At 67.3% G+C, this 450,342-nt stretch carries 409 protein-coding genes, 11 tRNA genes, 3 rRNA genes and 2 pseudogenes (2 of these 425 cut by a window edge); 281 read left to right on the top strand and 144 right to left on the bottom strand.

Features of this window, described 5'->3' with window-relative positions; translation table 11 throughout:
* Positions 1-313: the 3' end of an electron transfer flavoprotein subunit beta/FixA family protein gene (locus AC1M14_RS19245; protein WP_479730273.1), read on the top strand. Its footprint begins 437 nt before the window's first position; only the last 313 of its 750 coding nucleotides appear in the window; its start codon lies off the left edge, out of view; its stop codon occupies positions 311-313.
* A gap of 2 nt (positions 314-315) precedes the next feature.
* Positions 316-1,251, top strand: coding sequence for an electron transfer flavoprotein subunit alpha/FixB family protein (locus AC1M14_RS19240; protein ID WP_479730272.1), 936 nt, complete (start codon positions 316-318; stop codon positions 1,249-1,251).
* 82 nt (positions 1,252-1,333) lie between these two features.
* Here AC1M14_RS19240 and AC1M14_RS19235 read toward each other — a convergent pair.
* Positions 1,334-1,409 (bottom strand) — tRNA-Thr (locus AC1M14_RS19235).
* A gap of 162 nt (positions 1,410-1,571) precedes the next feature.
* Here AC1M14_RS19235 and AC1M14_RS19230 point away from each other — a divergent pair.
* The 3 genes from AC1M14_RS19230 (at position 1,572) to AC1M14_RS19220 (ending at position 3,704) form a co-directional block, all read left to right on the top strand.
* Positions 1,572-1,647: transfer RNA gene (locus tag AC1M14_RS19230), tRNA-Asn, on the top strand.
* A 70-nt stretch (positions 1,648-1,717) separates the two neighbouring features.
* Positions 1,718-2,722: a CobW family GTP-binding protein gene (locus AC1M14_RS19225; RefSeq protein ID WP_479730271.1), complete on the top strand. Its 1,005-nt coding sequence runs from the start codon at positions 1,718-1,720 to the stop codon at positions 2,720-2,722.
* Positions 2,723-2,798: 76 nt separating this feature from the next.
* Positions 2,799-3,704: a LysR family transcriptional regulator gene (locus AC1M14_RS19220; RefSeq protein WP_102774823.1), complete on the top strand. Its 906-nt coding sequence runs from the start codon at positions 2,799-2,801 to the stop codon at positions 3,702-3,704.
* Positions 3,705-4,258: 554 nt separating this feature from the next.
* Here the strand turns inward: AC1M14_RS19220 and AC1M14_RS19215 are convergent.
* A tRNA-Met gene (locus AC1M14_RS19215) sits at positions 4,259-4,335 on the bottom strand.
* 64 nt (positions 4,336-4,399) lie between these two features.
* Here AC1M14_RS19215 and scpB point away from each other — a divergent pair.
* The 10 genes from scpB to AC1M14_RS19165 all read left to right on the top strand — a co-directional run bounded on the left by scpB (position 4,400) and on the right by AC1M14_RS19165 (position 16,574).
* Positions 4,400-5,530 (top strand): SMC-Scp complex subunit ScpB, encoded by a 1,131-nt coding sequence (gene scpB / locus AC1M14_RS19210; RefSeq protein WP_479730270.1) that lies wholly within the window; start codon positions 4,400-4,402, stop codon positions 5,528-5,530.
* A 35-nt stretch (positions 5,531-5,565) separates the two neighbouring features.
* Complete coding sequence (gene rluB / locus AC1M14_RS19205; protein WP_479730269.1) at positions 5,566-7,338, top strand: 23S rRNA pseudouridine(2605) synthase RluB; 1,773 nt, start codon at positions 5,566-5,568, stop codon at positions 7,336-7,338.
* Positions 7,339-7,745: 407 nt separating this feature from the next.
* Positions 7,746-8,249: a ribosome maturation factor RimP gene (gene rimP, locus AC1M14_RS19200; RefSeq protein WP_102774820.1), complete on the top strand. Its 504-nt coding sequence runs from the start codon at positions 7,746-7,748 to the stop codon at positions 8,247-8,249.
* Positions 8,246-9,724, top strand: coding sequence for a transcription termination factor NusA (gene nusA / locus AC1M14_RS19195; RefSeq protein WP_111826991.1), 1,479 nt, complete (start codon positions 8,246-8,248; stop codon positions 9,722-9,724). Before rimP ends, nusA begins: the two co-directional genes overlap by 4 nt.
* Before the next feature lie 96 nt (positions 9,725-9,820).
* The gene (infB, locus tag AC1M14_RS19190) at positions 9,821-12,859 is read left to right on the top strand and encodes a translation initiation factor IF-2 (protein WP_111826992.1); all 3,039 of its coding nucleotides are present in this window, start codon (positions 9,821-9,823) and stop codon (positions 12,857-12,859) included.
* 24 nt (positions 12,860-12,883) lie between these two features.
* Positions 12,884-13,285 carry a 30S ribosome-binding factor RbfA gene (gene rbfA, locus AC1M14_RS19185; protein ID WP_102774817.1) on the top strand — a complete coding sequence of 134 codons (402 nt, stop codon included), beginning with the start codon at positions 12,884-12,886 and terminating at the stop codon, positions 13,283-13,285.
* A gap of 37 nt (positions 13,286-13,322) precedes the next feature.
* Entirely contained in the window at positions 13,323-14,072 is a 750-nt protein-coding gene (truB, locus tag AC1M14_RS19180; protein ID WP_102774816.1) for a tRNA pseudouridine(55) synthase TruB, read from the top strand.
* Positions 14,069-15,892, top strand: coding sequence for a translational GTPase TypA (gene typA / locus AC1M14_RS19175; RefSeq protein ID WP_102774815.1), 1,824 nt, complete (start codon positions 14,069-14,071; stop codon positions 15,890-15,892). The genes truB and typA overlap by 4 nt, the downstream gene beginning before the upstream one ends.
* Before the next feature lie 171 nt (positions 15,893-16,063).
* The gene (locus tag AC1M14_RS19170; RefSeq protein ID WP_479730268.1) at positions 16,064-16,354 is read left to right on the top strand and encodes a hypothetical protein; all 291 of its coding nucleotides are present in this window, start codon (positions 16,064-16,066) and stop codon (positions 16,352-16,354) included.
* Between the two features lie 4 nt (positions 16,355-16,358).
* The gene (locus AC1M14_RS19165; RefSeq protein WP_479730267.1) at positions 16,359-16,574 is read left to right on the top strand and encodes a hypothetical protein; all 216 of its coding nucleotides are present in this window, start codon (positions 16,359-16,361) and stop codon (positions 16,572-16,574) included.
* A gap of 7 nt (positions 16,575-16,581) precedes the next feature.
* Here the strand turns inward: AC1M14_RS19165 and cynR are convergent, their stop codons facing one another.
* Positions 16,582-17,490: a transcriptional regulator CynR gene (gene cynR / locus AC1M14_RS19160; protein WP_479730266.1), complete on the bottom strand. Its 909-nt coding sequence runs from the start codon at positions 17,488-17,490 to the stop codon at positions 16,582-16,584.
* 153 nt (positions 17,491-17,643) lie between these two features.
* Positions 17,644-18,585 carry a LysR family transcriptional regulator gene (locus AC1M14_RS19155; RefSeq protein WP_102774811.1) on the bottom strand — a complete coding sequence of 314 codons (942 nt, stop codon included), beginning with the start codon at positions 18,583-18,585 and terminating at the stop codon, positions 17,644-17,646.
* A 119-nt stretch (positions 18,586-18,704) separates the two neighbouring features.
* On the opposite strand from AC1M14_RS19155, the gene AC1M14_RS19150 reads away from it, so the two are divergent.
* The gene (locus tag AC1M14_RS19150; protein ID WP_479730265.1) at positions 18,705-19,688 is read left to right on the top strand and encodes a Bug family tripartite tricarboxylate transporter substrate binding protein; all 984 of its coding nucleotides are present in this window, start codon (positions 18,705-18,707) and stop codon (positions 19,686-19,688) included.
* A gap of 40 nt (positions 19,689-19,728) precedes the next feature.
* Positions 19,729-21,153: a M20 family metallopeptidase gene (locus AC1M14_RS19145; RefSeq protein ID WP_102774809.1), complete on the top strand. Its 1,425-nt coding sequence runs from the start codon at positions 19,729-19,731 to the stop codon at positions 21,151-21,153.
* A 33-nt stretch (positions 21,154-21,186) separates the two neighbouring features.
* On the opposite strand, the gene AC1M14_RS19140 is transcribed toward AC1M14_RS19145, so the two are convergent.
* A complete protein-coding gene (locus tag AC1M14_RS19140) occupies positions 21,187-21,879 on the bottom strand; it encodes an LOG family protein (RefSeq protein WP_479730264.1) in 693 nt (230 codons plus the stop codon).
* Between AC1M14_RS19140 and polA the strand changes: the two genes are divergently transcribed.
* The 3 genes from polA to AC1M14_RS19125 all read left to right on the top strand — a co-directional run bounded on the left by polA (position 21,878) and on the right by AC1M14_RS19125 (position 26,387).
* Positions 21,878-24,595, top strand: a complete 2,718-nt coding sequence (polA, locus tag AC1M14_RS19135) for a DNA polymerase I (protein WP_102774807.1) — start codon at positions 21,878-21,880, stop codon at positions 24,593-24,595. The two genes, AC1M14_RS19140 and polA, sit on opposite strands and share 2 nt — an antisense overlap.
* Before the next feature lie 111 nt (positions 24,596-24,706).
* The gene (locus AC1M14_RS19130; RefSeq protein ID WP_102774806.1) at positions 24,707-25,546 is read left to right on the top strand and encodes a ZIP family metal transporter; all 840 of its coding nucleotides are present in this window, start codon (positions 24,707-24,709) and stop codon (positions 25,544-25,546) included.
* A gap of 49 nt (positions 25,547-25,595) precedes the next feature.
* Entirely contained in the window at positions 25,596-26,387 is a 792-nt protein-coding gene (locus tag AC1M14_RS19125) for a dienelactone hydrolase family protein (protein WP_102774805.1), read from the top strand.
* A gap of 48 nt (positions 26,388-26,435) precedes the next feature.
* On the opposite strand, the gene AC1M14_RS19120 is transcribed toward AC1M14_RS19125, so the two are convergent.
* Complete coding sequence (locus AC1M14_RS19120; RefSeq protein ID WP_102774804.1) at positions 26,436-28,097, bottom strand: Na/Pi cotransporter family protein; 1,662 nt, start codon at positions 28,095-28,097, stop codon at positions 26,436-26,438.
* A gap of 178 nt (positions 28,098-28,275) precedes the next feature.
* On the opposite strand from AC1M14_RS19120, the gene AC1M14_RS19115 reads away from it, so the two are divergent.
* Positions 28,276-29,667 carry an L-serine ammonia-lyase gene (locus tag AC1M14_RS19115; RefSeq protein ID WP_111826999.1) on the top strand — a complete coding sequence of 464 codons (1,392 nt, stop codon included), beginning with the start codon at positions 28,276-28,278 and terminating at the stop codon, positions 29,665-29,667.
* A 65-nt stretch (positions 29,668-29,732) separates the two neighbouring features.
* Here AC1M14_RS19115 and htpX read toward each other — a convergent pair whose 3' ends face one another.
* The gene (gene htpX, locus AC1M14_RS19110) at positions 29,733-30,614 is read right to left on the bottom strand and encodes a protease HtpX (RefSeq protein ID WP_111827000.1); all 882 of its coding nucleotides are present in this window, start codon (positions 30,612-30,614) and stop codon (positions 29,733-29,735) included.
* Between the two features lie 151 nt (positions 30,615-30,765).
* Between htpX and AC1M14_RS19105 the strand changes: the two genes are divergently transcribed.
* Both AC1M14_RS19105 and AC1M14_RS19100 read left to right on the top strand, forming a co-directional pair.
* Complete coding sequence (locus AC1M14_RS19105) at positions 30,766-31,620, top strand: DMT family transporter (RefSeq protein ID WP_102774801.1); 855 nt, start codon at positions 30,766-30,768, stop codon at positions 31,618-31,620.
* Between the two features lie 40 nt (positions 31,621-31,660).
* Complete coding sequence (locus AC1M14_RS19100) at positions 31,661-32,512, top strand: sulfurtransferase (protein WP_102774800.1); 852 nt, start codon at positions 31,661-31,663, stop codon at positions 32,510-32,512.
* 37 nt (positions 32,513-32,549) lie between these two features.
* Here the strand turns inward: AC1M14_RS19100 and AC1M14_RS19095 are convergent, their stop codons facing one another.
* Both AC1M14_RS19095 and AC1M14_RS19090 read right to left on the bottom strand, forming a co-directional pair.
* The gene (locus AC1M14_RS19095) at positions 32,550-33,119 is read right to left on the bottom strand and encodes a phosphonate degradation HD-domain oxygenase (protein ID WP_102774799.1); all 570 of its coding nucleotides are present in this window, start codon (positions 33,117-33,119) and stop codon (positions 32,550-32,552) included.
* A 54-nt stretch (positions 33,120-33,173) separates the two neighbouring features.
* Complete coding sequence (locus tag AC1M14_RS19090; protein WP_479730263.1) at positions 33,174-34,037, bottom strand: LysR family transcriptional regulator; 864 nt, start codon at positions 34,035-34,037, stop codon at positions 33,174-33,176.
* Between the two features lie 172 nt (positions 34,038-34,209).
* Between AC1M14_RS19090 and AC1M14_RS19085 the strand changes: the two genes are divergently transcribed.
* The 5 genes from AC1M14_RS19085 (at position 34,210) to AC1M14_RS19065 (ending at position 40,194) form a co-directional block, all read left to right on the top strand.
* Positions 34,210-35,283: a putative 2-aminoethylphosphonate ABC transporter ATP-binding protein gene (locus AC1M14_RS19085; protein WP_102774797.1), complete on the top strand. Its 1,074-nt coding sequence runs from the start codon at positions 34,210-34,212 to the stop codon at positions 35,281-35,283.
* 7 nt (positions 35,284-35,290) lie between these two features.
* Positions 35,291-37,042 (top strand): putative 2-aminoethylphosphonate ABC transporter permease subunit, encoded by a 1,752-nt coding sequence (locus AC1M14_RS19080; protein WP_479730262.1) that lies wholly within the window; start codon positions 35,291-35,293, stop codon positions 37,040-37,042.
* A gap of 25 nt (positions 37,043-37,067) precedes the next feature.
* Positions 37,068-37,889 (top strand): phosphonoacetaldehyde hydrolase, encoded by an 822-nt coding sequence (gene phnX, locus AC1M14_RS19075; protein WP_479730261.1) that lies wholly within the window; start codon positions 37,068-37,070, stop codon positions 37,887-37,889.
* Positions 37,890-37,983: 94 nt separating this feature from the next.
* Positions 37,984-39,006, top strand: coding sequence for a putative 2-aminoethylphosphonate ABC transporter substrate-binding protein (locus AC1M14_RS19070; RefSeq protein ID WP_479730260.1), 1,023 nt, complete (start codon positions 37,984-37,986; stop codon positions 39,004-39,006).
* A gap of 57 nt (positions 39,007-39,063) precedes the next feature.
* Positions 39,064-40,194, top strand: coding sequence for a TIGR03364 family FAD-dependent oxidoreductase (locus tag AC1M14_RS19065; RefSeq protein ID WP_111827007.1), 1,131 nt, complete (start codon positions 39,064-39,066; stop codon positions 40,192-40,194).
* A gap of 77 nt (positions 40,195-40,271) precedes the next feature.
* Here AC1M14_RS19065 and AC1M14_RS19060 read toward each other — a convergent pair whose 3' ends face one another.
* From AC1M14_RS19060 to AC1M14_RS19050, 3 genes are all read right to left on the bottom strand, one after another.
* Positions 40,272-41,420 carry an aromatic ring-hydroxylating oxygenase subunit alpha gene (locus AC1M14_RS19060; protein ID WP_102774792.1) on the bottom strand — a complete coding sequence of 383 codons (1,149 nt, stop codon included), beginning with the start codon at positions 41,418-41,420 and terminating at the stop codon, positions 40,272-40,274.
* Between the two features lie 299 nt (positions 41,421-41,719).
* Positions 41,720-42,730: an acyltransferase gene (locus AC1M14_RS19055; RefSeq protein WP_102774791.1), complete on the bottom strand. Its 1,011-nt coding sequence runs from the start codon at positions 42,728-42,730 to the stop codon at positions 41,720-41,722.
* A gap of 113 nt (positions 42,731-42,843) precedes the next feature.
* Positions 42,844-43,812: a tripartite tricarboxylate transporter substrate binding protein gene (locus tag AC1M14_RS19050; protein ID WP_209166803.1), complete on the bottom strand. Its 969-nt coding sequence runs from the start codon at positions 43,810-43,812 to the stop codon at positions 42,844-42,846.
* A gap of 140 nt (positions 43,813-43,952) precedes the next feature.
* Between AC1M14_RS19050 and AC1M14_RS19045 the strand changes: the two genes are divergently transcribed.
* The 12 genes from AC1M14_RS19045 to AC1M14_RS18990 all read left to right on the top strand — a co-directional run bounded on the left by AC1M14_RS19045 (position 43,953) and on the right by AC1M14_RS18990 (position 54,010).
* Entirely contained in the window at positions 43,953-44,807 is an 855-nt protein-coding gene (locus tag AC1M14_RS19045) for an IclR family transcriptional regulator (protein WP_209166802.1), read from the top strand.
* 77 nt (positions 44,808-44,884) lie between these two features.
* Positions 44,885-45,151, top strand: coding sequence for an exodeoxyribonuclease VII small subunit (locus AC1M14_RS19040; protein WP_102774788.1), 267 nt, complete (start codon positions 44,885-44,887; stop codon positions 45,149-45,151).
* Positions 45,152-45,157: 6 nt separating this feature from the next.
* Entirely contained in the window at positions 45,158-46,069 is a 912-nt protein-coding gene (locus AC1M14_RS19035) for a polyprenyl synthetase family protein (RefSeq protein WP_111827008.1), read from the top strand.
* 53 nt (positions 46,070-46,122) lie between these two features.
* Complete coding sequence (gene dxs / locus AC1M14_RS19030) at positions 46,123-47,985, top strand: 1-deoxy-D-xylulose-5-phosphate synthase (RefSeq protein WP_111827009.1); 1,863 nt, start codon at positions 46,123-46,125, stop codon at positions 47,983-47,985.
* A 192-nt stretch (positions 47,986-48,177) separates the two neighbouring features.
* On the top strand, positions 48,178-48,975 hold the full coding sequence (gene folE2 / locus AC1M14_RS19025; RefSeq protein ID WP_479730259.1) for a GTP cyclohydrolase FolE2: 798 nt from the start codon (positions 48,178-48,180) through the stop codon (positions 48,973-48,975).
* A 7-nt stretch (positions 48,976-48,982) separates the two neighbouring features.
* The gene (locus AC1M14_RS19020) at positions 48,983-49,897 is read left to right on the top strand and encodes a DUF817 domain-containing protein (RefSeq protein WP_479730258.1); all 915 of its coding nucleotides are present in this window, start codon (positions 48,983-48,985) and stop codon (positions 49,895-49,897) included.
* A 225-nt stretch (positions 49,898-50,122) separates the two neighbouring features.
* Complete coding sequence (gene rpsF / locus AC1M14_RS19015; protein WP_102774784.1) at positions 50,123-50,497, top strand: 30S ribosomal protein S6; 375 nt, start codon at positions 50,123-50,125, stop codon at positions 50,495-50,497.
* A gap of 50 nt (positions 50,498-50,547) precedes the next feature.
* On the top strand, positions 50,548-50,871 hold the full coding sequence (gene priB / locus AC1M14_RS19010) for a primosomal replication protein N (protein WP_102774783.1): 324 nt from the start codon (positions 50,548-50,550) through the stop codon (positions 50,869-50,871).
* 97 nt (positions 50,872-50,968) lie between these two features.
* Positions 50,969-51,241, top strand: coding sequence for a 30S ribosomal protein S18 (gene rpsR, locus AC1M14_RS19005; RefSeq protein ID WP_006218308.1), 273 nt, complete (start codon positions 50,969-50,971; stop codon positions 51,239-51,241).
* A 14-nt stretch (positions 51,242-51,255) separates the two neighbouring features.
* On the top strand, positions 51,256-51,711 hold the full coding sequence (rplI, locus tag AC1M14_RS19000) for a 50S ribosomal protein L9 (protein ID WP_479730257.1): 456 nt from the start codon (positions 51,256-51,258) through the stop codon (positions 51,709-51,711).
* Positions 51,712-51,791: 80 nt separating this feature from the next.
* Complete coding sequence (locus tag AC1M14_RS18995; RefSeq protein ID WP_479730256.1) at positions 51,792-52,631, top strand: hypothetical protein; 840 nt, start codon at positions 51,792-51,794, stop codon at positions 52,629-52,631.
* Positions 52,628-54,010, top strand: a complete 1,383-nt coding sequence (locus AC1M14_RS18990; RefSeq protein ID WP_006388372.1) for a replicative DNA helicase — start codon at positions 52,628-52,630, stop codon at positions 54,008-54,010. The genes AC1M14_RS18995 and AC1M14_RS18990 overlap by 4 nt, the downstream gene beginning before the upstream one ends.
* A gap of 58 nt (positions 54,011-54,068) precedes the next feature.
* Here AC1M14_RS18990 and AC1M14_RS18985 read toward each other — a convergent pair whose 3' ends face one another.
* The 5 genes from AC1M14_RS18985 to AC1M14_RS18965 form a co-directional block, all read right to left on the bottom strand.
* On the bottom strand, positions 54,069-55,046 hold the full coding sequence (locus tag AC1M14_RS18985) for a bile acid:sodium symporter family protein (protein WP_479730255.1): 978 nt from the start codon (positions 55,044-55,046) through the stop codon (positions 54,069-54,071).
* 111 nt (positions 55,047-55,157) lie between these two features.
* Positions 55,158-56,138 (bottom strand): 4-hydroxythreonine-4-phosphate dehydrogenase PdxA, encoded by a 981-nt coding sequence (gene pdxA / locus AC1M14_RS18980; protein ID WP_102774779.1) that lies wholly within the window; start codon positions 56,136-56,138, stop codon positions 55,158-55,160.
* 61 nt (positions 56,139-56,199) lie between these two features.
* Positions 56,200-56,508 carry a hypothetical protein gene (locus AC1M14_RS18975; protein ID WP_102774778.1) on the bottom strand — a complete coding sequence of 103 codons (309 nt, stop codon included), beginning with the start codon at positions 56,506-56,508 and terminating at the stop codon, positions 56,200-56,202.
* Positions 56,509-56,562: 54 nt separating this feature from the next.
* Entirely contained in the window at positions 56,563-57,021 is a 459-nt protein-coding gene (locus AC1M14_RS18970; RefSeq protein WP_102774777.1) for an Lrp/AsnC family transcriptional regulator, read from the bottom strand.
* A 3-nt stretch (positions 57,022-57,024) separates the two neighbouring features.
* Positions 57,025-57,627 (bottom strand): hypothetical protein, encoded by a 603-nt coding sequence (locus tag AC1M14_RS18965; protein ID WP_102774776.1) that lies wholly within the window; start codon positions 57,625-57,627, stop codon positions 57,025-57,027.
* A 157-nt stretch (positions 57,628-57,784) separates the two neighbouring features.
* On the opposite strand from AC1M14_RS18965, the gene AC1M14_RS18960 reads away from it, so the two are divergent.
* The gene (locus AC1M14_RS18960) at positions 57,785-58,030 is read left to right on the top strand and encodes a hypothetical protein (protein ID WP_102774775.1); all 246 of its coding nucleotides are present in this window, start codon (positions 57,785-57,787) and stop codon (positions 58,028-58,030) included.
* A gap of 177 nt (positions 58,031-58,207) precedes the next feature.
* Positions 58,208-58,480, top strand: a complete 273-nt coding sequence (locus AC1M14_RS18955) for a hypothetical protein (RefSeq protein WP_246842550.1) — start codon at positions 58,208-58,210, stop codon at positions 58,478-58,480.
* A 13-nt stretch (positions 58,481-58,493) separates the two neighbouring features.
* Here the strand turns inward: AC1M14_RS18955 and AC1M14_RS18950 are convergent, their stop codons facing one another.
* The gene (locus AC1M14_RS18950; protein WP_479730254.1) at positions 58,494-59,060 is read right to left on the bottom strand and encodes a DedA family protein; all 567 of its coding nucleotides are present in this window, start codon (positions 59,058-59,060) and stop codon (positions 58,494-58,496) included.
* A complete protein-coding gene (locus AC1M14_RS18945; RefSeq protein ID WP_102774773.1) occupies positions 59,057-60,499 on the bottom strand; it encodes an aminotransferase-like domain-containing protein in 1,443 nt (480 codons plus the stop codon). The genes AC1M14_RS18950 and AC1M14_RS18945 overlap by 4 nt, the downstream gene beginning before the upstream one ends.
* Positions 60,500-60,668: 169 nt before the next feature.
* Here AC1M14_RS18945 and AC1M14_RS18940 point away from each other — a divergent pair, with 169 nt between their 5' ends.
* Positions 60,669-61,049 carry a hypothetical protein gene (locus AC1M14_RS18940; protein ID WP_102774772.1) on the top strand — a complete coding sequence of 127 codons (381 nt, stop codon included), beginning with the start codon at positions 60,669-60,671 and terminating at the stop codon, positions 61,047-61,049.
* 20 nt (positions 61,050-61,069) lie between these two features.
* Positions 61,070-61,146, top strand: a tRNA-Met gene (locus AC1M14_RS18935).
* Positions 61,147-61,204: 58 nt separating this feature from the next.
* On the opposite strand, the gene araH is transcribed toward AC1M14_RS18935, so the two are convergent.
* Genes araH through AC1M14_RS18920 form a run of 3 tightly spaced genes read right to left on the bottom strand, consistent with a single transcriptional unit; the run spans position 61,205 to position 64,709 of the window.
* Positions 61,205-62,143: an L-arabinose ABC transporter permease AraH gene (gene araH / locus AC1M14_RS18930; protein WP_479730253.1), complete on the bottom strand. Its 939-nt coding sequence runs from the start codon at positions 62,141-62,143 to the stop codon at positions 61,205-61,207.
* Positions 62,140-63,666: an L-arabinose ABC transporter ATP-binding protein AraG gene (gene araG, locus AC1M14_RS18925; RefSeq protein ID WP_479730252.1), complete on the bottom strand. Its 1,527-nt coding sequence runs from the start codon at positions 63,664-63,666 to the stop codon at positions 62,140-62,142. The genes araH and araG overlap by 4 nt, the downstream gene beginning before the upstream one ends.
* 50 nt (positions 63,667-63,716) lie before the next feature.
* Complete coding sequence (locus tag AC1M14_RS18920; RefSeq protein WP_479730251.1) at positions 63,717-64,709, bottom strand: arabinose ABC transporter substrate-binding protein; 993 nt, start codon at positions 64,707-64,709, stop codon at positions 63,717-63,719.
* A gap of 173 nt (positions 64,710-64,882) precedes the next feature.
* Here AC1M14_RS18920 and AC1M14_RS18915 point away from each other — a divergent pair, with 173 nt between their 5' ends.
* The 3 genes from AC1M14_RS18915 (at position 64,883) to AC1M14_RS18905 (ending at position 67,789) form a co-directional block, all read left to right on the top strand.
* Complete coding sequence (locus AC1M14_RS18915) at positions 64,883-65,755, top strand: SMP-30/gluconolactonase/LRE family protein (RefSeq protein WP_479730250.1); 873 nt, start codon at positions 64,883-64,885, stop codon at positions 65,753-65,755.
* Between the two features lie 136 nt (positions 65,756-65,891).
* Positions 65,892-66,236 (top strand): hypothetical protein, encoded by a 345-nt coding sequence (locus tag AC1M14_RS18910; RefSeq protein ID WP_102774767.1) that lies wholly within the window; start codon positions 65,892-65,894, stop codon positions 66,234-66,236.
* 260 nt (positions 66,237-66,496) lie between these two features.
* Entirely contained in the window at positions 66,497-67,789 is a 1,293-nt protein-coding gene (locus tag AC1M14_RS18905; protein ID WP_479730249.1) for a TIGR03862 family flavoprotein, read from the top strand.
* A 3-nt stretch (positions 67,790-67,792) separates the two neighbouring features.
* Here the strand turns inward: AC1M14_RS18905 and AC1M14_RS18900 are convergent, their stop codons facing one another.
* Together AC1M14_RS18900 and AC1M14_RS18895 are read right to left on the bottom strand one after the other, a co-directional pair.
* Positions 67,793-68,197: a hypothetical protein gene (locus AC1M14_RS18900; protein ID WP_102774765.1), complete on the bottom strand. Its 405-nt coding sequence runs from the start codon at positions 68,195-68,197 to the stop codon at positions 67,793-67,795.
* Between the two features lie 64 nt (positions 68,198-68,261).
* A complete protein-coding gene (locus AC1M14_RS18895) occupies positions 68,262-68,618 on the bottom strand; it encodes a hypothetical protein (RefSeq protein WP_102774764.1) in 357 nt (118 codons plus the stop codon).
* A 143-nt stretch (positions 68,619-68,761) separates the two neighbouring features.
* On the opposite strand from AC1M14_RS18895, the gene AC1M14_RS18890 reads away from it, so the two are divergent.
* From AC1M14_RS18890 to AC1M14_RS18870, 5 genes are all read left to right on the top strand, one after another.
* Entirely contained in the window at positions 68,762-68,893 is a 132-nt protein-coding gene (locus tag AC1M14_RS18890) for an entericidin A/B family lipoprotein (RefSeq protein WP_042792633.1), read from the top strand.
* Between the two features lie 155 nt (positions 68,894-69,048).
* Positions 69,049-69,471 carry a BPTD_2524 family lipoprotein gene (locus tag AC1M14_RS18885; RefSeq protein WP_209166794.1) on the top strand — a complete coding sequence of 141 codons (423 nt, stop codon included), beginning with the start codon at positions 69,049-69,051 and terminating at the stop codon, positions 69,469-69,471.
* 6 nt (positions 69,472-69,477) lie between these two features.
* A complete protein-coding gene (locus tag AC1M14_RS18880) occupies positions 69,478-69,891 on the top strand; it encodes a hypothetical protein (protein ID WP_102774762.1) in 414 nt (137 codons plus the stop codon).
* A gap of 107 nt (positions 69,892-69,998) precedes the next feature.
* The gene (locus AC1M14_RS18875) at positions 69,999-71,291 is read left to right on the top strand and encodes an aspartate carbamoyltransferase (RefSeq protein WP_479730248.1); all 1,293 of its coding nucleotides are present in this window, start codon (positions 69,999-70,001) and stop codon (positions 71,289-71,291) included.
* A 144-nt stretch (positions 71,292-71,435) separates the two neighbouring features.
* Positions 71,436-72,860 (top strand): diguanylate cyclase, encoded by a 1,425-nt coding sequence (locus tag AC1M14_RS18870; RefSeq protein ID WP_479730247.1) that lies wholly within the window; start codon positions 71,436-71,438, stop codon positions 72,858-72,860.
* Between the two features lie 30 nt (positions 72,861-72,890).
* Here the strand turns inward: AC1M14_RS18870 and AC1M14_RS18865 are convergent, their stop codons facing one another.
* Complete coding sequence (locus tag AC1M14_RS18865; RefSeq protein ID WP_102774759.1) at positions 72,891-73,790, bottom strand: recombination-associated protein RdgC; 900 nt, start codon at positions 73,788-73,790, stop codon at positions 72,891-72,893.
* Between the two features lie 150 nt (positions 73,791-73,940).
* Here AC1M14_RS18865 and AC1M14_RS18860 point away from each other — a divergent pair, with 150 nt between their 5' ends.
* Entirely contained in the window at positions 73,941-74,150 is a 210-nt protein-coding gene (locus tag AC1M14_RS18860) for a hypothetical protein (protein ID WP_102774758.1), read from the top strand.
* Between the two features lie 381 nt (positions 74,151-74,531).
* On the opposite strand, the gene AC1M14_RS18855 is transcribed toward AC1M14_RS18860, so the two are convergent.
* From AC1M14_RS18855 to AC1M14_RS18845, 3 genes are all read right to left on the bottom strand, one after another.
* The gene (locus AC1M14_RS18855) at positions 74,532-76,193 is read right to left on the bottom strand and encodes an MFS transporter (RefSeq protein ID WP_479731820.1); all 1,662 of its coding nucleotides are present in this window, start codon (positions 76,191-76,193) and stop codon (positions 74,532-74,534) included.
* Between the two features lie 197 nt (positions 76,194-76,390).
* Positions 76,391-77,767: a sensor histidine kinase gene (locus AC1M14_RS18850; RefSeq protein WP_102774949.1), complete on the bottom strand. Its 1,377-nt coding sequence runs from the start codon at positions 77,765-77,767 to the stop codon at positions 76,391-76,393.
* A gap of 115 nt (positions 77,768-77,882) precedes the next feature.
* Positions 77,883-78,572 (bottom strand): response regulator transcription factor, encoded by a 690-nt coding sequence (locus AC1M14_RS18845; protein ID WP_062684519.1) that lies wholly within the window; start codon positions 78,570-78,572, stop codon positions 77,883-77,885.
* Between the two features lie 256 nt (positions 78,573-78,828).
* On the opposite strand from AC1M14_RS18845, the gene recA reads away from it, so the two are divergent.
* Together recA and recX are read left to right on the top strand one after the other, a co-directional pair.
* Positions 78,829-79,890 carry a recombinase RecA gene (recA, locus tag AC1M14_RS18840; protein WP_102774756.1) on the top strand — a complete coding sequence of 354 codons (1,062 nt, stop codon included), beginning with the start codon at positions 78,829-78,831 and terminating at the stop codon, positions 79,888-79,890.
* 99 nt (positions 79,891-79,989) lie between these two features.
* The gene (recX, locus tag AC1M14_RS18835) at positions 79,990-80,589 is read left to right on the top strand and encodes a recombination regulator RecX (RefSeq protein WP_479730246.1); all 600 of its coding nucleotides are present in this window, start codon (positions 79,990-79,992) and stop codon (positions 80,587-80,589) included.
* Between the two features lie 9 nt (positions 80,590-80,598).
* Here recX and AC1M14_RS18830 read toward each other — a convergent pair whose 3' ends face one another.
* On the bottom strand, positions 80,599-81,516 hold the full coding sequence (locus tag AC1M14_RS18830; RefSeq protein ID WP_111827021.1) for a LysR family transcriptional regulator: 918 nt from the start codon (positions 81,514-81,516) through the stop codon (positions 80,599-80,601).
* A gap of 140 nt (positions 81,517-81,656) precedes the next feature.
* On the opposite strand from AC1M14_RS18830, the gene metE reads away from it, so the two are divergent.
* The 14 genes from metE (at position 81,657) to AC1M14_RS18760 (ending at position 94,891) form a co-directional block, all read left to right on the top strand.
* Complete coding sequence (metE, locus tag AC1M14_RS18825) at positions 81,657-83,954, top strand: 5-methyltetrahydropteroyltriglutamate--homocysteine S-methyltransferase (protein WP_479730245.1); 2,298 nt, start codon at positions 81,657-81,659, stop codon at positions 83,952-83,954.
* 161 nt (positions 83,955-84,115) lie between these two features.
* The gene (locus AC1M14_RS18820; RefSeq protein ID WP_102774752.1) at positions 84,116-84,718 is read left to right on the top strand and encodes a DUF2889 domain-containing protein; all 603 of its coding nucleotides are present in this window, start codon (positions 84,116-84,118) and stop codon (positions 84,716-84,718) included.
* A gap of 10 nt (positions 84,719-84,728) precedes the next feature.
* Entirely contained in the window at positions 84,729-85,889 is a 1,161-nt protein-coding gene (gene sucC / locus AC1M14_RS18815; protein ID WP_102774751.1) for an ADP-forming succinate--CoA ligase subunit beta, read from the top strand.
* 100 nt (positions 85,890-85,989) lie between these two features.
* A complete protein-coding gene (sucD, locus tag AC1M14_RS18810; protein ID WP_111827023.1) occupies positions 85,990-86,871 on the top strand; it encodes a succinate--CoA ligase subunit alpha in 882 nt (293 codons plus the stop codon).
* A gap of 249 nt (positions 86,872-87,120) precedes the next feature.
* Entirely contained in the window at positions 87,121-87,819 is a 699-nt protein-coding gene (locus tag AC1M14_RS18805; RefSeq protein WP_102774749.1) for a TerC family protein, read from the top strand.
* 111 nt (positions 87,820-87,930) lie between these two features.
* Positions 87,931-88,650 (top strand): TerC family protein, encoded by a 720-nt coding sequence (locus AC1M14_RS18800; protein WP_102774748.1) that lies wholly within the window; start codon positions 87,931-87,933, stop codon positions 88,648-88,650.
* Positions 88,637-88,759 (top strand): hypothetical protein, encoded by a 123-nt coding sequence (locus AC1M14_RS18795; RefSeq protein WP_258231509.1) that lies wholly within the window; start codon positions 88,637-88,639, stop codon positions 88,757-88,759. The genes AC1M14_RS18800 and AC1M14_RS18795 overlap by 14 nt, the downstream gene beginning before the upstream one ends.
* A 9-nt stretch (positions 88,760-88,768) precedes the next feature.
* On the top strand, positions 88,769-89,716 hold the full coding sequence (gene hemC / locus AC1M14_RS18790) for a hydroxymethylbilane synthase (protein WP_479730244.1): 948 nt from the start codon (positions 88,769-88,771) through the stop codon (positions 89,714-89,716).
* 5 nt (positions 89,717-89,721) lie between these two features.
* On the top strand, positions 89,722-90,522 hold the full coding sequence (locus AC1M14_RS18785; RefSeq protein WP_479730243.1) for a uroporphyrinogen-III synthase: 801 nt from the start codon (positions 89,722-89,724) through the stop codon (positions 90,520-90,522).
* Between the two features lie 37 nt (positions 90,523-90,559).
* Positions 90,560-91,750 (top strand): uroporphyrinogen-III C-methyltransferase, encoded by a 1,191-nt coding sequence (locus tag AC1M14_RS18780; RefSeq protein ID WP_102774947.1) that lies wholly within the window; start codon positions 90,560-90,562, stop codon positions 91,748-91,750.
* Between the two features lie 8 nt (positions 91,751-91,758).
* Entirely contained in the window at positions 91,759-93,381 is a 1,623-nt protein-coding gene (locus AC1M14_RS18775) for a heme biosynthesis HemY N-terminal domain-containing protein (protein WP_479730242.1), read from the top strand.
* A 32-nt stretch (positions 93,382-93,413) separates the two neighbouring features.
* Positions 93,414-93,944 carry an inorganic diphosphatase gene (ppa, locus tag AC1M14_RS18770; protein ID WP_102774745.1) on the top strand — a complete coding sequence of 177 codons (531 nt, stop codon included), beginning with the start codon at positions 93,414-93,416 and terminating at the stop codon, positions 93,942-93,944.
* A gap of 78 nt (positions 93,945-94,022) precedes the next feature.
* Entirely contained in the window at positions 94,023-94,718 is a 696-nt protein-coding gene (locus AC1M14_RS18765; protein ID WP_102774744.1) for a fumarylacetoacetate hydrolase family protein, read from the top strand.
* Between the two features lie 41 nt (positions 94,719-94,759).
* The gene (locus AC1M14_RS18760) at positions 94,760-94,891 is read left to right on the top strand and encodes an entericidin A/B family lipoprotein (RefSeq protein WP_006388428.1); all 132 of its coding nucleotides are present in this window, start codon (positions 94,760-94,762) and stop codon (positions 94,889-94,891) included.
* Between the two features lie 80 nt (positions 94,892-94,971).
* Here the strand turns inward: AC1M14_RS18760 and AC1M14_RS18755 are convergent, their stop codons facing one another.
* From AC1M14_RS18755 to AC1M14_RS18745, 3 genes are read right to left on the bottom strand one after another with little or no spacing between them, the layout of a single operon-like run.
* Positions 94,972-96,669 (bottom strand): PhoH family protein, encoded by a 1,698-nt coding sequence (locus AC1M14_RS18755; protein ID WP_209166784.1) that lies wholly within the window; start codon positions 96,667-96,669, stop codon positions 94,972-94,974.
* Between the two features lie 60 nt (positions 96,670-96,729).
* Positions 96,730-97,194, bottom strand: a complete 465-nt coding sequence (locus AC1M14_RS18750; RefSeq protein ID WP_102774742.1) for a peroxiredoxin — start codon at positions 97,192-97,194, stop codon at positions 96,730-96,732.
* Positions 97,194-97,658, bottom strand: coding sequence for an Mth938-like domain-containing protein (locus AC1M14_RS18745; RefSeq protein WP_102774741.1), 465 nt, complete (start codon positions 97,656-97,658; stop codon positions 97,194-97,196). Before AC1M14_RS18745 ends, AC1M14_RS18750 begins: the two co-directional genes overlap by 1 nt.
* Before the next feature lie 283 nt (positions 97,659-97,941).
* On the opposite strand from AC1M14_RS18745, the gene alaC reads away from it, so the two are divergent.
* The 4 genes from alaC to AC1M14_RS18725 all read left to right on the top strand — a co-directional run bounded on the left by alaC (position 97,942) and on the right by AC1M14_RS18725 (position 102,435).
* Positions 97,942-99,126 (top strand): alanine transaminase, encoded by a 1,185-nt coding sequence (gene alaC, locus AC1M14_RS18740; protein WP_102774946.1) that lies wholly within the window; start codon positions 97,942-97,944, stop codon positions 99,124-99,126.
* A gap of 162 nt (positions 99,127-99,288) precedes the next feature.
* Positions 99,289-100,593 (top strand): homoserine dehydrogenase, encoded by a 1,305-nt coding sequence (locus AC1M14_RS18735; protein WP_479730241.1) that lies wholly within the window; start codon positions 99,289-99,291, stop codon positions 100,591-100,593.
* Entirely contained in the window at positions 100,590-101,999 is a 1,410-nt protein-coding gene (gene thrC / locus AC1M14_RS18730) for a threonine synthase (protein WP_102774739.1), read from the top strand. Before AC1M14_RS18735 ends, thrC begins: the two co-directional genes overlap by 4 nt.
* A gap of 214 nt (positions 102,000-102,213) precedes the next feature.
* Positions 102,214-102,435 carry a YgdI/YgdR family lipoprotein gene (locus AC1M14_RS18725; protein WP_102774738.1) on the top strand — a complete coding sequence of 74 codons (222 nt, stop codon included), beginning with the start codon at positions 102,214-102,216 and terminating at the stop codon, positions 102,433-102,435.
* Positions 102,436-102,509: 74 nt separating this feature from the next.
* On the opposite strand, the gene AC1M14_RS18720 is transcribed toward AC1M14_RS18725, so the two are convergent.
* Both AC1M14_RS18720 and pepN read right to left on the bottom strand, forming a co-directional pair.
* A complete protein-coding gene (locus AC1M14_RS18720) occupies positions 102,510-103,529 on the bottom strand; it encodes a class 1 fructose-bisphosphatase (protein ID WP_102774737.1) in 1,020 nt (339 codons plus the stop codon).
* 10 nt (positions 103,530-103,539) lie between these two features.
* Positions 103,540-106,245 carry an aminopeptidase N gene (pepN, locus tag AC1M14_RS18715; protein WP_479730240.1) on the bottom strand — a complete coding sequence of 902 codons (2,706 nt, stop codon included), beginning with the start codon at positions 106,243-106,245 and terminating at the stop codon, positions 103,540-103,542.
* A 147-nt stretch (positions 106,246-106,392) separates the two neighbouring features.
* Here pepN and AC1M14_RS18710 point away from each other — a divergent pair, with 147 nt between their 5' ends.
* Positions 106,393-107,034 carry a DUF4136 domain-containing protein gene (locus AC1M14_RS18710; protein WP_111827027.1) on the top strand — a complete coding sequence of 214 codons (642 nt, stop codon included), beginning with the start codon at positions 106,393-106,395 and terminating at the stop codon, positions 107,032-107,034.
* 75 nt (positions 107,035-107,109) lie between these two features.
* Here the strand turns inward: AC1M14_RS18710 and AC1M14_RS18705 are convergent, their stop codons facing one another.
* A complete protein-coding gene (locus AC1M14_RS18705) occupies positions 107,110-107,490 on the bottom strand; it encodes an H-NS histone family protein (RefSeq protein ID WP_102774734.1) in 381 nt (126 codons plus the stop codon).
* 572 nt (positions 107,491-108,062) lie between these two features.
* On the opposite strand from AC1M14_RS18705, the gene tldD reads away from it, so the two are divergent.
* The 6 genes from tldD (at position 108,063) to glcF (ending at position 116,397) form a co-directional block, all read left to right on the top strand.
* A complete protein-coding gene (gene tldD, locus AC1M14_RS18700; protein ID WP_102774733.1) occupies positions 108,063-109,523 on the top strand; it encodes a metalloprotease TldD in 1,461 nt (486 codons plus the stop codon).
* Between the two features lie 294 nt (positions 109,524-109,817).
* Positions 109,818-110,891, top strand: coding sequence for a 3-deoxy-7-phosphoheptulonate synthase AroG (aroG, locus tag AC1M14_RS18695; protein WP_102774732.1), 1,074 nt, complete (start codon positions 109,818-109,820; stop codon positions 110,889-110,891).
* A gap of 103 nt (positions 110,892-110,994) precedes the next feature.
* Positions 110,995-112,410, top strand: a complete 1,416-nt coding sequence (locus tag AC1M14_RS18690; protein ID WP_479730239.1) for an FAD-binding oxidoreductase — start codon at positions 110,995-110,997, stop codon at positions 112,408-112,410.
* Positions 112,411-112,530: 120 nt separating this feature from the next.
* On the top strand, positions 112,531-114,030 hold the full coding sequence (locus AC1M14_RS18685) for an FAD-linked oxidase C-terminal domain-containing protein (RefSeq protein ID WP_102774730.1): 1,500 nt from the start codon (positions 112,531-112,533) through the stop codon (positions 114,028-114,030).
* Positions 114,031-114,042: 12 nt separating this feature from the next.
* Positions 114,043-115,149, top strand: coding sequence for a glycolate oxidase subunit GlcE (gene glcE / locus AC1M14_RS18680; RefSeq protein WP_111827028.1), 1,107 nt, complete (start codon positions 114,043-114,045; stop codon positions 115,147-115,149).
* Positions 115,150-115,155: 6 nt separating this feature from the next.
* A complete protein-coding gene (gene glcF, locus AC1M14_RS18675; protein ID WP_479730238.1) occupies positions 115,156-116,397 on the top strand; it encodes a glycolate oxidase subunit GlcF in 1,242 nt (413 codons plus the stop codon).
* Positions 116,398-116,422: 25 nt separating this feature from the next.
* On the opposite strand, the gene AC1M14_RS18670 is transcribed toward glcF, so the two are convergent.
* The 5 genes from AC1M14_RS18670 to AC1M14_RS18650 all read right to left on the bottom strand — a co-directional run bounded on the left by AC1M14_RS18670 (position 116,423) and on the right by AC1M14_RS18650 (position 121,426).
* Entirely contained in the window at positions 116,423-117,862 is a 1,440-nt protein-coding gene (locus AC1M14_RS18670) for an NAD(P)(+) transhydrogenase (Re/Si-specific) subunit beta (protein WP_102774727.1), read from the bottom strand.
* Positions 117,859-118,176 carry an NAD(P) transhydrogenase subunit alpha part 2 gene (locus AC1M14_RS18665; protein WP_062684020.1) on the bottom strand — a complete coding sequence of 106 codons (318 nt, stop codon included), beginning with the start codon at positions 118,174-118,176 and terminating at the stop codon, positions 117,859-117,861. Before AC1M14_RS18665 ends, AC1M14_RS18670 begins: the two co-directional genes overlap by 4 nt.
* Positions 118,177-118,178: 2 nt before the next feature.
* Positions 118,179-119,297 (bottom strand): Re/Si-specific NAD(P)(+) transhydrogenase subunit alpha, encoded by a 1,119-nt coding sequence (locus AC1M14_RS18660; protein WP_209166441.1) that lies wholly within the window; start codon positions 119,295-119,297, stop codon positions 118,179-118,181.
* Positions 119,298-119,491: 194 nt separating this feature from the next.
* Positions 119,492-120,367 (bottom strand): N-formylglutamate amidohydrolase, encoded by an 876-nt coding sequence (locus tag AC1M14_RS18655; RefSeq protein WP_102774724.1) that lies wholly within the window; start codon positions 120,365-120,367, stop codon positions 119,492-119,494.
* 69 nt (positions 120,368-120,436) lie between these two features.
* A complete protein-coding gene (locus tag AC1M14_RS18650) occupies positions 120,437-121,426 on the bottom strand; it encodes a Bug family tripartite tricarboxylate transporter substrate binding protein (protein ID WP_102774723.1) in 990 nt (329 codons plus the stop codon).
* A 154-nt stretch (positions 121,427-121,580) separates the two neighbouring features.
* Between AC1M14_RS18650 and gcvA the strand changes: the two genes are divergently transcribed.
* The 3 genes from gcvA to AC1M14_RS18635 all read left to right on the top strand — a co-directional run bounded on the left by gcvA (position 121,581) and on the right by AC1M14_RS18635 (position 124,539).
* Positions 121,581-122,507: a transcriptional regulator GcvA gene (gene gcvA, locus AC1M14_RS18645; protein ID WP_102774722.1), complete on the top strand. Its 927-nt coding sequence runs from the start codon at positions 121,581-121,583 to the stop codon at positions 122,505-122,507.
* 7 nt (positions 122,508-122,514) lie between these two features.
* On the top strand, positions 122,515-123,633 hold the full coding sequence (gene mnmA, locus AC1M14_RS18640; protein WP_102774721.1) for a tRNA 2-thiouridine(34) synthase MnmA: 1,119 nt from the start codon (positions 122,515-122,517) through the stop codon (positions 123,631-123,633).
* Positions 123,634-123,720: 87 nt separating this feature from the next.
* On the top strand, positions 123,721-124,539 hold the full coding sequence (locus AC1M14_RS18635) for a sulfite exporter TauE/SafE family protein (protein ID WP_102774720.1): 819 nt from the start codon (positions 123,721-123,723) through the stop codon (positions 124,537-124,539).
* 145 nt (positions 124,540-124,684) lie between these two features.
* Here the strand turns inward: AC1M14_RS18635 and AC1M14_RS18630 are convergent, their stop codons facing one another.
* Positions 124,685-125,293, bottom strand: coding sequence for a glutathione S-transferase (locus AC1M14_RS18630; protein ID WP_102774719.1), 609 nt, complete (start codon positions 125,291-125,293; stop codon positions 124,685-124,687).
* Between the two features lie 162 nt (positions 125,294-125,455).
* On the opposite strand from AC1M14_RS18630, the gene purB reads away from it, so the two are divergent.
* Both purB and AC1M14_RS18620 read left to right on the top strand, forming a co-directional pair.
* Entirely contained in the window at positions 125,456-126,832 is a 1,377-nt protein-coding gene (gene purB, locus AC1M14_RS18625; RefSeq protein WP_102774718.1) for an adenylosuccinate lyase, read from the top strand.
* 57 nt (positions 126,833-126,889) lie between these two features.
* The gene (locus AC1M14_RS18620; RefSeq protein ID WP_111827031.1) at positions 126,890-127,348 is read left to right on the top strand and encodes a c-type cytochrome; all 459 of its coding nucleotides are present in this window, start codon (positions 126,890-126,892) and stop codon (positions 127,346-127,348) included.
* A gap of 79 nt (positions 127,349-127,427) precedes the next feature.
* Here the strand turns inward: AC1M14_RS18620 and AC1M14_RS18615 are convergent, their stop codons facing one another.
* The 3 genes from AC1M14_RS18615 to AC1M14_RS18605 all read right to left on the bottom strand — a co-directional run bounded on the left by AC1M14_RS18615 (position 127,428) and on the right by AC1M14_RS18605 (position 129,344).
* The gene (locus tag AC1M14_RS18615) at positions 127,428-128,120 is read right to left on the bottom strand and encodes a cytochrome b/b6 domain-containing protein (RefSeq protein ID WP_102774716.1); all 693 of its coding nucleotides are present in this window, start codon (positions 128,118-128,120) and stop codon (positions 127,428-127,430) included.
* Between the two features lie 83 nt (positions 128,121-128,203).
* Positions 128,204-128,485: a hypothetical protein gene (locus AC1M14_RS18610; protein WP_102774715.1), complete on the bottom strand. Its 282-nt coding sequence runs from the start codon at positions 128,483-128,485 to the stop codon at positions 128,204-128,206.
* A gap of 511 nt (positions 128,486-128,996) precedes the next feature.
* Positions 128,997-129,344: a hypothetical protein gene (locus tag AC1M14_RS18605; RefSeq protein WP_111827032.1), complete on the bottom strand. Its 348-nt coding sequence runs from the start codon at positions 129,342-129,344 to the stop codon at positions 128,997-128,999.
* 84 nt (positions 129,345-129,428) lie between these two features.
* Here AC1M14_RS18605 and AC1M14_RS18600 point away from each other — a divergent pair, with 84 nt between their 5' ends.
* The 6 genes from AC1M14_RS18600 (at position 129,429) to yddG (ending at position 134,962) form a co-directional block, all read left to right on the top strand.
* On the top strand, positions 129,429-129,938 hold the full coding sequence (locus AC1M14_RS18600) for a GNAT family N-acetyltransferase (protein WP_102774713.1): 510 nt from the start codon (positions 129,429-129,431) through the stop codon (positions 129,936-129,938).
* A gap of 155 nt (positions 129,939-130,093) precedes the next feature.
* On the top strand, positions 130,094-130,807 hold the full coding sequence (locus AC1M14_RS18595; protein WP_102774945.1) for a DUF3053 family protein: 714 nt from the start codon (positions 130,094-130,096) through the stop codon (positions 130,805-130,807).
* Positions 130,808-130,863: 56 nt separating this feature from the next.
* Complete coding sequence (locus AC1M14_RS18590) at positions 130,864-131,955, top strand: AI-2E family transporter (RefSeq protein WP_479730237.1); 1,092 nt, start codon at positions 130,864-130,866, stop codon at positions 131,953-131,955.
* An 85-nt stretch (positions 131,956-132,040) separates the two neighbouring features.
* Entirely contained in the window at positions 132,041-132,262 is a 222-nt protein-coding gene (locus tag AC1M14_RS18585; protein WP_102774711.1) for a hypothetical protein, read from the top strand.
* A gap of 141 nt (positions 132,263-132,403) precedes the next feature.
* Positions 132,404-133,966: a GGDEF domain-containing protein gene (locus tag AC1M14_RS18580; protein ID WP_258231517.1), complete on the top strand. Its 1,563-nt coding sequence runs from the start codon at positions 132,404-132,406 to the stop codon at positions 133,964-133,966.
* A gap of 87 nt (positions 133,967-134,053) precedes the next feature.
* Positions 134,054-134,962 carry an aromatic amino acid DMT transporter YddG gene (gene yddG / locus AC1M14_RS18575; protein ID WP_102774710.1) on the top strand — a complete coding sequence of 303 codons (909 nt, stop codon included), beginning with the start codon at positions 134,054-134,056 and terminating at the stop codon, positions 134,960-134,962.
* A 39-nt stretch (positions 134,963-135,001) separates the two neighbouring features.
* Here yddG and AC1M14_RS18570 read toward each other — a convergent pair whose 3' ends face one another.
* Complete coding sequence (locus AC1M14_RS18570) at positions 135,002-135,187, bottom strand: hypothetical protein (RefSeq protein ID WP_102774709.1); 186 nt, start codon at positions 135,185-135,187, stop codon at positions 135,002-135,004.
* Positions 135,188-135,446: 259 nt separating this feature from the next.
* Between AC1M14_RS18570 and AC1M14_RS18565 the strand changes: the two genes are divergently transcribed.
* The 6 genes from AC1M14_RS18565 to AC1M14_RS18540 all read left to right on the top strand — a co-directional run bounded on the left by AC1M14_RS18565 (position 135,447) and on the right by AC1M14_RS18540 (position 139,811).
* Complete coding sequence (locus AC1M14_RS18565) at positions 135,447-135,695, top strand: hypothetical protein (protein WP_479730236.1); 249 nt, start codon at positions 135,447-135,449, stop codon at positions 135,693-135,695.
* A 134-nt stretch (positions 135,696-135,829) separates the two neighbouring features.
* The gene (locus AC1M14_RS18560; protein ID WP_479730235.1) at positions 135,830-136,000 is read left to right on the top strand and encodes a hypothetical protein; all 171 of its coding nucleotides are present in this window, start codon (positions 135,830-135,832) and stop codon (positions 135,998-136,000) included.
* A 161-nt stretch (positions 136,001-136,161) separates the two neighbouring features.
* Complete coding sequence (locus AC1M14_RS18555) at positions 136,162-137,076, top strand: hypothetical protein (RefSeq protein WP_479730234.1); 915 nt, start codon at positions 136,162-136,164, stop codon at positions 137,074-137,076.
* A gap of 141 nt (positions 137,077-137,217) precedes the next feature.
* Positions 137,218-138,780 carry a diguanylate cyclase domain-containing protein gene (locus tag AC1M14_RS18550; RefSeq protein ID WP_479730233.1) on the top strand — a complete coding sequence of 521 codons (1,563 nt, stop codon included), beginning with the start codon at positions 137,218-137,220 and terminating at the stop codon, positions 138,778-138,780.
* A 351-nt stretch (positions 138,781-139,131) separates the two neighbouring features.
* Positions 139,132-139,386: a type II toxin-antitoxin system Phd/YefM family antitoxin gene (locus tag AC1M14_RS18545; RefSeq protein WP_479730232.1), complete on the top strand. Its 255-nt coding sequence runs from the start codon at positions 139,132-139,134 to the stop codon at positions 139,384-139,386.
* Positions 139,383-139,811 (top strand): PIN domain-containing protein, encoded by a 429-nt coding sequence (locus AC1M14_RS18540; RefSeq protein ID WP_479730231.1) that lies wholly within the window; start codon positions 139,383-139,385, stop codon positions 139,809-139,811. The genes AC1M14_RS18545 and AC1M14_RS18540 overlap by 4 nt, the downstream gene beginning before the upstream one ends.
* A 102-nt stretch (positions 139,812-139,913) precedes the next feature.
* On the opposite strand, the gene AC1M14_RS18535 is transcribed toward AC1M14_RS18540, so the two are convergent.
* From AC1M14_RS18535 to egtD, 4 genes are all read right to left on the bottom strand, one after another.
* Positions 139,914-141,155, bottom strand: a complete 1,242-nt coding sequence (locus tag AC1M14_RS18535) for a DnaJ domain-containing protein (protein ID WP_479730230.1) — start codon at positions 141,153-141,155, stop codon at positions 139,914-139,916.
* A gap of 254 nt (positions 141,156-141,409) precedes the next feature.
* A tRNA-Met gene (locus tag AC1M14_RS18530) sits at positions 141,410-141,486 on the bottom strand.
* A gap of 90 nt (positions 141,487-141,576) precedes the next feature.
* Entirely contained in the window at positions 141,577-142,893 is a 1,317-nt protein-coding gene (gene egtB, locus AC1M14_RS18525; protein ID WP_111827040.1) for an ergothioneine biosynthesis protein EgtB, read from the bottom strand.
* A 37-nt stretch (positions 142,894-142,930) separates the two neighbouring features.
* Positions 142,931-143,908, bottom strand: a complete 978-nt coding sequence (egtD, locus tag AC1M14_RS18520; protein ID WP_102774702.1) for an L-histidine N(alpha)-methyltransferase — start codon at positions 143,906-143,908, stop codon at positions 142,931-142,933.
* Positions 143,909-144,195: 287 nt separating this feature from the next.
* Here egtD and AC1M14_RS18515 point away from each other — a divergent pair, with 287 nt between their 5' ends.
* Both AC1M14_RS18515 and cls read left to right on the top strand, forming a co-directional pair.
* Positions 144,196-144,528 carry an ElaB/YgaM/YqjD family protein gene (locus AC1M14_RS18515; protein WP_102774701.1) on the top strand — a complete coding sequence of 111 codons (333 nt, stop codon included), beginning with the start codon at positions 144,196-144,198 and terminating at the stop codon, positions 144,526-144,528.
* Positions 144,529-144,543: 15 nt separating this feature from the next.
* The gene (cls, locus tag AC1M14_RS18510) at positions 144,544-145,953 is read left to right on the top strand and encodes a cardiolipin synthase (protein ID WP_479730229.1); all 1,410 of its coding nucleotides are present in this window, start codon (positions 144,544-144,546) and stop codon (positions 145,951-145,953) included.
* A gap of 4 nt (positions 145,954-145,957) precedes the next feature.
* Here the strand turns inward: cls and AC1M14_RS18505 are convergent, their stop codons facing one another.
* The 5 genes from AC1M14_RS18505 to AC1M14_RS18485 all read right to left on the bottom strand — a co-directional run bounded on the left by AC1M14_RS18505 (position 145,958) and on the right by AC1M14_RS18485 (position 152,241).
* The gene (locus AC1M14_RS18505; RefSeq protein WP_479730228.1) at positions 145,958-147,628 is read right to left on the bottom strand and encodes an FMN-binding glutamate synthase family protein; all 1,671 of its coding nucleotides are present in this window, start codon (positions 147,626-147,628) and stop codon (positions 145,958-145,960) included.
* Between the two features lie 80 nt (positions 147,629-147,708).
* Positions 147,709-148,935 carry a YeeE/YedE family protein gene (locus AC1M14_RS18500; protein WP_479730227.1) on the bottom strand — a complete coding sequence of 409 codons (1,227 nt, stop codon included), beginning with the start codon at positions 148,933-148,935 and terminating at the stop codon, positions 147,709-147,711.
* A gap of 145 nt (positions 148,936-149,080) precedes the next feature.
* Positions 149,081-150,361, bottom strand: coding sequence for an arsenic transporter (locus AC1M14_RS18495; protein ID WP_102774697.1), 1,281 nt, complete (start codon positions 150,359-150,361; stop codon positions 149,081-149,083).
* A gap of 14 nt (positions 150,362-150,375) precedes the next feature.
* Positions 150,376-151,320, bottom strand: a complete 945-nt coding sequence (locus AC1M14_RS18490; protein WP_479730226.1) for an AEC family transporter — start codon at positions 151,318-151,320, stop codon at positions 150,376-150,378.
* A gap of 27 nt (positions 151,321-151,347) precedes the next feature.
* Positions 151,348-152,241 carry a DMT family transporter gene (locus tag AC1M14_RS18485; protein WP_102774942.1) on the bottom strand — a complete coding sequence of 298 codons (894 nt, stop codon included), beginning with the start codon at positions 152,239-152,241 and terminating at the stop codon, positions 151,348-151,350.
* Positions 152,242-152,349: 108 nt separating this feature from the next.
* Between AC1M14_RS18485 and AC1M14_RS18480 the strand changes: the two genes are divergently transcribed.
* Positions 152,350-152,799, top strand: coding sequence for a GNAT family N-acetyltransferase (locus AC1M14_RS18480; protein WP_440130658.1), 450 nt, complete (start codon positions 152,350-152,352; stop codon positions 152,797-152,799).
* A 133-nt stretch (positions 152,800-152,932) separates the two neighbouring features.
* Here AC1M14_RS18480 and AC1M14_RS18475 read toward each other — a convergent pair.
* Positions 152,933-153,017: transfer RNA gene (locus AC1M14_RS18475), tRNA-Leu, on the bottom strand.
* Between the two features lie 171 nt (positions 153,018-153,188).
* Between AC1M14_RS18475 and AC1M14_RS18470 the strand changes: the two genes are divergently transcribed.
* Positions 153,189-153,800 (top strand): tRNA-uridine aminocarboxypropyltransferase, encoded by a 612-nt coding sequence (locus AC1M14_RS18470; protein WP_479730225.1) that lies wholly within the window; start codon positions 153,189-153,191, stop codon positions 153,798-153,800.
* A 116-nt stretch (positions 153,801-153,916) separates the two neighbouring features.
* Here AC1M14_RS18470 and AC1M14_RS18465 read toward each other — a convergent pair.
* A tRNA-Leu gene (locus AC1M14_RS18465) sits at positions 153,917-154,001 on the bottom strand.
* A 227-nt stretch (positions 154,002-154,228) separates the two neighbouring features.
* On the opposite strand from AC1M14_RS18465, the gene rnr reads away from it, so the two are divergent.
* The 12 genes from rnr (at position 154,229) to AC1M14_RS18405 (ending at position 166,844) form a co-directional block, all read left to right on the top strand.
* On the top strand, positions 154,229-156,694 hold the full coding sequence (rnr, locus tag AC1M14_RS18460) for a ribonuclease R (RefSeq protein WP_102774694.1): 2,466 nt from the start codon (positions 154,229-154,231) through the stop codon (positions 156,692-156,694).
* A 132-nt stretch (positions 156,695-156,826) separates the two neighbouring features.
* On the top strand, positions 156,827-157,564 hold the full coding sequence (rlmB, locus tag AC1M14_RS18455) for a 23S rRNA (guanosine(2251)-2'-O)-methyltransferase RlmB (RefSeq protein WP_102774693.1): 738 nt from the start codon (positions 156,827-156,829) through the stop codon (positions 157,562-157,564).
* Between the two features lie 50 nt (positions 157,565-157,614).
* A complete protein-coding gene (locus AC1M14_RS18450; RefSeq protein ID WP_111827044.1) occupies positions 157,615-158,859 on the top strand; it encodes a cystathionine gamma-synthase family protein in 1,245 nt (414 codons plus the stop codon).
* 58 nt (positions 158,860-158,917) lie between these two features.
* A complete protein-coding gene (locus tag AC1M14_RS18445; protein WP_102774691.1) occupies positions 158,918-159,598 on the top strand; it encodes a Fe2+-dependent dioxygenase in 681 nt (226 codons plus the stop codon).
* Positions 159,599-159,950: 352 nt separating this feature from the next.
* Complete coding sequence (locus AC1M14_RS18440; RefSeq protein ID WP_003812968.1) at positions 159,951-160,223, top strand: HU family DNA-binding protein; 273 nt, start codon at positions 159,951-159,953, stop codon at positions 160,221-160,223.
* A 155-nt stretch (positions 160,224-160,378) separates the two neighbouring features.
* Positions 160,379-160,454, top strand: a tRNA-Val gene (locus AC1M14_RS18435).
* Between the two features lie 310 nt (positions 160,455-160,764).
* Positions 160,765-161,574, top strand: coding sequence for an energy transducer TonB (locus tag AC1M14_RS18430; protein WP_479730224.1), 810 nt, complete (start codon positions 160,765-160,767; stop codon positions 161,572-161,574).
* Between the two features lies 1 nt (position 161,575).
* Positions 161,576-162,535, top strand: coding sequence for a MotA/TolQ/ExbB proton channel family protein (locus AC1M14_RS18425; protein WP_102774626.1), 960 nt, complete (start codon positions 161,576-161,578; stop codon positions 162,533-162,535).
* Positions 162,535-163,005, top strand: a complete 471-nt coding sequence (locus tag AC1M14_RS18420; RefSeq protein ID WP_102774625.1) for an ExbD/TolR family protein — start codon at positions 162,535-162,537, stop codon at positions 163,003-163,005. Before AC1M14_RS18425 ends, AC1M14_RS18420 begins: the two co-directional genes overlap by 1 nt.
* A 65-nt stretch (positions 163,006-163,070) precedes the next feature.
* On the top strand, positions 163,071-163,742 hold the full coding sequence (locus tag AC1M14_RS18415) for a response regulator transcription factor (protein WP_102774624.1): 672 nt from the start codon (positions 163,071-163,073) through the stop codon (positions 163,740-163,742).
* A gap of 61 nt (positions 163,743-163,803) precedes the next feature.
* Positions 163,804-164,919, top strand: a complete 1,116-nt coding sequence (locus AC1M14_RS18410; protein WP_111827046.1) for a sensor histidine kinase — start codon at positions 163,804-163,806, stop codon at positions 164,917-164,919.
* Positions 164,916-166,844, top strand: a complete 1,929-nt coding sequence (locus tag AC1M14_RS18405) for a potassium transporter Kup (protein WP_479730223.1) — start codon at positions 164,916-164,918, stop codon at positions 166,842-166,844. The genes AC1M14_RS18410 and AC1M14_RS18405 overlap by 4 nt, the downstream gene beginning before the upstream one ends.
* 94 nt (positions 166,845-166,938) lie before the next feature.
* On the opposite strand, the gene argG is transcribed toward AC1M14_RS18405, so the two are convergent.
* Positions 166,939-168,276, bottom strand: a complete 1,338-nt coding sequence (gene argG, locus AC1M14_RS18400) for an argininosuccinate synthase (RefSeq protein WP_102774621.1) — start codon at positions 168,274-168,276, stop codon at positions 166,939-166,941.
* Positions 168,277-168,365: 89 nt separating this feature from the next.
* A complete protein-coding gene (locus AC1M14_RS18395) occupies positions 168,366-169,289 on the bottom strand; it encodes a LysR family transcriptional regulator (protein WP_479730222.1) in 924 nt (307 codons plus the stop codon).
* Positions 169,290-169,385: 96 nt separating this feature from the next.
* Here AC1M14_RS18395 and AC1M14_RS18390 point away from each other — a divergent pair, with 96 nt between their 5' ends.
* Genes AC1M14_RS18390 through AC1M14_RS18375 form a run of 4 tightly spaced genes read left to right on the top strand, consistent with a single transcriptional unit; the run spans position 169,386 to position 172,357 of the window.
* Positions 169,386-170,267, top strand: a complete 882-nt coding sequence (locus AC1M14_RS18390; RefSeq protein WP_102774619.1) for an amidohydrolase family protein — start codon at positions 169,386-169,388, stop codon at positions 170,265-170,267.
* 24 nt (positions 170,268-170,291) lie between these two features.
* Positions 170,292-171,245 carry a Bug family tripartite tricarboxylate transporter substrate binding protein gene (locus AC1M14_RS18385; protein ID WP_479730221.1) on the top strand — a complete coding sequence of 318 codons (954 nt, stop codon included), beginning with the start codon at positions 170,292-170,294 and terminating at the stop codon, positions 171,243-171,245.
* A gap of 4 nt (positions 171,246-171,249) precedes the next feature.
* Positions 171,250-171,780 carry a carboxymuconolactone decarboxylase family protein gene (locus tag AC1M14_RS18380; protein WP_479730220.1) on the top strand — a complete coding sequence of 177 codons (531 nt, stop codon included), beginning with the start codon at positions 171,250-171,252 and terminating at the stop codon, positions 171,778-171,780.
* 13 nt (positions 171,781-171,793) lie between these two features.
* The gene (locus AC1M14_RS18375) at positions 171,794-172,357 is read left to right on the top strand and encodes a hypothetical protein (protein WP_479730219.1); all 564 of its coding nucleotides are present in this window, start codon (positions 171,794-171,796) and stop codon (positions 172,355-172,357) included.
* 84 nt (positions 172,358-172,441) lie between these two features.
* Here AC1M14_RS18375 and argF read toward each other — a convergent pair whose 3' ends face one another.
* Together argF and AC1M14_RS18365 are read right to left on the bottom strand one after the other, a co-directional pair.
* Positions 172,442-173,383, bottom strand: a complete 942-nt coding sequence (gene argF, locus AC1M14_RS18370; protein ID WP_479730218.1) for an ornithine carbamoyltransferase — start codon at positions 173,381-173,383, stop codon at positions 172,442-172,444.
* Between the two features lie 54 nt (positions 173,384-173,437).
* On the bottom strand, positions 173,438-174,619 hold the full coding sequence (locus AC1M14_RS18365) for an acetylornithine transaminase (RefSeq protein WP_479730217.1): 1,182 nt from the start codon (positions 174,617-174,619) through the stop codon (positions 173,438-173,440).
* 229 nt (positions 174,620-174,848) lie between these two features.
* Here AC1M14_RS18365 and AC1M14_RS18360 point away from each other — a divergent pair, with 229 nt between their 5' ends.
* Complete coding sequence (locus AC1M14_RS18360) at positions 174,849-175,139, top strand: DUF3579 domain-containing protein (protein WP_102774614.1); 291 nt, start codon at positions 174,849-174,851, stop codon at positions 175,137-175,139.
* A gap of 57 nt (positions 175,140-175,196) precedes the next feature.
* Here the strand turns inward: AC1M14_RS18360 and AC1M14_RS18355 are convergent, their stop codons facing one another.
* Entirely contained in the window at positions 175,197-175,835 is a 639-nt protein-coding gene (locus AC1M14_RS18355) for a GntR family transcriptional regulator (RefSeq protein WP_479730216.1), read from the bottom strand.
* 216 nt (positions 175,836-176,051) lie between these two features.
* On the opposite strand from AC1M14_RS18355, the gene AC1M14_RS18350 reads away from it, so the two are divergent.
* Both AC1M14_RS18350 and AC1M14_RS18345 read left to right on the top strand, forming a co-directional pair.
* A complete protein-coding gene (locus tag AC1M14_RS18350; RefSeq protein WP_479730215.1) occupies positions 176,052-176,762 on the top strand; it encodes an aspartate/glutamate racemase family protein in 711 nt (236 codons plus the stop codon).
* A 4-nt stretch (positions 176,763-176,766) separates the two neighbouring features.
* Entirely contained in the window at positions 176,767-177,960 is a 1,194-nt protein-coding gene (locus AC1M14_RS18345) for an amidohydrolase family protein (protein ID WP_479730214.1), read from the top strand.
* Positions 177,961-178,042: 82 nt separating this feature from the next.
* On the opposite strand, the gene AC1M14_RS18340 is transcribed toward AC1M14_RS18345, so the two are convergent.
* The 3 genes from AC1M14_RS18340 to AC1M14_RS18330 form a co-directional block, all read right to left on the bottom strand.
* Positions 178,043-179,320 (bottom strand): TRAP transporter large permease, encoded by a 1,278-nt coding sequence (locus tag AC1M14_RS18340; protein WP_102774610.1) that lies wholly within the window; start codon positions 179,318-179,320, stop codon positions 178,043-178,045.
* A 32-nt stretch (positions 179,321-179,352) separates the two neighbouring features.
* Positions 179,353-179,853: a TRAP transporter small permease gene (locus AC1M14_RS18335; RefSeq protein ID WP_102774609.1), complete on the bottom strand. Its 501-nt coding sequence runs from the start codon at positions 179,851-179,853 to the stop codon at positions 179,353-179,355.
* 116 nt (positions 179,854-179,969) lie between these two features.
* Positions 179,970-180,944, bottom strand: coding sequence for a TRAP transporter substrate-binding protein (locus AC1M14_RS18330; RefSeq protein ID WP_111827054.1), 975 nt, complete (start codon positions 180,942-180,944; stop codon positions 179,970-179,972).
* Between the two features lie 114 nt (positions 180,945-181,058).
* On the opposite strand from AC1M14_RS18330, the gene AC1M14_RS18325 reads away from it, so the two are divergent.
* From AC1M14_RS18325 to AC1M14_RS18285, 9 genes are all read left to right on the top strand, one after another.
* Entirely contained in the window at positions 181,059-183,590 is a 2,532-nt protein-coding gene (locus AC1M14_RS18325; RefSeq protein ID WP_479730213.1) for an ABC transporter permease, read from the top strand.
* Positions 183,590-184,015, top strand: a complete 426-nt coding sequence (locus AC1M14_RS18320; RefSeq protein ID WP_168202307.1) for a group II truncated hemoglobin — start codon at positions 183,590-183,592, stop codon at positions 184,013-184,015. Before AC1M14_RS18325 ends, AC1M14_RS18320 begins: the two co-directional genes overlap by 1 nt.
* Complete coding sequence (locus tag AC1M14_RS18315; protein WP_479730212.1) at positions 184,005-184,730, top strand: 3-deoxy-D-manno-octulosonic acid kinase; 726 nt, start codon at positions 184,005-184,007, stop codon at positions 184,728-184,730. The genes AC1M14_RS18320 and AC1M14_RS18315 overlap by 11 nt, the downstream gene beginning before the upstream one ends.
* Before the next feature lie 111 nt (positions 184,731-184,841).
* Positions 184,842-185,945: a polyamine ABC transporter substrate-binding protein gene (locus AC1M14_RS18310; protein WP_102774605.1), complete on the top strand. Its 1,104-nt coding sequence runs from the start codon at positions 184,842-184,844 to the stop codon at positions 185,943-185,945.
* A gap of 6 nt (positions 185,946-185,951) precedes the next feature.
* Entirely contained in the window at positions 185,952-187,079 is a 1,128-nt protein-coding gene (locus AC1M14_RS18305) for an ABC transporter ATP-binding protein (protein ID WP_102774604.1), read from the top strand.
* On the top strand, positions 187,076-187,996 hold the full coding sequence (locus AC1M14_RS18300; RefSeq protein ID WP_102774603.1) for an ABC transporter permease subunit: 921 nt from the start codon (positions 187,076-187,078) through the stop codon (positions 187,994-187,996). The genes AC1M14_RS18305 and AC1M14_RS18300 overlap by 4 nt, the downstream gene beginning before the upstream one ends.
* A complete protein-coding gene (locus AC1M14_RS18295) occupies positions 187,993-188,802 on the top strand; it encodes an ABC transporter permease subunit (protein ID WP_102774602.1) in 810 nt (269 codons plus the stop codon). The genes AC1M14_RS18300 and AC1M14_RS18295 overlap by 4 nt, the downstream gene beginning before the upstream one ends.
* Positions 188,799-189,155: an arsenate reductase gene (locus tag AC1M14_RS18290; RefSeq protein ID WP_102774601.1), complete on the top strand. Its 357-nt coding sequence runs from the start codon at positions 188,799-188,801 to the stop codon at positions 189,153-189,155. Before AC1M14_RS18295 ends, AC1M14_RS18290 begins: the two co-directional genes overlap by 4 nt.
* A 31-nt stretch (positions 189,156-189,186) precedes the next feature.
* Positions 189,187-189,876 carry a DNA-3-methyladenine glycosylase gene (locus AC1M14_RS18285; protein ID WP_181391039.1) on the top strand — a complete coding sequence of 230 codons (690 nt, stop codon included), beginning with the start codon at positions 189,187-189,189 and terminating at the stop codon, positions 189,874-189,876.
* A 192-nt stretch (positions 189,877-190,068) separates the two neighbouring features.
* Here the strand turns inward: AC1M14_RS18285 and AC1M14_RS18280 are convergent, their stop codons facing one another.
* A complete protein-coding gene (locus AC1M14_RS18280) occupies positions 190,069-190,728 on the bottom strand; it encodes a PhoP regulatory network YrbL family protein (protein ID WP_102774599.1) in 660 nt (219 codons plus the stop codon).
* A gap of 142 nt (positions 190,729-190,870) precedes the next feature.
* Between AC1M14_RS18280 and AC1M14_RS18275 the strand changes: the two genes are divergently transcribed.
* The 5 genes from AC1M14_RS18275 (at position 190,871) to phoU (ending at position 197,191) form a co-directional block, all read left to right on the top strand.
* A complete protein-coding gene (locus AC1M14_RS18275) occupies positions 190,871-192,223 on the top strand; it encodes a DNA recombination protein RmuC (protein ID WP_479730211.1) in 1,353 nt (450 codons plus the stop codon).
* A gap of 102 nt (positions 192,224-192,325) precedes the next feature.
* Complete coding sequence (locus AC1M14_RS18270) at positions 192,326-193,855, top strand: amidase (protein ID WP_102774597.1); 1,530 nt, start codon at positions 192,326-192,328, stop codon at positions 193,853-193,855.
* A gap of 48 nt (positions 193,856-193,903) precedes the next feature.
* On the top strand, positions 193,904-195,565 hold the full coding sequence (locus tag AC1M14_RS18265; RefSeq protein WP_102774596.1) for an isovaleryl-CoA dehydrogenase: 1,662 nt from the start codon (positions 193,904-193,906) through the stop codon (positions 195,563-195,565).
* A gap of 38 nt (positions 195,566-195,603) precedes the next feature.
* The gene (rpiA, locus tag AC1M14_RS18260; protein WP_102774595.1) at positions 195,604-196,284 is read left to right on the top strand and encodes a ribose-5-phosphate isomerase RpiA; all 681 of its coding nucleotides are present in this window, start codon (positions 195,604-195,606) and stop codon (positions 196,282-196,284) included.
* 175 nt (positions 196,285-196,459) lie between these two features.
* Complete coding sequence (gene phoU / locus AC1M14_RS18255) at positions 196,460-197,191, top strand: phosphate signaling complex protein PhoU (RefSeq protein ID WP_111827063.1); 732 nt, start codon at positions 196,460-196,462, stop codon at positions 197,189-197,191.
* Positions 197,192-197,197: 6 nt separating this feature from the next.
* Here phoU and AC1M14_RS18250 read toward each other — a convergent pair whose 3' ends face one another.
* The 3 genes from AC1M14_RS18250 to argA form a co-directional block, all read right to left on the bottom strand.
* Positions 197,198-199,141: a phosphocholine-specific phospholipase C gene (locus AC1M14_RS18250; RefSeq protein WP_479730210.1), complete on the bottom strand. Its 1,944-nt coding sequence runs from the start codon at positions 199,139-199,141 to the stop codon at positions 197,198-197,200.
* A 130-nt stretch (positions 199,142-199,271) separates the two neighbouring features.
* On the bottom strand, positions 199,272-199,544 hold the full coding sequence (locus AC1M14_RS18245; RefSeq protein WP_102774592.1) for an oxidative damage protection protein: 273 nt from the start codon (positions 199,542-199,544) through the stop codon (positions 199,272-199,274).
* Positions 199,545-199,644: 100 nt separating this feature from the next.
* Complete coding sequence (gene argA / locus AC1M14_RS18240; RefSeq protein ID WP_102774591.1) at positions 199,645-201,003, bottom strand: amino-acid N-acetyltransferase; 1,359 nt, start codon at positions 201,001-201,003, stop codon at positions 199,645-199,647.
* A 197-nt stretch (positions 201,004-201,200) separates the two neighbouring features.
* Between argA and hrpA the strand changes: the two genes are divergently transcribed.
* Positions 201,201-205,097 carry an ATP-dependent RNA helicase HrpA gene (hrpA, locus tag AC1M14_RS18235; RefSeq protein WP_479730209.1) on the top strand — a complete coding sequence of 1,299 codons (3,897 nt, stop codon included), beginning with the start codon at positions 201,201-201,203 and terminating at the stop codon, positions 205,095-205,097.
* Positions 205,098-205,142: 45 nt separating this feature from the next.
* Here the strand turns inward: hrpA and lpxO are convergent, their stop codons facing one another.
* On the bottom strand, positions 205,143-206,042 hold the full coding sequence (gene lpxO / locus AC1M14_RS18230) for a lipid A hydroxylase LpxO (RefSeq protein WP_111827066.1): 900 nt from the start codon (positions 206,040-206,042) through the stop codon (positions 205,143-205,145).
* Positions 206,043-206,161: 119 nt separating this feature from the next.
* Between lpxO and dnaE the strand changes: the two genes are divergently transcribed.
* The 7 genes from dnaE (at position 206,162) to AC1M14_RS18195 (ending at position 215,368) form a co-directional block, all read left to right on the top strand.
* On the top strand, positions 206,162-209,653 hold the full coding sequence (dnaE, locus tag AC1M14_RS18225) for a DNA polymerase III subunit alpha (RefSeq protein ID WP_102774588.1): 3,492 nt from the start codon (positions 206,162-206,164) through the stop codon (positions 209,651-209,653).
* Positions 209,650-210,750, top strand: a complete 1,101-nt coding sequence (locus AC1M14_RS18220; protein WP_102774934.1) for a glycosyltransferase family 4 protein — start codon at positions 209,650-209,652, stop codon at positions 210,748-210,750. The genes dnaE and AC1M14_RS18220 overlap by 4 nt, the downstream gene beginning before the upstream one ends.
* Positions 210,747-211,595 (top strand): polysaccharide deacetylase family protein, encoded by an 849-nt coding sequence (locus AC1M14_RS18215; RefSeq protein ID WP_209166497.1) that lies wholly within the window; start codon positions 210,747-210,749, stop codon positions 211,593-211,595. Before AC1M14_RS18220 ends, AC1M14_RS18215 begins: the two co-directional genes overlap by 4 nt.
* Complete coding sequence (locus AC1M14_RS18210) at positions 211,592-212,344, top strand: glycosyltransferase family 2 protein (RefSeq protein ID WP_102774586.1); 753 nt, start codon at positions 211,592-211,594, stop codon at positions 212,342-212,344. Before AC1M14_RS18215 ends, AC1M14_RS18210 begins: the two co-directional genes overlap by 4 nt.
* Positions 212,341-213,450, top strand: coding sequence for a glycosyltransferase (locus tag AC1M14_RS18205; protein WP_479730208.1), 1,110 nt, complete (start codon positions 212,341-212,343; stop codon positions 213,448-213,450). Before AC1M14_RS18210 ends, AC1M14_RS18205 begins: the two co-directional genes overlap by 4 nt.
* A gap of 66 nt (positions 213,451-213,516) precedes the next feature.
* Positions 213,517-214,242, top strand: coding sequence for a polysaccharide deacetylase family protein (locus AC1M14_RS18200; RefSeq protein ID WP_102774584.1), 726 nt, complete (start codon positions 213,517-213,519; stop codon positions 214,240-214,242).
* Positions 214,217-215,368: a glycosyltransferase family 4 protein gene (locus AC1M14_RS18195; RefSeq protein WP_479730207.1), complete on the top strand. Its 1,152-nt coding sequence runs from the start codon at positions 214,217-214,219 to the stop codon at positions 215,366-215,368. The genes AC1M14_RS18200 and AC1M14_RS18195 overlap by 26 nt, the downstream gene beginning before the upstream one ends.
* 18 nt (positions 215,369-215,386) lie before the next feature.
* On the opposite strand, the gene AC1M14_RS18190 is transcribed toward AC1M14_RS18195, so the two are convergent.
* Positions 215,387-216,301 carry a helix-turn-helix domain-containing protein gene (locus AC1M14_RS18190; protein WP_111827071.1) on the bottom strand — a complete coding sequence of 305 codons (915 nt, stop codon included), beginning with the start codon at positions 216,299-216,301 and terminating at the stop codon, positions 215,387-215,389.
* Positions 216,302-216,452: 151 nt separating this feature from the next.
* Here AC1M14_RS18190 and AC1M14_RS18185 point away from each other — a divergent pair, with 151 nt between their 5' ends.
* Positions 216,453-217,919: a DUF1254 domain-containing protein gene (locus AC1M14_RS18185; protein WP_479730206.1), complete on the top strand. Its 1,467-nt coding sequence runs from the start codon at positions 216,453-216,455 to the stop codon at positions 217,917-217,919.
* A 53-nt stretch (positions 217,920-217,972) separates the two neighbouring features.
* The gene (locus AC1M14_RS18180; RefSeq protein ID WP_111827073.1) at positions 217,973-219,448 is read left to right on the top strand and encodes a DUF1254 domain-containing protein; all 1,476 of its coding nucleotides are present in this window, start codon (positions 217,973-217,975) and stop codon (positions 219,446-219,448) included.
* Positions 219,449-219,472: 24 nt separating this feature from the next.
* Here AC1M14_RS18180 and AC1M14_RS18175 read toward each other — a convergent pair whose 3' ends face one another.
* The 3 genes from AC1M14_RS18175 to AC1M14_RS18165 form a co-directional block, all read right to left on the bottom strand.
* Positions 219,473-219,895, bottom strand: a complete 423-nt coding sequence (locus AC1M14_RS18175) for a hypothetical protein (protein ID WP_111827085.1) — start codon at positions 219,893-219,895, stop codon at positions 219,473-219,475.
* Positions 219,896-220,001: 106 nt separating this feature from the next.
* On the bottom strand, positions 220,002-221,519 hold the full coding sequence (locus tag AC1M14_RS18170) for a tripartite tricarboxylate transporter permease (RefSeq protein ID WP_209166512.1): 1,518 nt from the start codon (positions 221,517-221,519) through the stop codon (positions 220,002-220,004).
* Positions 221,520-221,522: 3 nt separating this feature from the next.
* The gene (locus AC1M14_RS18165; protein ID WP_246842553.1) at positions 221,523-222,008 is read right to left on the bottom strand and encodes a tripartite tricarboxylate transporter TctB family protein; all 486 of its coding nucleotides are present in this window, start codon (positions 222,006-222,008) and stop codon (positions 221,523-221,525) included.
* Positions 222,009-222,352: 344 nt separating this feature from the next.
* Here AC1M14_RS18165 and AC1M14_RS18160 point away from each other — a divergent pair, with 344 nt between their 5' ends.
* Positions 222,353-223,744 carry a sensor histidine kinase gene (locus AC1M14_RS18160; RefSeq protein ID WP_102774580.1) on the top strand — a complete coding sequence of 464 codons (1,392 nt, stop codon included), beginning with the start codon at positions 222,353-222,355 and terminating at the stop codon, positions 223,742-223,744.
* Positions 223,737-225,059 (top strand): sigma-54-dependent transcriptional regulator, encoded by a 1,323-nt coding sequence (locus AC1M14_RS18155; protein WP_479730205.1) that lies wholly within the window; start codon positions 223,737-223,739, stop codon positions 225,057-225,059. Before AC1M14_RS18160 ends, AC1M14_RS18155 begins: the two co-directional genes overlap by 8 nt.
* Before the next feature lie 58 nt (positions 225,060-225,117).
* Here the strand turns inward: AC1M14_RS18155 and AC1M14_RS18150 are convergent, their stop codons facing one another.
* Genes AC1M14_RS18150 through AC1M14_RS18140 form a run of 3 tightly spaced genes read right to left on the bottom strand, consistent with a single transcriptional unit; the run spans position 225,118 to position 227,138 of the window.
* A complete protein-coding gene (locus AC1M14_RS18150; protein ID WP_102774578.1) occupies positions 225,118-225,399 on the bottom strand; it encodes a YkgJ family cysteine cluster protein in 282 nt (93 codons plus the stop codon).
* Positions 225,390-226,154 carry a YdcF family protein gene (locus AC1M14_RS18145; protein ID WP_102774577.1) on the bottom strand — a complete coding sequence of 255 codons (765 nt, stop codon included), beginning with the start codon at positions 226,152-226,154 and terminating at the stop codon, positions 225,390-225,392. The genes AC1M14_RS18150 and AC1M14_RS18145 overlap by 10 nt, the downstream gene beginning before the upstream one ends.
* Before the next feature lie 15 nt (positions 226,155-226,169).
* Positions 226,170-227,138 carry a glycosyltransferase family 9 protein gene (locus AC1M14_RS18140; protein WP_479730204.1) on the bottom strand — a complete coding sequence of 323 codons (969 nt, stop codon included), beginning with the start codon at positions 227,136-227,138 and terminating at the stop codon, positions 226,170-226,172.
* Positions 227,139-227,243: 105 nt separating this feature from the next.
* Here AC1M14_RS18140 and msbA point away from each other — a divergent pair, with 105 nt between their 5' ends.
* The 4 genes from msbA to AC1M14_RS18120 all read left to right on the top strand — a co-directional run bounded on the left by msbA (position 227,244) and on the right by AC1M14_RS18120 (position 232,886).
* A complete protein-coding gene (gene msbA / locus AC1M14_RS18135; protein ID WP_102774575.1) occupies positions 227,244-229,019 on the top strand; it encodes a lipid A export permease/ATP-binding protein MsbA in 1,776 nt (591 codons plus the stop codon).
* Positions 229,020-229,113: 94 nt separating this feature from the next.
* The gene (locus AC1M14_RS18130; RefSeq protein WP_102774574.1) at positions 229,114-230,919 is read left to right on the top strand and encodes a monovalent cation:proton antiporter-2 (CPA2) family protein; all 1,806 of its coding nucleotides are present in this window, start codon (positions 229,114-229,116) and stop codon (positions 230,917-230,919) included.
* Between the two features lie 121 nt (positions 230,920-231,040).
* Entirely contained in the window at positions 231,041-231,271 is a 231-nt protein-coding gene (locus AC1M14_RS18125) for a hypothetical protein (protein ID WP_102774573.1), read from the top strand.
* A 136-nt stretch (positions 231,272-231,407) separates the two neighbouring features.
* Entirely contained in the window at positions 231,408-232,886 is a 1,479-nt protein-coding gene (locus tag AC1M14_RS18120; protein WP_102774572.1) for a GGDEF domain-containing protein, read from the top strand.
* Here the strand turns inward: AC1M14_RS18120 and AC1M14_RS18115 are convergent.
* Entirely contained in the window at positions 232,883-233,584 is a 702-nt protein-coding gene (locus tag AC1M14_RS18115; RefSeq protein ID WP_102774571.1) for a DUF3053 domain-containing protein, read from the bottom strand. The genes AC1M14_RS18120 and AC1M14_RS18115 overlap by 4 nt on opposite strands.
* Positions 233,585-233,764: 180 nt before the next feature.
* Complete coding sequence (rng, locus tag AC1M14_RS18110; protein WP_102774932.1) at positions 233,765-235,228, bottom strand: ribonuclease G; 1,464 nt, start codon at positions 235,226-235,228, stop codon at positions 233,765-233,767.
* Between the two features lie 747 nt (positions 235,229-235,975).
* Between rng and AC1M14_RS18105 the strand changes: the two genes are divergently transcribed.
* From AC1M14_RS18105 to rrf, 5 genes are all read left to right on the top strand, one after another.
* Positions 235,976-237,506 (top strand): 16S ribosomal RNA (locus AC1M14_RS18105).
* A gap of 133 nt (positions 237,507-237,639) precedes the next feature.
* A tRNA-Ile gene (locus AC1M14_RS18100) sits at positions 237,640-237,716 on the top strand.
* Between the two features lie 22 nt (positions 237,717-237,738).
* Positions 237,739-237,814, top strand: a tRNA-Ala gene (locus AC1M14_RS18095).
* 294 nt (positions 237,815-238,108) lie between these two features.
* Positions 238,109-240,991: ribosomal RNA gene (locus tag AC1M14_RS18090) — 23S ribosomal RNA — on the top strand.
* Between the two features lie 194 nt (positions 240,992-241,185).
* A 5S ribosomal RNA gene (gene rrf, locus AC1M14_RS18085) occupies positions 241,186-241,298 on the top strand.
* Together the 16S, 23S and 5S rRNA genes with 2 tRNA genes alongside form the textbook arrangement of a ribosomal RNA operon.
* Before the next feature lie 120 nt (positions 241,299-241,418).
* Here the strand turns inward: rrf and AC1M14_RS18080 are convergent.
* Entirely contained in the window at positions 241,419-242,783 is a 1,365-nt protein-coding gene (locus AC1M14_RS18080; protein ID WP_479730203.1) for a sigma-54-dependent transcriptional regulator, read from the bottom strand.
* On the bottom strand, positions 242,767-244,701 hold the full coding sequence (locus AC1M14_RS18075; RefSeq protein ID WP_479730202.1) for a sensor histidine kinase: 1,935 nt from the start codon (positions 244,699-244,701) through the stop codon (positions 242,767-242,769). The genes AC1M14_RS18080 and AC1M14_RS18075 overlap by 17 nt, the downstream gene beginning before the upstream one ends.
* Before the next feature lie 292 nt (positions 244,702-244,993).
* Here AC1M14_RS18075 and AC1M14_RS18070 point away from each other — a divergent pair, with 292 nt between their 5' ends.
* Positions 244,994-246,352 carry a dicarboxylate/amino acid:cation symporter gene (locus AC1M14_RS18070; protein WP_479730201.1) on the top strand — a complete coding sequence of 453 codons (1,359 nt, stop codon included), beginning with the start codon at positions 244,994-244,996 and terminating at the stop codon, positions 246,350-246,352.
* 66 nt (positions 246,353-246,418) lie between these two features.
* Here AC1M14_RS18070 and AC1M14_RS18065 read toward each other — a convergent pair whose 3' ends face one another.
* From AC1M14_RS18065 to AC1M14_RS18035, 7 genes are all read right to left on the bottom strand, one after another.
* A complete protein-coding gene (locus AC1M14_RS18065) occupies positions 246,419-247,036 on the bottom strand; it encodes a Maf family protein (RefSeq protein WP_479730200.1) in 618 nt (205 codons plus the stop codon).
* A gap of 22 nt (positions 247,037-247,058) precedes the next feature.
* A complete protein-coding gene (gene rlmH, locus AC1M14_RS18060) occupies positions 247,059-247,529 on the bottom strand; it encodes a 23S rRNA (pseudouridine(1915)-N(3))-methyltransferase RlmH (RefSeq protein ID WP_102771789.1) in 471 nt (156 codons plus the stop codon).
* Positions 247,530-247,536: 7 nt separating this feature from the next.
* On the bottom strand, positions 247,537-247,941 hold the full coding sequence (gene rsfS, locus AC1M14_RS18055; RefSeq protein ID WP_479730199.1) for a ribosome silencing factor: 405 nt from the start codon (positions 247,939-247,941) through the stop codon (positions 247,537-247,539).
* A 74-nt stretch (positions 247,942-248,015) separates the two neighbouring features.
* Entirely contained in the window at positions 248,016-248,603 is a 588-nt protein-coding gene (nadD, locus tag AC1M14_RS18050; RefSeq protein WP_209164756.1) for a nicotinate (nicotinamide) nucleotide adenylyltransferase, read from the bottom strand.
* Complete coding sequence (gene hemF, locus AC1M14_RS18045) at positions 248,600-249,511, bottom strand: oxygen-dependent coproporphyrinogen oxidase (RefSeq protein WP_102771786.1); 912 nt, start codon at positions 249,509-249,511, stop codon at positions 248,600-248,602. Before hemF ends, nadD begins: the two co-directional genes overlap by 4 nt.
* A gap of 13 nt (positions 249,512-249,524) precedes the next feature.
* Positions 249,525-250,832, bottom strand: a complete 1,308-nt coding sequence (purD, locus tag AC1M14_RS18040) for a phosphoribosylamine--glycine ligase (protein WP_168202329.1) — start codon at positions 250,830-250,832, stop codon at positions 249,525-249,527.
* Between the two features lie 89 nt (positions 250,833-250,921).
* Positions 250,922-251,653, bottom strand: a complete 732-nt coding sequence (locus tag AC1M14_RS18035) for a YebC/PmpR family DNA-binding transcriptional regulator (RefSeq protein ID WP_102771784.1) — start codon at positions 251,651-251,653, stop codon at positions 250,922-250,924.
* Between the two features lie 172 nt (positions 251,654-251,825).
* Between AC1M14_RS18035 and AC1M14_RS18030 the strand changes: the two genes are divergently transcribed.
* From AC1M14_RS18030 to AC1M14_RS18020, 3 genes are all read left to right on the top strand, one after another.
* A complete protein-coding gene (locus AC1M14_RS18030) occupies positions 251,826-253,349 on the top strand; it encodes a helicase HerA-like C-terminal domain-containing protein (protein ID WP_111827216.1) in 1,524 nt (507 codons plus the stop codon).
* A gap of 192 nt (positions 253,350-253,541) precedes the next feature.
* Positions 253,542-254,609, top strand: coding sequence for a tartrate dehydrogenase (locus tag AC1M14_RS18025; RefSeq protein WP_479730198.1), 1,068 nt, complete (start codon positions 253,542-253,544; stop codon positions 254,607-254,609).
* Between the two features lie 33 nt (positions 254,610-254,642).
* Entirely contained in the window at positions 254,643-255,602 is a 960-nt protein-coding gene (locus AC1M14_RS18020) for a hypothetical protein (protein WP_111827217.1), read from the top strand.
* A gap of 111 nt (positions 255,603-255,713) precedes the next feature.
* Here the strand turns inward: AC1M14_RS18020 and AC1M14_RS18015 are convergent, their stop codons facing one another.
* The 5 genes from AC1M14_RS18015 to AC1M14_RS17995 all read right to left on the bottom strand — a co-directional run bounded on the left by AC1M14_RS18015 (position 255,714) and on the right by AC1M14_RS17995 (position 261,487).
* Positions 255,714-257,327 (bottom strand): DHA2 family efflux MFS transporter permease subunit, encoded by a 1,614-nt coding sequence (locus AC1M14_RS18015; protein WP_111827218.1) that lies wholly within the window; start codon positions 257,325-257,327, stop codon positions 255,714-255,716.
* A complete protein-coding gene (locus AC1M14_RS18010; protein WP_111827219.1) occupies positions 257,324-258,517 on the bottom strand; it encodes an HlyD/EmrA/EmrK family protein in 1,194 nt (397 codons plus the stop codon). The genes AC1M14_RS18015 and AC1M14_RS18010 overlap by 4 nt, the downstream gene beginning before the upstream one ends.
* A 22-nt stretch (positions 258,518-258,539) precedes the next feature.
* Positions 258,540-259,964 (bottom strand): efflux transporter outer membrane subunit, encoded by a 1,425-nt coding sequence (locus tag AC1M14_RS18005; RefSeq protein WP_209164758.1) that lies wholly within the window; start codon positions 259,962-259,964, stop codon positions 258,540-258,542.
* 106 nt (positions 259,965-260,070) lie between these two features.
* Positions 260,071-260,559, bottom strand: a complete 489-nt coding sequence (locus tag AC1M14_RS18000; protein WP_479730197.1) for a MarR family winged helix-turn-helix transcriptional regulator — start codon at positions 260,557-260,559, stop codon at positions 260,071-260,073.
* 31 nt (positions 260,560-260,590) lie between these two features.
* Positions 260,591-261,487, bottom strand: coding sequence for a DMT family transporter (locus tag AC1M14_RS17995; protein ID WP_111827280.1), 897 nt, complete (start codon positions 261,485-261,487; stop codon positions 260,591-260,593).
* Positions 261,488-261,584: 97 nt separating this feature from the next.
* Between AC1M14_RS17995 and AC1M14_RS17990 the strand changes: the two genes are divergently transcribed.
* The 10 genes from AC1M14_RS17990 (at position 261,585) to AC1M14_RS17945 (ending at position 270,763) form a co-directional block, all read left to right on the top strand.
* On the top strand, positions 261,585-262,550 hold the full coding sequence (locus AC1M14_RS17990) for a DMT family transporter (RefSeq protein ID WP_479730196.1): 966 nt from the start codon (positions 261,585-261,587) through the stop codon (positions 262,548-262,550).
* Positions 262,551-262,601: 51 nt separating this feature from the next.
* Positions 262,602-263,591: a quinone oxidoreductase family protein gene (locus tag AC1M14_RS17985; RefSeq protein WP_102771773.1), complete on the top strand. Its 990-nt coding sequence runs from the start codon at positions 262,602-262,604 to the stop codon at positions 263,589-263,591.
* A 187-nt stretch (positions 263,592-263,778) separates the two neighbouring features.
* A complete protein-coding gene (styD, locus tag AC1M14_RS17980) occupies positions 263,779-265,284 on the top strand; it encodes a phenylacetaldehyde dehydrogenase StyD (RefSeq protein ID WP_102771772.1) in 1,506 nt (501 codons plus the stop codon).
* Positions 265,285-265,351: 67 nt separating this feature from the next.
* Positions 265,352-266,233 carry a transporter gene (locus AC1M14_RS17975; RefSeq protein WP_102771771.1) on the top strand — a complete coding sequence of 294 codons (882 nt, stop codon included), beginning with the start codon at positions 265,352-265,354 and terminating at the stop codon, positions 266,231-266,233.
* Between the two features lie 70 nt (positions 266,234-266,303).
* Positions 266,304-267,494: an amine dehydrogenase large subunit gene (locus tag AC1M14_RS17970; protein ID WP_111827221.1), complete on the top strand. Its 1,191-nt coding sequence runs from the start codon at positions 266,304-266,306 to the stop codon at positions 267,492-267,494.
* Positions 267,491-268,048 (top strand): MauE/DoxX family redox-associated membrane protein, encoded by a 558-nt coding sequence (locus AC1M14_RS17965; protein WP_102771769.1) that lies wholly within the window; start codon positions 267,491-267,493, stop codon positions 268,046-268,048. Before AC1M14_RS17970 ends, AC1M14_RS17965 begins: the two co-directional genes overlap by 4 nt.
* 11 nt (positions 268,049-268,059) lie before the next feature.
* Positions 268,060-268,698 (top strand): methylamine dehydrogenase accessory protein MauD, encoded by a 639-nt coding sequence (gene mauD, locus AC1M14_RS17960; RefSeq protein ID WP_102771768.1) that lies wholly within the window; start codon positions 268,060-268,062, stop codon positions 268,696-268,698.
* Positions 268,682-269,203: a methylamine dehydrogenase light chain gene (locus AC1M14_RS17955; RefSeq protein WP_479730195.1), complete on the top strand. Its 522-nt coding sequence runs from the start codon at positions 268,682-268,684 to the stop codon at positions 269,201-269,203. The genes mauD and AC1M14_RS17955 overlap by 17 nt, the downstream gene beginning before the upstream one ends.
* A 77-nt stretch (positions 269,204-269,280) precedes the next feature.
* Complete coding sequence (locus AC1M14_RS17950; RefSeq protein WP_479730194.1) at positions 269,281-269,727, top strand: c-type cytochrome; 447 nt, start codon at positions 269,281-269,283, stop codon at positions 269,725-269,727.
* Between the two features lie 82 nt (positions 269,728-269,809).
* On the top strand, positions 269,810-270,763 hold the full coding sequence (locus AC1M14_RS17945; RefSeq protein WP_102771765.1) for an AraC-like ligand-binding domain-containing protein: 954 nt from the start codon (positions 269,810-269,812) through the stop codon (positions 270,761-270,763).
* Positions 270,764-270,775: 12 nt separating this feature from the next.
* On the opposite strand, the gene AC1M14_RS17940 is transcribed toward AC1M14_RS17945, so the two are convergent.
* The gene (locus tag AC1M14_RS17940; RefSeq protein ID WP_102771764.1) at positions 270,776-271,450 is read right to left on the bottom strand and encodes an epoxyqueuosine reductase QueH; all 675 of its coding nucleotides are present in this window, start codon (positions 271,448-271,450) and stop codon (positions 270,776-270,778) included.
* Between the two features lie 72 nt (positions 271,451-271,522).
* The gene (gene glnE / locus AC1M14_RS17935) at positions 271,523-274,303 is read right to left on the bottom strand and encodes a bifunctional [glutamate--ammonia ligase]-adenylyl-L-tyrosine phosphorylase/[glutamate--ammonia-ligase] adenylyltransferase (protein WP_479730193.1); all 2,781 of its coding nucleotides are present in this window, start codon (positions 274,301-274,303) and stop codon (positions 271,523-271,525) included.
* A 174-nt stretch (positions 274,304-274,477) separates the two neighbouring features.
* On the opposite strand from glnE, the gene AC1M14_RS17930 reads away from it, so the two are divergent.
* Entirely contained in the window at positions 274,478-278,134 is a 3,657-nt protein-coding gene (locus AC1M14_RS17930) for a YhdP family protein (protein WP_479731819.1), read from the top strand.
* A gap of 123 nt (positions 278,135-278,257) precedes the next feature.
* Here the strand turns inward: AC1M14_RS17930 and rho are convergent, their stop codons facing one another.
* Together rho and trxA are read right to left on the bottom strand one after the other, a co-directional pair.
* Positions 278,258-279,517: a transcription termination factor Rho gene (gene rho / locus AC1M14_RS17925; protein WP_043541410.1), complete on the bottom strand. Its 1,260-nt coding sequence runs from the start codon at positions 279,515-279,517 to the stop codon at positions 278,258-278,260.
* A gap of 117 nt (positions 279,518-279,634) precedes the next feature.
* Complete coding sequence (trxA, locus tag AC1M14_RS17920; RefSeq protein ID WP_102771763.1) at positions 279,635-279,961, bottom strand: thioredoxin TrxA; 327 nt, start codon at positions 279,959-279,961, stop codon at positions 279,635-279,637.
* Between the two features lie 355 nt (positions 279,962-280,316).
* On the opposite strand from trxA, the gene parE reads away from it, so the two are divergent.
* The 3 genes from parE to parC are packed head-to-tail and all read left to right on the top strand — an operon-like array spanning position 280,317 to position 285,237.
* Positions 280,317-282,278, top strand: a complete 1,962-nt coding sequence (gene parE / locus AC1M14_RS17915; RefSeq protein ID WP_168202330.1) for a DNA topoisomerase IV subunit B — start codon at positions 280,317-280,319, stop codon at positions 282,276-282,278.
* Between the two features lie 23 nt (positions 282,279-282,301).
* Positions 282,302-282,877, top strand: coding sequence for a YcxB family protein (locus AC1M14_RS17910; protein ID WP_440130616.1), 576 nt, complete (start codon positions 282,302-282,304; stop codon positions 282,875-282,877).
* A gap of 35 nt (positions 282,878-282,912) precedes the next feature.
* Positions 282,913-285,237, top strand: coding sequence for a DNA topoisomerase IV subunit A (gene parC, locus AC1M14_RS17905; protein ID WP_479730192.1), 2,325 nt, complete (start codon positions 282,913-282,915; stop codon positions 285,235-285,237).
* Between the two features lie 191 nt (positions 285,238-285,428).
* On the opposite strand, the gene AC1M14_RS17900 is transcribed toward parC, so the two are convergent.
* The 4 genes from AC1M14_RS17900 to AC1M14_RS17885 all read right to left on the bottom strand — a co-directional run bounded on the left by AC1M14_RS17900 (position 285,429) and on the right by AC1M14_RS17885 (position 291,625).
* Positions 285,429-288,044 carry a TRAP transporter fused permease subunit gene (locus tag AC1M14_RS17900; RefSeq protein WP_209164765.1) on the bottom strand — a complete coding sequence of 872 codons (2,616 nt, stop codon included), beginning with the start codon at positions 288,042-288,044 and terminating at the stop codon, positions 285,429-285,431.
* Positions 288,045-288,175: 131 nt separating this feature from the next.
* Complete coding sequence (locus AC1M14_RS17895) at positions 288,176-289,180, bottom strand: TAXI family TRAP transporter solute-binding subunit (RefSeq protein ID WP_111827226.1); 1,005 nt, start codon at positions 289,178-289,180, stop codon at positions 288,176-288,178.
* A gap of 128 nt (positions 289,181-289,308) precedes the next feature.
* Complete coding sequence (locus AC1M14_RS17890; protein ID WP_479730191.1) at positions 289,309-290,646, bottom strand: aspartate aminotransferase family protein; 1,338 nt, start codon at positions 290,644-290,646, stop codon at positions 289,309-289,311.
* A gap of 46 nt (positions 290,647-290,692) precedes the next feature.
* Entirely contained in the window at positions 290,693-291,625 is a 933-nt protein-coding gene (locus AC1M14_RS17885; RefSeq protein WP_479730190.1) for a MurR/RpiR family transcriptional regulator, read from the bottom strand.
* 260 nt (positions 291,626-291,885) lie between these two features.
* On the opposite strand from AC1M14_RS17885, the gene AC1M14_RS17880 reads away from it, so the two are divergent.
* From AC1M14_RS17880 to AC1M14_RS17855, 6 genes are all read left to right on the top strand, one after another.
* A complete protein-coding gene (locus AC1M14_RS17880; protein WP_102771757.1) occupies positions 291,886-292,434 on the top strand; it encodes a MarR family winged helix-turn-helix transcriptional regulator in 549 nt (182 codons plus the stop codon).
* Complete coding sequence (ectA, locus tag AC1M14_RS17875; RefSeq protein ID WP_102771756.1) at positions 292,431-292,991, top strand: diaminobutyrate acetyltransferase; 561 nt, start codon at positions 292,431-292,433, stop codon at positions 292,989-292,991. Before AC1M14_RS17880 ends, ectA begins: the two co-directional genes overlap by 4 nt.
* A gap of 122 nt (positions 292,992-293,113) precedes the next feature.
* On the top strand, positions 293,114-294,421 hold the full coding sequence (gene ectB / locus AC1M14_RS17870; RefSeq protein WP_102771755.1) for a diaminobutyrate--2-oxoglutarate transaminase: 1,308 nt from the start codon (positions 293,114-293,116) through the stop codon (positions 294,419-294,421).
* Positions 294,418-294,825 (top strand): ectoine synthase, encoded by a 408-nt coding sequence (locus AC1M14_RS17865; protein ID WP_102771754.1) that lies wholly within the window; start codon positions 294,418-294,420, stop codon positions 294,823-294,825. Before ectB ends, AC1M14_RS17865 begins: the two co-directional genes overlap by 4 nt.
* A 15-nt stretch (positions 294,826-294,840) precedes the next feature.
* The gene (thpD, locus tag AC1M14_RS17860; RefSeq protein ID WP_102771753.1) at positions 294,841-295,767 is read left to right on the top strand and encodes an ectoine hydroxylase; all 927 of its coding nucleotides are present in this window, start codon (positions 294,841-294,843) and stop codon (positions 295,765-295,767) included.
* Positions 295,768-295,869: 102 nt separating this feature from the next.
* The gene (locus AC1M14_RS17855) at positions 295,870-296,739 is read left to right on the top strand and encodes an MOSC N-terminal beta barrel domain-containing protein (RefSeq protein ID WP_209164766.1); all 870 of its coding nucleotides are present in this window, start codon (positions 295,870-295,872) and stop codon (positions 296,737-296,739) included.
* A gap of 16 nt (positions 296,740-296,755) precedes the next feature.
* Here the strand turns inward: AC1M14_RS17855 and sugE are convergent, their stop codons facing one another.
* On the bottom strand, positions 296,756-297,073 hold the full coding sequence (gene sugE, locus AC1M14_RS17850; RefSeq protein WP_102771751.1) for a quaternary ammonium compound efflux SMR transporter SugE: 318 nt from the start codon (positions 297,071-297,073) through the stop codon (positions 296,756-296,758).
* Between the two features lie 188 nt (positions 297,074-297,261).
* On the opposite strand from sugE, the gene panD reads away from it, so the two are divergent.
* The 14 genes from panD to AC1M14_RS17780 all read left to right on the top strand — a co-directional run bounded on the left by panD (position 297,262) and on the right by AC1M14_RS17780 (position 313,312).
* Positions 297,262-297,630, top strand: coding sequence for an aspartate 1-decarboxylase (gene panD, locus AC1M14_RS17845; RefSeq protein WP_043541431.1), 369 nt, complete (start codon positions 297,262-297,264; stop codon positions 297,628-297,630).
* Between the two features lie 64 nt (positions 297,631-297,694).
* Positions 297,695-298,741, top strand: coding sequence for a CDP-6-deoxy-delta-3,4-glucoseen reductase (locus tag AC1M14_RS17840; protein WP_102771750.1), 1,047 nt, complete (start codon positions 297,695-297,697; stop codon positions 298,739-298,741).
* Between the two features lie 181 nt (positions 298,742-298,922).
* A complete protein-coding gene (locus tag AC1M14_RS17835; RefSeq protein WP_479730189.1) occupies positions 298,923-300,179 on the top strand; it encodes a D-amino acid dehydrogenase in 1,257 nt (418 codons plus the stop codon).
* 4 nt (positions 300,180-300,183) lie between these two features.
* Positions 300,184-301,524 carry an extracellular solute-binding protein gene (locus AC1M14_RS17830; RefSeq protein WP_111827230.1) on the top strand — a complete coding sequence of 447 codons (1,341 nt, stop codon included), beginning with the start codon at positions 300,184-300,186 and terminating at the stop codon, positions 301,522-301,524.
* 196 nt (positions 301,525-301,720) lie between these two features.
* Positions 301,721-302,521, top strand: a complete 801-nt coding sequence (locus AC1M14_RS17825) for a TrbG/VirB9 family P-type conjugative transfer protein (protein WP_479730188.1) — start codon at positions 301,721-301,723, stop codon at positions 302,519-302,521.
* Entirely contained in the window at positions 302,518-304,095 is a 1,578-nt protein-coding gene (locus tag AC1M14_RS17820; RefSeq protein WP_479730187.1) for a hypothetical protein, read from the top strand. The genes AC1M14_RS17825 and AC1M14_RS17820 overlap by 4 nt, the downstream gene beginning before the upstream one ends.
* A 2-nt stretch (positions 304,096-304,097) precedes the next feature.
* Positions 304,098-305,387 (top strand): hypothetical protein, encoded by a 1,290-nt coding sequence (locus tag AC1M14_RS17815; protein ID WP_479730186.1) that lies wholly within the window; start codon positions 304,098-304,100, stop codon positions 305,385-305,387.
* A complete protein-coding gene (locus tag AC1M14_RS17810) occupies positions 305,374-305,877 on the top strand; it encodes a hypothetical protein (protein ID WP_479730185.1) in 504 nt (167 codons plus the stop codon). Before AC1M14_RS17815 ends, AC1M14_RS17810 begins: the two co-directional genes overlap by 14 nt.
* Positions 305,874-307,535, top strand: coding sequence for an ATPase, T2SS/T4P/T4SS family (locus AC1M14_RS17805; protein WP_479730184.1), 1,662 nt, complete (start codon positions 305,874-305,876; stop codon positions 307,533-307,535). Before AC1M14_RS17810 ends, AC1M14_RS17805 begins: the two co-directional genes overlap by 4 nt.
* Complete coding sequence (locus tag AC1M14_RS17800; RefSeq protein WP_102771743.1) at positions 307,532-308,653, top strand: type II secretion system F family protein; 1,122 nt, start codon at positions 307,532-307,534, stop codon at positions 308,651-308,653. Before AC1M14_RS17805 ends, AC1M14_RS17800 begins: the two co-directional genes overlap by 4 nt.
* 35 nt (positions 308,654-308,688) lie before the next feature.
* Entirely contained in the window at positions 308,689-309,306 is a 618-nt protein-coding gene (locus AC1M14_RS17795; protein WP_102771742.1) for a type 4 pilus major pilin, read from the top strand.
* The gene (locus AC1M14_RS17790; protein WP_209164773.1) at positions 309,303-310,349 is read left to right on the top strand and encodes a prepilin; all 1,047 of its coding nucleotides are present in this window, start codon (positions 309,303-309,305) and stop codon (positions 310,347-310,349) included. Before AC1M14_RS17795 ends, AC1M14_RS17790 begins: the two co-directional genes overlap by 4 nt.
* A gap of 81 nt (positions 310,350-310,430) precedes the next feature.
* Entirely contained in the window at positions 310,431-313,055 is a 2,625-nt protein-coding gene (gene alaS, locus AC1M14_RS17785; protein ID WP_111827237.1) for an alanine--tRNA ligase, read from the top strand.
* Positions 313,055-313,312 carry a sulfurtransferase TusA family protein gene (locus tag AC1M14_RS17780; protein WP_479730183.1) on the top strand — a complete coding sequence of 86 codons (258 nt, stop codon included), beginning with the start codon at positions 313,055-313,057 and terminating at the stop codon, positions 313,310-313,312. Before alaS ends, AC1M14_RS17780 begins: the two co-directional genes overlap by 1 nt.
* A 66-nt stretch (positions 313,313-313,378) precedes the next feature.
* Here AC1M14_RS17780 and AC1M14_RS17775 read toward each other — a convergent pair whose 3' ends face one another.
* On the bottom strand, positions 313,379-313,960 hold the full coding sequence (locus tag AC1M14_RS17775; protein WP_102771738.1) for a hypothetical protein: 582 nt from the start codon (positions 313,958-313,960) through the stop codon (positions 313,379-313,381).
* 426 nt (positions 313,961-314,386) lie between these two features.
* Here AC1M14_RS17775 and rpsP point away from each other — a divergent pair, with 426 nt between their 5' ends.
* The 3 genes from rpsP to trmD all read left to right on the top strand — a co-directional run bounded on the left by rpsP (position 314,387) and on the right by trmD (position 316,145).
* Positions 314,387-314,647: a 30S ribosomal protein S16 gene (gene rpsP, locus AC1M14_RS17770; RefSeq protein ID WP_043541446.1), complete on the top strand. Its 261-nt coding sequence runs from the start codon at positions 314,387-314,389 to the stop codon at positions 314,645-314,647.
* Positions 314,648-314,724: 77 nt separating this feature from the next.
* Complete coding sequence (gene rimM / locus AC1M14_RS17765) at positions 314,725-315,342, top strand: ribosome maturation factor RimM (protein ID WP_479730182.1); 618 nt, start codon at positions 314,725-314,727, stop codon at positions 315,340-315,342.
* Positions 315,342-316,145 (top strand): tRNA (guanosine(37)-N1)-methyltransferase TrmD, encoded by an 804-nt coding sequence (gene trmD / locus AC1M14_RS17760; protein WP_479730181.1) that lies wholly within the window; start codon positions 315,342-315,344, stop codon positions 316,143-316,145. Before rimM ends, trmD begins: the two co-directional genes overlap by 1 nt.
* A gap of 66 nt (positions 316,146-316,211) precedes the next feature.
* Here trmD and AC1M14_RS17755 read toward each other — a convergent pair whose 3' ends face one another.
* Positions 316,212-319,118, bottom strand: a complete 2,907-nt coding sequence (locus AC1M14_RS17755; RefSeq protein ID WP_111827240.1) for a valine--tRNA ligase — start codon at positions 319,116-319,118, stop codon at positions 316,212-316,214.
* 321 nt (positions 319,119-319,439) lie between these two features.
* Between AC1M14_RS17755 and ndk the strand changes: the two genes are divergently transcribed.
* The 20 genes from ndk (at position 319,440) to AC1M14_RS17655 (ending at position 341,158) form a co-directional block, all read left to right on the top strand.
* The gene (gene ndk, locus AC1M14_RS17750; protein ID WP_102771734.1) at positions 319,440-319,865 is read left to right on the top strand and encodes a nucleoside-diphosphate kinase; all 426 of its coding nucleotides are present in this window, start codon (positions 319,440-319,442) and stop codon (positions 319,863-319,865) included.
* Between the two features lie 41 nt (positions 319,866-319,906).
* Positions 319,907-321,061, top strand: a complete 1,155-nt coding sequence (rlmN, locus tag AC1M14_RS17745) for a dual-specificity RNA methyltransferase RlmN (RefSeq protein WP_102771733.1) — start codon at positions 319,907-319,909, stop codon at positions 321,059-321,061.
* Positions 321,058-321,552, top strand: a complete 495-nt coding sequence (locus AC1M14_RS17740; RefSeq protein WP_102771732.1) for a helix-turn-helix domain-containing protein — start codon at positions 321,058-321,060, stop codon at positions 321,550-321,552. The genes rlmN and AC1M14_RS17740 overlap by 4 nt, the downstream gene beginning before the upstream one ends.
* Positions 321,553-321,565: 13 nt before the next feature.
* A complete protein-coding gene (ispG, locus tag AC1M14_RS17735; RefSeq protein WP_102771731.1) occupies positions 321,566-322,852 on the top strand; it encodes a flavodoxin-dependent (E)-4-hydroxy-3-methylbut-2-enyl-diphosphate synthase in 1,287 nt (428 codons plus the stop codon).
* 54 nt (positions 322,853-322,906) lie between these two features.
* Positions 322,907-324,193 carry a histidine--tRNA ligase gene (gene hisS / locus AC1M14_RS17730; protein ID WP_102771882.1) on the top strand — a complete coding sequence of 429 codons (1,287 nt, stop codon included), beginning with the start codon at positions 322,907-322,909 and terminating at the stop codon, positions 324,191-324,193.
* A 3-nt stretch (positions 324,194-324,196) separates the two neighbouring features.
* The gene (locus AC1M14_RS17725) at positions 324,197-324,835 is read left to right on the top strand and encodes a YfgM family protein (protein ID WP_102771730.1); all 639 of its coding nucleotides are present in this window, start codon (positions 324,197-324,199) and stop codon (positions 324,833-324,835) included.
* 5 nt (positions 324,836-324,840) lie between these two features.
* Positions 324,841-325,998, top strand: coding sequence for an outer membrane protein assembly factor BamB (gene bamB, locus AC1M14_RS17720; protein WP_111827242.1), 1,158 nt, complete (start codon positions 324,841-324,843; stop codon positions 325,996-325,998).
* 22 nt (positions 325,999-326,020) lie between these two features.
* Entirely contained in the window at positions 326,021-327,373 is a 1,353-nt protein-coding gene (gene der / locus AC1M14_RS17715) for a ribosome biogenesis GTPase Der (protein WP_102771728.1), read from the top strand.
* A gap of 3 nt (positions 327,374-327,376) precedes the next feature.
* Positions 327,377-328,450: a histidinol-phosphate transaminase gene (gene hisC / locus AC1M14_RS17710; protein ID WP_102771727.1), complete on the top strand. Its 1,074-nt coding sequence runs from the start codon at positions 327,377-327,379 to the stop codon at positions 328,448-328,450.
* Positions 328,451-328,614: 164 nt separating this feature from the next.
* Positions 328,615-328,851 carry an RNA chaperone Hfq gene (gene hfq, locus AC1M14_RS17705; RefSeq protein WP_006218585.1) on the top strand — a complete coding sequence of 79 codons (237 nt, stop codon included), beginning with the start codon at positions 328,615-328,617 and terminating at the stop codon, positions 328,849-328,851.
* Positions 328,852-328,935: 84 nt separating this feature from the next.
* The gene (hflX, locus tag AC1M14_RS17700; RefSeq protein WP_102771726.1) at positions 328,936-330,042 is read left to right on the top strand and encodes a GTPase HflX; all 1,107 of its coding nucleotides are present in this window, start codon (positions 328,936-328,938) and stop codon (positions 330,040-330,042) included.
* Complete coding sequence (gene hflK / locus AC1M14_RS17695; protein WP_111827244.1) at positions 330,008-331,309, top strand: FtsH protease activity modulator HflK; 1,302 nt, start codon at positions 330,008-330,010, stop codon at positions 331,307-331,309. Before hflX ends, hflK begins: the two co-directional genes overlap by 35 nt.
* Positions 331,310-331,327: 18 nt before the next feature.
* On the top strand, positions 331,328-332,230 hold the full coding sequence (gene hflC, locus AC1M14_RS17690) for a protease modulator HflC (RefSeq protein WP_102771724.1): 903 nt from the start codon (positions 331,328-331,330) through the stop codon (positions 332,228-332,230).
* A gap of 260 nt (positions 332,231-332,490) precedes the next feature.
* Positions 332,491-333,648 carry an ATP phosphoribosyltransferase regulatory subunit gene (locus tag AC1M14_RS17685; RefSeq protein WP_102771721.1) on the top strand — a complete coding sequence of 386 codons (1,158 nt, stop codon included), beginning with the start codon at positions 332,491-332,493 and terminating at the stop codon, positions 333,646-333,648.
* Positions 333,649-333,724: 76 nt separating this feature from the next.
* Positions 333,725-335,020 carry an adenylosuccinate synthase gene (locus AC1M14_RS17680; protein ID WP_168202332.1) on the top strand — a complete coding sequence of 432 codons (1,296 nt, stop codon included), beginning with the start codon at positions 333,725-333,727 and terminating at the stop codon, positions 335,018-335,020.
* A 93-nt stretch (positions 335,021-335,113) separates the two neighbouring features.
* Positions 335,114-335,656 carry a phosphoribosyltransferase gene (locus AC1M14_RS17675; RefSeq protein ID WP_102771719.1) on the top strand — a complete coding sequence of 181 codons (543 nt, stop codon included), beginning with the start codon at positions 335,114-335,116 and terminating at the stop codon, positions 335,654-335,656.
* 284 nt (positions 335,657-335,940) lie between these two features.
* Complete coding sequence (gene rpsU, locus AC1M14_RS17670) at positions 335,941-336,153, top strand: 30S ribosomal protein S21 (RefSeq protein ID WP_006218592.1); 213 nt, start codon at positions 335,941-335,943, stop codon at positions 336,151-336,153.
* 19 nt (positions 336,154-336,172) lie between these two features.
* Positions 336,173-338,230 carry a DNA primase gene (dnaG, locus tag AC1M14_RS17665; RefSeq protein ID WP_479730180.1) on the top strand — a complete coding sequence of 686 codons (2,058 nt, stop codon included), beginning with the start codon at positions 336,173-336,175 and terminating at the stop codon, positions 338,228-338,230.
* A gap of 571 nt (positions 338,231-338,801) precedes the next feature.
* Positions 338,802-341,069: an RNA polymerase sigma factor RpoD gene (rpoD, locus tag AC1M14_RS17660; protein ID WP_102771717.1), complete on the top strand. Its 2,268-nt coding sequence runs from the start codon at positions 338,802-338,804 to the stop codon at positions 341,067-341,069.
* A gap of 10 nt (positions 341,070-341,079) precedes the next feature.
* Positions 341,080-341,158, top strand: a tRNA-Ile gene (locus AC1M14_RS17655).
* Positions 341,159-341,221: 63 nt separating this feature from the next.
* On the opposite strand, the gene AC1M14_RS17650 is transcribed toward AC1M14_RS17655, so the two are convergent.
* Both AC1M14_RS17650 and AC1M14_RS17645 read right to left on the bottom strand, forming a co-directional pair.
* The gene (locus AC1M14_RS17650) at positions 341,222-341,548 is read right to left on the bottom strand and encodes a helix-turn-helix domain-containing protein (protein WP_111827248.1); all 327 of its coding nucleotides are present in this window, start codon (positions 341,546-341,548) and stop codon (positions 341,222-341,224) included.
* Positions 341,532-341,786: a type II toxin-antitoxin system RelE family toxin gene (locus AC1M14_RS17645; protein WP_102771715.1), complete on the bottom strand. Its 255-nt coding sequence runs from the start codon at positions 341,784-341,786 to the stop codon at positions 341,532-341,534. Before AC1M14_RS17645 ends, AC1M14_RS17650 begins: the two co-directional genes overlap by 17 nt.
* A gap of 448 nt (positions 341,787-342,234) precedes the next feature.
* Between AC1M14_RS17645 and AC1M14_RS17640 the strand changes: the two genes are divergently transcribed.
* Positions 342,235-344,556 (top strand): molybdopterin-dependent oxidoreductase, encoded by a 2,322-nt coding sequence (locus tag AC1M14_RS17640; protein WP_479730179.1) that lies wholly within the window; start codon positions 342,235-342,237, stop codon positions 344,554-344,556.
* A gap of 59 nt (positions 344,557-344,615) precedes the next feature.
* Here AC1M14_RS17640 and AC1M14_RS17635 read toward each other — a convergent pair whose 3' ends face one another.
* From AC1M14_RS17635 to AC1M14_RS17620, 4 genes are all read right to left on the bottom strand, one after another.
* Positions 344,616-345,599, bottom strand: coding sequence for a tripartite tricarboxylate transporter substrate binding protein (locus AC1M14_RS17635; RefSeq protein WP_209164780.1), 984 nt, complete (start codon positions 345,597-345,599; stop codon positions 344,616-344,618).
* An 89-nt stretch (positions 345,600-345,688) separates the two neighbouring features.
* On the bottom strand, positions 345,689-346,468 hold the full coding sequence (locus AC1M14_RS17630) for an SDR family oxidoreductase (RefSeq protein WP_479730178.1): 780 nt from the start codon (positions 346,466-346,468) through the stop codon (positions 345,689-345,691).
* A 25-nt stretch (positions 346,469-346,493) separates the two neighbouring features.
* Positions 346,494-347,429 (bottom strand): 4-hydroxy-tetrahydrodipicolinate synthase family protein, encoded by a 936-nt coding sequence (locus tag AC1M14_RS17625; RefSeq protein ID WP_479730177.1) that lies wholly within the window; start codon positions 347,427-347,429, stop codon positions 346,494-346,496.
* Between the two features lie 210 nt (positions 347,430-347,639).
* Positions 347,640-348,599, bottom strand: coding sequence for a LysR family transcriptional regulator (locus tag AC1M14_RS17620; RefSeq protein ID WP_102771710.1), 960 nt, complete (start codon positions 348,597-348,599; stop codon positions 347,640-347,642).
* A 132-nt stretch (positions 348,600-348,731) separates the two neighbouring features.
* Between AC1M14_RS17620 and AC1M14_RS17615 the strand changes: the two genes are divergently transcribed.
* The gene (locus AC1M14_RS17615) at positions 348,732-349,190 is read left to right on the top strand and encodes an Lrp/AsnC family transcriptional regulator (RefSeq protein WP_102771709.1); all 459 of its coding nucleotides are present in this window, start codon (positions 348,732-348,734) and stop codon (positions 349,188-349,190) included.
* Between the two features lie 12 nt (positions 349,191-349,202).
* Here the strand turns inward: AC1M14_RS17615 and AC1M14_RS17610 are convergent, their stop codons facing one another.
* Positions 349,203-351,890, bottom strand: coding sequence for a winged helix-turn-helix domain-containing protein (locus AC1M14_RS17610; protein WP_479730176.1), 2,688 nt, complete (start codon positions 351,888-351,890; stop codon positions 349,203-349,205).
* A 285-nt stretch (positions 351,891-352,175) separates the two neighbouring features.
* Here AC1M14_RS17610 and AC1M14_RS17605 point away from each other — a divergent pair, with 285 nt between their 5' ends.
* Entirely contained in the window at positions 352,176-353,285 is a 1,110-nt protein-coding gene (locus AC1M14_RS17605) for a 2,5-dihydroxypyridine 5,6-dioxygenase NicX family protein (RefSeq protein WP_102771707.1), read from the top strand.
* 62 nt (positions 353,286-353,347) lie between these two features.
* Here the strand turns inward: AC1M14_RS17605 and AC1M14_RS17600 are convergent, their stop codons facing one another.
* A complete protein-coding gene (locus AC1M14_RS17600; protein WP_479730175.1) occupies positions 353,348-354,814 on the bottom strand; it encodes an aldehyde dehydrogenase family protein in 1,467 nt (488 codons plus the stop codon).
* A gap of 219 nt (positions 354,815-355,033) precedes the next feature.
* On the opposite strand from AC1M14_RS17600, the gene AC1M14_RS17595 reads away from it, so the two are divergent.
* Positions 355,034-356,656: a carboxylesterase/lipase family protein gene (locus AC1M14_RS17595; protein ID WP_479730174.1), complete on the top strand. Its 1,623-nt coding sequence runs from the start codon at positions 355,034-355,036 to the stop codon at positions 356,654-356,656.
* An 11-nt stretch (positions 356,657-356,667) separates the two neighbouring features.
* Positions 356,668-357,402 (top strand): alpha/beta fold hydrolase, encoded by a 735-nt coding sequence (locus tag AC1M14_RS17590; RefSeq protein ID WP_479730173.1) that lies wholly within the window; start codon positions 356,668-356,670, stop codon positions 357,400-357,402.
* 9 nt (positions 357,403-357,411) lie between these two features.
* Here the strand turns inward: AC1M14_RS17590 and AC1M14_RS17585 are convergent, their stop codons facing one another.
* Both AC1M14_RS17585 and AC1M14_RS17580 read right to left on the bottom strand, forming a co-directional pair.
* Positions 357,412-358,098, bottom strand: coding sequence for an alpha/beta hydrolase (locus AC1M14_RS17585; protein ID WP_102771704.1), 687 nt, complete (start codon positions 358,096-358,098; stop codon positions 357,412-357,414).
* Positions 358,099-358,208: 110 nt separating this feature from the next.
* A complete protein-coding gene (locus AC1M14_RS17580; RefSeq protein WP_479730172.1) occupies positions 358,209-359,075 on the bottom strand; it encodes a helix-turn-helix domain-containing protein in 867 nt (288 codons plus the stop codon).
* A 225-nt stretch (positions 359,076-359,300) separates the two neighbouring features.
* Between AC1M14_RS17580 and AC1M14_RS17575 the strand changes: the two genes are divergently transcribed.
* From AC1M14_RS17575 to AC1M14_RS17560, 4 genes are all read left to right on the top strand, one after another.
* Entirely contained in the window at positions 359,301-359,576 is a 276-nt protein-coding gene (locus AC1M14_RS17575) for a hypothetical protein (protein ID WP_146748022.1), read from the top strand.
* Between the two features lie 326 nt (positions 359,577-359,902).
* Positions 359,903-360,205 carry a hypothetical protein gene (locus tag AC1M14_RS17570; RefSeq protein WP_479730171.1) on the top strand — a complete coding sequence of 101 codons (303 nt, stop codon included), beginning with the start codon at positions 359,903-359,905 and terminating at the stop codon, positions 360,203-360,205.
* 348 nt (positions 360,206-360,553) lie between these two features.
* Positions 360,554-360,820, top strand: a complete 267-nt coding sequence (locus AC1M14_RS17565; protein ID WP_111827260.1) for a hypothetical protein — start codon at positions 360,554-360,556, stop codon at positions 360,818-360,820.
* Entirely contained in the window at positions 360,817-361,773 is a 957-nt protein-coding gene (locus AC1M14_RS17560; RefSeq protein ID WP_479730170.1) for a hypothetical protein, read from the top strand. The genes AC1M14_RS17565 and AC1M14_RS17560 overlap by 4 nt, the downstream gene beginning before the upstream one ends.
* On the opposite strand, the gene AC1M14_RS17555 is transcribed toward AC1M14_RS17560, so the two are convergent.
* The 18 genes and pseudogenes from AC1M14_RS17555 to AC1M14_RS17470 all read right to left on the bottom strand — a co-directional run bounded on the left by AC1M14_RS17555 (position 361,747) and on the right by AC1M14_RS17470 (position 372,546).
* Positions 361,747-361,986 (bottom strand): helix-turn-helix transcriptional regulator, encoded by a 240-nt coding sequence (locus tag AC1M14_RS17555; RefSeq protein WP_479730169.1) that lies wholly within the window; start codon positions 361,984-361,986, stop codon positions 361,747-361,749. The two genes, AC1M14_RS17560 and AC1M14_RS17555, sit on opposite strands and share 27 nt — an antisense overlap.
* Entirely contained in the window at positions 361,986-362,789 is an 804-nt protein-coding gene (locus AC1M14_RS17550) for a hypothetical protein (protein WP_479730168.1), read from the bottom strand. The genes AC1M14_RS17555 and AC1M14_RS17550 overlap by 1 nt, the downstream gene beginning before the upstream one ends.
* Positions 362,782-363,585: a hypothetical protein gene (locus AC1M14_RS17545; RefSeq protein ID WP_479730167.1), complete on the bottom strand. Its 804-nt coding sequence runs from the start codon at positions 363,583-363,585 to the stop codon at positions 362,782-362,784. The genes AC1M14_RS17550 and AC1M14_RS17545 overlap by 8 nt, the downstream gene beginning before the upstream one ends.
* Positions 363,582-363,947 (bottom strand): hypothetical protein, encoded by a 366-nt coding sequence (locus AC1M14_RS17540; protein ID WP_479730166.1) that lies wholly within the window; start codon positions 363,945-363,947, stop codon positions 363,582-363,584. The genes AC1M14_RS17545 and AC1M14_RS17540 overlap by 4 nt, the downstream gene beginning before the upstream one ends.
* Complete coding sequence (locus tag AC1M14_RS17535) at positions 363,944-365,725, bottom strand: AAA family ATPase (protein ID WP_479730165.1); 1,782 nt, start codon at positions 365,723-365,725, stop codon at positions 363,944-363,946. Before AC1M14_RS17535 ends, AC1M14_RS17540 begins: the two co-directional genes overlap by 4 nt.
* Before the next feature lie 9 nt (positions 365,726-365,734).
* On the bottom strand, positions 365,735-365,890 hold the full coding sequence (locus AC1M14_RS17530; RefSeq protein WP_479731818.1) for a DNA translocase FtsK: 156 nt from the start codon (positions 365,888-365,890) through the stop codon (positions 365,735-365,737).
* A gap of 84 nt (positions 365,891-365,974) precedes the next feature.
* Positions 365,975-366,871 (bottom strand): annotated as a pseudogene (locus AC1M14_RS17525) (recombination-associated protein RdgC); the annotation flags it as partial.
* A gap of 9 nt (positions 366,872-366,880) precedes the next feature.
* Entirely contained in the window at positions 366,881-368,050 is a 1,170-nt protein-coding gene (locus AC1M14_RS17520; RefSeq protein WP_479730164.1) for a hypothetical protein, read from the bottom strand.
* A 54-nt stretch (positions 368,051-368,104) separates the two neighbouring features.
* Entirely contained in the window at positions 368,105-368,905 is an 801-nt protein-coding gene (locus AC1M14_RS17515; RefSeq protein ID WP_479731817.1) for a RecB family exonuclease, read from the bottom strand.
* A 16-nt stretch (positions 368,906-368,921) separates the two neighbouring features.
* Positions 368,922-369,077, bottom strand: a complete 156-nt coding sequence (locus tag AC1M14_RS17510; RefSeq protein ID WP_479730163.1) for a hypothetical protein — start codon at positions 369,075-369,077, stop codon at positions 368,922-368,924.
* Positions 369,074-369,388: a hypothetical protein gene (locus AC1M14_RS17505; RefSeq protein ID WP_479730162.1), complete on the bottom strand. Its 315-nt coding sequence runs from the start codon at positions 369,386-369,388 to the stop codon at positions 369,074-369,076. The genes AC1M14_RS17510 and AC1M14_RS17505 overlap by 4 nt, the downstream gene beginning before the upstream one ends.
* A complete protein-coding gene (locus tag AC1M14_RS17500; protein WP_479730161.1) occupies positions 369,385-369,669 on the bottom strand; it encodes a DUF3846 domain-containing protein in 285 nt (94 codons plus the stop codon). Before AC1M14_RS17500 ends, AC1M14_RS17505 begins: the two co-directional genes overlap by 4 nt.
* The gene (locus AC1M14_RS17495; RefSeq protein WP_479730160.1) at positions 369,666-370,043 is read right to left on the bottom strand and encodes a hypothetical protein; all 378 of its coding nucleotides are present in this window, start codon (positions 370,041-370,043) and stop codon (positions 369,666-369,668) included. The genes AC1M14_RS17500 and AC1M14_RS17495 overlap by 4 nt, the downstream gene beginning before the upstream one ends.
* Positions 370,040-370,252, bottom strand: a complete 213-nt coding sequence (locus AC1M14_RS17490; protein WP_479730159.1) for a hypothetical protein — start codon at positions 370,250-370,252, stop codon at positions 370,040-370,042. Before AC1M14_RS17490 ends, AC1M14_RS17495 begins: the two co-directional genes overlap by 4 nt.
* Positions 370,249-370,635 carry a hypothetical protein gene (locus AC1M14_RS17485; protein WP_479730158.1) on the bottom strand — a complete coding sequence of 129 codons (387 nt, stop codon included), beginning with the start codon at positions 370,633-370,635 and terminating at the stop codon, positions 370,249-370,251. The genes AC1M14_RS17490 and AC1M14_RS17485 overlap by 4 nt, the downstream gene beginning before the upstream one ends.
* A 186-nt stretch (positions 370,636-370,821) precedes the next feature.
* Positions 370,822-371,184: a hypothetical protein gene (locus AC1M14_RS17480; protein ID WP_479730157.1), complete on the bottom strand. Its 363-nt coding sequence runs from the start codon at positions 371,182-371,184 to the stop codon at positions 370,822-370,824.
* A gap of 440 nt (positions 371,185-371,624) precedes the next feature.
* Entirely contained in the window at positions 371,625-372,044 is a 420-nt protein-coding gene (locus AC1M14_RS17475; RefSeq protein WP_479730156.1) for a hypothetical protein, read from the bottom strand.
* Positions 372,045-372,108: 64 nt separating this feature from the next.
* Positions 372,109-372,546, bottom strand: a complete 438-nt coding sequence (locus AC1M14_RS17470) for a helix-turn-helix domain-containing protein (RefSeq protein WP_479730155.1) — start codon at positions 372,544-372,546, stop codon at positions 372,109-372,111.
* Between the two features lie 74 nt (positions 372,547-372,620).
* Between AC1M14_RS17470 and AC1M14_RS17465 the strand changes: the two genes are divergently transcribed.
* From AC1M14_RS17465 to AC1M14_RS17450, 4 genes are all read left to right on the top strand, one after another.
* The gene (locus tag AC1M14_RS17465) at positions 372,621-372,890 is read left to right on the top strand and encodes a hypothetical protein (RefSeq protein WP_479730154.1); all 270 of its coding nucleotides are present in this window, start codon (positions 372,621-372,623) and stop codon (positions 372,888-372,890) included.
* Positions 372,883-373,110, top strand: a complete 228-nt coding sequence (locus AC1M14_RS17460; protein ID WP_479730153.1) for a hypothetical protein — start codon at positions 372,883-372,885, stop codon at positions 373,108-373,110. Before AC1M14_RS17465 ends, AC1M14_RS17460 begins: the two co-directional genes overlap by 8 nt.
* A 72-nt stretch (positions 373,111-373,182) precedes the next feature.
* The gene (locus AC1M14_RS17455) at positions 373,183-373,413 is read left to right on the top strand and encodes a hypothetical protein (protein WP_427996792.1); all 231 of its coding nucleotides are present in this window, start codon (positions 373,183-373,185) and stop codon (positions 373,411-373,413) included.
* Between the two features lie 4 nt (positions 373,414-373,417).
* Entirely contained in the window at positions 373,418-375,358 is a 1,941-nt protein-coding gene (locus AC1M14_RS17450; RefSeq protein ID WP_479730152.1) for a DNA cytosine methyltransferase, read from the top strand.
* Positions 375,359-375,423: 65 nt separating this feature from the next.
* Here the strand turns inward: AC1M14_RS17450 and AC1M14_RS17445 are convergent, their stop codons facing one another.
* Entirely contained in the window at positions 375,424-376,062 is a 639-nt protein-coding gene (locus AC1M14_RS17445; RefSeq protein ID WP_479730151.1) for a hypothetical protein, read from the bottom strand.
* Between the two features lie 50 nt (positions 376,063-376,112).
* Here AC1M14_RS17445 and AC1M14_RS17440 point away from each other — a divergent pair, with 50 nt between their 5' ends.
* The 35 genes from AC1M14_RS17440 (at position 376,113) to AC1M14_RS17270 (ending at position 412,265) form a co-directional block, all read left to right on the top strand.
* Positions 376,113-376,721, top strand: coding sequence for a hypothetical protein (locus AC1M14_RS17440; protein ID WP_479730150.1), 609 nt, complete (start codon positions 376,113-376,115; stop codon positions 376,719-376,721).
* The gene (locus AC1M14_RS17435) at positions 376,718-377,680 is read left to right on the top strand and encodes a phosphoadenosine phosphosulfate reductase domain-containing protein (protein WP_479730149.1); all 963 of its coding nucleotides are present in this window, start codon (positions 376,718-376,720) and stop codon (positions 377,678-377,680) included. Before AC1M14_RS17440 ends, AC1M14_RS17435 begins: the two co-directional genes overlap by 4 nt.
* 3 nt (positions 377,681-377,683) lie before the next feature.
* Positions 377,684-378,853, top strand: coding sequence for a DUF1376 domain-containing protein (locus AC1M14_RS17430; protein WP_479730148.1), 1,170 nt, complete (start codon positions 377,684-377,686; stop codon positions 378,851-378,853).
* Positions 378,850-379,080, top strand: a complete 231-nt coding sequence (locus AC1M14_RS17425; RefSeq protein ID WP_479730147.1) for a hypothetical protein — start codon at positions 378,850-378,852, stop codon at positions 379,078-379,080. The genes AC1M14_RS17430 and AC1M14_RS17425 overlap by 4 nt, the downstream gene beginning before the upstream one ends.
* Positions 379,074-379,532 (top strand): RusA family crossover junction endodeoxyribonuclease, encoded by a 459-nt coding sequence (locus AC1M14_RS17420; RefSeq protein ID WP_479730146.1) that lies wholly within the window; start codon positions 379,074-379,076, stop codon positions 379,530-379,532. Before AC1M14_RS17425 ends, AC1M14_RS17420 begins: the two co-directional genes overlap by 7 nt.
* Complete coding sequence (locus AC1M14_RS17415; protein WP_479730145.1) at positions 379,529-380,155, top strand: hypothetical protein; 627 nt, start codon at positions 379,529-379,531, stop codon at positions 380,153-380,155. The genes AC1M14_RS17420 and AC1M14_RS17415 overlap by 4 nt, the downstream gene beginning before the upstream one ends.
* Positions 380,156-380,210: 55 nt before the next feature.
* Positions 380,211-380,834, top strand: a complete 624-nt coding sequence (locus tag AC1M14_RS17410; protein WP_479730144.1) for a hypothetical protein — start codon at positions 380,211-380,213, stop codon at positions 380,832-380,834.
* Positions 380,835-380,956: 122 nt separating this feature from the next.
* Positions 380,957-381,673 (top strand): terminase small subunit, encoded by a 717-nt coding sequence (locus tag AC1M14_RS17405; protein WP_479730143.1) that lies wholly within the window; start codon positions 380,957-380,959, stop codon positions 381,671-381,673.
* On the top strand, positions 381,673-383,079 hold the full coding sequence (locus tag AC1M14_RS17400) for a terminase large subunit domain-containing protein (RefSeq protein WP_479730142.1): 1,407 nt from the start codon (positions 381,673-381,675) through the stop codon (positions 383,077-383,079). Before AC1M14_RS17405 ends, AC1M14_RS17400 begins: the two co-directional genes overlap by 1 nt.
* Positions 383,076-385,352 carry a portal protein gene (locus AC1M14_RS17395; RefSeq protein ID WP_479730141.1) on the top strand — a complete coding sequence of 759 codons (2,277 nt, stop codon included), beginning with the start codon at positions 383,076-383,078 and terminating at the stop codon, positions 385,350-385,352. The genes AC1M14_RS17400 and AC1M14_RS17395 overlap by 4 nt, the downstream gene beginning before the upstream one ends.
* Positions 385,353-385,471: 119 nt before the next feature.
* Positions 385,472-386,530, top strand: a complete 1,059-nt coding sequence (locus tag AC1M14_RS17390) for a hypothetical protein (protein WP_479730140.1) — start codon at positions 385,472-385,474, stop codon at positions 386,528-386,530.
* A 20-nt stretch (positions 386,531-386,550) separates the two neighbouring features.
* A complete protein-coding gene (locus tag AC1M14_RS17385; RefSeq protein WP_479730139.1) occupies positions 386,551-387,849 on the top strand; it encodes a phage capsid family protein in 1,299 nt (432 codons plus the stop codon).
* A gap of 52 nt (positions 387,850-387,901) precedes the next feature.
* Positions 387,902-388,321 (top strand): hypothetical protein, encoded by a 420-nt coding sequence (locus AC1M14_RS17380; protein ID WP_479730138.1) that lies wholly within the window; start codon positions 387,902-387,904, stop codon positions 388,319-388,321.
* 85 nt (positions 388,322-388,406) lie between these two features.
* Positions 388,407-388,838 (top strand): hypothetical protein, encoded by a 432-nt coding sequence (locus AC1M14_RS17375; RefSeq protein WP_479730137.1) that lies wholly within the window; start codon positions 388,407-388,409, stop codon positions 388,836-388,838.
* The gene (locus AC1M14_RS17370; protein ID WP_479730136.1) at positions 388,838-389,488 is read left to right on the top strand and encodes a phage adaptor protein; all 651 of its coding nucleotides are present in this window, start codon (positions 388,838-388,840) and stop codon (positions 389,486-389,488) included. Before AC1M14_RS17375 ends, AC1M14_RS17370 begins: the two co-directional genes overlap by 1 nt.
* Positions 389,485-390,126: a phage adaptor protein gene (locus AC1M14_RS17365; RefSeq protein WP_479730135.1), complete on the top strand. Its 642-nt coding sequence runs from the start codon at positions 389,485-389,487 to the stop codon at positions 390,124-390,126. Before AC1M14_RS17370 ends, AC1M14_RS17365 begins: the two co-directional genes overlap by 4 nt.
* 3 nt (positions 390,127-390,129) lie before the next feature.
* On the top strand, positions 390,130-390,519 hold the full coding sequence (locus AC1M14_RS17360; protein ID WP_479730134.1) for a hypothetical protein: 390 nt from the start codon (positions 390,130-390,132) through the stop codon (positions 390,517-390,519).
* Positions 390,506-390,934, top strand: a complete 429-nt coding sequence (locus tag AC1M14_RS17355) for a hypothetical protein (RefSeq protein WP_479730133.1) — start codon at positions 390,506-390,508, stop codon at positions 390,932-390,934. Before AC1M14_RS17360 ends, AC1M14_RS17355 begins: the two co-directional genes overlap by 14 nt.
* Before the next feature lie 12 nt (positions 390,935-390,946).
* Complete coding sequence (locus AC1M14_RS17350; protein WP_479730132.1) at positions 390,947-391,411, top strand: hypothetical protein; 465 nt, start codon at positions 390,947-390,949, stop codon at positions 391,409-391,411.
* A 1-nt stretch (position 391,412) separates the two neighbouring features.
* Positions 391,413-394,283 carry a pyocin knob domain-containing protein gene (locus AC1M14_RS17345; protein ID WP_479730131.1) on the top strand — a complete coding sequence of 957 codons (2,871 nt, stop codon included), beginning with the start codon at positions 391,413-391,415 and terminating at the stop codon, positions 394,281-394,283.
* 1 nt (position 394,284) lies between these two features.
* Complete coding sequence (locus AC1M14_RS17340) at positions 394,285-394,710, top strand: hypothetical protein (protein WP_479730130.1); 426 nt, start codon at positions 394,285-394,287, stop codon at positions 394,708-394,710.
* Between the two features lie 33 nt (positions 394,711-394,743).
* The gene (locus AC1M14_RS17335) at positions 394,744-395,091 is read left to right on the top strand and encodes a putative holin (protein ID WP_479730129.1); all 348 of its coding nucleotides are present in this window, start codon (positions 394,744-394,746) and stop codon (positions 395,089-395,091) included.
* Position 395,092: 1 nt separating this feature from the next.
* Complete coding sequence (locus AC1M14_RS17330; RefSeq protein WP_479730128.1) at positions 395,093-395,404, top strand: phage holin family protein; 312 nt, start codon at positions 395,093-395,095, stop codon at positions 395,402-395,404.
* 2 nt (positions 395,405-395,406) lie between these two features.
* On the top strand, positions 395,407-397,062 hold the full coding sequence (locus AC1M14_RS17325) for a hypothetical protein (protein WP_479730127.1): 1,656 nt from the start codon (positions 395,407-395,409) through the stop codon (positions 397,060-397,062).
* A 2-nt stretch (positions 397,063-397,064) separates the two neighbouring features.
* Positions 397,065-398,234 carry a hypothetical protein gene (locus tag AC1M14_RS17320; RefSeq protein ID WP_479730126.1) on the top strand — a complete coding sequence of 390 codons (1,170 nt, stop codon included), beginning with the start codon at positions 397,065-397,067 and terminating at the stop codon, positions 398,232-398,234.
* Entirely contained in the window at positions 398,234-398,530 is a 297-nt protein-coding gene (locus AC1M14_RS17315) for a hypothetical protein (protein ID WP_479730125.1), read from the top strand. The genes AC1M14_RS17320 and AC1M14_RS17315 overlap by 1 nt, the downstream gene beginning before the upstream one ends.
* 8 nt (positions 398,531-398,538) lie before the next feature.
* The gene (locus AC1M14_RS17310) at positions 398,539-399,180 is read left to right on the top strand and encodes a hypothetical protein (RefSeq protein ID WP_479730124.1); all 642 of its coding nucleotides are present in this window, start codon (positions 398,539-398,541) and stop codon (positions 399,178-399,180) included.
* Between the two features lie 22 nt (positions 399,181-399,202).
* Positions 399,203-399,538 (top strand): hypothetical protein, encoded by a 336-nt coding sequence (locus tag AC1M14_RS17305; protein ID WP_479730123.1) that lies wholly within the window; start codon positions 399,203-399,205, stop codon positions 399,536-399,538.
* Complete coding sequence (locus AC1M14_RS17300; RefSeq protein ID WP_479730122.1) at positions 399,535-400,008, top strand: hypothetical protein; 474 nt, start codon at positions 399,535-399,537, stop codon at positions 400,006-400,008. The genes AC1M14_RS17305 and AC1M14_RS17300 overlap by 4 nt, the downstream gene beginning before the upstream one ends.
* A gap of 10 nt (positions 400,009-400,018) precedes the next feature.
* Positions 400,019-401,209 (top strand): tail fiber domain-containing protein, encoded by a 1,191-nt coding sequence (locus AC1M14_RS17295; protein ID WP_479730121.1) that lies wholly within the window; start codon positions 400,019-400,021, stop codon positions 401,207-401,209.
* The gene (locus tag AC1M14_RS17290) at positions 401,209-402,996 is read left to right on the top strand and encodes a hypothetical protein (RefSeq protein ID WP_479730120.1); all 1,788 of its coding nucleotides are present in this window, start codon (positions 401,209-401,211) and stop codon (positions 402,994-402,996) included. The genes AC1M14_RS17295 and AC1M14_RS17290 overlap by 1 nt, the downstream gene beginning before the upstream one ends.
* Positions 402,983-410,941, top strand: coding sequence for an LPD38 domain-containing protein (locus AC1M14_RS17285; protein ID WP_479730119.1), 7,959 nt, complete (start codon positions 402,983-402,985; stop codon positions 410,939-410,941). Before AC1M14_RS17290 ends, AC1M14_RS17285 begins: the two co-directional genes overlap by 14 nt.
* 63 nt (positions 410,942-411,004) lie before the next feature.
* Positions 411,005-411,415: a M15 family metallopeptidase gene (locus AC1M14_RS17280; RefSeq protein WP_479730118.1), complete on the top strand. Its 411-nt coding sequence runs from the start codon at positions 411,005-411,007 to the stop codon at positions 411,413-411,415.
* Positions 411,412-411,933, top strand: coding sequence for a lysis protein (locus tag AC1M14_RS17275; RefSeq protein ID WP_258231337.1), 522 nt, complete (start codon positions 411,412-411,414; stop codon positions 411,931-411,933). Before AC1M14_RS17280 ends, AC1M14_RS17275 begins: the two co-directional genes overlap by 4 nt.
* A gap of 89 nt (positions 411,934-412,022) precedes the next feature.
* Complete coding sequence (locus AC1M14_RS17270) at positions 412,023-412,265, top strand: DNA-3-methyladenine glycosylase (RefSeq protein ID WP_102771702.1); 243 nt, start codon at positions 412,023-412,025, stop codon at positions 412,263-412,265.
* A gap of 476 nt (positions 412,266-412,741) precedes the next feature.
* Here AC1M14_RS17270 and AC1M14_RS17265 read toward each other — a convergent pair whose 3' ends face one another.
* Both AC1M14_RS17265 and AC1M14_RS17260 read right to left on the bottom strand, forming a co-directional pair.
* Positions 412,742-413,179 (bottom strand): hypothetical protein, encoded by a 438-nt coding sequence (locus tag AC1M14_RS17265; protein ID WP_102771878.1) that lies wholly within the window; start codon positions 413,177-413,179, stop codon positions 412,742-412,744.
* A 270-nt stretch (positions 413,180-413,449) separates the two neighbouring features.
* Entirely contained in the window at positions 413,450-413,614 is a 165-nt protein-coding gene (locus AC1M14_RS17260) for a hypothetical protein (RefSeq protein WP_181390888.1), read from the bottom strand.
* Positions 413,615-413,837: 223 nt separating this feature from the next.
* Between AC1M14_RS17260 and AC1M14_RS17255 the strand changes: the two genes are divergently transcribed.
* Complete coding sequence (locus tag AC1M14_RS17255) at positions 413,838-414,122, top strand: hypothetical protein (RefSeq protein WP_102771701.1); 285 nt, start codon at positions 413,838-413,840, stop codon at positions 414,120-414,122.
* An 82-nt stretch (positions 414,123-414,204) separates the two neighbouring features.
* Here AC1M14_RS17255 and AC1M14_RS17250 read toward each other — a convergent pair whose 3' ends face one another.
* Entirely contained in the window at positions 414,205-415,497 is a 1,293-nt protein-coding gene (locus AC1M14_RS17250; RefSeq protein ID WP_102771700.1) for a tyrosine-type recombinase/integrase, read from the bottom strand.
* Between the two features lie 167 nt (positions 415,498-415,664).
* Here AC1M14_RS17250 and AC1M14_RS17245 point away from each other — a divergent pair, with 167 nt between their 5' ends.
* The 9 genes and pseudogenes from AC1M14_RS17245 to AC1M14_RS17205 form a co-directional block, all read left to right on the top strand.
* Positions 415,665-416,189: a hypothetical protein gene (locus AC1M14_RS17245; RefSeq protein ID WP_479730117.1), complete on the top strand. Its 525-nt coding sequence runs from the start codon at positions 415,665-415,667 to the stop codon at positions 416,187-416,189.
* A complete protein-coding gene (locus tag AC1M14_RS17240; RefSeq protein ID WP_479730116.1) occupies positions 416,186-416,788 on the top strand; it encodes a pilus assembly protein in 603 nt (200 codons plus the stop codon). The genes AC1M14_RS17245 and AC1M14_RS17240 overlap by 4 nt, the downstream gene beginning before the upstream one ends.
* On the top strand, positions 416,785-417,462 hold the full coding sequence (locus AC1M14_RS17235; RefSeq protein WP_479730115.1) for a hypothetical protein: 678 nt from the start codon (positions 416,785-416,787) through the stop codon (positions 417,460-417,462). Before AC1M14_RS17240 ends, AC1M14_RS17235 begins: the two co-directional genes overlap by 4 nt.
* Positions 417,459-418,322, top strand: a complete 864-nt coding sequence (gene cpaB, locus AC1M14_RS17230; RefSeq protein ID WP_102771877.1) for a Flp pilus assembly protein CpaB — start codon at positions 417,459-417,461, stop codon at positions 418,320-418,322. Before AC1M14_RS17235 ends, cpaB begins: the two co-directional genes overlap by 4 nt.
* Positions 418,319-419,662, top strand: a complete 1,344-nt coding sequence (locus tag AC1M14_RS17225; protein ID WP_111827264.1) for a type II and III secretion system protein family protein — start codon at positions 418,319-418,321, stop codon at positions 419,660-419,662. Before cpaB ends, AC1M14_RS17225 begins: the two co-directional genes overlap by 4 nt.
* Positions 419,663-419,666: 4 nt before the next feature.
* The gene (locus AC1M14_RS17220; RefSeq protein WP_479730114.1) at positions 419,667-421,316 is read left to right on the top strand and encodes a TadA family conjugal transfer-associated ATPase; all 1,650 of its coding nucleotides are present in this window, start codon (positions 419,667-419,669) and stop codon (positions 421,314-421,316) included.
* Positions 421,313-422,158 carry a type II secretion system F family protein gene (locus AC1M14_RS17215; RefSeq protein ID WP_479730113.1) on the top strand — a complete coding sequence of 282 codons (846 nt, stop codon included), beginning with the start codon at positions 421,313-421,315 and terminating at the stop codon, positions 422,156-422,158. The genes AC1M14_RS17220 and AC1M14_RS17215 overlap by 4 nt, the downstream gene beginning before the upstream one ends.
* A 12-nt stretch (positions 422,159-422,170) precedes the next feature.
* Positions 422,171-423,043 (top strand): type II secretion system F family protein, encoded by an 873-nt coding sequence (locus tag AC1M14_RS17210; RefSeq protein ID WP_479730112.1) that lies wholly within the window; start codon positions 422,171-422,173, stop codon positions 423,041-423,043.
* Positions 423,040-423,270: pseudogene (locus AC1M14_RS17205) on the top strand (DUF192 domain-containing protein); the annotation flags it as partial. The gene AC1M14_RS17210 and the pseudogene AC1M14_RS17205, both read left to right, overlap by 4 nt.
* 9 nt (positions 423,271-423,279) lie before the next feature.
* Here the strand turns inward: AC1M14_RS17205 and AC1M14_RS17200 are convergent.
* Entirely contained in the window at positions 423,280-424,083 is an 804-nt protein-coding gene (locus AC1M14_RS17200; protein ID WP_246842574.1) for a BPSS1780 family membrane protein, read from the bottom strand.
* A 63-nt stretch (positions 424,084-424,146) separates the two neighbouring features.
* Positions 424,147-425,115, bottom strand: a complete 969-nt coding sequence (locus AC1M14_RS17195; protein ID WP_479730111.1) for a homoserine kinase — start codon at positions 425,113-425,115, stop codon at positions 424,147-424,149.
* Positions 425,116-425,329: 214 nt separating this feature from the next.
* Here AC1M14_RS17195 and dusA point away from each other — a divergent pair, with 214 nt between their 5' ends.
* The gene (gene dusA / locus AC1M14_RS17190) at positions 425,330-426,310 is read left to right on the top strand and encodes a tRNA dihydrouridine(20/20a) synthase DusA (RefSeq protein WP_479731816.1); all 981 of its coding nucleotides are present in this window, start codon (positions 425,330-425,332) and stop codon (positions 426,308-426,310) included.
* Positions 426,311-426,335: 25 nt separating this feature from the next.
* Here dusA and AC1M14_RS17185 read toward each other — a convergent pair whose 3' ends face one another.
* The gene (locus AC1M14_RS17185) at positions 426,336-426,797 is read right to left on the bottom strand and encodes a CBS domain-containing protein (RefSeq protein ID WP_102771690.1); all 462 of its coding nucleotides are present in this window, start codon (positions 426,795-426,797) and stop codon (positions 426,336-426,338) included.
* Between the two features lie 38 nt (positions 426,798-426,835).
* The gene (locus tag AC1M14_RS17180) at positions 426,836-428,149 is read right to left on the bottom strand and encodes a YihY family inner membrane protein (RefSeq protein ID WP_102771689.1); all 1,314 of its coding nucleotides are present in this window, start codon (positions 428,147-428,149) and stop codon (positions 426,836-426,838) included.
* A gap of 17 nt (positions 428,150-428,166) precedes the next feature.
* On the opposite strand from AC1M14_RS17180, the gene AC1M14_RS17175 reads away from it, so the two are divergent.
* From AC1M14_RS17175 to AC1M14_RS17165, 3 genes are all read left to right on the top strand, one after another.
* Positions 428,167-428,538, top strand: a complete 372-nt coding sequence (locus tag AC1M14_RS17175; protein ID WP_479730110.1) for a DUF2069 domain-containing protein — start codon at positions 428,167-428,169, stop codon at positions 428,536-428,538.
* Positions 428,535-430,022, top strand: a complete 1,488-nt coding sequence (locus tag AC1M14_RS17170; RefSeq protein WP_479730109.1) for a protein adenylyltransferase SelO — start codon at positions 428,535-428,537, stop codon at positions 430,020-430,022. Before AC1M14_RS17175 ends, AC1M14_RS17170 begins: the two co-directional genes overlap by 4 nt.
* A gap of 197 nt (positions 430,023-430,219) precedes the next feature.
* Complete coding sequence (locus AC1M14_RS17165) at positions 430,220-430,939, top strand: response regulator transcription factor (RefSeq protein WP_479730108.1); 720 nt, start codon at positions 430,220-430,222, stop codon at positions 430,937-430,939.
* On the opposite strand, the gene AC1M14_RS17160 is transcribed toward AC1M14_RS17165, so the two are convergent.
* Both AC1M14_RS17160 and AC1M14_RS17155 read right to left on the bottom strand, forming a co-directional pair.
* Entirely contained in the window at positions 430,921-432,438 is a 1,518-nt protein-coding gene (locus tag AC1M14_RS17160) for a sensor histidine kinase (RefSeq protein WP_479730107.1), read from the bottom strand. The genes AC1M14_RS17165 and AC1M14_RS17160 overlap by 19 nt on opposite strands.
* Positions 432,435-434,363, bottom strand: coding sequence for an EAL domain-containing protein (locus tag AC1M14_RS17155; protein ID WP_479730106.1), 1,929 nt, complete (start codon positions 434,361-434,363; stop codon positions 432,435-432,437). Before AC1M14_RS17155 ends, AC1M14_RS17160 begins: the two co-directional genes overlap by 4 nt.
* A 459-nt stretch (positions 434,364-434,822) precedes the next feature.
* Here AC1M14_RS17155 and AC1M14_RS17150 point away from each other — a divergent pair, with 459 nt between their 5' ends.
* From AC1M14_RS17150 to AC1M14_RS17140, 3 genes are read left to right on the top strand one after another with little or no spacing between them, the layout of a single operon-like run.
* Entirely contained in the window at positions 434,823-436,199 is a 1,377-nt protein-coding gene (locus AC1M14_RS17150; RefSeq protein ID WP_479730105.1) for a putative bifunctional diguanylate cyclase/phosphodiesterase, read from the top strand.
* Between the two features lie 36 nt (positions 436,200-436,235).
* Positions 436,236-437,303: a chorismate synthase gene (aroC, locus tag AC1M14_RS17145; RefSeq protein WP_102771683.1), complete on the top strand. Its 1,068-nt coding sequence runs from the start codon at positions 436,236-436,238 to the stop codon at positions 437,301-437,303.
* A gap of 48 nt (positions 437,304-437,351) precedes the next feature.
* Positions 437,352-438,194 carry a M48 family metallopeptidase gene (locus AC1M14_RS17140; protein ID WP_479730104.1) on the top strand — a complete coding sequence of 281 codons (843 nt, stop codon included), beginning with the start codon at positions 437,352-437,354 and terminating at the stop codon, positions 438,192-438,194.
* A gap of 24 nt (positions 438,195-438,218) precedes the next feature.
* Here the strand turns inward: AC1M14_RS17140 and AC1M14_RS17135 are convergent, their stop codons facing one another.
* The 3 genes from AC1M14_RS17135 to AC1M14_RS17125 all read right to left on the bottom strand — a co-directional run.
* Positions 438,219-440,183, bottom strand: coding sequence for a bifunctional diguanylate cyclase/phosphodiesterase (locus AC1M14_RS17135; protein ID WP_479730103.1), 1,965 nt, complete (start codon positions 440,181-440,183; stop codon positions 438,219-438,221).
* Positions 440,184-440,201: 18 nt separating this feature from the next.
* Positions 440,202-440,885: a transglutaminase-like cysteine peptidase gene (locus AC1M14_RS17130; RefSeq protein ID WP_181390886.1), complete on the bottom strand. Its 684-nt coding sequence runs from the start codon at positions 440,883-440,885 to the stop codon at positions 440,202-440,204.
* A gap of 99 nt (positions 440,886-440,984) precedes the next feature.
* Positions 440,985-450,342, bottom strand: the 3' portion of a protein-coding gene (locus AC1M14_RS17125; RefSeq protein ID WP_479730102.1) for a retention module-containing protein. 2,849 nt of this gene lie beyond the right edge of the window; only the last 9,358 of its 12,207 coding nucleotides appear in the window; the start codon falls outside the window, past its right edge; it ends in the stop codon at positions 440,985-440,987.

Here is a 450,342-nt window from a genome sequence, read left to right as displayed (position 1 = left end):
GGAGCTGGCCGACGGCAAGGCGACGGTGACGCGCGAAGTCGACGGCGGGCTGGAGACGGTGACGCTGAAGCTGCCGGCCATCATCACGACGGACCTGCGCCTGAACGAGCCGCGCTACGTGACGCTGCCCAACATCATGAAGGCCAAGAAGAAGCAGCTGGACACGGTCACGCCTGAAGAGCTGGGCGTGGACCCGGCGCCGCGGTTGAAGACGCTGAAGGTCAGCGAGCCGCCCGCGCGCAAGGCCGGCATCAAGGTGGCCGACGTTGCGGCCCTGGTGGACAAACTCAAGAACGAAGCGAAGGTGGTTTGAACATGACGACGCTGGTTATTGCAGAACACGATAACGCCCAGCTGAAGGGCGCAACCCTGAACACCATCGCCGCGGCCGCCAAGATCGGCGGCGACGTGCATGTGCTGGTGGCCGGCGCCAACGCGCGCGCCGTGGCCGAGCAGGCCGCCGCCGCCGCCGGCGTGTCCAAGGTGCTGCTGGCCGACGCCGCGCAGCTGGCCGACGGGCTGGCCGAGAACCTGGGCGCGCAGGTGCTGGCGGTGGCCTCGGGCTACAGCCACATCCTGTTCCCGGCGACGGCCTCGGGCAAGAACGTGGCTCCGCGCGTGGCGGCCAAGCTGGACGTGGCGCAGATCTCCGACATCATCGGCGTGGAATCGGCCGATACGTTCCAGCGCCCGATCTACGCGGGCAACGCGATCGCCACGGTGCAGTCGGGCGACGCGGTCAAGGTGATCACGGTGCGCACGACCGGCTTTGACGCCGTCGCCGCGCAAGGCGGTTCGGCCGCGATCGAAGAGGTGGCGGCGGTGGACGATTCGGGTCTGTCGAGCTTCGTGGGCCGCGAAGTGGCCAAGAGCGACCGTCCGGAACTGGCCGGCGCGCGCGTGGTGGTGTCGGGCGGCCGCGGCCTGGGGAGCGCCGAGAACTTCAAGATCCTGGACCCGCTGGCCGACAAGCTGGGCGCGGCGCTGGGCGCGTCGCGCGCGGCGGTCGACGCCGGCTATGCGCCCAACGACTGGCAGGTCGGCCAGACCGGCAAGATCGTGGCCCCGCAGCTGTACGTGGCGGTGGGCATCTCGGGCGCCATCCAGCACCTGGCCGGCATGAAGGATTCCAAGGTCATCGTGGCCATCAACAAGGACCCGGAAGCGCCGATTTTCGGCGTGGCCGATTACGGCCTGGTCGGCGACCTGTTCCAGGTCGTGCCCGAGCTGGCCGGCGCGATCGCCGCATGACCGCCGAAGTCATATGCTGGCGCCGTATTGCGCCAAAATGAAAACGCCCGCCGGGTCGAGGACCTGGCGGGCGTTTGAATTCTGGTGCCGGCAATAGGAGTCGAACCTACGACCTTCGCATTACGAATGCGCTGCTCTACCAACTGAGCTATGCCGGCTAAACCACTTCCAGCGCCTGCCCCTTGAAAGGGCCGGATCTGGAAAGACCGAGATAATATCAGAGATTCTGGCCGGTGGGAAACCGGGCGGGCGAAAAAGGCAAAAAAAGCGCCGACTTGCACACGCCGGAATTTTCGGTCATAATCTCTCTTCTTAGCAGTTCCCCGATAGCTCAGTCGGTAGAGCGACGGACTGTTAATCCGCAGGTCGCTGGTTCGAGCCCAGCTCGGGGAGCCAAGGAATTCAGGGTCATTCACGCAAGTGAATGGCCCTTTTGGCTTTTGGTCCCCAGCCTGGTGGAGGCGGTGTGGAAAACAGCAACAGCCGCATCGGCGTTACGGTGATTTCGGGCTTTCTCGGCAGCGGCAAGACCACGCTGCTCAATCGCCTGCTGCGCGACCCGGCCTTTGCGGACGCGGTCGTCATCGTCAATGAATACGGTGAAGTGGGCGTGGACCATCATCTGGTGCGCCAGGCTCGCGACAATGTGGTCCTGGTCGAGGGCGGGTGCCTGTGCTGCGCGGTCAGCGGCGCGGTGGTCGACGCCTTGCGCGATCTGTTCATGATGGCGCTGGGCCGGCGCATCAAGCCGTTTCGCCGCGTGCTGATCGAAACCAGCGGTCTGGCCGATCCGGCGCCCATACTCTTCACGCTCAAACACGACAGGTTTCTCGCGGAACGCTATGCCTATCAGGGCGCCATCGTGCTGGTGGACGCGCTGCACGGCGCGCAACAGCTGGCCGGGCAGCCGGAGGCCGCGCGCCAGCTCGCGCTGGCCGACGCCGTGGTGCTGAGCAAGGCGGATCTGGCCGACGCGGCGCAGCTGCGCCGCACCGAGCAGGCGGTGGCGGCGGTCAATCCGGGCGCGCAGCGCTGCGTGCAGCGGCCCGACGCGCCGCTGGCCGAGGTGCTGCAAACCGGGCCGCTGGCGCATGCCGGGCGCGACGGCGTCGCGCTGGCGAACTGGTTGAGGCCCTTCTCCGGGGCGGTCGCGGGCGGGCATGGCCAGATCGCCAGTGTCGCGCTGATCCTGTCGGTGCCGGTGACCCGCGCGGCTTTTCTTGCCGGGATCTCGCGGGTCCAGGAGCGCTATGGCGAGGGCATCCTGCGCCTGAAGGGGTTGGTCTGTTTCGACGGGGAGCCTGCGCCCAGCGAGGTGCACGGGGTGCATGGCGAGCTGTATCCGCTGCGCCGGCTGGATGGGTGGCCGGACGACGACCGCCGTTCGCGGCTGGTCTGTATCGCGCGCGGCCTGGACGGCGGCGAGTTGCGCGACGCCGTGGCGCAGGCCCTGGGCCAGCCGTCGGCCTGAACCTGGCCGGCGCGGGTTTTTGTGTCGGACGGAGTACGGTATAACCGTCAAGTCTGATGCAGAAACCGAGACAATCATGGATCGTCTGAAGGCCATGCAGGTGTTCGTGGAAGTCGCCGACCGGGGCAGCCTGTCGGCGGCGGCCGTGCATCTGGACATGTCGCGCGCGATGGTGTCGCGCTATCTGGCGGAAATGGAGCAATGGGTGGGCGTGCGCCTGCTGCATCGCACGACGCGCCGCCTCAGCCTCACGCCCGCGGGCGCCGAGACCTTGCCGCGCTGCCGGCAGATGCTGGATATGGTGGGCGACCTGCATCATGCGGTCGCGACTCCGGACGATACGCCGCGCGGCCTGTTGCGCGTGACCACCAGCATGTCTTTCGGCTCGCGCCACCTGGCCAGCGCGGTGACCGAATACGTCAAGCGGCATCCGGGCGCCTCGGTCGACCTGATGCTGGTCGATCGCGCCGTCAATCTGGTGGAGGAGCGCGTCGATCTGGCCGTGCGGATCACCAATGACCTGGACCCCAACCTGATTGCCCGCAAGCTCGCGGTGTGCCGTTCGGTGGTCTGCGCCTCGCCGCAATACCTGCAGCAGGAGGGCGTGCCGGCGCGCATCGAGGACCTGTCCCTGCGCAATTGCCTGACCCATTCGTATTTCGGCAAGAGCCTGTGGCGTTTCGAGCGCGACGGCGAACCGGTGGACGTTCCGGTCAGCGGCAATATCAGCGCCAACGAGGTGTCGGTGCTGGCCCAGGCGGCGCTGGAAGGCGCGGGCATCGCCATGCTGCCGACCTACTATGCGTCCGAATATCTGGCCGATGGCCGCCTGCGCGCCATTCTGACCCATTGCAAACCGCAGGAGCTGGGCATTTACGGCATTTACGCGTCACGCCGCCAGATGCCCTTGATTCTGCGCTCGATGCTGGATTTTCTGGTCGAGCGGCTGGAATCCACGCCTTGGGACAAGCCGGCTGCTTGAGGGCAGGGGAGTTGACGGTATAATTTGGCGACGGCTTGAACGCCCTGGCGCCTGGTGCGGCGGGCAGTGCAAGCCGCCATATATGTGGTCTTGGAAAAATATCTAAGAATCGTAGTTCGGCTCGGGGAAGTGCCGCAGCGCCACGGAATGGATTTCCGGGCGCATAAAAAGGGGGCATATCGGCCTTGCGGAAGCTGGCGGTCCAGCCGTCGCGCCGCGAAGTTCGATGCCTGGCGATTCAGGTCTTGATATCGATTGCCGCGGAAAATGGCGGCGCCGGGTGGCCGGCGTGCTTTGTGGTCGTGTTTCCGCAGCCCAGCCGGCGATTTATGCCGGCTTATCCAGAAATTGCTTAGTGTTTGCCGCGCAGAGCCGCGGCGGGCGTTCTGCCAGGCCCGACAGGCGCGATCGTTTGGTCTGCCCATGCGGTCAGTGGCGGACGCGGCGTAAATACAGGAATCCAGTGAAAACTACGCAAACCCATGCTGTCTGCAGCCGGCCATACCGAAAAACCAAAGAAAAAGGCCCGGCAAATGCGCCAGGCCTTGATCAATTGGTTGCGGGGGCAGGATTTGAACCTACGACCTTCGGGTTATGAGCCCGACGAGCTGCCAGACTGCTCCACCCCGCGTCTGAGAAATGAATCATAGCCTTATTTTTAACCTGGCGCAAGTTTCGAGCCTTTTTGAATTTGAATGTCGATGAACGATAGCGAGGCAATAGTCGTGCTGGAAACCGCGCTCTTGTGCGCGGCGCAGCCCATGCAACTGTCCGAAATGCGCAAGCTGTTCGGGGACGATGAGCAATTCGACAACAGCGCGTTGCGCGGGCTGCTGGAGACACTGCAGAACAACTGGGCCGACGGCGGCCTGGAGCTGGTGCAGCTGGCGAGCGGGTGGCGCTTCCAGAGCCGTCCCAGCATGCAGCGCTACCTGGAAAGGCTCAATCCCGAGAAGCCACCCAAGTACTCCCGCGCCGTGATGGAAACGCTGGCCATCGTGGCCTGGCGCCAGCCGGTGACCCGGGGCGACATCGAGGACATACGCGGCGTGACCGTGTCTTCCCAGATCGTGAAGGCCCTGGAGGACCGCGGATGGATCGAGGTCATCGGCCATCGCGACGCGCCCGGACGCCCGGCGCTGTTCGGCACCACGCGGCAGTTTCTCGACGACCTCGGCCTGCGCGCGCTGGACGAACTGCCGGCGCTGGAATCGGCCCAGGCCGCAGCCGCGCTGGCCGGCCTGGACCTGGGCGAAGTGCAGCAGGTGATGGGCGAGGGCGGCCCGGAAGACGGCGCCCAGGAAGAAAAACAAGAAGATTCCGAAGCCGCCGCCGACGCCGCCGCGGTTATCCCGGTTGCGGAATTGTCTGTTTCGGAACAGGATGTACCCATAGGGCCGGTCGATAGCGTAGAATTCCCGCTTTCGCGCACAGAAGAAAGCGCGGAACCCGCCGACGAATCCACCGTCCGGGAGCAAGCCGAAGGCTTGTCCGATACGCCAGCCATGCCCGGTTTTCCCGGGAGCGAGGCTGGCAGCGACATTTCCGATATGGCCGCCGACGCCCCTGAGGCCGGTGCTGCAAAGGAAAGCGTCGAGAACGCAAAACACGCGGAACCGACCGACCCGATTGACGAGACCGATCACGCGGCGCCAGCCGCTGCCGGGCATGAGCCCGCTTCCGGTCTTGCCGATCCTGTTCGGCCTGGCCCGGACGCCGCCTCGCCGGAATCGGACGAGGCAGATCTCCGGCGGCCCGAGGCCGACCAAGAGCCGGTGTCCCCAGATGATGACGAGCCTGCCCCCGGCAGGCCTACCCAAGTTTGAAATTCGGAGCTGTCCCAGTGACAACGAATACAACAATGCAGGATGACAATCCCCGTTCAGATGACGCCGTTACCGGCGGCCAGCCGGAAGCCGCCACGGCGCGCGAGCCGGCGGCCGAGGGTGAAGCCGGCGCGCGCGGCCGCGGCCGCAAGCTGAGGACGCCGTTCCGCCGCCGCCGCGGCGACGCGTCGGCCGAGCCGGCCGCCGCCGGCGAAGCCCAGCCCGCAGCGGCCGAGGCCGCCGCCCCGGTCGAGTCCGCGGACTCCCGCGGCGCCGAGCAGGAAGCCGAGCAGGCGCTGGCCTACCTGGAGACGGCCGACCGCATGGAGCAGCGTCTCGGCAAGTACCTCAACAGCGAAGCGGTCATGCCCAAGCTGCACAAGGTGCTGGCGGACGCGGGCATCGGCTCGCGCCGCGAAATGGAAGAACTCATCGTGGCCGGCCGCGTGTCGGTCAACGGCGAGCCGGCGCACATCGGCCAGCGCGTGGCCCCCAACGACCAGGTGCGCGTCAACGGCAAGCCCATCGTGCGCGCCAACACCAAGAAGCCGCCGCGCGTCATTCTCTACCACAAGCCCGCCGGCGAGATCGTCAGCCATGACGACCCGGGCGGCCGCGCCAGCGTTTTCGCGCGCCTGCCCAAGCTGCGCACCGGCAAGTGGCTGTCGGTCGGCCGCCTGGACCTGAACACCGAAGGCCTGCTGATCTTCACGACCTCCGGCGACATGGCCAACCGCATCATGCATCCGCGCTACGGCACGGAGCGCGAGTACGCGGTGCGCGTGCTGGGCGAGATGGACGAGGCGCAGCGCCAGTCCCTGGTCGACGGCATCGAACTCGACGACGGCCTGGCCGCGTTCGGTTCGCTGGACTACCTGGGCGGCGACGGCAGCAACCGCTGGTATCGCGTCACGCTGCAGGAAGGCCGCAACCGTGAAGTGCGCCGCATGTTCGAGGCGGTGGGCGTCACCGTCAGCCGCCTGATCCGGACGCGCTTCGGCGACATCGTGCTGCCGCGCACGCTGCGCCGCGGCCGCTGGGACGAGCTGGATTCCTCGCTGGTCACCGCGCTGATGGTCCAGCTGGGCCTGTTGCGCGAGGACGACGACGCGGGCGGCAACCGCCGCCGCTCCAAGCAGCCGCAATCGCACGACAGCGCCTTGCCGCCGGGATTCGGCACCATGGATCGCAACGGCATGAACGGCGCGCGCATCGGCCGCCGCGGCAAGCTGCAGGGCGGCGGCAAGGGCAGCGCCGGCCAGACGCTGGCTTGTCCGTCCGATCCGTTCGGCACCGGTCTGATGTTCGCCGGCGGCTACGCCAACGGCCATCCGCTGGGCGGCGACACGGGCAACCGCAAGGGCGGCAAGTCCGGCGGCGGGCGCGGCGCGGCTGCGGGCGGCAAGGGCGGCGGCAAGCCGGGTTCCAAGTCCGGCAAGCCGGGCGGCAACAAGGGCCGTGGCGTGCGCGCCGCGGCGGCCGGCGGCCAGCCGGGCAACGTCGCAGCCGGCAATGTGGCCGAGGCGCCGGCCGGCGCCGGCCGCAAGTCCGGCAAACCGGGCGGCGGCAAGCCGGCAGGCGCGCGCGGCGGCAATGCTGCGCGCGGCGGCAAGCCGGCGGCCGGCGGCCGGGGCGGCAACAAGACCGAGGGCGCGCGTTCCGGCGGCAACAAGGGCCCGGGCGCTGGCGGCAAGCCGCGCGCGGCGCGCAACGCCGCGCCGCGCGGCGACGACTGGCAACCCCGTGGCGCTTCGGCGCACGAATCCCGCCTGGGCATGATGGGCGGGCGCAGCCACCGGGGCCGTTGATGGCCGCGACCCGGCGCGCTGGCTACGCCGCCGGGTGAGATATGTCCCAGATAAACGTGGGTCTGGACGTAAGCCCGTGACGAATCAGGCGTTTTTTCAGTTTATCTGGTAAAATCAATGGTTTTCATGGCTTCGCGTCTTTGCTTTTGCCTGGATGTTTTGCCGGGACGCGTTCGGTGCTGTGTTGCAAACCCGGTGTTGTAAACACGATTGCAACCACGCTTGAACGGCGCCGGCAATAACGGCAGCATAGAAAGCGATTACGGGTCCGGGGCGCCCGGCGCCAAGCCAAATATTAGGTCGCAATATAGGGCACCGCCCGGCATTGCTCCTTACGTGCAGTAGGGTAGCGGCTGGGCGCTGTGCAATACGGTGGGCTGGGCGTGCAGCCCATTTTTTTTGAGTATATGGCTGATTTATTCGCATTGACCAAAGAGGCTCTGGCCGGCATGGACGTCGAACTCGTGGACGTCGAGCGTGCCGCCCTGGGCCTTTTGCGCGTCACGATCGACCGGGTCGGCGGTGTGCGCATCGAAGACTGCGAGCAGGTATCCCGCCAGCTGTCGCGGGTGTTTGAAGTCGAGAACATCGACTACAAGCGGCTGGAAGTCGGTTCGCCGGGCGTGGACCGCCCGCTGCGCAACGAGGCCGATTTCCGCCGGTTCGCAGGCGAGCGCATCGAAATCAAGCTGCGCGAGGCATTGGACGGACGCAAGGTCTTTTCCGGCACGTTGACCGTGCCCGAAGAAGACGCCGCGGCCTCGGATGCGGCTGCTGGAGTGCAAAAGACCGTGTTCGGTCTCGAATTTGAGGCAAAAAAGAACGAAGTCCAGGTGTTGAATTTCACGGTCGAAGATATCGAACGTGCAAAACTGGATCCCGTTCTGGATTTCAAGGGCAAAAAGCGATGAGTCGCGAAATTCTTCTGTTGGTCGATGCCTTGGCGCGTGAAAAGAACGTCACGCGCGACGTCGTGTTCGGCGCGCTCGAAAGCGCGCTGGCCTCGGCAATGAAAAAGCGCTTCAAAGATGATGCGGACATCCGTGTCGCCATCGATCGGGAAACCGGCGATCACGAAGGCTTCCGCCGCTGGCTGGTCGTGCCCGACGAGGCGGGCCTGCAGGAACCCGACAAGCAGGAAATGCTGTCGGACGCGCAGGAAATCGTCCCCGGCATCAAGGAAGGCGAATACATCGAAGAGCCGCTCGAACCCATCGAGTTCGGCCGCATCGGTGCGCAGGCCGCCAAGCAGGCCATCCTGCAGAAGATCCGCGACGCCGAGCGCGAACAGGTGCTGAACGACTTCCTGGAGCGCGGCGAGACCATCGTGTCCGGCACGATCAAGCGCATGGACAAGGGCGACGCCATCATCGAGACCGGCAAGATCGAGGCGCGCCTGCCGCGCTCCGAGATGATCCCGAAGGAAAACCTGCGCGTGGCCGACCGCGTCCGCGCCTTTGTGTTGCGCGTCGACCACGCCGCGCGCGGCCAGCAGGTGATCCTGTCGCGCACCTCGCCGGAGTTCATCCGCCAGCTGTTCGAGAATGAAGTGCCCGAGATCGAGCAGGGCCTGCTCGAGATCAAGGCCGCGGCCCGCGACGCCGGCGTGCGTGCGAAGATCGCCGTGGTGGCATACGATAAGCGTATCGATCCGATCGGTACGTGCGTGGGCATGCGCGGTTCGCGCGTGACCGCGGTGCGCAACGAGCTGGGCGGCGAGCAGGTCGACATCGTGCTGTGGTCGGAAGATCCGGCGCAGTTCGTCATCGGCGCGCTGGCGCCGGCCAACGTCGAATCCATCGTCGTGGACGAAGACAAGCACGCCATGGACGTCGTGGTGGACGAGGAAAACCTGCCCAAGGCCATCGGTGCCAAGGGCCAGAACGTCCGCCTGGCTTCCGAGCTGACCGGCTGGCAGATCAACATCATGACGCCGGAAGAAAGCCTGAACCGCCAGGAAGTCGAACGTTCGGGCCTGCGCAGCACGTTCATGAGCAAGCTGGACGTCGACGAAGAGGTGGCCGACATCCTGATCGACGAAGGTTTCACCGGTATCGAGGAAATCGCCTACGTTCCGCTGCAGGAGCTGCTGGAGATCGAGGCGTTTGACGAAGACACCATCAATGAATTGCGTGCCCGCGCCCGCAATGCGCTGCTGACCGAGGCGATCGCCCAGGAAGAGCGCCTTGAGACCGCGCAGGATTTGCTTGAACTCGAAGGCATGACGCCCGAACTGGCCGCCAAGCTGGCCGAGCGTCAAGTGCATACGCGTGACGATCTGGCTGAACTGGCCACGGACGAACTGGCGGAGATTTCCGGCCTGTCCGAACAGGAATCCAGCGACCTCATCATGCGTGCCCGCGCCCATTGGTTCGACGAAGAATAACCAAAAGGACACGGGTCTGCGGCGGATGGACGCCATCCGTCCCCGCCGCAAGTTCACGTTGTTTGTAATAGCTGCATATAGGGAAGAGAGAGCCTAATGTCGAGTAACACCGTCGCCCAGTTCGCTACCGAGCTGAAAATGCCTGCCAATGTGCTGCTGGAACAGCTGCGCTCGGCCGGCGTTGACCTCAAATCGGTGGACGATGCCGTCACCGACAGCGACAAGGCGAAATTGCTCGAATCGCTGCGCCGCGCCCACGGCGCGACCGAAGGCAAGAAGATCACCCTGACGCGACGCCAGACGTCCGAGATCCGCCAGGCAGACGCCACCGGCCGGTCGCGCACGATCCAGGTCGAAGTGCGCAAGAAGCGCGTGTTCGTCAAGCGTGATCCCTCCGAAATCGCCCTGGAGCAGGCGGCTGCCGCACGCGCCGAAGAGGAAACCGCCGCCGAAGAGGCGCAGCAGGTGTCCGCGCCGGCGGCTCCCGAGGCGCCGGCCGTGGCCGCGCCCCGCGAGGCGGCTCCCGTGCAGGCCGAGGCCGAGGCCCCGGCCAAGAAGGCGGAAGAGCCCGCCGCCGTAGAAGCGCCCGCGCCGGAACAAGCGCCCGCGCCCGTTGAACCCGTCGCGGCCGAAGCGCCCGCCCCCGTCGAGGCGAAGCCCGCCGAAGTCCCGGCCCAGCCTGAGCCCGAACCGACGCCGGCGCCTGCTCCTGCCGAGCCCGTGGCCCAAGAGGCCAAGCCCGAAGTCAAGACTGAATCCACCGAGCCCAAGGCTGAAGAAGCCAAGCCGGAACCCGTTGTGCTAGCTAATAAGTCCGAACCATCTTCCTCCCAGGCCTCGATGCCTGCCGCCCAGGCCCAGCCTGCCGCGAAGTCCGAACCCGCCAAGGCCGCCGCGCCGCAGCCGGCCGCTTCCCAGCCCGCCGCCAAGGCCGGCAACCGCCGCGCCGCGCCGCCGCTGGCCGCTTCCGCTTCCTCGACGGCCCGCGACGAAGCCCGCCGCGCCGCCGAGGCCGAAGCCGCCGCCCTGCGCGAAATGCTGAACCGTCCGCGCAAGGTGCTGCGCGCCCCCGAGCCGGAGGCGCCCGCCGCCGCGCCGATTTCGGGCACGCTGCACAAGCCGGCCGGCAAGCCCGGCGCCGCGCCCGGCGCCAAGAAGGACGCCAAGCCCGCCGCGCCCGGCAACAAGAAGACCATCAAGACGGCCGAAGTCGCTTCGACCTGGTCCGAGGACGCCTCGCGCAAGAAGCCTGCCGACAAGGCGGCCGCGCCGGCCAGCCGCGACGGCTGGCGCGCCGGCGGCAAGGGCGGCAAGGGCGGCGGCCGTGGCGGCCGCAACCAGCAGAACGATCGCCGCAACGAGCCGGCGCCGCAGGAATTCATCGCGCGTGAAGTCCACGTGCCGGAAACCATCAGCGTGGCCGACCTGGCCCACAAGATGTCCGTCAAGGCCGCCGAGGTCATCAAGCAATTGATGAAGCTGGGCCAGATGGTCACCATCAACCAGGTGCTGGATCAGGAAACCGCCATGATCGTGGTCGAGGAACTGGGCCACGTCGCCATCGCCGCCAAGCTGGACGATCCGGAAGCGTTCCTGGACGAATCGGCCGCCGGCACCGAAGCGGAAATGCTGCCGCGCGCCCCGGTCGTGACCGTCATGGGCCACGTCGACCACGGCAAGACCTCGCTGCTGGACTACATCCGCCGCGCCAAGGTCGCCGCGGGCGAAGCCGGCGGCATTACGCAGCACATCGGCGCCTACCACGTCCAGACCGAGCGCGGCATGGTCACGTTCCTGGACACCCCGGGTCACGAGGCGTTCACCGCCATGCGTGCGCGCGGCGCCAAGGCCACCGACATCGTCATCCTGGTCTGCGCGGCCGACGACGGCGTGATGCCGCAGACCCGCGAAGCCATCCACCACGCGAAGGCCGCCGGCGTTCCGATGGTCGTGGCCATGACCAAGATCGACAAGCCCACCGCCAACCCCGACCGCGTCAAGCAGGAGCTGGTCGCCGAGGAAGTGGTGCCGGAAGAATACGGCGGCGACGTGCCGTTCGTGTCCGTGTCGGCCAAGACCGGCGAGGGCATCGACGACCTGCTCGAAAACGTGCTGCTGCAGGCCGAAGTGCTGGAGCTGAAGGCCCCGGTCGACGCGCCCGCCAAGGGCATCGTGATCGAAGCCCGCCTGGACAAGGGCCGCGGCCCGGTCGCCACCATCCTGGTGCAAAGCGGCACCCTGCATCGCGGCGACGTGGTGCTGGCCGGTGCGAGCTTCGGCCGCGTGCGCGCCATGCTGGACGAGAACGGCAAGCCCATCCAGGAAGCCGGCCCGTCCATCCCCGTCGAGATCCAGGGCCTGACCGAAGTGCCGGCCGCCGGCGACGAGCTGATGGTGCTGGCCGACGAGCGCAAGGCGCGCGAAATCGCGCTGTTCCGCCAGGGCAAGTTCCGCGACGTCAAGCTGGCCCGCCAGCAGGCCGCCAAGCTGGAGTCCATGTTCGACAACCTGGGCGAAGGCACCCAGACCCTGGCGCTCATCGTCAAGACCGACGTGCAGGGTTCGCAGGAAGCGCTGGTGCAGTCGCTGGTCAAGTTGTCGACCGACGAAGTGCGCGTGCAGGTCGTGCACGCGGCCGTGGGCGGCATCTCGGAAAGCGACATCAACCTGGCGATCGCCTCCAACGCCGTGGTCATCGGCTTCAACGTCCGCGCCGAAGCCAGCGCCAAGAAGCTGGCCGAGACCAACGGCATCGACGTGCGCTACTACAACATCATCTACGACGCCGTGGACGAGGTGAAGGCGGCCATGTCGGGCATGCTGGCGCCCGAGAAGAAAGAAGAGGTCATCGGCCTGGTCGAGATCCGCGAGGTCTACAGCATCTCGCGCATCGGCAACATCGCCGGCTGCATGGTGCTCGACGGCATCGTGCGTCGCGATTCGCAGGTCCGCCTGCTGCGCAACAACGTGGTCCACTGGACCGGCCAGCTCGATTCGCTGCGCCGCTTCAAGGACGACGTCAAGGAAGTCAAGTCGGGCTTCGACTGCGGCCTTACGCTGCGCGGCAACAACGACATCCAGGTGGGCGACCAGCTGGAAGTCTTTGAAATCAAGGAAATCGCGCGTACGCTGTAAAGCGCACGCCAGGCATTGCTTCCAATGAGCCGTCACAAGTCCAAAGCCATCCCCGGCCGCAATCTGCGGCTGGCCGACCAGATCCAGAAGGATCTGGCCGGGATCATCCAGCGCGAGATCGATACGACCCGCGCTGGCTTGATCACGCTGTCCGGCGTGGAGCTGTCGACCGACTACGCGCATGCCAAGGTGTATTTCACGGTCCTGGGCGCCGAGCCCGAGGCCGCGACCGCCTTGCTGAACGAGAAGGCCGGCTGGCTGCACTCCCAGCTTTACAAGCTGCTGCACATTCATACTGTCCCCACTTTGCGTTTCATCCACGACGAGCAGATTGCCCGTGGCATCGAAATGTCGATCCTGATCGACCGCGCAAACCGGCCCGGCCCGCACTCGGGCGTGCCCGACGAACCTGAAGACCAGTCCTGATCGGGCTGTCGTCACTGCTTTAAACCGGATTCCGACGATGGCTAAACGACGCGGGCTTGCGCTCGACGGTGTGCTGTTGCTCGACAAACCCGTGGGTTTGTCCAGCAACCACGCCCTGCAGCGGGCCAAACGTGCCATGGACGCGGCGAAAGCCGGCCATACCGGCACCCTCGACCCCTTCGCCACCGGCCTGCTGGTGTGCTGCATGGGGCGGGCAACAAAAATTTCCGGCGCCATGCTCGACGCCGACAAGGCATATCGCGCTACGCTGCAATTTGGGTCGGAAACCGACTCGGGCGACCTGACCGGCAACGTGGTGGCCACGGCCGAACCGGGCTACGCGGTGGACGAGGCGGCGCTGCGCGCAGCGCTGTCACGTTTCTCGGGCACGATCGAGCAGATTCCGCCCATGTATTCGGCGCTCAAGCGCGACGGCAAGCCGCTGTACGAGTACGCGCGCGCCGGCATCGAACTGGAGCGCCCGCCGCGCCAGGTCACGATTTACCGCATCGAGCTGCTGTCCCTGAACGGGACGCAGGCAGAAATCGATGTGGCTTGCAGTAAAGGCACATACATCCGGACGCTGGCCCAGGACATCGGGCGCGTGCTGGGCTGTTATGCCCACCTGACGGCGTTGCGGCGCACGCACGTCGGGCCGTTTTCGCTGGAACGCGCCGTCGCGCTGGAAGCCTTGCAGGCCATGCCAGATCCCAAGCAGGCATTGCTTGCACTGAACGAATTGCCGGCGGGCTTGCTGCCCGCCACCACCATAAAGGACTCGCTATGACTCGCGCCTTGCGCAACGTCGCCATCATCGCCCACGTCGACCACGGTAAAACCACGCTGGTCGACCAGCTGCTGCGCCAATCCGGCACCTTCCGCGAAAACCAGGCGCTGACCGAACGGGTCATGGACTCGAACGACCTGGAAAAGGAACGCGGCATCACCATTCTGGCCAAGAACTGTGCCGTCGAATACCAGGGCACGCACATCAACATCATCGACACCCCGGGACACGCGGACTTCGGCGGCGAAGTCGAGCGCGTGCTGTCCATGGTCGACGGCGTGCTGCTGCTGGTCGACGCGGTCGAAGGCCCGATGCCCCAGACCATCTTCGTGACCCGCAAGGCGCTGGCCCTGGGCCTGAAGCCCATCGTCGTGGTCAACAAGGTGGACCGCCCGGGCGCGCGCACCGACTACGTCATCAACGCCACTTTCGACCTGTTCGACAAGCTGGGCGCCACCGACGAGCAGCTCGACTTCCCGGTGGTGTACGCCTCCGGCCTGTCGGGCTACGCCGGCCTGGAGCCCGACGTGCGCGAAGGCGACATGCGCCCGCTGTTCGAAGCCATTCTCGAACACGTGCCGCAGCGCGACGACGACCCCAACGGCCCGCTGCAGATGCAGATCATCTCGCTGGACTACAACAGCTACGTCGGCAAGATCGGCGTGGGCCGCATCAACCGCGGCCGCATGCGTCCCGGCATGGAAGTGGCCTACAAGTTCGGCCCCGACGGCCAGGGCGGCCGCGGCCGCATCAACCAGGTGCTGAAGTTCCACGGCCTGGAGCGCATCGTGGTCGATGAAGCCGAAGCCGGCGACATCGTGCTGATCAACGGCATCGAAGACCTGGGCATCGGCTGCACCGTGACCGACCCGGTCACGCAGGAAGCGCTGCCCATGCTGCGCATCGACGAGCCCACGCTGACCATGAACTTCATGGTCAACACCTCGCCGCTGGCCGGCCGCGAAGGCAAGTTCGTCACCAGCCGCCAGCTGCGCGACCGCCTGGACCGCGAACTGAAGTCCAACGTGGCGCTGCGCGTGCGCGACACGGGCGACGACACCGTGTTCGAAGTGTCGGGCCGCGGCGAACTGCACCTGACCATCCTGCTGGAAACGATGCGCCGCGAAGGCTACGAGCTGGCCGTGTCGCGTCCGCGCGTGGTGTTCAAGGAAATCGACGGCGTGAAGTGCGAGCCGTTCGAATCGCTGACCATCGACGTCGAAGACGCCCACCAGGGCGGCGTGATGGAAGAGCTGGGCCGCCGCAAGGGCGACCTGCAGGACATGCAGCCGGACGGCCGCGGCCGCACCCGCCTGGAATACCTGATCCCGGCCCGCGGCCTGATCGGCTTCCAGAACGAGTTCTTGACGCTGACGCGCGGCACCGGCCTGATGAGCCACATCTTCCATGAATACGCGCCCGTCAAGGAAGGCTCCATCGGCGAGCGCCGCAACGGCGTGCTGATCAGCCAGGACAACGGCGACGCCGTGGCCTACGCCCTGTGGAAGCTGCAGGACCGCGGCCGCATGTTCGTCAGCCCCGGCGAAGCGCTGTACGAAGGCATGATCATCGGCATCCACAGCCGCGACAACGACCTGGTCGTGAACCCGATCAAGGGCAAGCAGCTGACCAACGTGCGCGCCTCGGGCACCGACGAAGCCGTGCGCCTGGTTCCGCCGATCCAGATGTCGCTGGAATACGCCGTGGAATTCATCGACGACGACGAGCTGGTGGAAATCACCCCCAAGTCGATCCGCCTGCGCAAGCGCCACCTGCTGGAAAACGAGCGCAAGCGCGCTGCCCGCGAAGCCGCGATGTAAAGCGCGGCGGGGGCTCGAAGCCCTTGCATGCAGGACCAAGCCGCGCGCCTTCGGGCGCGCGGTTTTGTTTTTGATGCGTGGAAGCACAGCCCGCGTTGTCGCGATCATCGATAGGATGTAGAGTTATTGCATCGAAACCGGCAATTCCCTGTCGTGACGGAGTTTGGTTCCATGACTGCCAGAGATGCTGAATCAGCGCTGCTTGCCAGATGCTCCGTCGTCGCCCGGGAGGCCGCGCAATCGGCCCAGGACCAGCGCGAAGCCAATGTGTTCCGCCTGGCCGCGATGGTCGTCCGCTCCCGATTCCCCCGCGAGTCGATATGTTTGATGCAGGCAAGCGATCAATACTTCGCCTCGCATCCGGACGAAAAACTGGCGCCGGCTGAGGTGGTCAGGAAAGGCTGGGTATCGAGTCTGCCTCGCCTGCGCGACATGCTGAGCCACCGGCTCTGCGGTACCTGAATCAATGGCGGCGAACCAGGCGTTCCATACCCGCACCGCACTGGCCGAAGGCTTGCGGGAACTGTTCAAGCAGCTCGAGAAACGGCTTTCGCTGCGCAGCCCGTTGAACGTCTACCTGGCAGGGGGAATGGCCGTTCATCTCTACACGGCCAGCCGTGTCACGACGGACGTGGACGCGGAGTTCGGGGCACGTGTCTACCTGTTGAAGGCAAAGGAATGAGCGCGCCTTAACAGCCTGCGGCGCGGCGCCTGACCGCGTCCAGCAGCCTGGCGGCGAATTCCTGGGCTGCGCGGCTGCGCGAGGCGTCCTTGCGCCACAGGATGGCGGCGCGCCGGACGGTGGCGGGGTCGGTCAGCGCGATGCTCGCCAGGCCGGACCCCGGCGTGCCGGCGGCCTGCCGGGCCGCGTGCTCGGCGGCGATGGTGGCCAGTTCGCCGGGCCGGCACAGGTGGATCAGCGCGTCCACCGATTCCATTTCGACCCGCACGGCCGGCCTCAGCCTGGCCGCGGCGCAGGCCGCGTCTATCATCCGGCGGGTGGCGAAGCTGCGCGGCAAGAGCGCCAGCGGCACACCGGCCAGATCGCGCACGCGCAGGCTGCGCCGCGCGGCCAGCGGGTGCTGCTCGCCCACCACCACGTGCAGGCGTTCCTCGAACAGGGGCTGGGCCTCGATTTCCCCGCGCGCCGGCGGATGGAAGGAAATGCCGAAATCCAGCCTTCCGGCGATCAGCAGGTCTTCGATGGGGCCGGCGCGCAGGTCGCGCACGTGCACCTGGACCCGGGGAAAGGCCAGGCTGAATTCGGCCACCGCGTCGGGCACGAAATGGGTCAGGAAGGTAGGGATGACGCCCAGGGTCAGCGAGCCCGATTGCAGGCCGGCCAGGTCCGCCAGCGCCATTTTCCCGGCCTCGACTTCCTGCAGCGCCCGGCTGGCGTGGCCGCGCAGCACGCGGCCGGCCTGCGACAGCCGCAGTCCGCGGCCGATGCGGTCGAACAGCGGCATGCCCAGCTCGTCCTCCAGCTGGCGCAGCCCGTGCGACAGCGTGGATTGCGTGACGTGCAGCGCATCCGCCGAACGGGTCAGATGTTCTGTCTCGGCCACGCTGAGAAAGTACCGGAGCTGGCGCATTTCCATGGGAACTCCTTTGCCGGCCGGGCGAAAGCCGAAATGGCCGTCGATGGCAGTGTCGCCATTGTTCGATCCTGTCGAAGGCAAGGTACTAAACAAAGCATCGCGCGCGCATTGGAGCGCGTCCTAATCTTGCCCGGCGTCGCCCACGGCAGGACGTTATGACCGCGCCGGTCCGGCCGCCAGCAGCCAGTCCAGGAACTCCCGGCCCGGGCCATCGCCGCGGACGATGGCGCCGATGGGCTGGAACGAGCCCGCCGCCTCGATCCGCACCCGTTCGAAATGCCCGTGCTGCAGGTACCAGCTGGCCAGTGTCTGCGGCACCATCGCCAGGGCCTGCTGGGCCTGCATGATGGCGATCAGCAGCGGCATGGGCGGCGCGGCGCTGGCCAGCCGGCAGACCCGGGGCACCACGCCGGCGCGCTCGAAGAACGCGCGGAACACGGCGTGGATGGCCAGCTCGGGGCGCGGCTCGATCCAGCGCTGGGCGGCCACCTGGGCCAGCGTGGGCGCGGCGCCGGCGGCGAGCAGGGGATGGCCGGCCGCGGCCACGATCAGGGCCGCGTCCTGCTGCAGCGGCACGAATTCCAGGCCGGCCGGCACCGCTTCCGGGCGCCGGCACAGCAGCATGTCCAGGCTGCCGCCGGCCGCCTGCGGCAGCAGCTGCTCGCGGCTGCCTTCCAGCACCTCCACCTGCAGGCCGGGATGCGCCTGCATGTAGGCGGGCAGGCGCTCGGCCAGCAGGCCGCCGCTGGCCGCCGGGATGGCGCCCAGGCGCAGGCTGCCGGTGGCGCCCTGGCGCAGCGCGGCGACCGAGTCGGTGGTGGCGCGCAGCGTGGTCAGCATGGCGCGGGCGCATTCGGCCATGAGCTGGCCGCTGCGGGTGGTGCGCATGCCGCGCGCATGGCGCTCGAACAGCCGCACTCCCAGCAGCGTTTCGATGTCGGCCAGCGCGTGGGTGGCGGCGGGCTGGCTCAGGCCGATCTGGCTGGCCGCCTGCTGGATGCTGCCGAGGTCGGCGATGTTGGCCAGCAGCTGCAGGTGGCGCAGCCGGCCCTTGGCCAGCAGGCGCGACAGCAGGGTGGCGGGCGCGACGTCCATGGGCGTTCCAGGTATTCAAAATTCGAATATATCCAGGCATTAATGTATTTGAAATAAGGATATGCCCTGGCCACAATGCAGCGATTCCATTCATCGCTTCCGTCAGGAGTGGCTGGTCCATGAAGTTCCGCTTGCTGCATGCCCTCGTCTGCGCCGCCGCCGTCGGCGCTTCCGCCTGCGCGGCCGCGCAAGGCGCATATCCGTCCCAGCCCGTGCGCCTGATCGTGCCGTTCGCGCCCGGCGGCTCCACCGACGTGCTGGCGCGCGCGGTGGCCGAGGGCATGCGCAAGGAGCTGGGGCAGAGCGTGGTGGTGGAGAACCGCGCGGGCGCCGGCGGGCTGCTCGGCACCGAGGCGGTGGCGCGGGCCGAGCCCGACGGCTATACGCTGGGCATGGCCACGGTCAGCACCATGGCCGTCAATCCCTTGCTGTACGGCACCAGGCGCGTGGACCCGGCGACCCAGTTGAAGCCGGTGGCGCAGGTGGCGACGGTGCCGGTCGTGTGGATGGTGAACCCGTCCTTCCCGGCCCAGGACTTCGCGCAGTTCCTGGCCGAGCTGCGCGCCAACCCGGGCAAGTATTCCTACGGTTCGCCGGGCGTGGGCTCGCTGGGGCACCTGAACCTGGCGGCCATGAACGCCAGCCTGAAAGTGGAGGTGCTGCACGTGCCGTACCGCGGCATGGGGCCGGCGCTGACCGCCGCGGTGGGCGGCGAGGTGCAGGTGCAGCAGGACCAGTACGCCTCGGCGCAATCGCTCATCAAGGCCGGCAAGCTGCGCGCCATCGCCGTGTCGGCGCCGGCGCGGCTGGTCGGCATGCCGGAGCTGCCGACCATGCAGGAGCTGGGCTATCCGCAGCTCAATGCGCTGGGCCAGACCTGGTTCGGACTGGTTGCGCCGGCCGGGACGCCGGACGCCGTGGTGCAGCAATTGAACCAGGCGGTGGCGCGGGCGCTGGCCGACCCGGGGCTGGTGCAGCGCCTGGCCACGCTGGGCGCGCAGCCCGACACCGGCAGCCCGCAGGCGTTCGCCGAGCGCATCGCGGGCACGCTGGCCGCCAACCGGAAAATCATCGAAACTGCCGGGATCAAGCTCGACGAGTGACGTGACCGGTTCACAGGCCATTCCCGCCACTGGAGACACTATGGGTGCCATCGACAAACTCGTGCCGTTCATCGACGCGCGCAGCGAGCGCTACGCGGAGCTGAGCGACCGCATCTGGAGCCTGGCCGAACTGCGCTACGACGAGCACAAGTCGGCCGAACTGCATATCGCCATGCTGGAGCAGGCGGGGTTTCGCGTCACGCGCGACGCCGCTGGCATTCCGACCGCGTTCGTGGCCGAGGCCGGCAACGGCGGCCCGGTGATCGGCATCCTGGGCGAGTACGACGCGCTGTCCGGCCTGAGCCAGGAAAGCGGCGCCTACGCCTGCCAGCCCTCGCCGGAAACGCCCAACGGCAACGGTCACGGCTGCGGCCACCATCTGCTGGGCACGGCCGCGCACTTCGCGGCGGTGGCGGTCAAAGAGTTCCTGGAAGCCAACGGGCTGCCCGGCACCATCCGCTTCTACGGCTGTCCCGCGGAAGAGGGCGGCTCGGGCAAGACCTTCATGGCGCGCGCCGGCCTGTTCGACGACCTGGACGCGGCGCTGACCTGGCATCCGGCCTCGCATACCGGCATCTTCCACCAGTCGTCGCTGGCCAACATCCAGGCCTATTTCCGCTTCCGCGGCATCGCGGCGCATGCGGCGAACTCGCCGCACCTGGGCCGCAGCGCGCTGGACGCGGTGGAACTGATGAACGTGGGCGTGAACTATCTGCGCGAGCACATGGTGCCGGACGCGCGCGTGCATTACGCCGTGACCAACAGCGGCGGCATTTCGCCCAACGTGGTGCAGGCCCGCGCCGAAGTGCTTTACCTGGTGCGCGCGCCCATCAACTCGCAGGCGGCGGAACTGTACGAGCGCGTGCAGAACGTGGCGCGCGGCGCCGCGCTGATGACGGGCTGCGAGCTGGAAATCGTATTCGACAAGGCCTGCTCGAACTACATCCCCAACAGCGTGCTCAACCGCATCATGTACGCCAATATGCAGGCCTTGCAGGGGCCGGCCTATACCGAGGGCGAACAGCAGGCCGCGCGCCGCATGTGGGACGCGATCTCCGAAGACGATATCGACAACGCCGGCAAGAACCTGGGCGCGGTGCTGCGCAATCCCACGCCGCTCTTTGCCGGCGTGGCGCCGTACGATCCGGACAAGACCGAGCTCACCTACGGCTCGACCGACGTGGGCGACGTGAGCTGGGTCGCCCCGACCGCGCAATGCTGGGGCGCCTGCTATGCCTACGGCACGCCGTTCCATTCGTGGCAGATGGTGGCCCAGGGCAAGATGTCCATGGCGCACAAGGGCATGGTGCACGCCGCCAAGATCATTGCGGCGACCGCCGCCGATCTGTATGTCCAGCCCGAGGCGCTGGCGCGCGCCAGGGAGGAACTGCTGCAGGCGCGGCGCGGGCAGCCTTATGTCTGCCCGATCCCGGCCGACGTGCTGCCCTCGTTCATGCGAGGATAAGAGCTCCCCACGCCGCGCCTGCCCGGTGCGGGATCAGGCGGGCAGGGACGGCGCGTATTGCGCGTCGGAATTGACCTTGGCGTGGAATTCCACCACCTTGCGCACGACCTTGACGGGATCGTCTTCGATGATGAAGAGATCCAGGTCGTGTGCGCCTATCATGCCATTGCCCAGCACCTGGTCGCCCAGCCATTCCACCAGGCCGGACCAGTATTCGCTGCCCACCAGGACGATAGGAGCGGGCGGCACTTTGCCCGTCTGGATGAGCGTCAGCGCTTCGAAGAGCTCGTCCAGCGTGCCGAAACCGCCGGGCATCGCCACGTAGGCGAAGCTGTGCATGAAAAACGTGGCCTTGCGCGAGAAAAAATACTCGAACGACAGGCTGATGGTCTGGTATTCGTTGTTGTGCGCTTCGTGCGGCAGGCTGATGTTCAGCCCGATGCTGGTGCCGCCGGCTTCGAATGCGCCCTTGTTGGCCGCCTCCATGATGCCGGGACCGCCGCCGGCGATGACTGCGAAACCTGCGTCGGCCAGAGCGGCCGCGATCGCGACGGTGGTCTCATAGTGAGGGGAATTGCGGCTGACCCGAGCACTGCCGAAGACGCTGACGGCGGGCCCGATGTGCGCGAGCTTGTCTGCCGCCGTCCGTATCTCTGACATAATCAGCGGAATTTGTTTGTTGGCGGGTGTTTCCGCAGCGATTGCCATATCTGCCTTTGTAACCATGAAAAAAACCTTATTACTGGTCGACGGTTCAAGTTACTTGTACCGCGCTTTCCACGCTATGCCTGATTTGCGCAATGCGCAAGGCGAACCTACGGGTGCGCTCTACGGCGTGGTGAATATGCTGCGCAAACTGGTATCTGATCATAAGGCAGAGTATGCCGCATGTATTTTCGACGCCCGGGGTAAGACGTTCCGGGATGACATCTACCCGGAATACAAGTCGCACCGCCCGCCCATGCCCGAAGACCTGGCCGCGCAGATCGAGCCCATCCACCGCGCCGTGCGCGCGCTGGGCTGGCCGGTGCTGGCCATCGAAGGGGTGGAAGCCGACGACGTGATCGGCACCCTGGCCAGGCGCGCCGCCGAACTCGACGTGCACACCATCGTGTCCACCGGCGACAAGGACCTGGCGCAACTGGTCAACAGCCATGTCACGCTGGTCAACACCATGAGCGGCGAAACCCTGGACGAGACCGGCGTGCTGAACAAGTTCGGCGTGCCGCCGGACCGTATCGTCGATTACCTGATGTTGGTGGGCGATACCGTCGACAACGTCCCGGGCGTGACCAAGGTCGGCCCGAAGACGGCAGCCAAATGGATTACGGAATTCGGCTCCATCGAAAAGCTGATAGCAGGCGCCGAAGGCATCAAGGGCGTGGCGGGCAACAACCTGCGCGACGCGATTCCGCGCTTCCCGCTCACGCGCCAGCTGCTGACCGTGAAGTACGACTGCGACCTGGCCGGCCACGTCGACCACATCGACGACCTGACGCCGCGCCCGCGCGATATCGAGGCCCTGACCGAACTCTACGAACGCTACGGTTTCCGCACCTGGCTGCGCGAGCTGACCGGCGACGCCGAGCGCGTGCCCACGGGCGATGCGCGCATCGCCCACGACGCACCGGCCGCGCCCACCGAGCTGGATTACCGCATCATTTCCGATTGGGCCGCCTTCGACGACTGGATGACGCTGATGGACGGCGCGCAGCTGGTCGCGCTGGACACCGAGACCACCTCGCTGGACGAAATGCAGGCCCGCCTGGTGGGCCTGTCGCTGTCGGTGGCGCCCGGCGTGGCCTGCTACATCCCGGTGGCGCACCGCGGCCCGGACGGCGCGGCCCAGCTGCCCAAGGACGAGGTGCTGGCGCGCCTGAAGCCGTGGCTGGAGGACGCATCGCGCGCCAAGCTGCTGCATCACGCCAAGTACGACACGCACGTGTTCGCCAACGAAGGCATCCGCCTGGGCGGCGTGGCCGAAGACACCATGCTGCAGGCCTATGTGCTGGAGTCGCACCGCGGCGTGGGCCTGAACGATCTGGCCCAGCGCTACCTGGGCCGCAGCGGCGTGTCCTACGAAGACCTGTGCGGCAAGGGCGCCAAGCAGATCGGCTTTGACGAAGTGGCGGTCGACAAGGCCGGCCACTATGCCGCCGAGGACGCCGACTTCACCTTGCAGCTGCACCGGGTGCTGCGTCCGATGGTGGCCGCCGATGCCGGCCTGGAGCGCATCTACCGGCTGGAGATGCAGGTGTCGGCGGTGCTGACCACGATCGAGCGCAACGGCGTCAAGGTCGACGCCGCCGAGCTCGGCCGGCAAAGCCACAAGCTGGGCCAGGAAATGCTGCAGCTGGAGCAGAAGGCCTATGAGCTGGCGGGCCAGCCGTTCAACCTGAATTCCCCCAAGCAGCTGGGCGAGATCCTGTTCGGCCGCATGGAGCTGCCGGTGGTGCGCAAGACCGCCAGCGGCGCGCCTTCGACCGACGAGGAAGTGCTGAGCAAGCTGGCGCAGGACTATCCGCTGCCGCAGGTGCTGCTGGAATACCGCGGCCTGTCCAAGCTGAAGTCCACCTACACCGACAAGCTGCCGCGCATGATCAATCCGGACACCGGACGGGTGCATACGCACTACTCGCAGGCCGCGGTGATCACCGGCCGGCTGGCCTCGTCCGATCCCAACCTGCAGAACATCCCGGTGCGCACCGAGGCGGGCCGCCGTGTGCGCGAAGCCTTCGTGGCCGAGCAGGGCATGCTGCTGTCGGCCGACTATTCGCAGATCGAGCTGCGCATCATGGCCCACGTCTCGGACGACGCCAACCTGCAGCGCGCCTTCGCCGCGGGCGAGGACATCCACCGCGCCACGGCCTCGGAGGTGTTCGGCGTGCCGCTGGCCGAGGTGTCCTCGGAGCAGCGCCGCGCCGCCAAGGCCATCAACTTCGGCCTGATCTACGGCATGGGGGTGTTCGGCCTGGCGTCCAACCTGGGCATCACGCGCGACGCCGCGCAGGCCTACATCGACCGCTACTTCGCCCGCTATCCCGGCGTGGCCATGTACATGGACGACACCCGCCGCCGCGCGCGCGAGCAGGGCTATGTGGAAACCGTCTTCGGCCGCCGCCTGCAGCTGCCGGAGATCCGCGGCGGCTCCGGTCCGCGCCGCCAGGCCGCCGAACGCGCGGCCATCAACGCGCCCATGCAGGGCACGGCGGCCGACCTGATCAAGATGGCCATGGTGGCGGTGCAGGACTGGCTGGACGCCGAAAAGCTGCAGACGCGCATGATCATGCAGGTGCACGACGAACTCGTGCTGGAAGCGCCCGACGCCGAGCTGGAGCTGGTGCGCAGCACGCTGCCCGGCCTGATGTGCGACGTGGCCAGCCTGCGGGTGCCGCTGGTGGCCGAGGTCGGCGTCGGCAGGAACTGGGAACAGGCGCACTAGGACGGGGCTGGCCCTAACGGGCCAGCCCAAACGGGCCGGCCCATTTCCCGTTTTGGGCTTGCAACGATATAATGTTGCGCCTCCCCGCCCACCTACTACACACTCCCCAACATGCTACTGCTCTGGGTTCTGCTCGCCACCATCACCGGCGGGCTCATCGCGGTACTCATCGCGAGCTGGCTGGCCTACAAGGTCTTCGCCAAATACCTGCACCACATGGTGAGCCTGTCGGTGGGGGTGCTGCTGTCGGTGGCGCTGCTGCACCTGCTGCCCGAAGCCTTCGAGGCCGGCGTGGCCGACGCCCATGTGCTGTTCGCGCTGATGCTGGCCTCGCTGATCGGATTTTTCGTGCTGGAGAAGATCGCGCTCCTGCGCCACAGCCATCATCACGAGGGCGACGGCCATCACCACCACAAGGGCCACGACCGCCACGAGGCCGGCCGCGGCGGCGTGCTGATCCTGATCGGCAGCTCGCTGCACAACCTGGCCGACGGCGTGCTGGTGGCGGCGGCCTTCCTGACCGATCCGCTGCTGGGCGTGCTGACCGCCGCGTCCATCATCATCCACGAAGTGCCGCACAAGCTCGGCGATTTCGTGGTGCTGCTCAACGCCGGGCTGGCGCGCCGGCGCGCGTTCGCGCTGATCCTGTTCACCAGCTTGTGTTCAGCCGTGGGCGGCATAATAGGGTTCTTCGTGCTGCAGCAGGCGCAGGGCTGGGTGCCGTATATTCTGGTGGTGGCGGCCAGCAGCTTCCTCTACATCTCGGTGGCCGATCTGATGCCGCAAATGCACGAAAGGGTATCCCTGGCCGACGCCGTCCCGCAGTTGCTGCTGGTCGGGGTGGGCGTGGCGCTGATCTACAGCGTGACCTCGCTGATGCACCACGGGCACGACCATGGCGCCGAAGCCGGCCATGGCGCGCCGCAGGTCGAACACGTCCACCGCCACTAGGCGGGCCGCCGGGAACCCAGGCTTCGTCGACCCTACACAGGAGGTTCCCATGAGTTTTTCCGCAGCAGCCGGCAACGTCGCTCCCACGGTGATCCATACCGACGCGCAGGGGCTGGCCCACGGCGATTTCAAGCTGCCGGTGGCCGACGGCTCGATCGACGCCTACTACGCCGCGCCCGAGGGCGCGCGCGACCTGCCCATTGTGCTGGTGGTGCAGGAAATCTTCGGCGTGCACGAACACATCAAGGACCTGTGCCGCCGCGTCGCCAAGGCCGGCTACCTGGCCGTGGCCGCCAACCTGTACGAACGCCAGGGCGACGCCTCCGCCTATACCGACATTCCCAAGCTCATTTCGGAACTGGTCAGCAAGGTGCCGGACGAACAGGTCTACGCCGACCTGGACGCCAGCGTGGCCTGGGCCGCGGCGCACGGCGGCGACGCCAGGCGGGTCGCGGTCACCGGATTCTGCTGGGGCGGCCGTCTGACCTGGATGTACGCGGCGCACAACCCGGACGTCAAGGCCGCGGTGGCCTGGTACGGCAAGCTCAGCGTGGGCCACGGCCCGCTGATCAAGCGCGTGGCCTTCGACGTGGTGGACGAGCTGCACGCGCCGGTGCTGGGCCTGTACGGCGGCAAGGACGCCAGCATCCCCCTGGCCGACGTCGAAACCATGAAGGGAAAGCTGGCCGCCTCCGGCAATGAAAACGCCCGGCGTTCCGAGTTCGTGGTGTACCCGCAGGCCGACCACGCTTTCATGGCGGACTACCGCGCCAGCTACCAGGCCGAGGCGGCCAAGGACGGCTGGGGGCGGATGCTGGATTGGTTCAAGCGGTATTTGTAAGAGGGCGGGCGGCGCTGGCCGCCAGCTTGCGCCGCAAGCAACCCCCCTTCAATTCCCCGCTTCCCGCAGCCGGCTCGGCAGCAACTCCCCGTGCCGCGCCAGCAGCGGGTAGGCGGCGGCGCCCACCAGGTGCGAATTGATGCCCTTCATGTCGCGCAGGATATCCAGGTAGAGCGCGCCGACTTCGGCCGCGTCGACCTGGCCGGCCTTGATCTTCTGCAGGTGCGTGTCCGCGGCGGCGGTCTCTATGGTGCGAAAGCGCGCCTTTTCCTCCGCCAGCGAACGCGCCTGGCGCAGGTCGTCGTTGACGAACAGGGCGGCGGCGGTGCGCTGGTTGGCGATCAGCTGGCCCAGCGTCTCGTCCAGGCTGGCGCGCTGTTCCGGCGAGAAGGTCCAGCCCTGCTTGCGCAGCTTGGCGATGTGGCCGAGCAGGCCGTGGTGGGCGATGTCGCCGGCATGGCCGACATTGCTGATGAAGGCCAGGATGTCGTCCAGGCGCTGCAGGTCTTCGCGCGTCATGTTCTCCTGGTCCAGCGTGGCCAGGTAGGTGGTGATGGCGTTCTCCAGCTTGTCCAGCGCGCTGTCGAGCTGGCGCGCCTGCACCATGCGGTGGCGGTTGTCGCGCTTGAAGCCGGCGCGCGCATACAGCAGCAGCGTCTGCAGCATGTCGGCCATGCGCAGGCCTTCGCGCGCGGCGTTGCCCAGCGCCACGGCCGGCACGTCGTGGGCCCATTCGTCCAGGTACTGGGGACGCGACGGGTCGTTCGGGTCGGCGCGCTTGGGCAGCCAGCGGGTGAGCAGGGCGGCGTAGGGCGTCAGCAGCGGCAGGAACACCACGGCGATGACGGCGTTGAACAGCGTGTGGAAGTTGGCCACGGCGCGGGCCGGGTCGTCGGCCAGCTCGCTCATCATCGGCTGCAGGTAAGGCAGCAGCATCAACCCGGCCAGCACGCCGATCACGCGGGTCAGCAGATTGCCCAGCGGCAGGCGGCGCGCGGCGGGGTCGTCGCCGGTCACGCCCTCGATCATGGGATTGATGGCGGTGCCCAGGTTGGCGCCCAGCACCAGCGCGAACGCCACGTGCGGCGCCACCATGTGGTGGGTGGCCAGCGACATCACCAGCACCACCACGGCCACGCTGGAATGCGCCGCCCAGGTGAAGGCGGCCGACAGCAGCACGGCGGCCACCGGCTGGGTCGCCAGCGCGTCCAGGATCAGGCCCAGCATGGGCGCGGTCTGGAACGGCTGGAACAGCTGCACCAGCTGGTGCAGCGACAGCAGCAGCAGTCCCAGGCCGATGAAGACGCGGCCCAGGTCGCGGGTGCGGCCCGGCGGATAGCGGCGGAACATCCAGACCCCGGCCAGGATCAGGATGGGGGCGAGCGAGGTCAGGTCGAACGACAGCAGCTGGACGATGAGGGTGGTGCCGACGTTGGCGCCCAGCATGGCGGCCAGGGCCGGCGCCAGGCTCACGACCCCGCCGGCGGCGAAGCCGGTGATCATCAGGCCGGTGGCGGTGCTGCTCTGCAGCGCGGCGGTGATGCCCAGGCCGGCGGCGAAGGCCCGCAGCCGGGTTCCGAGAGCGCGACCCAGCGCCGCGCCCAGGGCCGCGCCGAAGGCGCGTTGCACGCCGGTCTGGACCATGTGCACGCCCCACAGGAGGAGGGCGACGTAGCCCGCAAAATCAAGCAGCGTGATGAGTCCGGACATCCTGGGGTGTTTCCATTCTTTTTATGACAAGAAATAATTCTGTAATGATCGCATGCGCGGGCCAGGCTGGGGAGCCTGTCCCCACAATACAGCATACGCCTGTCGGGGCCTTTGCTGCGCGCCGCGGGGGCAGCGCGTATCATTGCCTCACCATTCGTCAGATGCACTGGAGTTTTGCGTGGCGGTTTCCGTTTTCGATCTGTTCAAGATAGGCATAGGCCCGTCCAGTTCCCACACCGTGGGACCCATGCGGGCGGCCCTGCTGTTTGCCCAGGGGCTGGAGCGCGACGGCCTGATGCCGCGCGTGGCCTCCGTGCGCGCCGAACTGTACGGATCGCTGGGCGCCACCGGCAAGGGCCACGGCACCGACAAGGGCGTGCTGCTGGGCCTGATGGGCGAGGCCCCCGACACCGTGGACCCCGCGGCCATCGCCGGCATGATCGCCTCGGTGCGGGCCAGCCGCCAGCTACCCCTGCTGGGGCGCTACCCGGTGCCTTTCGTGGAAAAGGAACACATGCTGTTCTACCGCCGCGAAGCCATGGCCGAACATCCCAACGGCATGAAATTCCACGCCTTCGACGCCGAGGGCGAGCGGCTGCGCGAAGCGCGCTATCTGTCGGTCGGCGGCGGTTTCGTCGTGACCGCCGGGGCCTCCAACAGCCAGGTCATCGCCGCGCATGACCAGCTGCCGTATCCTTTCCGCATGGGCCGCGAGCTGCTGTCCATGTGCCGCGACAGCGGCCTGTCGGTGGCCCAGCTCATGATGAAGAACGAGCTGACCTGGCGCGACGAGGCCGAGGTGCACGCCGGGCTGGACCGCATCTGGCAGGTCATGCAGGACTGCGTTTCGCGCGGCTGCGGCATCAACTACCCCGAGGCCGACGGCGAGCTGCCCGGCCCCTTGCGCGTGCGCCGCCGCGCGCCCGAGATGTACCGCAACCTGACGCAGCGCGCCGAGCGCACGCTATCCGACCCGCTGTCCGTGATGGACTGGGTCAACCTGTACGCCATGGCGGTCAACGAGGAAAACGCCGCCGGCGGCCGGGTGGTCACGGCGCCGACCAACGGCGCGGCAGGCATCATCCCGGCCGTGCTGCACTATTACGACCGCTTCGTGCCCGGCTCCAACCGCGACGGCGTGCGCGATTTCCTGCTGACGGCGGCGGCCGTGGGCCTGCTCTACAAGTACAACGCCTCGCTCTCGGGCGCCGAGGTCGGCTGCCAGGGCGAAGTCGGCGTGGCCTGCTCGATGGCCGCCGGCGGCCTGGCCGCGGCGCTGGGCGGCACGGTGGAGCAGGTCGAGAACGCCGCCGAGATCGGCATGGAGCACAACCTGGGCCTGACCTGCGACCCGGTCGGCGGCCTGGTGCAGATCCCCTGTATCGAGCGCAACGCGATGGCCTCGATCAAGGCCGTGAACGCGGCGCGCATGGCGCTGCGCGGCGACGGCCAGCACTACGTGTCGCTGGATTCGGTCATCAAGACCATGCGCGAGACCGGCGCCGACATGAAGACCAAGTACAAGGAAACGGCGCGCGGCGGCCTGGCGGTCAACATCGTCGAATGCTGAGCGCGCAATGAAAAAAGCCGCCAGGCCCCCGCGGGCCTGGCGGCTTTTTGCTGCCTTCGGCGGTGTCAGATCACGCGGGCGTTCTGCAGCGCGGCGATGCGGGCCGGAATCGGCGGGTGCGAGGCGAACATGGCCGCGATGCCGCCGCGGCCGGTGATGCCCGAGGCCTCGAAGGACTTGGGCAGGTCGCCGGGCTCCAGCCCGCCCAGGCGGGCCAGGGCGCGGATCATCGGCTCGCGCGCGCCCATCAGGTGGGCGGAACCGGCGTCGGCGCGGTACTCGCGCTGGCGCGAGAACCAGGCCACGATGATCGAGGCCAGCACGCCGAAGATGATTTCACAGACCAGCACCGTGATGTAGTAGCCGGGCCCCACGCCGCGTTCGTTCTTGAACACCGCGCGGTCGATGAAGTAGCCGACGACCCGGGCCAGGAACACCACGAAGGTGTTGACCACGCCCTGGATCAGGGTCAGCGTGACCATGTCGCCGTTGGCGATGTGGGCCACTTCGTGGGCCAGCACGGCGGCGACTTCCTCTTCGCTCATGCTTTCCAGCAGGCCGGTCGAGACGGCCACCAGCGAATCGTTCTTGAACGCGCCGGTGGCGAAGGCGTTGGGCGCGCCTTCGTAGATGGCGACCTCGGGGCGGCCGATGCCGGCGCGGTCGGCCAGCTGGTGCACGGTGTCGACCAGCCAGGCCTCGCGCTGGTTGCGCGGCGAATTCGGGTCCAGCACCTGGGCGCCGGTGCTCCACTTGGCCATGGGCTTGCTGATCAGCAGCGAAATGATGGCGCCGGTGAAGCCGACCACCAGCGAGAAGATCAGCAGGGCGTTCAGGTTCAGGCCATTGGCGGTGATGTAGCGGTCTACGCCCAGGATGCGCAGCGTGGCCGACAGCACCAGCATGACGGCCAGGTTGGTGACGACGAATAGGATGATGCGTTTCATGTTTTTTTGTTTCCTCTGCGAGCGGGAATTGCCCGAATTCGACCCGGCGGCGGCCCGCCAGTTCCCCGAGCCGGCGGCGCCTCCGCGGTGACGAAGAGTATAGTATCGCTTTCCCTTAGTCCTACTCACCTTTCCCTTAGCGCAGATCCCCATGCAGGCTCTCTGGATGTTAGTGGCGTCCGCCATGTTCGCCGCCATGGGATCGTTCGTGAAGCTGGCCACCGAGCATGGCGCATCGCTGCCGCAGGTCGTGCTGTTTCGCGGGCTGCCCTCCGTAATCCTGCTGCTGATCTGGGCGCGCGCCGGACGCCAGTCCATCGTCCCGAGTAGCTGGAAGCTGCACCTGTGGCGCAACCTGTCGGGCGTCACCTCGATGTGGCTGGGTTTTTTCGCCATTTCCCACCTGCCGCTGGCCACCGCCACCAGCCTGAACTACACGGCCCCGCTGTTCATCGCCTGTTGGATGCTGGGCTGGGGCGGCGCGCAGCGCGACGCCGTGCGCATTATCGCGGTCGCGCTGGGCTTTCTGGGGGTGATCGCCGTGCTGCGCCCCAGCATCAACGAGGACCAGTGGCTGGCCGCCCTGCTGGGCATGGGGGCGGGCGCCATGTCGGCCATCGCCATGCTGCAGATCCGCCAGCTGGGCCGCATCGGCGAACCGGAATGGCGCACCGTGCTGTTCTTCTCGGTGGGGGTGTGCCTGTCGAGTATCGGCGGAATTGCGTATGAAGGCTGGGGCCAGGCCGACTGGAGCGGTTATCTTTCACTGGTCGGCGTGGGCGTGGCGGGCCTGTTCGGCCAATTGGCCATGACGCGCGCGTTCGGCGTGGGTTCGGCGCTGCTGACGGCGGCGCTGCAGTACAGCACCATTATTTTCGCGGCGCTCCTGGGCATGGGCCTGTGGGGCGACCGGCTCGACGCCCTGGCCTGGGCCGGCATGGGCCTGATCATATTCGCCGGCCTGCTGTCGGTGTGGCGCACCATGCGCGACCCCAAGGCGGCATGAGCCCGGCGGGCCGTCTCTATCTCTTACAGGAGCACAGCGCATGACGATGACACTGATTTCCGCCGCCGACCTGGCCAAGCGCCTCGATTCGCCCGACGTCCGCGTATTCGACGTGCGCCACGACCTGACCAACCATGCGGCCGGCCGCCAGGCCTACGAGGCCGGCCACATCCCCGGCGCCCGCTACCTGGACCACGAAACCGAACTGGCGGCGCCGCGCACCGGCGCCAACGGGCGCCATCCGCTGCCTTCGCGCGCGGACTTCGGCGCGCTGATGGCGGCCCACGGCGTCACGCCGCAGACCCTGGTGGTGGCCTACGACGCCAGCGGCGGCATGTATGCCGCCCACCTGTGGTGGATGCTGCGCTGGCTGGGCCACGACCAGGTGGCGGTATTGGACGGCGGCTGGCAGGCCTGGACCGCGGCCGGGCTGCCGACCACGACCGAGGCGGCCCCCGCCGTGCAGGCCGGCCAGCCGGTGGAACCGGGGCCGTCGCTGGCCGCCACGGTGGACGCCCGGACGGTGCTGGACAATATCTCCCGCCCCGCATTCACTGTGATCGACGCGCGCGCGGCCAACCGCTACCGCGGCGAGGTCGAGCCCATGGACCCGGTGGCCGGCCACATTCCGGGCGCCCTGAACCGCCCCAACGGCGAGAACCTGCAGGCCGACGGCCGCTTCAAGCCGGCCGCGCAGCTGCGCGAGGAATTCGCCGGCCTGCTGGCCGGCCGCGATCCCGCCGCCATCGTGCACCAGTGCGGCTCGGGCATCACCGCCTGCCACAACCTCCTGGCCATGGAGATCGCCGGCCTGTCGGGCTCGCGCCTGTATCCGGGGTCCTGGAGCGAGTGGTGCAGCGACCCGTCGCGTCCGGTGGCCAAGGGCGCCTAGGCGTCCCCGCCAGTCGGGCATGGCTTGCCAGCCAGCCCTACCACGCGGCCGTCAGCTTGACCCGTTCCGAGGCGGCCTCGGCGATTTCCAGGAAGTGATCCAGGGGCGGCGTCGCCAGCCCCGGCACCTTGGCCTGGTCGTCCCAGCGCCTCAGGCGGATCGCGTCCGGCGCGCCCCGCAGGCTGGCGAAATCCACCGCCTGGCCCGCATCGAAGCTACCGCCCTGTAGCGCCAGGCTGCGTCTGGAATCCTCCGACAGCGACGCTTCATAGTGCGGTTCCACATAGCAGAGGTAGCGCTTGGCCTCGACGTGCAGCCGGATCGGCTCCAGCACGGGCGGGCCGAACAGGCCGCGCAGAAAGGGCAGCACGAAGTACTGGTGCTTGTCGTCGATGCCGCGCAGGGTCGGCGTGCCGGGCCGGTCGGCGATGAGGTGGCCCAGGTCGTGCAGCAGGCAGGCCGTGATCAGGTGCGGGCCGGCGCCGTTGCGCTCGGCCAGCGCCGCGGTCTGCAGCGCGTGCCGCAGGTGGCTGACGGACTCGCCGTCATAGGAGCGGTGTCCGCGCTCCAGGAAGATCTGTTCGATGTCTTGCAGGGTCAAGGCCATGGTTGTCTCCGGATTGGCCGCAAGGGGGAGGGGGCGCAGCGGGGCTGCGGGCGGTCAGCCGGCGGCCGGCGCCATCTCCAGGAAGCGCGCGATGAGCTGCACCGGTTGGCGCTCGCGCAGGCAGTACAGGTATTCGTGCATCAGGATGTCGGCGCCCTGGATATTCAGCGCCGCCAGGTCCGGGTGCGACGGGATCTCGCGCGAGGGAATCAGGCTGACCCCCAGCCCGCACAGAATGGCCTGGCGGATCGATTCGCGGCTGCCGATCTCCAGCGTGCGCCGCACGGTCACGCCGGCCTGCTCCAGCGCGTCTTCGGTCAGCTGGCGCGTCATGGAGCCGGGCTCGCGCACCAGCAGCGCGTGGTCGGCCAGCTCGGCCAGGCGCACCTCGCTGCGGCGGGCCAGCGGGTGGTCGCGATGCGTGACCACCCGGATGGGGTCGGCGGCGATCATGCGCCGGTACAGGTGCTTGTCATCCATCAGCAAGGACGACGTGGCAATCTCGATGCGGTAATCGTGCAGCGCCTGCAGCATGCTTTGCGAATTGCCGATAGTGAGGGTCAGGTCGATGCCGGGATAGCGCTGGTTGTAGGTGCGCACCGTGTCCATGATGTAGTAGGGGCCGGTGGCGCCGATGCGCAGATTGCCCTCGCGCAGGTCGCTGGCGTCGCGCAGGCGGAAGTCGATCTCGGTTTCCTGCTGGACCAGTTTCTCGACCATGGGCATCAGGCTGTGGCCTGCGTCCGACAGCCGCATGCCGCGGCCCTGGCGATGGAACAGTTCGACGCCGTAACGCGATTCCAGCTGGCGCAGTTGCCCCGTGACCGTGGGCTGGCTGACGCCCAGTTGGGCGGCGGCCTTGGTGACGGTGCCGCAGCGGGCGACGGCATAGAAGGATTTGAGTTCGGCGACGAGCACGGGGCAGGGGGGGCGGTAAATGGGGGCGGCACTGGGCGCGGCAGGGGCCCAATGCACGAGACCGCCAGTACACCAAAATAATTTGATGTTTTTATTACTGCATTTGCGCGAAGTGTCATAAACACTCAATACGCGCCTTCCATACTGCGAGCGTTCCCATACCGGAGGCCCCATGGCCGAACGCGACAACGCATTTCTCTCTGTCAGGCATCTCGTGAAGCGCTTCGGCAGCCACACCGCGCTGTCGGACGTCTCGCTGGACATCCGCGCCGGAGAGCTGGTGTGCCTGCTGGGCCCCTCGGGCTGCGGCAAGACCACCCTGCTGCGCGCCATCGCGGGCCTGGAGCGCCAGGACAGCGGCGCCATCGTGCTGTCCGGCCGCGACATCTCCCACGCCGAGCCGCAGGCGCGCGACTACGGCATCCTGTTTCAGTCCTACGCCCTGTTTCCCAACCTGACCGTGGCCCAGAACGTGGCCTACGGGCTGAGCGGCAAGCGCGCCCATCGCAACCACGTCGCCAACCGCGTCGAGGAAATGCTCACGCTGGTGGGCCTGGCGGGCGCGGCCGACAAATACCCCGGGCAGATCTCCGGCGGCCAGCAGCAGCGCGTGGCCCTGGCGCGCGCGCTGGCGCCTTCGCCGTCGCTGCTGCTGCTGGACGAACCCATGTCCGCGCTGGACGCCCGCGTGCGCGAACACCTGCGCATCGAACTGCGCGCGCTGCAAAAGCGCCTGTCCATCACCACGCTGATGGTGACGCACGACCAGGAAGAGGCCATGGTGATGGCCGACCGCATCGCCGTCATGAACGGCGGCGTCATCGAACAGTACGGCACCCCCACCGAGCTCTACCGCCAGCCCCGCTCGGCCTTCATCGCCGACTTCGTGGGCGAGGCGAACTGGCTGCCGTTCGAGCGCCTGGACGCCCACCGCGCCCGCGTCGGCCGCCAGGAACTGGCCGTGGACGAGGCGCTGGACGCCGCCAGCGGCCGGCTCTTCGTGCGTCCGGAGGCGGTGCGCGTGAGCACCGCCCGCCCGGAGCAGCCCAACGCCATGCTGGCCGACGTGCTCGACGGCGTGTTCCTGGGCCGCGGCTACCGCCTGGCCCTGCGCCTCGAAGGCGTGCCCGGCGCCACCGTGCATTCCGTCGTATCCCCCGAAATCGGAGACGCCCTGCTGGGCCCTCACGCCGCCAGCCGCTGCTGGGTGGAGCTGCCGCGCCATGCGATACGCGCCTACGCTTGATCCGGCGATGACCCGTTCCGCTTCCCCCGCGCCGGCGGTCTGCGCCGCGCCCGCGCCGTCCCTGGGCCGGCGTCCCTTGCCCGCCTGGGTCGGCGCCGCCGGCCTGGCCGGCGGGCAGGGCGCGCTGGCGCTGTGCCTGCTCTTGTTCCTCGCGCTGCCGCTGGCGGCGATCCTGGTCAAGTCCGTGACCGACGGCGACGGCGCCTGGGCCGGGCTGTCGGTGGTCGCCGGCATCATCGGCGGCGAAGGCTTCCTGGGCATGGTCGGGCGCAGCCTGGCGGTCGGCGCGGTGACCATGCTGCTGGTCGTGCCCTGCGCCTACGGGTTCGCCTACGGCCTGACGCGCACGCGCCTGCCGGGCAAGGGGCTGCTGCGCACCGTCGCGCTGCTGCCGCTGCTGGCGCCGTCGCTGCTGCCCGGCATCGCGCTGGTGTACCTGCTGGGCAACCAGGGCCTGCTCAAGGACCTGTTCGGCGGGGCCACCATCTACGGCTTCTGGGGCATCGTGGCGGGCGAGGCGTTCTATACCTTCCCGCACGCCCTGATGATCCTGCTGACCGGCCTGACGCTGGCCGACGGCCGTCTCTACGACGCCGCCCGCGCCATGGGCGCCGGCCCCTGGCGCACCTTCCTCACCGTCACCCTGCCGGGCACCCGCTACGCCGTGTTCTCGGCGTGTTGCGTGGTGTTCACCCTGACCGTCACCGATTTCGGCGTGCCCAAGGTCGTGGGCGGCGACTACAACGTGCTGGCGATGGAGGCCTACAAGGCCGTGGTGGGGCAGCAGAACTTCCCCAAGGGGGCGGCCATCGGCATCCTGCTGCTCCTGCCCGCGGTCCTGACCTTCGCGCTGGACCGGCGGCTGCGCGCCCGCCAGGGCGCCCAGATGAGCGGCCGGGCCCAGCCCTACGCCGCCGGCCCCGACCCTCGCCGCGACGCCGCGTTCCTGGCGCTGGCCGGCGTGGTGGCCGCGTTCCTGCTGCTCATCATCGGCGTGGCGGTATGGGCCTCGTTCGTCAAGATGTGGCCGTACAACCTGTCGCTGTCGCTGCGTTCCTACGACTTCGACAACATGGACGGCGGCGGCTGGCTGGCCTGGCGCAACAGCCTGCAGCTGGCGTTCTGCACCGCCGTGGCCGGCACCGCCGTGGTCTTCACCGGCGCCTGGATGGTCGAAAAAGTGCCGGCCCGCGGCGCGCTGGCCCGCGGCCTGCGCGGCATGGTGGGCATGCTGGCGCTGGTGCCGATGGCGGTGCCGGGCCTGGTGCTGGGCCTGGGCTACATCTTCTTCTTCAACAGCCCGTTCAATCCGCTGAACGTGCTGTACGGCACCATGCCGCTGCTGGTGCTGTGCACGGTGGTGCACTTCTACACCAGCGCGCACCTGACGGCGGCCACGGCGCTCAATGCGCTGGACCCGGAGTTCGAAGCCGCTTCCGCGTCGCTGAAGGTGCCGCGCCTGACCACCTTCCTGCGCGTGACGCTGCCGATGTGCCTGCCGGCCGCCCTGGACGTGGCCCGCTACCTGTTCGTTTCCGCCATGACGACGGTGTCCGCCGTGGTGTTCCTGTACAGCCCCTCCACGGTGCTGGCCGCGGTGGCCGTGCTGAACATGGACGACGCCGGCTTTATCGGCCCGGCCGCCGCCATGTGCACCGTGATCATGGCCAGCTCGGCCGTGGCGGCCCTGGCCCTGCATCTGGCGAGCCGCGCGCTGGTGGCGCGCAGCCAGGCCTGGCGCCGCCCGGCGGCCCATTGACCGATTGTTCTCAAGGATGACCCCCATGACAGTTTCCCCTTTGCCCGTCCGCCTGGAAGCGGTGATCTTCGACTGGGCCGGAACGCTGGTCGATTTCGGTTCCTTCGCGCCCACCAAGGTTTTCGTCGATGCGTTCTCCCAGTTCGGCATGGACGTGTCGCTGGAGCAGGCCCGCGGCCCCATGGGCATGGGCAAGTGGGACCACATCCGCACGCTGTGCAATGAGCCCGCCATCGCCAGCCAGTACCAGGAACGCTTCGGCCGCCTGCCCACCGACGATGACGTGACCGCCATCTACGAGCGCTTCCTGCCCATGCAGCTGGAGAAGGTCGCCCAGTATTCCGCGGCCATACCCGGCGCGGCCGAACTGCTGCGCGCGCTGCGCCAGCGCGGCCTGAAGATCGGTTCGTGCTCGGGCTACCCCGACAGCGTCATGCGCCGCGTGGTCGAGCGCGCCGCCGCCGAGGGCCTGGAGCCCGATTGCATCGTGGCCAGCGACGACGTGCCGCGCGCCCGTCCGGCGCCCGCCATGGCGCTGAAGAACGTGGTCGAGCTGGGCCTGTCGGACGTGGCCGCCTGCATCAAGGTCGACGACACCGCGCCCGGCATCGAAGAGGGCCGCCGCGCCGGCATGTGGACCGTGGGCCTGCTGCTTTCCGGCAATGCCGCCGGCCTGACCCTGGAGCAGTACCTGAGCCTGGACGAGGCCGGGCGCCAGCAGGTGCGGGCCAGGGCCAGCGCCGAGCTTTCCCCGGCCGCGCCGCACTACCTGATCGACACCGTCGCCGACCTGCCCGGCGTGATCGCCGATATCGAATCCCGCTTGTCGGCAGGCAAGCGTCCCTGACCCTTCACCGCCCCGCGTTCGCTGCACACGGGACCGGCTTGCGCCGGCCCCGCGGGGTTTTGCAGCCTTTTTCCGCCTACCAACGGAGTACTCCATGAATCGCTACAAGCTGCTTGCACTGGCCGCCGCCCTGACGGGCGTGATGGGCGCCGCTTCCGCCGAGACCACCCTGACCGTCTACACGGCGCTGGAAGCCGACCAGATCAAGGCCTACCAGGCCGCCTTCGAAAAGGCCCATCCCGACATCAAGATCCAGTGGGTGCGCGATTCCACCGGCATCATCGCCGCCAAGCTGCTGGCCGAGAAAAGCAATCCCAAGGCCGACGTGATCTGGGGCCTGGCCGGTACGGCCCTGGGCCTGATGGACAAGGAAGGCATGCTGCTGCCGTACGCGCCCAAGGGCCTGGACCAGATCGCGCTCAACATGCGCGACGCCAAGGCCGAGCCCTCGTGGGTCGGCATGGACGGCTACGCCGCCGCCATCTGCTTCAACACCATCGAAGCCGAAAAGCAAAAGCTGCCCAAGCCCACCTCGTGGCAGGACCTGACCAAGCCGGTCTACGCCGGCAAGATCGTGATGCCGAACCCGGCCTCCTCGGGCACGGGCTTCCTGGACGTGAGCGCCTGGCTGCAGATCTTCGGTGAAGAAAAGGGCTGGGCCTATATGGACGCGCTGCACAAGAACATCGGTTCGTACACGCATTCCGGCTCCAAGCCTTGCAATCTGGCCGCCGCCGGCGAATTCCCGATCGGCGTGTCGTTCGACTACCGCGCCGCCAAGCTGAAGGCCGACGGCGCGCCGGTCGAGGCCGTGTTCCCGTCGGAAGGCCTGGGCTGGGAAGTCGAGGCCACCGCCATCGTCAAGGGCACCAAGCACCTCGAGGCCGCCCGCAAGCTGGCCGACTTCTCGGCCAGCCGCGAAGCCAACGAGCTGTACAAGGCCAACTTCGCGGTGCTGGCGATTCCCTCGGTGGCGACCGTCAACCCCAACCTGCCGTCGGACCTGACCAAGCGCATGATCAAGAACGACTTCGTGTGGGCCGCCACGAACCGCGAACGCATCATCGCGGAATGGACCAAGCGCTACGACGGCAAGTCCGAGCCGAAGAAGAAGTAAGCAGCGTTATCGGGGCCCCCGCAAGGGTGGCCCCCAATTCTTTCCAGTGGTCCAGAAATGAAGAACTTTGACGTAATCGTGGTGGGCGCGGGCATGCTGGGCATCGCCCACGCCTGGGCGGCCGCCAAGCGCGGCCTGTCGGTGGCCGTGATCGAGCGCAGCCGCCAGGCGCATGGCGCCACGGTCCGCAATTTCGGCCAGGTGATCGTGACCGGCCAGGCGCCGGGCACGATGCTGTCGCACGCCCAGCAGGCGCGCGAGCTGTGGCTGGACCTGGCGGGCAAGGCGGGTTTCCACGTGCGGGCCAACGGCGCGCTGGTGCTGGCGCGCAACGCCGACGAGGCGGACGTGCTGCAGGAATTCGCCGAAACCCGCATGCGGCAGGAAGGCTATCGCGCCGAACTGCTGTCGGGCCGCGAGGTCGCGCGCCTGTACGGCGGGCGGCTGGCGCATCACTGCGCCGCGCTGCAAGGCCATGACGACCTGCAGATCTATTCGCGCGAGGCGCTGCCGGCGATCACGCGCTACCTGGCCGAGTCGCTGGGCGTCACCTTCATCACCGGCACGCTGGCGCGCGCCGTCGAAGGCGGCCGGGTCTGCACGTCGGCCGGCGAATTCCAGGGCGGGCACGTGTTCGTCTGCCCCGGCCACGATTACCTGACCCTGCTGCCGGAACTGTTCGCGCCGCTGAACCTGGAGGTCACGCGCCTGCAGATGCTGCGCGCCGCGTTCGAGGCCGACCCCATCGCGCTCGACCGGCCGCTGCTCACCGGCCTGTCCTGCGTGCATTACGGCGCGTTCTCCGACCTGCCGTCGGCGCTGGCGCTGCGCGAAGTGATCCAGGCGCGCACGCCCATGCTGCTGGAAAACGGCATCCACCTGCTGATCAGCCCCACGCCCTACGGCGAACTGATCATCGGCGATTCGCACCGCTACGGCCAGGATGCTCCGCCGTTCAACGACGAGGCCGTGGACGACGCGATGCTGGACCTGGCGTCGCAGGCCCTGGGCGCGCGGCTGCGGGTGCTGGAGCGCTGGCAGGGCGTGTACGGCGCGCACGGCCCGGCGCCGTTCTCGGTGATGGCCGTGGATGCGGCCACGACCGTGGCGGTGATGCACTCGGGCGTGGGCATGACGGTGGGGCTGGCCATCGGCGAGCGCGCCGTGGCCGGGACGCTCGGCCGCTGATCCGCGCAGCCCGGCTCACCGGCGAAAAAAAAAAGCCTTGCGGGCAAGCAAGGCTTTTTTGTTTGCACGGCAGGGCCTCAGACCCGGTCCTGCATGATGCGGCGATACCATTCGTGGAAGTGCTGCATGCCGTCTTCCATGGGCGACTGGTAGGGGCCGGTTTCGTTGACGCCGCGCTGCATCAGGGCCTTGCGGCCGGCGTCCATGCGTTCGGCGATCTCGTCGTCCTCGATGGCGGTCTCCATGTAGGCGGCGCGCTGCGCCTCGACGAATTCGCGCTCAAAGGCGGCGATTTCCTCGGGGTAGTAGAACTCGACCACGTTCACGGTTTCCTGCGGGCTCTTGGGATACAGCGTGGAGAGCACCAGCACGTGCGGATACAGCTCGATCATGTGGGTCGGGAAATACGTGACCCAGACCGCGCCGAAATCGGGCGCGTCGCCTTCGCGGAACGCCAGCAGGCGGTCATGCCACTGCTTGTAGACCTCCGAGCCCGGCTGTGCCAGCGCGTTGTGCACGCCGACGCGCTGCAGGCTGTACCAGTCGTTGAACTCCCAGCTCAGGTCGTCGCAGGTGACGAAGCGGCCCAGGCCGGGGTGGAACGGACCGACGTGGTAGTCCTCGAGGTAGACCTCGATGAAGGTCTTCCAGTTGTAGTTGCACTGGTGCACCTCGACGTGGTCCAGCACGTAGTCGCCGAAGTCGAACTCGGGCCGCGCGAACAGCGGCGCCATGTCGGCGGCCGGGTCGCGCGGGCCTTCGAACAGCAGGCCGTGGCAGTCGCGCAGGCGGAACTTCTGCAGGTTCATGCAGGGCGTGGTGTCGAACTGGGGCGCGCCCAACAACTCGCCTTTGTTGTTGTACGTCCAACGGTGCAGCGGGCACACGATGTTGCCGCCGGTCGCCTTCAGGTTGCCCTTGGTATTGCAGTTGCCGGCCACGTTGCCGGCTTCGCCGCCAAGCATCAATGCCTGCCGGTGGCGGCAGACATTTGAGATGAGTTCGACGCCTTGCTGGTTGCGGACCAGCAGGCGACCTCCGTTTTCCTGGACCAGCGTGCGCCAGTCCCCGACCTCGGGCACCAATTTCTGGTGGCCGACGTATTGCGAGGATTGCTTGAAAATGAGTTCTTGCTCGCGGGCAAAGAGGGCTTCGTCAAAATATGCGCTGACGGGTAGCTGGGTGCGAGCTGGCACTACATGTGCCATCCGACCGATGTCGGTCATGATTCCCTCCGCTCGGATAAAAAAGCCAGGACGGTTGAGCTGTCGCCGAGCAGCTTTGCCTGGTGGCTCGCCCGGCGTGCGCGGCAATCTCGTCCGGCCGGGCCTGATGGCCTGGCCAAATCCGCCGCCTGAATTCCGCTGGGCAAGTCCGCCAAGTGAAATCCGCAGGGTGAATTCCGTTCTGGCGCGAAGAAAAATCGGTGTCTGGCCGATCAAATAAGCCGTGAATTGTACCCCAAGGGCCAGACCCGCGCCCGCGATGATACGCAAGCACGGACGAAGTCCTGGCGCCGCAGAATTCAGACCAGTCTGCGGGTGGCTGGATGCCTCCTCAGCAGCCAGCTGCTGGCCGCCGACAATGCGAATACGGCGGCCGCCAGCAGCGGCACCGCCCACGCGTCGCTGCGCGCGCCCGTGATCGCGCCGGCCCGGCGCGCCACGTCCAGGAACAGCGGATGGATCAGGTAGACCCCGAAGGTCAGCGGGGCCAGCGAGGCCAGCCGCGGCAGGCGCGGCGACGACACGATGCACTGGAAGGCCGCCAGCGACATGAACGGGACGGTCAGACTGAAATAGTCATAGAAATACGTGTCCAGCGTGCGGCTGTTGGACATGGCATACACGCCCAGCGCGGTCGCGGCCACGCTGGCCGCCAGCATCAGGCGCGGACGCGGCACCCGCATCTGGCCGTCGAAGATCAGGCGGCCGGCCACGAAATAGCCCAGATACGGCAGGAACCAGGTCAGGAAGAAGCCGGCGGGCGCGCCCAGCGCGCGGCGGTACAGGGAGTCCAGGATCGCCACGCCCAGGATGCCGACCACCCACAGCGCGCGCGCCCGCGGCGTGCTGCGCGCATACAGCAGGCGGATCAGGGGCGCGAACAGGTACAGCCCCACGATCATGTACAGGTACCACAGGTGGTAATAGGGCTCGCCTTGGGCGACCTTGCGCGGCCAGAACGAAAAATCGATGCGGCCGTCGTCCCACCAGTCCAGCCCGGTGCGCCAGGCCAGGTAGAACAGCGTCCAGAACAGCAGCGGCGCGCAGATCCGCGCCATGCGCCGGCTGTAGAACTGGCGCGCGTCCTGGGGCTTGTCGGGGTCCAGCAGCAGGGCGCCGCTGACCATGACGAAGACGGGCACGCACCAGCGCGCCGCCGAATCGTACAGGTTGGCGGCCAGCCACGCGCCGCCGCCATAGGCGGCGGGATTGCTGACGATCATGGCCGCGCTGTGCAGCAGGACGACGGCCAGGGCCGCCAGCCAGCGCGCAGCGTCCAGCCGTGCATATCTTTCTTCGAGGTACGGCATCGGGCATTCGCTATGGGGTTTGTTTCACCATAGCAGCCGGGCCGGCGGGGCCGGTGTATCCAGGCGTTAGGGCCTGGTAACAGGGGCTGACAACAAGGGTCCGCCTCGTGTATTCACTGCGGCGCCATGTTGGCCTGCTTGACCAGCTGCGCGACGATGGGCTGTTCGCTCGCGATCTGGCGGTCCAGTTCGGCCGGCGTGCCCGAGCGCGGGTCTATGCCCATTTCAAGCATGCGCTTTTTGATCGCCTCGTCCTGCAGCGTCTCGGCCAGGGCCTGGCGCAGCTTGTCCATGGCGGGGGCGGGCGTGCCCTTGGGCGCCACGAAGCTGAACCAGGCGGTCAGGTCGAAATCCGGATAGCCCTGTTCGGCCATGGTGGCCAGTTTGGGCTGGGTGGGCAGGCGCGTGGGGCTGGTGATGGCGAAGACCTTGACCTTGCCCGCGTCGGCCTGCGGCATGCCGGTGGCCACCATGTCGAAGAACAGGTCCACTTCGCCGCTGATGAGCGCCGGCAGGGCCTGGGTGGCGCCCTTGAAAGGCACGTGCAGGATGTCGATGCCGGCGCGCTTCTTGAACAGCTCGCCGGCCAGGTGCGACGAGGTGCCGGGCCCGAACGTGGCGAAGGTCAGTTTGCCCGGGTGCTGCTTGGCGTAGGCCACCACGTCCTGCGTGCTGGCGAAGGGCCGCTTGGGGCTGGACAGTAGCACCAGCGGCCCCACGCCCACCATGCCGATGCGGGCGAAGCTGTCGGGATCGTAGGGCAGGTCCTTGTACAGGTAGCGGTTGGTCACCAGCGTGGAGTTGGTGGCCATCAGGATGGTGTAGCCGTCGGGCGCCTCGCGCGCCACGAACGCCGCGCCGATGGAGGTGCCGGCGCCGGCCTTGTTCTCGACGATCATGGGCTGGCCCAGCGTCTTGGCCATGCGCTCGGCCAGCACCCGGGTCAGCACGTCGGTGGCGCCGCCGGCCGGGAAGGGCGAGATGACCTTGATGGGGCGGGACGGATAGGTGTCGGCCTGGGCGCTCAGTGCGGCGGCGCCGAGGACCAGGGTAGCCAGCAATTTGAAGCTCGTGCGCATCATGTGTTTCCCCTTGGTTCGCGTACGGGTGTGGATGGCCGGCCGCGGGCCCGCTTGTCATCCGGGCCGGCATGCTTTAAATTCCGAACTATGGAATTTTATTTTGTTATTCGAAATAAACTATAAAAACGAAGCGAATAGAAATGCAATCTTTTTCTGACGCCAGGCGTATCGCGCATCCCGCCGCCAAACCCGACGGCAAGGTCGAGCTCAGCCTGCCCGCGCGCCGCAAGCGCGCCGCCGGCGCAGGAGAGGGCACCAATTCGCCGGACTTCATCACCGCCCTGGCGCGCGGCCTGGAGGTGCTGCGCTGCTTCCGCCACGGCGTGACCGCGCTGGGCAACCTGGACCTGGCGCGGCTGACCGGCCTGCCCAAGCCCACCATCAGCCGCATCACCTACACGCTGACCGAGCTGGGCTATCTGCGCTATCACCCCGACACGGGCAAGTACTCGCCCGGCTACGGCGTGCTGGCGCTGGGCTTCGGCCTGCTGGCCGGCCTGGAGGTGCGCGAACTGGCCAAGGCCTCCATGACGGAGCTGGCCCGCGCCACGGGCGCGGCCGTCGCCCTGGGCGCCTTCGACGGCGACGCCATGACCTACGTCGAGGCCATCCACGGCTCGTCCGCGCTCTATCTGCGCCTGCCGGTCGGCTACCGGGCCAGCCTGGACAGCGCCATGGGGCGGGCCTACCTGGCCAGCCTGCCGGCGCCGGCCTGCGACGAAGCGCTGGCGCGGCTGGGCGAGGCCGCGCCGCCGGCCGCCGCCATCGAGCGCGCCCGCGCGGAACTGCGCGAGTCGGGCTGCTGCTACGCCATCGGCGAGTGGCAGTCGGGCATCCACGCCGCCGCGGTGCCGTTCGCCTCGGTCACGGGCGAGGGCGTGTTCGTCATGAGCTGCGGCGGCCCGGCCGGCCTGCTGCCCGAGGCGCAGCTGCGCACGCAGGTGGCGCCCCTGCTGCGCGCCGCCGTCGCGGGGCTGGCCGGAACCCCCGCCTGAAATGCGTGCCGCGACAGGGTTTGGGTATCTCGTACAATTCACGGATTGATCCACCCCTAGCGTCCTCGGAGACCCGTTTGGCCCACTCCCCACAAGCCGACCCGCAGGTCGATGACTCCTCCTTGCCCCAGGATTTCGAAACGGCGCTGGCCGAACTCGAAGCGCTGGTCGCGGCCATGGAAGACGGGTCGTTGCCGCTCGAGCAATCGCTGGCCGCCTACAAGCGCGGCGTGGCGCTCACGCGGGTCTGCCAGGAGCGTCTGGCGCAGGCCGAGCAGCAGGTGAAGGTCCTGGAGGGCGACCTGCTGCGCCCGCTGGATCCGGCGGCGCTGGATGACGAATAAGAACCGATGAAGCAAATACAACTCCCCTTCCCGGAGTGGCTGCAGGGGCGCGTGCGGCACGTCGAAGACGTGCTGGACGATCTGCTGCCGCCCGCGGACGCGCTGCCGGCGCGCCTGCACGAAGCCATGCGCTACGCCGTCCTCGGCGGCGGCAAGCGGGTGCGGGCCGCGCTGGTCTATGCGGCGGGGCAGGCCTGCCCGGTCAGCGGCAGCGTCCTCGCCATCGAGGCTTCGCTGGACCGCGCCGCCGCGGCGGTCGAACTGATCCACGCCTATTCGCTGGTGCACGACGACCTGCCCTGCATGGACGACGACACGCTGCGCCGCGGCCGGCCGACCACCCACGTGCAGTTCGACGAGGCCACCGCCATGCTGGCCGGCGACGCGCTGCAGCCGCTGGCGTTCGACCTGCTGGCTTCCATGCCGATCGCGCCGGCGCTCATCGTGCAGGCGACCCAGTCGCTGGCGCGCGCCGCCGGCAGCCAGGGCATGGCGGGCGGCCAGGCCATCGACCTGTTCAGTGTCGGGCGCGCGCTGTCGCGCGACGAGCTCCAGACCATGCACAGCATGAAAACGGGCGCCATGCTCGCGTGCAGCGTGGCGCTGGGCGGCATCGTGGCGGGCGCCAGTTCGGCCACGCGCCAGGCGCTGGACGCCTATGCGCAGGCCGTGGGCCTGGCGTTCCAGGTGGTCGACGACATCCTCGACGTCACCGCCGACAGCGCCAGCCTGGGCAAGACGCCGGGCAAGGACGCGGCCGAGAACAAGCCCACCTACGTATCGCTGCTCGGGCTTGACGAGGCGCGGGCATTTGCTGAAGCATTGCGCGAGGACGCGCTGGCCGCGCTGGCGCCGCTGGGCGAGGGAGGCAAGCGCCTGGCCGAGCTGGCCGACTTCATCGTCCTTCGGGACCGCTGAGCCGAGACTAGCCCGGACGGCAGGCAGTCCGGGCCAACGAACCGAATAAAAGCATGACGACAGATTTACTGGACCGCATTCAATCCCCGGCAGACCTCAAGCGCCTGGATCGCCGCGAGCTGAAAAAGCTTGCCGACGAGCTGCGGGGCTTCGTGCTGGAATCGGTATCCAAAACGGGCGGACACCTGTCGTCCAACCTGGGCACCGTCGAGCTCACGCTGGCGCTGCATCAGGTGTTCGACACGCCCCATGACCGCATCGTCTGGGACGTGGGCCACCAGTCCTATCCCCACAAGATCCTGACCGGCCGCCGCGCCGGCATGGCCCGCCTGCGCCAGCAGGGCGGCATCTCGGGCTTCCCCAAGCGCAGCGAGTCCGAGTACGACGCCTTCGGCACCGCGCACTCGTCGACGTCCATCTCGGCTGCGCTGGGCATGGCGGTGGCCTCGCGCAACGCCGGCGTGCAGCGCCAGCACATCGCCGTCATCGGCGACGGCGCGATGTCGGCCGGCATGGCCTTCGAAGCCATGAACAACGCCGGCGTCACGCCCAACATCAACCTGCTGGTGATCCTGAACGACAACGACATGTCGATCTCGCCGCCGGTCGGGGCGCTGAACCGCTACCTGGCCCGCCTGATGTCGGGCCGCTTCTACGCGGCGGCCAAGAACGTCGGCCGCGCGGTGCTGCAGCACGTGCCGCCGGTTCTTGAACTGGCGCGCCGCTTCGAGGAACACGCCAAGGGCATGGTCACGCCGGCCACGCTGTTCGAGGAATTCGGCTTCAACTACGTCGGCCCCATCGACGGCCACGACCTGGACGCGCTGGTGCCGACCCTGCAGAACCTCAAGGCCCTGCAAGGCCTGCAGTTCCTGCACGTGGTGACGCGCAAGGGGCAAGGCTACAAGCTGGCCGAGGCCGACCCGGTGCTGTATCACGGCCCGGGCAAGTTCGACCCGGCCGTCGGCATCCAGCAGTCCAAGGCGCCCGGCAAGCGCACCTTCACTCAGGTGTTCGGCCAGTGGCTGTGCGACATGGCCGAGCAGGACACCCGCCTGGTCGCCATCACGCCGGCCATGCGCGAAGGCAGCGGGCTGGTGGAATTCGAAAAGCGCTTCCCGCAGCGCTATTTCGACGTCGGCATCGCCGAGCAGCACGCCGTGACCTTCGCCGCCGGCATCGCCTGTGAAGGCCAGAAGCCGGTGGTCGCGATCTACTCCACCTTCCTGCAGCGCGGCTACGACCAGTTCATCCACGACGTCGCCCTGCAGAACCTGGACGTCACCTTCGCGCTGGACCGCGCCGGCATCGTCGGCGCCGACGGCGCCACCCATGCCGGCAACTACGACATCGCGTTCCTGCGCTGCGTGCCGAACATGGTGGTGGCCACGCCTTCGGACGAAAACGAAACGCGCCTGCTGCTGTCGACCTGTTACCAGTATCCCGGCCCCGCATCGGTGCGCTATCCGCGCGGCGCGGGCTGCGGCGCCGAGCCCGCGCCCGGCCTGGACACCGTCGAGCTGGGCCGCGGCGTGGTGCGCCGCGAGGGCGCCCGCATCGCCATCCTGGGTTTCGGCACGCTGGTGCAGGCCGCGCTGGGCGCGGCCGAGAAACTGGACGCGACCGTCGCCGACATGCGTTTCGTCAAGCCCATCGACCGCGACCTGGTGCTGGACCTGGCGGCTCGCCACGATGCATTGGTCACGATCGAGGACGCCTCCGTCATGGGCGGGGCCGGCAGCGCGGTGCTGGAAACGCTGAGCGCCGCCGGGGTGCAGATTCCGGTGCTGCAGCTGGGCCTGCCCGACGAATTCATCGACCACGGCGAGCAGTCGGCGCTGCTGGCCGGCATCGGCCTGGACGCGGCCGGCATCGAACGCTCGATCCGCGCGCGCTACGCCGACCTGCTGGGCTGATGAGGCCCGGCCCGCGGACCGGGGCGGCATGCCCGGGTCCGCGGATGAAACACTCTGTTCCGGCCCCGTCAACCTACCCGGCAAAGGGTTTTCACTGGCGAATGCGGCCTTATGGGCGATAATGGCCCCCTTCATCTAGATTCCCAGGCTCCCAGCATATTGACGGCTGTACGCCTGGACAGGTAAGCCGAAATGAATTCTCCGATCGACCCCGCCATCGTGATGCCCGACGTCCAGAGCTCGGCGGACACCCGGCACATCCCGATCCAGCGCGTGGGTATCCGTGGCGTGCGCCACCCCATGCTGATCCAGGGCGGCGATGGCGCGCCCCAGGGCACCGTGGCCAACTGGACCCTGACCGTGGCGCTGCCCTCCGAAGAAAAGGGGACGCACATGTCCCGCTTCGTGGCGCTGCTGGAAAAATACCGCAGCACCCCCATGACGCCGGCCCTGTTCCGCGCCATGGCGGCCGACATGCTGCCGCTGCTGCACGCCGAGCGCGGCGACATCACGGCGGCCTTCCCGTACTTCATCAACAAGTCCGCCCCGATCTCCGGCGTGCAGAGCCTGCTGGACTACGAAGTCCAGTGGGTCGCCCGCGCCCAGGGCGCGGAGGTCGAGTTCGAACTGATCGTGCAGGTGCCCGTCACCAGCCTCTGTCCGTGCTCCAAGGCCATTTCCGAATACGGCGCGCACAACCAGCGCTCGCACGTCACCGTCTCGGCCATCCTGGACGGCGACCTGAGCATGGACAGCGTTATCCGCCTGATCGAAGAAGAGGGCTCGTGCGAACTGTGGGGCCTGCTCAAGCGGCCCGACGAGAAGTTCGTCACCGAACGCGCCTACGACAATCCCAAGTTCGTCGAGGACCTGGTGCGCGACGTGGCGGCCCGCCTGAACGCCCATCCCGGCATCGCGCGCTACCGCGTCGAGGCCGAGAACTTCGAATCGATCCACAACCACTCGGCCTACGCCGTCGTCGAAGGCTGAGCCTGCCGTGCGCCATCCGGCGGCCCACGACTGGCCGCTCATTGCGCGGCTGCAGGGCTGGGAATCGCGGCTGGCCGGCAACCTGGCCGGCCGCGGCCGTTTCGGCGTCGCGCTCTACGAGTTCTTCCGCTTCGGCGTGAAACAGGCCTGGGCCTGCCTGTTCGGCGGCCTGATGTGCGCGCTGCTCCTGGCGACCTACTGGTGGTACCCCAAGGACGTCTGGCTGGCCCGCTACGACTTCCTGACCCTGGCCGCGCTGGGCATCCAGGCGGCGCTGCTCGCGCTGCGCCTGGAAACCTGGAGCGAGGCCCGCGTGATCCTGATGTTCCATGTGGTGGGCACGGCGATGGAACTGTTCAAGACCGCGGCCGGCTCCTGGATCTATCCCGAGGCCAGCGTGCTGCGCATCGGCGGCGTGCCGCTGTTCACGGGCTTCATGTACGCGGCCGTCGGCAGCTATCTGGCGCGGGTCTGGCGCCTGTTCGACTTCCGCTTCCGGGCGCATCCGCCGCTGCCGGCCACGCTGGCGCTGTCGACGCTGATCTACGTGAACTTCTTCGCCCACCATTTCATCGCCGACTTCAGGCTGCTGTTGTTCGCGCTGACGGCGGTGCTGTTCGCCCGCTGCTGGGTGTACTTCCGGATCTGGCGCGACTACCGCCGCATGCCGCTGCTGCTGGGATTCACGCTGGTGGCGCTGTTCATCTGGCTCGCCGAGAACATCGGCACCTTCGCCCATGCCTGGCGCTACCCGAACCAGGCGGCCGGCTGGGAGTGGGTGTCCATCGCCAAGCTGGGCTCGTGGTTTCTGCTCATGATCATCAGCTACGTGATGGTCAGCGTGGTCAACCGGCCTCGGGAAGTCGAGGCGGCCGACGCCGGTCCGGCCGCCGCCGCTGTCGGTGAAATGGCCCGTCCCTGATTGTTCAGGGCAGGGCGGCTTGATTCCAGCCGCCCAATCGGCGATAATCGAGAGCTTTCTTGCTCGACCGCTGGGTTGGTTTTAAAAAACCCCCTGGCAGCGGGCTGCCCCTTGCGGGCCGGCATATCCCTTTTTTTGAAAGAAAAAAAGCCTTCGTGGTGGAAAGCGCGGAGGTGCGGAAGTGGGGGTTACCGGCCAGCGAGACATCCTCAAGGAGTTTTACTCATGCGTCACTACGAAGTAGTGTTTATCGTTCACCCCGACCAGAGCGAGCAAGTGCCCGCCATGGTCGAGCGTTACCAAACGCTGGTCACGGGTCAAGGCGGCACCGTCCACCGCCTGGAAGACTGGGGTCGCCGTCAACTGGCCTACCCGATCCAGAAGCTCGTCAAGGCTCACTACGTCTGCCTGAACATCGAGTGCGGCCAAGCCACGCTGGATGAGCTGGAACACTCGTTCCGCTACAACGACGCCGTGCTGCGCCACCTGGTCATCAAGACCAAGAAGGCCCAGACCGCTCCCTCGATCATGATGAAGTCGGTCGAGCGCGAAGAAGCCCGCAAGGCTTCGGCGGAAGCGGCCGCGGCTCAGGCCGAGTAAGCAGGGCTCACGCAGAGCTCGTTCCATCTGGTCCCCCGGTGCCTGGCAGGATGAACAAACTGGAACTCAGCGCCCGCGTTCTCGAATGCGAGCCTTTGCGCCACACTCCCGCCGGATTGCCAGCGCTGGAAATGCTGCTGGCGCACGAGTCCGAAGTCATCGAAGCCGGCCTTGCGCGCCGTGTGGAACTGACGATCGCGGCCGTGGCGTTGGGCGATCTGGCGCTGCTGTTGAAGGACACCGCCTTAGGGTCCGAATTGCTGGTGCAGGGGTTTCTGGCCCCCGTGCGCAAGGACTCGGTGAAACTCAAGCTGCATCTGCAGCAGGCGCGCAGGATAGCCGGCAGCGCAGGGCGCGACCCGCTGGTGGCCTGAAGGGAATGAGCAAGGGGCGCGATGAGCGCCTTCTGAAAACGGATAGGTTATGGGGATGCGGGCAAGGCCCGGCCCCTCAAACAAAGAGGCACATATCATGGCTTTCTTCGGAAAACGCAAGGAAAAACGCAAATTCACGCAGCAGAACCCGCTCTTCAAGCGCCGCAAGTTCTGCCGCTTCACCGCCGCCGGTGTGGAAGAGATCGACTACAAGGATCTGGACACCCTGCGCGACTTCGTGCAAGAAAACGGCAAGATCATCCCGGCTCGCCTGACCGGCACCAAGGCAATCTACCAGCGCCAGCTGGACACCGCCATCAAGCGCGCGCGCTTCCTGGCCCTGTTGCCTTACACCGATAACCACAACTAATCCGGGGCACTGAAATGCAAGTTATTCTGCTCGAAAAAGTCGTCAACCTGGGTAACCTCGGCGAAGTCGTGCGCGTGCGCGATGGCTACGCTCGCAACTTCCTGATCCCCCAGAAGAAGGCCCGTCGCGCAACCGACGCCGCCATGAAGGAATTCGAAGCCCGCCGCGCCGAGCTGGAAAAGGCCCAGGCTGAAAAGCTGGCCGCCGCTCAAGCCCTGGGCGAGCGCCTGTCCGGCTTCCAGCTGAAGGTCGTCCAGAAGGCCGGCGTCGACGGCCGCCTGTTCGGCTCGGTCACCAACGCCGACGTCGCCGACGGCCTGCGCAAGGCTGGCTTCGACGCCGTCGAAAAGGCCCAGGTCCGCATGCCCAACGGCCAGCTGAAGTCGGTCGGCGAGTTCCCGGCCCAGGTCGCCCTGCACGCCGACGTGCTGGTCGACGTGACGGTTCTGGTCGAAGGCGAACTGTCCTAAGCCGGTACCGCAGTGACAAAAAGCCGGCCCGCGCGCCGGCTTTTTTTTTCCCGGCGCGAACCTTTCCTCAGAGGCCTTTTTTGACCCAGCCACCCGTTCACCAGAACGCCCCTGCCGGCCTGCGAGCCTGGCTCGACAGCGTGGATGCATCGCGTGAACCGTCGGTGCGGGACGTGACCATAGACGGCGTGCGCTGCATCATCAAGCGCCGCCGTCCCAGCCTGGGCCGGGGCCTGGGCTACGTGGCGCGCTATGTCCGCGCCCTGTTCCTGGGTGTGGGCTGCAAGCTGTTCCTGGGGGAGTTCCCGCGCCCCGGCGTGCTGCTGCGCAATGGCCTGGCGCACGAGTCGCAGCGCCTTGCGCAGCTGCTGCAGGCCGGCTGCCGGGTGCCCGAAGTGTGGTGGCAGGAGCAGGATCTGCTCGTGCTGGAATACGTGGGCGAGGACCTGGCCGACCTGATCCGCAACGAGGATTCGACCGCGCGGCTGTGGCTGGCGCGCGCGGCGGCGGCCGACCTGGCCGCGTTCCATGTGCGCGGCATGTGGCACGGCGGCGCGCAGATCCGCAACGTGACGTTGCGCGACGGCGAGCTGTGGCGCATCGATTTCGAAGAAAACATAGGCTCGACCCTGTCGCGCCCGCTGGCCCAGGCCTATGATCTGTTCCAGATGCTGGCCTCGCTGGCGTCGCTGCGCAAGCTGCCGGACGACGACGCCCGCACGCTGGGTAAACTGGCGCTCCAGGTCTACTTCGAACACAATCCGGACTCCGAAGTCAGGGCCCGCCTGACGCGGCTGGCGCGGCTTCTGTGCAGCATCGCCGCGCCCCTGCGCGCCGTGCTGGCGCGCCTGCCCTCGCGCGATGTACAAGGGTTCTTCCGCGTCGCGGAAATCCTGCAGCCGTTACTATTGAAGCCATGAACACACCCGCCGATTCCCAGCTCGAATACCTGCGCGTTCCTCCCCATTCCATCGAGGCGGAACAATCGGTCCTGGGCGGCCTGCTGCTGGACAACGCGGCCTGGGACCGCATCGCCGACGTGCTGGTCGAAGAAGACTTCTACCGCCACGACCACCGGCTGATCTGGCACCACATCGCCCGCCTGATCGGGCTGGCGCGCCCGGCCGACGTCATCACCGTGCACGAGTCGCTGGTCAGCGCCGGCAAGGCCGAGGACGCCGGCGGCCTGGCCTACCTGAACGCGCTGGCGCACAACACGCCGTCGGCCGCCAACATCCGCCGCTACGGCGAAATCGTGCGCGAGCGCGCCATGCTGCGCAAGCTGGTGTCGATCGCCGACGAAATCTCCTCGGCCGCCATGAACCCGCAGGGCAAGGAAGCGCGCCAGCTGCTGGACGAGGCCGAGTCCAAGGTATTCCAGATCGCCCAGGAAGGCGCGCGCGGCGCCGCCGGCTTCCAGGAGATCCAGCCGCTGCTGACCCAGGTGGTCGAGCGCATCGACGAGCTCTACCACCGCGAAAGCACGTCCGACGTGACCGGCGTGCCCACCGGCTTCACCGACCTGGACAAGATGACCTCGGGCATGCAGGGCGGCGACCTCATCATCGTGGCCGGCCGCCCGTCCATGGGCAAGACCTCGTTCTCCATGAACATCGGCGAGCACGTGGCCATCGAGGAAGGGCTGCCGGTGGCGGTGTTCTCCATGGAAATGGGCGCGGTGCAGCTGGCGATGCGTATGCTGGGTTCGGTCGGCCTGCTCGACCAGCACCGCATGCGTACCGGCAAGCTCATCGCCGAGGACTGGCCGCGCGTGACCCACGCGGTCCAGCTCATGCAGGACGCCCAGGTCTACATCGACGAGTCCCCCGCGCTCAGCCCCATGGAAGTGCGGGCGCGTGCGCGCCGTCTGGCGCGCCAGTGCGGCCAGCTCGGCCTCATCATTATCGACTACCTGCAGCTCATGTCGGGCAACGGCTCGGGCGAGAACCGGGCCACCGAAGTGTCGGAAATCAGCCGTTCGCTCAAGGGCCTGGCCAAGGAGCTCAACTGTCCGCTGATCGCGCTGTCGCAGTTGAACCGCAGCCTGGAACAGCGTCCCAACAAGCGTCCCGTGATGAGCGACCTGCGCGAATCCGGCGCCATCGAACAGGACGCGGACGTGATCCTGTTCATCTACCGCGACGAGGTCTACAACCCCGATTCGCCGGACAAGGGCACGGCCGAGATCATCATCGGCAAGCAGCGTAACGGCCCCATCGGCACGGTGCGCCTGACCTTCCAGGGATCGAGTACGCGCTTCTTGAACTTCTCCGGCGCGCAGCCGCGCGACATGTACTGATCCTCCGCACCAACAAAAAACGCGCCTCGGGCGCGTTTTTGTTGGGCTGCCGCGGCGTTCAGTACTTGCCTTCGGGCCGCTTGCCGAAGCGCGCGGCCAGCACGCCGCAGACCATCAGCTGGATCTGGTGGAACAGCATCAGCGGCAGCACGATCGCGCCCACGGCGTGGCCGGCGAACAGCACCTGCGCCATCGGAATGCCGCTGGCCAGGCTTTTCTTGGAGCCGCAGAACAGCAGCGTGATGCGGTCCTCGACGTTGAAGCCCAGCACCTTGCCGGCCAGGGCCGACAGGCCCAGCGCCAGGGCCAGGATCACCGCGCAGCACACCAGCAGGCCGAGCAGGGCCGGAATCGGCGTGGCGCTCCACAGGCCTTCGTTGATGGCCTCGGAGAAGGCCGTATAGACCACCAGCAGGATCGAGCCCTGGTCGACGAACTTCAGCATGGCCTTGCGCTTGTGGACCCAGGCGCCGATCCAGCGGCGCGCGAACTGGCCCAGCACGAAGGGCAGCAGCAGCTGCAGCATGATCTTGCCGACCGCGTCGAACGAGATCGGCGCGCTGCCGGCGTTGGCCACCACCGCGCCCACCAGCAGCGGCGTCAGGAAGATGCCCAGCAGGCTGGAGGCCGAGGCGCTGCACACCGCGGCCGGCACGTTGCCGCGCGCCATCGAGGTGAAGGCGATGGCCGACTGCACCGTGGCCGGCAGGCAGCACAGGAACAGGATGCCGAGGTACAGCTCGGGCGTGACCAGCGGCTCCAGCACCGGCTTGAGCGCCAGGCCCAGCAGCGGAAACATCAGGAAGGTCGCCGAAAAGATGGTCAGGTGCAGCTTCCAGTGCGTCAGCCCCGCGATGACGGCCTCGCGCGACAGGCGCGCGCCGTGCAGGAAAAACAGCAGGCCCACCGCGATATTCGTGATCCAGCCGAACACCTCCACGCCCTGGCCGTGGGCGGGCGCGATGCTGGCGATGATGACGGTGCAGATCAGGTAGAGCGTGAAGCGGTCGGGAAACAGGCGTGCGAGGCGTGACATGAGGGGGATGGGAAGACGGACGAAAAGCGCCGCGGGGGCGCTGGAAACGGGGCGTATTGTAGTCCCGGGACGTCCGGCTTTCCTGACAGCCAGGTGTCGGCCCGGCGCGCCTCAGGGCGTCATCGCCAGCGCCAGGTCGAATGCCGCCACCAGCGAGGCCTGGTCGGCCACGCCCTTGCCGGCGATGTCGAAGGCCGTGCCGTGGTCCACGCTGGTGCGCACGAAGGGCAGGCCCACCGTCACGTTGACGCCGTGGTCCAGCCCCAGGTACTTCACCGGGATCAGGCCCTGGTCGTGGTATTGCGCCACCACGATGTCGAACTCGCCGCGGCGCGCGCGCATGAATATCGTGTCGCCGGGCCAGGGGCCGCTGGCGTCTATGCCTTCGGCGCGCGCGGCGGCGATCGCCGGCTCGATGATGTCGACGTCCTCGCGGCCGAACTTGCCGCCTTCGCCGGCATGCGGGTTCAGGCCCGCGACCGCCACCCGCGGATGGGCGATGCCCATCTGCCGGCAGGCCCGGTCGGCCAGGCGCATGGCCCGCAGCTCCGCTTGCGGCGTGATGCGCGCGATCACGTCGGCCAGCGCCACGTGTATGGTCACCAGCAGCACGCGCAGCTCGTCGTTGGCCAGCATCATCGCGAAGTCGCGCGTGGCCGAGCGGTCGGCCAGGATCTCCGTGTGGCCCGGATAGTCGATGCCGGCGGCGTGCATGGATTTCTTGTTCAGCGGCGCGGTGACGATGGCGCGGATGCGGCCGGCCTGCGCATCGTCGATGGCCGCGCAGACGTAGTCGTAGGCGCCGCGCCCGGCGGCCGCATGGACCTGGCCCAGCGGCAGGTCGGCGGGCAGGGCGGGGCTGCATGCGATGACGTCGATGTGTCCGGCCGCGGCGCTGGCCTGGCCGACCTCGGCGATTTCCTTGATCGTCAGCCTGGCGCCCAGCTGGGCCGCGGCGCGGCGCAACTGGGCCGCGTCGCCATACACCACGCAGGGCGCGCCCAGGCCCTGCGCGCAGGCCTTGACGACGATTTCGGGGCCGATGCCGGCGGCATCGCCCATGGTGATGCCCACGGGCAGGGAGGGGTTCACGGTGCTGGGAATGGGATTGCGTTGCGGATAATGCTACACCCGTTCGCGGGCGCGGCCGGGCTTACTGCTTGCCGTTTTTCGGCGGCTCGATGACGCCGCATTCGAAGGTGACCGTGGCGCGCTTGGAGCCCAGGCCGGTGGCGTGGTTGGAGGTGATCTCCGGCTTGAGCAGCTTGCGTCCCATGGATTCGCAATGCTGCTCGGCGCGCTGCAGCGCCTGGTTCTTGAGCTCCACCCAGGTCAGCAGCTGGCTGCCGGAGCTGTAGGTGACGCTGTAGGTGTCCTTGTCGACCTGCTTGACCTCGCTCATGCTGGAGCAGGCTGCCAGGACGGCGAGCAGGGCGGCGGCGGGGACTAGGCGTACGAGCATGGAAAATCCTGAAATCGGGGCAATCGTCGGAGCAATCGTCATTACACCATTATTTCAGGGCGCGGCGACGGCGCTGCGCCGGTCCAGCTTGCGGCTCAGGACGATGGAAGTCTGCGTCTGCTTGACGCCGTCGATCAGGCCGATGCGGTCCAGCAGCTCGTCCAGCTGCTCATGGGTTTCGCAGCGCAAAAAGATCAGGTAGTCGTAGGGGCCGCTGACCGAGGAGACCTCCTCGACCTCGGGCATTTTCTCGAGTTCGCGGATCACGGCGGCAGGGGTCTTGGGCAGCACGCTGATGAAGCAGTAGGCGCGCACCGCGGCCTCTTCCAGCAGGCGTCCCAGGCGCACGCCGTAGCCGCTCACGATGTGCTCGCGCTCCAGCCTTGCGATGCGCGCCACCACGGTGGTGCGGGCCAGTCCCAGTTTGCGCGCCAGGATCGCCGCGGGTTCGCGCGCGTTGGCTTGCAGCAGGCTCAGCAGTTTGCGGTCGATGTCATCCAGTCTCTGGTTCATGGCCTAACCGTCCGACTCCGGAGGAATGCCGCCCTGATAGATGCGCCCGTCGAATTCGAAGCGCGTGATGGTCTTGCGCGCCGCGTCGAAAATGCGATCGCGGCTGGCGGCGTCCAGGTCGTCGTGGTCGGCGAAGCTGAAACGGCAGAGGTCGATGTCGCTGTCATAGAAGGCGGAGTGCACGTGGCGGCTGACGCCGAGTTCGTGCGCGAAATGCGCGAACTCGCGCAGCTGCTCCATTTCGTGGAAGGCGCCGTTGCGGCTGACCAGCAGCATGCCGAACTTGCGTTCTTCGTCGGCCACCGGTTCGGGGGCCGGCTGCGCGGCGCCGGCGGGTTCGGCGTAGTCGAAGCCCGCGCCCAGCTCGGCCATGCAATCCAGCACGCGCTGCCAGGCCGCTTCGTCCAGGGCCAGGCGCGCGGCCACGAAGAACAGCCGCTGGCGGCCCAGCGCACGCGGCTCGGGCCCGCCGACATAGCTGGACCAGGGCGCGGCCGCGTCCAGGCCGGCCAGTTCGGTCATGCGCGCGTCGCTGTATCCCAGCCTGTCCTGCAGGCGCTGCAGGGACTGGGCCGGCGGGGGAACGTAGTTCTGAATGGTCTTCATGAGCGCGCTCCGTTTTGCTCCAGGCGCCGCGCACGCGCGGCCTGCGCCGATTGGGACTACGCTTCATGCTAGCGTGCCGCGCCTGGCTTGCCTAGCGCCAGGGCGCGAGGGGCCATGCTAGGATTTGCGCCGACTTTTTTCGCCAGGAGGCTTACCCATGGATGTCCAGGAACAAATCGCCGTTATCGTCCACACCATCTCGCACCAGGGCGGCCGCATCGACGCGCTGAACGCGACCCTGATGTCGATGCTGCACCTGGCCAAGGCTTCGCCCGGCCTGCGCGAAGCCATCGAGGCGCAGCTGGAGCAGAACTATTCCAGCCTGCTGGCCCGTTCCGAGAACCCGCAATACGTGGCCGGCTTCGAGAGCGTGCGCGACATGGTCAACGCCGCCCTCAAGTAAGGGCCGCGCGCCGGCGCAGTTACCCACAACTTCTGTGGACAAGCCTTGGGATAGCGCGCGCATAGCTGCGCAAATTCCTTTGATTACAAGGGCTTGCCCGCAGCGGTCAAAAGCCGCTCCAGCCGCGTGGCGGCGCCGCAACGCGGCGATCGTCCAAGCCGGGTAATATGCGCCCCCATGCGGAATCAGTATTCATCGGAACGCCGGAGCGCGGCCATTGCGCAGCGCGTCTCGGAAGCGGCAAAACTGGCGGCGTTCGACCCCGGCAAACTCTCGCCCGAAGCGCGCGAGAGCTGGGAACGCATGGGGCATGGCTTCAAGGCCTGGCACGACTTCGACCAGCGCCATCCCATCCTGCGCCGCCTGGCGCGCCTGCCGCTGGTGGGCGCCTGGTATCGCAAGGCGCGCCGCCGCCACGTGCTGCGCGCCAGCGGCCAACTGGTGTTCTGAGCCACGCGCCGCGCTACTTGCGCCGCCACCTGGCGTACAGGTGGTAGGCCAGCGCGATCAGCGCGCCGATGGCGAGGGCCACCGCCAGCTTGGTCTCGGCGCCGTGCAGCCGCCCCAGCATCGACTCGATGGTCTGCCCGAACGCATAGCCCAGCACGCTGAAGCACAGCGCCCAGATCGCGGCGGCCACCGCGTTGAGCACCAGGAACCGCAGCGCCGGCACCTGCGACACGCCCAGCGCCACCGGTCCCACCGTGCGCAGGCCATACAGAAAGCGCAGCGTCAGGATGAAGCCGTGGGGATAGCGCTCGACCAGGTCCAGCGCCTTGCCGAAGGCTGGCTGCGCGCGGACCCGCGCCACGTAGCGGTGCTCCCGGTAGCGCCGTCCCAGATAGAACAGCAGCTGGTCGGCGGCGAACGAGCCGGCGAACGCGCACAGCATCACCTCGGGCAGGCGCAGCAGGCGCTGGTGCGCCAGAAAGCCCGCCAGCACCACCACGCTCTCGCCTTCCAGAAAGGTGCCGGCCAGCACCGCCCACAGGCCGTAGTCGGCGATGAGCTGATGCAGCGTCGGGTTCATTTGCGCGGCCGCTCGGCCACGATGCGCGCCAGGGTCTGCAGCGCGCGCGTGATCTCGGGTGTGGTGCGCTGCCCGCAACTGATGCGCAGGAAATGCTCGTAGCGCGTGCTGTTGGAGAACATGGCGCCCGGCGCGACCCGTATGCCCTGGCGCAGCGCGCTTTCGAAAACCTCCATGCCGCTGCGCCCGTCCGGCATCTCGACCCACAGCAGCATGCCGCCGCGCGGCATGCTCAGGCGGGTGCCGGCCGGGAAGTGCGCGGCGATGGTCTCGGCGGTCTGGTCGCGCTGGGCCTTGAGGTGGCGGCGCAGCCTGGACAGGTGGCGGTCGTAGGCGCGCGAGCCCATGAACTCGGCCGCGGCCATCTGCGCCAGCGGCTCGTTGGGGCGGCTCTGCGCGAACTTGAGCATGGCGATGCGGGCCTTCCAGCGCCCGCCGATCAGCCAGCCCAGGCGCATGCCCGGCGCCAGCGTCTTGTGCATGGACGAGCAATAGATGACGTTGCCGGTCGCGTCCCAGGACTTGGCCGCCGGCAGCGGCGTGTCGTCGTCGGTCAGCGCGCCGTAGGTGTCGTCCTCGATCAGCGGCACCTGCTGGCGCTCGCACAGCGCCACCAGCCGGGCTTTCTCGGCCTCGGGCATGACGCAGCCCAGCGGGTTCTGGAAATTCGGCACCACCACCACCGCGCGGATGTTGCCGTGCGTCTGGAAGGCCAGGTCCAGCGCCTCGATGGACAGGCCGTGCTGCGGGCTGGTGGGGATCTCCAGCGCCCGCATGCCCAGGCTCTCCAGCACCTGCAGCAGGCCGAAGTAGGCCGGCGATTCGACCGCGATGGTGTCGCCCGGCCTGGCCACGGCGCGCAGCGCCAGGTTCAGGGCCTCGATGCAGCCATGCGTGACGATGACGTCGTCGGGCGTCGCATTGATGCCATTGGCCAGCGCCCGCCGCGCCAGCACCGCGCGCAGCGCCGGATGTCCCTGCGGCGGGACCGGATCGACCAGCGCGCGCGGCGACTGGCGCAGCGCGCGCATCATGGCCTGCTTCAAGGCTTCCATGGGATAGGCCTCGGGCACCGCCGCGGCCAGCGCGAAATTGGCGCTGACCGGGTGGGCCTCGCACTTGGCCACGAAGTCCGAGACGCGGTCGTGGATGCCCACGTATTGCGCGGTTCCCAGCGTCTGGCGGATATCCGGCTCGTCCACCGGCGGCATGCTCGCGCGGCGCGGCTTCAGCACGAAATAGCCGGAACGCGGCCGGGCCTCGATCAGGCCGTCGTCCTCCAGCTGGCGGCAGGCCTGCAGCGCGGTGGAAAGGCTGACGTGATGGGTGCGCACCAGCGTGCGCACCGAGGGCATGCGCTGCGCCGGGGCGAGTACGCCGGTCTGGATGGCGCGCCGGTAGTGGTCGGCCAGGCGTAGATAGAGCGGTTGCGGGTCCATGCGCCGATCATGCTCCCCGAGGTCGGATGGTAGGTAGGCACAGATTCGCCAAAAGTACACCATAACAGCGGCAAAATCGAGGATCTGCTTCGATACAGAAACCCGGGATGTGTGGCTGTTGCGCATAGCAGCGGGCGCGTAGCCTGTCATGGTGTCACAGGAGATGCCCATGACCCCGAATTCCGTTGCGGATATCCAGGCCAGCCGCTGGTCGCTGGCCGCCGGCGCGAGCCGCCAGGTGGTGCTGCGCGCCTGCGCCACCGTGGTCTGCGTAAGCGGCAGCGTGCGCGTGGACGAGCCGGTCACCGGCCCGCAGGCCCCGGACGGCCTGCCTCTGGCCATGTCGGCCAGGCTCCACGCCGGCGAGGGCCACGGCCTGGCCTATGGCGGCGTGGCGCGCATCACCGCCATCGACGCGGCCGAAGTGATCTGCCTGGATCGCCCCGGCCTGGCGGCCCGGCTATGGCGGCTGGCGAGCGCGTTTTTGGGGTCGCGGATGGCGCAAAAGCAAAAAAATTCGCTGGGTGCGCTGCACAAGATTTCAAAATGATGTATGATTCACACATCAGACGCGGGGTGGAGCAGTCTGGCAGCTCGTCGGGCTCATAACCCGAAGGTCGTAGGTTCAAATCCTGCCCCCGCAACCAGTTTTAACAAGAAAGCCGCACTCGAAAGAGCCGCGGCTTTTTTGTTTTTGCGCCCGCTTCAGCGCCGCCCCAGTGCGCGCGAGCGCAGATTGTCCAGGAACACCGCCAGCAGCAATATCACGCCGCGCACGATGTACTGGTAGAAGGCCGGGATGTTCAGCAGGTTCATCGCGTTTTCGGCGATGCCCATGATCATCACCCCCACGATCACCCCGGTCATCGTCGCCCGGCCGCCGGCCAGCGAGACGCCGCCCAGCACGCAGGCCGAAATCACCGCCAGCTCCAGCCCCACCGCGGCGTTGGGTTGCCCCGAGGTGATGCGCGACGCCAGCAGGATGCCCGCGATGGCGCAGACCAGCCCCTGCAGCGCGAAGATGCAGATGCGGCTGCGATCGACCCTGACGCCGGCCAGCCGCGACGCTTCCGGGTTGCCGCCGATGGCGAGCACGTTCTTGCCGAACACCGTCCGGTTCAGCACGAAGCCGAAGATCGCGAACAGCGCCGCCATCACCCAGATCGGGGTCGGGATGGTCAGGAACCTGGACAGCGCGATGTTGAAGAAGGCCGGGTCGTTGATGCCCACCGCCCGGCCTTCCGAAGCGATCAGCGCCAGGCCGCGCACGATCTGCATGGTCGCCAGCGTCGTGATGAGCGCATTGATGTGGAACTTCGCGATCACCAGGCCGTTGAGCCAGCCGACGATGGCGCCGCAGGCCAGCGCGGCCGCCGCGCCCAGCAGGATGGAGCCGCTGCCGTTCGAGACCATTACCGCGACCATGCCGGTGAACGCCACGATGGAGCCCACCGACAGGTCGAAGTCCCGAGCCGCCAGGCACAGCATCATGGTGCAGGCAACGATGCCCACCGTCACCACCGATTGCAACAACCCGAGCATGTTGCGCCCGGTCAGGAAGTTCGGCACGAAAATCGCCACCAGGACGAAAGCCAATACGAAGATGACCAGCAAGCCCTGTTCGCCCAACAGCAGTTTTTTCATCGGGGGAGTTCGCCACGAGTAGGAAGCGGCGGCCCGGCCCGGTCGGGCAGGGCCGCGGCAAGAATCCGGCGCTCGAGGAAATCGCCGCGCGTCAGCTCGGCGTCGATGCGGCCTTCGCACATCACCATCAGCCGGTCGCAGATGCCCATCACCTCGGGCAGTTCCGACGAGACGACGACGATCGCCATGCCATCCTCGGCCAGTTGGTAGAGCAGTTCGTAGATTTCGGATTTGGCGCCCACGTCTATGCCGCGCGTGGGTTCGTCGATGATGAGCACGCGGATGCCCTGTTCCGACAGCCAGCGCCCCAGGATGACCTTTTGCTGGTTGCCGCCCGACAGGTTGACGATGTCCTGATGGCGCGAAGGCGTGCGCACGCGCAGCTTGCGGATATGGGTTTCGGCGGCCGCGATCTCCCTGGCGCGGTCGAGCACGCCGAGGCGCGCGCTGTGCCGCCGCGACGAGATGTTGATGTTCTCGGCGATCGAACGGCCCTGGATGATGCCGTCATGCTTGCGGTCCTCGGTGCACAGCGCCAGGCCGGCGCGGATCATGCCGTGCGGCGTATCGGCCTCGACCGGCGTTCCGTCCAGCGCGATGGTGCCGCCGTGGCGCGCATCGGCGCCGTAGATCAGGCGCATGAGTTCGGAGCGGCCGGCGCCGATCAGGCCGAAGAAGCCGAGGATTTCGCCGGCGCGCACCTCGAAGCTGGCCGGCGCCTTGAGCCGCTCGCCCGACAGGCCCTGCACCCGCAGCCGGACGGCGCCCTGCGCGCGCGGCCGGTAGCCCCAGATGTCGCTGATCTCGCGTCCCACCATTTCGGCCACGATCCGCTCGCGCGTCAGCCCTTCCATGTCGGGATGGTGGGCGGCGAGCCGGCCGTCGCGCAGCACGGTCATGCTGCTGCACAGCCGGAAGATCTCGTCCATCCGGTGCGAGACATAGAGAATCACCTTGCCCTGCGCGCGCAGGCTCTCGATCATCGCGAACAGCACCTCGCTTTCGCGCGAGGACAGCGAGGAAGTGGGTTCGTCCAGCGCGATCACGCGGGCGTCCAGCATGACCGCCTTGGCGATCTCGACCATCTGGCGCTCGCCGATGGACAGCTGCTTGATCCGGCGGCGCGGGTCGATGTCGATGCCGGCGGAGTCGAGCCGGGCCGCGACCGTGTCGATCATGCGCCGCCGCGAGATCACGCCAGCCCTTGCCGGAAACCGCCCCAGCGTGAGGTTCTCGGCCACGGTCAGTTCGGGAACCAGCTGCAGTTCCTGGTGGATGACGATCACGCCGTTGTCGAAGGCGTCGCCGGTCGAGGCGTATTGCTGCGCTTTCCCGTCGATGGCGATGCCGCCCGCGTCAGCCTGCAGATCGCCCGACAGGATCTTGATGAGCGTGGACTTGCCGGCCCCGTTCTCGCCCATCAGGCCGTGCACCGCGCCTTTTTCGACGCCGAAGCTCACGTCCGACAGCGCCTTGACGCCCGGATAGCTTTTGCTGACGCCGGTGAATTCGAGATAGGCCATGGTTGCTCCCGGATGCGGGCGATGCCGGCTCACCGCCCCGGCCGGCAGGATCATTCGATCCCCAGGTTCTTGCGGACCTGCTGGTAATCGTTGCGGGCCGCCAGCGTGCCCGAGGTCAGGATCAGCGGCTCGGGAGCCGCGCCGCTGGCGATCCATTCGTACATGTTCAGCGCCGTTTCGTAGCCGTGGCGCCGCGGCGAGATGATGACCGTGCCGGCGAAGCCGGTGGGCTTGGGCTTCTTGAATTCGTTGATCGCCGATTCCGCGCCGCCGATGCCCACGGCGATGACGTTTTCCGGCGGGATGCCCACGCTTTCGGTGGCGCGCACGGCGCCCAGCGCGGCCTCGTCGTTCAGGCCGAAGGCGACCCAGCGCTTGATGCCGGGATGGGCGTTGAGCACCGTGGTGGCGGCGTTGAGCGCCGCTTCGGTGTCGGTCTTGGCCTGCGGCGCATCGAAGATGGACGCCTGGGGGAAGCCGCCGGCCTTCAGGATCGAGATGGCGCCCTCGACGCGGTCGGTGGCGGTGGGCAGCTGGTCGTAGGACACGCGGATGGCGCCGGCCTGGGCGATGTCCCAGCCGCGCCGCTTGATCTCGGCCATGATCGCGTGGCCGACGGTCTCGCCGATCCGGGTGGCCGAGATGCCCATGTGCGGCACCGATGCGAGCGGCGCGCCCGCGGCGTCGACCAGCCGGTCATCGACCGTCATCATCTTCATCTCGTTGGCCCGCGCCTTGGCGACCAGGCCCGGGCCCAGCTTCACGTCCGGGGTGCAGACGATGAAGCCCTGCACGCCCTGCGCGCCGAGGTTGTCGATCGCGGCCATGAGCTTCTCGCCGTCGGCGGCGCCGATCTTGACCAGTTCGAAGCCTTTTTCGGCGGCCGCCTGGTCGGCAAATTTCCATTCGTCCTGGAACCACGGTTCCTCGGGCTGCTTGACGATGAATCCGATCTTCACGTTGCCGGCCTGGGCCGCGCCGACTCCCGCCAGGGGAACGAGCGCCAGCGCGGCGACCAGCAGCGCCTGCTTCAGGAAACGCATGATTTTTCTCCTTCCGTGCTGGACTGCACGCGGGCCGTCCTGTATGAAAACCGGGTGGATTCATCATATAAATCAAGGCAATAGACATGATGAACAGACTGCGATTCATTAGAGGCAGCAGGGCTTGCAGTGTCAAAGCAATCGGTCCGAAATAGGAGCAGGCAGGAGGCGCAATGACCGTACTGGACGACTACCGCCTGGAACTGGGCGAAGGGCCGGGCTACGACCCGGCCAGCGGGCTGGCCTGGTGGTTCGACATCGTGGGCCGCAGGCTGTATACGCGCGCTGACGCCGGCCGGGGCTGCGGCGGCGCCACGCAGGTGGCCGGGCTGCCGCTGGCGGCCAGCGCCATGGCCATCACCGAGGACGGCGCCCGCCAGCTGCTGCTGGCCGAGAACGGGCTGTACCTGCGCGATCCGGTTTCCGGCGCGCTGGACCTGCATCGGCCGCTTGAGGCCGACAACCCCGCCACCCGCTCGAACGACGCGCGCGTGCACCCCTGCGGGGCCTTCTGGATCAGCACCATGGGCTGGCAGGCGGAACCCGGCGCCGGCAGCATCTACCACTACTACCGGGGGCGGCTGCAACGGCTGCGCGACGGGGTAACGATCCCCAACGCCATCTGCTTTGCGCCGGACGGGCGCATCGCCTATTTCGCCGACACCGCGCGCGGCGTCGTCTTCCGGGTCGCGACCGATCCCGCCACCGGCCTGCCGCAGGGCGCGGCGGAACCGTTTCTGAGCGGGCTGGACGGCGGCCCAGACGGCGCCGTGACCGACGCCGCCGGCGCCATCTGGATCGCCCTGTGGGGCGCCGGCCGGGTCGCCGGCTTCGCGCCCGACGGCCGGCCGGTGGGCAGCATCGAGCTGGGCGCGGCCCAGGTCAGCTGCCCCGCCTTCATCGGCGCCGACGCGCGCAGGATGCTGGTCACCAGCGCCCGCGCCGGGCTGGACGATGCGCAGCTGCGGGCCTCGCCCGAGGCGGGCGCGACCTTCTGCGTGGACCTCGGCTTCGCCGGCAGATTCGATCCCAGGGTGGCGCTGTAGGTCCGGCCCGCGGACTTGTCCGGCGTCAAGGTTTGCGCCGGCCCGGGCTTTCCCGGATGCGCCGGGGCCGCACACCGGGGCGGCCCTGCGCTACGATGGGTCACGCGTGCTAGGTTGCCGCATTCGAGGAGGGTCCATGGGAACCGCGAAATACGATCATCCCGGCTACGTCGCCGACACCGGCGCCGAAGGCAAGTACCACGTGGGAATCTGGTGCCCCCACGGCTATCCCGCCCATATCCATATCGGCCGTCCGGCCGAGAGCGGCGATCCCCAGGCGCTGCTGCGGCTGCGCATCCCGGACGGCGTGTTCCAGTCGCTGCCGGACGATCCCGAAACCCTGTGCCGGCGCGCGCTGGGCCAGGCGCTGGACGCCGGGCTGCTGCCGTCGGTCTCGGTGGACGGCGAGTACCAGGAGCTGCGCTTCCAGCTCGACGCCGAACCCTGGCCGGGGCCGATGCTGGCGGCCGTCCGCAACTAGTTCTCGGCAGGGCAGGGCGGCGAAGTTGCCCACAATGATTGTGGACAAGCCTTGGGATAGCCCTTGTGCATGTCGGCTTTTCCCTGCCATTACAACGACTTGGCGCTTGCGCTCAATAAACGCCCTGAGGGGCGTTTATTGCGTCCGGGCAGGGCTGTGCGACAATCCTGGCCCGCGGCGCGCGCCGCATTCTCTTCCGGTTTCTCTCCCATGCACCGTGCCATGTCCGTCCGTTTCGCCGGCCTGAAGGCGCTTGCGCCATGAGCGCGCCGCACACGGACGATCCGGCGGCGCCGGCCGCCCGGCGCGTCGCCGTCATCGGCGGCGGTCCGGCGGGCCTGATGGCCGCCGAATGCTTGAGCGCGCACGCGGTGCAGGTGGACGTGTTCGACGCGATGCCTTCGGTCGGGCGCAAGTTCCTGATGGCCGGGCGCGGCGGCCTGAACCTGACCCATAGCGAGCCGGCCGGCCCGTTCCTGGCCCGCTACGGCGCGCGCGCGCAACAGGTGGCGCCGTGGCTGGCGGCGCTGGACGCCGACGGCCTGCGCGACTGGGCCCACGGGCTCGGCATCCAGACTTTCGTGGGCTCGTCGGGCCGTGTTTTTCCAGAGGAAATGAAAGCGGCGCCGCTGCTGCGGGCCTGGCTCGCTCGGCTGCGCGCCAGCGGGGTGCGGCTGCACATGCGGCACCGCTGGCTGGGCTGGCCGCCGGGCGCGTCGCCGTCGGCCGGCGCGCTGCGCTTCGATACGCCCGCCGGCGAGCAGGCCTATGCCGCCGACGCCGTGGTGCTGGCGCTGGGCGGCGGCAGCTGGGCCAGGCTGGGATCGGACGGCGCGTGGATGGCGGGGCTGCAGTCCCACGGCGTGCAGACCGCGCCGCTGCGGCCGGCCAACTGCGGCTTCGACGTGGCGTGGTCGGATCACTTCCGCGAGCGCAACGCCGGCCAGCCCGTCAAATCCGTGGCCATGGCCTGCGAGACGGCGACCGGCCGCGGCCCGTTCCGGCAGGGCGAATTCGTCATTTCCGAGACCGGCATCGAAGGCAGCCTGGTCTACGCCTTGTCGGCGCCCCTGCGGGACCGTATCGAGGCCGGGGGCGAGGCCCGCGCCATCCTCGACCTGCTGCCCGACTGGCCGCAGGAAAAAGTGACGGCCGCGGTGACGCATCCGCGCGGCGCGCGGTCCATGTCCAGCCACCTGCAAAGCCGGCTCGGGCTCAAGGGCGTCAAGGCGGGCCTGCTGCGCGAATGCGCGGCGGCCGAGGACTTCCGCGATCCGGCCCGGCTCGCCCTGCGCATCAAGGCCTTGCCGCTGCGGCTGGCGCGCGCCCGTCCCATCGACGAGGCCATCAGCACCGCCGGCGGCGTGGCGTTCGAGGCGCTGACGCCCGCGCTGATGCTGCGGGCGGCGCCCGGCGTGTTCTGCGCGGGCGAGATGCTGGATTGGGAAGCGCCCACCGGCGGCTATCTGCTGACGGCGTGCATGGCCAGCGGCGCCGTCGCGGCGGACGGCGTCGTGGCGTATCTGGAGGAAAGCCGGCCCGCGGCCGGCTGAGGATCAGGACCGGGAGGGCGAGGACGCCATGCCGGCCGGCGCGCGCGGCGCGAGGTCGCCGACCACATGGCCCACCACGGGCGGGCCGCCCTCGGGCTGCGTGATGATGCCGATCACCCGGGTGACGGACTGGGTCTGAATGCGGCTGCCCTGGGCAGGGTCCTGCACTAGTTGCCAGATGGCGGCGTCGTCGCTCTCGGATTCGGCATCGTCGTGTTGCGGAACGCCCAGGCAGTTGCGAGCAAAACAGGACCAGTCTTCCGCGCTGCACGGCAGGCCATGCGCGGTGGCCAGGCGGGCCAGCGCCTGGGGGGCGTCGGCCTGGCTGGCGGCGTGCTGGGCGGCGGCGCCCAGCGTCACATCCAGCGACAGCAGCCGGAGAAACTCTACGACATTGTCCGTGTTCATTCTGCGTCTCCTGCCTGCTACGGCTGTTTTGATTCTGAGCCTGCCTGGACCGGCGTGCGGGCGTTCATCCCGCCTGTCCCAGCATGGATACCAATGATTGTTTCAGGCGTGCCGAAAAAATAGGTACCGTATGGGATACCCCGTTGCGGTCCACGCCTTCCTTGAGTTCGACAGTCTGTCCGAGAAAAATATCCGGCGCCGCGCCGATTTCGTTGTACCGGACCAGCAGTTCGTCCACGTCGCGCTGGGCGTCGTCCAGCGTGCCGCTGGAAGCGAGCTTGCCGGCGGCGTGAGCCTGCAGGATCCGGTGCAGATCGTCGATGAACAGCGCCAAAGCCGCCTGTCCACGGCATTCGGGCTGTTCCCAGCCCCAGCCTTGCGGGGAGGAACCGGGACGCTGCGATACATGTTTCTTGATCATTTGCGAATGCTAATCCATTGCCGGCAATTTCGCGACAGGCGCGGCGTTGCGCCCGCGCAAAGCGGCCCGTCCACAAGGTGATGCGCAAATTGGGGACTTTGCGGTATGCTGATTTCGCCTTCCAAGCCCGACAGGAGATGTTCATGAAAAACAAAGTCTTTCTCGTCATGCTGCTTTCGATCGCCGCGCTATCGGCGGGCTGCAACACGGTCGCGGGCGCTGGCAAGGACATCCAGCGCGGCGGCGAAAAGATCGAAGGCGCCGCTACCAAGTAGCGCCGCCAGCGTCAGCCGCGCTTTGGCCAGAGGCCGTGCGTGAAATGCCCAGCATTTCACGCGCGGTTTTTTTTTCGCCGCCGGGCGGCCCCTGGAAGCGGGAATGGCTGGGGCATAATCTTGCAATCCGAATCTATCTCTGAGCGGGAAGTGTCATGCGCAAGTCTGTGTGGGTGGGAGTGGCGGTCGCGGCCTTGTTGGCCGGCTGCGCAAGCAGGGGGGTCTACGAGTCCGATGCCGTATTGAAGGAGACCTTCGTCGTCAATACCAACTACGAGGCGGCGTTTCGCCGCGCCGGCGAATACGTGCGCGTCTGCCACGTCCAGGTGCAGCACGCCTACAACGTCGCCTATGCCTGGCGCAGCGTGAAGGGCGAAAAGGGCGCGCCGGACGAGGTGCAGCTCTATAAGGTGACGGAGCCTGCCAAGGTGCTGGAGCTGATTACCGCCGAGACCGACACGCCTTCCACCTCCAAGGTGACCGTCACCGTGCTGGGCGAGGACCGCTGGGACCAGGCGGAGCTTGCCGCCGCCAAGGCCTCGATCCAGAGCGCAACGCCCGTCTGCCGCCAAGGCTGAGCGACCATGGACGCCCGTTCCCAGCAGATCCGCGCAAGCGCCATGTCGTTCTCCCTGCTGGCCGGGGCGTTCCGCTTCCTGGGCTGGCTCAACGGCGGGGCGGCGCTGGTGGTGACGGCCTTTCTGCTGGGCATCGTGGGCGGCGAGGTCGCCGCGCCCGACCTGCAACTGCCGCTGGAACTGCTGCTCGGCGGCCTGCTGGCCAGTTGCCTGGGCCTGTTGTTCGCCTACCTCGCGCAGGTCAGCCTGTTGCGCCAAGGCTACACCGGACATCTGACGCGGGCCCATCTGCCCGCGCAGCTTCTGGCCATGTTCTGCTACCTGCTCAGCGCGCTGGCCTTCTGCGCCGCGTGCTGGGTGGCGGCCGCGCAGGCGGTGGTGGACCCTCCGCAGATGACGGCGGCGCTGAGCCCGCGCTGAGCCGACTGCATCGGGGTTTACCCGTGTGCGCAAAAGTGTTGGACTTGAGTTTGTGTTGAGAATAATATGCGCGTTGCGTATATAAATCCTCTGTCTCGGGGCCCGTCATGACCATTTCCCAGCAAGCCTTCCTGCGTGACGCCATGCGGCGCCTGAACCTCACGCGCGACGTTTTCGCCACCCGCATCGGCGTCAAGCGCCGCGCCCTGGATACCTGGCTGCTGCCCGAGGGCTCGCAGGAATTCCGCGCCATGCCGGAAGTGGTGCAGCGCTTCGTCACGGAAATCGTGCAGAACGGGGTCTTGCTGGAAAAATATACGCAAAGCGTACAAGAAGGGCCTCTGCGTGACCGTATCGCGGTGGAAGGCAAGCACCAGCTGCTGTCGGTGGACCAGTTCACCCGCGAATCGGTCGAGGACCTGTTCCGCGTGGCCGACATGATGCAGCCCATCGCGCGTCGCCAGAAAGTCTCGCGCGTGCTCGAGGGCGCCGTGCTGGGCAACCTGTTCTTCGAGGCCAGCACGCGCACCCGCGTCAGCTTCGGTTCGGCGTTCTGCCGCCTGGGCGGCTCGGTGTGCGACACCACCGGCTTCACCTTCTCGTCCATGGCCAAGGGCGAATCCATTTACGACACCAGCCGCGTCATGAGCGGCTACGTCGACGCGATGGTCATCCGCCATCCGGAGCAGGGCTCGGTCGCCGAGTTCGCGCGCGCCACCAACATTCCGGTGGTCAACGGCGGCGACGGCCCGGGCGAACACCCCAGCCAGGCCCTGCTCGACCTGTACACGATCCTCACCGAGTTCTCGCGCCTGGGCAAGCTGCTCGACGGCGCCCACATCGCGATGGTCGGCGACCTGAAGTACGGCCGCACCGTGCATTCGCTGATCAAGCTGATGGCGCTGTACAAGAACGTGAAGTTCTCGCTGATCTCGCCCAAGGGCCTGGAAATGCCGGCCTACATCATCGAGCAGGCCAGCCGCAACGGCAACATGATCGAGCAGAAGAGCTCGCTGGCCGAAGGCCTGGCCGGCGCCGACGTGATCTACGCGACGCGCGTGCAGAAAGAGCGCTTCGCCAACGAAGAGAACGAAGGCTACACGCCCGACTTCCAGATCAACCGCGCCATCATCGACGCCTATTGCAGCCCCGAGACCATCGTCATGCACCCGCTGCCGCGCGACAGCCGCCCGGGCGCCAACGACCTGAGCGTGGACCTCAACCACGATCCGCGCCTGGCGATCTTCCGCCAGACCGACAACGGCATTCCCATCCGCATGGCGATCTTCGCGGTGCTGCTGGGCGTGGAAGGCCTGGTGCAGCACTCGATGCGCGACGTGACGTGGCGCCATCCCTCGCATGTCGGGCCGGACGATTCGACTTTCCACGGCCTGGATTGATCCCCGACCGGTGAAATAGTCCTGCGGCACGGTCGGGCAGTCGGCCGGGCCGCCGCGATTTGAAGCATAATCCGCGCTGGTTTTTGTCTGCCGCGTGTCGCATTCTGCTCCCGGGGCACGCCTTAGCCCTCGGGGGGATTATTCATGTCTATCAGCAGCTTCGGCATTCCGTCTTCTCCGGATCGATCCGAGGCCATGCCTGCCCAGGCTTGCTACCTCAGCGCGTCGCACGAAGCGGCCTGGGTGGCGGTCTACCAGTCGGTCGACGCCTATACCCGTGGCCAGGTCGCCGCGGTGGTGGGCGACAGCCTGCCGCAACTGGTCGATACCTTCTATTCCGTGCTGCTGGCCGACAACGAAGCCGGCCCGCGCCTGTCCCACGACATCGTGGCCACGCGCCTGCACAGCGGCATGACGCACTGGCTCAAGGGCCTGCTGTGCGTGCGCGGGCAGGGCGACATCGGCGCCCTGATGGCCACCCAGAAGAAGGTGGGCGAGGTGCACGCCCGCGTCCACATTCCCATGCACCTGGTGATGGTGGGCGCGCGCATCCTCAAGAACGAGATCGCGCAGCGCCTGCGCGCCAGTGACCTGGACGGCCTGGCGGCCTCCGTGGCCACGCAATACGTATGCAATCTGTTCGACCTGGCGGTCGAGCAGATGAGCCGCGCGTTCATGCGCGACGTCAGCCGCGGCGCGCGCAACGACGAAGCCTACCGGCTGTTCGCGCTGGGGCAGAACATTTCCACCGAACGCGAACGCCAGCGCGCCGCGCTGCTGGAATGGAGCCAGGCCGTGCTGATCGGCCTGCACTATCGCGCGCCGGGCCAGGCGCTGCCGCGCCTGGCCGCCTCCGAATTCGGGCTGTGGCTGCAGCACAAGGGGGCGGCGATGTTCGAAAGCGCGCCGGCCCTGCAGCAGATCACCGAGGCCGTCGCGCAACTGGATCGCGACGTGCTGCCGCGGCTGATGGACGGCGCGGCCGCGTCGATGACGGACCACGTGCGTGAACTGCAGGAGCTGGTGGCGCGCATCAAGCACCTGCTCAACGGCCTGTTCGACATGGTGGCCGAGATCGAGAGCGGCAGCGACCCGCTGACCAACGTGCTGAACCGGCGTTTCCTGCCTTCGGTGGTCAGCCGCGAAATCTCGATCGCGCAGCGCCAGCGCACCGAGTTCTCGGTGCTGCTTTTGGACATCGACCATTTCAAGGCCATCAACGACCAGCACGGCCACGCCGGGGGCGACCAGGTGCTGCGCCAGTTCGCCCAGGTGCTGCATCAGTCGTGCCGCTCCAGCGACTTCGTGTTCCGCTATGGCGGCGAGGAATTCCTCATCGTGCTGGTGGACGCGGGACGCGAAGCCGCCCTGGCCACGGCGCAGAAACTGGGCGCGGAGGTCCGCCGCCAGGAATTCAGCGTGGCCGAGGCCGGCCCGCTGCGGATCACGGCCAGCATCGGCGTGGCCACGTTCGATGGCCACCCCGATTACGCGTATCTGATCGATCGCGCCGACAAGGCGCTGTACCGGGCCAAGCAGGCCGGGCGGGACCGCAGCGAGGCTGCGTAGGATGGGCGCCGGCCCGGGCCGGCGCGCGTTTCAGACCTTCTTTTCGCCGCCCAGCGCGTCGACCAGCTCGGCCATCATCTTGGCCAGTTCGCCCGTCATCAGCATCATGTCGGAATCGAACTTCTCGTCGTCGTTGGCGGCCATGCCTTCGTTGCCTTCCTTCAGCACGTCCAGCGGCGCGACGCGCTTGATGTCCAGGCCTTCGGTCAGCACGAAGGAGATGCGGTCGGCCCAGGTCATGGCTAGACGGGTGCACTGCTTGCCGGACTGGATGTGGCGGCGCACGTCGTCGGCGTCGATGGAGTGCTTGACGTAGCGGATGGCCGCGCCGCTTTCGCCCGAGGAGCGCAGCTCGGTGTCCTGGTCGATGGAGAAATTGACGGGGGCTTCGTCTTCGGCCAGCCAGCCGGTCATGGCCGAGGCGGGCGACTGGGCCACGTACAGGTTCTCCAGCGGGAACGGATCGACGGTCTTGGCGAGCAGGCCGATGACTTCGTCGGCCTTGGCCGAGGCCGCGGCGTCGATCACCAGCCAATGGTTCTGCGTGTCGATCCACACGCGGGTGTCGCGGTACACGCTGAAGGCGCGCGGCAGAAGCTCGTCGGTGACGCGCTCCTTGATTTCCTTCATCTGCTTGCGGCCCGGCTTGTAGCCTTGCTGCTCTTCGATTTCCTGGGCGCGGGCCTTGGCGACCTGGTTGACCACGGTGCCGGGCAGCAGCTTCTTTTCGGCGCGCAGGCTGAGCAGGATCTGGCCGTTGACCACGTGGGCCAGGCCGCCGTTTTCACGCGGAGGCACCCAGCCCAGGCTTTGCATTTCCAGGTTGTTGCCGCTCTGGTAGGCGTGCCGCGCCAGCGTTTCTTCAAGCGGCTCGCCGATCAGCGTCCACGGCGAGGAGAGGCGATAAATCTTGAGATTCTTGAACCACATGAGCGTCGGCCAAAAGGGGTGATTCTATACGACGCGCAGGCTTTGCCGAAGCGCTGCAATACGGAAGCGCGATGCGACACCTTCTGTCACTGACAGCCGCCGGGCTATGCGCTAATGTCCGCGGCAGCAACGTCGCACTGGAGATAACAAATGAAGATCGTTGGCGTCATCCTGATCGCCCTGGGCATCGCCGCCCTGGCTTACAAGGGCTTCAATTACAAATCCGAAGAGACCGTGCTGCAGATCGGATCGGTCAAGGCCACGGCCGAGACCGAGAAGTCGGTGCCGATTCCCGCCTGGGCCGGCATCGCCGCCATCGTGGCGGGCGTGGTGGCGCTCGGCGTGGGCATGCGCCGCTGATTCCGGCAGGCGCGGGCGGCCGGCATGCCGGCCTTGAAATGGCGGCCCCTTGCGGGCCGCCATTGTCGCTTGCGTACGCCCGGAACAAAAAAAAGCGGCCCGGCTCAATAAAGGCCGGGCCGGTACGGGAGCACACGATGCCGCGTCATAAAAGGCTCGCGGGGAACGCGGCATCGGTGTCAGAACACTGGCCCTGCAATCGCCCGACAGGGGGATCAATCGTCGGTCGATCTTGCGCAAGACCGTAATCTGAGCGCCCAGTCTAATGGCGCCGGTCTGACATGGTCCTGAATCTGCGGCCAAAAAAAAAGCTCCCTGTTAAGGAGGAGCTTCTAAAGGCCGGGCGGGCGCAGCAGTCCCGTCCGGCGGGGGATGGAAGGTTCAGGCGTTGATGTCGTTATCCTTGGTTTCGCGGATGAACAGGGTGCCGATGACCAGCGTCATGACGGCGATGATGATCGGGTACCACAGGCCGTCATAGATGTTGCCGGTCGCCGCGACCACCGCGAAGGCCACCGGGGGCAGGAAGCCGCCGAACCAGCCGTTGCCGATATGGTAGGGCAGGCTCATCGAGGTGTAGCGGATGCGGGTCGGGAACATCTCCACCAGCATCGCGGCGATCGGGCCGTACACCATGGTCACGTAGATCACCAGGATGGTCAGCAGCACCACCACCATGACCTTGTTGGTCTGGGCCGGATCGGCCTTGGCCGGATAGCCGTGGTCGCGGATCGCGGTGGTCAGCGCCTTGTCGAGTTCGGCGGCCTTGGCCTTGAATTCGGCCGGCGGCAGGGCCTTGCCGTCGAACGAGGTGAACTCGTCATTGCCGATCTTGACCTTGGCGACCGAGCCGGCCGGCGCGGACTGGTTCTCGTAGTTCACGGAGTTCCGGGCCATGAACGACTTGACCACGTCGCACGAGCTGGTGAAGGACGAAGTGCCCACCGGGTTGAACTGGAACGAGCACGTGGCCGGATCGGCGATCACGGTGACCGGGGCCGAGGCCTGGGCCTTTTCCAGCGCGGGGTTGGCGAAGTGGGTCAGGCCCTGGAAGATCGGGAAGTAGGTGACGGCGGCGATCAGGCAGCCGGCCATGATGATGGGCTTGCGGCCGATCCTGTCCGACAGCGCGCCGAAGATCACGAAGAACGGCGTGGCGATCAGCAGCGCGATCGCGATCATGATGTTGGCCGTGTTGGCGTCGATCTTCAGGGTCTGCGTCAGGAAGAACAGGGCGTAGAACTGGCCGGTGTACCAGACCACGGCCTGGCCGGCGGTCAGGCCCAGCAGCGCCAGGATCACGACCTTCAGGTTCTTCCATTGGCCGAACGATTCGGCGATCGGCGCCTTGGAGCCCTTGCCTTCTTCCTTCATGCGCTTGAAGGTCGGCGATTCGTTGAGCTGCAGGCGGATCCACACCGAGATGCCCAGCAGGATCACCGAGATCAGGAACGGAATGCGCCAGCCCCAGGCCTTGAAATCGTCTTCGCCCATGAACGTGCGGATGCCCAGGATGACCAGCAGCGACAGGAACAGGCCCAGCGTCGCGGTGGTCTGGATCCACGAGGTGTAGAAACCGCGGCGGCCGTGCGGCGCGTGTTCGGCGACATAGGTCGCCGCGCCGCCGTACTCGCCGCCCAGCGCCAGGCCCTGCAGCAGGCGCAGGCCGATCAGGATGGCCGGGGCGGCGATGCCGATGCTGGCGTAGCTGGGCAGCACGCCGACCAGGAAGGTCGACAGGCCCATGATCACGATGGTGACCAGGAAGGTGTATTTACGTCCGACTAGGTCGCCCAGGCGGCCGAACACCAGCGCGCCGAAAGGCCGCACGGCGAAACCCGCCGCGAAGGCCAGCAGCGCGAAGATGAAGCCCGCGGTGGGGTTCACGCCGGAGAAGAAGTGCTGCGCGATGATGGCCGCCAGCGAGCCGTACAGGTAGAAGTCGTACCACTCGAAAACCGTGCCCAGCGACGACGCAAAGATGACGCGGCGCTCATCCTTGGTCATTGGGCGCGGACCCGCGGAAGGGCCGCGGCCTGCCATGGTTGTTGTGCTCATGATGTCTCCTCGTTTTTGTTGCCGGCGGTGGTCCGCCGTGCATTGCCCTCCGCCGGCGGCACCGACATCGAGAGCTATGTGCAACATTGGGGGGCGAGGCTGACGGGGTTCTGACGGAACCCTTACTTGGATCTTAAAATTGAAACAAAATGATTCTGCCGCGGGGGGCGCTAGGGATATTCCTAGCTGTCCAGCGGCTCCGGCGAGTCGTCATAGGACGGGAAAATCACGCGCACGCGCATGCCGGGCAGGGAGGAATGCGCCGTCGGATGGTCATGGATCTCGACGCTGGCCTGGTGCTTCTGCGCGATCTCGCGCACGATGGCCAGGCCCAGGCCGCTGCCGTCGGACAGGGTGCCCAGCACGCGGTAGAAGCGGTCGAACACGCGCTCGCGTTCCTCGGGCGGGATGCCCGGGCCGGAGTCCTCCACCTCCAGTACGGCATGGCCGCGCAGCGACTGCACCCGCACCGTGATGTGGCCGCCACGAGGCGTGTAGCGCAGCGCGTTGTCCACCAGGTTGTTGAGCAGCTCGGCCAGCAGCAGGGGATTGCCGTTGATTTCGACCGGCGCGTCGGCGCCTTCGAAACCCAGGTCGGTGCTGAGCGACAGCGCCTGCGGCACCCAGTGCATGGCCTGCTCGTAGGCGATGGCGTTGAGGTCGGTGCGCGCCATGCCGATGGCGCTGGGATTCTCGGCGCGGGCCAGCAGCAGCAACTGGTTCACCAGGCGGGTGGCGCGTTCCGAACCGGTCACCAGCTGGCGCAGGCTAGACTGCATTTCTTCCGGGCTGGCGTCGCGCAGGGCCAGTTCCGCCTGCGTGCGCAGGCCGGCCAGCGGCGTCTTCAACTGGTGCGCGGCGTCGGCGACGAAGCGGCGCTGCGCCTGCACGTTGGACGAGAGCCGGTCCAGCAGGTCGTTCATGGCCGCCACCAGGGGCGCGATCTCGGACGGCGCGGCACGCTCGTCGATGGGGGAAAGATCGTCCGGCCGGCGCGCGCGCAGCCGCTGCTGCAGCGCGTTCAGCGGGGCCACGCCGCGCGACAGCCCGAACCACACCAGCAGCACCGCCACCGGCAGCACCACGAACTGCGGAATGATCACGCCCTTGATGATGTCGTTGGCCAGCTGGGTGCGCTTTTCGACGGTCTCGGCGGCGATCAGCAGCGCCGGCTGCGTATTCGGCAGATGCAGGTCCACCCAGGTGAACGCCAGCCGGATGCCGAAGCCGCGCAGGGTGGCGTCCTCGTATTGCACCTGGCCGGGCTGGGGCTGGCCCACGCTGGACGGCAGGGGCAGGGCGCGGTCGCCGCCCAGGTATTCGCCGCGGCTGCCCAGGGCCAGCCAGAACACGCTTTCGGTCTCGTCGGCGTGCAGCACTTCGCGCGCGGCGTCCGACATGCGCAGCACGGCGCGCCCGTCCTGCGCATGGACCTGCCGGGTCAGCACGTAGAGATTGTTGGCCAGCGCGCGGTCGTAGGGCACGTTGGCGATGTTCTGCGCCACCACGTAGGTGATCGCCACGCTCATCGGCCACAGCAGGAAGAGCGGCGCCAGCATCCAGTCCAGGATCTCGCCCAGCAGCGAGCGCTGGGGCGGCGCGAAGCTCGGGCCCTTGGACCCGGCCTGCATGACATCCAGTGCTTCCTGATTGAGCGCTTCCGGATGCGCGGGATCAGCTGGCGAGGTAGGCCGCACCCTGGTCCCGCTCAAGACAATAGCCCAGCCCGCGCACGGTCACGATCTTCACGCCGCTGGGCTCGAGCTTCTTGCGCAGGCGGTGCACATAGACCTCGATGGCGTTGGTGCTGACTTCTTCGCCCCATTCGCAGAGATGGTCGACGAGCTGGGTCTTGCTGACCATGCGGCCGCTGCGGGTCAGCAGGATTTCGAGCAGGCTGACTTCGCGCGCCGACAGGTCCAGCGTCTGGTCGTCCACCATGGCCACGCGGCCGGTCTGGTCGAACAACAGCCGGCCGTGCTTGAGCAGCGTCGCGCCGCCGCCGGCGCCGCGGCGGGTCAGCGCGCGCACGCGGGCCTCGAGCTCGGACAGCGCGAAGGGCTTGGCCATGTAGTCGTCGGCGCCCAGGTCCAGGCCCTTGACGCGCTGCTCGATGCTGTCGGCGGCGGTCAGGATGAGCACGGGCAGGGCGGAGTTGCGGGCGCGCAGCCGGCGCAGCACTTCCAGCCCGGCCAGCTGCGGCAGGCCGAGATCCAGGATGAGCAGGTCGAAAGCCTGGGCCGCCAGCGCCGAGTCGGCCGCCAGCCCGTCGCGCACGGCATCCACGGCGTAGCCGTTGTGGCGCAGCGAGCGGGACAGGCCGTCGGCCAGGATGCTGTCGTCTTCGGCGATCAGGATACGCATGGGCTACAGTAGAAGAAACACGGTCCGGCGCTGCGGGGACGAAACGCCGGGCTCGCCTGGGATTCTGGCATATGGCTTGCGGCTTGCCACTCAGGGTATACGTGCAAAACAGTGGCACACTGTTTTTTTGTACAGTACAATCCGATGCCATAATCTAGCTCCGCGGCAAAACCCGCAATCCCGCCGAACCAGCATCACCCCGCTACAACATACGTTACAGACCACGTCACAGACGGGACTACAGACAGGACTTTACATGGACGACAAAACCACCAAGGCCGCCGCTTCGGAAAAGGCCAAGGCGCTTGCCGCCGCGCTTTCGCAGATCGAAAAGCAGTTCGGCAAGGGCTCGATCATGCGCTACGGCGACAACGAGGTATCGCACGACATCCAGGTGGTTTCCACGGGCTCGCTCGGGCTGGACATCGCGCTGGGCGTCGGCGGCCTGCCGCGCGGGCGCGTGGTCGAGATCTACGGTCCGGAATCCTCCGGCAAGACCACGCTGACGCTGCAGGTCGTGGCTGAAATGCAGAAGCTCGGCGGCACCTGCGCCTTCGTCGACGCCGAACACGCGCTCGACGTGCAGTACGCCGCCAAGCTGGGCGTGAACCTGTCCGACCTGCTGATCTCGCAGCCGGACACCGGCGAACAGGCGCTGGAAATCACCGACGCGCTGGTGCGCTCGGGTTCGGTCGACCTCATCGTCGTCGACTCGGTGGCGGCCCTGGTGCCCAAGGCCGAAATCGAAGGCGAAATGGGCGATTCGCTGCCCGGCCTGCAGGCGCGCCTGATGAGCCAGGCGCTGCGCAAGCTGACCGCCACCATCAAGAAGACCAACTGCATGGTCATCTTCATCAACCAGATCCGCATGAAGATCGGCGTGATGTTCGGCAACCCCGAAACCACCACCGGCGGCAACGCGCTCAAGTTCTACTCCTCGGTGCGCCTGGACATCCGCCGCATCGGCTCGATCAAGAAGGGCGACGAAGTCGTCGGCAACGAAACCCGCGTCAAGGTCGTCAAGAACAAGGTCGCGCCGCCGTTCAAGCAGGCCGAGTTCGACATCATGTACGGCGCGGGCATCTCGCGCGAGGGCGAAATCATCGACCTGGGCGTGGCCGCCAACGTGGTGGACAAGTCCGGCGCCTGGTACAGCTACAACGGCAACCGCATCGGCCAGGGCAAGGACAACGTCCGCGAATACCTGAAAGAGCACAAGGAACTGGCCATCGAGATCGAGAACCGCGTGCGCGAGAACCAGGGCATCGTGAGCCGCGCGGCCGAATTCGTGCCCACGGCCGAAGACACGGCCGAGTAAGCCGTCGGCCGGCGGGTCCTGCCCGCCGCCGATCCGGCCCACAGACTCGCGGCAGGCGCCAGCACGGGCCTGCCGTCATTCATGGCAAGCAGGAAACGCATGAGCTGGAAACCGCCGCCCACCTCAGCCGACCGCCTACGCGCCAGGCTCGATGACGAATTCGAAACCGTCGCCAGGCCCGAGGGCCTGCGCCGGACTTCGGACGCCCGGCGGGAGCAGGCGCAGGATGCCGAAGACGACGCCAAGCCGGCCGCCCGCAAGGGGCCGTCGCTGAAGATGCGCGCCGTGGGCTATCTGTCGCGGCGCGAGCACGCGCGCGGCGAACTGGCCCGCAAGCTGGCCGCCCATGCCGAGGACCCGGCCGAGGTCGAGGCCGTGCTCGATTCCCTCGAAAAAGAAGGCTGGCTGTCCAACGAACGCTTTGCGCAGGGCCTGGTCCACCGGCGCGCGGCGCGCCAGGGCACGGCGCGCATCGTCCAGGAACTGCGCCAGCATGGGGTGGACGACAACCAGGTCGCCGAACTGCGCGACCAGCTGCGCGCCACCGAATACGAGCGCGCCCTGGAAGTCTGGAAAAAGCGTTTCCAGGCCCGGCCGCAAGACCGCGCGGCCTACGCCAAGCAGGCGCGTTTTCTGGCCAGCCGCGGCTTCGCGCACGACGTGATCCGCCGCATCCTCGGCGAAGGCGACGAGGACTGAGCCGGCCGGCTATTTCGCCGACTTGATCCCGGACAGCGTCCTGAAGCACACGTCGCGCGTGATGGTCAGGAATTCATCGATGTACGACGCGTCCGTGTCCTCGCTGCGCACCGTGGCGTAGAGCGTGCGCCATACGCCTTGCGGCCCCAGCCGGCACAGGCGCAGCCACCCCTGGTTCATGTATTCGGTCAGCGCCCAGTTGGGCAGGGCGGCCACGCCGCGGTTGCTGGCCACCAACTGCGCGATAATGGGCGTCAGCTCCGCCTTGCGCACGGCCGCGGGCTCCACGTCGGCCGGGTCGAGAAAGGCCGTGAAGACGTCCAGGCGTTGCCGGTCCACCGGATAGGTGATGAGGGTCTGGTCGGCCAGCTGCTCGGGCAGCACGAACTTGCTGCCCGACAACGGATTGGAGTCCGAGACCGCCAGCACCAGCTCGTACTTGAACAGCGGCAGGTATTGCACGGCTTCCAGCGGCTGCGGGTCCGAGGTGATGACCAGGTCGAGGTCGCCGCGCACCAGCGCGGGCAGCGGCGCGAACGAAAACGCGGCCGACAGGTCCAGCGCCACGTCCGGCCACTGCACGCGGAACGCGTCCAGCGCCGGCATCAGCCACTGAAAGCAGGAATGGCAGTCGATGGCCAGGTGCAGCCGCCCACTGCGGCCGGCCGCCAGCCGCTGCAGCTCGCGCTCGGTGGCGCGGATGCGGGGCAGCACCTCGTCGGCCAGCGCCAGCACCCGCAGCCCGGCCGTGGTCAGCCGGGCCGGCCGGGTGCGGCGGTTCAACAGCGGCGTGCCCAGTCGGGTTTCGAGGTCGCGCAACTGGTGCGACAGGGCCGATTGGGTCAGGTGCAGGCGTTCGGCGGCCTCTTGCAGGCTGCCGCCTTCGCGGATGGCCGTCAGCGTTTCCAGGTGGCGGATTTCGAGCATGGGAATACAGGCAAATGGAATAAGCGCATATTTTATGAGATTTCCTCATGTTATGAATGTAGAGATTGATTTTGACTCATATTGGTTTGGCCTCAGAATAACCGTCACTTGAACAAAATTTGTTATCCGACGGTATTGCCATGACTATCATTCATAATTTGGGGTTCCCCCGCATCGGCGCCCAGCGCGAACTCAAACGCGCCGTCGAGACCTATTGGGCGGGCAAGCAAAGCGCCGCCGAACTCGAACAGACCGGCCGCGAGCTGCGCGCCCGACACTGGCAGCTGCAGGCCGACAGCGGCCTGGCCTTCCTGCCCGTGGGCGATTTCGCCTGGTACGACCAGATCCTGGAATGGACCGCGCTGCTGGGCGCCGTGCCCGCGCGCTTCGGCCAGAAGGACGGTGAACCGGTTTCGCTGGACACGCTGTTCCGCATGGGCCGCGGACGCGCGCCGTCGGGCAAGCCCGCCGCCGCCTGCGAAATGACCAAGTGGTTCGACACCAACTACCACTACATCGTGCCGGAACTGGTCCCCGGCCAGACCTTCCGCATCGCCCGCGAATCGCTGTTCGAGCAGATCCAGGAAGCCCAGGCGCTGGGCCATGCCGTCAAGCCGGTGATCCCGGGCCCGCTGACCTGGCTGTACCTGGGCAAGGGCGACGCCTACGCCGAAGGCGCGGCCGACGAGCGCAAGCTGCAGCTGCTGGCCGCGCTGCTGCCCGTCTACCAGGAGGTGCTGGCGCGCTTCGCCCGGCTGGGCGTGCAATGGGTGCAGATCGACGAGCCCATCCTGGCGCTGGACCTGCCGCAAGCCTGGCGCGACGCTTTCGGCGCGGCCTACGCGGCGCTGTCGGCCAGCCCGGTCAAGCTGCTCGCCGCCACCTATTTCGACGGCCTGAAAGACAATCTCGCCACCGCGCTGGGCCTGCCCGTGGCCGGCCTGCACGTGGATCTGGTGCGCGCGCCCGAACAGCTGGCGCAAGTGGCCGCCGGCCTGCGCGGCGACCAGGTGCTCTCGGCCGGCGTCATCAACGGCCGCAACATCTGGCGCACCGACCTGGACGCCGCCATCGCCGCGCTGGCGCCGGTCAGGCAGCAGCTGGGCGAACGCCTGTGGCTGGCGCCGTCGTGCTCGCTGCTGCACGTGCCGGTGGATCTGGCGCATGAAACCGAACTGGACGCCGAACTCAAGAGCTGGCTGTCCTTCGCCGCCCAGAAACTGGACGAGCTGAGCCTGCTGGGCCGTGCGCTGGACGGCGGCGAAGCCGCGGCCGTGCAGGAAGCCCTGGCCAGCCAGCGCGCCGCGCTGGCCGCGCGCCGCGCCTCGGCCCGCATCCACAACCCGGCGGTCGCCCGGCGCATGGCCGCCGCCGCCGAGGTGTCGCGCGAGCGCGCGCCGTTCGCCGGCCGCATCGCCCGCCAGCAGGAACAACTGGGCCTGCCGGCCTATCCGACCACGACCATCGGCTCGTTCCCGCAGACCGCCGAAATCCGCGCCCTGCGGCGCGACTGGAAGGCCGGCGCGCTGACCGACTCGGCCTACGAAAACGCCATCCGCAAGGAGATCGAGGAAGTCATCCGCTTCCAGGAAAAAGTGGGCCTGGACGTGCTGGTGCACGGCGAGCCCGAGCGCAACGACATGGTGGAATACTTCGGCGAACTGCTGGCCGGCTTCGCGTTCACCAGGAACGGCTGGGTCCAAAGCTACGGCTCGCGCTGCGTCAAGCCGCCCATCATCTTCGGCGACGTGGCCCGCCCGGCGCCCATGACCGTGGGCTGGTCGTCGTACGCGCAGTCGCTGACCGACAAGCCGGTCAAGGGCATGCTGACCGGCCCGGTCACCATCCTGCAATGGTCCTTCGTGCGCGACGACCAGCCGCGCGAGCAGACCTGCCGCCAGCTGGCGCTGGCGCTGCGCGACGAAGTGGTCGACCTGGAGGCCGCCGGCATCAGCGTGATCCAGATCGACGAGCCCGCCATCCGTGAAGGCCTGCCGCTGCGCCGCGCCGACTGGCAGGCCTACCTGGACTGGGCGGTGGACTGCTTCCGCCTGTCCACTGCCGGCGTGCGCGACGAAACCCAGATTCACACCCACATGTGCTATTCGGAGTTCAACGACATCATCGAATCCATCGCGGCGATGGACGCCGACGTCATCACCATCGAGACCTCGCGCTCCAACATGGAGCTGCTCAAGGCCTTCGAGGACTTCCGCTATCCGAACGACATCGGCCCAGGCGTGTACGACATCCATTCGCCCAACGTGCCCGAGGTGGACTGGATGGTCGGCCTGATGGAGAAGGCCGCGGCGCGCCTGCCCAAGGAACGCCTGTGGGTCAATCCGGACTGCGGCCTGAAGACGCGCGCCTGGCCCGAAACCGAGGCCGCGCTCATCGGCATGGTGCAGGCCGCGCGCGCGCTGCGCCAGGCGGCCTGACCGCACCAGCGTCCCCTATTTTCGGGAGCGTCGGACCGCCCGGCGGGGGCAACCCTGCCGGGCGGCTGGTTTCTGGGGGAGTCATAGCCGCCTGCGCTATACTTTCAAGGTTTTGTTGCCGCGCACCATGCGCAGGCCATTTTTGCCTCGCAGGCCCCAGCATGCCCTTGCCACCGCCGGATTACCCTCGCCAGCCCCTGCACACGCGTTCCATACGCGTGCAGTCGTACGCGCGCGACGACGGTCTGTGGGATCTGGAAGCCGAACTGATCGACGTCAAGGCGTACGATTTCCCCAAGCGCGACGGCGAGATGTTCAAGGCCGGGCAGCCCATCCACCACATGCACCTGCGCATCACCATCGACGCGAATTTCGAGATCGTGGCCGCGCAGGCCGTCTATGACGCCGCGCCTTACGGCGCGCATTGCATGGCCATCGAACCGGCTTACACTGATTTGGTCGGCATGAACCTGCTCAAGGGGTTTCGCCGACAGGTCAAGGAGCGGTTCGGGCACGTGGAGGGCTGTACTCACATGACCGAGCTGTCGCAGGTGCTTCCCACCGCGGCGGTCCAGACCATGGCCAACCGCCGGCGGCAGGAAAACAACCCGAACCGGCGTCCATTCCAACTGGACGGCTGCCATGCGCTCAGCACCGGCGGCCCGGTCGTGGCTGAGCACTATCCCAAGTGGTACACCGGGGGTAGCGCTGAGGCATCGGCCGATTCGGCTACCGATTCACCCTCTCTTACTCATACGTCCTGACAGGTAACACATGAAAATCCACGAGTATCAAGGCAAGGAACTGCTGAAGCAATTTGGCGTCCCGGTGCCGCGCGGGATCCCCGCTCTTTCCGTCGACGAGGCCGTGGCTGCCGCTGAAAAGCTGGGTGGACCGGTGTGGGTCGTCAAGGCGCAAATTCACGCGGGCGGCCGCGGCAAGGGCGGCGGCGTGAAGCTGGCCCGCTCGATCGAGGACGTGCGCAAGCTGGCCTCCGAAATCCTGGGCATGCAGCTGGTCACGCACCAGACCGGTCCGGAAGGCCAGAAGGTCCGCCGCCTGTACATCGAAGAAGGCGCGGACATCCAGAAGGAATACTACGTGTCGCTGGTCACCGACCGCGCCACCCAGAAGGTCGCCTTCATCGCCTCCAGCGAAGGCGGCATGGACATCGAGGAAGTGGCCCACTCCACCCCCGAGAAGATCATCACCGAATACATCGATCCGCTGACCGGCCTCTCGGCCGAACAGGCCACCAAGATCGCCAACGCGATCGGCCTGCCCGCCGACTCCACCGCCCAGGCCGTGGACGTGTTCCAGAAGCTGTACCAGTGCTACATGGACACCGACGCCTCGCTGGTCGAGATCAACCCCCTGAACCGCGACAGCAAGGGCAACATCATCGCCCTGGACGCCAAGTTCAACTTCGATTCCAACGCCCTGTTCCGCCACCCGGAAATCGTCGCCTACCGCGACCTGGACGAAGAAGATCCCGCTGAAATCGAAGCCAGCAAGTTCGACCTGGCCTACATCCAGCTCGACGGCAACATCGGCTGCCTGGTCAACGGCGCCGGCCTGGCCATGGCCACCATGGACACCATCAAGCTGTTCGGCGGCGAGCCGGCCAACTTCCTGGACGTGGGCGGCGGCGCCACCGCCGAAAAGGTCACCGAAGCCTTCAAGATCATGCTCAAGAACAAGGGCGTGAAGGCCATCCTGGTCAACATCTTCGGCGGCATCATGCGCTGCGACGTCATCGCCGAAGGCGTGATCGCCGCATGTAAGGCTGTCAACCTGAACGTTCCGCTGGTCGTCCGCATGAAGGGAACCAACGAAGAACTCGGCAAGAAGATGCTGGCCGACTCCGGTCTGCCGATCATCAGCGCCGACACGATGGCTGAAGCCGCCACCCGCGTCGTAGCCGCCGTCAAGTAAATATGCCCCCACGCCGCGCCCTTCGGCTTGCTGCCCCCCAAGGGGGCGTCCTGCACCTTGGGGCGGCCCGGCGGTACAAAGAAAATCCAAGGATTCACAAATGTCGATTCTGATCAACAAGGACACCAAGGTCATCACCCAGGGCATCACGGGCAAGACGGGCCAGTTCCACACCCGCATGTGCCGTGAGTACGCCAACGGCAAAGCCGCCTTCGTGGCCGGCGTGAACCCCAAGAAGGCCGGCGAGGACTTCGAAGGCGTGCCCATCTTCGCTTCGGTCAAGGAAGCCAAGGCTGACACCGGCGCGACCGTCTCCGTCATCTACGTGCCGCCGGCTGGCGCCGCCGCGGCCATCTGGGAAGCCGTCGAAGCCGAGCTGGACCTGGTCATCTGCATCACCGAAGGCATTCCCGTCCGCGACATGCTGGACGTCAAGAACCGCATGAAGGCCAAGGGCAGCAAGACCCTGTTGCTGGGCCCGAACTGCCCCGGCCTGATCACCCCCGACGAAATCAAGATCGGCATCATGCCGGGCCACATCCACCGCAAGGGCCGCATCGGCATCGTCAGCCGCTCGGGCACCCTGACGTACGAAGCCGTGGCGCAAGTCACCGAGCTGGGCCTGGGTCAATCCAGCGCCGTCGGCATCGGCGGCGACCCGATCAACGGCCTGAAGCACGTCGACGTGCTGAAGATGTTCAATGACGATCCCGACACCGACGCCGTCATCATGATCGGCGAAATCGGCGGTCCGGACGAAGTCAACGCCGCGCAGTGGGCCAAGGACAACATGAAGAAGCCGGTGGTCGGCTTCATCGCCGGCGTCACCGCCCCTCCCGGAAAGCGCATGGGCCACGCCGGCGCGCTGATCTCCGGCGGCGCCGACACCGCCGACGCCAAGCTGGAAGTCATGGAAGCTTGCGGCATCCGCACCACGCGCAACCCCTCCGAAATGGGCAAGCTGCTCAAGTCGGTGCTGTAAGCCTTTCGGCCACGCACAAAAAAGCGCCCCTCGGGGCGCTTTTTTTTCGTGGCCTTAGGGAAATCCCGTGTCCACGTCACGGCCGGGCAACCATACGGAAAGCTGAACGAAACTATAATGAAAGAAAATCCAGCGCGTACCAAGCAAGAATGCCGTCGAGCTCGCAACCAGGCGGTCAGTACGTTTCAACTTTAAATTCACCCATTCATTTGGTTCGTCCTAGGGGGATCACACCTAGGAAAGAGAGGCATGGAACTCAGTTCAGCGGCATTCTGGATCGCATTGCTCCAGATCATTTGGGTCAACATACTGCTATCCGGCGACAACGCCGTGGTCATTGCGCTGGCGGCGCGCTCGCTACCGCCGACCCAACAAAAGAAAGCGATCGTGATCGGCTCGGCCGCTGCGATCATCATGCGTATCGTGCTGACGCTGGTCGCGGCCAAGCTGCTGCTGCTGCCCTGGCTCAAGCTCATCGGCGCGCTGCTCCTGGTCTATATCGGCGTCACGCTGCTGCTGCCGGAAGGCGAGGAAGACGGCGCGGGCAAGAATCACGGCAATCTGCTGACCGCCATCCGCACCATCATGATCGCCGACCTGGTCATGAGCCTGGACAACGTGGTGGCCGTGGCCGCTGCCGCGATGGGCGATACGACCTTGCTGGTCGTGGGCCTGGCCATTAGTATTCCGCTGGTCATTTTCGGCAGCACGCTGCTGCTCAAGGTCATCGAGCGCTTCCCGGTTATCGTCTGGGTGGGCGCGGCGCTGTTGGGCTTCATCGCCGGCGAACTGCTGGTGGGCGACCCGGCGCTGCAGGAACCGGTGGCGCGCATCGACGCGGCGCTGGGCATGACGCAGCACAACTTCGCGCTGATGACCGGCGCGCTGGGCGCGCTGCTGGTATTGGCGATCGGCAAAGTTTTGCTGATGCGCCAGAAAGCTGACTGAAAGCTGAATTATAATAGTTTGTTGTACTGAATAACCCCGCCGCGCCTGGCGCGGCGGGCTGGCCGGCTCGGGACCGGCCATTCTTTTCATAATGCTCTCCGGGGGTTCATAGTGCTTGAGTTTTTCCAGACGCTGAGTTGGGCAGCGGTATTCCAGATCATCCTCATCGATATCCTGCTCGGCGGCGACAATGCGGTCGTGATCGCGCTTGCCTGCCGCAACCTCGCGCCCAAGCAGCGCATGCAAGGCATTCTGTGGGGCACCGCCGGCGCCATCCTGTTGCGCGTTGTGCTGATCGCCTTTGCCCTGACGCTCCTGTCGATTCCGTTCCTGAAGGTCGTCGGCGGCATCCTGCTGCTGTGGATCGGCATCAAGCTCCTGATCCCCGAAGAGGACGCGCACGGCAACGTGAAGGGCGGCACCTCCATCGCCGCCGCCATCAAGACCATCATCATCGCTGACTTCGTGATGAGCCTGGACAACGTGATCGCCATCGCCGGCGCGGCCCAGAACGCCCACGCCGACCACCAGATCGGCCTGGTCGCCTTCGGCCTGATCGTCAGCGTGCCCATCATCATCTGGGGCAGCACCCTGGTGCTCAAGCTGATCGACCGCTATCCGCTGGTCGTCACCTTCGGCGCCGCGCTGCTGGGCTGGATCGCGGGCGGCATGCTGGTCACCGACGTTGTTGTCGAGCGTCAATTCGGCGTTCAGCCCGCTGCGGTTAAAATCGGCGCAGAAATCATTGGCGCCTTGCTCGTTGTTGTCATTGGACGGTGGCTGGCAAGCCGCAAAAACGCCTCCAAGGAATCAGCACATGAGTCTGCGTAGATCCACCGATCCCCAGCAATCCGAATCGGGCCTGAGCCTGCTTCAAGGCCTGTTCGTGCTGGCCATACTCGGTGTCATTGCGACGGTCGTCGTCTCCAACTTCGTTTGATGACGCCTCGTGTCTCTACCGCAACGCCTGGTCATCGCGACCCGCGCCAGCCGGCTTGCCCTGTGGCAGGCCGAGCATGTGCGCGACCGGCTGCGCACGCTGTACCCGGCGTGCGCGGTTGAACTTCTCACCCTGACGACCCGAGGCGACCAGATCCTCGACCGCACCCTGTCCAAGGTGGGCGGCAAGGGTCTGTTCGTCAAGGAGCTCGAAAACGCGCTGCTCGACGGGCGCGCCGATCTCGCCGTCCACTCCCTGAAGGACGTGCCGGTGGATCTGCAGGCCCCGTTCGAGCTCTGCGCCGTCCTCGATCGCGCCGATCCGCGCGACGCCTTCGTCTCCAACCGCTACGCCTCGCTGGCCGACCTGCCGGCGGGCGCGGTGGTGGGCACCTCCAGCCTGCGGCGCGAATCGCAGATCCGCGCGCGCCATCCGGCGCTGACGGTCAAGCCGCTGCGCGGCAACCTCGACACGCGCCTGGGCAAGCTCGACCGCGGCGAGTACGACGCCATCGTGCTGGCCGCCGCCGGGCTGGAGCGCCTGGGCCTGGCCTCGCGCATCCGCGGCCTGCTCGAACCGGCCGACAGCCTGCCGGCGGCCGGGCAGGGCGCGCTGGGCATCGAAATCCGCGACGACCGCGACGACATGCGCGCCTGGCTGGCGCCGCTGGCCAGCGCCGACACCACCGCCTGCGTGGTGGCCGAGCGCGCCGTGTCGCGCAAGCTGGGCGGCTCCTGTCAGGTGCCGCTGGCGGCCTACGCCGAGATCGAGGCGGGCACCCTGTCGCTGCGCGCGCTGGTGGCCTCGCCCGACGGCACGCGCATGGTCCGCGCCGTGCGCAGCGGCCCGCTGGCCGATGCGCAGTCCATCGGCGAGGCGGCGGCGCAGGAATTGCTCGACGCGGGCGCGCAGGACATTCTGCGCGAACTGCTGCAAGACGACGCCCGGCCGGACTGATGGCCATGACGAGCGCCCCGCGCATCGCCGTGCTGACGCGGCCCGCGGGCCGCAACGAGGCGCTCGCCGAGCGCCTGCGCGCCGCGGGCTGGACGCCCTGCATCCTGCCCGCGCTGGAAATCGAGGCGCTGCCGGCCGAGCCCGGCGCGCTGCCGCGCCCGTCGGACTACGACATGGTCGTGTTCGTCAGCGGCAACGCCGCCCGGCTGTACCTGGAGCAGTGGTTCGAAGCCGACGGCGCGTCGGCCTGGCCGGCCGGCGTGATCGCCGCCACGGTCGGTCCGGCCAGCGCCCGGGCGCTGCGCGAATCGCCCGCTTTTGGCGCGAATACAACAGTTTTGCATCCATCCGGAAACGCGCCCAGCCATGATTCCGAGGCCCTCTGGGAAGTCCTGCAGGGGCTGCCCGCGCTGCCTCGGCGCGTGCTGCTCGTGCGTGGCACGCAGGGCAGGGACTGGCTGGCCGACAGGCTGCAGGCGCACGGCGCGGCCGTGACGCGCTTTGCGGCCTACCTGCGCCGCCCGGCCCGCTGGGACGCCGATCGGCTCTCCCAGCTGCGGCAATGGGCTGCGGAGGGCCTGCGGGCCACCTGGCTGATCACCAGCGGGGAGGGCGCCGACGCGGTGCGCGCGCGCCTGGACGAGGCCGGCCTGGCGCCCTGGTGGGCGCGTTGCGGTTTCGTGCTGACGCATCCCTCGCTGGCGCGGCGCGTGCCGCCGGCCGCGCAAGACGCCGCGGACCGGTCAATGGTAAAAATCTGCTTGCCCAACGACGAGTCGATATTCCAGGCCTTTGTTGCTGCTTGATTCGTTGCTTCGGACCGACACCGAATACAATCGCGTCATGACAGACAAGACTCCCGCTACCGATCCGGTCGTTCCGACGGCCGCCCCGGGCGCAAGCGCGCCCGCATCGGCCCCGGCCGATCCCGTCAAGGCCCGTCCGGCCAAACGCGGCAGTGGCTCCCTGGTCACTGCCCTGGTCATCGTCATCCTGCTGGCTGCCGGCCTGGGCTATGCCCTGTGGAAGCAGCGCACGCAGTTCGTCTCCGCCGGGCGCGAGGTCGCATCGCGGCTCGACACCCTGGCCGCCGACGCGGCCCAGGCCCGCAAGGACACCCGCGAGGCCCTGGCCCTGGCGCAGGCCCAGGCCGGCCGCGTGGCCGAGCTCGAAGCCACCGTGCGCGAAACGCAAAGCCAGTACAACGCGCTTCAGCTGGCCTGGCAGAACTTCAACGACAGCGCCAGCGACGAACTGCTGGCCAACGACATCGAGCGCCTGCTGACCATCGCCAACCAGCAGCTGCGCCTGGCCGGCAACGTCTCCAACGCCATCGTCGCGCTCGAGACCGCGCAGTCGCGCCTGGCGCGCGCCGACCGTCCGCGCTTCTCCACGCTGCAGCAATCCATCAACGGCGACCTGGACCGGCTGCGCGCCGTGTCCACCGTGGATATTCCCGCCCAGTCGGCCCGCATCGAGCGCCTGGTGGCGCTGATCGGCAAGGCGCCGCTGCTGGTGCCCGACGCCGCCGCGCCGGGCGTCGCGCCCGCCGGCGAGGCCCGCCCGGCCGTGGCGGCGCCCTCGGTAGACCCGCAGGCCGGCCTGCCGGCCGACGCGCCCTGGTGGCAGCGCTGGCGCGCCGAGATGGCCTCCTGGCCCGGCCGCGCCGGTTCCGCGCTGGCGCATGAACTCGGCGGCCTGATCACGATCCAGCGCGTCGACGAGCCCGCGGCCCTGCTGCTGTCGCCCGAACAGGCCGACCTCGTACGCGGCTCGCTGCGCCAGCGCCTGCTGACCGCCCAGCTCGCCATGCTGATGCGCCAGCCCTCGGTCTGGAAGAGCGAACTCGACAACGTCGGCACCACGCTGGCCAAGTACTTCGACTCCCGTTCGCCCGACACCGTCGCCGCCCAGGCGCTGGCCCGCGAACTGGCCCAGACCGACATCGCCGTGCGCCTGCCCGACGTGGCCGACAGCCAGGCCGCCGTGGCCGCGCTGCGCGCGGCCGGCTTCAAGACCGGCGAGCAGGACTGAGGCGGCCTATGCGTACCTGGTTCTGGACCCTGCTGCTGGCCGTAGTCGCCGTCGCCCTGGCGGTGGTGCTGCGCTCGCATTCCGGCAACGTGCTGTTGCTGATCTGGCCGTGGCGCATCGAGATGTCGCTGACGCTGGCCGTGCTGCTGATCGTGGCGGCCTTCATCGTGCTGTACGTGGGCCTGCGCCTGCTGGCCTGGCTGCTGGCCATCCCCGACCGCGTGCGGGCCTGGCGCGGCAAGCGCGCGCAGGCGCGCGACCACGAATTGCTGGAGCGCGGCTGGATCGGCCTGCTCGAAGGCCGCTACACCACCGCCGAAAAAGACCTCACCAAGCTGCTGGACCAGACCAAGGTCCGCACCCGCCGCGTGCTCGCCGCCCTGTCGGCCGCCCGCGCCGCGCATGGCCTGGGCGAGTTCGACCGCCGCGACCGCCTGCTGGCGACCGCGCAGGAACAGGCCGGCGCCGAGCCGGGCCTGATCGAGGCCACCGCCACGGTCTCGGCCGACATGCTGCTCGACCAGGGCCGCGCCGAGCGCGCGCTGGCCGTGCTCGAACCGCTGGCCGACGGCGGCGCGCGCCACCTGCACACGATGCGCCTGCTGCTGCGCGCCCACGCCGCGCTGCATCACGACGAAGAGGTCTTCTCGCTGGCCCGCGGCCTGGTGCGCCGCAACGCCATGGCCCGCCCCGAGGCCGACCACCTGATCGACGCCTCCGGCTCGGCGCGCCTGCGCGCCGCCGCGGGCACCGAGAGCTGGCGCGCCATCTGGAAGGACCTGAAGGCCGAAGAGCGCCTGCTGCCCGAAATCGCGCTGGCCGGCGCGGCGGGCTTCGAGGCCGCCGGCGAGGCCAACGAGGCGGCCCGCGTGCTCGAAGCCGCCATCGCCGTGAAGTTCAATCCCGCCCTGGTGGCGGCCTACGCCCGCTGCGAGGCCGAACAGGTCTCGCGCCGCCTGGCGCGCGCCGAAACCTGGCTGCAGCAGCGTCCCACCGATCCCGACCTGCTCACGGCGCTGGGCATGCTGTGTCTGAACGGCCAGCTGTGGGGCCAGGCCGAGCGCTATCTGCTGCGCGCCATCAGCCGCCGCAGCGACGCGCAGACCCACGCGCTGCTGGGCAGCCTGTACGACCGCCTCGACCGTCCCGCTGACGCCGTGCGCCACTGGCGCCTGGCGACCGCCGCCAGCATGGCGCTGCCGGTGCTGGCCTCGGACGCCGCGCTGCCGGCTGCGGACACCGGCTCGGACCCGTACCGCGTGGACGCCGAAGGCGGCTATGCGGTGGGCCTGTCCGATGCCGACGGCGACGCCGACGTCGGCGGCGACTATCCCGCGCTGCCGCCGGCGGTGGCGGCCTCCGCCTCCGACTACGTGCTGGACCCCGACGCCCGCGTCAACAAGGAACAGCGCGAGCGCGCGCTCGCGCCGGAAGATGCGCCGCTGGCAGGCGGCAACACCTCCGACATCGACGAGTACTTCGACAGCGCCCCGATCCCGGCGGCCGCTTTCGACGAGCCCGTGCCCACCTACGCGCCGGCCACGCCCGCCGCGTCCAAACCCAAGCCCGCGCCGGCCCCCGCCGGCGTGCCGGCGACCAAGCCGCCGTTCAAGGACGACGGCTCGGTTTGAATATTCCTTCAGACACACAACAAGGTTGAACCATGAGCCTCGATCGCGTCTCCCCCGGCAAGAAGCTGCCGGAAGACTTCAACGTCATCATCGAAATCCCCATGAACGCCGACCCGGTCAAGTACGAGGTCGACAAGGACTCGGGCGCGATTTTCGTTGACCGCTTCATGCTGACCGCCATGCACTACCCGTGCAACTATGGCTACATCCCGCAGACCCTGTCCGAAGACGGCGACCCCGCCGACGTGCTGGTGCTGACGCCGTTCCCGATCCAGATCGGCGCCGTCGTGCGCTGCCGCGCCATCGGCGTGCTGGAAATGGACGACGAGTCGGGCGGCGACGCCAAGCTGCTGGCCGTGCCGATCGAAAAGCTGTACCCCCCGTACCGCAACATCAAGACCTACGAAGACCTGCCGGCCGAGGACATCGCCCGCATCCAGCACTTCTTCGAGCACTACAAAGACCTGGAGAAGGGCAAGTGGGTCAAGGTCAAGGGCTGGAAGGGCCTGGACGCCGCGCACGAGGAAATCGTCCGCAGCGCCGAGCGCTACGCCAAGGGCTGACCGGTTTCCGGGCCGCCGCCGCGGCGGCCCGCGCCTGCGCCGGTTTCCGGCCACGTATTCATCATAGGTTGATTGGACATGGACTACGTATTGCCCCCCCAGCCGCCTGTCGCGGTTCCCGTTGCCGGCAGCGCCGCGTTGTTTCCGGTGCGCCGCGTCTATTGCGTCGGCCGCAACTACGCCGAACACGCCAAGGAAATGGGCTTCACCGGCCGTGAAGATCCGTTCTTCTTCTGCAAGCCCGCCGACGCGGTGCTGAGCGTGGCCGACGGCGAAACCGCCAAGATGCCGTACCCGCCCAAGACCTCCAACCTGCACTACGAGATGGAACTCGTCGTGGTGCTGGGCAAGGGCGGGCGCGACATTCCGGTCGAGCAGGCCAACGAATGCGTGTGGGGCTACGCGCTGGGCCTGGACATGACCCGCCGCGACCTGCAAGGCGAAATGAAGAAGCAGGGGCGTCCCTGGGAAGTGGGCAAGGCGTTCGACCTGTCCGCGCCGCTGGGCCCCATCCATCCGCGCAGCGTCGTGGGCACCCTGGACAAGGGCGCCATCTGGCTGGACGTCAACGGCCAGCGCAAGCAGTCCAGCGACATCTCGCAGATGCTGTGGAACATCCCTGAAAGCATCTCGTACCTGTCCGGCCTGTTCGAACTGCAGCCCGGCGACCTGATCTTCACCGGCACGCCCGAGGGCGTGGGCGCCGTGCTGCAAGGCGACGTCATCACCGGCGGCGTCGAAGGCCTGGGCGAACTGCGCGTCGAAATCGTCTAAATTACGGTCCGAAACCGTTTCACCACCATAGGAGCGCCAGCATGCGCAGCAAGATCGTGCTGACTGCCTTTGTCGTGTTCGGCTTTGTCCTCGCCGGTTGCAACACCGTCGCGGGCATGGGCAAGGACATGTCCAGGGCCGGCAACGCCATCACCAACGCCGCCGACAAGTAATCGGCGGAAGCAGGAAAAAAGCGCCTGGCTTATCGCAAGCCAGGCGCTTTTTTTGTCGGCGGGAGAGGGATTGCGCCGTTCTACAGCACATCCCCCGCATAATCGGCCAGGCGCGAACGCTCGCCGCGTTGCAGGGTGACGTGGCCGGAGTGGGGCCAGCCCTTGAAGCGGTCGACCACGAAGGTCAGGCCCGAGCTGCCCTCGGTCAGGTAGGGCGTGTCGATCTGGGCGATGTTGCCCAGGCAGATCACCTTGGTGCCCGGACCTGCGCGCGTGACCAGCGTCTTCATCTGCTTGGGCGTGAGGTTCTGCGCCTCGTCGATGATGAGGTACTTGTTCAGGAAGGTGCGCCCGCGCATGAAGTTCAGCGACTTGACCTTGATGCGCGAGCGGATCAGGTCCATGGTGGCCGCGCGGCCCCAGTCGCCGTTGCCTTCGCCGTCGCCCATGTTGAGCACGTCGAGGTTGTCTTCCAGCGCGCCCATCCAGGGCAGCATCTTTTCTTCCTCGGTGCCGGGCAGGAAACCGATGTCTTCACCGACCGGCACCGTGACGCGGGTCATGATGATTTCGGTGTAGCGCTTGGTCTCCAGCACCTGCGTGATGCCGGCCGCCAGCGCAAGCAGGGTCTTGCCGGTGCCCGCCTGGCCCAGCAGCGACACGAAGTCGCATTCGGGATTCATCAGCAGGTTCATGGCGAAGTTCTGTTCGCGGTTGCGCGCGGTAATGCCCCAGACGTTGTTCTTGCCGTGGGTGTAGTCGCGCAGCGTGGCCAGCACCGCCATCTTGCCGCTGACCTCGCGCACCTGCGCGTACAGCGGCATCTGGCCTTCGAAGTAGACGAACTGGTTGACCACGAACTGCGAACACAGCGGCCCGTGGATGCGGTAGAAGGTGGTGCCGCCCTGCTGCCACGATTCCACGTCCTTGCCGTGCTTGTTCCAGAAGTCCTCGGGCAGCTGCATGACGCCCGAATACATCAGGTCCGAGTCTTCCAGGACGTGGTCGTTGAAGTAGTCCTCGGCGTCCATGCCCAGCGCGCGCGCCTTCAGGCGCATGTTGATGTCCTTGGACACCAGCACGACTTCGCGCTGCGGGTACTTTTCCTGCAGCGCGCGGACCACGCCCAGGATCTGGTTGTCGGCCTTGCCCATGGGCAGGTCCGAGGGCAGGGTGCTGTGGATCGCGGTGGTCTGGAACATCAGGCGCCCGGTGGCGTCCTTGTTGCCCAGCTTGGCCAGCTCCAGGCCCTCGTCGAGCTGGGTGGCGTCCTGCACCAGCGCGTCCAGCGAACGGCTGACCTGGCGCGCGTTGCGCGCCACTTCCGACATGCCTTTCTTCTGGTGGTCCAGCTCTTCGAGCGTCATCATCGGCAGGAAGATGTCGTGCTCTTCGAAGCGGAACAGCGAGCTGGGATCGTGCAGCAGCACGTTAGTGTCCAGCACGAACAGCTTGCGCGGCTCGTTCTGGGCGCGCGGCTTGGCGCGCTTGGCGGGCGTGGCCGCGGGCTTGGCCTGGCGCTGCGCGCGCACGGCAGGCGCCGCCGGAGGAGGCGTCTGGCGAGCGGGCGCGGGAGCCTGCGCCTTGCGGGCGGGGGCAGCCATGCCTTCGAGTTGCGGTTGGACGGCCAGGGCCTCGTCGTCGGTTTCGTCGAGGGCTGGCTGGGCGTTGGACCGCGCAGCGGCGGTCTTGGTGCTGCGGGCCTGCGCCCGGGCGGGCTCGCCCGAGGGGAAGGTCAGGATGGCTGCGGGGCGGGTGGGCAACTTCGGAAGCGGCATATGTGTCACTCTCCTGTGTGGGCCGGCAATAGCGCCTGACGGATCTATCTGTGCTTGCGGCTAGCCGATGCTCTTGGCGGCCTGCAGGACTTCCTTGGCGTGGCCCGGGACCTTCACCCCGCGCCACTCCTGCACCAGCACGCCATAGGCATCGATCAAGAAGGTGCTGCGCTCGATGCCGCGCACCTGCTTGCCATACATGTTCTTCTGCTTGATGACGCCGTACAGGTTGCAGACGGTTTCGTCGGCGTCGGAGATGAGCGGGAAAGGAAGTTCGTATTTGTTCTTGAAGTTCTCGTGCGACTTCAGCGAATCGCGCGAGATGCCGATGACCACGGCGCTGGCCGACAGGAACTCGGCGTGCAGGTCGCGGAAGTCCTGGCTTTCGGTGGTGCAGCCGGGCGTATTGTCCTTGGGATAGAAATACAGGATCACGGCGCGGCCCTGGCATTGTTCGAGGCTGATGGGACCGATGGTGCTTTCAGCGGTGAACAGCGGGGCGGGCTTGCCTATGGTCGGCGTCATTATTGGGATTCTCCGTTGGGAGGGATGAGGGCCACGACGACGCGCCGGCCCTCCGCCATCAGGATGTTGTAGGTGCGCGAGGCGGCGTGGGTGTCCATGGTCTCGACCCCGATGCCCATCGCCAGCAGCGGGCGCAGCACGTCGGGGCGCAGGAACTGCTGCCGGGCGCCGGTGCCCACCAGCAGCACTTCGGGCGCGTTGGCGGGGCGTCCGGGCGCGGACTGGGCTTCGGGCTCGTCCAGGAACGCCATGGGGTCGCGCACGGGCTGGGACAGGCCAGCCGCCTGGAACAAGAGGGTGGAGGTGATGTCGGCCGGGGACTCGACGGGCCATTGGGACACTTCGCCCTCGGGGCCGAACGCGACCGACGAGGAAAAACGTACCTGGTTGACCTCGATATAGCCATCACCGTAGGCGGTGACGGTGTTCAGAGCGGCCGTCGCAGGATCGGTATGCAGCTTCAATAAAAACTCCAGCTTTATGTGCCTGATAATAGCGCATGCGCATTCAACCATGTTGTAGAAAGCGCACGGCCCCCGCCGCGCTTGCGCGCCTTCCGCCGGCAAGGGTTTCGCCTCGGGCCGGCCCCGTTTTTTTCCAATTTGCCGCCTACGCTTCCTTGCGCTAGATTACAGGGTTTTGCTGCGCTGCAAATTCCATGGGCGGCGCGGCATTCTGGCCCTTTTCCCCCACGCGCGACCGCGCCCTGGTTTTTTTGCCCTTTTTCCGCCCCTAAGGATTCCCATCATGAGGAAGTTCTCCCGCATCGAGCGTCTGCCCCCGTACGTTTTCAACATTACCGGCGAGCTCAAGATGGCGGCGCGTAGGCGCGGCGAAGACATCATCGACATGTCGATGGGCAACCCGGACGGCGCGACCCCCAAGCACATCGTCGACAAGATGGTCGAGGCCACCACGCGCCCGACCACGCACGGCTATTCGGTGTCCAAGGGCATCCCGCGCCTGCGCAAGGCCATCTGTGACTGGTACCAGCGCCGCTACGCGGTCGAGTTCGATCCGGATTCCGAGGCCATCGTCACCATCGGCTCCAAGGAAGGCCTGGCCCACCTGATGCTGGCCACGCTGGACCGCGGCGACACCGTGCTGGTGCCCAATCCCAGCTACCCGATCCACATCTACGGCGCGGTCATCGCCGGCGCCAACATCCGTTCCGTGCGCATGACGCCGGGCGTGGACTTCTTCGAGGAACTGGAACGCGCCGTGCGCGAATCGATCCCGAAGCCCAAGATGATGGTGCTGGGCTTTCCCAGCAACCCGACCGCGCAATGCGTGGACCTGTCGTTCTTCGAACGCGTGGTCGCGCTGGCCAAGGAGCACGACATCCTGGTCGTGCACGACCTGGCCTACGCCGACATCACCTTCGACGGCTACGTGGCGCCGTCCATCATGCAAGTGCCCGGCGCGCGCGACGTCGCCGTCGAGTTCTTCACGATGAGCAAGAGCTACAACATGGCCGGCTGGCGCATCGGCTACATGGTCGGCAACCGCGAGCTGGTCAATGCGCTGGCGCGCATCAAGAGTTATCACGACTACGGTACGTTCACGCCGATCCAGGTGGCTTCCATCGCCGCGCTGGACGGTCCGCAGGATTGCGTGAACGAGATCGTGGCGCAGTACCAGAGCCGCCGCGACGTGCTCGCGCGCGGCCTGCATGAAGCAGGTTGGAATGTGGAGATTCCGAAGGCGTCCATGTACATCTGGGCGCAAATCCCCGAACCCTACAGGGCGATGGGCTCTTTGGAATTCGCCAAGCGCGTCCTGTCGGACGCGAAAGTGGCCGTGTCCCCCGGGATCGGCTTCGGCGAGTACGGCGACGAATACGTGCGCTTCGCCCTGATCGAAAACGAGCAGCGCACCCGCCAGGCGGTGCGCGGCATCAAGGATATGTTCCGCAAGGACGGAGGGCTGTAGGCCCACCCCCGAAGCGCCTGCGGCGCTTCCCCCTCTAGGGGGCATGCCTGCGGACCGGCGGAGCCGGATCCGCGGCATCCCGATTTCGGGGGGGCACCCGTTCCGCATTATGGAGAACTGAAGATGAATTCCCCTCAACGTCCGCCTGCTGAGGGAGCGGCGATGAATCCGATGAAAGTCGGCCTGCTGGGCCTGGGCGTGGTGGGCGGCGGCACGTGGTCCGTGCTGTCGCGCAACGCTGAAGAAATCGCGCGCCGCGCGGGCCGGCGGATCGAAGTGACGCGCGCCGCCGTGCGCGACGTGGCCAAGGCGCGCACGCGCGTGGGCGACGCGCTGCAGGTCGATGCCGACGTGCACGCGCTGGTGCGCGATCCGGAAATCGACATCGTGGTCGAACTCATCGGCGGCGACACGCTGGCGCGCGAGCTGGTGCTCGAAGCCATTGCCAACGGCAAGCACGTGGTGACGGCCAACAAGGCGCTGCTGGCCAAGCATGGCAACGAGATCTTCGCCGCGGCGCACGAGCGCGGCGTGATGGTGACGTTCGAAGCCGCCGTGGCCGGCGGCATTCCCATCATCAAGGCGATCCGCGAGGGCCTGACCGCCAACCGCATCCAGTGGGTGGCCGGCATCATCAACGGCACCACCAATTTCATCCTGTCGGAAATGCGCTCGCGCGGCCTGCCGTTCGCCGACGTGCTGGCCGAGGCGCAGCGCCTGGGCTACGCCGAGGCCGATCCCACTTTCGACGTGGAAGGCGTGGACGCCGCGCACAAGCTGACGCTGCTGGCCTCGCTGGCCTTCGGCGTGCCGGTGCAGTTCGACCGCGCCTACATCGAAGGCATCTCGCAGCTGGCCGCCGAGGACATCGAGCATGCCGAGCGCCTGGGCTACCGCATCAAGCTGCTGGGCGTGACCAAGCGCCGCCCCGACGGCATCGAGCTGCGCGTGCATCCGGCGCTGGTGCCGTCCGAGCGCCTGCTGGCCAACGTCGAGGGCGCCATGAACGCCGTGCTGGTCAAGGGCGACGCCGTCGGCCCCACGCTGTACTACGGCCAGGGCGCGGGCGAAGAGCCCACCGCCTCGGCGGTCGTGGCCGACCTGGTCGACGTGACCCGCCTGCACACCGCCGACCCCGGCAACCGCGTGCCGCACCTGGCGTTCCAGCCGGACGCCATGTCGGACACGCCGATCCTGCCCATCGAGCAGGTCAGCACTTCGTACTACCTGCGCCTGCGCGTGGACGACCAGCCCGGCGTGCTGGCCGACATCGCGCGCATCCTGGCCGACCGCTCCATTTCGATCGGGTCGATGATCCAGCAGCCCTCGCACATCGGCGGCGCGGATATCATTTTCCTGACGCACGAAGCGGTCGAAGGCAATGTCAACCAGGCGATCGAACGCATCGAGGCGCTGCCGTTCGTGCGCTCCAAAGTTACGCGCCTGCGCGTGGAACACCTCGTATGAAATACATCTCCACCCGCGGCGGCATGAAGCCGCTGGAATTCTCCGACATCCTGCTCGAAGGTCTGGCGCCCGACGGCGGCCTGGCGGTGCCCGAGCAGCTGCCCCAGGTTTCGGCCGAGACGCTGGAATCCTGGCGCGGCCTGTCGTACGCGGACCTGGCGTATGAAGTGCTGTCGCGCTTCGCCACCGACATTCCCGCCGACGATCTGCGCCGCCTGACCCGCGCCGCGTACACGCAGGAGATCTTCAACAGCGAAGACATCGTCCCGCTGCGCCCGCTCGACGGCGGCCTGTCGCTGCTGGGCCTGTCCGAAGGGCCGACGCTGGCCTTCAAGGACATGGCCATGCAGTTCCTGGGCCAGGTGTTCGAATACGTGCTGGACAAGCGCGGCACCACGCTGAACATCGTGGGCGCCACCTCGGGCGACACCGGCTCGGCGGCCGAGTACGCGCTGCGCGGCAAGCGCGGCGTGGCGGTGTTCATGCTGTCGCCGCACGGCCGTATGAGCGCCTTCCAGCGCGCGCAGATGTATTCGCTGCAGGACGAGAACATCCACAACATCGCGGTGCGCGGCGTGTTCGACGAGGCCCAGGACATCGTCAAGTCGCTGGCCGGCGACCTGGCGTTCAAGACCAAGTACCGCCTCGGCGCGGTCAATTCCATCAACTGGGCGCGCATCGCGGCCCAGGTGGTGTACTACTTCCACGGCTGGCTGCGCGCTTCTGATAAGCCCGGCCAGCAGGTCTCGTTCGCCGTGCCCTCGGGCAACTTCGGCAACATCCTGTCGGGCCACATCGCGCGCGGCATGGGCCTGCCGATCCGCCGCCTGGTGCTGGCCACCAACGAGAACAACGTGCTGGAGGAGTTCTTCCGCACCGGCGTGTACCGCCCGCGGCCCGCGGAACAGACCTACGCCACGTCCAGCCCCTCGATGGACATCTCGCGCGCCTCGAATTTCGAGCGCTTCGTGTTCGACCTGGTCGGCCGCGACGCCGGCCGCGTCCAGGCCTTGTGGCAGGCGCTGGCGCGCGACGGCTCGTTCGACCTCTCCGACCTGCTGCCGCAGTTCGAATCGCGCTACGGCTTCGTGTCGGGCGCCAGCACCCACGAGGACCGGCTGGCCACGATCCGCTCGGTCTACGACGCCACCGGCGTGCTGGTCGATCCGCACACGGCCGACGGCGTCAAGGTCGCGCGCGACTTCGTCGAGCCGGGCGTGCCCATGCTGGTGCTGGAAACCGCGCTGCCGGCGAAGTTCTCGGAAACCATCGAAGCGGCGCTGGGCCGCCCGGCCACGCCGCCGGGCAATCTGGCCGACCTGGAATCGCTGCCGCAGCGCGTGGCCGTCATGGACTGCGACCCGGCCGAGGTGCGCCGCTATATCGAGGCCCACGCCAAGGTGTAAAGGCCGCTTGCCGCTTGTGTGAGTGTGCAACCCCTCGCTGGCCCGGCCGGCGAGGGGTTTTTCGTTTGCGCGGCGGCGATCGCCCAGGGCGCAGCGGGAAATGAAATCGGGGCCGGGTGGATTACTTTCTCATGCATTTGGACCACAACCCGTCACGTATGCGGCCGGGGCGTCAGATACAGTAAATCCACATTCATACTCGGAGAACACGCCCATGAATCTGAAGACCATGACGCTGGCCCTGGCTGTGAGCGGATTTGGAGTATTGGCCGGATGCTCGTCTCCCTCGGTCATTCAGCAGCGGGACGGCAGCTCGACCGTGACCCCCGACGAGCCCAGCTACGACAAAGATACCGGCATGTACGAATACGACAAGGACGGCAAGAAGGTCCAGATCAACAAGGATGACGTGAAGTCGATCGAACAGGTGAAGTGACCTTCCGCCGTCCGCGGTAAAGACAAAGCCCCGGCCTGGTGACAGGCCGGGGCTTTGTCATGGGGGGGCGGGAATCAGCCCGCCGCGTCCTCGGCGTGGTAGCGGCCCACGCGCTCGACTTCGTTCTTCGAACCCAGGATCACGCTGACGCGCTGGTGCAGCTTTTCGGGCTGGATGTCCATGATGCGCTGCACGCCGTTGATCGCCGCGCCGCCGGCCTGTTCGACCAGGAAGCTCATCGGGTTGGCTTCGTACATCAGGCGCAGCTTGCCGGCCTTGCCCGGCTCGCGCGCGTCCCAGGGGTACATGAAGATGCCGCCGCGGGTCAGGATGCGATGCACGTCGGCCACCATCGAGGCGATCCAGCGCATGTTGTAGTCCTTGCCCAGCGGGCCGGTGGAACCGGCCAGACAGTCGTCGATGTAGCGCTTGACTGGGGGAGCCCAGTGGCGCATGTTGGACATGTTGATGGCGAATTCCTTGGTGTCCTCGGGCACGCGGATGTCCTCGTGGGTCAGCACCCACGAGCCCATTTCGCGGTCCAGCGTAAAGCCCACCACGCCGTTGCCGATGGTCAGCACCAGCATGGTCTGGGGACCGTACACCGCGTAGCCCGCCACGACCTGCTTGTTGCCGGGCTGCAGGAAATCCTGCTCGCACACCGGCGCGCCGGAGACGTTGTGGGGCGCGTGCAGCACCGAGAAGATGGTGCCGATGGAAACGTTGACGTCGATGTTCGACGAGCCGTCCAGCGGATCGAACAGCAGCAGGTATTCGCCCTTGGGATAGCGGTTCGGGATCAGATGGATGGTTTCCATTTCCTCCGAGGCCATGGCCGCGAGGTGGCCGCCCCATTCATTGGCTTCGAGCAGGATTTCGTTGGACAGCACGTCCAGCTTCTTCTGCACTTCGCCCTGGACGTTCTCGCTTTCCAGGCTGCCGAGCACGCCGCCGAGCGCGCCCTTGCTGACGGCATGGCTGATGGCCTTGCAGGCGCGCGCCACGACTTCGATGAGCAGCCGCACTTCCGGCGCGAGGGCTTGGGCGGAGCGTTGCTGCTCCACCAGGTATTGGGTCAGTGTTTTACGTTTCAAAAGAATCTCCCTATGCGGCGAATTCTAACGCCTTCGATACGATTTCCTGCACGTTGCGCGACAGGCCCTCATGCGCCCGCACGCGCTGCAGCGCGGCCTGCATGGGCGCGCGCAGGGCGGGCACGAAGCGCGACCAGTTGTCCAGCGCGCGGGCCAGCCGGGCGGCGATCTCCGGGTTGAGCGCGTCCAGCGCCAGCACCTGCTCGGCCCAGAACGCGTAGCCCGAACCGTCCGGATGGTGCATGCCGCGGGCGTTGTTCAGGCAGAACTGGAAAATCAGCGCGCGGGCGCGGTTCGGGTTGCGCAGCGTGAACGCGGGATGCTGCATCAGCTCGCGCGCCGTCTGCACGGTAGTCGAACGCGCGCTGGCCTGCAGCGCGAACCATTTGTCCACCACCAGCGGGTTGTCGCGCCATTTGTCGTAGAAGGCGGCCAGCGCCTGCTGCGGAAACTCGCCCTGGCCGAAATTGATCAGGGCCGACAGCGCGGCCATGCTGTCGGTCATGTTGCCGGCCTGGCCATAGAGCTGTTCGGCCAGGCGCTGGGCGTCGGTCTCGCCGGCGGCCATGAGGTGGCTGAGCGCCAGATTCTTCAGCGCGCGCCGCCCGGCCGGAACCGGGGCCGGGCTGTACTCGCCCGGCGTCTGGTTGGCCTCGAAGGCCTGCCGGAATTCGGCGGCCAGCTGGCGGCCCAGTTCGGCGCGCAGGAAGTCGCGGGCCACGGCCAGGGCCGGCGGGTCCACCTGGCGCATGCGTTCGGCCAGCGTCTTTTCCGAGGGCAGGGCCAGGGCGCGGGCGCGGTAGGCGGCGTCGAGCGCCGGATCGGTCAGCAGCGCGCGCCAGGTGTCGATGAAGGCCGGGTCGGCCTGCAGCGTGCGGCCGGCCTGGCGGGCCTCGGCCAGGGCCAGGATCTGGCGCGTGGCGAACTCCTGGCCCGCTTCCCAGCGTGCGAACGGATTGCCGTCATGCGCCGACAGCAGGGCCAGCTCTTCGTTGGTCCAGCCGTATTCCACGATCACCGGGGCCGAGAAGTCGCGCAGCAGCGACGGCACCGGACGTTCGGCGATGTCCTCGAAGACCCATTGCTGGCTTTGCTCGGTCAGTTCCAGCAGGGCGGTTTCGGTGGTGTTGCCTTCGTGGCGCAGCGGCAGGGCGCGGCCCTGGCGGTCCAGCAGGCCGATGGCGAACGGAATGTGGAAGGGCGCCTTGACGTAGTCGGCGCCGGCTTTCTTCTCGACGCCCACCGGCGGGCAGGCCTGGGTCAGCGTCACGGTGCAGCGGCGCGCGGCGGCGTCGTGGTCGAGCTTGACCGTCACGCGCGGCGTGCCGGCCTGGCGATACCAGCGGCGGAACACGGACAGGTCGCGCCCCGGGTGCTGGCGCACGTACACGGACTCCATCGCGGCGACGAAGTCGTCGCAGGTCACGGCCTGGCCGTCGTGGCGGCGGAAGTATTCGTCCATGCCGGCGCGAAAGCCCGCCTCGCCCAGCAGCGTGTGCTGCATGCGGATGACCTCGGCGCCTTTCTCGTACACGGTGGCGGTGTAGAAATTGCCGATCTCCTGGTAGCTTTCCGGGCGGATCGGGTGGGCCATGGGCCCGGCGTCTTCCGGGAACTGCGCGGCGCGCAGCGCCACCACGTCGTCGATGCGCTTGACGGCGCGGGCGCTGGCGGCGGCCGCGGCCTCCATGCCGTCGGCCATCATGTCGGCGCTGAATTCCTGGTCGCGGAAGACGGTCAGGCCTTCTTTCAGGCTCAGCTGGAACCAGTCGCGGCAGGTCACGCGGTTGCCGGTCCAGTTGTGGAAGTATTCATGGCCGATGACGGATTCGATGCCTTCGTAATTGGCGTCGGTGGCGGTGTCGGCGTCGGCCAGCACGTAGGCGGCGTTGAAAATGTTCAAGCCCTTGTTTTCCATCGCGCCCATATTGAAATCATGGACGGCCACGACCATGAAGCGGTCCAGGTCCAGCTCCAGGCCGAAACGGTTTTCGTCCCAGCGCAGCGCGCGCACCAGCGAGTCCAGCGCCCATTCGGTCTTGGTCTCGGAGCCGGGATCGCTGTAGACCTGCAGCAGCACGTCGCGGCCGCTGGCGGTCTTGACCGTGGTTTCGCGATGCGTGAGCTTGCCGGCCACCAGGGCGAACAGATAGCAGGGCTTGGGGAACGGGTCTTCCCATTCGACTTCGTTGCGCCCGTCGGGCAGCTGGCGCGAGGCGACCAGGTTGCCGTTGGACAGCAGCACCGGATAATCGGGCAGGGCGCGCAGGGTGACGCGGTAGCGCGACATCACGTCGGGCCGGTCGGCGAACCAGGTGATGCGGCGGAATCCCTCGGCCTCGCACTGCGTGAAGAAATTGCCGCCGGACACGTACAGGCCCATCAGCGTGGAATTGGCCGAAGGCTTGCAGCGGCTGACGATTTCCACCGTGGCGCTGGCAGGCAGCCCCAGCAGTTCGAGGCGGCGCTCGGAAAGGCGGTAGCGTTCGGCCGGCAACCCCGCGCCATCCACCGCTACCGAGACGAGTTCCAGCTCTTCGCCGTCGAGGACCAGCGCCGCGTCGGCGCCGGCGTCGGGCTTGCGGCGCACCTGCATGGCGCAGCGCACTTCGGTCGCGTCGGGCGCGAGGTCGAAGGCGAGCGCGACTTCGGGAATATCGTAGGGGTAGGGCTGGTAATCCTTGCGATAAACGGTTACGGGCGTGTCGGTGCGCATGGGATTTCAGTCCTGTTATGAACGAGGGCCCTATTGTAGTGGCTGGACCCGCCGGGCCGCCTGAACCTTATGGATTACCGTAAACTTTTCGGGTGCGGACCGGTCAAACCGCAGTAAATGGCGCCGCCGTGCGGAAGGAGTAGCAGAATGTCCAAGTCATCCATGTTCAATGCGGGCCGCTGGGCCGGCGTGCTCGCCGTGGCGGGGGCGCTTGCGTTGACGGGCTGCGCCGCTCCCACGGTATCGGCGCGGGTGACGTCATTTCAACAATGGCCCGCGGGCGTGGAAGGGCAGACCTACCGCTTCGTGCCGGCCGATGCCTCGCAAAACAATAATCTCGAATATCAGTCGTACCAGGACATGGTGCGCGCCGGCATCGGCGCAACCGGCCTGGTCGAGGCGCAGCACGGCGCCAAGAGCCGTTTCGATGTCTCGTTCCGTTACGGAACCACGCAGACCCAGGTAATGGTGCGGCGTGCGTATGACCCGTATTTCTACGGCGGCTACGGCTATGGCGGCTACGGCGGTTTCTACGGTCCCGGCCCCTGGGGCCCGGGCTTCTGGGGCCCCGACTGGGTGGACGTGCCGATGGTGGTCCAGCGCAATTCGCTCACGCTGCAGATCTACGATACCCAGCGCGGCGGCGCCGAGGTATACCGTTCGACCGCATACATATTGAGCGAGCGCGACGATTTCACGCGCACCATGCCGTATCTGGTGCGTGCAATATTTGATAATTTCCCTGGAAATAATGGCGCCGAGCGCGAGATCAAATTTCCCACGCAATGAGTCGCGCTCCGAGCATAAATAAAATCGGCGCACCATAATGGTGCGCCGATTTTATTTCTTACTGCCGGATAGGTTTTATTCTTTGATAAGAAAACTATCGCGGGTGGCGCCGGCGGCTTCTTCGGCGGCCAGCCAGCGCGGCGCCTTGCCGCGGCCGCTCCAGGTTTCGCCGGTTTGCGGATGGCGGTACTTGGGCGCGACGGCGCGCTTGGCGGCGGTGGCGGGGCGCGCAGCGGCGCCAGCCTTGCGGCGGCCGCCGGCGGCGCGGCCGGGCTTGGCGGCGCCATAGGCTGCAATGATCTCCTCGGGCGTGATGTCGTACTCGCGCATCGAGGTGATGATCGAGTTGATCACGGGCTTGCGACGTTTGGTTTGGAGGATTTCAGCCTTCTTCTGGAGCTTGTTGATCTCTTTTTCGATCTTTGCTTGCAGTGCTGCGTAGGTTTCTCGGGCCATGGTTTATTCCTGATTATGGAACTGCTTTTAATCGCCGGCGAAGTTATGTGTAATTGTTGTGCCTCGCATAATACATAAATTACGTCCTGATTTCCTTGTTTTAGGACTAATTACTTTGTATCAAAAGGGTCGGGCGATCTTTAAACTTATCCATATCGCCGCGGCGGACGCCGGCGGGAATGAATATTCGCAGATATGGGACAACTTGAAACATATGGAGTTCCACTACGTGGACACTGAATGACGCCACATATTTGCACAAGTAGTCAGATGACTTGTCATGATAGTTACCGTTTAATCGCCGGCGAGGGTGAATCCGCTGGGGCGCGCGCCGGGCATAATGGCGTCGCGCACGGCGATTTCATTTTCATGTCAAGTTGTACGATGAGCTGGCGTAATCCATCCAAAGCCACAAATTTGCTTAACTTGATAGTTAATGTCCCGCCCCCATATGGGATGGGCGGATAATCCTTGCGGCGGCCGCGACGCCGGGGCCGAGTCGGCGGTACGATACGGTCTTGAGCGCCATTGCAGGCGCGCGTCTCCACGCCGCCGTCCCTGAACAGAGTCCCATGAAAATCATCGATCCCGCCATTGCTTCCCTCGCCACCGCCAAATCGCTGCTGCTCGACCCCTGGGGGCTGACCGAGGCCGATATGGCGCGTGCGCTGGGTGAAATCTTCACCCACAAGGTCGACTACGCCGACCTGTATTTCCAATACACGCGCAGCGAAGGCTGGAGCCTGGAAGAGGGCATCGTCAAGACCGGCAGTTTCTCGATCAGCCAGGGCGTCGGCGTGCGCGCCGTGAGCGGCGAGAAAACCGCTTTCGCCTATTCCGATTCGCTCTCGCCCGAAGCGCTGCTGTCGTCGGCGCAGGCCGTGCGCGGCATCGCGCGGCGCGGCGCGGGCAAGGTGAAAGTGGCGGCCCAGGTCGAAGCCGAAACCGGCCGCAGCCTGTATTCCGACATCGACCCCGTGGCCTCGCTCAGCGCGCCCGAGAAAGTCGCCCTGCTCGAACGCGTCGAGCGCATGGCGCGTGCGCGCGACCCGCACGTGATCCAGGTCATGGCCGGCCTGGGCGCCGAATACGACGTGGTGCTGGTGGCCGGCAGCGACGGCCGCCTGGCCGCCGACGTGCGCCCGCTGGTGCGCCTGTCCCTGACCGTGATCGCCGAGCGCAACGGCCGCCGCGAAATGGGCCATGCCGGCGGCGGCGGGCGCCTGGGCCTGGCTTATTTCACCGACGACATGCTGCAGGGCTACGTCGAGCGCGCCGTGCACGAAGCCCTGGTCAACCTCGAGGCGCGACCGGCGCCGGCCGGCGAAATGACCGTGGTGCTGGGTTCGGGCTGGCCCGGCATCCTGCTGCACGAGGCGGTCGGCCACGGCCTGGAAGGCGACTTCAACCGCAAGGGCTCCAGCGTGTTCTCGGGCCGCATCGGCGAGCGCGTGGCTTCCAAGGGCGTGACGGTGGTCGACGACGGCACGATTCCGGACCGCCGCGGCTCGCTCAACATCGACGACGAGGGCAACGCCACCCAGCGCAACGTGCTGATCGAAGACGGCATTCTGCGCGGCTACATGCAGGACACGCTCAACGCGCGCCTCATGAAAACCGCCGCCACCGGCAACGGCCGCCGCGAATCCTTCGCCCACCTGCCGATGCCGCGCATGACCAACACCTACATGCTGGCCGGCGACAAGCCGGCCGAGGAAATCATCTCCTCGGTCAAGCGCGGCCTGTACGCGGTCAATTTCGGCGGCGGCCAGGTCGACATCACCAACGGCAAGTTCGTGTTCTCGGCCTCCGAGGCCTACATGATCGAAAACGGCAAGGTGACCTACCCGGTCAAGGGCGCCACCCTCATCGGCAACGGCCCGGACGCCATGAACCGCGTCACCATGATCGGCAACGACCTGCAGCTGGATTCCGGCGTGGGCACCTGCGGCAAGGACGGCCAGAGCGTGCCGGTCGGCGTCGGCATGCCGACGGTGCGCATGGAGGGTTTGACCGTAGGCGGCACCGCTTGACGGTGTGGACGGGTGCAACCATCCGGCGAAAACCCGCGTGACGCACGAAAAAATCTGTGCTAGAGTCATTCCCCATGAAATTCGCGTCCCCCGCTTTTTACTTTTACTTTTATGGTTTTCTGAAGCCGCTGGCGGAGGAAGGGACGCGCTCAATCTGAAGTTTGGAAAGAATCCCCCCAAAAAAGCCGCCAGCGAACTGGCGGCTTTTTTTGCGCCGCCGGTTGAGGAACCCCCGGAGGAGTCTCCGGGAGCCTCGGGAACCTTCCCCGCGGCGGGCAACCCAGGAGCAGTACCGTGTCACACAATACCGATGACCTTCGCATTCGAGAAATCAAAGAGCTGAACCCGCCCGCGCACGTCATGCGTGAGTTCGCCTGCACCAAGGAGGCGTCGGACACCGTGTTCGCCGCCCGCCAGGCGATGCACCGCATCCTGCACGGCATGGACGACCGCATGATCGTCGTGATCGGTCCCTGCTCGATTCACGATACGCGCGCGGCCATCGAGTATGCGAAACGCCTGAAACCGGTCCGCGACCGCCTGAGCGCCGACCTGGAAATCGTGATGCGGGTGTATTTCGAGAAGCCGCGCACGACGGTGGGCTGGAAGGGCCTGATCAACGATCCCGACCTGGACGGCAGCTTCGACATCAACAAGGGCGTGCGCGTGGCGCGCGAACTGCTGCTGGACATCAACAGCCTGGGGCTGCCGGCGGGCTGCGAGTTCCTGGACATGATTACGCCGCAGTACATCGCGGATCTGGTCTCCTGGGGGGCGATCGGGGCGCGCACGACGGAAAGCCAGGTGCACCGCGAACTGGCTTCCGGACTGTCGTGTCCGGTGGGATTCAAGAACGGCACGGACGGCAATGTGAAGATCGCGGTCGACGCCATCAAGGCCGCGTCGCAGCCGCATCACTTCCTGTCGGTGACCAAGGGCGGGCATTCGGCCATCGTGTCGACCGCCGGCAACGAGGACTGCCACGTCATCCTGCGCGGCGGCAAGACGCCGAACTACGACGCGCAAAGCGTGGACGCGGCCTGCGCGGACATGGCCAAGGCCGGCCTGGCGCAGCGCGTGATGGTCGACGCCAGCCACGCCAACAGCAGCAAGAAGCCCGAGAACCAGCCGCTCGTCATCGAAGACGTGGCGCGCCAGATGGAAGCGGGCGATGCGCGCCTGGTGGGCGTGATGGTGGAAAGCCATCTGCTGGGCGGACGCCAGGACATGGTGCCGGGCACGCCGCTGGTCTACGGCCAGAGCATCACCGACGGCTGCATCGACTGGGACGCCTCGGTCGCGGTGCTCGAACGCCTGGCCCATGCCGTGCGTGAACGCCGCCGCGTCGCGCTGACCTCGGGCAAGTAAATACGCAACCCGCGCCGCGCGCCGCCCGCCTGCGGCGGTGTGCGGCGCAGCACGCGCGGCGGCGTAGAATATTCGGATTATCGAACCCGAATCCACGCTGACCATGAACGCTTCCCTGCCCGCTGAAACATTGCGCCGTCCGGTGCCGGCCGCCTGTCTGGACGCCCTGCGCGCGCGCTTCGGCGATCGCTTCTCCGAGTCCGCCGCGGTGCGCGAGCACCACGGCCGCGACGAATCCCCTTATGCGGCCATGCCGCCGGATGCGGTGGTGTTCGCGCACACCACCGAGGAAGTGGCCGAGGTCGCCAGGCTGTGCAACGAGCACCGCGTGCCGCTGATTCCGTATGGCGCCGGCTCCTCGCTGGAAGGCCACATCCTGGCGATCCAGGGCGGCGTCTGCCTCGACCTGTCGCAGATGAACAAGGTGCTGGCGGTCAACGCCGAAGACCTGACCGCCACGGTGCAGGCCGGCGTGCTGCGCAAGCAGCTCAACGAAGAGATCCGCGACACCGGCCTGTTCTTCCCGATCGACCCCGGCGCCGACGCCAGCCTGGGCGGCATGGCCGCCACGCGCGCCTCCGGCACCAACGCCGTGCGCTACGGCACCATGCGCGAGAACGTCATGTCGCTGACCGTGGTGACGGCCGACGGGCGCATCGTGCGCACGGCCGGGCGCGCCCGCAAGTCCTCGGCCGGCTACGACCTGACGCGCATCTTCGTCGGCAGCGAAGGCACGCTGGGCATCATCACCGAAGTCACGGTGCGCCTGTATCCGCAGCCCGAGGCGGTGTCCGCCGCGGTCTGCAACTTCCCCACGCTGGACGCCGCCGTGCAGAGCGTGATCGAGATCATCCAGATGGGCGTGCCGGTCGCCCGCGTCGAATTCATGGACGCGGCCAGCGTGCGCGCCGTCAACCTGCACAGCAAGCTGAGCCTGCGCGAAACTCCGCTGCTGGTGTTCGAGTTCCACGGCAGTCCGGCCGGCGTGCAGGAGCAGGCCGAGACCGTGCAGGCCATCACCGCCGAGCACGGCGGCATGGACTTCGAATGGGCCGAGCGTCCCGAAGACCGCAGCCGCCTCTGGACCGCGCGCCACAACGCCTATTTCGCCGGCCTGCAGCTGCGTCCCGGCTGCCGCGCCAGCACCACCGACGTCTGCGTGCCGATTTCGCGCCTGGCCGATTGCGTGCGCGACACCGTCGAGGAACTGGACCGCGCCAGCTTCCCGTACACCATCGTGGGCCACGTCGGCGACGGCAACTTCCACGTGCTGATGCTGCTGGACGCCGACAGCGCCGAAGAATGGCAGGAGTCCGAGGCCATCAACCACAACCTGGTGCGCCGCGCGATCGCCGCCGACGGCACCTGCACCGGCGAGCATGGCGTGGGCCTGCACAAGATGCAGTTCATGGCCGAGGAGCATGGCGAAGACTCGCTGGCGCTGATGCGCAGCCTCAAGCATGCGTTCGACCCGAACAACATCCTGAACCCGGGCAAAATCGTTTCCTGGCAGGGCTGAGGAAACGCAGTTCCGGCGGTCGCGCCTTTACGGCTGGTTACTTCTGAGCCCGCGGAAGACCGCCGGATGCGGGTAAATCCCGGCCTGCTTATGGCCGGCGCTCGCGCTATTGTTGCGCTCATGAATTCATTGGTCGAAACCGGCCTGGCACAAGTGCAGGCGCCTTACTCTTTGCAGCAGCTCATCGAGGCCCTGTCGGCGGCGTTGCCCGCGCACTGCGTGTTGTTCCGCGAAGAGGACACCCGCCCTTACGAGTGCGACGGCCTATCCCTTTATCGCGCGCTGCCGGCGGTCGTGGCCCTGCCCGAAACCGAAGAGCAGGTGCAGGCGGTCATGCGCATCTGCAAGCGCCTGAACGCGCCGCTGGTGGCGCGCGGCGCCGGCACCGGCCTGTCCGGCGGCGCCATGCCGCACAGCCGCGGCGTGCTGCTGGGGCTGTCCAAGTTCAACCGCATCAAGCACATCGACCTGGCCAGCGCGACCGCCGTGGTCCAGCCCGGCGTGCGCAACCTCGCCATCTCGGAAGCGGCTGCGCCGTATGGGCTGTACTACGCGCCCGATCCGTCCAGCCAGATCGCCTGCTCCATCGGCGGCAACGTGGCCGAGAACTCGGGCGGCGTGCACTGCCTGAAGTACGGCCTGACCGTGCACAACGTGCTGCGCGTGCGTGTGGTGACCATAGACGGCGACATCGTGGAGCTGGGCTCGGAGGCGCCGGACGCGCCCGGCCTGGATCTGCTGTCGGTCTTCATCGGCTCCGAAGGCATGCTGGGCGTGGTCACCGAGGTCACCGTCAAGCTGATTCCCAAGCCGGCCTGCGCGCAGGTCGTGATGGCCAGTTTTTCCAGCGTCGAGGCGGCCGGCAACGCGGTCACCCAGGTCATTGCCGCGGGCATGATACCCGCCGGCCTGGAGATGATGGACCGGCGCGCCACGCACATGGTCGAGCCCTTCGTGCGCGCCGGCTACGACCTGGACGCGCAGGCCATCCTGCTGTGCGAATCCGACGGCACGCCCGAAGAGGTGGCGCACGAGATCGAGCGCATGGAAACGGTGTTCCGCCTTGCCGGCTCCACGCGCTGCCAGGTGTCGACGTCCGAGGCCGAACGCCTCAAGTTCTGGGCCGGGCGCAAGAACGCGTTTCCGGCCGCCGGGCGCGTGTCGCCCGACTATTACTGCATGGACGGCACGATACCGCGCCGCCATCTGGCGCGCGTGCTGGGCGCCATCGAACAGATGGAAGACGAGTTCGGGCTGCGCTGCGCCAACGTATTTCACGCGGGAGACGGCAATCTGCATCCGCTGATCCTGTTCGATTCGAACAAGCCGGACGAAGTGGAGCGCGCCGAGAAATTCGGCGCCGCCATACTGGAGCTGTGCGTGCAGGTAGGAGGCACCGTGACCGGAGAGCACGGGGTGGGAATGGAGAAGATAAATCAAATGTGCGTGCAATTCTCTCGCGAAGAACTCGACGCCTTCCTGGCGGTGAAGCGGGCTTTCGATCCGCCTTGCCTGCTCAATCCCGAAAAAGTCATCCCCACGCTGGCCCGCTGCGCCGAATACGGCAAGATGCACGTCCATGCGGGCGAATTGCGCTTCCCCGATCTCGCCCGTTTCTAGGACGCATTCCCTATGGATTTCGTCCTGTCGGAATTGTGCGACCAGGTCATGACGGCCCGCGCCGGCCACAAGCCTTTGTTCGTGATGGGCGGCGGCAGCAAGGCGTTCTATGGCAACTACCGTCCGGTGACGCCGCAGGACGGGCATTGCCTGCTGGACATGACGCCTTATCGCGGCATCGTCAGCTATCACCCGTCTGAACTGGTCGTGACCGTGCGCGCGGGCACGCCGCTTGCGGAACTGGAAGCCGCGCTGGCCGAGCACGGGCAGATGCTGGCGTTCGAGCCGCCGCATTATTCGCCGTCGGCCACGGTGGGCGGCTGCGTGGCGGCGGGCCTGTCGGGGCCGCGCCGCATGAGCGCCGGCGCGCTGAAGGATTTCGTGCTGGGCACGCAGCTGCTGGATTCGGAAGGGCGCATCCTGTCGTTCGGCGGCGAGGTCATGAAGAACGTGGCGGGCTACGACGTGTCGCGCCTGCTGGCCGGCTCGCACGGCATCTTCGGCGCGATACTGGAAGTGTCGCTGAAGGTCGCGCCGCGGCCGATGGAAGAACTCACGCTGGTGCTGCCGGCCACGCAGGCGCAGGCGCTGTCCAGTTTCGCGCTGTGGCGCGGCAAGCCCCTGCCGATCTCGGCCACCAGCTGGAGCGGCGACGACGACCAGGCCGAAGGCGCGATGCGCGTGCGCCTGTCCGGCGCGCCGCCGGCGATCGCCAGCGCGCGCCAGCAGATCGGCGGCGAGCCGATGGCGCCCGACGCGGCGGCGGGCTGGTGGCAGTCGCTGCGCGAGCAGACGCATCCGTTTTTCGCGCCGGGCCAGCCGTTGTGGCGCCTGGCGCTGCCGCCCACGGCCGCCGCGCTCGGGTTGGGGCCGACCCTGATCGAGTGGGGCGGGGGCCAGCGCTGGCTGTCCGGCGCGCACGACGCGGCCATGTTGCGTGAAACCGCGGCCCGGCTGGGCGGCCATGCGACGCTGTTTCGCGCAGGTCACGCCAAGCCGCCGGCCGACGGCGTCTTCCATCCGCTGGCGCCGGGAATCGCGGCGATCACGCGCCGGCTCAAACAAGAGCTCGATCCGGCCGGCTTGTTCAACCCCGGCCGCCTGGTCCTGGAGCTATAAGGCATCATGCAAACCAAGCTGGCATCCTGGGCCCGCGACACCGATCTGGGCAACGAGGCCGACGCCATCCTGCGGCGTTGCGTCCATTGCGGCTTCTGCACGGCGACCTGCCCGACCTATCAGGTGCTGGGCGACGAGCTCGACAGCCCGCGCGGCCGCATCTACCTGATCAAGCAGGTGCTCGAAGGCGCCGAGCCCACGCAGTCCACGCAGCAGCATCTGGACCGCTGCCTGACCTGCCGCAATTGCGAAACCACCTGCCCCTCGGGCGTGGAGTACGGGCACCTGGTGGACATCGGCCGCAAGATCGTCGAGGAACGCGTGCCGCGCTCCTGGGGCGACAGGACCAAGCGCACCGTGCTGCGCAAGGCCATGATGTCGCCCTTGTTCGGCCCCGCGATGCGGCTGGGACAGGCCGTGCGCGGGCTGCTGCCCGAATCGATCCGGCGCAAGGTGCCGGAGCGTCGCGCCGCGGGCGCGCTGCCGCAAGTGGCCGGGCACGCGCGCCAGGTGCTGATGCTGGCCGGCTGCGTGCAGCCCGCCATGATGCCGACCATAGACGCGGCCACCATCCGGGTGCTGGACGCCGTGGGCATCGGCGCGCGCATCGCGCCGGGCGCCGGTTGTTGCGGCGCGGCCAGTTTCCACCTGGACGCGCAGGAAGCCGCGCTGGCGCAGATGCGTGCCAACATCGACGCCTGGTGGCCGCTGGTGCAGGACGGCAAGGCCGAGGCCATCGTCATGAACGCCTCGGGCTGCGGCGCGATGGTGAAGGAATACGCCCATCATCTGCGGCACGATCCGGCCTATGCGCAAAAGGCCGCCGACATCGTGGCGCTGGTCAAGGACGTGGCCGAGATCGTGGCGCCGCACGCCGCGCAGCTGCGCGCGCGCCTGCGGGCGGGCACGCGCGCGGCGTTCCATCCGCCATGCACGCTGCAGCACTGGCAGGGCCTGCGGCCGCTGTCCGAGCAATTGCTTGCCGATCTGGGTTTCGAATTGCTGCCGTTCGCCGACAAGCACCTGTGCTGCGGCTCGGCGGGGGCTTACTCGGTGCTCAATCCGGAGATCGCGCTGGAGCTGCGCGACCGCAAGCTGGGCGCGATTGCGGCCGGCGGTCCGGACGTGATCCTGTCGGCCAACATCGGCTGCATCGGCCACCTGCAAAGCGGCACCGACACGCCGGTGCGGCACTGGGTCGAGGTGGTGGACGACCAGCTGCGCCGCCAGGAGGGCGCGCCGGCCTGAGACCGGCGGCGCCTCCGCAGGCGGTTTACTCCACCGCCTTGACCATGTCTTCCAGCACCTTCTTCGCGTCGCCGAAGACCATCATGGTGCGGTCCATGTAGAACAGCTCGTTGTCCAGGCCGGCGTAGCCGGAGGCCATCGAGCGCTTGTTCACGATCACGGTGCGCGCCTTGTAGGCTTCCAGGATGGGCATGCCGGCGATGGGCGACTTGGGATCGTTCTTGGCCGCCGGGTTGACCACGTCGTTGGCGCCCAGCACCAGCACCACGTCGGTCTGGCCGAACTCGCTGTTGATGTCTTCCATTTCGAAGACCTGGTCGTACGGCACCTCGGCCTCGGCCAGCAGCACGTTCATGTGGCCCGGCATGCGTCCGGCCACCGGGTGGATGGCGTACTTCACGGTCACGCCGCGCTCGGTGAGCTTTTCCGCCAGTTCCTTCAGCGCGTGCTGCGCGCGCGCCACCGCCAGGCCGTAGCCGGGCACGATGGTCACGCTCTCGGCGTTGGTCATCAGGAAGGCGGCGTCGTCCGGGCTGCCCGACTTGACGCTGCGCTGCTGGGCCTCGCCGGCCGCCGCGCCGCCGCCGGCCTGGCCGCCGAAGCCGCCCAGGATGACGTTGAAGAACGAGCGGTTCATCGCCTTGCACATGATGTAGGACAGGATGGCGCCCGACGAGCCCACCAGCGAGCCGGCGATGATCAGCATCGGATTGTTCAGCGAGAAGCCGATGCCGGCCGCGGCCCAGCCCGAGTAGCTGTTCAGCATGGACACCACCACCGGCATGTCGGCGCCGCCGATCGGGATGATGATGAGCACGCCCAGCACGAAGGCGATGGCGGTCATGATGACGAAAGGCGTCCATTCCTGCGTGAGCATGAACCAGATGCCGCAGGCCAGCATCAGCAGCGCCAGCGCCAGGTTCAGCAGGTGCTGGCCGGCGAACACCACCGGCGCGCCCTGGAACAGCCGGAACTTGTACTTGCCCGACAGCTTGCCGAAGGCGATGACCGAGCCCGAGAAGGTGATCGCGCCCACGAAGGTGCCGATGAAGAGCTCGAAGCGGTTGCCGGTGGGAATGGGCATGCCGGCCGGCGCGATGCCGAAGGCATGCGGCTCGGCCACCACGGCCACGGCGATGGCCACCGCGGCCAGGCCGATCATGCTGTGCATGAAGGCGACCAGCTCGGGCATCTTGGTCATTTCGACGCGCTTGGCCATCAGGGTGCCGATGGAGCCGCCGACCAGCAGGCCCAGCACCACCCATCCCAGCCCGATGGTGGCGCCGCCGTCGCGCGCCAGGCCGATGATGAGCGCGGCCGTGGTGAGCACGGCGATGGCCATGCCGGCCATGCCGAACACGTTGCCCAGGCGCGAGGTGGTGGGATGCGACAGGCCCTTGAGCGCTTGGATGAAGCAGACGGAAGCCACCAGGTACAGCAGCGTGACCAGGTTCAGCGAGATCATTGCGCGCCCTCCTTGCCCGGCTTCTTGTCCTTCTTCTTGAACATCTCCAGCATGCGCCGGGTGACGAGGAAGCCGCCGAACACGTTGACCGCGGCCAGCGCCACGGCGAACACGCCCATGCCGCGCGCCAGCCCGCCTTCGGTCAGCGCCGCGGCCAGCATGGCGCCGACGATGATGATGGCGGAAATGGCGTTGGTCACGGCCATCAGCGGCGTGTGCAGGGCAGGGGTGACGTTCCAGACCACGTGGTAGCCGACATAGACGGCGAGCACGAAGATGATGAGGTTCATCAGGGTGGGGTTGATCGCTTCCATGTTCAGGTCCTCCGCGTCACGTTGCCGCCTTCGCACACCAGGCAGGCCGCCACGATCTCGTCGTCGCGCCGGATCGCCAGCGCGCCTTCGGCATCGGTGATGAGTTTCAGGAAATCCAGGATGTTGCGGGCGTACAGCGCCGACGCGTCGGTCGCCACCAGGCCGGGCAGGTTGGTCAGCCCGATGAGGGTCACGCCATGCTTTTCCACGATCTGCCCTTTTTCGGACAGCGGGCAGTTGCCGCCGCGCTCGACGGCCAGGTCCACCAGCACCGAGCCGGGCTTCATGGCCGCGATGGTTTCGGCCGAGACCAGCGTGGGCGCGGGGCGGCCGGGAATCAGCGCGGTCGTGATGACGATGTCCGCCTGCTTGCAGCGCTCGGCCACCAGCACGGCCTGGCGCGCCATCCATGCCGGCGGCATGGGGCGGGCGTAGCCGCCCGTGCCCTGCGCGATCTCGCGTTCCTCGTCGGTCTCGAAGGGCACGTCGATGAACTTGGCGCCCAGGGACTCCACCTGTTCGCGCGCCGCGGGCCGCACGTCCGAGGCCTCGACCACGGCGCCCAGCCGCTTGGCGGTGGCGATGGCCTGCAGGCCGGCCACGCCGGTGCCCAGCACCACGACGCGGGCGGCCTTGAGCGTGCCTGCGGCGGTCATCATCATGGGAATCAGGCGGCCGTAGTGGTGCGCGGCCAGCAGCACGGCCTTGTAGCCGGCGAGGTTGGCCTGCGAGGACAGCACGTCCAGGCTTTGCGCGCGCGTGATGCGCGGCGCGGCTTCCAGGGCGAATCCGACCAGTCCGGCCGCCGCCATCCGCTGCAGGCCTTCGGCGTCGAAGGGGTCGAGCATGCCGACCACGACCGTGCCCGCTTTCATGTGCGCCAGTTCGGCGGCGTCCGGCGCGCGAACCTTCATGACGAGTCCGGCGCCCAGCGCATCCTGGGCGGTGCCCAGCGTGGCGCCGGCGGCTTCATAGGCGTCATCCGGATAGCGGGCGGCGCTGCCGGCCCCGCGCTCCACGACGACGGTGTGCTTGCCGCCTACGTACTTCTTGACGGTCTCTGGTGTTGCTGCGACACGGGTTTCCCCGTCTCGGGTTTCTTTTGGTATCCCGATGTGCATCTACGCCTCTCCTCAGAAGGTTCGCCGTAGTTATACACGGAATGGGGGTACGTACGCGCCCCTCCGTAAAGGAGGGGGCGGCCGCGCGGCCGAAAAAAAAGCCCCATGGCGAACCATGGGGCAGGGGTTTTGCAACCCGGTTTGCGGCCGGACGGGTCGCCCCGCCGGCCGCCACTGCGCGCAAACGTCCGGCGTCAAGCCGTTTGCGCGCGAGTCCATGCGATCAGCGCGGCGGTGAGGTCGCGCAGGTCGGCTTTGAGGCGGGCATAGTTCTCGGACGGGCGCAGAGTGACCTCGTCCATGTAGAGCTTGCGGTTGATTTCGATCTGCAGGCTGTGGCGTCCTTCGTCGGGACGGCCGAAGGCGCGCACCAGCTCCACGCCCTTGTAGGGATCGTTCACGCTGACGTCGTAGCCGCGCTCGCGCAGCCAGGCCGCGACGAATTCGCGGAAGGCCGGGTCGCTGGTGCTGCCGTCGCGGTCGCCCAGCACGAAGTCCGGGTGCACCAGGCCGGGGCGGTCCGTGGCGAAGGCGCCAGCCACGCTGGGCATGGAGTGGCAGTTGATGTGCCAGACCTTGCCGAACCTGCGGTGGGCGTCGTCCAGCACGCGGGCCAGGGCCTCGTGGTAGGGCTTCCAGCAGGCGTCGATGCGGTGGCGGACTTCGGCGACCGTCAGCTTGCGGTCGTACAGCGGCGTGCCGTCGTCGAGCATGCGCCAGATCAGGCCCTTGCCCAGCTTGACCTTGGGCGAGGCGTTCAGCGCGTCGGGCCAGGGCTGGTCCAGCAGCAGTTCGTCGATCTCGTCGGGCGCGCGGTTGGCGTCGATGTAGGCGCGCGGGAAAGCGGCCGCGATCATGGGCACGCCCATGTCGATGGCGTCGCCCCACAGGTCGTCAACCCAGGTGTCCTCGGCGGTGCGCAGTGCGCCATAGTCCACCGCGGCGGCGAAATCGGGAGGGTAGGCGGTGCCGCTGTGCGGGGAGTCCAGCACGAGCGGGGCCGAGGAGTCCGAGTCCGGATATTGCTGCGGAAGGTCGAGCCGGTAAGACAGGGGTTGGGTGATTCGCATAGGGGGGTGGTGCGTTCGTCTATCGGAGGCCTGCGCGCCCCGCGGCGGGGGCGGCAGGCCGAAGATCGATCAGTCGATCTTCACGTTGGCTTCTTTGGCGATGCGCTTGTTCTTGGCGATTTCCGCCGCGATCTGCGCACTGAATTCAGCCGGGGTGTTGGCCGCGGGCGCGGCGCCCAGCGCTTCCAGGCGCGACTTGACGTCGGCTTCGGCGCTGACCTTCTGGACCGCGGCGTTGAGCTTGGCCAGGACCGGCGCCGGCAGCTTGGCCGGGGCGACCAGGCCGAACCAGGAGGCGTCGTTCACGGCGGGCAGGCCGGCTTCGGCGAAGGTCGGCACGTCGGGCAGGGCGGCGACGCGCTTGGGCGCGGCCACGGCCATGGCGACCAGGCGGCCCGACTGCACGTGCGGCAGCGACGAGGGCAGGTTGTCATACATGACGTCGACCTGGCCGGCCAGCGCGTCGTTCAGCGCCGGGCCCACGCCGCGGTACGGCACGTGCATCAGGTTGGTGCCCGAGGACATCTTGAACAGCTCGCCCATCATGTGCGAGACCGAGCCGTTGCCGGCCGACGCGTAGGTCAGCTTGCCCGGTTCGCTCTTGGCCAGCTTGATCAGGTCGGCGATGTTCTTGGCCGCAACCTTGGGGTTGACGGTCATGATGTTCGGCACGGCGGCCAGGTTCGAGATGGGCGTGAAGTCCTTCTCGCCGTCGAACGGCAGGTTCGGGTAGATGGCCGGGTTGATGCCGTGCGTGCTGACGGTGGCGATGCCCAGGACGTAGCCGTCGGGCGCGCTGCTGGCGACGAAGGCGCTGCCGATAGAACCGCCGGCGCCGCCGCGGTTTTCGACCACCACGGTCTGGCCCAGTTCCTTGCTCAGCTTGTCGGCGAACAGGCGGCCGACGATGTCGGTCGTGCCTCCGGGCGGGAACGGAACGATCAGGCGGATGGGCTTGGACGGATACGCGTCTTCTGCGTGCGCGATACCCGAGGCGAGCGGCGTGGCCAGGGTCGCGGCGGCGACGCACAGGCCCAGGACAACTTTACGGCGTTGCATGGATTCCCCTATTGAATGGAAAGCGGATGCGCAAAGGCAGACGCAAACGCAACGATTCTTTCCCGCCAGCCCCGTTTGCGCAAACGAAAGTTTCTCCGTAAGCTATGACTTTTTTTCATACCTCATTTTGGCGGCAGCCGGGGAAGCGAAAGCAATGCGGCGTTTCTGTCCCTCTTTGACCGACCTCCAGGCGTTCGAGGTGGCCGCGCGGCACAGCAGCTTCACGCGCGCGGCCCAGGAGCTGTGCGTCACGCAGGGCGCGGTCAGCAAGCAGGTCAAGCACCTGGAGGAATTCGTCGGGGTCGAACTATTCCTGCGGATCAGGCAAGGCCTGGTCCTGACCGAGGCCGGGCGCAGCTATCTGGCCAAGGTCCAGGCCGGCCTGGGCCAGATCGAGGCGGCCACCGTCGAACTGATCGCCCACCAGGGGCAGGGCGGCACGCTCAACCTGACCTGTATGCCGACCTTCGGCGCGCGCTGGCTGATCCCGCGCCTGACCGCCTTCATGCGCCTGCGGCCGGACATCCACGTGGAATTCCTGCCGCACCGCCAGGGCTACGATTTTTCCACGCCCGAGCTGGACGCCGCCGTGCGCTTCGGCGAAGGCCTGTGGCCGGGCAGCGGAGCCGACTACATCGTCGGCCGCGAAATCCTGCCGGTGTGCAGCCCGCGCCTGATCCCGGGCGGCTGTAGCTCGCCGGCGGACCTGCTGGCGTACCCGCTTCTGCATCACACCTCGGCGCTGGACGGCTGGCGCGACTGGTTCGAGCAGGCCGGCTGCGACACCCGCCGCAGCCTGGAGGGGGCGCGCTTCGACCAGTACGCGCTGTTGTCGCAGGCCGCGGCGGCCGGCTTCGGCGTGGCCCTGATCCCGCGCTGCCTGATCGAGGACGAACTGCGCGACGGCAAGCTGGCCGTGGCCATCCAGCTGCCCATCCGGGCGCGCATGGGCTACTACCTGTGCTATCCGGAACAGAAGGCCAACCTGCCCACGCTGCAGGCCTTCCGCACCTGGCTGATGGAGGTCTCGCGCGCCGCCGAGCCGCAGCCCGAGGACGCGGCCCAGTCCGATCTAAAATAGCGTCATCATGAGTCAAACACACACCAAGAAGGGCCGCGTCGTCGTCGGCATGTCCGGCGGAGTCGACTCTTCGGTCACCGCCTGGCTGCTCAAGCAGCAGGGCTACGAGGTCGTCGGCCTGTTCATGAAGAACTGGGAAGACGATGACGATTCCGAATACTGCTCCACGCGCCAGGACCTGCTGGACGCAGCCAGCGTCGCCGACCGGGTCGGCGTGGAATTCGAGTTCGTCAATTTCGCCGCCGAATACAAGGACCGCGTGTTCGCGGAGTTCCTGCGCGAATACTCCGCGGGCCGCACGCCCAATCCCGACGTGCTGTGCAACGCCGAGATCAAGTTCAAGGCGTTTCTCGACCACGCCATGGCGCTGGGCGCCGAGCGCATCGCCACCGGCCATTACGCGCGCGTGCGCGAAGTGCCGGCGCAGGGCGGCGGCACCGAATTCCAGCTGCTCAAGGCGCTGGACGGCTCCAAGGACCAGAGCTACTTCCTGCACCGCCTGAACCAGGCGCAGCTGTCGCGCACCCTGTTTCCGCTGGGCGAGATCCACAAGACCGAGGTGCGCCGCATCGCCCACGAGATCGGGCTGCACAACGCCGCCAAAAAGGATTCCACCGGCATCTGCTTCATCGGCGAGCGGCCGTTCCGGGAGTTCCTGAACCGCTACCTGCCCACCGAACCCGGCCCCATCAAGACGCCGGAAGGGCAGACGGTGGGCCGCCACGAGGGCCTGTCGTTCTATACGCTGGGCCAGCGCAAGGGCCTGGGCGTGGGCGGCGTGAAAGGCCGCCAGCGCGAGGACGGCACCGCCGAGGCCTGGTACGTGGCGCGCAAGGACCTGGAGCGCAACGTGCTCTACGTGGTGCAGGGGCACGACCATCCCTGGCTGCTCTCGCAAGGGCTGCGGGCGCAGGACGCCAGCTGGATCGCCGGCCGTGCGCCGCAAGCGGGCGCCTACGGCGCCAAGACGCGCTACCGCCAGGCCGACGCGGCCTGCCGGCTGGACGCCGCGGCGCAGGATACTTTCGCGCTCGATTTCACCGAGCCGCAATGGGCGGTGACGCCCGGGCAGTCCGCCGTGCTTTACGATGGCGAGGTTTGCCTGGGCGGCGGCATCATCGTGTAGGCGTCGCGCCGGAACGCCAGTTTCGAGGGCCCCTGGGGCTGAAGCTCCAGGGGCCTTGTTCATGACCAAGAAAAAGAGGAGACCGTTGTGGATGTAACGATGTTGATTTGCCTGCTGGCGCTCGGTGCGGTGGTGGGCTTTGCCGCGGGCCTGCTGGGCATCGGCGGCGGCATGCTGCTGGTGCCGTTCCTGACCATGCTGTTCACCTGGAAGGGCATGCCCGCCGACCTGGTGGTGCACGCGGCGATCGCCACGTCCATGACCTCCATCCTGTTCACGTCGATATCCAGCGTGCGCGCCCACCAGCAGCGCAAAACGATCAAATGGAACATCGTCTGGGCCATGGCGCCCGGCATCATCATCGGCGGCCTGCTGTCGGGCGGCGCCGTGTTCGCCGCGCTCAGCACCCTGTGGCTGTCGCTGTTCTTCGCGCTGTTCGTCGGCTACTCCGGCTGGAGCATGCTGCGCAATAAAAAGCCCAAGCCCAGCCGCCAGATGCCGGGCGTGGTCGGCACCAGCGCGGCCGGGGCCGGCATCGGCTTTCTGTCAGGCCTGGTGGGCGCGGGCGGCGGCTTCCTGTCGGTGCCGTTCATGGTCTGGTGCAACGTGGCCCTGCACAACGCCGTCTCGACCTCGGCCGCGCTCGGCTTCCCGATAGCGCTGGCCAACAGCGTGGGCTACGTCGTGTCCGGCCTGAACGAAGGCGCCTCGCGCCCCGGCATGCTGGGCTACATCTACTGGCCCGCGCTGCTGGCCCTGGTCTGCACCAGCGTGCTCACGGCCCCCCTGGGCGCGCGCATGGCGCACCGCCTGCCCGTCCAGACCCTGAAGCGCGTATTCGCCGCCCTGCTGTTCGCCTTGGCCGCCTACATGCTCTTCAAGGCCTGGCAGACCTTCAGCGCCTAGCGCCGGAACGGAAGAAGAAGCACGGCGCGCGCCCCTCTCACGTGGCAGCCACGAAGCATGAAGAGCGGGGCGGCGCGGATCCGGCTCCGCCGGTCCGCAGCCGCGCCCCCCTGGGGGGGAGGCGCGGTAGCGCCTCGGGGGGGGGTCAGACCACCGGTACGGTGTCGATGAAGGATTGGCGCTGCGACAGCTTCTCGTACAGCCGGGCCAGGTTGGGCTGGCTCGTGCGCCAGTCGAGATCGGCGAAGCGCAGGTCCAGGTAGCCCAGCGCACAGCCGACGGCGATGTCGGCCAGGCTGTAATTGATGCCCATGCAGTGGGCGTTGTCGCCCAGGCTCTTGTTCATCGCGTCCAGGCTGGCGTGGATCTTGGAGTACTGGCGCTGGATCCACTCGGGGCTGCGCTGGGCCTCGGGACGCTGGTTTTCCTTGACAATGGTCACGCAGGCGTCGAGCAGGCCGTCGGCGATGGCTTCCCAGCACTTCACGGCGGCGCGGTCGCGTCCCGGCTGCGGGATCAGGCGGGCGACGGGAGACAGGGTGTCCAGGTATTCGACGATGACGCGCGAATCGAACAGGGCGCCGCCGTCTTCCATGACCAGGCAGGGAACCTTGCCCAGCGGATTGTACGTTTGGATCTGCGTGTCGGCGGACCAGACGTTTTCGAGTTCAAGCCGGTAGTCCAGCTTTTTCTCGGCCATGACGATACGCACTTTGCGCACGTAAGGACTGGTAAGCGAGCCGATCAGTTTCATGGAGTCACAAGCGGAGTCGGAAAGCGGCCGAAGTATAGCAGGCCGCATGACGGGGTTGCCGTCCGCGGGGCGGAATCTTCGCCAGTTTGCCACAATGTTGCAGGCTACCGGATGATAAAATCGGCCGATTCGCTCATTCCCTGTTTTTTTCTCCCTCAGACCATGCAAATCGCCGACCAGCTCAGCCAACTCAACGCCCTTTCGCCACTGGATGGCCGCTACGCTACGCGGGGCGATGCGCTGCGCGGCCTGCTGTCGGAGGCGGGCTTCATGGCGCACCGCGTCGAAGTCGAGGTGGCCTGGCTGATCGCGCTGTCCGACGCCGGCCTGCCGGAACTGCCGGCCTTCTCGGAATCGGCGCGTGCGCGCCTGCAGCAACTGGTGCGCGATTTCTCCGAATCGGACGCCGCCCGGATCAAGGACATCGAACGCGTCACCAACCATGACGTCAAGGCGGTCGAATACTGGCTGAAGGAAAAAGTGGCCGACGACGCCGAACTGGCCCGCGCCGCCGAGTTCATCCATTTCGCCTGCACTTCCGAAGACATCAACAACACGTCGCATGCGCTGATGCTGACCCGCGCGCGCAACGAGGTGGTGGTGCCGCGCCTGCGCGAGCTGGCCGCCAAGCTGAACGAGATGGCCATCGCCCATGCCGACCAGCCCATGCTGTCGCGCACGCACGGCCAGCCCGCCAGCCCGACCACGCTGGGCAAGGAGTTCGCCAACGTGGCCGCGCGCCTGAACCGCGCCATCGCCGCCATCGAGGCGGTCGAGCCGCTGGCCAAGCTCAACGGCGCCACCGGCAACTACAACGCCCATCTGTCGGCCTACCCCGAGATCGACTGGCCCGCGTTCAGCCAGCGCGTGCTGGCCGGCCTGGGCCTGACCCAGAACCGCCACACCATCCAGATCGAACCGCACGACTGGATGGCGGCGCTGTTCGACGCCGTCACGCGCGCCAACATCATCGTGCTGGACCTGGACCGCGACATCTGGGGCTACGTGGCGCTGGGCTACTTCAAGCAGCGCCTGAAGGAAGGCGAGGTCGGCTCGTCCACCATGCCGCACAAGGTCAACCCGATCGACTTCGAGAACTCTGAAGGCAACCTGGGCCTGGCCAACGCCGTGCTGCGCCATCTCGCCGACAAGCTGCCGGTCTCGCGCTGGCAGCGCGACCTGACCGACTCCACCGTGCTGCGCAACCTGGGCGTGGGCCTGGGCTACTGCCTGGTGGCGTGGGACGCCTGCATGCGCGGCCTGGGCAAGCTCGAGGTCAATGCCGCCGCCATCGACGCCGACATCGACGCATGCTGGGAAGTGCTGGCCGAGCCGGTGCAGACCGTCATGCGCCGCTATGGCCTGCCGCAGCCCTACGAGCAGCTCAAGGCCTTGACGCGGGGCAAGGGCATCACCGAGGAAGGTCTGCGAGAATTCATCCAGGGCCTGGAACTGCCTGCCGAACCCAAGGCCCGCCTGCTGGCGATGACGCCGCGCTCCTACATCGGGCTGGCCGCGGCCTTGGCCCGGGCGGTCTAATCGTCTTGCCGCGCGCCGGGGCGCGCGGCCTCTTGTTCGACCTCACCGGAGATAGCAATGAAGAAGTTGTCCACGCTCGTCGCAATGGCCTGTATCACGGTTGGGCCGTTGTTGGCGACGAACGCCTCCGCCCAGTTCGCCAAGCCCGAGGACGCGGTCAAGTACCGCCAGTCGGCCCTGACGCTGATGGCTTCGCACTTCGGCCGCATGGCGCCGGTGGTCAAGGGTCAGGCGCCCTATGACGCGGCCCAGATCAAGGCCAACGTCGAAGTGCTGAAGACGCTGTCGGCGCTGCCCTGGGCGGCGTTCGGCCCGGGCACCGAAGGCGGCGACGCGCTGCCGAAAATCTGGAGCGATGCCGCCGGCTTCAAGCAGAAGCAGCAGGCGTTCCAGGACAACATCGTCAAGCTGTCGGCGGCCGCCGACGCCGGCGACCTGGACAAGCTGCGCGCGGCGTTCGGCGACGTGGGCGCCAGCTGCAAGGCCTGCCACGATTCGTACCGCAAGAAGAAATAAGCCTTTGGCCGTCCTCGGACGGTCCGACGAAAAAAGCCTGGCAATGCCAGGCTTTTTCGTTTTTTCGTTCGTGCGCGGATCAGGAAAAAGACATGTCCGCGGCCACCTCCAGCGAGCGTATCCACAGCACCAGGCCGGTCACGCAGGCGCCCAGCACCAGGGCGCGCAGCCAGACGGCGAAGCCGTCCTGCGCGGGCGGCGTGCCGGCGGGCACGTCCTTGGCGTCGACCTTGCCCGTGATGATGGCGCGCACCAGGCGCTTGCGGCGCACCACCGCGTACCAGGCCACGGCCAGCAGGTGCAGCGCCACCAGGGCGATGATGACCCACTCGTTGAGCTTGTGCCAGGACGTCATGGCGCCGGAAAGGCCTTCGCTGACGTGGCCGAACAGCGGCCCCTGCGTCATGATGTCGTCGGTGGCGAACAGGCCGCTGACGGCCTGGAAACCGATGACCAGCAGCAGCGCCATGACCGACAGCGCGCCCAGCGGATTGTGGCCGGCCGGCGCGGCGGCGCCCTTGAGGTAGCGGGCCACGGCCGCGGGGCCGCGCAGGAACTGCGAAAACCGGGCGTAGCGCGGGCCGAAGAAGCCCCACAGCAGGCGGAACAGGATCAGGCCCAGGGCGGTACAGCCGAAGCGGACGTGCCAGTCCATGTACAGCCCGCCCAGCTTGACGCTGACGAAGGCGCCGACGATACAGACGACGAGCGCCCAGTGGAACAGGCGGGTAGGGAGGTCCCAGATGTGGATCGCTTGGCGGTTGTTCTGCATGTCGGGATTGCAAAGACCTGATTGCCGGAAACTTTATCACGCGCCATCCGCCCGGCCGGGCGGGCAGGGCGAGGCGCGCGGGTTCAGCGGGCGGCGCGGCGCACCGGCTCGATGCGATGCACGTGCTCGTGGCGGAAGCGGATGCGCTGGCCCGGGGCCTTTTGCGCCGCCGCGCCGCAGGGCACGACTTCGGTCGTGTAGGTGGTCATGCCGTCGATCGGCGCGTTGAAAATGACTTCCGCGCGGATGGCGGGGCCGTCGACCGGTTGCAGGTAAACGATGTCGCCGATGTGGATCGGCATGTTGTCCAGCTTGGTGTGGGCGGGACGACGGATCAGGTCCGTGGTGGTGAAGTGAGTGTTCATGGTGTCTGTTCTCTTCTTGGTTTCTAGTTATGGGAAAAGCCGGCAGCTTCATGGCCCGTAGGCCAGTCATGACACTACCGCACAATTGCTGCAGGTTTCTTGCGCATTCTCATACGCGCGCCGGTTTGCGGCGTGCGTGCGCAAGCGTGTTCCGGCGCCAGGGCGCGCCTGGTTGCAGGAATGCTGCTGGATGTGCAGGTGCCCAAGGGGGCGAGCTACTGCCAGTCTTGCTCAGGCCGCACGCCGTTTGTTTTCAAATGAAGTGGCGTGGATGGCGAGAGCGCCGCCGCGTTGCCGGTTGTCTATGCTGGGGCCTATTTCAGGCTCCATACCGATGCCATGTTGGGTAAGCATCGCCCGACGTGGCACAGTCGTGTTCGTCGGGGGTATTTCAGGCCGCCGGTATTTCAAGCCGCCAAGACTATGTAGTGTTTATACTTCGCGTGTCTGGCGGCTAACGAAGAATATTAATCGAAGTTGGCCGATTTTGCAAGCTTTTTGTGCAAGCGCTTCAATGCGCCGAGGAATGGGCCTGGCGCTGCGCCTCGATGATCAGCCCTTCCAGCCGCGGCGACATGCGCAGCGCCACCTGTGCGCCGACTTGGCCGTCCGGCCCGGTCGCGGTTTCCAGCGCCAGCCCGATGCTTTCGTTGTCGAAGGCCTCGGGAGCCGCCTTGATTTCCACGTAGCGCGCGAGCAGTGCGTCGACCGCCTTCTGCGCATCGGCCAGGGCCTCTTCGGACAGCTGCCCGTGGCCCAGGTATTGGTTGACCACGCGCGCGAGGTCGTCCATGAAAAACAGCAGCGCGGCCGCGCCGCGGCAGTCGGGATGGGCGAAGCCCCAGGCGTTTTGAGTCATATGGCAAGTCTGCGTTACGGACAGCCCGTCCGGGCCGAAAACGCCATTTTAGAGGAGCCCGGCTTGCGGCATACTGCGAGGCCTATGATCAGACTCGCACGACCTTCCGACCTGGCCGGCCTGGCCGCCATAGAACATTCCGCCGGCCAGCGCTTTTTGGGCACCGCCATGGCCTGGGCCGCCGACGACGATCCGGTGCCGCTGGCCGAGCTGGAGCAGGCCTGCGCCGCCGGCCTGCTGTGGATCGCCGAAGGGCAGGACGGCCAGCCCGCCGGATTCGCGCTGACGCGGCCCATGGACCGCGATCTCTACCTGGCCGAAATGGCCGTGGCGCTGCCCAGCCAGGGCCGCGGGCTGGGCAGGGCGCTGCTGCAGGCGGTGCGCGCCCATGCGTGCGCCGCCGGCTACCGCTCGGTGCTGCTGACCACCGACCGCGAGCTGTCCTGGAACGCGCCCTTCTATCGCCGCAACGGTTTTTCCGAGCTGGCGCCCGGGCAATTGCCCGCGCCGCTCGCGGCGCGCCTGCGGCTGGAAGCGCAGGCCGGCTTCGATCCGGCGCGGCGCTGCGCGATGGCCTGCCCGGCGGCGGCATGATGCTTGCGGGCCGCCCTGTGTCAACACGCTTCGATGGCAACAAAATCCGCCTGCCGGCGGCGCTGTCCCGGCGCTTCGGGATAATCTGGCGGGGAGCGGCGGTCCTGTGGCCGGGCCGCTCCGCCACCGCACAACCGCATGCAAGGAGGATGCGCATGGCATGGCTGCGAGCTTGCCTGCTGGGACTGGCGACGGCATCGCTGCTGCCGCTCGCGGCCTGCGTCAACAAAGAGCCGCAGGAACGCGCGGCGTTCATCCAACTGCTGCAATCCCGCATCGACAGCGCCGCGCTGCTGCCGCTGCCCGTGCTCAGCGAACCGGAGCAGGAGGCGGTGGGCGACTATGCCGACGCCTATGAGGTGATGGGCGAATTCCAGCAGGCCATGGCCCGCGCCGCCGCGCCCATGCGCGACGTGCTGGCGCTGGAAACCCTGCGCTCGGTGGGCGAGATCGTCGAGCGCAGGCCGCGCTTCGAGGCCGCGCGCAAGACGCTGGCCGAGCAGGCCGCCAAGCTGGGGCAGGCGCGGGCCGAGGCCGACAAGGCGCGCGCGGCCCTGGCGCTGCCGCCCGATCTCGCGCCCATCTACGACGGCGTCTACGACGAAGCGGTCAGCGCCCCGGCCGCCGAGCTGATCGAGGCGGCGTCGAAGATGGACGCGGTCGCGCGCGACGCGCTGGGCGTGGCCGACTTCGTGGCCGCGCACGAGGACGAATTCCAGTTCGTGGACGGCCAGACCCTGGTCACGGCGCCGACCCTGCAGCAGGAGCTGAACCTGCGCCTGCAGGGACTGAACGCGCAGTCCGAGGGCCTGGAGCGGGCCCGCGCCACCCTGGCGCAGGCGGCGGGCCTGGCGCGCGGAGAGCGCTGAAACAGGCGCTTTGTACAATGCGGGTCTCGCGGCGCTTGCCGTGCCTGGGACGGAACATGAGTCAATCTTCCAGCGTGCACTACCGAACCTTTCTGCTCCTGCTGGTAGCGGTTTCCATCGCGTTCGGGTGGTTGTTGTGGCCTTTCTACGGGGCCGTTTTCTGGGGCACCATCCTCGCCATCATTTTTGCTCCCCTGCAGCGCCGCCTGGTGCCGCGCATCGGAGGCCGGCGCAACCTCGCCGCGCTGATCACGCTGTTGCTGGTGCTGCTGCTGGTGATCCTGCCGCTGGTCGTCATCAGCGGATCGCTGGTGCGCGAAGGCGCGAATCTCTATCAAAGCATCAAGTCCGGGCAGATCAATTTCGGCGCCTACTTCCAGCAGGCCATGGCGGCGCTGCCACCGTCGGTGCACGATTTGCTGGCCCGCTTCGACCTGGCCGACATTCCGAGCCTGCAGGAAAAACTGAGCGCCGGCGCGATGCAGGCCAGCCAGTTCCTGGCCACGCAGGCGCTGAGCATCGGACAGGACACGTTCCAGTTCGTGATCAGCTTCGGCATCATGCTGTACCTGCTGTTCTTCCTGCTGCGCGACGGCCCGCAGCTCTCGGCGCGGCTCAAGCGCGCCATGCCGCTGAGCGACGCGCACAAGCAGCACCTGTTCCGCAAGTTCACCACCGTCGTGCGCGCCACCGTCAAGGGCAATGTCGCGGTCGCCGCGGTTCAGGGGGCGCTGGGCGGCATCATCTTCTCGATCCTGTCGATCCAGGGCGCGCTGCTCTGGGGCGTCATCATGGGATTTCTGTCGCTGCTGCCGGCGGTGGGCGCCGGCCTGATCTGGGCGCCGGTGGCGCTGTACTTCCTGCTGACCGGCGCCACGCTCAAGGGCGTCGCGCTGATCCTGTTCGGCGTGCTGGTCATCGGCATGGTGGACAACGTGCTGCGTCCCATCCTGGTGGGCAAGGACACCAAGATGCCGGACTACGTGGTGCTGATCTCCACGCTGGGCGGCATGGCCTTGTTCGGCTTGAACGGCTTCGTGATCGGCCCGCTGATCGCGGCCCTGTTCATGGCCAGTTGGGACCTGTTCGCGCCCTTGCCCGAGAGTGCACCCGGCATCGCCGACCAACGCCCGCCCGCCAGGAAATAGGCGCGCGGTGTATGGTGTAGTGGCGCCCGGCCTCCTGGGGGCCGGGCATTTCGTGTGGACTTCGCCTATCAGGAGCGTGTTGCATATGGAATGGAAACTGCATCGGTCCGGCTGGATCGAAGAGCGCAACTTCGATATTGAATTCGCCGAGGTGCCGGAGGGCTTTCGCACCCGCGTGCGCGTCTTCGGCTTTCCCACGCTGGAAGACACCAAGCACGTGTTTCCCAACGAGGCGCTGGCGGAAAAGGGCGCCTTGACCCTGCTCAAGAGCCAGTTCGCCGGCACACCCGACCTGGAAGAGCCGTAGCGCCGGGCGCTTGCCTCCCGTGGTCCGGCGAGCGCTTTCGGGGTAAATTGGGGACACGAAAGTTTTAGCCACACTATCGCCGCGTATTTTGTTGCGAATTGTGTGGCAGCTGGCGGACCCCGCGGGAGGCGCATGAGTGCAATGGTGTCGGTGCAATCGCAGCAGCGCAAGCCGCGCCGCTACTCCATGCGGACCGGCTTGCTGGCGCTGGTCGTGGCCTGTATTTCGCCGGCGCTGATCGTGGCGTCGATCGCCGTCTACGAAAGCTACGTCATCCAGAAAGAACGGATTTTCCGCGACACCATATTCCTGGCGCGCAATCTCACCGCCATTCTCGACCGTGAATTGACCGGCGTCGAAGCCGGGCTGCGCATGCTGGCGTCGTCCCCCGACGCGGTGGCGGGCAATCTGCAGGGCCTCTACGAGCGCGCCCGCGAAGCGGTGGGCTTCCATATCGCCGAACACTACGTGCTGTCGGACCGCGACGGCCGCCAGCTCATCAACACCCTGGTGCCTTACGGCGAGGCGCTGCCCACGTCCAGTACCTCCCCGGAACTGGCGCGCGTGTTCCAGACCGGCGCGCCGGTGCTCACGGGACTGTTCACCGGCGGCGTCAGCCGCGCTCCGTCCATCGCGCTGGGCGCGCCGGTGATGCGCGGCGGGCAGGTGGTCTACACCCTGAGCGCGGGCATTCCACCCGAGCGCATCGGCCAGGTGCTGAGCCGGCGCGCCTTGCCGGACGGCTGGATCGCGGTGGTGCTGGACGGCTCGGGCACCATCGTCGCGCGCACGCGCGACTCGGCCAGGCTCGTCGGCCAGAAGGCCGTGCCCACGCTGACCCGCGCCGCCCTGCAGGAAAGCGAGGGCTCGCTGGAAACGGTCACGAGAGAGGGCGTGCCCGTCTATACGGCCTTCAGCCGCTCGTCGCTGTCGGGCTGGACCGTCGCCGCCGGCGCGCCCATGTCCCTGGTCACGACCGACCTGTACCGTTCCATCGCCTGGATCGCCCTGGGCACCCTGGCCGCCTTCGGCCTGGGCCTGTGGCTGGCGTTGCGGCTGGCCAACCGGCTGACCTCTTCGGTGCAGGGCCTGGTCGCGCCGGCGCTGGCGCTGGGCACCGGCCGCGCGGTGGAGCTGCCGGGCACGCGCGTCAAGGAAGTGGCGGAGGTGGGCGGCGCCATGCTGCAGGCCTCGCGCATGCTGGCGCACGCGCAGCGCCTGGCGCACTACGATCCGCTGACCGGCCTGTGCAACCGGGTCCTGTTCAGCGAACTGGTGCAGCGCGAACTGGCGGTGGCGCAGCGCAGCGGCGACTCCTTCGCCATCCTGGCGATCGACCTGGACGGCTTCAAGGCCGTCAACGACATGCACGGCCACGCCGCCGGCGACGAGGTCCTGCGGGACGTGGCCGAGCGTATGGTCGAGGCGGTGCGGGTCTCGGACGTGGCGGCCCGCCTTGGCGGCGACGAATTCGCGGTGCTGCTGCTGGGGGTCACCGGGGACAACGCGCGGCTGGTCGCCGAAGCGCTGGTCGAGCGCCTGTCGCAGCCTTACCCGGACATCCAGCCGACCGTGTCGGCCAGCGTGGGCGTGGCCATGTTCCCGCAGTCCGGCATGGAGCTGCAGCAGCTCATGGAGCGCGCCGACGTGGCGCTCTACAAGGCCAAGGGGCTGGGCAAGCGGCGGGTGGTGCTGGATGGCTGACGCCACCGGGGCGTGGCGCGCCCGGGGTTTTCGCTACACTGCGCGGTTCGACGCCGCGCGCGACGCGGCGCACCATCGGAAGCGGAAATGCAATTCACCATCGGCCGGAACATGGCCACGACTTCGGGTTTGCTGGCGGTGCTGCTGTGGGGCACGGTCGTCGGCCTGATCCGCAGCGTCAGCGAAAACTTCGGCCCCGTCGGCGGGGCGGCGCTGATCTATACGGCGGGCTCCATTTTCCTGGTGCTTTTGCTGGGCTTTCCCAGGCTGCGCGCTTTCCCCCGTTCCTATCTCATCGTCGGCAGCCTGCTCTTCGTCGCCTACGAGATCTGCCTTTCGCTCTCGCTGGGCTACGCCGCCGACCGCGCGCAGGCGATCGAACTGGGCATCGTCAACTACCTGTGGCCCTGCTTCACGGTGGTGCTGGCCATGCTCATCAACGGCCAGCGCGCCAGCGCCTGGGTGGCGCCCGGCATCCTGCTGTCGCTGGGCGGCATTGTCTGGGTCGTCGGCGGCTCGGGCGGGCTGTCCTGGGAACGCACCGTGGCCAACGTCTCCAGCAATCCCCTGAGCTACGGGCTGGCGTTCAGCGGCGCCGTCATCTGGGCCTTGTATTGCAACGTGACGCGCCGCTACGCCGACGGCAAGAACGGCGTCGCGCTGTTTTTCATGCTGACCGCGGCGGCCCTGTGGACCAAATACCTGCTGGGCGCGGAGCCCGCGCTGGCGTTCACGTGGCCCGCCACGCTGGAGCTTGGCGTGACCGGCGGAGCCATGGCGGCCGGCTACGCGCTGTGGAACGTGGGCATACTCAAGGGCAACCTGACCTTGCTCGCCACCGCCTCGTATTTCACGCCGGTGTTCTCCACCTTTTTCGCCGCCGTGTGGCTGTCGACGCGCCTGGGCGCGCCGTTCTGGCAAGGGGTGGCCATGGTCACCGCCGGGTCGCTGATCTGCTGGGCGGCGACGCGCAACAGGCCGGCCCGGGGCGTGTAGCCCCAGGCCGGGCCGTCATGTCAAAGAAGAATCGCTCGGTCAGAGCACGGATTGCGCGACCGCGTATCCCAGCGGGATCAGCAGCAGCGAAGCGAACAGGGAACTGACGATCGCCGCCGATATTTTCAGCAAGGGCTCGGGCCCTGCGGTTTGAATCGTTTGAATCACCAACGCGACGATACCCATAACCATCAAACAGCTGATAACCACTGCTACGTGAGTCATGTTGTCTCCGTCCTCGCCTGATTAAAGGGATTCGGCGCCGCTGAGCGGTCTAGATGTTTGTATTGATTGTGCGCCTGTATTCGGGCGGCGGGCCCTAGGGTTTTCCTGACGGCGCGCGCGGTTTGTGGCGTATTAGCCGCGCACCCTGCAGCATGAAATCCATGTGCGCATGCAGCATTTCGGGACGGCCTTCAAAGCGGCGATGCGCCGCTGGTTTGCGCTACGATGGCGGCATCGAGTCCCATCAAGAGGCCGCCACATGCCGCAGAAATTGCGTCCGGGCACGCGCGCCACATTGCAGGTCAGGCAACTGATGCCGGGCGAATTCGCCTGGATCATCACCCTGTTCGACCCGGAAAGCGGCAATGTGCGCAGCACCAATTATTCCGAAAAGCGCTACGGCAGCCAGGACGAGGCGTCGGCCGCGGGCAAGGCCGCGGTGGTGGAATTCCTGGGCAGCGATCCGCAAAGCCCCGAGCCGGGCAAGGACGGCCGCTCCAGGTCCTGAACCGGCCCGCCTCATTCTTCTCCTTTTCCAAGCCCTCGCCAGAGGGCTTTTTGCTGCCCGCGCGGGCACGCGGATTGCTGGAGGGCGCGTGCGCATCCTGCGCCGATCGAGGAGATTCCGCCATGTCCCAGTCCATGCATAGAGAACCCGGCCAGCCCGACGATCTGCCGCCGGACGATCCCACGATACCCGGCAGCCTGCCGCCCGATGGCTCCGTGCCGCCGCCCGACGATCCCGGCGAGGAAGTCCCGCCCGACCCGCGCCGGCCCGACCCCAGCGACCCGCGCACGATAGACCTGGCCTGAGCGCCGCATCCCGCGCTATGCGCAATCCAAGCAAGGAGGCTTACTCATGCGATCGATCCTGTTGTGGCTGCTGGGCGTGCCCATCCCCATCATCATCCTGCTCGCGCTTTTCTGGCATTGACCTACGCCGCAGCCTACCCGCAATGAACGAGGAATAGTCCATGGAAAACGCATCGATGTTGAACCAACCCTATACCGGCGGCGCGCTGCCACGGGAATCCGCGGCCTCCGCGGTCTCGTGGGCGGCCGTGTTCGCCGGCGCGGTCATCGCGGCCGCGCTGTCGCTGGCCCTGTTCGCCGGCGGCGCCGGCCTGGGCTTTCTCTCGGTTTCCCCATGGGGAGACGAGGGCCTCTCGGCGCCCGCGGCCGGCATCGGCGTCATCGCCTGGATGCTGTTCACCCAGATCGTCGCCTACGGCATCGCCGGCTATGTCACCGGCCGCCTGCGCACTAAATGGGCCGACGTGCACACCGATGAGATCTACTTCCGCGACACCGCGCACGGCTTTCTGGTGTGGGCGCTGAGCGCCGTCGTCAGCGCCGCGCTGGTGGGAGCCTCCATCGTCTCGCTGGCCACGGGCGTGGCCAAGACCGGCGCCTCGATGGCGGGCGCCGGCGCCACGGTCGCCGCGTCGGCGGCGGGCGGCGCCGCGGCATCGGGCGCGGGCTCGGGCGGCATGGCGCAGACCGGCGATTACCTGGCCGACCTGCTGCTGCGCGCCGAACGGCCCGACGCCACAGGCGACCGCGCCAGCGCGCGCGCCGAAGTCGGGCGCATCGTGGCCGTCAGCCTGGCGCGCGGCGACATGACGCCGGCGGACCGCGACTACGTAGCGAAAGTGGTGGCGGCGCAGGCCGGCATCGAGCCGGACGCGGCGCAGCGCCGCGTCGAACAGGCGATCCAGGATGCCCGCAAAACGGCCGACGAAGCCAAGCAGAAGGCCAAGGAGGCCGCGGACGCCGCGCGCAAGGCGGCCGCCGCATTGGCGCTGTGGGGCTTCGCCTCGATGCTGATCGGCGCCTTCGTGGCAAGCCTGGCGGCGACCTGGGGCGGACGGCGCCGGGACCTGCCTTAGTCTGGTTTTTCTCGCCGCTCAAACAGCGTATGCCGCGGGCCGGGCAGGCCCGTGGCCGCCAATTTCGGCCCGATGTGTATTTCGCCGCGAGATGGTAGAAATCGGATTCGTATCCGCAAGCGCAGGCGAAGGGGGGATTGGTTGAGAAAGCCGAGAATCACGCTGCTACTGCTTATTGTCGCGTTGGGGGTGCTGACGGCGATGATCGCGTTCGTCAACGCCCTGGCCGCGGCCCAGATCGTTCAGAAGGAGCAATTGATCGCCCGGTCCCTGGAGGCCAACCGGGCGTATGCCGCCAAGCTCGCCGCCACCGTGGACCTGTACATCGGGTCCGTGCAGCGGCAGCTGGAAGTCAGCGCCAGCCGTCTGCCGGCGCTGCTGTCCTCGCCCCAAGCCCTGGCCGCCGAGGCCGCCAGGGTCGCCCGGCAGTCCGACGGCGTGGTCGCGGCTTTCGTCGCCGACCGCGACAACAGAGTCATCGCATTCGAATCGCTGGCGCCCGAACTCACCCAGAAGCCGGCGATGCTGAGCCGCGTCGAAATCGACCAGCGCGAAGTCGCCGGCCATGTCTCGGCCGTCTATTTGTCCGCCGACGGCTTTCCGATAGTCCTATTTTCACAACCGATCCGCGACGCCGAGGGCAGCTATCTGGGCCTGCTCGGCGCGGTGATCTTCCTGCAGCAGGACAACGAACTTGACCGCCTTGTCAGCGTCCATTTCCACCACGACGGTTCCAACGTCTATGTCGTCGATTCCGGCGGCAAGGTCCTGGTGCACCAGGACAAGTCCCTGATCGGAACGAACGAAAGCGGCAACGTGGTGGTCGATGCGCTCGGGCGGGGCGAGGCCGGCGCGGTGGCCGTCACCGGCACGCGCGGCAAGCGTTACTTCGCCGGCTACGCGCCCATGCGCAGCGGCAAGTGGGGCGTGGTGGTGCAGACCCCGGAGGCGGTCACGCTGGAGCCGCAACGCGACCTGCTGCGCCGCGCGCTGCTGTATTCCGTGCCGGCCGCGGCGCTGACGCTGCTGCTGATTTACGTGCTGGCCCGCGGCATCGCGCATCCGCTGTCTCAATTGGCCCAGGCCATGCGGCGCGACGACGGCGGCAGGGACGAGAAGCCCTTGCGCGGCCTGCGGCCGTGGTACTACGAGGCGCAGCAGCTGCGCGAAGCCGTATGCGTGACGCTGGCGCAGCACCGGCGCCGGATCACCCAGCTCAACACCGAAACGCACACCGATCCCATGACCCGGCTCATGAACCGGCGCGGCATGGAAGGCGCGATCGAACGGCTGATGGCCTCGCATCAGCCGTTCTCGGTGCTGGCCCTGGACATCGACCGCTTCAAGCGCGTCAACGACACCTACGGCCATGCCGCCGGCGACAAGGTGCTGATGACGCTGGCCGACCTGCTGCGCGCCGTCATCCGCGCGGGCGACCTGCCGTGCCGCATCGGCGGCGAGGAATTCCTGGTGCTGATGCCGGCAGGCAACCCCCGGGTAGCCCAACTGGTGGCCGCACGCATCCGCGCAGCCGTCGCCAACACCCATATGCCCGACGGCGTGGGCTGCATCACCATCTCCATCGGCGTGGCCCGCTGGCCCCACGACAACGAAGACGTCTGTGAAGTCCTGAAATCCGCCGACCAGGCGCTGTACGCGGCCAAGAAAGCGGGGGGCGACAGGGTGGTGGTGTATCCGTTCTAGGCAGGGAGCGATATGTCCCGCTTGCGGCGCAGGCAGGTGGGCTCAGGCCGCGATTTTCAGTAAGTTGCTTCTGGAAAGCGTTTGCCGGTCAGGCAATCCCGATAGGAGATCCCACCATGATGAAGCTGGTTCGCGAAGGCGGGTACGACTGACCATGCCGGCCGAGGTATGGCTCTGCTTGGGGAATCTAAGGGCTTCTGGATAAACACGGGAACCCTTGTTCTTTCTGCGCTGGTGGCGGCTGGAATTGGATGCCGCCGCCTCGCCAAGTCCGGCAAGAACGCTTCTTGGGTTTCTGATTATTTTGTAGTAACGTACCTACATTGAGAATTCAGGACCGGAGGCGCCACTGTGACCATCACCATGCTATCCAGTCGTGAGCTGAACCAGGACGTTACACGGGCGAAGAAAGCCGCCAAGAACGGCCCTGTAATCATCACGGATCGCGGCAAGCCTGCGCATGTGCTATTGAGCATCGAGGAGTATCGACGGCTTACTCGGCAGCGTCGCAATATTGCCGACGCGCTGGCCATGCCGGACATCGCTGACATTGAGTTTGAGCCTCAGCGAGCCAATATCGTACCCAGGCCGGTTGATCTTTCGTGATGTACCTGCTTGATACCAACGTGGTGTCCGAACTGAGAAAAGTTCGGGCGGGCAAGGCCCATCCGGGTGTGGCGAAATGGGCGGAAAGCGTGGATGCCGCCGATCTTTTTTTGTCAGCCATCACCATCATGGAGCTGGAGTTAGGCATTTTGTCTATCGAGCGCAAGGATGCCGCCCAAGGGGGGCTGCTGCGTGCGTGGCTGGAGCAGCATGTCTTGCTGGAGTTTTCTGGACGGACACTGCCTGTCGATACGGCGGTGGCGCAGCGTTGCGCGCGCCTGCATGTGCCCGACAAACGTAACGAGTGTGATGCGCTGATTGCGGCTACGGCTCTAGTGCACGGAATGACGGTGGTCACGCGCAACGTGGCCGATTTCGAGGCCACCGGCGTGATGATTGTCAATCCGTGGGAACCGGCTGCGTAGAAGGGGGCGATAGGCTGACGTCGCCAGCGTGCTATCCAGTGCCCTATCCCAAATGCGCAGAGAAAAGTGCTAGAACGAAGTATTCGTTACCCTATCCGTAAATCAGTCTGCCAGAAACAGTTCTGAGTCGCCGGCCGATGGTTGAAAATTGCCGTTTACTTGCCGTTGAAGCGAGTACTCCATGATTGTCGTGTAAACACTATTGCCTGCATACGTCCTCCTGTACGACTTGGCGACCGGATCAAAGGTGACATTCATGTCTTGGAGGAATCGCCCGCAACGCTGGCTAAATTGACGTCCAGTTGCGAACCATGCAGTGTAGGAACCAGTGGGAATTCCTTGAAAGTTGCGAGAGTCACCGCCTCGTACAAATCCTGTCAAAACGGTCCTGCCAGCTTGATCTTTCAATTTCACAAGGGCGTCGATTCCGAAGGGGGCAGTGATTCGAAGCTCATGTTCTCCAAGTGAGGCTGGTTGCTTGAGCACGGTTCCCGAAGGCGGCGGGAAGTCCACATCATTGCAGATGGTCTGAAGAGTTGTGTTGTCATCTCCAACCTGGAGGAACGCGCCATTTACGTAGCCAAAACCGGCTTGGTGCGAAATGGGCAGCCAACCCGCCGTCGCATCTCCTTCAATGGTTACGCTATCTAGAAAGCGCAGTCTTGCGACAATGTCATGCTTCGTGCTCGGGCCGGCTCTTACGTTTAGCTCCGGAGATATGACTCGGCCCCTGGGAAGCGGGAGGTTCGCTATAGGCCTAGTGGCAATGTTGGTAGGTGTGCGCGTGTTGACGCCAGAATCGGTGGGTACGTTTTTGGAGGCGCTGGGCCTTTGAGCAAGGGAATGGGTGGGCGGTACTGTTGTCGTTGAAGGGGCGATTGAAGATATCGATGATTTACGAGCGCTTGAGTTATAGAGGGCTAAGAACAGAACAAGTACGAGCACTCCGCTACACAACATCCAACCATTCCACCGGCGTGAGGTCCCAGATGCGGAAGGTGCACCGTTTACGTTGTTGTTTTTTGATGATTGACCGGAGGGTGCCTTAGCCGCTGATGCGGCAGGATTGGGCTGTTCGGTGCTTGTAGCCTGTTCAGTACGCTTGCGAGATTCGGCTTCTTGGCGAGCAATCCATGCGTCGTGGGCTTGGCGCTTCGCTGGGTCGGATAATTCAGCATATGCCTGATTTATGAGCCGCATGATATGTGCAGCAGCTTCGTCTCCGGGGTTCTTATCAGGGTGATATTGCTGTGAAAGAGCCCTATAGGCAGCGCGAATAACGAAGTCAGGCGCGTTCCTGGCGACCTTCAAGTTGTCGTAGTGGGTGTGGAGTTTGTAACCCATGTGAATCGTGCCGCCACGAGGGCAATTGAAGAAGTATTGAAAACTAAATTATCGTATTGTTGCTTTTTGGGCGAAAGTTCTCTGTCTAAGCGAGCGCTATCGTGGCTTATCGCAGCGTTGATTGCGACAAAGAGCCTCGTTTGATTTGCGATGACATCAGTTCGCTAACGAGCTAGGGCCAAATAGGCGCTGTCGATGTTCATGTGCGATCAAAAACAAAAAGGCCCGCAATCGCTTGCGGGCCTTGAAATTCTTGGTGGCGCATCCCTGATTCGAACAGGGGACCTGCGGATTATGATTCCGTCGCTCTAACCGGCTGAGCTAATGCGCCACGTCTTCGTTAATTACTAGTAGCGATCAACGAAGAACGAAATTCTAGCACAGATTTTTTTCCATGCGCAAGCAGTCGGCCATCATTTTTTCAGGCGTCTCGCGCCAGGCGGATGCCGGAGAACTGCCAGCGGGCGTCGGGCGGGAAGAAGTTGCGGTAGCTCGGGCGGATGTGGTCCCTGGGGGTGGCGCAGGAGCCGCCGCGCAGCACGTACTGGCTGCACATGAATTTGCCGTTGTATTCGCCGACGGCGCCGGCGTCGGGGCGGAAGCCGGGGTAGGCGTCGTAGGCGCTACAGGTCCACTCCCAGGCGTCGCCGAAGAGCTGCACCGGCCCGCCCGAACCGTTGCGGGCGGGGGCGGGGCGCGGGTCGAGGTGGCCGTTTTCCAGCATGTTGGCGCGGCCCGACAGGGCGCCCTCGGGCAACTGGCGGGCGGCGTGTTCCCATTCGGCTTCGCGCGGCAGGCGCACGCGGGCCCAACGGGCGTAGGCGTCGGCCTCGAAGTAGCTGACGTGCGTGACCGGGGCCTGCAGTTCCAGCTCCTGCATGCCGCGCAGCGTGAACAGGCGCCAGCCGTCGCGCTGCCGTTCCCAGTAGAGCGGCGCCTGCCAGCCTTGCGCGCAGACCTGGTCCCAGCCCAGGGACAGCCACAGCTCGGGCCGCTTGTAGCCGCCGTCCTGGATGAAAGCCAGGTATTCGTGCTGGGTCACGAGGCGGTCGGCGAGGTGGAAGGGGGCCAGCAGCACGTCGTGCGCCGGGCCCTCGTTGTCGAAGCCGAAGCCGCGTCCGTCGTGGCCGATGCGCGTGATGCCGCCGGCGTAGCGGGTCCAGCCGGCGGGCGTGGCCGGGGGCAGGGCGGTCGCGCCGGGCGCCACGTAGGCCGGGCGCAGCGGATTGGCCGAGAGCATGTGCTTCAGGTCGGTGAGGATCAGTTCCTGGTGCTGCTGCTCATGGTTCAGGCCCAGTTCCAGCAGGGCGTCGAACTCCGCGTCGTTGCCGCCCAGGCGCGAGATCAGTTCGTGCATGGCGCCGTCCACGTGCTGGCGGTATTGCTGCACTTCGCCCAGCGAGGGGCGCGACAGCAGGCCGCGCTGCGGGCGCGGATGCTTGGCGCCGATGGCGTTGTAGTAGGAATTGAAGAGCATGCGGTACTGCGGGTGGAATACCGCGTAGGAGGGGTGAAAGCGGCCCAGCAGAAAGGTCTCGAAGAACCAGGTGGTGTGCGCGAGGTGCCATTTGACGGGGCTGCAGTCCGGCATGGACTGGACCTGGCAATCCTCCGGGCTGAGCGGCGCGGCGAGGGCCGCCGTCGTCAGGCGCACCGCGTCGTAGCGGTCATGCTGGCCGGCCTGGCCGGCCGCGTACGGTCCGGTGGCGGGGTGGGTCAGCAGGCACGCAGGTTCCATGGCGATCCTCCAGTGGCGTTTAGTGTCTTGCCCGGCATCAGGCGCGGGCGCTGAAAACCGAAAACCAGCCGCGGGAATCCGACCAGTGCGCGACGTCGCGATAGCCGGCGCTGCCGAGCAGGGCGGCAAAGGACTGCGGGGTGAATTTGTAGGAGTTCTCGGTGTGGATGCGTTCGCCGGCGCCGAATTCGCGCTGGCCGCCGGGCCAGGCGACCCGCACGGCGCGCAGCGCCTCCAGGTGCATCTCGATGCGCGAGCGCGCGCTGTCGAAGCGCGCCACGTGGCGCCAGTCGGCCACGTCGAAATCGGCGTCCAGCAGGCGGTTCACGTGCCGCAGCAGGTTCAGGTTGAAGGCCGCGGTCAGGTGCAGCGCGTCGTCGTAGGCGGGCTCGAGCACCTGCGCCGGCTTGACGCGGTCCACGCCGACCAGCAGGCCGCCGCCTTCGCACTGGCCGCGGATACGCCGCAGCATGGCGAGCGCGTCTTCGGGGCTGAGGTTGCCGATGCTGGAGCCGGGATAGAAGAACAGCCGCTGGGCAGCGGGGATGTCGGCCGGCAGCGCCAGCGCGTGGGTGTAGTCCTGCCCCAGCGCGGTGATCTGCAGTTCGGGATACGAGAGCCGCAGCCGCCGCACCGCCGATTGCAGGTAGTCGGCGGAGATGTCGATGGGCACGTAATGGCGCGGGCGCAGGCTGGCGAACAGGCGCTCCGCCTTGACGCAGTCGCCCGCGCCCAGGTCTATCATGGCTTGCACCGGGCCGACATGGCGGGCGATGGCTGCGCCGTGGCGCTGGAAGATTTCCGCCTCGCAGCGCGTGGGGTAGTACTCCGGCAGCTGGGTGATGGCGGTGAACAGCGCCGAGCCGAGCGCGTCGTACAGGAACTTGGGATCGACGTGGGCCGGCTGGTCCAGCAGCCCGTCGCGCAATTCGACCTGCTCCGGACTGGGCTGCTGCGGGTGCCGGTCGATGAATTCGGTGGCGGCGGGGGCGAACAGGGTGGAGGGAGAAACCATGCGTTCAGTTCCTTTTTGAGAGCTTGAAGCGCATTGCAAAGGTCTATTGTCGTGGGGATGGGGGTCGGGGTGTCAAGCCTAAGCCGCTGAATGCAATGGACTTTTACCAAATCGGAGCCGGGACCGTGAGCCGGCGTCCGGCGGCTGAAATATCGAATTACGGCTGGTTGCCAAAGCTCGGGCGCCGCGTCCGGGCGGGCGTCACAATAGGCACCATGGCCTGACGCAGCCCGCCGCGGTGGGCGCAGGCAGGCCCGACTCCCTTCAAATAATCACAAGGAGCGACCATGAACCGAAAGCACCAACGCGCCGAAATGGCTTTGCACCGCGAACGGGTGAGCGACAGCTTCCATGAACTGCTGGCGGGCACCGAAGACCTGCTGCGTTCGACGGCTTCGTATACGGGCTCCGAGATCGAGGCGGCGCGGGCGCGCCTGCGCCGCCAGCTGGCCGATGCGCGCGAATCCGCCGGCCAGTGGGAGGGCGCGGCGCGCGAACGCGCGCGGCAGGCCTCCGTCTATGCCGACGAGTACGTGCACGAGCACGCCTGGAAATCGGTGGGCGTGGCCGCGCTGGTCGGCGCCTTGCTGGGCTGCCTGCTGGCGAGCGGCCGGCGCTAGTCCCGTTTCTCCATCATGAGGCCGTCTGCGGCCTGCGCCCGGCCGTGGGCGCGCGCCCTGGCGCTGGCCTGCGCCATGCTGCTGGCCAGCTGCGCCAGCGTGCCGGATTCCGCCGAGCGCGAGGCGCGCGCCGCGCAGGCCAGCCAGTCGGCCGACGCGGCGCTCGACAGCTATCGCCGCAGCCAGGGCATCAGCGCCGACCCGCGCACGCCCAAGGACGATTTCCTGGCGCGCCACCTCGCCGTCGAACAGGCGGTCAGCGGCGCGCCGCTGGTGCCGGGCAATCGTGTCCGGCTGCTGGCAGACGGGCCCAGCACCTATCGGGCCATGCTGCAATCCATCGGCCAGGCGCGCCGCTACGTGCACATGGAGACCTACATCTTCGACGACGACACCGAGGGTTCGCGCTTCGCCGATGCGCTGATCGCGGCGCGCGCGCGCGGCGCCGAGGTGTCGCTGATGGTCGATGCGATCGGAACGATCAAGACGCCCGACGCGCTGTTCGACCGCCTGCGCGATGCGGGCGTGCAGGTGGCGGTCTTCAATCCGGTCAATCCGGCGCTGGCGCGCGCCGGCTGGTCGCCGAACCAGCGCAATCACCGCAAGGTGCTGGTGGTCGACGGCAAGGTGGGCTATCTGGGCGGGCTGAACGTCAGCAGCGTGTACGAGTCCTCGCCGGGGTCGAGTTCGGGATCGGGCAAGTCCGACGCCGCCGCGGCCGGCGACGCGCGGACCGCGCCCTGGCGCGACACGCATCTGCGCATCGAGGGGCCGGCGGTGGCCGAGCTGGAGGCCGTCATCCGGACCGGCTGGGAGTCGCAGACCAAGGAACCGCTGAAAGGCGGCGACGCCTACGTGGCGCCGGCCGCGGGCGACACCAGCGTGCGGATACTGGCCAACCAGCCGGACCGCAGCGATGGCTACACGGTGTACCTGACGCTGATGTCGGCGTTCGAAAGCGCGCAGAAATACATACACATCACGATGGCGTACTTCGTGCCGGACCCGGCCTTCATCGACGTGCTGACGGCGGCCGCGCGGCGCGGGGTCGACGTGGTGCTGGTGCTGCCGGGCTTCAGCGATTCGTCACTGGTGTTCCATGCCGGGCGCTCGCATTACGCCGACCTGCTGGAGGCCGGCGTCAAGCTCTATGAACGGCGCGACGCCTTGCTGCACGCCAAGACCGCGGTGGTCGACGGGGTCTGGTCCACCGTGGGGTCCAGCAATATGGACTGGCGCAGTTTCGCGCTGAACTACGAAATCAACGCGGTGGTGCTGGGGCCTGACTTCGCCGGCGAAATGGAGGCGCTGTTCCAGCGCGACGTCGCCGATTCGGTGCGCATCACGCCCGAGGCCTGGCAGGCCCGGGGCGTGAAAGACCGTTCCATGGAGTTTTTCTCGCGCATGTTCGAGCGCTGGCTCTAGCGGCTCAGGCGCGGCCGGGGGCCGGCGCCGCCTGCATCGCGCGCGCCAGTTCCAGGGCCGTGGGGATGTCGTGGGTCGGCTGGAACGAATGGGCCTGCGCCATGGCCCAGCCGGCGCGAAACACCTGGTGGCGGAATTCGCCGCGCAGCAGCTCGCCCGGGGTCAGCTCGGGAAACAGCGCCGACAGCAGCCGGATCTCGCTGGACGAAATGCGCCGCGCGATGTGGTGGGGGCGCAGCTGGCCCGGATGCGTCAGGCCGGCCGCGGCCAGCAGCTCCGCCAGCGCATGCAGCGTGTTGCGATGGAAGTTGGCCACGCGCTGCGCCTTGTCGGGCACCACTAGCGCGCGCTGGCGCAGCGGGTCCTGGGTGGTGACGCCGGTGGGGCATTTGCCGGTATGGCAGGCCTGGGCCTGGATGCAGCCGACGGCGAACATGAAGCCGCGCGCGGCGTTGCACCAGTCGGCGCCCATCGCCATGACGCGCGCCATGTCGAAGGCGGTGATGATCTTGCCCGAGGCGCCCAGCTTGATGCGGTCGCGCAGGTTCACGCCGATCAGGGTGTTGTGCACCAGGCGCAGCGCTTCGCGCAGCGGCGTGCCGACATGGTCCACGAATTCGACGGGCGCCGCGCCGGTGCCGCCTTCGGCGCCGTCGACCACGATGAAGTCGGGCGTGATGCCGGTCTCCAGCATGGCCTTGACGATGGCGAACCATTCCCAGGGATGGCCCACGCAGAACTTGAAGCCCATCGGCTTGCCGCCGGACAGCTCGCGCAGGCGCGCCACGAATTTCATCAGGCCGATGGGCGAGTCGAAGGCCGAGTGGGTGGCCGGCGAATTGCAGTCCTGCCACGGCGCCACGCCGCGGGCCTCGGCGATCTCGGGCGTGACCTTGCCCGCCGGCAGGATGCCGCCGTGGCCGGGCTTGGCGCCCTGCGACAGCTTGATCTCGATCATCTTGACCTGCGGCGTACAGGCGTTCTTGACGAAGGCTTCTTCCGAGAACGCGCCCTGCGCGTCGCGGCAGCCGAAGTAGCCCGAGCCGATGTTCCACACCAGGCTGCCGCCGGGCTGGCGGTGGTAGCGGCTGATGCCGCCTTCGCCGGTGTCGTGCGCGAAGTCGCCCTGGCGCGCGCCTTCGTTCAGCGCCAGCACGGCGTTGGCCGACAGCGCGCCGAAGCTCATGGCCGAGATGTTGAACACCGACATGGAATAGGGCTGCTTGCATTCCGGGCCGCCCACGGTGACGCGGAAGTCGGTGTCGTCGATGCGCGAGGGCGACATGGAATGGTTGATCCATTCGTACTGGTCGCCGTAGACGTCCTGCTGGGTGCCGAAGGGACGCTTGTCGATCTCGCGCTTGGCGCGCTGGTAGACGATGGAGCGCTGCGCCCGCGAGAAGGGCGCGGCCTGGGTGTCGTCTTCGAGGAAGTACTGGCGGATTTCCGGCCGGATGAATTCGAACAGGAAGCGCAGATTGCCCAGCACCGGATAGTTGCGCCGGATGGCGTGGCGGGTCTGGATCAGGTCATAGACGCCGAGCGCGCCCAGCAGCGCCAGCGGCACGGCGATCCACAGCCACCAGGCCGAGCTCGCGTAGGCCAGCGCGGCGGTGACCGCCGCGCCCGCCAGGGTCAACAGAAAAGCCGTGTAGCGGCCGAAAATCCAGCTCATGTCCATCTCCGTATTTCGGGATGGGGCAACCATACACCAGCCTCGGCGCCCCTAGCGGGCGAAAACCGGAATACTGTTTCTCAGCAGCTGGATGCCGACGGCGTCTTTTCCACGGCCAGGCCGAAGGCCGGGCGCAGCCGCACGCCCAGGGCGCTGCCGGCGAAGGCGGCGGGCAGCCACAGCCAGGCGTGCAGGCTGCCCGACAGGATGCCGCTGAAGTAGGCGCCGATGTTGCAGCCGAAGGCCAGGCGCGCGCCATAGCCCAGCAGCAGGCCGCCGATCACCGCGCCGGCCAGCGAACGGGCCGGCACCTTCCAGACGGGCGCGAACTTGCCGGCGGCGCTGGCCGCGGCCAGCGCGCCCAGCATCAGGCCGATGTCCATGACCGTGGTGACGTCCTGGCGCAGCGGCGCGCCCAGCGACGGCTGCTTGGCCCAGTAGGCCCAGGTGGCCACGTCGCCGCCGGCGGCGTCCAGGGCCTTGGCGCCCCACAGCGCGAAGGCAGAGGTGATGCCCCAGGGGCGGCCGGCCAGCGCCAGCGTGGCGAAGTTCAGCGCCACCAGGGCCACGCCGCCCCAGATCAGCGGCCACGGCCCCTGCAGCAGCGAGCCCGGACGGGCGGTGCGCGCGGCGAAGGAAATGACATGGCCGTGCCGGCGCTTTTCCAGCGCCGTGACGGCCCAGGCGATCAGCGCGAACACGGCCAGGTTGGCCAGGAGCGCCGGGGCCAGCCCCCAGGTCTTGATCAGCGAGGTGGGCGCCAGCGCGGGCAGATTGGACCACCAGCCGAAGTTGGCGGTCGCGATGACCGAACCGACGATGAAGAACAGCAGCGTGACCAGCATGCGGGTATTGCCGCCGCCGACGGCGAACAGCGTGCCCGAGGCGCAGCCGCCGCCCAGCTGCATGCCGATGCCGAACAGGAAAGCGCCCAGCACCACCGACACGCCCGGCGGCGAGACGAAGCCGCTGACCGGCTGGCCGAACAGCGAACCCGCGGCCAGGAACGGGAAGAACAGCAGCACGCCCGCGGCCAGCATCAGCATCTGCGCGCGCAGCCCGGCGCCGCGGCGGTCCGAAACGAAGACGCGCCAGGCCTGGGTGAAACCGAAGGAGGCGTGGTACAGGGTCACGCCCAGCAGGGCGCCGACGATCCACAGCGCGCCCTGGCGCCAGCTCACGGTCTGGTTCAGGTACAGGGCGCCGGCCAGCACCAGCAGCAGGGCGATCCACAGCGGCTTGCGGTTGATGCGGATCGGCGGCAGGGCCGCTGGGGGCAGGGGTAGGGTCGAGGCGTTGCTGCTCATGGGCGAGTCCCGGGATAAACGTAGAAATGCAAACGGGCGCGTGGACGCACCCGTGGGATGGTTGAAAGTCTAAGGGGGCGCATTAATATCTCAAACCATCAATTAATGCGTTCCAAATAACTAAAAATAATAAAGCGGGCGGGGCCTATTGCAGCCGCCAGACCAGCGCGGCCAGCGTCAGCAGCAGCACCGGCACGGTCAGCACGATGCCGACGCGGAAGTAATAGCCCCAGGTGATGCGCAGGCCCTTGCGCGCCAGCACGTGCAGCCATAGCAGCGTCGCCAGGCTGCCGATGGGCGTGATCTTGGGGCCCAGGTCGCTGCCGATGATGTTGGCGTAGATCATGGCGTCGCGCACCGGGCCGGTGGCGCTGGTGTCGGCGATCGACAGCGCGCCCACCAGCACCGTGGGCAGGTTGTTCATGATGGACGACAGAAAGGCCGTGATGAGGCCGGTGCCCAGCGCCGCGCCCCACAGGCCATGCTGGGCGCAGCGCTCCAGCACCTGCGCCAGGTAGTCGGTCAGGCCGGCGTTGCGCAGCCCGTAGACCACCAGGTACATGCCCAGCGAAAAGACCACGATGTGCCAGGGCGCTTCGCGCATGATGCGCCGCGTGCCCACGATATGCTGGCGGCCCGCGATCAGCAGCAGTCCCAGCGCGCCCGCGGCGGCGATGGCGCTGACCGGGATGCCCATGGGCTCCAGCACGAAAAAGCCCGTCAGCAGCAGCCCCAGCACCACCCAGCCGGCGCGGAACGTGGTCAGGTCGCGGATGGCGCTGGCAGGCGCCGGCAGCTGGGCCACGTCGTAGCGCGGCGGAATGCTTTTGCGGAAGTACAGCAGCAGCACGGCCAGGGTCGAGGCCACCGCCATCAGGTTGACCGGCAGCATCACCGAGGCGTACTGGCCGAAGCCGATGCCGAAGAAATCGGCCGACACGATATTGACCAGGTTGGACACGATCAGCGCGATGCTGCCGGTGTCGGCGATGAAGCCCGCGGCCATCACGAAGGCCAGCGAGGCGCCGGGGCCGAAGCCCAGCGCCAGCAGCATTTCCATGACGATGGGGGTGAGGATCAGGGCCGCGCCGTCGTTGGCGAACAGCGCCGAGACGGCCGCGCCGAGCAGCACGATGAGCACGAACAGCAGCCGGCCGCGGCCGCCGCCCCAGCGCGCCACGTGCAGCGCCGACCATTCGAAGAAGCCGGCCTCGTCCAGGATCAGGCTGGTGACGATGATGGCGATGAAGGTCGCGGTGGCGTTCCAGACGATGCGCCAGACTTCGCCGATGTCGGCGAATTGGACCACGCCGGTGGCCAGCGCCAGCGCCGCGCCCAGCAATGCGCTCCAGCCGATGGACAGGCCCCGGGGCTGCCAGATGACGAGCGTGATGGTGAGGATGAAGATCGCGGCGGCGGCAAGCATCGAAGGGTCGGACGTCACAGTAAGGGGTGGGCGCTGATCCAGGCGACCAGCAGGCTGACGGTCAGCACCGAGGCGACGGTGCTGACCAGGATGGCGCGCGAGGTCACGCGCGCGTCGCGGCCGTACATGGCGGCCAGCATGAAAGGGCCGGTGCCGATGGGCAGGGCGCTCATCAGCACGGCGGTCCAGGCCCACATGGGCGGCATGGTGAACACGTAGAACGCCAGCAGCGCGGTCACGGCGGGCTGCAGCAGCAGCTTGCCGCAGACCAGGCGCAGCACGCCGGGGCCGGAACTGGCGGTCTCGGTCTGCGCCAGGAACAGGCCTATCGTGACCAGCGCGCAGGGGCTGGCCGAGGCGCCCAGCAGCGCGACGTAGCGGTCCAGGCCTTCGGGCAGCGGCTGGCCGGTATAGGCCCAGGCCAGGCCGAGCATCGGCGCGGCCAGCAGCGGGTTGCGCATCAGCGCGCGCCCGACCTTCAGCAGCGTGGCGCCTATGCCGGGAGCCTGCTGGCGGTCGAACTCGATCAGCGCGATGGCGAAGCCGAACAGCACGCTGGCGGTGAGCAGCGTGGTGAAGGTGGCGGGCGCCAGGCTCTCGGCGCCGAACAGCGCCAGGCATAGCGGTATGCCCATGTAGCCGGCGTTGGCGTAGGAGGCGGCCAGGCCCTGGATGCTGCGGTCGGTCAGCGCGGGCTGGCTGCGGCGCGCGCCCAGGAACGAGGCGAGGAAGGTGACGGCGATGCCGCCGGCGAAGGCGGCGGCGAAATCCCAGTGCGCGGCCTGGGCCAGGTCCACCTGCGTCATGGCGCGAAACAGCAGCGCCGGCAGCGACAGGTAGACGACGTAGCGGTTCAGCGCGTCGGTGGCGGCCGGACCCAGGATGCGCCAGCGGGCGGCCAGCCAGCCGGTCAGGATCAGGGCGAAAACCGGCAGGGCGGCGGTAATGACGGCGTTCATGAGCAGGCTAGCGGGAGGGCGCTCATTCTAGCGCGGACCCGCCTTGCGGGCGCGCGTCACCAGCAGGATGCCGAGCGCGGCCAGGGCCATGCCGGGCCAGGCCAGCGCCGGGATGGCTTCGTCCAGCACCGCCAGCGCGATGAGCGCGGTGCACGGCGGGACCAGGAAGAACAGCGCCGACACGCGCGAGGCCTCGCCATGCCGGATCATGGTCAGCAGCAGGGTGATGGCCACCAGCGAATTGCACAGCACCAGATAGACCAGCGAGGCCCACAGCGCGCCGGTCCACTCGATGCGCATCGGCTCCAGCCAGAAGGCCAGCGGCGCGGTCACGGCCAGGCCGACCGCGTACTGCACCATATTCGAGACGGCCGGATGGGTTTCGGCGCCGTAGCGTTTTTCATACAGCGTGCCGCCGGTGATGGACAGCAGGGCGCCGATGGCGAACAGCAGGCCCAGCGGCGAGAGCACGTCGACCGAGGCCTTGGCCACGATCACCAGCGCTGCGCCCGACACGCCCAGGCCCAGGCCGGCCCAGCGCCGCGCGTCGACGCGCTCGTGGGCGATGGCCGGGGCCAGCAGGCCGATCAGGATGGGCTGCAGCGAAGCGATCAGCGCCAGCCCGCCGGCCGACATGCCTTGCTTGAGCGACAGGTAGGTGAAGCAGAAATAGCCCGCCTGCAGCAGCAGGCCGACCATCGCCAGATGGCCCCAGGCCGCCGCCGCGCGCGGCAGCGGCGGGCGCGCGAACAGCAGGAAGGGGGCCAGGATCAGCACCACGCAGGCGTAGCGCAGCGCCAGGAACGTCATGGGATCGGCGTAGGCCAGCCCGACCTTGAGCACGACGAAGCCGCTGGACCACAGGAGCAGGAAAAGCGCGGGCGCGGCTTTCAGCCAGGCGGGGGGAGCGGCAGGCGGCATGTCGGGGCGCGGAGGCGGGAGCAAGCTGCGATCGTACCCCTTTTGGGGAATCTTCATCCCTGAGAGAATCGGCGTAGGATTCTTTTATTCATTGGCAGCACGCGAGGGATGGACATGTCGACCAATAAAAAAGCTACGGTGCGCATTGCGCTGGGAACCTGGGACCGCTTGCGCGAGGACGCTTATTCTGTGCGCCACGAGGTTTTCGTGGTCGAACAGAAAGTGCCGCCCGAAGTCGAAATGGACGACGACGACGCGGTCTCGGTGCATGCTGTGGCCTACGGGCCGGACGGCACGCCGATGGGCACCGGACGGCTGTTGCCCGATGGCCATATCGGCCGCATGGCGGTCCACAAGCGGGCCCGCGGCATGGGCGTGGGTGGCCAGTTGCTCGACGCCCTGATCGAACAGGGCCACGGCGACGGCCACCGCATGCTGGTGCTGCACGCGCAGACGCATGCCGCCGGCTTCTACGAAGCGCACGGGTTCCGCATCGAAGGCGAGGAGTTCGTCGAGGCCGGCATTCCGCACGTCGTCATGACGCGCACGTTGAAGTAGGGCGGCCCGGCGGCTCCGTCGGAGCCGCCGAATATCGAAGGGGCAAAGAAGAAGACAAGCAAATAAAAACCCCGGACGCTTACGCGTTCGGGGTTTTTTGGCGCATCACGCAGGTACCTCGTGATGTAATAATTGGTGCCCAGGAGAGGACTCGAACCTCCACACCTTGCGGCACATGGACCTGAACCATGCGCGTCTACCAATTCCGCCACCTGGGCGCTGTCGCTTCACATTTCACTTCGCTCTCGCGTTGTTTCGTGTTCAGCAGCAGAGAAAAGAATTATGCATGTTTTTTTAGAAGTGTGCAAGTCGTGCCGGCTTTTTTTCACTTTTTCGTGGAATTTTTTTGGCGCGTTGGGCGGCTGCAACTTTAGATATAGTGTCGCCCCATGCCACGCCCACTTTGCACGCGCTGCCTGCGCCCCTTGTCGCACTGCCTGTGCGCGCTGATTCCCTCGCTCGAATGCCGCACGCGCCTGGTGGTGCTGCAGCATCCGAGCGAGGCGCGCCATGCATTGAACACGGCGCGGCTGGCCGTGCTCGGCTTGGCCGGCGCACGCCGCGTGGTGGGCGAATATTTCTCGGAACAGGACTGGATGCAGCCCGGCTACGCGCCGCGCCTGCTGTTTCCGGGCGAGGGCGCCGAGGTGCTGGCGCCGGGCTACGGCCGCGAGCTGGGCATGCCCGTACAGTTGATCGTGCCCGACGGCACCTGGGGCCATGCGCGCAAGCTGCTGCACATCAATCCGCGGCTGGCGGCGCTGCCGCGCGTGATGCTGCCCGCCGGGCTGTCGACGCGCTATCGCGTGCGCCATGCCGACATGCCGGGCGCGCTGTCCACCATCGAGGCCGTGACCCATGCCTTGAACGCCATCGAGGCGCCGCGCAATTTCGACGCCTTGCTGCGGCCGTTCGAAGCCTTGATCGACGGGCAGATCGCCGGCATGGGCGCCGACCTCTACGCGAAGCATCACCTGAACCGCAAAGTGCCCTGGCGCTGAGGGCGGGATGGCGGGGCAGGCCGGGCATAAAGCAAAAGCCCCGAAAACCTTGCGATTTTCGGGGCTTTTCAGCTCTTGCTGTCGAGACCTCGATCGAGGTTCCGACTGGAATTCCGTGGTGCCCAGGAGAGGACTCGAACCTCCACACCTTGCGGCACATGGACCTGAACCATGCGCGTCTACCAATTCCGCCACCTGGGCACTGAGAGATACTGTCAGATTGTTGTGCTACGCTGCGGCCTGTTGCGCATCTGGTAGAAGAGTTAGTTAACTATTAATCAACTAAATCCGCATTCAGAAGTGCAGCAGGTCGTAGTTGGTTTTACAATCGGGCTTTGGGTTACTTCCCAGCCCTCTGACCTTTCTGCTTCAGTGTTCAGCCTTGGGCGAACCACAGAAGCTGCGCATTATATACGGAAAATTTAGCTTTGGCAAAACGATCGAATAACGAATCGAATAACAACAGATCAACACCCTTGCCCGAAGCGCCGCCGGACTTCGATCCCGATGTTCCGTCTCGTGAAGCCATCCTGAAAGCGTTGCGCGCCGCGGGCTCGCCGCTGTCTCCGGTGGAGCTGGCCGAGCGCATGGGCATCGAGCGCGCCGCGACCATGGTGGGGTTTGAACGCCGCCTGGGCGCCATGGAGCGCGACGGCCAGCTGATGCCCAATCGCAAGGGCGTGCTGCTGCTGGCCACCAAACTGGATTTCATCGCCGGCAAGGTGCTGGGCCATCGCGACGGCTTCGGCTTCCTGCTGCGCGACGACGGCGGGCCGGACCTGTTCCTGTCGCCGCGCGAAATGCTCAAGGTGCTGCACGGCGACCGCGTGCTGGTCAAGCCCACGGGCGAATACCGCGGCAAGCCGGAAGGCACCATCGTCGAAGTCATCGAGCGCCGCACCAACAAGCTGGTCGGACGCTTCCTGCACGAGCACGGGCTGTCCATCGTGGTCCCCGAGGACCAGCGCATCAAGCACGACATCCTGATCCCGCCCAGCGACACCAACGGCGCCCAGCACGGGCAGGTGGTCGCGGTCGAGATCATGGCGCAGCCCACCCGCCACACGCAGCCGCTGGGCCGCGTGGCCGAGGTGCTGGGCGAGATCGACGATCCGGGCATGGAAATCGAGATCGCGGTGCGCAAGTTCGACGTGCCCGTCGAATTCTCGGAGGCCGCCCGCAAGCAGGCCGCGCGCCTGCCGGACGTGGTCCGCAAGGCCGACCTCAAGGACCGCGTGGATCTGCGCGACGTGCCGCTCATCACCATCGACGGCGAGGACGCGCGCGACTTCGACGACGCGGTCTATTGCGAACCGGTGGAACTGGGCTCGGGCCAGCGCAAGCGTCCGGGCTGGCGCCTGCTGGTCGCCATCGCCGACGTGAGCCATTACGTGCGCCCGGGCGACGCGCTCGACGAAGACGCGCTCGACCGCGGCACCAGCGTGTATTTCCCGCGCCGGGTCATCCCGATGCTGCCGGAGTCGCTGTCCAACGGCCTGTGTTCGCTGAACCCGGAGGTCGACCGCCTGGTGCTGGTCTGCGACATGGTCATTCCGGCCAGCGGCGCCAAGGCCGGCACGGTCACCGCCTACCAGTTCTACAACGCCGTCATGCATTCGCATGCGCGCACCACCTATACCAATATATGGGCGGCCCTGCAGCAGCCCGGCGGCCCGGCCGCGCACGCCATGCGCAGCGTCATGCCGCAGGTTCAGCACCTGTACGAGCTGTTCCAGCTGCTGTCGCAAGGGCGCAAGAAGCGCGGCGCGATCGACTTCGACACCGTCGAGACCAAGATCGTCTGCAATGAACTGGGCCGCATCGAGCAGATCGTGCCTTCGGTGCGCAACGACGCGCACAAGCTGATCGAAGAATGCATGCTGGCCGCCAACACCTGCGCGGCCGACTTCATGACCCGCAGCAAGCATCCGGGCCTGTACCGCATCCACGAAGGGCCCACGCCGGAGCGCCTGCAGTCGCTGCGCGAATTCCTGCGCACCATGGGCCTGACGCTGGGCGGCGGCGAAACGCCCACCGCCAAGGACTACGGCGACTTCCTGGACCTGGTGCGCGGCCGCCCCGACTACCAGCTGCTGCAGACCATGTGCCTGCGCTCCATGCAGCAGGCCGTCTACAGCCCGGACAACATGGGCCACTTCGGCCTGGCCTATCCGGGCTACAGCCACTTCACCTCGCCGATCCGTCGCTATCCCGACCTGCTGACGCACCGGGTGATCAAGGCCCTGCTGGCCGGGCAGCGCTACGTGCCCAGCCTGGACGACCAGCCGGTGGTCATCGGCCGCACCCAGCGCGAGCACGAACACGCCATCTGGGAAAAGCTGGGGCTGGTGCTGTCGGCCAGCGAGCGCCGCGCCGACGAGGCCTCGCGCGACGTCGAGGCCTGGCTCAAGTGCTGGTTCGTCAAGGAACGCGTGGGCGAGGATTTCAGCGGCACGGTCACCGGCGTGGCCAGCTTCGGCATCTTCGTCACGCTGGACACCTTGCACGTCGAAGGCCTGGTTCACGTCTCGGAGCTGGGCGGCGAGTACTTCCAGTTCAACGACGCGCTGCATGAGCTGCGCGGCGAACGCACCGGCATGCGCTACCGCCTGACCGACAAGGTCCAGGTGCAGGTTTCGCGCGTGGACCTCGAAGCCCGCCGCATCGAGTTCCGGCTGGTGCAGGGCACCAGCTTCGACGCGCTGCGCAAGGCGGCCGCGCGCGGGCCGGACGAGCCGTCGCGCCGCGTGAAGAAGGCGGCCGCGCCCAAGCCGGCCGCGCTGAAGGGCCAGACCGCCAAGGAGCGTCGCGCCGAGGCCAAGAAGGCCGGCAAGCCGTCCAAGGCGTCCAAACGCGCCGCGCCCGCCAAGAAGGCGACGCACAAGCGCCATTGACGCCGGTTCCCGGGCCGGTGCGCGCCGGCCATGGCGCGCGCCATAAGGGGTAACATTGCGTCTATGGCCGGTTCTTCCGGCGGCCCGCCCCGCTCTGGGGCGGGTGTCCGTTTATCTAAAGGTATTGCATTTATGGCGTCGACCCAAGTTCTGGCCGGGTTTCACGCGGTGGTCGCGCGGCTGCGCCACGCGCCCGATTCGATCAGGGAAATCTATGTAGAGGCGTCGCGCCGCGACAAGCGCATGCAGGCTTTCATCGAGCAGGCCGAGAAAGCGGGCCGCCGCCTGCATCCGGTGCCGATGGAGCGCCTGGACGGCCTGGCCCGCGGCACGCGGCACCAGGGCGTGGTGGCGCTGGCCGACGAGCGCCAGCTAGCGGTGGACGTGGACGAAGTGCTGGACGTGATCGAAGGCCCGCCGCTGCTGCTGATCCTGGACGGCGTGACCGACCCGCACAACCTGGGCGCCTGCCTGCGCACCGCCGATGCGGCGGGCGTGCACGCGGTGATCGCGCCGCGCGACCGCGCCGTGGGCCTGAACGCCACGGTGCAGCGCGTGGCCTGCGGCGCGGCCGACACCGTGCCTTACCTGATGGTCACCAACCTGGCGCGCACCATGCGCAGCCTGAAGGACCGCGGCGTCTGGCTGGTCGGCACCGACGACCAGGCCGCCGACAGCATGCACCAGGTCGACGCCCGCCAGCCGATGGCCTGGGTCATGGGCGCCGAAGGCGAGGGCATGCGCCGCCTGACCCGCGAAACCTGCGACCAGCTGGTCAACATCCCGATGCTGGGTTCGGTCGAAAGCCTGAACGTCAGCGTCGCCAGCGCCGTCTGCCTGTACGAAACCGTGCGCCAGCGCCGGTCCTGATCCGTCCGCCGCTTACGCAGTCGATCCCTTTTCTATCGCGTCACGCCATCATGCACGAGAACGGCTTTACCACCACGATCCTCCATTCCGACCGCAAGCAGTCCGCCGAGCACGGCGCCGTGCACAAGCCGATGCACCCGTCCTCGGAGTTCGCCTACGACGACGCGCGCGAACTCGCCGCGGTGTTCCAGGGCAAGGCCGGCTTCACCTACGCGCGCCAGGGCACGCCCACCACCACCGCGCTGGAAGCCAAGGTCAGCCAGATGGAAGCGGGCAAGGGCACGGTCAGCTTCGCCACCGGCATGGCCGCGCTGGCCGCCATCTTCACCACGCTGCTGCGCCGTGGCGATCATCTGGTGTCCAGCCAGTTCGTGTTCGGCAACACCAACAGCCTGTTCGGCACGCTGCAGGAACTCGGCGTCGAAATCACGTTCGTGGACGCGACCGACTCCTCGCAAGTGCGCGCCGCCATCCGGCCCGAGACGCGCATGGTCTTCACCGAGACCATCGCCAATCCGGGCACGCAGGTCGCCGACCTGGCCGTGATCGGCGAGATCTGCCGCGAGCATGGCCTGGTCTACGTGGTCGACAACACGCTGAGTTCGCCGTGGATGTTCCGCCCGTCCAGCGTGGGCGCGTCGCTGGTGATGAACTCGCTGTCCAAGTACATCGGCGGCCACGGCAACGCGCTGGGCGGCGCGGTGACCGACACCGGCCTGTATGACTGGTCGAACTACGCGAACATCTACGAGGCCTACCGCAAGGGGCCGGCCACCGGCTGGGGCCTGACCCAGATCAAGAAGAAGGGCCTGCGCGACATGGGCGGCACGCTGGCCGCCGAACCGGCGCACCGCATCGCCGTGGGCGCCGAGACCCTGGCCCTGCGCATGGCCAAGCACTGCTCCAACGCGCTGGCGCTGGCGCGCTTCCTGGAAGAGCATCCCGGCGTGGCCAAGGTGCATTACCCCGGCCTGGCCAGCCACCCGCAGCACGCGCGCGCGGCCGCGCTGTTCGGTTCGCGCTTCGGCGGCCTGCTGGGCGTGGAGCTGGCCGACGGCGTGGACTGCTTCGACTTCCTGAACCGCCTGCGCGTGGTGCTGATGGCGACCCACCTGGGCGACACGCGCAGCCTGGCGCTGCCGGCCGCGCACACCATCTATTACGAGATGGGCGCCGAGCGCCGCAAGCAGATGGGCATCGCCGACAGCCTGATCCGCGTGTCCGTGGGCATCGAGGACGAGGCCGATCTGCTGTTTGATTTCGATCAGGCGCTCAACGCCTGCCTGAAGGGATAATGCGGCGAGCGCGCGCCGTTGCGGCCGCGCGCCCGAGTACGCAAACGGGGCAAGGCCCATGCTCATACAGATAGCAGAAATTTTCACGCCCGAAGAAGCCGCCGAGATCCGGCGGCGCCTGGACGCGGCCGACTGGGTCGACGGCAAGGTGACGGCGGGCTACCAGTCCGCCGAAGTCAAACACAACCGCCAGCTGCCCGAGCAGCATCCGCTGGCGCAGGAACTGGGCAGCCTGATCCTGCAGCGCCTGGCGGCCAACAACCTGTTCATGTCGGCGGCGCTGCCGCGCAAGATCTTTCCGCCGCTCTTCAACCGCTACGAGGGCGGCGAGGCTTTCGGCTATCACGTGGACAACGCCGTGCGCGGCATCGCCGGCACCGCCGAGCGCGTGCGCACGGACCTGTCGGCCACGCTGTTCTTCTCCGAGCCCGATTCCTACGATGGCGGCGAACTCGTCATCGACGACACCTACGGCCCGCGCGCGGTCAAGCTGCCCGCCGGGCACATGGTGCTGTATCCCGGCACCAGCCTGCACAAGGTCAACCCGGTCACGCGCGGCGCGCGCGTGTCCTCGTTCTTCTGGATGCAGAGCCTGGTGCGCGAAGACAGCCAGCGCGCCTTGCTGCTGGACATGGACGTGGCCATCCAGCGCCTGAACCAGGACGCGGCGGGGCATCCTTCCATCGTGCAGCTGACCGGCATTTACCACAACCTGCTGCGTCGTTGGGCAGACGTTTGAAGCCCGGGCAAGCGCTCGCGGCGCAGTGTCGCGCAAACGCAAATTTGCGTGTTTCTGTTTATTGCGAAAACGGCTAAAAGCTAGTATTGGCGCGGGTTGTGGTGAGGTTTTCGCTTGACAGCCGCCCTACGCCAAGGCCTAATACACGTCTGCGTCGCTGACGGTTCGAAGGCCATTGCCATTGAATCCTAAGCGGCGCAGCACTTTAAAAGTTGTGCTTTGCAGCGCAAGAAAAAGTTTATCCACTGTCTGTTCGTCGTTTGTCGGGTCTTGCGTCTTTCGTGGCGTCCAATCATGACGGCCAGGGACTGCACCTCCGGCAGACTCCACACCTTGTGAGGGGTACACCTGCATGAACAAAACCGAACTCATCGATCATATCGCCAGCAAGGCCGACATCTCCAAGGCTGCTGCCGGCCGTTCGCTCGACGCCCTGATCGGTGCCGTCAAGACCACCCTGAAGAAGGGCGGTACGGTTACGTTGGTTGGCTTTGGCACGTTCGCCGTGTCGGCGCGCGCCGCCCGCACCGGCCGTAACCCGCGCACGGGCGAAACCATCAAGATCAAGAAGGCCAAGGTGCCGAAGTTCCGTCCGGGCAAGGCCCTGAAGGACGCCGTCAACTAATGGACGGCCGGCGGTCGCAAGGCCTGGCGCCATGCGATTTGCCGACATGTGCGCGGTCCGGTATACTCCGGCCCGCGTAATGCTTTTGAGTGCCCCGGTTGGCAGTTGCTTGTACGGATTTTTCGCGAATTTCGTCTTGAGGCTGCATCAGAAAAGGGTGCTTAGCTCAGTTGGTAGAGCGGCGCCCTTACAAGGCGTAGGTCACAGGTTCGACCCCTGTAGCACCCACCACCGAAAGCAAACCGCGTCGCTGCAAATCCCGCAAATCCGGATTGCAGTAACCGTAGAAAACCCGCACACATCGCCGTGGCGGGTTTTTTGTTTTTGCGGCGGTTCGTTGTTGCAGTGGTTCTTTTGTGCGGATCGTTTGCGCGCAATCATTGCGCGGCGCAGGTCCAGACGAAATAGGACGTGCGAATCATTCGCATTTAAGATATTATTATGGGCTTGTACCGGCCTGCCGGCGCCGCTTAAGTGTGCGTGTCGTTTCTGGCGGGCCGGAGAAGTCAATGCCATCTGGCTCATGCACCCCGGCTGATTCATGCCTAGTCTTCAACGCGGTTGGAATTCATCTTCCCGGCCTTCATACGGTATACGCACGGGCGCCGGCCTGGCCGTTCTTGCGCTTCATGCAGCGGTCGTCGGCGCCATCTTCCTGATGCCCGGGGACGCTCCCAAACTGGAGGAGTCTGAGGCGATCATGGTGAGCGTGGTGGAAGCGCCCGTTCCGCAGATGGCCAAGGCCGAGCCGGCGCCCGAGGTGCCGCAACCGGTGGTCGAAACGCCCCCCGAACCGGAGCCCGAGGTCGAACCCGAACCCGAGCCCGAGCCTGAACCCGAGCTCAAGCCCGAACCGGAGCCCGAGCCGGTGGTCGAAAAGCCGGTCGTCCCGGCGCCCAAACCCAAGCCCAAACCCAAACCGAAGCCCAAGCCCAAGCAAGAGGTCAAGCCCGAGGTCAAGCAGCAGCCCAAGCCGGAAACCCCGCCGCAGCAGACGCCGCCCAGCGGCCTGCCGGAAGGCACCCAGGCGCCGCAGGGGCCGCAGCAAGGGCCTCCGCCGGATCAGCCGGTGCTGGTTTCCAGCATCGAATTCCGGGGCTCGCGCCAGATCCCCAACTACCCCATGATGTCGCGCCGCATGCGCGAAGAGGGGCGGGCGGTGGTGCTGGTGGAGATCAATACCCAGGGCCTGGTCGAGCGCGTCAGCCTCGACAAGTCTTCGGGCCATCCGCGCCTGGACGAGTCGGCGCTGGCAGCCGCCCGCAAGGAGCGTTTCAAGCCTTATACCCGCAATGGCGTGGCCTATCCCGCCAAAGCCAAGATTCCGTACGATTTCGTCATGAGGAACTGAGATGTCCAACGCACTGCATAGCGCCACGCTGGTGGCTCAGGCGACCACCAGCCCGGCTGCAGCGCCGGCTGCCGCCGCGCCCGCCGCCGCCGCGGCTCCCCAGGCCGCTCCGGCCGTCGGCGAAGCGGTCCAGCAGGCCGCCGGCGCGCTCCAGCAGTCGGCCGACGCGCTGCACGGCGCCGCGGCCGCGCTGCCCACCCCGCCGGCGCCGATCGCCACGCCCGACATGGGCTTTCTGCACTTCGTCGCGCAAAGCGACTTCGTCGGCAAGAGCCTGTTCATCATCCTGATCCTGATGTCGCTGGTGACCTGGTACCTGATCCTGGTCAAGGCCGCCAGCAACGTCGCCATGCGCAAGCGCGCGGCCGACTTCCTGAACAAGTTCTGGAACGCCAGCTCGCTGGAGCAGGTCGAAAACGAAATCGTCACGCACGGCGCGCGCGATCCGTTCTCGCACCTGGCCAGCCACGCCATGCATGCGCAGGCGCATCACAACAAGTTCGGCGCGACCAAGCTGGAAGAATCCGGCAGCAACTCCGACTTCGTCACCCGCACCATGCGCAAGGTGATCGACGAGGAAACCGCCAAGCTGGAAAACGGCCTGACCGTGCTGGCCTCGGTGGGCTCGACGGCGCCTTTCGTCGGCCTGTTCGGCACCGTCTGGGGCGTGTACCACGCGCTGGTCGGCATCGGCCTGTCCGACGGCGTGACCATCAACCGCATTGCCGGTCCGGTGGGCGAGGCGCTCATCATGACCGGCCTGGGCCTGGCCGTTGCGATTCCCGCGGTGCTGGCGTACAACACCTTCGTGCGCAACAACCGCGTGTTCCTGTCGCGCCTGGACGCCTTTGCGCATGACCTGTTCGCGTTCCTCACCACCGGCCAGCAAGTCGAGCTGTCCGACGGCAAGGTGCGCGCCCTGCGCCGCCAGAGCGGCGGCGCCCAACGCGGGAGCGAATAATGGCCTTTGGCAGCTTCGAGGGCAAAGGGTCCGGAAGCCACACGGTTTCCGAGATCAACATGGTGCCCCTGATCGACGTCATGCTGGTGCTGCTGGTGATCTTCATCATCACCGCGCCGCTGCTGGCGCACTCGATCAAGATCAACATGCCCCAGGTGGCCGCCGAGCAGATCGAAGAGGAGCCCAAGACCGTGGACCTGGCCATCGACGCCGGCGGCGCGCTGTTCTGGGATGAAAAGCCGGTCAACATCGACGACCTGCCCAACCGCTTCAAGGCGATCGCCGGCACCAAGCCGCAACCCGAGATCCGCATCCGCGCCGACCAGAACACGCGCTACGAAGTCCTGGCCAAGGTCATGGCTTCGGCGCGCCGTTCGGGCATGTCGCGCATCGGGTTCGTCACCACCCCGCCGTCGGGCGGCGCGGCGCCGGCCGCGGCCGAGGGCGCTCCGGCGCCGTCTGCGCCCTGAACGCATTCCGGCCCGGGGGCGCAGCCGGCGCCCCCTTCGCGCCGGGATCGCGCTAGAATCGCGGCATGCGAGTTCTGGTAATCGAAGACGACACCACCCTGGGCCACGCGCTCCAGGAATTTCTGGCCGACCAGGGGTATGCGGTCGACTGGCTGACCGATGGCGACCGTGTCCTGGGCGCCCTGGCGGGCCAGCCGTATGACCTCCTATTGCTCGACCTCAATCTCCCGGGCATGAGCGGGCTGGACGTGCTGCGCCAGCTGCGCCAGGACGGCAACCAGGTTCCCGTGCTGATCCTCACCGCCCGCGACGGCCTCGACGACCGCGTCGCCGGCCTGGACGCCGGCGCTGACGATTACGTTACCAAGCCTTTCGAACTGCCCGAGCTGGCCGCGCGCGTGCGCGCCTTCGGCCGGCGCCGCGCCGGGCAGGCGCAGCCGCTGATCGAGGTCGGCCCGCTGGTGTTCGACACCGTCGGGCGCGAAGTCCGCGCCAACGGCCAGCGCCTGTCGCTGTCGGTGCGCGAACTCTCGGTGCTGGAAATGCTCATGGCCCGCGTCGGCCGCGTCGTGACCAAGCGCCAGATCGTGAATTCGCTTTCCGCCTGGGACGCCGATTTCAGCGAGAACGCCGTCGAAGTCTATGTGTACCGCCTGCGCAAGCGCCTCGAAGGCACCGGCGCCAGCATCCAGACGGTGCGCGGCTTTGGCTACATGCTGGATGTCGAAACGGTCTGAAGGCCCCGCGGCCCGGCATGCCTGCCGAGCGCATTCCGCCGCCTGAGCAAAGGCACCGCGCATGACGCAGGAACGTCCTCCCAACGCCGCCCCGCCCCCACGCCCCTTGCTTCCCTCGCGTTCGCTGGCGCGGCATCTGGTCATCCGGCTGATGCCGCCGATCCTGCTGCTGGTGCTGCTGGACCTGGCGGCGACCTGGGTCATCACCCACAAGATCGACATGTCGCTATGGATGCTGGAAGATTTCTTCTGGCTGATGGTGGTGGGGCAGATCGCGCTGATCGCCCTGTTCACCTGGGTGGTGGTGCAGGGCGTGCGGTCGGGGCTGCGCTCGGTGAACCACCTGTCCGAAGAAATCCGGCAGCGCTCCATCGACGATATGCAGCCGCTGGAAGTGGGCGGCGTGCCGGTGGAGATCGAACCGCTGGTCACCCATACCAACGACCTGCTGCTGCGCCTGGACGCCTCGCTGGCGGCGCAGCGGCGCTTCATCGGCCATGCCGCGCACCAGCTGCGCACCCCCTTGTCCGGCCTGCGGCTGGAGTCCGAACTGATGCTGGCGCGGCCGCTGCCCGACGACGTGCGCGCCCGCGCCGAGCGCATCAAGGCCGTCAGCGACCGCATGATCCGGCTGGGCCAGCAGCTGCTGGTGCTGGCCCGCGCCGACCCCAATGCCCGCCCGCAGGACAGCTTCGTGCGCATCGACCTGTGCGAATGGGTGCGGGCGCACGGCGCCGAATGGTTTCCGCGGGTGCGCGAGGCGCACTATGAACTGGACCTGGTGGCGCCCGACGCGCCCATCTGGATCGACGCCGATCCCTTGCTGCTGGCCGAACTGCTGGGCAACCTGATCGACAACGCCCTGCGCTACGGCAACGCCACCGGCCGCATCACGCTGATCGTCGGCGCCAACCCGCCGTCGCTGACCGTCGAGGACGACGGCCCGGGCATACCGCCCGAGGAGCGCGACCGCGTGTTCGAGGCCTTCTACCGCTCGCCGACCGCCACGGCCGGCGGCTCCGGCCTGGGTCTGGCCATCGTGCGCGAGATCGCGCACGCGCACGGCGCCTGGTGGAAGCTCACCAGCCGCCCCGATTTTTCCGGCACGCGGCTGTCCGTCGTGTTTCCCGGCCCCCGCAAAGGGGCCCAACTCACTCGTCAAGAACCTACATCATGAGCCAGGATTCCGTCGGCGCAACCGTTCCCAATGGCGCACATCCCGGCGGCGCGCATGCGCCATCGTCGCGGGCCGCGCTGATACTGGGGGCGCTGGGCGTGGTGTACGGCGACATCGGCACCAGCCCGCTGTACACGCTGCGCGCCTGTCTCACGGGGCTGAGCGTGCATACCGACCTGGAGCCGGCGCACCTGCTGGGCGTGCTGTCCATCCTGTTCTGGATGCTGATGGTGGTGGTGTCGTTCAAGTACGTGACGCTGGTGCTGCGCGCCGACAACCGCGGCGAGGGCGGCACGCTGGCGCTGCTGGAGCTGGCGGTGCGGGCGCGCGAGGGCAAGCTGCGCTGGGTGCTGATCGTGCTGGGGATCTTCGGCGCCGCGCTGTTCTACGGCGACAGCATGATCACGCCCGCCATCTCGGTGCTGTCGGCGCTGGAGGGCATCGGCATCGTGTCGCACCAGCTCGACGACTGGGTCGTGCCGCTGGCGCTGGTGGTGCTGGTGGCGCTGTTCGTGATCCAGTCGCACGGCACCGGCGCGATGGGCAAGCTGTTCGGGCCGGTGATGCTGCTGTGGTTCGGCACGCTGGCCGCGCTGGGCGGCTGGCAGGTGTGGCAGACGCCCGAGGTGCTGGCCGCGCTCAACCCCATGTGGGGCCTGCGCTTCATCGTCGAATTCCCCTGGATCAGCTTCGTGCTGCTGGGCGCGGTGGTGCTGGCCCTGACCGGCGCCGAGGCGCTGTACGCCGACATGGGCCATTTCGGCCGCCCGGCGATCCGCCGCGCCTGGTTCAGCATGGTGCTGCCCGCGCTGACGCTGTGCTATTTCGGCCAGGGGGCGCTGCTGCTGCGCGACCCCAGCGCCATTCGCAACCCGTTCTTCATGATGGCGCCGGACTGGGGCCTGGCGCCGCTGGTGGCGCTGGCGACGGTCGCCACCATCGTCGCCTCGCAGGCGGTGATCTCCGGCGCCTATTCCGTGACCCGCCAGGCGGTGCAGCTCGGCTTCTGGCCGCGCATGCAGATCCTGCACACCTCGGCGGTCGAGAAAGGCCAGATCTACCTGCCGCAGGTCAACGCGCTGCTGCTGTGCGCGGTGCTGGTGCTGGTGCTGCTGTTCCAGAACTCCGACAACCTGGCCGCGGCCTACGGCTTTGCGGTGACCGGCACCATGCTGACCACGTCGGTGCTGGCCTTCGCGGTGCTGCCGCGCGGCAGCACGGGGCTCAAGCGCATGCTGTGGTTCACGGTGCTGGGCCTGCTGCTGCTGTTCGACGTGCTGCTGTTCTCGGCCAACGTGTTCAAGATCCACGAGGGCGGCTGGCTGCCGCTGGTGGTGGCCATCGTGGTGTTCACGCTGATGATGACCTGGCGCCGCGGCCGCCGGCTGCTGGCGGACATGCAGCAGCGCGACCGCCAGCCGCTCAAGGAGTTCATGGCCCAGCTCGAGGAATACCCGCCGTCGCGCGTGCCCGGCACCGCGATTTTCATGACCATGAATTCCGGCAACGTGCCGCCGGCGCTCTTGCACAACCTCAAGCACAACAAGGTGCTGCACGACCACGTGCTGTTCCTGACCATCCTGGTGGCCGACGTGCCCTACGTGTCGCAGGAAGAGCGCCTGAGCGTGCAGAAGATCAGCGCCTCCAGCTGGCAGGCCACCATCACCTACGGCTTCAAGGAAGATCCCGACGTGCCGGAAGGGCTGCGGCTGGTGGCCGAAGCCTATCCGGAGATCGACCTGGAGCCGATGCGCACCTCGTTCTTCCTGTCTCGCCAGACCGTGGTGGCGGCCAAGAAGCCGGCCCTGTGGCGCTGGCGCCGCGCGGTGTTCTCCTTCATGGCGCGCAATTCCACGCGCAGCACCAAGTTCTTCAAGATCCCCGCCAACCGCGTGGTGGAGATGGGGATGCAGGTGGAGTTGTAGACTCGGATACGCGCGGAACCGGCCCGCCGCCGCCGGACCAAAAAAAACCCTCCGAAAAGTTCGGAGGGTTTTTTGTTTTGCCGGCAGGCGCCGATTACTTCTTCTTGGCGTCCTTCAGCTGGGGCAAGGAGGTGCCCGACGAGGCCAGCAGGCCGGTCTTCACGTAGGTGAACAGCTTCTCGCGCGTGTCGACGATGTCGAGGTTGCGCATGGTGAGCTGGCCGATGCGGTCGGCCGGGGTGAAGGGGGCGTTTTCCACCTTCTCCATGGACAGGCGCTCGGGCGCGTAGGTCAGGTTGGGCGATTCCGTGTTCAGCAGCGAGTAGTCGTTGCCGCGGCGCAGTTCGATGGTGACTTCGCCGGTGATGGCGCGCGCCACCCAGCGCTGGGCGGTTTCGCGCAGCATGATGGCTTGCGGGTCGAACCAGCGGCCCTGGTACAGCAGGCGGCCCAGCTTGCGGCCGCTTTCGCGGTACTGTTCGATGGTGTCTTCGTTGTGGATGCCGGTGACCAGGCGCTCGTAGGCGATGAAGAGCAGGGCCAGGCCCGGGGCCTCGTAGATGCCGCGGCTCTTGGCCTCGATGATGCGGTTTTCGATCTGGTCGCTCATGCCCAGGCCGTGGCGCCCGCCGATGCGGTTGGCTTCGAGCATCAGCTCGACCGGGTCGGCGTACTCCACGCCATTGAGGGCGACGGGCTGGCCTTCCTCGAAGCGCACCGTGACTTCCTCGGCCTTGACGGCCACGTCGTCGCGCCAGAAGGCCACGCCCATGATGGGCTTGACGATGCGGATGCCGGAGTTCAGATGCTCCAGGTCCTTGGCTTCGTGGGTCGCGCCCAGCAGGTTGGAGTCGGTGGAATAGGCTTTCTCGGCCGACATCTTGTAGTCGAAACCGGCCTGGCGCATGTACTCCGACATTTCCGAACGGCCGCCGAGCTCGTCGATGAAGCGCTGGTCGAGCCAGGGCTTGTAGATCTTGAGGTCGGGGTTGGTCAGCAGGCCGTAGCGGTAGAAGCGCTCGATGTCGTTGCCCTTGAAGGTGCTGCCGTCGCCCCAGATGTTGACGTCGTCTTCCTTCATGGCGGCCACCAGCATGGTGCCGGTGACGGCGCGGCCGATGGGCGTGGTGTTGAAGTAGGTGATGCCGGCCGTCGAGATGTGGAACGCGCCCGATTGCAGGGCGGCGATGCCTTCGGCCACCAGCTGCGCGCGGCAGTCGATCAGGCGGGCCTTTTCGGCGCCGTAGGCCATGGCCTTGCGCGGGATTTCATCGTAGTCGGACTCATCGGGCTGGCCCAGGTTCGCCGTGTAGGCGTAGGGAACGACGCCGTTGTTGCGCATCCACAGGAGCGCTGCGCTGGTGTCGAGGCCGCCGGAAAAGGCGATGCCGACCTTCTGGCCGGTCGGAAGGTTCGGGAGGATAGTAGTCATTGTTCGAGATGAGACGCCAACAGGACTTGGACAGGCTTGGGCCGCAGCCGGCCGCCAGACAGAAGAATCTGGCGGCTAGTTTAACTCTTTTAACTCTTTTGGCCTGGCGCGCGCGGCGCGAACAGCGCCGCCACCCCGAGCTGGCGGATCAGCTGCGCGGTGGCGGCGGCCAGGCGCGTGGCCGGCCGGTGGCGGGCGCTGGCCAGCACCAGGTCGTTGGTGATCGTGGGACTGTGGATGTCGCACAGCGACAGCGCGTGCTCGGCGGCCGGGCCGCTTGCGGCCGAACGCGGCAGGATGGCGTAGGCGTCGCCCTGGGCGGCCAGCTCGACGATGGTCTGCACGGCGTCGACCTCGACGGCGATCGTCAGGCGCACGCCCTGGGCGCGGCACACGCTCTCGACCAGCGTGCGGATGGCGTTGGGCAGGCTGGGCACCACCAGCGGATAGTCGCCCAGCTGCGCCACGGCCACGCGCGCCGGCAGGGGCGGGCGGTGGCCGGCCGCGGCCACCAGCACCAGGTCTTCGCGAAACAGCGATTCGTAGCCCAGCTGGGGCGAGGCGGCCGGATCGTAGAGCAGGGCCAGGTCGACCCGCCCGGCCAGCAGCCATTCGCGCACCTGGGCGCTCAGGCCTTCGGCCACGGCGATGGAGGCGTCGGGAAAATCGCGGCGGAAGGCCTGCACCAGCGGCGGCGTCAGCACCCGCGCGATGCGCGGCGGCAGGCCCACCACCACCTTGCCGGTGGGCGTTTCGCGCAGGCTTTGCAGGTCTTCCTTGGCGCGTTCGGCCAGGGTCAGCAGGGCGCGGGCGTGTTCCAGGAAGCGCAGCCCGGCCTCGGTGGGCTCGGCGCCGCGGCCGTTGCGATACAGCAGATGCTGGCCCAGCTCCAGTTCCAGCAGGCGGACCTGGCGGCTGAGCGTGGGCTGCGCCACGTCTAGCATTTCGGCCGCGCGCGAGAAGCTGCGCCTTTCGGCCACGCGCAGAAAGTACTCGATCTGCTTGAGATCCATGGATATGCCAAAAATCTATATCTGAAATCAAAGATATAGCATTGTTTGGCGGCCGGCAATTCACCACCATGAGGCTTTCCCACACAGGAAGCCGCCGTGCCCGATTGCCGTCCTCCGCTCGCCTCGCCGTCCCGCCCAAGCCATGCGCTGCCGCCGGGGGCCTGCGACGCGCATTGCCACGTGTTCGGGCCGGCCGCGGTGTTTCCGTATGCCGAGGGCCGTTCCTATACGCCGCCGGACGCGCCTTACGAGGCGATGGCGGCGCTGCATGCGCGCCTGGGCGTGGAGCGGGCGGTGCTGGTGCAGGCCAATTGCCACGGCGCGGACCACGGCGCGCTGCTGGACGCGCTGGCCCGCAGCGGCGGACGCTATCGCGGCGTCGCGCTGCTGGGCGCGCACGCCACCGGCGAGGAGGTGGCGCGCCTGCACGCGGCGGGCGTGCGCGCCGCCCGCTTCAACTTCGTGCCGCACCTGGGCGGCGCGCCCGACCCTGCCGTCTTCGACCATGTCGTGAAGCTGATCGCGCCGTTGGGCTGGCATCTCTGCCTGCATCTGGACGGGGCCATGTTGCCCGGCCTGCTGCCGCGCCTGACCGCGCTGCCGCTGCCCTTCGTGATCGACCACATGGGCCGGCTGAAGGCGGCCGACGGACTGGCGTCGCCGGCGATGCGGGCCATGCTGGCGCTGGCCGAGGTGCCGCAGGCCTGGGTCAAGGTGTCGGGCATAGACCGCATCGCCTCGGGCCGGCGGCCGTACGCCGAGGGCCTGCCCTTCGTGCGCGCGCTGGCCGAGGCCTTGCCCGATCGCTGCCTGTGGGGCACCGACTGGCCGCATCCCAACGTGGCCGGCGACATGCCCGACGACGGCGAGCTGGTGGACCTGCTGTTCCAGGCCTGCCCCGACGCGGCCTTGCGCCGGCGCATCCTGGTGGACAACCCGGCGCGGCTGTACGGATTCGAGCCGCCGCGCGAACGATAAGAAAATTCGACTCAAGGAGACATCATGTTCAAGAAAATACTGTGCGCGGGCCTGCTGGGCCTGGCGGCGCTGGGCGCGGCCCGGGCCGAGGGGCCGGTGCGCCTGGTCGTCGCGTTTCCGCCGGGCGGGCCGGTCGATCTGGTGGGCCGGGTGCTGGCCGAGCAGCTGGGCAAGGATCTGGGCCAGCCGGTCATCGTGGAAAACCGCGCCGGCGCCAACGGCAATATCGCGGCGGCCTATGTGGCCAAGGCGCCGGCCGACGGCTCGGTGCTGTTCCTGACCAGCGTGGGCGCGGTCGCCATCAGCCCGGCGCTCTACAAGGACCTGCCGTACGACCCGGCGCGCGATTTCGCGCCGGTGTCCAAAGTGGTCAACAACGCCACGGTGTTCGTGGTGAACCCGTCCAATCCGGCGGCCGACGCGGCCGATTTCGTCAAGCGGTCGCAGGCCGCGACGCAGGCCGTGGCGATCGGCTCCTCGGGCATCGGCAGCATTCCGCACCTGACGCTGGAGATGTTCGCCGACGCCAGCCGCGCAAACGTCCTGCACGTGCCGTACAAAGGCGCCGCGCCGGTCATCAACGACGTGATGGGCAACCAGGTGGCGGGTTTCTTCGGCGACGTGCCCGGCCTGATCGGGCATATCCAGGGCGGCAAGCTCAAGGCGCTGGGAATCGCGGCGCCGACGCGCCATCCGCTGCTGCCGCAGGTCAGGACGCTGGCCGAGCAGGGCATCGCCGGGGTGGAGTCCAACAACTGGTATGGCCTGGTCGCGCCGGCCGCCACGCCGCCGGCCGTCATCGAGCGGCTGAACCAGGCCGTGCGCGCCGCGCTGGCGACGGAGAGCGTGCGCGCCCGGCTGGAGAAGTTCGGCGCCCAGCCCGCGCCCGGCACTCCGCAGGAACTGGCCGCGCTGATCGCGTCCGACCGCGAGAAATGGACCGCGCTGATCCAGCGCAAGAACATCCGTCCGGAGTGAAGCCATGAGCGCAAGCCGAGTCGCGCCCGTGGCGCCGGGCGCCCGTCCCGAACTGGCCGCGCTGGAGGCGCGCATCGCCGCCGCGCGCGGCCGCATTTCGCCGCTGTACCAGGTGCTGCTGAACAGCCCCGCCGTGGTCGAGGGCTGGGAGGCCATGCTGACGGCCATCCGCCAGAAGACCGCGCTGCCGCCGCGGCTGCGTGAGCTGATCATCCTGCGCGTGGCGACCCTGAACGGCGCGCCCTACGAGTTCGAGGCGCACGTGCCGCACGCGCTGGCCGCGGGCATGCCCCAGGCCCTGATCGACGTATTGCGCGAGGGGCCCGCGCCGGCCGGACTGCGCGGCCTGGAGCCGGGCGAGGCCGAGGTGCTGGCGCTGACCGACGCCATGACCCGCGATATCGAAGTGCCGGACGCCGTGTTCGCGCCGCTGTGCGCGCGCTGCGACGATACGCAGCTGGTCGAGCTGACGGCGACCGTCGCCGCCTACAACATGGTGTCGCGCTTTCTGGTGGCGCTACACGTCGGACATTGAAAAGGAGAGCAAGGTGCAGGAACAGGTGATTCTGGTCTCGCTGGGCGCGCGCAGCGACGAGCCGCGCGCGCGCGAATTCATGCGCACGCTGACGCGGGGCCTGGCAGGCGTGCACGCCCGCGGCTATGCCGCCGTGGAAGAGGACGAGACCTACATCTATCTGCGCGGGCCGGCCGCCGTGCTGACCGAGGTCCGCGCCCGGCTGGCCGAACATTTCCCGGCGTTGCGCGTCCGCGTGCTGAATCGGACGCTGGAATTGGCCGGGGCGTCGGCGGGGCAGGACGCCCCGTGGCACTACATCGTCGAGACCGACGTGCGGCCCGAGGCCGAAGCGGACCTGAACGCCTGGTACGACCACGAGCATCTGCCGGGCCTGGCGGCGGTGCCGGGCACCGTGCGCGCGGTGCGCTACGAATGCCGCGACCAGCCTCCGCGCTATCTGGCCTGCTACGACCTGCACACGCGCGAGACCTTCGGCAGCCCGCCGTGGCTCGCCGTGCGCGCCAGCGACTGGAGCAGCCGCGTGCGGCCGTCGTTCGTCAACACGCGCCGCACGATGTTCCGCAGGATTTTGTAGGATGGGTGCAGCGCGGCAGTTCCTGGGCAAGAACTCAAGTTCCCAGCGCGCGTAACCCATCGGCCGGCGCGAGCCGGCGCCTGATTACTCCACCTGCCCCAGCAGCAGGAACTCCATCAGCGCCTTCTGCACGTGCATGCGGTTTTCCGCTTCGTCCCAGACCACGCTTTGCGGGCCGTCGATGACTTCGCCGGTGACTTCCTCGCCGCGGTGGGCGGGCAGGCAGTGCATGAACACGGCCTGGGGATCGGCCACCGCCATCATGTCGGTGTCCACGCACCAGTCGGCGAAGGCGGCGCGGCGCTCTTCGTTTTCGGCTTCATAGCCCATGCTGGTCCACACGTCGGTGGTGACGAGGTGGGCGCCCTTGCAGGCTTCCATGGGGTCCTTGAACTGGCGCAGCGCCGTGGCCGGCGGCGTGCCGATGCGGGCGGCTTCGAGCTCGTAGCCGGCCGGCGTGGACACGTGCAGCGTGAAGCCCAGCATTTCGGCGGCCTGCAGCCAGGTGTAGGCCATGTTGTTGGCGTCGCCCACCCAGGCCACGGTCTTGCCGGCGATCGAGCCGCGGTGCTCGATGTAGGTGAAGATGTCGGCCAGGATCTGGCAGGGATGGAATTCGTTGGTCAGGCCGTTGATCACGGGCACGCGCGAGTGCGAGGCGAAGCGCTCGATGCGGGTCTGCTCGAACGTGCGGATCATGACGATGTCGACCATGCGCGAAATCACGCGCGCGGTGTCCTCGATGGGCTCGGAGCGGCCCAGCTGCGAGTCGTTGGAGGTCAGGTTGATGACCGAGCCGCCCATCTGGTACATGCCGGCCTCGAAGGACACGCGGGTGCGCGTGCTGGCCTTTTCGAACACCATGGCCAGCGTGCGGTCGTGCAGCGGCATGTGGGGTTCGTAACGCTTGAACTTGTCCTTGATCAGCCGCGCGCGTTCCAGCACGTAGGCGATTTCGGCGGACGAGAAGTCCTTGAACTGCAGGAAGTGCCGCAGGGGGCCGTTTTGGGTCGTGGGAGGAGTCATGGTGATGTCGCAGGTCATTGGGCCCGGCCGGGCAAGGCCCGGGCGGGGCGTTGATTATGATTGTTCGGCCAGGAAATCCCGGATGAGGGGAACCAGGATGGCGACGATGCGGTCGGCCTCGTCCTGGTTGAGGATCAGCGGCGGCAGCATGCGGATGACGCGGTCGCGCGTGACGTTGATGAGCAGCCCGGCCTGCATGGCGCGCATGGCCAGCACGCCACAGGGGCGGGCCAGTTCGATGCCCAGCATCAGGCCGCGGCCGCGGATTTCGGTGACGCCGGGCGTGCCGGCAAGCTCGCGGCCCAGGGCGTCTTTCAGGTGGGCGCCCACGGCGTGGGCGTTTTCCAGCAGATTTTCGGATTCCAGGGCGTCCAGCACCGCCAGCCCGGCCGCGCACACCAGCGGGCCGCCGCCGAAAGTCGTGCCGTGGGTGCCCGGGGTGAGCACGCCGGCGGCGGGCCCGGCGGCCAGCATGGCGCCGATGGGCACCCCGCCGGCCAGGCCCTTGGCCAGGGTCATCACGTCGGGCCGGATGTCGGCCCACTGGTGGGCGAACCACTTGCCGGTGCGGCCGATGCCGGACTGGACTTCGTCGATCATCAGCAGCCAGCCGCGCTCCGTGCACAGGCGGCGCAATGCCTGCAGGTAGGCGATGTCGGACGGGCGGATGCCGCCTTCGCCCTGCAGCACCTCCAGCAGCACCGCCACCGTGCGCGGTTCGGCGTCGCCGGCGGCGCGCACCGCGTCGAGCTGGTTGTACGGCACCTGGATGAAGCCTTCGGGCAGGGGGCCGAAACCCTTGCGCGCCTTGTCGCTGCCGGTGGCCGCCAGCGTGCCCAGCGTGCGCCCGTGCCAGGACGAGTCCATGGTGATGATGTGGGCATGCGAGTTGCCGCGCTGGTAGGCGTAGTAGCGGGCCAGCTTGATCGCGGCCTCGTTGGCCTCGGAGCCGCTGTTGTTGAAGGCCACTTCCTGCATGCCGGACAGTTCGGCCAGGCGGGCCGCCAGCGCGGTCTGCTGCGGGATTTCGTAGATATTCGAGGTATGGATGAGGCGGGCGGCCTGCCCGGCGATCGCGGCCACCAGCGCGGGGTGGGCATGGCCCAGGCAGGACACGCCGATCCCGGCCAGCGCATCCAGGTACTTGCGACCCTCGGCGTCCCACAGCCAGACGCCCTGGCCGTGCGTGAACGATACCGGCAGCCGGGCATAGATGTTGGCCAGAGGCGAGGTCATTGCGGATCCTCCTGGGTAAGGCGGGGCGATTCGAGGGGCAGGTGGGTGCAAGTCGGGGTCGACTCGCGACCGGGCTTGCGGCCGGCCTTCCAAAACCCGCCTTTCTCCTGGGAAATCGGCGTTTTAAGGAGGGCAAAGGATCAATCATATACAATTCGCGGCGCAGGGCGCATGTTTGATCACGCCGAAGATCCGGCTTTCGTGAAGGGCGCGCTGTAGTGAAGAACTCATGGCAACTCGCGTCAGACAATTCGTAATTCATGGCGTTACCGAAAGCGGTAGCCGCTTCCGCCCCAGCGACTGGGCGGAACGGCTCGCCGGCGTAATGGCACAATTCCGCCCCGCCGGCTGTGCCGGTAACCACCTCACTTATTCGCCCTATGTGCTGCCGGTCGTGATCGACGGCGTGCGCGGGATCGTGGTCGACCAGCGGCTGCGCGACCTGGAGCCGCTGGCGTACAAGTTCGTGGTGGATTTCGCCCACGACAACAAGCTCAAGACCGAAGAACGCGAAATCTAGGTCCCCACACCAAAAAAGCGCCCCAGACCGGGCGCTTTTTCATTGGGCCGCCCGCGTTCAGGCGCCGTAGCGGTCGAGGATCTTGCGGATATCGCGCTCTTCCGGGGCCGCGCTCAGCAGCGCGCGGGCGGTGACGGCCTCCAGGTGGTGCTCCAGCAGGCGCAGCACCCGCCGTTCGTCGCGCGCGCGCAGGCCGGCCACGATTTCGCGGTGCTCGCTCACCGCGCATTCGCTCGAATGCGGCCGGCCGTAGAGGGCCAGGATCAGCGAGCAGCGCGACACGGTCTCGTTGACGTAGCGCGCAAATACGGCATTGCCCGACAGCTCGGCCATCAGGATGTGGAATTCGCCCGAGAGGCGGATCGATTCGTTGACGCTGCGCCCGCGGGCTGCTTCTTCCAGCGCCAGGTGGCGCTCCAGCCGCGCCAGGCCGGCCTCGTCGATGTGTTGCAGCAGCCGGCGGGCGACGTCGCGCTCCAGGCAGCGGCGCGCCTCGAAGATGTCGTGCGCCTCTTCCAGGCTGGGGCGCGCCACCGCGGCCCCGCGGTTGGGGCGCAGGTCCACCAGCCCTTCGCTGAACAGGCGCGTCAGCACGCCGCGCACGATGGTCCGGCTGACGCCGTAACGTTCGCCGATGATGTCCTCGGGCAGCTTGTCGCCCGGCAGCAGCGCCTGCTCGATAATGGCCCGGCGCAAATTTTTGTATACGATTTCGTTGCGATTGGCGGGGGCGTCTGCCGGCGCGGGGGAGGTCATGGTGGGGTCGGCTCCTGGGCCGGCAACGCGGGCCGGCCCGGAAAGAATACTACAACGGCGGATCAGGGTTAGCGATAGCTGGCTGCGGCAGTGCCAGGCTATACATCGCCGTCCAAAAATCGTATACATTTATTTATACAAAACTCAGGCCCGATCATGTCCGCAGCCCCCGATACCGCCACCCCGCCAGCCGTCGCGCCCCGCCGGCTGCTGGTGGTCAACGGCAACACCACCGCCGACCTCACCGCCAGCCTGGCCGGCCAGGCCCGCGCCTTCCTGGGCGAGGCCGCCCAGGTCCACGCCGTCACGGTCGGATTCGGCCCCGCCTACATCGCCAGCCGGGCCGAGGCGGCCATCTCCGCCCACGCCGTGCTCGAAACCGTGGAACGCCAGTTCGCCCAGGCCGCGCAGCCGTTCCATGCCTGCGTGCTCGCCTGTTTCGGCGAACCCGGCATCGGCGCGGTGCGCGAGCGCGTGGACGTGCCCGTGGTGGGCATGGCCGAGGCCTCCATCATGAGCGCCATGCAGCGCGGCGACCGCTACGCCATCGTGACGGTGGGCCAGCGCTGGCCCGCCATGCTGCGCGAACAGATCCGCCAGCTGGGCGTGGAGGCGCGCTGCGCGGGCATCCTGGCCCTGCCGGGCCATGCCCTGGATTACGCGTCGCACACGCCGCAGTCGGCGCAGCGGGTCAGCCAGGCGCTGGACGCCGCGGTGGAGCAGGGCGCCGACGTGGTCATCGTGGCCGGCGCCGCGCTGGCCGGCTACCTGCCCGGCCTGCCGCGCCAGCCGCAAGTCCCCATTATCGACTCCTACCGCGCCGCGCTGGCGCAGGCGCTGGCCCTGGCGTCCCTGGAACGGAAGTAGAACCATGCAGAACGCCACCCTGTTTACCCGCGTCCGCCCCGCCGGCGGCGAGATGACTTCCGTGCTGGTGCGCGACGGCCGCATCCACGCCCTGGGCGGCCCCGCCCCGCAGGGCGTGCCCGTCGTCGATGGCGGCGGCGCGCTGCTGCTGCCCGGCCTGATCGACGCCCACGCGCACCTGGACAAGACCCTGTACGGCATGCCCTGGTACCGCAACGAGGTGGGCCCGCGCCTGATCGACCGCATCGAAAACGAACGCGCCGCAAGGCGCGAACTGGGCCTGGACCCCTGTCGCCAGGCCGCCCGCCAGATCGTGATGTCGATCGCCGACGGCACCAGCCACATCCGCTCGCACGTGGACGTGGACACCGACCTCGGGCTGGCCGCCATCGAAGGCGTGATGCGCGCCCGCGAGCAGTACCGCGATGCCATCGACGTGGAAATCGTCGCCTTCCCGCAAAGCGGCCTGCTGATCCGCCCCGGCACGCTGGAGCTCATGGACGAGGCGCTGCGCATGGGCGCCGAGGTGGTGGGCGGGCTGGACCCCGCAGGCCTGGACCGCGACCCCAAGGGCCATCTGGATGCGCTCTTCGGCCTGGCCGAAAGGCACGGCAAACCCATAGACATCCACCTGCACGAAGCCGCCGAACTCGGCGCCTTCACCATGCAACTGACCATAGACCGCGTGCTGGCGCTGGGCATGCAAGGCAAGGTCACGCTGTCGCACGCCTTCTGCCTGGGCATGCCCGACACCCAGGCCGTGCAGGCCCTGGCCAACGGCCTGCTGGAAGCCGGCATCCGCATCGTCACCACCGGCTCGGCCTCGCGCCCCGTCCCCAGCGTCGCCCGCCTGCACGCCGCCGGCGTCACGGTAGGCACCGGCAACGACGGCATGCGCGACACCTGGGGCCCCTACGGCAAGCCCGACATGCTGGAACGCGCCATGCTCCTGGGCCTGCGCAACAACTTCCGCCGCGACGACGAACTCGAACTGGCCCTGCACACCGCCACCTACGGCAACGCCCGCGTGATGGGGCTGAAAGACTACGGCCTGGCCCCGGGCTGCCACGCCGATTTCGTGCTGGTGGACGCCGAAACCGTACCCGAAGCCATCGTCGCCCGCCCACAACGCAAACTGGTCGTAAAGCGCGGCCAAATCGTCGCCCGAGACGGCCAGGCGCTAGCCAAGGCGCCGTAGACAAAAAGGCCGGCCCTAAAAAACAAGGCCGGCCAGAAAATCACTTTAGCGATTCAGGAAATCACGAGTGTGATTAAAGCCATCACTTGGCGTACACCAGATCCCGTAAGCCCAGCGACAGCCCCGGCCAGTAAGTAATCACGAGCAGGCAGACCACCACCACCCCCACGAACGGAATCAACGGCTTGATCAACCGTTCGAGAGGCAGCTTGGCCACCGCGCACGCCGCAAACAGATTCACCCCGAACGGCGGGGTAATCATCCCCAGCGCCAGGTTCACCACCATGATCACCCCGAAGTGCACCGGCTCCACCCCGAACTTCAGCGCCACCGGCAGCAAGAGCGGCGCCAGCACCACGATGGACGCCGAGGTCTCGATGAACATGCCGATCAGGAACAGCGCCGCATTCATGCCCATCAGGAACGTGAACTTGGTGTCGAAGATCTGCGCCAGCCACACGCCCAGCGCGTCCGGAATCCCGGCGCGGTTCAGCAGGAAGCTGAAGACGCCCGCATTGGCGATCACGAACATGATCACCGCCGTCGACACCACCGACTTGTGCAGCGTCTGCGACAACTGCCTGAAAGTCAGCCGGCGGTAGATGAACTTGCCCACCACCACCGCGTACATCACCGCCACCACCGACGCCTCCGTCGGCGTGAAGATCCCGCCGTAGATGCCGCCCAGGATGATGACCGGCATCAGCAGCGCCAGCCACGCGTTCTTGAACGCTGGCCAAAGCGGCAGGCGGCCTTCGCCGTCGCGCTTGCCCAGGCCGTTGCGCTTGGCGTAGAGCCACACGTAGAGCATCAGCGCCGCGCCGATCAGCACGCCCGGCATCACGCCCGCGATGAACAGCTCGCCGGTCGAGGTGTCGGTGGACACCGCGAACAGAATCATCGGAATCGACGGCGGAATGATCACGCCCAGCTCGGCCGCGCTGGCCTGCAGCGACGCGGCGAAGGGCGCGGGATAGCCGTGCCGGATCATGGCCGGAATCAGGATCGCGCCGACGGCGAAGGTGGTGGCCACGCTGGAGCCGGCCACGGCGGCGAAGATCATGCAGGTCAGCACGCAGGTGCAGGCCAGCCCGCCCTGGATGCCGCCCACCACGCTCTTGGCGAACTCCACCATGCGTTCGGAAATGCCGCCGGCTTCCATCAGGTTGCCGGCCAGGATGAAGAAGGGGATCGCGACGAGCGGGTACTTGTCCAGCGCGGCGAACAATTGCTGGGCCACCACCAGCCAGGGCAGGTTGGCGGCGCCGACTCCCGCCAGGCTGGCCAGGCCGATCGACACGGCGACCGGCACGGACAGCCCGAAGAAAATCAGCATCGAGACAATCATGAGTTGGGACATAACGGTATCTGCGCTTGTGTTCTATGGAGGGCTCAGCCTTGGGCGTCGTTGCGCACCGGCACGTCGTCTTCCTCGCCGGCGCACCAGCGGGCCAGCACGGCGATGGCGGCGAGCGTCGCGCCCACCGGAATGGCCAGGTAGATCCAGGAGATCGAAATGTCCAGGCTGGGTACGGTCTGGAAGCGCACGCGGTAGGTCATGTTGCCGCCGATCCAGGCCAGAAAGCCCAGGAAGCCGGCGCAGATCAGGCCGATGACCGCTTCGAGCGCGCGGCGGCGGGCGCCGCCCAGCATGTTGCGCAGCAGTTCCACGCTGATCATGGCGCCGTGGCGGAAGGCCAGCGCCACGCCCAGCAGCACGGTCCAGATCAGGAGGGCGCGGGTCAGCACCTCGCTCCAGTCGGCGGGCGATTGCAGCACGAAGCGGGCGATCACTTGATAGAAGGCGGCGGCCGCGGCGGCCACCAGCAGAAGTTGGGCGAAGACCGAGACCAGCTTGAACAGGCCGCGGTCGAGAGCGCGAAGCAAACGCATGATGTATCCCGTTGGCGAGGTACGCGAAGGGTGGGGGACGAAAAACGGCGGGACCGCGATCCCGCCGCCTGGGACGAAACGCCCCGGGTAGGGGCGGGTCCCGATCTTCCTACTGATTACTTGGTGTCGCGGATCGCTTCGATCAGCTTCTTGTCGAACTTCTTGTAGTACTCGGGGTAGGCCGGCTCGACGGCGGCGGCGAAGGCGGCGCGGTCGACCTCGCTGACCTGCATGCCTTCCTTCTTCAGCTGCTCCACGCCGGTCTTCTCGATGTTGTCGACGTAGGCGCGCATGGCCTGGGCCGATTCCTTGCCGGCGCGGTCGAAATTGGCCTTGTCGGCGGCCGACAGGCCTTCATAGACGTTGGCCGACATCAGCACCAGGGCCGGGCCGTACACGTGGCCGGTCAGCGACAGGTACTTCTGCATCTGCGACAGCTTGGCCGAGGTGATCACCGACAGCGGGTTCTCCTGGCCGTCGATGGTGCCCTGCTGCAGGGCGGTGGCCACTTCGGGCCAGGCCATGGGCGTGGGCAGGATGCCGATCTGGCGGAAGGCCGTGATGTGGATCGGGTTCTCGGTGGTGCGGATCTTCAGACCCTTGGCGTCGGCCGGGGTCTTGACCGGGCGCACGTTGTTGGTCAGGTGGCGAAAGCCCTGCTCGCCCCAGGCCAGGGCGATGATGCCGCGGCCGGGGAACTTTGCCAGCATGTCCTGGCCTATCTTGCTGTCGAGCACTTTACGGGCATGGTCCAGGTCGCGCAGCAGGAAGGGAATGTCGAAGACCCCGGTTTCGGGCACGAAATTCAGGGTGGCCCCCGTCGAAACGATGGCCAGGTCGATCGTGCCGATCTGCAGGCCTTCGATGACTTCGCGTTCGCCGCCCAGCGCGCTGTTGGCGAACTGCTGCACCTTGAACTTGCCGTTGGTGGACGCCTCGATGGACTTGGCCATGGCGTCGGCGCCGGCGCCGTAGTGCGACGACGTGGACAGCGCATAGGCCATCTTCAGGGTGGTCTGGGCCACGGAGGGCAGGGAGGTGGCGGCCGCGCAGGCGGCCAGAATCGTGGCGGCAAGCCAGGATTTACGCATAATCTTCTCCAGGGGTGAGACTTTGATCTTTGTATTTTGGGGGCGGCACAGCCTCCCGCCCCGGGATGATATCGGGATTCGGCCCCGATCTTGGCCGTTGGTTAACATTGCGGAATGATGGATTTCCCTGATATGTCGCGGGCCGGGCGCCCGGGTTTCTGGTCCACCCTGCGCCTGGGCGCCCGCATGATGATGCGCGACGCCCGGGCCGGCGAGCTGCGCCTGCTGGTGCTGGCGCTGGTCGTGGCGGTGGCCGCGGTGACCAGCGTGGGCTTCCTGGCAGACCGGGTCGGCCGCGCGCTGGAGCGCGACGCGGGGCAGATGCTGGGCGCCGACCTGGTGCTGGACGCCGACGAGCCGGTGCCGCCCGCCTTCCTGGAGGATGCCCGCGGGCGCGGCCTGGCGGTCTCCAGCACCTGGCAGTTCCCGTCCATGGTGGGCGCCGGCGACGGCGCGCAGCTGGCCGCGCTCAAGGCGGTCGAGCCGGGCTATCCGCTGCGCGGAGCGCTGCGGGTGGCCGATGCGCCGTTCGCGCCCGACGCGACCACGCGCGAGATCCCGCCCGAAGGCGCGGTGTGGGTCGACGCGCAGCTGCTGGCCCTGCTGGACCTGAAAGTGGGCGACAGCCTGAACGTGGGCGACGCCCGGCTGCGCGTGGACCGCGTGATCACCTATGAGCCCGACCGCGGCATGCAGTTCGTGAACGTGGCGCCGCGGGTGCTGCTGCGGGCCAGCGACCTGCCGGCCACCGGCCTGATCGCGCCGGGCAGCCGCATCGGCTATGCCTTGCTGGTCGCCGGCCAGCCCGACACCGTGGCCGGCTATTCGGCCTGGCTCAAGCAGAACCTCAAGCGCGGCCAGAAGCTGGCCACGCTGGAATCCGGCCGTCCGGAAGTGCGCCGCACGCTGGACCGGGCGCAGCGCTTCCTGTCGCTGGTGGCGCTCCTGGCGGTGCTGATCTCGGCGGTGGCCGTGGCGCTGGCGGCCGGGCGCTATATGGCGCGCCATCGCGACGGCGTGGCGGTGATGCGCTGCCTGGGCGCGCAGCAGTCGCAGGTCGCGCGCATGCTGACGCTGGAGTTCACCCTGGTGGGCCTGTTCTCGTCGGCGGCGGGCTGTCTGCTGGGCTTCGCGGTGCACCAGGTGCTGGTCGTGCTGCTGGGATCGCTGATCGACACGGCCTTGCCGGCGCCCTCGGCGATTCCGGCGCTGCAGGGGCTGTTGACCGGCCTGCTGCTGTTGCTGGGCTTCGCCTTGCCCGCGCTGGCCCAGTTGCGCCACGTGCCGCCGGCCCGCGTGCTGCGGCGCGACGCCGACGCGCTCAGCGCGCGCAGCGCCCTGGGCTACGTGCTCGGCGCCGCCGGCTTCGCGCTGCTGATCTGGTGGTTCGCCGGCGACGCCAAGCTGGGCGCGGTGGTGGCCGGGGGCTTTCTGGGCGCGTTCGCGGTGTTCGCGCTGGTGGCCTGGCTCTGCATCCTGGGCCTGGCGCGGGTGCGCCGGCTGGCCGCCGGCCTGCCGGCGCTGCGTTTCGCGCTGGCCGGAGTGGTGCGGCGGCGCGCCGCCACCATCACCCAGGTGTGCGCGCTGGCGGTGGGCCTGATGGCGCTCCTGCTCCTGACCATGACGCGCACCGACCTGATCCAGGGCTGGCAGCGGACCCTGCCGCCCGACGCGCCCAACCGCTTCCTGATCAACGTGCAGCCCGACCAGCGCCAGGCCGTGACGGACGCGCTCACGCGCGCGGGGCTGGGCCGCATCGCGCTGGCGCCCATGGTGCGCGGCCGGCTCATCGCCATCAACGGCAAGCCGGTCGGTCCGGACGACTACGAGGAACCGCGCGCCAAGCGGCTGGTGGACCGCGAGTTCAATCTTTCCTATGGCGAGACGCTGCCCGCGTCCAACCGGATCGAGGCCGGCCGCTGGCTGGCGCCCGGCTCGGCCGAGGTCTCGCTCGAATCCGGGCTGGCCAGGACGCTGGGCATCGCGCTGGGCGACAAGATGACCTTCGACGTGGCCGGCCAGCAGGTCGAAGTGGACGTCTCCAGCATCCGCCGGGTGGACTGGGATACGATGCGGGTGAATTTCTTCGCCATCCTGACCCCCGCCGCGCTGGCCGACATGCCCCAAAGCTGGATCACTTCTTTCTACCTGCCGCCCGAAAAGGCCTCGGTGCTGCCCGAGCTGGTGAAGGAATTCCCCAACCTGACGGTGTTCGACGTGGGCGCCATCCTGCAGCAATTGCAGTCCGTGCTGAACGAAGTGGGCCGCGCGGTGCAGCTGCTGTTCCTGTTCACGCTGGCCGCGGGCGTGCTGGTGCTGTCGGCGGCGCTGACCGCCACGCGCGACGAGCGCATGCGCGAGGCCGCGGTGCTGCGCGCGCTGGGCGCCACCCGCAGCCAGCTGGCGCGCTCGCAGCGCATCGAATTGTGGGCCGTGGGCGGCCTGGCCGGCCTGCTGGCGGCCGCCGGCGCCACGGCCATCGCTTGGGCTTTGTCAACCCAGGTATTCGATTTCACGATTACGCTTAGCCTCTGGCCGTGGCTGGCGGGCATCGTCGCGGGCATGCTCGGCGCCTGGGCGGGCGGCGCGCTTGCCCTGCGCGGCGTCCTGCGCACGCCGCCCCTGGTCACCCTCCGAGAAACCTGATGACGTCTTCCGTCCAATCCATTACCGAACCCGTGGAAAACTCTTCCCACAGCATTTTCGACCTGCTAGGCGGCGAGGCCGGCGTGCGCGCCCTCGTCGATCGTTTCTATGACCTGATGGACATGGAACCCGACCTGAAGGAACTGCGCGCCGCCCATGGCCCCAGCCTGGACAGCGCGCGCGACAAACTGTTCTGGTTTCTTTGCGGCTACTTCGGCGGCCCGGACCACTACATCGAGCGCTTCGGCCATCCGCGGCTGCGCGCCCGCCACCTGCCGTTCTCGATCGGCGAGGCCGAGCGCGATCAGTGGGTGACCTGCATCGGCCGCGCCATGCAGGACCGCGACATCGAGCCCGCCCTGGTGGACCGGCTGCTGCAGTCGTTCTACGGCGTGGCCGACTGGATGCGCAACCGTGAAGGCTGAGGCCGCCGCCCGCCGCCAGTCCTGGCCCGGCCCGCTGGCCGGCGCCATGCTGTCCGACGCCGCGCGCCTGCCGGACGCCGGTCCGGAGCTGTTCAACCCCGGCCATTACGGCGAACAGGCCCGCCCGGTCGACGCCGGCGGACGCCAGGCGGCCTGGTTCGTCCAGGGCCCGGGCTGGCAAGGCGTGCTGCGGCGCTACCGCCGCGGCGGCATGATCGCCCGCATCAGCCGCGACGCCTATCTGTGGAACGGCGAGGACCGCACCCGCAGTTTCCGCGAATTCCGCCTGCTGGCCGCCATGCGCGCCCAGGGCCTGGCGGTGCCGGCTCCGCTGGCCGCCGCGTATTGGCGGCAGGGCCCGATCTACCGCGCCGCCATCGTGGTCGAGCGCATACCCGGCGTGCGGCCGCTGGCCCAGGCGCTGGCCGAACCCCTCTGGCAGCCGGCGGCCGAGGCCATCGTGCGCATGCACCGGGCCGGCGTCTGGCACGCCGATCTCAACGCCTTCAACATCCTGGTGGGCAGCGACGGCCAGGTCTGGCTGATCGATTTCGATCGCGGCACGCAGGGCACGCTGTCGGAGCGGCAGCGCCAGGGCAACCTGGAGCGCCTGCGCCGCTCGCTGCGCAAAGTCGCGGGCGAGGACGGCGAACGCTTCTGGCTGCGCCTGCGCGACAGCTACTGGACCGCTTGGGGCGTGGGCATCCAGCCCTGAGGCCGCCGGGCCGATCCCCCGGCAAAGTTGGGCAGGCGATCGCTAAAAAGCTTTATCATTTCGCCTTTTAGGACTCCTGTCACATACACGGCATAACGCAAGGGGCTGGTAATGAAACTACGGGCGGGCATGCGCTGGGCGCTGGGAACGATGTTGGCTGCCGCGGCGACATCGGCGGCGGTCGCGCAGAACAAGGTCGTCAACGTCTACAACTGGGCCGAATACACGGCGCCGGACACGATTCCGGGTTTCGAAAAGGAAACCGGCATCAAGGTCCGCTATGACGTCTACGACAGCAACGACACCCTGCAGGCCAAGCTGCTGGCCGGCAAATCGGGCTATGACGTCGTTGTCCCGTCCACGCACTACGCCTCGCGCCAGATCGAGGCCGGCCTGTTCCAGAAGCTGGACAAGTCCAAGATCCCCAACTGGAAGAACCTCGACCCCGAGGTCATGGCGCTGGTCGCCTCGGTCGATCCGGGCAACGAGTACGCCATTCCGTGGGGCTACGGCACCAACGGCCTGGGCTACAACGTCACCAAGGTCAAGCAGATCATGGGCGACGGCGTCGACCTGGCCAGCTGGGACATGATCTTCAAGCCCGAGAATGCCGCCAAGCTGAAGGAATGCGGCATCTCCATGCTGGACGAGGCCGCCCAGGTGTTCCCCGCCGTGCTCAAGTACCTGGGCAAGGACCCCAACAGCACCAGCGCCGACGACTACAAGGCCGCGCTGGACGTGCTGATGAAGATCCGCCCGTACATCCGCCAGTTCAGCTCCTCGGGCTACATCGATGAGCTCGCCGTGGGCGACCTGTGCATGGTCTACGGCTTTTCCGGCGACGTGATGATCGCCCGCAAGCGCGCCCAGGAGGCCAAGAAGCCCTACGAAGTGAACTACTTCATTCCCAAGGGCGGCGCGCCGGCGTGGTTCGACCTGATGGTCATCCCCAAGGACGCCCCGCATCCCGAGGAAGCCCACGCGTTCATCAACTACATCGAAACGCCCAAGGTCCACGCCGCCATCACCAACACCATGTTCTACCCGAACGCCAACAAAGAGGCGCGGCAGTACGTGGTCAAGGACGTGGCCGAGAACCCCATGATCTACCCGCCGGCCGAGGTCTCCAAGACCCTCTACGTGATCAAGGCGCTGCCCTTGAACATCCAGCGCCTGCAAAACCGGATGTGGTCCGAGCTGAAGTCGGGAAGATAAGTCATCATGAGCGAAAGCCGTTACTCGGCGCAGCACTCGACCGATCCGGACGAGTTCGTCCGGATCTCCGATGTCGTAAAGATTTTCGGCGACGTGGTCGCCGTCCGTTCCGTCAACCTGTCGGTCAAGCGCAACGAGATCTTCGCCCTGCTGGGCAGCTCGGGCAGCGGCAAGTCCACGCTGCTGCGCATGCTGGCGGGCTTCGAAGAAGCCACCTCGGGCCAGATCCTGCTCGACGGCGAGGACATCACCCACGTGCCGCCGTACCGCCGGCCCGTGAACATGATGTTCCAGTCCTACGCGCTGTTCCCGCACATGACGGTCGAGGCCAACGTGGCCTTCGGCCTGAAGCAGGAAGGCGTGGACCGCGCCGAGATCCATGACCGCGTGTTCGAGGCCCTGGACCTGGTGCAGATGGCCGGCTATTCGCGCCGCAAGCCCAGCCAGCTTTCGGGCGGCCAGCAGCAGCGCGTGGCCTTGGCGCGCAGCCTGGTCAAGCGTCCCAAGCTGCTGCTGCTCGACGAGCCCATGTCGGCGCTGGACAAGCAGATCCGCCAGAAGACCCAGATCGAGCTGGTCAAGATCCTGGAGCAGGTCGGCGTGACCTGCATCATGGTCACCCACGACCAGGAAGAGGCCATGACCATGGCCCACCGCCTGGCCGTCATGACCGAAGGCCAGATCGTCCAGTGCGGCTCGCCCCAGGACGTCTACGCGTTTCCGAACTCGCGCTTCGTGGCCAGCTTCATCGGCTCGACCAATATGTTCACCGGCACCATCGTGGTCGACGAACCCGACCACGTCGCCATCGAGTGCGGCGAGCTGACCCGTCCGCTCTTCGTCAACCACGGCGTGAGCGAACCGCTGGGCATGGAGGTCCACGTCTCCATCCGCCCCGAGCGCCTGGTGGTCTCGCGCGAGCAGCCCGAAGGCGAATACAACTGGGCCCACGGCATGGTCAGCCACATGGCCTGGATGGGCAGCTACGCGCTCTATCAAATCCGCCTCGATTCGGGCAAGACGGTCGAGGCCAGCGTGCCCAGCCAGCTGCTCGCCCAGATGGACGCGCCCGGCATCGACGAAGAAATCTTCGTCAGCTGGGACGCGGACAGCGCGACGGTGCTGGCGTCATGATGCGCTTCTCGCCCCGCGACTGGCTGCCCTCGGGCCGCGCGCTGGCGGTAGTGCCGCCGTACGCCTGGCTGGTGCTGTTCCTGCTGGTGCCGTTCCTGCTGGTCTTCAAGATCAGCTTCGCCGAGCTGAAGTTCGGCATTCCGCCCTATACCTCGCTGGCGGAATTCAAGGACGAGGCGGTGCAGTTCAGCCTGCACCTGCGCGGCTACATCCTGCTGTTCACCGACAGCCTGTACTTCGCCACCTACCTGAACTCGGTCAAGATCGCCGCCGTCACCACGCTCATCTGCGTGCTGATCGGCTATCCCATCGCGTACTACATCGCGCGCTCCTCGCCGTCGGTGCGCAACCTGCTGCTGCTGGGCGTGATCCTGCCGTTCTGGACCTCGCTGCTGCTGCGCGTCTACGCCTGGGTGGGCATCCTGCGCAACGACGGCCTGCTCAACAACCTGCTGCAGGGCCTGGGCATCATCTCCAGCCCGCTCGAAATCTACCGCACCGACGTCGCGGTCTATATCGGCATGGTCTACGCCTATCTGCCGTTCTTCATCCTGCCGCTGTACGCCACGCTGGTGAAGATGGACCTGCGCCTGCTGGAAGCGGCCTATGACCTGGGCGCCAGGCCCTGGCAGGCGTTCTGGCAGATCACCGTGCCGCTGTCGCGCCAGGGCGTGATCGCCGGCGCCATGCTGGTGTTCATCCCGTCCGTCGGCGAATACGTGATCCCGGAAATGCTGGGCGGGGCCAACACGCTGATGATGGGCCGGGTCATGTGGAACGAGTTCTTCAACAACGCCGACTGGCCCATGGCCTCGGCCGTGACCTGCGTGATGGTGCTGCTGCTGCTCGTGCCGCTGGTGGTCTTCCAGTACAACCAGGTCAGGCAGCAGGAGCAGGCCGCCGGAGGCCGCAAATGAACGGACCCAACAAGACTTTGCGCGGCGTCGTGCTGGGGCTGGGGTACTTCTTCCTGTACGTGCCCATCATCAGCCTGATGGTGTTCTCGTTCAACGAGTCGCCCACCGTCACGTCCTGGACCGGGCTGTCGTTCCGCTGGTATGAGTCGCTCTTTAACGACGACGCGCTCTTGCGCGCGGCCTGGCTGTCTTTTCGCATCGCCGCCCTGACCGCCACCGCCGCCGTCATCATCGGCACCTGGGCCGGCTACGTGCTCGGGCGCATGGGGCGTTTCCGCGGTTTCGCGCTGTACGTGGGCATGCTGAGCGCGCCGCTCGTCATCCCCGAGGTGGTGCTGGGCATTTCGCTCTTGCTGATGTTCGTGGAGCTGCGCGGCACGCTGGGCTGGCCGGCCGAGAACGGCATGTTCACGATCTGGGTGGGCCACGTGACCCTGTGCATGGCCTTCGTGGCGGTCATCATCCAGACCCGCATCCGCGACCTGGACCGTTCGCTCGAAGAAGCCGCGCTGGACCTGGGCGCCACGCCCATCACCGTGTTCTTCCGGATCACGCTGCCGCTGATCGCGCCGGCGCTGGCCTCGGCCTGGCTGCTGTCCTTCACCCTGTCGCTGGACGACGTGGTGCTGGCTTCATTCCTGTCCGGCCCCAGCTCCAGCACGCTGCCCATGGAAGTCTTTTCGCGGGTGCGGCTGGGCCTCAAGCCCGAGATCAACGCGCTGGCCACCCTGTTCATCCTGGCGGTGGGCACCTGCGTGATCCTGGCCAACCGCATGCAATGGCGCAAGGAGTCCGAACCCAAATGAAGCAAACCACCCTGTATGGCCTGACCAAGTGCAGCACCTGCGTCAAGGCGCGCGACTGGCTGACCGAACACGGCGTAGAACACGAATTCGTGGACTACCGCGACCACCCCGTGCCCGCCGCCACCCTCAAGGCCTGGGCCGGCAAGGTCGGCGGATGGGAAAAGCTGGTCAACCGCGCTTCCATGACCTGGCGCAATCTGCCCGAAGCGCGCAAGACGGCGCACACCGACGCGCAATGGAGCGAACTGATCGCGGACTTCCCGGCGCTGGTGCGCCGGCCGGTCACGGTCACGCCGGACGGCGAGGTCAGCGTTGGCTTCAGCGAAAAGCGCTACGGCGAACGCTTCGCCTGAGGCGGCCGGCTCAGGCGCGGGCGCGCGCAAGCTGCCCGACGCGTTCTTCGACCGCGACGCGGCGCAGCTGGCGCGCGAGCTGCTGGGCAAGGTGATCCGGCATCGCGTCGGCGACCTGTGGCTGGCGGCGCGCATCATCGAGACCGAGGCCTACTACCTGGAAGAGAAGGGCAGCCACGCCTCGCTCGGCTACACCCACAAGCGCCGCGCGCTCTTCATGGACGGCGGCACGGTCTACATGTATTACGCCCGCGGCGGGGATTCGCTGAACTTCAGCGCGGGCGGTCCCGGCAACGCCGTGCTGATCAAGTCCGGCTATCCCTATACCGACGCGCTGTCCGGTCCGCGTTCGCTGGCCCGCATGCAGGAACTGAACCCGGACGCGCAGGGCCGGCCGCGGCCGCCGGGACGCCTGTGCGCCGGCCAGACGCTGCTGTGCCGGGCGCTGGGGCTGAAGGTGCCGGACTGGGACGCGCGCCGCTTCGACGCTCGCGGCCTTTACGTGGAAGACGTCGGCGAGGCGCCGGCGGCGCTGATCTGCACCACGCGGCTGGGCATACCGCAAGGCCGCGACGAACACCTGAGCTACCGTTTCGTGGACCCGGCTTATGCCGCCTTCTGCACCCGCAATCCGCTGCGGCGCGGCCAGCGCGCCGGCCACGACTATGTGTGGGTGGACCGCCAGGGCGTCGTGCTGGAGCGGGCGCCTGACGCGGTTTGATGGGGGAATGCCGGCTTTCGCCGGCCGATGGGTTCCGCGCGTTTGACGGTTTCGTTCTTGCGGATGGCATCTCGCGCTGCACCCATCCTACGGCATGTCGCGGGTGGTCGTAGGATGGGTGCAGCGCGGCAAGCCCCGCCAAAAAAATCGGATGCCCAACGCGCGGAACCCATCGGGCGTCCCAATCCGCCCCTAACCCAGGCGCGCCTGCAGGCGCGCGCGCATGGACGTGGACTTGCGCTCGATGCGGCGGCGGTTCAGGCGCTTGCTCCAGGCGTATACCGGGATCAGCGGCAGCCCGCCGAAGCCGTCGATCAGGTACAGGCCGGGCTTGCCGTCGGCGTTCAGGCCGCAGGCGATGTTGCTGGCGGAAATGTCGTGCAGCACCACGTGGGCGTCGGCCAGGTCTTCGAAGAACTCGTCGAGCTGCGCGTTCAGCGCCGCGTCCAGCTTGCCCTGGTAGGCCAGGTCGGCGACGGTGGGGGCGATGTTGCCCTCGGCGTCGCAGATCTTCTCGACCAGCAGGCCCAGGCCGAGCGTGGTCTGGGCCACGCCCAGGATGCGGGCCATGGGCACCTGCCACACGCCCGAAGGCCGGGTGGTGGTGGTGACGTATTCGGAGATCTCGTTCAGGTAGACGCGGTAGGCGCTTTCGCGCTGGTACTGCTTGTACCAGCGCTTGAACGGGCGCGTCTCCAGGTACACGGCGCGGGCGCGCATGTCCATGACCTTGACGAGCAGGGACGGCATGTGCGGATGCTGGAAGATATGCCGGTCGTGACCGGTGGCGAGCGGCGTTGCGGCGTCCAGATCCAGCGGGCCGAAAACCGACTGGAACGAAGCCGCGGACATACAGGAGAAAGGATCGGCGGGATTCAAGGCTGAGACCTGTTTGGTTGGTCCTGAGTGTAATCCCGTTGGCGGCCAAAAGCAGTCGGGCAACTCCGGATCGGGCGGCGCCGGCCCTACAATCCTGGCTTTGGAGACGCATGCTTTGAACGATATTCTGCTTTGGGTCGCCGCCGGCGGCGCGGTGCTGGCTTTTCTGGCGGCCTTGCTGGCCTGGCTGCGGCCGCCCGCCCGGGACGCGCGCCTGGACGCGCTGCTCGACGGGCTGGAACGGACCGAGCGCGCGCTGCGCGCCGAGATCGCGGAAGGCCAGCGCGGGCTGCGCAGCGAATTCGCCGAAGGCCAGCGCGCGCTGCGCGCCGAAGCCGCCCAGTCGCAGGACGAACTGCGCGCGGGCCTGGCGCGCGACGCCCAGGCCGCCCGCGCCGAGTCGGCGCAATCGCTGGCGCGCTTCGCCACGGGCTTCTCGGAACAGCTGCAAGGCCTCATCCAGATCAACGAGCGCCGCCTGATGGAAGTGCGCGCCACCGTCGACCAGCGCCTTCAGGCGTTGCAAACCGACAACAGCGCCAAGCTCGAGGAAATGCGCCGCACCGTGGACGAGAAGCTGCACGCCACGCTGGAGCAGCGCCTGGGCGAATCCTTCAAGCTGGTGTCGGACCGGCTCGAAGCGGTCCACAAGGGATTGGGCGAAATGCAGGCCCTGGCCGCCGGCGTGGGCGACCTCAAGCGCGTGCTGACCAACGTCAAGTCGCGCGGCACCTGGGGCGAAGTGCAGCTCGCCCGGCTGATCGAAGACAACATGACGCCGGACCAGTACGCCAGCAACATCAAGCCCGTGCCGGGCAGCGACGCGGTGGTGGAATTCGCCATCCGCCTGCCGGGCCGGGGCGAGGGCGCGGAGCCGGTCTGGCTGCCCATCGACGCCAAATTCCCCAAGGAAGAATACGAGCGCCTCATGGACGCGCAGGACGCCGCCGACGCCGAAGGCGTGAAGACCGCCGGCGCCGCGCTGGGCCGCGCGGTCGAGCTGCAGGCGCGCGCCATCGCCGCCAAATACGTGGCGCCGCCGCACACCACCGACTTCGCCATCATGTTCCTGCCCACGGAAAGCCTGTATGCCGAAGTGCTGCGCCGTCCGGGCCTGCTCGACCGGCTACACGACCTGCGGGTCAACGTGGCCGGCCCCAGCAATCTGGCGGCGCTGCTCAACAGCCTGCAAATGGGGTTCCGCACGCTGGCGATCGAACAGCGTTCGTCCGAAGTCTGGCAGGTGCTGCGCGCGGTCAAGACCGAATTCGGCAAGTTCGGCGACGCGCTGGCCAGCGTGAAGAAAACGCTGGACACCGCCAGCAACAAGATCGGCCAGACCGAGGTGCGCACGCGCGCCATGCTGCGCAACCTGAAAGACGTGGAGGCGCTGCCCGAGGCCGACGCGCGGCTGCTGCTGGGCGAGGCCGGCGACGAGCCGGAGCCGGACGAACCCGGGCCGCGCTGAGCCCTCGGTCCGGGGCTGGCGGGCATGCCCTTGTTGCCCGCTGCTTGTGCCGATATCCTGGGGGCTACGGCAATTCGCCGTCGATACCAGGAGCATCGCAGCATGAGCACCGCCGAACGCCATGATTCCTCCCCCCTCGACGCGACGGCGCTGGGCGCCGACATCGCGCTGGGGGTCACGACCGCGCAAGCCGCCATGCAGCAGGCGCTGGACCGGGTGGCGGCCCGCAACCCCGCGATCAACGCGGCCTGCGGCGTGCAGGCCGAGACCGGCCTGCACCTGGCGAAACTGCTGGACGACGAACTGGCCGCGATGCCCGCCGGCCAGCGGCAGGCGCAATTGCAGCGGCGTCCGTTCCTGGGCGTGCCCACCTTGCTCAAGGATCTCGGCACCGCCGCGCTGGGCCTGCCCAGCGCCATGGGCTCGGTGCTGTACGGCCAGGTCGAATGGAACGTCGACGCCGAACTCGTCAAGCGCTACCGCCGCGCCGGCCTGATCCCCTTCGGCCGCAGCACCAGCGCGGAACTGGGCCTGAGCCCCACCACCGAATCGCCCGTCTACGGCCCGGCCACGCAGAATCCCTGGAAGGCCGGCCACAGCGCCGGCGGCTCCAGCGGCGGCGCGGGCGCGGCGCTGGCCAGCGGCATGGTGCGCATCGCGCACGGCAGCGACGGCGGCGGTTCGATCCGCATCCCGTCCTCGTGCTGCGGCGTACTGGGCCTGAAGCCCTCGCGCGGGCTGATGCCGCTGGGTCCGCTCAAGGGCGAGGGCTGGGGCGGCCTGGCCACCGAACACATGATGACGCTGTCGGTGCGCGACTGCGCCGCCGCGCTGGACATCAGCGCCGGCGCCGACGTGGGCGCGCCGTACGCCGCGCCGGCCCAGCCGCCCGAGTCCTACCGCACGGTCGTGGCGCGGGTGGCGGCCGATCCGTACGCGGCCGCGCGCCGCCGCATCGCGTTCGTCACCACCACCTACGAAGGCGAGGCCATCCATCCCGAAGTCGCGGCCGTGGTGGACGAGGCCGCCCGTTTCTTCGCCGGGCTGGGCCACGAGCTGGCGCCGGCCGCGCCGCCGGTCGGCTCCGAAGAGGTGCTCTCGCCCATGCTGCCCCTGATCGCCAGCGCCGCGGCCAACGCCATCGACGCTTTCGTCGGCGCGCGCGGCAAGCGGCTGGCCGCCGACGAGCTGCAGCCCACCACGCTGGGCGCGCGCGAATACGCGCGCGCCATCTCCGGCGCGCAATACGTGGCCTGCGTGGACACCTGCCACGAGATCACCCGCCGGGTCGGGCGCTTCCTGGCGCGCGAAGGCGCGCAGGGCTACGACCTGTTCCTCAGCCCGGTGCTGGCGCAGCCGCCGGCGCCCATCGGCCGCTATGCCATGGACAACGCCGACTATCTGGCCTACCGTCTGGGCAAGAAGGGCGTGATCGGCTATTCGCCGTTTGCGCCGCTGGCCAACCTGACCGGCATGCCCGCCATCTCCATTCCCTACGGCATGTCGTCCGACGGCCTGCCCATCGGCATCCAGCTGATGGGGCCGCTGGGCAGCGAGGCCCTGCTGCTGGAGCTGGCCGCGCAGGTCGAGGCGCTGCGGCCCTGGGCCCTGGTGGCGCCCATGGCCCGCTGAGGCCGGCGCGCCGCGCGGACCCGCGGCAAGACACACGGAGGCTCGCCCATGCCATCGTTCGAGACGCACATCGTGTTCAACCAGGTCCCGCCCCTGGAGGACTATTCGCTGTACGAGACCGACCCGGCGCTGCGCGCAGCGGTAAGCCGCGAGGGCGCGCAGGCCTGGGCCGGCGAGCTGGCCGAGCACGGCGCCTGGCTGGGCCGCGCGCAGACGCTGGAAGCCGGCGCGCAGGCCAACCGCCATAAGCCGCAACTGCACAGCTACGACCGCAGCGGCCACCGCATCGACCACATCGAATTCCATCCGTCATGGAACCTGCTGATGAGCGGCATCATGGCGCGCGGCCTGCACAGCCGGGCCTGGCAGCATCCCGAGCCGGGCGCGCAGGTGGCGCGCGCGGCGGCCTACCTGATGCAGGGCCAGGTCGAGGCCGGCACGCTGTGCCCCACCACCATGACCTTCGCCGCGGTGCCGCTGCTGCAGCGCGAGCCGGCCGGCGCCGTGGACTTCGGCGGCCTGTGGCTCAACGCCCTGTACGCGCGCGAATTCGACGGCGCCGACGCGCCGCTGGCGGCCAAGCGCAGCGCCCTGATCGGCATGGGCCTGACCGAGAAGCAGGGCGGCTCCGACCTGCGCGCCGTGACCACGCGCGCCGCGCCGCTGGGCGCGCCGGGCCGCGGCAGCCCCTACCGGCTGGTGGGGCACAAATGGTTTTTCTCGGTGCCGCAGGCCGACGCGCATCTGGTGCTTGCGCAGACCGACGAAGGGCTGGGCTGCTTTTTCGTGCCGCGCTGGATACCCGACGGCCCGCGCAACGCCGTGCGCGTGCGGCGCCTGAAGGACAAGCTGGGCAATTGCAGCAGCGCCAGCGCCGAGGTCGAGTTCGAAGACGCCTGGGGCGTGCTGCTGGGCGAACCGGGCCGGGGCCTGGTCGCGCTGCTCGAAATGGCCGCCACCACGCGGCTGGACTGCGTGCTGGGCAGCAGCGCGCTGCTGCGGCAGGCGCTGGTGCAGGGCGTGCATCATGCGCGCCACCGCCACGCCTTCGGCAAGCCCCTGCTCGAACAGCCGCTGATGCGTAATGTGCTGGCCGACCTGGCGCTGGAAAGCGAGGCCGCCACGGCGCTGGCCTTGCGGCTGGCGCGCGCCGTGGATGAACGCGCCGACGCCGGGGCCCGCGCCCTGGTCCGCGTGGGCACGCCCGCCGCCAAGCTCTGGGTCTGCAAGCGCGCCGTCGCCGCGGTGGCCGAATGCATGGAAGTCTGGGGCGGCAACGGCTATGTCGAAGACGGCCCCATGCCCAGGCTTTACCGCGAAACGCCGGTCAATTCCATCTGGGAGGGCTCGGCCAACGTGATGGCGCTGGACGTGTTGCGCGCCCTGCAGCGCGAGGAAGAGGCGCTGCCGGCGCTGGAGCGCGAACTGGCCGCGGCGCGGGGGCAGAACCGGGACTTCGACGAAGCCCTGGCGCGCTGGCGCGCGCTCTTGGCCGATCCGGCCCAGGCGCCGTTCCAGGCGCGGCGCATCGCCGCCGGCCTGGCGCGCCTGTGGCAGGCCGCCTTGCTGATCCAGCACGCCCCGGACGCCGTCGCCCAGGCCTTCGCCGCCAGCCGCTTGCGTCCCGATGGCGGCATCTTCGGCGAACTCGACGCGGGGACGGATACCCGGGCGATCCTGGCGCGCGCCTGGCCCGCCGCCGCGTGCTAAATTTCCCGGCTCGACAACCCTTTGCGCATTTTTTCGCCATGCTCACCCAGCAAGAACTCAAGCAGCAAGCCGCCGACGCGGCCCTGGAACTCGTTGAACAAGTCGCCGGCCCGGACGTCGTCATCGGCGTGGGCACCGGCTCCACCGCCGACCTGTTCATCGACGGCCTGGCCCGCTTCAAGGACCGCATCGGCGGCACGGTGGCCAGCTCGGAGCGCAGCGCCGCCCGGCTCGCCGGCCACGGCCTGAAAGTGCTGGATCTGAACGACGTCGCCGGCATGCCGATCTACGTGGACGGCGCCGACGAGATCGACGCCAACCTGCACATGATCAAGGGTGGCGGCGGGGCCCTGACGCGCGAGAAAATCGTGGCCTCGGTGGCCGACCGCTACATCTGTATCGCCGACGAATCCAAGCTGGTGCAGACCATGGGCAAGTTCCCGCTGCCCGTCGAAGTCATCCCCATGGCCCGCGAATCCGTGGCCCGCGCCCTGGCGGCGCTGGGCGGCCAGCCCCGGCTGCGCGAAGGCTTCGTCACCGACAACGGCAACATCATCCTCGACGTCGCCGGCCTGTCCATCACCGACGCCCCGGGCCTCGAAGCCCGCCTGAACAACCTGCCCGGCGTGGTCACCTGCGGCCTGTTCGCGCTGGCCGGCGCCGACGTGGCGCTGCTGGCCACCCAGACCGGCATCCGCCGCCTGGACCGCAAGGCCTGAGCCGCCGCCCGTCCGGGCGCCGCAAACCCCGGACCGCCACGCCTTGCGGGCGGTCCGGGGGCGATTCATAATCCTGTCACACTTGGGTCATAACCTTGCCGGCTGTGCAAGCCCAGCTCATAACACCTTTCAATGTCGGGGCAGTGCAATGAGATCAACCACGCAGGGAGCCCGGATGTCGGAGCACACTAACAAACAGTTCGACGCGGATCTGGAAAGCGTCCGTTCGCAGTTCTTGCAAATGGGCGGCTTGGTGGAAGCCATGATCCAGGAGGCCATCGACGCGCTGGCCAGCGGCGACCTGTCGCTCGTCGAAAAAGTCCGCGAGCGTGAAAAGGAAGTCAATCGCCACGAAGTGGAGATCGACGAAAGCATCAGCCGCATCCTCGCCCGCCACCAGCCCACCGCCATCGACCTGCGCATGCTGATGGCCGTGTCCAAGATGCTGACCGACATGGAGCGCTCCGGCGACGAAGCCGAGAAAGTCGCCACCGTCGCCCGCCGCATCCACGAGGGCGAGCTGCGCCACATCCCCGTCATCGAACTGCGCCACATGGCCGCCGCCGTGCGCACCATGCTGCACCAGGCCCTGGATGCCTTCGCCCGCCTCGACCCCATCCAGGCCGCCGCCGTCGTGCGCAGCGACAAGGAAGTGGACAAGGAATGGAAGGGCGCGCTGCGCCACCTGATCACCTACATGATCGAAGACCCGCGCACCATCTCGCGCGCCATCGACATGATCTTCGTCGCCCGCGCGCTGGAGCGCATCGGCGATCACGCCAAGAACATGTCCGAACGCGTCATCTACATGGTCAAGGGCGCCGACGTACGCCACACCGGCGTCAAGAACACCGAACGCCTGGCCCGCGGCGACGAAGACACGCCCGAAGACCAAAAGCCCGAGTAGGCCGGGTCACCCAAGCGCCAACACCGTTGCAGCCGAAAGCCGGGGATCGGCCACCCCGGCTCGGCGCCCATCCATTCGCCCGGCCATCCGCCGTCCGAACCCCGGCAGCGCCGGCGCAGCAATCTCCACGTCATACCAGCCCGATACGTGGGGGCAATCAAGCGCCACCTCGCCCGCGCCAGGCAAGCGAACCGCGGTTTTCCATCCATCGCCCATCCGCGAAGCGAGCTCCACCTCCATCGCCGCTTCCCCGCGATTCGCCAGCCGGACCCGTATGCCGCCGGCATCCCCGCGAACCGGCCGAGCCTCCAGAAGCGCCGAATTCCCGCGGAACCGCCGATGAAACCCATCCGGCCCCAGCACCCACAAATCGTAGGCTCCGTCCGCATCCACCGCCCAGCCATCCTCCAGGCGCGCTCCCGCGCCCAGGGTGTACCGCCGCGGCGCCCGGTCCAGCGCCAGCCGGTCATACACATGCAGCACGGCGGCCGCCGTCCCCACATTGCGCAAGGTCAGCCGGTAATGCCTGCCGTCGCCGGCCATCGTTCCCTCGACCTCCAGCGCATACGGCAGCGGGCATGATCGGCGTCCGCCGCCGGCAGTCACCTGTCCGCGGTCGCCGGCGAAATCGAAAGCCGCCGTCAGGTCCCCCGTCACCGCCCGTCGCCAGGCGCTGATGTTGGGCTCGGCCACCCCGAACCTGGCCTCCAGGAAACGGATCACCGAAGTATGGTCGTACACCTGCGAATCGACCCAGCCGCCGCGGCTCCACGGTGAAATCGCCAGCATCGGCACCCGCGGACCCAGGCCGAACCCGCGGCCGTGCAATCCTGGTGGGTCGTCCGGCGTGCCCGCGCTGGGGCCGACCCGCGCGTCGTGGTACTCCCCGTCCAGCTCCACCGTGGACAGGCCGCCCGACGAACCGTCGAGGGTGCGCGCCGGCGGCGCCGGCGGCGGCATGTGGTCGAAGAAGCAATCGTTTTCGTCGTACGTGACGAAGAACACGCAGCCGCTCCAGACCTCGGGGTTGCGGGTCAGGATGTCCAGCACGCGCTCCGTATACGCGCCGCCCCGGCGCGGCGACGACACTTCCGGGTGCTCGGAATCGGCCGTGGGCGCGATGATCCACGACACCTGCGGCAGCGTGCCCCGGGCCACGTCGCGGGCCAGGTCGTCGAGCGTGCGGGTCGTCAGCCCGCGTTCGCGCAGCGGCGCCTCGGCCGCGCCGCTCTCGTGTTCGCGGCGGTACTGTCTGAAGCCCGCCAGCGGGTTGTCGTGATAGTTGTCCGCCATGTCCTGGTAAATGCGCCAGTCCACCCCCGCGGCCTGCAGGCGCTCGGGGTAGGTGGTCCAGGCATAGCCTTCGCCGGCCGGCCCCAGCCGGTCGAAGGTGTTGACCAGCGCCGGGCCGCCGGCCAGCCCGGCCGGGTCGTTGGTGCCGGTCCACAGGAACAGCCGGTTCGGATTGGTGCCGGCGTGTATCGAGCAGTGATAGGCGTCGCACAGCGTGAAGGCCTCGGCCAGCGCGGTCTGGAAGGGCACGTCGGCGGCCTCGTAGGCGCCCATGCCCAGCCGGCTCTTGGCCGGCAGCCACTGGTCCATGCGGCCGTCGTTCCAGGCGCGCTGGGCGTCGTCCCAGGTATGCGGCGTGATGTAGCCCACCGGCGTGTCGGCCGCGTACTGCGCGCGCAGCGCATAGGGCCGCACGCGCACCGCGCCGTCGGCCTGCGTCAGCACGTCGCCCGCGGCCGTGGGCGCGGGCAGCGGATCGGCAAAGCCGCGCACCCCGGGCAGGGCGCCGAAATAATGGTCGAACGAGCGGTTCTCCTGCATCAGGATCACCACGTGGCGCACGTCCCGCAGCGTGCCGCTGCGGCGGTCGGGGGCGATTTCCAGGGCGCGTGCGATCGAGGCAAACGTGGCGGCGGTGGCGGACAAGGTGTTTTCCATGGGAGCGGCGGACGATAAGGCTATCTTAAGCTGCGGCGCGGCCGAAGCCGAAAGCGCGAAGCCCCTCGCGCTGCGAGGGGCTTCGGGGGCGGCGCCTGCCTGGCGGGCGCCGCGGGCCGGTGGGCCGGATTCAGGCCGAAGGCGGAACGTAGCCCTGGGCTTCGACGTTGCCGTCTTCGAACAGGAAGCGCTCCATCTGCTGCTGCAGGTATTTGCGCGCCCGGGCGTCGGCCAGGTTCAGGCGGTTTTCATTGACCAGGCGCGTCTGGATGGCTTTCCATTCTTCCCAGGCTTCCTTGGAGATGCTTTGCCAGATGCGGGTGCCGAGTTCGCCGGGGTAGGGCGGGAAATCCAGCCCTTCGGCTTCACGCTTCAATTTCACACAGTTGATGATACGAGCCATGATTACGCTGCCGGAAAAATAAATAAGGCCTCATTTTAGCGGGCTTGGCGGTCCCTGACCGCCAAGCCCCTTCGGGCTCTGCGGTCAGGGACCGCGCCGCCTACAGTTTCTTGATGAAGACCAGGCTGTTGCGCGAACGGTTGTAGTTGTTCTGCTTTTCGCGCGGCAGGTCGGCGATGCCGCCCTGCACGAAGCCGCGCTTCATGAACCAGTGCGAGGTCCGGGTGGTCAGCACGAAGAGCCGCTTGGCGCCCGCGGCGCGCGCGCGCGATTCCATGTGGCGCAGCAGGATCTCGCCTTCGCCGGAGCCCTGCCATTCCGGGTGCACGATCAGGCAGGCCATTTCCGCCATCTGTTCCTCGGGGAAATTGTGCAGGGTGGCGCAGCCGTAGATCACGGCGTCGTGCTCCAGCACCGTGAAGTTCTCCACGTCGCGCTCGACCACGCTGCGCGGGCGCGGCACCAGCGTGCCGTCGGCCTCCAGCGGCTCGATCAGGCTGAGAATGGCGCCCACGTCGTCGATGGTGGCCGGGCGCAGATCGTCCAGCGTGTCCTCGACCACCATGGTGCCCACGCCGTCGTGGGTGAAGATCTCCAGCAGCACGCTGCCGTCCAGCGTGAAGGGCAGCAGGTGCGCGCGGGCCACGCCGCGCTTGACCGCCAGGGAGGCGCATTGCAGGAAGGCGTGGGTTTCCTCGTCCAGCGTGCCTGCGGCCAGCAGCGCGTCGGCGTCCACGCGCGCCAGTTCGGTGTCCAGCGTGCCGTCGTCGTTCATCACGCCCGGCGAGCCGGACAGGAAGATGAGCTTCTCGGCGCGCAGCGCCACCGCCACGCTGGTGGCCAGGTCTTCCATCGCCAGGTTGAAGGCGTCGCCCGTGGGCGAGAAGCCCAGCGGCGACAGCAGCACCACGGACGAGGCTTTCTCGATGGCGAACTTGAGCGCGTCGATGTCGATCTTGCGGACCTGGCCGGTGTGCTTGTAGTCGACGCCGTCGATCACGCCGGCCGGGCGCGCGGTGACGAAATTGCCGGAGATCACGCGGATGTGCGAATGCGACATGGGCGTGTTCGGCAGCCCCTGGCTGAAGGCGGCCTCGATGTCCAGGCGAATTTCGCCGGCGGCTTCCTTGGCGCATTCCAGCGCGGCGGCGTCGGTGGGCGACATGCCGCGGTCGAACTGCTGGGTGAACCCCTTCAGGCGCAGCTGCTCATTGACCTGCGGACGCGAGCCGTGCACCAGCACCAGGCGGATGCCCAGCGAGGACAGCAGCGACAGGTCCTGCACCAGCGCGTTGAGCGCGCCGGCCTGCACCAGCTCGCCGCCGAACGCCACCACGAACGTCTTGCCTCGGAACGCATGCACGTGCGGCGCCACGTCGCGGAACCATCGGACGAACTGGGCGGGCGCGAATTCTGGGGCTTCGAGGGCGGAAACGGTGTCTGGTTCCAGGTCGGGCATGATGGTGGGAGGGATTCCTGAGAGTCGTCGAGAACGCGGCCTCATGCCGCGTCATGGCGCCGTCGCGCGGACGGCGTGGCGAAATTATATGACCGCCGGGGCCTGTCCCGCAGGCCCGATCCGCGACGCGCCGCGGCCGGCCGGGGGCAGGCGGGCGCGCGAAAATTTATAATGGCGGGCTAACCGGACTATCGTACATGCCTGAATCCTCCAGCCCGCGGGCGCCCAGGGCCGCCGTGGCAAACGCGCCCCGGGCGCCGCGTCCCGAGCGGCCCATCCCCGCGGTGACCTATCCCGAAGACCTGCCCGTCAGCGCGCGGCGCCAGGAGATCGCGCGCGCCATCGCCGGCCACCAGGTCGTGATCGTCAGCGGCGAGACCGGCTCGGGCAAGACCACGCAGCTGCCCAAGATCTGCCTGGAACTCGGCCGCGGCCGCCAGAAGATGATCGGCCATACCCAGCCGCGCCGCCTGGCGGCGACCTCGGTGGCCAAGCGCATCGCCGAGGAGCTGAATACGCCCATGGGCGAGGTGGTGGGCTATCAGGTGCGCTTCAACGACCGCACCGGCCCGAACGCGTCCATCAAGCTGATGACCGACGGCATCCTGCTGGCGGAGTCGCAGCGCGACCCGCTCTTGCGCCGCTACGACACCATCATCATCGACGAGGCGCACGAACGCAGCCTGAACATCGATTTCCTGCTGGGCTACCTCAAGCAGCTGCTGCCGCGCCGCCCGGACCTGAAGCTCATCATCACCTCGGCCACCATCGACGCCGAGCGCTTCGCCCGCCACTTCGCGGCGTCCGAAGACCGGCCGGCGCCGGTCATCGAAGTCTCCGGCCGCCTGTACCCGGTCGAGGTCCGCTACCGTCCGGTGCGTGAAGAGCCGGCCGAAGGCGAGGCGCCGGCCGCCGGCAAGCCCGGGCGCGAGCGCATGTCGGGCGACGAGGAGCGCGACCTGATCGACGCCATCGTGGACGCCGTGGACGAATGCGCGCGCCACGGCCCGGGCGACGTGCTGGTGTTCCTGCCCGGCGAGCGCGAAATCCGCGAATCGGCCGAGGCGCTGCGCAAGCGCCATCCGGCCGGCACCGAGGTGCTGCCGCTGTACGCCCGGCTGTCGCAGGCCGAGCAGGAGCAGATCTTCCATCCGCGCACCAATGCGCGGCGCATCGTGCTGGCCACCAACGTGGCGGAAACCTCGCTGACCGTGCCCGGCATCCGCTTTGTGGTCGACAGCGGGCTGGCGCGCGTCAAGCGCTATTCGTGGCGCAACAAGGTCGAGCAGCTGCGCATCGAGCCGGTCAGCCGCGCCTCGGCCAACCAGCGCGCCGGCCGTTGCGGCCGGGTGGGGCCGGGCGTCTGCATCCGCCTCTACGACGAGCAGGACTTCAATAACCGCGCCGCGTTCACCGATCCGGAAGTGCTGCGCTCGTCGCTGGCCTCGGTCATCCTGCGGATGAAGTCGCTGAAGCTGGACGATATCGAGCAGTTCCCGTTCGTGGAGGCGCCACCGGGGCGCGCGGTGGCCGACGGCTACCACCTGCTGCAGGAGCTGGGCGCCATCGAACTGGCCGCCGCCGCGAACGAGGACGCCGATGGCGCGCGCACCGGCGCGGCCTTCGCCCTGACCCGCACCGGCCACGAACTGGCCAAGCTGCCCGTGGACCCGCGCATCGGCCGCATGATCCTGGCCGCGCGCGAACATCAGTGCCTGGCGGAAATGCTGATCATCGCCTCGGCCCTGTCGGTGCAGGACCCGCGCGACCGCCCCATGCAGGAGCGCGAGGCGGCCGAGGCCGCGCACGCCAAGTTCGCCGACGACAAATCGGAGTTCATCTCCTTCCTGAAGCTGTGGCGCTGGTACGGCGAACAGGTGCAGCACAAGGCCTCGCAGCGCAAGCTGGTGGCCCTGCTGCGCCAGAATTTCCTGTCGCCCATCCGGCTGCGCGAATGGCACGACGTGCACACCCAGCTTGCCGCCCTGGTGGGCGAGCAGGGCTGGCGCGTCAACCAGACCGAAGCCACGTACGAACAGCTGCACCTGGCGCTGCTGTCGGGCTTGCTGGGCAATATCGGCTTCAAGAGCGACGAGGGCGGCCACTACCAGGGCGCGCGCGAGATCCGCTTCCACATCCATCCGGGCTCGCGGCTGGTGAAGAAGGCGGGGCGCTGGATCGTCGCCGCCGAACTGGTGGAGACCACCCGGCTGTATGCCCGCTGCGTGGCGCGCATCGATCCGGCCTGGCTGGAGAAGGTCGCCGCGCACCTGATCCGCCGGAACTGGTCGGACCCGCGCTGGGAGAAAAAGGCCGGCCAGGTCGTGGCCAACGAACGCGCCACGCTGTACGGGCTGGTGGTCTATTCGGGCCGGCGCATCCATTACGGCCGCGTCAATCCGGCGCACGCGCGCGAACTGTTCATCCGCCAGGCCCTGGTGCCGGGCGAGATCGACACGCGCCTGCCTTTCGTGGCGCACAACCGCAAGCTGATCGCCGGCATCGAGAAGCTGGAGCACCAGACCCGCCGTCCCGACATCCTGGTCGACGACGAGCTGATCTACGCCTTCTACGACCGCCTGCTGCCCGAAGGCATTTCGCAGACCGCCACGCTGGAGAAATGGGTGGCGGGCCTGGACAAGGAAACGGCCGCCAAGCTGCTGCTGACGCGCGACGAGCTGATGCGGCACGAAGCGGCCGGCGTCACCACCGAGGTGTTTCCCAAGAAGGTGGAATGGCAGGGCGTGTCCATGGCCCTGGACTACCACTTCGAGCCCGGCTCGCCGCGCGACGGCGTGACGCTGTCGGTGCCGCTGTTCGCGCTCAACCAGATCGACCCGGCGCGCTGCGAATGGCTGGTGCCCGGCATGCTCAAGGAAAAGGTGCATCTGCTGCTGAAGTCGCTGCCGCAGAAGCTGCGCCGCCATTGCGTGCCGCTGCCGGATTACGCCGCCGGGTTCTACGAGCGCTGGTTCGAGCGCCTGGGCGATCCGCAGCAGGGGCTGGTGGAGGCCATCATCGCCGACATGTGGGACCAGGTGCAGGTCCGCCCGGCGGTGGGGGATTTCAAGCTGGAAACCCTGCCGGCGCACCTGTTCATGAACTTCCGCGTGGTCGACGAGCACGGCCGCATGCTGGCCGCCGGCCGCAACCTGGCGCAGCTGCGCGCCGAGTTCGGCAAGCAGGCGCAGGCCACCTTCCAGCAGCTGGCGGCCAGCGACACCCAGGTCGCGCAGGCGCTGGCGCACGAGAACCTGACCTCCTGGTCCTTCGGCCCGCTGCCGGAGATCATGGAGATCAAGCGGCGCGGCCAGTCGGTCATCGGCTATCCGGCGCTGGTCGATCGCGGCGCGCACTGCGACCTGGACGTGTTCGACGATCCGGACGAGGCCCGCAAGCACCATCGCGCCGGCCTGCTCAGGCTGTTCCGGCTGGGCCTGCGCGAACAGGTCAAGTTCCTGGAAAAGAACCTGACCGACCTGACCCGCATCAGCATGCTCTACATGACGCTGGGCACGCAGGAAGAGCTGCGCGACCAGATCATCGACTGCGCGCTGGGGCAGGCCTGCCTGGCCGAACCCTGGCCGGTCAACGCGCAGCAGTTCGAGGCGCGCCGCGCCGAGGGCAAGGGCCGGCTCGGCCTGCTGGCCCAGGAAGTGGCGCGGCTGGCGGGGGCGGTGCTGACCGAGTACGCCGCGGTGCTGCGCAAGCTGCCCCAGGCCAAGCCGCACGCCGCCGCCTACGCCGACCTGCAGGCGCAGCTGGGCGCGCTGATGCCGAAATGGTTCATCCGCGACACGCCTTATGCGCAGCTGGCGCACTTTCCGCGCTACCTGAAGGCGGTGCAGGCGCGCATCGACAAGCTGCGCGCCGACCCGGCGCGCGACGCCAGGCTGGTGGGCGAGATGGCGCCGCTGCTGACGCAATACCAGCGCGCGCGGGCGGCGCTCAAGGGCGCGCCCGATCCGCGCCTGGACGAGTTCCGCTGGCTGCTGGAGGAGTTGAGGGTGGCGCTGTACGCGCAGGAGCTGCGCACGCCGATGCCGGTTTCGGTGAAACGGCTGATGAAGAGCTGGGAATCGTTGCAGCGCTAGCGCCGGCCGCGGGCGCCGGGGAGTTCCGGCGCCCGCGGGCGATTACTACAGCGCCAGGAAGCCCACGATGACCAGGGCGATCAAGCCGAACTTGGTGGCCTTGTAGACCGTGCGGTTCCAGGCCTTGAAGGCCTTGCGCTTCTGGTCAATGACCCAGTGCGCGTGCGTCAGCTTGTTGATCGCGCCGGTCTGGTCGCCGCCGTCGTTGGGCGAGCTGGCCGCCGACATCACGACCCGGCCGAACCAGCGGTTGAAGGCTTCGGCCCAGCGCCACTTCAGCGGACGCTCCACGTCGCAGAACAGGATGATGCGGTTCTGTTCGCTGCGGTTGTAGGCTTCGTGCACATAGGTTTCGTCGAACACCACGCTTTCGCCGTCGCGCCAGCTGTAGGGCTCGCCGTCGACGATGATGTGGCAGCGGTCGTCGTTGGGCGTGACCAGGCCCAGGTGGTAGCGCAGCGAGCCGGCGAACGGGTCGCGGTGGCGGTTGAGCTGGCCGCCGGGCGGCAGTTCCGCGAACATGGCGGCCTTGACCTTGGGCAGGGTCTTCAGGATGGCGACCGTCTTCGGGCAGAGCTCCTCGGCCGAGGGGTGGCGCGCGTCATACCACTTCAGGTAGAAGCGCTTCCAGCCGTATTTGAAGAAGGAATTGAAGCCGATGTCGTTGTGCGCGTCGGCGGCCTTGATGCGGCGCAGCTCGGCCATCTGCATCGCTTCCTCGCGGATGGTCTCCCAGTTGTCGTCCAGCACCTTGAGCTCGGCGATCTCGCTGGTGGTCAGGTAGGGGGTGGGCGGCACGCGCGAGGCCAGCACCATGAAGGCGTTGACCGGGGCCAGCAGGACGGAGTGATCGAGCATCTGCCGGCCCAGCGGCAGCCTGACGCGGCCGCGGAAGTGCGCAAACAGGATGGCGGCCAGCCATATCCCGGGAATTAGCCATTTCATACGTGAATCTCGTGCAGCAATCGGTGGAGCGGGGACAGGGGCTATTGTTACACAGGCGGCCGCCGACGCCCCGTTTCGCGGCGCCCGGCGCAGGGGCTTTGACCGGTACAATTCCGCCTATGTCCGAAGCCGTAACAAACCCGTCCCCATTTGTTCATCTGCGCGTTCACTCCGAGTTCTCGGTCGTGGACGGCATCGTGCGCATCCCCGACCTCATCAAGCGCGTGGCCAAGCTGGGCCAGCCCGCCGTCGCCCTGACCGACCTGTCGAACCTGTTCGGCCTGATCAAGTTCTACAAGGGCGCGCGCGGCGCGGGCGTCAAGCCCATCGCGGGCTGCGACGTGTGGCTGTCCAACGACGACGATCCCGCCAAGCCTTTCCGCCTGCTGCTGCTGGTGCGCAACCACAAAGGGTATCTCAACCTCTGCGAACTGCTCACCAAGGCCTTCCTGACCAACCAGGGCAAGGGCCGCGCGGAAATCCGGCGCGAATGGCTGCAGGGCCAGGAGGGGCTGATCGCCCTGTCGGGCGGGCGCGCGGGCGACGTGGGCCAGGCGCTGGAGGCCGGCAACGCGGTCTCGGCGCTGGCGTTGGCGCGCCAGTGGGCGCACCTGTTCCCGGGCAGCTATTACATCGAACTGCAGCGCGCCGGCATGGACGGCGACGAGGCCTATACCCAGGCCGCGATGCGGCTTGCCTCCGAGGCCGGCCTGCCGGTGGTGGCCACGCATCCGGTGCAGTTCCTGGATGCATCCGAATTCCAGGCGCACGAGGCCCGGGTCTGTATCGCCGAAGGCGAGATCCTGGCCAATCCGCGCCGCGTGCGCCGCTTCAGCAAAGAGCAGTACCTGCTCAGCTCCGAGGAAATGGCGCGGCGCTTCGCCGACGTGCCCTCGGCGCTGGCCAACACGGTGGAAATCGCCAAGCGCTGCAACCTCAGCCTGGTGCTGGGCAAGCCGCGCCTGCCCAATTTCCCCACGCCCGAAGGCGTGTCGCTGGACGACTACCTGGTGCAGTTGTCGGAAGAGGGCCTGGAAAAGCGCCTGCGCTTCCTGTTCCCCGACGACGCCGAACGCGAGTCCAAGCGCGAGCAGTACTACGAACGCCTGCGCTGGGAGTGCAAGACCATCATCCAGATGGGCTTTCCCGGCTACTTCCTGATCGTGCAGGACTTCATCAACTGGGGCAAGAACAACGGCGTGCCGGTGGGGCCGGGGCGGGGCTCGGGCGCCGGCTCGCTGGTGGCCTACGCGCTGGGCATCACCGACCTGGACCCGATCCGCTATGACCTGCTGTTCGAGCGCTTCCTGAATCCCGAGCGGGTCTCCATGCCCGACTTCGATATCGACTTCTGCCAGGACAACCGCGAACGGGTCATCGACTACGTCAAGGAAAAATACGGCCGCGCCGCCGTCAGCCAGATCGCCACGTTCGGCACGCTGGGCGCCAAGGCCGTGGTGCGCGACGCGGGCCGCGTGCTGGACATGCCCTATATGTTCTGCGACGGCCTGTCCAAGCTGATCCCGTTCAACCCGATGGACCCCTGGTCGCTCGAACGCACCCTGAAGGAAGAGCCCGCCTTCAAGGACCGCTACGACCAGGAAGAGGAAGTGCGCGCGCTGGTCGACCTGGCCCAGCCGCTCGAAGGCCTGACCCGCAACATCGGCATGCACGCCGGCGGTGTGCTGATCGCGCCCGGCAAGCTCACCGACTTCTGCCCGCTGTACTGCCAGCCGGGCCAGGAGAACAGCGCCGTCTCGCAGTTCGACAAGGACGACGTCGAGGCCGCCGGCCTGGTGAAGTTCGACTTCCTGGGCCTGCGCAACCTGACCATCCTGGACTGGGCCGTGCGCTACGTGCGCCAGTTCAACGAGGACAAGCGCGACTTCGACGTGATGGCGCTGGCGCTGGACGATCCGGCGGCCTACAAGATCCTGTGCGACGCCAACACCACCGCCGTGTTCCAGCTGGAATCGCGCGGCATGAAGGAGCTGCTCAAGAAGCTGCGGCCCAACACCTTCGAAGACATCATCGCCATGCTGGCCCTGTACCGTCCGGGGCCGCTCGAATCCGGCATGGTGGACGACTTCGTCAACCGCAAGCACGGCCGCGCGGCCGTGGACTATTTCCACCCGGACCTGGAAGCGACCCTCAAGAGCACCTACGGGGTCATCGTCTACCAGGAACAGGTGATGCTGATCTCGCAGATCATCGGCGGCTATTCGCTGGGCGGCGCCGACCTGCTGCGCCGCGCCATGGGCAAGAAAAAGCCCGAGGAAATGGCCAAGCACCGCGAACTGTTCGAGAAAGGCGCCAAGGAAAAAGGCCACGATCCGGACCTGGCGGTCAAGCTGTTCGACCTGATGGAGAAGTTCGCGGGCTACGGCTTCAACAAGTCGCACTCGGCCGCGTACGCGCTGATTTCCTACCAGACGGCCTGGCTCAAGGCCTACCATCCCACCGAGTTCCTGGCCGCCACCATGTCCTCCGACATGGACGACACCGACAAGGTCCAGACCTTCTGCCGCGACGCCCAGGAAAACGGCGTCGAAGTGCTGCCGCCGGACGTCAACTTCTCGGGCTACCGCTTCGAGCCGGTGGCCGACAAGCACACCAAGAACGGCAAGCCGCCGCGCACCATGCGCTACGGCCTGGGGGCGGTCAAGGGCACCGGGCAGGGCGCGGTCGAGGACATCCTGCGCGCGCGCAAGGAAGGCGGCCCGTTCCAGAACCTGTTCGACTTCTGCCGCCGCGTCAGCAAGCACGCGGTCAACCGGCGCACCATCGAAGCGCTGATCAAGGCCGGCGCGTTCGACACCATCGAGCCCAACCGCGCGGCCATGCTGGCCTCAGTGCCCACCGCCATGGAGGCGGCCGAGCAGGCCGCGCGCAGCGCCAACCAGGCCTCGCTCTTCGGCGACGACAGCAGCGACGTGGTGGCCGGCGAACTGGCCAAGGTCGCGCCCTGGGACCTGCACAAGAAGCTCACCGAGGAAAAGACCGCGCTGGGCTACTACTACAGCGGCCACCTGTTCGACCACTGGCGCGACGAAGTGCGCCGCATCGTGCCGATGCAGCTGGCCCGCGTCGAGCCGCAGCGCGACCTGCAATGGATGTGCGGCGTGCTGGCCAGCGTGCGCGTCATGATGACGCGGCGCGGCAAGATGGTGTTCGCCGTGCTCGACGACGGCACCGCGCAGGTCGAGATCTCGGTCTTCAACGAACTCTACGAAAAGCACCGCAACCGCCTGCGCGAAGACCAGCTCGTCATCGTGCAGGGCAAGGTCAGCAACGACGATTACTCCGGCGGCATGCGCATCGTTGCCGAGCAGCTCTACGACCTGCAGCTGGCCCGCGAGGCCCGCGCCAAGTCGTTGCGCGTCAAGCTCAACGGCAGCGCCGACGCCGCGCGCCTGCGCCAGATGCTGAACCCGTTCCGCGCCGAGCCCGAGAACGGCATTCCCGGCGTGCCGGTGGACATCGTCTACTCCAAGAACAATTTCCTGTGCACGGTCCGGCTGGGCGAAGAATGGCGCGTCCGCATGGCCGACACCTTGCTGGCGAACCTCAACGAATGGACCAAGCCCGACGGGGTGGAGGTGACCTACTGATGCCCCTGCGTATTGTTCACTCGGAGGCCGCCACCAGCTTCGGCGGCCAGGAAGGGCGGATCTTCAAGGAAATGACCGCCATGCGCGCGCGCGGCCACCACATGGAGGCCATCTGCCAGCCCCAGGCGCTGCTGGCCGAACGCCTGTCGGAAGCGGGCTTCGCCGTGCACACGCTGGAAATGGACGGCGTGGCCAACTACATCAAGGGCGTGGCCACCATCCGCGGCATCCTGCGCGAGGGCCGGTTCGACGTGCTCAACACGCACAGCCGGCGCGACACGGTGATCGCCGCGGCCGCGGCCCGGCTGGCCGGCACCCCGCTCATCGTGCGCACCCGCCACCTGTCCAACAAGGTCGGCTCGCTGTGGTCCTATACCCGCCTGCCGCACCGCGTCACCACGGTCAGCGACCACGTGCGCCAGCACCTCATCGAGCGCGGCGTGCCTGCCGAGAAAGTGGCCACGGTCTATTCGCCCATCGTGCTGCCGCCGCCGGTCGAGCGTTCCACGCTGCGCGAGGAGCTGGGCCTGGCCGATGACGACATCGTGGTCGGCTGTGTGGCCGTGATGCGCGCCACCAAGGGCCACAAGGACCTGATCGACGCGATCGCGCCGCTGATGGCCAGCCGCCCCAAGCTGCACCTGGTGTTCGTCGGCGGCGGCTCGCCCGTATTCGAGCAGACCCAGGCCTATGTGGTGGAACTGGGGCTGCAGGACCGCATCCACCTGATGGGCATGCGGCGCGACGTGCCCAACCTGCTGGCCGGCTTCGACCTGTTCGCGCTGGCCACCCAGCAGGAAGCGTCCGGCACGGTGTACGTCGAGGCGCAGGCCAGCGGCCTGCCCGTCATCGGCACCGACGTCGGCGGCGTGTCCGAGATGTTCCGCGACGGCGAGACCGGCATCCTGGTGCCGCCCAAGGACCCCGAGGCCCTGAGCGCCGCGCTGGTGCGCCTGATCGACGACGCCGGCCTGCGCCGCCGCATGGGCGAGGCCGGACGCAGAATGGTCTGGGACGAAGGCGTGTTCTCGCCCGCGCGCCTGGCCGAAACCACCGAGGCCGTCTACACCCGATGGCTGGCGGAGCGCGCCGGATGAACGCGCCCAACGTTCCGGTGCTGATGTACCACCACGTCACGCCGGCCGGCGGCATGATCGCGGCGACGCCCGACGTATTCGAGGCGCAGATCGCTCGCCTGGCGCGCGCCGGCTACCAGTCGCTGTCGGCCGCGCAGTTCGCGGCCTATCTGGCCGGCGGCGAGGCGCCCGAGCGGTCGGTGCTCATCACCTTCGACGACGGCTACCTGAACAACTGGGTGCATGCGCATCCGGTGCTGGCGCGCCACGGCATGCGCGCGCTGCTCTTCACCATCACGGGCTGGATCGGCGACGGCCCGGTGCGCCCGCACGCCGGGCAGGGCGGCCCCTTGCCCGCCACCCCGGATCACGACGCCTGCAAGCAGCTGGTGGCGGCGGGGCGGGCCGACGAGGCCATGCTGCGCTGGAGCGAGATCGAGGCCATGCAGGCCGCCGGCACCTTCGAATTCCATTCGCATACCCACACCCACACCCGCTGGGACAAGGTCTGCGGCGCGGACATCGAGGCCAAGCGCGCGCGCATCGCCCAGGAACTGCAGGACTCGCGCGACACGCTGATGCGCCGGCTGGGCTCGGTCAGCGACCACCTCTGCTGGCCGCAAGGCTATTTCGACGACGACTACGTGGCCGCGGCCCGCCAGGCCGGATTCCGCCACCTGTACACTACCGACCCTTTCGGCCAGAACGCGCCTGGCGCAGACCCCGAGCACATCTACCGTTTCGCGGTGCGCAACCAGGGCGGAAGCTGGCTGAACCGGCGCATCTGGCTGTCGCGCGACCCTTTCTGGGGGCCACGCTTCCATGCCTGGAAGGCCTGGAAAAAGCGTCTTAGGAATCGCCGATGAAGCTATCCGTCATCATCATCACCAAGAACGAAGCGGCCAATATCGCCGCCTGCCTCAAGTCCGTGGCCTTCGCCGACGAGTTCATCGTGGTCGACTCGGGCAGCACCGACGGCACCGTGGAACTGGCGCAGGCGCTGGGCGCGCGCGTGGAAATCACGTCGGACTGGCCGGGTTTTGGGCCCCAGAAGAACCGCGCGCTGGACCTGGCGACGGGCGATTGGATACTGTCCATCGACGCCGACGAACGCGTGACGCCGGAGCTGGCCCGGGAAATCCAGGAAGCGCTGCGCGCTCCGCGGGCCGACGCCTACGAGATCGCGCGCCTGTCGAATTTCTGCGGCCGCGACATCCGCCACAGCGGCTGGTGGCCCGACTACGTGCTGCGGCTGTTCAAGCGCGGCACGGCGCGCTTCACGGACGCCGCCGTCCACGAGCGGGTGGTGCCGGCCCAGGGCCAGCCCCTGCGGATGCGCGGCTATTTCCAGCACTATCCGTACGACAACCTGGAGGCCCTCATCACCAAGGTCAACCGCTACTCGTCGGACGCCGCCGCCATGATGTACGCCAAGGGCAAGCGCACGTCGGTCTTCGGCGCGCTGGGGCACGGCTTCTGGACCTTCGTGCGGATCTACCTGATCCGGCGCGGGTTTCTCGACGGCAAGCACGGCCTGGTGCTGGCCGTCACCGCGGCCGCGGGCAGCTTCTTCCGCTATTCGAAGCTGATGTTCCTGGCCGAAAAGCAAAAGTGAAGATCCTCTACACCAATTTCCACGGCCGCAACGGCGGCGGCCACGTGACCTACATCATCAACCTGGCCCGCGCGCTGGCGGGCAGCCACCAGATCACGGTCGCCACGCCCGAGGGCAGCCGGCTCTACCGCCAGGCCCGCGCCATCGCCGGCGTGACGGCGGTGCCGATGCAATATACGTCCCGTCCGGCCGCGCTCTTCGGCGAGCGCGCGCAGCTGCGGCGCCTGATCCGCGAAGGCGGTTTCGACCTCATCCACTGCAACGGCTCGGCCGACCACAAGCAGGTCATGTTCGCCACGCTGGCCCTGCCGCGGCGCCCGCGCATCGTCTTCACCAAGCACAACGACCACCCGGTGACCAGCCTGGGCAACTGGCTGCGCGCCCGCCTGGCCACCGACCACAGCATCGCGGTCAGCGACTACGTGCACGGCCTGATGTCGCGCTCGCCCTACCGCAGGCATCCCATCACCACGATCCGCCACGGCATCGACACCGACTATTTCGCCCCGCCCGAGCAGGCCGGCCTGGACGAACTGCGCGACCGCATCTTCGGGCCGGGCTGGCAGGGCAAGCTGCTGCTGGGCAGTTCCGGCGGCACCGATTACGACAAGGGCTGGCTGGACCTGGTGGCCGCGGCCGCGGCGCTGCCGCCGGCCGACCGCGCGCGGGTGCTGCTGATGGTGGCCGGCGATCCGCCCTCCGAGGCCAAGCTCGCGCGGGTGCGGGAGCTGGGCATGATCGACCAGGTCCGCTTTCCGGGCCTGCTCGACGACGTGCGGCCGGCGCTGGCGGCCTGCGACGCCGGCTTCGTGCTGTCCTACCGCGAGGCGCTGTCCTTCGCCTGCCGCGAAATCATGGGCCTGGGCCTGCCGGCCCTGATCAGCGACGTTGGCGGCCTGCCCGAGAACGTCACCGACGGCGAGGACGGCTGGATCGTGCCGGTGCGCGACGTCCCGGCCATGACCGCGCGCCTGCGCTTCATGCTGGACGACCCGCAAGCCGTGCGCGCCATGGGCGCCCGGGCGCGCGAGACCGCCGTGCGCGATTTCAACCTGGCGCGTTTCGCCGACGCAACACTGGATGTTTACCGGCGCGCCTTGGGGTAAAACAGGACCAGGCAGCCGGCGCTGCCCCGTCCTCTTTCCCGTGGTGTCCCCGTATAATTCCGGGCTATGTCTATCCCCATACTCATGTACCACCAGATCGGCGAGCCCAACCCCAAGGGCACGCCGTATCGCGGGCTGACGGTACACCCCGCCAGCTTCGCCCGCCAGATGCGCTGGATGCGCCGGCTGGGCTATCGCGGCCTGTCGATGCGGGACGTCATGCCCTATGTGCGCGGCGAGCGCCAGGGCAAGGTATTCGGCATCACCTTCGACGACGGCTACCGCAACGTGCATCACAACGCGATGCCGGTGCTGAGCGAGCTGGGCTTTACCGCCACCAACTATTTCGTGGCGCACCAGTTCGACGGCGGCAACGTATGGGACCTGCAAAAAGGCATTCCGTTTTCGGCCCTCATGACCGTCAACGAAATGCGGGAATGGGCGCAGGCCGGCAACGAGGTCGGCTCGCACACGCTGGACCACGTGCATCTGCCCGAAATGTCGCCCGACGAGGCGCGGCGCCAGATCGTCCAGTCCAAGGAAGAACTGGAACAGGCGCTGGGCGCGCCGGTCACCGCCTTCTGCTATCCCTACGGCGATCACGGCCCGGAACACCGGGCCATGGTGCGCGAGGCCGGCTACGACAACGCCACGCTCACGCAGCGCGGCCTGGCGGCGGCCAGCGACGATCCCTACGGCCTGCCGCGGGTGACGGTGGCGCGGTCCACCAACATCGTTCGATTCCTGCAGAAGTGTCTGACCCGGTATGAAGACACCCGCCGGCGCCGCTGAGCGGCGGCTACGCATCGCGCTGCTGGTCGACCGCTTCGGCAATCGCTTCGGAGGCGCGGAAGCCTATGGCGTGGAGCTGATGCGGGTGCTCGGCCAGCGCCACGACGTCTCCGTGGTGGCGCGCGACTTCGATAGCGACCTGCCGTTTTCCTTCCTGCCGGTGCGCTTTCCGGTCTGGCTGCCCAGCTGGATGCGAGTGCTGTATTTCGCCTGGCGCGCCGACCGGCTGACCCGCGGGCGCTACGACATCGTGCATTCGCACATGAACGGCTGGGCGGGCGAGATCCAGGTCATGCATGTCACGCCCGTGCGCTACAACCGCCTGACCCGCGCCCGGCCGCTGCAGCGCGTGGCCGCCTGGCTCAGCCCGCGCCTGGCCACCTATCTGCTGCTGGAAAAACTGCGCGTGCGCAGGGCGCCGGCGCGCCGCGTGGTCGCGGTGTCCGGCCTCATCATGGAGCAGCTGCACCGCAGCTACGGTCCGCAGCTGCCGGTCGACATCATCGCGCCGGGCGTCAAGCTGCCCACGGCCGAGCAAAAGCAGGGGCGCGACGAAACCCGCGCCAGCCTGGGCTGGGACGCAGACACCATCGGCTGCCTGCTGGTGGCGCGCAATCCGCTGCGCAAGGGGCTGCCGGCGCTGCTCGACGCGCTGGGCCAGCTGCCGCCGCGCTACCGGCTGCTGGTGGTGGGCGCCGACCAGCCCACCCGCGACCGCGTGCGCGCCGCCGGCGCCATCGCGGCCCGCGTCACGCTCATCGATCCCACGCCCGACGTGGCGCGCTATTTCAGCGCGGCCGACATCTACGCTCATCCCACGCTGAACGACAGCTACGGCATGGCGCCGCTGGAAGCCATGTCGCACGGCCTGCCCGTGGTGGTCAGTTCGCCGGCGTACTGCGGCTTCGCGCAGTACCTGTCGGCCGGCAAGGACGCGCTCATCCTGCAGGACCCGCGCGACGGCGCGCAACTGGCGCAGGCGCTGGAGCGCCTGGGTTCCGAACCCGAGCTGCGCGCCGCGCTGGCCGAGCGCGGCCTGGCGATCGCCTGCGAGCAGAGCTGGGAAGCGGTGGCGGCGCGCTACGAGGCGCTGTACGAAAAAGTGCTGGTCGAGCGCGGCTGCTGAACCGCTGCGGCCGGCGGCCTACGCCTTGGCCTGTCTTGCGCGGGTTGCCGACGGCAGCTCTCCGAAAATGGCGCAATACCGAGCCAGCGTGTAGGAAGAATAGACGTAGCCATGCCGCTCGAAGGTCTCGGCGATGGACGCCAAGCCCTCGCCCATGTCCTGCAAGGCCTGGTGGATCGCGTGCAACCGTCTCAAATGCAGGTACTGCTTGGGGCCCAGGCCGAAGCAGTTGTGAAAGAAACTTCTCAGCGATCGCGGGCCGACGGGCAGGCCTGCGAGCCGGGCGGCGTCCAGTTCGCCGCCGTCCATCAGGCCGAAGCGGCTCAGCGCGGCGTCGCACATCGCATGCGGCGAGGCGCCGGGGCGGCCGAGCGCCGGCTGCCGGCTGCGCGCAACCACCAGGCCCGCGATGGCGTCCTCGATCAATGCCCGACCGATAGTGGGGGAGGTGCATGCGTGGGCGGCCACCGTCGCCGCCTGCTGCAGCGCGCGGACCGCGGCCGGCGTGGCGTCCAGCATGCGCGTCGACCGGCACCATGCGCGCAATACGCTGCCTGTTTCGTTGTCTTTTTGTAACAGATCCGAGGTCAGGGGCAGGGCGATGGTGGTCCACTCATTCGGCCCGGCCGCGCGGAACACGAACCCTCGCCGGGGCGCCAGAATGCCCACCTTGCCCGGGCCGAACGGAACCCCGTTCAACCAGGTCGGGCCGGGCGTGCCCGGGGAAAGCAGGAACATCAGATGCGTGGGCCATCCGGACGCCTCGCACAGATTGGGCACGGTTTCCACTCCCTGCTGGACGGTGATGCCGTCGACGTCCGCATGGCCAAGCCGCCATTTCCCGTCCCGGGGGCCCAGCAGGCGCACTTTCAGGTCGACATCGACGACCGCATCCTCGAACTCTCCGAACGATTCATAACGTTGCAGTTCCATGGCTTGCCCTCGGAAGTCGCCTGCGAATTATTGCCAAAATTAGCATGGACTTGCATGCCTGTCGCTACGCACAATAGCGTCCGAACCGCTACCCGCGGCCCGTGCAGCCCAAGGCGGTAGTTGGCGTTCAAATACTCAAAGGAGTATCGAGATGAAGCGCGGGTTCGCAATTGCCACCTATGCCAGTTTGATTTTCGCGGTCGCCGCCGCGCCTGCTTTCGGCGCCCCGCAAGAACAGCAGAGCCGCGCCGCGCTGGCCCTGCCGTCGGCCGACATCGTCATGCATCCTGAGTACGCCAAGACCGTCGGCCGCATGGCCTACGTGTGGGGGTGGCCGATGGTGAACATGCTCAACCGCAACGCGCGCATCACCAAGGCGCCCCATCCGGGTCTGCTGGGCGGCGTGTTGCCCGCGGCGCCGCGCGGCCAGGTCGGCATGCTACACGACTACATCCTTCCGGCGGAAACCTTCGTCACCTGTCCCAATCAGGACGTGGTCTATGGCCTGGGCTTTTTCTCGCTGGATGAAGAGCCCGTGATCGTGCAGGTGCCCGATTTCGGCGACCGCTTCTGGGTATACGCGCTGTACGACCAGCGCACCAACCAGTTCGGCGAACTGGGCAAGCCCTACCACAGCAAGCCCGGCTTCTATCTGCTGGTGGGGCCGAACTGGAAAGGCAAGGAGCCCGACGGCGTGCAGGCGATCATCCGCAGCCCGACGACCCTGGCCAATGCGATTCCGCGCATTTTCATGGACGATGCCGACCAGGACCGGCAGGCCATTCAGAAGAAAATCAACCAGGTGGTCTTCTATCCGTTGAAGGACTTCAACGGCAAGATGAAATCGATCGACTGGAAGAACACGCCCGACATTCCCAATCCCGGCGCCGACAGCGCCAGCGGGGGAGAAACGCGCTGGGTGGTTCCCGAACGGTTCTTCGATCAGTTCGGCCAGGTGCTGGACATGGTGCCGCCGCTGCCCGGCGAAGAGGCCATGTACGCTCAGTTCCGCTCGGTGATGGCGGCCGCGGCCAAGGATCCGGCCATCAAGGAGGCGCTGGTCCAGGTCGCCAAGGAAACCGAAGAGCAGGTGATCGGCCCGTTCTTCCAGTGGAAGCATAACGGCGCGCCGGCCGGCAACAACTGGAACCGGTCGGTCAATAATGCCCAGACCGGGCTGGACTACTTCAATCGTACCGGCACGGCCAAGTCGAACATGTTCGACAACCGTCCCAACGAGACCCAGTATTTTTATACCGACTTCGATTCCACCGGAGCGGTGCTGGACGGCGGCCGCCGGTACGAAATCACTTTCGCGCCGGGACAACTGCCGCCGGTCAAGGGATTCTGGTCCCTCACCCTCTACAACAAGCATCACTTGTTCAGCCCCAACGACCTGAACCGCTATTCGCTGGGCACCAAGAACAAGAATCTGGTGCGCGGGCCGGACGGGTCGTTGACGATTTACGTCGGCCCCAAGTCTCCGGGCAAGGATAAGGAGGCCAATTGGCTGCCGTCACCGACCGAGCCGATTTCGCTCTACATCCGCGCCTATTGGGGCGAAAAGGCGATTCTCGACGGGAGCTGGAAGCCTCCGGTCGTCAAACAGGTCGATTAAGGACTTTTCATTGCGGCCGCGATAGCGGCCGCTGCTCATTTCGGAGTTGCATCATGCCGGTATTGCCCCGACTTACCCTGATCGCCAGCACGCTGCTGGCCGCGCCCGTATTCGGGCAGCCCCAGCCTCCCATGTCGCCCCTGGTTCAGCAACTGAACAATGGCAACTGGCTGGATACGAAAGAGGCCGAAAGCTTGCGCGACGAGCTTTATTACCAACGCGCCATCCATGCCTACATGACCATGCTGCCGGCGTTGAACGTGATCGGCATGCGCGACGGCTCGGAAAAGGCCTTCGGCGCCGGCTACAACGTGCTGCCGATCTGGAAAAAGCGCATGGACGCCCGCGCCATGGTGCCCACGCCGAACGCCGACGTGATCTATTCGATGAGCTACCTGGATTTGAAAAAGACCGGACCGCTGGTGGTGAAGGCGCCCGCCAACGTCATCGGTATGTTCACCGATTTCTTCCAGCGCACCCTCACCGACGTGGGCGCCGTGGGTCCGGACCGCGCGCGCGGCGGCCTGTATCTGTTGCTGCCGCCGGACTACGACGGCCATGTGCCCTCCAGCTATTTCGTGGTCAAGTCCCCGACCTATAACGTTTTTCTGTTCTTTCGCACCATCATGGGCCAGGGCGACGGCAAGCCGGACCCGGCTCCCGCCGTCAAGGCCGCCGAAACCACGCGCGTCTACCCCTTGTGGGCGGTGGAAAAAGACATCAAGCCGATGGAGTTTCCCGACGCCTCCGGCAAGTCGCTCAACATGATGTACCCCGTCGATCAGGCCTACTGGACCAAGCTCAAGGAATTCGTCGACTACGAACCGGTTGCCGCCATCGATCAGGAATTGCGCGGCGTGCTGGCCTCCATCGGCATCGTCAAGGGACAGCCGTTCAAGCCCACCGCCCGCCAGCAGGAACTGCTGAAAAAGGCGGTTGAGACGGCGCCGAAGATGATCCTGGCGACGCGCCAACTGGGCCGCGAAGACCAGCGCCAACTGTATTACAAGGACCGTCAATGGGAGCGCGCCTGGGCCGGCGCCACGGCGGAATGGTTCCAGGACAGCTATCTGGACGTGAACCAGCGCGCCACGTTCTTCCAGATCGCTTATTCATCGGCGCCGGCCATGGTGATGCGCACCACCGGCGCCGGCTCCAAGTATCCCTTCACGACACGCGACGCCACTGGCGCATTCCTGACGGGCGCCGGCACTTACAAGCTGCGCCTGCCGCCCGATGCCCCGGCCGCGCTGTTCTGGGCGGTCACGGCGTACAACGTCACCGACGGCACCATGCCCGAGACCGACCAGCTGATGCCTTCGACGAATGGCTACTACGACATTCCCAAGCAGAAGGACGGTTCGATAGAGATCTGGTTCGGCCCGGAGAAGCCGGCGGACGTGGTGGACGCGGCCTTCATCAAGACCATCCCGGGGCGCAATTTCCTGGTCACGCTGCGGCTGTATGGCGCCGAAGATGCCTTCTACGACCAGACCTGGAAGCCGGATGACGTGGTCAAGGTGAAGTGAAGTCCCGTCCCGCGGAAAAGACGGCTACACCCGCGCCACCTCGACCCACAGCCGCGTCATGACCACGTGGCGCACCAGGTCGTACAGATGCGCGGGCGCGGCGGCCGGGACCAGCACGCGGCGGATCAGGGCGCTCAGGTCCACGCGTATGCAGGGCGGCCTGGCGGCGGCGGAACGATGCCGGGCGATCGCGCGCAGGCGGATGCGGCCGCGCGCCGGGCTGTCGATATGGATTTCCGCGGCCTCAGGGCTCAGTACCGCATCGCGCAGGGCCTCCAGTGTGCTGCAGACATAGATGCCGGAGGCGTCGCCGGCGTCGTGCTGCGGACCGTTGCGCCATTCCAGCGTGCCGAGCAGCGCGGCGCCCGCGGCGGGCTCGGGCGGCTCGAACCGCAGATGGCTGAATTCGAGCAGCTCCATGAACTCGATGAATGGCAATCTGCGCATCAGGACCTGTTCGCGCGGCCTTGCGATGGCGGAAATCCCCACGACTTTCTCCCGAGAACAAGGCGCGCAAGCGCCGGGCAGGCCCTTGCGCGCCGGCCTGCCGAGGCTAGCGGGCCTGCGCCGCCTCCAGCGCGCGCACCCGCTTCTTGTCGCGCACGGCCGAAAAGATCAGCCAGACCGCGAGCGCGCCGATGGCATAGATGAAGCCCGCGCTGATGGGGCGGTCCACGAAAATGGCCATGTCCCCGCGCGACAGCAGCAGCGCCCGGCGGAAATTCTCCTCGACCATCGGCCCGAGCACGAAGCCCAGCAGCAGGGGGGCAGGGGAGAAGCGCAGCTTGAGGAACAGATAGCCGACCAGGCCCAGGGCAAGCACCATGCCCACGTCGAAGAGCGCGTTGTTGGTGCTGTACACCCCGACGCACACGAAGAACAGCGCCGACGGAAACAGGTACTTGTACGGCACCTTCAGCAGGCGCGCCCACATGCCGATCAGCGGCAGGTTCATGACCACCAGCAGCACGTTGCCGATCCAGAAGCTGGCGATCAGGCCCCAGAACAGGTCGGCGTGCTCGGTCACCATCTGCGGGCCGGGCTGTATGCCGTGGATGATCAGCGCGCCCAGCATCAGCGCCATGACGGAGTCGCCCGGAATCCCCAGGCTCATGGTGGGAATGAAGCTGGTCTGCGCGGCCGAGTTGTTCGCCGCTTCCGGTCCCGCGATCCCTTCGATGGCGCCGTTGCCGAAGCGCTGCGGCGTCTTGGACACGCGCTTCTCGATGGCGTAGGACATGAACGAGGCGATGGTCGCGCCGGTGCCGGGAAGTATGCCCAGCACGGCGCCGATGGCGCTGCCGCGCACCACCGGCATGGCCGATTGCCGGATGTCGCCAGGTTCGGGCCGCACCGACATCTTGACCTGGGTGCCCACGGTGGTCGCCTTGCCGATGCGGTTGACGTTGGCGAAGAAGTCCGCCAGGCCGAACAGCCCCATCGCCAGCGCCACCAGCTGTATGCCGTCGCTGAGTTCGATCACGTTGAAAGCGTAGCGGATGGTGCCGGTGTTGACGTCGGTGCCCACCACGCCCAGCAGCAGGCCCAGGAACACCATGGCCACGCCCTTGACCGCGGACCCCTTGGCCAGCGTCGCGCCGGCGAACAGGCCCAGCATCATCATCGAGAAATACTCGGCCGGCCCGAACTTGAAAGCCACTTCGACCAGCAGCGGCGAGAACAGGATCATGACCACGATGCCGGCGCTGGCGCCGACGAAGGAAGCCATGACCAGCATGAACAGGGCCGATCCCGATTTGCCCTTGCGCGCCAGCGGGTTGCCGTCCAGACAGGTGACGGCGTGCGAAGGCGTGCCCGGCAGGTTCAGCAGTATGCAGGTGATGCCCCCGCCGTACTGCGCGCCGTAATAGATGCCGGCCAGCATCATGAGCGCCGCGACCGGCGTCATGGCGTAAGTGAGCGGCAGCAGGATGGAAATGGCGGCGAGCACGCCCATGCCCGGCAGCACGCCGATCATGTTGCCCATGAACACGCCGAACAGGGACCACAGCAGGTTGTTCCACTGAAAGGCGACGGAAAACCCTTGCAATACGTTGTCGAATAGATCCATGGCTCAACCCCAGCGCAGCATCGGGAACTGCAGCTGCAGCCCCCAGGAAAACACGATGGCGCCGAAGACCGTCATCGCCGTGGCCAGTATGGCGGCCGATTTGACCGAGTTCGACGTGTCTCCCATCGCCGAGACGAACACCAGCGCGAACGTGGCCGGCAGAAAGCCCAGGTAGCTGCCCAGCACGATGAACAGCGCGATGCCGGCGGCGATGCATGCCATGCCGCGGATACGGTCGCGCCGCGCAGGCTGCGGCAGATGGTCGTTGACCAGGTCTTCCTGGAGCTCGTCGGGATCGGGCGCGAGCGGAATCAGCAAGCCCAGCGCGACCAGGAAACATCCCACCAGGAATGGAAAGTATCCCGGCCCCATGCGGGCCAGTTCGCCGATGCTGTATGAAGTGGCTTCGAGTATGGTCAGCGCGCCGCAGAGCGCGATGAACGCGCCTCCCCACAGATCGCGCTTTCTGGAAAATATGGTGCTGCCCACAGCGTGCTCCCCTTTTTTGTTGACGACATGCTCCGGCGTGCAGCCGTGCATGCCCGAGTAGTCGGCACTTTAGGAAGACCGGCTTCCAATTCGCTTTCAGCAAACAGACGGAAAAATCCGGGATAACCATGAATGGGAAAGCGGGGCGCGACGCCGTGTTGCCGCCCGTGAACATCGTGAACATCGCGATGTTCACGAAAGTGAACAAGCACGGCCCGCGCACGGGCCGGCGCCGCTGCTGGCACGGGATTTGCCGGGCGCCGTCCCGCTTGCCAAAACTTGCATGTCCAAGGGCCATTGCGGGCGCGGCATAATCCCTGTTTCGTCGTTCGCCGCTGCCCGCCATGCTTCGCCTGCCGCTCACCACCAGAATTCCGCTCGCGGTCTCGCTGCTTTTTCTCGTGATCTCGGCCGCGCTCATCTCGCTGGCCCTGCACGGCCTGTCGCGCCAGTTCGACCGCCAGATCGACAATCTCGGCCAGGTGTATCTGGACGGACTCTCGGCGGCGGTCCTGCCGGCGGTGCTGGCCAATGACGCGGACCAGATGGTGGAGGTGCTCAACCGCGCGCTGGACACGCACCTGGGCGTGGTCGACAGGACGCTCGCCGTCGTGGCGCCCGGCCAGCGCGTGCTTGCCCACGTCGCCCGCTATCCGGAAGTCGAGCCGGTGCCGCTGGCCTCGATCGCGCAGCCTGCGGGCGCCTTGCTCGGCGCCGGCGCCAATGGCGTGTGGACCTGGCGGCTGCTCGACGCCGAACGGCCGCAGCTCGGCAGCCTCGTCGCCAACCTGGACGTCGGCGACTTCCAGCGGCAGCGCGCCGAGCTGGCCCTGGAGCTGGTGCTGGTCGGCCTGGTCGTCAGCCTGCTCGGCGCGCTGGTCTGCTACGGCATGGCGCGGCGCCTGCAGCGGCCCATCACCTCGCTGACCCAGGCGCTGCGCGCCGCGCGCGCGGACCGGCCGCAGACCATGGCCTTGCGCACCACGGACCCGGAGCTGGCCGAACTCATCGCGGCCTACAACTGGATGGCGCAGAGCGCGCGCGAGCGCGAAGCGCTGGCGCAAAGGCAGGCGCGCCTGGAACGCGAAGCCGTGCTTGGCCGCATGTCGGCGGCGCTGGCGCACGAAGTGCGCAATCCGCTGGGCGGCCTGCGCACCGCGGTCCAGACGCTCAGGCAGTTCGGCGAACGCCGCGAGGTGCGCGACGAGTCGCTGGATTTCATCGAGCGCGGCGTGCAGGCCCTGCAGGCCGTGGTCGACGCGAGCCTGCGCACCTTCCGCCCCGGCGAAGCGCTGCTGCGCGCCGAGGACATCGCCGACATACGCCTGCTGGTCAGCGCGCAGGCGGACAATCGCGGCGTCGGCGTCGCGCTGCATTGCGACGGGATGGACGCGGCGGCGACCTTGCCGCTGCCCGCCGCGACCGTGCGCCAGCTGCTGCTCAACCTGGTGCTGAACGCCATCGCGGCCTCGCCCGCGGGCGCGCAGGTGCGGGTCTGCGCGCGGGCGCGCGGCCAGGCGCTCGCGCTGCACGTTTGCGATGGCGGCGCCGGCCTGCCCGCCTGCGCCATGCAGGCCTTGCGGGGCGGCCAGGCCGGCGGCGACGGCATCGGCCTTCGGGTGTCCGCCGATCTCATCAAAACCATGCAGGCGCGCCTGCGCGTGACGCGGCATCGCGCCGGCACGCGCATTTCGGTGCGCCTTCCCTTTTTACCGCCGGAGGCCCGTGGTGAATGACATCCAGGTTCTGCTGATCGAGGACGACATGGTGCTGGGCGGCGCCTTGCTGCAGCGCCTGCGGCTCGAAGGCATCGCCGCCCAGTGGGTGCAGAGCTGCGCGCAGGCCGTGGAGATTTTCCGCCGCACGCGCATCCGGCCGGCGTTCGTGCTGGCCGACATCCGCCTGCCGGACGGCTCGGGCGAGGACCTGTACCGCCGCCTGATTCCGTACCTGGCGCAGACCACCGTGGTGTTCGCGACCGCCTATGGCGATATCGCCCAGGCCGTGCGCCTGGTCGCGGCCGGCGCCAACGATTACCTGACCAAGCCGTACGACGCCGACACGCTGATTGCGCGCATCCGCGCGGTGCTGGCCGCGCAGCCCGACAGCGCCGGCGCGCAGGTATTGGAGAACCCGTTCGCCCTGGACAATTCGACGGCGGCGCTGGCGCAGGAACTCGAACGCCTGGCCCCGAGCGCGCTGCCGATACTGTTCGAAGGCGAAACCGGCGCAGGCAAGGACCGCGCGGCCCGCTATTGCCATTGGCGCTCCGCGCAGGCCGCGGGGCCGTTCGTCGCCGTCAATTGCGCCGCCCTGGCCTCCGACCTGGTCGAAAGCGAGCTGTTCGGCCATGCCAGAGGCGCGTTCAGCGGCGCCAGCGCGGCCCGCGAAGGCCTGTTTTCGCAGGCTTCGGGCGGCACGCTGTATCTGGACGAGATCGCCGAACTCAGCCCCAAGGCGCAGGCCGTCCTGCTGCGGGTGCTGGAAAACGGGGAATACCGGCCGCTGGGCGAATCCGGCAGCCGCCGGGCCGACTGCCGCATCCTGGCCAGCACCTGCGGCGATCTCGACGCGGCGCTGGCGCAGGGCGCCATGCGCGCCGACCTGTTCTACCGGCTGGCCGTCGCCCGCGTCGCGCTGCCGCCGCTGAGAAACCGTCCGGGCGCGCTCGCCGCGCTGGCCCAGGCCATCCTGGGCGAACAGAACGCCGCCGACGTCCGGCTCGCCGACGACGCGCTCGCCGCCCTGGCCGCCCACGACTGGCCCGGCAACATCCGCGAAATGCGCAACCGTATCGCCCGCGCCATCGTCATGGCCGACCGCCGCACGCTGTCGGCCAGCGACCTGTTTCCCGAAAGAAAACTCAATGACGAGAGCCCGGTGCTGGCCGTCACCCGCCTGGACGCCGAACAGCGCGCCATCCAGCAGGCCATCTCCGAGTCGGGCGGGCATATGGGCCTGGCGGCGAAACGGCTGGGAATATCCAGAACCACGCTCTGGAAGAAACTCCGCACGCGAGCGTCCCAGGACGCGGAAACGGAGGAACCGTAGGCTGGGTGCAGCGCGAGATTTCCTGAACAAGAACCCACTGTTCAGCGCGCGAAACCCATCACCCCCCCGGCCGGGTCGCTCGCTCCAACTCCCCCAGCCAACGGATCGCATGCTCTCGATCGGCGCCGCACATCTCCGCCTGGGGCTGCAGGCCGCCGCAGAAATCCGGGCGCGACGGCTGGCCGAAGATGGCGCAGCGCATGTCCGGCAGCAGCTGGACGCAGGGCACGCCGGCCGGCTTGCCCTGGGGCATGCCGGGAATCGGGCGGGTGATGGACGGCGCGATGCAGCAGGCGCCGCAGCCGGGCCGGCAGTCCAGCGGGGCCGCGCTCAGACCCATCCGCGCAGCCAGTAGACGAACAGGCCCGCGTATTCCTTGATGATGGAGCGGCTGGCGTCGAACGTGCGCTGGTCGGGCAGCCACAGCGGCAGCGAGCCGTCGGCCGGCGCCACGATCTGCGGCGGGGTGGGGGCGGCGATGGCCTGCACGCCCTGCTTGGAGAAGGCCGCCATGGCGCGCGGCATGTGCAGCGCCGAGGTCACCAGCAGGATCTTGCCGATGCCGCGGGCCTTGAGCTTGTCTTCGGTGAGCGCGGCGTTCTCGTAGGTGGTGCGGCTGGAGTTCTCCAGGATCAGCGCCGATTCCGGCACGCCCTGCTGGCGGATGTTGTGGGCCATGCCGCGGGCTTCGCTCACGTCGCCCTCGAGCGCGCCGCCGGACAGCAGCACCTTGGGCGCGCGGCCGGCCAGATAGAGTTCGGCGGCCGTGTCGATGCGCACGATGGCCGTGCTTTTGTCGTAGGGCAGGAACCAGTTGGCGCGGCCGTTGGCGGTGTTGCCGCCCAGCACCACGATGGCGTCGGCGGTGGGGGATTGCTCGGGCGGCAGGTGCGGGTAGCGGGATTCCAGCGCGCCGCCCAGCCATAGCGAGGTCGCCGGCAGCGACCAGGCCAGCGCCCACAGCAGGCCGGCCGCGATCAGCGCGCCGCCGGTCTTGCGCAGCCGGAACAGGCCCAGCACCAGGCCCACGGCGACCAGGGCCATGCACAGGTTGGCTGGGATGATCAGATTCGCGAGATAACTCGAAAGAGGCATTTACAGTCCTGATTACTACGTCTCGTGCAGCAGGCTTGTGGCTTGCTGCACGGCTTGCTCGACCGACGGCCAGGCGTTGTCCGTGCCGAGGCAGACTGCCCGCGGCGACCACGGGCCGGTGCGTCCCGGCCGGGTCACGCCGAACAGGGTCAGCTCCCGCGCGGCGGCGGCCGCGGCGACGTGGGACACGCCCGAATCGTTGCAAATCACCAACGCCGCGCTGGCCGTCAGCGCCGCGAAGGCGCCCAGGGACAGCGGCGGCAGCAATTGCGCCGTCGGGGCATTGCGCCGGGCCTCCTCGGTTTCGGCCGGAGGGGGGCACATTACCACGGTATGGCCCTCGGCCTGGAGGGCGCGGGTAAGTGTATCGAATCCCGGCCAGACCTTGATCCTGCCCTTGTGCAGGCCGGTGGCGGTGGGCGCGATCAGGACGAAGCGGCGGCCGGCCAGCCCGGCGGCTTCCAGGGCCTGGGCGGCGGCCTCGCGGTGCGCGGCGGTCAGGGGCAGGTCCAGGATCGGACCCGGATCGGCCGGGCCGGCGGGCAGGCCCCAGCGCTTCAGGGCCTCGCGGGTCAGGTAATGCCAGGACTGGACCGCGTGCAGGGAGTCGTCGGGCTTGGTCACCGGCCAGCGCAGCAGGAAGCTGCGGCCGTCGTCGCGGTAGCCCGCCGAGGGCAGGCCGGCCAGCCGGAACACCAGGGCGCTGGACAGCGAATCCGGCAGCAGCAGGCCGCGGGCATGCCGGCCCTGGGCGCCCAGGGCGCGCCGGTGGGCGCTGACGGCGGCGCGGTCGGGGCCGACCTTGCCCCGCATCGGGATGAAATCCTGCTTGGCCACCCCGTCGAGCAGGTCGCGCGCCCACGGGCGGGCGCAGATCACCAGGGGCAGCCCGCTGGCGTGCAGGGCGCGCAGGCTGGGCAGGCTCATGCAGACATCGCCCACCCAATTGGGCAGCCGGACGTACAAACAACTGATATCGGACATGGAGGGGCGCAGGGCGCGTTAGGGCTAAGCGGGGCGCAACCGGCGGCGCGTGTGCGCGCAGCCGGTACAATTCTCGCCACAATTGTATAAAAGCGAGTGATCCCTTTGAATTCTGCCGCACGCCATGCGCCCGCGGGCTCCCAGCCTGTCAAAGCCGAACTCTGGAGGCGGATCTACAGCCGCGTGGGCTCTTACTGGAAGGGCTTGCTGCTGGCCATCCTGCTGATGGCGGGCGCGGCCGCCACCCAGCCCGTCCTGGCCGTCATCATGAAGCCCTTGCTCGACGGCGGCTTTTCGGGGGCCAAGCCCTACTACGTCTGGGCGCTGCCGCTGGCGGTGATCGGCCTGATCCTGCTGCGCGGCATCTGCAACTTCTTCAGCGACTACCTGCTGGCGTGGGTCGCCAACAACGTGCTGCTGGGCATGCGGCGCGACATGTTCGAGCGCCTGCTGGGCCTGCCGGACGCCGATTTCAAGCAGGGCGACACCGGCCGCCTGCTCAACCGCTTCACCATCGACGCCGGCAACGTCACCGGCTACGCCACCGACGTCATCACGGTGCTGGTGCGCGAGACCCTGGTGGTGGTCGCGCTGATCTGCGTGCTGCTGTACATGTCCTGGGTGCTGACGCTCATCATCCTGATCATGCTGCCCGTCTCGGTGCTGATCTCGCGCTTCTTCATCCAGCGCCTGCGCCGCATCAACCGCGAAACCGTCAACATGAACGCCGAGCTGACCCGCGTGGTCGGCGAGGGCATCGACGGCCAGCGCGTCATCAAGCTGTTCGACGGCTACGAGGTCGAGCGCGGACGCTTCGACTTCGTCAACCGCCGCCTGCGCCGCTTCGCCATGCGCACCGCCACGGCCGACGCCGCGCTGACGCCGCTGACCCAGGTCTGCATTTCGATCTCGGTCGGCGCGGTCATCGCGGTGGCGCTGAGCCAGGCCAACAGCGGCGCGCTCACCGTGGGCAGCTTCGCCTCGTTCATGGCCGCGCTGGCCCAGATCTTCGACCCCATCAAGCGCCTGACCAACGTGGCCGCGCGCATGCAGAAGATGCTGGTGTCGGCCGAAAGCGTGTTCACCCTGATCGACCAGACGCCCGAAGGCGATACCGGCACCCGCACCCTGGCCGAGCCGGTGCGCGGCAAGGTCGAGTTCCGCGCCGTGTCGCACCGCTTCCCGGACGCCGACCGCGACACCGTCAACGACGTGTCCTTCGTGGTCGAACCCGGCCAGACCGTGGCCCTGGTGGGGCGCTCCGGCAGCGGCAAGACCACGCTGGTCAACATGCTGCCGCGCTTCGTGCTGGCCGACAGCGGCCAGATCCTGGTCGACGACGTGCCCATCGGCGAGCTGACGCTGCGCAGCCTGCGTTCGCACCTGTCGCTGGTCAGCCAGGACGTGGTGCTGTTCGACGACTCCATCGCCGCCAACGTCGGCTACGGCGCGTTGGGCAACTCCAGCGAACAGAAGGTGCGCGACGCCCTGGCGGCCGCCAACCTGCTGGAGTTCGTCGAGGGCCTGCCGCAGGGCCTGAACACGCCGGTGGGCGAGAACGCCGCGCGCCTGTCGGGCGGCCAGCGCCAGCGCCTGGCGATCGCCCGGGCGCTGATCAAGAACGCGCCCATCCTGATCCTGGACGAGGCCACCTCCGCCCTCGACAACGAATCCGAGCGCCAGGTCCAGGCTTCGCTGGAGCGCCTCATGAAGGGCCGCACCACGCTGGTCATCGCCCACCGCCTGTCGACGGTGCAGAACGCCGACCGCATCATCGTGCTGGACGCCGGCAAGATCGTGGAGCAGGGCGCGCACGCCGAGCTGCTGGCGGCCAACGGCCTGTACGCCTCGCTCTACAAGATGCAGTTCCGGGAAGACTGAAGCGGCAGGGGGCGTTCGCTTCCTGTCGCATTTCCGGATTGCCAATCCGCGGGATAGCCGGAAAATTGCCGCTAGGTACACCCAGGAGCGCTCCATGTCCCTGCCTTCCGACGGCAATCAGCTCGTCAACGTCGTCGTCCTGTTGGGGGCTGCCGTGGTGGCGGTTCCCTTGTTCAAGCGGCTGGGCCTGGGCTCCGTCCTGGGCTACCTGGCCGCCGGCCTGGTGATCGGCCCGTTCGGGCTGGGCTTTTTCTCCGATCCCAAATCCATCCTCCACGTCGCCGAACTCGGCGTGGTCATGTTCCTCTTCATCATCGGGCTGGAAATGCAGCCCTCGCGCCTGTGGAAGCTGCGCGGCGAAATCTTCGGCCTGGGCGTGGCGCAGGTGCTGGCCTGCGGCGCGCTGCTGACCGGCGTCGGCCTGCTGGCCGGGCTGTCCGGGCCGGCCGCCTTCATGGCGGCGATGGGTTTCGTGCTGTCGTCCACCGCCATCGTCATGCAGATCCTGGGCGAGCGCGGCGAGACCGCCAGCGCGCAGGGCCAGCGCATCGTGTCCATCCTGCTGCTCGAAGACCTGGCCATCGTGCCGCTGCTGGCCCTGGCCAGCCTGCTGGCGCCGGCCGGCGGCGCCGAGCAGGGCGACCCGTGGCTGCAGGCCGCCATCGCCATGGGCTGCATCCTGGCGCTGCTGGCGGCGGGCCGCTGGCTGCTCAATCCGCTGTTCCGCCTGCTGGCGGCCGCGCACGCGCGCGAGGTCATGACCGCGGCCGCGCTCCTGGTGGTGCTGGGGGCGGCGCTGCTCATGGAACTGGGCGGGCTGTCCATGGCCATGGGCGCCTTCCTGGCCGGGGTGCTGCTGTCGGAATCCACCTTCCGCCACCAGCTCGAGGCCGAGATCGAGCCGTTCCGCGGCATTCTGCTGGGGCTGTTCTTCCTGGGCGTGGGCATGTCGCTGGACCTGGCCGCCGTGGCGCGCGAATGGCCCCTGATCCTGGCGGCGGTGGCGGTCTTCATGCTGGTGAAGTCGCTGGGCGTGTACGCGGTGGCGCGGGCCCTGCGCGCCAGCCATGCCGAGGCGGTCACCCGCAGCGCCCTGCTGGCCCAGGGCGGCGAATTCGCCTTCGTGCTGTACGGGGCGGCGGCCGCGGCCGGCATCTTCGACGCGCATACCGGCGCCGTGCTGACGGCGGTCGTCATCATCTCCATGGCCTTGACGCCCTTGTGCGTGCTGGCGCTGCGCTGGCTGCTGCCCAAGCCGGCGCCGTCCATGGAAGGCGTGGACGTGGCCAAGGACCTGGACGGCTGCGTGCTGATCGTGGGTTTCGGGCGCTTCGGCCAGATCGTGACCCAGGCCATGCTGGCGCGCGGCCTCAAGGTGTCCATCCTGGACACCGACACCGACGCCATCCGGGCGGCCGCCAAATGGGGCGTCAAGGTGTACTACGGCGACGGCACCCGGGTCGACATGCTGCGCACCGCGGGCGCGGAGAACGCCCAGGTCATCCTGATCTGCATCGACAACCCGGTCTCGATCAGCCACATGGTCAAGCTGGTCAAGGCGGAATTCCCGCTGGTGAAGGTGGTGGTGCGCGCCTACGACCGTATCCATTCGCTGGCGCTGGCCAAGGAGGGGGTGGATTACCAGGTGCGCGAGACCCTGGAATCGGCGCTGGTCTTCGGCGAGGCCGCGCTGCGGGCGGTCGGGGTGCCGCCCGACGAGGCCGCCGAGGTGGTCCAGGACGTGCGCAGGCGCGACACCGACCGCTTCGAGCTGGAAGTGGCCGGCGGCCTGTTCGCCGGCCGCTCGCTGCTGTACGGCAACATGAGCGCGCCGGCCGACGGCCGCAACGACAAACCCGACCGCGAAACCGGCGCCGCCCCGTCCACGCCCACGGCATGAATCACTATTTCCTTTTATATGCGTTACGTTACGCATCATTTCATGCGCAAGCGCGGGCGAGTGCGGTAGATTAATCCGCACAGACGCTTCGATCATGAAGCGCGTTTGCCAGGGGAATGCCATGCTGCAATCGGATCGGATTTCCACGACGCCGCACGCCGTCGGCGTAGAACTGGCGCGCCGCCAGGCGCTGGCCTTGCATTGCGGGTTTTCCGCCGGATCGATGCGCCGTCTGCTGTCGCAGACCGGCGGCGCCGGGCCCGCGTGGTCGATCGGCGCGCACCGCGAGACCGACAGGGCGCGGGGCGCCAAGGCATTTCCGTTCCGCATCGGCGCGCCGGCGGCGTCCTGACGATTGCATGTGCTGCGTCCCTTTTTTACGGCCGGGATCTTGCGTCCCGGGCCGGGTGTCGGCATCATCGGCGGCGTGAGTCGCCCGTGCGCATGAGCTGCGACATCCCGACCTCCCTTGCGTAGGAGCGCCGTATTTGAAGTCACGCAGGTTTCTACATCGCGCGCTGTACGCCTTGGCGGTGCTGCTCGCGGCCGGAATCTGCGCCGCGTCCGTGGCGCTGCTCTGGATCGACCGGCGCGACACCTGGGAGGCCGCGCGCGTGTCGGCGCGCAACATCACCGGCGTGCTGTCGGCCGACATCAGCCGCACGGTGCAGTTCTACGACCTGTCGCTGCAAGGCGTGATGGAGCGCCTGGCCGAACCCGGCCTGGAGAACCTTGCGCGGGCCACGCGCCAACGCTTCCTGTTCGACCGCTCGTCCACGGCCGAGTACCTGGGCGCCATCGTGGTGACCGACAAGGACGGCAATATCCGCTACCACTCCGGTTCCCTCGAGCCGCCGACGCTGAACTTCGCGGACCGGGACTTCTTCCAGGTGCATCGCGACGCCGGCGACGTCGGTCTCTATGTCAGCAAGCCCTATCACAGCCGCCTGCGCGAAGGCGACGAAAGCATCACCATCAGCCGGCGCCTGTCCAATCCGGACGGCAGCTTCGCCGGCATCGTGGGCGGTTCGCTGCGCCTGGCCTATTTCCGCGACCGGCTGGCGGCGCTGTCGATCGGCGAGGGCGACGAGATCACCATCTTCCGCAACGACGGCGTGGTGCTGCTGCGCAATCCCTATTCCCTGTCCGACCTGGGCAGCAATATCGGCATGTCGCCGGATTTCCAGCAGTTCCTGGTCCGCCGCGAAGGCTCGTTCGTGGGCGTGCTGTCGCCGGATGGCATCAATCGCCTCTATACCTTCGACGCCATCGAGGACACGCCGCTGATCCTCGACGTGGCCATGGACGTGGACGAAGTATTCGAGCCCTGGACGCGCCGCGCCGTGCTGGTGGTGGCGGTCACCGCCGCGCTGTTCCTGTCGGTGATGGCGTTGATCGTGCTGTTTCGCCGCGAGATGCGCCTGCGGCAGGCGGTCGAGGCGCAGCTGGCGGCGCAGGCGCAGACGGACGGATTGACCGGCATGCCCAACCGCCGCGCCTTCGACGAGGCCCTGGCGCGCGAATGGCGCGACGCGCGCCGCGAGCAGACGCCGCTGTCGCTGCTGTTCCTGGATGCGGACCACTTCAAGCGCTACAACGACCGCTATGGCCATCCGGAAGGCGATGAACTGCTGAAGGTGATGGCGCTGGCGCTCAAGCAGAAAGCGCGGCGGCCGCGCGATCTGGCGGCGCGTTACGGCGGCGAGGAATTCGTGGTGCTGCTGCCCGACACCGGCCGCGAGCGCGCCGCGGCCGTCGCCGAAAGCATCCGGCAGACCATCGCCGGGCTGCGCGTGCCGCACGAGGCGAGCGAGGCCGGCATCGTCACGGTCAGCGTGGGAGTGGCCACCGCCATCCCGCGGGCGGACGAATCGGCGGCCGGCCTGGCGGCGGCGGCCGACGCCGCCCTCTACCAGGCCAAGCACGCGGGCCGCAATCGCGTGGCGGTGGCGGGCGAAGCCGCTTAGCGGCCGATCATCACGGCCTGCATGCGCGTCTGCGCCTGCTGCACGTTCTTGGCCTGCGCGTTCAGGTCCTGCAGCAGCTTGTTCAGCTCGGCCTGCACGGCGGGGTCCTGCACCTTGACCACCGGGCCGGACATATCGATCTGCTTGGCGTGCGCGGCCACGTAGTCGGCGATCTTCAGGCTGGCGTCGAAAGTCGCGTTCAGCTGCGGCAGCGTGTCGCGGAAGGTGTCGGCCGGCAGGCTCACGGTCTTCTCATAGGCCTTGTCGTAGACGGCCTTCAGGTCCTCGGGCTGCTTGAGCTTCGCATGCGCGGCGTCGGCCTTGGCCTGTTCCGCCTGCAGCGCCGTGCCCATGTCGTTGAGCGAGGCCTGCACCGACTTCAGGTCGTCGCGGCGCGCCACGATATCGTTGAGCGAGCGCACCGAGCCCTTCTGCATGATGCCCGACAGCGGCTTGACCGAGGCGTCCATGCCGGCGTTGAAGTCGGTGATGACGGCGTAGTGGGCGGCGTAATCGCCAAAGGACTTCTTCTCCTCGTCCGTCAGCTGCGGCACGCGCACGCCGGGCTTGTCCACGATGCGAGTCTGCAGGAACTGCGTGAACGCGGCACGCTGTTCAGGCTCCTTGTCGCCGCAGGCGGCCAACACCAGCGGCAGCGCGGCGGCCAGCACCAGGAACGGACGGAATAGGGACTTCATCGAATAGACCTCCGAAAGCAAAAGAAAGGGCGCGAGGCGGGTTCTGCCCCGCAAAGCGCCCGCAGCTTATCGGCTGGAGGTCCTCGTCGCCATTGGTTTCAAACTTCATTTCAAAAGAAGCCTTAAGAAACATAATTCATACACAATGACGTGAATTCCTGCGGCTAACCTGTTAACGGTCTAGACCAGAATGATGTCGTACTGCTCCTGCGTGTAGCGGCTTTCCACTTCCAGCGACACGCGCTTGCCCACGAAATCGCCCAGCATCGCCAGGTGCTGGCTTTCTTCTTCCAGAAACAGGTCTATCACGTCCTGCGAGGCCAGGATGCGGAATTCCTTGGGGTTGAACTGCCGCGCCTCGCGCAGGATTTCGCGCAGGATCTCATAGCACACGGTGCGCGGCGTGCGCACGTTGCCGCGCGCCTCGCACATGGGGCAGGGCTCGCACAGCTGGTGCGCCAGCGAATCGCGGGTGCGCTTGCGGGTCATCTCCACCAGGCCCAACTGCGTGAAGCCATTGACCGTCATGCGCGTGCGGTCGCGCGACAGCGCCTTCTTCAGTTCGGCCAGCACGGTGTCGCGATGGTCCTGGTCTTCCATATCGATGAAGTCCAGGATCACGATGCCGCCCAGGTTGCGCAGGCGCAACTGCCGCGCAATCGCCTGCGCGGCTTCCAGGTTGGTCTTGAAGATGGTGTCGTCGAAATTGCGCCCGCCCACGAAGCCGCCGGTATTGACGTCCACCGTGGTCAGCGCCTCGGTCTGGTCGATGATGAGATAGCCGCCCGATTTCAGGTCGACCCGGCGCGACAGCGCGCGGGCGATCTCCTCGTCCACGTTGGCCGTGTCGAACAGCGGCCGCTCGCCGCTGTAGTGCTGGATGCGGCCGACCACCGAAGGCGTGTAGATGCGCGCCCATTCGAGCATGGCGGCGCTGGTGGTGCGGGAATCGACCAGGATGGAACCGGTCGCCGGCCCCACCATATCGCGCAGCACCCGCTGCGCCAGCGTGAGGTCCTGGTGCAGCAGGGCGGGGGCGGGTTGGCTGCGGGCGGCGGCCTGCACGCTGGTCCAGAGCTTGCGCAGGTACTCCAGGTCCGCCGTCAGTTCGTCGTCGTTGGCGCCTTCGGCCTGGGTGCGCACGATGAATCCGCCTTTCTCGTCGGCGGGCATCAGGGCCTGCAGCCGTTCGCGCAGCTGGATGCGTTCGGATTCGTCATCGATCTTCTGGGAAATGCCGATGTGCGGGTCATGGGGCAGATACACCAGCATCCGGCCCGCCATGCTGATCTGGGTCGACAGGCGCGCGCCCTTGGTGCCCAAGGGGTCCTTGACCACCTGCACCATGATGGTCTGTCCCTCGAACAGCAGCTTCTCGATGGGCGTGGGCGTCAGGCCCTGGCTGCGTTCGCCGCGGTTTTCGCGCAGATCCGCGATATGGATGAAGGCGGCGCGCTCCAGCCCGATATCGACGAACGCGCTCTGCATACCCGGCAGCACCCGGACCACCCGCCCCAGATAGATATTGCCCACGTGGCCGCGCTGGATGCTGCGTTCCACATGGAGTTCCTGCACCGACCCTTGTTCCACCAGCGCAACGCGGGTCTCGAAAGGCGTGACATTGATCAGGATATCTTCGCTCATGGCGATGGCGGGGGGCATGGGGGAATCGTCTCCAATTTTGGATGCAGCGTACATGGCGAATAGTAAACGTACCTATTTCCCAGGCAAGCTCGAAATGGAACCTGGTTCCGCATGCCTATATATAAGGGGGTGAACGCAATCCCTGCGTCGGGCGACGGCTTGCCACACGGGTTCAAAACTTGTGCTATAGTCTCGCTCCTTCGCAGTTCGGACAGTTTTTCGAACCGCGGAGCCAGGCAAGCATCATTGCATGGATCGCGCAAATCAGGCAGAAGTCAGTTGCGCAATTCGAAAATAATGTGCTATAGTCTTGGGCTTGGCAGTTACCGAAACACTAGGGTTTACCCTGATATTTCGATAGCTGCCAAAGAGGAAAGGGGCTGAAGAGGCCGCGGCAGGAAAGCAAAGCGATAAGCGACGCTGACTTGACAAGCGATAAAAGCTTCTTCATAATCTCGTTTCTCTGCTGACACAGCGACCGGCGCGAAAGCGAAGTTGCTGAGAGGCAGGCAGTAAAGAATTTAGCAGTACCGCTCTTTAACAATTGAACAACCGATAAGTGTGGGCGCTTGATGCGAGTGCGCAGTGGTCAGGTTTTAAATCTGGTCACAAGCACAAGAAATCAAGTGCTCACTGAAGTGAAGTACCTTAGATGTCAAGTCTAAGCACATACCTCACTTCCTTTGAGCAGCGACGTATGACTCGGTTCTCCGGAACCAAGGAAATACGAAACAAAACACAGAGATTGAACTGAAGAGTTTGATCCTGGCTCAGATTGAACGCTAGCGGGATGCCTTACACATGCAAGTCGAACGGCAGCACGGACTTCGGTCTGGTGGCGAGTGGCGAACGGGTGAGTAATGTATCGGAACGTGCCCAGTAGCGGGGGATAACTACGCGAAAGCGTAGCTAATACCGCATACGCCCTACGGGGGAAAGCAGGGGATCTTCGGACCTTGCACTATTGGAGCGGCCGATATCGGATTAGCTAGTTGGTGGGGTAACGGCCTACCAAGGCGACGATCCGTAGCTGGTTTGAGAGGACGACCAGCCACACTGGGACTGAGACACGGCCCAGACTCCTACGGGAGGCAGCAGTGGGGAATTTTGGACAATGGGGGAAACCCTGATCCAGCCATCCCGCGTGTGCGATGAAGGCCTTCGGGTTGTAAAGCACTTTTGGCAGGAAAGAAACGTCGCGGGCTAATACCTCGCGAAACTGACGGTACCTGCAGAATAAGCACCGGCTAACTACGTGCCAGCAGCCGCGGTAATACGTAGGGTGCAAGCGTTAATCGGAATTACTGGGCGTAAAGCGTGCGCAGGCGGTTCGGAAAGAAAGATGTGAAATCCCAGAGCTTAACTTTGGAACTGCATTTTTAACTACCGGGCTAGAGTGTGTCAGAGGGAGGTGGAATTCCGCGTGTAGCAGTGAAATGCGTAGATATGCGGAGGAACACCGATGGCGAAGGCAGCCTCCTGGGATAACACTGACGCTCATGCACGAAAGCGTGGGGAGCAAACAGGATTAGATACCCTGGTAGTCCACGCCCTAAACGATGTCAACTAGCTGTTGGGGTCTTCGGACCTTGGTAGCGCAGCTAACGCGTGAAGTTGACCGCCTGGGGAGTACGGTCGCAAGATTAAAACTCAAAGGAATTGACGGGGACCCGCACAAGCGGTGGATGATGTGGATTAATTCGATGCAACGCGAAAAACCTTACCTACCCTTGACATGTCTGGAATGCCGAAGAGATTTGGCAGTGCTCGCAAGAGAACCGGAACACAGGTGCTGCATGGCTGTCGTCAGCTCGTGTCGTGAGATGTTGGGTTAAGTCCCGCAACGAGCGCAACCCTTGTCATTAGTTGCTACGAAAGGGCACTCTAATGAGACTGCCGGTGACAAACCGGAGGAAGGTGGGGATGACGTCAAGTCCTCATGGCCCTTATGGGTAGGGCTTCACACGTCATACAATGGTCGGGACAGAGGGTCGCCAACCCGCGAGGGGGAGCTAATCCCAGAAACCCGATCGTAGTCCGGATCGCAGTCTGCAACTCGACTGCGTGAAGTCGGAATCGCTAGTAATCGCGGATCAGCATGTCGCGGTGAATACGTTCCCGGGTCTTGTACACACCGCCCGTCACACCATGGGAGTGGGTTTTACCAGAAGTAGTTAGCCTAACCGCAAGGAGGGCGATTACCACGGTAGGATTCATGACTGGGGTGAAGTCGTAACAAGGTAGCCGTATCGGAAGGTGCGGCTGGATCACCTCCTTTCAGAGCTTAGTGCTCGTGTTAAGCGTCCACTCTTATCGGTTGTTTGATATATAGCTGGGATCGGTTGTAGGCTTGGGTCGAGGGAATCTTCCCTGGGTCTTCAGCCACCTGACTGCTGATCCGAAAAGGTTTTGGGTCTGTAGCTCAGTCGGTTAGAGCACCGTCTTGATAAGGCGGGGGTCGTTGGTTCGAATCCAACCAGACCCACCAAGTATTCTGCCAGGCAGGATATGGGGGTGTAGCTCAGCTGGGAGAGCGCCTGCTTTGCAAGCAGGATGTCATCGGTTCGATCCCGTTCACCTCCACCACCGGTTCTTATGATCCTGGGTGCAGCGTAGAGGCCAACTCATAGTGTCGTGCTCCACGATGTTATGAGTTGGGTTTTACCCAACAGCTATATTTTGTTCTTTAACAATCTGGAAGAAGCACAACGAAATGTGCTCATCAAGTAATCGGCGTTTGCTGATGAAGATGGGTACGGGTTGTGATTGCATTAATTTTGTTCCAAGTTCTCAAGACTGGGGTGCAAACCTCAGACTGCTTTGAAACTTATGAACGGCACAAACGCGAATACTCAGGTCCTATAGCCTACAGCGTTATAGGATCAAGCGACTAAGTGCATATGGTGGATGCCTTGGCGATCACAGGCGATGAAGGACGTAGTAGCCTGCGAAAAGCTGCGGGGAGCTGGCAAACAAGCTTTGATCCGCAGATGTCCGAATGGGGAAACCCACTGCGCAAGCAGTATCCCTGGCTGAATACATAGGCCAGTGGAGGCGAACCGGGTGAACTGAAACATCTCAGTAGCTCGAGGAAAAGAAATCAACCGAGATTCCGAAAGTAGTGGCGAGCGAAATCGGAAAAGCCTTTACGTTTTAGCATTCAGGATAGTCGAACGGGATGGAAAGCCCGGCCGTAGCAGGTGATAGCCCTGTAGACGAAATTCTGAGTGTGGAACTAAGCGTAAGAAAAGTAGGGCGGGACACGTGAAATCCTGTTTGAAGATGGGGGGACCATCCTCCAAGGCTAAATACTCGTGATCGACCGATAGTGAACCAGTACCGTGAGGGAAAGGCGAAAAGAACCCCGGAAGGGGAGTGAAATAGATCCTGAAACCGTATGCATACAAACAGTAGGAGCCTCCTTGTGGGGTGACTGCGTACCTTTTGTATAATGGGTCAGCGACTTACATTCAGTGGCGAGGTTAACCGAATAGGGAAGCCGTAGCGAAAGCGAGTCCGAATAGGGCGATTCAGTCGCTGGGTGTAGACCCGAAACCAGATGATCTATCCATGGCCAGGTTGAAGGCACGGTAACACGTGCTGGAGGACCGAACCCACTAATGTTGAAAAATTAGGGGATGAGCTGTGGATAGGGGTGAAAGGCTAAACAAATCTGGAAATAGCTGGTTCTCTCCGAAAACTATTTAGGTAGTGCCTCAAGTATTACTGCGGGGGGTAGAGCACTGTTATAGCTAGGGGGTCATGGCGACTTACCAAACTATGGCAAACTCCGAATACCCGCAAGTACAGCTTGGGAGACAGAGCACCGGGTGCTAACGTCCGGACTCAAGAGGGAAACAACCCAGACCGCCAGCTAAGGTCCCAAATTATCGCTAAGTGGGAAACGAAGTGGGAAGGCATAGACAGTCAGGAGGTTGGCTTAGAAGCAGCCATCCTTTAAAGAAAGCGTAATAGCTCACTGATCGAGTCGTCCTGCGCGGAAGATGTAACGGGGCTAAGCGATAAACCGAAGCTGCGGGTGTGCACTTTTAGTGCACGCGGTAGGAGAGCGTTCTGTAAGCCTGCGAAGGTGGCTTGTAAAGGCTGCTGGAGGTATCAGAAGTGCGAATGCTGACATGAGTAGCGATAAAGAGGGTGAAAAGCCCTCTCGCCGTAAGTCCAAGGTTTCCTGCGCAACGTTCATCGGCGCAGGGTGAGTCGGCCCCTAAGGCGAGGCAGAGATGCGTAGCTGATGGGAAGCTGGTTAATATTCCAGCACCGTCGTACAGTGCGATGGGGGGACGGATCGCGGAAGATCATCAGGGTGTTGGATGTCCCTGTTGACGCATCGAAGATGGCGCTTAGGCAAATCCGGGCGCGTAAATCAAGGGTGTGGCACGAGCGAGCATTGCTTGCGAAGTGATTGGAAGTGGTTCCAAGAAAAGCCTCTAAGCTTCAGCTGTACGAGACCGTACCGCAAACCGACACAGGTGGACGGGATGAATATTCCAAGGCGCTTGAGAGAACTCAGGAGAAGGAACTCGGCAAATTGATACCGTAACTTCGGGAGAAGGTATACCCCGGTAGTGTGAAGCGCCTGCGCGCTTAGCATGATGGGGTCGCAGAGAATCGGTGGCTGCGACTGTTTATTAAAAACACAGCACTCTGCAAAGACGAAAGTCGACGTATAGGGTGTGACGCCTGCCCGGTGCCGGAAGGTTAAGTGATGGGGTGCAAGCTCTTGATCGAAGCCCCGGTAAACGGCGGCCGTAACTATAACGGTCCTAAGGTAGCGAAATTCCTTGTCGGGTAAGTTCCGACCTGCACGAATGGCGTAACGATGGCCACACTGTCTCCTCCTGAGACTCAGCGAAGTTGAAGTGTTTGTGATGATGCAATCTACCCGCGGCTAGACGGAAAGACCCCATGAACCTTTACTGTAGCTTTGCATTGATCTGTGAACCGGCCTGTGTAGGATAGGTGGGAGGCTTTGAAGCGTAGTCGCCAGATTACGTGGAGCCATCCTTGAAATACCACCCTGGTTTGTTTGCGGTTCTAACCTTGGTCCGTTATCCGGATCGGGGACAGTGCATGGTGGGCAGTTTGACTGGGGCGGTCTCCTCCCAAAGTGTAACGGAGGAGTTCGAAGGTACGCTAGGTACGGTCGGAAATCGTGCTGATAGTGCAATGGCATAAGCGTGCTTGACTGTGAGACTGACAAGTCGAACAGGTGCGAAAGCAGGACATAGTGATCCGGTGGTTCTGAATGGAAGGGCCATCGCTCAACGGATAAAAGGTACTCTGGGGATAACAGGCTGATACCGCCCAAGAGTTCATATCGACGGCGGTGTTTGGCACCTCGATGTCGGCTCATCTCATCCTGGGGCTGTAGCCGGTCCCAAGGGTATGGCTGTTCGCCATTTAAAGAGGTACGTGAGCTGGGTTTAAAACGTCGTGAGACAGTTTGGTCCCTATCTGCCGTGGGCGTTGGATACTTGACGGAGCCTGCTCCTAGTACGAGAGGACCGGAGTGGACGTACCTCTGGTGTACCGGTTGTCATGCCAATGGCATTGCCGGGTAGCTAAGTACGGAAGAGATAACCGCTGAAGGCATCTAAGCGGGAAACTCGTCTGAAGATTAGGTATCCCGGGGACTTGATCCCCCTGAAGGGTCGTTCGAGACCAGGACGTTGATAGGTCGGGTGTGGAAGCGCAGTAATGCGTTAAGCTAACCGATACTAATTGCCCGTGAGGCTTGATCCTATAACACTGATGGTTATGACCTGGTTATAGCGTTCCAAGTGTCGTTCAATACAAAATCTGGCTGCACCGTCGGCAGCCAGCCAACATCGCATCCCATCGTGCGCGATCATCGAGTTCGACTCTGATCGCCACGCGTTGTGTTTCTTCCCAGATTGGAGCTGTTGCGCCTAGTCGCAGCCGCTCAACCAGTTACGCCTGACGACCATAGCGAGTTGGTCCCACTCCTTCCCATCCCGAACAGGACAGTGAAACGACTTTGCGCCGATGATAGTGGACGGACGTCTGTGAAAGTAGGTCATCGTCAGGCTTTTATTCCTCAAAACCTCACAGGTAAATCCTGTGGGGTTTTGTTTTTGTGCCTGTACAAAACGAAAACCCTCGCCGATATTGCGGCGAGGGTTTTTTGTTTTGGGGCGTCGCCGCGGGCTTACCGCGGCATGTACTGCTGGCGTTCGATGCCGTGGCGCTGCAGCTTGTCGTAGAAGGTCTTGCGCGGAATGCCCAGCGCTTCCAGCGTCGCCTTGATGTCGCCCTGGTGCGTGGCCAGGGCTTCGCGGATGAGCTGGGCCTCGAAGCGTTCCATCCGTTCCGGCAGGCTGAGCGCGCCTGCGGCGGCGGCCGGCGCCGCCGTGGGCGGGGCGTTCAGCACGCCCAGCACCACGCGTTCGGCGAAATGCGCCAGTTCGCGCACGTTGCCGGGCCAGTCGTGCGTCAGCACGTGCTGCTTGATGGACGCGGGCATCTCGGGGATGTCGCGGTGGAAGCGTCGCGAGGCATGCCCGAGATAGTGGGCGAACAGCAGCGGGATGTCCTCGCGGCGCTCGCGCAGCGGAGGAATCCGTATCGTGACCACGTTGAGGCGGTAGAACAGGTCCTCGCGGAATTTGTCGCGGATCGTGGGGCTGCCCAGGTCTTCCTTGGTGGCCGCGACCACGCGCAGGTCCAGGCTGCGCACTTCGTTGCTGCCCAGGGGCGTGATCTGGCGGGATTCGAGCACGCGCAGCAGCTTGACCTGGATGGCCAGCGGCATGCTTTCGATTTCATCCAGGAACAGCGTGCCGCCGCTGGCGTGTTCGATGCGCCCGATGCGTTTTTTCTGGGCGCCGGTGAACGCGCCGGCCTCGTGGCCGAAGAGTTCGCTTTCGATCACGCTTTCGGGCAGCGCGCCGCAGTTGATCGCCACCAGCGGGCGGTCGCGGCGGCGGCTCAGGCGGTGCAGCGCGGTGGCCACCACTTCCTTGCCGGTGCCGGTTTCGCCTTCGACCAGCACGTCCACGTCGGCGTCCGCGATATGGCGCAGCGTCTGCTTGATGCGCTGCATGGCCGGTGCGGTGCCGATGAAGGGCACCTCGTCGGCCTCCACGGCGAAGGCGGCTTCGCGCAGGCGGCGGTTCTCCAGCACCAGGCGGCGTTTTTCCGCGGCGTGCGCGATCGCGGTGACCAGCCGTTCGGCCGCATAGGGCTTGGCCAGGAAGTCATAGGCGCCGTCGTGCATGCATTGCACGGCGGTGGCGATGTCGCCGTGCCCGGTGATCAGGATGACCGGAATGTCGGGATCGATGTCGCGCACCCGGCGAAACAGCTGCAGGCCGTCGATGTCGGGCATGCGGATGTCGGTCACCACCACGCCGTCGAATTCACGGGTCAGCGCGGCCAGCGCGGGACGCGCGCCGGCGTGGGCGTCCACGGACATGCCGTGCAGCTTGAGTGTCTGGGCATTGGCGCGCCGCAGTTCGTCGTCGTCGTCGATGAAGAGGACGTGCGGGGACGCGGATTCAGGGACTGGTTTCATGGGCAGGGTTCGCGGCAAGGTCCTGGCCGGGCGCCTTGCGCAGGCTCAGGACGAAGAGGGCGCCACCGTCGGCCGGGTCCGCGACGTCCAGCTGGCCGCCGAATTCGGCGACCAGATCGCGGCAGATGACCAGGCCCAGGCCCAGCCCTTCCGGCTTGGTGGTGTGGAAAGGCGTGAAGAGGCGGGCGCGCGCCTGCGCCGACAGGCCGGGGCCGTTGTCGCCGACCTGGACCTGCACGCATTCGCCGAGGTCCCGCAACGTCACGACGATGCGGCCGTCGGCCTGCCCGTCCAGCGCCTCCAGGGCGTTCTGCAGCAGATTGACCAGGACCTGTTCGAGCCGGATGCGGTTGGCTTGTACCTGGTAGTTCTGGCCCTCGGGCGGGCGCTGCAGGGCCACCGACTGGCGCCGCGCGCGCGGGCCGACCAGCAGCAGCGCGCCTTCGAGGCAATCCTTGAGGCTGGTGGGCCCGACCGCGGTGCCGGCCTTGCGCGAGAAGGCGCGCAGCTCGCCGGTGATGTGGCCGATGCGCTCGGTCAGGGAGGCGATGGTGTGCAGGTTCTCGCGCGCCGAGCCCTCGTCATGCCGGCGCAGGAATTCGGCGGCGTTGTCGGCGTAGGCGCGTATCGCGGCCACGGGCTGGTTGATCTCGTGCGCGACGCCGGCGGCGACCTGGCCCAGCAGCGCCAGCTTGCTGGCTTGGACCAGTTCTTCCTGCATGGTGTGCAGGCGGGCGTCGGTGCGCTGGCGCTGGTCCATTTCTTCGATGAGCTGCTCGTTCACTTCCAGCAGCTGCGCGGTGCGCTCGTCGACCAGGGCGGCGAGCTGTTCATGGATGACCGCCTGCTGCTGCGCGCGCTCGCGCTGGCGATGGCGGCGCAGCAGGACGATGCCGACGATGGCGGCCAGCGCGCTTTGCGCGAGCAGCGCGCCCAGCTGCGCGTTGGCGGTGGCCTGGTTGATGGACGACTGCACCGGCGAGAGCAGGTGCAGGGTCCAGCCTGGCGATTCCGCGATGGGCAGCGTCGTATGCAATAGCGGCGCGCCGTCCGGGATCTGGGGCAGGGCGGCGTCGGTGCGCACCAGTTGGCCGTTGCTTGCGGCCAGCAGCGTGGGCCGCAAGGGCAGCGGCTGGAAGCGGGCGTCGCCGAACTGCAGGCTGGTGCGCAGCTTTTGCGCCAGATCGGACGCCAGCGGCGCCAGCACCTTGAAGCGCCAGTCGGAGACGCTGCCCAGCAATACCACGCCGTGTTCGTCGGTGACGAAGATCGGCGCGTTGGACTGGCGCCAGTCGGCCTCCAGTTCGCGGAAATCCACTTTCAGCACGACCACGCCCAGCAGCCTGCCGCCGACGCCGTCCACGCGCCGCGCCAGGTACAGGCCGGCCTCATGGCTGATGGTGCCCAGCGCGAAATGTTCGGCCGAGCCCTGCGCCACCGAACCCTGGAAATAAGGCCGGAACTGGTAGTCCACGCCGACGAAGGTGGCGGGCTCGCGCCAGTTGCTGGCGGCGATCGCCAGCCCTTTGCGGTCCAGCACGTAGATGGCCGAGGCGCCCACGCCGCGGCTGAGCGAGTCGAGCTTTTCGTCCAGCGGCACGACCTGGCCCGGCGCGGGGTTTTCGAGCGCGGCGCGCACGTCCACGTCGCGGGTCAGCACGAAGGGCAGGGCGCGGAATTTGTCGAGATTATTGCGCAGCAGGGCCGCGTTGACCTGGGCCGCGCCGCGCGCCTGCGCCGCGGCGTTCGTCAGGGCCTCGTCGCGGGCCCAGAGCGTGGCGGCGTGCAGCACGCCGAACACCAGCGCGACGGCCAGCACGATGCCGCCGGCGCGCCAGAGCCAGGCGAACTTGCGCCGCCTGGCGCCCGGTCGGGGCGGCAGCGCCGGGGCGGCGGGGGTGGAGGCGGGGCGGGGCATGATGTGTGCGGGTTTTCGCACATTCTATATCTTTTTTGTGTGGAATCTCGCCAGAATGCCAGTTTCCGCTTTCCGGAAAGTAGAAAAAATTCCTTTTCGATCAATGGCTTGTGTATGGGCGGACGCACGCCGTCGGGCTGGCATGGCGATTGCATAAGTCGGGGCAAGCCGCGCTCCGACGCGCGGTGACATGGGCCCGGAAGCAGTGCGCCGGGCCACAAAACAGATAACGCCCCGTCGCCCGCCGCGCAACGCCGTCCGGAGCAAGGGGCTTTGGTGGGGACAAATCCCAATGATCGACGTGGATCAAGTCGCGCCCGCGCGCAAGCTCAAGTTCTATCAAATCCTTTATGTGCAGGTGATCTTCGCCATCGTGGTCGGGGTGCTGCTGGGCGCATTCAAGCCCGAGCTCGGCCAGCAGATGCAGCCGCTGGGCGACGCCTTCATCAAGCTGGTCAAGATGATCATCGCTCCCGTGATCTTCCTGACCGTGGCCACCGGCATCGCCGCCATGAGCGACCTCAAGAAGGTCGGCCGGGTCGCCGGCAAGGCCATGCTGTACTTCCTGTGCTTTTCCACGCTGGCGCTGATCGTGGGCATGATCGTCAGCCACGTGGTGCAGCCCGGCGCGGGCATGCACATCGACCCGAGCACGCTGGACCAGAAGGCGGTGTCGGGCTATGTGGCCAAGGCGCATGATTCCACCGTCACCGGCTTTCTGATGAACGTGATCCCCACGACCATCTTCAGCCCGTTCGTGGGCGGCGACATCCTGCAGGTGCTGTTCGTGGCGGTGCTGTTCGGCATTTCGCTGGCCATGGTGGGCGAGCGCGGCAAGCCGATACTGTCGTTCATGACCGCATTGGCCCAGCCGGTGTTCCGGCTGGTGGCCATCCTGATGAAGGCCGCTCCCATCGGCGCGTTCGGCGCCATGGCGTTCACCATCGGCAAGTACGGCATCAAGTCCATCGTCAACCTGGCGATGCTGGTGGGCACGTTCTACGCGACCTCGGTGCTGTTCGTGGTCGTGGTGCTGGGACTGGTGGCGCGTTACAACGGCTTTTCGATCCTGAAGCTGGTGCGCTACATCCGCGAGGAACTGCTGCTGGTGCTGGGCACCAGCTCGTCGGAAGCGGCGCTGCCCACCCTGATGCAGAAGATGGAACGCGCCGGCTGCTCGAAGTCGGTGGTCGGCCTGGTGGTGCCCACCGGCTACTCGTTCAACCTGGACGGAACCAACATCTACATGACGATGGCCGCGCTGTTCATCGCGCAGGCCTGCGATATCCCGCTGTCGCTGGGCGACCAGATCCTGCTGCTGCTGGTGGCGATGCTGAGCTCCAAGGGCGCCGCGGGCGTGACCGGCGCGGGCTTCATCACGCTGGCCGCGACCCTGTCGGTGTTGCCCACGGTGCCGGTCGCCGGCATGGCGCTGATCCTGGGCGTGGACCGCTTCATGTCCGAATGCCGCGCGCTGACCAACCTGGTCGGCAACGCGACCGCCACCGTCGTGGTCGCGCGCTGGGAGGGCGAACTGGACAAGGAGCGGCTGGACGCCGCGCTGGCCGGCGATCCGCAGCCGCTGCCCGCCGTGGCTCCGACGGCCGCCGAGCCGCAGCCCATGCTCGGCGAGCCGATCAGCCAGGCCTGAGCCGGGCCGGCATGAAAAAACCCCGCGGTCAGCCCGCGGGGTTTTGTTTTTTCCGAGACAGACGCTTCAGGGCGTGCGGATGCCGGCGGCGCGCAGCAGGTTGGCGGTTTCGAACACCGGCAGGCCCATCACGCCGGTGTAGCTGCCCGAGATATGCGAGATGAACGTGCCGGCCAGGCCCTGGATGCCGTAGGCGCCGGCCTTGCCGTAGGGTTCGCCGCTGTCGCAGTAGCGGCCGATTTCGTCGTCCGTCAGGTCGCGCATGCGGACTTCGGTGATGGAAACCGCCTCCAGCAGTTGCTCGCCGGTCCAGACCGCGACGGCGGTGCGAACTTCGTGGGCGGCGCCCGACAGCGCGCGCAGGATGCGCTGGGCGTCGGCGCGGTCCGCGGGCTTGCCCAGGACCTGGCCGTCCAGGATCACGGTGGTGTCGGCGGCCAGCAACGGCAGGCGCGGCAGACGGTTTTCATGCATCCAGTCGCGTCCGCGCAGCGCCTTGTCGCGCGCGGTGCGCTGGACGTAGTCGGCGGCGCTTTCGCCGGGATGTTGGGGTTCGTCCTCGCCCGGCGGAGCCGGCACCCGCAGCACTTCGTGGGGCAGGCCGATCTGCGTCAGCAGTTCGCGCCGCCTGGGGCTGGCCGAGGCGAGGTAGAGGCGGGCGGTCGGGGTGGCTGTGTCGGTCATTGCTACGGCGAGGCCGGGCCGTTCAGGCGCGATGATAGGGATGGTTGGTCATGATGGCCCAGGCCCGGTAGAGCTGCTCGGCCAGCACCACGCGCACCATGGGGTGCGGCAGCGTCAGCGAAGACAGCCGCAGCTGGCCGCTGCAGGCGGCTTTCAGTTCGGGGTCCAGGCCGTCCGGGCCGCCGACCAGGAAGGCCACGTCCTGGCCGCCGGCGCGCCATTGCTCCAGCTTTTGCGACAGGGCCATGGTGGTGAGGTCGCGGCCGCGTTCGTCCAGCGCCAGGCGCAGGACGCCGGCGGGCAGGGCGGCGTCGATCCGCTTGGCCTCGGCCGCCATCATCTGGGCCGGCGTCTTGCCGCTGTTGCGGGGTTCGGGCTTGATCTCGCGCAGTTCCAGCGCGCAATCGGCGGGCAGGCGCTTGGCGTAGTCGTCCCAGGCGGTCTGCACCCAGTCCGGCATGCGCGTGCCCACGGCCACGACGATGAGCTTCACGGCGCGCTCAGTAGTCGGTGCCGCCGTAGGCGCTGTCGCCGGCGATGGGCGCGGGGCGGGTGGATTCCGGCAGCAGCTTGACGCGCACCGGCTTGCCGCCCCAGATTTCTTCCAGGTTGTAGTACTGGCGGATGGCCGGCTGCATGATGTGCACGACCACGTCGCCCAGGTCGACCACGACCCATTCGCCGGTGTCTTCGCCTTCGATGGTGATGCCGGACAGGCCGAGCGCGCGGCCGCGGTCGGACACGCTGGAGGCCAGCGCGCGGGTCTGGCGGTTGGAGGTGGCGCTTGCAATCACGACGCGATCGAACAGGCTGGTCAGATGCGTGGTGTTGAAAACCTTGATGTCTTGCGCCTTGACGTCTTCGAGGGCGTCGATGACGGCGCGTTGGAGTTTTTGTATATCCATAACTGTAAATATAACCCGCGCAGGGTCAGCGAGAGGCTGGCTTTGGGACGTTTGGAACGCCCGGCGGGTGGGGTTTATCGGTAGAGATGGTGCGCCGCAATATACGCGGCGACGGGCGGCGCGAGCAGGCCTTCGGTGGATGCGCCGCGCGCCAGGCGCTGGCGGATGTCGGAGGCCGATACCGGCATGGGCGCGAACGGCAGTTCCTGCAATTCGCGGCCCAGGGCGCCGAGGTGCCGGGCCAGTTCCGGCGGTGCGGCCAGCGGCGTGCCGGGACGGGTGGCCACGGCCAGGTCCACCAGGCTGGCGATGTCCTGCCAGTTGCGCCAGGTGCAGAAATTGGCGAGTTGGTCGGCGCCCAACAGCCAGACGTAGCGCGCCCCGCCAGGCAGGGCGCGCAGGGTGTCGAGGGTGTAGGTGGCGCCGCCACGTTCGATTTCGATCGGGTTGACGGCCAGCCCGGCATGGCCGGCGATCGCCAGTTCCAGCATGTCCAGGCGCTGGCGGCCGGTGGCGTGCAGCGCGGCGCGCTGCCAGGGGTTGGCCGCCGGGATGAGCTGCACTTCGGCCAGGCCCAGCGCCTGCAGCGCGGTCTGGGCGAGCGCGATGTGCGCGATGTGGACGGGGTCGAAACTGCCGCCCAGGAGACCGATGCGTTTCAAACCCAGTCCCGCGGCTTGAGGTAGGCGGCCAGTTCGGCCTCGGGCGTGCCGGCCTGCGGCTGCCAGTCGTAGCGCCACTGCGCCAGCGGCGGCATGGACAGCAGGATGGATTCGGTACGTCCGCCCGATTGCAGGCCGAACAGCGTGCCGCGGTCGAACACCAGGTTGAATTCCACGTAGCGGCCGCGGCGGTAGGCCTGGAAGTCGCGTTCGCGCTCGCCGTAGGGCAGGGCGCGGCGGCGTTCCACGATGGGCATGTAGGCCGGCAGGAAGGCGTCGCCGACCGAGCGGGTCAGGGCGAAGGAGGCGTCGAAGCCCGGGGCGTTCAGGTCGTCGAAGAAGATGCCGCCGATTCCGCGGGTTTCGTTGCGGTGCTTGAGGAAGAAGTATTCGTCGCACCAGCGCTTGTAGCGTGGGTAGTAGTCGGCACCGTGGCCGGCCAGCGCGTCGCGGCATACGGCGTGGAAGTGGCGCGCGTCTTCCTCGAACGGATAGTACGGGGTCAGGTCCAGGCCGCCGCCGAACCAGAAAACGTCGGCTTCGTCGTGGCCGGGGCGCGCGGCCGCCGTGAACATGCGCACGTTCATGTGCGTGGTGGGCACGTGCGGATTGCGCGGGTGCAGCACCATGGACACGCCCATCGCCTCCCAGGAGCGGCCGGCGAGTTCCGGCCGGTGCGCGCTGGCAGAGGGCGGCAGCTTGGAACCCTGGACATGGCTGAACAGCACGCCGGCCCGTTCGAACAGCTGGCCGCCTTCGAGCAGGCGCGACAGGCCGCCGCCGCCTTCGGGACGCTGCCATTCATCGGCGCGGAAGGCGGCGCCTTCCGCTTCTTCCAGGGCGCCGACGATGCGGGCCTGCAAGCCGGTGAGGTAGTCCCGCACGGCGGAGACGGGCAAGGCGTTCATCGGCGGGCTCCGGTCAGGCGTTGGACTTGGACTTCTGCTGCGAGGGCTTGAGCGCGCGCCAGCCGATGTCGCTGCGGTACTGGCGGCCGTCGAAGTGCACGCCGTCTATGGTTTCGTAGACGCGGTCGCGGGCCATCTTGACCGAGTCGCCCAGGGCCGTGACGCACAGCACGCGGCCGCCGGTGGTCTTGATCTCGCCGTCCTCGATCCGGGTGGCGGCGTGGAACACCATGCAATCCTCGGCGTCGGCCGGCAGGCCGCGGATGGCGTCGCCGGTACGCGGCGTGCCCGGGTAGTTGTGCGCGGCCAGCACGGCGCCCAGCGCGGTGCGGCGGTCCCAGACGATGTCGGCCTGGTCCAGCGTGCCCTCGACGGCATGTTCCAGGGCGTCGAGCAGGTCGCTCTTGACCCGCATCATGATGGGCTGGGTTTCCGGGTCGCCCATGCGGCAGTTGAATTCCAGCGTCTTGATGGCGCGGTCGGGGTCGTCGCCGGGGGCGATCATCAGGCCGGCGTACAGGAAGCCGGTGTACGGAATGCCGTCGCGCGCCATGCCCTGCACGGTCGGCAGGATGATTTCGCGCATGATGCGGTGGTGCAGTTCGGGGGTGACGATGGGCGCGGGCGAATAGGCGCCCATGCCGCCGGTGTTGGGCCCCTGGTCGCCGTCGAGCAGGCGCTTGTGGTCCTGGCTGGTGGCCAGGGCCAGCACGTTGCGGCCGTCGCACATGACGATGAAGCTGGCTTCCTCGCCCACCAGGCATTCCTCGATGACCACGCGCGCGCCGGCCTCGCCCATGGAGCCGTCGCCCAGCATGGCGTCGATGGCGGCGTGCGCCTCTTCGAGCGTGGCGGCGACCACCACGCCCTTGCCCGCGGCCAGGCCGTCGGCCTTGATCACGATGGGGGCGCCTTCCTGGTCGATGTAGGCATGCGCCTGGGCCGGGTCGGTGAAGGTCTGGTAGCGGGCGGTGGGGATGTTGTGCCGCACCATGAAGGCCTTGGCGTAATCCTTGGAGCTCTCCAGCTGGGCGGCGGCCTTGGTCGGGCCGAAGATTTTCAGGCCGCGGGCGCGGAACACGTCCACGACGCCGGCGGCCAGCGGCGCTTCGGGGCCGACCACGGTGAGGGCCACGCCTTCGCGCTGCACGAAATCGGCCAGTTCCTCGGCATTGGTGAGCGGGATGTTCTCCATCTGCTCGGCCCGTTGCGTGCCGCCGTTGCCCGGGGCGACGTACACCTTGTGTACGCGCGGGGAGCGGGCCAGCCGCCAGGCGAGGGCATGTTCGCGGCCGCCCGAGCCAATAACCAGGAGTTTCATGTTGGGGTGAGTCTGAAGATAGCCATTCGGGGCCGGGATGGCCCGGCCCCGATTAACACCCCCGCGACGCAGCGCAGGGGAGGGAGGATTTACTGCGCTTCGTCGAAAACGACGGTGGTATAGACTTCCTGCACGTCGTCCAGGCCTTCCAGGGCGTCGAGCAGTTTCTGCATCTTGACGGCGTCTTCGCCGGCCAGTTCGGTTTCGTTCAGGGCCTTCATGACGATGCCGTCGACTTCGGCCTTCAGGCCGGCCTCGTCGAAGGCGCGGCGCACGGCGGCGTAGTCGGCCGGCGCGCAGACCACTTCGATCACGCCTTCCTCGTCGGTGGTCACGTCTTCGGCGCCGGCCTCGAGGGCGGCTTCCATGACCTTGTCTTCGGAGGTGCCGGGCGCGAACACGAACTGGCCGCAATGCTTGAACATGAAGGCCACCGAGCCTTCCTGGCCCAGGTTGCCGCCGTTCTTGGCGAAGGCGTGGCGCACTTCGGCGACGGTGCGGGTGCGGTTGTCGGTCATGCAGTCGACGATCACCGCCGCGCCGCCGATGCCGTAGCCTTCGTAGCGCACTTCCTCGTAGGCGTCGCCGTCGGCGCCGCCCGCCCCGCGCTGGATGGCGCGCTGGATGTTGTCCTTGGGCATGTTGGCGTCGGTGGCCTTGTCCCAGGCCATGCGCAGACGCGGATTGCTGTCGGGGTCGGGGCCGCCGGCGCGCGCCGCCACGGTGATTTCACGAATGATCTTGGTCCAGAGCTTGCCGCGCTTGGCGTCTTGGCGCCCTTTGCGGTGCTGAATATTGGCCCATTTGCTGTGTCCGGCCATGGCTTCCCAGGATAAATTGTCTGCAAAAATGGCATTTTACCGTGACGGCGGGCCGCGCGCCCGAGGGCCGGCCGCAAGCCCGCCCGCCTGTACCCTTATTGCCACGCGCACAAGCCGCGCGCGAGGCTCTACACTTGGGCATCCCTCAGTTTCCAGGTCCGGAGAGCCGCCCATGCCCAACCCCATCGTCATCGCCAAGAACGCCCAGGCCGAGCTGGCGCTGCTGCCCGCCCTGGCCAACCGGCACGGCTGCATCACCGGCGCCACGGGCACCGGCAAGACGGTGACGCTGCAGGTGCTGGCCGAGTCCTTTTCCCGCATCGGCACGCCGGTGTTCATGGCCGACGTCAAGGGCGACCTGACCGGTATTTCGCAGGCCGGCACGGCCAGCCCCAAGCTCATGGAACGCCTCAAGAACCTGGGCCTGGACGAGCCGGCCTGGGGCGCCAGCCCGGTGACGCTCTGGGACGTGTTCGGCGAGCAGGGGCTGCCGGTGCGCGCCACCGTGTCCGACATGGGGCCGCTGCTGCTGTCGCGCATCCTGGAGCTGAACGACACCCAGGAAGGCGTGCTGACGCTGGTGTTCAAGGTGGCCGACGACGAAGGGCAGCTGCTGCTGGACCTGAAAGACCTGCGCGCCATGCTCCAGGACGTGGCCGACCGCGCGGCGCAGCTCAAGACGCGCTACGGCAACGTGTCCTCGGCCAGCATCGGCGCCATCCAGCGCGGCCTCCTGGCCCTGGAGTCCCAGGGGGCGGAGCGCTTCTTCGGCGAGCCGATGCTGGACGTGGCCGACCTGATGCGCACCGACGCCCAGGGCCGCGGCATGGTCAACGTGCTGGCCGCCGACAAGCTGATGCAGGCGCCGCGCCTGTACGCGATTTTCCTGCTGTGGCTGCTGGCCGACCTGTACGAAAAGCTGCCCGAGGTGGGCGACATGGACCAGCCCAAGCTGGTGTTCTTTTTCGACGAGGCGCATTTGCTGTTCAACGACGCCCCGGCCGCGCTGCTGAACAAGATCGAGCAGGTGGTGCGGCTGGTCCGCTCCAAGGGCGTGGGCGTCTATTTCGTGACGCAGAACCCGCTGGACATTCCCGATACGGTGCTGGGCCAGCTCGGCAACCGCGTGCAGCACGCGCTGCGCGCCTTCACGCCGCGCGACCAGAAGGCGGTGAAGACGGCGGCGCAGACCATGCGGCCCAATCCCGGCCTGGACATCGAGGCGGCCATCACCGAACTGGGCGTGGGCGAGGCCCTGGTGTCGCTGCTGGACGCCAAGGGCCGCCCCATGCCCACCGAGCGCGCCTACATCGTGCCGCCGGCCAGCCGCATCGGCCCGGCCACCGACGCCGAGCGCCAGGCGCTGCGCCAGGGCAGCACGCTGGCCGCCAAGTACGAAAAAGCCATCGACCGCGAATCGGCCTACGAGGTGCTGGCCGGACGCGCGGCCAAGCCGGCCGAGGCGGCGCCGGGCGCGCAGCCCGAGGCCGGGCAGGGCGCCGGCCAGGCGCCGGCCGATGCCGGCGGCGGGCTGATGGACAGCCTGAACGATGTGCTGTTCGGCTCGACCGGACCGCGCGGCGGCAAGCGCGACGGCATCGTCCAGAGCGTGGCCAAGAGCACCATGCGCTCGATCGCGCGCGAGCTGACCCGCGGCATACTCGGGTCCCTGCTGGGCTCCAAGGGCCGGCGCTGAGGCGGATCGGGTAGCGGCTCGAAACGGGTTTTTTGTAAAAGGGCGGGCTGTCGCAGCGGCTGCGGTAAGCGAGGGTGTTGCGCCGTGCCCGTTTGTGTCTATCATTTCGGGCGGGGCATTCCCCAGGGTCTGCGCAAGGCTTTCCGTAGCCTTTTCCACAGGCGGACCCGGTAAAAAACAGAGGAAGACGCGGTGTCAAAGAAACACAAGATTGCAGTAATCCCCGGAGACGGAATCGGCAAGGAAGTCGTGCCCGAAGGCCTGAAAGTGCTGGACGCGGTGGCCACGCGCTTCGGCATCGATTTCCAGTGGGACCATTTCGACTGGAGCTGCGACTATTACGCCAAGCACGGCGCCATGATGCCGGACGACTGGCAAGCCCGTATCGGCCAGCACGAAGCCATTTTCTTCGGCGCCATCGGCTGGCCCGCCACCGTGCCCGACCACGAGGCGCTGTGGGGTTCGCTGTTCAAGTTCCGCCGCGAATTCGACCAGTACATCAACCTGCGCCCGGTGCGCCTGATGCCCGGCGTGCCGTCGCCGCTCAAGGACCGCAAGCCCGGCGAGATCGATTTCTACATCGTGCGCGAGAACACCGAGGGTGAGTACTCCAACAGCGGCGGCCGCCTGTTCGCCGGCACCGAGCGCGAAGTCGTCATCCAGGAAAGCGTGTTCACCCGCGTGGGCGCCGACCGCGTCCTGAAGTTCGCGTTCGAGCTGGCGCAAAAGCGCGGCAAGCACCTGACCGCGGCCACCAAGTCCAACGGCATTTCGATTTCCATGCCGTGGTGGGACGAGCGCGTGGCCGACGTGGCGCGGAGCTATCCCGACGTGCGCTGGGACAAATACCACATCGACATCCTGTGCGCGCACTTCGTGCAGCACCCCGACTGGTTCGACGTGGTGGTGGCCTCCAACCTGTTCGGCGACATCCTGTCCGACCTGGGACCGGCCTGCACCGGGACCATCGGTATCGCGCCGTCGGCCAACCTGAACCCCGACCGCAAGTTCCCGTCCCTGTTCGAGCCGGTGCACGGTTCGGCGCCGGACATTTATGGCAAGGGCATCGCCAATCCGATCGGCCAGATCTGGAGCGGGGCGCTGATGCTCGATTTCCTGGGTTACCCCGAGGCTTCGGCCGCCGTCGTCAAGGCGATCGAAACGGTATTGGCCGAAGGCCCGCGCACGCGGGACATGCAGGGCAATGCCTCGACCGCCGAGGTCGGCAGCGCGATCGCGTCGCTGATCGCGGCCGGCTGAGGGCGGCCCGAGCTCAGGGCTTTAGGCTAGTAGATGGAAGATTCGGCTTTTTCCTCCCCCGCCGTCCATGTGGGCGGCGGGCGGGCTGACCGGTTCGTGCGCAAGCTTTTCCGCTTGCTGCGCTCGCGCACGCAGCGGCACAACCAGCATTTGTGGCCCTTCGTCCGGATCTGGCGCGACCGCGCCGGCGCGATTTGCGGGTTTCGCGCCTTCGGGCGCTCGCTGCCGGTCACGCCGCTGCGGCAGGGATACGACCCCGCCGACGTCACCATGCATCTGATCCTGAGCGGCCCCTCGGTCGCCCAGATCCCCTACGACCGGCTCGACATCCGCGCCGCCATGGGCGTCAACGGCGCCATCGCGCTGGCGCGCAAGTTCGACCTGCCGTTCAAGTACTACTGCATCATCGACCAGAATTTCGTCAGGGACCGCATCGACCTGGTGCGTGAAATCGTCTCGCGCGACCTGACGCTTTACGTCCTGCCCGAGGTGCTGCGCTACATCATGCAGGGCATCCCGCAGGAATCGATCCGCTGCCGCGTCTGCATCATCGAATTGATTTCCGAGCGCGCCTACCAGCGCAGCGCCGCGCCGTCCGTCCTCAAGCGCATGGCCGCGGTCACGCCCGACGTGCAGCTGCTGGACGCCAAGCAGGGGCTGGGCTACAGCTTCGACGCGGCGCTCGGCGTGTTCGACGCCGACACCGTGGCCTATGCGGCCCTGCAGGTGCTGATCTCGGGCGGCGCCCGCCAGATCTACGTGCACGGGCTGGACCTGACGCTGCAGAACGGGCTGCGTTTCTACGACGAGGGGCAGACGCCCCAGGCCAGCCGGCTGGCGCGCAATTTCGCCCAGCTGATCGAGCCGTCCTTCCGCTTCGCGTCCGCGCAATGGCGCGCCCGGGGCGTCTCGGTGTTCAACCTGTCGCCCATCAGCGCGCTGTCGGCCGACATCATCGAACGCCTAGACTGGCAGACCTTGCTAAAGGAATAACCCTCGCCGGCAAACACCGCCGCCCGATCGGGGGCACAGCGGATCCGGCTCCGCCGGTCCGCCAGTGCCGCCCCCTGGGGGGCCCGCGTCAGCGGGTAGGGGGGGACCCAATCAATGTGCTCCGGCTGCCGCCTCGGCTGCGCCGCCGCCGCCGCCCTGGGCCGAGCGCGGGCGCGCGAACCATACCAGTCCGGTCAATGCCAGGAAGATGATCGCCGACGCGTAGAACACGTCCAGCGCCGACATGGTGAAGGCCTGGCCGTTGATCATGCCGTCTATCATGCTGAGCGCCTGCTGGTGCGACACGCCCAGGCTGTTCTGCAGCGTGTTCAGCGTATGGTCGAAGGCCGGCTCGCCGGGGCGGGCCGCTTCGGTCAGCTGGGCGTGGTGCATGGTGGCGCGGTTTTCCCACAGCGTGGTGGAGATCGAGGTGCCGAACGCGCCGGCGGTCAGGCGCAGGAAGTTCGACAGGCCCGAGGCCGCGGGAATGCGCCATGGCTCGATGCTGGTGAGCGTGATCGCGGTCAGCGGCACGAAGAAGGCCGCCATCGCCGCGCCCTGGATGATGGTCGGCGTCATCAGGGTGCGCACGTCGGTCTGCGTATTGAAGCCCGAGCGCATGAAGCACACCAGCGCGAAGATCAGGAAGGCCACCGTCACGATCTGGCGCGGGTCGCGCGTGGCCAGCATCCGGCCGACGATGGGCGTGAGCAGGATGGCCAGCAGGCCCACCGGCGCGGTCACCAGGCCGGCGTAGGTGGCCGTATAGCCCATATTGCTTTGCAGCCATAGCGGCAGCAGCACCACGTTGCCGAAGAACACGCCGTAGGCCACCGCCAGCGTCAGCGCGCCGACCGTGAAGTTGCGGATCTTGAAGAGCCGCAGGTCCACCACGGGGTGGGCGTCGGTCAGTTCCCAGATCAGGAAGAAAACGAAGGCCACGAAGGCGATCGCGGCCAGCGCGATGATGGTGGAGCTGGCGAACCAGTCCAGTTCCTTGCCCTTGTCCAGCATGATCTGCAGCGCGCCCACCCAGACCACCAGCAGCGCCAGGCCCACCTTGTCGATCGGCAGCTTGCGGGTCTGCGATTCGCGGTTGCCGTAGATGCGCCAGCTGATCCAGGCGGCCAGCAGGCCCACCGGCACGTTGATGTAGAAGATCCACGGCCAGGTGTAGTTGTCGGAGATCCAGCCGCCCAGCAGCGGCCCGGCCACGGGCGCGACCAGCGTGGTCATGGACCAGACCGCCAGCGCCATGCCCGACTTGGACTTGGGGAAGCTGGCCAGCATCAGCGCCTGCGACAGCGGGATCATGGGGCCGGCGACCGCGCCCTGCAGCACGCGGAACGCGATCAGCGCCTCCAGCGACGGCGAGAAGCCGCAAAGCCACGAGGCCAGCACGAATAGCAGCGTCGAGATCAGGAACAGGCGCACCTGGCCGAAGCGCTGCGTCAGCCAGCCGGTCAGCGGCACCGTGATGGCGTTGGCGACGGCAAACGAGGTGATGACCCAGGTGCCCTGGCTGGTGCTGACGCCCAGGTCGCCCGAGATGGTGGGGATGGACACGTTCGCGATCGAGGTGTCCAGCACGTTCATGAACACCGCGGTCGACAGCGCGATCGAACCGATGATGCGGGTCGCGCCTTCGAGCGGCGGATGGGCGCCCGGTGGCCGGGCGGGCTGGGGGGCGGCTGCCGCGCCCGCGGGCTGGGCGGTGGCGTTCATGATGCGAGGTTGGCCTTGATGATTCTGGCGATCATGGCGTCGACTTCGTCATGGGCCGGCTCGAAGGCGCGGGTCGACCAGACCGGCTCCTTACGTTCGGCCTGCGTCAGCGGCTCGCCTTCCTGCTTGCCCACGTCGACTTCCACGTCCATCGACAGGCCCACGCGCAGCGGGTGCTTTTTCAGGTCTTCCGGGTCCAGCGCGATGCGCACGGGCACGCGCTGCACCACCTTGATCCAGTTGCCGGTGGCGTTCTGGGCCGGCAGCAGCGCGAAGGCGCTGCCGGTGCCGGCGTCCAGGCCGGCGACGGTGCCGTGATAGGTCACCGAGCTGCCGTACAGGTCGGCCACCAGCTTGGCCGGCTGGCCGATGCGCATCTTGCGCAGCTGGCCTTCCTTGAAATTCGCTTCCACCCAGACCTGGTCCAGCGGCACCACCGTCATCAGCGCCGAGCCGGGGGCGACCCGCTGGCCGACCTGCACGCTGCGCCGGGCCACGATGCCGGCCACCGGCGCGGGCAGCACGGTGCGCGACTGCGCCAGCCAGGCGTTGCGCAGGCCAGCCTCGGCCTGGCGCACGTCGGGATGCTCGGCCACCGTGGTGCCCTGGGTCAGGGCCTGGTTGGTCTCCAGCTTGGCGCGCGAGGCCGCCAGCGCGGCGCGCGCCTGGGCCAGGCCGGACTGGGCCGACTTCAGCGCGACTTCGGCGTGCAGGATTTCCTCGCCGCTGACGCCGCCAGACTTGGCCAGCAGCTGGCGGCGCTTGACGTCGCTCTGGGCGCGGTTGAGTTCAGCCTCCGCGCGCAGGATGTCGGCGCGGCGCAGGTCCACGTCGGCGGCCAGCGCGTCGTTCTGGACATAGATGGTGCGCACCTGGCGCACGGTCTGCGCGAGCTTGGCCTGGGCCTGTTGCAGGGCCACGTCGGTGTCGGCGGGGTCCAGCCGCACCAGCGGCTGGCCGGCGGCGACGGTTTCCGTGTCGTCGGCCTCGATGGCCACGACCGTGCCAGGCACCTGGGGCGTGATCTGCACCAGGTTGCCGTGCACGTAGGCGTCGTCGGTGCTTTCGAAGTGGGCGCCGAACAGCACCCACCAGATGCCGTAGGCGATCGCGACGAGTATGAAGGCCCCGGTGGCCAGCAGCAGCAGGCGTTTACGGGCGGGATTGGCGGCGGGAGTGGCAGCGGTCATGACGTCTGAATCCGGGGAGCGTTCAATGAGTGGAAGACGTGGCGGGTTCGGACCCGGCGGCGGGGACGTAGCCTCCGCCCAGGGCATTGGCCAGGTTGGCGTCGAGCTGGTAGGCGCGGATGCGCAGATCGGTTTCCAGGCGCGCCTGAGTCAGCACGCCGGTCTGCGCGATGAGCACGGAGATGTAGTTGCCCATGCCGGCCTTGTAGCGCTTGACGGCCAGGTCGTAGGCCGCGTCGATGGCTTCGCGGGCCTGGCGCTGCTCGGCCTTTTCGCGGTCCAGCAGGCGCAGGGCGTCGAGCGCGTCGGCCACCTGGCGCACCGCGTCCAGCACGGTCTGGTTGTAGTCCGAGACGGCCAGGTCGGCGTCGGCGCGGCGGCCGGCCAGATTGGCGTTGAGTTCGCCGCCGTGGAAGATCGGCAGCGTGACCGCCGGGCCGAACCCGGCCATGCGGGCGTCGGCGCCCAGCAGGTTGCCGGTGCCCATGGCCTGGAAGCCGGCGAAGGCCACCAGGTTCACGTTGGGATAGAACTCGGCCTTGGCGCTGTCGATGGCGTGGCGGGCGGCTTCGGCGCGCCACTTGGCGGCGGCGACGTCGGGACGATGGCCCAGCAGGTCCAGCGGCACGCTGGCCGGCAGGCCGCCGGCCGGCGCGGTCAGCGCGACCGGCGTCAGGGACTGTCCGCGCTGCGGTCCGGCGCCAGCCAGCGCCGCGACCTGGTTGCGCAGTTGGGCCAGCGTGGTTTCGGTCTGGGTCAGCTCGACCTTGCCGGCGGCCAGCGAGGATTCCGCCTGTTTGACCTCCACCTGCGTGTCCAGCCCGGCGCCGTAGCGGCCCTGGGTCAGTTCCAGCACTTCGGCGCGCTGCGCCAGCACTCGCTGGAGCACGTCGCGCTGGGCGAAGGCGTTCTGCAGGTTCAGGTAGGCCCGCACCGTGGCGCTGGCCAGCAGGTTGCGCGCCGCCTGGGCGTCGGCCGCGGCGGCCTGCTGTTCCGAGACCGCCGCCTTCAGGCGCGAGCGGTTCTTGCCCCAGAAGTCCAGCTCGTAGCTGAAGTCCAGCGCCAGCCGGTTGTCGCTGACCACCGAGCCGCCCATCGGCGCCGGGTAGATGTAGTCCTTGGACAGGTGCTCGCGCGTCAGGGTGTAGTTGGCGTCCACGCGCGGCAGCAGCGGCGCGCGCGCCGAACTGACGGCGGCGTTGGCCCGCGCCAGGCGCGCCTGGGCCGCGCTCATCGAAGGGTTGTTTGCCAGCGCCTCGTCCAGCAGGGCGTCGAGCTGCGGATCGCCGTAGCGCTGCCACCAGCGGTCGGTGGGCCAGTCGGCGTCCTGGGCGGTGAGCCCCAGCTTGGCCGCGTCCAGCGCCGCCACGGGTTCGGGCCCGGGCTCGATCAGCGCGCAGCCGCCGAGGGCCAGCACCAATACAGCAGTAGAGAAAAGGCGTTTCATCCTGACGGTAAGCTGAAAATGATTGATTGATCTGTATTTGCCTAGGCAGGCATTATGCCAAAAAAGGCCCCTGCGATGCAGGGGGGGCGTGCCCGCCCCGGCGGCCTCAGGCCGAGCCGTTGGCCAGCATGCGGCGCAGGTAATGCATGAGCTGGGAGACTTCGTCGGCCGAAAATCCGCGCAGGTGATGGTTGAGCGAGCGGGCGATGTTGGCCGGGATCTCGCGCGCCTTGGCCTCTCCCAGTTCGGTGAGTTCGATCTTGACCACGCGGCGGTCTTCCTGGCTGCGCGTGCGCCGCAGCAGGCCCTTGGCCTCGAGGCGGTCCAGGGCGCGGGTCATGGCGCCGGTGTCCATGCCGTTGAGCCGGGCCAGCTCAGCCGGCGTGTCGGCGCGGCCCAGGTACACCAGCGCGATGGGGCGCCATTGCATGGCGGTGAGATCCAGCGGCGCCATTTCCTGGTCCAGCATGCGGTTCAGGGAATGGTGGACCTGCTTGATCAGGAAGCCGGCGTTTTCCTCCATCATGCAGCGGGTATCGCTGCGGTAGTGGACGGGGGTATCGGGCGTGGAAGAAGGAGGCGGCGCGGCATTCATGCGCCGAATTTTACTGCCTAGTCAGTTATTGTCAAGGTTGTGCTTTCATGGCAGCCTCTGCCTGCGCGCCTGCCGGGGGCTGCTTGCGCAGGCCCGACCAGACGATGGCGGCCACGATCAGCGCGGCCCCGGCCATCATGCGCGGCGTGGGCTGCTGGCTGAACAGCGCCCAGGCGAAGGCGATGGCGTAGACCGGCTCCAGCGCGATGACCAGCCCGGCGCTGCGGGCGTTGAGCCGCGTCAGGCTGGAGACGAACAGGTAGTGCGACAGCCCGGTGCAGAAGATGCCCAGCAGCGCCAGCCAGAACAGGTCCAGGGCCGGCAGCGCGGGCAGCTGGCCGGCGGCGAACGGCAGCAGCACCAGCGCCACGACCAGGTTCTGCCAGCAGGCCACCTGCATCGGGTCCATGCCCGAGGCCGAGCGGCGGTTGCTCAGCGCCAGCAGCGCGAAGCTCAGGCCCGACAGCAGGCCCCAGGCCAGGCCGATGGTGCCCTGGTCGGCCAGGTCGAACGAGGGCGTGACCAGCACCAGGCCGGCGGTCACCAGGCCCAGCAGCAGCCATTCGGCCAGCCGGATGCGTTCGCGAAACAGCAGGCCTTCGAACAGTGTGATGAAGGCCGGAAAACTGGCGAAGCCCAGCGTCGCGATGGCGATGCCGCCGACCTTGACCGAAATGAAGAACGTGACCCAGTGCACCGCCAGCAGCACGCCCGCCACCACCAGCACGAACAGCTGCGCCGGGGTCAGCGCGCCCAGCAGGGGTTTGCGCCGCATGCGGGCGAAAACGCCCAGCGCGAGCACCGCGAACACGGCGCGTCCCAGCGTGATGACGGCGGCGCTGGCCTGGATCAGTTCGCCGAAGACGCCGGTCAGGCCGAAGAGCACGGCGGCGATGTGGATGTAGGTCAGGGCGCGGTGTCTGGTCATGCGAGGCAGGTTGGAATGCATGGAAGCGGGGCGCCGGCACGAGAAAAGTATGGCGCCGAGCGTGCATTTATTTTTGCACTGAACATAAAATCATCGCATGAATCGCCTTGCCGAGTTTTCGCCGTTTTCCCGTCCCTCCAGCCGCGCGGCCGGATTCATCATGGCAACCCTGGGCGCGGTGCTGTTTTCGGCCAAGGCCATCGTCGTCAAATTCACCTATCGCTACGGCATCGACGCGGTCACGCTCATCGCGTTTCGCATGCTGTTCGCCATGCCGTTCTTCGCGGCCGTGGCCTGGGCCCAGTCGCGCCGCGCCGCGCGCGGCGAGATCGTGCGCCTGACGCCCAAAGAGCGCCTGCAGGTCTGCGTGCTGGGGCTGCTGGGTTATTACCTGTCGAGCTTCCTGGACTTCCTGGGGCTGCGCTACGTCACGGCCAGCCTGGAGCGGTTGATCCTGTTTCTCTCGCCCTCGCTGGTGGTGCTGCTGTCGGCCTTCTGGTTCAAGCGCCCGATCGAGCGCCGCCAGTGGATGGCCATGGTGCTGTCTTACGCCGGCGTGGTGCTGGTGTTCGCGCACGACCTGTCCTTCGGCGGAAGCGAGGTCTTCCTGGGGTCTTTATTCGTTTTCGGGTCGGCCGCAAGCTATTCTGTGTACCTGATCTGTTCGGGGGAACTGGTCAAGCGGATCGGCGCGACGCGGCTGGTGGCCTATGCCATGACGGTCTCGTGCGTGGCCTGCATCGTTCAGTTCTTCGCCGTGCATCCGCCGTCCATGCTGATCCAGCCGGCGGGGGTCTACGGCTATTCCGTGATCCACGCCACGATCAACACCGTGGTGCCGGTGTTCATGCTGATGTGGGCGGTGGCGCTGATCGGCGCGCCCACCGCCTCGCTGCTGGGCATGGTGGGGCCGGTGTCGGTGCTGTTCCTGGCCTCATGGTTCCTGCACGAGCCGATCACGGTGTGGCAGATGGCAGGCACGGTCCTGGTGCTGGCCGGCGTGTTCGCCTTGATGGGGGGCGCGGCGCCCGCCAAGCGGGGCGAGGCGCGGCCAGGGCGTTGAATCCGGTTTTTGTCGCTTAGTTCGCATTATTTCCATTGAAAGGAGGCCCGCATGGCCAGCAATCTCGTCAAGGCAATTCGTATCGAGCAGCACGGTGGTCCCGAAGTCCTGAAGCTGGCCGAGGTGGAGGTTCCGCCGCCCGCCGCCAACGAAGTCACCATCCGGCAGCACGCCGCCGGCCTGAACTTCATCGATATCTATTACCGCACGGGCTTGTATCCGCACCCGCTGCCCCACGGGCTGGGCTTCGAGGGCGCGGGCGAGGTGACCGCGGTGGGCGCCGACGTCAAGCACCTGAAGAAGGGCGACCGCGTCGCCTATGGCCAAAGCCCCATCGGCGCCTACGCCGAGGCGCGCAACGTGCCCGCCGCCCAGGTCGTCAAGGTGCCCAAGGGCATCGGTTTCGACGAGGCCGCCGCGCTGATGCTCAAGGGCCTGACCGTGCAGTACCTGTTCCGCCAGACCTACCGCCTGCAGGGCGGCGAAACCATTCTGTTCCACGCCGCCGCCGGCGGGGTGGGCCTGATCGCCTGCCAATGGGCCCGCGCGCTGGGCGTGAAGCTGATCGGCACGGTCTCCAGCCCCGAGAAGGCCGAACTGGCCCGCGCCAACGGCGCCTGGGAAACCATCGACTACTCGCGCGAAAACGTGGTCGAGCGCGTGCTGGAACTGACTGGCGGCAAGAAGGTGCCGGTGGTCTATGACGGCGTGGGCAAGGACACCTGGGAAACCTCGCTGGACTGCATCGAGCCGCGCGGCCTGATGGTCAGCTTCGGCAACGCCTCCGGCCCGGTGTCGGGCGTCAACCTGGCGACGCTGAACCAGAAGGGCAGCCTGTACGTGACCCGGCCCTCGCTGGGCATCCACGTCAACACGCTGGCCAAGCTGCAGGCCGCTTCCGAAGAACTGTTCGACCTGGTCCTGAAGAAGAAGATCAAGGTCCGCATCGACCAGCGCTACACGCTGGAACAGGCCGGTGAAGCGCAGACGGCGCTGGCCGGGCGCAAGACCACGGGCGCCACGGTGCTGATGCTGGATTGAGGCGGGGATGACGGCGCGCGGCCCCGGGCAGGGGCCGCGCGGGACCGGCAGGGGCGCGACTCCGCGTTCCTGCCGGTTTTTTTTCGCGCCGGCCGTGCGCAGAATGACAAATCGCCATGCACGGCCCGACAAGCCAGCCGCAGACACCGTTGCTATTCTGGCTCCGACCTCTTCGCTGGAGTTCCGAATGCCTGCTGCAAGCGTTTCCTCTGCCGTTCCCGCCGATCGCCCGGAACTGGGCGCCATCAGAGAGTCCATGCTGATCGACGGCGAGCCCGTGCGCGAAGGGCAGGGCCAGCCCATCGCCGTGCACGATCCCGCCACTGGCCAGGTGATCGCGCACCAGCCGGACGCCGGTCCCGCCCAGATCGACCAGGCGGTGCAGGCCGCCAGGCGCGCATTCGACGCCGGGCCCTGGCGCGATATGCTGCCCGCCGGCCGCGAACGCCTGCTGCTGAAGCTGGCGGACCTCGTCGAGCAGCATGGCGACGAGCTGGCCCGCCTGGAAACGCTCAACAATGGCAAGCTGCTGGGGGTGGCGCAGGCGCTGGAGGTCGGGTCCGGCGCGCAGTGGCTGCGCTACATGGCGGGCTGGGCCACCAAGATCACCGGCGATACGCTGTCGCTGTCCATTCCGTTTCCGCCGGGCGTCCGGTACAGCGCCCAGACCTTGCCGCAGCCCGTGGGCGTGGTCGGCGCGATCGTTCCCTGGAATTTCCCGCTGCTGATGGCGATCTGGAAGATCGCGCCGGCGTTGGCGGCCGGCTGCACCGTGGTGCTCAAGCCCGCCGAGGAAACCCCGTTGACCGCGCTGCGTCTGGCCGAACTGGTGCTGGAAGCGGGTTTCCCGCCCGGCGTGGTCAATGTCGTGACGGGCCGCGGTGAAACGGCGGGCGCGGCGCTGGTCGCCCATCCCGGCGTCGACAAGATCGCGTTCACCGGCTCCACCGAGGTGGGCAAGCTGATCGGCCGCGCCGCGATGGACGACATGAAGCGGGTGTCGCTGGAGCTGGGCGGCAAGTCCCCGGTGATCGTGCTGGACGATTGCGACGTCGACCGCGCCGTGCAGGGCGCCGCCGCCGCCATTTTCTTCAACCAGGGCCAGGTGTGCACGGCCGGCTCGCGGCTCTACGTGCAGAAGGGCTTGTACGCCAAGGTCGTGCAGGGGCTGGCCGACCTGGCCGCCGGTATGAAGCTGGGCTCGGGCTTCGATCCGGCCACGCAGATCGGTCCGCTGGTTTCGGCGCGCCACCAGCGGCGCGTCATGGACTACATCGGTCTCGGGCGCGCCGAAGGCGGCCAGGTGCTGGCGGGGGGCGCGGCCGGCGAGGGCCAAGGCTATTTCGTGCAGCCCACCGTCTTTGCCGGCCTGCGATCCGACGCAAGAATCGCGCGCGAAGAGATTTTCGGGCCCGTGGTCGTGGCGCAGCCCTTCGACAGCCTGGACGACGCCGTGCGGCTGGCCAACGACAGCGCCTTCGGCCTGGGCGCGAGCCTGTGGAGCAATGACCTCGGCCGCGTCCAAAGCCTGATCCCGCGCATCGACGCCGGCACCATCTGGGTGAACACCCACAACATGCTGGACCCGAACATGCCTTTCGGCGGGTTCAAGCAATCCGGCATTGGCCGCGAGCACGGCCGCGCCGTGCTGGATCTGTACCTGGAGAAGAAGTCGGTCTGCATGGCGTACTAACAACGGCGGCGCGGCCCAAACCGGGAGATACCGGTGGCCGCGCCGTCACGGAACCAAGGGGAAATACATGGCAGGCAGCAGGCTTTGCCGGACCCGCGCGCGCGCCGCGCTGCTGTTGGCCTGCGCGGGGGCGTCGCAGGCGGCATGGGCCGGAGATCCCAGCGCGCGCGATTGGATACCCGCGCCGGTGGGCACCAATCTCGTCGCAGGCTATCTGGCGGGGCTGCGCTCGTCCGGGCTGTACGCCGAAGGCAAGCGGGTGGGAGGCGCCTCGGTGGACGTTAACGCGCTGGTGTATCGCCAGATGCATTACCGGGAGTTTTACGGCAAGACGGTGCAGCTCGAATTCATCGTGCCGATGTACCGCACGTCGATGGAGCTGCCGGGCGCGCCGGGCGACCACCAGACAGGCATAGGCGACCTGACGCTGGGGTCGGCGATCTGGTTCTACAACAATGAGCAGACCAGAACCTGGTTCGCCTGGGAGCCGTTCATCGTTGCGCCGGTGGGCCGCTACGACGGCTCGCGGCCCGATGTCTCGCCCGGGAAGAACCGCTGGTCGACCATCCAGGATTTTTCCTTCGTGAAGGGGATAGGCGAATCCACCTATCTCGAAGCCATCGCGGAAGTGGAGATCTATGGCCGCAACACCGACTGGTATGGGCAGACGCTGAAGAAAGATCCTTCGTTCCGCTTTTTCGCCCTGGCGTCGACCAACCTGACGCCCGACACCTATACCGGGGTGCGCTATCGCTACGAAACCGGCGGGCGGGAGACCTCCTCGGGCGAAACCGTGGCCACCAGCGCCCGCAACCACCAGTTGGCCGTCGAGCTCACGCACCAGATCAACGACGCCAACCAGATTCAGATGCAGTACATCCACGACCTGAAGGTCGAGAACGGGCCGCGCATGCGCGGCGTGCAGCTGCGCTATGTCTACGCGTTTTAAGGCCTGTGCGTGGCTGCTTTCAGCGTCGGCAGGCCCAGGGAGATCCGATCATGAGACGAGGAGAATATCGATGAATGCGCTACGCGCCAGATCATGCGCATCGCGGGCGGGACAGTGGGCGCTGTGCGCCGCCCTGGCCGCCGCGGCCGGGCTCGCCCGGGCGGACCTGCCGGTGGAGGAGCTCAAGGGCGGCGCCCGCCTGCCGCCTGCCACGCCTCACCGGCTGTATGTGATGGATGCCGTCTTCAATCACCTGGTGGACAGCCGGATCAACATCTACGACGGCGACACCCGCAAATTCCTGGGGCTGGTGCCCACCTCGTTCAACGGTCACATGACCGTGTCCGCGGACGGCAAGGACATCTACGTGATGACGACCTACTACGAACGGCTCAACCGCGGCAAGCGGACCGACCTGATCGAAGCCTGGGACGCCGAGACGCTGACGCCCAGGTTCGAGGTGCCCATCCCGCAGAAGCGCGCGCAGGCGCTGAACTACCGCAACTACCTGCGCCAGAGCACCGACGGCGGGCTGCTGTTCGTGCAGAACGCCACGCCGGCGTCCTCGGTCACGGTGGTGGATTTGAAGACGCGCCAGTTCACCGACGAAATCACGGCCGCCGCGGGATGCTGGAGCATCATCGTCCTGCCGTCCCGCCCGCGCAGCTTCGCCAGCATCTGCGGCGACGGCGCGCTGCTGACCGTCGACCTGGACGCGGCCGGCAAGCCGGCGGGCCAGCAGCGCAGCCAGCCGATGTTCGATCCGGAAAAGGACCCGGTCTTCACGCATACCGAGAACCTCGGCAACACGTTCTATTTCGTCTCCTACAACGGCAACGTGTACAGCGCGGATTTCAGCGGCCAGGACGCCGTCTTCGGCAAACCGTGGTCCTTGCTGGACGCGTCGGGCAAGGACCAGGGCTGGCGACCCGGCGGCTACAACCTGCTGGCCGTGAACCAGGCAAGCAAGCGGCTCTACGTCGGCATGCATCCGAACGGCGCCGAAGGCTCGCACAAGACGCCCGCCTCCGAGATCTGGGTCTACGACCTGTCCACGCACAAGCGGGTGGCGCGGGTGCCGGGCAGGAATGCACTGTCCATGTCGGTATCGCAGGACGAGGCGCCGCGCCTCTACACGCTGGACGGCGGCAACGTGAACGTCTACGACGCAGCGCCGGCCGCGCCCGTTCTCAAGGGAACGATCGAGGGCGCGGGCGAGACTGCGCTGCAGGTCGAGCCGCAACCCTGGAGGGCGCCATGAACGATCCCGTACTGCTCTATGCCGCGAGCGCGGCGCTGGCCTGCGTGCTGCTCCTGGGCGCGCTGGAAAAACTGCGGGACATGGCGCGCTTCTCCGCGGCGGTGTCGGCCTACCGGATCCTGCCCGAAAGCTGGAGCGGTGCGTTCGCATGGGCCTATGCGCTGGCCGAGGCCGTGGCCGGCGTCCTGTTGCTGGCGCCGCCGCGCCAGGCGGCGGGGGCGCAACTGGCGCTGCTGGTGCTGGCGACGGCCACCGCGGCGCTGGCGTTCAACTTGCTGCGCGGCCATCGCGACATCGATTGCGGCTGCGGCGGTCCGGCCAGCGGCACGGGACGGGGCGGGCAGGGCGGCGCGGGGCTGTCCTGGTGGCTGGTCCTGCGCAACGCGGTCCTGGCGTCGTGGACGGCGCCCGCGCTCCACGCCGCGGCGGGTGGCTCTCGCGGCCTGCAATGGGTGGACGCCGCCGCCGTCTTCGGCCTCGCGATCTCCGCGGTGGCCCTTTACTACACCGCCAATCACCTCTTGGCCTCGCATCTCAAGCTGCGGAACCTTTGAAGGAGTTTCACATGGATGCCTTGATCATTTCCAATTTTCTGCTGTGGGGCGTGGTGCTTTGCCTGGTGCTGGTCATCCTGGCCCTGTCGCGGCAGATCGGCGTGCTGTACGAACGCGTGGCGCCGATGGGCGCGCTCACGATGGACAAGGGCCCCGGCGTCGGCGAACCGGCGCCGCGCTTCGAACTTGCCGACCTGCTGGGCCGGCGCATCGTCGTGGGCGAACGCGGGCAGCACAGCCAACTGCTGTTCTTTCTGTCGCCGACCTGCCCGGTGTGCAAGAAGCTGCTGCCGATCCTGAAATCGGTGGCCGCCACCGAAAGCGCCTGGCTGCGCATCGTGCTGGCCAGCGACGGCGAAATGCCCGAGCATCTGGCGTTCTACAAGCAGGCGGGACTGGAGCGTTTTCCGTACCTGCTGTCGACCGAACTGGGCATGAAGTTCCAGATCAGCAAGCTGCCCTACGCCGTGCTGATCGACGAAACCGGAACGCTGCGAGCGAAGGGCCTGATCAATTCCCGCGAACAGCTCGAAAGCCTGTTCACGGCCAAGGAACTGGGCGTGGCGTCGGTGCAGGAGTTCCTGGCCGCCGGCGCGCTGGAAGAAACCCGGATTTCCCGCAAGGAGAGCGGCAATGCACTGGCTGGATAAACTCGGAGAGCGCGCCACGCGCTCGGTCGCGCACGCCACGTCCCGGCGCAGCGTGCTCAACCGCATCGGCAAGGCGCTGGTGGGAACGGCTTTCCTGATGCCGGTGCTGCCCGTGGCGCGCTCGGCGCCGGCGGCCCCCAAGAAGCCGCAGATGGACGACACCGCCTGCGACTACTGGCGCTACTGCGCGGTGGACGGCTTTCTGTGTTCCTGCTGCGGCGGCAGCATGACCTCGTGCCCGCCGGGCACTTCGCCTTCAGCCGTGTCGTGGGTGGGAACCTGCCACAATCCGCTGGACGGCAAGGACTACCTCATCAGCTACAACGACTGCTGCGGCAAGGCGGCTTGCGGGAAGTGCATGTGCGCTTCCGCCGAGCGCGAGCGCCCCGGCTACCAGATGTTCCTGCACAACGACGTGAACTGGTGCATGTCCAACGAATCGTCCATCTTCCACTGCACCACCTCCGTGATCGTGGGACTGGCCAAGACGAAGCCGAAGCCATGAGCCGGGGGCTGGGGCGGCGGGGGGCGGGATGGCGGCGGCATTGCGTCGCCGCCGTCCTGTTGTGCGCGGCGCGGGCCGTGGTCGCGCAAGGCGTCGCTCCCGACGGTTCCGCGGCGGCGCAGTTGCGCCAAAACGCGCGGGCCGATTACGTCCTGCAGTGCGCGGGCTGCCATCGCGTGGACGGCCGCGGCAGCAGCCGCCACGGCATTCCCGATTTCCGGGGTTCCGTCGGCGCTTTCGTGCACTTGCCGGCGGGCCGCGAATACCTGATCCGGGTGCCGGGCGCCGCGCAATCCCAGTTGAGCGACGCCGAACTCGCGGCGGTGCTGAACTGGCTGCTGGAAAGTTTCAGCGCCGCGCAACTGCCCGCGGATTTCCGTCCCTACACCAAACAGGAAGTGGCGGCGGCGCGGCGGCGCCGCTACGAGGACGTGGTGCCGGTGCGCCACGGGCTGGCGCAGGCCTTGTCGAAGCAGGGTTTCGACCTGGCCGAATATTCCTACGGGAGCGACAGAAAACCCTAGCGGGGCGGCTGTCTTAGGGGTTGTTACCGATGTTCCCGTCCCGCCGCCCGATGCTAGAAAGAGGCAGCATTCCGGAGTCGCCATGTCCCAATCCCTTTTGCGCAGCGCGCCCAGGCACTTCCTGGATTGCGCCAGCTGGCAGGAAAGTGTCAGCGATACCTTTGTTCCCCTGGAAGTATCCGCCGTGTTCCCAGCGCGCTTCCGCAACAGCGTGGCGGTGGACTCACTGGGCTGGATGCAGGTCAGCGAGCTGCGCAGCAGCGCGCAGCGCGTGCGCCGCAGCAAGCTGCTGGCCGACCAGTCGGTCGCGGCCGGCTACAAAGTGACGCTGCAATTGTCCGGCCGCAGCGAAATCCACCAAGCCCGGCGCAGCGCCTTGCTGACCCCGGGCGAATGGGGCATCTACGACACCACCCGCCCATACGAGATCGAGGTGGACGACGGCGCGCATTTCCTGGTGATGCAGGTGCCCGGCAAGCATGTCGAGGCCTGGGAGCCTTTCATGCGCAATGCCGTGGCGCGCCGCTTCAGCGCCCGCCAGGGCTGCGGCCGGATGGCCATGGACCTGCTGCGGGTGGCGTTGAACGAGCACGCCAACCTGTCGGAGAGCGCGTCGCGCGACGCCGCCAATGCGATCTTGCAGATGATGGGCCTGAACATCAGCGAACAGGCCGGCGCGCTGGCCGAGCAGGACCAGGTCGAACTGCGCCAGGCGCAACTGCGCCGCGTGCAGCAGCACATACTCGAAAACCTGCATGATCCGGCCTTGTCTCCGGCCAGCGCGGCGGCGGCCTTCCGGGTGTCGCGGCGGTATCTGTACAAGCTCTTCGCGCAAGCGTCCACCACGCCCGCCGATTTCATCCTCAGCGCGCGGCTGGAGCGCTGCCGCGACACGCTTTGCGACGCAGCGCAGTCCGCCCGGCCGATCGGGGACATCGCCTATCGCTATGGGTTTTCGGACGCCGCGCGCTTCAGCCACGCGTTTCGCAAACGCTACGGCGTGTCGCCGTCGGAATACCGGCGCCAGGAACGCTAGCGCCGCGGCCGCTCAGAGCGACTCTTCGTTGATCAGCTCTTCCTTGCCGTAGAACTTCACGCCGATGTGGATGCGGTCGCGGCCTTGCGAGCGGCGGTGGCGGTTGGTGTCGCGCAGCGAATAGACGCAGCCGCAGTATTCCTGCTGGTAGAAGTTCTCGCGCTTGCTGATTTCGATCATGCGCGACGAGCCGCCGCCCTTGCGCCAGTTGTAGGTCCAGTAGATCAGGTCGTCGTAGCGGGCCGCGGCGCGTTCGCCGCAGCCGTTGATCTGGTTCATGTCCTTCCAGCGCGAGATGCCCAGCGAGCTGGTGATGGTGTCGAAACCGTGCTCGTGCGCGTACAGCGCGGTGCGCTCGAAGCGCATGTCGAAACAGACCGTGCAGCGTTCGCCGCGCTCGGGCGCGTCTTCCAGGCCCTTGACCCGTTCGAACCAGTTGTCCATGTCGTAGTCGGCGTCGATGAATTCGATGCCGTGCTGTTCGGCGAAGCGGATGTTCTCCTGCTTGCGGATTTCGTACTCTTTGACCGGATGGATGTTCGGGTTGTAGAAGTAGATCGCGTAATCGATGCCCGAGGCGGTCATGGCCTCCATGACTTCGCCGGAGCAGGGCGCGCAGCACGAGTGCAGCAGCACCTTGCGGCGGCCGGCGGGCAGATCGAGTTTGGGGCGCACGAGGTCGGACATGGCTGGCAAACGGAAAAATGCGGAAAAGTCCTTATTTTACGACGAGTTGCCGCCAGCCGCGCCCGCACGGGTTCATCCGAGCACGGCCGCCCACAGTTCGCGCACGGCGGCGCGTTCTTCCTGCAGCTGCTCGGGCGGCACGCGGGCCTTTTCCACGCCCTGCAGCCGCAGCTGATGCTGGACGCGGCGCAGGGTGCGATAGGCGTCGCCGGCGCGGGCGGCCAGCGCCGGCTCGATCAGGCCGGCCTCGCCGGCCAGGCGCAGCAGCGCGATATTGCCCAGGTTGCGCACCAGCTGCGGATGCGTGCCTGAGTGGCACAGCACCAGGTACTGGGTGACGAATTCCACGTCGACCATGCCGCCGCGGTCATGCTTGAGGTCGAACAGCGGGCCGGTGTTGGGATGGCCGGCGTTGATCTTCTCGCGCATCGCCAGCACTTCGTCGCGTAGCGCCGCGGCGTCGCGCGGCATCACCAGGATGTCCTCGCGGATGCGTTCGAAGCGCTCGCCGATGCCGGCGTCGCCGGCGGCATGCCGCGCGCGGGTCAGCGCCTGGTGCTCCCAGGCCCAGGCGTGCTTGTGCTGGTACTGCTCGAAGGCCTCGACCGATACGGCCAGCAGGCCGGCGTCGCCGTCCGGGCGCAGGCGCAGGTCGACCTCGTACAGCCGGCCCGAGGACGTCATGGTCGAGAGCCAGGAGGTCATGCGCCGGCCCAGCTTGGCGTAGACCTCGGCGGCGTCCTCGCGCGTGTCGTCGAACAGGAACACCAGGTCCAGGTCGGAGGCGTAGCCCAGCTCCTTGCCGCCCAGCTTGCCGTAGGCGATGACGGCGAAGCGCGGTTCGGCGCCCGGCACCCGGTTCACCAGCGGCCAGGCGCGGCGGATGGTTTCATTGAGCAGCACGTCGGCCAGCGCGGACAGCTGGTCGGCCAGCTTTTCCACGGTGAGCTCGCCCTCCAGGTCCTGCGCCAGCAGCTGGAAGCTGGCCTGGCGCTGCACGTCGCGCATGAGGTTCATCTGGCGTTCGATATCGGGCTCGCCGTCGGGCAGGCGGCAGGCGTCCAGGTCCGCGCCGAGCTGGCGCGCGATCTGGGCGAAGTCCAGCGGCTCGAACAGCGTGCGCCAGTCGATCAGGCTGTCGAGCAGCAGCGGATGCTGGGTCAGGTACTGGGCGGCCCAGGGGCTGGCGGCGACCATGCGGGCCACGCGGGCCAGGGTGTCGGGATACTCGGCCAGCAGGGCCAGGTAGGCGCTGCGCTGCGCGATTTTTTCGATCAGGTCGAACAGGCGCACCGTGGCCTCCAGCGGCGCAGGCGTCTGCAGCGCGGCGCGCAGCGCCGAGGGCAGCAGGATGTCCATGCGCTTGCGGCTGCTCTCGGGCAGGCTGCGGATGCGGTGGCTGTTGAGCAGGGTCTCGGTGCGGCGCAGCAGGTCCTGCGCGGAATCGCCGAAGGCCTGGCGGATCTGTTCGCCCAGCTCGCAATTGCCGTCCGGCGTTTCCAGGCAGCCGGCGGGTTCGGCGGCGCCGGGCGCGGGCGCCGGCTCCTCGGTCTCGCCCATGCCCATGATGCGGAACACATTGCGGAAGGTCTGCGAGACGAACTCGCGGTGCGCCGCCAGCGTGGTTTCGAAGTCCTGCGGGCTCATGCCCAGGGCGGCGGCCAGCTCGGCGCGCTGGGCGGGATCGCCGGGCAGCAGGTGGGTCTGCGCGTCTTCGCGGTATTGCAGGGCGTGCTCGGTGCGCCGCAGATAGCGGTAGGCCTGCTCCAGGCGCCGGACGTCGTCCTCGGGCATCAGGCCGGCCGCGCGTTCGGCCTCTAGCGCTTCGAGCAGGCCGCGCTTTTGCAGCGCCGGCATGCGGCCGCCGCGGATCAGCTGGGCCACCTGCACCACGAATTCGATCTCGCGGATGCCGCCGTCGCCCAGCTTGATGTTGTTGGCGCTGTCGATGCCGCTGCGCGCGTGGGCGCGGCGCTGCCAGTCCTGGCGGATGCGCTCGCGCAGCGCGCGCAGGGCGGCGAGGGCGTCGAAATCGAAATACTTGCGGTACACGAAGGGCACGCGCAGGCTTTCGAGCTGGCGCGCCTGCGCGGCGCTGTCGCTGCCGTCGAAGGCCTGGGCCGGAATCAGCCGCGCCTTGAGCCAGGCATAGCGCTCCCATTCGCGGCCCTGGCCGATCAGGTAGTGCTCCAGCGCGTCCAGGCTCCAGGCCAGCGGGCCGGAGTCGCCGTCGGGACGCAGCCTCAGGTCGGTGCGGAATACCTGCCCGTTGGCGTCGACCTCGGACAGCACCGGCATCATGCGCCGCGTCAGGCGGCCGTAGAACTCGTGGTGGCTGATGCGGCGCGGCCCGTCGGTTTCGCCTTCTTCGCCATACAGCATGATGAGGTCGATGTCGGAGGACACGTTCAGTTCGCAGCCGCCGAGCTTGCCCATGCCCATGATCAGCATTTCCTGCGGCTTGCCGGTGGCCGGGTCGCGCGGCACGCCATGCACGGCCGCGAGTTCGGCCGCCACGCTGCGGTAGGCGGCGGCCACCGCCAGGTCGGCCAGGGCGGTCATGGCGCCCACCACCTCTTCGAGCGGCGCCTGCCCGGCCAGGTCGCGCACGATCAGCACGTTGAAGACGCGTTCGCGCAGCTTGCGCAGCACCATGCGGCAGGATTCCACCGGCAGCGTGTCCGGCGCGCCCGGGCCGGCCAGTTCGGTTTGCCATGCTTTGATGCGGGCGGGCGTGAGCGGCTGCTGCACGGCCTCGGCAAGCCAGGCGGCCAGGTCGGGATGGGCATCGAGGCGGCGGCGCAGGTGGCCGGACCAGGCGAGGGCGGGGTCGAGCAAAACGGGCGTGGACATGGCGAAATTGGCGGCGAAATGGGCGCGTTTCAGGTATAAGTGGGGACGATACCGCAAGACCATTATCCTGCCCACCGATCCGTGTCAGCTTCGAAAAATTCCCCCACGCCGGACCCGCAATCGGGGCCTGCCGCCGGCCGTGCGTCCTGGTGGGGCGGCGCGGCGGCCAAGAAACTGCTGTGCGCCCTGTTCTGGGTGACGCTGGCCGTCTATGGCGTCGCCGCGCTGGGCGCGCTGGGCGTGCGCTACTGGGTGCTTCCCAGGATAGACCAATGGCGTCCGCAGATCGAGGCCTACGCCAGCCGGGCGCTGGGCTCGCGCGTGGAGATCGGCGCCATCGAAGCGGACTGGCAGGGGCTCAATCCGCGGCTGGACCTGAAGGCCGTGCAGGTCTACGACGACGAGCCGGACCCCGTGCTGGCCCTGCCGTCCGTCTCCGCCGTGCTGGGCTGGCGCAGCATTCTGGCCTTGTCGCCCAAGCTGGTGAGCCTGCAGGTCGAGCGGCCCGAAATCACGCTGCGCCGCGACGCGGACAATCATCTATGGGTGGCCGGCCAGGACATCGACCTCAACACCAGCGACCACCGTTCGGACCTGGATCATCCCGCGTTGCGCTGGCTGGCCGCGCAGCGCGAACTGCGCGTGCGCGGGGCCACGGTGCGCTGGATCGACGGGCTGCGCCAGGCGCCCGAACTGACGCTCGAAGGCGTGGACTTCCTGGCGCGCAACGGCAGCCTGTCGCACCGCTTCGTGCTGCGGGCCGCGGCCGGCGACGCGCTGGCGCGCAAGATCGAACTGCGCGGCGAGTTCAACCGCAGCCTGCTGGCGCTGGGCGGCGCCAATGCCGGCGGCTGGAGCGGGCAGCTCTATGCCCAGGTGGACGACGCCGAGCCGCTGGCCTGGGCGCCCTGGATCGAACCGCCGGAGATCGCGGGGCGCATCAGCGCGCGCGCCTGGCTGCAGCTGGAAAAAGGCAAGTTCACCGCGCTGACCGCGGACGCCGCGGTGCGCGGCCTGCGCTGGTCGGCCGCGGCCGACGGCCCCGGGTTCGCGGCGGATTACGCGCAGGCGCGCGTGCAGGGCCTGCCGGGCGACTTCGTACAGATCGAGGGCGTGCCGCTGGCGCGCAGCCCGGGCGCGGCCGCCGTGTCGGTCGACGGCCGCGCCGAGCAGCTGGCCGTGACCCTGCCTGGCGTGTTCGCGGAGCCCACGCTGAAAGCGCGCGACGTCGCGCTCCAGGCCAGCACCAAGGGGCCGGACGCCGAGCACTGGTTCGTCGACATCGCGCAGCTGCGGCTGGCCAATGACGACATCGACGCGCGTTTCCAGGGACAGTGGCAGCCCGAGGGCAAGACGGCGGCCGGCAGCGTGGACCTGCGCGGCACCATGGTGCGCGGCTCCATGCCGGCCATCCACCGCTACCTGCCGCTGGAGGTCAACGCGGACGCGCGCGAATGGCTGGCCACCGGCCTGCCGGCCGGCGAGATGCAGTCGGCCTCCATCACGCTCAAGGGCGACCTGGACGATTTTCCCTACGGCAGCCCCGGGGCCCAGGGCGAATTCGTCATCGCCGGCGCCTACACCGGCGCCAAGGTCGACTACGCGCCGGCGCGCGGCCACCGCAAGGGATGGCCGGTGCTGGAGAACCTGGCGGGCAACTTCCGCATCGACAAGGTCAGCCTGACGCTGGACAGCGCCGGCGGTGCGCTGGCCCACGTGGGGCCAGGCCAGACCGTGGCGCTGGGCGCGGTCTCCGCCACCATTCCCAACATGGAGGAGAACTCCGAACTGCTGCTGGACGGCGAGACCTCCGGCTCGGTGCCGGCCTATCTGGCGCTGGCGGCGAATTCGCCGCTGGGCGAACTGCTGGACGGCGCGCTGGAAGAGGCGCGCGGCAGCGGCGACTGGCGCGTGGGCCTCAAGCTCAAGGTGCCGCTGCTCAATACCGACGACACGCAGGTGCAGGGGCGCATCCAGTTCGCCGACAACAGCTTCACCTTCATGCCGGAAATGCCGCTGCTCAGCCAGATGCGCGGCGAGCTGGCGTTCTCGGAAAAAGGCGTGGAGACCAAGGAAGTGCGGGCTCAGTTCCTGGGCGGTCCGGCGCGGATTTCCGGCCGCCTGGCCAAGGGGTCGGACGCGCTGCGGTTCGAAGGCACGCTGGCCGGCTCGGCGCTGACCCAGCTGAGCAACACGCCGTCCATGTCGCGCTTTTCGGGCAAGGCGGCCTACAAGGGCAAGGTGGGCTATCAGCGCGGCGGGGCGGTGGATATTTCCGTGGAGTCCGACCTGGTCGGCATGGCGATCGACATGCCCGCGCCGGTGGGCAAGCCTGCCCAGAGCGCGCAGACGCTGAAGGTAGAGTGGTCGCCCGCGCAGGACCGCGGCGCCTCGAACCGGCGCTGGCTGACGGCCAGCCTGGGCGACGGCGTCAACGCGCTGTTCGAGCGCGCGCCGTCCGAGGGCGAGCGTTCCTATTTCACGCGCGGCGCGCTGGGCATCGGCCGCCCGGCCAGCCTGCCGGAGCGGGGGCTGAGCCTGAACGCGACGCTGCCGGAACTGGACATGGACGCCTGGGAAGACGTGGCCGACGGGTTCAGCCCGGCCGCCGGCAAGAGCGCAGGCAAGAGCCGCGCCGCCTCGCGCCCGATGCTGCCGCAGCCCGAGCGCATCAGCCTGGCCGCCGGCAAGCTGCGCACCGGCGGCTTTACCCTCAACGACCTGACGCTGTATGCGACCCGCCCCGGCCCGGCGCAGTGGCGCGTGGACCTGCAATCGCGCCAGGCCGCCGGCACGCTGGAGTGGCGCGAGGCCTCCGGCGCCATCGCCGGGCAGATCACGGCGCGCCTGAAGCACCTGGCGCTGGGCGGCGAAGGCGATGACAACGACGCCGACGAGGCCCTGTCCTCGGGCAGCGACCTGTCGGACATCCCGGCGATCGACTTGCAGGCGCAGGAATTCCGGCTGTACGGCAAGAATCTGGGCGCGCTGCAGGTCCAGGGCGCCAATCTGGAGCGCGGCCGCCAATGGCGGCTGGACAAGCTCTCCATCACCAATCCGGCGGCCTCGTTGAACGCCACCGGCAACTGGCGGCTGCAGGGCGCGGACCGCGGGCTGACGGTGGACGCTTCGGTGAAGTACGAGGATGTGGGCAAGTTCCTCGACAGCATCGGCTTCGAGAAAGTGGTGTCGGGCGGGCAGGGCACCATGAAGGGCCAGGCCACCTGGCGCGACCTGCCCTGGACCCACAAGATCGAAAACCTGACCGGCGAGGTCGACGTCAGCCTGGACAAGGGCCGCTTCATGCACGTCAATTCGCGCACCGCACGGCTGCTGGAGCTGCTGTCGCTGCAATCGCTGCAGAGGCTGGCGCGGCTGGACGTGAACCCGACCAACCTGCTGCGCGACGGCTTTCCCTTCGACACCATCCGCGGCCGGGTCAAAGTGGCCGAGGGCGTTGCGTCCACCGAAGGCTACAAGATCAACGGGCCGGTCGCCGCCATCGTGCTGGCCGGCGGCGTCAACATCATCCGCGAACGCTGGGACCTGAAGGCGGTGGTGATCCCCAACCTGGACGCCAGCGGCGCGGCCATGGTGACGGCGCTGGCGGTCAACCCGCTGATCGGCCTGGGGGCCTTCGTCACGCAATGGCTGCTCAAGCAGCCGCTGGCGCGCGCCATGACCATGGAATACGCCGTCACCGGCGACTGGGACGACCCCAAGATCGAGCCGATCGAAACGTCCGCCAAGCCGCTGGCGGACAAGCCGGCCAAGCCCGGCAAGCAACCCGAGACGCCGGGCCTGCTGGAGGAATTCCTGGGCGGCAACTAGGCCGGCCGCAATGGAAAGGGGCCCCCAAAGAAACGGGGGCCCCAAAAGAAACGGGTGCCTCAAGACCCGGGCCGCACGGATCCGGCTCCGCCGGTCCGTAGCGGCGCCCCCCTGGGGGGGAGATTATTTCTTTTTCATCATGTCGAAGAATTCGGCGTTCGTCTTCGTGGCGCGCATCTTGTCCAGGATGAATTCCATGGACTGGACTTCGTCCATGTCGTGGATGAACTTGCGCAGCACCCAGACCTTCTGCAGCAGGTCCGGCGCGATCAGCAGTTCTTCGCGGCGGGTGCCCGACTTGTTCAGGTTGATCGAGGGGTAGACGCGCTTTTCGGCCAGGCGGCGCTCGAGGTGGACTTCGGAGTTGCCGGTGCCCTTGAACTCTTCATAGATGACTTCGTCCATGCGGCTGCCGGTTTCGATCAGCGCCGTGCCCAGGATGGTCAGCGAACCGCCTTCCTCGAGGTTGCGGGCCGCGCCGAAGAAGCGCTTGGGACGTTGCAGCGCGTTGGCGTCCACGCCGCCGGTCAGCACCTTGCCGGAGGCCGGCACCACGGTGTTGTAGGCGCGCGCCAGGCGGGTGATGGAGTCCAGCAGGATCACCACGTCCTTCTTCATTTCGACCAGGCGCTTGGCCTTTTCGATGACCATTTCGGCGACCTGCACGTGGCGCGTGGCCGGTTCGTCGAAGGTCGAGGCCACCACTTCGCCGCGCACGGTGCGCTGCATTTCGGTCACTTCCTCGGGGCGTTCGTCGACCAGCAGGACGATCATGACCGCGTCGGGGTAGTTGGTGGTGATGGCGTGCGCGATGTGCTGCATCATCACCGTCTTGCCGGACTTGGGGCTGGCGACGATCAGGCCGCGCTGGCCCATGCCGATGGGCGCGAAGACGTCGAGAATCCGGCCGGTGAGGTTTTCTTCGCTCTTGATGTCGCGTTCGAGGCGGATGACGCGGTTCGGGTGCAGCGGCGTCAGGTTCTCGAACATGATGCGATGCTTGATCGCCTCGGGCGCCACGCCGTTGACCTTGTCCACCTTCACCAGCGCGAAATAGCGCTCGCCGTCCTTGGGCGTGCGCACTTCGCCTTCGATCGAGTCGCCGGTGTGCAGGTTGAAGCGGCGGATCTGCGAAGGCGAGATGTAGATGTCGTCGGTGCTGGCCAGGTACGAGGTCTCGGGCGAGCGCAGGAAGCCGAAGCCGTCGGGCAGGACTTCCAGCACGCCGTCGCCGAAGATCTGCTCGCCCTGCTTGGCGCGCCGTTTCATGATGGCGAACATCAGTTCCTGCTTGCGCAGGCGGTTGGCGTTCTCGATTTCCAGGCCGGCGGCCATTTCCAGCAGCTGCGAGACATGCAGCGCCTTCAGTTCGTTGAGGTGCATCGCGGTGAGTGGTGGGGGAAAAGTAAAGAAGGGTTCTGGCGGCGCGCCACGGACGGGCTCGCGCGGTATTGAATGAGCGCCGCCACCGGGGCGGCGCCTTCGTTCACAGCACGCAGTTTACAACGCGCCGTCCAGGAATGCGGTGAGTTGCGACTTGGACAGCGCGCCGACCTTGGTGGCGGCGGCCTGGCCGTCCTTAAAGAGCATGAGAGTGGGAATGCCACGGATGCCGTACTTGGCGGCGGTGTCCTGGTTTTCGTCCACGTTCAGCTTGGCGACCGTCAGGCGGCCGGCGTATTCGGTGGCGACTTCTTCCAGGATGGGGGCGATCATCTTGCAGGGGCCGCACCAGGCAGCCCAGTAATCCACCAGCACAGGCTGGCCGGACTTCAACACATCGGCATCGAAGCTTGCGTCACTGACGTTCTTGATTTGGTCGCTCATGATGGTGATTCTCGGGTTCGGCAGCAAAGGGCGCGTAAAACAGGGTCCGGAAGGAAAAAGGGTCCGAAGAGATGCGCCTTGCGGTTGTTCTTGTTTGTGGCAATGGACTAAAGCATACCACTGTCAATAACAACAGGCATACCACTGGAGATAACAACAGGGTTTGCCGGATTTGTGTAGGATGTTGCGGCGCAGTTGTCGCGATCCGGGCCGAGGGCCCCGATGCGCCGGTTGCCACTGTCATCATCCTACCGAATTCGGAGGTGGTCAGGTCGTGCGCATCCCACCGGGAGCCGCGCAGAACCTGGGCTTATCCGTAAAATGTCGGTTTTTTTCCACAGATGTTGGGGATAACTTGGCCACTCCACGTTACACCGAGGCGTCCATTCGCGTCCTGAAGGGGCTGGAGCCCGTGCGCCAGCGCCCGGGCATGTACACCCGAACCGAAAACCCGCTGCACGTCGTGCAGGAGGTCATTGATAACGCCGCAGACGAGGCATTGGCCGGCTACGGCAAGCAGATCCAGGTCACGCTGCACGCGGACGGCAGCGTTTCCGTCGAGGACGACGGGCGCGGCATTCCCGTGGGCCTGCATCCCGAAGAGAACGCGCCCGTGGTCGAGCTGGTGTTCACGCGCCTGCACGCCGGCGGCAAGTTCGACAAGGCCGGCGGCGGCGCCTACGCCTTCTCCGGCGGCCTGCACGGCGTGGGCGTGTCGGTCACCAACGCCCTGGCCACGCGGCTGGAGGTGGTGGTGTGGCGCGACGGCGCCGTCAACCGCCTGGTCTTCAAGGGCGGCGACGTGGCCGAGCCCCTGGCGCCCTACGACCAGGGCGGGCGCAAGAAGTCCGGCACCCGCGTGCGCGTCTGGCCGGACCCCAAGTATTTCGACAGCCCCAATATCCCGCCGGGCGAGCTGACGCACCTGCTGCGCAGCAAGGCCGTGCTGCTGCCCGGGGTCAAGGTCACGCTGGTCAACGAAAAGACCGGCGACACCAAGACCTGGCAGTACCAGGACGGCCTGCGCGGCTACCTGTCCGAGGCGCTGGCCGGGGCCGAGCTGATGGTGCCGTTCTTCGAAGGCCAGCAGTACGCCGGCGCCGACCACGAGAACTTCGCCGAAGGCGAGGGCGCCCAGTGGGTGGTGGCCTGGACCGAAGACGGCAACGCCGTGCGCGAGTCCTATGTCAACCTGATTCCCACGCCGGCCGGCGGCACCCACGAATCCGGCCTGCGCGAAGGCCTGTTCGGCGCGGTCAAGGGCTTTGCCGAACTGCACAGCCTGCTGCCCAAGGGCGTGAAGCTGCTGCCCGAGGACGTGTTCGCGCGCGCCAGCTTCGTGCTGTCGGCCAAGGTGCTGGACCCGCAGTTCCAGGGCCAGATCAAGGAGCGCCTGAACAGCCGCGACGCGGTGCGCCTGGTGGGCGGTTTTTCCAAGAGTGCGCTGGACCTGTGGCTGCACAGCAATGTCGAATACGGCAAGAAGCTGGCCGAGCTGGCCATCCGCCAGGCCCAGGCGCGCCAGCGCTCGGCGCAGAAGGTGGAAAAGCGCAAGAGTTCGGGCGTGGCCGTGCTGCCGGGCAAGCTGACCGATTGCGAATCCAGCGACGCCTCGCGCACCGAAGTGTTCCTGGTCGAGGGCGACTCGGCCGGCGGCTCGGCCAAGATGGGCCGCGACAAGGAGTTCCAGGCCATCCTGCCGCTGCGCGGCAAGGTGCTGAATTCCTGGGAAGTGGACCGCGACCGCCTGTTCGCCAACAACGAGATCCACGACATCTCGGTGGCCATCGGCGTGGACCCGCACGGTCCGGGCGACACGCCCGACCTGTCCGGCCTGCGCTACGGCCGCATCTGCATCCTGTCGGACGCGGACGTCGACGGCTCGCACATCCAGGTGCTGCTGTTGACGCTGTTCTACCGGCACTTCCCCAAGCTGGTCGAGGCCGGCCACGTCTTCGTGGCCAAGCCGCCGCTATTCCGCCTGGACGTGCCGGCCCAGGGCAAGCGTCCGGCGCGCAAGATCTACTGCCTGGACGAAGGCGAACTCGAGGCCGCGCAGGACAAGCTGCGCAAGGAAGGCGTGCGCGAAGGCGCCTGGGCCGTGAGCCGCTTCAAGGGCCTGGGCGAAATGAATCCCGAGCAGCTGTGGGAAACCACCATGAACCCGGACACGCGCCGGCTGCTGCCGGTGGGCTACGGCGACCAGACCCCCGAAGACACCACCCGCATGTTCGACATGCTGATGGGCAAGGGCGAGTCCTCGCAGCGCCGCGCCTGGATCGAGGAAAAGGGCAACCTGGCGGAGCTGGACATCTGATGGCCGCATCCGGAGCTGCCCGCATGGACGTCGACCTGACGGCCGACGACTACGCCGACTTCGCCGTCTACGTGTACAAGCGGCCCGAGCTGCGCCGCCGCCGCTACCGCTCGCACCTGCGCTTCGCGATCCTGATGATCGTGGCGCTGCTGGCCTATCTGGTCTGGCAGACCTGGGACGGCAAGGGGCCCGACTGGGCCCGCATCCTGCCCGTGTATTTCGAGGGGCTGGCGGTGGGGCTGGGCATTCTCGCGGTGCTGGCGCTGGCCTATGAATACGTGCTGCCGGCGCTGGTGCGCAAGAACACCCGGCGCATGCTGGCCCGGCAGCCCGACGAGCTGTTCCTGGGCCGCCACCGGCTGGAGTTCGGCCCCGACGGCGTCTCGGATTCCACCGCCGCCGCCTCCGGGCGCATGGCGTGGTCCGATGTGCGGCGGGTCGAGGAAACCCCGGACCATCTCTATGTCATTCTCGGCACCTTGCAAGGCGTGATCATCCCCAAGCGCGGACAGGACGCCGCCACGCTGGAGGCGGTGCGCGCGCAACTGCGCGCGCACGTGGCCGACACGCAGCTGATGCCGTCCGCGCCGGCGCGCTGACGCCGTTTCGATGAATTTGTCTACCTGAAACCATCATGACCGACAGCAATCAACCCGGCCTGTTCGACGCCACTCCGCCCGACGGCGAGGGCGACGCCGCCATCACCCTGGCGCGCTACGCGGAACAAGCCTATCTAGACTATGCCGTATCCGTGGTGCGCGGCCGCGCCCTGCCGGACGTGGGCGACGGCCAGAAACCCGTGCAGCGCCGCATCCTGTACGCCATGCAGGCGATGGGGCTGGGCGCCGGCGCCAAGCCGGTGAAGTCCGCGCGCGTCGTCGGCGACGTGCTGGGCAAATACCATCCGCACGGCGACCAGGCCGCCTACGACGCCATGGTGCGCATGGCGCAGGACTTCTCGCTGCGCTATCCGCTGATCGACGGCCAGGGCAACTTCGGCTCGCGCGACGGCGACAACGCCGCCGCCATGCGCTACACCGAAGCGCGCCTGACGCCCATCGCCAAGCTGCTGCTCGACGAGCTGGACGAGGGCACCGTGGACTTCGTGCCCAACTATGACGGCAGCCAGCAGGAGCCGCAGATGCTGCCGGCGCGCCTGCCGGTGATGCTGCTCAACGGCGCCTCGGGCATCGCGGTCGGCATGGCCACCGAAATCCCGCCGCACAACCTGCGCGAAGTGGCGCAGGCCTGCGTGGCGCTCATCAAGCATCCGCAGCTGCCCGACGCCGAGCTGCACGCGCTGGTGCCCGGGCCGGACTTCGCCGGCGGCGGCCAGATCATCACCCCGCCCGAGGACATCGCCCAGATCTACGCGTCCGGCCGCGGCTCACTGAAGGTGCGCGCCCGCTGGCAGTTCGAGGAAATGGCGCGCGGCCAGTGGCAGCTGGTGGTCCACGAGCTGCCGCCCGGCACCTCGTGCCAGAAGGTGCTCGAAGAGATCGAGGAAATCACCAATCCCAAGGTCAAGACCGGCAAGAAGAGCCTGACGCCCGAGCAGACGCAGGCCAAGGCGGTCATGCTGAACCTGCTGGACGCGGTGCGCGACGAGTCGGGCAAGGACGCCGCCGTGCGCCTGGTGTTCGAACCCAAGACTTCGCGCGTGGACCGCGACGAATTCGTCAACACGCTGCTGGCGCAGACCAGCATGGAAAGCAGCGCCTCGGTCAACCTGGTGTGCATCGGCACCGACGGCCGGCCGCGCCAGAAGGGCCTGCGCGACATCCTGGTCGAATGGCTGGCGTTCCGCACCAATACCGTGGTGCGCCGCACGCGCTTCCGCCTGGACAAGGTGATCGACCGCATCCACGTGCTGGAAGGCCGCATGGTCGTCTACCTGAACGTGGACGAAGTGATCCAGACGATCCGCGAATCCGACGAGCCGCGCGCCGCGCTGATGGAGCGCTTCAAGCTGTCGGAGCGGCAGGCCGAGGACATCCTCGAAATGCGCCTGCGCCAGCTGGCCCGCCTGGAAGGCTTCAAGATCGAGCAGGAACTGGCCGACAAGCGCGAGGAACAGCTGCGCCTGCAGGAGCTGCTGGACAATCCCGCCGCGCTCAAGCGCCTGCTGGTCAAGGAAATCGAGGCCGACGCCAAGCAGTACGGCGACGATCGCCGCACGCTGATCGAGACCGCCGAGCGCGCCGTGCTGGAGACCAAGGTGCTGGACGAGCCGGTCACCGTGATCGTGTCGCAGAAGGGCTGGCTGCGCGCCCGCCAGGGCCACGGCCACGACGCCGCGCAATTCGGCTTCAAGCAGGGCGACGATCTCTACGGCGCCTTCGAATGCCGCACCACCGACACGCTGATCGCGATGGGCGACAACGGGCGCGTCTATTCGGTGCCCGTCTCGGCGCTGCCCTCGGCGCGCGGCGACGGCCAGCCGGTGACCACCATGATCGACCTGGGACCGGGCACGCGCATCGTGCACACCATCGCGGCGTCTCCCGACAGCCGCTGGCTGCTGGCCACGCGCGGCGGCTACGGCTTCGCGGCCAAGCTGTCCGACATGGTCAGCCGCCAGCGCGCCGGCAAGCAGTTCATCACGCTGGAAGAGGGCGACGCGCTGCTGCGCCCGGTGCCGCTGTTCAAGGGCGCCACCCAGCTTGCGCTGCTGTCGCACAAGGGCAAGTTCCTGGTCTTCGGCCTGGACGAGGTCAAGACCCTGTCGGGCGGCGGACGCGGCACCATCCTGATGGGCCTGGACGCCTCCGACAAGCTGGACCAGACCGTGCCCATCGGCGCGGGCGGCCTGCGCGCCGCCGGCATCTACCGCAACAAGCACACCGAGGACATCCTGGCCGGCGAGGCGCTGGCGGTCTACGTCGGCAAGCGCGCCCGCAAGGGACGCGCGCTGGACGTGCGGCCCAAGCAGCCGGTGCTGTCGCCGGTGCTGGGCTGATTTTGCGTGGGGGGCGTTCGGCGCCCGATGGGTTCCGCGCGCTTGAGATTTTCTTTCTTGCGCAGTGTTTCTCGCGCTGCACCCATCTTACGGTTTCACCATCGTAGGATGGGTGCAGCGCGAGAGCTCCTGGAAAAAAACTCGAACGCCAAGCGCGCGGAACCCATCGGGCGCCGAACGCCGCCATCCCGTCAAACCGCCGTGGCGCGCAACCTTCCCACGGCGGCGCCGCCGTCGCGCCGGCCCTGGCGCGCCCACATGCCCGCCAGCAGCAACAGCGCCGGCACGTAAACCCAGAAGTCGGACCAGCGCTGCGGGTTGGGCGCCTTCACTTCCAGCACGTCCCAGCCTTGCTCCCAGCCGGCGCGTTCGGCGCGGCTGCCGAAGCGCAGGCCGCCGATCTGCGTCTGGCCGCCCAGGCTCATCAGCGTCACCCCGGCCTCGGCCAGGCGCTTGCGGCCCGCGTCCTGCGCGCCCGCGTCTTCCAGCGCGGGCAGGGCGACCGCCACGGTCTTGGTCAGCTCGTCGCCCTCCAGGTTGATGCCGCGCAGCACCACGGTCAGGCGGCCGTTGTCCGGCAGCGCCGCGGCGATGGCCTGCATTTCGGCGGCCGGACGGCTTTCGTGGCGCGCGGCGAAATGGTCCATGAACCAATCCGGCCGGAACAGCATGAAGGTCACCAGCAGCAGCAGGCAGACCTCCAGCCGGGTACAGCGCGTGCGGAACCACCCCATGGTGGCCGCGGCGAAGGTCAGCGAGGCCAGGGTGGCGCCGGCCACCACCAGCGCCAGTTCCCAGCCGTAGCTGACGTCGATCAGCAGCAGCATGGGGTTGAACACGAACATGAACGGCAGGATGGCCGTGCGGGCCGCGTAGGTGACGCCCTGTATGCCGGTCTTGATCGGGTCTTCGCCGGAGATCGCGGCGGCCGCGAAAGTGGCCAGGCCCACCGGCGGCGTGATGTCGGCCATGATGCCGTAATAGAACACGAACATGTGCACGGCGATCAGCGGAATCACCAGCCCGTTCTGCGCGCCCAGCTCCACCACCACGGGGGCCATCAGCGTGGCCATTAGGATGTAGTTGGCGGTCGTGGGCATGCCCAGGCCCAGAATCAGGCACACCACCGCCGTGAAGATCAGCATCAGCAGCACGTTGCCCATCGACACCAGTTCGACGAAGGCGGTCATGCGCAGGCCCAGGCCGGTCAGCGTGATCGCGCCGACGATCAGCCCCGCGGTGCCGCAGGCGATGGCGATGCCTATCATGTTGCGCGCGCCTTCCTCCAGGCCGCCTATGGCCTCGCGCCAGCCCAGGCGCCAGGCCGGTCCGGTCGGCTGCTTGCGGAACCAGGCGATCAGCGGACGCTGCGTGACCATCTGGAACAGCATCCCCACGGCCGCCCAGAACGCGGACAGGCCGGCCGAGAATTCCTCCACGCTCAGGCACCACACCAGGATGCCGATGGGGATCAGGAAATACAGCCCGGCGCGCACCGTGGGCCAGGGCTGGGGGCGCACCGGATGGTTGATGTCTATGTCCTGCGGCAGGTCGGGGTGGCGCGCCGCGATGCGCAGCAGCCACAGGTACAGCGCCGCCAGGATGGCCAGCAGCACCCAGGTGGCGGCCGCGCCGGCCACCGCCTGGATGCCGGTGCCGATCCAGTAGACCGCGCCCATCACCACCAGCGTGCCGCTGATGCCCATGCCCCAGCCGGCCAGCTTCTGCAGCGGCGTGCGGGTCGGGCCCGAGGCCATCATGGGCTGGATGCCCAGCTTCAGCGCTTCGAGGTGCACGATGTAGAACAGCGCGATGTACGAGATCGAGGCCGGCAGGATCGCGTGGCGGATGATGTCGGTATAGGGGATGCCCACGTATTCGATCATCAGGAAGGCGGCCGCGCCCATCACCGGCGGCATGATCTGGCCGTTGACCGAAGAGGCGGTCTCGATCGCGCCGGCGCGCACGCCGCCGTAGCCGGCTTTTTTCATCAGCGGAATGGTGAAGATGCCGCCGGTCACCACGTTGGCCACCGAGGACGCCGACACCAGTCCGTTGACCGCGGACGACACCACGGCCACCTTGGCCGGGCCGCCGCGCAGATGGCCCAGCAGCGCGAACGACACCTGCATCATGTAGTTGCCGGCGCCGCACTTGTCCAGCAGCGAGCCCAGCAGCACGAAGATGAAGATGTACGACACCGACACGCCCAGCGCCACGCCGTACACGCCTTCGGTGGTGAGCCACATGTGCGACATCAGGCGTTCCAGCGAGGCGCCGCGGTGCGCCAGCACGTCGGGCAGCCAGGGGCCGGCCAGCGCGTAGGCCACGAACACCAGGCCCAGCACCGTCATGGGCAGGCCCAGCGCGCGCCGCGTCACTTCCAGCAGCAGCGCCAGGCCGATGGCGGCCGTGGCCACGTCCATGGTGGTGGGCTGGCCGGGGCGGCCGGCGAGCTCGTTATAGAAGATGTACAGATAGGCGCCGCAGAAGCCGGCCATCAGCGCCAGCGCCCAGTCGTACCAGGGCATGCGGTCGCGCGCCGAGCGTTTGCTGGCGGGATAGGCGAGGTAGCCCAGGAACATGGCCACGCCCAGATGCAGGGCGCGCGCCTCGGTGTCGTTGAAAATGCCCCAGTTCAGCGCGAACGGCAGCGGCGAGGCATACCAGAGCTGGAAGACGGACCAGATCAGCGCGCCGGCAGCCAGCGTGGCGCCCGCGACGCCGCCGGCATTGCGGCCTCCGCGGTCGGCGTCGGCGACCAGTTGATCCAGGTCCGGGGCCGGCGTGTGCGGCTCTTTTGTCATGAAATTCCCCTACGTTTCAGGACGCGCGCCGGCAAGCAGCGCGCGCGTGGCCCCTGCGCCCGTCGGGGCGCGAGGGCGCCAGCCGGCGGGCCGCGCATGGCGGCTCCGGCTGGCCGGTCGGTCCCGCGGCCTTAGAGCAGGCCCTTTTCCTTGAAGTACTTCTCGGCGCCCGGATGCAGCGGCGCCGACAGCCCGTTCTTCACCATGTCGGCGGCCTTCAGGTTGGCGAAGGCCGGGTGCAGCTTCTTGAAGTCGTCGAAGTTGTCGAACACGGCCTTGACCACGGTGTACACGGTGGCCTCGGGCACGTCGGCCGAGGTGACGAACGTGGCCGTGACGCCGTAGGTCTTGGTCTCTTCGGGGTTGTTGGGATAGAGCCCGGCCGGAATCGTGGCGTGGGCGTAGTAGGGATACTTTTCGACCAGCTTGTCCACCGCGGGGCCGGTCAGCGAAACCAGCTTGGCGCCGCAACTGGTGGTGGGGTCCTGGATATTGGCCGAGGGGTGGCCGACGCCGTAGAAAAAGCCGTCGATCTTGCCGTCGCACAGCGCCGAGCCGTGTTCGTCGGGGCGCAGTTCGGAGGCCAGCGAGAAGTCCTTCAGCGTCCAGCCCATGGTGGCCAGCAGCTCTTCCATCGAGGCCCGCGTGCCCGACCCGGGATTGCCGACGTTGAAGCGCTTGCCCTTCAGGTCCTCGAAGCGCTTGATGTTGGCTTCCTTGCGCGTGACCACGGTGAACGGCTCGGGATGGATGGAGAACACCGAGCGCAGCTTGGTGTAGGGACCGGCCTGTTTGAACTGGCCCTCGCCTTTGTAGGCGTTGAAGCCGACGTCGGACTGCACCACGCCCAGGTCCAGCTCGCCGGCCTTGATGGTGTTGGCGTTGAAGACCGAGCCGCCGGTCGATTCGACCGAACAGCGGATGCCGTGGGTGGCGCGGTCCTTGTTGACCAGGCGGCAGATGGCGCCGCCGGCGGCGTAATAGACGCCGGTGACGCCGCCGGTGCCGATGCTGACGAACTTCTGCTGGGCGGCGGCGGGCGCCGGCGCCGCCGACAGCAAAGCCGTGGCCAGGCCCGACGCGGCTAGCGTCCAGGCGGTGCGTTGGCCCAAGGTGTGTTTGACGGACGTGGTCATGCAAACTCCTTTTGGGGTTTTTCCCCGTGAGATTGCCGGTCTTTGCCGGCGGTCGGCGTTGCCCGTGAGCCGCGCAACGCCCTGTGCTTATCTACACGTGCCCCTTGCGGGGGCGGACGCAGGCGCGTTCAGCGCGCCTGCGCGATGGCGGCGTCGATGGCGCCGGCCAGGCGTTCGGTCAGCTGGTCGAGTTCGTCGTCGGTGATGATGAAGGGCGGGGCCAGCAGCACGTGGTCGCCGTGGCGGCCGTCGATGGTGCCGCCCATCGGGTAGACCATCAGCCCGCGCGCCATGGCTTCGCGCTTGATGCGCGCATGCAGCGCCAGCGCCGGATCGAAGGTCTGCTTGCTGGCGCGGTCCTGCACCAGTTCGACGCCCATGAAAAGGCCGCGGCCCCGGATGTCGCCGACGTGCGGGTGCGCGCCCAGCGCCTGTTCGAGGCGGGCGCGCAGGCCGGCGCCCTGCGCCTGCACGCGCGCCAGCAGGCCGTCGCGCCGGATGGTTTCCTGCACCGCCAGCGAGGCGGCGCAGGCCACCGCGTGGCCCAGATAGGTGTGGCCGTGCTGGAAAAAGCCGCTGCCCTGCTGCATGGCGTCGACGATGCGCTGCTGCGCCATGACCGCGCCGATGGGCTGGTAGCCGCCGCCCAGGCCCTTGGCGATGGTGATCAGGTCGGGCGTCACGCCTTCCTGCTCTACCGCGTACAGCGTGCCGGTGCGGCCCATGCCGCACATCACCTCGTCGGCGATCAGCAGCACGCCGTGGCGGTCGCATACCTCGCGCACGCGGCGGAAGTAGCCGGGCACGGCCGTCACCGCGCCGGCGGTGGCGCCGACCACGGGCTCGGCCACGAACGCCATCACGCTGCCCGGGCCCAGCCGCTCGAAAGCCTGTTCCAGCTCGGCGGCCAGGCGTTCGCCGTACTGTTCGGCGCTTTCGCCTTCGCGCTGGTCGCGGTAGGCGTAGCAGGGCGAGACGTGCTCCACCTCGATCAGCAGCGGCGCGAATTGCGCGCGGCGCCAGGCGTTGCCGCCCACGGCCAGCGCGCCCAGCGTGTTGCCGTGGTAGCTCTGGCGCCGCGCCACGATGTGGCGGCGCTCGGGCTGGCCGATTTCCACGAAATACTGGCGCGCCATCTTCAGCGCGGCCTCGACCGCCTCCGAGCCGCCCGACACGAAATAGGCGTGCGAGATGCCGGCCGGCGCGTCGGCCACCAGCCGGTGGGCCAGGCGCTCGGCCACTTCGGTGGTGAAGAAGCTGGTGTGCGCATAGGCCAGCGCGTCGATCTGCGCGTGCATGGCGGCCTGGATGTCGGGGTGGTTGTGGCCCAGGCAGGAAACGGCGGCGCCGCCCGATCCGTCGAGATAGGCGTGGCCGGCGCTGTCATAGACCCAGACGCCCTGGCCGCGTACGGCGACCGGCGGCGTCTGGCGCAGGGAACGATGCAGGACATGGGTTTGGTTCATGGGGCGATTCCGCAATACAGGGGTTGAAGGCGCATCCAGCGGGAGGTCAGGCCGGACGGCGGGGCTGGCCGCCGTTCCAGTAGATGTTGTCGTTGAGCAGGCGTTGTTCCACTTCGGTCAGGCGGCTCAGCACCGCGTCGCCGCCGCGCGCGGTCAGGCGCGCGATCAGGTGCTCGGCCAGGCCCAGCAGGCCGGAGGTGGTGTGGAAGAAAGAACCGGGGCCCTGGCGCGCGGGGCGGGCCTGCACGCCGGCGCGGTCGGGCGGGGCGAAGCGCAGCGTATGGCGCGCCTCCACGGCCAGCGGCGACAGCGGGTCGTCGGTCAGCGCGATCAGCGTCACGCCGCGCTGCGCCGTCTGGCGCGCCAGCTGCACGGTGGCGGTGGGATAGGGCGCCTGGGAAATCACGATCAGCGCGTCGCCGGGGCCGAGATTATCGGCCTGTTCGGCGGGCGCGCCGCCCAGCCCGTCGATCAGCACGCTGTTGCGGCGCACGAGCTGGTACGCATAACGCATCTGGAAGGCGATGCCGAAGGCCGAGCGCGTGCCCAGGAAGCCGACCTGGCCGGCTTCCAGCAGCGTCTGCACCGCGGCGTCGAAGGCGGCCGGCGGATTCAGCGCGCACACCGAGCCCACGGCCTGGATCTGGTATTCGGTCAGTACGTCGTGCCCGCCCGGCGCGGGCTCGCCGGCGGCGGCCTGCAAGGCGACGGCGCGCTCGCGCAGCCCGGGCTGGTTGGCCGCGGCCAGCGCCCGCTGGAAGGGCTGGCGGAACACCTCATAGCTGTCGAACCCCAGCGCGCGCGCCAGCCGCAGCATGGTGGCGGGGGCCACGCCCAGGGCCTGGGCCTGGCGCCGCATCGACCACATGCCCACTTCGGCCGGATGCGCCGCGACCCAGCGCGCCGCCCGTTGCAGCTCGGGCGGGAGGTGCTCCAGTTTTTCCTGGAGGGTGGAGAGCAGGTCCGAGGGCAGCGACATGACACGTAACGAATCGGAAAAAACACATGATAAATCTCTGTTCAATAAAAAAACATATGTTTCTCTAGGGGTTTCCGCCTAGCCCGCCGAGGGACAGCCGGGCTTGCCCCGCCCGGTGCGCAAGTCCCGCAATCCTGCTGCGATCCGCCGCAAATTCGTATTCATTTAATTACATCGTGCCGGGGTATTTTTGTTTGACTCGAATAGATCGTGCGCATATCATTCGTATAGAAATGAATTTTCACCCAGCCCCTCTTTCCATGACTGACGCAGCGAAATCCGATCCCTCACAGCAGTACGACCTGCGCATTTTGCGGGCCTTGCGCCGCATCACGCGTTCGATTGCGCTGCATTCGCGCCAGCTTTCCGCCGTCAGTCACATCACTGCGCCGCAGCTCATGTGTCTGCGCACCGTGATCGGCAACGGCCCGATGACGGCCACCGCCATCAGTCGCGAGATGCACGTCAGCCCCAGCACGGTGGTGGGCATTCTCGACCGCCTGGAAGACAAGGGCCTGATCCGCCGCGAACGCGGCCGCGAAGATCGCCGCATCGTGTTCGTCACGGCCACCCAGGCCGGCCGCGAACTGGCGCAGGGCGCGCCTTCGCCGCTGCAGAAACACCTGGCCGACGCGCTCAACGCGTTGCCGGAACTGGAACAGGCCACCATCACGCTGTCCCTGGAGCGCATCGTGGCGCTCATGGAGCAGGATGGCCAGGCCGCCGTCGACACGCATGGCGATGTGTCGTCGCCCATCCTTGAAGTGCCTACGGGCGGGGCACCCCCAGAATCGGGAATCGTCGCATGAAGAAAAACGAACTGGATCACACTACCCTCTCAAGTGCCGTGGCGCCGGCGGTCAGCGAGCAGACTCACACCATGCGTCTGCCCGACCGCAAAGACGGCGCCGCCATCCACCGCCTCATTGCCGAGTGCCCGCCACTCGATCTGAATTCCCTCTATGCGTATCTGCTCCTGGCCGAGCATTTCCGCGACACCTGCGTCCTGGCCGAAAGCTCCGGCGGACGTATCGACGGTTTTATCTCCGCTTACGTGATCCCGACCCGGCCCGACGTCCTGTTCGTCTGGCAGGTCGCGGTGCACACCCGCGCACGCGGCCATCGGTTGGGCCGCGCCATGCTACGCGAGCTCTTGCGGCGCAAGGGTCTCGAGCATGTCCGCTATCTCGAAACCACGGTGGGGCCTGACAACCAGGCATCGCGCCGCAGTTTCGCCGGCCTGGCCGGCGAACTCGGCGCCCACGTCTCCGAACAGCCGTTCTTCGACCGGCAACTGTTCGGCGGCGCGGACCACGACGACGAGATGTTGTTGAGGATAGGTCCGTTCGCCTTGCCGGCGCCCTAGCGGGCGGCGCAAGCCCAGCGGGCTTATCGACTACCGGGATGGTTGGCCGATCCGGGCGCGAATACGCCCCCGGAGGGCGCTGGCCGTCTGTCAACTTATGAGATGAAGGGAGGATTAATCATATGGACTTGAAAATCTTTGACCGGATGGAGTCGGAGGTGCGGGGCTACATCCGGTCGTTCCCCGTGATCTTCAATCAGGCCAGGGGTTCGACGCTGATCGATGAGGAAGGCACCGAGTACATCGACTTCTTCAGTGGCGCCGGCACCCTGAACTACGGCCACAACAATCCTGTTCTCAAGGAAAAGCTGCTGGAGTATGTGCAGTCGGACGGCGTCGTCCACGGCCTGGACATGGCCACCAGCGCGAAGAAGCGTTTCCTGGAGACGGTGGATCGCGTGCTGCTCAAGCCGCGCAACTGGCGCTACACCTTGCAGTTCACCGGTCCCACCGGCACCAACGCGGTCGAGGCCGCGCTGAAGATCGCGCGCCAGGTCAAGGGCCGCTCCAACGTCATCTCGTTCACGCACGGCTTTCACGGCGTGAGCGGCGGCTCGCTGGCGGTCACCGCCAACATGAAGTTCCGCGAAGCCTCCGGCTACGCGCTGGGCAACACCTCGTTCATGCCCTACGACGGATACTTCGGTCCGGACGTGGACACCATGGCCTACCTGGAGCGCATGCTCGAGGACCCCAGCAGCGGCATGGACAAGCCGGCCGCCGTCATCGTGGAAACGGTGCAGGGCGAAGGCGGCGTCAACGTCGCCACGCTGCGCTGGCTGAAGGAACTGGAAAAGCTGTGCCAGCGCCACGACATGCTGCTCATCGTGGACGACATCCAGGTCGGCTGCGGCCGTACCGGCACGTTCTTCAGCTTCGAGGCCGCGGGCATCCGCCCCGACATCATCACCCTGTCGAAGTCGCTGTCCGGCTTCGGCCTGCCGATGTCGCTGGTGCTGATGAAGCCCGAGCTGGACGTCTGGAAACCGGGCGCCCACAGCGGCACCTTCCGCGGCAACAACCTGGCCTTCGTCACCGCGACGCAGGCGCTGGAGACCTACTGGACCAACAGCGCCTTCGCCGCCGAGATCCAGCGCAAGGAACGCCAGGTCCGCGACTGGCTGGAGAACCTGGTGCACAGCTATCCCAACGCCGGCCTGTCGGTGCGCGGCCGCGGCCTGATCCAGGGGCTGGTGTGCAACGCCACGCCCGCGCTGGCCAACCGCATCGCGCAGAACGCCTTCAAGAAGGGCGTCGTGATCGAGACCTCGGGGGCGCAGGACGAAGTGCTCAAGCTGCTGCCCGCGCTCACGATCGAGGAAGAGCTGCTCGGCAAGGGCCTGGAAGTCATCGAGGCCAGCGTCGCCGAAGCGCTCGCCGAAGAAGGGCAGTCCGCCCGCATTCTGAAATTTGGAGGAAAACGTCAATGATCGTACGCAATGTCAAAGATGTGATCGGCACCGCCGACGAAGTCCGCACCGACACCTGGGTCAGCCGCCGCGTGCTGCTGAAGAAGGACGGGATGGGGTTTTCCTTCCATGAAACCACCATCTTTCCGGGCGGGCGCACTCATATCCACTACAAGAACCATCTTGAAGCGGTGTGGTGCATCGAGGGTGACGGCTCCATCGAAACCATTGCCGACGGCAAGAAGTACGACCTGGGCCCCGGCGTGGTCTACGCCCTGAACGAACACGACGAGCACTGGCTGTGCGGCGGCAAGGAGCCGCTGCGCGTCATCTGCGTCTTCAATCCGCCGCTGACCGGCCAGGAAGTGCATGACAAGGAAGGCGTCTACGCACTGCCCGAGGCCGAGGCCCAGGCCGCGGCCTGATACAAGGAGGTTTGCATGATCTCACCTGCACAGGATCCGTACGCCTCGCGTACGGATCGAAGTTCCGCCATCATCGCCCGCCAGGACCCGGTGGTCTACGAGAACGGCCAGTACGCCAACGCCCTCGACGCCGAGCAGATCGGCGCTTACGAGCGCGACGGCTTCCTGCTGCTGGAAAACCTGTTCTCCGACGACGAGGTCCGGGCGCTGTCGTCCGAGGTCGAGCGCATGACGCGCGATCCCTCGATCATCCGCCGCGAAGAGTCCATCACCGAGCCGGGCAGCAACGCGGTGCGCTCCATCTTCATGGTGCACGTGCTCAACCCCGTGCTGGCGCGCCTGATGCGCGATCCGCGGCTGGTCAACGTGGCGCGCCAGATCCTCGGCTCCGAGGTCTACATCCACCAGTCCCGCGCCAACATGAAGCCGGGCTTCAAGGGCAAGGAGTTCTACTGGCACTCCGACTTTGAAACCTGGCACGTCGAAGACGGCATGCCGGCCATGCGCGCGCTGAGCTGCTCGGTGCTGCTGACCGACAACAACGAGTGCAACGGCCCGCTGATGCTGGTGCCGGGCTCGCACCGCCAGTTCATCTCGTGCGTGGGCGAGACGCCCAACGAGCACTACAAGCAGTCGCTGAAGAAACAGGAATACGGCGTGCCGGACCCGGTCAGCCTGCAGCTGCTGGTGGAGCAAGGCGGCATCCGCACCATGACGGCCAAGGCCGGCTCGGTGGTGTTCTTCGACTGCAACACGATGCACGGCTCGAACAGCAACATCTCGCCGTGGCCGCGCGCCAACGTGTTCACCGTCTACAACAGCATGGAGAACACCTTGAATCCGCCCAAGTACGGGCTCACGCCGCGTCCCGAGCACATCGCGACGCGCAAGGCGTTCAAGGCGGTCACCCCGCTGGACACCCTGAAACTGGTCGGCGGCTGAGCCGCCGCCACGCAATAGCCCGGGCCCGTCCCGGGCTATTGTTTTTGGCGCGCCGCTTTTTGCTATTCTGGCGCATTCCGCCACCCAGGAATCCGGTACGCCATGTCCGCCCGCATCCTCAGCCTGCACATCTACCCGCTCAAATCCTGCGCGGGCATCGATCTGAACGAATCCCCCATCGACCGCGCCGGCCTGGCGTGGGACCGCCGCTGGATGCTGATCGGCGCGGACGGCTTCATGACCCAGCGCCAGTGGCCGGCCATGGCCCTGATCCGCCCGGCGCTCACGGCCGGCGCGCTGCGCCTGTCCGCGCCCGGCATGCCGGACCTGGACGTGCCGCTGGACGGTTCCGGCCTGGCGTCCGAGGTGGAACAGGTCGGCGTCTGGAAGGACACGATCGCGGCCCGCCGCGAAAGCGAGGAGGCCGCGCGCTGGTTCTCCGAATTCCTCGATACGCCTTGCCGCCTGTACAAGGTCGACACGGCCGCCAGCCGGCCGGCCAAGCTGGATTGGGTGGGGCGCTGGCTCGAGGCCCATCCCGAACTGGCCGACAGCTTCGCAGGCGATCACTATTTCGGCTTTGCCGACGGTTTTCCGCTGCTGGTGGCCAACCAGGCCTCGCTGGACGACCTCAACGCCCGCCTGCAGGCCAAGGGCGCGGCCGCGGTGCCGATGGACCGCTTCCGGCCCAATATCGTCGTGCAGGGGGAATGGGAGGCCTACGAGGAAGACCATACCGCCATGATCGAGACGGCCGGCGTGAAGATGGCGTTCGTCAAGCCCTGCACGCGCTGCTCCATTCCCGACATCGACCAGCGCACCGCCCAGCGCAACGAAGAGCCGGGCCGCACGCTGTCGGCCTACCGCAATCTGGAGCTGGGCGTGGTGTTCGGCCAGAACGCCATCGTCGACGCGCCCGCGGGGGCGCGCCTGAAAGTGGGCGACGGCGTGGAGATCGAACTGGATTTCTGAGCCGCCGCGCCGGGCCTCAGGCCGAGGACAGCTTCAGCCCCACCAGGCCGAGCACGATGAAGATCACGCTGGCGATGCGCATCCAGCTGGTGGATTCGCCGAACAGCACGATGCCGGCCACGAAGGCGCCTATCGTGCCGATGCCCACCCAGACCGCGTAGGCGGTGCCCAGCGGCAGCGTCTTCATGGCCACGGCCAGCAGCCAGAAGCTGATGATCATGCCGCCTACGGTAAGCAGCGACGGCCACAGACGGGTGAACCCGTGGGTGTACTTCAGGCCCACGGCCCAGACGATTTCAAAAAGGCCTGCAAGCACCAGGATGATCCAGGTCATGTACGACTCCGATTGCAGGGGCCGTCCCCGGAAGAAGGGCGCGCCGGCCCTGTGCGGCCGCACGCGGCAGCGGGCCGTCCCGCTGCGGCAAAAATTATAGAATACCGGCTTGCAGCGGCAAAACCGGATGCCGGGCATCACTCTTGCAACACCTCGCGTTCCGGGCGCGAAACCAGGATATTTCCATCATGCAACGCATCATGCTGCGGGCAAAGCTGCACCGCGTCACCGTCACTGAAGCCGACCTTCACTACGAAGGCTCGTGCGGCATCGACGAAGACCTGCTGGACGCTGCCGGCATGCGCGAGTTCGAACGCATCGAACTCTATAACGTCACCAACGGCGAACGCTTCGACACCTACATCATCAAGGCGGCCCGCGGCAGCGGCGCCATCTCGCTGAACGGCGCGGCCGCGCGCCGCGCCCAGGTCGGCGACCTGCTGATCATCTGCACCTACGGCCCGATGTCCGAGGCCGATTCGGCCGTGCACAAGCCGCAGGTCGTGCTGGTGGACGACGCCAACCGCGTCAAGGAAATCCGCAAGTTCCCGGCCTGACGCCGGGCCGCCCGCGGCGCCCGCCCCGAGGGGCGGCGCCGCGCCAACCCTGAACCGTTTCATCATGAGCTTCCAGGTCATCATCCAACCCAGCCAGCATCAATTTCCGGTCGAGCCCGGCCAGACCGTGCTCGACGCCGCCCTGGCCGCCGGCATCGTCCTGCCCTACAGCTGCCGCAACGGCGCCTGCTCCACCTGCAAGGGCCGCGTGGTTTCCGGGGAGTTCGATGCCGGTCAGTATCCGGCGCAGATCCTCTCGCCCGAGGAACTGGCCAACGGCTACACGCTGTTCTGCCAGGCCCGGCCCGCCTCCGACATGGTGGTCGAGTCCACCGAGGTCCGGCTGGCCAGCGACATCCAGATCCGCAAGCTGCCCTCGCGCGTGCAGGCGCTGGAGCGCGTGGCGCCGGACGTCACGGTGATCAGGCTGCAGCTGCCGGCCTCGGAACAGTTCCGCTATTACGCCGGGCAGTACATCGAGGTCATCCTCAAGGACGGCCGCCGCCGCAGCTATTCCATGGCCGGCGCGCCGCACACCGGCAGCCCGCTGGAGCTGCACATCCGCCACATGCCGGGCGGCGTCTTCACCGACCACGTGTTCGGCGCGGGCGAAACCCAGATGAAAGAGCGCGAGATCCTGCGCCTGGAGGGGCCGTTCGGCTCCTTCTTCCTGCGCGAAGACAGCGACAAGCCGGTCGTGCTGCTGGCCAGCGGCACCGGGTTCGCCCCGGTCAAGGCCATCGTCGAGCACATGATCCACGAGAACATCCGCCGCCCGGTGGCGCTGTACTGGGGCGGACGCCGTCCGCGCGACCTGTACATGCACGAGCTGGCGCAATCGTGGGCGGCGCAGCTGCCCGACTTCCGCTACGTGCCGGTGGTCTCCAACGCGCTGCAGGAAGACGAGTGGGGCGGGCGCACCGGCTTTGTCCACGAAGCCGTCATGCACGACATCCCCGACCTGTCGGGCCACCAGGTGTACGCCTGCGGCACGCCGCTGATGGTGGACGCGGCCCGGCGCGAGTTCAGCGCCCAGAACGGACTGCCGCCGGAGGAGTTCTACGCCGACGCCTTCACGTCCGAAGCCGACCTGGCGAAAGCCGCTTCCTGAGTAACAGGGCATTAATGGAAAGGGGCGGAACGCACAGGCCTGGAATGGTTTGTGACTTCCGCCCCTTTTTATTCCGTAGGCGAGGGCAAAACAGCAAGGTAAACTGCCGTGGCAGCAGCTTGCCAGGGATTGCGGACATCGGGTCCGCGGGCCGAGCTGGCACGCAAGGAGCAATGCGGGCATGAAAGTAGCGGTATTGGGTGGCGGCATCATCGGAATCTCCAGCGCCTGGTGGCTGAACCAGGCCGGCCATGATGTCGTGGTCATCGACCGCTGCACCGGGCCCGCCCAGGAAACCAGCCTGGCCAACGGCGCGCAGATCTCGGTCTCGTACGCCGAACCCTGGGCCAATCCGCAGGCGCCGCTCAAGCTGCTCAAATGGATGTTCCAGGACAACGCGCCGCTGCTGTTCCGCCCGCAGCTCGACTGGCGGCAATGGATGTGGGGCCTGGCGTTCCTGCGCGAATGCCTGCCCGGGCGCCTGGCGCCCAATATCCGCGCCATGGTCCGCATGGCCGAATACAGCCGCGCCACGCTGCGCGCCATGCGCGCCGAACTCGGCATCCAGTACGACCATCTCGAACGCGGCATCCTGAATTTCTACCGCGACCAGCACGAATTCGAAAGCTCTCAGCGCGCCGCTGGCCTGATGCGCGACTTCGGCGTGGAGCGCCGCGTCATCTCGGCCGACGAGGTCATCGCCATCGAGCCGGCCCTGGCGCCGCACCGCCAGACCATCGTCGGCGGCGACTACACGCCCGAGGACGAAAGCGGCGACGTGCACCTGTTCACCGTGGCCCTGGCCGAACGCTGCGCGCGCGCCGGCGTCGAGTTCCGCTACAGCACCCGCGCGACGCGCCTGCTGACCACCGGCGGCACCGCCCAGGGCGTCGAGATCATCGGCCCCGACGGCCGCTACGGCACCCTGGCGGCCGACGCCTACGTCGTGGCCATGGGCAGCTTCAGCCCGTCTTTGCTGCGCCCGCTGGGCATCCCCTGCAACGTCTACCCGGCCAAGGGCTATTCGGCCACCTTCCCGGTGATCAAGCCCGACGCCGCGCCCATGGTCAGCCTGACCGACAGCAGCCACAAAGTCGTTTTCTCGCGCCTGGGCGACCGCCTGCGCATGGCGGGCACCGCCGAACTGTCGGGCTATTCGCGCGGCCTGAACACCGGCCGCTGCGAAGCCATGACGCGGCTGGCGCGCGAACTGTTTCCCGACGCGCTCGATTTCGAGCGCGTCAGCTACTGGTCGGGCCTGCGCCCGTCCACTCCCTCGAACGTGCCCATCATAGGCCGCAGCCGTATCCCCAACCTGTATATCAATACGGGGCACGGTACGCTCGGCTGGACGATGGGCGTTGGCTCGGGCCGGGCTCTGGCCGACCTGCTCAGCGGGCGGCGGCCGGAACCGGAATTCCCTTTTCTTGGTCTGTGAACCTATGAAGAATCTGCAACTGGCGGGCATTGCCCGCGCGATGTTCGCCAACCGGCGCGCATGGGTGTTCGGCGCCGCCATGGCGATGGCCGGAGCGGCAAACGCCGCGGCGGTGGAAATACAGGTCTGGCACACCCTGACCGACGCAAACAAGGCCGAGTTCGAAAAACTCGCCAAGCAATACAACAAAGAGCAGGATGAGGTCCGCGTCACGCTGCGCGGCTTCGCCTCGCCCGCCGCGCTGCAGCAGGAAGCCGTGGCCGCGGTAAAGGCCAAGAAGGGCCCGAACCTGCTGCAGCTGACCGACAACCACTCGCCCGAAGTCGTGGCCGAGCACAAGGCCGTGCTGCCGCTGTACGAACTGCTGGCCAAGTATCCGATCAAGGACCTCAACTGGTTCGTGCCGGCCACCAGCAGCTTCACCCGCGACAGCAAGGGCCGCCTGCTGGCCTTCCCCTGGATGGCCGAAGTGCCGGTGATGTTCTACAACACCGCCGCCTACAAGAAGGCCGGGCTGGACCCCAACAAGCCGGCCCGCACCTGGACCACGCTGCAGGGCGAACTGCTCAAGCTGCGCGACGTGGCCAATTTCGACTGTCCCTATGCCACCAGCGAACAGGTCACGGTCCACCTGGAGAACCTGGCCCCGGTCAACAACCAGCCGTTCACCAGCAACAACAACGGCCTGGGCGCCGTTAGCAAGAAGGCCGCCGCGCCGGCCATGCAGTTCGACACGCTCTACATGCGCCACATCTCGCTGATGGTGAGCTGGAAGCGTTCGCTGCTGTTCGTGGCGCACTCCGGCGACAACGCTAGCGACAAGCTGTTCGCCAAGGGCGAATGCGCGGTGCTGACCTCCAACAGCGGCGCCTTCGGCCAGTTCGTCAACACCAAGTCGCTGTCCTTCGGCGTGGCGCCGCTGCCTTACTACGACCAGGTCACCAAGGACGGCGGCAAGCCGTTCGTGAGCGGCTCGGCGCTGTGGGCGCTCGACGGCCATCCCAAGGCCGAGGAAAAAGCCACCGCCCAGTTCCTGGCCTGGCTGTCCAAGCCCGTGATCGCGGCGCAGTGGCACCAGCGCACCGGCTATCTGCCGCTGACCGAAGCCGCCTTCCGCGCATCCGACGTCTCGTTCTACGAGCGCATCCCCGGCGTGCAGGCGCTGATCGCCTCCATGAGCAGCCAGCCCACGACCAACAGCCGCGGTTTCCGCATGGCCAACTACGAACGCATCGAGCCGGTTTTCAACACCCAGCTCAATGAAGCCTTCGAAGGCAAGGTGCCGCCGGTCGCGGCCCTGAACAACGCCGCCAACCAGGCGCGCAGCATCGCCGCGCAACGCTGACCGCGTTTACGCGCAGCCAGCCCGGCCAGTCGTACTGGCCGGGCTTTTTTTATGCGCCCGCGCGCCGCTTGATCCTTCCGGGACCGGCGCGACCATTCCATCCCTGCGTACATGCCAGTCTGGCGGCGCATGGACCGCTCATCCACCATGCCGTCATGCGCACGCTTCCGATGCGCGCTAACGCTGGCGGACTGGCATGGTTCGATTCTTCCGACTCTTTCTCATCGCGGCGGGCCTGTCCTGCCTGGCGGCCTGCACAAGGCCCGCGCGGGACGCGGCTGTCTCGTCCTGGTTGGCGGCGCGGCCGGCCGAACAAGGCTTTCGCTTTGATTGGCAATTGTCCGGCGACCCGGCGGTGGCGCCCATGCAGGTGTTCGACGACGGCCGCGAAACCTGGCTGCACTTCGCGCCCGGCCAGCCGCTGCCGGCGATCATCGGCGTCGGCCCCGACGGCGAACGCGCGCTGCCATATTCCCGGCGCGACCCTTATGTGGTGCTGAACGGCGCCTGGACCAGCCTGTCGTTCCGTGGCGGGCGGCTGGCGGCGCGGGCGCAGCGCGCCCAGGCCATGCCCGCGCCGCTCGCGCAACCCGTCGAAACCGCGCCCGTGAGCGCCGCGCCTGAAGCTGCGCTCGCCAGCGCACAACCCATGGACACGGTCGGGGCCGGGGCCAAGCCGCAACAGCCGCAGGAGCCGGCCGTACGCTACCGCGCCGGCCCGCCCGACGCCACGCTGCGCGCCGTGCTGGCGCGCTGGGCGGGCAGCGCCGGATGGACCTTCCAGCCGCAGCACTGGGCGGTGGACGTGGACATTCCGCTGTCGGCCACTGCCGAATTCTCGGGCGACTTCAAATCCGCCGTGCGCCAGCTGCTGGGCGCCACCGAACTCGCCGAGAAACCGCTGCAGCCCTGCTTCTACGGCAACAAGGTGCTGCGCGTCGTGCCGCTGGCGCAATCTTGCACGCGCACGGCGGCGCCGGGCGGAGCTGCGGCATGAGGCGCGCCTGGCCAACGGTTCTGCTGCTGGCGGCGCTGGGCGGCTGCGCGATATCGCAGCGCGCCCTGGACCAGGGGCAGGCGGCCGGCGCGCGCCAGGCCGGCGTCGCCGCCCGCCAGCAGGCATTCGCCGACGGCCTGTCGGACCCGGCGGCGCGCCTGGCCGCGCAGGAGGTCGCCGCGCCGTGGCTGGCCGGCAAGCCCCAGCCCCTGGCGCGCGAAGTATCGCTGCCGCCAGCCCTGCGCGAAAACGTGCGCACCACGCTGATGCTGGCCGACGACGCCGACCTGCCCGCCGTGGCGCAACGCCTGACCGCCGCGACCGGCATCGCGGTGCGGGTGCAGCCCGACGCCTTGCTGCCGCTCGCGCTGTTCCTGCCGCGCCTGGCCGCCAACGGCGCGCTGGCGGTGACCGCGCCCGCCCGCCTCGAAGTGCGCGCGGGCGGGCAGGCGCTGGCCGACCTGCTCGATGCGCTGGCCGCGCGCTATTCCGTGCACTGGCGCTACGCGCGCAACGCGCTGGAGTTCTATCGCACCGAGAGCCGCGTCTTCGACGTGCGCGCGCTGTCGCTGGCCAGCAAGGTCGACATCCGCCTGGGACGCGCCGGCCGCGCCGAAGGCGAGGGCTTCGCCAGCGCATCCAACACCACGTTGTCTGCCGGCGAGCACGACGCGCTGGCCATCCTGCGCGCCAACATCCTGCCGCTGCTGACCCGCTCGGGCGTGGTGGCCGAGGCCGTGGAGGGCGCCACCACCATCGTCGTCACCGACACGCCCGAAGCGCTGGAGCGCGTCGCCCGCTACCTGGAGCGCGAGAACAAGGCCTTGACGCGCCGGGTCCGCCTGCTGTTCGAGGAAATCACCGTCACCGCCAACGATACGGCGGCCGGCGGCATCGACTGGAATGCCGTCTATGCCGCGGCCGGCGCCAGCTTGCGCCTGGCGCTGCCGGGCGGCGGCGACGGCGCGCTGACGGCAAGCTCGGGCAGGGGGCCGTTCCAGGGATCGCAGGCCATCGTCTCCGCGCTCAGCGCCGTCGGCGCCGTCGTTCGGCACACCAAGGTCCCGGTGCTGACCCTGAACCGCCGGCCCGTCACCCATGCGGTCAGGACCACTTTCTCCTACATAGACCGGGTGCAGAGCACCGCGGTTTCCGGCCCCGCGTCGGGCGGCGGCGCCAGCACGCTGCCGGCCGTCTCCATCAGCCAGAAGGAAGAAACGGTAGGCTCGTTCCTGACGCTGCTGCCCGACATCCAGGAGGACGGCCAGATCCTGCTGTCGCTGGCCTACGACAACGCGGTCGCGCAGCCCCTGAAGACGGTCAGCTTCGGCGAGCGCGGCAACCAGGTCCAGGTGCAGCAGATCACCGTGGACGGCAACGGCACCGTGCAGCAGATCGAACTGCGCCCGGGCCAGCCCATCATCGTGTCCGGCTTCGACCGCAGCCAGGACGAACACGAGCGCCGCCGGCTCGCGCCCGGCGCGCCGCTGCTGGCCGGCGGCCAGGACAGCGCCGCGTCGGCGCGCACCACCACGCTGGTGCTGGTGACGGCCCAGGTCGAAGAGGGCTACTAGGCATGGACGGCAACACGCCCACGCTGCTGCTTGCCTGCCCCGGGTCCGGGCGGACGCTGGCGTTCGGCCTGCGCTGGTTCGCGCTGATCGGCTCCAACACGCCGGCGCTGGCGCGCTCACGCGGGCGGCGGCTGCGGGCCAGCCACTACGTCGTGGGCGGCGCGCCCGCCGCCATGGCCGGGTACGGCCGCTTGAAGCCGCCGCGGCAAGGCGGCTGGCGCGCCAGCCGCGCGCCGGTGCATGCCGCCGCGCAGCTTTTCGCCTTGCTGTATCCCGACGGCGGGCACTGCGTGGTGCCGCTGCCCAACGGCGCCCATTGGCTGGTGGCGGCCCAGCGCGGCACCGTGCTGTCGCAGACCGACCGGGTGTACGCGTCGCGGGACGAGGCCTTGCGCGAGCAGCAACAACTGCTGGCGCAGCGTCCCGCTTTGCCTGCGCGCCAGGCCGACGCCGTCTGGGCGGCCCTGCAGCAGGCGGCGGACCCCGCTTCCCGGCTGAACGCGCTGCCCAGCCGCTGGGCCGAACTGCCGCTGGCGCTGCGGCTGTTCCTGGCCTGCGCCGGGCTGGCGGGCGCGGCGCCGCCGCTGTGGAACGCCTTGCAGGCGCAAGGGTCCGCGCTGTTCGCCGCCGCGGACGACGCGGCCGAAGACGCAGCGGCTCTGCAAGATCCCGTCCTCGCGCTGCTGCAGACCACGGCGGCCCATCGTCCTTCCGAACTCGCCCGCCTGCTGGCCAGTGTGGGCAGGCTGCCCATCCAGGTCCGGGGCTGGGCGCTGACGCGCGCGCAGTGCCTGGCGCAGCCGCGGCGCTGGGCATGTTCGGCGTCCTACGTCCGCACCCATGCCTACGCTACCAACCAGGCGCTGCATGCGTCGCGGCCGGCCGGCTGGGACCTGTCGTTCCAGCCCATGGAGGCGGCCACGCTGTCCTGGCGGCTGGCGTCCAGGCCGGTATGGCTGTCCGACTTGCCGCTGCCCACCGGCGAGCAGGTCGATACCCAACTGGTCACGGCCTTGCAGCGCCTGCTGCCGGCATTTTCGGCCGTCGTCCTGGCCGCGCCTGCGGCGCTGCCGCTGTCCGCGCCGGCCGGCGCCGCGCCGCCAGGGCGGGCCGTCCGCCATCGGACGCTGGTCTTGCGCGGGCCGTTGCGTTCGCTGGCGCTGCTGCCCGACACGATTTCGACGGCGCGCTGGTCGCGCCTGGCGCTGGAAATCCAGCCGCAGCCGCGTCCCGCGCTGGCCGCCAGCACGCTCGTCGCCGAATTGCACGGAGAACTCTATGAACAGGATTAGGGCGGACCGCAAGCCCGCGCCGCGGCTGCTTTACGGCGTCACGGCGGCAACCGCGCTGGCAATCTCGCTGGCGCCATGCGCGCGCGCCGAGCCGCCGCCGGCCGCCGAACCGCAGGCCTGGCCGGAAGCGGAAACCGTGCGCATGTTGCTGCGCGCGGAGACCGCGGCCGCGCTGGCGGATTGCAGCGTGCCGGGCCGCTGCCCGGCGGGCGCGGACCAGGCGCCGGCGGTCCCTACGGCCGCGCCCGCCGTCCGGGCCGACGACGATATCCGGGTGCTGGCCATCTACGGCACCGCGCGCCGCCTGCGCGTGGATCTCGACGTCAACGGCGCGGTGCTGCGCTACCAGGCCGGCCGCGGCGCGCCCGTCGCGGGCGCCGCCGTGGCCGGCGCCTATCGCCTGCTGGCCATCGAGGACGCCTGCGTGCGGCTGCGCCGCGACGGCCTCGAACGCACCGCCTGCCTGGACCTGGGCCGGAGCCTGCCATGAAGCCCGTTCCCTTGTTCCCCGCGGGGCCGGCGGATCGCGCGCCGGCGCTGCAGACGCCGGAAGACATCGCCCGCATGACGCCGGCGTTCGTGCGCGCGCTGGGGCGCGAATTCGACCTGGCCGCGCTGTCCGGCCGCTTGTGCCCGGTGCTGCTGGCCAACGGCGAGGTCGCCATGTTCGCGGTAAAAGACTACCTGCTGGGCGACCAGATCGACGAAATCGAACGCATGGTCCGGGCGCGGGGATACCGGCAGGCGCAGGTGCCGCGCTATCGGCTGCCGGCCCCGCTGCTCCTGATGGTGGCCCGCGGGCAGCTTACGGTGCCCGGCCTGGCTCGGGACGGGGCGCAGCAGCAGGCGCGCGTCTCGGCGCTGGCGGCGCTGTTCCTGGACATCGTGCGCTGGGGCGTGGCGCAGGGGGCGAGCGACGTGCACATCAACGTCGACCGGCGCCGCGAGGCCTGCGAGATCCGCTACACCATAGGCGGCGAGTACGTCGCCGCCGGGCGCTATGCCGGCCTGTCGAACGCGACCCTGCTGGAGGTGCTGGCCGTGGCGTGGATGGACGTCAGGGGCGGCAACGGCGCGGTGTTCGACCCCGCGCTGGAACAGCAGGGCCGCATCGCGCTGGACGTGGACGGCACGCCCATCATGCTGCGCTGGGCCTCGCTGGCCACCGACGCCGGGCCGTCGGTCTGCCTGCGCATCCTGCGTCCGGACGCGACCGCCGCCGGCGACCTGCAGGCGCTGGGCTACCTGCCGGACCAGGTGCGGACCCTGGAGCGCGCCCGCGAACGCGAGGGCGGCGCCATCGTGCTGGCCGGCGTGGTCGGCTCCGGCAAGTCCACCACGATCGCCGCGCTGATGCGCGGCATCGCGCCGGCCCGCAAGGTCATCACGCTCGAAGATCCGGTGGAATACCTCATCGGCAACGCGCTGCAGAACACGCTGGGCGGGGCGCTGGACCAGTCCGCGTCGCCGGCGTTCGAGGCCAAGCTCAAGACCGTCAAGCGCTGCGCGATGAACGATCTGCTCATCGGCGAAATCCGCGACCTCGACACCGGCCGGGCCTTCATAGACCTGGCCGGCTCCGGCGCCAGCCTCTACACCACGACCCATGCGGGTAGCGCCGCCATGATTCCCGAACGCCTGGCCTCGGCGGCGATCGGCGTGTCGCGCGATTTCCTGGCCACGCCCGGCATCCTCAAGCTGCTGGTCTACCAGACCCTGCTTCCGCGCCTGTGCGACCGCTGCGCGTTGCCGGCCGACAGCCTGCGGACGGCAGGCGACGCGGCCGGCGCCGACAGCCGGGCCTGGATGGCGCGGATCGCCGCCGCGTTTCAGCTCGACCCCGGCGCGCTGCGCGTGCGCAACGCCGCCGGCTGCGCCGATTGCCGGCGTGCCGATCTGCCCGAACTGAACGGCATCGCCGGCCGCTGCGTCGCCGCCGAAATGATCGAACCGGAGCGCATGGAGGGATTCCTCGAATGCGTGCGCACGCGCGACAACCTCGGCCTGAAACAGGCCACGCGGGGCGCGCAGGCGCTGCACAGCGCCCTGTACCGGGTCAACCTGGGGGAAATCGATCCGCGCGCGCTGCCGCGCCGCTTCGACCTGGACGCGGCCATGCGGCAGGCGGATGCCGGGGAGGGCGCATGAACGCCCAGGCCTGGGGCTGGCCGGCTGTCCGCGCGTGGCTGCTGCGCCTGGACGCCGCGCGCTTTCGCCCCCGCCGCGCAGACTACTACGAGTACCTGGCCGACCTGGTCGAGGGCACGCAGGGCCGCAAGAGCCTGCGCGACATCTTCGAAGACGACGCGCGCCGGCATGGCCAGGATTCGGTGCGCGGCCGCCTGTCGGCGTATTGGGCGAGCGCCTACCAGGAGGCCGGCGGCGACCTGGGCGCGGCCTGGTCGGACACGCTGCCGGCCAGCGAATGCCTGCTGCTCGCCTGCGTGCAGGACGAGGGCGGCGATCTGCCGGCCGCATTGCGCGACCTGGCGCGCGCCCTGCGGCTGGCCGCGGACGCGTGGCTGGCGCTGGCATCCACCGCCGCGGCCGGCGTGGCGGCGGCCGGCGTGGCTTTCGCCATGCTGTGCGCGATTCCGTTTTTCAGCGTGCCGCAGCTGCAGCACGTGTTCCAGACCGTGCCGGCCGAGGACTACCCCGGCCTGACCCGCGCCCTGTTCGCATTCGCCCAAGGCCTGCGGACCTGGCTGGCGCTGTGGCTGGTGCTGGTGTTCGGGCTGGCGGCGCTGAGCCTGTGGTCGCTGCCGAACCTGACCGGGCCGCTGCGGGCGCGGCTGGACCGCTGGCTGATCTGGCGGCTCTACCGCGATTTCCAGGCCATCCGCTTTCTGTCGCTGCTGGCCGTGCTGATCCGGCAGCACGGCGCCGCCGACACGCGCCTGCGGCGCGCCCTGGCCGTCCAGACGCGCGACGCGCCGCCCTGGCTGCACGCGCATCTGCTGGACATGCTGGGCCGGATAGACGCCGGCCTGGCCGGCGCGGAGATATTCGGCACCGGCCTGCTGGAGGCGGACGCCTGGTGGTATCTGGCCGACATGATCGACGCCCTGGGCATGGAGGCGGGGCTGGCGCGCGCGCGCCGGCGCGTGGAGCAGCGCCTGCTCGCGCGCGTGCGCCGCCAGGCGCAGGCGCTGCGCTGGATGCTGCTGATCTCGTCGGTGGCGGCCGTGCTGGGCATCACGCTATGGCACTACGGCGCGATCGACGAACTGCGGCAGGCGCTGACCAATTTCTATGCCGGCCGCTAGGGGCGCCGGCGCTTCATCCCATCCAGGAGACCAGCATGCGGCTTTTCCGTGAATTCCCTTCCAGCCCGGTGCGGCAGCGCGGCTTTTCGCTGATGGAGGTGTCCATCGCCACCGCCATCGTGCTGTTGATCGCCATCGTCGGCATTCCGGCCATAGGCGCCTACGTCATCGAGAATAAGGTGCCCAAGGTGGGCCAGGAACTGCAGCGCTTCATCGCCAGCGTGAAGATCAACGGGCTGGGAAGCGGCGTGGCGCCGTATGCGGGCCTGGACACCGGCGCCATGGCCAACGCGTTGCGCGATTCCAGCGTCCTGTCGGTGGAGGGCTCGGGCAGCGGGGCGCGCATCGTGCATGGCCTGGGCGGCAGCGGCCAGGGCGCGAACGGCGTGGTCCGGGTGGCGGCGGTCGCGGCCGGCAGTCCGCAGCCGGGGTCGGCGTTTTCCATCACGCTGACCAACGTCAGCCACGCGGCATGCCCGGCGCTGGCTTCGGTGCTGCAGCGCATGTCCGAAATCATCTCCATCGGCGGCAAGGGCGGCATGCGGGTGGTCAAGGACTCGCTGGCCACGCCCGCCATCCCCTACCGGGCGGCGCAGGCCCAGGCGCAGTGCAGCCCGGGCGACGTCAACACCTTCGTGTTCACCGCCAGATGACGCGGAGCGCCCATTCCGGCGGCAGGCAGCGCGGATTCTCGCTGCCGGGCCTGGCGCTGGCGCTGGCCCTGGGCGCGATGGCGGCGATCTGGGCCTCCAACCGGCAGGTCCAGCGGATCGAGGACGCGGCGGCGCGCGCCACCGGCGTCTGGCTCACCCAGGTCAGGCTGGCGCTGGCGCAGGCGCTGTCGCGCCACTTCGACGCCCTGGTCCAGGGCAAGCCGCCGCGCAGCCCGCAGGGCGCGCCGCTGTTCGCCAGGCCCCTGGCTCCCACGCTGGGCGAACTGCAGGCGGCCGGATTCCTGCCCGCCGGTTTTCCGGCGCGCTCGGCCCTGGGATTCGGCGTGCGCCTGCGCATCGTGCGCAGCCCGGGCTGCCCGAAAGCGCCATGCCGGCTGGACGGGCTGGTCTACAGCGCACGGCCTTTGTTCAAGAAAGGCACGCAAGCGCCCGATCCGGTCGGCATGGCGGCCGTCATCGAGGCCGCGGGCGGCTATGGCGGCGCGGTATGGCCCGACACCCCGGGACGGCTGCGCGGGGCGGCCTTCAATTTCGCCAATCCGCCGGCTCCCGGCGCGCCGGCCCACGCGCCCGGCACCCTGGCGCTGTGGGCGGGGGAGGGGCCGCAGGCCGCCCAGCCCGACCTGGACCGCTACGTGCGCATCGGCGACACCCGCGACCCCATGCTGCAAGGGCATCTGAGCGTGGCCAATTCGGCCGTGGTCAACGGCTACCTGACCCTGCGGTCGCGGGCCGAAGAAGGGCAGTATTGCGACGTCGCCGTCGGCACCATGGCCAATTCGGGGCGGGGCGATCTGCTGACCTGCCAATCCAATGTCTGGCGGCCGGCCAGCGGCGGCTTCGGCGGGGCCTACAGCACGAACTACCCGCTGGGCTGCCGCCATTACACGGGCGTGTCCACGGCCAATCCGCGCACCGGCGCCTGCTCCTGCCCGGCGGGCTACCATGGGGTCATCGTGTCCGCGGGCGGCAAATGGACCGAAACGGAGGGCTGGACCACCGGCTACGTCTGCGTGCGCTGACGCCGGGGCCGTCGCCTGGCGCTCATCCTGGCCGCCAACCCTCTATAATCAAAAATTCGCCTAAATCCTGCTTCATCCACGATGAAATCCTCCGAGATTCGCCAGCAGTTCCTGCAATTCTTCAAGTCCAAGGGACACACCATCGTCCCTTCGTCGTCGCTCGTCCCTGGCAACGACCCGACTTTGCTCTTCACCAACTCGGGCATGGTCCAGTTCAAGGACGTCTTCACGGGCAAGGAATCGCGGTCCTATACGCGCGCCACCTCGTCGCAGCGCAGCGTGCGCGCCGGCGGCAAGCACAATGACCTGGAGAACGTGGGCTACACCGCCCGCCACCATACGTTCTTCGAAATGCTGGGCAATTTCAGCTTTGGCGACTACTTCAAGCGCGACGCCATCCAGTACGCCTGGGAGCTGCTGACCCAGGTCTACAAGCTGCCGGCCGAGAAGCTCTGGGTCACCGTGTACCAGGAAGATGACGAGGCCTATGACATCTGGGCCAAGGAAGTCGGCGTGCCGGCCGAGCGCATCATCCGCATCGGCGACAACAAGGGTGCGCGCTACGCGTCGGACAACTTCTGGCAGATGGCCGACACCGGCCCCTGCGGCCCGTGCTCGGAAATCTTCTACGACCACGGCCCCGAGATCTGGGGCGGCCCCCCGGGATCGCCCGAGGAAGACGGCGACCGCTACATCGAGATCTGGAACCTGGTGTTCATGCAGTTCGAGCGCGACGCCGCCGGCAACATGCCGCGCCTGCCGCGCCCCTGTGTCGATACCGGCATGGGCCTGGAGCGCATCGCCGCCGTGCTGCAAGGCGTGCATTCCAACTACGAAATCGACCTGTTCCAGCACCTGATCGCCGCCGCCGCGCGCGAAACCGGCGTCAAGAACCTGGAAGACAATTCGCTGAAGGTCATCGCCGACCATATCCGCGCCTGCTCGTTCCTGATCGTCGACGGCGTGATTCCCAGCAACGAAGGCCGCGGCTACGTGCTGCGCCGCATCGTCCGGCGCGCGCTGCGCCACGGTTACAAGCTGGGCCAGACCAAGCCGTTCTTCCACCGCCTGGTGCCGGACCTGGTCGCCGAGATGGGCGAGGCCTATCCCGAACTGGCCGCCACCGCCGAGCGCGTGGCGCAGGTGCTCAAGCAGGAAGAAGAGCGTTTCGGCGAGACCCTGGAACACGGCATGCGCATCCTGGACGCCGCCCTGGCCAACGTGCCCAAGGGCGGCCAGCTGGACGGCACCACGCTGTTCACCCTGTACGACACCTACGGCTTCCCGGTGGACCTGACCGCCGACATCTGCCGCGAGCGCGAAGTCGACGTGGACATGGCCGGCTTCGAAGTCGCCATGGAGCGCCAGCGCGACCAGGCGCGCGCCGCCGGCAAGTTCAAGATGGCCGAAGGCCTGAGCTACGAAGGCGCCGATACGCGCTTCGAAGGCTATGAAAAGCTCGAACTCGACAACGTCAAGGTCACGGCCCTGTACGTCGACGGCACCCAGGTGCAGCAGGTCCAGGCCGGCCAGAACGCGGTCGTGGTGCTGGACGCCACGCCGTTCTACGCCGAGTCCGGCGGCCAGGTGGGCGACACCGGCCTGCTGGAGGCCGACGGCGTGCGTTTCGCCGTCGCCGACACCCTGAAGATCCAGTCCGGCGTGTTCGGCCATCACGGCACGCTGGAGTCGGGCAGCCTGTCGGTAGGCGACACGCTGCTGGCGCGCGTGGACGCGGTGCGCCGCGCCCGCACGGTGCGCAACCACTCCGCCACCCACCTGATGCACAAGGCCCTGCGCCAGGTGCTGGGCGCCCACGTGCAGCAGCGCGGCTCGCTGGTCGACCCGGACAAGACCCGTTTCGACTTCGCCCAGGACGCGCCGCTGACGGCCGAGCAGATCGCCCGCGTCGAAGCCATCGTCAACGCCGAAATCCTCGCCAACCAGCCCACGGTGGCGCAGGTCATGGGCTATGACGAGGCCGTCAAGGGCGGCGCCATGGCGCTGTTCGGCGAAAAATACGGCGACACCGTCCGCGTGCTCGACATCGGCTTCTCGCGCGAACTGTGCGGCGGCACCCATGTCAGCCGCACCGGCGACATCGGCCTGTTCAAGATCATTTCCGAAGGCGGCGTGGCCGCGGGCGTGCGCCGCGTCGAGGCCATCACCGGCGACAACGCGCTGGCCTGGGTCCAGAACCAGAACGCGCTGCTGACGCAGATCTCCGGCATGCTGCGCGCCACCCCGGCCGACCTGCCGGCGCGCATCGCGCAGGTGCAGGACCAGGTCAAGGCGCTGGAAAAGGATCTGGAGCAATCGCGCAGCAAGCTCGCCGCCAGCGCGGGCAACGACTTGGCCTCCAGCGCCGCGGTCGAGGTCAAGGGCGTCAAGGTCCTGGCGGCCAGCATCGCCGACGTGGACCCCAAGGCCCTGCGCGGCATGGTCGACAACCTGAAGGATCGCCTCAAGCCGGCCGTGGTGCTGCTGGCCACGGGCGCGGCCGACGGCAAGATCAGCGTGGTGGGCGGCGTCACCGCCGACCTGACCGGCCGCGTCAAGGCCGGCGACCTGGTCGGCTTCGTGGCGGCGCAGGTGGGCGGCAAGGGCGGCGGCCGCCCCGACATGGCCATGGGCGGCGGCTCCGACATCAACGCCTTGCCCGCGGCCATCGCCAGCGTGCAGAAGTGGGTCGAAGAGCGTCTGTAATGAGCGAGCCCGATACCGGCGCGCAGACGCCATCCTTCGAGCAGGAGGTCGACGCCAGCGGCCTGAACTGCCCCTTGCCCATCCTGCGCGCCAAGAAGGCCCTGGCGCAGATGGCCAGCGGCGAGGTGCTGCGCGTCATCACCACGGACCGCAACGCGATCCGTGACTTCCAGGCCTTCGCCCGCCAGACCGGCAATACGCTGGTCGCGCAGCAGGAGGTCGACGGCCGCGGCGTGCATTTCCTGCGCCGCCGCTGAACCGGCCGCCCAAAAAAAACCGGGCCCGCCTTCGCAGCGGGCCCGGTTTTTTTTAATGCGCCGACGCTACCTGCGCACGGCGGCGGCGACCGCCTGGGTGATCGTGAAGTCCACCAGATCGCCTTCCTTGAGCTGCTGCAGCCGCTGCTGCAGGGCGGGGTCGCGCACCTGGATCGTGCGCATGCCGCCTTGCGGGCCTTTCAGCGTCACCAGGTTGGCGCTCTTGTTGATGTGCCAGATCTCGGCCGTGATGGTGGTCTGGCGGCCGGCAGCGCCGGCGGGCATGGCGCCCTTGGCGCTGCGGTTGGACGCCGTTTCCGTCACGACTTCGGGCGCACCCGAGCCCGCCGGACGCACCGCCACCGCCACCGATTCATAGTAGTCGAGCGTCAGCGTGTCGCCGGGCTTGATCTGCTTGAAGTTGCGGATGTTGGGGCCGGCCTGGATGTTCACCGTATTGCCGTTCTCGCCTTGCAGCGTGATGGTCCGGGTGGCGGGATCGACGGCCGTGACCTTGCCCGTGGCGGTGGTCAGGGCGGCGCCGATCATCTGGGCCGAGGCCGCAAGCGGCATGGCCAGCGCACCGGCCAGCAGGCCAGTCAGGGCCAGGCGCGCGACGGGAGTGAACACGGATTTCTGGTTCTTCATGATGTTGCACCCTTCGAATGGAGGAAGTTGGGGGGAAATGCAGGGACGAGCAAAGGCGAGGGGCGGGAAGCCCGCCCTCAGGAGAACGGCTGGTCTGGCATGCGGGAATGGCGCCGAATGGCGGCCGGGAGGGGCAAAGCGCGGGATCTTGCGTACGAACACATAAAACCGATCTCCACCGGGTTTTTTGCAAACGCACTGACGTTGAAACGCACTAAGATGGGCGCTGGCCACAGACACAAGCGCGGCCGGGCGGCTACACTTGGGACGGCGGCAGGTTCCGGCCCGTTTTTGTAGAATACATGGATGTGGTGTTTTAGGATACAAATCCCGCCGCTATGCAAGATTCCCGCACTTCCATTTGCCACCTGGCTCGGTTAAGTGCTAGAATTTCCCGTTTTTCACAACTAATTCAAGGGATTACCTATGGTGGTGATTCGCCTGGCCCGCGGTGGGTCCAAGAAGCGTCCGTTTTACAACCTGGTGGCCACCGATTCGCGTAACCGTCGCGATGGCCGTTTCATCGAGCGCGTGGGTTTTTACAACCCCGTGGCCAGCGAAGGCACGGAAAACCTGCGCATCGCGCTGGATCGCGTGCAGCACTGGACCAGCAACGGCGCCCAACTGTCGCCCGCTGTCGAGCGTCTGGTCAAAGACTACTCGGCCAAGGTTTCCGCCGCGGCTTGATTGCCCGCGTCGCCAAACCTTTGCCCGGCGCTCCATTAGCGCTACTGCCATCCAACTACCATTCATAACTGCGATACATGTCTGATGCCGCTAACTCCAACGCGGCGCCGACGGATTTGATCGAGCTGGGCCGCATCAGTGCAGCCTACGGTGTGAAAGGCTGGGTTAAGGTGCAGCCGCATTCGGCCAACGCCGAAGTGCTGCGCTCGGCATCTCAATGGTGGTTGACTCGCCCTGTGCCTGAATTGGCGCGGGGCGCTGTCGCGTCTGCGCCCGTCGCATACAAGGTCGTGCAAGCCCGTTCGCAGGGGACCACCGTGGTGGCCCAGCTGGCTGGCGTCACCGACCGCGACCAGGCCGAAGCCCTGCGCGGCTGCGCCGTGCGGGCGCCGCGGGGCGCTTTTCCCGCGCCCGAGGAAGACGAATACTACTGGGTCGACCTGATCGGCTGCGCGCTGTATTCCAGCGCCGGCGGCGAGCCCGCGTTGCTGGGCACGGTCGACGAGGTGCTGGACAACGGCGCCCATGCCGTCCTGAAGGTCCTGCGCCAGACGGCCGGGGCCGGCGGGCCCGAACCCGTGCTGGACGCCAAGGGGCGTCCCGCCGAAATGCTCGTTCCGTTCGTGCGCGCGCACATCCAGGCGGTCGATCTGGCGGCACGCCGCATCGACAGCGACTGGCCCGCGGATTTCTGATGCGATTCGACGTCGTTACGCTCTTTCCCGAGATGTTCGGGGTGGTGCGCGACCTGGGCGTCACCGGCCGGGCGCATGCCCAGGGCCGGTGGTCCCTGCACGCCTGGAATCCGCGCGACTTCACGCAGGACGTGCACCGCACCGTGGACGACCGCCCCTATGGCGGCGGCCCGGGCATGGTGATGATGGCCGGTCCGCTGGAGGCCGCCGTCAACGCCGCCCAGCAGGCGCGCGCCGAAGAGGGTCTGGGCCCCGCGCCGGTGGCCCTGCTGGCCCCGGTCGGCCGGCGCTACGACCAGGCCGGCGCCGAGGCGCTGGCCGCGGGCGACGGCATCATCCTCATCTGCGGCCGCTACGAGGGCGTCGACCAGCGCTTCATCGACCGCTGCGTCACGCAGGAAATCTCGCTCGGCGACTTCGTGCTGTCCGGCGGCGAAATCGCCGCGCTGGCGGTGATAGACGCCGCCGTGCGGCTGCTGCCCGGCGTGCTCAACGACGGCGATTCGGCGCTGCAGGACTCCTTCAACGACACGCTGTCCGGCCTGCTGGACAGTCCGCATTACACGCGTCCCGAGGTGTACGAAGGGACATCGGTGCCCGCCGAACTGCTCAGCGGCCACCATGCCAATATCGCCCGCTGGCGGCGCGAGCGCTCGCTCGCCCTGACCGCGGCGCGCCGGCCCGAACTGATCGAATCCGCCCGCGCCAAGGGTTGGCTCGACAAGAACGACGAACGTTACCTGGCCCAGCTGGCCGGTACCTGGGACCCCTCGACGGAAAAGCCCAGGCGCCGGCGCAAGTAGGCCCGGTTCCAGGAGTCCAAAAAAATGCCGGCTTTCGCCGGCAATTTTTTTATCGCGGAATTACTGTCAGTCGCCCAGCTTGGCGCGCTGTTCGCGCACCTTCTGCAGGGTTTCGCCGAACTGCGCCAGGCGCGACTTTTCCTGTTCGACCACGGCCGCCGGGGCGCGTTCGACGAAGCTGGCGTTCGACAGCTTGCCGTTGGCCTTCGCCATTTCGCCTTCCAGGCGCGCGATCTCCTTGTCCAGGCGCACGCGCTCGGCGGCCACGTCGATCTCGACGTGCAGCATCAGGCGGCTGGTGCCCACGACCTGCACCGGCGCGCCGGCGTCGGGCAGGGCGTCCAGGACCTCGACTTCGCTCAGCTTGGCCAGCGCCGCCAGGTAGGGGGCGTTGCGCTTGAGCGTCGGGGCGTCGCCCTGGGCGCACAGCGGCACCTTCTGGGCCGGCGACAGGTTCATCTCGCCGCGCAGCGCGCGCACCGCCTCGACCTGGGCCTTCAGCTCGGCCACGTCGGCCTCGGCCGCGGTATCGACGGCGTCGGGATTGGCCTGCGGGTAGGGCTGCACGCTGACGCTGGCGGCTTCGCCGGGCTTGCGCTTGCCGGCCGCCACCGACACCTTCTGCCACAGCTCTTCGGTGATGAAGGGAATGATGGGGTGGGCCAGGCGCAGCACGCCTTCCAGCACGCGGATCAGGGTGCGGCGCGTGCCCAGTTGCTGGGCCGGGGTGCCGGTCTGGATCTGCACCTTGGCCAGTTCCAGGTACCAGTCGCAGTATTCGTCCCACACGTAGCGGTAGAGCGCGTTGGCGACGTTGTCGAAGCGGTAGTCGGCGAAGCCGCGCGCCACGTCGGCTTCCAGCGTCTGCAGCTGGCTGACGATCCAGCGGTCCACGAAGGACAGTTCGCCGGCGTCGGCGCCCGTCAGGTCGTGGCCTTCGGTGTTCATGAGCACGAAGCGCGTGGCGTTCCAGAGCTTGTTGCAGAAGTTGCGGTAGCCCTCGCAGCGCTTCAGGTCGAAGTTGATGTTGCGGCCCAGCGTGGCGTAGGCGGCCATGGTGAAGCGCAGCGCGTCGGTGCCGAAGGCGGGGATGCCGTCCGGGTACTGGCGGCGCGTGGCTTTCTCGATGGCGCCGGCCTGCTTGGGATTCATCAGCCCGAAGGTGCGCTTGGCCACCAGGCCGTCGAGGTCGATGCCGTCGATCAGGTCGACCGGGTCCAGGGTGTTGCCCTTGGACTTGCTCATCTTCTGGCCGTCGGCGTCGCGGATCAGGCCGTGCACGTAGACGTGCTTGAACGGGATCTGGCCGGTCAGGTGCGTGGTCAGCATGACCATGCGCGCGACCCAGAAGAAGATGATGTCGAAGCCCGTGACCAGCACGCTGGAGGGCAGGTAGCGCTGCAGGTCCGGGGTGTTTTCCGGCCAGCCCAGGGTGGTGAAGGGCACCAGGCCGGACGAGAACCAGGTGTCGAGCACGTCCGGGTCGCGCGTGAGCTCGCCGGTCACGCCGGCGGCGCGGGCCTGCGCGGTGGCTTCGGCCTCGTCGTGCGCCACGAACACCTGGCCGTCTTCCGAGTACCAAGCCGGGATCTGGTGGCCCCACCAGAGCTGGCGCGAGATGCACCAGTCCTGGATGTTGTTGAGCCACTGGTTGTAGATGGTGGTCCAGTTGTCCGGGTAGAACTGGATGCGGCCGTCGGCCACGACTTCCAGCGCGACCTCGGTAATGCTCTTGCCGGGGTTCAGCGTGCCTTCGGGCGCCGGCTTGCTCATGGCCACGAACCACTGGTCGGTCAGCATGGGCTCCAGCACCACGCCGGTGCGGTCGCCCTTGGGCTGCATCATCTTGTGCGGCTCGACCTTGACCAGATAGTTTTCGGCCTCCAGCTGCGCCACCACGGCCTTGCGCGCCTCGTAGCGCTCCAGGCCCTGGAACTGCTTGGGCCCGTTTTCGTTGATGTGGGCGTCCAGCGTGAAGATCACGATCAGCGGCAGGTTGTGCCGCATCGCGCAGGCGTAGTCGTTGAAGTCGTGCGCGCCGGTGATCTTGACGCAGCCCGTGCCGAATTCAGGGTCGACGAAGTCGTCGGCGATGATGGGGATGTTGCGGTCGCACAGCGGCAGTTCGACTTCCTTGCCGACCAGGTGCTTGTAGCGCGGGTCGTCGGGGTGCACGCACAGCGCGCCGTCGGCCAGCATGGTTTCCGGGCGCGTGGTGGCGATGGTCAGGCCGCGCAGCGTGACGCTCTGGCCGTCCTTGTCGACGATGGTCTGCGGGCCGTCGACGAAGGGGTAGAGGATGTGCCACATGTGGCCGTCGGTCTCTTCGGACTGGACTTCCAGGTCGGACACGGCGGTCAGCAGCTTGGGGTCCCAGTTGACCAGGCGCTTGCCGCGGTAGATCAGTCCCTGTTTGTGCAGGCGCACGAAGGTCTCGACCACGCCGCGCGACATGCGCTCGTCCATGGTGAAGTACTCGCGCGGCCAGTCGGCCGAGGCGCCCAGGCGGCGGACCTGCCCGGTGATGGCGTTGCCGGACTGTTCCTTCCATTCCCAGACCTTTTCCACGAATTTCTCGCGGCCCAGGTCGTGGCGCGAAACCTTTTGGGCGTCGAGCTGTCTTTCAACCACGATCTGCGTGGCGATGCCGGCGTGGTCGGTGCCGGGGATGAAAACGGTGTCGTTGCCCAGCATGCGGTGGTAGCGGATCAGGCCATCCATGATGGTCTGGTTGAACGCATGGCCCATGTGCAGCGTGCCCGTCACGTTCGGCGGCGGGAACTGGATGACGTAGGGCTGGCTTTCCGTCCCGGTTTTTACGTGCTGGCCCGCCTGGAAATAGCCGCGGCGTTCCCACTCGGCGTACCAGCGGGATTCCAGTTCGGCGGGTTCGAAGCTCTTGGCGAGTTCCTGGGTTTGTTCCGGGACGGCGTTCGCGGGCGTCGCGGCGTTCGGGGGAGCAGCTTGAGTCATTACAGGGTTCCGGCAGACAGGGTCGCCCGGCCTGAGGGGCGGGCAGCAAACCGCTCATTTTAAGATGTAATGCGGTCTTATCAGCGTGTTAGAATACCGGTTTACTGTAAACCTTTTAGAAGTCCCTGAATTCATTGAGGATTCCTTCGGAAACGCGCGATTGAAAACCGCCTATCCGGAGCCCCCGATGCCAATCCGGGGCCGGTCCGACAGGTCGGCAGTGTCGAATCCCTGCCTGTGCGCCAGCAGCGCGATGTGCTTCGCAGCGCCGCGCAGGCAATTGATTAGAAACCAGTCAGAAATCAGCATTCGGAGTTCTTTATGTCCATTCAACGCACTCTCTCGATCATCAAGCCCGACGCCGTCGCCAAGAACGTCATCGGCCAGATCGTCAGCCGCTTCGAGCAAGCCGGCCTGAAGGTCATCGCCGCCCGCCTGGCCCAGCTGTCGCGCGCCGACGCCGAGCGTTTCTACGCCGTGCACAAAGAGCGCCCCTTCTTCAAGGACCTGGTCGACTTCATGGTCTCGGGCCCGGTCTTCGTGCAAGTGCTCGAAGGCGAAGACGCCATCCAGAAGAACCGCGACCTGATGGGCGCCACGGACCCCAAGAAGGCTGCTCCCGGCACCATCCGCGCCGACTTCGCCGACAGCATCGACGCCAACGCCGTGCACGGCTCGGACGCGCCGGAAACGGCCGCTGTCGAAGTCGCCTTCTTCTTCCCCGAAATGAACATCCACAGCCGTTGATTTCGGCTGCGCCGTTCTAGCTTTTGAGTTTTACCCAGGTCATGGAATCCGCCGAACGAATCAATCTGCTGGGGCTGGACGGCTCCGCCCTGTCCGAACTCGTCGGGCAGTGGGGCGGCAAGCCGTTTCGCGCCCGCCAGCTGCAGCGCTGGATGCACCAGCGCGGCGCCGATTCGTTCGACGCCATGACCGACCTGGCCCGCGAGTTCCGGGGCCAGCTCGCCACGCACTGCCGCATCGAGGCCTTGCCCGTCAATACCGAGCAGCGCTCGTCCGACGGCACCCGCAAGTGGCTGTTCGACGTGGGGCAGGGCAACGCCATCGAAACCGTCTTCATCCCCGAGGACGACCGCGGCACGCTGTGCATTTCCAGCCAGGCCGGATGCGTGGTGAATTGCCGTTTCTGCTCGACCGGCCACCAGGGCTTCAACCGCAACCTCAAGACCAGCGAGATCATCGGCCAGCTGTGGTGGGCCAAGCGCGTGCTGGAAGCCGACATCGGCACCGCCCGCCTGGAAAGCGCCCGCGCCACCGAAGACACGCGCGTCATCAGCAACGTGGTCATGATGGGCATGGGCGAACCCCTGCTCAACTATGACCAGGTCGTGCCGGCCCTGCGCCTGATGCTCGACGACAACGCCTACGGGCTGTCGCGCCGCCGCGTCACGGTCTCGACCTCCGGCGTGGTCCCCATGATGGACCGGCTGTCGCAGGACTGCCCCGTGGCCCTGGCGGTGTCGCTGCACGCGCCCAACGACGCGCTGCGCGACGAACTGGTGCCGCTGAACAAGAAGTACCCCCTGAAGGAGCTGCTGGCCGCTTGCGAACGCTACCTGGCGTACGCCCCGCGCGACTTCATCACGTTTGAATACTGCATGCTGGACGGCATCAACGATACCGACCAGCACGCCAGGGAACTGATCCAGATTGCGCGCCAGCTGCGCTGCAAGCTCAATCTGATTCCCTTCAATCCTTTCCCCGAGTCCGGCCTGAAGCGCTCGAACTCGGCGCGCGTGAAGGTGTTCGCCCAGCGCCTGATGGACGCAGGCATCATCACCACCGTGCGCAAGACCCGCGGCGACGACATCGACGCGGCTTGCGGCCAGCTGGCCGGAGAAGTGCGCGACCGCACCCGGATCACCGAGCGCAACGCCGCACAGCGCCAGACCATACCAATAAAACAGGTGCATGCATGACGCAGGATATCGCTTCTGCAGTTCCAGCGACGGCCGCCGACGCCGCCGGCGGCGTGGGCTCGGCTTTGCGCGCGTTGCGCCAGTCCAAGGGCTGGTCGCTCGATGAAGTGTCCAGCCGCATCAAGTTTTCCCCCAAGCAGATCGAGGCCCTCGAAAACGAAGAGTGGGCGATGCTGCCCACCGGCGTTTCGCTGCGCGGCCTGGTGCGCAACTACGCGCGCCTGCTGGGCGCGGATTCGCAGGCCATCGTCGATTCGCTGGACCCCAAGGCCCGCGTCACCGGCCCGGTGAAGCTCAGCCCCGGCTCCCTGCATACGGCGCACGCCATCCCGCAGTCCGGCGGCGACGACGACCGTTCGTCCTCGACCTCATGGGGCTGGCTGTTCGCCATCGTGCTGGTGCTGGCCGCCGGCGTGGCGTACGCGTTCTGGCAAGGCTGGCTGCCGCAGGACTGGCTGCCGGCCGGCTGGTTGCCCAAACCGATCAAGTAACCCGGTTCCATCGATGCAAGATTCTTCTCTGCCTTGCCAGGATGCGCCGCCTCCCTCCGTGGGGGCCGCAGCGCGCCGCGCCACGCGTTCGGTGGCGGTGAAGTGGGGCGATCGCGTCGTCAGGGTGGGCGGCGACGCCCCGGTCGTGGTGCAGTCCATGACCAACACCGACACGGCCGACGCCATCGCCACGGCGATCCAGATCAAGGAGCTGGCCCAGGCCGGCTCCGAGCTCGTGCGGATCACGGTGAACACGCCCGAGGCCGCGCGCGAAGTCGCCGCCATCCGCGAGCAGCTCGACCGCATGGGCGTGGACGTGCCGCTGGTGGGCGACTTCCACTACAACGGCCACAAGCTGCTGACGCAGTTTCCCGAATGCGCCCAGGCCCTGTCCAAGTACCGGATCAACCCGGGCAACATGGGCGGGGGCAAGCGCCGCGACGACAACTTCGCGCAGATGATCGAAGTGGCCTGCCGCCACGACAAGCCGGTGCGCATCGGCGTGAACTGGGGCAGCCTCGACCACGAACTGATGGCGCGCAAGATGGACGAAAACAGCCGCCGCGCGCAGCCCTGGGAAGCCCAGGCGGTGATGCGCGACGCGCTGGTGGTCTCGGCCATCAGCAACGCGCAGCGCGCCGAAGAGCTCGGCCTGCGCCGCGACGCCATCGTCCTGTCCTGCAAGGTCAGCCACGTGCAGGACCTGATCGCCGTCTACCGCGACCTGTCGGCCCGCTGCGACTATCCGCTGCACCTGGGCCTGACCGAGGCCGGCATGGGCAGCAAGGGCATCGTGGCCTCGACCGCCGCGCTGGCCGTGCTGCTGCAGCAGGGCATCGGCGACACCATCCGCATTTCGCTCACGCCGGAACCCGGCGGCGACCGCAGCCGCGAAGCCATCGTGGCCCAGGAAATCCTGCAGACCATGGGCCTGCGCGCCTTCACGCCCATGGTCGTGGCGTGCCCCGGCTGCGGGCGCACCAGCAGCACCTTCTTCCAGGAACTGGCCGACAGCATCCAGGGCTATCTGCGCCGCCAGATGCCGGTCTGGCGCGCCCGGTACCCCGGCGTCGAAAGCATGAACGTCGCGGTGATGGGCTGCGTGGTCAACGGGCCGGGCGAAAGCCGCCATGCCGACATCGGCATCAGCCTGCCGGGCACCGGCGAAGTGCCGGCCGCGCCGGTGTTCGTCGACGGCGAACGCACGGTCACGCTCAAGGGCGACCATATTGCCGAAGAGTTCCAGGCCATCGTTGAAGACTACGTCGCGCGCCGCTACGGCGCGTCCGCCTCTCACTAAAGTAAGGGTGTAGCCGCCGGCGCGCTTTCGGGCGCGCGTTGCGGCATGATGAAGATGACTCAAGCTTTCCAGAAAGTCGCCGCCATACGCGGCATGAACGACCTGCTGCCGGGGGCGAGCGCCCGCTGGGAGCAATTCGAGGAAATCGTGCGCGGCTGGCTGCGCAGCTACGGCTACCGCAACGTGCGTACGCCCGTGCTTGAGCATACGCGCCTGTTCGCGCGCGGCATCGGCGAAGTGACCGACATCGTCGAAAAAGAGATGTACACCTTCAACGATGCGCTCAACGGCGAATCGCTGACCATGCGCCCCGAAATGACGGCCGGCATCGTGCGCGCCTCGATCGAGCACAACCTGCTCTACGACCGTCCGCAGCGCGTCTACAGCATCGGCCCCGTGTTCCGCCACGAGCGCCCGCAGCGCGGCCGCTACCGCCAGTTCCACCAGATCGACGTCGAGGCGCTGGGCTACGCCGGCCCGGACGTGGACGCCGAACTCATCGTCATGCTGGCCCGCCTGTGGAAGCTGCTGGGCCTGACCGACGTGCGCCTGGAGCTGAACTCGCTGGGCCAGCCGGCCGAGCGCGCCGCCCACCGCGCCGCGCTGATCGAGCACCTGGAAAAGCACCGCGACATCCTCGACGAGGACGGCCAGCGCCGCATGTACAGCAACCCGCTGCGCGTGCTGGACACCAAGAACCCCGCCATGCAGGCAATGGCCGACAGCGCGCCGCGCCTGTTCGACTTCCTGGGCGAGGAATCGCGCGCCCACTTCGACGGCGTGTGCCGTCTGCTGGCCGACGCCGGCATCGAATACCGCCTCAATCCGCGCCTGGTGCGCGGCCTGGACTACTACAACCTCACCGTGTTCGAGTGGGTCACCGACAGGCTGGGCGCGCAGGGCACGGTCTGCGGCGGCGGCCGCTACGACGGCCTGATCGAACTGCTGGGCGGCAAGCCCGCGCCGGCCGTGGGCTTCGCCATCGGCATGGAGCGCCTGCTGGACCTGTGGGAGCAGAGCGTGCAGATGCCCGCGCCGGCCGAATGCGAGGTCTACATCGTGCACCAGGGCGAAGACGCCCAGCGCCTGGCCGCCCGCGTCGGCGAAGACCTGCGCGACGCCGGCCTGTCGGTCGTGGTGCACGCCGGTCCCGGCAACTTTAAGTCCCAATTCAAACGCGCCGACGCCAGCGGCGCCCGGGTTGCGGTTATTCTTGGCGCCGACGAAGTGGCCGCCCAGGCCGCCAGCGTCAAGTTCCTGCGCGCCGAAGAGCAGGGCGAGAACGCGCAGCAGCGGGTCCCGTTGGCGCAACTGGCCGACGTATTGAACATCAAGGGTTAATGCATGGCATACGATCTGGAAGAACAGGAAAAACTCGACGCGATCAAGGCCTGGTGGGCCCGCTACGGCACGCTGGTCGTCTCGCTGGCCGTGGCGGTGGCGCTGGCCTGGGGCGGCTGGTGGGGCTGGAAGGCCTACCAGGCGCACCGCGCCAACCAGGCCATGGGCTACTTCGAAGCGCTCGAAGACGCGGCCCGGCTGGGCGGCGCCGACTCGGCGGTGCGCATCAAGACGGCCGCCGCGACCCTGCGCGAAGACTATCCGGCCACCGGCTACGCCGCGCGCGGCGCGCTGGTGGCGGCCCAGGCCCTGCAGGCCCTGAAGGACGACGCCGGCGCGCGCCAGCAGCTCGAATGGCTGGCCGCCCAGGGCAAGAACCCGTCCATGCAGGCCGTGGCGCGCCTGCGCCTGGCCGGCATGATGCTGGACCAGAAACAGTACGATGGCGCGCTGGCGCAGCTCAATAATCCGCCGCCGGCCTTCGCCGCCTTGTACGCCGACCGCCGCGGCGATATTCTCGCTGCGCAGGGCAAGCGCGACGAGGCCCGCGCGGCGTGGCAGAGCGCCATCGACGGGCTGGGCGCGGGCAATCCCCTGACCCAGGTCGTGCAACTCAAACTCGATGCCCTGAGCGGAGCGTGACTGTAATGCGTAAATTTGCACCTGGCCGCAAGTGGCGCGGCGCCGTTTTGCTGGCAAGCCTGCTCGCCCTGGGCGGCTGCGGCATGTTTTCCCATGACGACGGCCGCTACGATCCCGCGCCCCTGACCGAATACAAGGCCGGCATGTCCGTGCGCCAGGTCTGGTCCGCCTCGATCGGCAGCGGCTCCGGCCTGGGCTTCGCGCCCACGGTGCTGGGCGACGCCATCTACGCCGCCACGCCGGACGGCTCGGTCGGCAAGTTCGATCTGCAAAGCGGCCGGGTCATCTGGAAGGCCAGCGTCGACGGCAAGCTGTCGGCCGGCGCCGGCAGCGACGGCACCACCACCGCGGTGGCCTCGCCCGACGGCGACGTGATCGCCTTCGACGACACCGGCAAGGTCAAATGGAAGGTTCGCGCCACCAGCGACGTCAGCATCCCGCCGGTGGTGGGTTACGGCATCGTCGTGGTGCGCAGCGGCGACTACCGCATCCAGGCCTTCGACGCCAACAGCGGCGAGCGCGTCTGGAACGTGCAGCGTCCCGGCCCGGCGCTGGCCCTGCGCAGCGTGTCGCAGATGGTCCTGGCCGAAGGCCTGGTCATCACCGGCCTGCCCGGCGGCAAGCTGATGGCCATCGCCTCCAACAGCGGCAACGTGCAATGGGAAGGCACCGTCGCCACGCCGCGCGGCGCCAGCGACCTCGAACGCCTGACCGACGTGGTCGGCGCGCCGCGCATCGCCGGCAACCTGCTTTGCGGCGTGGCCTACCAGGGCCGCGTCGTCTGCTTCGACGTCACCGCCGGCGGCCGTCCCATGTGGGCCAAGGACTTCTCCAGCGTCAGCGGCCTCACGCTGGACGACCGCTTCGCCTACGTGCCGGACCAGAACAGCGTGGTCAACGCCTTCGCGCTGGACAACGGCGGCAACGTCTGGAAGCAGGCCGCCCTGAAGAACCGCCAGCTCACCGCCCCGGCCCTGCTGGGCGGCGCGCTCGCCGTCGGCGACCTGGACGGCTACGTGCATTTCCTGTCGCGCAGCGACGGCAGCCTGATGGCCCGCCTGTCCGTGGGCGGCGGCGCGATCGTATCGCCGCCGCAAACCACCTCCCAAGGCGTGCTGGTCCAGACGGGCAATGGCAACCTCGTCCTGATCGGCGCCAACTAATCCTATAGAAAAGCCTTACACCGTGTCCTTCAAGCCTGTCGTCGCCCTGGTCGGCCGCCCCAATGTGGGCAAGTCGACCCTCTTCAACCGCCTGACGCGATCGCGCGCCGCGCTGGTGGCCGATTATTCCGGCCTCACCCGCGATCGCCACTATGGCGAGGGCAGGGTGGGCGATACCCCCTTCATCGTCATCGATACGGGCGGCTTCGAACCCGTCGCCAAGGACGGCATCCTGCTCGAGATGGCCCGCCAGACGCGCCAGGCCATCGCCGAAGCCGACGTGGTGGTGTTCCTGGTCGACGCCCGCGCCGGCATCAACGCCCATGACCACGAGATCGCGCAGCTGCTGCGCAAATCCGGCCAGCAGCGCGTGCTGCTGGCGGTCAACAAGGCCGAAGGCATGGGCGCCGGCGCCGCCGTCTCCGAATTCCACGAGCTCGGGCTGGGTCAGCCCTATCCGATCTCGGCGGCGCACGGCGACGGCATCGTCGACCTGATCGAGCTGGCCCTGGCCGACCTGGCCGGCCCGCCCGCCGAGGAACCCGCGCAGGAAGAGGGCGAGCACGACCACCGCATCAAGCTGGCCATCGTGGGCCGCCCCAACGTGGGCAAGTCCACGCTCATCAACACCCTGATGGGCGAAGAGCGCGTGATCGCGTTCGACATGCCCGGCACCACCCGCGACGCCATCGAGATCGACTTCGAGCGCGACGGCCGCCGCTACACGCTGATCGACACCGCGGGCCTGCGCAAGCGCGGCAAGGTGTTCGAGGCGGTCGAGAAGTTCTCCGTCATCAAGACGCTGCAGGCCATCGAGGCCAGCAACGTCGTGCTGCTGATGCTCGACGCCCAGACCGAGATCTCCGAGCAGGACGCGCACATCGCCGGCTTCGTGCTGGAGACCGGGCGCGCCGTGGTGGTGGCGATCAACAAATGGGACGGCCTGGACGGCGAGGCCAAGGAGCGCATCGAGCGCGAATTCCAGCGCAAGCTGCGCTTCCTGTCGTTCGCGCGCATGCACACCATTTCGGCGCTGCGCGGGCAGGGCGTCAAGCCGCTGCTGAAGTCCATCAACGCGGCCCACGCCGCGGCCTTCGCCAAGCTGTCCACGCCCAAGCTCACCCGCGAACTGCAGGCCGCCGTCGAGCAGCAGCCGCCGCCCCGCAAGGGCATTTTCCGTCCCAAGATGCGCTATGCGCACCAGGGCGGGCAGAACCCGCCGCTGGTCGTCATCCACGGCAACGCGCTGGACGCCGTGCCGGATTCCTACCGCCGCTACCTCGAAGCGCGTTTCCGCAACGCGTTCGATCTGGCGGGCACGCCGCTGCGCATCGAATTCAAGTCCTCGCACAACCCCTACACGCAGGAAAGCTGATCCATGAGCCGTTTCTGGAGTCCCGTGGTCGGGACGCTCAGTCCGTATGTCCCGGGCGAGCAGCCCAAGCTTCAGAACCTGGTCAAGCTCAATACCAACGAGCACCCCTACGGCCCGTCGCCCAAGGTGCTCGATGCGATCCGCGCGGCCTGCGACGATGCGCTCAAGCTGTATCCGGACCCCTCGTCGGACCGGCTGCGCCAGGCCATCGCCGCGACCGTCGGCGTGCAGCCCGGCCAGGTGTTCGTGGGCAACGGTTCCGACGAAGTGCTGGCGCACGTTTTCCTGGCGCTGCTCAAGCATGACCGTCCGCTGCGCTTTCCCGACATCACCTACAGCTTCTATCCGGTCTACTGCGGCCTGTATGGCATCCAGTACGAAACGGTGCCGCTGACCGCCGACTTCCGCATCGACGTCGAGGACTACCTGCCGGCGCGCAGCGGGCCGGCGGGCGCCATCATCTTCCCCAACCCCAACGCGCCCACCGGCCGCGCGCTGACAGCCGCCGAGGTCGAGCGCATCGTGGCCGGCAATCCCGACGCCGTGGTGGTGGTGGACGAGGCCTATGTGGATTTCGGCGGCGAATCCGTCATTGCGCTGACCTCGCGCTACGACAACCTGCTGGTCGTGCAGACCCTGTCCAAGTCGCGTTCGCTGGCCGGCCTGCGGGTCGGCTTCGCGGTGGGCGGCGCCGCGCTCATCGAAGGGTTGGAGCGGGTAAAAAACAGTTTCAACTCCTATCCGATCGACCGCCTGGCCTCGGCCGGCGCGGTGGCGGCGCTGGAGGATACGGAGTACTTTGAACGCACCCGGCAGGCCGTGATCGAATCGCGGTCGCGCATGACCGCCGGCCTGCAGGCGCTGGGCTTCGAGGTGCTGCCGTCGTCGGCGAATTTCGTGTTCGCCCGGCACCCGTCGCAGGACGCCGCCGGCCTGGCCGCCGCGCTGCGCGAACGCAGCATCATCGTGCGCCATTTCCGCCAGCCGCGCATCGACCAGTTCCTGCGCATCAGCGTGGGCACCGAGGCCGAATGCGGGCTGCTGCTGGGCGCGTTGGCCGAGATTCTGCGGGGTTGAAGAGGCGGCGCCCAGGGCCTTCCAGCCGGAAAACTCTGGTGTCACTTTTTGCATGCCGGCCAAGTAGCACGGGCCGGGAAAACCCTGTAGAGTATGCGTTTCGGCGTACCCCACCAGTACAGAAGTACGCCATCATTCAATAACAAACAAATGGAGCCTGGCCAATGAGCAATAAAGGGCAAACTCTGCAAGATCCGTTCCTGAACACGCTGCGCAAGGACCATGTGCCCGTGTCGATCTACCTGGTGAACGGCATCAAGCTTCAAGGGCAAATCGAATCCTTCGACCAGTACGTTGTGCTGCTGCGCAATACGGTCACGCAAATGGTCTACAAGCACGCCATCTCCACGGTCGTCCCCGCGCGCGCCGTCAACTTTCAGGTGGAAGTCCCTGCTGAGTAATCTCGCTCCAGCTGTACCTTTTTTTGCCCGCCGGACGGTCGACGTCGGCGGGCATTTTCGCTTTGGCTCCAATAGGTTGCATGTATGCGCGCTTTGATCATCAGCGTGGATCTGGGAGATCCGGACTTCACCGCCCATGCCGAGGAATTCGCCATGCTGGCCAAGGGCGCCGGCGCGGAAATCGTCGGCACCCTGACCGCGCGTCGCGACCGGCCCGACGCCAAGTACTTCATCGGTTCGGGCAAGGCCGATGAGGGCGTCGCCATGGCCAAGGCGCTGCTGGCCGATATCGTCCTGTTCGACCAGCCCCTGTCGCCGGCCCAGCAGCGCAACCTGGAGCGCGCCTTCAACCTGCGGGTAGTGGACCGCGTCGCGCTGATCCTGGACATCTTCGCGCTGCGCGCCAAGAGCCACGAAGGCAAGCTGCAGGTCGAACTGGCCCAGCTCCAGCATCTGGCCACGCGCCTGACCCGCATGTGGTCCCACCTGGAGCGCCAGCGCGGCGGCATCGGCATGCGCGGCCCGGGCGAATCGCAGCTCGAAATGGACCGGCGCATGATCGGCGCCAAGGTCAAGGTGCTGCGCGAGCGGCTGGACAAGGTCGAGCGCCAGCGCGTGACCCAGCGCCGCGCGCGCGCCCGCGGCGGCGCGCTGTCGGTGTCGCTGGTCGGCTATACCAACGCCGGCAAGTCCACGCTCTTCAATGCGCTGACCCGCGCCGACAGCTACGCGGCCGACCAGCTCTTCGCCACGCTGGACACCACCACGCGCCGGATCTGGATAGAAGGGGCGGGCTCGGTCGTGGTGTCGGACACGGTCGGCTTCATCCGCGACCTGCCGCACGGCCTGATCGCGGCCTTCCGCGCCACCCTGGAGGAAACCGTGCATGCCGACCTGCTGCTGCACGTGGTCGACGCCGCCAGTCCACAGCGCGACGAGCAGATCTTCGAGGTCAACAAGGTCCTGGCGGAAATCGGCGCCGCGGCCATTCCCACCATTCTCGTATACAACAAGATCGACCGGGCAGGACTGGAACCCAGGGTGGAGCGCGATGCACATGGTACGATTGCGCGAGTATTTGTAAGCGCCACCGAGCGCGCCGGTCTGGACGCGTTGCGCGGGGCAATTGCGGAGATCGGACAGATTGTGGGAAACAATGCCGCGAATTATCAAACTCTTCAATCTGAATGACCCCGGCTGGGGTCGTGGGAACAACAACGGCTCCGAGCCGCCGCCCAAGCGGCCGCAAGGCAATGGAGACGGCCCTCCCGATCTCGACGAGGTCTGGCGCGATTTCAATAATCGCATCGGATCGCTGTTCGGGCGCAAGGGTGGCGGCGGCAACAACCGTCCGGGCAACCGGGGCGGCATGACGCCGCCTTCGCCTCGCGGCGCGCGCATCGGCCTGGGCGTGGTCGCCCTGGTGGCGGCCGGCATCTGGCTGGCCAGCGGCTTCTACATCGTGCAGGAAGGCCAGGTCGCGGTCGTGACCCAGTTCGGCAAATACAAGAGCACGTCGCAAGCCGGCTTCCAGTGGCGCCTGCCGTATCCCATCCAGAGCCACGAGATGGTCAACGTCTCGCAGCTGCGCACCTTCGAAGTCGGTTTCCGCGGCGGCGCGCGCAACAAGGTCCTGCCCGAAGCGCTGATGCTCACGACGGACGAGAACATCGTCGACATGCAGTTCGTCGTCCAGTACCGCCTGCGCGCCGACGGCGCGCCCGACTACCTCTTCATGACCCGCGACCCCGACGAATCGGTGCGCCAGGCCTCGGAAACGGCCATGCGCGAAGTCGTGGGCAAGCAGACCATGGACTTCGTGCTGTACGAGGGCCGCACCACGGTCGCTTCGCAGGTGCAGGCGCTGATGCAGCAGATTCTCGACCGCTACCAGACCGGCGTGCAGGTCAGCACCGTCGCCATCCAGAACGTGCAGCCGCCCGAGCAGGTGCAGGCCGCGTTCGACGACGCCGTCAAGGCGGGCCAGGACCGCGAGCGCCAGATCAACGAAGGCCAGGCCTACGCCAACCAGGTCGTGCCGCTGGCCAGCGGCCAGGCCTCGCGCATGCTGGAGCAGGCCGAGGGCTACAAGGCCAAGGTCGTCGGCGACGCCCAGGGTAATACCTCGCGCTTCACCAGCATCCTCGGCGAATACGAAAAGGCCCCGGCGGTCATGCGCCAGCGCATGTACCTCGACAGCATGCAGGAGATCTTCACCCGCGCCAGCAAGGTCATGGTCGACACCAAGAGCAACAACAACATGCTGTACCTGCCCTTGGACAAGATCATGCATCTGGCGGCCCAGGACGCCAGCAAGTCCGCCGCCGGCAGCGCCGGTTCGTCGGGCTTGTCCAGCCAGCCGGCCCAGCCGCCGCTGCGCGGCAGCGCCGTGCCGCAGGCCCCGTCTTCCGGCAGCAGCACCAGCAACGCGCTGCCCCGCGACCGTACGTCGCGCTAACCCGGAGGAGTCCTGATCATGCAACGTCTCATGCCTGTCCTGGTCGGCCTGCTCATCGTGCTGGCCGCCCTTTCTTCCTGCGTCTTCGTCGTGCGCGAGCGCGACTACGCCCTGGTGTTCTCGCTGGGTGAAGTGCGCAAGACCATCAACGAACCCGGCCTGTACTTCAAGGCCCCGCCGCCGTTCCAGAATGTCGTGACCCTCGACAAGCGCATTCTGACCATCGAAACCAACGAAGCCGAACGCATCCAGACTTCCGAAAAGAAGAACCTGCTGATCGATTCCTACGTCAAGTGGCGCATCCTCGATCCGCGCCAGTACTACGTCTCGACGGGCGGCAACGAACGCGTGGCCCAGGAGCGCCTGCAGGCGCTGATCCGCGACGCGCTCAACGCCTCGGTCAACGTGCGCACGGTGCGCGACGTGGTCTCGACCGAACGCGACAAGATCATGGCCGAGATCCTGACCAACGTGGCCAAGCGCGCCGAACCGCTGGGCGTGCAGATCGTCGACGTGCGCCTGCGCCGCATCGAGTTCGCGCCCGAGATCTCGGAATCGGTGTATCGCCGCATGGAGGCCGAGCGTACCCGCGTGGCCAACGAGCTGCGCTCCATCGGCGCCGCCGAAGGCGAGAAGATCCGCGCCGAAGCCGACCGCCAGCGCGAAGTGATCGTGGCCCAGGCCTACGCCAAGGCCCAGGGCATCATGGGCGAGGGCGATGCCGCCGCGGCGTCGATCTACGCGCAGGCCTACGGCAAGAACCCGCAGTTCTACACGTATTACAAGAGCCTGGAAGCCTACCGCGCTTCGTTCTCGAAGCCGGGCGACGTGCTGGTGGTCGACCCCAGCTCCAGCTTCTTCCAGTTCATGAAGGACCCGTCGGGCGCCGCCCTGGCTCCGGTCACCGTGCCGGCCAAGTGATGCGAAACCGCTAGCGCCATCGCTAAAGCCCCTTGGATTCCCAAGGGGCTTTTCGTTTGCGGGCCTGCCGGCATAATGGGGACGGCTTTGCGCGGCCGATCCGCGCCCGGGAAGTTCCGGCTGGCGCTGGCCGCCGAACCATGTACAATACCGCGTAAGCTAGAAAACATTCCGCAGCGGCTGAGCGGGCTTACGCCCCTCAGCCGCTTTTCGTTTGGGCGACGCCCACGCATCACTTGGCGTTATTCAGGTAAACATTCATGGGTAACTGGCTGCTGCCCGAGAGCCTCGCCGATGTCCTTCCGGCCGAGGCCCGGCGCATCGAGGAACTGCGCCGCGAACTTCTCGATCTGTACCGCACGTACGGTTTCGAGCTGGTCGCGCCGCCCCTGGTCGAATACATCGATTCATTGCTGTCGGGCACCGGCAGCGATCTGGACCTGCGCACCTGCAAGCTGGTCGATCAGCTGTCCGGCCGCACGCTGGGCGTGCGCGCCGACATGACCCCGCAGGTCACGCGCATCGACGCGCACTTGCTCAACCGCGCCGGCGTCACCCGCCTGTGCTACTGCGGCAACGTGCTGCATGCCCGTCCGGCCGATCTGCTGGCCAGCCGCGAGCTGCTGCAGATCGGCGCCGAAATCTACGGCCATGCCGGTTTCGAGGCGGACCTCGAAATCATCCAGCTGGTGCTGGAAACCGTCGCGATCGCCGGCGTGCGCAATCCCCGGCTGGACCTCTGCCATCCCGGCGTGCTGCGCGCCATCCTCGAATCGGACCCGGCCCTGGCCGCGCTGTCGCAGGAAGTCATCCTGCTGATGCGCGAAAAAGACGTGCCCGGCCTGGTCGAGCTGTCGGCGCGCGCGCCGGGCCTGCGCCACGAGACGCTGCAGGCCCTGAAGCTGCTGCCCAATCTGTATGGCGGCCCCGAAGTGCTGAAGCAGGCCCGCCGCGAACTGCCCTTGCTGCCCGGCGTGGCCGCCGCGCTGGATGCGCTGCAGGTCGTGGTGGACGCCATGCCCGACGTCGCGTTCGGCGTCGACCTGGCCGACGTGGGCGGCTATGGCTACCATTCCGGCGTGAAGTTCGCGCTCTATGCCGAAGGCTGGCGCGACGCGCTGGTCAGCGGCGGCCGCTACGACGACGTGAGCCGCGCCTTCGGCCGCGCGCGTCCGGCCACGGGCTTCAGCCTCGATTTACGCAAGCTGGCGGCGGGTTTGGCGCCGGCGGAACGGGCGCGTGCGGTACGCGCGCCCTGGGGGCAAGCCCCCGCCCTGACCGAGGCGGTGCGCCGCCTGCGCCGGTCGGGGGAAATCGTCGTTCAGGTATTGCCCGGTCACGAGCAGGATCAGGACGAATTCGTTTGCGATCGCGAGCTGGCGCTGCAGGATGGCGCCTGGACGGTCAGAACGCTGTGACTAACTCCCTCCCGGCAACGGGAGGGCCGCGGGGAGATTTCCGGATTTCCCGAGAAACTCGATATTGATTCGTAACATGAGCAAGAACGTAGTCGTAATCGGCACCCAGTGGGGTGACGAGGGCAAGGGCAAAATCGTCGACTGGCTGGCGGAATCCGTCCAGGGCGTGGTCCGCTTCCAAGGCGGTCACAATGCCGGCCATACGCTGTGGATCAACGGCAAGAAGACGATTCTGCGCCTGATCCCGTCGGGCATCATGCACCCCGGCGTCACCTGCTTCATCGGCAACGGCGTCGTGCTGTCGCCCGAAGCCCTGCTCAAGGAAATCGAAGAGCTTGAAGCCGCCGGCCTGGACGTCCGTTCGCGCCTGCAGATTTCCGAAATCTGCCCGCTGATCCTGCCGTACCACGTTGCCATCGACAAGGCGCGCGAAGCGCGCAAGGGCGAGGGCAAGATCGGCACGACCGGCCGCGGCATCGGCCCCGCCTACGAAGACAAGGTCGCCCGCCGCGCCATCCGCGTGCAGGACCTGTTCAACCCCGAGCTGTTCGACGAGAAGCTCGCCGAAGTGCTGGACTACCACAACTTCGTGCTGACCAAGTACCTGGGCGCCGAGGCGGTTTCCGCCAACGAAGTGCGCGACCAGGCCATGGCGCTGGCGCCGGCCATCGCCCCGATGGTCAAGGACGTCTCCAGCAACCTGTACGCCATGCAGCAGGCCGGCCAGCGCCTGCTGTTCGAAGGCGCGCAGGGCGCGCTGCTGGACGTCGACCACGGCACCTATCCGTTCGTCACCAGCAGCAACTGCATCGCGGGCGCGGCCTCGGCCGGCGCCGGCGTCGGCCCGCAGCAGCTCGACTACGTCCTGGGCATCACCAAGGCCTACACGACGCGCGTCGGTTCGGGTCCGTTCCCCACGGAACTGGTCGACGAGATCGGCACGCGCCTGGCCACCATCGGCAAGGAATTCGGTTCGGTCACGGGCCGTCCGCGCCGCTGCGGCTGGTTCGACGGCGCCGCGCTCAAGCGCTCGGTGCGCCTGAACGGCATTTCCGGCCTGTGCATCACCAAGCTGGACGTGCTCGACGGTCTCGAGACCATCCAGCTGGGCGTCGGCTACCGCGTCAACGGCGAATTCCGCGACGTGCTGCCCTATGGCGCGCACGCGGTCGCCCAGGCCCAACCCGTGCTGGAAGAGCTGCCCGGCTGGAGCGAATCCACCGTCGGCATCACCGAGTACGACAAGCTGCCCCAGGCGGCCCGCCGCTACCTGGAGCGCGTGGCCGAAGTCTGCGGGGTGCCCATCGACCTGGTGTCCACCGGTCCCGACCGCAACGAAACCATTGTGCTGCGTCATCCGCTGAAGGGCTGACAAGGCGTTATTCGGGTTATTATTCGCAAGGCCGCCGCCGGTCTCACACCGGCGGCGGCCTTTTCGTATTGATTAAGCAGGAGATGCTTGCCTATGAGCACGCCGACCAATGATGACAGCCATCTGTGGGTGACGTGGGACGACTACAACCGCCTGATCGAGCGCCTGTCCTTGCAGGTGCATCAATCGGGTTGGGAGTTCGACAAGATTCTTTGCCTGGCGCGCGGCGGAATGCGCGTCGGCGATGTTATGTCCCGTATTTTCGACGTACCGCTGGGCATTCTGGCCACCAGCAGCTACCGCGAAGCCGCCGGCACCAAGCAGGGCGACATGGATATCGCCCAGTTCATCACCATCACGCGCGGCACGTTGTCCGGGCGGGTGTTGCTGGTGGACGACATGGTCGATACCGGCAAGACTTTCACCAAGGTCTACGATCACCTCAAGGCCCAGTTCCCCGACATCACCGAACTGCGCAGCGCCGTGCTGTGGTGGAAGGGGCATTCCCTGGCCACGCCCGACTACTACGTCGACAAGCTCCCGACCAATCCCTGGATCCACCAGCCCTTCGAAGATTACGACAGCCTGCGTCCGCACCAGCTCGAAGCCTGGATCCGCAAGGGTTCGCAAAGTTGAGCGCACAGCCATGCCGGGTGGGGCGTCAGGCTTCGGATCGCCGCTGCCTGTAGTCAAACCAGGCATGACCATGCTAGAATCGCTGGTTATCGCTAAACCGAACTTGGCTTGTTACTCTTTGGGTAGTCTTTGGGTAACGGAAACAGCCAGCGGAAACAGCCAGCAGAAATACTCCTGGTAGCAGGATTCACTGCGAATTTACTGCGGATATGCTGCGGGTTTGCTGGTAAGCAAGCCAGGTTTGTCATCAACTTTTGTTACCCTACAAGCAGGCCAATTACTTTATGCCTATCGTTCGACTGAAGGAAAACGAACCGTTTGAAGCCGCTCTGCGTCGCTTCAAGCGCACCATCGAAAAGACCGGTTTGCTCACCGAGCTGCGTTCGCGCGAGTTCTATGAGAAGCCCACGGCCGAGCGCAAGCGCAAGCACGCCGCCGCCGTGAAGCGCCACTACAAGCGCATCCGTAGCCAACAACTGCCCCCGCGCCTGTATTGATTTTTGATTCCCGAATCTATTGATTCCAGAGTCATTCATCCAGGATTTGCTCGCCCGAGTCGACGTCGTCGACATAGTCGGGCGATACGTGCAGTTGAGAAAGGGTGGGGCCAACTTGCTTGGCCTGTGCCCCTTTCATAACGAAAAAAGCCCGTCGTTCACCGTCAGCCCCACCAAGCAGTTCTATCACTGCTTCGGTTGCGGCGCGCACGGCAGCGCCATCACCTTCCTGATGGAGCACACGGGCGCCAGTTTCCCCGAGGCCGTGCGCACGCTCGCCGGCTCGGTGGGAATGACGGTCCCCGAAGAAAACCGCAGCCCCCGCCAGCAGCAGGAATCCGCGCGCCGCAAGGCCGAGGAATCCCGCCACACGCAGGTGCTCGACGCCGCCCAGGCGCATTACCTCAAGCAGTTGCGGGCCTCGCCCGCGGCGATCCGCTACCTGAAGCAGCGCGGCCTGACCGGCGAAATCGCGGCGCATTTCGGCCTGGGCTGGTCCGGCACGGACCGCCACGGCCTGTCGCATGTGTTTCCCAGCTACGAAGATCCGGTCCTGGTGGAATCGGGCCTGGTCATCGAGTCCGAGGACGGCCGCCGCTACGACCGGTTCCGGGAACGCATCATGTTTCCGATCCGCAACGCGCGCGGCAGCCTGATCGGCTTCGGCGGCCGCATCATCGGCAAGGGCGAGCCCAAGTACCTGAACTCGCCGGAAACCCCGCTGTTCTCGAAGGGCCTGGAGCTCTACGGGCTGTGGGAGGCGCGCCAGGCCATCCGCCAGGAAGGGCAGGTGATCGTGGTCGAGGGCTACATGGACGTCGTCGGCCTGGCGCAGCAGGGCATCGCCAACGCGGTGGCCACGCTGGGCACGGCCACCACGCCGGACCACGTCAAGAAGCTGCTGCGCGCCAGCGACAAGGTGATCTTCAGTTTCGACGGCGACGGCGCCGGGCGGCGCGCCGCCTGGCGTGCGCTGCAGGCCTGCCTGCCGGTGCTGCGCGACGACATCGCGATCCGTTTCCTGTTCCTGCCGTCCGAGCACGACCCCGATTCGTACGTGCGCGAACTGGGCGCCGAAGCCTTCCGCGCCTGCCTGGGAGACGCGGTCGCGCTGTCGCGCTTCCTGCTCGACGAACTCGCCTCGCGCCACAACATGGACGAGGCCGAAGGGCGGGCAAGCTGCCTGCACGAAGCCAAGCCTCTGCTGGCCGCCATCCCGGAATGCGCGCTGCGCGTGCAGATCGAGCGCGAGATGGCCAAGCTGGTGCAGCTCACGCCCGAGGAAATGGCGCAAGTGCTGGCGCAGCAGCCGGCCAAGCCTTTCGCGCCCGGCCCCCGGGCGGCCGAAGGCGCGCAGCCGGCCGGCCAGGGGCCGGGCCAGGACGGCGGGCCGCCGGACCCGGGCTACGACTTCGGCGGCCACGATTTCCACGACATTCCTGCCGAAGAGTCCGATTATGCGGACTACGGCCATTTTCCGTCTCCGGACGGAGAATCCGCCGCCGGCGGCGCGCCGGGCGGCCGGCAGCAGTGGCAGGGCAAGCGCGACTGGAAAGGCAAGGGCGATTGGAAAGGCAAGAGCGACTGGAAGGGCGGCAAGGGCTGGAAGGGCCGGCGCGACGATGACGTCGGCGGCTTCGAGGGACGCCGCACCATGCCTTCGCTGGCCAAGCGCCTGCTGAGCCTGCTGCTGGCCCACCCCGAACTGGTGGACTCCATGGGCGACCAGCAGCTTGAAGTCATCGACCACGGCCCCCATCTAGGTCTTGTAAGAGACCTGATCATGCTGGCGCAATCCAGCGGCGCCCGCCACGTCGGCGCGCTGCTGGAGGCCGCGGAGCCCGATTCGGACCTGGCCACGGTGCTCAAGGGCCTGCGGGCGGACATCCTTTCCCAGGAAGACTTGCCGGACCCGCAGACCGAATGGGACGACGCGCTGCGCCGCATCGAGTTCGACTCCGCCCGGGCCGAAATGGCCAAGCTGGCGGCCGCCGGTCTGGGGACGGAAGAGGCGCGCAAGCGCTATCTGGAACTTTCCAGCCGCATGACCGTACTGAAGGGTGCCGGCCTACGCTAAATGCGCTAAAATCAAGGGTTTTCCGCCGCCGGGAACGCAGCCGAGGGCTGATGGCGGAAAAGAGATTGTGACACAGAGAATGTTTCATGATTCGGCAGACGGAATCTATTGCGCTTGCCGGAATCTAATCAGTGTAGGGGTTTGACGCAGGGCCGGCATGAAAAGACGGGCACGTGCGTCAAATTCGTTACATAGTTAATTAATATAGCGGTGGATCAGGCAGTTCAGCGGCGGTGAGTTCCGCGTAGCGTTAGTGGTTTGGGTGCTGTGTCTACTCAGCTGCTTGGGGCAAGGGCCCGATAAGCAAGCAACGCCTATTTATAGGCAGACAGTCCCCCCGGCGCCCGGAACCCGCCGATGAATGAGGCCAGGCACGCCAGAGCGCCCCGACGGTATTGCACCGCACGGCGCAAGGCGGGCTCGCAAGAGCTGGCGCTGCGAACAACGCAGCCGCAGGGTTCTCGGCCGATTCACCAGATTTACCCGTAGTGCCGCCGCGCTGGACAGCCGTCCAGGACGGCTAATGCGGTGCAACATGCCCAATCGGGTTGCGACGACCACGGAAGCGACTATGACCAAAACCACCGGCAAATCCTCCTCTGCAATGAATGCGGCCGACACCGAGGCCAAGACGGCCAAGCGTACGGTAAGCATGGCGGCGGAAAAAGCGCCCGCCAAGACGGCGGTGAAGGTCGCCAAACCCGCTGCCAAGACGGCCGCCAAGAAGGCGGCCAAGACTGCTGCGGGCGCCGACAAGCCCGAGAAGGTGACCAAGGCCCGCGCCAAGAAGGCCGAAGACAAGCTGGCCGACCTGGTGAGCAGCGCGCGTCCGGCGCCCAGCGGCCGCCGCCCGGGCCGCCCGGCCAAGAACGCCAACAACGATTCCGACGGTTTCGACGATCCGATGGACGGCGAAGGCGAAGTCCTGCCCGACCTGAAGCCGCCCAAGCGCGGCGGCAAGCGCGGCAAGGCCGATCCCAAGGACCTGATCGCCCGCGGCCCCGTCAGCCCCGAAGAGTACGAAGCCCGCCGCAACCGCCTCAAGCAGCTCATCAAGCTGGGCAAGGACCGCGGCTACCTGACCTACGGCGAAATCAACGATCACCTGCCCGACGACCTGGTCGACGCCGAGGCGATCGACGGCATCATCAGCACCTTCAGCGACATGGGCATCGCGGTCTACGACCAGGCCCCCGACGCCGAAACCCTGCTGATGAGCGAGAACGCGCCGGTCGCGTCCAACGACGATGACGTCGAAGACGAAGCCGAAGCCGCGCTGACCACGGTGGACTCCGATTTCGGCCGCACCACGGACCCGGTCCGCATGTACATGCGTGAAATGGGCTCGGTGGAACTGCTGACCCGCGAAGGCGAAATCGAAATCGCCAAGCGCATCGAAGACGGCCTGAAGCACATGGTCATGGCCATCTCGGCCTGCCCGACCACGATCAATGAGATCCTGGCCCACATCCTGCGCGTGCGCGAAGGCCAGGCCCAGATCGACGAAGTGGTCGACGGCCTGGTCGATCCGGAAGACGGCGAGGAATACGCCGGCGCCGGCGTCACCGCCGACGAAGACGAAAGCGACGACGGTCCGGCCGGCGGCATGTCCAGCAAGCAGCTGGAAGACCTGCGCGTCAAGGCGCTGGCCAAGTTCGACGAGGTCGCCAGGCAGTTCGAGAAAATGCGCCAGTCCTACGAAAAGGACGGCTACAAGTCCGACGTCTACGTGCGCGCCCAGGAGTCCATCCAGAACGAACTGATGGGCATCCGCTTCACCGCCAAGATGGTCGAGAAGCTCGCCGACACGCTGCGCCAGCAAGTCGAGGAAGTGCGCCAGCTCGAGCGCGCGGTCCTGCACACGTGTGTGGACCGTGCCGGCATGCCGCGCACGCACTTCATCAAGGTCTTCCCCGGCAACGAAACCAACCTGCAGTGGGTCGTCGACGAAGTGGCCGCCGGCCATCCGTACGCCGAAACGCTGGAGCGCCAGATTCCGGCCGTGCAGGAACTGCAGCAGAAGCTCATCGACCTGCAGACGCGCGTCGTGCTGCCGCTGAAGGACCTGAAGGACGTCAACAAGCGCATGGCCACCGGCGAAGCCAAGGCCCGCAAGGCCAAGCGCGAAATGACCGAGGCCAACCTGCGCCTGGTGATCTCCATCGCCAAGAAGTACACGAACCGCGGCCTGCAGTTCCTGGACCTGATCCAGGAAGGCAACATCGGCCTGATGAAGGCCGTGGACAAGTTCGAGTACCGCCGCGGCTACAAGTTCTCGACCTACGCGACCTGGTGGATCCGCCAGGCCATCACGCGCTCCATCGCCGACCAGGCGCGCACCATCCGCATCCCGGTCCACATGATCGAAACGATCAACAAGATGAACCGGATCAGCCGCCAGATCCTGCAGGAAACCGGCGCCGAGCCGGATCCCGCGACCCTGGCGCAGAAGATGGACATGCCCGAGGACAAGATCCGCAAGATCCTGAAGATCGCCAAGGAGCCGATCTCCATGGAAACGCCCATCGGCGACGACGACGACTCGCACCTGGGCGATTTCATCGAAGACACCTCCACGCTGGCGCCTTCGGACGCGGCTTTGCACGGTTCGATGCGCGATGTGGTCAAGGAAGTGCTAGACTCTCTCACCCCGCGTGAAGCCAAGGTCCTGCGCATGCGTTTCGGCATCGAAATGAGCACCGACCAGACCCTGGAAGAAGTGGGCAAGCAATTCGACGTCACGCGTGAACGCATCCGCCAAATAGAGGCGAAGGCGCTGCGCAAACTGCGTCACCCCAGCCGGGCCGACAAGCTGAAGAGCTTCCTGGAAGGGCAGTAATAAGTTACCTGGGCCTCTAGCTCATGCCTGGTTAGAGCAGCGGACTCATAATCCGTTGGTGCCGAGTTCGACTCTCGGGGGGCCTACCAAAGAAATCCTGAGAAATCAGGTGCCTACAGCCGCCAGCAATGGCGGCTGTTTCTTTTTCGGCGTCAGAAGTCCAGCTGCGCGGCCTCGATGCGCAGCGCCGCTGCGATTCTTTCGCGGCTGCTCTTGCGCAGCCGGTTGCTGTTCTCCTGCTGGGCATAGGCGGACTGGCTGATGCCCAACCGCCCGGCCATGTCGTCCTGGGTCAGGCCCAGGTGTTCGCGCCAGGCGCGCACCGGCGTGGCGCCCTCCACGGTACGGCAGATCACTTCGTGGGGAATCAGATCCTTTTCCGAGTTGCGAGAGGCCACGTACTCTGCGTACGGAATGACAACGTAGGCGGGCTGTCCGTCAGGGCCGTTGATGATCTGGATGTTAGTAGGTACGTTCATCGCGTTTTCTCACTTCCTGGATTTCGACGATCCTGATTGCCCCGTCCCAATTGAACATCACGCGGTAGTTTCCAACGCGCAGGCGGTAGCCGTACAGATGAGTCGTCAAGGCCCTGACGTTCCGGCACGCCGGCATTGCCTTCAGCGTCTCCACGCCATCTCGAATCGTTGCTTGTTGTTGACGACCCAGCTTGCGCAATTGCCTGGCCGCTTTCAGAGTCCAGTGAATCGAATTCATCGATAAACCATTATAAGAAAAAAATAAGTTTTCTATGGAAATAGAAGTTTTTGGAGGTCGAGAATCCTGCTGCCTGGGATGCGGTCTGTGTCGGACGACACCGGCATCCCAGTGCCGCCGCAATCTTGGCTAATGGCAGGTGCGTCCACAATTGGGGCTACACGCAACTGCGGGACCCGACATATCGGGCAGCGCGGCTGCCGTCCACGGCGGTTTCAGCGCCGATCACACTCGGCGGCAGCCTGATGCACCTGCCGGTTTGCAATGTAAATTTCGTTCCCGAGTACGGTCTGCCACAGAGAAATTTATTTCTTTGTTCCGCCGGCCCGCCTGGCGAATGGGAAAAAAATTCACCGCCCGCCTTGATAGCATGGATGAATAACCGATATCCCCAAGCGGCCCGGTTTTCGCGGCTGCGCGGACCCCGGGGCTACAACCTGGTCGAATCATGACTGAACAGATCCGCCGCTATCCCTCGCTCTCCCACTGGGGCGCCTATACCGCGGTCGTCGAAGGCGGCCGCCTGATCGCGTGCGAGCCCTTCGAGCGCGACAGCGCGCCTTCGGGCATTCTGCGGTCCATGCCCGCCATGGTGCATTCGCCGCTGCGCGTGGATCGTCCGGCGGTGCGCAAGGGCTGGCTGCGCGACCGGCACCTGTCCGACGGCGGCGAACGCGGACGCGACGGCTATGTCGAGGTCGGCTGGGACGAGGCGCTGGCACTGGTGCATTCGGAACTCCAGCGAGTGCGCGCCGAGCACGGCAGCGAGGCGATTTTCGGCGGCTCGTACGGCTGGTCTTCGGCCGGCCGGCTGCATCACGCGCGCACCCAGACGCACCGGTTCCTGAACGCCGGTGGCGGCTGCACCAACCAGGCCGGAAACTACAGCTGGGGCACGGCGCAGTTTCTGCTGCCGCACGTGATAGGCAGCTACACGCCGGTGACCGGCCGCGTGACGGACTGGAACAGCGTGGCCGGGCACACGCGCCTGCTGATCGCCTTCGGCGGCATGCCATTGCGCAATACCCAGATCACCTCGGGCGGGGCGGGGGACCATCCGGCGGGCGGGCAGATTACGCGGGCCAGGGCGGCGGGCGTGGAGTTCGTGGTCATCAGCCCGACCCGCGGCGACGTGCCGCCCGGTTCGCAGGCGCGCTGGATTCCGATACGGCCCAACACGGATACGGCCTTGATGCTGGCGATGATGCAGGCGCTGATCGCCGACGGCATCCAGGACGAGGCTTTCCTGCAGACCCATTGCGTGGGGTATGCGGCCTTGCGCGATTACCTCATGGGCGAGGCCGACGGCAGGCCCAAGACGCCGGAGTGGGCGCAGGCGATCTGCGACGTGCCTGCCGCCACGATCCGCGAACTGGCGCGCCAGGCGCGCCAGACGCGCTCGCTGCTGACCTGCGCATGGTCGCTGCAGCGCGCCCATCATGGCGAGCAGCCGTATTGGGCGTGCGTGGCGCTGGCCGCCGCGCTGGGGCATGTGGGGCTGCCGGGCGGCGGCTTCGCCTTCGGCCATGCCTCCATGAACGGGGTGGGCAATCCGCGCATGGAGCTGGCCGGGCCGGCGATGGGTTCGGGACGCAATCCCACCGGCTCGGCGATACCGGTGGCGCGCTTCACCGACATGCTGCTGCAGCCGGGCCAGACCTACGAATTCAACGGGCGCGAGAGCGTCTATCCGGATATCAGGATGGTGTACTGGGCGGGCGGCAATCCGTTCCATCACCAGCAGGACCTCAATCGCCTCGAACGGGCATGGCGCCGGCCGCAGACCATCGTGGCGCACGAGATCTGGTGGACGCCGATGGCGCGCCGTTCGGACATCGTGCTGCCGGCCACGACCACGCTGGAGAGAAACGATATCGGCGGCTCGACGCGCGACCGCTACGTGTTCGCCATGCACCAGGCGCTGGCGCCGGTGGGATCGAGCCGCAACGATTTCGATATCTACAGGGAACTGGCCGCGCTGGGCGGATATGAGCAGGCCTTCACCGAAGGCCGCGACGAGATGGCGTGGGTGCGGCACATCTATGAATCCATGGCGCAGGAATGGCGCGACCGCGGCCACGCCGCGCCCGGGTTCGAGGCGTTCTGGCGCCGGAGTTATGCGGAGATTCCCGAGCCTGCCCGGCCCTTCGTGCTGTTCGAGGAATTCCGGCGCGATCCCCAGGCCAATCCGCTGCGCACGCCGTCCGGCCGCATCGAACTGTATTCGGAGAAGATCGCCGGCTTCGGCTATGCGGATTGCCCGCCGCATCCCGCGTGGCTGGCGCCGGCGGAATGGCTGGGCGCTTCCGAGGCCGCCCGCTGGCCGCTGCATCTGCTGACGCCGCAGCCGGCGGGCAAGCTGCATTCGCAGATGGACGGGGGCCGCGCATCGGTGGAGCTCAAGATCCAGGGCCGCGAAGCCCTACGCATCTCGCCGGCGGACGCCGCCAGCCGGGGCATAGGCCAGCATGACCTGGTCAAGGTCTACAACGAGCGCGGCGCATGTCTGGCGGTCGCGCTCATCGATGCCGATCTCAAGCCCGGCGTGGTGGTCCTGCCCACGGGCGCGTGGTTCGATCCTGCCGGCGAGGAGCTGGAGCTGCACGGCAATCCCAACGTGCTGACGATGGACGCGGGCACGTCGCGGCTGACGCAGGGCAGCAGCGCCCAGTCCGCGCTGGTGGAAGTGGCGCGCTGGCATGAGGCCGCGCCGGCGGTTCGCGCGCTGGCGCTGCCGGCCATCGACAGGCTGGATGGCGGCCGCGCCTGAATGGCCGAAACAACAAGGGCAGCGTTCGCACGCTGCCCTTCGGCCCGCTTGAGCGCGCTTTATTCCGCGGTGATGTGCGCCTGTTCGATGATGGTGCTGTAGCGCGCCGTTTCCGCCTGGATGTACTGCGCGAAGTCCGCGCCGTTGCGGTACGCGCTTTCGAATCCGAGGCCGCTGAGCTGTTCTTTCATGCTGGCCGAGGTCATGACCTTCTGCGTGGCGGCGTCCAGCTTCTTCTGGATCGCGTCCGGCAGTTTGGCCGGCGCCCACAAGCCGTACCAGGAATAGAACTCGAAATTCTTCAGGCCCGCTTCCTGCATGGTCGGCACGTCCGGCAGCAGCGGGCTGCGCTTGGCGCCGGTGACCGCCAGAGCGCGTATCTTGTCGGTCTTGACCATGGGCAGCGAAGACAGCATGGGGTCGATGAGCCCGTGCACCTGGCCGCCGATCAGGTCGGTCAGGGCCGGGCCGCCGCCGCGGTACAGCACGATGGGGATGTCCAGGCTGGACAGGCCGGCCTCATACGCGAACTGCGCGATGGCGAGGTGGCCGGCGGAGCCGAAGCCGGTGGTCGCGAAGCTGTATTTGCCGGGATCGGCCTTCAGGACCTTGACGAATTCCTGCACGGTCCTGGCCGGCACGTTGTTGTTCACGCTGAATATCAAGGCGCCCTGGGCCAGTCCGCTGATGGGGGTGAAATCCTTCACCGCGTCGAAGGCCATCTTCTTCTTGTAGAGCAGCGGATTGATGTTGTGGATCGAGGCGTTCAGGTACAGCGTGTAGCCGTCCGGGGTCGAGCGCGCGACCACGCCCGCGCCCACCATGCCGGACGCGCCAGCGCGGTTGTCGATGATGACCGACTGCTTCAGTTCCTCGCCGAGCTTGACGGCGAACATGCGGGCCAGGCTGTCGACGGAGCCGCCGGGCGGGTGCGGCACCACGATGGTGACCGGCCGGTCGGGATAGGCGGCGTCGGCGTTCGCCTGGGCCTGTGCCGAGCCCAGCAGCGCCAGGCCGCTGACGGCCATCGCAATGCCTTTCATGCAGCTTCGGCGTGTACGGAAAGAGGGTTTACGCATAGCGGTCTCGCTGAAATTGATAAGCACGGAACCCCGGGGCGGGCCTGCGGCGGTCAGTAGGTGCCCGGATAGGCGCCGCCGTCTATGAGGATGTTCTGGCCGCAGATGTAGCCGGACTGGGCGGCGCAGATATACGCGCACAGCGCGCCCATTTCTTCCGGTTCACCGTAGCGTCCGGCCGGGTTGTTCGATCCGCGTTCGGCCCAGAGCTGGTCGAAGGTCTTGCCGCCCGGCTCCAGCATGCCTTCGATGTGATGCCGCTGGGCGTCGGTGGCGAATACGCCGGGCAGCAGATTGTTGATGGTGACGTTGTAGCGCACCGTCTGCCGCGCCAGGCCCGCGACGAAGCCCACCAGGCAGGAGCGCGCGCCGTTGGACAGGCCCAGCTCCAGCTGCGGCGTCTTGACGCTGCGCGAGACGATGTTGACGATGCGGCCGTAGCGCCGTTGCATCATCCCGTCCACCACGCGCCGGATCATGTCGATCGGACCGAGCGCCATGGAATCCAGGGCCTTGCGCCAGTCGTCCTGGGTCCACAGGCGGAAGTCGCCGGGCGGCGCGCCGTCCGCGTTGTTCACCAGGATGTCGGGCGCGGGGCAGGCCGAGAGCGCCGCCTCCCGTCCGGCATCCGTGGTGAGGTCGGCGACCGCGAATCGGACCGGGGTTCCGGTGGCCTGCGCGATCTCGCGCGCCGCCTGGGCCAGCGTGCTTTCCGTGCGCGCGGCGATGGTCACGTCGACGCCTTCGCTGGCCAACTGCTGGGCGCAGGCGCGGCCCATTCCCTTGCTGCCGCCGAAGACTAGCGCGTGGCGGCCTCGAATCCCCAAATCCATTGCTTTGGCTCCTGGTGTCGCCCGCTCAGGCGGCCTTCAGTTCCGGCGAGTTCCAGCCGTACTTTTCGTGCAGTCCCAGCTCCTTGATGACGCGCAGGCCCTTGAGCAGCGGCTCGCCTTCCAGGCCGCGCAGCGGCTTGCGCAGTTCGCCGGCCGGCAGGCCGACGGCCTTCATCAGCGACTTGATGGCCACGGGATTGATCGCCGAGTACGAGTAGTGCAGCAGTTGCAGGTTGTCCAGATAGGCCTCGCGGAAGCTGGTGCTGACTTCGGGCTTGGTCCAGGGGCGCGAAATCCTGGCCAGCTCGGCCGGCGCGATGTTGCCGGTCATGTTGGCCGTGCCGTGGCCGCCCAGGCTCATGGTCGGCACGACCAGGCCCAGGTTGGGCGAGTCGCAGCACATCACCGACACGTCGGGCGCGCCGCGCAGCACCTGCGCCACCTGGCCCACGCGGGTCGTGGATTCCTTGTGCACGACGTAGTTGGGGTGCTTGAAGATGCGCAGCAGCTGGTCCCAGTGCAGGTCGCTCTTGACGCGCGGCGGGTTGTTGTAGATGCCCAGCGGCAGGTCGGTGGCGTCGGCCACTTCGAGGAAGTAGCTTTCGATGTCCGCTTCCGAGGCGCAGATGTAGGCGGGCGCGGCCAGGATGGCGCCGTCGGCCCCGTTGGCCCGGGCGAAGCGCAGATAGTCCTTGGTCGCCTCGGTGTTGTTGCCGGTGCAGCCGTAGAAGAGCTTCATCTTGCCGGTCTTCATCTTGGCGGTCTCGACGATGATCTCCTGGCGCTCCTGCGGCGACAGCATGGAGACTTCGCCGGTCGAGCCCATGATGAGCACGGCGCTGGTGCCGTTGTCTTCCTGGAACTTCAGCAGTTCGCGAAAGGCCGGGTAGTCGGGGCTGCCGTCCTTGTTGAACGGGGTAATCAGGGCGACGAACGACCCTTCGATCTTCATTTTGCTCATTTCCATATCCTCGGGTGACGGTGTGGCGGTGATGGATCAAGCCGGGCAGGCGGCCTGTGTGTGGGAGGGGGCGACCGCCGGGGATGTAATGAAGTCTATGGGGACGGCTGGTGAAAACTTTTCGATTATTTGCCGCTTCCGGGGGCAAAAAGAGAAAAAAAATCACCGCAGGCGTGTCCAGCTGACGTGGGCCGCGCCGCGGGCCTGAGGTCAGGCCGCCGCGCGGCGCGCGGCGCGCCTGGGCCGGGGTGTCTTGACGGCGCTCCAGCGGTTCGCGCGTTCTTCGACGGTGGTGGGGAATATTTCCTGGCACAGCTTGTGCAGCGTGCGGACGAAGGGGTTCGACTTCAGGAACATGGCTTCGCCGAAGTAGATCGGAATCCGCGGCGCGTTGGGCAGCGCCACGCAGTTCAGGTGGCTGTCCGACTCGTCTATGCACCAGGTGGGCAGCAGCGCGAAGCCCAGCCCTTCCTCGACGCAGCGTTTCACGCTCATGCTGGTCGAGGTCGATACCGAGATCCGGGGCGGTTCGTTGCCCACCGACAGGTAGTCGAGCGCGATGTTGCGCAAGAGCTGGCCGGGCTCGTAGGTCACCAGCGGGCGGTCCTGCGCCCACTGCGGCACCGCCGTCTCGTCGGCCGGAGCAGGCCAGCCCAAGGGAAACACGAGCGCGGGCTGATAGTCGCAGATCACGCGCTGCGGGATCACGGTGTCGCCGAAATAGCGCTCGCTCAGGCAGACGTCCAGCGAGCCGTTGCGGATCAGCTCCGGCAGCGACACGTCTTTTTCATAGCCGACGATCTCGACGGCGGGGTACTTCTTGCGGAATTTCGCCAGCACCGGCGGCAACAGGTGGAAGAAGATCGCTTGCGGCATGCCGATGCGCACGACCGGGCGCTGCTTGTCGATCAGGCTGCCCAGGCGGGTCAGCATCACGTCGAATTCCGGGGCCAGCAGGCGATAGAGGCTGGTGCCGCGCGCGGTGAGCTTGATGGACTTGGCGCCGCGCCGGGCCACCACCAGCTTCTCGCCCACGCGCTGTTCCAGGCGGCGGATGTGATTGGCCACCGATTGGTAGGTGATGTTGAGCCTGCGCGCCGCCGCCGAGTAGGTGCCTTCCTGCGCCACGAAGAAAAAGGTCTGCGTCAGCGTGATGTCCACCTCTTTCATGGCGCCTCCGGCCGGCCGGACCCGACGGGTCAAATACAAATTTGCTTGTAGGTTAGAGTCAATGAATTGTATCGCTGCGATCCAGACCGGTCTATAAGATGGACCTTCAAGAGCAGGAAGCAGGTCAAGGCAATGGACAAGAAGGATCGATGCATACTCGCGCTGCTGCAGGCGGATGCGCGCCTGTCGAACAATGAAATCGCCGAGCGGGTGCATCTCTCGCCGACCGCGTGCTGGAAACGCATCCAGCAGCTGCAGCGCTCGGGCCTGATCCGGCGCCAGGTCTGCCTGCTGGACAACCACAAGGTCGGGCTGGGCGTGACGGTGTTCGTGTCGATCAAGACGAACCGCCACGATCTCAACTGGCTGGAGAAATTCGCGCTCGGCGTCAAGGACATGCCCGAAGTGATGGAGTTCTACCGCATGACCGGCGAGACCGACTATCTGCTGAAGGTGGTGGTGCCCGATATCGCCGGGTTCGACCTGGTCTACAAGAAGCTGATCCAGGTGGCGGAGCTGTTCGATGTCAGTTCCAGCTTTGCGATGGAAGAACTCAAATACACCACGGCCTTGCCGCTGGATTATCTCTGAACGCGGCGGCGCTCAGCCGACCAGCCCCAGCGCGCGGGCGGCGTCGATGGCCTGGCGGCGGCCGCGCACGCCCAGCTTGTCGAATATGCGCTGCATGTACCACTTCACCGTGCCTTCGGTGATGCCCAGGCGCAGCCCGACGAAGCGGCCGGTAATGCCCTGGCTCACCAGCGCCAGGATCTCCAGTTCCCGGTTGTTCAACGGACTGCTGCGCGCCGGGTCCAGCCTTTGCGGAATGTCGATCTCCGCAGGGTCGGCATGGCCGCCCATCTGGCTCAGCAAGACCCGCGTGTAGATCTTGTCCTCGACCGCCAAGGGGCCGTCGGTTTCGTAAAGCCTGAGCAGCAGGGTGCGGGCCGGCGCGCCCTCGTCTATCCAGGTGCGCACGAAGCCGAACCTGGCGCTGAGCCTGACGGCCGGCGCCAGCAGGCGCATCGCCGCGCCGGTATCGCGCGCCAGCCATTTGCCGCGCGCCGCCAGTATCGCGAACAGCACCGCCTGGCGGTGGCATTTGCGCGTCATGCAGTGCTCCATCCAGCGCTGCATGGCCGTGGCCGCGCTGCGGGACTGCCCCGAGGCCAGCGCGATGCGGCCCCACGTCATCGCCATGTTGGCCTCGCGCAGCGTCGCGCCTTCGGCCGGCAGGCGCGGCGCATCCGGCCGCAGGCCCAGGCGCGCGCCGATGTCGCGCGCCTGGTCGATGCCGCCGGCGGCCAGCAGCTGGCGCACGCGCTCGACCTCGAAGGCCTGCGCGATGTGCGGCAGCGCATAGCTGGCGGCGAAGTCCATGCCTTGCTCCAGGATAGCCAGGGCCTGCTCGGCCGAGCCGCTGGCGGCGGCGAGCCGGCTGCGCGTCATGAAATAGGCGACGATGTACTCGATCAGGCCGCCGGGCTGGCCGGCCTCGGGCGTTGCGTCGATCAGCTGCCGCGCCCGGTCGAGCGCGTTGCGTTCGTAATGCACGTGGGCCGTCAGGACGGCGGGCATGGCCAGCACGCCGGCGGGCGCGCCGACCAGGCTGCCGGACTGCGCCGCGGCCTGCGTATAGGCCTGCAGCGCCTCGTCGATCTCGCCGCGGCTTTCGTGGGTGAGGCCGAGTATGCAGTTGTGCCAGACCATCGCGTTGTGCAGTCCGCTGCCCTGGTACAGGTCCAGCGCCTTTCCCGAAGCGGCCGCCAGCCCGGGGTTGTCCATCTGCAGCGCGCGCACGAACATCAGCACGCTGTAGGCCGTGCCGCTGATGAAAGGCTCGGCGCAGGGATAGCGCGCAAGCCACTGCTCGCATAGCCGGGCGGCGTCCACGCTGTCGCCGCAATGGAAAGCCAGCACCATGCGCCGGTGCAGCAGCAGTTCGCCGAAATCGGAGCCGGGGTCGGCGCGGGCCGTCATGTGGGCCTGCGCCAGTTCGAGCAGATGGTGGGCCTGCGCGAAATTCCAGCGCATCGTTTCCATCCAGGCCCGTTCCAGCGCCAGGCGGGGAAACGCGCTCAGCGCGGCCGGCGGTAACGCGCGCGCGGCCGTCTGGAATGCGCTGTGGTTGCCCACATAGGCCAGCGTATTGCTGGTGGCCTCCAGGGTCTGCGCGATGAAAGGCATGTCTTCCGTGGCGCGGGCCAGCGCCAGCGCTTCCTCGGCGCAGCCGTGCTCGCGGAACCACAGGCTGGCGCTGCGGCGCAGCGTCGCGCACTCGTCCGGATATTCCACTTCCAGCCGCTGTTGCAGGAATTCCTGGAAGAGCGGGTGGTAGCGGAACCAGCGGTCTTCGCCTTCCAGGCGCGCCAGGAACAGGCCGGCCTGGACCAGCACGTCCAGCATCCGGGCGCTGCGCGCGTGTCCCAGCAGCGCATCGCAGTTGCGCGCGCACAGCCGGTCCAGGATCGACGTCTTGAGCAGGAATTCGCGCACCTCATCGGGCTGCTCGTCGAGCACGTGATGCAGCAGGTAGCCGCCGATCTCCGGATTGCCGCCGCGGTGGCGCTGCGCCGCGGCGCGGTAATCGCCGGTCTGCGCCAGCGCCGTGCGCGCCAGTTGCAGGCCCATGGCCCAGCCTTCCGTGGCCCGCAGCAGCGCGGCCGCTTGCGCAGGTTCCAGCCGGCATGGCGCGCAGTCGCGGAAATAGGCATCGGCCTCGCCGGCGTCGAAGGCCAGCTCGGCCGCGCCGATGACGGCCAGGCGGTTCTCGGCGCGCAGGCGCCACAGGGGCAGGCGCCGCGCATCGCGCGCCGACAGCACGAAACGCATGGTGGGCGGGGCATAGCGGACCAGCGCCTCCAGGAAATCGGGCAGGCCGCTGGCGGCATGGTGCACGTCGTCCAGAAACAGCGTCAGCGGCGCATCGATGGCGGCCAGCTCGGCGAGCGCGGTGTCCGGGTAAATGCCCGCGTCGGCGCCTGCCAGCCCGAAGAATCGCCGCCCCGCGCCGGGACAGGCCTGGCGCGCAGCCGCCATCAGGTAGCGCAGGAAGTCCACCGGCGCGGCGTCGTGCCGGTCGCAGCTGACCCATCCGATCCGTTCTCCCTGCGCCGCCAGTTGCGCGTATGCCTGGCTCATCAGCGTGGTCTTGCCGTAGCCGGCGGGGGCGCAGATGAGCACGGCGCGCGGGCCGGCGCCGGTCAGCGCGCGGACCAGCCGCGGGCGCGCCAGCCAGGGGCCGGCCTGGGCGGCCGGCGCGAGCTTGGTCGGGATCAGCGTGGGTTGCATGGTGGGCGTAGAAGGGTGCGGATGTAACGGTGCCGGGCTCTCGTACCTTATCCGATACGCCGCGGCGCCTGAACCCCGGCTGGCTTGGGGATAACCCGTTGCCGGCCCGGTACTGATCGAATCGGATAGGCGCGGGCGAGGCCGGCCTATCTGATCCGGGGGGTGTGCCGGCGCGCGCCGGTGCGTAGTCTCGAATCGCCCGGCACGCCGCCTGCGGGCCGGGCCGTGCGGGGCAGCCGGCCGGGAAACGTCCGGCCCGTCATTCATACAAACCGTGAGGCAGACATGAGAAATGGAGCAGTACGCGCGCAAGAGCTGAACAACGCCCGTATCCCGTCGCTGTTCAAAAAACAGCTGGAGAAATGCAAGGTCAAGGCCGGTGAAACCGTGGTGGTGCTGAGCGACCTCACCGTGCGCGACGACTACATCAATGCGGCCATCGTCGCGTCCGAGGAACTCGGCGCGGACGCTTACGAGATCCGCCTGGGCGCGGTGCCTAGCTGGGTGCGCATGGGGGTGGACATCATCAGCCGATGCAAGGGCGCCATGGACGCCCTGTGCAAGGCCGACGTGATCGTGCTGTTCCACATCCCCATCTGGGCCGAATGGATGCAAAGGGTGGTCAAGGCCGGCGGACGCATCCTGTTGATCCACGATTCGCCGGACGACCTGGAGGAACTGATGGCGCCGGAAGGCCTGAAGGAGGCCGTGCAGTATTCCGACAACATCCTCAAGAAGGCGCGAGAAGGCCACATGACCCGCAAGGACGGAACCGATCTGCGCTGGAAGGGCGGCCAGTACGGCACCATGGCCTTGTGGGGCGCGGCGGACGACAAAGGCCACTGGGACCTGTGGGGCGGCGGCTTCGTGCAGATGTTCCCCAACGACGGCAGCGCCAACGGCCGGGTGATCCTGCAGCCGGGCGACATCATCATCCTGCCGTATTGCCGCTACGTGTCCGATGCGGTCGATATGCAGATCAAGGACGGCATCATCACGTCCATCGATGGGGGGCTGGACGCCAAGCTGATCAAGGATTGGCTGGAAGACAACCAGACCTCGCCGGACGACACCGATCCGTTCGCCGTCTCGCACCTGGGCTGGGGCCTCAATCCGCAGGCGCGCTGGTACTGGAGCGGCCTGTACGGCGACGTGCCCGAGCGCAATCGGGCCAACGCGCGCGTGATCGCGGGCAACTTCCTGTTCTCGACCGGGCCGAACACCCTGGGCGGAGGCACGCGTGAAACCATGGGCCACTGCGATATCCCGATGCGGGACTGCACCCTCACCATCGACGGCAAGCTGATTCTCGATGAGGGCCGTCTCGTCGACCCCAAGATGATCGTCCCGCGCGAAATCCGCAGTCAGGAGCCGGCGCCGTCGCTGCGCAGGTAAGCGGGCACCGCAGGCCAGCGGCGAGCCGTTGGCCTGCTTTCGCGCAACATCGTCGGCGCGTATCACAGATACCAGGGAGCCGGCACCTCCGTCGACAGGGCGACCGTTTTCAGGTGGCTGTACATGTGCAGCGTTTCGCGGCAGACCTCGCGGCCGATGCCGCTGTCCTTGTTGCCGCCGAACGGCGCGCCGCTCATCAGGTTGGCGTACTGGTTGATCCAGACCGAGCCCACGTCGAGCGCCTTCGCGGTGCGCAGGGCGTGCTTCAGGTTGCTGGTGTAGATGCCGGCGGCCAGGCCGTAGCGCACGTCGTTGGCCTCGTGGATCATGCGGTCGAAGTCGTTCCAGCGGATCACCGACAGGACCGGCCCGAAGATCTCTTCCTGCGCGATGCGCATGTCGTTGGTCGCCTCGAACAGCGTGGGCGCGATGAAATAGCCATGCCCGTGCTCCGGCACCTCCACCCGCCGCCCGCCGGCCAGCAGCCGGGCGCCCTCGCGGCGGCCGACGTCGATGTAGTCCAGCACGCGCTGGCCCTGCTTGGCCGAAACCAGGCAACCGAGCTGGGTGTCGGCGGCCACGGGCGATCCGACCCGCAGCTGCGAGAATCCCGCGGCCAGCTTGTCGACGAAGGTCGCGTAGATGTCGTCGTGCACGAACAGGCGGGTGCCGGCCAGGCACGACTGTCCGTTGCAGAACGTCGCCGCGAAAGCGGCATTGTCGACCACGGCGTCCAGGTCCTCGATGTCCGGAAACACGATGTTCGGGCTCTTGCCGCCCAGTTCCAGCGACACCGGCACCAGGCGCTGCGCGCCCGCCGTGGCGACCACGCGGCCGATTTCGCTGCTGCCGGTGAAGGCGATCTTGGCGATATGCGGATGCGCGGTCAGCGCCGCGCCGGCTTCCTCGCCGAAACCCGGCACCACGTTGACCACGCCGGGCGGGAAGATATCGGCCAGCTTCTGCGCCAGCACCAGCGTGGACAGCGACGCGTTCTCGTCGGGCTTGAGCACTACCGTGTTGCCGGCGGCCAGGGCGGGCGCCAGCTTGAAGGCCGTCATGATGGCCGGCACGTTCCACGGAATGATCTGGCCGCACACTCCGATGGGCTCGCGCATGGCGATGAAATGCCCGTTCGGCGTGGGGCCGCCGAAGTCTTCCATCGTGACCACGGCCGCCGCGAAATAGCGGTACTGGCTGATGGCGAACTGGTGATCCATGCGCGTCTCGGCGAGACGGCGGCCGATGTCGCGCGCGTCGATTTCGGCCAGCCTGTCGATGTCGGCGGCGATGGCGTCGGCCAGCCGCAGCAGGCATTGCGCGCGTTCGGCCGCGGGCGTGGCGCGCCAGCCGGGCAGGGCCTCGCGCGCCGCGCGCGCCGCGGCGTCGATCTCGTCGGCGCCGCAGCGCGCGATCTTCGCCAGATGCGCGCCGGTGGCGGGATCGATCGCGTCGAACCAGGCGTCCGAGCGCGCCTGGAAGCTGCCGCCGATCAACGGCAGGTAGCGCTCGTCGAGCTGCATAGTCATGTGAATCTCCGTACTGGATGAAGGGAGGAAATCGCCCGGCCGCGCCGCGACCGGTTGCGGCGGCCAACTTGACATCCCGCCCCGGGCGCGTCACCCCGCCGATTCGATAGGCCGCGTGCCGCCTATCCATCGAGGCAGGTGCCTTGCGCCATGCCGGACGCTACTGTCGACGGCTACAGGGCCGCCGGCGTCCGGCGCCCGCCAGGGCAGGGGAGAACCATGAACACACATGCCGACGGCGCGCGAACCCGCGTGCAGGACACGCCCTCGGGCAGGCTGGCCGGGCGTCGCGCCGGCGGCGTCGACCGTTTCCTGAACATTCCTTATGCCGAGCCGCCCACCGGCGCCGGCCGCTTCCGCTCGCCGCGGCCCGAGCGGCCCTGGGCCGGCGTGCGCGAGGCGGGGCTGGCCGGCGCGGCGCCGCCGCAGACCGTCGCGGGCATCGTCAACTGGATCTATCCGGTGCCCGAGCGCACCGACGAGGATTGCCTGGGCATCAACGTCTGGACGCCCGAAGGGGCCGGCGCCAATGACGGCGGCCGCAAGCGTCCGGTCCTGCTGTGGCTGTACGGCGGCGCTTTCGTCACGGGCAGCAACGGGCTGCCGCTGGCCGACGGCGCGCGGCTGGCGGCCGAGGGCGATATCGTCGTGGTCGCGCCCAACTACCGGCTCGGCATGCTGGGCTTCGCCGCCCATCCCGCCCTGCGCGATCCGCTGACGGGCGCGCAGGCGAACTGGGGGCTGCAGGACCAGGCCCGCGCGCTCGAATGGGTGCATGCCAACATCGAGGCGTTCGGCGGCGATCCCGACCACATCACGGTCATGGGCCAGTCGGCGGGCGCCGTCAGCGCCTGCCTGCTGGCGCAGCATCCGGACACGGCCCCGCGCTTCGCCCGGCTCGTGCTGGCCAGCGTGCCGCATATCGCGCCTCCCGACGTGGCCACGGCCGAGGATCTTGCCGTGTACGTGGAAGACCTGGCCGCGCATTTCGGCACGACCGTGCCGGGGCTGCGGCATCTGTCCGCGCGCGACCTGACGCAGGGCGAGGCGGCCTTTTTCGCGGGCTACGAGGTGCGCACGCGCACCGGCCACGGACGCCGCTGGCCCGCGCTGGACGGCAGCGTCGTGGCCGCCTGGCCCGGCGCCCGCGCGCTGGCCGACAAGCCCATGCTCATCGGCAATACGCGTACCGAAAGCAGCTTTACGCTGGACCTGTACGACCCGCTGCAGGACGGCCAGCTGACGCCGCCGCTTCCGGACGGCAAGGCCGCGCTGCATGCCGCCGTGGACCGGCTGCTGCGCCTGCGGTTCGCGGGCGGCGCGCCGCGCATCGACGCGGCGCAGTTGCTGGCCGCCTTCGACCCGCAGGGCCGCGCGGCGCGTTCGCCCGGCGAGGTGCTGATCGCGCTCCAGAGCGACGCCGCGTACCGCTATCCGACCTGGCGCATCGCGCAGGCGGCCGCCGCCGCGGGCAACGGCTCGGTCTACTACTACGAGTTCGCCCAGCCCCTGGCCGCGCCGGCCCGGGGCACGCCGCACAATGCCGACGTGCCGTTCTGGTTCGGCACGCACGGCCATCCGTTCTACCGGCCGAAGCTGGGCGCGGGGGCGCAGGTGGAACGCCTGTCGCTGGCGATGCGGACCATGCTCATCAACTTCGTGCGCGCGGGCGAGCCGTCCGGCGCGGGCCTGCCCGCCTGGCCGGCGCTGCCGCCGGCGCCCGGCCTGGCCGCGCCGCGCATCATGCGCTTCGGCGCGAACGCGGACGGCGAATGCGCCAGCGTCGGCGAGATGCCGGATGTCGAACGCTTCGAGGCGCTGGCGCCGCTGCAGACCTTCTGACTGGAGTCACCATGAACGACAGCTACACCTTCGTGCTGATTCACGGCGCCTGGCACGACGGCGGCCTGTGGGCGCCGGTGGCCGAGCATCTGCGGCTGGCCGGGCACCGCGTGCACACGCCCACCGTCGCCGGACACGGCGCCCATGCCGACAGGCAGGTATCGCACGCCGACGGCGTGCGCTCCATCGTGGACTACCTCCGCCAGCACGAGCTGCGCGACATCGTGCTGGTGGGGCACAGCTTCGGCGGAAGCGTCGTCTCCCGCGTCGCCGAAGAAGTGCCGCAGCGCCTGCGCCGGCTGGTCTACTGGAACGCCTTCGTGCTGCGCGACGGCGAGAGCATCGCCGACGTCTCGCCGCCGGCCTACAACCGCATGATGGATGAAATCGCCGCGCGCAGCCCGGACAACACCGTGACGCTGCCGTTCCACGTCTGGCGCGACAGTTTCATCGGCGACGCCGGCCTGGCCGTGGCCCGGCATACCTACGGCCTGCTCAGTCCGGAGCCGTATCGCATGCTGACCGACAAGGTGCCGTTGAAGACCTTCGAGCAGCTGGAGGTGCCTAGGACTTACTTGAACGCGCAGGCCGACGTGGCCATGCCGCCCGGCCGGTACGCCTGGTTTCCGCGTTTCGCCGAGCGGCTTTTCCCGTGCCGGGTGGTGCACATGCCCGGCAGCCACCAGGTCATGTTCTCCGATCCGGCAGGCCTGGCCCGCAAGCTGTGGGAAGCGGGGCGCGACTGAAGCGGCGGGCTATGCCGACGCCGCCCTGTCGATCAGCGCGGCCACGTCCTCGGCTTTCGATGCCAGCGAGGCGTGGCTGGCTTCCAGCGTCACCACTTCGCGGGCGTCCAGCCGGCCGGACATCCAGACCTGGTTCTCGGGCGCGATCATGCGGTCCTGGCTGGACACCTGATACCAGGACGGCTTGTGCTTCCATGCCGGGTCGGAGACGTTATTGCCGAAGGTCGAGGCCAGCGGCGCCTTCTGGGTCACCGCCATCACCAGCGCCTCGTCGGCGGACAGGTCCTGGCAGAAGCTTTCATGGAATTTGTCGGCGCGCAGCCACAGATAGCCGTCGCTGTCGGGCGCCAGGTTGGGCGCGGCCGCCGGCAGATGCCGCTGCGTGATGCCGCCGGGACTTTCGCCGGCGTCCGGCGCGAAGGCGGCGATATAGACCAGCCCGGCCACGTTCGGCTGGTTGCCCGCCTCGGTGATGACGGCGCCGCCGTAAGAATGGCCCACCAGCAGCACGGGACCTGTCTGCTGCGCAATCATCTTGCGCGTGCGCTCGGCGTCGTCGGCCAGCGAGGTGAGCGGCATTTCGACCGCGTGCAGATCGCGGTAGCCCTTGCGCGAAAGCGCGAGTATGACCTTGCTCCAGTGGGCCGCGCCGCCCCAGAAGCCGTGGACAAGAATGATGGCGGGTTTGTCGTTCATGTTGCTCCTCCGGGATTCCGATAAGCGGTCTGCGGACAAACTGAAGACAGGCGGTTCAGTATCGGGCCAATTCTCCGGTTGCGGCAAGAAAAATGATCGCCGCCGGGGCGCTATCCCGCGCGCAGCCGCTTTCTCGCCTGGGACGGCGTCAAGCCCCACGCCTTGCGGATCGACGCCGACATGTGGCTGTGGTTGGCGAACCCGGCCAGCCGCGCCACTTCGCCCAGGGAGGAGCGGGTGGACTGCATCAGGTTCCTGGCCGCCATCAATCTCATCTGCAGGACATACTGGTGCGGAGGCAGCCCCGTGGTCTGCCTGAATGCCCGGGCGAAATGACTGGGCGAAAGATGGACGAGTTCCGCCATCGATTCCAGGGTCAGGCGTTGCGCGAGATTCGCCTGGATGTAGTCATTGATCATTTTCCATTTTCTTTGCGGCAATCCCCCGGTCGGCCGGCCGGCGCCATCGTGGGCGCGGGACGTGTAGCGGCGCAGCATATGCACCAGATACAGCGTGCAAAGCGCGTCCAGGCACTCTCCATGGCCGAGATCGGTGCTTTGCGCCTCGCGCAGCATGCTGCGCGAAATCTGATTGGCATACTCGTCCACATGCCCGATGCCCGGCGCCGCGAATTCCACGGCATTATCGAGTTCTTCTTTCCAGGCAAGCGATCGCAGGTGCTCGTCCGGCACGGCGATGAAAACGCACTCTTTGTATGCGCCCCACTGAGAGGAATAGTCCGAGCCCTGCGGGATTATCTCCAGGCATCCGGCGCGGGTGAAGCCGAATTCCGCTCGATCGGAATTCAACGCCAGCGCCCGCTGCGGCACCGGTGTCAGGAAATTCATGAAATAGTGGGAACTCGCGGTCGAGCGGTGTTCATTCGGATGAATCGAGGCGTGCACCAATGCGCCCCTGCCCAGCAAGTACGAAGGGCCCCAGGCCTGCGGAAATTCTTCCAGTATGTTTTTGTTCATGTGCAATATCTGAACGACGATAGCGACAGGCGTGAAACTACCGACTTCCGCCCAGTGGTGGACCATGAGCTTAATATGATCCGCAGGCGCGCTCAATCATCCAGCGTGCAAATTAACTCCATGAAACGCGATGCCTCCGAACCGCGATTCATGGCAGTTGGAGGTATCGAAATACAGCATGGGTAAAGCCCCGTCCGCAATGGCTCGGTATTGCGGAACGGGGTAATGCGGCGCGTAGCGTTACTTCTTCGCGGTGCTGGCCGCTTGCGCCTGCTTGGCGTGGTGCTCGGCCTTCTGCTGGTGATGCTGCACCTGCTGATGGTGGTGCGCAGCCTGTTGATGATGATGCGCAGCCTGCTGGCTGTGATGGGCAGCCTGCTGCTGGTGGTGGCTTGCCAATTCATTGTGCGTGGCGGCCGGTTCCTGCGCAAACGCGCTACCGGCGGAGAAAGCTGCGATTACCGCAACGCTTGCAAAAAACTTGCGAACCATTTCAGATGACTCCTATTGACAGAGCAGAATGCTCGATTTTCATACCCTTGAACCGGGCGAATAAATAATACGGTAGGGTCTCGCGGCAATTTGCCCCGCCGTAAGGAGCGCATCGCAATTTCGATCGTTTTCTGCTAACTCGCCAATAAGTGTCAATACTGAAAAATAGCGGGCAATTATTATTTTATGCGTTCATCCGCCAAGCATTCTTCTTTTCCGGCGCACTGTCGAAATCATGCTGTTTGACGGATTCTTGAGCGGCCAGCATTGCGGACACATAGTTGTGTGACAATCGGCCCAGGTTCCAAGGGATACCCTGGATTCCCGACAAGCGCATGCGCAACGGCGCTGTCGCGGGTGAACCGTTCTTATTTTTTCAACGGAAAAAGGGAGAAATCAGAATGATGGCGTTGGCTTCGCGTATTAAATTGCTGCCGGGTTTCCTCGTCGCAGGCTCACTGCTTGCCGGATGCGCTGCGCTCGATGAGATGGAAGCCGAAAACTACAGGCGCAAATGCGATTCCCTCGGAATCGCCAGATCCAGCCCGGCGTACGACAACTGCATACTCCAGCAGCAGAAACTCGAAGAAGAAGGCATCCAGCACTCCATGGACCGGCAGTCGCGCAGCCACAAATAATCCATTCTGGAAGCAATGCGGCGGGGCGCCTGCCGGGGCGCCCCGTCTGTTTCCGGTCCCGGGGCCGGAAATGGAAGAGCGCCCCAGCTCATGGTGAGTCTGGAGCGCTCCTGCCCGGTTTCGCACGCGATGGGTGTCAGACAACCGGGCAATTCCAATCTACTGCCGCCCGGAGGGTCGGGCAATAGGGAAAACCCTTGAATATTAAAGGGTTACAACATCGTCCGGCGGGCGCTGCCGAGCCGTCAAGCCGCCGGTGACGCTTTTGCCCGCCTCGGCATCCGCGAATTGTCGCCTCCGGTCCGCAAACCGACACTGAAGCCTACTTTCACGTGCCGGAGAACGGATATGTCGGGATATCGAAAGCGTCAATTGGGCCAGGGCATGACCGAATACATCGTGGTCGTGGCCCTGGTCGCCGTGGCGGCGATTGCGGTGTACCAGTATTTCGGCCAGGTCGTGCGCTCGCAGACGGCGGCCATGGCGCGCGAGCTCGCCGGCGAAAACGGCGGCACGGAATCGCGCGCGGCGCGGCAGGCGGCGAAAAAAGCGGCTGCGCAGACCAAGGCGCGTTCCTTGAAGTCCTTTACCGGCAACGCCGCGGACGCCAAATGACCCGGCCCGGCCGCGCGCGTTTGCCTGGCCAGCAAGGCCAGGCCCTGGTGTTGGGGCTGCTGGTGGCGGGGTTGGGCGCGGCAGCTCTCGTGGCCCTGTACAACCTCGGGCAGACCGTGGAGGCGCGGGCCCGGCTCACGCACGCCGCCGACGCCGCGGCATACAGCGGCGCGCTGCAACAGGCGCGCACCCTCAATGCGCTGGCCTACGCCAACCGCACGCAGATCGCCCATCAGGTGGCGATGGCGCATCTGGTCACGCTGGCGGCCTCGGCCCGGTATGCCCGCAAGATGCAGGCGCAGCGCCTGCGCGCCAATCCGCCGGCCGGCCTGATCGCCATGCTGTTCGGCCCCGACATGGGGCTGGCCTATGGCGCGGCCCGGGCCGTGCCGGGGGCCGAAGAGCGGCTTGCCGACGCATTCGGCCGGCACGACCGCATCGTCCGGCAGGTGCTGGAGGCCGCGGCCGCCACGGCCGTGGCCGAGCTGCCCCGTTCCCGCGAGCGCATCATGCGCAAGGTGCTGTCCGCGAACTTTCCGCAGGCCGCCGCGGCGGATGCCGCGCCGGCCCTGTCGCTGCGCCTGCTGTCCGACGGCTGGCCGGGTTATGTCGAACGCCGACTGGCCACGCGCCGGTCCGGCCTGCGGCCGGCGGTCGAACAGGCCGTGGCGCGCTACGGTTTCCTCGACAGCCGTAGCGCCACGCGCCGCAATCCGTGGGTGGTCAGTCCGCGCTGCCCCTTGCATCGGCACGAACTGCGGCGCCGCGGGTTCACCTGGCTCGGCCCCGACGGACGCTGGGGCGCCCTCGACACCCAGTCCTACCACGCGCTGCGGTCGAACCGCTGGATCGGCTGCTATTACCGGGAATATCCGCCGAAAATAGAAGAGCCGCGACTGGCGCGGCTCTCGGGGGATGGGGGTGGTTTATTTGTTCCCTGGGGGTACATCTGAGGGTACAAACTGCTTTTCGGCCCAGCGACGGATATCATCGGGATTCCAGACCACAACCTGGGGGCTGATGAGCGTTCCCTTCGGGAAGCTGCCAGCCTTGATGCGCCGGTAAATCTCCGTCCTGGACAGGCCGACGGCGTGCGACACGTCGGCGATTCGATACAGCAACTTCGGCGCCGCGGCCGGTGCTTGGTGTTGGGCTGCGTGTGCCATCATTTCTCCTTCTTGTCGGTGTTGCCTTGGGCGCGGAACTCCACCACCCACACCCAGGGATTGGCCGCCCATGCCTCGGCGCCGTTGATCTGCTCCCACAGTGCGCGGAACATGGCGCGCGGCAGCGATTCGCCGGCCCGCAGGGGCATGCGCACATCTGCTGCGGAGGGGTTCAGGCCGACGCCCTCGGCCAGCGCGTCCATGTGGTTGATGGCCTGCAGGCGCTCGACGCGCATGCGCGCGACTTCCAGCACCAGGCGGCAGGCGGCGCGCGGCATGTGAATGCTCGGACGCCATTCGCGGTACCTACCTTCTGGCGACAGTTCACCGTCGGGCCCGTGCGGATCATCTAGGTAGTCGGCGCGGTAGAAAACAGGCGTGTGGTCCTGGTACGGGCCGAACGGGTGATTGGCGTGTTGCCAAGTTTCCCGCACCCAAAGCCGGTCTCCGGGCTGGCCGTAGGGGCAGCGCACGGCGCGCTCGTGCGGTGAGTTCTTGTAAACCATGTAGGCATGGCCGTCCTCGACCCGGGCGCACAACCACCCGTCGGGGTCGTTCTCAGGGCGGGAGAAGTACTCCAGCCCATTCGTCCGCCGCGTCTGGATCTTGTCGCCGGCCAGCACGGCGCGCACCATGGCGCCGTTGAACAGGATGGGGCGCTCGCGCGGCACCGACGCACAGCGCGTTTGATCCATTAATGGTGCATTGTTGGCCATATTGCTGTTTTTTTGAATCATTCCTTGGGTCAGGGAGGTGCGGGCGGACGCCACGCTGGAGCCGGTGCGCGGCATGGATTTATTCATAAACGGCACCTCCGTCCGTGTGCGCATTGCCGGTTTCGGCCAGGCGGCAAACGCACTGCTGGCGCGGCATGGGGGCCGGCGCGGCACGCGGCGTTGCCGGTTTGTCTGCCGGTTGCGCGGACAGGGCGACGCGAAAAATTTCGCCGACTCGCGAGCCCAACAGGTCGAACGCCGCGCAGTACCACTCGTCCCAGCTTTCATCATCTTCAGGCGTCAGGGCAGCGCAGTCATGGATTGCCGCCAAAACGCGGCTGCGCAAGTCGTCCATATCCGAGGCATCGCGCGCCGCCTCGCTGGACTGCGGCGCGGCATGACGGAATAGCTCATGGACTGTGAGCCCGAGGCGGCGCGCTTCGTCAGCGCGGGCTTTGTGGGACGTGAGTTCCGATCCCAGATGCGGATTCGGGATTTCCCACGCAACCGCCTCCCCGGCTACAGGGGCGCGTGCTTGTGATACCGCGCGTCGGCATTCGTCCATGCACTTGGCCCATCCTTCGGCGTAGCCATCCTCAAACAGTACCGGCGACTGCCCCTTACAAGCGGGCATAGTCGGCCACTGGATCGAGTTGGCGACAGGAGCGTTTACCGCCCGCGGCGCGGCGTCCACCGCGCCGTGGGCCAGTGTGCCGTGGGCCAGTGTGCCGGCCTGGCGCAGGTCGGCGTCCAGTCTGTCGATGACGTGCAGCGCTGTGCGCAGATCCTGCCGACCGACGCGGCAGGTATTCGGGTTCTCGCCGGCAGCGGGTGCGGCAAACGACGCCTCGCGCAGGCGCGCGATAGTGGTGTGAAAGCTCATGCTGCGAGTTCTCTCCAGGTGACAACGTTGCTTGCGGCATGGGTCAGGTGCGGCTGGGCGGCCGCGGCGCGCGCCGCGATGGTGCGCATGGCCAGGTCGAAGCGCACCGGCGGACGGACGATGGGCCGGTAGGGCGGCGGCGTGACGCCGGCGCGCCGGGCATCCAGGAAACGCAGCAGGAACGGATACAGCGCCTCGGGCGACGACGCCGGCGCCGTCCAGCCCATGCGCTCCGCGATCATTTCGGCCATCTGGTGGATGGTTGTGGACCGCGTCAGCGGCGCGCCAAGCAGGCGCAGCTGCTCGACGGTCATCCGGCGCGCCGTCTGCATTTCGCTGGAGTGGTAGCGAATGGTGCTCATGCGGCCTCCTTGAGCTTCGCCGGACCGGCGTGCCCTTGATCGATCCAGCAAACGGTGAATGCTTCGGACGGCGCGGCCGGCGCCGCCTTCAGCGTGCCCAGCAGCAGGATGGTGTCGAAGTTGCGCTCGTCGGCCAGGGCGTCGACCAGGCCCAGCGCATCGCCGCGGCCCGGCAGATCCAGGACGTCAAAGCGGTCCAGGATCAGGCAGCGCAGGCCTGAGATCTCGGCCAGCGCGGCGCCCACCAGCGCATCCACGCGCCAGCGCTCCGATTCCGACAGCAGGCGGTAGGGCCGCCCGCCCCAGGTGATGCCCATGTCGCCGCCGATGGCGGGCGCACGCCAGCCCGCCAGGTCGGCCAGATCGGCCAGCTTGGCGTTGAACGGCTGCAGGGCTTCGGCCAGGATCTCGCCCGGGATGCCGTCGGGCGACAGCGCGTCACCGATTGCCAGCCAGGCCAGCACCTCGGCGTGGTAGCCAGCGGCGCTGCTGGTGCGCTCCGCGGCGCTGGTGGCGGCCTGCTTGGCGTTCAGCAGCGCCTGCACGCGGTCGTCGATCGCCTTGCGCTCGGCGCGCAGCGCGGTGACTTTGGCGCGGGCGGCTTCCACGTCCGCCGGTTGGATCGCCTCGGGCGCGACCTCGTCCTGCAGTTGGGCAGCTGCCGCTTCGGCCGCGGCGATATCTCGGCGGTCGTTCTCGACGCTGCGCGCCATCAGGTCGCGGGCCTCGATGGCCTTGGGCAGGGCGGCGGATGCGTCGGCGTCGCCGACGGTACCGATCTTGCCGAATTGATGCTCGTACTGTGTGAGGGCAACCAACGACTTGCCGTGCAGATCCACCGAGAAATGATCGTCGGCCAGCGCGTTGAATGCTTCGCTCAAGCATTCCGCCAGCGCGTGCACAAGCCCCACGCGCGGCCCGGTGCCGGCCTTGGCCTCCAGTTCTTCCACGCGGGCGACCAGCTTGCTGTGCTCCTCCAGGTCGAATGCCAGTTTCTGGCGCAGCGCAGGCAGCTTTGCGGCCAGGGCCTGGCGGGCTGCATGCTGGTGCTGGCTGTTTGCGTAGGCGGTCGCCTTTTGCTCAAGGGCGCCCAGGGCCTTCGTATGCTGTTCCAGCTTGGCATCGACGCCGGCCAGCGTCGCGCGCTCGCCCACCAGGGCCGCTGCGTCGAACGGCGGGATTTCGGCGGACCAGCCTTCGGCCTTCTGGCTTCCCCACTGTTCGCCGGTGGCGGCCTTCCATGCGCCCTTGGCCTGGGTGGCCTCCTGCTTGGCGTGCTCCGCTCCGGCGGCGAAGCCGCTGCGCAAGATCGGCTTGATCTGCGTCACCAGTGCGGCGTCGCAGCCGCGCGCCAGCAGGCGTCGTTCGATATCGTCGGGCTTGACCTTCACGCCCGTCAGGCTGAACAGCAGGGTGCGGCGGTCGTCCGGCTTGGCCGCGGCGAAGCGATCGGGCGCGAGGACGAAGGGCAGGGCGGGAGACTGCGGCACCAGCGCCTCGCCAGATTGGGCGCCCTTGGGCAGGCTGATCCCCACGGTGCCAACGCCCAGGTCCAGGCTCACGGCGCTCAGCTTCGTTCCCTCGGTAACCAGGGCGCCTAATTCCTTCTTGAGGCCGACACGCTCGGGCGTGCCCAGGAAGGCCAGGCGCACGGCCTCGGCGATGCTGGATTTGCCGGCGCCGTTCGGTCCGGCGACGAACGCCACCGGCGTGAGCAGATCCAGGTCCACGGCGCGCGCTCCCTGGAAGTTCTCGATGGTGATGCGGTTGATTCGCATGGCGGCTCCTTACGCGCGCAGCTCGCGGCTGCCGTTGGACTGCATGGGCGTCACCAGGCCGGCCAGCTCCATGGATTCCAGGAGGTGGGCGGCGCGGTTGTAGCCAATGCGCAGATGGCGCTGGATGAGGGAAATGGACGGGCGGCGGTGCTGGCGCACCACCATGACGGCCTCGGTGTACAGCGGGTCGGTTTCGCCGACGTCGTCGTGCTCGAGCGGCAGTTCGCCGGTGGCCTGCGGCGCATGGTCGGCCAGCTGCTCGCCGCCCAGGGCGTAGACGAGCTCGGCCAGCAGCTTGGCGATTTCGCCGGCCATCAGCAGGAACTCAGCGTCGAATAGCTCGGCGCCTGTGTCCTTGGGGGCCTGCTTCTCGCGCAGCACGTCCAGCGGCCGAATCTTGCGGATGTCCAGGTCCTCGGTCAGCTCGAACGAGATGCGGTCGGCCCAGGTCATGGCCAGGCGGGTGCACTGCTTGCCGGCCTCGATGTGGCGGCGCACGTCGTCGGCGTCGATCGAGTGGTGGACGTAGCGGATGACCGCGCCGCTGCCACCCGAAGCGCGCAGTTCGGCGTCCTGGTCGATGCTGAAGTTGGCCGGCGCTTCGTCCTCGGCCAGCCAGCCGGTCATTGCTCTGGCCGGCGATTGGGCGACGTAGAGGTGCTCGACCGGGAACGGGTCGATGCTCTTGGCCAGCAGGCCGATCGCGGTGTCCGCTTTCGCCGGCGTGCTGGTGTCGACGATCAGCCAGCGCTCAACGGGGTCGATCCACAGGCGGATATCGTCGTACTGTGTCAGCGCCGTGGGCAGCTTCTCTTCGATGATGCGCTCGCGGATCTCCTTCATCTGCTTCTTGCCGGGCTTGTAACCTTGCTGCTCTTCGATCTCGCGGGCCCGGGCCGCAGCGGCCTGGTTGATGGCCTTGCCGGGCAGCAGCTTGGATTCGCTGCGCACCGTCAGCATCAGCTTGCCGCCCACGGCGTGGGCGAGGGCGGCGCCCTCGCGCGGCGGCACCCAGCCGACGGACTGGAGCTGCAGCTGGCCCGCCGGCACGTAGGCATGCTCGGCGAGGGCGTCGTTCAGGGCGTCCAGATCCCAGAAGGCCTGAATGGACGTCAGCCGGTAAATCTTGGCGTTCTTGAACATGATGGCGTCCCCTTATTCCGGCGCGACCATGCGGCGGCGGGTGTTGGCGGCGGGGCGCTGCTGGGCTTGCACCTCCTGCTGGCCCTGCAGCTCCTGCTGGGCGGGCTGCTGCGGACGCGTCATGGTGAGGCGCCGTTCCTGGTACACCTGGTGCAGGCGGGCGCGCTCACCCAGATCGGCCACGCCGTCGATGGAATCGGCGGCCAAGTCCAGCACGTCGAGCGACTTGGCGTTGAGGATCTGGTGCTCGACCTTGGCCGGGTCGAGGTCGGCATCGCCGCCCTGCTGGTCGGCCTGCTGCGCCTGAGAAGCAGGGGCGGCAGCTGCCGCGCCCTGCGCCGGGTTGCGGGCCTCGGCTTGCGCCTTCGCGGGCGCGGTGTCGGTGGTTGCGGCAGGCTCGCGCGCCTCCAGGTCCGTCGCATTGGCCTGCGCCGCCGCGGGCTGACGCTGTGCCGGCTGGGCGGCCTGGCGCAGCTCGTCCACGTTGACACTGATGGTGCCGTCGGGCGCGGTGGTGGCCTCGATGATGTCCTGGGCTTCCTCGACCGTCTGCAGGCCCATCAGCAGTTCGGGCGCGTAGAGCTTGCCGAAGAAGCTCGCGGTGCGGTATCGCAGCATGACCTCGTCCATGGTCTGCCACTTGCTGCCGTTCTTGGTGTACCAGCCTTCGAGGACGGCCATCTCGATCGACACGGCCGGCGACTCGATCACCTCGCCGGTTTCCTTCTCGATCGCCCAGGCCACGCATACCTTGTCGTTGATCTTGACCTTCTCGACCTTGGTGTGCCGCTGGTTGTTCTCCCAATAGGTCGACTTGTATTCGACCTCGCGTTCACCGCGGCTTTCGATGCGGAAACGCAGGGGCGAGAATCGGCCGCAGCCGTTGATCGCGGCAATGATCCACTGCGAGGACCAGGACGGCCGGCCCTCGACGATGTAGAGGTTCTGCATCACCATCAGCGGATCTGCGCCCATGCGCTGCGCCATGTTCAGCGCGACGACCGAATTAGCCAGCGCATTCGGGTTCTCGCGGCTTTCCTTGACGTTGCCGTAGCGGTCCAGCTTCTCGATGGTCTGGCGATAGGCGACAGGCACCAGCGTGCTGCTGGATAGCAGACGGGCGGCGCGCTGCATCAGTTCGAAGCCCTGCAGGCTGTCGAAGCCGGGCGCCACAACGGGCATTTGCGGCTCCGGCACCGCGCGAAGGCTTTGTACGGTAGTGGATTGGGACATGGTTCAGCCTTTGAATTTGCAGGTGGAGTGGCGCGGGCAGTACTTGCCCGAACAGAGGACGGATTTGGGGTTGGCGTAGAAGCTGCCGCTGTGCAGGAGCCGGGAAGCGTGCTGGAGCAGGCCGGGGCTGTCGTCGGTGCCGACGAGCGCGTCGCGCGCGCCAGTGATTTCGCCGGTGCCCACGCGCTGGGCACCGGCGGTTTTCCCTGTCTGCAGGCCGACGATCTGCGCCGGCGCGGTTATCGGCTGGCCGATGGCGTGCTGGGCGAGGATCTCGTAGACGCCCATCTGAGGGCCGTGGCCGGCAGTGGCGACTGTGCCGTCCGCACCGACGGCGCGGGCGCCGCTCTTGAGGTCCGCAATGCCCAGCTCGCCGCTGGCGACGCGGCGGACGCGGTCCGTCGTGCCCGTCAGCGCGATGCCCAGGTCCGAAATCTCCATGCGCTCGCACGTGAGTTCGACGGCTACATAGTCCTGGTGGGGCGCAATCTCGGCGCAGTAGCGGGTATGCAGCGCCAGGGCGATGCGTTCGACGTCCTGCGGCCGCGCCTCGTCCCAATCCACCTCCTCGGTCGTGTCGTGCAGGGTCTTGACCAGCTCGCCGGCGGCGTCATCGGGGGTGATCGGGCTCCCGTCCAGCTTGGCCTGGTCGAAAGCGGCCGTGCCGGCGTGGATTGCCGTACCCAGGCGCGCGGCGCCCGAGGACGGCATACGCATGCCCAACAGGTTCTTGGCTTCCCAGCGGGCCGGGCAATCGAACAGCTCGGCAAGGCTGGACGCGCGGATCGGAATAATGCGTTGCATCATGTTGGCTCCGGGGTCAGTTGTTGTGGGGCGCAGTGGCTTCGGCGTGCGCCGTGAGGGCGGCGGCTTCGTCGGCCTGCTGGACGTAGCCGTAGGCGAAAACTGCGGCGACGAGGGCGAGCGCCGCGAGGGCGTAGTCGCAGTCGAGTGCGGCAAGAAGGCGGCGGATCACGGCTGCTCCTCCGCTGCTTGGGCGAGGGTTGCGTCAATCCTGGTGGCGTGCGCCAGCAGGGCCAGACGCGAGTACTCGCAGGCCGAGCGATAGGCGATCGTCCGCAAGCTGTCGTCGTCGTGGTTTACTTCGTCCAGCAGCGTGCCGTGTGCGAGCTGTTTGAGTTCTTTCAACAGCTCCGACATACCAGCAGCGCGGAGTGCTGCCGCCGCGATGGCGTGGCTTGACCCATTGCCATGGGCGTATCGCTGGCAGGCGGCCTGGAAGGCCTGGTCGAGGACGGCCCGCTCGATCATGCGGTCGGCGCTCATGCGTGCCTCGCATAGTCGGAGTCCGGCACGATGACGACGTCGCCGCGGATCTGGTGGGGAATGCCGCGGGCGGCCTGGTACAGGCGCGTGGCCGCCGGGTTGACGGGCAGGTTCTTCAGGATGCCTTGGTCATCGACCAGCATCACGTGCACGCGGTCGGAGAGGCGGACGGTGTCCAGCGCATCGGCGCCGATCATCTGGCAGATGTCCTGGATGGCATGCGGGCCATGCAGCTCGGCTTCGGCGCCGTCGGCGCGGATCAGCTTGCGGATGGGTTTCATGCGCGGGCCTCCTGCTCGACGTTGAGTGCGGCCTGGGCGATCTGCGCCAGCTCGGCGTCGCGATCGACGATGCCGGTGGAGCCGCCGGCGATCTGCGCCAGGGCCACGCGCATGCGGGCGTTGGCCAGCCGCAACTCCAGGTTTTTCGACAGCAGCGCGGCATTCTTCGATTTCATGGCGGCTTCGCCGACCATCTTGGGCTGATCGTGCTCGGCGGCGATATAAGGCCGGCCCTGCAGCGCGGCTTCGGCGCGGCTCGCGATCCAGCGCAGGCGGCGCGTTTGCGTCGAGCTGGCGCGCGCCGTGCGCATGATGTGGTCCAGGGCGTCCTGCAAGATTTCCGCAGTGGACGGCAGCGGGATGGGGGCGTTCATAACGGGCGGTTCTCCATGGTGGGCGCCGCGCCGGCGCGAATCTGCCGGCTGGGCATGCAGTCGAAGGTGACGCGGGTGGTGGGCGGGAATACGGCCAGTACGTCGAGGCATTCGGCCTGCGTGGCGAAGCGCTCGATCACCATGACGGGCGGGCCGTCGCGGTCGGCCGGCAGGAACGCCAGCAGCACCCAGAGCGTGGCGGCGGTCATGCGGCACCCTGCGAGAAGTTGGCCACCGCTTCGGCCAGGCGCTGCCGTGCGTCCAGCGGACCGCTTGCGGCGGGCGAGCTCTGCGCGACGCCGTCGAGCGCAGCCAGCGCGGTGGTGGCCGCATCCAGCAGCTGCGCGACCTTCGCGGATTCGACGCGGGCCGCGGCTTCGTGCACATCCAGCAGGGTGCGCTCGGAATAGACGGGCTCGACGGCCAGGCCTTCGCGGATGGTCAAAGCCGCGTGGTTCCAGCCGATTTGGGCGGCGTCCACCAGGTCGGTGACCTGGGCGCCAATGACGGCTGCGCGGATCTTGTCGGTGGGAAACGTCGGCGCGGTCAGGCTGACCGGCACTGCGGGAAAGGGCAGGGCGGGGCTATTCACAGCTTGCTCCAGGGGTCGGTGCGGCGCAGAAATGCCGCGAACTCGTCGATGGCGCGCGCCACGACGAAGGCGAGAAAGATGAAGAGGAGGGCGGCGACGATCATTTGCGCGACCTCCGGCGCGCCGCGATCAGGTCGCGGACTTCGAACCAGACGGTGAGCAGGCCGGCGATGAGAAAGCCAAGCATCAGATGGCCCCCTCGAATACGCCCGGGGAGCGCGCGATCAGCTGGCGGGCGCGCAAGACGAGTTCGCTTTCCAGCTCATTGACGCCCGCGGCGCCGGCGCGCTGGTCGAACTCCCACTTGCTGATGGCCGTGACAACGACGCCGGCAGCGGCCTTGGGGCTGATGTCGCACAGGAAGGTTTCGGCCCACCAGTCCAGGTCCTCGCCGAAGGCCTTTTCAGCGCGCCCGGCGAACAGATCGCAGAGCACGCTCAGGATGTCGGCGTCGGTCAGCTCGCGCGTGGCGAGGCGGACGATGGGGGCGCCGTCGGTGGCTGATGTGGCCACCGGCATGCCTGCGTGCGGCTGGCAGGTCGAGAGCATGGAATCCTCGCGTCATTGATGACCCGTAAATGGGTCGATGGCGAGAATTCTCATCCCAAAAATGGGTTGTGTCAACCCGTAAATGGGTTGAGCCGAACAAAAAAAATGCCCCGTCGGGGCATTGTGCGGCTATTCGCCTAGGCGCTTCCTGTGCTCACGTTCGCATTCATCGAGAAGCACGCGCACGCCTAGTTCGGTTTTCGCAGTCAGGGCCGCGTCTTTCCGGCAGGAGGAACGCACGTCCTCGCTCTGCTCGCGCCGCTTCTTCGCCGCCGGGTCCTCAAGATCTTGGACGCGGAAAGTAAGATCCGGCCTAGGCTGAGCGGTTTCCCCTGGTGCCGGCGGCGCGTCGGAGAACACGACGTCAGCAGCTGTCGATGTTCCCGCGGCAACCAAAAGGGCGCCGGCAGCCAAGATGCAGCGGATCGACGGTAGCATTCCTATTGGGTTGCGCATTGCGTGAATCCTTGCCAGGTAATGCAGTTCGTATTGACAGGACGCGAGGCGGCCGCTTGAGCCGCCATTTCAGCGCGCCAGGCCGTCTGGCTTTCCCGCAGGCGACTGTCCGCCTCGGAGCGATCTATCTTTCCGGCTTGCAACGCTTCCAGCGTTGTGATGTCGGTGCTGGCCCAGCGCATGCCCGCGACGTCTGCCATCGAGACGGGTTCCTTCGCCAGCTGGGCATACATCTCCTTGAGCTTGTCAATCCGGGACAGCGTTCCAGCCGCCTCGCGCGCTGCCGCGTCTTTGCGCCATTCGGCGAATTCGGCGGCTTTGCGATCCGCAGGGGAAGGGGCGGCACAACCGGCAACGAGACCAGCCGCAATGATCGAACACAGCACGACTTTAAATATGCTCATGTTTTGACCTTTTTTGTTTCAACAGGGCCAAATTTTTTTGCCATCAGACCACACCAGACGGATGCTAGGATGCACGAGCCCTCTTGGCGTCGGCATCGCTTTTGGCGGTTGGCTGCTGGACTTGGAGGTACTTTTTCGCGTCTGCAAGGAGCAGGGTGCGGTACGTATCGTCCAGTTGGTGAAACATCGTCAGCAGCTCGGCATCTGCTGCGGTGGGGGCGGTGACGGGCTGTTCTGCCGGCGCGCTCGCCACCAGCCTGGGCTTGTTGGTGGTGGAGACGTCTTGAATGAGGAACTGCCAGGCTTCCAGGCCGAACGCCCGCGCGATTTCCTCGATGTTGGCAATGCCGGCGCTGATTTCGGCATTTCGGATGCGGCCGATCGTGGACTTAGTGACGCGCCGAGATAGCCGGCCCTCCAACGCAACGTTGGAAAGGCCTGCTTCTCCCATTAACCGGTCGAGGTTCGCGCCAACGATCTCTGTGGCCGACTTTTTACCCATAAATGGAACTATGCCCCGGCTCGCGGACCATTTGCGGGTTGACGCAACCCAAATATGGGTTGAAAATGCGGCGCATGAACCAGCCGACATTTCTTTCCTCCGTACTTGCGCGCCTGAGCGCCGTTCGATTTCCTGATATCCAACGGGTCGCGGAAGGGGCCGGCGTGCCCGAAAGCACCGTGCGAAAGCTGAAGTACGGGGAAGTGAAAAACCCCCGGGTTCAGACCGTCCAAGCGCTTCACGACTACTTCGAGCGGAGCGACATTGCTGCGGCTGAGCTGGACCAACCACAAGCGCTCGCCTCGTCGGAGCAAATTGCTTCCGAAGGTCAGGGGCATGCGTGAGCCCGTCTCTCCCACCTCAGCAGCCCGGCGCCGCCTGATCGCTGCGCTGGGGCTAGCGCCATTGGTCGCGCAAGTTGCGTCCGAGCAGGGCGTCGCGCAGCTCACCGCAGAGAAATTGAGCATGGCCGGCCGCATTGAATACACCGCCGCCGGCATCCGTGTGTACGACGCCGCCGGCCTCCCGCGCGTGGCTGTCGGCTGCTTCGATCCTTCCCCTTGAGCTATTTCCATGCCGGCATTGTGCCCACCGCGCCGCGCCGGGCCCAGCCGAGCAACATCCGATAGGTATCCAATGAGCAATCCCGTCCTGCACACCCTCGAATCCCGCCCCTCCGAAACCTCCGCCGCCGGCAAGTGCACCGAGCGCCTGGACATCCCCTGCACCAGCGACCTGTACGACGCGATTGCGGCCCTTGCCACGATGAGCGGCAAGACGAAGGCCGAGTACGCGCGCGCCGTGCTCGAGCAGCATGCCTTCGGCGCCCTGGGCTACGTGCGCGCACGCGCCAACCCGGTGGGTTGATGCCATGTTCGTGTCCGACATCAACCACTTTCACCTGTTCGCTGGCGCCGGCGTCGGCGCCGCTGGCATGCAGGAAGCCCGGCCGGAAATCCCGGGCCTGCGCGGGCGCATGGTTTGCCTGGGCGGGATCGACGTCGACGCGGCCGGCGCCGCGGACTTCCACCGGTTCACCGGCGTGCGCTGCACGGTGCGCGACCTGTTCAGCCGCCAGCAGTACACCGCATTCCACGGGCACGAGCCGCCCGCCGGCTGGGCCGAGGCCACCCCCGAGGATGTCCGCTCAGCGGCGGGTGGCCGCCGGCCGAACATCATTTTCCTGTCGGCGCCGTGCAAAGGTTTCTCCGGGCTCCTGTCGCATTCGCGCAGCCTGACGGCCAAGTACCAGGCGCTGAACGAGCTGACGCTGCGCGGCGTCTGGCTGGCGCTGGAGGCCTGGAAGGATGACCCGGTCGAGGTGATCCTGTTCGAGAATGTGCCGCGCATCGCGTCGCGCGGCCGCCACTTCCTGGACCAGATCGTCCAGCTGCTGCGCCATTACGGCTACGTCGTGCGCGAAACTGCCCACGATTGCGGCGAGCTGGGCGGCCTGGCGCAGAGTCGCAAGCGCTTCCTGCTGATCGCCCGCCACGCCGAGAAGGTGCCGGCGTTCATCTACGAACCGCCGAAGCGCCCGCTGCGCGCCGTAGGCGAGATCCTGGGCCGCATGCGCCTGCCGGGCGACCTGGCCGCCGGCCCCATGCACCGCATTCCGAACCTCAGCTGGAAAACGTGGGTGCGGCTCGCCTTCGTGGAGGCCGGTAGCGATTGGCGCAGCCTGAACCGCCTGGCGGTGCAGGACGGCCACCTGCGCGACTATTTGCTGGTCCCGGAGATGTACCGCGGAGGGCTAGGCGTGCGCCGGTGGGAGGACACCACAGGCGCGGTCGCGGGCGAATCGTTGCCGCTGAACGGCGCATTCTCGGTGGCGGACCCGCGCTTCGATCCGTCCGCCGCATGGAAGGATGGCCAGGCCTACGGCGTGCGCCGCTGGGATGCCTCGATCGGCACCGTGGCCGGCCAACAAGGCCCGGGGCAGGGCGCGTACAGCGTCGCCGATCCGCGCCACCACGGCCCAGCCAAGCACAGCAACGAATTCCGCATCGTGCGCTACGACGCCGCGGCGCGCGCCGTGACGGGCGCGCACGGCACGGGCCAATGCGTGGCAGACCCGCGCGGCTTTGGGGGAGACACGCACAAGAACGTATTCCGCGTGGTGCCCTGGACGAGCAGCGCCGGCACGGTGAGCGGCGGTCACGGCCCGTCGAGCGGCGGCCAAGCTGTCGCCGACCCGCGCGGCGGCCCGGATGCCAGCAAGCTGCACGGCAAGTACCACACCGCGCGCTGGGGCGAGCACGCTCACGCCGTCATCGCCGGCAACGCCAACGGGGCATTTTCCGTTGCTGATCCTCGCCCGGGCCTGGCCCGCGAGCGTGGCGACCACTACCTGACGGCCGGCCACTATGGCGTGGCGGCTTGGGACCAGCACGTCGGCGCCGTCTCGGCGTCCGCCTGCCACGACAACGGCGCCTGGTCGGTGGCCGATCCGCGCGCGCTGCCCGCGGCCAACGACAAGCTGGTCTGCCGCATCATCGCCGAGGACGGCACCTGGCACCGGCCCTTCACCACGCTCGAGCTGGCCGCCGTGCAGAGCCTGTACGACCCCGACGACTACGCCGAGGCCGAGGCGCGCGGCGAGCCGTTCCAGATGGAGGGAAACAGCGACAGCGCGCACCGCGAGCGCATCGGCAACGCCGTGCCCAAGAAGGCCTCCCGCGCCATGGGCGAAGAAGTCGGCCGCGCCATCCTGCTGTCGCGCGCCGGAGAATCGTTCCAGCTGTCGAGCACGCCCATCTGGGTGCGGCCGATTGCTACGGCGCTGGCCGTGCGCGGCGGGGAGGGGGCATGAACGTGCTTGACGGTAGACCGCACCGCGCGCGGCTCGACGATAGGGTGTATCTGGTACGGAACCGATTATTCCGAAAAGAAGGACTTGTACGCTGCGTTGAGCTGGCCAATTTGTCGATGGAGTTCGGCGTTAAATCGAGCAGTTCTTTCCCGATTTTCAGTCGTAACGAGGCCCGGGTCATGCGAAGCGTAATGGCTATTGGCGCATGTTTGAATGCTTCGCGTACCGTTCTCAATTACGCGCAGCTGCCTTATCTGCTTTGGGGTAAATCCGTTGGTCGCAACGCTTTTCAATTTTTCCAACGCCCCCTGGAGCTCGCCAGAATAATTCCTGTCCCACATATCGGCGACGTGCACCCCCCCAAAATCAGCGAGAAACCTCGCGATCCGGACAGCGGCTTCGTATGCATGCCGCACTTCATACTGACGGCCAGCCAGCTCCCGCATTCGTTCCTCCTCCGCGCGCCGGGCGGCCTCGCTGAATTGCTCAAGCTGGCTAGCGCCAAGCCGATAAGAAAAAACGATAGCAAGAATTGCACCAATGGCCTGAACCCAGCTAGCGAGATCGGAGCTCGACTGCAAGGCAAATGTGCCCAGCGGTCGATGAAAAATGACTGCCGCAACGCCAATCGTGCCGAAACAGCCGACAGCAAACAGAGCGGCCGCGAATCCAATGAGGGCCAGAATTTTTCGTGCTTGGTCCAAGTTTTTCTCCTGATAGTGCGCCGCCATATTAGCGCCGCAAAGGAGGTCGCATGAGGTGGTCCGAGACTTCCATTACCCGCGCGCTGGTGCGGCAGACGTTCAACCGGAAGTATCTGGTGGTCGTGCCAAACTGCAACTGGACGGGCCACGAATGCGATCTGCTCGTGGTGACGGAGAACCTGCGCATCATCGACGTCGAAATCAAGATCAGCCGGGCTGACCTGAAAGCCGACGCCAAGAAGGAAAAGTGGTGGCGCCGCGAGCACATCGGCTTCTGGCCGTCCGTGACGGAGCTGCGGCACAGCCCGTGGTCGAACGATCTGCGCGTCGAGAGCATTGCGCGGCGCGCCCGCTACAAGAGCACGCCGAAGGACTGGCCCACCAAGGTCTGGAAGCACTACTTCGCGCTGCCCAAGGAGATCTGGCACCCGGATCTGCTGACGGCCCTGCCGAGCGCCCAGAGCGGCGTCCTGCTGCTGGACCGCGACGGCTACCCGAGCCCGGCTGTCGACGTCATGCGAGTGCAGTGCGTCCGTCGCGCCACGCCCAACCGGGACGCTAGGCCCATTAGCCCGGCCGCGGCGGTCGATATCGCCCGCCTGGCCAGCCTGCGAATGTGGGATGCCTATGCGCGTCTGGAGCAAGGGGAGGCGGCGTGACGCTGAAAGTTGTTTCACTTTCTGGCGGAAAAGACAGCACCGCGACCGCGATCGTGGCGCTTGAACTGCATGGCCGAGACGCCTGCCGGTTCGTATTCGCCGATACGGGCAACGAGCACCAGGCCACCTACGACTACGCCCTGGACTATCTGCCGCGCGTCCTCGGTATCACCGTGGACGTCGTGCGCGCGGACTTCGCCGACGAGTTCGCCACAAAGCGCGCCAACCTGGCCAGGATCGCCGCTGGTGAGCCCGAAAGCGCAGTCTACGGTCGGCGCAAGTTCATGTACGCATGGACGCCGGCCGCTGCTGCGCGCGCGCTTGAGCTGCTGCATCCGACAGGCAATCCTTACCTCGATCTCTGCTTGGTGCGCGGCGGTTTCCCTTCGCGGAAGCGCCAGTTCTGCACGCAGTACTTAAAACGTGACCCGTTGGTTCAGTACCAACTGGAGCTGGTCGACCAAGGTCATTTCGTCGAATCCTGGCAAGGGGTCCGGGCAGATGAGTCCGAGGCCCGCCGCTGGCTTCCTTCCTATGAATGGCTGGGTGGCGGCATCGCGGTCCACCGACCGATCCTGCGCTGGAAGATTGCGGACGTTTTCGAGGCGCATTCCGCCGCCGGCATAGCGCCCAATCCTCTTTACCGTCAAGGCATGACGCGCGTTGGGTGCATGCCGTGCATTAACGCCAGCAAGGGGGAGCTGCGCGAAATCGGCAGGCGTTTTCCCGAAGAGATCGAGCGGGTTGCTGAATGGGAGCGCCTGGTGGCGAGTGTGTGCAGGCCGGAATCCCCTGTCAGCTTCTTCCACCAAGGCACCCAAGGCCATGCCGGGAAAGACCCCCGAATCTACACCGTTGTCGAATGGGCTCGCACCGACCGGGGGGGACGTCAATTCTCTCTATTAACCGACCTGGACGATCCACAAGCGTGCAGCTCGGCCTATGCACTTTGCGAGTGACACATGACAGATTTTCAACAGTTGCCCGCGCCTCTAACCCCGCCCGACTGCGACCTGCGCGACTTCGCGTTCATGCCGCTGGACGTGCTGCGCCTGCGCGACAGTGACCTGGCGGTCAAGGCCGACGGCGAATCGTTCCGCTGCGCGGTCCTGCTGTGGTGCGCATCCTGGCACCAGGTGCCGGCCGCCAGCCTGCCGGACGACGACGACGTCCTGGCGCAGCTGGCCGGGTTCGGCCGCGTCACGAGGGAATGGCTGCGCCATCGCGACGGAGCCCTGCGTGGCTGGGCGAAGTGCGCCGACGGCCGGCTGTATCACCCTGTAGTGGCGGAGAAGGCCACCGAGGCCTGGCGCGCCAAGATGATCCAGCGCTGGAAAACCGAGTGCGCGCGCATCAAGAAGCACAACCAGCGGCACGGTACGGACGTCCATGTCTCTGACCTCGATGAGTGGCTGTCCCTTGGTTGTCCCCAGGGACAACCTATCGCTGTCCCTGGGACAAAAAAGCATGTCCCGAAGGACACCGGCAGCGGTCCCGAAGGACACCCCCCCAATGTCCCTCGGGAAACTCACTCCAAGAGACAGGGAGAGGGACAGGGACAGTATTTAAAAGAAAAAGAAGCAGCGGCGGCGTCTTTCGCGCATGCGCCCGCGTGCGAGGGCGAAGCCCCGCCGCCGTCGCTTGAACCCGACAAGACCCCCGAGGAAAAAGCGCTGGCCGTTGCCGTCTGGCTGCGCCGCCGGGAAAAGGCCCGCGGCAAGCAGCCCAGGGGCACGCAAAGCAACGACCCGCGCATCGTCGCGTGGATCGCTGCTGGCGTGACCGGCGCCCAGCTGGCCGAGGCCTACGAGCTGGCCGTTGCTGACCGCGAGGCCACCGGCGACGCCGGCCCGATCACGGCGGGATTCCTGGACATCTTCGTCGGGAAGGTGCTGCGCCCGCCCCACGCGGAAAGCGCCGTGAACGGCAAGCGGCCGGCGGCCGCCAAGGCCGCGGACCCACTAGCCTGGGCTTTGACCTGGCCGGGCATCGTCCAGAAGGGCGCGGACCTGGGCTTGGAGCAAAAGCCGGACGAGCTGGCTCCGTACTTCAAGGCTCGGGTCCATGCCGCGGCGGGCACATCCGAAGCCGACCGCGCCAGGCTGTTCGCCGACTACGGGGTGCGCGTATGACGGCTACCGTCCAGTGCGTCTCGTGCGAGCGCTTCACCTTCCGCGAATCCGCGAAGCACGCCGCTGCCGGCCTGGGCCGCTGCGCCCTCATGACCGACCGCCCGGCCACCTTCGTGACCCCCACCTATCCCCGGCAGTGCCCGGACCACCAACCTGCGCTGGCGGAAAAGACCGCGGCGCGTATCGAATGGCTGCGCCAGCTGCGCGGCGAGGGAGCCAAATGCTGAACTTCGATATCCCCGGCGTGCCCGTAGGCAAAGGCCGTCCCCGCGCGGCGGCGCGCGGCAAGCATATCCAGCTGTACACGCCGGAAAAGACCGCCTCCTACGAGGGCGTCGTTGCCTTGGCCGCCAGGCAGGCTATGGCCGGCGCATTGCTGCTGGAGGGGCCGGTGGCGACCACTCTGGAAATCCGTCTGCCGATCCCGCGGTCCTGGTCCAAGCGCAAACAGGCCGACGCGCTGGCCGGGATCGAGTACCCCACGAAGAAGCCTGACGCTGACAACGTCGTGAAGGCCATTTTCGACGCGCTGAACGGTGTGGTGTGGCACGACGACACCCAAGTGGTCGACATCGTGGTGCGCAAGCGTTACGCCGCGGTGCCGGGCGTGGGCGTAGCGATTTCTCGCGTCACCAACATCGACGGCCAGGAGCTGTTGGCCTTGGAGACGCGCAAATGAGCAACCTCGACCGCGACCTGGAAATCACGCGCCGACGCGAGGCCGGCGAATCGCCTGCCGACCTGGCGCGCGAGTTCGGCGTATCCGCGGAACGCGTCTGGCAGATCGTCACCGCCACGCAGCGCCGCCTGCGCGGGGAACCGCCGAAGCGGCGTAGCCGGGCCATGCCCAAACCGAAGCCTGCACCGATTCGCCCGCGACTACGCCCCATCGACGGCAGGATGGACGGGCGCTGGAGCTGCGGGTGCGACGTGCTGACGCAACAAGGGGCCACGCCGAAAGAGGCGTATGACCTGTGGCTGAACGCGGCGATCCTGCAGGCCATGCCGCCGACGGTTACCGACGAGCCCGCGAGCGCAGCGCCCGTGGCGGTCAAGCCCGATAGCGTGCCGCCGGCCAAGCTGCGTGCCTCGGTCAGCCAGTCGGCGGTGTCCGAGCCGGCGCTTACCCCGGTGCACGCCAGCCAGGTGCAGGTCCTGCCGGGCGTGAACGGGCGGCGACCGCTGAGCTTTGCATCGTCCCTGGGCCTGAACGCCGATCGCATCGCCGCGGCGCAGCCCCGGCTGCAATCGTTGCATGGCGCCGGCCGCGGGCCGAACGGAGGCTTTCATGGCCAGGAATGAGCAGCTGGCCGGCCAGGCCGGCGCCAAGAATTATCTCGATTGCCCGGAGCAAACCGTGTCTGAACCCCTTTTCGACAGCGCGCACGCCGCGCTGACCTTCGCTTTCAACTACACCGCGCAGGTCTACGACCGCCCGCTTATGGCCCGCCTGGCGACCTCACCGCGACCGCACGGCGGCAAGGGTTTGGCCGGCACCGATGGCGCGGCGCAGGCCGGTATGGTGTTGGCGAAGCTGGACGAGCTGTCCGAACTGCATCAGCTGCTCATCCTGGCCCGCTTCATGTCCAAGACCGTCGCCTGCCCGTGCTGCCACAGCGACGTCTGGGACGCCGACTGGATGGTCGTGGTGCGCAAGATCTCGGATGCCGCAATGGCCCACGGCGTCCTGTCCGGGCACCTGGTGCACCGCAGCGTGCGCGACGGCCTGGTGGCGCGCTACTTCGCCGGCAAGGAAGGGCGCCAGCGGATTCTGCTGGAAAAGCTGGCCAGCCGGGCGAGCATCAGCGAGCGCACCGTCGTCGACCAGAACAGCAAGATCACGCTCTGGCTGCGCGGCTCCAAGCTGACCCGCAAGGGCAAGGGCGCCGCACCGGAAGCCGGCGTGATCGGCGAGGAACAACTCGCCATGAACCGCATCGAGGCGGCACTGCTGCGGGCCGAAACTATCGGCGGTGGTTGACACGCTGTAATTTCACACGCAAAATCCGGCCTATTCTGTCAAGGTGCACAATTGCGCCTGAAACGAGCCCCGAGCGAAAGCCGGGGCTTTTTTGTTGCCCGCCACCCGGTAAGCCCCCGCCAATGTCCCCCAAGAAATCCAAAGCGCCCCAGCCGGCGCGGAAGTCGCCTGCGCGCTCGAAACGCACGCTGTCGCCGTCCGCCCGCCGCGTGGTGTCTGCGGATAGCCCGCTGACGCCCCAGCAGCGCCGGTTCGTGGACGAGTTCGCCGCCGGCGGCTTCCAGAACCAGACCAAGGCCTACGAGGCGGCCTATCGGGCGAGGGGAGCGGCGGCCGTCAGTGGCGCGTCGCGGCTGCTAGCGCAGGCTAACGTCGCTGCCGCCGTCCAGGCGCTGCGCGACAAGCTGTCGGAAAAGCTGGAGATCACGGCCGAGCGCGTCATGGCCGAATGGGTGGCAATGGGCTTCTACGACCCGGCCGACCTGGTGGTCACCGATCCGACCACGGGCGAGGTGCGCGACATCAACAGCCCCAGGGACTTGCGGCTGCTGCCCGAGCAGGTGCGGCGCTGCGTGATTGGCTGGTCCTGGGACCGCAACGGCAATTTCACGCTCAAGCTGGCGCCCAAGACGCCCAACCTCGAGCTGATCGGCCGGCACCTGGGCATGTTCGTCGACCGCAAGGAACTGCGGATCGGCGACCTCGACAGGAAGTCGGATGCCGAGCTGGACCAGACCATCGCGGAAGCGGCAAAGGAGATTGCCCAACTGGAAGGCGTGCCCGTGGAACACGTCCTGGCCGAGCTGCGCGCAGCCTCCTCCGGGGCCACGATGCACTGATGTCCAATCCGCGTTTGATGCTGGCCAGGGCGCTGCAGGAGCGCGCCCGGCGCGCCAAGCGCAACCGGCTGAAGTACTACCGGCCGTACGAGAAGCAGAGGGAGTTCCACGCGCAGGGCGCCGCATTCCGCGAGCGCCTTTTTTCTGCTGGCAACCAGCAGGGCAAGACGTACTCGGGCGCGTACGAGACGGCCATGCACCTGACCGGGCGCTACCCGGAATGGTGGGAAGGCAAGGTATTCCAGAAGTCGACGGCCGGCTGGGCTGCTTCGGTGTCGGCAGCGCTGACCCGGGACGGCATGCAGCGTCTGCTGCTGGGCCGGCCTGGCGTGGAGAGCGACCGCGGCACCGGCGCCATTCCGGCGGACGCGATCAAGGAAATTGCGCCGCTGGCCGGCGTGCCGGGCGCCGTGTCCATGATCGTGGTGCGCCACGGTGGCGGCGGCGACGTGCAGGCCGGCGAGAGCGTGCTGGGCTTCCGCAACTACGAGCAGGGCCGCGCGAAGTTCCAGGCGGAAACGCTGGATTTCGTCTGGCTGGACGAGGAGCCACCCCACGAAATCTACATGGAGGCGATCACCCGGACCAACACGACGCTGGGCCCGGTGTACATGACCTTCACGCCGCTGATGGGCATGTCGGCGACGGTCAAGCGCTTCCTGATCGACAAGCAGCCTGGAACGGTGGTGGTGTTCATGGGCATCTACGATGCCGAGCACTACAGCCGCGAGCAGGCCGACGCGATCCTGGCCAGCTACCCTGAGCATGAGCGCGAGGCCCGGGCCTACGGCAAGCCGGTGCTGGGCTCGGGCGCGGTGTTCCCGGTGCCGGAATCCAGCATCGTGGTGCCGCCGTTCAACATCCCGGACAGCTGGCCGCGCATCTGCGGGCTGGACCTGGGCTGGGATCACCCGACCGCGGCGGCCTGGCTGGCCCACAACCAGGACGCCGACATCGTCTACGTCTACGACGCCTACGCGGCCAAGAAGCAGCCGGTGTCCGTGCACGCCAGCGCCATCAAGTCGCGCGGCAGCTGGATTCCGGTGGCCTGGCCGCACGACGCCCTGCAGGCGCAGAAAGACACCGGCACGCCGATGCGCGACGCCTATATCGCCGAGGGCGTGGCGATGCTGCCCGAGCGCACGCAGTTCGAGGACGGCTCCAACGGCGTCGAGGCAGGCATCCAGATCATGCTCAACCGCATGGTCACTGGTCGGTTCAAGGTGTTTTCGCACCTGGAACTGTGGCTTTCCGAGTACCGCACCTATCACCGCAAGGACGGCGCCATCGTGAAGATCGATGACGACGTCATTTCCGCATCGCGCTATGGCGTGATGTCCCTCCGCTTCGCACGTGACAACGTGCCCAAGAACTTCAAACGATTTCGAGAAACCTGGCGCGCATGAACACCTCCGTTACTGGCTTTCGGCTCCTCGAGGGCAGCGATGGCGCGACTGCGCACGCGCGCGACCAGGCGCCGGCCGAGCGCGGCGCGCTGTCCGTGACCCAGCTCGAGCGCTGGCTGGAGGAGATCCGCGACCAGCCGGCCTGGCGCCGCGAGGCTGACAAGGCCTGCGACTACTTCGACGGCAACCAGCTGGACGCCGACACCATCGCCAGGCTCGAGGACAAGGGCCTGGGCACGCTGGTGACGAACCTGGTCCAGCCGACGGTCAATGCCGTGCTGGGCATGGAGGCCAAGACCCGATCAGACTGGCGTGTCTCCGGTGACGACGACAAGTTCCAGGACGTGGCCGAGGCGCTGTCGGCCAAGATGCACGAGGCCGAGCGCGAGACGCAGGCGGACGTGGCCAACTCCGACGCCTACGCCGGCCTGATTAAAGCGGGCTTCGGCGTGGTGGAGGTGTCGCGCAACAGCAATCCCTTCCAGTACCCGTACCGCGTCACCAGCATCCACCGCTCGGAAATCTTCTGGGACTGGCGTAGCCGCGCGCTCGACTGGAGCGACGCGCGCTATGTGGTCCGCAAGAAGCGGTACGACGCCGATCACATCGCGGCGTTCTTTCCGCAGCACCGGGAGATGATCCTGGCCGCAGCGAACTGGCGCGACTGGGCGGATTACCTGACGAGCGAGGCGCGGATGTCCGCCGAGCTGCTCAACGACGCCATGCAGGGCCGCCGCACGACCTGGGACGACCTGGACTGGCGCGACGTCGACCGCCGCGTGGTCACCTGCTTCGAGGTCTGGTATCGCGTCTGGGTGCGTGGCCTGGTGCTGTCCCTGCCTGGCGGCCGCACCCTGGAGTTCAACGAAAGGAACGAGGTACACCGGGCGCTGGTGGCCGCCGGCGCCGTGCAGCCCAAGCTGGCGGTCTACGACAAGATCCGCACGGCGTTCTACATCGGCCCGATCCGCGTGCTGGACCGCGCCACCAACCGCCGGCGCTTCCCCTACATCCCGTTCTTCGGTTACCGGGAGGACTTGACCGGCGTGCCCTACGGCCTGATCCGGGCCATGATTTCGCCGCAGGACGAGGTCAACGCACGCGCCGCGCGCATGATGTGGTTGCTCAACAGCCGCCGGACCTTCATCGACGCGGACGCGCTGGACGAGCGCTATAACTCGATGAGCGACGCCAACCGCGAGCTGGGCAGGGCTGATGCCTTCCTTGTTACAAACCCGGCGGCTACTCGGGGACAGATCAAAGTCGAGAACAACTTCGAGCTGTCCCAGCAGCAGTTCCAGATCATGCAGGAGCGCAAGCAGGCCATCCAGGAGGCGGCCGGCGTGTACGCCGCCATGATGGGCCAGACGTCCAATGCCAGCTCCGGCCTGGCCATCCAGTCGCTGGTGGAGCAGGGCGTCACCACCCTGGCCAAGATCAACGACAACTACCGGATCGCCCGGCGCGGCGTGGGTAACGCGCTGCTGGACCTCATCAAAGAGGACATGACCGAGCAGACCGAGATCCTGGTGGACAACGGCACGGTCAAGCGGCGCGTCATCGTGAATATCCCCCGCAGGGACCCCGCGACGGGCCAGTCCTACAAGGAAAACGACGTCCAGACCGCCCCTGTCAAGGTCACGCTGACCGACGTGCCCAGCACGCCGACCTACCGCGCCCAGCAGTTCGCCGCCTTCGCGGAAATCCTCAAGTCCATGCCGCCCAACATGCAGGGCCTGCTCATCCCCTTCGCGCTGGAGATGTCCGATTTCGGCAAGCGCAAGGAGATGGCCGAGTTCCTGCGGTCGCAGCTGGGCATTCAGGCCGACCCCAACTCGCCTGAGGCGCAGGCCGCCAAGGCGCAGGCCGACGAGGCCGCGCAGGCCCAGATGCAGGCTGCGATGGCCGATGCGCAGTCCAAGATCGCAGAGCGCGAGGCCAAGACCCAGAAGCTGCTGGCCGAGGCCGAGAAGATCCGCAGCGAGGCCGGCGCCGCCGGCGACACCGACACGGTGAACCAGGTGGACGGCGTCCTGGCGAAGTATCAGCAGGAGCTGCAGAAGCTGCGCCAGCAGCTGGCCGACCGCAGCGCCGAATGGCAGACCCGCCTGCGGCAAACCGCCATGCACGAAGAAGCCGAAACCGAGCGCGCGCGCATTCGCGCCGAAGCGCAGGCCGGTGGCACCGAGCTGCAGCGGCAGTTCCAGCAGCTGACCGACGAAGTCGACCGCGTGCTGGCCGGCCTGAACGGACAGCAGCCGGCAGCGGCGTAGCCAACACAGATTTTCCCCGCCCTGGGACACGGGCAACCCGCAGGCCCCCATCGAGAAATCGCTGGGGGCCTTTTTCGTTTCAACCCACGGACCTATCCGAGAACTAGGAGCAGGAAGAGATGAGCACGGATACCACGACGGAACCCAACATCGGCAACCTCGACGAGGTATTGCGCGATCCCCTCAGCATGTCGGACGAGGCGCTGGCCGCGCTGGTCGATGGGCAGGACGACATCACCAGCGCCGACGCGGCAACGACCGAAGGAGCCGGCGCGGACACCGCGGCCGGCGCCACCCCCAAGGGCGATACCAGCGGTGCAACGCTCAGCACCGGAGAGGAAGGAACGCAGCAGGAGGCGGGCGCCGCCACCGATACGCCGCAGGGCGAGTCCGTTGTGCTGACGAAGGACGGCAAGCACGCCATTCCGTACCAGGTGCTGGCGCAGGAGCGGGAGAACCGCATCCGCGCCGAGCAGATGGTGCGCGATTTGACGGCCAAGCTGGAACTGGACCAGGCCGCCGCCCAGCAGGGCAAGGCCACCAAGTCGGCGGAGCTGTCCACGATCGTCGACGAGCAGTTGCTCGAGCAGCTGCGCGAGGAAGCCCCCGACATCGCCAGCCGGATGGACAACCTGATCGCAATGGTGAAGGACCTGCGCGACCAGGTTGACGCCGGCCGGCCGGCGGCCGAGGAGGCGGAAGTCGCGCGCCGCGAACAGCAGGTCCAGGCCCTGGTATCCGTCGAGGACACCATCCAGGCCAACCCGAAACTCGCCCATATCCGTGCCACTGACCCGGCCGCATTCAACGAGGTCGCCGACATCGACTCCATGCTGCGCAGCCGCGCGGCGTGGAAGGACAAGCCGCTCGCCGAGCGGTTCGACGCGGCGGTCCGTATGTACGAAGCCGAGCGCGGAACCATCGAGCTGCCCAGCACGGCCAAGGCCGCGCCTGCGCAGCAGCCAGCCGATGAAGCCGCGCGCGTTGCGCAAGCCGTCGCCAAGGCGGAATCCACCGCATCGGGTCCTTCCACGCTTTCCGATATTCCTGGCGGCCAACCGGCCGCCGCATCACCGGCCGAAGCCATGATGGCGCTGTCGGGCAGTGCCCTGACGGACCACTTCATGAACATGCCGATGGATGAAATCGAAGCGCAGCTGGCGCGCCTCACTTCGTAATCCCACGAACTGGAGGCACTATGTCCCAAACTAACGTTCCCGTTGGCTCGCCGCTTGCCCGCAAGGTTTTCGGTGCGGCGCTCTTCGCCAACACCCAGCGTCAGCCGTCGCTGATGAACAACCTCACGGGCCCCGCGCCCAAGCAGTCGGGCGCCGAGGCGAAGCTGAAAGGCCAGACCAGCCCCGACATGCCCCTGGTGCGCGTCACCGACCTGTCGAAGTCGCAGGGCGACCAGGTCAGCGTCGACCTCATCAACCAGACCGGCGGCAAGCCGATCATGGGCGACAAGCAGGCCGAGGGCAAAGGCGAGCGCCTGGATATGTCCAGCATGGACATCCGCATCGACCTGGCCACCAAGGTGGTCGACGCCGGCGGCAAGATGACCCAGCAGCGCACCGTGCACAACCTGCGCGGTCTGGCGATGGCCAACCTGATGGGCTACTTCAAGCGCCTGAACGACCAGACCACGATCACCCACCTGGCCGGCACGCGCGGCAGCCAGGTCGGCACGGACTGGGTGGTGCCCATGCGCAGCGACCCGGATTTCGATGAAATCCTCATCAACCCCGTCAAGGCGCCGACCTATAACCGCCACTGGGTCGCCGACGGCACCTCGCTGGTGCAAGGCGGTCAGGCCCTGGCCGCGGTGGACACCACCGACACGTTCAAGCTGGAGCACCTGGACCACCTGGGCGCGATCATCGACGACATGGAGTTCAAGCTCCAGCCGATCAAGATCCCCGGCGACGTCGCCGCCGATGACGAGCCGCTGTACCTCATGCTGGTCACCAACCGCATGTGGCAGAGCATCCTGACCAACACGGCACCCAACAGCCTGCAGTGGCGCACGTTCCTGCAGAACGCCTGGAACCGTGCTTCGTCGTTCTCCGGCCCGAAAAAGCACCCGCTTTTCACCGGCGAGGCGGGCATCTGGCACAACATTCTGGTGCGCAAGATGGACCGCGCCATCCGCCTGAACCCCGGCGACGCCGTCCAGTACTGCACCCAGGCCGGCCAGGCGACGGCGGCCGAGCAGTCCGTAACGGTCAACTCCCTGCAGCCCGGCTACGCCGTCGACCGCGGCATGCTGCTGGGCGCGCAGGCGCTGGCGCACGTGTACGGCAAGAACCAGGGCTCGGACACGTACGCCAACTGGATGGAGAACCGCTACAACTTCGATCGCAACCTGGAGGTGGCGGGCGAGGTGATGTGCGGCAAGGCGAAGCTGCGCTTTGCGGTGCCGGACTACCGCGGTAACAAGATCCCCACCGACCACGGCGTGATGGTCATGGACGCCGTCGTCAACCTCAACACCTGATCGATAGCGGGCGGCCCACGGCCGCCTGCTTTCGACCCAACTGGAGAAACACATGGATCGCTACTCTCCCGACTACAACGGCAAGCCCCTGCACACGCAGGCCTTCGGCAATGCCTGGGTGGAAACCTACAGCTATCAGGGCGCCGCCGCCATTGGCGACAAGATCTACATGGGCGTCATTCCGGCCGGCGTCGTCGCGACGGCGGTGCGCGAGATCAACGACGCCGCGGGCGCCGGCGTCACGCTGGATCTGGGCTTCGAGCCCTACGACGCCAGCGCCGGCCCGCTCGCCGACCTGGACGCCTGGCTCGCGGCTGCTGATATCGCCGCGGCCGGTGTCGTCGATTCCAAGGCCCATCCCATCGCCTTCAAGCAACCGGTCAAGCTGGTGGCCACGATCAAGGGCGCGGCCTTCACCGGCACGCCCAAGATCACGGCCGTCGTCAACGGCCAGATGGTGGGCGTCGCCTAGATCCTTTCGGGGCTGTCTCGCCGCTTCGCGCGGCACTTAGGGGCCAGGTGGGCAACTGCCTGGCCCTGTTTTTTTGGAGGTTCCCATGGAAGAAAGCAACCTCATCCCGGTGCTGTACGTCGGGAAGAAGGATCGAAAGGTGGACACGGTCGCTGGCACTGGCCTGGTGTGGACTCGCGGCGAGATCCACTACCTGCCGCCGCTGATCGCGACCAAGCTGACGCGCTACACCGACGTGTGGCGGGAAGGCTGGGACGAGGCGGAAGCCGATCCGGCCCGCGTCGGCCTGGTGGTGCAGGATGGCAGCCTGGGCGGCGCCACCGGCGCGCCGCAGACCGAGCAGTCGCAGGTGCCGCCCTTCAACATGCCCAACCTGCAAGGCATGAACAAGGGCGATCTGGTGACCTTCGCGCTCGGCCAGTTCAACCAGCAGCTGGACGCTGGTCTGAAGAAAGACGAGATGATCCAGCAGATCATCAGCCTGGCCAACTCGCGCGCTGCGGGCGAGCTGAACTGATGGCTGCCTTGGCAGACTTCGAGCGGTTCGTCTATCCGTTCGTGGAGGGCGCGCCCGCGCCGGCCGTCGAGGACGCGATTGTCGACGCCGCCGTGGAGTTCTGCACGCGCACACTGGTGCTGCGCGCCTTCCTGGACCCGGTGACGCTGGTGCCTGGGGCGACCGAGTACGAGCTGGACCCGCCCGAAGGCGACACGCAACTCGTAGGCGTGACGGCGGCGTGGCTGCCGGAAGGGCCGCTGACGTCTGCCACCCGCCCGGAACTCGAGGAGCTGTACCCCGACGGCTGGGCATGGCGTCAGGCCGCCACGACGGCTGACGTGCGGCATTTCTATTGCCGGCTGCCGGGATTCGTGCAACTGGTGCCCTCGCCGATGGTCAAGGCGCCGCGTGCGCTGCGGCTGGAGGTTGCCTACGCGCCGACCCGTACCACTCGGGAGCTGCCTGACGTGCTGCTCAACCGCTACGCGGAGGATCTGGGCAACGGCGCGCTGGCGCGCCTGCACCTGCACAAGGCCGCCTACGCCGATGCGGGCAGGGCGGTGGCCTACCGGACTGAGTTCGATCGAGCCTGCAACCTGCTGGCCGATGACGGCGCCCGGGGCTTCGTCAAGCGCCGCATGCGCACTGGTGGGGACGAATTCAAATGAAGGTCAGCGAAGTCATCGATCGCGCCCGGATCATCCTCCAGGACGCCAATGCGGACTACTGGGAAGAGTCGGAGCTGCCGAAGTGGCTGAGCGACGGCCGGCTAGAGGCATATCGTCTGCGGCCCGACCTGTTCGAAGCCACCGAGGAATTCGTCTGCGTCGAGGGCGCGCGCCAGCAGCTGCCCAACGGCGCCCGCGTGCTGTTCGACGTGCCGCGCAATATCTCCGCGCCGCGCCAACGCGCGATCACCGTGGCGGACGCCGGCGCGCTGGGCCGCGTGCGGCCGAACTGGCGCAGCCAGGTCAAGGCGCTGGAGATCCGCCACTTCCTCTACGACGAACGCAGCCCCAACCAGTTCGACGTGTATCCGCCGGCGCGCGACGGCGTGGTCGTTGAGCTGTCTTACGCCAAGCGGCCGGCGGCCGTGACGCAGGCCAGCAGCACGGTCGAGCTGGAGGAAGAGGGCGAGTACGCGCCGGCGCTGGTCGACTACATCCTGTACCGGGCCTTCCTGAAAGAGGCGGACACGGTGCCTGCCTTCCACCAGCGCGCGGCGCAGCACCTGGCGGCCTGCCATTCCACCCTGACCGGCGACGTCACGGCGAAGGCCGTGACCAGCCCCAATGAGCAGAAATAGAGCATGGCAACGAACAAGATTCGCCTCGTCCAGGGCGACACGGCGCCGGACCTCATCCTGTCGCTGACCGACGAGCGCACCGGGCGGCCCGTGGATGTGTCGGGCTCGGGCACATCCGTGCGCGTGCTGTTCCGTGAGGTCGGCGGCGACAGCATCAAGGCCACGATGCCGGCCTATCCGATTGCGGGCTACCAGGACCCCGAGACGCAGGAGATCGACTTCCGGCCGCCCTATGACGTGCCTGGCCGCGGTGGCCGCGTCGTCATGCAGTGGGACGCCGACGCGCTGGACACGGCGGGCGAGTTTGAGGCGGAGGTGGAAACCACGTTTCCTGACGGGCGCATTCAAACCGCCTTCGGCATTCTGAAATTCCAGGTCCGTGAGCAGTTCTAAGAATTCCCCTGGCGGCGTCCGTGTCGAGCAGGAGATCGTGCGGCCGGCCGTTCGCGTCGAGGCGCGAAGCATCGCGGCGCTGCCGCAATGGGTGATGGTGCAGGTGCGCGCAATGTTGGACGCCCAGGGCCTCAACCCGGTCATCTTCGACAGGGCGCTCGCGCAAGAGGCGCTGACCTTCAACCGTATGACGCCGCTGTCGGACCTCGCGGCGGCGCATGACGCCCGCGTGGTGCTGGCGCAGCTGGCGCTGGGCGACCTCTCCCTGGCCCAGGACCCCATTGCCTGGCTCATGTCGCTTGGACCGATCCAGGACCACAGCGCAGCCGCCGATAGCGGCGGCATCTACATGCAGGACTACGCCGCCGACTACGTCGAACCGACGTACGTGGGCGAGCAGATCACCACCTTTTAGGACTCAAGGACTATGAAACAACGAGCCCCGTTGGAAAGCGCGGCCGGGGCCTCTGGCCGCCTGGAGATTATCGCGTACCGCGGCAAGACCGGCGTGGTCGAGCGCTTCGTCGTGGACAACATCTGGGTCGATGGCGGCCTTGGCTACATCGCCGCGCGGTGCGCAGGGGAAAACGTCTCCCCCATCTCCCATATGTCGGCCGGCACGTCGGGCACTGCGGCGGCCGGGGCCGACGTGAAGCTCGGCACCGAGTTCTCCAACGCGCGCCGCCCGGTGACGATCTCGGGCTCCGGTGTCCAGCGCACGTACATGGCCGTTTTCCCGGCCGGTGTCGCGACGGGTGACTGGCGCGAGGCGGGGCTGTTCAATGCGGCGACCGGCGGGCTGATGACGAACCGCACGGTGTTCGGCCTCAAGACCAAGGACCCCGAGGACGTGTTCACGGTCAACTGGACGCTGCGGCACCAGCGGGGCTGAGATGACCATCAACCTCACTCTGCGCCGCAACCTGCCCAGGTTGCTCACCTCCGACGAGGTCGACACCAACTTTACGACGCTGGCCGACGCGCTACAGGGCATCTGGGACAGCACGGGCCAGCCCGGCGGCATTGCCCCGCTGGACGCGAACGGCCGGCTGCCGATGGGTTATGCGCCGTACTCGCTGCGACTGCCCAATACTGCGCACGACCTGAACACCTACACGGCGCCGGGCGTGTACGTGCAGGCGACGTCGGCCGGAGTCAGCGCTGGGGCCAACTACCCGATCCCCAGCCAAGGTTGGCTGGAGGTGATCCCCGACAACACGGCGTCGTCCGTGGTGGTCATGCAGCGATTCACCGCCAGGGCGTCGTCGGCCGCCGGCACGCGTGTCTTTGTGCGCACGCAGACGGGAACGGCAGACAGCTGGGTGGAATGGACGGAGATTCCGAACTTCGCCGGCGTGTTCGGCTACATGGGCAGCATGCCGTCGTCGCCGGCGCCGAATCTGAACGACTACACCCAGCGGGGGCTGTGGATCGTGGGGTCATCCAGCACTGCAGCTGGCGGCACCAACTTTCCGATCGGCCACTCTGGCGTGCTGCTCGTGCTGTCGGGCATTCACCCGGGACAGGCCGCCGGCACCACGGGCATCGTTCAGGTGTACGTGGCGGCGAACTCCAATCGCATGTTCTTCCGCGCACTGGTGTCGAACGTATGGAGGGATTGGGAAGAGGCGGTGCGCACGTCGTTGCTGGGCGCGGCGAACGGCGTGGCAACGCTGGACGCCAACAAGAAGATCCCGCAAGACCAGATTCCTGGCGTGCTGGGCAAGTCGTTGGGCGTTGCCGACAACCTGAACGACTTCGACACGCCCGGCACCTACTACATGAACAGCAACGCCACGGCGCTGCCGGAGCTGAATTATCCGGTCGTGCTGGCCGGCATGCTCATGGTCGAGGCGGCGACGGGCGGCAACCTGCAGGTCACGCAGCTCTACGTCACCAACCCGACGTCCAACCCGCGCATGTTCCTGCGCATCCGCTTCGGCACTTCGAAAACCTGGGGGCCGTGGTTCGAGCTGGCGCGCTTCGATCAGGCGATGACCCACACCTACCTGACTGGCTCGGGTGTGGACATGAACAAGCTGAACGCCGACAACACCTACTACACCTGGAATTCCAGCACGATACAAAGCGGCGGCATCAATTTCCCGCCCTCAGCTGCGAATTCGTCGGGTTCCCTATCGGTGGTCGTCATCACGGGATCGTGGATGATCCAGACCTGCTCGATGACGCCATCGTCCACGCGACGGCCCATCGTGTTCCAGCGCATCGGCAACGGTTCCACCACCTGGGGCGACTGGCGCGTCACGCAGCCCATCTCCATCGCGTCGGACCTGCCGACCGCAAACTGCGGGGACGTCTATGTGGACGGCGACGGCTGGTATACCTGGGGCACGTCCGCCTATGTGCGGGCCAGCGTCGCCAAGGTACTGCCCACGACGGCGCACGACCTGAACACTTACACCGTGCCCGGCGTGTACTGGCAGAATCAGTCGTCGGCAGCGACCCTGGCGAACAATTACCCGGCGGCCGGCGTCACGTGTTTCCTCGAGGTCCAGAACTTCGGGAATGCGACGTTGCAGGAGATCAGCACGCGCACTTCGCCATTCCGTAAGTGGTGGCGCGTTCAGACCGGCGACACGACCAATTGGTCGTACTGGAAGGAAGTGGCGGACATGGCGAGCGCCATGACGCACACCTTTCTCACGGCAGCGACGGATGCGAACACGCTGACGGCGGACAATACCTGGTATTCCTGGGTCAACGCCGCCACGGTCTGGAACGAGAACTTTCCGCCGCATCCAGTCAAGGTGGGCGGGTTCATCCAGACCTACTGGCTGTCCGCGGCGAACATCGTCCAGATCGCCACGCTGAACGCCGGCGGCGGTTCGCGCAACATCGTCTATCAGCGGCAGGCCAACGGCAGCACGCTGACCTGGACGCAGTGGCGGCTGATGTCCCCGTTGTCCACGGTGGCGCACCTGCCTGTGGTCAATGTGGGCGACGCCTACGTCGACGGGGCCGGGTGGCACCGCTGGAACGCGGGACTGTCGGGTTACGTCCTTGCTCCGGCCTATCCGACGCAGCGAGAGGGCTTGGGCACCGAATGGGCGAGCGCGGCGTCCATCTTGGTAAAGCCCGGGCGCTGCGCCTCCGCGGCCGGCGATGTCCTGCTGGAACTCACCGCCAACAACACGCGCACCATCCAGACCTCCGGGGCTTTCACGCACTCGACGACCGGCAACGGCCTGCTGGCCGGAGCGCGTCAGGCAGGCTGGTGGTACTACGTTTTCCTGATTCGACGCGACAGCGACGGTTCGGTGTGCGTGGCGTTCGATAACAACCCTGCATGTTCCAACCGTCCGGCAACGTACAGCCACTACCGCCGAATCGGGACGGTCCGCACGGACGGCAGCAACAACCTGGTGGCCTTCACGCAGGTGGGCAACGAATTCTGGTATGACACCCAAGTCGCAATTTATACCAGCGATGTCGTCATCCCCAATACGACGTATCAGCCCAACCTCGGTCTGCCGGGCATTAGCGCCACCGCCCACCTGCAAGGATGGGCAACGTCGTATGACGGCGGTAGCCCGGTATTGGAGATCGCCCGACAGGTTCGCGGGGGAGGCTACTCAGTTTTCGCCCTGTATACCGTCGCGACTCAGGCAGCGAATCAAATTTCGCACTGGAGCATCCCCATTGTGGTGGTGCCCAACACAGCCCCGGCGGTGCGCATTAAGTCCAGCGCAAGCGCGTACCTGAACCTCCACCTCCAAGGCTACACCGACCATTTCGAGGACTGATATGTTGAACTTCCAGGACCCCGAGACGGGTCAGTACTGGGTGTTGCCCGATGACACTCGAGTCGAGACGGTGGAAGGCGGGCGTGAATTTTTCGACCCGCTGGGCGGGCAGCTGACGGACATCCCGCTCACGCTCATGCCGGTGGAAAGCCTGCCCGAGCCGCCGGCCCCGGTCCCGCAGGTCGTCTCCCGCTTCCAAGGCCGCGAGGCGATGTGGCAGACGCCCCACGGCGACACGTCGCTGTTCGAGGCCGCCGAGGCCGTCATCAACGACCCCGCGACGCCGGCGATGTATCGCCGGGCCTGGGCAGACCTGCAGGAATTTCGCCGCGACAGCGAAATGCTGATCGCCATCGCCGCCACCCTGGGGCTGACGGCGCAGGACCTGGACAACCTTTTCATCTTCGCGGCATCGCTCAAGGCCTAGCCGCGCCCATCGGTCCATCACAACGGAGAAAAAATGGCTGAACCTACCAGCGGGATCGGCGCGGCCGCGTCTACGGCGTCCGGATTGCTTTTCGGGTCGATGCTGCCCGGCGTCGACAGTGGCGCGCTCATCGGCGCATTCGCGGGCGCGGCCGTGTTCATCCTGCACAACAACGAGCTGGGCGTCGTCAAGCGCCTGGTGTACGGCCTCGTGTCCTGGCTGATCGGCTACTTCGCCGCGCCCGAGCTGGGCCGCATGGTCGGCGTACACGAATCCGTCGTTACCGGGTTCGCCGCCGCCGCGGTGGCCGTGACCCTTGCCCTCACCTTGATCGAGAAGATCAAGGCCGCGGACTTCACTTTCTGGAAACGGGGAGGCTGACATGCAACCTGCGGACATGAGCGACGCCATCGCGGGCCACCATCTGGTGGCCTTTCTTTTTGTGGTGGTCAATTTCGCCACGGCCCTGCGCCTGGCCTGCTATCGGCGCTGCGGTGCCCGCTACCGGCCGGGCATGTCGGTGGTGGCCTATCTGATGTTCGTGTTCACGGGCGGCCAGGCCCTGGACGTCATCACCCGGCACAGCGCCGTGTCGCCCTGGCAGCTGGGGCTGGCCATCCTGCTGGCGGTGCTGGTCTACCGTGCGCGCGGCAACGTCGCCAACATCGGCAGGCCCGCCGGCAAGGCGAGGTAGGGATGCGGGAAGCTGAAAAGGCCTTCACGGGCATGCTGCCCAGGGTCGAGCCGCATCTGCTGCCCGCCGGCGCAAGCCAGGACGTGCTGAACGCCAACCTGCAGCGCGGCAGCCTGGTGCCGTACAAGGCGCCGGCGAAGGTGGCGGACCTCGCCAAGGTGGGCACCAAGCTGGCCATCTATCGGTTTGGCCGTGCCATCGATGACGACGCCCGGTACTGGTTCCACTGGCTCAAGGACACGGACGTGGCGCGCGGCGCCATCCCGGACGACACCCAGGAGCGCACCTATTTCACCGAGGCCGGCCAGCCGCCGCGGGTGACCGATTCGACGATGGCCACCACCGGCGCGGCGATGCCTTCCGCCTGGTATCGGCTTGGCATCCCGGCGCCGACGGTGCGCGCCACCGTGACGGTGACCCAGCAGCCCAACCCGCCCGACAACCTCGAACGGCAATCCTGCCTGCTGGCGTACACCTTCGTGTCGGCCTGGGGCGAGGAGGGGCCGCCCAACGAGGTGAGCGACCCGTTCGACGCGGCGACGGATGACACCCTCAACGTCATCAACATGGAAGGGCCGCCCAGCGGCGAATACAACATCACGCTCAAGCGCCTCTATATCTCGACGACCGACGCCACGGGCACGGCCGTGCTGCGGTTCTGGAAAGAGGTGCCCGCCGGCGCGGTGACGTTCTCCGACAAGGTGGATTTCACGGCCCTGGGCGAGGCGCTGCCCGAGCACGCCCTGGTGCCGCCGCCGGCCGATCTGTTCGGCCTGATGGCGCACCCGGCGGGGTTCATGATCGGATTCTCCGGCAAGCGCGTCTACCGGTCGGAGGTGTTCAAGCCCTACGGCTGGCCCTACTACTCGCCCGTGGCCGACGAGATCGTGGGCGGCGACATCATGGGCCAGGCGACGGTCATCTGCACCAAGGGCGACACCTACCTGGCCACCCAGGCGGACCCCGTGACGTTCACGCCCCTGCGGCTGGAGGGCAACCAGCCCTGCGTCGCCAAGCGCACAATCCGGGCCTTCAAGGGCGGCGTCGTGTATGCCTCGCCCGATGGTCTGGTCATGGTCGACCAGTCCGGCGGCATGGGTGTGGTGACCGAAGAGCTGCTGACCAGGGAGCAGTGGCAGGCCTACCGGCCGTCCTCGATGCACGCCAGCGTGCACGACAACCGTTATTTCTGCTGGTACGACACGGGCACCGCGCGCGGCGGGCTGATCTTCGACCTGACGCGCGGCGCCATGTCGCTGACCCGCACGGACGTCTACGCCACGGCTTCCTACTCGGACGGCCGGCGCGACGAGCTGTTCCTGGCCCTGCCCGATGGCGACGTGCACAAATGGGACGCCGGCGCGCTGCCGCTGGCGATGCGCCGGCTGAGCAGGAAATACATCCTGGAGCGCGCCCAGAACATCGGCGCGGCGCAGGTGCTGGCCGCGGCGTACCCGGTGACTTTCCGGCTGCGCGCGACCGTGGAGTCCAATTCCGGGCCGCGCGAGGTCGTGATCGAGCGCGTGGTGCGCAATGGCCGGCCGTTCCGGCTCGCCGGTAACTATCGCGCCCGCAGCTATGAGTACACGGTCGAGGGCTCCAGCGCCATCACCGAGGTGACCGTGGCGTCCACCCTGGGCAACGTCACGGCGGTCTGAGCATGGCGACTTCGAAGCTATCCGGCCTGCGCTACGCAGACCTGCCGGCGATCGAGACTGCCCAGCTGCCGGGCAATCCGGCCGCAAACCGCATGCTCGAGCAGATGCGCCAGACGCTGGTCACCCGTTTCGGCAAGGGCAGCCGGGCGGTCGACCGCGCCGTCACCTGGGGCGACCTGGTCGAGAGCGGCGTCGTCAGCATGCGCGGCGCCGACGGCAAGCCGATCCTGGTGAAGAATCCGGGCGGCGAGTTCCTACCCAGCGTGCCGCCCGTTGTCGACGGCATTCCGCCGGCGCCGACCGGCTTCAAGGTGACGCCGGGCCTAGGCACGATCATCCTGGAATGGGACAAGCCGAATTTTTCATATTTCGGCTACGCGGAGATCTTCCGCGGCACCACCGATAACCAGGCCCAGGCCGTGAGCGTAGGGCAGACGACAGCCTGGATCTACTCGGACCCCGTGGGCGGCGACACGGCCACCACCTATTACTACTGGATCAGGTTTGTTTCGGTGGGCGGGAAGGTCGGCCCGTTCAATGCCGTGGGCGGCACCGCTGGCGAGGTGTCGCTCGACCCGGCCTACCTGATCGACGTGCTGGCCGCCGCCGGCGATCCCAAGGCGCTGCTGTATGAGGTGCCGGAGCCGACCGTCATCAATGGCGTGCCGGTGCCGCCGGGCATCTACATCCGCATGCTCTACGTCGCCAACGGCTCGATCGGCACGTTGCAGCTGGGCAATGCCGTCATCACGGACGCCAAGGTCGCCAGCCTTTCGGCAGCCAAGATCACGTTCGGCGAGATGAGCGGCGACCGCATCGCGGTCAACAGCATGAATGCGGACCGCCTGACGGTGGCGTCGCTGTCGGCCAGGCTGGCGGTCATCACCGACGCCTACGTGAAGTCGGCCAACATCCAGTACGCCGCCATCCACGACGGGCACATCGCCAACCTCAGCGCCGACAAGATCACCGCCGGCATCCTGAACGCGGCCCGCCTGGGTGCCTATTCGATCACCGCCGACAAACTCAACGTCACGTCGCTATCTGCCATCAGCGCCAACATCGGCTTGCTGCGCACGGCGTCCTTTGGCCAGCGCACCGAGTTCGACGCCAATGGCATCCGGGTCTATCACGCGAATGGAAACCTCGCCATCAGATTGGGGATTTGGTAATGCCGGTCGGTCTTGAAACCTACGACCCGCAGGGCAATGTCCTGATCTCATACACCCGGCGCATCAATCCACAGCTCGGCGCGATTCGAACGAACGGGGTAGCGGGCAGCCTCAATGTGCCGGAACTGGCTCAGGGCATCCCGTGGATCTCCACGGCCCCGAATACGCCGATTGGCGGCGACGGCCCGATTACGTGCGTGGTGTCGCTATCCGGCACGACGATCACCTGGTCGTACCCCTCGGCGCGGCCCGGCACACCTGTCCCCACAACCATACTTTACGGAATCCGGCGATGACTGCGGGCATGCAAGTATTCGATGGGTTTGGTTCAAACCTGATCGACACCAGCAACATCAACATGTTCCTGCGGCACTTCGGTGTTGCGAGCAGCGGTGTACGGGTGCCTGCGGTAGATCCCGTGGTGTTTATGCGGCCGCTTGTGGACGGCGCTGGAGGTGGCCTGGTGTCGGCTGCGGATGGCGTCGCGGGCATCGCGATTTATGGCGGGCCGTGCGAATACTACGTGTTCGACCGGCCGGCCGTGCAGAGCGCGCTGGACGTATGGAACGACCAGGGCGTCCATGTATTCACTGCGGCACAACGGCCGCTGGACATCATCGGCAGCGTGACGGTGCCCAACTATTTCGAGGGCAGTACGGGCGCCTGGGCGCAGGGCTGGGAGTTCTCCGGGCTGCAGACCGGCAAGTATGCGTACAACCAGTCCTACAAACGCGACGGCATGCAGTGGCAAGGCGCTGCCGGCGGCGGGTACCTGACCAACGTCTGGCTGGAAGAGTTCCAAGCCAGGCCCAACGGCTTTTTCATCAGTTTTTCGGGGCGCTCCTACACGATTCTCGGGTGGCGGCCGCTCGCCACCAGCTATGGCTTCCTGAGCTATGGCCCCCCTGTACCGGTGTCGATCATCGACGTAGCCGGCATCCTCTAATTTCCATCGACCAAGGATCATCATGCAACAGCAGATCGAAAGCGTCATCCTCTCCAACGTCGGCAACCGCCTGACCCAGGAATTGGCCTATGGCCTGATTATGAGCGTTACCCATCTGGCGCAGCAGGCAGTGGAATCCGCGGTGAGGACCGCCACCGCTGGCGGCGGTGATATCGCTGACGCGGTCGGTGAGGCGCAGCAGCCGTCCGCCGCCGCGCAGCCCCCGATGGCTGGCCAGACCACCGCTTGCGTGGACCCCGCCTATGTCCGCACCGACGCCGATGCCGGCGCGCCGCCCACTGCGGAGAAGCCCCAGCGGGTAGGGAAGGCCCGCACTGCCCGGAAGGCGCGCCAATGAGCGCGCCTTTTTTTGACCAATCGGTGGCGCTGGAATGGATGCGTGGCAACGCCAGCGCGGTGGAGTTCCTGCGCGGGGCGTTCGCGGTCGCGCACTTCTACGACGACCTCATCGACCGGGACAAGGTCATCGATGACTCCCAGGTGCACGCTGCGATGTTCCAGGCGCTGGTGCTCATGCCGCGCAATGCCTTCTACCGGACGCACTTCGAAGATTTGAATGCGGTGCTGGCCAACGCGATCACCAACTGGCAGATCGCTACCGAACTGGAGCGCGCCGGCGGCACGCCGGGAAAGCGTACGGCCTACGTGCTGCGGGCCTCCTACGTCGACCTGGTCACCCATTGCGCGCTGCTGGTGGGCGGCCAGGCCTGGGCGCGCCAGGTTGGCGTCGAGGTGCGGCTGCTGGCGGAACCGTATGCCGAGTACTTGACCAACCTGGAGGCCGAGGCGGCCGCGCGAGGGGACTGAAATGGGTTGCATGTCGACGGAAGTGAAACAGGACCCGGCTGTCGGCCGGGCGCAGGAGGCCAACGCGCAGCTGGGCATGCGCGCCCAGGATCTGGCCGAGCGCAATTTCGAGTGGAACCAGCAGCTCACAGAGCAATTCGCGCCCACGTACGAGGCGCTGCTCAAGAGCGCGCTGGGCGAGGCCTCCAAGAACGCCGAGCGCGGCGACGATCAATGGAACCAGTACAAGAACGTGTTCCAGCCGATCGAGAACCGGATGGCCGAAGAGGCCATGAACTACGACAGCCCCGAGGAGGTAGCGCGGCGTGAGGGCCTGGCCGCGGCGACTGTCGGCCGGCAGTTCGACAACGCCCAGGCGCAGACCTCGCGCGAGATGGCGCGCATGGGCGTCTCGCCCACCAGCAGCCTGGGCAGCACGGCCATGACCGACCAGGCCAACGCCCGGGCTCTGGCGTCGGCGGGCGCCATCAACAAGGAACGCAACGACACCAAGCTGCTGGGCATGAGCCTGCGGGAGAACGCCGCGCGCTTCGGCCGCAACCAGACCGGCACGGGGATCGCGGCGTCGCAGGCGGCGCTGCAGGCGGGCAATTCCGCCACCGGCGTGATGGGAGCGCAGTCCCAGCAGGGCAATGCCGCCGGCACCGGCCAGGGGCTCATGGGCGTCGCCGGCGGCTCCTTCAACGCGATGGGCAACCTGGGGCTGGACCAGATGCGGATGCAGCAGCAGGCGAATGCGGCTGGCCAGTCTGGGCTTGGGTCGCTGATCGGCACGGGCCTGATGGCCGGGGCGATGGCCTTTTCGTCGAAGGAACTGAAAGAGGATGGCGCGCCGGTCGACGACGAGCAGGCGCTGGCCGGCCTCACCAAGGTGCCGGTTGAGAGCTGGAAGTATCGGAAGGGGGTGGCTGACGGCGGCGAGCACGCCGGCCCGTACGCCGAGGACATGCAGGCGCAGTTTGGCGACCAGGTGGCGCCCGCTGGCGTCGGCCTGGACATGGTCAGCGTGAGCGGCGTGCACCACGCCGCCATTCGTGCGCTGGCCAAGAAGGTGGCGAAGCTGGAGCGCAAGGGGGGAGGCGGCCGCGATGCTGGGCTGCAGCACACCGACGCGCCCAGTGAAGAGGAACGAGCCGCGGCGCTGCCGTCGGCATTGGCCGGCGATCTGTCGGCGGGACTGGTTGGACTGGAGAGGATCTGATGGCTATCGACGGAAGCTTTGCGGGCGGCCTGGCGGACGGGCTGCGAAACGGGATGGCGATCGCCCAGGTATATGACCTGTCGAAGGATCGCAAGCGTGCGCGCGAAGAAGAGGACCGCCGGAAGCGGACCCAGGCCGAGATTGCGGCGGCGATGGCTGGCGGCAACGAAGTGCGGCAGGGACCGCCGGGCCTGGACATGGTCCGGCCGGCGGATTCGGTCGCAACGGGGGCTGCTATGGGCAATGCCGTGGGCCTGCAGGCCATGCCGCTCACCACTCCTACGGCGCCGACCGCGGGCGCCGAATCGTCGATGGGCGCGGTCGGGCTGGGTGACGTCTTGGCTGGCTCGCAATGGGGCACCGGCACCTCCGTTCGCCAAGGTGCTTCGCCGCTGGCGTCTGCGGCAGAAAAAAAAAGTCCTGGGGCGGGTGATTTCCTAGGGGGTGGAGAGTTCGGCCAGATTGCTGACGGCCTGACGCGGGCCTACCGCAAGGCGCTGGAGCTGGGCGAGCCCGGGCAGGCGATGGAGCTGCTGGCCAACCGCGAGCGCTTCATCGGCAAGCATCGAGAGGAGGCGTTCGCGGCCGCGCAAAGCCAGTATCAGCTGACCGGTGACCCGAACTCCTATGTGCCCTTCGTCAACCGTTTTATGCCGGGCGGCATCGAGGTGAAGTCCATCAAACGCCGACCCGAGCAGGCGGGCGGTGCGCCGCTGTACGACTTTGTCGGCGTCGACACCGCCACCGGCAAGGCGATCCAGCAGCCCATCAGCGAACACATGCTCCAGAGCTTCGTACAGAGCATCAGCGACCCGAAGGCGCAGCAGGCGATGGTCGCCCAGCAGGCCAAGCTGCTCTTTGATGCGGAACAGAAGCGGCGCGAGCTGGTCCTGGCCAGCGACCTCAAGACGCAGGAGGAACTGCGCAAGCCCCGCCTCGTGGGCAAGGATCAAACGCTGTATGTGCCCGACGGAAAGGGGGGCATGCGCGTCGGCGCCGAAGGCAGCGAGGCAGGCAAACCCAAGATGGTCACCTCGGACAAGGACTTCGCCAACTTCGTGATGCGGATCAACAAGGTTGACAGCCTGGAAGGCCTTGAAGGCGACGAGCGCAAGCGGGTGAGCGGCCTGATTACCGTGGGCGAGAACATCAACCGCCTCAACGCGGGCACGCCGGCCGGGCAGGTTCTCACCCCGGGCAACCTGGCCTCGCTGGCGCAGCAGGTGCAGGAAGGTACGGCCGAGATCATGCCCATCCAGCTGGGCGACCGGCAATTCGGCTTCGGCGTCGAGCATGAGGGCCGGCTGGTACGTCTGCCGGTGTCCGTCGTCCCCAAGGACGTGCAGGACAAGATCCGCGCGCGGCTGCAGGGCGGGGAGGGTGGCGCGAATGGAAGCACCGCGGCGGCAGCACCCAACCCGGCAAGCGGCGCTCAAGCTGCTGCGTCCGCTCCCGCCGTGCCGCCGACCGCCAGGCCTGCCAGCCCGACGACGCCGCCGGCAGCCGAAAGCGCCGAGGGGGCGCAGCTCGACGCGGCGCGCGCGCAACTGCGCCAGGCGCAGGACAAGGTCCGTCAGCTTCGCACCAAGCCGCCCGGCCTGAAGGCTGGGGAGCAGGCGCGCGCCCAGCACGCCGAACTGCTGGCGCAGGCAGAACGTGATGTCGAGCTGGCCCGGATGGCCGAGCAGGCCGCGGCTGATCGCTGGGCACGCGCGACCGAAGGAACTGAAATCACGCGCGCCGCAATGGGGCGCCCCAACGTAGAGGGTACGAATGAACAACTTTGAAAATCCCGCTGACGGGATCGAGTTCAAAGACGAGGTCACCGCGCGCCGTGATGCGGCTCGCTCCAATCTTGGCGTGAAGTTTTCCGACGCCGGCGCGCCGGCTGGCACGATCGGCACGGCCGCGCAGTTCACCTTTCGGGTTGCCGACTTCGCGCAGCCCCTGCAGGAGGAAGGCGGCATCGAGTTTGTGGACTTCCCCAAGACGCTGGCCGGCGGCGCCATCAAGGGCGCGGGCAGCGCCGTGCGCGGCGCGGGCAAAGTGGCCGAAGGCCTGGGCCGCGTGGGCGTGACCGCACTGAACCAGGCATTCGACGCAGGCCTGGAGCTGCCTTCGAACCCGCTGGAGGGTGCCGCCGATGCCACCCAGGAGCTGGGCGAGCGCGTGCTGGCATCGCGTACGGCGGAGGCAAAGCGACGCGAGGCCGATTCCCAGCCCGATGGCGACCTCGACAAGCCGGAAACCTGGACGCTGGGCCGCGACCCGTCCGTATCCGGCCTGGCGCTGCAGGGCCTCAACGCGCTGGGCAGCAGCGCCGTCCCGATCGCGGCGTCTCTTGCGGCGGGCCCGGCCGGCGTCGGCGCGCGGATGGCGGCCGGCGCTGCCGCCGGTGGCGCCCAGGGCGGCGGCAACGCCATCGAGCAGGCGCGCGAGTTGATCGACGGCATGGACGATCAGGAGCTGGCGACCGCGTCGTCTGCCTACCGCGACCTGGTCGCGCAGGGCGTAGCGCCCGCGCAGGCGCGCGCCCGCGTGCGCGCCGACGCGGAGAACGCCGCATTCGCGCGCACAGTCCCGGTGACGGCTGCGGGCGGCGCGGCGACGGGACGCATTCTTTCGCCGGCGGGCCGCGTGCTCGGTCAGCGAGGGGTGCTTGCGCAAACCGCGGGCCGTGCCGGCCTGGCGGGCACGGAAGAGGCCACCCAGGAAGTGGGCGAGGGCGTCGCCACGCAGACAGGGATCAACGCGGGCGCCGGCATGGAACTCGATCCGCTGGCTGGATCGTTCGGCAATGCCGCGCTGGGGTTCGTGGCCGGTATGGGGCCGGGCGCGGTGCACGGCGCTGCTGACGGCGCGCGCAGCCGCGGCCTGCCGACTGCCCCGAGTATGGAGGCTGGCGACGTCGTGCACGCGAGCGGCAAGCCTTTCGTGACCGCCAGCGCGGCGCGCCAGCGTGCGGCAGAGCTGGGCGAGGGCGCGCAGGTTCTGCGCTACGAGAACGGGTTTATCGTCCGACCCGGCCGTCCGGATACGGCGCAGGCCGAGGCGGTGCCGCGCGATGAGCAGACCGCGGCGTCCTACGCGCAAGGCGAGCAGGTCCACTGGAAGAACGCTGACCACGATGTTCCGGTGGAATTCGTCCAGATGGAGCCGGAGGTAGGCTCCGACGGCCGGCAGTACGCCAGGGTGCGCGTCAACGGCCAGGAATCTTTCGTCCCCGCCGATGAGCTGGCGAAAGCGCCCGAGCAGCAACGGGCAGAGCCGGAGGCGTCGGATGGTCGGCAGACGTCGGATGCCGGCGCGTTCACGCGCGGCCAGCAGGTGTACCTGCGCCAGAATGGCCGCGAGCTGCCCGTGGAATTCGTGGGCGTCGAGAGCAATGCGGCGACGGCGCGGCCCGGCGGTGAGCCGCTGGCCAGGATTCGGACTGCCGACGGCCGCGGGCACTTCGTGCGCCTGTCGGAGCTGGCCGCCGAGCCCCTGCCCGGCAATGCGCTGCGCGATGCCGTGAATGGCCCGGCTGCGCTGGAGCGGCCCGAAGCCTTCCCCGTGCTGGACGGGCCTGTTTCCCGCGACGCGCTGCCCGCGCCGGAGGGTTACGCCGCCGGCGACGGCTTCACCACGGGCGAGTCCTGGCGCATGCCAGCCAATGCGCCGCGCGGTATCCGCAACCACAACCCGGGCAACATCCAGAAGGGCGTGGGCTTCGATGGAGAGATCGAGGGCAACGACCCGCGCTTTGCGACTTTTCGGACGCCAGAGGACGGTATCCGTGGCCTGGCGGTCAACCTGTTGACCTACCAGCGCCAGCACGGTCTTGATACGGTTCAAGGGATTATCGACCGGTGGGCGCCGCCGTCCGAGAACAATACGGGCGCGTATGTCCGCGAGGTGGCGCAGGCCCTGGGCGTTGATCCGAACCAGCAGCTGGACCTGAGCAACCCGGAGACGTTGAGGGGGCTGACGGCCGCAATCATCCAGCACGAGAACGGCATGCAGCCGTACACCGACGCCCAGCTGCAGGAAGGTGTGGGCGCAGCGCTCAAGGGTGCACCCGCGCGAGGCGCGCTGCCGGCCCCGGTCTACCAGGTCGACGGCGAGGGCGTGGCGGCCACCACGGGCCAGCGCGACGCCGAGCTGGCGCGCCGGGCCGCCTTGGGCATGACGCCCGACGTCGCCGAAGCCGGCCAGCGGCACCCGGGCGCGGCAACCGACACGGCTGCCCACGAAGCGGCGACGTCACCGCTGAACGACCTGCCCGAGCCCACGGACGCCCAGAAGGAGGCCGGCAACTACAAGGTCGGACGCACGCGCGTGTCCGGCCTGGAAATCTCGGTGGAGAACCCCGCAGGATCAGAGCGCCGCGGCACCGCGCCGGACGGCACGCCCTGGGCGAACCGGATGGCCGGCCACTATGGTTATATCCGCCGTACCGAGGGCGCCGACGGCGATCAGGTCGACGTGTTCGTGCGGCCGGGCACGCCGCCCGACTTCAGTGGGCCGGTGTTCATCATCGACCAGGTCAACCCGGCCGGTGGCGGCTTCGATGAATCCAAGGTGATGCTGGGCTACCCGACCCAGAAGGCGGCCGAAGAAGCCTACCGGGCCAGCTACTCGCCCGACTGGAAGGGGATGGGTCAGGTGACCCGCATGGAAATGCCGGCGTTCAAGCAGTGGATGACGAAGGGAGACACCACGAAGCCGGCCGCCGATGCGAACCTGGGCACGCTTAGCCCGGAACCGTCCGGTCAAGCGACTGCCGCCAAGGCGCTGCCGAGCACCCGAAGCCCGGCACGCGCTATCACTTTGGAGCCCGGGCCCGATGGCAATTTCGCCGTATCTGTGGAAACCAGGGAGGTCGGAAGGTTGCCCGTCGAAGGTGGCGTGCTGACCTCCCGGGACCAGGTGGCCAGCGCATTGGCGTCGCTGCGCAAATCACCGCAGGAGCAGATGGTGGCGCTCTTCACGGATAAAGACGGCCGGCCCATCAGCATCCTGCGCCATACCATCGGTAACAAGAGCAGCGCCGGCATTGTGCAAGGTCTGATCGCCGGTCACGGCGCGCGGTTGCGTGCGGCCGCCAACGTCTGGCTAGCTCACAATCATCCCAGCGGCAATCCGAAGCTGTCGAAAGCGGACATCCAGGCCACCGAGCGTTACCTGAGCCTGGCGAGTGGAGGTAAGGTCAAACTGCGTGGCATGCTGGCAATCGGAAAGTCTGATTATGGCCACTATGACCCGGAATCGGGCGAACTAGGCTCGGCGAAGTTGCAGCCCACGCGACGCGGCACAACCATCCCGGTGACCGAACGGGTATTCCAGCAGCGCGCCACTCTGGCAAAGAGCATTGGCGGCCCGGACGACGCCAAGCAGATCATGCGTGAAGTCTCTGGTGGGGAAGAGGGCATCATGCTGCTGAACGCGCAGAATGAGCCCATCGCCTTTGTGCCGATGACGGCGACCGAGATGGGAAAGCTGCGCGGCACCGGCGGCCTCGATAAGGCGCTTGCCGGATTGGAACGCTCGAATGCGAGCGCGGCGATTCTCAGCGTATCTTCCGCTACGAGCGTTGATGCTGCACAGAACCTTGGCCGCATGCTGAACGATGCCGACGTGCAAGTGCACGACATCATCGCGGGCGGCAAGTCGATGGCGAGTACTGGGCAAAGCACGGCTACATCCAAGGTATTCCAGTCGAGGGCTGCGCGGGAGGATGCCGGCGGCACCGCTAAGGTGACTGTGCAGGCTGGCGAGCAGGCGGCGCGCGACTTCATGTCGAAGCTGCCCGGCGCAGCCGGCCTACGTGTATCCGTTGTCGAGCGCGTTGACCAAATCCCTGAAGGGGCAAAGCCGTCTCCCCTGGCCGAGGGCGCCTATTACCCGGCGCGCGATGGCGGGCGGATCTACCTGGTGGCCGAGAACCTGCCCACGGTGGAACGCCTGCAGCAGGTGCTGGCGCATGAGGTGGTGGGGCATTTCGGCGTCGAGGCGCTGCTGGGTGAACGCTTCCGTGACGTGCTGGCCGACGTCCGCCGCCTGGCGCGCGCGCCGGACGGCGCGCAGATCCCGCGCAACGCCGGGCCCGAGCATCCCCATTACGCGACGTTTGAGGCGGTGACGCTGCGCTACCCGGATTATTCCGCCGAGAACCGGGCCCGGGAGGTGCTGGCGCGGATGGCCGAGCAGGGCAAGCGGCCCATCTTCCTTGAACGGCTGTACGGCAAGATCCGGTCGGCGCTGCGCCGCCTTGGGCTGAACCTGAAGCTGACCAACGCCGACATCAGGCAGATGGTCATCGACGCCGGCCGGTTCCTGCAGCGCGCGCCGGCGGCGCGCGTGAGCGCTGGCATGCAAGAGGCCGCGGCATCGATGGCCGCCAGCCGCGGCCAGGACCAGCGCGGCGCCGGCGTGACGATCGTGACTGGTTCGGAGTTCGGCACGTCGGACATGGGCGCCAAGGAACTGCGCGACGCCGCGCGCACCTGGGCGGCTGAACACCTGAAAGGTAAGGACTTCGTGAACCTGGCCACGGGGTGGCGAGTGCAGGTCAGCCAGCGGGGGATCAAGGAATCGCTGTCGCGCAGCGCGCGCGTGAGCAAAATCCAGTCGATGGCGGCGCTGCCGGGCCTGATCGAGCAGGCCATCCTGGGCCACTCGGAAGCCAATCGCAACAAGGAACGTGACCCGTTCACCCGCCAGGTCCACACGCTGTACGCGCCGGTGGAGATTGCCGGGCAGGACTACCTGGCGCGCCTGGTCGTGAAGGAAAGCGCCAACGGGCACCTGTTCTACGACCATGACCTGTCGGACGTGGTGGAAGCAAAGCGCCCCGACAATTCGTCCGCCGTAAGCACTCCCGCTTCCAATGCGGGCGCAGATCGGACGCCGTCAGGGCGTACTTTTACGGTAGAAGAAATTGCGGCCGCCGTCAACCGCGAGGGGCGCGCCGGCTGGGTGTTCGACCCTGGCGCGCAGGAATCGCGCCGCCGCGACGAGAAAGCCCCGCCAGCCGCGGGGCTTCGTGCTTCTGGGCCTACGGAATCGCGCGCCGCTGCCGGCGCCGCGACGGCCGGCGTACCGCCGATGCAGCCCGGCGCGCCGCGCGAGCCCAAGCGCGGCTCCCGGATTGCCCGGCCTGGCGAGTCGCTATCCGACCTCGAGCGGCGTCAGCGCAACAAGTTTTTGGGCAAGATCGGCGCGTGGGCCGAGCAGGACCCCATCAAGGAGCGCCTGGCCAAGGCCTCCGACCGTTGGCAGGCCAAGCTGGTGCAGGGCATCTTCGACCAGTTCGCGCCGCTCAAGGGCATCAGTGCCACCGCTTACATGCAGGCCCGCCTGTCCAAGGGGGCGGACGGCGCCGCCGAGTATCTGGTGCGGCACGGCGCGGTGAAGCTGCAGGACGGCGCGCTGGATACCGCCGGGGGCAAGGGCCTGGCCGAGATCCTGGCCGGCCTGAATGGCGAGCACGATCATTTCATGGCCTGGATTGCGGCAAACCGGGCCGAGCGCCTGGCGGCCGAATGGCAGGTGCGTTTCGAAAACGGCGTGACCGAGCGTTTCGCCAACGAAGCTGCGGCGCGCGCCGAGGCGGCGAAGTGGCCGGGCTCGAAGGCGGAGCCCGCGTCGCGCGAGCGCTTGTTCACGGCCGAGGATATCCAGGTCGGCAAGCGCCTGGCCAGCGGCAAGATGGCCGACGGCCGGGATCGATCCGTGGTCTATCGCCAGGCCCTGGACCAGTTCAACGAGCTGCAGCGCTCGGTGCTGGACGTGGCGCAGGAGGCGGGACTGGTGGACCCGAGCGCGCGCAAGCTGTGGGAAAGCGAGTTCTACGTGCCGTTCTACCGCGTCATGGAGGATGACGCCACGGGCACGATGGGCCCGGGCCAGATTGGTGGCCTGGTGGGGCAGCAAGCCTACAAGCGCCTCAAGGGCGGCACCGACAAGCTGGGCGACCTGGTGGCCAATACGGTGTCCAACTGGTCCCATCTGCTGTCGGCCAGCATGAAAAACCTGGCCGCCCAGGGCGCGCTGACGGAAGCCGAAAAGCTGGGCATCGCCTCGCGCGTGCGCCAGGCCGAGCGCGGCAGCGTGCGCGCCATGTTCGACGGCAAGGAACGCCACTACCTGGTGACCGATCCGTTGGTCATGAACGCGCTGACAGCGCTGCACTATGTTGGCTCGAATGATCCGTTCACAAAGGCGGCGCGCAAGTTCAAGCACGCGCTGACCGTGGGCGTGACGATCAGCCCGACATTCCGCGTGCGCAACCTGCTGCGCGATACCATCCAGGCGATGGCGATCGACAGCAACCTGTCGACCAACCCGCTGCGCAACCTGGCGGAGGGGTGGAAGGCAACGGGAGCCGAAAGCGATACCTGGCGCCGGCTGATGGCCGGCGGCGGCGCGGTGCGGTTCGGATCGTTCAACGACGGCAACGCCCGTAACGTCAAGCGCCTGGTGGACGAGCTGGGCGCGCATCCTGACGACGTCATCACGTCGCCGGCCGGCATGGGCCGCGCGCTGCGCAAGGCGTTCGACTGGTACCAGGAGACGGGGGACCGCTCCGAAACCATCAACCGCGCGGCCATTTACCAGCAGGCCCGCAAGGCCGGCCGCAGCCACCTGGAGGCGAGCTATGCCGCGCGCGATCTGATGGACTTCACCGCCGGCGGCACGTTCTCCGCGGTGCGGCTGCTGTCCCAGGTCGTGCCGTTCTTCAATGCGCGGCTGCAGGGCATGTACAAGCTGGGCCGCGGCGCGGCCGCCGATCCGGCGCGCTTCGCCGTGGTCACCGGGGCGGTGGCGATGGCGTCGGCGCTGCTCTACCTGGGCATGAAAGACGACGACGATTACAAGCAGCTGCCCGACTGGGCCCGCAACTCGTTCTGGATCACCAAACTGCCTGGTACGGATCGGCTCGTCTACATCCCCAAGCCCTTCGAAATTGGGGCGCTGGGCAGCGTGGTGGAGCGCGGCACCGAGCTGGCGTTCGGCGGCGATGATTTCCGCCTGGCGGACTTCGGCCGAACGGTGGGCGCGATTCTGAGCGATCAACTGGCCATGAACCCGGTGCCGCAGGCGATCAAGCCCGCGATGGAAGCCGCGTTCAACTACGACTCTTTCCGCGAGCGCGACATCGACAGCGTCGCGCAGCAGCGCATGCCGGCCGGCGACCGCTTCACCGCATCGACCTCCGCCGGCGCCGTGGCGCTGGGCCGCACCCTGGGCCTGTCGCCGCAGCGCCTGGAGCACCTGGTGCGCGGCTACTTCGGCTGGCTGGGCACGCAGGCGCTCAACGTCTCCGACTACCTGGCCCGGCCGTTGTCGGGCCTGCCGGAGAACCCCCGCCGCGACCTGGGACGCGTTGATAACTGGTTTGTGGTGGGCGACTTCGTCAAGGAGGCGGACCCGCGCAGCAGCAAGTACATCCAGCGCTTCTACGACGAACAGCGGGAAGTGAACCAGGTGTATGCCGCGTATTCCCAGGCGCGTGAGCTGGGCGACCTAGAGCGCGCCCGCGATCTGGCAGGGGACGATCAGCTGCGCCTGCGCGCCCTGTTCAAGGCCGCCGACAGCCAGCTGCGCGCCATCAACACGAAGATCAAGGCCCTGGAGCGTTCCAGCCTGCCGGCCGACGAAAAGCGCGCGCAGCTGGACCTGCTGTATCGCGCCCGCAATCGCCTGGCGGCGGTGGCGGACCAGCGCGCCCGCGCTGCGCGCCCGTAAGGCCACTGTCTGATTTCACACATCGCGCGCCCACGGGCGCGCTTTTTCATTTGAGGAGCAACCATGCCGGAATTCACTTTGTCGGCGCGCAGCCTGCAGCGCCTGGAGGGCGTACATCCGCGCCTTGTCGACGTCGTCAAGCTGGCGATCCAGCGCACGCCTGTGGACTTCACCGTGGTCGAGGGCCTGCGCACGGCCGAGCGCCAGCGCGAGCTGGTGGCCAAGGGGGCCAGCCAGACGCAGAACAGCCTGCACCTGCGGCAGCCCGACGGCTACGGGCGCGCCGTGGACCTCGCGCCGCTGGTGGGCGGGGCAATACCGTGGGACCGCTGGCAGGCCTTCGCCGACCTGGCCGACGTGGTCAAGGCCTGCGCCGCCGAACTGGGCACGCCGGTGGAGTGGGGCGGGGACTGGCGCACGCTGAAAGACGGCCCCCATTTTCAGCTGCCCCGCGGCTGGAAGGCGCCGGCATGATGGCCGCCGGCGTGAAGTTGGCCAGCGCGCTGGCAGGGTGGCGCGGCTACGCGGCTGCAGCGCTGGCCGGCGGTCTGATCGCAGGCGCCACGGCCTGGACCGCGCAGGGCTGGCGCTACGGCGCGGACATCGCCGCGATGCGTGCCGATGAATCTAACCGTGTGGCGGAAGCTCAGCGCCAGGCGCGTGAGATCCTGCAGCGGCGCTACGCCGAGGTGGGGCAGATCAACGAACGAAACGCGCGCGCCGAGTGGGCCGCGTATGGAGGGCTGCGCAGTGCGCAAATCGAAGATGACGGCCTGCGGGCTGATGTTGATGCTGGGCGCCAGCGGCTGCACGTCCGTGCCGCCTGCCCCGCCGCCAGCGGTGGAGTGCCCGAAACCGGCACCTCCGCCAGCGTGGATCATGGAGCCCGCGCCGAACTTGATCCAGCTGCTCGATCGGATTATTTCGCCCTACGAGCCGGAATTCGGCGGCTGACGGCGCAGCTGGAGGCGTGTCAGGCGCGGCTGCGCTAGCACCGCTGTACCGCCGAATCACCTTGGGTTTTGGGAATGATACTTGCGCATGACGTCCGCGACGTGACGGCGCGGCTCGCGAGGCTCGCATGGAAAAGGAAGACCTATTAGCGCAGATACTCACCAGGTCGGTACAGCTGGGCGATTTTGGAGACTGGGCGGATGTGCTTGGCGACTACGCCGGCTGCCTCTGGGACGTCCGGCACAAGCTGGAAGCGGAAGAATTTACCCGTTTTATTGACGTGGGCGCGGCTGTCTATCGAACACTGGCGCGCGCCGAAGCGTACCGACGCTCATCGGTTTGGAAGACTGATGTGAGCGACCGCCGCTGATGCGCAGACGCGTAACGTCCCGGGTTTTTTATGGGCAACAGCGACTGCCACCGAGCCGTCTGGCATGCGGTATTTGCCGCCGGACAGCCATTTCACTGTCTCGCCCGTGGCAAGGGTGCAAACGTACTGTGTGCTCGGAGCAGTCTCGGGGCTTCGCTTTATCACCAGTCGCCGCTCGACGCGGCACGTGGATCGATCAGGCATCTTCACAATGACGTCAGACAGCCGCGTGCCAGGCATATGTCTATCTCCCATGTGGTAGACGTCGCCCAGCGTGGAGTCCAGCCTATTGGGGACGCCCTTTTATTGGTCAACGATTCTAGGCAAAGGGGGCCCCAGAGGGCAATCGGTAATATGCCGTAAGGTATCGGGTTGGAGATGAAGGGGGCCGGACTTGACAGGATAGGGAGTGGTGCCCGTTACGGCGCGAAGGGGGGACTGGCTGGCCGCGCTAGGCGGGGGGCCAACCGCCGCGGTTATCCAGCCAGTTTCATGGAAACGTCGACGTGCGTACCGCGGTCCAAATCGATGCCTTTCCCGGCAGTACATTCGGGCAGGTCAAGCAGCTCGCCCGCAATTTCTTCGGCTTCAAGACGACGAGTGATGTCATCGAGTAGCTGAGTCCGAGAAGCGAATCCTTGGCCGCTCAGGCCTCTCACGAAAAGCCGGTAGGCTAGATTGGGCTCAGCCCCTTTCATGACGCCGAAGTCAAAAATTTTGCCTTGCTCGTTCCGAAGGAACAAGTGGCCAGGCCGGGCGTAGATCCTGTACACCCTCCAGGGAGAAACGGTCGCTGAGTGTGGAATCGGTTGACGTTCTCGGCGGCCACCGTGGTGATGAAACGATGTCGTCTGTGGGAGAAACTTTCTGCAAGCGGTGATCACGCGCGCAAATGATGTACTAACAAGCTTCATCATGATGTGACGGCCTAAAGGAATCGAAGCGCGGCGTCGCCACGACATAGCGAGTTAGCCGGCAGGATCTGAATTTTGATTCTGGGAGTAGTAGGCCTCTAGCGGGGCCTTCAATCAGAGCGGAGATATGGTGGATCGGGATCGGTCCACGACAACGCTGGCTCGCGCAAGCATGCGACGAGTCAGCGTCTGCTCACAAACTTTCGTTCATCCGGTAGCAGCGAGATTGCCGCATTTTCCGTGGAAGGTAGACCGAAAGCGTGCGATACGCTACTGAGGGGTGCGTTGCTTCATCGGATCATTCTGCGCCTGTTGTTTGCGCGCGGCTTCTTCTTTTTTTTCCTGATTCTGCTGCTCTTGCTGCTTGTTGGCTTGGTCATCTTGACCAGGTTGGGTGGGGGGGCCAGTTGCGCTGAAGCGAGTGGGAAATGTCATGATGTGTACCTCTTGAGTTGTCGTGGCGAGTGCCACGTACTCACAGTACGCCCAATGGTACGCAGTACCTACAAATGAATTGAAACAAGCGTAAGACCCGTGGCGGCACCTGCCGTACACTGAATTTATTCAGTCGTCTAGGAGGCGCCATGTCACAGTCCTTGAGTAGAGGAGGCGCAAATCGAGGGCCCAATTGCCTAGGGCCGTTCTGTGGAGAATGAGCATGAACCACTATCGCGATAGTTCGGACATCGAGCGTTGGCTCAATGAAGGTGGTTTGCAATTGCCTAAGTCTGCTGAGGTGTTGGATCCAGCAGTGCTTGACGAAGGCGAGCGACGAGTTATTGCCTGTCTTGGGGCTGCGAGCCTCAGTATCTGGCATGAATTTCCAACCGACATCAGAAGGATGGTCTTGCAAAGCGCAGTCAGCAATGCAACATACGACGCGACTTTGTTGAAGGAGAAGGTCGCTGCATTTATGCGAGGTCGGCAAGGCCCCTTGGCGTAAGCATAGTGTGCAACCTCGAGAGTTTGGACAATGCGACCCCACATCGGGGTTCTCCTGGCCAGTTGGAAGGGCCAGTATGGGATCAGGACGCGGCGCGCAGCGGGACAACTTTGGGACGTCCAGGCTTCAGCTTAACCGGCCCCCAATTATTTGGGTCGCCGACCAGCTTGGTCAGGTGCGCGCCCAGCATGTCGAACGCCTCCCGGCGCTGCGGCAGCATCTTCTGGCGCTGGTAGACCTTCACCAACTGCGTTTGCTCGGCGTGGTTCAGGCACTTCTCCACAACGTTCTCGGCCACGCCCAGTTCGCCCATGATGGTCGCGCCGGTGCGGCGCAGGTCATGCGTGGTCCACGGGCCGCCAGGCAACGAAAGCTCTCCGCGCACCCCGAGGCCTTGGAGCTTGCTGTTGCTCTGCTGGCGCATGGTCGCCTGATGGCTGAAAGCCCGGTACGAGACGTGGCCTACGCCGGCCTTGCCTGGGATCAGATAGTCGCCAGGTCGCGGTTGTTCGCGCAGGACCGACAGCCAGTAGAACGCGAAGTCCGACAGCTGTATTGTGTGCTCCCTATTGGACTTGTTCTTCGCGGCGGGGATTGTCCATTCCTGGGCGTCCCAATCAATCTCGCTTTCCCGCACCGCCGCAATCTCCCCGGCGCGCGCCATAGTCGACAGTGCGATCCAGTATGCGGCCTGTGCGTACAAGGTCATGCCGGTGGCCTCCAGCAGCTTGTCGCGTAGCATCTTGATTTCGCCCGCGTCCAGCACGCGATCGCGCACCACGTCCTTGCCGCCCACCGACGTCTTTTTGATGAGTGCCGCGGGGTTCGCCTCGATCCATTCACGCTCGGCGGCATAGGCCAGCATCTGCTTGATGTCGATGAGGACGCAATTGGCCTGCGGTCCTTTGCCAGCGCGCACGAGCGGCGCAAGCAGATCCAGGATTCTGCCCTTGGTCAGCGAGGCGATGCGATCCTGGCCTGCGGCCGCCAAAACATGCCGACCCATGCGGGATTTGCAAGCGTAGACGCCCTTGGCATTGCGGCGGTTCGACAGCGAATCCTCGACCCACGTGTTGAACAGCGCCTGCACTGTTTCAGGCCGGCCTTCCACCTTGGAGCCCGGATCGATCCCCTTCTGCAACTGCTGGCGCATTTGGGTGGCTTTCTGCCTGGCCTCTTGTAGCGACACCTCGGGGTAGGGGCCGAGTGATTTCTTGGCCGGCTTGCCGGCGGCAGACGTGTAGCGAAAGATCCAGAGGCGGGAATTGTCAGGTCGGATCCGCAGGGACAGGCCGGCGCCATCAGTCAGCAGGTATTCCTTGTCGCGCGGTTTCGCGGTGGCCACCTTTCGGTCGCTCAGGACGTTTATTGCCATGCAAGGACTCCAGGGTACATTTCAGGGTACAAGTCGGCTCGCGCTTGGTTGATCTGGATTGGTACGGGTTTGTATAAAAAATCGTTTTATATCATGTGCTTGAAATTTCTGCTGGAATCTGGTGGCACAGGTTGGAACCAGAAAAATGCTATTACCGCGAATATGCAATGGGTTGGGCGACGGCGCAGGGCGACAAGAGCCGCGCGCCCGAGGGCCTGGAATACGTGGACGAACCGCCGCCGGATTTTTCCCAACAGGACTTCTGGCGCTGGGTCGAACTCTCCACGTCCTGGAATATCTTCGAGGGCGCGACCAATCCCTTGGCCAACTCATACGCCATGGCCGACGCCCAGCACTGGGGCGCCACGGGCCTGCCGGCCTACCGCGAAGTCGCCGCCGCCCGCGGCCGCGCGCCGCTGCGTTTCGCGGTGTCGGTCAGGCTGGCGGGCTCCGCCCTGAAAACCACGGACGCGGGCAGCTCGGTCGCCGCGCCCGTGGGCCGGTTCGCCTACGCCGCCTTGGGCCGGGCCGGGGCGGTCTCCGTCACCTCGGCCGCCGAAACCTATTTCGTCCGCCCGCAGGCACGGGCCGACGGGCGCGGCGAACTCGCCACGCTATTCCGGCCGTACTGGCAGGCGCGGCTGTCCGCCGTCACCGCCCAGGAAGCGGCCGGCGCAAGGCAGGCGCCATGACGCCGCGCCAGCACCGGCAACACGGCCAGGCCATGATCGAAGCGCTGCTGATGCTGCCGCTGCTGGCCGTCCTGGCGTGGGCCGTCACGCGCATCGGCGGGCTGCAATACGCGGCGCAGGAAATGGCCCAGGCCAGCCGCCAGGCCGTCATGGCCGCCGCGCGGGGCCAACCCCTGGCAGGCGTGGATGGCGCCGCGGCGCGCGCGAATCTCTCCGGCGCGGCCGAGCCCCTGGACGGGGTCGCTGCGCCGCGCCTCGCCGGTTTGCAACAGGCCTGGTTCGAGGCCGGCCTGCAATTGCTGAGCGTGCAGGCCCAGGCCGGGCCGCAAGCGCTGCCGGTCTCCCGCCGCACGCATGTGGCAAGCGGCGCCGGCTACGCCTGCGGCGACGCCGACGCGCAGCGCCGCATCGGGCAGGCGCCGCAATCGTGGCGGCGCGCGCAAGCGGCCTCGCTGGTCCAGGCCCGGCGGCTGTCCGGCCTCGTCGAGCGGATGGACGGTCCCTGGGGGCGGCCGCGGCTGTCGCTGGACTGGCTGTCCGACTGGGCCGACGTGGTGCCGGCCGGTCGGCTCGGCGCGCGCGGGAAGGGCAGGCCATGAACGCGGCGCCCTCGATCGTCCTGCGTCTGGCGCTGGCGGGCGCGCTGGCTTGCGCGGCGGGCATGTGGCCGCCGCCGGCCGCGGGCGCGGGCCCGGCGGCGCTGGAGGCGCTGCGCCTGCCGGCCGGGTCCCGCCGCGAACCGCTGGCCGATGCGATGTGGCTGCATGGCATGCCGGCGCGGGTGCAGGTGTTCGACGCGCCGCTGGGCGTTTCCGATCTGGTCCGTTTCCTGTCGGGCCAACAGCCCGCCCTGGCCGATCTGCGCGTGCTGCCCGGGCAGGCGATCCTGTCCGGGCGCATCGGGCATGAGCAATGGATCGTCCAGATGGAAGGCCTGGGGCCGCGGCGGACCGTGGGCAGCATTTCGGCGGCGGACACGTGCGCAATGGCCGGTCCGCCCAGGCCGCAATGGCTGCCGGCCGGCGGCAGGCTGCGGCTGGACATCGCGGTGCGCGACGGCGGCGTCCTGGTCACCGAGCGCATCTGGCAGTACGGCGAGCCGCCGGCGCGGCTGGCCCGGCGCGTGGCCAAGGGCCTGAAGCGCGCCGGCTGGCGTCCGCTGCCTGCCGCGGGCGCGCCGCAATGGTGGACCAAGGGGGCGGCGCGGCTGCGCATTTCGCTGGCGCCGTTGGCCGCCGGCAGCGGGCTGCTGGCCAGCGGGTGGACACCATGAAAAGCTGGCTCATCCAGGCGCGGCAGCGGCTGCGCCGCGGCGGCGTGTATGCGCTGGCGCTGGGCGCGGGGCTGGTATCGGCCTGGGCGGTGCGTGAACACGTGCAGCAACGCATCCAGGTGCTGGAGGCCGAAGCGCGCGTGCCCCTGGTCAGCCGGCTGGTCGCGGCCCATGACCTGCAGGCGGGCACGCGGCTCGACGAATCCCACCTGGCCGTGCGCGACATTCCGGAGCAATGGGCGTCAAGCGCCAGCATCGACCCGCTGGACCTCGACGGCATACTCGGCGCCACCTTGCAGTCCGACGTCGCCCGCGGCGAATCGCTGCTGCGCGCCTATCTCAGCTTCGATGCGCCGGCGCCCGCGCTGGCGTCGCGGCTGCGGGCCGGGCAACGCGCCCTGAGCGTGGCCGCCGCGGACCTGGGCGGGCTGGCGCAGATGCTGCGCGCCGGCGATGCGATCGACATCTACGTCAGCTTCACGCACCGGCAGCGCGAGCTGACCGTGCCCGTCCTGCAAGGCATGCGCGTGCTTGCTGTGGGCAGCCAGGGCGAGGACGACGGCGATGGCGGCAGCCCGGGCAACGTCACGCTGGCGGCCAGCCCCGAGGAAGCCATGCGGTTCGTGGCGGCGCGCCAGGCCGGCGCCCTGACGGCCCTGCTGCGCCATCGCGACGACGCGGCCCGGGTGGCCCGCAGCCCGCAAAGCGACCTGGCCGCCCTGATCGGACTCGACCCCGCACCCAAGGCCGCGCCGGGCGTGGCCATCCTCTACGGCGACCGGCTCGACGCGCAGGCCGACGGGTTCCCGCGGGACGCCGCGGCCGGCATCGCAACGGACACGCGGGAGGAGCGGCCATGACGCGCATGCTCGCGGCGCTGGCCGCGCTGGCGATGTGCCTGGCCTGCGCGGCGGCGCACGCGCAAGCCGAAGTGCTGGAGTTGCAGGTGGGGGAAACGCGGGTGCTGTCGCACCCCGGCGTGCGGCGGGTGGCCATCGGCAACGGCCAGGTGGTCGGGGCGGTCGCGGCCGAGGGACGCGAAGTGGTGGTGTTCGCGCGCGCCGAAGGCGTGTCGTCCATGCACGTCTGGACGGGCAGGGGGCAGCCCCGGGCCTACGAACTGCGGGTCGTCGCGGCGGGGGCGCCGCAGTTGCGGGCCGAGGTGCGCGAGCTGCTGGGGCGTATTCCCGGCGCGCGCAGTTCGGAAGTGGGCGGGCGCATCGTGATCGAAGGCGACGACCTCTCCGACGACGACCGCGCGCGCATCGCCGCTCTGGCCGAGCGCTATCCCGCGGTGCTGGACTTCACCGGGCAGGTGGGATGGGACCGCATGGTGCTGCTGGACGTGCAAGTGGTCGAGATCCCCACGTCCAGGCTGAGGGAAATGGGCGTGCGCTGGGCCGGCGTGAGCCAGGGCGGTCTCAACGCCGCCCTGGCGTGGGACGCGGGTTCGCTGGGGCGCATGAGCCGCCCGGGTGAAGCCGTGGTCGCCACCGCCGGCGCGGCCACGGCGGCCGCCGGCTACTTCGGCGTCAATGCGCTGCTGTCGGCCCGCCTGGCCGCCCTGGCGCAAAGCGGCGAGGCCGTCATGCTGGCGCAGCCCCAGCTGCTCGCGCGCAGCGGCGCCAGCGCGACCTTTCTGGCCGGCGGCGAAGTCCCTTACGCATCGACGGATGCGCGCGGCAATTCCACCACGCTGTTCAAGCCGTACGGCGTTTCGCTGCGGATCACGCCGCGCATCGACCGCAACGGCGTGATCCGGTCCCTCATCGAGGTGGAGGCCAGTTCGGTGGACGCCTCGCTCAGCGTGCCGGGCGGGCCCGCGCTGCGCACGCGCCGCGCCTCCACCGAATTCAACGTCCGTTCCGGCAGCACGCTGGTCATCGGCGGCTTTCTGTCGCGCGAACGCGCCAGCGAGGTCAGCGGCCTGCCCGGGCTGCAGGACATTCCCATCCTCGGCGCGCTGTTCGCGTCGCGCCGCTACCAGCTGCGCGAAACAGAGCTGGCGATATTCGTCACGCCCAAAATCATTTCGCAGAACGAGCCGGCCATGGCCGACCGCGTGCGCCGCGGCCGCGATGCGCTCGATGCGGCGTTTCCCGAGCCGCCCCGGCTGGGAACCGCGGCGCCGGCCGCAGCCGCTGGCTGGGACCCCTATACGGGCGCCGGCTCCCAATGGGTGGGGCAGAAGAAGGAGTGACACCATGCTTGCCATAGAACTGACGTTCGAGGATGCGGCCGTGCGCAGGCTGCAGGCGGCCGCGCCGCTGCTCATCGGCCGGGGCGCGCATTGCGGCCTGCGCATCGCGAACTGGCGCGTGGGGCGCCAGCATGCGCGGCTGCTGCGCGAAGACGCGGCCATCGTGCTGGAGGACCTGGGCACGCTGGGCGGCACCATGGTCAATGGCGCGCGGATCGTGCGCCATGCGCCCGTGCTGCCCGGCGACGAGATCCTGATCGGCCCGTGCCGGTTGCGCGTGTCGCTGGCCTCGCCGCCGCAGGCCGCGCCGGCCGCCTGCGCGTCCGAGCCGCCGCGTCGCGCGCAGGCCGACCCCTTGCCCGGGCCGCCGCAGCACCTGCTGCACGAACGCCGGCGCCTGCATGCGGCGCTGCTGGAAGCGCTGGACCTGCGGCGGCGCGACGTGGCGGGCATGAGCGACGCCATGCTGCGCGCCGAGGCCGAGCGGCTGCTCACGCAGATCGTCGCGGATGACCTGGACCTCGCCGCCGGCACGGACCGCGCGGCGCTGTGCCGCGAGGTGCTGGACGAGGCCGTCGGCCTGGGGCCGCTGGAGCCCCTGCTGGCCGCCGGCGATATCACCGAGATCATGGTCAACCGCCACGACGAAATCTATGTGGAGCGCGGCGGCCGGCTGTCGCGCCATCCGGCCGCCTTCACCAGCGAGCAGTCGGTGCGCTGGGCCATCGAGCGCATCGTCACGCCGCTGGGGCGGCGCATCGACGAAAGCTCTCCCATGGTGGATGCGCGCCTGTCCGACGGCTCGCGGGTCCACGCCATCATTCCGCCCGTGGCGATGAAGGGCGCCAGCCTGACCATACGCAAGTTTCCGCGGCAGCGCCCGCGCATGCCCGACCTGATCGCGGCCGGGTCCCTGAGCGACGCGATGGCGCAGTTCCTGGGGCTGTGCGTGCGCACGCGCAAGAACCTGGTCGTCTCCGGCGGCACGGGTTCGGGCAAGACCACCTTGCTCAATATTCTGTCCAACGAGATTCCGCAAGGCGAGCGCATCGTCACCATCGAGGACGCCGCCGAGTTGTGCCTGAACCACGAGCATCTGGTCGCGCTGGAGGCGCGGCCCGCCAACCAGGAAGGGCGCGGGCGCATCGATATCCGCGAACTCGTGCGCAACGCGCTGCGCATGCGGCCGGACCGGATCGTCGTGGGCGAGTGTCGCGGGCCGGAGGCCTTCGACATGCTGACCGCAATGAATACGGGGCACGAGGGCTCGTTGACCACGCTGCACGCCAACTCGGCCCGCGACGCCCTGGGGCGGCTGGAATCCATGATCCTGATGGCCGGGCTGGACCTGCCGCTGTCGGCCGTGCGCGAACACATCGCGGCCAGCGTGGACGTCGTGGTGCAGCAGGCCAGGCTGGCCGACGGGCAGCGGGCGGTGATGTCCATCACCGAAGTGACCGGCATGGAAAGCGGGCGCATACAGTTGCAGGAGCTGTTCCACTACGACCGCCGCCACGGCTTTGCCGGCTGCGGCGCCATGCCCGGCTTTGCGCGCGAATGGAGTGAAAGCGCAGCCGGCTTCGATCCGCGCTGGTTCTCCGACGCGGCGGGGCGCGAGGCCGGCGCATCGGCCTATCCGCAGGTCCTGCCGTGATCTGGCTGGCCGCGGCGGGCGCAATGATCTGCGCCATCGTGCTGGCCTGGCGCGCGCAGGGCTGGTTCGCGCCCGCGCTGCGGCGCTACCGCGAGGTCTACACCCACGAGGCCGGGCTGAAGCTGAGCGAAGTATTCCTGTTCATCGATCCGGCCCAGCTGTGGGCCGGGGCGGTGGTGTGCGCGGCCCTGGCCGCCGCCCTGGTGCTGCCGCTGACGGGCAGCGCCGTCGCGGCCGCGCTGGCCGCGGCGCTGGCTTCGCGCATGCCGCGCGCGCTCATCGACGCGCTGCGGCGCAGACGGGCGCGCCGCTTCGAGCAGCAATTGCCCATGGCCCTGCTGATGCTGGCCTCGGCGCTGCGGGCCGGGGTCGCGCTGGGCACGGGCCTGCGCCACGTCGTCGAGCAAAGCAGCGCGCCGCTGGCCCAGGAATTCGGACTGATGCTGCGCGAACAGCGCATGGGCGTGCCCTGGGACACGGCCCTGGAAAACCTGCTCGGCCGCATGCCCGCCGAAGCGACTTCGCTGGTGGTGGCGGCCATGCGCATCGCCGCGCAGACGGGGGGCAATCTGGCCGAGGCGCTGGAGAGCATCGCCCATACGCTGCGCGCCAGGCTGCAATTGCAGGCCAAGCTGGTGGCGCTGACCTCGCAGGGCCGGCTGCAGGCCTGGATCGTGGGCGCGCTGCCCATGCTGCTGCTGGCCGTGCTCGATCGCCTGGAGCCTGACGTCATGGGCTTGCTGTGGCGCACGCCGATGGGTTGGGCCGTGCTGGCCGTGGTGGCGGTGCTGGAGACCGCCGGCGTGCTGCTGATCCGGCGCATCATCCGCATCGATATCTGAAGGGAGGCCAGGGTGTGGTTATATCTCGGACTATTCACGGCGGGCAGTTGCGCGGCGTGGCTGGCGTGGGCCTTGCTGCAGCCGTTGCTGCGCCAGGGCCTTGCGGCGGCAGCGACGCTGCCCTGGTGGTGGCGGGCGGCCTGGCCGTGGATCTCGGCCACGGCGCCGCTGGCGGGGCGCCTGTGCACCTGGCGCTGGCGCCTGCGCCTGATGCGCGCCATCGACCGGGCCGCGCTGCCGGCCGGCGTAGGCTACGCCCACATGGCCGCGCTGTGCTGGAGCGCGGCGGTAGCCGCGGGAACGACGGTGTTGGCCGGCATGGCCGCCCTGACGCAGGCGGGACCCTGGGCATGGGCCGCCTGGACAGCCGCGGCCGCGCTGGCGGCCGGCGCCGCGCCCTGGCTCTGGCTGCTCGACCTGGGCCGCAAGCGGCGTCGCAGCATCGAACGGGACCTGCCGTTCGTGTTCGACATGATGACCCTGTGCGTGGAGGCCGGATTGAGCGTGCAGGGGGCTTTGCAGCTGGCGGCGCGCAGCGGGCCGCCGGGCGCCTTGCGCGATGCGCTGGCCGACGCCCTGGCGGAGATGCGGGCCGGCGTGTCCCGCAGCGCCGCGATCAAGGCCCTGGCGCAGCGCTGCGACAGCCCGCTGGCGCGCAACTGGGCCGCGGCGGTGGCCCAGGCCGAGGCTTTGGGGATCAGTCTGGGGCCGGTGCTGCGGGCGCAGGCGGCGCAGTGCCGCAGCGACCGCCATCTGCGCGCCGAGCAACTGGCCATGCAGGCGCCGGTGAAAATGCTGCTGCCGCTGATCGCCTGCATTTTTCCGTGCACCTTCATCGTGCTGGCGTTTCCGATCGCGATCCAGTTGCTGCAGGGCGTGCAATGAGCAGGCCCACGCCCTTGCCGCGGGGCCGCCTCAGGTTGCTGAAAGTCACGCGCTGGAGCGCCCGCCTGCGGGGGCTGTTGGGCCGCCGGCCGCCCGGGCCGCGCTGCGGCATTCTGCTGGCGCCCTGCGCGGGCGTGCATACCTTCGGCATGCGCTACGCGATCGACGTGGCGTTCGTGGCGCCGGATGGAAGGGTGCTGCGGGCGCGCCGGGCGCTGGCGCCCTGGCGCGTGGCCTTATGCCTGGGCGCCGTTGCCGTCGTTGAGATGCGCGCCGGCGTTCTCGATGCCGAATACGGAGGTATAGGCGGGGTAGAAGCTGCAATACAGCACACCGCCGGCGGCGATATTGAAGGGGATCTGCAGCGTGCCCGCAAACTGCGGCGATAGCCCGATGGCCACCAGCAGGCCGGCGCAGAGGTCGATGAACAGGAAGATCAGGACCCAGGTGGCGCCGTACACCAGGAACGGCAGCTTGTTGCGCCAGCAGGCGATGCCCGAGAAGAACAGCGCCTGGACCAGGCGCAGCCCGTGCCAGGCCACCAGCACCGGCGCGTGCCAGAAGAGCGCGGCGATCACGACGTAGACGATGGCGAACAACGACAGCGGCAAGGCCATCGCCGACAGGATGGGCTCCATGCTTTTCTCGACGGAGGCGATGCGCATGCCTTCGACCATCGCATCCGTGAAGGGCAGGAAAATCACCAGGCCGGCCACCATGCACAGCGCGGCATACAGCAATCCCATCAGGAACAGCTTCCTGAAGACCCCCGGTTGTTTCAGCGGCTTGCCCCACATCGAGGGCAGCATGACCCGGTCGGCCTCGACATGCTTGCATGCGGAGAGCGTCATCAGGGTAATGATGGGCATCAGCGCAACGACCAGAATTGGGCCGATAGGCGGCGTTGCGGTGGCGAAAACGACCAGGAGACTGATGGCCATGGCCCAGGTGAACATGGCCAGGGGTTGCTTGCGGAACAGGCGGAAGCCGTCTCGAACCCATTGCCAGCCGGATGCCGCGGGGAGGAATGCTGCTTGCATGGCTCTCTAGAAGGGGAATCTCTCAAAAAGGGACGCTATACGTCATTATGGGGGCCATGACCGTTACGGCAATATGGGCAGCCCCGGCCGGTGGCGCGCCTGCAACACTCTTTCGAAGTGCCGCGGATCGTGCGGTTTGAGGGTCTGCGCCGGCCGCGGCAGGAAAAAGTCGTACAGCCGCGATATCCAGAAACGCAGCGCGGCGGCGCGCAACATCAGCGGCCAGGCCTCGCGTTCGGCGTCCGTGAACGGCCGCTCGGCGGCATAGGCGCCCAGCCAGGATGCTACCAATTCGGGGACGAACTCGCCCGTGTCGCGCTCGATGCACCAGTCGTTGACGCTGACCGCCACGTCGAACAGCCAGGTGTCGCAGCCGGCGAAATAGAAATCGATGATGCCGCCCATGAGCGGGTCTTCGAAGGTGCCGGCGAACAGCACGTTGTCGCGGAACAGGTCGCAGTGGGCCGGACCGCCGGGCAGCGACTGCCAGGCGGGTGTCGCGGCGGCGGCCTGCTGGGCGGCCAGCTCGGCCTGCAGCAGATCGGCCTGGGCGGGCTTCAGGAAGGGCAGGACCTTGGGCGCGGTTTCCAGCCACCACGACAGCCCGCGCAGATTGGGCTGCTGCAGGGGGAAGTCGCGGCCGGCCAGGTGGGCGCGCGCCAGCGTGGCGCCGGCCAGCGCGCAGTGCGCGACGCCGGGCGCCGGCTCGTAGCCGCCGGGCAGGCGCGAAACAATCGAGCAGGGCTTGCCGTGCAGGGTGGTCAGGCGCGTGCCGTCGCGCAGGGTCTGCGGGCGCGGCACCGGGATGCCGCGCTCGGCCAGGTGGTACATCAGTTCGATATAGAACGGCAGCTGGGCCTGCGTCAGCACCTCGAACAGCGTCAGGACGTACTCGCCGCGGCTCGTGTACAGGAAGTAGTTGGTGTTCTCGATGCCCGCCGTGATCCCCCGCAGCGAAATGAACTCGCCCAGGTCGAAATGCGCCAGGAGGCTGCGCGCGTCGTCGTCGGATACGGGAGTGAATACGGCCATTGATATGCGGGAGTCAGGGGTTAACGGAAGGCCAGGACATGCCTGTGCGGCGGCGCAATTTTAGACCACCCGCCGCATCGGCCCGGCCGTGGGCGTCCGGGAGCCGCAAGCCGCTTGCCGGACACAATCCGGCCAAGCACCGTAAAATACCGCATCCCCTTGTTTTGCAGAGTGATTCTTGGACTCCCCCGACTGGCGGCTGTGCGTCGCCCCCATGATCGATGTGACCGACCGCCACTGCCGTTTTTTCCATCGGCTGCTGGCGCCGCGCGCGCGCCTGTACACGGAAATGATCACCACCGGCGCGCTGCTGTACGGCAATGTCGAACGCCACCTGGATTTCGACGAGGCCGAGCATCCCGTGGCCTTGCAACTGGGCGGCAGCGAGCCGGACGCCCTGGCCCAGTCGGCCCGGCTGGGCCGCAAATGGGGCTACGACGAAATCAACCTGAACTGCGGCTGCCCGTCGGAGCGCGTGCAGAAGGGCGCTTTCGGCGCCTGCCTGATGGCTGAGCCGGCGCTGGTGGCCGACTGCATGAAGGCCATGCAGGACGCGGTGGACATTCCCGTCACTGTCAAGCACAGGCTCGGGCTGGATTACGACGAATCCTATGAATTCGTTCGGGATTTCGTCGGCAAGATCTACGACACCGGATGCCGGGTGTTCATCGCCCATGCCCGCAATGCGGTGCTCAAGGGCCTGTCGCCCAAGGACAACCGCGAGATCCCGCCGCTGCGCTACGACGTGGTGCGCCAGCTCAAGCGCGACTTTCCGGATTGCACTTTCGTGCTCAACGGCGGCCTGGCCGACGCCGAGCAATCGGTGCGCGCCGCCGGCGATTTCGATGGGGTCATGCTGGGCCGCGCCGCCTGGCATACGCCACGCGTGCTGTCCGAGATTTCCCTGCAGCTGTGGCCGTCCCTGCGGCTGCCCCGCGATGCGCAGGTGGTCGACGCCATGACCGAATACGCCGCGCGCCAGGTCGCGCGCGGCGTGCCGCTGCGCGTGATGACGCGGCCCATGCTGGGCCTGGTGAACGGGCAATCGGGGGCGCGCCGGTGGCGGCGCATGCTGTCGGACCCGGCCTTGCTGGCGGAAAACCGGCCGGAACTCATATACGAGGCCTGGCGCAGCCAGCGGCATGCGCCGGATATGCGCGGCGCCGCGAGCGTCGCGGCGCCGGCGGGAGCCTGACCGGCGGCGGGCGTCGCCGGCGCAATCAGGACTTGGCCGGTTCGGCGCTTTCGGTGGGCCAGTCGCGGATGTAGGCCTTGAGCATGTTGTTTTCGAACTGCTGGGCCGCCACGATGGCCTGGGCCATGTCGTAGAAAGAAATCACCCCCATCAGGGTGGGGCCGTCCATGACCGGGATGTAGCGCGCGTGCTTTTCCAGCATCAGGCGCTGCACTTCCTCGGCGCTGGTATTGGGCGAGACGCTGACCGGCGCGTCGTCCATGATGGAGCGGATGGTGGTTTCCCCGGCGTTGCCGCCATGCGCGTGCATGTGGCGGATGATCTCGCGGAACGTGAGCATGCCGGTCAGGGTGCCGAACTCCATGATGACGAGCGAGCCGATGTCCTGCTCGCTCATCGTTTGCACGGCCTGGGACACAGGCATGTCGGGCGACGCCGTATAGAGCGTATCGCCCTTGACGCGCAAAATCTCGCTGACCTTCAACATCGGTTCCTCCTGGGCGGACTACGCCCGAATACTGATTACTAATTCTTTTTCGCTTCCAGCTGCAATACTGGCGCGATTCCATTTTCAGTATTTTGCGCTTCTCCGCAGACTTCTTCCAGCGTGGGCGTATTTTGTTCGGAAAACACGGCGGCCGCGACCCGCAGTATTTCCGGGTCGTTGCGCACCCTGGACTGGTTGCGGTCGAGCAGAAAATGGTCCACCACAGGCGCCATCGAGGTCTGGCGGGCGTCGCAGGTCAGCACCCAGTTGTCCTCGGGCGTGCGCGTGGCCAGCCCCATGCCGCTCAGCGTTTCCAGCACTTCGTTGAGCTCGTCCTGGTGCAGCCGCAGCTGCGAGGCCAGCACGCTGGCCGGCAGGCCGCGCTGCTGCGCGCCGACCTGCGCCTTGCGCAGCGCGCGCAGCGCGTCCAGGGCGTCGACGAAGGTGGCGCCGGCATAGCGGTTGATCTTGCGGCGGCCCAGGCGGACCAGCGGCGCGCTGGAGGCCAGCGTGGCGCCCAGCAGCACGGCCAGCCAAGACAGGTAGATCCAGAGCAGGAAGATGGGCAGGGTGGCGAAGGCGCCGTAGATGACGGTGTAGGTCGGAAAGCGCGTCAGGTAGTAGGCGAAGGCCGATTTCATGATTTCCAGCGCGATCGCGGTCACGCAGCCGCCCAGCAGCGCGTCGCGCCACAGGACTTCGCGGTTCGGCACCACCACGAACAGCGCGGCGAATCCCAGCGCGGTCAGGACCAGCGGGATGAAGGAAATGGCCACGCTGACGATTTCCGGCACGTCGCGCACCAGCCCCAGCGACTCGCGCGCCACGAAGGAGGTGGCCCACAGGCTGGCGCCGGCCACCACCGGCCCCAGCGTGATGAGTGCCCAGTAGACCAGCGCGCGCTGGCGCAGCGGACGCTGGCGCGTGACGTGCCAGATGTCGTTGAGCGCCTTGTCGATGGTCATGATCAGCAGCAGCGACGTGATCAGCAGGAACACGCCGCCGATGGCGGTCAGGCGCGAGGCCTGGCGCGCGAACTGGTTCAGGTAGTCCATGATGTTGTCCGAAACGGACGGCGGCATCAGGCTGTTGGTCAGGAAGTCCTCGAGCGCGAGGCGGAATTCCTGGAACACGGGAAACGCGGTGAACAGCGACAGCACCACGGCCAGCATCGGCACGATGGCCAGCACGGTGGTGAAGGTGAGGCTGGAGGTGACCTGGAGCAGTTTTTCTTCGCCGGCGCGTTCAAAGGTGAAGCGGACGATGCGCCAGGCTCTCGCGCCCCATGAAGAGCGCGATGTCGGGGATCTGGGGGCCGCCGGCGCGGCGGCAGGCTCGGCGGGGCGATTCATCAGGCGATAATAGCAGCATGAACCCTGAACTCAACCCCCGCCTGCGCCTGCTCGCCTCGGTTTCGCTGTTTGCCCTGATAGTGCTTTGCGTGACCTGGGAGACCGTGGTGGCGCCGGTGCGGCCCGGAGGGTCCTGGATGCTGCTGAAGGCCTTGCCGCTGGCGTTTCCGCTGCGCGGCATCCTGTGCGGCAATCTCTATACCTACCAATGGGCGTCGATGCTGTCGCTGCTGTACCTGATGGAAGGGGTGGTGCGCGCCATGTCCGACCCGGCCGCGCTGTCGGTGGCGATGGCGTGGGGGGAGATCCTGCTCTCGACGGTTTTCTTCCTGAGCGCCATTTTCTACGTGCGGCCCGCCAAGCGGGCCGCCAGGAGGCAACGCGCATGAGCGCCCATACGCTGGCCGAGCTACGTACGGTCAATTCCTTCGCCGCCTTGCCGCCGGCTTTCTATACGCGTCTTGCGCCGCGCCCGCTGAACCAGCCGCGGCTGCTGCACGCCAATCCCGACGCCGCGCGCCTGATCGGCCTGGACCCGGCGGTGCTGGATACGCCCGAGTTCCTGAGCGTGTTTTCGGGCGCGCAGCCGCTGCCCGGCGGCGATACCCTGGCGGCCGTCTACAGCGGCCACCAGTTCGGCGTCTGGGCCGGCCAGCTGGGCGACGGGCGCGCCCACCTGCTGGGCGAGGTCGAAGGGCCGCAGGGCGCCTGGGAGCTGCAGCTCAAGGGCTCGGGCATGACGCCTTATTCGCGCATGGGCGACGGCCGCGCCGTGTTGCGCTCGTCGGTGCGCGAGTACCTGGCCAGCGAAGCCATGCACGGCCTGGGCGTGCCCACCACGCGCGCGCTGGCGCTGGTGGTCTCCGACGACCCGGTCATGCGCGAAACCGTCGAGACCGCCGCCATCGTGACGCGCATGTCGCCCAGCTTCGTGCGCTTCGGCTCGTTCGAGCACTGGTCCTCGCGGCGCCAGCCGGAACCGCTCAAGACCCTGGCGGACTACGTCATCGACCGCTATTACCCGCAGTGCCGCGAAATGCCGGGCGGCGCGCCGCGGGACGACGGCGTGGCCGTGCTGAACCTGCTGCGCGAGGTCACGCGGCGCACGGCGCGGCTGATGGCCGACTGGCAGGCGGTCGGGTTCTGCCACGGGGTGATGAACACCGACAATATGTCCATCCTGGGGCTTACGCTGGATTACGGCCCCTACGGTTTCATGGACGGCTTCCGGCTGGGGCATGTCTGTAACCACTCGGATACCGAAGGGCGTTATTCCTGGAACCGGCAGCCGTCGGTGGCGCTATGGAACCTGTACCGCCTGGGCGGCAGCCTGCATGCGCTGGTGCCCGACGTCGACGGCCTGCGCGCGGCGCTGGACGAATTCGAGCCGGTGTTCACCCGCGCGTTCCACGAACGGATGGCCGCCAAGCTGGGCCTGGCCGCGTGGCAGGTGGAGGACGAGCCGCTGCTGGACGATCTGCTCAAGCTGATGGACGCCAACCAGGCCGACTTCACCCTGACCTTCCGGCGCCTGGCCGATGCGCTCGCGGGCCAGCGCAGCGCATTCGAAGACCTGTTCATCGACCGCCCGGCCGCGGGCGCCTGGCTGGACCGCCTGCTGGCGCGCCATGCGCAGGACGCGCGCCCGGCGCCCGAGGTGGCGGCCGGCATGAACCGCGTCAATCCGCTGTACGTGCTGCGCAATCACCTGGCCGAGGAGGCGATCCGCGCCGCCAAGACGGGCGACGCCGGCGAAATCGATACGCTGCTCAAACTGTTGCGCAATCCCTACGAGGCGCAGCCCGGTTATGAGCGGTACGCGGGATTGCCGCCCGACTGGGCCGGCAGGATCGAAGTCAGCTGCTCGTCCTGAATATACCGAGCCGCCGTAAACTGATTTTGAAAGGACTTAGGCGAAAATACCTATTTGGAAATGGAATATCGCAGTTTTTTTCACTGCAATCATTCGTTTCCATTGTAAAAGTCGTAAGATTGTCGCCAACGGGACACTCCGGGGGCCAGCGTCCGCGGGGCATTTGTCGATACTCTTCAATATAAAGCACTCTAAATATGGCTGGCGCAGATGGTTTGCTGTGTATCGGTCTGCTTGAGGATGACGCCGATTTCCGGGAGGAACTGGCGTTAGGCTTGGGTGGCTATGGTTTTCGGGTGGCATTCGCCTGTGATAATGCGGCGGCGTTTTATCGCCGGTTGCAGGAGCAGCCGTGCGACATCGTCATACTCGATGCGCACCTGCCGGGCGAAGACGGTTTTTCCGTGGCGACCCGCCTGCGCGCCCTGAGCCCCGTCGGCATCGTCATGCTGACCGGCCGCAGCGCGCTGGAAGACCGGGTGCGCGGCCTGGAAGGCGGCGCCGATGTCTACATGACCAAGCCTGTGGACCTGCTGGAGCTCAGCTCGGTCATACGCAGCCTGGCCCGCCGGATGCGCCTGGCCAAGGCGCCGAATCCCACCGCCGCGGAAACCCGCGCCCCGGCCGACAGTTCATGGTCGCTGCAGGACGGCGGCTGGATACTGGTGGCGCCGGACGGCGCTTCCCTGCATCTCAGCGCGCAGGAGCGTACCTTCCTGATCGCGCTGATGGACGCGGCCGGCAGCGCGGTCAGCCGCCAGGTGCTGGCCGAACTGTTCCTGCCCGACAGCCCGGGCGGTTTCGAATTGCGCCGCATCGACGTGCTGGTCAGCCGCCTGCGCGCCAAGGCGCAAAGCGCCGGCCTCAAGCTGCCGGTGCTGTCCGTGCGCGGCCAGGGCTACGTGTTCGCCGCCTGAGCCGGCGGCGGGTTGGACGGCAGCGTCACGACGAAACGCGTGCCCACGCCCACCGTGCTTTGCATGGTCAGCGAGCCGCCCTGGTTCTGGCAGATGCGCCGGGCCAGGTACAGGCCTATCCCCAGGCCTTGCGTTTCCCGATGCGCGGCGCGCCGGAAATGCGGCTCGAAAATCCGCGCCTGTTCCTCTTCCCCGATGCCCGGGCCGCGGTCGGTGACCGCCACCCAGGCCATCGGTACGTCGCCCGCGCGGCTTAGGCCGGTCTCGATGCGCACCGGCTGGTTGGCCGGCGAATACTTGATGGCGTTGTGGATCAGGTTGCGCACCACGACGCAGGTCAGCGGCCGGTCGCAATAGACGGGCAGGGGGCTTTCGGCCTCCAGGATCAGCGCATGCGCGGTATCGGGCTGCATCGAGGCGACCACGTCGCGCGCCAGCGCCGCCAGGTCCGCCGACTCGCCTCGGGGCGTCCAGGCCTGCTCGCCGAGCCGGTCCTGGTTCAGCAGCTGGTCCATAAGTTCGGTCATCCGCGAGACCGAACGATGGATGCGCGCAAGGCGGCTGCCGGTGGCGTCGCCGCCGTCGGCGAGAATCATGTCCAGGGATTGGGCGGCCGCGCTGATGGTGGCCAGCGGCGCGCGCAGCTCGTGCGAGATCAGCGCGTTCATCTGGCGTTGCGTATCGAGCGCGCCGGCCAGTTCCGCCAGCCGCAGTTCGCCCTGGGCGAGCTGGTCCGTGCCGGCGGCGGGCGCCGGGCCGGTGGCTGCGGGCGCGGGGGCGGATGCGGCGGCGGCCCGCTCGCCCATGGCGTACAGCAGCAGCGCGCCCGTCACCAGCAGCAGCCGCAGCAGTTCCCAGCCCAGATGCGCGCCGGCGGCGGCGCCGGGCCGCCCGGCGTCGCTGGCCAGCACCCAGGCCGAGACGGCATAGGCCAGCGCCATGGCCAGCATCGCCGCGTTCGCACTGGAGCCCCGCAGCGCGCGCCACAGGAACCAGGCAGCCAGCAGCACGCTGGTAATCGAGCAGGCGCCGGCTATCGTAGTGTGGACGGCGCTATTGCCGGGCCCGTAGGCAAGCACCAGCCTCAATGCGGCCAGGGTGGCCAGTGTGGTGCTGACCCAACGGCAGACCGTCGCCAGCCTGCCGGCGCCGGGCGTCTGCGCCAGCGCCGGCACGGTAAGCGCGAGCAGGGCGGCGTAGGAGCCGGCTTGCAGCGCGCCGGGCGGCAGCAGCGCGGGCGTGGCGCGGTACACGCCCTCGACCAGCATGAACGCCAGGCCGGCGCCGTGCATGGCGTTGCGGGTGGCGGCCCAGGCCAGCGCGCAGGCCGCGGCGCAGGCGATCGCGACGCCGGCGGTCAGGCCCAGGCTGATGTCCGCATAGGCGGCGCTCGGCGCATGGGTTTGCGCGGCCGCGGGAAAGCACAGCGCATACAACAGCAGGCCCAGGATGGCCGGCAGGACGGGCCCGCGGATACGAAGAGGCGATACTGGCGTCAACTAGAAACCCATGGATGTTCGGCCGGGAGGTCGTGCGCTTGGGGCGAGTGTACGCGAGCGCCGCGTATCGCGTGGACGCCCAGCCCTTCCAGGATGTTCTGGGTCGCGATGTCGGGCACGTCCTCCGCATAGACCTGCATGTGCAGCGTGATGGCCGTGGCGACCACGGTGGCGGCCAGGTGGCGGTTGCCGGGGCTGTGCTGCAGGCCGGCGATGAAGCTGCCGCTCAGCTTCACGTAGGACAGCGGAAACTCGTGCAGGCGTTCCATGGCGCCGAAGTGCTGCGGCAGCCGCGCCACGCCGATCCGGCCGCCAGCGTCCGTGGCGATGCGGCAGAGCTGGTGCAGGTCCGCTTCCTGTTCCACCAGCGCGGCCGCGTCGACTTCGAGGATGAGGCGCTGGGCCAGCGCCGGCCGGTCGTCCAGCATGCGTTGCAATCGGGACAGGAACGAGGGCTGGGCGAGCGAGGCCAGCGCCACGGGCACGGACAAGGCGCCCCGGCCGGCATACAGCCAGTCCAGCGCCAGCCGCACGGCCTGCACGTCGCAATCGGCCGACAGCCCGAGCCGGACCGCGGGCGGCATGAAGATGGAGGCCGGCACCGGGTCGGCGTCGGCGGTGTCGTGCAGGGTCAGGCTGGCTTCCTGGTGCAGCAGGGCGCCTGCCAGGTCGTGCAGCGGCTGCACCGTCAGCGAGAAGCGATGCTGCTCCAGCGCCGTGACCAGCGCGTCGTGCCAGCTGTATTCGCCGATGGGCGTGCTGTCGGGCGCGCGGTTGGCCGGCGTGACCTGATCGTCGTCGGCGCTCTCGGCGCACATCAGCGCGTGGTCCAGGCGGGCCAGGGTTTCGCTCATGTTGTCGTCCGGCCCGTAGGCGGCCAGCGCCATGGCCCAGCGGCACCAGCCGTGCTTGTCCATCGGCACGCGCAGCGAGCGCAGTTCGCGCCGCACGCGTTCGGCCAGCAGGCCGGCCTGCGGCGCCGACGAACGCGGCAGCAGCAGGGCGAAATCGGAGCCGCTCAGGCGGGCCAGCAGCGCGGTCTGCTGGCCGAACTCGGCCACCAGCTTGAGCAGCCGGTCCGACGAGGAGCGCAGCCACTGGTCGGCGAAGGCGCGCGACAGGTGGCGGTTGATCTGCGCCAGGTCCCGCTGGCGGAACATCAGCAGATGGCCGCCGGCCTCCGGCGCCTTGTCGGCCAGCGCCAGCCGGAACTGTTCGATGAAATAGCGGCGGTTGTGCAGGCGCGTGATGGGGTCCAGGTAGACCTCGCTCTGCAGCGATTCGATGCGGGCGTTCTGTTCCTGCACGGCGGCGGCCACCAGGCGCTGCGCGTCGGCCAGCGCCCGGTCCGTTTCGGCCGCGGCGGGCGCGCCGTCCGCCGGAGCAGCGGCCTGCGTCTGCATGCGCCGCGCCAGGTTCAGGGCGACCAGTATCCACAGCACGGCGGCGGCCACCACCAGGCCGAGGATGCGCACGCCGCTTTGCCAGAGGGTGTCGCGCGCCTGCCGCGAATCGGCCTGGACCGTGACCGTGCCCTGGGCGGCGCCGTCGGCCGTGACGAAGGCGCGCGACACGGCGGGCGCCTCTATGCCCAGCCAGGCGTTGCGCCAGTCGTATTCGCGGCCCGCGGCCTCGTCCGGCCTGGCGCGCCTTTCCAGCGTCGAGCCGTTCTTTTCATCGGTGATGCGTATCAGCGCGTATTGGCCCTGCGCATACAGCTCGTCGGCCAGTGTGGCGCGTTGGCCGGCGTCGCTGACGGAATGCGACAAGACCCAGGCCAGCATGGCCGCGCCTTTTTCACTGCGCTGCGCCAGCTGCGAGTCGAGATACCGATGCGCAGCCGCCACACCCAGCGCCTGGGCGCCGAGCAGGGCCAAACCGATCAGGATGGCGGCGATGAAAAGTACCCGGCGGAAAGTGGGCATGTGGTTGAAGTTTCTCTGGCTGCCCGGCTCCGGCCAGGACGCCTGGATGGGAAACGTGACACGCGTTGCTAGCACATTGACGCAGGTCTTTGTACAGTAATTCTGCATGTCACATACCGTACAGAATATTACTAAATATGCGCCACCACCGGGCAAGCTGTGCAATTATTTCGGTGCTGCGGCCAAACGCCGTCAACTATCGGGCTCTTGCGTATTAATTTTCCGGTGTTGGCTGTCGTAGTACCAGGGAGGATGCATGCCGCGGGCCGGGAGAAGCCGCTCGGGGCTATCTTTCCCGCGGCGCTAGATCAAAGTACTGTAGGAATACAAGGAAAAAGAGGTGCGTTGCCTCTGATATGTGGCGTTTTTTTGCGAAACCAATGCATAATTTAAAAAATGTTACAGCCCTTGGGTTCCTTGCCGAACCGCAACGCCAGGGGCATATGGATAGGGGGCTCCGTGCGTGAGAGTTACCTGCTCGCACTGTGCCTGGTGCTGGCAGCCGCCCTTGTGGCGATATGCCTGATCTTTGTACGCAGGGAGCGCGCGCTACGGCGGCGCCTGCGGTTCGATGAACTGACCGGCCTGCTCAGCCAGCAGGAATTGCAGCGGCGCGCGCGCGGCTGGTTCGACGGCGGCCGTTCGTGGCGCGGCGCCTTCTTCCTCGTCGGTTTCGAGCAGTATGCCGAGATCAGCGCCATGTTGCGCGCCGGAGAAGACCAGGCCCTGCTGGCGCAGGTGGCCGGCCGGCTCGGCCTGATCGCGCGCACGCTCGGGGGCGTGGCGGCGCGCACGGGGGCGGCCAGCTTCACGGTCTGCGTGCCCGACGTGGACGAGCAGGGGGCGGCGCAGGTGTCGGCCAAGCTGCTGGACGACCTGAGCGCGCCCCTGGAACTGGGCGGCCGTACCCTGATGGCGGTATTCCGGGTCGGCGCCGCGCTTTATCCCGAACACGGACGCAGCGTCGAGGAACTGCAACGTTGCGTCCAGGTGGCGATGGTGCCGCTGAAGGCGCGCGGCGGCCCGGGCTGGAATCTCTTCGACTTCCGCATGCTGGCGCACCAGCGCGACCAGCAGGGCCTGGAAAACGATCTGCGCCTGGCCCTGACCACGCCGGCCATGGAACAGTTCGAGCTGTATTACCAGCCGGTCTGGGACAGCAGCACGGGCGTGGTGCAGGGATGCGAGGCGCTGTTGCGCTGGCATCATCCTGTGCTGGGCAGCGTGTCGCCGGCCGTGACCATCGAACTGGCCGAGCGCAGCGGGCTGATCGTGCCGCTGGGGGCCTGGATTCTGGAGCGCGCCTGCACCCAGGCGGCGCAATGGCCGGCGGCATGGCGCGTGCACGTGAACCTGTCGGTCAGGCAGATGAACGAAGGCGGCCTGGTGGACCTGGTCTCCAAAGCGCTGGCCGGTGCCCGGCTGGAGCCGCGCAAGCTGGTGCTGGAGATCACGGAATCGCTGTTCATCCTGCACTACGAGCAGCACGTGAAGGTCTTGAACGCGCTGCGCGCCATGGGCGTGGGCATGGCGCTGGACGACTTCGGCTGCGGCTATTCCAGCCTGAACCACCTGCGCTCGCTGCCGATAGACTGGGTCAAGATCGACCGCAGCTTCATTTCCGCGCTGGAGTCGGACGCCGGCAGCCGCGAGGTCGTGTCCGCGCTGTTCGGCCTATGCCAGGCGATGCACCTGCCGGTGGTGGCCGAAGGCGTCGAAACCGAGGGCCAGCGCGAGATCCTCAAGTCGCTGGGATGCCGGGTCATGCAGGGCTATCTGCTGGGACGGCCCGCGCCGGCCTCGGAAATCCAGGCTTTGGCCTCCGCGGTGTCATAATCGGGGTTGCTTGCAAACCGACTCCGCTGACTCCTTATGCCCGGCAACACCTTAGGTACTCTCTTTACCGTCACCAATTTCGGCGAATCCCACGGCCCCGCCATCGGCTGCGTCGTCGACGGCTGCCCGCCCGGATTGCCCTTGGAGGCCTCCGACATCCAGCTGGAACTGGACCGCCGCCGTCCCGGCACCTCGCGCCACGTCACGCAGCGCCAGGAAGCCGACCAGGTCGAGATTCTGTCGGGCGTGTACGAAGGGGTGACGACGGGCACGCCGATCGGCCTGCTGATCCGCAACACGGACGCGCGCAGCAAAGACTACTCGAACATCGCCGACACCTTCCGGCCCGGCCATGCCGACTACACCTACTGGCGCAAGTTCGGCGTGCGCGATCCGCGCGGCGGCGGACGCTCGTCGGCGCGCCTGACCGCGCCCACCGTGGCCGCGGGCGCCATCGCCAAGAAGTGGCTGGCGCAGCAGTACGGGGTGCAGGTGCGCGGCTACATGAGCCAGCTGGGCCCGATCTCCATTCCTTTCGTGTCCTGGGACGAAGTCCCCAACAATCCGTTCTATGCGCCCAACGCCGGGATCGTGCCCGAGCTCGAAGCCTACATGGACCAGCTGCGCCGCGACGGCGACTCCATCGGCGCGCGCATCGAGGTGGTGGCCGAGAACCTGCCGGCGGGCTGGGGCGAACCCATTTATGACCGCTTGGACGCCGACATCGCGCACGTGATGATGGGCCTGAACGCGGTCAAGGGCGTCTCGATCGGCGCCGGCTTCGACAGCATCGCCCAGCGCGGCTCCGAACACGGCGACGAGATCACGCCCGATGGTTTCCTGAGCAACCACGCGGGCGGCGTGCTGGGCGGCATTTCCACCGGCCAGCCGGTGACCGTGTCGCTCGCGATCAAGCCGACCTCCAGCATCCGGGTCGAGCGCAAGTCGGTGAACCGCGCCAACGAACCGGTCCAGGTGCAGACCCTGGGCCGCCACGATCCTTGCGTCGGCATCCGCGCCACGCCCATCGCCGAGGCGATGCTGGCGCTGGTGCTGATCGACCACGCCCTGCGCCATCGCGCGCAATGCGGCGATCCGGTCTGATACGCTGACGTTCCCCGCAATACGTACTTCGAATACCTGGAGGCCGACATGATCCGGAAACGTTTCCCGCTGCGCCAGGCGGGCGCGACGCTTGCGCTGGCCGCCCTGGCCGGCTGCACGGGCATGAACACCACCCAGTCCGGCGCCATCGGCGTCAACCGGACCCAGTACATGTCCAGCATGGTGCCTTCGCAGGCGCTGGACCAGGAAGCCAGCCAGCAATATGCCGACATCGTCAAGCAGGCCAAGGCCAAGGGCCAGCTGGACCGCGACGCCCAGCAGCTCGCGCGCGTGCGCGCGATATCGCAACGGCTGATCGCGCAGACGCCGGTGTTCCGGCCGGACGCCGCAAGCTGGAACTGGGAAGTGCACGTGCTGTCCAGCGACGAAATCAACGCCTGGTGCATGCCGGGCGGCAAGATCGCCGTCTACACCGGCCTGATCTCCAAGATCAAGCCCACGGACGACGAGCTGGCGGCGGTGATGGGCCATGAAATCGCCCACGCGCTGCGCGAACATGCCCGCGAGCGGGTGTCGCAGCAGATGGCGACGAGCCTGGGATTGTCGGTGCTGTCCATCGCGACGGGCTCCAGCGTGGCTTCCGACCTGGGCGGCCAGCTTACCAACGTGATGTTCACGCTGCCCAACAGCCGCACCCACGAAACCGAGGCCGACCGCATGGGCGTGGAACTGGCGGCCCGCGCCGGCTTCGACCCGCGGGCCGCCGTGACGCTGTGGCAGAAGATGGGCGCGGCCGACCAGGGCAGCGCCCCGCCCGAGATCCTGTCGACCCACCCGTCGGCAGCCTCGCGCATCGCCGACCTGCAGGCCGCGGCGCAGCAGGTGCTGCCGCTGTACGAACAGTCCAAGGGCAAGGCCGCCGCGCGCTGAGCGCGGCCGGCGCCGCGGGCCGCTTCAGGCCCGGCCCGCGGCGATCCTGACGCCGGGGCCGCGCATGATGCCTATGCCCAGCTCGGCCAGGATGCGCTGCGTTTCGGCGTCGGGTACATCCTCGGCATAGACCGCGATATTCAGCTTGCGCGCCGTTTCCAGTACCGACGCGGTCAGCTGCTGGCTGCCGGGGCTTTGCGACATGCCGCCCACGAAACCGCCGCCCAGCTTCACGTAGGACAAGGGCAGGGTGTGCAACTGCGCCACCGCGCCGAACTGCTGCGCCAGGCGGCGCACGCCGATATGCGCGCCGAACTCCGAGGTCACCCGCGCCAGCGCGGCGATCTGTTCGTGGCATTCCACCAGGCCGTGGGCGTCGATTTCCAGGTACAGCCGGCTCGCCAACGGCCGGTGCTCGGTCAGCATCAGGGCCAGCTGGCGGAAGAATTTCTGGCCGCGCAGCGAGGGCAGGGCGACCCGCACGGCCAGTTCGCCGGGATTGGCGGCCAGCCAGTCCAGGCCCAGGCTTACCGCTTCCAGGTCGCAGTCGGCCACCAGGTCCAGCCGCACCGCCGGCGGGATGAACAGCGTCGCCGGGATCGGTTCCTGGTCGGCGGCGGTGCGCAGCATCAGCATGGCCTCCACGCGCACCGGGCTGCCGTCGGTGGCTTTCAGGGTTTCCGGGGCCAGCTCGAAACGATGTTCCTCCAGGGCGCACAGAATCGCGTCCTTCCAGGCGCGTTCGCCGGATTCGGACGGCGTGTGCATGTCGGTCGCGCCCGCGATCACGACCTGGTCGTTGCCGGCGCTTTCGGCCCGCATCAGCCCGAAATCCAGCCGCGCCAGCACCGGCCCGGCCTGGTGGCCGTGGCCGTAGTCGGTGATGGCCTGGGCCCAGCGGCACAGGTGGCCTTCGCCGACCGGGATGCGCGAGGCATGCAGGTCGGCGCGCACCTGTTCGGCGATCATCATCGCCTGCGGCGCCGCGCAGCCGGGCAGCAGCAGCGCGAAATCCGATCCGTTCAGGCGCGCCAGCAGCGGCGTGGCCACGTGCATGCGCCGCAGCGTGCCGCCGATGCGCTCGCAGGTCGTGCGCAGCCACTGGTCGATGAATTCGCGCGGCATGTGGCGGTTCAGGTCGGCCAGGTCGCGCTGGCGGAACACCAGGATATGGCCGCCATCGACGGCGCGTCCGGCCACGGCCTGCGGCATTTCCAGCGCGCGGCGGAATTCGTTGACGAAGTACTTGCGGTTGGGCAGGCCGGTGACCGGGTCCTGGTTCAGTTCGACCTGCAACGATTCGATGCGGGCGTTCTGTTCTTCGACGCTGGCATAGACACGCTCGCGCGTCTGGTTCAGGGCCTGCACCACGCCGGACAGCTCGGGCACGCGCGCCTGCACCTGGCCGGCCGGCGATTCCTGGCCGATGCGGCGCACGTGGTCGCTGATCTCGCGCAGCAGCCGATTCTTGATCCAGCCCACCAGCAGAAAGGCGAACACGGCCCACAGAATGCCCGCGCCCACCACCAGGGCGATCATCTTCAGGCTGCTGCGCCACAGGGCTTCCCAGGCGTAGGCGTCGTTGGCCACCAGCGTGACCTCGCCGATCTGGCGCCAGCCGTCGCTGACCGCATGCGTGGCCGGCTCCGCGTTCAACGGGGCCAGCGCCCGGAACCAGGTCGGCACCGAGGCCGCGGTGGCGGTCGACTGGCGTTCGATCAGGACCTTGCCTTCGGGATCGGACAGGCGCACCAGCGAAAAATGGCCGCCGTCATATAGCGCCGACACCAGCAGTTCCTGCACCACGGGATCGTTGTTGGCCGGCTGCGACAGCGACAAGGCCAGCGAGACGGCCGCATCGGTGCTCTGCACCTTCAACTGGCCGGAGAGGTATTCCCGGGCCGAGTTGACGCTTAGCGCCAGCGTGCCCAGCAGGATGACGCCGATTGCGAGAGTGACGCTGAGAAGTAGCTGTCTAAGTATGGACATAGTCTTATTTTCCGTACATCACGGGCGCAAACCTTCCCGTTGCATGCGTTGTAGTAGATCACGCCAGCGGCTGAGGCGGTCAACCGGGGCGGCGGGTTTGCCGTCGACATACACGCCGTCGGCATTGAAACTGAACACCGGCGTCAGATCGCGGCGTTGCGTGGCGGGCAGGATGGTCGAGACCAGGCTGTCCAGCACCAGCGGCACGGCGTTGGGGGTCTCGTAGTAGCCAAGCACCATGTGGGCGATCTGGCTGCTGCTCGCGGGTCCGCCGATGCGCGCCCGCACGTAGATGAAGCGCAGCTTGTTGGCCGGCACGCCCAGCTTGAGCAGCGTGAAGTACTTGCCGATGACGTAGTCTTCACAGTCGCCGGCTCCCTTGCCCAGCGATTCCAGCGGCGTGGCCCAGTAGTCGGTCTGGCGCCAGATGACACTGTCTTCGCCCGAGAGCAGGCTGCGGTTCCAGAAATCGTTGGCCATCGCGAGCGCGTCGCGCGCCTGGGCCGGCGGCGGGCTGCGCAGCAAGGCCAGCCACGAATCCACCGCGCGCGCGCCCTTGGCGCCATAGCGGCTGGCCGACAGGCTTTGCAGCTTGCCTGCGTCGATCTCCAGGGCGGAACTGCCGCTCCAGGTGCAGGCCAGACACAACAAAGCCCATCGACACAATTTCAGCGCGGGGCGGAAACGGGGAGACGACGGCATGCAGCGGATTTTCACATGTTTCCGAACATTTCAGGTGAAATGGACGAAAAAATGTGCCGTTGGCGGCAGAGCCGCCAGGCGTTTCCGCGCCGCATGGATTCAGGCGTGATCGACGATCAGCTTGTCCTTGCGCAACAGGTCGTTGATGATGGCCTGGTTATTCAGGATCTGACCGTTGGCTCCGTGCGTGAGATCGACGTTCTCCAGCACGATCTTCTGGTCGGCGCCCTGGCTGGCCAACTGGCCCCGGGTATTGATTTCGATGAGCGTGCCGCCGCCGGCTTCGGCCGGATTCCTGCTGAAGCTCAGGTACTGGGTCAGGGTTGCGTCGCTTTCCCCGACCAGCAGATCCTTCAGGTCCAGGACGTCGCCGCCCTCGGCGGGTTTCAGGATGGAAAAGTCCTTGATCTTGTCCAGGGCGGGCGCGCCGATGCTGCCCTGGTCGTTCAATTCCCATCTGAAGGTATCGCTGCCGGGTCCGCCCACCAGCGTATCGTCGCCGCGGCCGCCGGTCAGCACGTCATTGCCGGCGCCGCCATACAGGAAATCGTCGCCCGCGCCGGCCGACAGCGTATCGTCGCCGGGCGTGCCGTAGGTTACGGCGTCCACCCGTACCGTGATGTCGCCGTCGCGGCGATAGGTATAGCCGCCGCCGTCCTGGTTCTGGCCCTGGATGGTCATGGCGACCTTCAGGTCGAGCGCGCCGGTATAGTCCTCGGTCGGCTTCAACGTCAGCGTGGCCAGCTTCCAGCCCTGGACCTCCACCGAGTCCTGGCTCTCCGTGGCCGTGAAAACGTGGCCCTCACCGTCGCTCAGCACGAACCCGGCCTCCAGGTTGCCGATCGAGATGCCGACGACTCGTTCGCCGCCGGCCAGCGGCAGATGAGCGGGATCGGTCTGGATCTGCGACAGCTTGATCTCGGCATTCACCGGCGCCTCGTTGTAGCCGTAGACCTTGTAGTGGCCGTAGCCTTCGGTGCCGATCAGGCGGCCAACCGTGAAGCCGGAATCCTCGGCGGCCAATTGCTTCCTGGCGGCCTCGAAACTGGGGAAGAAGGTCAGCGCCTTGCCCGGACTGCTGCTGTTTTCCACCCATACGTTGAACATGCCCGGGCCATTCTGGTTGTGCAGGAACATGTCCAGCGTGTACAGGCCGCTATCCGTGGGCGTGAAGGTGAAGGTCTTGACCGTGGCAAGGTCGCTGCCCCAGCGCAGGTCCACCACCTGGCCGCCCATGTTGCGGTCGCCCAGCACCACGCGCAGGCTGTCGTCGCCCTGGGCATGCACGGTGTAGGTATCGCCGGCGCGCAGGTAGATCACCCCTTGCGCGTGCACGGCGGTGCCGCCTTGCACATTTCTCCAGTCCGAGGCGCCGTCCGCGTTGGGGTCCTTGGCCATCAGGTCCTGGACCAGATACTCGCTCGTTTCGGGATGATCTCCCACGAAATAAATGCTTCCATACTTGTGGCCGCGGCCAGAGCCCACCGGATAGCTGGACCGGAACCCGTTGCCGTCCGGATCGACGACCATCAGGCGCCTGATCATGGCTTCCAGCTCGTTGGACGGCGCGCCGTCGCCCTCGTTCGGGCTGCTGGTTCTCAGGCGGTCCAGGATCTCGTTGACCGTCTTGTCCGACTCGGAGAGATCGCGGTCTTTGACGGCCCACACCTTCAGATTCAGGCCCTCGTTGCTCAACGCCGGTTGCGGCGTGTGCACCGGCAGATCGTCATCGTGGACGACGACGCTCGCCGGCCTGGCATCGGCGCCCACGCCGCCGCGCAGGGCAGGGCTTGCGCTGGCCTCGCCCAGCGACAGGATCAGCGCCTTGTTGCCCTCGACCACGCGGTCGTCGGCCAGGGTTGCCGTCACGGTGGCGCTGGAGCGGCCTGCTTCGATCGTGACGAAGCGGGGCAGATCGACGCCATCGCCATCGGCGGCCGCGCCGCTCCAGTTCAGGGCCACCGTAATGGCATGGCCTTCGGGCGCCTTGGCCGTGTTGCCGTGCCTGTCGGCCAGCGACACCGTGTAGGAAACCGTTCCGTCCGCCTCGCTCGCATGGGCCTGGTCGGCGCTGACCATCGCCTGCAGCGGCGGCGCGCCGTTGTCGTAGCCGTTCAGGTCGATGGTGATGTGGCCCTGCCGGCGATCGCCATCGGCGTCTGTCACGGTGTAGGTATAAGCAAGCGGCTTGCGGCCGACCGGGAATCTGTCATAGGCCTGCCGGCTCATCTCGAACACGTAATGGCCGTTGGCGGCGACAGTCAGATTGCCGTATTCGTTCTGGATGACGGTGGAACCGTCGGACTGCCTGACACCTTTATCCCACGCTACGGAACCCGCGCCATCGGCGCCGTAACGCCAGCCCGGGGCGCCGGCGTCGAACAGATCTCCTTCGACCTTGGGCAGCGGGTCGGTGGACGAAACCGTGACATACAGATCGTATGAGTTGGCCTGGCCCTCCTTGGTTCGGACCGTCTGCACCAGATTGCCGTTGGCGTCCTTGAAACCCGAGATGTCCAGCATATAGGTCCGGTCGCCGACCGGGAAAGTAAGCCGGCGGCTGGCGTCGGAGATCCGGACGAAATCGTCCACACTGCCGTCGCCCCAGAAGCCGTTGTTCGGCGTTTCCGTATGCTCCAGCTTGATGGTATGCCGGATGACGTGTTCGACGCCGTCGATGGTCACCCGCAGGGAAATTTCCAGGTCCACCGATGTGAGATCGCCGGTATTGCGATTCACCACGGGTGAATTGTTGTGAGTAAAGGTCCCGAGCCGAATGGTCATATCCCGCGGATCGGTCGAGCCTCGCAGTGCCTCGTTATCGGTAAAGGTGTAGGCCGACCGATAAATATTGGCGGGCGTCCCCCAGGTGATGATATCTATCCCCGGGTCCGAGTCGTTCTGCGCTTGATCCTGAATCGTTCCGTTCGTCAGCCTCCAATTGCTGAAGCCGGTTTCCAGGCCGCCGATGCTGACTCGGCTGACCGGCACGTCCAGGCTGGAGACACGGGCTGGATTGCCGGCCGGCATGTCGTCCTCGATGTTGACCGTGATCTTGCCGGTGCTGCTGGCGCCCTGGCTGTCGGTAACCTTGACGCCGACGTCAAACGACAGCACGTCCTCGGCGCCCGGATTCCGGTGGTCCACCGGGGCCTGCAACGCCACCGCATACTTGCCCTGGTTGTCGACGGTGACGCTGATGACCGTCTTGCCGCCGGCCGCACCGGTCAAGGTCTGGCCGTCCTCGGCCAGCGTCCAGGCCACGGGCCTGCCGCCGGAGACCAGAACCCCGTCGGCCGGCGCGACCAGCGAGACGCCATAGCCGGCCGCGGCGCCTTGGCCGCTGATCGACAACTGGCCGGTCGCGGTGCGCGCATCGGTGGTATCCGGCGTGCCCCGGTCATCCGCAATGCCGCCGGCCAGGCCTTCCTCGGACACGGATGCGCTTGCATCCTGGACTGCGGGGGGCTGGTAGGCATCCACGATGACGGCACGGCCGGTGTCGGCGATGCCTTGAGGCAGGTCGGTTCCGCTGCCGGTCCTGCCGGTCAGCTCGGCCTCCAGCACCAGAGTCTCGCGGCCCTCGGAGACGCCGTCGGCCACGGTCTCGACGCTGATCGTGATGCCGCCCTGGACGCCGGCCGGGATGGTGAGGCTGTAGCTGCCGCCGGTATGGGACTTCACGTCGGCGGCGGCGCCGGCGACGGTAGCGGAAATCCTGCCCAGGTCCTTGGCGTCGGCGTCGCCGGCCAGCGTGAAGCTCAGTACGGTATTGGCGTCAACCGCCTTGTCCAGCTTGATCTCGAAGACCGCGCTTTCGCCTTCCTTGATGTCACCCGCGTCGGATACCGTGAGCGTGGGCAGATCTGCGCCCGGGCCTCGGTCGTCGACGATCACGGCGCGACCAGTGCCGGCGATGCCGGCCGGCAGCGTGCCGCTGGAGGTTTCGCCGGAGAGCGTGGCCGTCAGCGTCATCGGTTCGCGTCCCTCAAAGACGGCGTCGTCCACGGTTGGAACCGCGACCACGATACCACTCATGGCGCCGGCGGGAAGCGTGAAACGATAGGCGCCGTCGGCGTTGGCGGTCACCTTGACGGCGACGCCGCCGATGGTGACGACGGGCGTGCCGTGATCTGCCGTTTCGATCCGGCCATCCAGTTTGAGCGTGATCGTGGTGTCCATGTCCAGATCGCCCGTATTGCCCAGGCTGATATGGAAGACGGCATCGGCGCCTTCGTTGACTTCTCCGGGGTCGGATACCGTGATGGTAGGCAGGTCCAGCACCGGGGTGACGGTGATGCTGAGGGTCGATCGGACGATGCTGCCTCGGTTATCGGTGACCAGGACGGTGACCTGGTCGGAACCGTTGTAATCGGGAGCGGGAGTGTATGTGTACTCTCCGGTCTGAGAATCGATGTCGAACGTGCCGTGTTTTGGAGGCTTGTCGAACCAATAGGTCAGCGTGTCGCCTTCCACATCGGTAGCAACGATCTTGCCCTTCAAGGGTTGGTCTTCGGCAGTCGTGAGATCGTAATCGGATACGACAGGAGAATCGTTGACGGCCGTGATGGTGACGTTGACGGTAGACGGCGTCGTGCCGCCTTGCCCATCGTCGACGAAGACGGTGAACCGGTCGGTGCCGTTGTAGTCGAGGGCCGGAGTGTAGGTATATTGGCCCGTCTGCGAATCGAGGTCGAGCGTGCCGTGCTCCGGCGGCTGGTTGACCGTATAGCTCAGCGTGTCGCCATCCACATCGGTTGCAATGATCTTTCCCTTGACCGGCGAATCTTCGAAAGTCCAGAGGTCGTGGCCTTTAACGACAGGAACGTCATTGACGGGGGCGATGGTGATGCTGAGGGTCGATCGGACGATGCTGCCTCGGTTATCGGTGACCAGGACGGTGACCTGGTCGGAACCGTTGTAATCGGGGGCGGGAGTGTATGTGTACTCTCCAGTCTGAGAATCGAGGTCGAGCGTGCCGTGTTTTGGAGGCTTGTCGAACCAATAGCTCAGCTTGTCGCCGTCCACATCGGTTGCAACGATCCTGCCCTTGAAGGGTTGGTCCTCGGCAGTCGTGAGATCGTAATCGGACACGACAGGAGGATCATTGACGGCAGTGACGACGATATTGAAGGTCGAGGACGTCTTTCCTCCGTGATCGTCATCGACGATGACGGTGAACCTGTCAGAACCGTTGTAATCGAGGGCGGGAGTGTAGGTGTACTGGCCCGTCTCCGAATCGAGATCGAGCTGGCCGTGCTTCGGAAATTCGATGACCGTATAGCGCAGCGTATCGCCGTCCGCATCGCTTGCAATGATCTTTCCGTTGGCGGGTAGATCTTCGTAAGTCCTGAGGTCATGGCTTTCAACGACAGGAACGTCATTGACGGGGGTGACGGAGATATCGATGGTCGACTTCGTTACGCTGCCTCGGCGATCGTAGACGAAGACGGTGATCTGATCGGAGCCGTTGTAGTCGCGAGCGGGAGTGTAGGTGTACTCGCCCGTCAGGTAATCGAGTTTGAACTTGCCATGCTTCGGAGGTTCGTAGAACCGATAGTGCAGCGTGTCGCCGTCCACATCGGTCGCAACGATCTTGCCATTGATGGGCTGATCTTCGAGCGTCGTGAGATCCAGGCTTTCCACGATGGGGGCATGGTTGACGGCGGAGACGGTGACGTTGACGGTCGACTGCGTCTTGCCGCCGTTGCCGTCATCGACGAGGACGGTGAACTGGTCGGCGCCTTTGTAAGCGGCATCCGGCGTGTAGGTGTACTCGCCCGTCAGCAGATCGAGGTCGAGCTTTCCGTGCTTTGGAGATTCGGTGGCCCGATAGCTCAGCGTGTCGCCGTCCACATCGGTGGCAATGATCTTGCCCTTGACGGGCCGCTCTTCGCGAGTCCAGAGATCGTGGTTTTCAACAACCGGGACATCATTGACGGCGGTGACGGTGATATTGATGGTCGACTTCGTTGTGCTGCCCCGGAGATCGTTGACGTGGACGGTGACCTGGTCGGAGCCGTTGTAGTCGGGAGCGGGAGTGTAGGTGTACTCGCCCGTCAGATTATCGAGTTCGAACTTGCCGTGTTTCGGAGGTTCGTAGAACCAGTATTTCAGCGTGTCGTTGTCCACATCGGTTGCAACGATCTTACCCTTGATGGGCTGATCCTCGAGCGTCGTGAAGTCCCGGGTTTCAACGATGGGAGCATGGTTTACGGCGGAGACGGTGACGTTGACGGTCAATGGCGTCTTGCCGCCGTGGTCGTCATCGACGAGAACAGTGAACTGGTCGGCGCCGCTGTAATCGGCATCCGGCGTGTAGATGTACTCGCCCGTCAGCCGATTCAGGTCGAGCTTGCCGTGATTCGGCCGTTCGGAAGCCAAATAGCTCAGCGTATCGCCGTCCACATCGCGTGCAATGATTTTCCCCTTGGCCGGCAGACCTTCGTGAGTCCTGAGATCGTGGCTTTCAACAACAGGCGCGTCGTTGATGGGGGTGATGGTGATGTCGGCGGTCGACACCGCCAGGCCGGCGTGGCCGTCGTTGACGAAGACGGTGAACCGGTCGGCGCCGTTGTAATTGGGCGCGGGAGCGTAGGTGTACTCGCCCGTCTGTGAATCGAGGTCGAGCTTGCCGTGCTTCGGAGGCTCTTTGATCGTATAGAGCAGTGTGTCGCCGTCCACGTCGGTTGCAACAATTCTGCCGTTGAGGGTCTGATCTTCGGCTGTCGTGAGTTCGTAATCGGGAACGACGGGACGATCGTTGATGGTGCCGATGATGATGTTGAAGGTCGACGGCGTCTTACCGCCGTGGCCATCGTCGACGAGGATGGAGAATCGGTCGGTACCGTAGTAATTGAGGGCGGGCGTATAGGTGTACTCGCCCGTCAGCCGATTCAGGTCGAGCTTGCCGTGCTTAGGAGCGTCGGTAGTCGAGTAGCTCAGCGTATCGCCGTCCACATCGCTTGCAATGATTTTTCCCGTGATGGGCAGGTCTTCGAAAGTTGTGAGCTCGCGTTGTTTGACAACGGGAGCGTCATTGACGGGAGTGATGGTGATGTCGGCGGCCGATACCACCAGGCCGCCTCGGCGATCATCGACGAAGACAGTGAACCGGTCGGAGCCGTTGTAATCCGGAGCGGGAGTGTAGGTGTACTCGCCCGTCCGCGAATCGAGGTCGAGCTTGCCGTGCTTCGGATCCTCCTTGACCGAATAGATCAGCGTGTCGCCATCCACGTCGGTTGCAACAATTCTGCCCTTGATGGGTTGATCTTCGGCAGTCGTGAGATCGTAATCGGACACGACAGGACGATCATTGGTGGCACCGATGATGACAGTGACGGTCGACGGCGTTCTGCCGCCGTGGTCATCGTCGACGAAGATGGTGAATTGGTCGGTGCCGTAGTAGTCGAGAGCGGGCGTATAGGTGTACTCGCCCGTCAGCCGATCCAGGTCGAGCGTGCCGTGTTTAGGAGGGGCGTCGATCGTATAGCGCAGCGTATCGCCGTCCACGTCTGTCGCAACGATCTTGCGCTTGACGGGCTGATCTTCGTGAGTCCTGATATCGAGTTGTTTGACAACGGGAGCGTCATTGACGGGAGTGATGGCGATGTTGACGGTCGATGGGGTCTTGCCGCCGTGCTCGTCATCGACGAGAACAGTGAACTGGTCTGTGCCGTTGTAGTCCGGTTTTGGGGTGTAGGTGTACTCGCCGGTGGCCAGGTCGAGATCGAGTTTTCCATTCTTTGGAGGCTCGGCGATCGTATAGCGCAACGTGTCGCCGTCCGCATCGCTCGCGATGATCTTGCCCTTGATGGGCTGGTCTTCGTCGATCGTGATGTCGGCGCCTTCGACGACCGGTGCGTCATTGACGGCGGTGATGGTGACGTTGATGGTCGATGTTGTCTTGCCGCCGTGATCGTCATCGACGAGAACGGTGAACTGGTCTGGGCCGTTGTAGTCCGGTTTTGGGGTGTAGGTGTACTCGCCGGTGGCCAGGTCGAGATCGAGTTTTCCGTTTTTTGGAGGCTCGGCGATCGTATAGCTCAGCGTATCGCCATCCGCGTCGGTCGCGATGATCTTGCCCTTGATGGGCTGGTCTTCGTCGATCGTGATGTCTACGCCTTCGACGACCGGCGCGTCATTGACGGCGGCGACGGTGACATTGACGGTCGATGTTGTCTTGCCGCCGTGCTCGTCATCGACGAGAACGGTGAACTGGTCTGGGCCGTTGTAGTCCGGCTTTGGGGTGTAGGTGTACTCGCCGGTGGCCAGGTCGAGATCGAGTTTTCCATTTTTTGGAGGCTCGGCGATCGTATAGCGCAATGTATCGCCATCCGCATCGGTCGCAACAACCTTACCCTTGAAGGGCTGGTCTTCGGTAACCGTCAGGTGCGTGCCTTCGATGACCGGTGCGTCATTGACGGCGGTGATCGTGACATTGACGGCGGATAAGGTCTTGCCGCCGTGCTCGTCATCGACGAGAACGGTGAACTGGTCTGGACCGTTGTAGTCCGGTTTTGGGGTGTAGATGTACTCGCCGGTGGTCAGATCGAGCTCGAGTTTTCCGTTTTTCGGAGGCTCGGCGATCGTATAGCGCAATGTATCGCCATCCGCATCGGTCGCAACAACCTTACCCTTGAAGGGCTGGTCTTCGGTAACCGTCAGGTCCGTGCCTTCGATGACCGGTGCGTCATTGACGGCGGTGATGGTGATATTGACGGTGGATGAGGTCTTGCCGCCGTTGCCGTCATCGACAAGAACGGTGAACTGGTCTGGGCCGTTGTAGTCCGGTTTTGGGGTGTAGGTGTACTCGCCGGTGGTCAGATCGAGCTCGAGTTTTCCATTTTTTGGAGGCTCGTCGATCGTATAGCGCAACGTGTCACCGTCCGCATCGGTCGCAACGACCTTGCCCTTGAAGGGTTGGTCTTCGCCAACCGTCAGGTCTGCGCCTTCGATGACCGGCGCGTCATTGACGGCGGTTATGGCGATGTTGACGGTGGAGGAGGTCTTGCCGCCGTTGCCGTCATCGACGAGAACGGCGAACTGGTCTGGGCCGTTGTAGTCCGGATTGGGGGCGTAGGTGTACTCGCCGGTGGTCAGATCGAGCTCGAGGCTTCCATTTTTTGGAGGTTCGACGATCGTATAGCGCAACGTGTCGCCGTCCGGATCGGTCGCGATGATTTTGCCCTTGATGGGCTCATCTTCGGCAATCGTGATATCGACGCCTTCGACGACCGGCGCGTCGTTGACGGCGGCGACGGTGACGTTGACGGTCGATGTTGTCTTGCCGCCGTGATCGTCATCGACGAGAACGGTGAACTGGTCTGGGCCGTTGTAGTCCGGATTGGGGGTGTAGGTGTACTCGCCGGTGGCCAGGTCGAGATCGAGTTTTCCATTTTTTGGAGATTCAGCGATCGTATAGCGCAACGTGTCGCCATCCGCATCGGTCGCAACG

Source organism: Achromobacter sp. SX5 (genome assembly GCF_056711425.1).
The sequence above is the reverse complement of the archived record's forward strand: the minus strand, read 5'-3'. Positions and strand labels throughout refer to the sequence as shown.

Excerpts from the sequence above, each read along its gene's own strand:
- AC1M14_RS17890 (WP_479730191.1), bottom strand. The coding sequence starts at position 290,646 with ATGAACCAAACCCATGTCCTGCATCGTTCCCTGCGCCAGACGCCGCCG.
- cpaB (WP_102771877.1), top strand. The coding sequence starts at position 417,459 with ATGAAAAGCTGGCTCATCCAGGCGCGGCAGCGGCTGCGCCGCGGCGGC.
- araH (WP_479730253.1), bottom strand. The coding sequence starts at position 62,143 with ATGAAAAAACTGCTGTTGGGCGAACAGGGCTTGCTGGTCATCTTCGTA.
- AC1M14_RS17370 (WP_479730136.1), top strand. The coding sequence starts at position 388,838 with ATGGCTGCCTTGGCAGACTTCGAGCGGTTCGTCTATCCGTTCGTGGAG.
- AC1M14_RS18560 (WP_479730235.1), top strand. The coding sequence starts at position 135,830 with ATGCATAGAGAACCCGGCCAGCCCGACGATCTGCCGCCGGACGATCCC.
- AC1M14_RS17840 (WP_102771750.1), top strand. The coding sequence starts at position 297,695 with ATGAGCTTCCAGGTCATCATCCAACCCAGCCAGCATCAATTTCCGGTC.
- AC1M14_RS17815 (WP_479730186.1), top strand. The coding sequence starts at position 304,098 with ATGGACGGCAACACGCCCACGCTGCTGCTTGCCTGCCCCGGGTCCGGG.
- AC1M14_RS17170 (WP_479730109.1), top strand. The coding sequence starts at position 428,535 with ATGAGCGCCCATACGCTGGCCGAGCTACGTACGGTCAATTCCTTCGCC.
- AC1M14_RS17555 (WP_479730169.1), bottom strand. The coding sequence starts at position 361,986 with ATGGCACACGCAGCCCAACACCAAGCACCGGCCGCGGCGCCGAAGTTG.
- AC1M14_RS18420 (WP_102774625.1), top strand. The coding sequence starts at position 162,535 with ATGGCCTTTGGCAGCTTCGAGGGCAAAGGGTCCGGAAGCCACACGGTT.
- dnaE (WP_102774588.1), top strand. The coding sequence starts at position 206,162 with ATGTCCGAAGCCGTAACAAACCCGTCCCCATTTGTTCATCTGCGCGTT.
- AC1M14_RS19100 (WP_102774800.1), top strand. The coding sequence starts at position 31,661 with ATGACGATGACACTGATTTCCGCCGCCGACCTGGCCAAGCGCCTCGAT.
- AC1M14_RS17600 (WP_479730175.1), bottom strand. The coding sequence starts at position 354,814 with ATGACTATGCAGCTCGACGAGCGCTACCTGCCGTTGATCGGCGGCAGC.
- AC1M14_RS17505 (WP_479730162.1), bottom strand. The coding sequence starts at position 369,388 with ATGAGCGCCGACCGCATGATCGAGCGGGCCGTCCTCGACCAGGCCTTC.
- AC1M14_RS18140 (WP_479730204.1), bottom strand. The coding sequence starts at position 227,138 with ATGTCCGATATCAGTTGTTTGTACGTCCGGCTGCCCAATTGGGTGGGC.
- AC1M14_RS17200 (WP_246842574.1), bottom strand. The coding sequence starts at position 424,083 with ATGCAAGCAGCATTCCTCCCCGCGGCATCCGGCTGGCAATGGGTTCGA.
- AC1M14_RS19155 (WP_102774811.1), bottom strand. The coding sequence starts at position 18,585 with ATGGACGTCGCGCCCGCCACCCTGCTGTCGCGCCTGCTGGCCAAGGGC.
- AC1M14_RS18615 (WP_102774716.1), bottom strand. The coding sequence starts at position 128,120 with ATGCAGAACAACCGCCAAGCGATCCACATCTGGGACCTCCCTACCCGC.
- AC1M14_RS17585 (WP_102771704.1), bottom strand. The coding sequence starts at position 358,098 with ATGAACGACAAACCCGCCATCATTCTTGTCCACGGCTTCTGGGGCGGC.
- AC1M14_RS19170 (WP_479730268.1), top strand. The coding sequence starts at position 16,064 with ATGACTGCCAGAGATGCTGAATCAGCGCTGCTTGCCAGATGCTCCGTC.
- AC1M14_RS18300 (WP_102774603.1), top strand. The coding sequence starts at position 187,076 with ATGATGCGCTTCTCGCCCCGCGACTGGCTGCCCTCGGGCCGCGCGCTG.
- AC1M14_RS18485 (WP_102774942.1), bottom strand. The coding sequence starts at position 152,241 with ATGCCGCCTGCCGCTCCCCCCGCCTGGCTGAAAGCCGCGCCCGCGCTT.
- AC1M14_RS17865 (WP_102771754.1), top strand. The coding sequence starts at position 294,418 with ATGATCGTACGCAATGTCAAAGATGTGATCGGCACCGCCGACGAAGTC.
- AC1M14_RS17625 (WP_479730177.1), bottom strand. The coding sequence starts at position 347,429 with ATGAGCAAAATGAAGATCGAAGGGTCGTTCGTCGCCCTGATTACCCCG.
- AC1M14_RS18430 (WP_479730224.1), top strand. The coding sequence starts at position 160,765 with ATGCCTAGTCTTCAACGCGGTTGGAATTCATCTTCCCGGCCTTCATAC.
- AC1M14_RS17490 (WP_479730159.1), bottom strand. The coding sequence starts at position 370,252 with ATGACCGCCGCCACGCTCTGGGTGCTGCTGGCGTTCCTGCCGGCCGAC.
- AC1M14_RS18250 (WP_479730210.1), bottom strand. The coding sequence starts at position 199,141 with ATGGAAAACACCTTGTCCGCCACCGCCGCCACGTTTGCCTCGATCGCA.
- AC1M14_RS19080 (WP_479730262.1), top strand. The coding sequence starts at position 35,291 with ATGACCCGTTCCGCTTCCCCCGCGCCGGCGGTCTGCGCCGCGCCCGCG.
- thrC (WP_102774739.1), top strand. The coding sequence starts at position 100,590 with ATGAAATACATCTCCACCCGCGGCGGCATGAAGCCGCTGGAATTCTCC.
- AC1M14_RS18760 (WP_006388428.1), top strand. The coding sequence starts at position 94,760 with ATGCGCAGCAAGATCGTGCTGACTGCCTTTGTCGTGTTCGGCTTTGTC.
- AC1M14_RS17835 (WP_479730189.1), top strand. The coding sequence starts at position 298,923 with ATGAAAGTAGCGGTATTGGGTGGCGGCATCATCGGAATCTCCAGCGCC.
- rpoD (WP_102771717.1), top strand. The coding sequence starts at position 338,802 with ATGACCAAAACCACCGGCAAATCCTCCTCTGCAATGAATGCGGCCGAC.
- aroC (WP_102771683.1), top strand. The coding sequence starts at position 436,236 with ATGCCCGGCAACACCTTAGGTACTCTCTTTACCGTCACCAATTTCGGC.
- rpsP (WP_043541446.1), top strand. The coding sequence starts at position 314,387 with ATGGTGGTGATTCGCCTGGCCCGCGGTGGGTCCAAGAAGCGTCCGTTT.
- AC1M14_RS17945 (WP_102771765.1), top strand. The coding sequence starts at position 269,810 with ATGTCCCAATCCCTTTTGCGCAGCGCGCCCAGGCACTTCCTGGATTGC.
- AC1M14_RS18965 (WP_102774776.1), bottom strand. The coding sequence starts at position 57,627 with ATGAAGACCATTCAGAACTACGTTCCCCCGCCGGCCCAGTCCCTGCAG.
- AC1M14_RS17335 (WP_479730129.1), top strand. The coding sequence starts at position 394,744 with ATGGCTGAACCTACCAGCGGGATCGGCGCGGCCGCGTCTACGGCGTCC.
- purB (WP_102774718.1), top strand. The coding sequence starts at position 125,456 with ATGCAAATCGCCGACCAGCTCAGCCAACTCAACGCCCTTTCGCCACTG.
- AC1M14_RS18865 (WP_102774759.1), bottom strand. The coding sequence starts at position 73,790 with ATGTGGTTCAAGAATCTCAAGATTTATCGCCTCTCCTCGCCGTGGACG.
- AC1M14_RS18820 (WP_102774752.1), top strand. The coding sequence starts at position 84,116 with ATGCCCTTGCCACCGCCGGATTACCCTCGCCAGCCCCTGCACACGCGT.
- sucD (WP_111827023.1), top strand. The coding sequence starts at position 85,990 with ATGTCGATTCTGATCAACAAGGACACCAAGGTCATCACCCAGGGCATC.
- priB (WP_102774783.1), top strand. The coding sequence starts at position 50,548 with ATGAACAAACTGGAACTCAGCGCCCGCGTTCTCGAATGCGAGCCTTTG.
- AC1M14_RS18950 (WP_479730254.1), bottom strand. The coding sequence starts at position 59,060 with ATGAACCCGACGCTGCATCAGCTCATCGCCGACTACGGCCTGTGGGCG.
- AC1M14_RS17290 (WP_479730120.1), top strand. The coding sequence starts at position 401,209 with ATGGCTATCGACGGAAGCTTTGCGGGCGGCCTGGCGGACGGGCTGCGA.
- AC1M14_RS18305 (WP_102774604.1), top strand. The coding sequence starts at position 185,952 with ATGAGCGAAAGCCGTTACTCGGCGCAGCACTCGACCGATCCGGACGAG.
- rho (WP_043541410.1), bottom strand. The coding sequence starts at position 279,517 with ATGCACCTCAACGAACTGAAGGCGCTGCATGTCTCGCAGCTGCTGGAA.
- rbfA (WP_102774817.1), top strand. The coding sequence starts at position 12,884 with ATGAGCCGTCACAAGTCCAAAGCCATCCCCGGCCGCAATCTGCGGCTG.
- AC1M14_RS18830 (WP_111827021.1), bottom strand. The coding sequence starts at position 81,516 with ATGCTCGAAATCCGCCACCTGGAAACGCTGACGGCCATCCGCGAAGGC.
- AC1M14_RS19065 (WP_111827007.1), top strand. The coding sequence starts at position 39,064 with ATGAAGAACTTTGACGTAATCGTGGTGGGCGCGGGCATGCTGGGCATC.
- AC1M14_RS17495 (WP_479730160.1), bottom strand. The coding sequence starts at position 370,043 with ATGAACGCCCCCATCCCGCTGCCGTCCACTGCGGAAATCTTGCAGGAC.
- AC1M14_RS17995 (WP_111827280.1), bottom strand. The coding sequence starts at position 261,487 with ATGACCAGACACCGCGCCCTGACCTACATCCACATCGCCGCCGTGCTC.
- AC1M14_RS17910 (WP_440130616.1), top strand. The coding sequence starts at position 282,302 with ATGGACGTCGACCTGACGGCCGACGACTACGCCGACTTCGCCGTCTAC.
- dusA (WP_479731816.1), top strand. The coding sequence starts at position 425,330 with ATGATCGATGTGACCGACCGCCACTGCCGTTTTTTCCATCGGCTGCTG.
- AC1M14_RS18470 (WP_479730225.1), top strand. The coding sequence starts at position 153,189 with ATGCCACGCCCACTTTGCACGCGCTGCCTGCGCCCCTTGTCGCACTGC.
- AC1M14_RS17180 (WP_102771689.1), bottom strand. The coding sequence starts at position 428,149 with ATGAATCGCCCCGCCGAGCCTGCCGCCGCGCCGGCGGCCCCCAGATCC.
- AC1M14_RS17680 (WP_168202332.1), top strand. The coding sequence starts at position 333,725 with ATGAGCAAGAACGTAGTCGTAATCGGCACCCAGTGGGGTGACGAGGGC.
- AC1M14_RS17620 (WP_102771710.1), bottom strand. The coding sequence starts at position 348,599 with ATGAAAGAGGTGGACATCACGCTGACGCAGACCTTTTTCTTCGTGGCG.
- AC1M14_RS18605 (WP_111827032.1), bottom strand. The coding sequence starts at position 129,344 with ATGACTCAAAACGCCTGGGGCTTCGCCCATCCCGACTGCCGCGGCGCG.
- AC1M14_RS17175 (WP_479730110.1), top strand. The coding sequence starts at position 428,167 with ATGAACCCTGAACTCAACCCCCGCCTGCGCCTGCTCGCCTCGGTTTCG.
- AC1M14_RS17900 (WP_209164765.1), bottom strand. The coding sequence starts at position 288,044 with ATGACAAAAGAGCCGCACACGCCGGCCCCGGACCTGGATCAACTGGTC.
- AC1M14_RS17450 (WP_479730152.1), top strand. The coding sequence starts at position 373,418 with ATGTTCGTGTCCGACATCAACCACTTTCACCTGTTCGCTGGCGCCGGC.
- AC1M14_RS19085 (WP_102774797.1), top strand. The coding sequence starts at position 34,210 with ATGGCCGAACGCGACAACGCATTTCTCTCTGTCAGGCATCTCGTGAAG.
- AC1M14_RS18385 (WP_479730221.1), top strand. The coding sequence starts at position 170,292 with ATGTTCAAGAAAATACTGTGCGCGGGCCTGCTGGGCCTGGCGGCGCTG.
- AC1M14_RS18710 (WP_111827027.1), top strand. The coding sequence starts at position 106,393 with ATGTCCAAGTCATCCATGTTCAATGCGGGCCGCTGGGCCGGCGTGCTC.
- egtD (WP_102774702.1), bottom strand. The coding sequence starts at position 143,908 with ATGGTTTCTCCCTCCACCCTGTTCGCCCCCGCCGCCACCGAATTCATC.
- AC1M14_RS18295 (WP_102774602.1), top strand. The coding sequence starts at position 187,993 with ATGAACGGACCCAACAAGACTTTGCGCGGCGTCGTGCTGGGGCTGGGG.
- AC1M14_RS17415 (WP_479730145.1), top strand. The coding sequence starts at position 379,529 with ATGAGCAACCTCGACCGCGACCTGGAAATCACGCGCCGACGCGAGGCC.
- AC1M14_RS17265 (WP_102771878.1), bottom strand. The coding sequence starts at position 413,179 with ATGAAGCTTGTTAGTACATCATTTGCGCGCGTGATCACCGCTTGCAGA.
- AC1M14_RS18705 (WP_102774734.1), bottom strand. The coding sequence starts at position 107,490 with ATGGCCCGAGAAACCTACGCAGCACTGCAAGCAAAGATCGAAAAAGAG.
- AC1M14_RS18650 (WP_102774723.1), bottom strand. The coding sequence starts at position 121,426 with ATGCAACGCCGTAAAGTTGTCCTGGGCCTGTGCGTCGCCGCCGCGACC.
- phnX (WP_479730261.1), top strand. The coding sequence starts at position 37,068 with ATGACAGTTTCCCCTTTGCCCGTCCGCCTGGAAGCGGTGATCTTCGAC.
- AC1M14_RS18115 (WP_102774571.1), bottom strand. The coding sequence starts at position 233,584 with ATGAAGTCCCTATTCCGTCCGTTCCTGGTGCTGGCCGCCGCGCTGCCG.
- AC1M14_RS18565 (WP_479730236.1), top strand. The coding sequence starts at position 135,447 with ATGCCGCAGAAATTGCGTCCGGGCACGCGCGCCACATTGCAGGTCAGG.
- AC1M14_RS17165 (WP_479730108.1), top strand. The coding sequence starts at position 430,220 with ATGGCTGGCGCAGATGGTTTGCTGTGTATCGGTCTGCTTGAGGATGAC.
- AC1M14_RS17185 (WP_102771690.1), bottom strand. The coding sequence starts at position 426,797 with ATGTTGAAGGTCAGCGAGATTTTGCGCGTCAAGGGCGATACGCTCTAT.
- AC1M14_RS17260 (WP_181390888.1), bottom strand. The coding sequence starts at position 413,614 with ATGACATTTCCCACTCGCTTCAGCGCAACTGGCCCCCCCACCCAACCT.
- AC1M14_RS19050 (WP_209166803.1), bottom strand. The coding sequence starts at position 43,812 with ATGATGCGCACGAGCTTCAAATTGCTGGCTACCCTGGTCCTCGGCGCC.
- AC1M14_RS18535 (WP_479730230.1), bottom strand. The coding sequence starts at position 141,155 with ATGGGTTACAAACTCCACACCCACTACGACAACTTGAAGGTCGCCAGG.
- AC1M14_RS18910 (WP_102774767.1), top strand. The coding sequence starts at position 65,892 with ATGGGAACCGCGAAATACGATCATCCCGGCTACGTCGCCGACACCGGC.
- AC1M14_RS18130 (WP_102774574.1), top strand. The coding sequence starts at position 229,114 with ATGTCCCTGCCTTCCGACGGCAATCAGCTCGTCAACGTCGTCGTCCTG.
- AC1M14_RS17305 (WP_479730123.1), top strand. The coding sequence starts at position 399,203 with ATGCAACAGCAGATCGAAAGCGTCATCCTCTCCAACGTCGGCAACCGC.
- recX (WP_479730246.1), top strand. The coding sequence starts at position 79,990 with ATGAGCTGGAAACCGCCGCCCACCTCAGCCGACCGCCTACGCGCCAGG.
- AC1M14_RS19165 (WP_479730267.1), top strand. The coding sequence starts at position 16,359 with ATGGCGGCGAACCAGGCGTTCCATACCCGCACCGCACTGGCCGAAGGC.
- trxA (WP_102771763.1), bottom strand. The coding sequence starts at position 279,961 with ATGAGCGACCAAATCAAGAACGTCAGTGACGCAAGCTTCGATGCCGAT.
- rpiA (WP_102774595.1), top strand. The coding sequence starts at position 195,604 with ATGCTCACCCAGCAAGAACTCAAGCAGCAAGCCGCCGACGCGGCCCTG.
- AC1M14_RS18450 (WP_111827044.1), top strand. The coding sequence starts at position 157,615 with ATGCACGAGAACGGCTTTACCACCACGATCCTCCATTCCGACCGCAAG.
- AC1M14_RS17195 (WP_479730111.1), bottom strand. The coding sequence starts at position 425,115 with ATGGCCGTATTCACTCCCGTATCCGACGACGACGCGCGCAGCCTCCTG.
- AC1M14_RS18845 (WP_062684519.1), bottom strand. The coding sequence starts at position 78,572 with ATGCGTATCCTGATCGCCGAAGACGACAGCATCCTGGCCGACGGCCTG.
- egtB (WP_111827040.1), bottom strand. The coding sequence starts at position 142,893 with ATGGAACCTGCGTGCCTGCTGACCCACCCCGCCACCGGACCGTACGCG.
- ppa (WP_102774745.1), top strand. The coding sequence starts at position 93,414 with ATGAGCCTCGATCGCGTCTCCCCCGGCAAGAAGCTGCCGGAAGACTTC.
- AC1M14_RS18415 (WP_102774624.1), top strand. The coding sequence starts at position 163,071 with ATGCGAGTTCTGGTAATCGAAGACGACACCACCCTGGGCCACGCGCTC.
- AC1M14_RS17955 (WP_479730195.1), top strand. The coding sequence starts at position 268,682 with ATGCACTGGCTGGATAAACTCGGAGAGCGCGCCACGCGCTCGGTCGCG.
- AC1M14_RS18245 (WP_102774592.1), bottom strand. The coding sequence starts at position 199,544 with ATGGCTCGTATCATCAACTGTGTGAAATTGAAGCGTGAAGCCGAAGGG.
- AC1M14_RS17440 (WP_479730150.1), top strand. The coding sequence starts at position 376,113 with ATGAGGTGGTCCGAGACTTCCATTACCCGCGCGCTGGTGCGGCAGACG.
- AC1M14_RS18005 (WP_209164758.1), bottom strand. The coding sequence starts at position 259,964 with ATGAAACGCCTTTTCTCTACTGCTGTATTGGTGCTGGCCCTCGGCGGC.
- AC1M14_RS17320 (WP_479730126.1), top strand. The coding sequence starts at position 397,065 with ATGGCGACTTCGAAGCTATCCGGCCTGCGCTACGCAGACCTGCCGGCG.
- AC1M14_RS18350 (WP_479730215.1), top strand. The coding sequence starts at position 176,052 with ATGTCCGCAGCCCCCGATACCGCCACCCCGCCAGCCGTCGCGCCCCGC.
- sugE (WP_102771751.1), bottom strand. The coding sequence starts at position 297,073 with ATGACCTGGATCATCCTGGTGCTTGCAGGCCTTTTTGAAATCGTCTGG.
- AC1M14_RS17430 (WP_479730148.1), top strand. The coding sequence starts at position 377,684 with ATGACAGATTTTCAACAGTTGCCCGCGCCTCTAACCCCGCCCGACTGC.
- recA (WP_102774756.1), top strand. The coding sequence starts at position 78,829 with ATGGACGACAAAACCACCAAGGCCGCCGCTTCGGAAAAGGCCAAGGCG.
- AC1M14_RS18280 (WP_102774599.1), bottom strand. The coding sequence starts at position 190,728 with ATGTCCGCGGCTTCGTTCCAGTCGGTTTTCGGCCCGCTGGATCTGGAC.
- AC1M14_RS18920 (WP_479730251.1), bottom strand. The coding sequence starts at position 64,709 with ATGCGTTTCCTGAAGCAGGCGCTGCTGGTCGCCGCGCTGGCGCTCGTT.
- AC1M14_RS18500 (WP_479730227.1), bottom strand. The coding sequence starts at position 148,935 with ATGAGCAGCAACGCCTCGACCCTACCCCTGCCCCCAGCGGCCCTGCCG.
- rplI (WP_479730257.1), top strand. The coding sequence starts at position 51,256 with ATGCAAGTTATTCTGCTCGAAAAAGTCGTCAACCTGGGTAACCTCGGC.
- AC1M14_RS18960 (WP_102774775.1), top strand. The coding sequence starts at position 57,785 with ATGGATGTCCAGGAACAAATCGCCGTTATCGTCCACACCATCTCGCAC.
- AC1M14_RS18855 (WP_479731820.1), bottom strand. The coding sequence starts at position 76,193 with ATGGCAGGCCGCGGCCCTTCCGCGGGTCCGCGCCCAATGACCAAGGAT.
- AC1M14_RS17460 (WP_479730153.1), top strand. The coding sequence starts at position 372,883 with ATGCGTGAGCCCGTCTCTCCCACCTCAGCAGCCCGGCGCCGCCTGATC.
- AC1M14_RS18975 (WP_102774778.1), bottom strand. The coding sequence starts at position 56,508 with ATGCTCGTACGCCTAGTCCCCGCCGCCGCCCTGCTCGCCGTCCTGGCA.
- styD (WP_102771772.1), top strand. The coding sequence starts at position 263,779 with ATGCCTGCTGCAAGCGTTTCCTCTGCCGTTCCCGCCGATCGCCCGGAA.
- AC1M14_RS18490 (WP_479730226.1), bottom strand. The coding sequence starts at position 151,320 with ATGAACGCCGTCATTACCGCCGCCCTGCCGGTTTTCGCCCTGATCCTG.
- AC1M14_RS17780 (WP_479730183.1), top strand. The coding sequence starts at position 313,055 with ATGAGCGAGCCCGATACCGGCGCGCAGACGCCATCCTTCGAGCAGGAG.
- AC1M14_RS18655 (WP_102774724.1), bottom strand. The coding sequence starts at position 120,367 with ATGCGAATCACCCAACCCCTGTCTTACCGGCTCGACCTTCCGCAGCAA.
- AC1M14_RS18915 (WP_479730250.1), top strand. The coding sequence starts at position 64,883 with ATGACCGTACTGGACGACTACCGCCTGGAACTGGGCGAAGGGCCGGGC.
- nusA (WP_111826991.1), top strand. The coding sequence starts at position 8,246 with ATGAGTCGCGAAATTCTTCTGTTGGTCGATGCCTTGGCGCGTGAAAAG.
- AC1M14_RS18340 (WP_102774610.1), bottom strand. The coding sequence starts at position 179,320 with ATGTCCCAACTCATGATTGTCTCGATGCTGATTTTCTTCGGGCTGTCC.
- AC1M14_RS17535 (WP_479730165.1), bottom strand. The coding sequence starts at position 365,725 with ATGCGAATCAACCGCATCACCATCGAGAACTTCCAGGGAGCGCGCGCC.
- AC1M14_RS17645 (WP_102771715.1), bottom strand. The coding sequence starts at position 341,786 with ATGAATTCGATTCACTGGACTCTGAAAGCGGCCAGGCAATTGCGCAAG.
- AC1M14_RS17675 (WP_102771719.1), top strand. The coding sequence starts at position 335,114 with ATGAGCACGCCGACCAATGATGACAGCCATCTGTGGGTGACGTGGGAC.
- AC1M14_RS17235 (WP_479730115.1), top strand. The coding sequence starts at position 416,785 with ATGAACGCGGCGCCCTCGATCGTCCTGCGTCTGGCGCTGGCGGGCGCG.
- AC1M14_RS17725 (WP_102771730.1), top strand. The coding sequence starts at position 324,197 with ATGGCATACGATCTGGAAGAACAGGAAAAACTCGACGCGATCAAGGCC.
- AC1M14_RS18440 (WP_003812968.1), top strand. The coding sequence starts at position 159,951 with ATGAACAAAACCGAACTCATCGATCATATCGCCAGCAAGGCCGACATC.
- AC1M14_RS17800 (WP_102771743.1), top strand. The coding sequence starts at position 307,532 with ATGAACGCCCAGGCCTGGGGCTGGCCGGCTGTCCGCGCGTGGCTGCTG.
- AC1M14_RS17465 (WP_479730154.1), top strand. The coding sequence starts at position 372,621 with ATGAACCAGCCGACATTTCTTTCCTCCGTACTTGCGCGCCTGAGCGCC.
- AC1M14_RS19150 (WP_479730265.1), top strand. The coding sequence starts at position 18,705 with ATGAAGTTCCGCTTGCTGCATGCCCTCGTCTGCGCCGCCGCCGTCGGC.
- AC1M14_RS18015 (WP_111827218.1), bottom strand. The coding sequence starts at position 257,327 with ATGAACGCCACCGCCCAGCCCGCGGGCGCGGCAGCCGCCCCCCAGCCC.
- AC1M14_RS17240 (WP_479730116.1), top strand. The coding sequence starts at position 416,186 with ATGACGCCGCGCCAGCACCGGCAACACGGCCAGGCCATGATCGAAGCG.
- AC1M14_RS17245 (WP_479730117.1), top strand. The coding sequence starts at position 415,665 with ATGGGTTGGGCGACGGCGCAGGGCGACAAGAGCCGCGCGCCCGAGGGC.
- AC1M14_RS18345 (WP_479730214.1), top strand. The coding sequence starts at position 176,767 with ATGCAGAACGCCACCCTGTTTACCCGCGTCCGCCCCGCCGGCGGCGAG.
- AC1M14_RS17380 (WP_479730138.1), top strand. The coding sequence starts at position 387,902 with ATGGATCGCTACTCTCCCGACTACAACGGCAAGCCCCTGCACACGCAG.
- AC1M14_RS18725 (WP_102774738.1), top strand. The coding sequence starts at position 102,214 with ATGAATCTGAAGACCATGACGCTGGCCCTGGCTGTGAGCGGATTTGGA.
- AC1M14_RS18075 (WP_479730202.1), bottom strand. The coding sequence starts at position 244,701 with ATGCCCCGCCCCGCCTCCACCCCCGCCGCCCCGGCGCTGCCGCCCCGA.
- hisC (WP_102771727.1), top strand. The coding sequence starts at position 327,377 with ATGAGCCGTTTCTGGAGTCCCGTGGTCGGGACGCTCAGTCCGTATGTC.
- AC1M14_RS18805 (WP_102774749.1), top strand. The coding sequence starts at position 87,121 with ATGGAACTCAGTTCAGCGGCATTCTGGATCGCATTGCTCCAGATCATT.
- AC1M14_RS17830 (WP_111827230.1), top strand. The coding sequence starts at position 300,184 with ATGAAGAATCTGCAACTGGCGGGCATTGCCCGCGCGATGTTCGCCAAC.
- AC1M14_RS17940 (WP_102771764.1), bottom strand. The coding sequence starts at position 271,450 with ATGTCCGACCTCGTGCGCCCCAAACTCGATCTGCCCGCCGGCCGCCGC.
- rimM (WP_479730182.1), top strand. The coding sequence starts at position 314,725 with ATGTCTGATGCCGCTAACTCCAACGCGGCGCCGACGGATTTGATCGAG.
- AC1M14_RS19220 (WP_102774823.1), top strand. The coding sequence starts at position 2,799 with ATGGATCGTCTGAAGGCCATGCAGGTGTTCGTGGAAGTCGCCGACCGG.
- pepN (WP_479730240.1), bottom strand. The coding sequence starts at position 106,245 with ATGCGCACCGACACGCCCGTAACCGTTTATCGCAAGGATTACCAGCCC.
- AC1M14_RS18970 (WP_102774777.1), bottom strand. The coding sequence starts at position 57,021 with ATGAACCAGAGACTGGATGACATCGACCGCAAACTGCTGAGCCTGCTG.
- AC1M14_RS17805 (WP_479730184.1), top strand. The coding sequence starts at position 305,874 with ATGAAGCCCGTTCCCTTGTTCCCCGCGGGGCCGGCGGATCGCGCGCCG.
- hemF (WP_102771786.1), bottom strand. The coding sequence starts at position 249,511 with ATGAACGCCTTGCCCGTCTCCGCCGTGCGGGACTACCTCACCGGCTTG.
- AC1M14_RS18905 (WP_479730249.1), top strand. The coding sequence starts at position 66,497 with ATGAGCGCGCCGCACACGGACGATCCGGCGGCGCCGGCCGCCCGGCGC.
- AC1M14_RS18380 (WP_479730220.1), top strand. The coding sequence starts at position 171,250 with ATGAGCGCAAGCCGAGTCGCGCCCGTGGCGCCGGGCGCCCGTCCCGAA.
- hflC (WP_102771724.1), top strand. The coding sequence starts at position 331,328 with ATGCAACGTCTCATGCCTGTCCTGGTCGGCCTGCTCATCGTGCTGGCC.
- AC1M14_RS17325 (WP_479730127.1), top strand. The coding sequence starts at position 395,407 with ATGCGGGAAGCTGAAAAGGCCTTCACGGGCATGCTGCCCAGGGTCGAG.
- AC1M14_RS18270 (WP_102774597.1), top strand. The coding sequence starts at position 192,326 with ATGAGCACCGCCGAACGCCATGATTCCTCCCCCCTCGACGCGACGGCG.
- AC1M14_RS17580 (WP_479730172.1), bottom strand. The coding sequence starts at position 359,075 with ATGAACAAAAACATACTGGAAGAATTTCCGCAGGCCTGGGGCCCTTCG.
- AC1M14_RS18200 (WP_102774584.1), top strand. The coding sequence starts at position 213,517 with ATGTCTATCCCCATACTCATGTACCACCAGATCGGCGAGCCCAACCCC.
- ndk (WP_102771734.1), top strand. The coding sequence starts at position 319,440 with ATGTCCATTCAACGCACTCTCTCGATCATCAAGCCCGACGCCGTCGCC.
- AC1M14_RS18265 (WP_102774596.1), top strand. The coding sequence starts at position 193,904 with ATGCCATCGTTCGAGACGCACATCGTGTTCAACCAGGTCCCGCCCCTG.
- AC1M14_RS18620 (WP_111827031.1), top strand. The coding sequence starts at position 126,890 with ATGAAGAAGTTGTCCACGCTCGTCGCAATGGCCTGTATCACGGTTGGG.
- AC1M14_RS17570 (WP_479730171.1), top strand. The coding sequence starts at position 359,903 with ATGCGCAACGGCGCTGTCGCGGGTGAACCGTTCTTATTTTTTCAACGG.
- phoU (WP_111827063.1), top strand. The coding sequence starts at position 196,460 with ATGTCGGAGCACACTAACAAACAGTTCGACGCGGATCTGGAAAGCGTC.
- AC1M14_RS18610 (WP_102774715.1), bottom strand. The coding sequence starts at position 128,485 with ATGAACACTCACTTCACCACCACGGACCTGATCCGTCGTCCCGCCCAC.
- AC1M14_RS18785 (WP_479730243.1), top strand. The coding sequence starts at position 89,722 with ATGACGAGCGCCCCGCGCATCGCCGTGCTGACGCGGCCCGCGGGCCGC.
- AC1M14_RS19070 (WP_479730260.1), top strand. The coding sequence starts at position 37,984 with ATGAATCGCTACAAGCTGCTTGCACTGGCCGCCGCCCTGACGGGCGTG.
- AC1M14_RS17315 (WP_479730125.1), top strand. The coding sequence starts at position 398,234 with ATGCCGGTCGGTCTTGAAACCTACGACCCGCAGGGCAATGTCCTGATC.
- AC1M14_RS17295 (WP_479730121.1), top strand. The coding sequence starts at position 400,019 with ATGTCGACGGAAGTGAAACAGGACCCGGCTGTCGGCCGGGCGCAGGAG.
- infB (WP_111826992.1), top strand. The coding sequence starts at position 9,821 with ATGTCGAGTAACACCGTCGCCCAGTTCGCTACCGAGCTGAAAATGCCT.
- polA (WP_102774807.1), top strand. The coding sequence starts at position 21,878 with ATGAAAAAAACCTTATTACTGGTCGACGGTTCAAGTTACTTGTACCGC.
- AC1M14_RS18495 (WP_102774697.1), bottom strand. The coding sequence starts at position 150,361 with ATGCTTGCCGCCGCCGCGATCTTCATCCTCACCATCACGCTCGTCATC.
- AC1M14_RS17565 (WP_111827260.1), top strand. The coding sequence starts at position 360,554 with ATGTCGGGATATCGAAAGCGTCAATTGGGCCAGGGCATGACCGAATAC.
- AC1M14_RS18065 (WP_479730200.1), bottom strand. The coding sequence starts at position 247,036 with ATGACCGACACAGCCACCCCGACCGCCCGCCTCTACCTCGCCTCGGCC.
- rpsR (WP_006218308.1), top strand. The coding sequence starts at position 50,969 with ATGGCTTTCTTCGGAAAACGCAAGGAAAAACGCAAATTCACGCAGCAG.
- ispG (WP_102771731.1), top strand. The coding sequence starts at position 321,566 with ATGCAAGATTCTTCTCTGCCTTGCCAGGATGCGCCGCCTCCCTCCGTG.
- AC1M14_RS18890 (WP_042792633.1), top strand. The coding sequence starts at position 68,762 with ATGAAAAACAAAGTCTTTCTCGTCATGCTGCTTTCGATCGCCGCGCTA.
- AC1M14_RS18180 (WP_111827073.1), top strand. The coding sequence starts at position 217,973 with ATGCCGGTATTGCCCCGACTTACCCTGATCGCCAGCACGCTGCTGGCC.
- AC1M14_RS18195 (WP_479730207.1), top strand. The coding sequence starts at position 214,217 with ATGAAGACACCCGCCGGCGCCGCTGAGCGGCGGCTACGCATCGCGCTG.
- AC1M14_RS17855 (WP_209164766.1), top strand. The coding sequence starts at position 295,870 with ATGTCCGCCCGCATCCTCAGCCTGCACATCTACCCGCTCAAATCCTGC.
- hisS (WP_102771882.1), top strand. The coding sequence starts at position 322,907 with ATGACTCAAGCTTTCCAGAAAGTCGCCGCCATACGCGGCATGAACGAC.
- AC1M14_RS18880 (WP_102774762.1), top strand. The coding sequence starts at position 69,478 with ATGGACGCCCGTTCCCAGCAGATCCGCGCAAGCGCCATGTCGTTCTCC.
- AC1M14_RS17140 (WP_479730104.1), top strand. The coding sequence starts at position 437,352 with ATGATCCGGAAACGTTTCCCGCTGCGCCAGGCGGGCGCGACGCTTGCG.
- AC1M14_RS18585 (WP_102774711.1), top strand. The coding sequence starts at position 132,041 with ATGGAATGGAAACTGCATCGGTCCGGCTGGATCGAAGAGCGCAACTTC.
- AC1M14_RS17400 (WP_479730142.1), top strand. The coding sequence starts at position 381,673 with ATGTCCAATCCGCGTTTGATGCTGGCCAGGGCGCTGCAGGAGCGCGCC.
- AC1M14_RS17345 (WP_479730131.1), top strand. The coding sequence starts at position 391,413 with ATGACCATCAACCTCACTCTGCGCCGCAACCTGCCCAGGTTGCTCACC.
- AC1M14_RS18310 (WP_102774605.1), top strand. The coding sequence starts at position 184,842 with ATGAAACTACGGGCGGGCATGCGCTGGGCGCTGGGAACGATGTTGGCT.
- hfq (WP_006218585.1), top strand. The coding sequence starts at position 328,615 with ATGAGCAATAAAGGGCAAACTCTGCAAGATCCGTTCCTGAACACGCTG.
- AC1M14_RS18690 (WP_479730239.1), top strand. The coding sequence starts at position 110,995 with ATGAACGCTTCCCTGCCCGCTGAAACATTGCGCCGTCCGGTGCCGGCC.
- AC1M14_RS18320 (WP_168202307.1), top strand. The coding sequence starts at position 183,590 with ATGACGTCTTCCGTCCAATCCATTACCGAACCCGTGGAAAACTCTTCC.
- AC1M14_RS18395 (WP_479730222.1), bottom strand. The coding sequence starts at position 169,289 with ATGGATCTCAAGCAGATCGAGTACTTTCTGCGCGTGGCCGAAAGGCGC.
- thpD (WP_102771753.1), top strand. The coding sequence starts at position 294,841 with ATGATCTCACCTGCACAGGATCCGTACGCCTCGCGTACGGATCGAAGT.
- glcF (WP_479730238.1), top strand. The coding sequence starts at position 115,156 with ATGCAAACCAAGCTGGCATCCTGGGCCCGCGACACCGATCTGGGCAAC.
- tldD (WP_102774733.1), top strand. The coding sequence starts at position 108,063 with ATGAAAATCATCGATCCCGCCATTGCTTCCCTCGCCACCGCCAAATCG.
- AC1M14_RS17990 (WP_479730196.1), top strand. The coding sequence starts at position 261,585 with ATGAATCGCCTTGCCGAGTTTTCGCCGTTTTCCCGTCCCTCCAGCCGC.
- AC1M14_RS17390 (WP_479730140.1), top strand. The coding sequence starts at position 385,472 with ATGAGCACGGATACCACGACGGAACCCAACATCGGCAACCTCGACGAG.
- AC1M14_RS18900 (WP_102774765.1), bottom strand. The coding sequence starts at position 68,197 with ATGAACACGGACAATGTCGTAGAGTTTCTCCGGCTGCTGTCGCTGGAT.
- AC1M14_RS18595 (WP_102774945.1), top strand. The coding sequence starts at position 130,094 with ATGGCATGGCTGCGAGCTTGCCTGCTGGGACTGGCGACGGCATCGCTG.
- AC1M14_RS18945 (WP_102774773.1), bottom strand. The coding sequence starts at position 60,499 with ATGGACCCGCAACCGCTCTATCTACGCCTGGCCGACCACTACCGGCGC.
- AC1M14_RS18425 (WP_102774626.1), top strand. The coding sequence starts at position 161,576 with ATGTCCAACGCACTGCATAGCGCCACGCTGGTGGCTCAGGCGACCACC.
- argG (WP_102774621.1), bottom strand. The coding sequence starts at position 168,276 with ATGACTACTATCCTCCCGAACCTTCCGACCGGCCAGAAGGTCGGCATC.
- AC1M14_RS17610 (WP_479730176.1), bottom strand. The coding sequence starts at position 351,890 with ATGCAACCCACGCTGATCCCGACCAAGCTCGCGCCGGCCGCCCAGGCC.
- AC1M14_RS17225 (WP_111827264.1), top strand. The coding sequence starts at position 418,319 with ATGACGCGCATGCTCGCGGCGCTGGCCGCGCTGGCGATGTGCCTGGCC.
- AC1M14_RS17635 (WP_209164780.1), bottom strand. The coding sequence starts at position 345,599 with ATGAAAGGCATTGCGATGGCCGTCAGCGGCCTGGCGCTGCTGGGCTCG.
- AC1M14_RS18035 (WP_102771784.1), bottom strand. The coding sequence starts at position 251,653 with ATGGCCGGACACAGCAAATGGGCCAATATTCAGCACCGCAAAGGGCGC.
- AC1M14_RS17615 (WP_102771709.1), top strand. The coding sequence starts at position 348,732 with ATGGACAAGAAGGATCGATGCATACTCGCGCTGCTGCAGGCGGATGCG.
- AC1M14_RS18070 (WP_479730201.1), top strand. The coding sequence starts at position 244,994 with ATGATCGACGTGGATCAAGTCGCGCCCGCGCGCAAGCTCAAGTTCTAT.
- AC1M14_RS17470 (WP_479730155.1), bottom strand. The coding sequence starts at position 372,546 with ATGGGTAAAAAGTCGGCCACAGAGATCGTTGGCGCGAACCTCGACCGG.
- AC1M14_RS17545 (WP_479730167.1), bottom strand. The coding sequence starts at position 363,585 with ATGAGCTTTCACACCACTATCGCGCGCCTGCGCGAGGCGTCGTTTGCC.
- AC1M14_RS17300 (WP_479730122.1), top strand. The coding sequence starts at position 399,535 with ATGAGCGCGCCTTTTTTTGACCAATCGGTGGCGCTGGAATGGATGCGT.
- AC1M14_RS18665 (WP_062684020.1), bottom strand. The coding sequence starts at position 118,176 with ATGGAAGCGATCAACCCCACCCTGATGAACCTCATCATCTTCGTGCTC.
- AC1M14_RS17480 (WP_479730157.1), bottom strand. The coding sequence starts at position 371,184 with ATGCTCTCGACCTGCCAGCCGCACGCAGGCATGCCGGTGGCCACATCA.
- AC1M14_RS18515 (WP_102774701.1), top strand. The coding sequence starts at position 144,196 with ATGAACCGAAAGCACCAACGCGCCGAAATGGCTTTGCACCGCGAACGG.
- AC1M14_RS19055 (WP_102774791.1), bottom strand. The coding sequence starts at position 42,730 with ATGCCGTACCTCGAAGAAAGATATGCACGGCTGGACGCTGCGCGCTGG.
- AC1M14_RS17530 (WP_479731818.1), bottom strand. The coding sequence starts at position 365,890 with ATGGTGGTGCGCCAGCACCGCCGCCCGTCCATTTCCCTCATCCAGCGC.
- AC1M14_RS17575 (WP_146748022.1), top strand. The coding sequence starts at position 359,301 with ATGCGGCGCGTAGCGTTACTTCTTCGCGGTGCTGGCCGCTTGCGCCTG.
- AC1M14_RS18780 (WP_102774947.1), top strand. The coding sequence starts at position 90,560 with ATGACAGACAAGACTCCCGCTACCGATCCGGTCGTTCCGACGGCCGCC.
- mauD (WP_102771768.1), top strand. The coding sequence starts at position 268,060 with ATGGATGCCTTGATCATTTCCAATTTTCTGCTGTGGGGCGTGGTGCTT.
- AC1M14_RS17740 (WP_102771732.1), top strand. The coding sequence starts at position 321,058 with ATGACGCAGGATATCGCTTCTGCAGTTCCAGCGACGGCCGCCGACGCC.
- AC1M14_RS17395 (WP_479730141.1), top strand. The coding sequence starts at position 383,076 with ATGAACACCTCCGTTACTGGCTTTCGGCTCCTCGAGGGCAGCGATGGC.
- AC1M14_RS18555 (WP_479730234.1), top strand. The coding sequence starts at position 136,162 with ATGGAAAACGCATCGATGTTGAACCAACCCTATACCGGCGGCGCGCTG.
- argF (WP_479730218.1), bottom strand. The coding sequence starts at position 173,383 with ATGACTCCTCCCACGACCCAAAACGGCCCCCTGCGGCACTTCCTGCAG.
- panD (WP_043541431.1), top strand. The coding sequence starts at position 297,262 with ATGCAACGCATCATGCTGCGGGCAAAGCTGCACCGCGTCACCGTCACT.
- parC (WP_479730192.1), top strand. The coding sequence starts at position 282,913 with ATGACCGACAGCAATCAACCCGGCCTGTTCGACGCCACTCCGCCCGAC.
- cynR (WP_479730266.1), bottom strand. The coding sequence starts at position 17,490 with ATGGAAATGCGCCAGCTCCGGTACTTTCTCAGCGTGGCCGAGACAGAA.
- AC1M14_RS19240 (WP_479730272.1), top strand. The coding sequence starts at position 316 with ATGACGACGCTGGTTATTGCAGAACACGATAACGCCCAGCTGAAGGGC.
- AC1M14_RS18685 (WP_102774730.1), top strand. The coding sequence starts at position 112,531 with ATGAATTCATTGGTCGAAACCGGCCTGGCACAAGTGCAGGCGCCTTAC.
- AC1M14_RS17385 (WP_479730139.1), top strand. The coding sequence starts at position 386,551 with ATGTCCCAAACTAACGTTCCCGTTGGCTCGCCGCTTGCCCGCAAGGTT.
- AC1M14_RS18360 (WP_102774614.1), top strand. The coding sequence starts at position 174,849 with ATGGCAACTCGCGTCAGACAATTCGTAATTCATGGCGTTACCGAAAGC.
- ectA (WP_102771756.1), top strand. The coding sequence starts at position 292,431 with ATGAAGAAAAACGAACTGGATCACACTACCCTCTCAAGTGCCGTGGCG.
- AC1M14_RS18795 (WP_258231509.1), top strand. The coding sequence starts at position 88,637 with ATGAGTCTGCGTAGATCCACCGATCCCCAGCAATCCGAATCGGGCCTG.
- AC1M14_RS17455 (WP_427996792.1), top strand. The coding sequence starts at position 373,183 with ATGAGCAATCCCGTCCTGCACACCCTCGAATCCCGCCCCTCCGAAACC.
- AC1M14_RS17895 (WP_111827226.1), bottom strand. The coding sequence starts at position 289,180 with ATGACCACGTCCGTCAAACACACCTTGGGCCAACGCACCGCCTGGACG.
- AC1M14_RS19125 (WP_102774805.1), top strand. The coding sequence starts at position 25,596 with ATGAGTTTTTCCGCAGCAGCCGGCAACGTCGCTCCCACGGTGATCCAT.
- araG (WP_479730252.1), bottom strand. The coding sequence starts at position 63,666 with ATGGCCTATCTCGAATTCACCGGCGTCAGCAAAAGCTATCCGGGCGTC.
- lpxO (WP_111827066.1), bottom strand. The coding sequence starts at position 206,042 with ATGAAATGGCTAATTCCCGGGATATGGCTGGCCGCCATCCTGTTTGCG.
- AC1M14_RS18020 (WP_111827217.1), top strand. The coding sequence starts at position 254,643 with ATGGAAGATTCGGCTTTTTCCTCCCCCGCCGTCCATGTGGGCGGCGGG.
- AC1M14_RS18875 (WP_479730248.1), top strand. The coding sequence starts at position 69,999 with ATGACCATTTCCCAGCAAGCCTTCCTGCGTGACGCCATGCGGCGCCTG.
- AC1M14_RS17685 (WP_102771721.1), top strand. The coding sequence starts at position 332,491 with ATGGGTAACTGGCTGCTGCCCGAGAGCCTCGCCGATGTCCTTCCGGCC.
- rlmB (WP_102774693.1), top strand. The coding sequence starts at position 156,827 with ATGGCGTCGACCCAAGTTCTGGCCGGGTTTCACGCGGTGGTCGCGCGG.
- AC1M14_RS17550 (WP_479730168.1), bottom strand. The coding sequence starts at position 362,789 with ATGAATAAATCCATGCCGCGCACCGGCTCCAGCGTGGCGTCCGCCCGC.
- rluB (WP_479730269.1), top strand. The coding sequence starts at position 5,566 with ATGCAGGATGACAATCCCCGTTCAGATGACGCCGTTACCGGCGGCCAG.
- AC1M14_RS17810 (WP_479730185.1), top strand. The coding sequence starts at position 305,374 with ATGAACAGGATTAGGGCGGACCGCAAGCCCGCGCCGCGGCTGCTTTAC.
- AC1M14_RS18080 (WP_479730203.1), bottom strand. The coding sequence starts at position 242,783 with ATGAAACCAGTCCCTGAATCCGCGTCCCCGCACGTCCTCTTCATCGAC.
- htpX (WP_111827000.1), bottom strand. The coding sequence starts at position 30,614 with ATGAAACGCATCATCCTATTCGTCGTCACCAACCTGGCCGTCATGCTG.
- AC1M14_RS17220 (WP_479730114.1), top strand. The coding sequence starts at position 419,667 with ATGCTTGCCATAGAACTGACGTTCGAGGATGCGGCCGTGCGCAGGCTG.
- AC1M14_RS17560 (WP_479730170.1), top strand. The coding sequence starts at position 360,817 with ATGACCCGGCCCGGCCGCGCGCGTTTGCCTGGCCAGCAAGGCCAGGCC.
- AC1M14_RS17985 (WP_102771773.1), top strand. The coding sequence starts at position 262,602 with ATGGCCAGCAATCTCGTCAAGGCAATTCGTATCGAGCAGCACGGTGGT.
- AC1M14_RS17965 (WP_102771769.1), top strand. The coding sequence starts at position 267,491 with ATGAACGATCCCGTACTGCTCTATGCCGCGAGCGCGGCGCTGGCCTGC.
- AC1M14_RS17360 (WP_479730134.1), top strand. The coding sequence starts at position 390,130 with ATGGCAACGAACAAGATTCGCCTCGTCCAGGGCGACACGGCGCCGGAC.
- AC1M14_RS18670 (WP_102774727.1), bottom strand. The coding sequence starts at position 117,862 with ATGATCTCGCTGAACCTGGTCACGCTGCTGTACCTGGTGGCTTCCGTC.
- AC1M14_RS17975 (WP_102771771.1), top strand. The coding sequence starts at position 265,352 with ATGGCAGGCAGCAGGCTTTGCCGGACCCGCGCGCGCGCCGCGCTGCTG.
- AC1M14_RS18150 (WP_102774578.1), bottom strand. The coding sequence starts at position 225,399 with ATGGGTCTGAGCGCGGCCCCGCTGGACTGCCGGCCCGGCTGCGGCGCC.
- AC1M14_RS17970 (WP_111827221.1), top strand. The coding sequence starts at position 266,304 with ATGAATGCGCTACGCGCCAGATCATGCGCATCGCGGGCGGGACAGTGG.
- ectB (WP_102771755.1), top strand. The coding sequence starts at position 293,114 with ATGGACTTGAAAATCTTTGACCGGATGGAGTCGGAGGTGCGGGGCTAC.
- AC1M14_RS17630 (WP_479730178.1), bottom strand. The coding sequence starts at position 346,468 with ATGGATTTGGGGATTCGAGGCCGCCACGCGCTAGTCTTCGGCGGCAGC.
- gcvA (WP_102774722.1), top strand. The coding sequence starts at position 121,581 with ATGCGGCGTTTCTGTCCCTCTTTGACCGACCTCCAGGCGTTCGAGGTG.
- AC1M14_RS17285 (WP_479730119.1), top strand. The coding sequence starts at position 402,983 with ATGAACAACTTTGAAAATCCCGCTGACGGGATCGAGTTCAAAGACGAG.
- rlmN (WP_102771733.1), top strand. The coding sequence starts at position 319,907 with ATGGAATCCGCCGAACGAATCAATCTGCTGGGGCTGGACGGCTCCGCC.
- AC1M14_RS17755 (WP_111827240.1), bottom strand. The coding sequence starts at position 319,118 with ATGACTCAAGCTGCTCCCCCGAACGCCGCGACGCCCGCGAACGCCGTC.
- AC1M14_RS17330 (WP_479730128.1), top strand. The coding sequence starts at position 395,093 with ATGCAACCTGCGGACATGAGCGACGCCATCGCGGGCCACCATCTGGTG.
- AC1M14_RS18175 (WP_111827085.1), bottom strand. The coding sequence starts at position 219,895 with ATGCGCAGATTGCCATTCATCGAGTTCATGGAGCTGCTCGAATTCAGC.
- AC1M14_RS18365 (WP_479730217.1), bottom strand. The coding sequence starts at position 174,619 with ATGACCTCGCCTCTGGCCAACATCTATGCCCGGCTGCCGGTATCGTTC.
- AC1M14_RS18445 (WP_102774691.1), top strand. The coding sequence starts at position 158,918 with ATGCTCATACAGATAGCAGAAATTTTCACGCCCGAAGAAGCCGCCGAG.
- AC1M14_RS17425 (WP_479730147.1), top strand. The coding sequence starts at position 378,850 with ATGACGGCTACCGTCCAGTGCGTCTCGTGCGAGCGCTTCACCTTCCGC.
- AC1M14_RS17790 (WP_209164773.1), top strand. The coding sequence starts at position 309,303 with ATGACGCGGAGCGCCCATTCCGGCGGCAGGCAGCGCGGATTCTCGCTG.
- rpsU (WP_006218592.1), top strand. The coding sequence starts at position 335,941 with ATGCCTATCGTTCGACTGAAGGAAAACGAACCGTTTGAAGCCGCTCTG.
- AC1M14_RS18405 (WP_479730223.1), top strand. The coding sequence starts at position 164,916 with ATGAGCCAGGATTCCGTCGGCGCAACCGTTCCCAATGGCGCACATCCC.
- AC1M14_RS19060 (WP_102774792.1), bottom strand. The coding sequence starts at position 41,420 with ATGACCGACATCGGTCGGATGGCACATGTAGTGCCAGCTCGCACCCAG.
- AC1M14_RS18955 (WP_246842550.1), top strand. The coding sequence starts at position 58,208 with ATGCGGAATCAGTATTCATCGGAACGCCGGAGCGCGGCCATTGCGCAG.
- AC1M14_RS17590 (WP_479730173.1), top strand. The coding sequence starts at position 356,668 with ATGAACGACAGCTACACCTTCGTGCTGATTCACGGCGCCTGGCACGAC.
- yddG (WP_102774710.1), top strand. The coding sequence starts at position 134,054 with ATGCAATTCACCATCGGCCGGAACATGGCCACGACTTCGGGTTTGCTG.
- AC1M14_RS17350 (WP_479730132.1), top strand. The coding sequence starts at position 390,947 with ATGAAACAACGAGCCCCGTTGGAAAGCGCGGCCGGGGCCTCTGGCCGC.
- AC1M14_RS17270 (WP_102771702.1), top strand. The coding sequence starts at position 412,023 with ATGGAAAAGGAAGACCTATTAGCGCAGATACTCACCAGGTCGGTACAG.
- dxs (WP_111827009.1), top strand. The coding sequence starts at position 46,123 with ATGACGACAGATTTACTGGACCGCATTCAATCCCCGGCAGACCTCAAG.
- AC1M14_RS18895 (WP_102774764.1), bottom strand. The coding sequence starts at position 68,618 with ATGATCAAGAAACATGTATCGCAGCGTCCCGGTTCCTCCCCGCAAGGC.
- AC1M14_RS19045 (WP_209166802.1), top strand. The coding sequence starts at position 43,953 with ATGCAATCTTTTTCTGACGCCAGGCGTATCGCGCATCCCGCCGCCAAA.
- AC1M14_RS19140 (WP_479730264.1), bottom strand. The coding sequence starts at position 21,879 with ATGGTTACAAAGGCAGATATGGCAATCGCTGCGGAAACACCCGCCAAC.
- AC1M14_RS17605 (WP_102771707.1), top strand. The coding sequence starts at position 352,176 with ATGAGAAATGGAGCAGTACGCGCGCAAGAGCTGAACAACGCCCGTATC.
- AC1M14_RS17475 (WP_479730156.1), bottom strand. The coding sequence starts at position 372,044 with ATGAGCATATTTAAAGTCGTGCTGTGTTCGATCATTGCGGCTGGTCTC.
- AC1M14_RS18885 (WP_209166794.1), top strand. The coding sequence starts at position 69,049 with ATGCGCAAGTCTGTGTGGGTGGGAGTGGCGGTCGCGGCCTTGTTGGCC.
- AC1M14_RS18630 (WP_102774719.1), bottom strand. The coding sequence starts at position 125,293 with ATGAAACTGATCGGCTCGCTTACCAGTCCTTACGTGCGCAAAGTGCGT.
- AC1M14_RS18410 (WP_111827046.1), top strand. The coding sequence starts at position 163,804 with ATGACGCAGGAACGTCCTCCCAACGCCGCCCCGCCCCCACGCCCCTTG.
- AC1M14_RS17820 (WP_479730187.1), top strand. The coding sequence starts at position 302,518 with ATGAGGCGCGCCTGGCCAACGGTTCTGCTGCTGGCGGCGCTGGGCGGC.
- AC1M14_RS19145 (WP_102774809.1), top strand. The coding sequence starts at position 19,729 with ATGGGTGCCATCGACAAACTCGTGCCGTTCATCGACGCGCGCAGCGAG.
- alaC (WP_102774946.1), top strand. The coding sequence starts at position 97,942 with ATGAGGAAGTTCTCCCGCATCGAGCGTCTGCCCCCGTACGTTTTCAAC.
- AC1M14_RS18580 (WP_258231517.1), top strand. The coding sequence starts at position 132,404 with ATGGTGTCGGTGCAATCGCAGCAGCGCAAGCCGCGCCGCTACTCCATG.
- AC1M14_RS17375 (WP_479730137.1), top strand. The coding sequence starts at position 388,407 with ATGGAAGAAAGCAACCTCATCCCGGTGCTGTACGTCGGGAAGAAGGAT.
- trmD (WP_479730181.1), top strand. The coding sequence starts at position 315,342 with ATGCGATTCGACGTCGTTACGCTCTTTCCCGAGATGTTCGGGGTGGTG.
- AC1M14_RS18775 (WP_479730242.1), top strand. The coding sequence starts at position 91,759 with ATGCGTACCTGGTTCTGGACCCTGCTGCTGGCCGTAGTCGCCGTCGCC.
- AC1M14_RS18215 (WP_209166497.1), top strand. The coding sequence starts at position 210,747 with ATGAACGCGCCCAACGTTCCGGTGCTGATGTACCACCACGTCACGCCG.
- AC1M14_RS18940 (WP_102774772.1), top strand. The coding sequence starts at position 60,669 with ATGACCCCGAATTCCGTTGCGGATATCCAGGCCAGCCGCTGGTCGCTG.
- AC1M14_RS17650 (WP_111827248.1), bottom strand. The coding sequence starts at position 341,548 with ATGAACGTACCTACTAACATCCAGATCATCAACGGCCCTGACGGACAG.
- mnmA (WP_102774721.1), top strand. The coding sequence starts at position 122,515 with ATGAGTCAAACACACACCAAGAAGGGCCGCGTCGTCGTCGGCATGTCC.
- AC1M14_RS18750 (WP_102774742.1), bottom strand. The coding sequence starts at position 97,194 with ATGACGCCGACCATAGGCAAGCCCGCCCCGCTGTTCACCGCTGAAAGC.
- glcE (WP_111827028.1), top strand. The coding sequence starts at position 114,043 with ATGGATTTCGTCCTGTCGGAATTGTGCGACCAGGTCATGACGGCCCGC.
- AC1M14_RS18125 (WP_102774573.1), top strand. The coding sequence starts at position 231,041 with ATGCTGCAATCGGATCGGATTTCCACGACGCCGCACGCCGTCGGCGTA.
- AC1M14_RS18185 (WP_479730206.1), top strand. The coding sequence starts at position 216,453 with ATGAAGCGCGGGTTCGCAATTGCCACCTATGCCAGTTTGATTTTCGCG.
- AC1M14_RS17130 (WP_181390886.1), bottom strand. The coding sequence starts at position 440,885 with ATGCCGTCGTCTCCCCGTTTCCGCCCCGCGCTGAAATTGTGTCGATGG.
- scpB (WP_479730270.1), top strand. The coding sequence starts at position 4,400 with ATGTCGATGAACGATAGCGAGGCAATAGTCGTGCTGGAAACCGCGCTC.
- AC1M14_RS18190 (WP_111827071.1), bottom strand. The coding sequence starts at position 216,301 with ATGGAACTGCAACGTTATGAATCGTTCGGAGAGTTCGAGGATGCGGTC.
- AC1M14_RS17640 (WP_479730179.1), top strand. The coding sequence starts at position 342,235 with ATGACTGAACAGATCCGCCGCTATCCCTCGCTCTCCCACTGGGGCGCC.
- AC1M14_RS18850 (WP_102774949.1), bottom strand. The coding sequence starts at position 77,767 with ATGCTGGCGCCGCTCTTCCTGCTGTGGCCGATGAGCGTGGCGATCACC.
- AC1M14_RS17595 (WP_479730174.1), top strand. The coding sequence starts at position 355,034 with ATGAACACACATGCCGACGGCGCGCGAACCCGCGTGCAGGACACGCCC.
- hflK (WP_111827244.1), top strand. The coding sequence starts at position 330,008 with ATGCCGCGAATTATCAAACTCTTCAATCTGAATGACCCCGGCTGGGGT.
- AC1M14_RS17775 (WP_102771738.1), bottom strand. The coding sequence starts at position 313,960 with ATGAAGAACCAGAAATCCGTGTTCACTCCCGTCGCGCGCCTGGCCCTG.
- AC1M14_RS18325 (WP_479730213.1), top strand. The coding sequence starts at position 181,059 with ATGATGGATTTCCCTGATATGTCGCGGGCCGGGCGCCCGGGTTTCTGG.
- AC1M14_RS17500 (WP_479730161.1), bottom strand. The coding sequence starts at position 369,669 with ATGAAACCCATCCGCAAGCTGATCCGCGCCGACGGCGCCGAAGCCGAG.
- AC1M14_RS17365 (WP_479730135.1), top strand. The coding sequence starts at position 389,485 with ATGAAGGTCAGCGAAGTCATCGATCGCGCCCGGATCATCCTCCAGGAC.
- AC1M14_RS18210 (WP_102774586.1), top strand. The coding sequence starts at position 211,592 with ATGAAGCTATCCGTCATCATCATCACCAAGAACGAAGCGGCCAATATC.
- AC1M14_RS18570 (WP_102774709.1), bottom strand. The coding sequence starts at position 135,187 with ATGACTCACGTAGCAGTGGTTATCAGCTGTTTGATGGTTATGGGTATC.
- AC1M14_RS18660 (WP_209166441.1), bottom strand. The coding sequence starts at position 119,297 with ATGCACATCGGGATACCAAAAGAAACCCGAGACGGGGAAACCCGTGTC.
- AC1M14_RS18985 (WP_479730255.1), bottom strand. The coding sequence starts at position 55,046 with ATGTCACGCCTCGCACGCCTGTTTCCCGACCGCTTCACGCTCTACCTG.
- AC1M14_RS17155 (WP_479730106.1), bottom strand. The coding sequence starts at position 434,363 with ATGCCCACTTTCCGCCGGGTACTTTTCATCGCCGCCATCCTGATCGGT.
- AC1M14_RS17280 (WP_479730118.1), top strand. The coding sequence starts at position 411,005 with ATGCCGGAATTCACTTTGTCGGCGCGCAGCCTGCAGCGCCTGGAGGGC.
- AC1M14_RS18335 (WP_102774609.1), bottom strand. The coding sequence starts at position 179,853 with ATGCGTTTGCTTCGCGCTCTCGACCGCGGCCTGTTCAAGCTGGTCTCG.
- AC1M14_RS18480 (WP_440130658.1), top strand. The coding sequence starts at position 152,350 with ATGGACATGTCGACCAATAAAAAAGCTACGGTGCGCATTGCGCTGGGA.
- bamB (WP_111827242.1), top strand. The coding sequence starts at position 324,841 with ATGCGTAAATTTGCACCTGGCCGCAAGTGGCGCGGCGCCGTTTTGCTG.
- AC1M14_RS17405 (WP_479730143.1), top strand. The coding sequence starts at position 380,957 with ATGTCCCCCAAGAAATCCAAAGCGCCCCAGCCGGCGCGGAAGTCGCCT.
- AC1M14_RS19120 (WP_102774804.1), bottom strand. The coding sequence starts at position 28,097 with ATGTCCGGACTCATCACGCTGCTTGATTTTGCGGGCTACGTCGCCCTC.
- AC1M14_RS17515 (WP_479731817.1), bottom strand. The coding sequence starts at position 368,905 with ATGCAACGCATTATTCCGATCCGCGCGTCCAGCCTTGCCGAGCTGTTC.
- rimP (WP_102774820.1), top strand. The coding sequence starts at position 7,746 with ATGGCTGATTTATTCGCATTGACCAAAGAGGCTCTGGCCGGCATGGAC.
- truB (WP_102774816.1), top strand. The coding sequence starts at position 13,323 with ATGGCTAAACGACGCGGGCTTGCGCTCGACGGTGTGCTGTTGCTCGAC.
- AC1M14_RS17275 (WP_258231337.1), top strand. The coding sequence starts at position 411,412 with ATGATGGCCGCCGGCGTGAAGTTGGCCAGCGCGCTGGCAGGGTGGCGC.
- rng (WP_102774932.1), bottom strand. The coding sequence starts at position 235,228 with ATGAGCGAAGATATCCTGATCAATGTCACGCCTTTCGAGACCCGCGTT.
- AC1M14_RS17135 (WP_479730103.1), bottom strand. The coding sequence starts at position 440,183 with ATGTCCATACTTAGACAGCTACTTCTCAGCGTCACTCTCGCAATCGGC.
- AC1M14_RS18030 (WP_111827216.1), top strand. The coding sequence starts at position 251,826 with ATGCCCAACCCCATCGTCATCGCCAAGAACGCCCAGGCCGAGCTGGCG.
- argA (WP_102774591.1), bottom strand. The coding sequence starts at position 201,003 with ATGCCCGACCTGGAACCAGACACCGTTTCCGCCCTCGAAGCCCCAGAA.
- rpsF (WP_102774784.1), top strand. The coding sequence starts at position 50,123 with ATGCGTCACTACGAAGTAGTGTTTATCGTTCACCCCGACCAGAGCGAG.
- AC1M14_RS18590 (WP_479730237.1), top strand. The coding sequence starts at position 130,864 with ATGAGTCAATCTTCCAGCGTGCACTACCGAACCTTTCTGCTCCTGCTG.
- AC1M14_RS18160 (WP_102774580.1), top strand. The coding sequence starts at position 222,353 with ATGCTTCGCCTGCCGCTCACCACCAGAATTCCGCTCGCGGTCTCGCTG.
- AC1M14_RS18600 (WP_102774713.1), top strand. The coding sequence starts at position 129,429 with ATGATCAGACTCGCACGACCTTCCGACCTGGCCGGCCTGGCCGCCATA.
- AC1M14_RS17340 (WP_479730130.1), top strand. The coding sequence starts at position 394,285 with ATGTTGAACTTCCAGGACCCCGAGACGGGTCAGTACTGGGTGTTGCCC.
- typA (WP_102774815.1), top strand. The coding sequence starts at position 14,069 with ATGACTCGCGCCTTGCGCAACGTCGCCATCATCGCCCACGTCGACCAC.
- AC1M14_RS19130 (WP_102774806.1), top strand. The coding sequence starts at position 24,707 with ATGCTACTGCTCTGGGTTCTGCTCGCCACCATCACCGGCGGGCTCATC.
- AC1M14_RS18870 (WP_479730247.1), top strand. The coding sequence starts at position 71,436 with ATGTCTATCAGCAGCTTCGGCATTCCGTCTTCTCCGGATCGATCCGAG.
- rsfS (WP_479730199.1), bottom strand. The coding sequence starts at position 247,941 with ATGGATATACAAAAACTCCAACGCGCCGTCATCGACGCCCTCGAAGAC.
- AC1M14_RS18505 (WP_479730228.1), bottom strand. The coding sequence starts at position 147,628 with ATGAGCTGGATTTTCGGCCGCTACACGGCTTTTCTGTTGACCCTGGCG.
- AC1M14_RS18290 (WP_102774601.1), top strand. The coding sequence starts at position 188,799 with ATGAAGCAAACCACCCTGTATGGCCTGACCAAGTGCAGCACCTGCGTC.
- AC1M14_RS18000 (WP_479730197.1), bottom strand. The coding sequence starts at position 260,559 with ATGAATGCCGCGCCGCCTCCTTCTTCCACGCCCGATACCCCCGTCCAC.
- AC1M14_RS18735 (WP_479730241.1), top strand. The coding sequence starts at position 99,289 with ATGAATCCGATGAAAGTCGGCCTGCTGGGCCTGGGCGTGGTGGGCGGC.
- AC1M14_RS19105 (WP_102774801.1), top strand. The coding sequence starts at position 30,766 with ATGCAGGCTCTCTGGATGTTAGTGGCGTCCGCCATGTTCGCCGCCATG.
- AC1M14_RS17420 (WP_479730146.1), top strand. The coding sequence starts at position 379,074 with ATGCTGAACTTCGATATCCCCGGCGTGCCCGTAGGCAAAGGCCGTCCC.
- hrpA (WP_479730209.1), top strand. The coding sequence starts at position 201,201 with ATGCCTGAATCCTCCAGCCCGCGGGCGCCCAGGGCCGCCGTGGCAAAC.
- AC1M14_RS17520 (WP_479730164.1), bottom strand. The coding sequence starts at position 368,050 with ATGCCCGTTGTGGCGCCCGGCTTCGACAGCCTGCAGGGCTTCGAACTG.
- purD (WP_168202329.1), bottom strand. The coding sequence starts at position 250,832 with ATGAAACTCCTGGTTATTGGCTCGGGCGGCCGCGAACATGCCCTCGCC.
- hflX (WP_102771726.1), top strand. The coding sequence starts at position 328,936 with ATGCGCGCTTTGATCATCAGCGTGGATCTGGGAGATCCGGACTTCACC.
- AC1M14_RS18765 (WP_102774744.1), top strand. The coding sequence starts at position 94,023 with ATGGACTACGTATTGCCCCCCCAGCCGCCTGTCGCGGTTCCCGTTGCC.
- AC1M14_RS18010 (WP_111827219.1), bottom strand. The coding sequence starts at position 258,517 with ATGACCGCTGCCACTCCCGCCGCCAATCCCGCCCGTAAACGCCTGCTG.
- AC1M14_RS17880 (WP_102771757.1), top strand. The coding sequence starts at position 291,886 with ATGACTGACGCAGCGAAATCCGATCCCTCACAGCAGTACGACCTGCGC.
- cls (WP_479730229.1), top strand. The coding sequence starts at position 144,544 with ATGAGGCCGTCTGCGGCCTGCGCCCGGCCGTGGGCGCGCGCCCTGGCG.
- folE2 (WP_479730259.1), top strand. The coding sequence starts at position 48,178 with ATGAATTCTCCGATCGACCCCGCCATCGTGATGCCCGACGTCCAGAGC.
- AC1M14_RS18145 (WP_102774577.1), bottom strand. The coding sequence starts at position 226,154 with ATGCCTCTTTCGAGTTATCTCGCGAATCTGATCATCCCAGCCAACCTG.
- metE (WP_479730245.1), top strand. The coding sequence starts at position 81,657 with ATGACTATCATTCATAATTTGGGGTTCCCCCGCATCGGCGCCCAGCGC.
- AC1M14_RS19095 (WP_102774799.1), bottom strand. The coding sequence starts at position 33,119 with ATGGCCTTGACCCTGCAAGACATCGAACAGATCTTCCTGGAGCGCGGA.
- AC1M14_RS17795 (WP_102771742.1), top strand. The coding sequence starts at position 308,689 with ATGCGGCTTTTCCGTGAATTCCCTTCCAGCCCGGTGCGGCAGCGCGGC.
- AC1M14_RS17310 (WP_479730124.1), top strand. The coding sequence starts at position 398,539 with ATGCAAGTATTCGATGGGTTTGGTTCAAACCTGATCGACACCAGCAAC.
- AC1M14_RS19035 (WP_111827008.1), top strand. The coding sequence starts at position 45,158 with ATGAAGCAAATACAACTCCCCTTCCCGGAGTGGCTGCAGGGGCGCGTG.
- AC1M14_RS18990 (WP_006388372.1), top strand. The coding sequence starts at position 52,628 with ATGAACACACCCGCCGATTCCCAGCTCGAATACCTGCGCGTTCCTCCC.
- AC1M14_RS17885 (WP_479730190.1), bottom strand. The coding sequence starts at position 291,625 with ATGTCGCTGCCCTCGGACCTGCTCTCCACCCTCCAGGAAAAACTGGAG.
- AC1M14_RS17255 (WP_102771701.1), top strand. The coding sequence starts at position 413,838 with ATGAACCACTATCGCGATAGTTCGGACATCGAGCGTTGGCTCAATGAA.
- glnE (WP_479730193.1), bottom strand. The coding sequence starts at position 274,303 with ATGTCCACGCCCGTTTTGCTCGACCCCGCCCTCGCCTGGTCCGGCCAC.
- AC1M14_RS18860 (WP_102774758.1), top strand. The coding sequence starts at position 73,941 with ATGAAGATCGTTGGCGTCATCCTGATCGCCCTGGGCATCGCCGCCCTG.
- AC1M14_RS18755 (WP_209166784.1), bottom strand. The coding sequence starts at position 96,669 with ATGCCGCTTCCGAAGTTGCCCACCCGCCCCGCAGCCATCCTGACCTTC.
- AC1M14_RS17540 (WP_479730166.1), bottom strand. The coding sequence starts at position 363,947 with ATGAGCACCATTCGCTACCACTCCAGCGAAATGCAGACGGCGCGCCGG.
- AC1M14_RS18170 (WP_209166512.1), bottom strand. The coding sequence starts at position 221,519 with ATGGATCTATTCGACAACGTATTGCAAGGGTTTTCCGTCGCCTTTCAG.
- sucC (WP_102774751.1), top strand. The coding sequence starts at position 84,729 with ATGAAAATCCACGAGTATCAAGGCAAGGAACTGCTGAAGCAATTTGGC.
- AC1M14_RS18330 (WP_111827054.1), bottom strand. The coding sequence starts at position 180,944 with ATGCGTAAATCCTGGCTTGCCGCCACGATTCTGGCCGCCTGCGCGGCC.
- alaS (WP_111827237.1), top strand. The coding sequence starts at position 310,431 with ATGAAATCCTCCGAGATTCGCCAGCAGTTCCTGCAATTCTTCAAGTCC.
- AC1M14_RS17825 (WP_479730188.1), top strand. The coding sequence starts at position 301,721 with ATGGTTCGATTCTTCCGACTCTTTCTCATCGCGGCGGGCCTGTCCTGC.
- AC1M14_RS17250 (WP_102771700.1), bottom strand. The coding sequence starts at position 415,497 with ATGGCAATAAACGTCCTGAGCGACCGAAAGGTGGCCACCGCGAAACCG.